The organism is Shinella sumterensis, from assembly GCF_004514425.2.
Classification (GTDB): Bacteria; Pseudomonadota; Alphaproteobacteria; order Rhizobiales; family Rhizobiaceae; genus Shinella; species Shinella sumterensis.
Genome location: NZ_MYFN02000004.1, coordinates 55,379 through 446,370 on the forward strand (window position 1 = coordinate 55,379; position 390,992 = coordinate 446,370).

The following is a 390,992-nucleotide window of genomic DNA, read 5'->3' on the forward strand; positions in this document are numbered from 1 at the left end:
GAGCCCGCCGGCCGGCGCATCGTATTGCGGCGTCTGGCGCCAGTTGGCGGTGCGCACCGTGCCGAAGGTGCCGGCGCGGGCGGCATCGCGCGGCTTGAACTGCGCGATGAACTGCCCGTCGCCGCCCAGCCGCCAGTCGCGCAGGTTGAGCACGATCTCGGCGTCGAAGACGGGATCGGCGGGGTCCTCCACCACGATCACGCCGGCAAGGCCGCGGCCCATCTGCTCCAGCGTGTTGCAATGGGGATGATACCAGAAGGTGCCGGCATCGGGCGGCGTGAAGGCATAGTCGAAACCGTCGCCGCCATAGACATAGGGCTGCGTGAGGAAGGGCACGCCGTCCATCCTGTTGTCGATGCGCAGCCCGTGCCAGTGCACGGTCGTCGGCTCGTCCAGCCCGTTTTCGAGGCGCAGCGCGAAGGGTACGCCCCGGCGCATGCGCAGCACCGGCGGCACCTCGGCGCCGCCATAGGTCATGGCCGCCCTGGTCGGCCCCTTGTCCGTGATCAGCGCATCGGTGCGGCGGGTCAGAAGCGTGGTTGCCGCCTTGGCGCTCGCCGGCTTGCCGAGCTGGCCGGCAAGGCCCATGCCGCCCGCATAGGCGCCGGCGACGAGTGCGCCCTTCATCAGCGTGCGGCGTGTCAGCATGGCGGTTCCCTCGGTAACGTTCAGCGCAACCCCTCATCCGCCTGCCGGCACCTTCTCCCCGAGGGGAGAAGCGATGTGCCGCAGCGTTTCCGTTTCCCTCTCCCCTCGGGGAGAGGTCCGCCGAGCGAAGCGGAGGCGGGGTGAGGGGGCGACGCGAAATGCCTTATCCTTCTAAACCTGAGCGCATATCTCAGCAATAACCTGCGCGCGATCAGATTGCCGCAGGCTCAGGGCTTGGTGTCGCGCTCCTTTTCCGGGGCGGCCAGCTTGTTGAAGAAGAAGGAGGTGCGCAGCAGGTTGCGGAAGCGGCTGCGGCGCGCGCCCGTCGGCACGCCCGGCCGCGCGCTGATGCGCAGCGCCGTATAGCCCATGAAGGCAAAGAGGATGATGGCGGTGTAGAGGAACAGCGCCTGCGGCCCGAAGAACTGCAGCAGCACGGACGCAAAGAGCGGCCCGATGATCGCGCCGCAGGACCAGAAGAACAGCATGCCGGCCGAAACCAGCGCATGCTCGCCTTCGCCGGCATGATCGTTGGCGTGGGCCGAGCAGAGCGAATAGAGCGGCATGGCGAAGGCGCCGAAGACGAAGATGCCGACGAGGTTCTTCCATTCGTTGCCGCCGGCGAAGAAGGCGAGATAGAGCGCGGCAAGCGTCGAGCCCAGCGTGGCGACGAGGATGATCAGGCGCCGGTCGAGCCGGTCGGAATAGATGCCGAGCGGATATTGCAGCACCACGCCGCCGACGATGCCCGCGCTCATGAAGCTCGCGATGGCCGTCACCGAAAGCCCGATGTCGTGGGCATAGATCGGCCCGAGATTGCGGAAGGCCGCATTGGTCAGGCCCACGACGATGCAGCCGACGGTGGCGAGCGGCGAGATGTTCCACAGCTTCTTCACGTCGAAGCGGATCGCCTCCGGCACGGTGGGGCTGGAGCGGTCGGCAAGCGAGATCGGCACGAGCGACAGCGACAGCGCCATGGCGATGAAGGCGAAGATCTCGAACCCGCCGATGCCGAAGCCGGGGATGACATATTGCGCTGCCGTCACCGAGCCGAGGTCGACCAGGCGGTAGACGGAGAGCGTGCGCGCCCGGTTGGAATTGGTGACGGCGGCGTTCAGCCAGCTTTCGACGGTGGCGAAGAGGCTGGCAAAGCAGATGCCGGCGACGAGCCGCATGGCGAACCAGAAGACGGGATCGATGACCAGCACCATGGCGATGGCCGAGGCGGACGCGATGGCCGCCATGGCGGAGAAGGTGCGGATATGGCCGATGGCCCGCAGCACGCGCGTCACGTAGATGCAGCCGATGGCAAAGCCGATGCTGTAGCCCGCGCCGACGATGCCGATCACCGAGGTCGAGAAGCCTTCATTGGCCGCGCGCAACGCGATGAACGTGCCCTGCAACCCATTGCCGCCGATCAGGATGCCGGCGGTGATAAGAAGCGGAATCAGGGGGCGAATCGTGGACATGCGCCCACTATGGCGAAGCTTTCACGGAAAGGCAGGCGGGAAAGCGAAACGGGGTGCAAATCGTTTGGGTTGTGGGTGGTGGCCACAACCGAGAACGCCCCGAACCGCCTCAGCCCAGCAGTTCGTCCATCATGCGCAAGTGGTCGGGCACCAGCGGCTTTTCGAAATAGCTCTTGACGAAATCGTACTGCATGGCCCGCTCGCGGTCCTTGCCGAGACGCGAACTGGTCAACATGGCGACGATGGGGGCATGGACCTCGAATTCCTCCGCGTAACGGTCCAGGAACTCGAAGCCGTTCATCACGGGCATGTTGATGTCGAGGATGATGGCATCGGGCGTGTCGCCGCGCAGCACGTCGAGCGCTTCCGCGCCGTCGAAGGCCTTCAGCACATGGATGGCCGGGTCGTATTTGCGGATCGTGTACTCGCAGATGAACTGATCGTTCTCGTCGTCATCGACGACCAGGATCGACTGGATTTTCATGTTTTTCCTCGACGGGAAGCTCGATGATGAACCGGCTGCCCTTGTCCCTTGCCTCGTAAAGCGCGCTGCCGCCGAGCGATTCCGCGCTTTTCCTCAATATATAAAGGCCAAGCCCGCTGCCGAAGGACCGGTTGGGGTGCAGCCGTTTGAACATCCTGAACAATAAATGGCGGCTGGCGGGCGGAACGCCCAGACCGTTGTCCTCCACCGACAGTCGTATCCCGCCGGCGGAGCGGAGGACGCGGATATCGATCCTCGGCTGCGCCTCCTGCGGATCGTGATACTTGATCGCGTTGGAGAGCATGTTGCCGACGATGACGTCGAATTTCGATGGATTGCTAATAATTGTCAATTCTGCGGGGATGTGATTTTCGATGTGGATGCGCCTGAATTCCTCCAGGTGAGAGAGCGAATCCACGGCATCGGAGACGGCGGCACGCAGCGCGATCGGGCGTTTTTCCTCCTCCATCAGGCGGTTGCGCGTGATGGTGATGATGTTCTGGATGAGGTGGTCGAGCCGGCCGAAATTCTTCTCCATGCGCTGGAGCGTCTGGCCGAGCCCCTTGAGGTCGCCGTCGGCCAGCATCATGCGCGAAATGTTGAGCAGGCCCATCGACGAGGCGATCGGCGAGCGCAGGTCGTGCGAGGTGCGATAGGCGAATTCCTCGAGCTCGGCATTGGCTTCGATCAGCGCGTGCTCGCTCTCCTTCCGGTCCGAAATGTCGCGCACGATGCCGCTATAGACCGTCGAGCCGTGGCGATCGATGCGGGCGACCGCCAGGTCGAGCGGGAAGACCTCGCCGTTCTTGCGCCGGCCCTCCGCCTCGCGGCCGATGCCGATGACCTTGGCCTCGCCGCTGCGCTGGTAGTTGGCGATATAGCGGTCGTGCTCGCGGTGGTAGGGATCGGGCATCAGCATCTTGACGTTCTGGCCGATCATCTCGTCGGGATCGTAGCCGAAGATGCGCGTGCAGGCCGCGTTGACCTTGAGGATGGTGCCGCGGTCGTCGATCAGGATGATGCCGTCCACGGCATTGTCGATGATGGCGGCAAGCTGAGCGCGGCTTTCGGCGAGGTCGTCCGCCATGCCGCGTGCCCGGCTCGACGAAAAATAGAGATGCGCGACCAGCCCGCCATAGAGGAGGCCGGAGATCACGATGAGCGAGGTGAGCGTGGAGCGCGCATTGCCGGTATCCGCCGTAAACGTGATGCCGAAGGCGACCTCGTAGCGGGCCAGCTCGTAATAGGCCATCGCCAGCAGCACGAGATAGGTGGAAAGGCCCAGGATGCTGGCGAGGGTGGAGCGATGGAAGCCGGTCTCCTCGGTCTCGACGAAAACGATGGAAATGCCGAGCGCGATGAAGCAGCTGGCGCTCGGGATGGACATGCGCGTGAAGCGGATCCAGTCATGCGCGATATCGAGCGCGATCGCATAGCCGATGAGGGCCGCGGCGGCGATGATGATGGCCGAGAGCCCGAGCACGACCTGCACGGCGTCGGTCTTGCGCCTGATGACGCGCAGCAGCAGCGCCAGGCTGACGAGAATGAAGCAGAGGGCGGTGTTCGGCGCGATGCGGCCCGGCCGGCTGGTGCCGATGTCTACGAAGGGCGTGTTCAGGAGCGTGTCGATGCCGATATCGATCGCAAGGACGTGCTGCGACAGGGCCAGCACGCCATAGGTCAGGACCACCGCCAACATCAGCGCGGGCAGCGTCCGCAAACCGCGCGAGGTGAAGAGGACGGCGGCACCGGTCATGGCGGCCGCGAGAGCCGCATTGAACTTCATGCCGAGAAGGGCGGGCAGGCGGGCGGCAAGAGCGGCCGGCTCCGCGAGCCAGAACGTCATCATGCCCATGCCGACGACGAGGCACCAGGTGCCCGCCGCAATGTTTGCCCGTTGCCAGGACCACTGCCAGTTCAATCGTTCCCCCAGACGCGGTTCTGATCCGCCGCGTGGCGCACTCTAGCGGGAAGGGCCGGCCGGCTAAAGGTCTGCGGATGAAGGAACTGGGGAAAGGCCGGTCAGGCGGCCGTATCGTGTCGCGCGGCGGCTTCCAGCCGTGCGGTGAGCTGTTGCAGCTCCCCCGTCAGCGACCGCACGCTCTCCACGGTGCAGCCCGTCGCCTGGCGGATCGCCTTGAGGATGCCGATGGCCGAACCCTGCATCGCCTTGCCCTTGTCCGTGAGGGTGATCAGCACCTGCCGCTCGTCGGCCTTGTCGCGGGCGCGGCGGATATGGCCCGCCGCCTCCAGCCGCTTGAGGAGCGGCGAGAGCGTGCCGGAATCGAGCCCGAGCGTCTCGCCCAGCGCCTTGACCGTGCGGCCGTCCTCCTCCCACAGCGCCATAAGCACGATATATTGCGGATAGGTGAGGCCGTAGGGATCGAGCAGCGGCTTGTAGGTGCGGTTCATGGCATGCGCCGCGGAATAGACGGCAAAGCAGAGCTGCTGGTCGAGGGCCAGCGCGCCCGGCGGAATGTCGTTGGTCTCGGCTTCGTCACGTTTGTCTGTCATGGTGCCATTGTCGCATGGAACGACCGAAATTGCAATTTTGCAAAATCATATTGCGCACAATCTAATTTTGCGCTATCAACAATCATCAACACAGGAAAGGAGACACCCATGCCCATTCTCTACAGGACCAAGGCTTCTGCAACCGGCGGCCGCGCCGGCCATGGCGCAACCGAAGACGGCACCGTCGATGTCACGCTGACCGTTCCCAAGGAACTCGGCGGCGATGGCGCCACCGGCGCAAACCCCGAAAAGCTTTTCGCTGTCGGCTATTCCGCCTGCTTCCTCGGCGCGCTCAAGTTCGTCGCCGGCAAGGAGAAGGTGAAGATCCCGGATGATGCCAAGGTCACCGCGACCGTGGGCATCGGCCCGCGCGAAGATGGCGGCGGCTTCGGCATCGAGGCATCGCTGGAAGTGTCCGCCCCCGGTGTCGACAAGGCCGTGCTGGAAGATCTCGTCAAGAAGGCGCATGTCGTCTGCCCTTACAGCCACGCCACCCGCGGCAACCTGGACGTCAAGACGACCGTCGTCTGATCGGGCGCCCGAATTCGAAAGGCCGTCCCTTGTCCGGGGCGGCCTTTTGCTTGTTCCCCCGGAAACAGCGCATGCGGCCGCGCCGTGAGACCTTCTGATCACCGGACGAGAACAGCTCGTCACCCCAGAGATCAGGAGAGACCCATGCGCACGTTCATCGTTTCCGCCACCATCGCCCTCGTCGCCGCCGTTTCCTTCGCCGCACCCTCGCAGGCCGGAAACTACAGCTACGGCTACAAGCCCCAGTGCTTCATCAAGAAGGTGAAGTCCTACGATTACTACGGCAATGTCGTGATCAAGAAGATCAAGGTCTGCAAGTAACCCTTGTCGTTCATGGCCTCCCCGAAGGCCCGGATGTCCCCTGCATCCGGGCTCTTTGCCGTCGATACGGTCCTGAGCCGATTGGGTCCGCGCAATCCACCTCTCCCTTGTCATTGGAAAAATATAGGCTATATTCTTTCTCATGAAAGGAGATCGCATCATGCAGCGCAAACCCGTTCTTCAGGCCAATGCCGAAGGCGTCGTGCTCACCAAGGCGGCGGTCAATGCGGCCGAGCGGCTCGGGCTGACGGCGCGCATCCTCTCGGCGGTCATCGGCGTTTCCGAGGCGACGGTCTCGCGACTCAAGCGGCAGGATGTGCTTCTCGAACGCGGCACCAAGCCCTTCGAACTCGCCGTGCTGCTCGTGCGCCTGTTCCGCTCGCTCGATGCCATCACCGGCGGCGACGAGGGGGTGGCCCGCGCCTGGATGAGCGCGGAGAACACGGCTCTCCAGGCCCGTCCCGTCGATCGTATCGTTTCCATTTCCGGCCTTGTCGATGTCCTTGCCTATCTGGACGCCCGTCGCGCTCTCGTCTGAGGCGCGGCCCTTCGCAGGCGAGGTCTGGCGGCTCATCGAGGCGCAGCACCGCGTCTCCACGCTGAAGCTCGTCGATACCCTGGACGAGCAGGCGCTGCTGGAGGACCTGCTCGAAGACAGCAAGCCCGTGCTGCCGCCCGAATGCGCCGGCCTCGATTACCTGCTTGCCACACCCTTCCGCTATGGCGCGGCCTATCCGCACGGCTCGCGGTTCCGCCGCGCCGGCCGCACGCTCGGCGTCTACTATGCCGGGCTGACGGTGGAGACGGCATTGGCCGAAATGGCCTTCTACCGGCTGCTGTTCTTTTCCGAATCCCCCGCGACGCCGCTGCCGGCCAATGCCGCCGACTACACCGCCTTTTCCGCCGCCATCGCCACCGGACAGGCGATCGATCTCACCCGCCCGCCGCTCGACCGCGATGCGGCCTCATGGACGCACCCGACCGATTACGCCGCCTGTCAGGCGCTGGCCGATGCCGCGCGGCAAGCCGGCATCGACGCCATTCTCTATCGCTCGGTGCGCGATCCCGGCGCCGGCGGCAACATGGCGTTGCTTACGGCAAAAGGCTTTGCCGCGCCGAAGCCGGTGGAGCGCCAGACCTGGCGCATCCGGCTTTCGCCGCTTGGCGTGCAGGCGCTCTGCGACCACCCGCCAAGACGCATCGGCTTTTCCCGCGAGGATTTTGCCGGCGATCCGCGCATTGCCTTACGCAAATAGCGCGGCTTCCTCGAAGAAGTCTTCCGGACCGTCCACCTCGACCAGCCGCCGCTTCTCGATGAGCCAGAAGCGGTTCGCCACCGTCCGCACGAAGGCGCGGTCGTGCGATACGAAGAGGCAGCTCGCCTGTTGGGCGGTCAGCTCCCGTTCCAGCGCTTCCTGTCCCTCGATATCGAGGTGGTTGGTCGGCTCGTCGAGCACATAGAAGTTCGGGTTGGTGAGGCGCAGCACCAGCATGCCGAGCCGGGCCTTCTGCCCGCCCGACAGCAACCCCACCGGCCGGCCCTGCATCTCCATGGAAAAGCCCGCGCCGGCCAGCAGGCTGCGCGCCCGCTGGTCGCCCACATCGAAGCGATGGATGATCGTGCCATGCGGCGTCTCGTCGTCCGACAGGTCCGAAAGCGCCTGGTCGCCATAGCCGAGCACCAGCGAGGGCGTCGGCTTGATGCCCTCCTGCGCCTCACCCTCGATGGCCGCCTTCAGCCGCCGCACCAGCCGTGTCTTGCCGGTGCCGTTGAGGCCCAGCAGCACGATCCTGTCGCCCTGGCAGATGAATTTCTTGCCGGTGCGGAAGAGAAGCGTGCCGTCGGGTGTTTCGACCGGAAAGTCCTCCAGCGTTACCAGCACCTTGGCATGGGTGCCGCGATTGGCGAGCCGGATGGCGCCGGCGGCGTTCTCCTGATGGGCGGGACGCGCCGCATCCTCGATCCGCTCCGCACGGGCCTTGAGCTGCTTGGTCTTCACCACCAGCAGGTCGCTGCCGGAGTTGACGCCGATATTGTGCAGCTTCGCCGCCTGCTGGCGCAGCTGCGCCGCCGTCTTCATGTCCTTCTCGAAGCGTCGCTCCTCGGCGGCATCCGCCTCGTCCAGCGCGGCGCGGGCGCGGGAATAGGGCAGGGCGAAGAGCTGCGAGCGCTCGGGCCTGAGGAACAGCGTGCGGTTCGTCACCGCATCGAGAAAGGCGCGGTCGTGGCTCGAAAGGATGACCGGCATGTCGCGCGGCAGGGTGGCGAGCCAGCTTTCCAGCCGGGCGATCTTTTCCAGGTCGAGATGGTTGGTGGGCTCGTCGAGCAGAAGCACGTCCGGCTCGCTCACGCGCACGCGGGCGATCAGCGCGATGCGCTGCCAGCCGCCGCTCAGCGCCGCAAGCGGACGCTCGCGCAGCTCCTGCGGCACCTCCAGTTCCTCCAGCGTGACATCCGCCCGCCAGCTTTCGCTGTCCCGCTGCTCGGCCGGCAGCGCATCGAGCACCGCCTCACGGAAGGTCAGGGCCTCAAGCCCGGGCGCGATATGCTGCTCCATATGGCCGACGGTCAGGCCACGGGCGCGGGTGATCTCGCCCGTCGTCGGCTCGAAGGCGCCGGTGATGCATTTCAGCAGCGTGGATTTGCCGCGCCCGTTTGCGGCGATGAGCCCGATGCGGTCGCCGCTGGCGACGGCAAGGTTGAGATTCGAAAAAAGCGGGACGGAAAACGTGACGCCGAGCGCACGGATATTGATGAGCGACATGAAAGTTCTCTGGTCTTCAAGGCCCCGCGGCGCGGCATCGGCCGTCGGTCACGCGGAGGCGCAAGGACATTCGATGCGGTGGACCGCATCGCCGGAAGGGCAGACCAGAAAAGAAAGTGTGTTCGTTCCGATCAGCCCTGCAAACGCATTTGCAGGGCAAAACCAGGGCCATGTGTGCGATGTGGCAGGAAGCCGACCTTCACGGCACAGCCCTCTCTTACGTGTTGCGAACGGCAGATGGGTAACATCGGCGGGACCGATTGGCAACGGGGCGGGTGGGCTCCCCCCTCTGCCCTGCCGGACATCTCCCCCACAAGGGGGGAGATTGGCTGGAAGGGCAAGGGGGGTGAGCGCCGGGCTCCGATGCAGCCCTACCGCCGCAAGCTCCCCAGGATGCCGCGCACCAGCGCGCGGCCGAGGGAGGACGCCACGGTGCGTGCCACGGATTTCATCGCCGCTTCCGCTACCGTCTCGCGCTGATAACCCGCACGGGGCTTGGCCTGCTTGGGGGCGGACGTGGCAGCGGGCTCCTCGTCGCCGAAGCCGGGCAGGGTCCAGCGGCTGCCGCCGGAGGACTGCTGGCTCGTCTGGTCGGCGTCGGCCTGCTGCTGCGCGGCGGCGGCATCGACCGCCTTCTTGGCGCGCGCCGTCAGGATTTCATAGGCCGACTCGCGGTCGAAATCCTCGTCATAGAGGCCGGCGACGGGGCTCACCTTCATGATCGCCTGGCGCTCCGCCTCCGTGACGGGGCCAAGCCGCGAGGCCGGCGGGCGGATCAAAGTGCGTTCCACCATCGAGGGCGCGCCCTTGCCCTCCAGCGTCGAGACCAGCGCCTCGCCGGTGCCGAGATTGGTGATGACCTCGGCGCAGTTGAAGTCCGGGTTGGGGCGGAATGTGTCGGCGGCGGTCTTCACCGCCTTCTGCTCGCGCGGCGTATAGGCGCGCAGCGCATGCTGCACGCGGTTGCCGAGCTGGGCGAGCACCGTCTCGGGCACGTCGAGCGGGTTCTGCGTGACGAAATAGACGCCCACGCCCTTGGAGCGGATGAGGCGCACGACCTGCTCCACCCGCTCGATCAGCACCTTCGGCGCATCGTTGAACAGGAGATGGGCCTCGTCGAAGAAGAACACCAGCTTCGGCTTGTCGGGATCGCCCACTTCCGGCAGCACCTCGAAGAGCTCGGAGAGCATCCACAAGAGGAAGGTGCCGTAGAGGCGCGGGTTCATCATCAGCTTGTCGGCGGCCAGCACCGAGATCGCGCCGCGCCCGTCATTGGTGGTGCGCATGATGTCGGAAATCTTCAGTGCCGGCTCGCCGAAGAACTGCACGGCGCCCTGCTGTTCGAGGATCAGCAGTTCGCGCTGGATCGAGCCGACCGAGGCCTTGGAGATGAAGCCGAACTGGTTGGAAAGCGTCGAGGCGTTCTCGCCCATATAGTTGAGCAGCGCCTGGAAATCCTTGAGGTCGAGCAGCGGCAGGCCGCCCTGGTCGGCGATCTTGAAGGCGATGTTGATCACGCCTTCCTGCGCATCCGTCGCGTTCATCAGGCGCGAGAGCAAAAGCGGGCCCATTTCGGAGATGGTGGTGCGGACGCGGTGGCCCTTCTCGCCGTAGAGATCCCAGAAGATCACGGGGAATTCCTGGAACTCGTAGGGCGTGAGCCCGATCTGGTCGGCGCGCTTCTGGAGAAAATCCTTCGGCTCGCCCATGGCGCCGATGCCCGAGAGGTCGCCCTTCACGTCGGCGCAGAACACCGGCACGCCGGCATTGGAAAACCCTTCCGCGAGGATCTGCAGCGTCACCGTCTTGCCCGTGCCGGTCGCGCCCGTCACGAGGCCGTGGCGGTTGCCGAACTTCAGGTCGAGATATTCGGGCTTGTTGTTGGTGTCGTCGGGCTTGCGGCTGGTGCCGATATAGAGTTTTCCGTCCTGAAGAATGGAATCCGTCACGTTGAAACTCCCTGACTGCCGGTTCCTGCCACGATTCCCGTGACGGGGCGGATCGCCGCGCCGAACGGTTTTCATTGAATCGTCTCAAGGAGGTTATAAGGATAGTCAGGCACGGGAACAACACGCTTTCACGGCCGCCGCCCGGCGGTCGAATCCGCGGCCCACCGGCTTGAGTTTGCCGGAGAACTCATTTACCTTGACGTTAACGTCAATTCCTTTGGAGGATCGTCCATGAATGAACTCGTCACTCGCGTCGCCAATGCCGTCGGCATCGAGCCCGCCCTTGCCGAAAAGGCCATCGGCATGATGCTGGGTTTCCTTCAGCGCGAGGCGGCCGATGGCCCCGTTGCGCGCATGATCGAAGCCATTCCCGGCGCCTCCGACCTCGTCGCCCAGTATAACGGCGAAGGCGAGGGCAAGGGCCTGCTCGGCGGCCTGATGAGCGCCCTCGGCGGCGGTGGCGTCATGGGTCTCGGCCAGCAGCTGATGAGCCAGGGCCTCGGCATGGGCGAAATCACCGGCCTCGCCAAGGAAACGCTCGCCGTCGCCCGCGAACACGCCGGCGCCGAGACGGTCGACGAAGTCGTCGATTCGGTCCCGGGCCTCAGCCAGTTCGTCTGATTTTTTCGATCGCCATCCCGCTTCACGGCGGGATGGCATCCTCACGCCGCAGCCTGCGCCTTCAGCCATGTGCGCAGCGGGCCGCGGGCATTGGCCTAGCAGCTACCGCTTCCGCGCCTTCATCATGAAAGCCGTGAAGATCACCAGCCCGATGCCCACCGAGAGCGGCCCGGCCTTGGGGCCGCCGGCTTCCATGATGGCGCCCGTCAGGCCCGATCCCGCCCCGCTGCCGGCCGCATAGGCGAGCGCGAAGGCAGCACTTCCGGCGACCAGCATGGCGCCGCTGTGGCGTTCGCCGAGCATGGTGAGTGCGCAGGTATAGAGCGAGAAGGTGGCCGTGCCCATCAGCGCGAAAACGGAGAGGATGGCGATCTCCGAGGTCATGGAAGGCAGGAGCAGGTAGCTCGCGGCCGCCACGGTGACGGCGGTGAGCGCGACGCGTTCGCGCGGGAAGCGGTCGAGCAGCACGCCGATGAAGGGCTGGGCGATGGCCGTGGGCAGGGCGAGCACGGTGACGCTGACGGCCGCGAAGGCCTCGCTATAGCCCATCTTCACGAAATAGACCGGCATGGCGGAGATCGCCGCGATATCGGCAAAGCCAAAGACGAAGACCATGCCGGCCAGGAGCGGCGCGGCACGGAAGAAGCGGAAGACATCGCCGGTGGAGGACGGTTCCGGCACCGTCTTCGTCGAGAACATCAGCATGGCCGTCGCGAAGGCGACGATGGCGAGATAGATCGCCGTCATGGCGAAGCCTATGCCGCTTGCGCTGCCCAGAAGCGGAATGGCGAGCGGCCCGGCGGCAAAGCCCGCGCACATGCCGGCACCATAGATGCCGGAGACGCGGCCGCGCAGGCGGTCCGGGCAGGCGGCGTTCAGCCACGCCTCGCCCAGCATGAAGATGAGGCTGGCGAAGAAACCCAGCAGGAAACGCGCGAGAAGCCAGACGGCGAAGGAGCCGGAGGCCGCGAAGGTGGCCAGGCACAGCGAGCAGCCGATGAGGCTTGCGATGATCAGCCGGTCGGCGCGCCAGCGGGCCGTCAGCGTGCCGAGCATCAGGGTGGAGGCGGCAAGGCCGCCGGCGAAGGCCAGCGCATTGACGCCGATCAGCCCCGGCGAAAAGCCGCGCGCCTCCAGCGTCAGCGAGATCAGCGGATAGGTCAGCCCCTGCGCGACGGAAAACGCGGTGACGCCGAGCACGACGGCGACGATGGCCGGCCAGTCCGGCGAAAAGACGGTTGACGACGAGGATTGCATGAGGGGCTCCCAACCGCACGCGCGGCGGCGGCTCCATCCATATCCGGCCGCCGCGCCTTTGGGAAGCCGGGGCTATTTTTCGCGGTGGAGGCTGGGATTGCCGGGTCTGAGGCAAGGCGGTTCAGCTTCCCTTCTCCCCTTGGGGGAGAAGGTGGCCCGAAGGGTCGGATGAGGGGGAGAGTGAAAGCTGAGCGGCTCCTTGCCTGCGGCATCCCCCTCATCCGCCTGCCGGCACCTTCTCCCCGCGGGGGAGAAGGGGAAACTGAACTGCCTTGCTCCTTATTCGGCGCTTGGCAGAAGCGTATCAGGCAGCCACATCCCACGCCGGGGCGAGGCCGTCCGGGCTGACGATGCGGCCGTTGGCGCGGGCGAGAGCGTGGATGCGCATCATCTCGTCCGCCGTCAGCGAAAAGTCGAAGATCCCCAGGTTTTCGGCAAGCCGCGCCTCGGTCACCGTCTTGGTGAGGGCCACCACGTCCGGCTGCTGGATCAGCCAGCGCAGCGCGACCTGTGCGGCGGACTTGCCATGGGCCGCGCCGATCTCCTTCAGCACAGGCTCGGCCGGCACCTTGCCATCAGCCATGGCGAAGTAGGCCGTGAGCGCCATGCCGTAGGTCTCTGCGGCTTCGCGCACCTTCGTCTGGTCGAGGAACGGGTGGTATTCGACCTGGTTGGTGGCGAGCGGCGCGGGGCTCAGGCGCACGGCCTCGGCCATCAGGGCGGTGTTGAAGTTGCTGATGCCGATATGCCGGGTCAGGCCGCGTTCGCGCACGGCATTGAGTTCGGCGATCTGCACGTCGAGCGGCACGGCATTGTTCGGCCAGTGCAGCAGGAGAAGATCGACATGGTCGGTCCTCAGCTTGCGCAGGCTTTCCTCCACGGAGGCGGCAAACGCCGCCTTGGCGTAGTTCGCGACCCAGACCTTGGTGGTGAGGAAGATGTTTTCGCGGGCCATGCCCGAGCGCTGGATGGCCTCGCCGACCGCCGCCTCGTTCTCGTAGATCTGGGCGGTGTCGACATGGGTGAAGCCGGCCTGCAGCGCCTTCGGCAGGATCGAGAGGACGTCGTTTTCCGGCATGCGGAAGGTGCCGAAGCCGAGCTGGGGAATGTGGGCGCCATTGGCGTTGACGGTTTTCATAAGGTCTCCTTTTTGAGGTTGGTGGACCGCCGGACCGAGAAGGATCGTCCGGCAGAGGAAGGGTTTCAGGCAAGCTCGGGGGCGGCGCCCAGCTGGCTGCGTTCGCGGCGATCGAGCGCGCCGCTCAGGACCGTCAGGCCGAGCGCGCCGGCCACGAGGATCGCGCCGACCCAGGGCGTTGCGCCAAGCCCGAGCGGCGAGGCGACGACGAGCCCGCCGATCCAGGCGCCGGCCGCGATGCCGAGATTGAAGGCGGCGATGTTGAGCGCGGAGGCGACATCGACGGCGGCGGGGCGGTGACGCCGGGCCATGTCGACCACGTAAAGCTGGAGGCCGGGCACGGTGGCGAAGGACAGGAAGCCGATGGCGGCGAGCGTGACCAGCGCCAGGACCGGGGAGGGTGCGGTCAGGGTCAGCACGGCGAGCGCCGCCGCCTGGAGCGCGAACATCACGGCAAGCGCCTTCACCGGATCGCGGTCCGCGATCTTGCCACCGACGAGATTGCCGATGGCGATGGCGACGCCGTAGAGCACCAGCACGAGGCTGACCATGTTGGCGGAAAAGCCGGTGATGTCCTGCAGCAGCGGCGACAGGAAGGTGAAGGTGACGAAGGTGCCGCCATAGCCGAGCGCCGTCATGGCGAAGACGACGAGAAGGCGACCCGAGCCGAGCACGCGCACCTGCTGCATGAGGCCGGCCGGCGTCTCGCGCTTGAGATCGGAGGGCAGCAGCAGCGCGATGGCGGCGAGCGCGACGACGCCAAGGCCGGCCACGGCCCAGAAGGTGGCGCGCCAGCCGAAGGTCTGGCCGATGAAGGTGCCGAGCGGCACGCCGGTGACGATGGCGACGGTCAGCCCCATGAACATCATGGCGATGGCCGAAGCGCGGCGGTCCGGCGCGACGAGATCGGCGGCAATGGTGGCGCCGACGGAGAAGAACACGCCGTGCGCGAAGGCCGAGAGCACGCGGCCGACAAGCAGCATCTCGTAGGTCGGCGACAGCGCGGCGAGCGCATTGCCGGCGATGAACAGCGCCATGAGGCCGACCAGCAGCGGCTTGCGGCCGAGCCTGCCGGTGAGCGCGGTCAGAACCGGCGCGCCGAAGGTGACGCCGAGCGCATAGACGGAGACGATGAGGCCGGCGAGCGGCAGGGTGATGTCGAGGTCGGAGGCGACGGTCGGCAACAGGCCGACGATCACGAACTCCGTGGTGCCGATCGCGTAGGCCGCGACGGTCAGGGCAAAGAGGGCAAGGGGCATGGAACACCTTCACGGGGTTACGGGCGCGCAGGGCTTGAGAATGGCCCCGGTCGCCGCGCGGAACGGATGGTGCGAATATGCGGCCTCGCCACTTGAATGATAATCGGCAGCAATGGATAAATAGCTGTGAAACAAATTCACAGGATGGGACCCATGGATAATCGCACCGGCGAAATGGAGGTCTTCGTCTCGGCGGCCGAGACGGGCAGCTTCTCGGCGACGGCGCGGCGCCTGAAGCTCACGCCCTCAGCGGTCAGCAAGCTGGTGACGCGCATCGAGGACCGGCTCGGCACGCGCCTTCTCGTGCGCACCACGCGCTCGCTGCTGCTGACGCCGGAAGGCGAGACCTATCTGGCGCGCGCCCGGCGCGTGCTGGCGGAAATCGACGAGATGGAGCGGCTGGTCGCGCAGGGCGCGCAGGCCAAGCCGCGCGGCCTGCTGCGCGTCAATGCGACGATCGGGTTCGGCGAGTGCTACATCATCCCGCTCGTCGGCGAATTCCTCTCGCTCTATCCGGATGTGCGGCTGGAACTGTCGCTCAGCGACGGGCTGATCGATCTCGTGGAGGAGCGCACGGATATCGCGTTCCGCACCGCACCCATGGCCGATTCATCGCTCAAGGCGCGCAAGCTCCTGGTCAGCCATCGCATCACGGTCGCCACGCCGGGTTATCTCGCCGTGCACGGCACACCGCAGGTGCCGGCCGATCTCGCGAACCACAACTGCATCACCTTCACCTTCGGGCGTGCGCCGGGCGAATGGCCGTTCCGCGATCCCGGCACGAGCGCCGTCTATCCCGTGCCGGCGCCGGGCAATGTCATGGCGGCAAGCGGCTCCGTCGCGCGGCTGCTCTGCCTGGAGGGCGTGGGCATTGCCCGCATCGGCAAGTTCCATGTCGACGGCGACATCGCCGCCGGCCGCCTTGTCGAAGTGCTGGCCGACTACAATCCCGTGCAGGAGGAGCAGGTGCACGCTGTCTATGTCGGCCACGAGCACCTCGCCGCCCGCATCCGCGCCTTCATCGATTTCCTGGCCGAGAAGATCTGAAGCCGCTTACGCCTTGACCGCGATGACGAACAGCCGCGGAAAGCGTAGCAGACGCCGTCCGTCCGCAAGCGGCGGATAGGCGGCGGCGATACGCCCTTCGTAATCGGCAAGGAAGGCTTCGTGGTGTTCGGCGGGGATATGCTCGAGATAGCGCCTGAGGCCGGTGCCCTTGACCCATTCCACGATGGCGCCGGCATCGGCCATCGGGTGATTGTAGGCGGTATGCCACACATCGACGCGCGTGGCCTTGGGCGCAAGCGCATCGAAATAAGCGGCGGGCGGGGGAAGGCGCTTGCGACGCGGCGCGCCGTCGGCAAATACGCTCTGCCAGGGACCGGCCAGCGCGCTTTCCTCCATCAGCCTGTGCGAGGGCTCGTCGAAATTGTCCGGCATCTGCACGGCAAGCACGCCGCCGGGGCGCAATCCGTCCATCAGCGTTGCCATGAGCGCCAGATGATCCGGCAGCCACTGGAACACGGCATTGGCATAGAGCAGGGCGGCGGGTGCCGGCGGACGCCATGTCGCAAGGTCGCATTCGACGAAATCCACGCCCGGCAGGCGCGCCCGGGCCGCCTTCAGCATGTCGGCCGCATTATCGACGCCCTTCACGCCCCGCCCGGGGAAGCGCTGCACCAGAAGTTCGGTGGAATTGCCCGGGCCGCAGCCGAGATCGTAGACCGTACCCGCCGGCAGATCGACCGGCACCTGGGCCAGAAGGTCGCGCGCGGGCCGCGTGCGTTCGTCTTCGAATTTCAGGTACTGTGCGGCGGACCAGGCCATGTCAGAGGCTTTCGAGCGAGGGAAGGATGAGCGCGGGGCCGAGGTCGAAATATTCGTCCGGCATGTCGGCGCGGTTGATCCAGACGGTGCGGAAGCCGAATTTCGTCGCACCCGCAATGTCCCAGCGGTTGGAGGACTGGAAGGACACGGCATCGGGGTAGAGCCGGTAACTGGTCGTGACGAGATCGTAGACCGCGGGCGCGGTCTTGTAGGTCTTCAGCGCATCGACGGAAAAGATGTCGTCGATGACGGTGTCGAGCGCGGCGTTCTTCACCGCGGACGCGAGCATGGCGGGCGAACCGTTGGAGAGAATGGCGATGTGCGCGCCCCGGCTCTTCAGCGCCTTCAGCACCGCCGGCACTTCCGGATAGCAGTCGAGCGTCCAGTAGGCATCGAGCAGCTTCGACCGCAGCGCCGGATCGACGCCGCTGACGCGCTGGAACGTGTAGTCCAGCGCCTGCTCCGTCAGCTGCCAGAAATCGGCGTAAGCGCCCATCAGCGCGCGCGTCCAGGAATATTCCAGCTGCTTGGCGCGCCACATCTCGGAAAACAGCCGGTAGTCCGGCCCCACGTCTCCCGCATGCCGCCGCACCGCCGCATGCACGTCGAACAGCGTGCCATAGGCATCGAACACATAGGCGGCATGGGACATGGCAGGCGATTCCCCCGGTTTTCCTCGCTCGCGATTGGCGGTGATTGGCGAGGGAATGTCAATTGCACCGCGGGAGACGCGCTTCCTTGCATTCAGGGGGAGGCGGAAGCGATCGTCTTCAGCACGTCGATGAAGGCGCTGGTGCGCACACCCGACGGGTTCTGCTTGAGATCGATGGTCTGCGCCACGACGAGCCGCTTCGACGGCACGACGGCGATGATCTGCCCGCCGTAACCGGACGCGTAGAAGGCATGCGGTCCCCAGGTATCCCCGGGGAGCGTCCACCACATATAGCCATAGCCCTGCCGCATCCGTTTCGCCTGCGAATAGGCCGTCGTCGATTCCCGGACCCATGCCCGCGGAACGATCTGCTTGCCGCCCCACATGCCGTCGTCAAGGAAAAGCTGGCCGAAACGCGCGGCGTCCCGCGCGCTGAGCCGAAACGGATAGGCCGGGTGCTCGGACACTTTCTCCAGCACATAACGGCCGTCCCGAAGCGAGAAATCCTCCATGCCGATCGGTCGGGCAATCCGGTTCTGGAAGCTCGCGAAGATGTCTTCCCCGGTTCGCTGCCGGTAGATCGTGCCAAGCGTGTTGAAATCCCAGTTGTTGTAGAACCAGAAAGACCCCGGCGGATGGCTGCCGCGCTCCGGCCGCCGGCGCTTGATCGCCGCCGTCTCATGGGCGGCTTTATGATAGATGCCCGATCGCGCCATCAGCAGATCGCGCACCGTCGCCGTTTTCTCCTCTTCTGTGAGGCGGGGCGCGGTGTCGTCGATGCCGAGTTCGGCAAGCGTGCTCGACAGGTCGATGCGGCCATCGGCGACGGCAATGCCATAGAGCGCGCTGAGCAGGCTTTTGCGCACGGACGCCATGTTGACCTTGCGCGACGTGTCGCCCCACCGGGCAACGACCCGTCCGTCGTGAACGATCATCAACGCGGTGGGCTTCAGTTTCTCCGCCTGCAGGCGCGCGGCCGCAAGCCGTTCCACGGACCAGCCGGCAGCGGCCGGATCGACGTCCTCCCACGCCTGGGCGCGGGCTTGCCCCGAGATGAGAACGCTCACGAAAAGCAGGCATGCGACATAGCGAGCGAACATGGCCCCTCCCGTTTTCAACAGGCTGACCATCCAATCATGGCGGCTTTCCGGCTACTGACGCGACTGCCGGCACGCGCGGGATTTTTTCCGTGAGCAGGCGGTTCTTCAGGCCCGCCGCAGGGCGGCCATGTCGCCGCTGCTCAGTGCCGGCAGGTTGGCTTCGATCCTGTCGAGCGGCCAGTCCCACCAGGCGAGGCCAAGCAGCTCGTCGATGACGTCGTTCGAATAGCGCATCCGGATGACGGATGCCGGATTTCCGCCGACAACGGCGTAAGGCGGAACATCCCGGGTAACGACCGAGGCGGCAGCGACGATCGCGCCCGAACCGATATGGACGCCGGGCATGATGGCCGCATTCTGGCCGATCCAGACATCGTGGTCCACGATCGTATCTTTGACAGGCAGGTCCTTGTAGCCGAAGGTCTCCGGCTTGAAGATGCGAAACGGATAGGTGGTGAAGCCGGCCATCGGATGGTTGGCGGAACTCGTGATGAAATAGCTTCCGCGCGCGATCTGAACGAACTTGCCGATCACCAGCCTCTCGCGACATGCGTGCCCGAGATAGGGCGCCAGGATCAAGGCCGTGTCTTCGCGCCTGCCGGAATGCGTGTAATAGCTGAAGTCGCCGATCTCCATGCGCGGATGATCGATGACGTTCTTCAGGTAAACCGTGTCCCGATAGACGGTCCCGTCGGGCAGGGTGATGGGATGGATTGCGTCCGCATTAAGGAGCAACATCAAGGCCCTTTTCGAGGGGATCGACAATATTCCTGCTATACCGCCAAATCCAGGCTGCCGCCCTGAGGATTTCCATAAGAGGTTTGGAGCAAGTCCAAAAATTCCGAATTGGCTCAATCCAGCCGCAGCAGCGTTCGGCCTAAAGACGACGCTAGCCTTATTGCTCGCCTTGAAAGGCTACTTCCAAAACCGGTCGAGAAGGAAAATCAGAGCAAATGCGGAATATGAGAGGCCGATACTGCAAAAAAGCGCTATCCGCAGCCGCTTGAAGCGACTTTCAACAAGGAAGGCGTTGAAGCGAGAGAATTGCAAAGCGTTGCGCTCCCCCCGGGACAGACTCTTTTCTTTCGAGCCTGTTAAAAGCGAACTGGTGCGGGAGAGGAGGAGCATGATGACGATAATCATGCTCACGACGCCAAGAAAAAAGAGTGGCATCAAAAGGTATAATATAATTTGCGAAGCGACCGTTTGCTCTTCCAAATGCATGTGAATGCCACCTGAATGGGTAAATATCTTATCTCTACCGCTTCTGGATTAATATGAAATGAGCGAGCGCTTGTCTCCTGTCGGCGCACGTTGCCCGCCCCGACCGCGTTCAACAGCATCCGTCATCGTACAGCCGTGAGGCTTGGCCCTTCGCCGGGTCTCCTCTCGAAGTAGCCCCTCCGGGCACGCGATGGCGGGTGCGGCAGGCAAATATTATTCCCTCAGAACCGCGTGATCACGCTGATGCCGAGATCGGTGGCCTTGTCCATGGCCATCAGCGCCGGCACGGCCTCGTCGAGGCTGATATGGCGGCCGATCAGGTTTTGCGGGGCAAGCTTGCCGCTTTCGATCATGGCGAGCATGGCGTCGTAGCGCCAGGCCTGCATGCCGTGGCTGCCGTAGATTTCCAGCTCGTGGCCGATGACCTGCGCCATCGGGATCTGCGGCGCGGCATGGTCTGCCAGCATCAGCCCGACCTGCACATGGCGGCCGCGCCGGCGCAGGTTCTTGATGGAGTTGAAGCAGGTGACGGGCGAGCCGAGCGCATCGACGGAGGCATGTGCGCCGCCCCCCGTGATATCGCGCACGGCCTCCGCGACATCGACCACCTCCCTGGCGTTGATGGTGGCGACGGCACCCATCTTGCGGGCGAATTCGAGCTTCTCGTCGGAAATGTCGATGGCGACGGGGTTTGCGCCGAGGGCCGCCGCGATCATGATCGCCGACAGGCCGACGCCGCCGCAGCCATGCACCGCCACCCATTCGCCGCCCTTCACCCGTGCCTGGTCCACCACGGCGCGGAAGGAGGTGGCGAAGCGGCAGCCGAGGCTGGCGGCCGTCGCATAGTCGATCGCCTCGGGCAGGTGCACGAGGTTCTGGTCGGCGTAGTCGATCGCAACATATTCGGCAAACGAGCCCCAATGGGTGAAGCCCGGCTGGAACTGCTCCTCGCAGACCTGCTGGTTGCCCGAGCGGCATTCGCCGCAATGGCCGCAGCCGGAGACGAACGGCACCGTCACGCGCTGGCCTTCGCGGAAGCGGCGCACACCCTTGCCGACCGCCACGACCTTTCCGGCAAGTTCATGGCCCGGCACATGCGGCAGCCTGATATCAGGGTCGTGGCCCATCCAGCCATGCCAGTCGCTGCGGCACAGGCCCGTCGCCTCCACCTTGATCACCACGCCGCCCTCCGTTGGCGTCGGGTCCGGCAGGGTGCGGACGTCGGGCGTGGCTTCGAAGGCTTCGAAATACATGGCGCGCATGGCTGTCTCCTTTTGCCCTCTATCGCATGCGCTCCGCGGCCTCTCAATCGCGCCACCCATGATAAGACCTGATGCACCTATTCAACATCTTGAATGGACAAGCGGCCTGCACTGTCAGAAGTCAGTCGGGCTTGACCGGCCCGGCCGGTCCGGCCTTGATGGGCGAAAAGGAGTTTTCAAAATGCCAGTCGATACCTCACCGCGCTCGACGACCTGGACCTTCGTGGACGGCGAATGGATTTCGGGCAACCCGCCGCTCATCGGCCCCACCTCGCATGCCATGTGGCTCGGCTCGACCGTGTTCGACGGCGCACGCTGGTTCGACGGCATCGCGCCGGATCTCGACCTGCATTGCCAGCGCGTCAACCGCTCGGCGCAGGCGCTGGGCCTCAAGGCGACCGTGTCGGCCGAGGAGATCGAGGCGCTGTCGTGGGAAGGCGTGAAGCGGTTCGACGGCAGGACGGCCATCTACATCAAGCCGATGTACTGGGCCGAGCACGGTTCGTTCAGCGTCGTGGCGCCCGACGCGGAATCGACCCGCTTCGCGCTCTGCCTGTTCGAGGCGCCGATGGGCGATCCGAAGGCGGCCTCGTCGCTCACGGTCTCGCCCTTCCGCCGCCCGACGCTGGAATGCATGCCGACGGATGCCAAGGCCGGCTGCCTTTACCCGAACAATGCCCGCATGCTGGTGGAGGCCCGCAAGCGCGGCTTCGACAATGCGCTGGTGCGCGACATGCTGGGCAATGTCGCCGAGACCGCATCGTCCAACATCTTCATGGTGCGCGACGGCGTCGTCTTCACGCCGGCCTCCAACCGCACCTTCCTCGCCGGCATCACGCGCTCGCGCGTCATCGGCCTGCTGCGGGAAGCGGGTTTCGACGTGATCGAGAGCGCGCTGACGCTCGCCGATTTCCAGGCCGCCGACGAGATCTTCACCTCCGGCAACTATTCCAAGGTCGTGCCCGTCACGCGCCTCGATGACCGCGACCTCCAGCCCGGCTCCATCACCGCCAAGGCCCGCGACCTCTATTTCGACTGGGCGCATTCCAACGGCGATGCCTGAACGACGAGAGCCGGTCGAAAGACCGGCTCTGCTGCATGCGGATGTCTGTCGGGCGTCACTCCTGCCCGGCCGGGTCCTGCGTGGTGTTGTCGCCGGTTTCGGCCTTCTTCTCGGCCGCTGCGGCGCGCTCGCTTTCGCGCACCACATGCAGGAAGTCCGCGGTGATCGGCGGCGACATCTCGACCGTCTTCTTCTGCTTGTCGTAGATGCAGACATAGGTGATCTGGCTCTTGGCCTCCGGCGACAGGCCCTCGATTGCCGCGATGCCGTAGGATTCCGTGCCGGTCGGCTCCACGAAGACCGTCGGCGTTCCGAGCGCTTCCGGCAGGCTCGCCAGGCAGCTTTTCTCCACATCCGCGCGGAATTCCTCCCAGGCCTCGGGCGAGGAGGCGTGCGCCAGCGGGGCGGTGAGGGAAAGGGCGATCAGGGCAAGGGGAAGGGCGCGCATGGCAGGCTCCGTGTTGCGGTGAGGGGCGAAATGTCCCGAATCGGAATTCGTTCCGCTTCATCATTGATCTGACAGGCAAAAACGAAAGGATTTTGTCGAAGGTCGGGAAAATTTGGGAACCGGGCGGGTTGCCTCTTCCGGTTGCCGCTCCTATGTTCCGCTCACGGATTTCCTTGAAAAATTCCGTCGCCAAGAGGAGACATCACCATGGCTTTCGAACTTCCGCCGCTTCCCTACGATTACGATGCGCTTGCGCCCTTCATGTCGCGCGAAACGCTCGAATATCACCACGACAAGCACCACAAGGCCTATGTCGACAACGGCAACAAGCTGGCGGAAGAAGCCGGCCTCGCCGACCTCTCGCTGGAAGAGATCGTCAAGAAGTCCTACGGCACCAACCAGGGCCTCTTCAACAATGCCGGCCAGCACTACAACCACGTCCATTTCTGGAAGTGGCTGAAGAAGGACGGCGGCGGCAAGAGCCTGCCGGGCGCCCTGCAGAAGGCCATCGACAGCGATCTCGGCGGCTATGACAAGTTCAAGGCCGACTTCATCGCCGCCGGCACCACGCAGTTCGGCTCGGGCTGGGCCTGGCTCTCCGTCAAGGACGGCAAGCTCGCCATCTCCAAGACCCCGAACGGCGAAAACCCGCTGGTCCACGGCGCAGAGCCGATCCTCGGCGTCGACGTATGGGAACACTCCTACTACATCGACTACCGCAACGCCCGCCCGAAGTACCTCGAAGCCTTCGTCGACAGCCTGATCAACTGGGACTACGTCCTGGAGCGCTACGAAGCCGCCACGAAGTAATTTTCGCGCACAGTGGAATTTCGGAAACCCCGGTCGGAAACGACCGGGGTTTTTGTTGTCCTGTGTTCGTCCTGCGCGTCATTCATACGGCGCGGGACTGGCCGTCCGGCGAATGGCCGGACTAAGTGGACGTCTTCTGGCCCTCCGCCCACCCGGCGATCCACAATTGCCTGAGCCCATCCCCTTCGCTGCGGAAATACGCCCCGGTCCTCTCGCAGGCCTCCACCCGGTCGGCGCGGAAGTTGCGGATGGCCTGGCGCAGTTCGCACCAGGCGACAATGTTGGCCGTCTCCGAATAGTAGATGAGGGCGATGGGGCGGATGGTGCGCTCTGTGGCGCGGGCATATTCATCGCGGTAATCGATCAGCAATTTCTCTTCGTCACGGATGGCCCGGCGCACGGTGGCGAGGTCGATGCCCTCGGGCTGGCGCGGCACGCTGCCCCAGGCATGCAGCGCGCGGGCCGAGAGCGTGTGGCGCAGCGGCGGTGGCACGGCGCCGGCAATCTTGTCGGCGACGCGGCCGGCGGCGACTTTCAGCTCCGTGTCGCCGGTGCGCTCCAGCAGCGCCAGCGCCAGCACGATCGCCTCCGTCTCCTCGATGGAAAACATCAGCGGCGGCAGGTCGAAGCCGGGGCGCAGGATGTAGCCGATGCCGCGCTCGCCCTCGACGGGCACGCGCATCGCCTGAAGGGCTGCGATGTCGCGATAGATCGAGCGCACCGTCACCTCCAGCCGGGCGGCGATCTCGGCGGCGGTAACGGGCAAGCGGGCGAGCCGCAATATCTGGATGATCTCGAACAGCCGCGAGGCCTTGCGCATCGGTTTCTCCATCACAACTGACACATCCCTGTCAGTTGGCTTCCGTTATAGCACGGACCAAGCGCTTGAAACAAAAGGCAGCATAGGGCCGCCGCGCGGAAAACGGCAACGGACAACTGACATGACCTACAGCGAAAACCTCTGGCTCTTCTTCCTGCTCGTGTCGGGCATCATCATCGTGCCGGGCACGGACATGGTCTTCGTCATGGCGAGCTCCCTCTCAGGCGGGCGCAAGGCCGGGCTGTCGGCCACCTTCGGCATCATGGCGGGCGGGCTGGTGCACACGCTCTATGCCGCACTCGGCGTCGGCGTGCTGCTGCATTTCGCGCCGCAGCTCTTCAATATCCTGCTGGTCGCCGGCGCGCTCTATGTCGCCTGGATCGGCTGGCAGCTGTTTCGAAGCGCCATCGTCATCGATTCCGTCGATGGCATCGACCGGCGCGGTCTCGTCACCCGCTTCCGCCAGGGCGCGCTGACGAGCCTGATGAACCCGAAAGCCTATCTCTTCATGCTCGCCGTCTTCCCGCAGTTCCTGCGCCCGGAATTCGGCCCCGTCTGGCGGCAGGCGACCGTCATGCTGCTGGTCATCTGGGTAACGCAGCTTGCGGTCTATGGCGGGCTGGCGCTGGCGGCGGCCCGCAGCCGCGATGCGCTGACCGGCAACCCGGCGGTCACGCGCTTCATCGGCCGGGCGGCGGGCGTGCTCCTGGTCGTCATTGCCGTCGTTACCCTGTGGCGGGGATGGGGCAGCGTCTGATCCAAAAGGATTTCGGCCGTCAAAAAGATTTTACTTTCATGCGGTTCGCAAAATGCCATCATGCCGGCGCTAGCGTAAACCGGCGGCGTGGAATCAACCCGCCGCCAAGGATCGGGAGAACGCGATGAAGTTGAGGATTTTGGCGACAGCGGCCGCGCTCGCAATCATCGGCGCGAGCGCCGTGGTGGCGGCGGACGAGCCGCAGGTCGTGCGCGCGCAGATGATGAAGAAGGTCGGCGGCGCCATGGGCGCGCTGTCGGGCATCGCCAAGGGCGAGAAGCCCTATGACGCCGATGTCGTGAAGACATCGCTCACCACGATGAGCGAAGTCGCCAAGGCGTTCCCGGAGCAGTTCCCGGCGGGCTCCGAAACGGGCCACGACACGGAAGCGAGCCCGAAGATCTGGGAGCAGACGGACGACTTCAAGGCGAAGGCCGCCAAGTTCGGATCGGATGTCGATGCGGTGCTGGCGAACCTGCCCGCGGACCAGGCGGGCGTCGGTGCGGCGCTGGGCACGATCGGCCCCAATTGCGGTGGCTGTCATGAGGTCTACCGCGTCAAGAAGTAGGCGGTAGACCCGACAATCCCCTGGAAGACACGACACTGTCCCGGCGCCGGCCGCCGGGGCGGTGTGTCATGGTGTGGGGTCGCGGGGCGACATGTCCGCAACCGGCGAGAGGAAACGGCGCATGGGTTTCAAGAAAATCATCGGCGGCATCGTCGTGCTGGGCGCGATCGGCGCGGGCGCTTTCCTGTTCATCACCGCCCCGCAGCGCCTGCCGGCCGAAACCTGGGCCGCTGCCGGCGCGCCGGACCTTGCCAATGGCGAGCGCATCTTCCATGCCGGCGGCTGCGTGAGCTGTCATGCGGCGCCGGGCGCGGCCGACGACCAGAAGCTGGTTCTCGCCGGCGGCATGGCGCTGAAGAGCCCCTTCGGCACCTTCCACGCCCCCAATATCTCGCCCGACGAGACGGCCGGCATCGGCGCCTGGACGCTCGCCGAATTCGGCGACGCCATGAAGCGCGGCACGGGTCGCAACGGCGAGCATCTCTACCCGTCCTTTCCCTATGCCTCCTATTCGCGCATGACCGTGAAGGACATCAACGATCTCTATGGATACCTGAAGACGCTGCCCAAGAGCGGCAATGTCGCTCCCGGCCATGAGCTGCCGTTCCCGTTCAATATCCGGCTCGCGCTCGGCGGCTGGAAGTTCCTCTATCTCAACGAGGCGCCGCGCGTGGACCTCGCCAATGCCGACGAAACGGTGAAACACGGGCAATATCTCGTGGAAGGCCCCGGTCATTGCGGCGAATGCCACACGCCGCGCGATGTGCTGGGCGGCCTGAAGACCGACCAGTGGCTCGCCGGCGGACCGAATCCGGAAGGCGAGGGGCGCATCCCCGACATCACCCCGGCCGAGGGCGGCTTCGGCAGCTGGAGCGCCGGCGATATCGCCAACTACCTCGAAACCGGCTTCACGCCCGATTTCGACAGCGTCGGCGGCTCGATGGTCTCGGTGCAGAAGAACATGGCGCAGCTGCCCAAGGAAGACCGCGACGCCATCGCGGCCTATCTCAAGGCGATCCCGGCGCGATAGGGGATGTCGTCGAACCGGGCCGCCGCCGGCAAAAGCGGCGGCCGGCCGGCACCTAATACATGCTCTGCCGGTAGTCCTCCTCCAGGCCCTCATCCATCTTCCGCATCTCGTCCTTGTCGTCGGGCGCGCCTGTCGTGTCGTCCAGGATCATCTTGATGAGCGAGGGCATCGCGGCGCGGTCCTGGAAATGCTCCGCGCTCCACAAGCGGGAACGGCGGAAAGCCTTGGCGCAGTGCAGGAAGACCTCGCTGACGCTGACGACGATGGCAAGCTTCGGCGCCCGGCCCGCCACGGCCATGCTTTCAAGGAGGGCGGGATCGCGCGTGAGGGTCGCCTGTCCGTTGACGCGCAATGTGTCCTCGAAACCGGGAATGATGAACAGCAATCCGACGGTCGGATTGGCGATTATGTTGCTCAGCGTATCCAGCCGGTTGTTGCCGGGCCGATCCGGGATCGCCAGGGTGCGCTCATCCAGGATTGTCACGAAGCCCGGCGGGTCGCCGCGCGGGCTGACATCGGCTTTCCCATCCGCGCCTTGCGAGCCGATGCACAGGAACGGCGAGCGCCGGATGAAGTCCTGTGCATGTTTCCCCAATGAATTCCGGCACTTCTGCATGGCAAGACCGTGCGTCGGCGCAAACAGGCTCCGCAATGAGTGTTCGTCCGCGATGATGAAATCCGGATTGAGCTGCACCTCCGTCATGATCTGCCTCCCAGGCTGTTTTCGGTATGATTTTCCCTCAGAACACACACCGCATAGTCAACGCCCGTCTCCTCGGCGTTAAAATGATGTACGTACATCAAAACGATTACATCAATATCCTGAAGAGATCAATGCGGTTTGTCTTATCTGGAAGGCCGGGTTGAGGCAGGATGGTTGCCGGTATGATCGTCGAGCAGACCGACACGGCGGAGCGCGAGCGTCGCGTCGCAGATGTCGGCCACCGGCTTGCCGGCCGCTACGACGCGCCCGGCCGGAGCCGACAGGTCGGGTGCGTCGTTGTTCTCCGGATCGTGCCGCCGGACAGGACCAGCATGCCGAGGCGGGCGGGGCCGGCATCCTCCGCCTTGCCCGACAAGTGGACGGAAACGCCGCCAGGCGAGGTGACGTCGCGGCCGCCGGGCGTCAGCACGGTGGCCCGTCGTCTGGTCATCCTCGGCTCGGGCCGGACATCAGCCGAGCGCCTGCACATAGCGCATGCCGGTGACCGGGCCGGCGCGGAAGTTCATCTGCTCGTAGAAGCGGTGGGCGCCGAAATTGCCAGTCGCTGCGCTGACGGAGAGGTAGCCGCAGCCGGCGACGCGGGCATGGTCGCGGGCGCGTGACACGAGGTGGCGGCCGATGCCCTGTCCGCGGTGGTCCCGGCGCACGAAGATCTGGTGCAGTTCCATGCCGCGCATGCCGTCGCCGGCGCGGTACATCGGCACGAGCAGGGCGTAGCCGATCAGGCGTCCGCCGGCTTCGGCGACAAGCGCGGTGATCCAGGGGTGCACGCCGAAGAGGTCGCGGTCGAGATCGGCGGCGGAAATCTTCGCGGTGTCGCCATGGCATTCGGCATGCAGCGCGATCATGTCGAGGATCTGCTGCAGATCGCCCTGCCGGGCGGCGCGGATGTTCAGCATCGCCGGGCGTTCGGCGGCATGCGGTTCGAGCTTGATGACGGTGTTTTGCATTTCGGGCTCCTCGGGTTTCGTGCCATCAGGAGCGTTAAAACAACAAAGCCGCCTGATGGCGGCTTGTTGACATGATCAGACAGCCGCTCCTTATCGGAACAGCCAAAAATACGTCGCGGCGATGTGCGTGCTCTTGATCATGGACGCGATATTCTCGAATTCGCGCCGTTTGTCAATTGCCTTTCTCACCGCGACGTAGGATCGAAGCGGAGGCTGGTCAGGCCTCCGCTTCCTGCGGGCCGGCGGCGGCTTGCCCTTCCGTTTCGCCGGCCTGTGCCGTTTCGTCGACGCCGAGGCGTTCCTTGATGGCCTGGCGGATCTGCTCGTTGATTGCCGATCGCTCTTCCGGCGGCAGCTGGGCGAGGCTGTCCTCGGTGAGGCCCATCTCCTCGAGCAGTTCCTTGCGCAGGCGCTCGATCGCCGTCATCTTCGAAAGATCGAGGAATTCCGCCAGCACTTTCTGGCTTTCCTCGTGCATCTTGTCCAGCTTGGACGCGTTCAGCCAAAGGGCGTTGGCAAGGCCGGATGGCATGGAGGAGGCGGACGTTTCGACGGTCGGGATGTTGCGTGCGCCATTGCCGTCGCCGCCGCTGAGGCCGGCCGGAATGCCGGCGTCGCCGGAGGGCGCGCGCTGCTGGCGGGCGAGTGCATAGGCGGAAAGCGAATTGCCGTCGATCTTCATGAAAAGGGCTCCCTGAAAAATGTTCCGGGAGCATGGTTAGGCGGCGCAGCTTTTGCGAGGCTTTCGGTCAGGCGCTCGCGTCGCGATGGCCGCCGGTCAAGTGGACGACATGGTCGTCGGGCGCGATGACGCTCTTGCGATGGGTGACGGCGAGGATCGTCACCTCGCCGGCGAGGCTGCGCACATGGCGCATGATTTCCGCCTCCGTCGTCTCGTCCAGCGCCGAGCTCGCCTCGTCGAGGAAGAGGAACTGCGGATCGGCATAGAGCGCGCGGGCAATCGCGATGCGCTGGCGCTCCCCGCCCGAAAGCTTCATGCCGCGCTCGCCCACCACCGTCTCGAAGCCGTCGGGCAGGCCTTCGACGAAGGGCAGGATCGCCGCCTTCTCCACCGCGCGCCGCAGCTTCGCCTGGTCCAGCGGCCGCCCGAGCACGATGTTGGTGGCAAGCGTGTCGTTGAGCAGCGTCGGCTCCTGCGGCACGATGCCGATCGCTGCATACCAGTCGCGCTGCGACACGCTGGCGAGATCGCGCCCGTCGACGCTGATCCGTCCCGATGTCGGGGAGAGCGACTTCAGCGCCAGCCGCAGCAGCGTCGATTTGCCGGAGCCGGTCTCCCCGACGAGATAGGTGATCCGGCCGCGTTCGGCCGCAAAGCTCACGTCCGCCACGCCGCGGCCGTTGTCATGGGAAAACGAGACGGCTTCGAAGGCGAGGCGGCCATCCCCGGCGAAAAATCCGCCCGGCGTTGCGACATCCGTCTCTTCCGGTGCTGCCCAGATGCGGGCGAGCGGCAGGAGGGAGGCGCGCGCCCGCACGAGATCGTCGATCGCGTGGCCGATCATCTCGAAGGGCTGGTTGAGCTGGAGCAGCAGCGTGTTGAACAGCACGAGATCGCCGACCGTGAGCTCCCCCGCCTGGTAGCGCGGCAGAAGCAGCACGAAGGTGATGAGGAACTGCGCGGCAAGCCCCGCGCCCATCAGCGAGGAATAGCCGATGCGCCGGCGGCAGAAGGTCGCCCAGTTGTCGCGCTCCTCGCGCGCCTTGCCGGAAAAGCGCGCCTGCATCCAGTCCTGGCTGCCGAAATGGCGCAGCGTCTCCATCGCCGTCATGGCGTTGCCGATGAACTTGGCATTCTCCTGGCCGGCTGCGATGGCCGCGTCGAGATAGCTGCGCGTGCGGTGGTTGGCGATGGCGGTCAGGGTGATGAACACGACGCCATAGGCGATGACGACGAGCACGACCTCCATGTTGATCGCCGCGCCGAGCATGGCGAGCGAAAGCACGATCTGGGTCGTGCCGGGAACGAAGACGATGAGGGCGAGCTGCACCAGCGTCATCATCGCGCTTTCGCCACGCCGGCCTGCACTTTCGATCTCGGCCGGATTGTGCTCGGCGAAGAAGAGCGCGCGTTTGCGAAGCAGCCGTTCGAACAGGCTGGTGCTGGCGATGAAGCTCAGGTTCTGCGCGCTCATGAAGGAGAGGTACTGCACCATGTTCTGGAGTGCGGCGCTCGCACCGATGAGCAGCGCGTAGAGGGCGAAGCCGACGGCCAGCATGGCGGCCATGCGGTCGGCCGTCATGGTGTCGATGAGGCGTGAGAACAAATAGGGCGCGGCGACGGCGGATACCGCCGACAGGAAGACGATGACGCAGACGAGCGCGAGAAGCCCGCGCGAGGCGCGCCAGTAGTTCGCAAGGATGATCCTCACCGGCGCGGCGATCAGCCGCCAGTCGTCGTTCATGGCGAATCTCCCGAGGATTGGGGCCGCATAATGAAAAGGCCGGCGCGGGGAAGCAACCCTGCGCCGGCCTTCCATGGATTGCGGCGGGCGGTTGCGGAGGCCGCCCCGTCGTCCCGCCTTACGGCAGCGTATAGGCGATGACGTAGTCGCCCGGCTTGGTGCCGACGGAGCCGTGGCCACCCGCGACGATCAGCACATATTGCTTCTCGCCGACCGTGTAGGTCATCGGCGTCGCCTGCCCGCCGGCGGGAAGGCGGCCTTCCCACAGCTGGCGGCCCGTCGTCACGTCATAGGCGCGGATATAGTCGTCCACCGCCGCGCCCAGGAAGGCGACGCCGCCCTTGGTGATGATCGGCCCGCCGATGCCGGGCACGCCGACCTTGAAGGGCAGCGGCAGCGGCGTCATGTCGTAGACCGTGCCGTTCTTGTGCTTGTAGGCGATCTTGCCGGTGGCAAGGTCCGCACCCGCGACATAGCCCCATGGCGGCGCCTGGCAGGGAATGCCGAGCGGGCCGAGGAAGGGGCCCATGAACACGCCGTAGGGCGCGCCCTCGTTACGGTTGAGGCCCTGTTCGGAACCCTTTTCGTCCTGCCCCTTCGGCGGGATCTGGTCACGCGGCACGAGGCGCGAGGTGAAGGCGAGGTAGGTCGGCATGCCGAACATCACCTGCCGTTCCGGGTCCACCGCGACCGAACCCCAGTTGAACGTGCCGAAATTGCCGGGATAGACGAGCGTGCCCTGCAGGGACGGCGGCGTGTAGCGGCCTTCATATTTGAGCGACAGGAAGTCGATGCGGCACTTCAGCTGGTCGAACATGCTGATGCCCCACATGTTCTTCTCCGTCAGCGGCGGCGGTGAGAAGGTGAGGTCGGAGATCGGCTGCGTCGGGGCGGTGAAGTCCTCCGGGATCGCGCCGGTTGGCGCCGGAATTTCCTTGATGCCGATGATCGGGTCGCCGTTGCGGCGGTCCAGCACGTAGATGTCGCCCTGCTTGGTGGGGCCGACAAGCGCCGGAATGGTCGCGCCGTCCTTGGTGATGTCGATCAGCGCGGGCTGTGCCGGCACGTCCATGTCCCAGAGGTCGTGATGCACGGTCTGGCGCACCCAGCGCACGGCACCCGTCTTGATGTCGAGTGCGACGATGGAGGACGAGTATTTCTCGACATGCTCGCTGCGGCCCATGCCGAGCTGGTCGGGCACGCGGTTGCCGAGCGGGATATAGACGAGGCCGAGCGCATCGTCATAGCTGAAGACGGACCAGGAGTTCGGCGAGTTGACCGTATAGACCTGACCCTCCGGCAGCGGCGTGGTGACATCCGGATTGCCCGAATCCCAGTTCCAGATCAGCGCGCCGGTCTTCACGTCGAAGGCGCGGATGACGCCCGATTGCGAATGGATGGAGTAGTTGTCGTTGACCGCACCGCCGATGATGATCTTCTCGTCGGTGATGACGGGCGGCGATGTGGAGTAGTAGTAGCCGGCCGGATTGTACGGCATGCCCTGTTCCAGGCGCAGCACGCCGTTGTCGGCAAAGCTGGTGCAGACGTCACCGGTCTCAGCGTCGAGCGCGATCAGCCGGGCGTCCGAGGTCGGCAGGTAGACGCGCGTGGCGCAGGTCGTGCCCGCCGTCGCGGCCGGATCGGCATAATAGGTCACGCCGCGGCAGGTCTGGTGCTGGCGGTCCGGGTTCATGCCGGAGTTGGAATCGTATTTCCACTTTTCCTTGCCGGTCGCCGCGTCGACCGCGATGGCCCAGTTGTGCGGCGTGCACATGTAGAGCGTGTCGCCGATCTTGAGCGGCGTCACCTGGTAGGTCGTCTCGCCGACATCGTCGGGCAGCTTCACGTCGCCCGTCTGGTACTGCCAGGCCACCTTCAGCGTGTTGACGTTTTCCGTGTTGATCTGGTCGAGCGGCGAGTAGCGCTGGCCGAACGGCGTGCGCCCATATTGATGCCATTCGCCGGCCGGCACGTTGCCGCCGAGCGCCGGCGTGGCGTTGACCACGTTCGTCGGCAGTTCGCCCGCAAGATCGTGCGGGTCCTGCGTCATGGAGTAGCCGGCCACCGCGATGGCCACGATGGACGCCACGGCCAGCGGCAGGGCGGATGCCGGGTAGCGAATGCCGGTTGGGCTTGCGATGCCGAGCGGCCGGCGGATGGCCGGCAGCATCAGCCACAGGCCGAGAAGCACGATGATGCCGCCACGCGGACCGAGCTGCCACCAGTCGAAGCCGACCTCCCACACCGCCCAGCCGAGCGAGCCGAGAATGACGAGGGCATAGAGCCACAGCGCAGCGCTCGAACGGCGCAGGAGGAGATAGGCGGTGACGAGGAAGGCGAGGCCGGTGATGAGGTAATAGGGGCTGCCGCCAAGCGACAGCAGCCACCCGCCTCCGCCCGTCAGCACCACTCCGATGATGGCAAAGAGGACGGCAGTCAACGTGAGCAACATGGGAAACTCCATTTGTGATGGCGGCCGGAAGAGGGCCGACATGACGTCCGGCTCCGCAGAGCGGACGCTTCAGGAATTAGGGCGAAAAGGTGGCTCTTCAATGCCCCGGGTCATACGTTATTGCACGGCTGGGCTACCATGACTGCATGTCGGCTGCGGCGCAAGGGCGTCTTAGGTGCCGCAGAACGTCGCCGCGATCTCCTCGCCCGGTTCGGGCGGCAGGGCATAGGCGGCAAAGCGCGGCTGGTCCTCGTAGGGCCGGGCGAGCACGTCGTTCAGCGCCGCAAAGAGTGAGAAATCGCCGTCGTCTATGGCCGCGTTGAGTGCTTCCTCGACCTTGTGGTTGCGCGGGATGAAGGCCGGGTTGACGCGCCGCATCGCCCCGGCGCGCGCCGCAGGCGCGGTCGCCTCCTGCGAAAGCCGCGCCCGCCAGGCGGAAAGCCATGGGGTAAGCGCCGCCGGGTCCTCCAGAAGCGCGCCGAGGGCGGGATCGGCGGCATCGTCCTGTGCGCAGTCGACAAGCCGGCGAAACGCCAGCGTATAGTCCGCCTTCTGCTCGTAGAGCGTGACGAGAAGCTCGCGGATCAGCTCCTGGTCCTCTTCGCGCGCGTCGTCGCCAAGGCCGATCTTGGCGCGGATGGTGCGCGTCCAGTGCGCCTGGAACCGTTCCATGAACCGGCTGACGGCCGCGTTGGCGGCTTCCACGGCCTTGTCCTGGTCGTCATCCAGGATCGCCAGCATGGCCTCGGCGAGCCGCGCGATGTTCCACTGGCCGATGCCGGGCTGGTTGCCGAAGGCATAGCGGCCGTTGCGGTCGATGGAGGAATAGACGGTGCGCGGGTCGTAACGGTCCATGAAGGCGCAGGGCCCGAAGTCGATCGTCTCGCCCGAGATCGTCATGTTGTCGGTGTTCATCACGCCGTGGATGAAGCCGACGCCAAGCCATTTCGCAATCAGCGACGCCTGCCGGTCGGCGACCGCGTCGAGCAGCGCGAGATAGGGCTTTTCCGCGCCCTTGAGCTCGGGATAGTGCCTGTCGATGACATGGTCGGCGAGCACGCCCACATTCTCCGTGTCGCCGCGCGCGGCGAAGAACTGGAAGGTGCCGACGCGGATATGGCTGCCGGCCACGCGCGTGAAGACGGCGCCGGGCAGGGCGCGGTCGCGATAGACCGGCTGGCCGGTCGCGACGGCGGCGAGCGCCCGCGTCGTCGGGACGCCGAGCGCGTGCATGGCCTCGCTGATGATGTATTCGCGCAGCACCGGGCCGAGCGCCGCCCGCCCGTCGCCGCGCCGCGAATAGGGCGTGGGCCCGGCACCCTTCAGCTGGATGTCGCGCCGCTTGCCGTTGCGGTCGATCACCTCGCCGAGCAGGATGGCGCGCCCGTCGCCGAGCTGCGGCACGAACTGGCCGAACTGGTGCCCGGCATAGGCCATGGCAAGCGGCAGCGAGCCGGGCAGGGCAACGTTGCCGGAGAAGTATCCCGCGCCATGCCGCTCCAGCCTGTCGGCATCGAGCCCGAGTTCCTCGGCGAGCTGCCGGTTGAAGGCAATCAGCATCGGCGCTTCCACCGGCGTGGGGTCGACCGGCGTGAAGAACGCATCCGGCAGGCGCGCATAGCTGTTGTCGAAGGGGATGGCGCCGGTCGCGCCCGCCTGTGCCGTCGTTGCCGTGCTCATGATCCATCCATCCTTTGCCGCTTTCCTTTCAGATAGGGCGTCCGGGCGGCAAACGAAAGGCTTGGGGGCCATATGCCTGACGCGCGGCGGCCCCGGATGGCCTCGGGCCGCCTTTCCTTTCCCGGCCCACGCCCTATCCTCGTCGGAAAGGAGTGTTGCATGAAGAACCTGACCTGCCTGTTGCCCGGCCTGCCGGCCCTTTTCCTGCTGGCCGCCTGTAGCGCGCCATCGGCGCAGACGCCGGCCGGCGAGCGGCCCATGGACGAGGTGCCGCGTCAGACGCGGCTTGCAAACGGCGACCGGCAATATGCGTTCCGCAACGGCTGCGTGATCGTTCTGGAGGCGCGCCGGGCGGTGGTGAAGAGCGAGGGCGATGTCTGCGCGCTCCATCATCGCGACATCGCGCTGCTCTACGCCTCCGGCGACTGATCGCGTCCGGCCTCTTCCGCCAGCCGGCGGTCGATGAAGTCATACATCAGCGTCAGCGCTTCCGTGCGCGGCACGCCGCCGGATTGCAGGCCGTGCCGCAGCCACAGGCCGTCGATCAGGCCGCTGATGAGGAGTGCGGTCCGGCGCGCCGCCTCGGCCGGCATGAGCAGCCGGAGCGCCGACATCAGGTTCGAATGCATGCGGGCATGGATGACCGCCTGGATGCGGGCGAGCTGCGGCTCGCGCGGCACCTCCGCGCAGAGCGCAAGCCAGGCATGGGCGATCTCGGGCTGGTAGAAACGCGGGTCGAAATTGCCGTCCACCACGGCCGCGATGCGCTCGCGCGGCGTCTTTGCCCGGCGCAGCCGCTCGGCCACGGCATCGCGCAGATTGGCATTCGCCTCGCGCATCGCCTGCTCGAAGAGCTCCTGCTTGTTGCGGAAATAGTGCAGCACGATGCCCTTGGAGGCGCCGGCATGGGCGGCGACCTTTTCCAGCGTCGCGCCGGCCATGCCCTCGCGCTGCAGCACCTCGAACGCGGCCTGCCGCAGTTCCCTGCGCCTGATGTCGACCAGTTTCGTGAGCTTTCCCGCCATGTGATTCCCGCTTTTCGTGCGGGAAGATTGACATTTTTTCCGCGAAGTTCAAGAATTGTCCCATTGGTCAATCTTTGATCCAATCGGACAAAGTTCAAAAAAGGGGAACGCCGATGAAACGCGCCATTGCCTGCGCCGCCGCATGCCTCATGACGATCGGGGCCGCCCGGGCGGCCGAACAGGAGAGCTGCCGCAAGGTGCGCCTCGCCGAACCCGGCTGGAACGACCTCGCCTTCACGACCGGTGTCGCGCAGTCCTTGCTGCATGCGCTGGGCTACGAGACGCAGAGCGACCTGCTCGGCATCGACGTCATCTACCTGAGCCTCAAGAACAAGGATCTCGACGTCTTCCTCGGCTACTGGGACCCCGCGATGCGGACCTATTTCGCGCCTTACGAGAAGGACGGCTCCGTCGAGACCGTCACGCAGAACCTGACGGGCGCGAAATACACCTTCGCCGTGCCCGCCTATGTCTGGGATGCCGGCGTGAAGGATTTCGCAGACCTCAAGACCCATGCCGACAAGTTCGAGAAGAAGATGTACGGCATCGAACCGGGCTCCAACCAGCTGATGCTGGACGCCATCGCCGATCCGTCGCTGGGCATCGAAGACTGGGAAGTCGTGGAATCGAGCGAGCAGGGCATGCTGGCCGAGCTTGCCCGCCACATCGACATGAAGGCCTTCTTCGTTTTCCAGGGGTGGGCGCCGCATCCGATGAACACCGCCTACGACATCCGCTACCTCACCGGCGGCGACACGTTCTACGGCCCGGATTTCGGAGCGGCGACCGTCTCCACGCAGGTCCGCAAGGGCTATCTCGCGGAATGCCCCAATGTCGCGCAGCTTCTGAAGAACCTCACCTTCGACATCGACTTCGAAAACCGCGGCATGGGCTACCTGATGAACGACGGCATGGCGCCCGAGGATGCCGGCCGCAAGGCGATCGGCGAGGAGCCGAAACGGCTCGACGCCTGGCTTGCCGGCGTGACGACCGTCGACGGCGAGCCCGGTCTTGCCGCCGTCCGCAAGGCGCTCGGCCTGTGACGAAAGTGGTCGATCAAGCCGGCTGGAACGACCGCAAGCGCGTCACGACGACTGATGGCCGGCGCCTCGCCTATATCGACAGCGGCGAGGGGGAAATGCCCCTGTTCCTGCTGCACGGTTACACCGACAGCAGCCGCAGCTGGTCGCTGATCGAGCCGTATCTCGCCGGGCACCGGCTGGTGATGCCGGACCTGCCGGGGCATGGCCTTTCGACGGCCATGCCGCTGCCGACGCTCGAAGCGTTCGCCGATGATATCGTCCGGCTGGCGGATGTGCTGGGCATCGAGCGCTTCGCGGTCATCGGCCATTCGATGGGGGCCATGACGGCCCTTGTGCTGGCAGCCCGGCACGCCGCACGCGTCACCGCGCTCGCCAGTCTTTGCGGCAGCCTTCAACCGGGTCTGCTCGCGGAAACCACGCTCGGTGCGGAAATCCGTGCGCTTGTCGATCCCATCGATTCGCAAAGCCCGTTCCTGCGCGAGTGGCACCGATGCGCGCAGCCGGTCGATGCGGATTTCATGGCATGGATCGCACGGGAGGCGGCGACCATGCCTGCCGCCGTCTGGCAGGCGCTCTACGCGATGATCGAAGCCACCGATTTGCGGCAAGCGGCAGAGCGGATCGATGCGCCGGTCCTGCTTCTGGCGGGGGATGAGGACGCACTGTTCGACGAACCACACCGGGCCGCGTTGCGGACGGCTTTTCCGCAGGCCGCGACGGAAATCCTCGCCGGCCACAGCCACAATCCCCATTGGGAATCGCCCGCCCTTGTGGCGGCCGCGCTTGCCGGTTTCCTGGCCGCGCAGCCGCTCTGAGGCCTACATCTTACCCGCCACCTTGATGGCGAAGGCATATTCGAAGGCGATCTCCTCCAGCCGCTGGAAGCGGCCCGACGCGCCGCCATGGCCCGCACCCATATTGGTCTTGAGCAGGATCGGTTCCTTGCCGGTCGTCTTCTCGCGCAGCTTCGCCACCCACTTGGTCGGTTCCCAATAGGTGACGCGCGGGTCGGTCAGGCCGGACAGTGCGAGGATCGCGGGATAGGCCTTGGCCTCGACATTGTCATAGGGCGAATAGCTCGCCATCAGCTGGTAGAAATCCTTGCTCTCGATCGGATTGCCCCATTCGGGCCATTCCGGCGGGGTGAGCGGCAGCGTGTCGTCCAGCATGGTGTTGAGCACGTCGACGAAGGGCACGGCGGCGATGATGCCGCCGAACTTCTCCGGTGCCATGTTGGCGATCGCACCCATCAGCATGCCGCCGGCCGATCCGCCCTCGGCGATGATATTCGCGTAGGACGTGAACTTCTCCTGATTCAGATAGTCCGCCGCCGCGATGAAGTCCTTGAAGGTGTTGGTCTTCTTGTCCATCTTGCCGTCTTCGTACCAGGCAAAGCCCTTGTCCTTGCCGCCGCGGATATGGGCGATGGCATAGACGAAGCCGCGATCGACCAGCGACAGGCAATTGGTGTTGAAGGACGCCGGGATGGTGATGCCGTAGGCGCCGTAGCCGTATAGCAGGCAGGGCGCGGAGCCGTCCAGGGCCACATCCTTGCGGTAAAGCAGGGTGACGGGCACGCTCTCGCCGTCCCAGGCGGGCGCGAAGACGCGGCGGGTGACGTAATCGTCCGGGTTATGGCCGGACGGCACTTCCTGCGTCTTGAGCAGCGTGCGCTCGCGCGTCGCCATGTCGTAGTCGAAGAGCTGCGAAGGCGTCGTCATCGAGGAATAGGAGAAACGGATGACGTCGGTATCGTATTCCGCCGCCCCCGACAGGCCGAGCGAATAGGCTTCCTCGGCGAAGGCGATGGCGTGTTCCTCGCCGCTCGCGCGGTCGCGCACCACGATGCGCGGCAGGCCCTCGTGACGCTCCAGCCACACGAGATGACGGGCGAACGCCATGTGGCTGAGGATCAGCGTGCCGGGCCGGTGCGGCACGACCTCGGTCCAGTTCTCGCGGCCCGGCGCCGTCACCGGCGTCTGCATGATCTTGAAGTCCTTGGCGCCGTCGGCATTGGTCAGGATGTAGAAGACGTCGCCGCCCTCGGTCATCGAATATTCCAGCCCCGTCTGGCGCGGGGCGACGACAACGGGCGTCGCCGTGAGGTCCTTGGTGGAGAGCAGGCGGTATTCGCTCGTCTCGTGGTCGTGGATATCGATGTAGATGAAGTCGTCGATCAGCGAGCCGCCGACCGACATGAAGAAGCCCGCATCCTTCTCCTCATAGACCAGCCGGTCGTTCTCCTGCCGTTCGCCGAGGATGTGGTGAAAAATCTTCGACGGGCGGTGGTTCTCGTCGAGCGCGGTATAGAAGAAGCTCCGCGCATCCGGCGCCCAGACACCGCCGCCGCCGGTGTTGGAAAGCGTGTCGGCACGGTCCTCGCCGGTCGCGAGGTCGCGCACCTTCAGCGTGAAATATTCCGATCCCTTGTCGTCGTAGCCCCAGATGCCGATGGAATGGTCGGTGGAATGATCGATGCCGGCGAGGCGGAAATAGTCCTTGCCTTCGGCTTGCCTGTCGCCGTCGAGCAGGATGACGCGTTCGCCGCCGTCGCGCGGCTCGCGGAAGTAGCGCGGCTGCTCGCCGCCGGTGATATAGGCCGTGCCATAGGCATAGGGACCGTCCTTCACGGGCACGGAGCTGTCGTCCTCCTTGATGCGGCCGCGCATCTCGGCAAACAGCGTCTTCTGCAAGGCCTCCGTATCGGCCATCGCCGCCGTCATATAGGCGTTCTCGGCCTCCAGATGCGCGCGGATTTCCGGTTGGAGGATCGAGGGATCCTTGAACATCGCCTGCCAGTTGTCGTCGCGGAACCAGGCATAGTCGTCGGTGCGGGTGATGCCGTGGCGCGTATCCTCCTGCGGCTTCTTGGCAGCGATCGGGGCGGCGGGCAGGTTCTTGAAGACGGACACGATTTCACTCCGGTGGATCGACAGGCGGGACCAGAGAGATAGAGAGCCGCGCCCCCGGCATCAAGCAAGCTTTTGACGCCGGGGTGTTTTTGCGTCACCCCGGCAGGATGCGCTTGGCGGCCTTGCGTTTGGCGGGGCGCAGTTCGTCGGCGATGGTCTTGGCGATGATGGAGAGCGGCAGGGCGAGCATGGCGCCGGCGGCGCCCCACATCCATGTCCAGAAGATGATCGCGGTGAAGACGATGAAGGCGTTGACCTCCAGCCGCTTGCCCATCACCGCCGGCATGACGAGGTTTTCGATGGCAAGGTGCACGAGGAAGAACAGGAAGGCCGGCATCAGCCCCATGACGATCGTGTCGTGGGTCAGAAGGCCCGCCGAGGCGAGCGCGATCGTCATCAGCGTCACGCCGAGGAAGGGCACGAAGCTGGAGATGAACGCAAACAGGCCCCACAGCACCGGCATGCCGAGCCCGCCGAACCAGGCGATCAGGCCGGTGATCACACCGAGCGAGCCGTAGACCAGCGCCGCCGTCGCGAAATAGTAGCCGAGCGCGGAATCGATGGCGTTCATGATGCGGATCGTCGTCAGCCGCTGGCTGCGGCGCGGAAACGTCATGATGAGCATCTGGCGCAGCTTGAGCCGTGCGGAGAGAAACAGCACGAGCGCGGCAAAGAAGATCATGCCCTGCAACAGGGCGGGGGTGAGGCTGGACGACAGGATGCTCAGCACGCTGCCGGTGTTTTCCAGCACCTTCTCCATCGACATCTGCCCGGTCTCGAAGGCGGCCGGATTGACGTTGAGCCAGCCGAAACGGGAAAAGAGCGGCGTGATGCGGTCATAGGCATCGCGCACCAGATCCGGGGCATTGGCCGCAAGCTGTGTGATCGGCTCGGCCAGCGCGCCGGCGATGAGGAAGAGGCCGACACCGAAGGCGCTCGCCAGGAGAAGGGCGGCGGGCAGCGGGGGAATGCCCATCTTGTTCAGCTTCTCGGCGGCGACGCCGAAGATCAGCCCGATGACGACGGCCAGCGACAGCGGGATGAGGATGGGCGCCATCAGATAGACGATGCCCATGGCCATGATGGCAAAGATGCCGATGATCGCCCAGGACGAGGCGGTCAGCAGCCCGTCGCGTCTTATCGAGACGTCCTCGACGTCGTCTTCGTTTTCGAGGCTGCTCGCCAGCAGGCGGCGTTCGGCTGGCTTTGCGGACATGTCGTGCATGGAAGGTTCCCCCTGTCTGCGCCACAAACGCCGCCGGTCGGTGGAAGTTCCATAAGCAAATGCCGTTGTAACCTCTGGTGGGTTGCCGGCCGTCGTCAAATCGACATATTGCCGCGCAAACCCCAACGAGCCGTCGAAAACGACGAGGCGAAGAGGAGTGAGAATGGTAAACCGGCAGACCCGCGGCCTTCGACTTGCCCTGTGCGTGCTTGCGCTGCTGCCCGTCGGCCTGTCGCCCGCCATGGCGATGGACGCCCGGGTGCGCGGAGAGTTGCAGAAGCTCGACCCGGAAGAACGGCTCGAGCAGCGGTGCGACATGGAAGCGATGGACAAGATCAGCGGCGCCAGGGAAGGCTACCGTCCTGACAAGGTCATCGCCTACGCGTTCGGCGATCCCAAGGTCGACGGCACGACGCTGAAGACGAAGGGCGCGGTGTTCCGCAGCAAGGGCGAATGGTACCGCCTGTCCTACAAGTGCGAGACGAGCGCCGACCGCCTGGAGATCAACGCCTTCAAATACACGATCGGCGAGCCCGTGCCGCACGATCAGTGGGCCGCGCATTACCTTTACGACTGATCGGACCTTTACGACGGAAGGGATGGGCGCGAGAAGCGGCGCTCAACGCCTGCCTCTCGCGCCTGTGGCCTAAGCCGAAAGCTTCAGTCCGATGCCCCAGGGATCGACGAGCGAGACGGTATCGCCGGAGCGGGTGGTCGGGATGGCCAGTTCGTCCAGCTTCGCCACGGCCGCGTCGAGCTTGACCTTGTCGTTGAAGCGCAGCGTATAGTCCGAAAGACCGGTCATGCCGTCCTGCCGCTTCGGCCGGCCGCGCGAGTTCCACACATTGGCCGCCACATGGTGGTGGTACTTGCCCGTCGAAAAGAAGCTCGCACCCGGATAGGTCGCCATGATGTCGAGGCCGAGCACATCGCGGAAGAACGCGTCGGCTTCCGGGATATCCGAGACCTGCAGGTGGATATGGCCGATGACCGTGCCGTTTTCCTGGCCCGTCCAGCCGTCCTTCGGGGCCTCGTCGTAGAGCGCCTGGAGGTCGAGCCGGTTCGTCGCCATCTTCACGCCGCCGTCGGGAACATAGGTCCATTCCGAGCGGTCACGGTCGCGATAGATTTCGATGCCGTTGCCCTCGGGGTCGTCGAGATAGATCGCCTCGCTGACGAGATGGTCGGATGCGCCGGTCAGCGGCACGTTGTTGTGGGCCGCATGCGCCAGCCACCGGCCGAGCTCCTTGCGGTTCGGCACGAGGAAGGCGGTGTGGAACAGGCCGGGTGCCGTGCGCGGCGCGCGGGCGGCGTTGCTGCCGGTGGTCAGCGTCAGCAGCGGGCGCCCGCCCACGCCGAGCGTTTCGCCCGAGGCGGACGTGTCCAGCACCGAAAGACCCATGGCCTTCTGGTAGAAGGAAGAGACCATCGGCAGGTCGATGACGTTGAGATGCGAATGGTCGACGAAGGCCGGCATATCGACGGCATGGTCGGTCGTGGCTGTCATGGATGCGGTCTCCGCGTGAAGGGGCAGGGCGGCTGCGCCAGCGATGCCTGCGGCGGCTGCGCCGAGGAAGGTTCGTCTGTCGAGAGCCGTCATGATGATGTCCCTGTTTCGGTTTCCCTCGGAAACCGTTCTGTCGGGAGGAATATGGCTGGCCGGCATCGTTCACGAAAGATGGTGTTTCGGCGATTTACTGTCAATGCAGCGTTGACGGTCTGATTCCGATCAATGCCGGAAGTAGCCCGGCCTCTACTGACGGAACCGGCCAGCGTTTCAGCCGGCAATGATTGTTGATCCGGCCTCGGCGCTCTCTCCCTTGCCTCCGCGCTGCAAAGATACCACCATAGGAAGGAGTATCATTGCAGGCAGGGCATCGTGGAAATAAAAGGCGTCAAGTGGAACTATGACCGGTACGAGGTGATCGCCGACGGTGTCGTGCACGGCATCGGCGTCGTCTTCGCGCTGATCGGGGTGACGGCGCTGATCTTCTATGCGACCGTCTGGGCCAGCAGCGGCCAGCTTGCCGCCGCCTGGGTCTATGGCGTGGGGCTGGTGCTCTCGCTCGGTATTTCCTTCGCCTACAATATCTGGCCGGTCTCGACGGTGAAGTGGCATCTGCGCCGCTTCGACCATTCCGCGATCTTCATCCTCATCGCCGCGACCTACACGCCGTTCCTGCAACGCGGCATCGACGATCCGTTCCTGGCGGCCATGCTCGTCGGCATCTGGGTGATGGCGGCGGCGGGCGTGGCGCTGAAGTTCCTCTTCCCCGGCCGCTACGACAAGCTGGCGATCCTCATCTACCTCGCCATGGGCTGGAGCGGTGTCTTCGCGGCCGGGCCACTGACCACGCACCTTTCCGCCGCCACGCTGGCGCTGATCGTCGTCGGCGGTGTGCTCTATTCGGTCGGCGTCATCTTCCATGTCTGGGAAAAGCTGCGCTTCCAGAATGCCATCTGGCACGGCTTCGTCGTGGCCGCCGCCGCCGTGCATTATTCGGCCGTCCTGACGAGCGTCGTCGCCGGCGTCTGACGCCGCCGCCTATTGCGCGGCGGGTGCCGCGCCCTGCGCGTTCGTGCAGCCCTGCGCCGGCCGCAGCGACTTCACCAGCCGGCCGACCAGCGGGGAAATCTCCGCCTTCATCGTATCAGGATATTCCAGCACGAAGGAGGCGGCGGCACCCTCGCACAGCGCGATCGCCCGGTGATAGAGGATCGACGTGCCGCGCGTGCCCGAAAGGCTGGCCCAGCCGGCCGTCTGCCGGTCGTAACTCAGATCCCAGCCCTCCCGCGCATAGGTCGCGCGCCGTTCCGCAACGTCCTCCTTGAAATCGCCCTCGGCCAGCGTGTGGCCCCAGACGGCAAGCCTCGCCTCGCCATTGGCATAGCTCTGCCCGTCGCCGTTGTCGGCCTCGCGCACCAGCGCGAAGCCCGGCGGTATCTCCACCGCAAAGCCGAAACGGGCATTGGCATAGGGCGTCCACTCCGCGGCAATCGCGGCGAGAGGCAGGCAAAAAACACCGATCAGGACGAGAAGAAGGCGCACGTTTTGAGGTCTCCGGTCATCAACAGGGAGGGAACGGACAGGCTAGGCCATTTCTTCGTGGATCAAAACACGCACTGGACAGCTTTCCCGCCCTTCCTGTAATTCATTCATAGAAGCCGGGGGAACCATGGACATCACGATACGCGACGCCACGGAAGGCGATCTTCCGGGCATCATGGACATTTACAACGATGCGGTTGTCAACACGACGGCGATCTGGAACGAGGCCGTCGTCGATCTCGACAACCGCAAGGCCTGGTTTGCCGCCCGCCGGGAACGGGGTTTCCCGGTCCTGGTGGCGCTGCGCGGAAAACAGGTGATCGGCTACGCCTCCTACGGCGACTGGCGCGCCTTCGACGGCTACCGCCACACGGTCGAGCACTCCGTCTATGTGCGCAGCGACACGCGCGGCGCGGGAACCGGCGGCAAGCTGATGAAGGCGCTGATCGACCGCGCGAGCTTCAACGGCGTCCACGTGATGATCGCCGGCATCGAGGCGGAAAACACCGCCTCGATCAAGCTGCATGAAAAGTTCGGCTTCCGCACCGTCGGCCGCTTCAGCGAGGTGGGCATCAAGTTCGGCCGCTGGCTGGACCTGACCTGCATGGAGCTGAAGGTGCCGAAGCGGTAAGCCCTCAGTCCGGATCGAAGCTGAGCGCCACGCCGTTCATGCAGTAGCGCAGGCCCGTCGGGGGAGGGCCATCCGGGAACACATGGCCGAGATGGGCGTCGCAATCCGAACAGCGGATTTCCGTGCGCGTCATGCCATAGGAGTAATCGGCGTGATCGGTGACGGCGCCGGGCTCGATCGGCTGGTAGAAGCTCGGCCAGCCCGTGCCGGAATTGTATTTCGCCTCCGACCGGTAAAGCGGCCTGTTGCAGCAGATGCAGCGGTAGGTCCCCTTCTTCGACAGGTCGAAATCGGGGCTAGAGAAGGCGCGTTCCGTGCCGTGCTCGCGGGTGATGCGGAACTGCTCGGGCGTCAGGATCTGCCGCCATTCGTCCTTGGTCTTGTTGACCTTCAATGTCGTCGTCTCGCTCATGGGAACCTCCAGTTGCTCCATAGATAGGACGCCAATTGTGGCAAGACAATCAGCCCCCCGGAACAAGCCCGACGTTCCGCCGCCTGTGCCGCCCGTTGTCATATTCTCGTGAGCAAACGCCGGGTCGTGCCGATCGAGGGTGGTCATTTCCGCACAGGCATCCTAGAAACGGCACCGGAATGATCGAACGAAGACGGTCGAAGCCGCACGTGAGGGAGATTGAATGACAGGCACCATGGGCTTCACCTTGCTGGCCTTTTGCCTGCCGTTTATCGGCGCGTTCGTTGCACCCTTCCTGACGCGCCTGCTCGGGCACAATGCCGCCTGGCCGTTGGCGCTCATTCCCTTCGCCGTCTTCCTGCATTTCCTGGGCTTCAACGCCGATATCGCGGACGGCCGCATCGTCACGGGCGGCTATATGTGGGTGCCGTCCTACAATGTCAGCTTCTCCTGGCTGATCGACGGCCTGTCGCTGACCTTCCTGCTGCTGATTTCCGGCATCGGCACGCTGATCATGCTTTACGCCGGCGGTTACCTGAAGGGGCACCCGCAGCAGGGGCGGTTCTTCTCCTTCATCCTGATGTTCATGGGCGCGATGCTCGGCCTTGTCGCCTCCGACAGTTTCCTGATGCTGTTCGTCTTCTGGGAGCTGACGTCGATCACCTCCTTCCTGCTGATCGGTTTCGACCATGCGCGCGAAGCCTCGCGCCGTGCGGCGCTGCAGGCGCTGATCGTGACGGGCGGGGGCGGCCTGTTCCTGCTGGCGGGCCTCTTGCTTCTGTGGGACGTGACCGATGTCACGCAGTTCTCGCTGCTCATGTCCTTCGGCCCGGAGCTGCGGGCAAGCCCGTTCTATCTGGCGATCCTGTTTCTCATGCTGGGTGGCGCCTTCACCAAGTCGGCGCAGTTTCCGTTCCATTTCTGGCTGCCCAACGCCATGGAGGCGCCCACGCCCGTCTCGGCCTACCTGCATTCGGCGACCATGGTGAAGGCCGGCGTCTACCTCCTGATGCGGCTCAATCCGGTGATGGGCGGAACGCCCGCCTGGGAGACCATCCTGCCGGCCATCGGCGGCCTCACGCTGCTGGTGGGAGCCGTGCTCGCCATCCGCCAGACGGACCTGAAGCTGATGCTCGCCTATACGACGGTGGCCTCGCTCGGCCTGCTGGTGATGCTGACCGGCTTCGGATCGGAACATGCGATTGCGGCGGCGGCGCTCTATCTCGTCGCCCATTCGCTGTTCAAGGGCGCGCTCTTCATGGTGGCCGGCCTTATCGATCACGAGACCGGTACGCGCGACGTCACGAAGCTCGGCGGCCTGCGCCGGGCCATGCCCATAACCTTCCTCGCCGCCCTGCTCGCCGCGCTCTCCATGGGCGGGTTGCCGCCCTTCTTCGGCTTCCTCGCCAAGGAGGAGATCTACGCTGCACTCGCCGGCGGCAATGCGCGCGCCATCGCCTTCACGACAACCGCCGTCCTCGGCAATGCGCTGATGTTTGCCGTCGCCTTCGCGGTTGCGCTGAAACCGTTCCTCGGCACTGCCGTCGCAACGCCGAAACGGGCGCATGAAGGCCCGGCGCTGCTCTGGATCGGACCGCTGCTGCTGGCGGTAAAGGGGCTCGCCATCGGCGTCTTCTCGGGCCTCGCCCATGTGCTGCTGACCGCGCCGCTCGCCTCGGCGATAGCGGGCACGCCGCAGACCATCACGATTTCGGCCGTACCGCATATGGGCATCGCGCTCTATCTCTCGCTGCTGACCGTCGCCATCGGCGTCTTCGTCTTCCTGAAGCTGGATGCGGCCCGCGCGGCGGCCGACCGGCTGATCGAGGACATCGGCTGGGGCCCGGACAGGGGCTTCGACCAGGCGATGCGCGGCCTCGTGCGCATGGCGACACGGGTCACGCGCCTGACGCAGCCCGGCCTCATGGAAATCTACGTGACGGCAACCTTCGTCGTGGTCGCGCTGGCGCTCCTGGTGCCGCCGGCGGTGTACGGCGAATGGCCGCGTGCGCCGGTCTGGCCCGCCGACATGCCGTTCCACGAACTGGCGGTCATGGCGCTGGCCGCGCTCGGCATCGTCGCCGTGCTGATGGCCAGCAATCGCCTGACGGCCATCGTGGCGCTCGGCATCCAGGGCTTCTGCGTCGCGATGCTCTTCCTGCTGTTCGGCGCCCCGGACCTCGCCTTCACGCAGTTCATGATCGAGACGCTCTCCGTCGTCATCCTGGCGCTCGCCATGACACGGCTGAAGCTGACGCCGCGCGACCATCGCCCGCTGCGCGAAAAGATCCCCGACGCCGTGATCGCCACCGCCTGCGGTGTCGGCTTCGCGCTCTATCTGCTGCGGGTCACGCAGGGGCGCTTCGACAGCGCACTCACCGATTTCTTCAACCTCTATTCCAAGACGATCGCTCACGGCGCCAATGTGGTGAACGTCATCATCGTCGATTTCCGTGGCACGGATACGCTCGGCGAAATCGCCGTCGTCATGGTCACGGGGCTGGCGATCCTCTCGCTGATCCGCATCCGCAAGGGGAGACGGGCATGAACACCCTGATCTTCCGCACCGTCGCGCCCTTCCTCACCGCCCTCATGGTGTTGTTTTCGCTGTTCGTGCTCTTGCGCGGCCATAACGAGCCGGGTGGCGGCTTCATCGGGGGGCTGATCGCCGTTTCGGCGCTCGCCATCTTCGGCATCGCCAACGGCATTGCGGCCGTGCGCCGGGCGCTCTGGTTCCATCCAATGGCGATATCGGCCTTCGGGCTGTTCATCGCCTGCCTTGCCGGGCTGATGTCGATCTTTTTCGCCGTGCCCTTCATGACCGGGCTGTGGATCACGCCTGTCATCCTCGGCGTGGAAATACCGCTGTCGTCGGTGATGCTGTTCGATACCGGCGTCTATCTCGTCGTGGTGGGATCGATCACTTCCATCGCGCTGGCGCTCGAGGCGGGGGACGACGCATGATGGAGTTTCCCTTCGCGCTGCTCGTCGGCCTGTTCTTCGCCGCCGCCGTCTATCTCATGCTGTCGAAGTTCCTTGTGCGCGTGCTGCTCGGCGTCGTGCTGCTCGGCAACGGCGTCAATCTGCTGATCTTCACCAACGGACGCATCCTGCGCGAGGTGCCGCCGATCATCCCCCACGGCCACGACGTGCCGGTGGCGCTGACGGCCAATCCGCTGCCGCAGGCGCTGATCCTGACGGCGATCGTCATTTCCTTCTCCTTCTTCGCCTTCCTCCTCGTGCTCGTCTACCGCGCCTATCAGGATCTCGGCACCGATAACGGCAACGAGATGCGTGCCTCCGAGCCGGAGAACGATCCCCTTCCGCCCACCGGCTACTGACAGGAACCGACCCGCCAATGGCCGAAAGCCCCGCCGATCTCTCCGCAGCCCTCCTGATGACGCCGGTCCCGACCGCCGACTGGCTGGTCGTGCTGCCGCCCGCCTGGTGCATCCTTGCCGGCGCGGTTCTCCTGATGCTGCGCAAGTCGCTGCACCTGCAGGCCTGGCTCGCGGTGCCGGCGCTTGCCATCCTCGTCGTGCTCGACGGGTTGCTGCTGCGCCATGTCCTCGCCAACGGCCCGGTGACCATGGTGATGGGCCGCTGGCTGCCGCCGTTCGGCATCGCCTTCACCGCCGACCTGGCGGGCGTGCTCTTCGCGCTTGCCGGCGCTGTGGTGGCGCTGGCGGGCGCGGTCTATGCGCTTGCCGATATCGATGGCAGCGCGCGACGCTACGGCTTCTACCCGTTCCTGCTGCTGCTGATGGCCGGCGTCTCCGGCGCCTTCCTGACCGGCGACGTCTTCAACCTCTATGTCTGGTTCGAGGTGCTGCTGATCGCGTCCTTCGGCCTGATCACGCTGGGCTCCGAGCCGCGCCAGATCGACGGCGCGATCAAATACGCCTTCCTCAACCTGATCGCCACGACGCTGTTCCTCGTCACGACCGGCTATCTCTACGGCATCTTCGGCACGCTCAACATGGCCGACATCGCGGTGAAGGCGGCGGCCGGGCGCGACAGCCTGCCGCTGATGACGCTCGCCACGCTCTATCTGCTGGCCTTCGGCATGAAGGCCGCTGCCTTCCCGGTGAACTTCTGGCTGCCGGCCTCCTACCATACGCCGCGCATCGTCGTGGCCGCGCTCTTTGCCGGCCTGCTCACCAAGGTCGGCATCTATGCGCTGCTGCGCACGCTCATCATGCTGTTTCCCGTCGAGCGCGAGGAACTGAGCTTCGTCATCGCGCTTGCCGGCACCGCCACGATGATCGTCGGCGCGCTCGGTGCGCTGGGCAACAGCGATATCCGCCGGGTGCTCGGCTATGTCGTCATATCCGGCATCGGCGTCATGCTCGCCGGCCTCTCGCTCGGCAGCCCGGGCGGCGTGGGCGGCGCGATCTTCTATGCGCTGCATTCCATGGTGGTGATGACGGCGCTCTACATGGCCGCGGGACTGGTGGGCCGGCTGGCCGGCAGCTTCGACCTCAACCGCCTCGGCGGGCTCTACGGCCGCTCGGCGCTGTTTTCCGCGCTGTCGCTCGTGCTGTTCTTCGCCGCATCGGGCCTGCCGCCCTTTTCCGGCTTCTGGCCCAAGGTCATGGTCGCCAAGGCGGCGCTGGATATCGGCGCCTGGTGGCTGGTGGCGGCCGTTTTCCTCACCGGCTTCCTCGTCACCATCGCGCTTGGCCGCGTCTTCGCGCTCGCCTATTGGCGGCCCGCGCCGGAACCGCTGCCGGCCACGGCCATCCCCGCAAGCCTGCTGCTGCCGCTGGCCGTCCTGATGGCGCTGACGGTGGCCTTCGGCCTGTTTCCCGAGGCCCTGCTGTCGACCATCCAGGCAGCCGCGCAGGGGTTGTCCGATCCGAGCGCCTATATCGGCTCGGTCTTTCCGGGAGGGACCTGACATGCGGCCTGCCGTCACCGTCGCGCTCTTCGCGCTTGTCTGGCTTGCCGTCTCCGGCAGCTTCACCATCCCCAATCTGCTGCTGGGGCTCGCCGCCGGGGCGCTGTCGCTCTGGCTCATCCGGGGCCATATCCGGCCCGACGGCCGGCGCTTCCGGCCGCTGAAGGTGCTGTCGCTCGCCGTGCTGTTCATCAAGGAGCTGGCGCTGTCGGCCTGGAAGGTCGCGGTGCTGGTGGCGAGCCCGAAAATGGCGCTGAAGCCGGGCATCTTCGCCTTCCCGCTGACGGTCGACCGGGATTTCGAGATCACGCTGCTCGCCAACCTCATTACGCTGACGCCGGGCACGCTCTCCGTCGATGTCTCCGAGGACCGCAAGGTGCTCTATGTGCACGCGCTCGACTGCTCCGACCCGGCCGGCGCGCGGCGCGATATCGCCAACGGCTTCGAGAGGAAGATCATGGAGGCCTTCCGCTGATGGGCGCTGCAACGATCCTTTCCGCCGCCTCGACGCTCGCGCTCGCGCTGATGTGCGTGGCCTTCTTCCTGACCGCATGGCGCGTCATCCGCGGCCCGACCCTGCCGGACCGCATCGTCGCGCTCGACATGCTGGTGGCCATCGCCATCGGCTTCATCGCCGTCATCGCCATCCGCACGGGCTTCAACCTCTATATCGACATCGCCATCGCGCTCGGGCTGGTCGGCTTTCTCGCCACCGTCGCCTTCGCACGCTTCGTGCTGAGCCATGGCATGGCGGACGAAGGGGAAGAGCCGGCAGCCTCGCCGGCAAGGCCGGCGCGCGGCAAGGGCCGGCGCAAGGGGAGGGTGCGCTGATGCTCGATATCGTGCTTGCGCTCATTGTCGCCGTCATGCTCGTTTCCGGCGGCATCTTCGTCTTCCTGGCGGCGCTCGGCATCGTGCGCCTGCCCGATGTCTATACCCGCATGCACGCGGCCTCGAAGGCCGGCACGGTTGGCTCCGGCCTCATGCTGTTTGCGGCGGGCATCCACGCGCTCGATATCGCGATCTTCATGCGGGCCTTCGCCGGCTTCGTGTTCTTCGTGCTGACGGCGCCGGTGGCGGCCCATCTGCTCGCCCGGGCCGCGCACAAGGCCGGATATCGCCTCGCCAGGGTATCGGCGGTGGACGAGATGCGCGACGCGGAACGGCGGGACGCCAAGAAACGCTGACATTGCTTCCAATAGTATATTCTAAAACTTGGAATAGTTCTCACATTCTTGTGCACGCGGAGACTTGCGAAAATCTATCGCTTTGCGATTGCAAGATAATGCTGGACATTGAATTGTGGAATGATATTTCAGATGAAGTAAAGCTGATGCGCTGATTTAATTCATGCCCATTTTTCCTGCTTAGGTTGTGCGTCTTCGTAATCTAGCTCGCCCGCTATAGGTTTCGTCGAGATCGCCGTGCAGAAGCGGATTGTGCGCTGGAGGGAATTATATTGGCGTAAAATTTCGGTGTTTTGGCTGACGCGCCCGCAAATCGGCGTCGTTTCGCGGCCCACTCACCGGGAACAAGGCTTTGTTCACAAATTGAAGTGTAGGCGGATGGAAAGAGACTATCGGCTTGCGCGCGTGCGACAGGAGAAAGACATGACTGATAATACCCTTGCTTCCGGCTCCACTCTGCTCGTTGAACTGACCGCCGACATCGTGGCCGCCTATGTCGGCAACCACGTCGTGCCGGTTTCCGAACTGTCGGGCCTCATCGCCGATGTGCATTCCGCGCTGAACAACACGACGCAGCCTGCCGCTGCCGTCGAGGCACCGGTTGTCGCCGAAAAGCCGAAGCCGCCGGTCCCGGTGAAGAAGTCCGTGCAGAACGACTACATCATCTGCCTGGAAGACGGCCAGAAGTTCAAGTCGCTCAAGCGCCACCTGATGACCCACCACGGCATGACGCCGGAGGAATACCGCGAGAAGTGGGACCTGCCGGCCGATTATCCGATGGTCGCACCCGCCTATGCGGAAGCCCGTTCGCGCCTCGCCAAGGAAATGGGCCTTGGCCAGCGCCGCAAGGGCAAGTAAGCGCCGCATCGTCGTCGCAGGGATCGAAAGGCCGGCGTCTTAGGGGACGCCGGCCTTTTTCATGCCGCAAAGGGAAGGGTTAATAAGGAATAAAAGCCTATATATGGGGATGAATTTCAAAAAAATGTTAAGGTTTTCAAGGAAAGGTTGCGTTAAAGCGCTTCATTCATCCCCGTTTGCGCTCTAGGGTGTATGAATAAATTCCTATCAACGGAGTGGCTCTTCATGCATCAGTTTCTTGTCCAGCACGCCCGCCCGCCCTGCCGGCCCGTTTGCGCCGAGGCCGCGCCGGAAACCAAGAGCGCCGGACGGCTGGGCCGCCCGGCGCCGGGCCGCGCCATGGATGGTCCGGACGGGCCCATCGTGCCGCCCGACATCGCCTGCCGAATCGTCCGCCACCTCGTGCTGGAAATGACGGCGCTGGCGAGTGACCGCCCGCTGTGGCGCCGCGACGGGCGCCGTTCCACCAGCCATGTGCGCCAGGTCGCCATGTATATATGCCATGTCGTGCTGAGCCTGCCGCTTGCGGAGATCGGCGCGGCCTTCGGGCGCGACCGCACCACGGTCGGCCACGCCTGCCACAGGGTGGAGGATCGCCGCGACGACGCCTCCTTCGACGCTTTCGTCGCGTCGATCGAACGCGCCGTGCTGGCCGTCTTCGGTCCGTCGGGGATCGGCAGCCATGCGTGAGGCGGCAATCGGGAAGGACGATGCGGCGCTCGCAAGGCTCCTGCGGTTCGTGCTCGCCGCAAGGGTGGCGATGCTCGGCGATGACGGCAGCCTGACGGACAGGGACGGGCGTACGATGCCCGCGACACCTGCGGTTCTCGCCCGGGCGCTGCGCGACGGCCTGCTCCGGCAGGAGGCGAGCCGGCTTGAGGCGACGCCCGAGGCGCGGGCCTATCTGAAGCGGCGGCTCGCCACCGCCGAAACGCCTTTCGCAGGCCAGCACCGCGACCTCGCGGGCGTCACGGTGGTGCAGGACGGTGCGCGCGCGATGGCGGTGATGAACCGGCTGGAATCGCCGTTGTCAGGTATTGCACGGCTGAAGGAGAAATCCGGCGAGGCCTATCTGCCGGAAAGCGCGATTGCCGCTGGCGAGCGCCTGCATGCGGATTTCACCCGCGGCGGCCTGCAGCCGCGCATGACCATGTCCTGGGAGCCGCGCATCGCCAGCCGCCAGAAGGGCGGGGCGGGTGCGGCCCGTGAGATCAGCGACACGGCGCTGGCGGCACGCCTGCGCGTCGCCCGTGCCGTGGAGGCCATCGGCCCGGAACTGTCGGGCGTGGCGCTGGATGTCTGCTGCTTCATGAAGGGACTGGAAACGGTGGAGCGCGAACGGCAATGGCCGGCCCGCTCCGCCAAGCTGATGCTGCGCGCCGCCCTCATGGCGCTCGCCCGCCACTACGCCCCGCCGCCGCCCGCCGGAGGGCCGCGTGCGCATCGATGGGGAGCGGAGGGCTATCGGCCGGAGCTGGGGCGGTGAGTGCGGGATGAGGGGGCTTGCGGCGGCGAGCGCTTACGCCGCGGCCTTCATCGCCGCTTCCTCGCGGATGCGCTTGACCATGGAGCGCAGGCCGTTGGCGCGCTGGGAGGAGAGGTGTTCGACGAGGCCGATCTCGTTGAAGGTGTCGATGGCGTCGAGTGCGGCGATCTCGGAGGCCCGCTTGCCGGAATAGATGGCGAGCACGATGGCGACGAGGCCGCGCACGATATGCGCATCCGAATCGCCCTCAAAGGTCATGACCGGGTCGGCGCCGCCGGCGCTGTGGCTGACGAGCCAGACCTGGCTGGCGCAGCCCTGCACCTTGTTGGCCGCCGTGCGCTTGTCCTCCGCCAGATCCGGCAGCGCCTTGCCGAGCTCGATGACATAGCGGTAGCGGTCCTCCCACTCGTCGAGAAAGGCGAAGTCGTCGATGATCTGCGTAAGCTCTGCCATGGTCCGTCCATTCCGCTGTTCGCCTTCATATAGGCGAGGGCACGGGCGATTTGAACCGAAAACCGCCTGCTCGCGACGCATGAAAAAAGAAACGCCGCAGGGAACGGGTCCGTGCGGCGGTTGCAATGCAACGAGTCAGGCAGGCAGTAAAAGGTGAAAGAGGCTCAGCTCTTGCGATCGGGACGACGGGTCGGGATGGCGACGGTGCCGGTGATGACCTCGTCCTCGGCATTGATGGTGGCGACGGCCGGAAGCGGCTGGTTCAGCGCTTCCTTCTTCGAATGGGCGGTCTGGCTGGCCTCGTCTTCGGCGAACTGGGTGTCGAGGAACTGGTAGGCGATGCGCGCACCCTCGCGGGCCCGGTGGCCGAGTGCGACGAAGGTTTCGCTGCCCTTCTCGCAGACATCGGGTTTTTCCAGGCACAGCGCCGTCAGGTAGTGAACGGCTTCCGTGGCGGCGGTGAAGGTATCGCCGATCTGCACGGTCGGGCCGTTTTCCAGCTTCGACGCCGATTCAGGGCTCAGGAACGGGAGCAGGACCAGAACCAGTGAGAACCAGAACGTTCCCTTGATCAGAAACCACATCGCTTGCCATCCTCGTTAGGGCCTGGGCTCTTTGCGGCCTTCGGCTTGATTGGTCCTTGGCGAACCGTTGATGCGAGAATAGGGCCCGGAAGGAAATTCCCCTTTGCAAGAATCATTCGGGTTTTGCCCAGTTTTGATTAAAATTCGAACGAATCCGACCTTCCCGGGCATTTGAGGCAGATTTTAGCATTCCCCGTTAAGGATGATGGCGTCGTCCACAGCCGCGAGCCCCCGGAACGCCCGAGAACGCCATGGGGCCGCTTTGCCCCAGAAGTTAATATGAACAGAAAAATGCCGCAAAATGAGGCGCTTACGCCCCGTTAACCACGCCGGACGAATGGCCGTTGGATTGCCCCGAAATGGGATTTTTCGGCCTTTTTCGCCCCCTTCCGGGCCCCTGCGTTTATTGTTTCCTTAAGTCGCCGGTGCGATTTTGGGCTCACATAAAAAGTACATGAACGGCAGGGTTTTGCGTTGCGCCACATGAACAACATCGCTGACAGAATGGCCGCCCGTCTGGGCGCCGTTGCCGGCGTTGCTGGTGCCGATACTGCTGATACGCGCCCCTCTGCCGCGTTGCGCGCGACCACGCTTGCCCTTCTGGCCGCCGTGCCCGGCCTGCCGCTGGTGCTGTCCGCCGTCATGCCCGCCTCCGCGGCGCTCCCGGCCGGCGTGGCGCTCGCCGGCGCCGGCGCGCTTTTGGCGACGGCTGCAAACGCCGTGCGCAAGCCCGCGCCCGCACCCGTGCGCAGCTTCTCCGAAGAACTGGCCGTCACGGCGCCGGAAGCCGTCTCGCCCTACGATCTCTTCGCCGGCCTGGTGACTTTGCACGATGCGCGCGGTTTCGTGACCGCCGTGCACGGCCGCGACAAGGCCGATGTGCTTTCCTGGATGCGCGACCCGATCGGCCGCGGCTACCTCGACCAGATCCATGTGTCCGACCGGATCGGCTTCCTCGCCGCGATCGACCGCCTGCGCCAGGGCGCCACGCGCGAGACCGTCGATATCCGCATCGACCGGCCGAGCCTCGGCGCCGATGCCGAGCAGTTCATGCATATGCGCGTGGAAATGACGGCGCTTGCCGGCCCTGACGGCGCGCTGATGGCCGTCGTCGCCCAGTCGCACGACATTTCCGCCGAAGCCCGGCTGAAGGGCGAGAACGTGCGCCGCGCCGCCGACGCCGAATCGGCCAACGACGCCAAGACCCGCTTCCTTGCGGCCGTCAGCCATGAGCTGCGCACGCCGCTCAACGCCATTCTCGGCTTCTCCGACGTGCTGTCGGGCGAGTATTTCGGCAAGCTGGAAAACGATCGCCAGCGGGAATATGTCGCGCTCATCCACCAGTCGGGTTCGCACCTGCTGTCGGTGGTCAACACCATGCTGGATGTCTCCAAGATCGAGGCGGGCCGCTACGAGCTTCTGACGGAGCCGTTCGTCGTCGCCGACAGCGTGAAGGCCTGCGAGCAGATGCTCGGCCTCCAGGCGCGCGACAAGGGGATCCAGCTGACGAGCCGCGTGCCGCGCGCCGTCGGCGAGGCCGTGGCCGACCAGCGGGCGATCCAGCAGATCCTGATCAATCTCGTCGGCAACGCCATCAAGTTCACCGACCGCGGCGGCATCGTCACCATCGATGCGGCGCGCGAGGGCAAGGACCTGCTGCTCATCGTCAGCGACACCGGCATCGGCATTCCCGCCGACAAGCTGGCGCTGATCGGCCAGCCCTTCATGCAGGTCCAGAACGAATATACGCGCAAATACGAAGGCACCGGGCTCGGCCTGTCGCTGGTCAAGGGGCTCGTCGCCCTGCATGGCGGCAGCCTGACGATCCAGAGCCAGCCGGGCGAGGGCACCGTCATCACCGTCCGCATCGCGGCGGACGGTTCGGGCGTCGTGAACGACGCGAGCGGCCGGGCGGCATCGTCCACCGTCGATTTCCCGCCCCGCCTTGCGAGCGACAAAGAGACCGTTTACGAGCCGTCGAACGATGGCAAGGACACGCAAGATGAACGCGCACGTCAGAAGACAGCCTGAGCGGGGGCCGAAGGGCCAGGCCCGCAAGGGCCGGTCCGGCGGACGCAACCAGCCGCAACGCCGGCCGAATGTCGCGATCACCGCGCTTTCGGCGCTGGGCGGCCTCGTCGCGCGCTATCCCGGCACCGTGGGCGGCACCGCCGCCTTCGTCGTCGTCTTCTCCTTCGTGGCGGCCAATGCGCTGTGGTATCAGCCGGGCGGCCATCCGTCGCCGTTCCTGAAAACCCGGTCCGCCGACAATTCGCTGGGCTTCACCGCCACGCAGCCGGAGCCGAAGGACGTCACGACCTTCGTCATCGAGCGCGAGGGGGAGGAAGGCGACCAGCCCGAAGTGACCGACGTCACACCCGCCGAGCGCCCCTTCGACGAGGTCGCGGCACTGGTGGAGAAGAGCGCCGCCGAGGTGCCTGTCGCCAAGGAAGAAGCCGATCCGGTCGCCGCCGCCATCCTGCGCGCCGAGGCCGATCCGGGCGTGACTTCGGCGGTGGCCAAGCCCGTTCCGAGCGAGCTCGTGATGCAGATCCAGAAGGGCCTGAGCAACATCGCCTATGCCGACATCGCCGTGGACGGGCTGATCGGCGAGAAGACGCGCACCGCCATCCGCCATTTCGAGAAGCATTACCGGCTGCCGGTCACGGGCGAGCCCAACGAGCAGGTTCTTGCCAAGCTCAAGGATATCGGCGCGCTGTAAGGACGGCTTAGACGAAAGTCTTAAGCCTACAACGTGCCGCTACGTCAGGTTGTCTTAAAGGAAGCGTTAACCCTGTCCCCGGATGATTGCGCGATCATCGGGAGGATCGACGAGCCATGTCCAACGCCGCCTTGCGCGAGGAGACGCAGGTCTTCGAAGAGGAAACGCCGGCAGACGCCGCCGCGCTGCGCCGGGTCATCGGCTCGCTGGCGGGGGAGGCGTCGGACCTCGGCATGCATCTCGTCGATATCGCGGGCTCCATTCAGGACACCGCCGCGCAAACGCGCGAGCATGCCGTCCTCTTCACCCGCCTCAACCAGTCGGCGACCGCGATTGCCGGCACCAACGGCGATATCGCCCGCGCGCTCGGCGAGACGGACGCGCTCGCCGGCAGCGCGCGCAAGGTGCTGGGCGAGCAGGCGGTGCAGCTCGACGGCTCGATTGCCGCCATCGACCACATGGTCACCGCCTCCCACGAGATCGGCACGGAAATCTCGGCCTTCGCCGGTGCGCTGGCCGATGTCGGCCGGCTGGCGGACGCCATCGGCACCATCGCGCGCCAGACGAACCTGCTCGCGCTCAACGCCGCGATCGAGGCGGCGCGCGCCGGCGATGCCGGCAAGGGTTTCGCCGTGGTGGCGGCCGAGGTGCGCACGCTTTCGCTCCAGACGTCCGAGACCACCGCATCGATCCAGAAGACCTTGCAGGCCTTGCGTGCGCGCATCGACAAGCTGGAGGCGGCGGGCGAGGAGGCGCGTATTTCCGCCGAAGATGTGAAGACCACGGCCGCCGAGGTGCAGGGATCGTTCTCGGATGTCGAGCAGGTCATGTCGAAGATCCTCGACAGCGCCTCCTCGCTGGCCGCGACCGCCGGCGCAGTGGACCGGGAATGCAGCGAGTTCGCGCGCGCCATCGGCGCGGCCTCCACGGATATCATCCGCACCAACGAGGTCCTGCAGGGCGCGTCCGACAAGGTGGGCGAGGTGGTGACGATTTCCGAACGCATCATCCAGGCGACGGCGCGGGCGGGCATCGATACGCCCGACAGCCCCTATATCCGCCTCGTGCAGCAGCTGGCCGAAGACGTATCCGGCCGCTTCACCGCGGCGGTGCGGCAGGGCGAGATCGGCCTTGCGGCGCTGTTCGACCGCCACTACCGGCCGATCCCCGGCACCGACCCGGTGCAGATGATGACCGCCTTCACGGATTTCACCGACCGGGTGCTGCCGGCGATCCAGGAGCCGGTGGTGGCCGGTGACGCGCGCGTCGCCTTCTGCGCGGCGGTGGACGAGAACGGCTACCTGCCGACCCACAACCGCGCCTTCTCCGCGCCGCAGCGGCCGGACGATCCGGCCTGGAACACCGCCAACTGTCGCAACCGGCGCATCTTCAACGACCGCGTCGGCCTGTCCGCCGGCCGCAACACCGAGCCCTTCCTGGTTCAGACCTATCGCCGCGACATGGGCGGCGGGCAATATGTGCTGATGAAGGATATCTCCGCCCCCATCACCGTCGACGGCCGCCACTGGGGCGGCCTGCGGCTGGCGATCCGGGTGTAGGAGGGGGGCGGCTAAGGGCGGTGAAGGTTGTGCCGGGGCGGCTTGCTCCGATACACCACGCCGTGTATGCCGCCGTGATGCGCGTTCGTACCGACATCTTCGTTTCCGCCCTGATGCGCCGGGTCTTCGCGCGCGGCGATTTCGCGGCCGTGGAGGTGAAGGGCGCGGAGGCGGCGGGCGCGGTCTTCGTGCGGCAGATGTTCCGCGACGGCACCGAGAGCCTGCATGCCCCGGCCCCGCAAAGCGTCTTCGACAGCGAGGAAAGCAACACGCGCCTGTTCGAGACGCGGCTGGAGCGTGTACCGGCTGAAACGGTTGCCGAGGCGATCGGCCGGGAGCGGCGCTTCGACAGCGATCTGTGGGTCGTGTCCGTCGAGACCGACGATCTCGCGGGCCTGATCGATGTCGCGGAAGACAAGCCGAAGGACGACGGCTTTTTCCGGCGCTAGGCTGGACCTGTTCCAAAGGAAACAGCGGCGAACCGGCCGCCATGGGAAAACGGGGTCACGCCGGCAGGGGCCGGCGCTTCACCCTGGAGGTCCCCATGTTCATCGTGCTGCCCGCGCTTGCGCTGCTGATTTCGGGAATGTTCGTCGTGACGATGGTTGCCGCGCTGTCGGCGGGGCGGGATGACGCAGCGGCAATTCACGCACCGGCAAAGCGCCGGTTCTTCTGAGAAGCTGTCAAACGGCGGCGCGTTGCCGTCTCGTCTGAGAGGATTTGCCGTGGTTATCCAGCCCCTTCGCCTGCATGTCATCGGCCATGCTACCGGCCCTGTCATCGGCATTGGCCGCCGCCGGAAGGCTGTCGCCATTCGTGTAGCTGTCCGCCCGCTGCCAGCTTTCGATGCGTCGCACCGCCTCGGCGGCATCTAGCGCGGCAAGCAGGGTTTCGGCCCCGCCGTCGGCCAGGTGCGGGTAGATCGTCGACAGGACGTACAGGCTGTCGGCCTCCGGCACGCGAAGCGCCAGCAACGTTTCGGCAAGCTGCCGGCCCGAAACGTCGAGCAGGATGCGCTCGGACAGCCACTGGCTGGACGACAGCGCGTCGGCGAGCGTCACGGCGATCATGCCGATATCGCCGGTGCGGGCGAAGCGCACGAACAGCGACTGGTGCATCTCGGTTGCGGGAAACAGGCGGATCGGCGTTTCGACGGCGGGTGTCGCGGCGCGCACGAGGGCGCGCAGCTCGTCGCGCATCTTCTCTTCGCGGTCGAGCCGTGCGGCTTCGCGCAATGCGGCGTCGCGGTCCTCGCCCGTGCGGCGGCTGGCATGGTCCTGGTGGGTGCCGACCAGCGCCTCGATGATGGCCGGCGAAAGATCATCGCGCCGCCCGACGGCGCGCGCATGTTCGGGGCCGGCAATGCGCAGGATCTGCTTGAGCGTCGCATCGGTGAGCGTCTTTGCGCCCATGAGGAAGATCGCGGCGATGGCGATCGGCTGGCGGGCGATGAAGAGGGCGGTTTCCTCGGGGATCTGCGGGCAGCGCGACAACGCCGCGACCGCCTGTCGCCGGGCTTCCTCGGACGAGGCCATGTAAAGCGGCTCGAAAAGCTCACCGAACTGGCGCAGGTCCGACTTGGAGGGAAAGCGCAGGCTCTCGAAGCTGGAGACCGTGGCCATCAGCACGATGTCCTTCGGCCGCCCCGCCTGCGGTCTCTCCAGTTCGCGAAACCTGTCCGCCACGAAACACCTGTCATCCCCGGACCGGCCGCCCCTGGCCGGTCATCCGTCATTCCGAAAACCGAAGGAAAGGCGTCTGTCTGTTGCCGCGATGTGCATTTGGCGCAATCGTTTGAAAAACAATAGACTTTCCGAAAATCACTTTCCTGCGAACGACATACGCCGCTCCCGCCTACTGTAGGTCCTTCATGATTAACGGACGGTAAAGGCACCGCCCTTGCCTGTGCACAATCGGGGCGGAAGGCATCGCAACCGCGCCTGGCGCAGACAGCCGGAGCGCGTCTTGAAAACACAATTGCAATCGTCCGCAATAAGCGGAAAATGCCATCACACCGGCTGGAGGGCTCCATCGTGTTTCGCGCTATACTGGTCAGCATTTTCTTGCTCGTGGCAGGAACCGCCACCGCGCAAACCAAGGTGGCGTTGCTGATTGCCAATGCGAACTACACCGCCGTCACCGCCCTGAAGAATCCGCCCAACGACATCGCCATTCTGCGCGGGACGCTGGAAGCGGCGGGCTTCGACGTCAGCCTTCTGGAAAACGCCACACGTGCGGAGATGTCGGCAGCGCTCGGGGCCTTCGAGGAAAAGGTGGAGAACGCCGATATCGGCATGGTCTACTATTCCGGCCATGGCATCGAGGTGAACGGCGAGAACTTCCTCATCCCCGTCGATGCCGCGTTGCGGTCGGACCGGGACATCAAATACGAGGCGATCGTCTTGAGCGACGTCATCGCAACGCTCTCGAAAGCGCGCGCCTTCAAGCTGGTTCTTCTCGATGCGTGCCGGGACAATCCCTTTCTGCGCACCATGAAACACGGCTTGACCAAGGGCGTCCCGACACGCGGCCTGGCGCGCGTGGATTCATCCGAAAGCAATCTGCTCATCGGTTATGCCACGGCGCCCGGCGATGTCGCGACGGACGGCGACGGCGCCACCAGTCCCTACGCACAGGCCCTTGCGCGCCATATCGCCACGCCCGGACTGGAAATCGAGGCGGCGCTGCGCGCGGTCGCCAAGGAGGTTTTCGAGGCAACCGGCGGCAAGCAGCGGCCCTTCAAGACGGGTTCGCTGTTCGACACGGTCATGCTCGGGCCAGACGGCACGGCCCCTGTCGTGCCGCAGACTGAGGACGCGTGCCGGGACGCGGCCACCCACTGGGCGGGCATCAGCGCGACGACGGACCGCGCCCTGTTCGAAGAGCATCTCCGGAATTTTCCCAACTGTGCCTTCGCTTCGCTCGCCCGCATGCGGCTGGCTTCGTTGAGCGTCGATCAGGGCGCGGGGCAGGCGACCATCGCCATCCCCGCCGCGCCGGTCCATGAGAGCGAGGATAATGTCCCGCAAACGGAATGCGATCTCCTCGCATCCGCGCCCGACGACAAGATGAAGATCGCCGCCCTGGCGGGCGTGGCCTTCACGGCGATCCCGACGGACCGGGCGGTGGAGGCGTGCCGCGTCGCCGTGGATCAGTATCCGCGAACGGCGAGGCTCTGGTATCAGCTCGGCAGAAGCCTGCACAAAGCGGGCGACTACGCCAAGGCGTCGGAAGCCTACATCGTTGCCGGCAACTATGGCAGCGCCGCCGCGATGAACGGCCTCGGGCGGCTTCTGTCGCTTCTGGCGCGCGAGGGCAGGACGGACGAGTTCGCGCCGGTTCTCGCCTGGTATCAGGACCATGTCGCGAAGGATCAGGCGGCGACGGCGGTGGAACTGGCAGGCGCTTTCGAGGAAAAGGCGCAGCTGAGGCGGGCCTTCGATATGTATACCGTTGCCGCCAGGTTCGATGAGCCGAACGCGCTGTACAAGTTGAGCTGGCTTGCCGACCGCGGTGCGCTCGGGCCGCGTGATCCGACCCTGGCTGCCACCTACATGGTGCGGGCCTTGAAGAGCGGATTGCTGACCTCTTTCCAGTCCGATGTCTGGTATGGATCGCCCCGCATTGCCGAGGAAAGCGCGTGGTCCTACGAGTTTCGCGTCGCCTTGCAGAAGGAAATGACGTCTGCCGGTGTGTACAGCGGCAAGATCGACGGCCGGCTTGGCCCGTCCACGGTCAAGGCCGTGGAGCGGCTGCGCAAGAAGCTGTGACGGCGTCGCCGTCGCGGAAACGCTAAAATTTACAAGGCCCTGCAGAGCGCCTATAAGGGGCCCGGCCTATTCGACAGCCCTTGCCCAAGGCAGGAACCCATGCGCAAGCCGCTCTCCGATGCGTTCATCATACTTCTGCGTCTCGAGGGGCTGGCGGTCGCGGCGGTCATGATCGCCGCCTATTTCAAGCTTCATGACGGGTGGGGACTGCTGGCACTTCTCATTCTGGCGCCGGACCTTTCCATGGCGGGCTATGCCTTCGGTCCCAAGGTGGGGGCCGTGAGCTACAATATCGTGCACAGCTACATCTTCGCCGCAGGCATCGCGGCGCTCGGCTTCATCTGGCCGGTTCTGTTTCCCGTCGCCTGCATATGGAGCGCTCATATCGGGCTGGACCGCGCGCTCGGCTATGGCTTGAAGTCTGTCACGGCTTTCAACGAAACCCATCTCGGCCCCATTGGCCGCCGCCGCTGATGCGCCTGTCACCGCGGTAACAGCGGTCACGCTGAGATCACGCGAGTATTAATAGCCTGTTAACCAGACTGTCGTTAGTTTTGAGAACGTGGTTCGGCTCGTCTCCCGCACGGGGTGTGGTAGGCTCCGGCCATGGTGGTGGTCCCCGTACCGCCGTCAATGGGAAAGGTGCGATGTTCCGGTTTCCGGTCGGTCGCCAGACACATTCCCGTGATGGGAAAACTTCTGGTCCCGTATCGCCGTTTTCTACCCGTATGCGACAGGCTCGACAGCAGGCTCACGTCGCATCCGGAGGACGGACCGGATGCACCGGCTCGCAAAAACGGGCAGGGTGAGATTTGTAGAGTACTTCATCCGTCTCGATTCTTCTTTTGGAGGCGAGAATGGCAGACGTGGTACGATTGACGGATTGGATGGGACGCACGCCGAGGCGCGATGACGTCCGTCCGGCGGAACCGGCACAGGTTCTTCTCTTCACGGGTGTGCGCTACGAGCGCCTTGCCCCCGTTTTGCCCGCACCGCGCGGCAAGACGGCAAAACACGGCGGCCCCGACACGGCCCGCCGCACCTAGAGCGCGTCACGCGCCCCGGGCGGATACGTGCGCCAGGCGCGCGCGTTCCTAGCGGTCGGCCGTGAACGGCTCGCAGCTTGCGCCCGCCAGAAAGGCGGCGGCCTCTTCCTGACGGCTGCGGCTCGGCACGAATGTCCGCAGCACCGCATAGCCTTCCTCTCCCCGCATTTCGACAAGGATCGACTGTTCCAGCTCTTGCGGCACCGCCTTGCGGATCGCGATCAGCTGGACGGGTGTCGCGACCAGCGTATCGAGCGCGCCGCCGACGGACGTGCGGTCGTTCATGCTGAACACCTCGTTGGAGGCGCTGTCATAGACGGCGAGCGACCAGAACGGCACGTCGCCTTCCGCGAAGAGACGGACGGGACCGTTCTCCACCGAAAAGGCGCAGACGGCCGTCAGCATCGCCGGGTCGTCGTTGATCGGCAGCAGCGTCTGTCCGCTGCTGGCCAACGGGAAGAAGCGGTTGGGTTCGTCGAAGGCCTGGACGCGCGTATAGGCGTCGCGTCCGGTGAAGTTCGGCAGCGACAGGATGATGACGATATGCAGCAGGGCGGCGCCGACCAGCCCGACCACGATGGCGTAGAAAAAGCTACGCATCCGCGCAGTCCAGCCGGTTGATGGCGGGCATGGAAAGGTCGATCACCCCGGAACTGCCGGCGGTGGGCGTGTCGAGCAGCGTCATGACGAGAAGGAAGGGCGCGCGCCCTTCCGGAATGGCCAGCCAGTTGCCCGCAGACGCCGAGGACGAGATGCGGATGGAAAAGGCGCTGTCGGCACCGCGCAGTACCGACCAGGCGTTGACGCCGGTCGGCAGGCCATTGCCGGTGCCTTCGAGCGGGTTGCCCGCGCTGTCGGCGGCATGCAGCGTCCACAGCCGCGCCGGCGGCGTCAGGCCCGCGATCTCGTAGCGGCAGTTTTCCACCAGCGTGCGTTTTTCGCTGTCGCGGGCGGCGGTGAAGGTCAGGCCCTCGGCGCTGCCCAGCAGGAGCTTGCCGTCACGCGCGCGGTGCGCCTTGGCGTAGGGATCGGCGTCGATCGTCTGGGCATTGGGAAAGGCCGTCCACGGTCCGAGCGCGATGGCGCCGAAGCCGACCGTCGCGCGCAGCGCGTAGATCGAGCTCAGGATGCCGAACCCGAAGGCGACGGCGAGCGCTGTGGCGATGACGAGGGGTGTGCGGAACAAGACGATCGACCGTTGGAATCAGCTGCGGGTTACTCTGTCCGGTTCGCTCTAGGCAGGTCAAGCGCATCGTCCAGCGCGGCCACGCGGCCATCCGGCTTCAGGGGCTTGGCCTCGTCGAACTGGCGGGCGACGTCTTTCAGGAGTTTCGTGACATCCGTGGACAGCGAGCGCGGGCGCACGAGGGCGGGCAGGGCACTCTCATCGGGATTGGTCTGCGCGACCTCCGTGGCCTTCTTGCCATCCGGCAGCGGGTTTTCGATGCCGGGGATGGGACGAAGCTCGATACCCTGGTGGGCGTAATCCATCAGCCGCTTGAAGGTCATGGCGGGCAGGGAGCCGCCGGTCATGTTGTTGGTCGACGTATAGTCGTCGTTTCCGAACCACACCGCGGTCGTGTAGTTGCCGGTGAAGCCGACATACCAGGCATCGCGATAGGCCTGCGTCGTGCCCGTCTTGCCGCCCGACACGATGCCGCGGTCGAGCGCGCCGCGCCGCGCCGTGCCGCTGACGGGAATGGTAACGAAGATGCGGTTCATCGAGGACGTCGCCTGGTCGGAGAGGATCTGCCGGGCGGGCGGCTCGTCACGGGCGAAGTCGTAGAGGATGTCGCCGTCGTAATTGATGATCTGACTGATGCCGTGGCGGCGCGCCAGCTTGCCGCCGGCCGGGAAGACGGCATAGGCCGTCGCCTGGTCGAGCACGGTAACCTCTGTCGTGCCGAGCGGCATGGTCTTGTCGGTGCGCAGCGGCGTTTCCACGCCCATTTCCTTGGCAAGCTCGGCGATGCGCTTGGTGCCGAGCTTGTCCTTGGCAAGGCGGACGGGCACGGTGTTGATCGATTTCGCCATCGCCGTCATCAGCGTGACGCGGCCGGCATAGCTGCGGCCGTAATTCTGCGGCGACCAGCCACCCCAGCTGATCGGCCCGTCGACGATGGTCGTCTCGGGCGTCATGCCGGCTTCCATGGCGGCTGCATAGGTATAGGCCTTGAAGGACGAACCCGGCTGGCGCAGCGCGCGTGTCGCGCGGTTGAACTGGCTTTCGCCGTAATCGCGCCCGCCGACCATGGCGCGCACGGCCCCGCCGTTCTCCACCATGACCAGCGCGCCCTGCTTGACGCGGTAGCTGTCGCCATACTGGCGAAGGCCGCTTTCCACCGCCTCTTCGGCGGCGGCCTGCAGGCCCATGTCGATGGTGGTGCGCACGACCAGCGAATGCTGGGCGAAGGGCTTTGCGATGCGCTGCACTTCGTCGAAGGCCCAGTCGAGGAAGAAGTCGGGAGCGGTCTTGTCCTTGCGGTCGATGACGCTGGCGGGGTTGCGCCGTGCGGCGATCACCTGTCCCTCGGTCATCATGCCGCTCTGGACGAGATTGGTCAGAACCTCGTTGGCGCGGCCGCGTGCGGCCGGCAGGTTGACGTGCGGGGCATAGCGGGCGGGCGCCTTGAACAGGCCGGCGAGCATGGCGGATTCGGCAAGGTTCACATCCGTGATGTTCTTGCCGAAATAGAACTGCGCCGCCGCCGCCGCGCCGAACGTGCCGCCGCCCATATAGGCGCGGTCGAGATAAAGCCGCAGGATCTCCTTCTTGGAGAGGTTGGCCTCCAGCCACAGCGACAGGAAGGCTTCCTTGATCTTGCGCTCCAGCGTGCGCTCGTTGGTGAGGAAGAGGTTCTTGGCCAGCTGCTGGGTGAGGGTGGAGCCGCCCTGCACGACGCCGCCGGCGCGGGCGTTCTCGTTCATGGCGCGGGCGAGGCCGAGGAAATCGATGCCATAATGGCTGAAGAAGCGCCGGTCTTCCGTCGCCAGGACCGCCTTGATGAGGTGGTCGGGCAGCTCGTCGATCGGCACCGAATCCTCGTGGATGATGCCGCGATGGCCGATTTCGTTGCCGTAGCGATCAAGGAAGGTGACGGCGAAATCGCTCTGGGCGCGCCAGTTGCCCTTGGTCTCCTCGAAAGCGGGAAGGGCGAGCGCGAGCAGCAGCACGAAGCCCGCCGTGCCGAGGTTCATACCTTCGCCGGCCAGCTCGAACACCGCCTTCTTCCAGCCGCGCACGTGAAAGCGGCGGGAGAAGATCGTGATCTCCTCCCAGATTTCGCCCAGGCGGAACCCGGCGTTCCAGACCGTGGAATCGATCCACGAATCCAGCCGCAGCAGGAAATGCCGCTTGCGGCGGCGGGGGCGTTCTGGGGTCGGGCTGTCGTCTTCCACGTCTCTTCCCTGGTCGGAGGCGGCCGCAGCCTGCCCGCATCCGGTTAACGTCCTGTGACCACCGGCTTATTCTCGCACGATACCAGTCTTTTCCAAGGCAAAGAACGGATTTTCCGCAGGAAGGTTAGCGTGCACGCCTCTTGACCTTTGCGGCCGACGGGTTCAGGGGTCGCGCATGACCAAGCCGATGACCGAAACCCCGCAGGATCTGCCGTTCTGGAAGACCAAGACGCTCGCCGAGATGAACGACGCGGAATGGGAAAGCCTGTGCGACGGCTGCGGGCTCTGTTGCCTCAACAAGCTGGAGGACTGGGAGACCGGCGAGATCGTCTGGACCTCGATCCGCTGCACGCTGCTCGACGGCGAGAGCTGTCGCTGCTCGGACTACGAGAACCGGCAGGCGACCGTGCCGGACTGTATCCGCCTGACGGTGGAAAGCGTATCGGAAATCTCCTGGCTGCCGCCGACCTGCGGCTATCGCCTCGTGCGAGATGGCCTCGACCTCTACTGGTGGCATCCGCTGGTCTCCGGCGACCCCGACACCGTGCACCAGGCCGGCATTTCGGCACGCGGCCGCACGATCAGCGAGGACGGCATCGATATCGATGACTACGAGGATTACCTCGTGACCTGGCCGCTGGAAGTGGGCGAGAAGACGTAGCGCTGCCAGGCGCTTACGCGAAAAATCGAAATAATAGGAAAATAGTCCTTGACGGCGTGACGGTCGTTTGATAGGGTTATGGCATGGTCGGAAAGGTGCGGGCGGATGGATCGCCGGGCTTTCCGGAGGCTTGATGGCTTCGGCGGCATCCGCCCGCGGCCGGCTTGAGAGAATTTTGTTAGGCGCTCGTTCCTATGGACCGGGCGCCTTTTCGTTTTCGGGTGTGCGATGGACCAGTTTTCGACGATCGATCTCGACCTGTTCGGCATTTCGCCTGACATGGCGGTCTATGACGGGCTCGGCGCGCGCCGGGCCGTTCTCGGCGGTGGAGCGGCGCCGCTGCTCGACACCAAGGCCGCCGCGCCGGGCGACCCCTTTCTCGACATGCAGGCGATGCTTCTCGAAATGACGAAGGAGCTGCGCGAGCGCTTCCAGCGGTTCCAGAGCCAGAAGGTTCTGGCCGAAGAGGATGCGGCCGCGGCCGTGGACGACGCGGCGCGCAAGGTCGCCCAGACCGACGCCAAGGCGGCCATCGAGGCCGTGTCGCTCATCGTGCGCACGCTGGAGAAGATCGACAGCCTGCAACGCACGCTGATCAACGAGCGGGCCGAGGCGGACGCGGCCGGCGGTGACGACGAGAACGAGGCGGCGCTGATCGAGGAGTTCGAGCGGCTTGTCAACGTGCGCGTGAAGGAGCGGATGAATGCCGCCAAAAGCGAATGGATGCGCGAAATCCGGGCTGGCGGCGATGCTGCCGCGGGAATGGAAGGCGGGCCGTAAGGAACGGCGGGCCTGCCGTGCGATCGGAAAGAAGTCGGATGGGACGGTGAGGGCGGCGGCCGCGGGCTTGAGCATGATCGAGGAACATCGTGGGCTGGCGGCCTTGCGGAATGCGGCCGATACGCTCGAAGGGGGGCTGGCGCGACGCGGCGCGGACGGAGAGGATGGCCCCTCATCCCCCTGCCGGAACCTTCCTCGCGCAGGCGGGGAGAAGGCGCGTGAGGGTCGAACGACGGGCGCGTCACAAGCGCTTTCGGATGCCACGAAGCGGATCGTTCTCGACAATCGACGGCGGCTCGGTGGCTGGCATTTGACCGCGCGGCTGGCGCAGACGCCGCCTGAGGGCGACTGGCGGGTGTGGCTGCTGATGGGCGGCCGCGGCTCCGGCAAGACGCGGGCCGGGGCGGAGTGGGTGCAGGATATCGCGCTCAAGCAGCCCGGCATCCGTATCGCGCTGGTGGCGGAAACGCTGGGCGATGCGCGCGAAGTGATGATCGACGGCGTCTCCGGCATCTGCCGGATCGCCGGGCGCGGCAGGCCGGAATTCGAGGCCTCGCGCCGGCGGCTCGTCTGGCCGAACGGCTCGATCGGGCAGATCTTCTCGTCCGAAGACCCGGAAAGCCTTCGCGGGCCGCAGTTTCATTTCGCCTGGTGCGACGAGCTCGGCAAGTGGAAACACGCGCAGGAGACCTGGGACATGCTGCAATTCGGCCTGCGCCTCGGCGCGGATCCGCGCGCGCTGGTGACGACGACGCCGCGGCCGGTGCCGCTGTTGCGGGCGCTTGCGGCCGATCGGGCGACGGCCGTGCAGCGCATCCGCACCGACGACAATATCGACAACCTGTCTCCCGGCTTCCTGCGCGCCATGGCCGACCGTTACGGCGGCACGCGGCTCGGCCGGCAGGAGCTGGACGGCGAGCTGATCGCCGACCGCGAGGACGCGCTGTGGAGCCGCGCGCGGCTGGAGGCGATCCGCCTTCGCAACCCCGGGCCGCTGTCGCGCATCGTCGTGGCTGTCGATCCGCCGGCGACGGCGTCTACGGCCTCGGTCTGCGGCATCGTCGCGGCGGGGCTCGACCAGACCGGGCGCGCCGTCGTGCTGGCCGACTGCTCGGTGACGGGCGCAAGCCCGGCGGGCTGGGCCGGTGCCGTGGTGCGCGCCTTCCGGCGCTTCGACGCCGACCGCGTCGTGGCGGAGGTGAACCAGGGCGGCGACATGGTGACGGCGATGCTGCGCAGTGTCGACGCCGACCTGCCGGTTTCGACGGTCCGGGCGACGCGCGGCAAATTCCTGCGCGCCGAGCCGGTGGCCGCCCTCTACGAACAGGGCCGTGTGGCCCATGCGACGGCCTTTGCCGAGCTGGAGGACCAGATGTGCGATTTCGGCCCGGACGGGCTGTCTTCCGGCCGCTCGCCGGACCGGCTCGATGCGCTCGTCTGGGCGCTGACGGCGCTGGTACTCGACCGGCAGGGCGAACCGCGCGTGCGGGGGATATGACGATGGTAATCGATCGCAAGGGCTTTTTCGACGGCGTGCGCGGGCCGCTCTATGGCGGGCGGCTGGCGCGCGCGCAGGTGGCCGGCATGACGGCGCTCATCGACCGTTTCGAAGCGGGCGGCGAGACGTACGGCGAAACGGGCGACCGGCGTTTCCTCGCCTATATGCTGGCGACGGCGCATCACGAGACGGGCGGGCGCATGCAGCCGGTGCGCGAGACCTTCGCGGCGAGCGACGACACCGCGATCGCCCGTCTCGACCGGGCCTTTGCCGAGGGCCACCTGCCGCAGGTCTCCGCGCCCTACTGGCGGCGCGACGCCGACGGGAGGACCTGGCTCGGGCGCGGGCTGGTCCAGATCACGCACCGGCGCAACTACGAGCGGCTGTCATCGCTGATCGGCGTCGATCTCGTGCAGCGCCCCGAGCGGGCGATGGAGATGGCGGTGTCGGTGGAAATCCTCGTCGTCGGCATGCTGCGCGGAGCCTTCACCGGCCGGCGGCTGGCCGACTGTTTTTCACCCGGCCGCGCCGACTGGATCGGCGCGCGGCGCATCATCAACGGACTGGACCGCGCCGAGCGCGTGGCGGGGTACGGGCGGGCGTTTTTCGCCGCGCTGGGCGGGTAGGCGGCGGCGGTACTGCCCCCCTCATCCGGCTGCCGCCACCTTCTCCCCGACGGGGAGAAGGGGATTGGGGGACCGTTTCCCGGAGAAACCGCCTTCAATGGCGAGGAAACCGTCTCAACCTGCTCCTTCGCCCCGCTTGCGGGGGGAAGGTCCCGGCAGGGGATGAGGGGCGCTTCCCTGCACGAACCGCATCTTGCAACGAACCGAGGGCATCATGAAACTGCCATCCATTTTCTCCCGACGGCGCGCGGCGCCGGCGGAAACCAAGGCGTCGGGCTTCTTCACGCTGACGGCCGAGGGGCGGGCGCACTGGTCGAGCCGGTCCTATGCCTCGCTGTCGCGCGAGGGCTTCATGAAGAACCCGATCGCGCATCGGGCGGTGCGGATGATCGCGGAGGCCGCCGCCTCGGTGCCCTGGCTTGCCTATGAGGGCGAGAGCGAGCGGCCGGGCGACGGGCGTCTTGCGCTGCTGTCCCGGCCGAACGGGCGCATGGCGGGCACGGATTTTTTCGAGACGCTCTACGGGCATCTGCTGCTTGCCGGCAATGCCTTCGTCGAGGGCGTGCGGGTGGGCGACGAGTTGCGCGAACTGCACCTCCTGCGGCCCGACCGGGTGCGCATCGTCGAGGGGCGCGACGGCTGGCCGGAAGCCTATGAATACCGCACCGGCAACCATGTGCGCCGGCACCGCGCGGGCGACGGGGCGGCGGGCGAGGGGCAGGCGATCCTGCATCTGCGGCTGTTTCACCCGCTCGACGACCAGCTCGGCTTCGCACCGCTCGAGGCCGCCTCCATGGCGCTCGATCTCTCCAATGCCGCGGCGATCTGGAACAAGGCGCTGCTCGACAATTCGGCGCGTCCCTCCGGTGCGCTCGTCTACCAGCCCAAGGAGGGCGGCAATCTTTCGCCCGACCAGTATGCGCGGCTGAAGAGCGAACTGGAGGACGGCTATTCGGGCGCGGCGCGTGCCGGGCGGCCGATGCTGCTGGAAGGCGGGCTCGACTGGAAGGCGATGGGGCTTTCGCCGCGCGAGATGGATTTCGTGGAGGCCAAGAACGGTGCGGCGCGCGACATCGCGCTCGCCTTCGGCGTGCCGCCCATGCTGATCGGCGTGCCCGGCGATGCGACCTACGCCAACTACCAGGAGGCCAACCGCGCCTTCTGGCGGCTGACGGTGCTGCCGCTGGTGAGCCGCACCGCCGCCGCCTTCGCCAACTGGTTCTCCGAGGAAGGCGAGGCCGCGCTACGGCTGGTGCCGGACCTCGATCAGGTGAGCGGCCTGGCGGCCGAACGCTCCGAACTGTGGGCGCGCGTGGGAGCGGCCGGTTTCCTGACGGACGAGGAGAAACGGCGGGCGGTGGGGTATTGAGGGGCGATGGGGCTGCCCTGTGATCGCTTGCGAGAGAGGTGCGGACGCGAAGAAGCGGTGGGCGGTGAGGTTTGAGGGTGCGGTGCACCCCCCTCTGCCCGGCAGGGCAGAGGGGGTGATCCTCCGAAAGCGCTCTAAAAATCAGTACGTTGCCCGCGGGACCTGAATCGTTTTGCCGCCATCCGGATTCAACATCTGAACGCGTTGAATCGGATTTCGAGGAAAGCGCACCAAGGGATTCAAAAGACTCAGCGTTCGCCGCGCCCGCTGCAGAGAAGCCGGCGTGTTCTCGGCCATTTGGCCGATGCTTCTGGATTTCAGAATAATCTGAAAGGCTTAACAATGGCTGACTTCGGAAACGACGGCGGGCTGTGGACGGCCCGCCTGGTCGGGGCGTCGGCGGGTGCCGCCGTCTCGTTGATCTACCTGCTGCCCAAAAGCCGTCGCGAGGCGGCGTGCCGGTTCTTCACCGGCCTTGCCTGCGGGCTCGTCTTCGGCGGTCCGGCCGGGCTGTGGATTGCCGTCCGCCTCGGCATCGCGAGCTATCTCGGGCCGGTGGAGGTGCTGTTGACCGGATCGGCTGCGGCAAGCCTCTCGGCCTGGTGGGGCCTCGGCGTCCTGGCGCGGGCGGCGGAGCGGATGAGGCAGTGAGGGAGCGAATAGCGAATGGCGAATAGCGAATAGGGGCCGGCAGGCGATGACCGGTCCGCCCCCCAATTCGCTACTCCCAATTCGCTATTCGCCCTTTCCCAATCCAAACATCGGAGCAACCCATGACAACCGACGACCTGCCGGTCTGGCGGACGAAGAAGTATGCCGATCTGACACTGGCCGGGGTTTCCGGCGACGGGGCGTTTTCGGGCTATGCGAGCCTGTTCGGCGAGGTGGACCTGGGCAAGGACGCGATTGCGCCCGGCGCCTTCGTGCAATCGCTCGCCAAGCGCGGCGCTTCGGGCGTGCGCATGCTCTTCCAGCACGATCCGGCCGAGCCCATCGGGCGCTGGCGCACCATCCGCGAGGACGAGCGCGGGCTTTACGTCGAGGGCGTGCTGTCGCCCGGCGTGGCGCGGGCCCGCGAGGTGCTGAACCTCATGAAGTCGGGCGCGCTCGACGGCCTTTCCATCGGTTTCCAGACGGTGCGCTCCCGGACCGACCGCTCGAGCGGCGTGCGGCGCATCCTGGAGGCCGATCTCTGGGAAATCTCGATCGTCACCTTTCCCATGCTGCCTTCGGCGCGGGTGTCGAACGTGAAGAATGCGCGGTGGTTCCGCGACAAGGAAACGGAGCTCGTGCGCACCATGCGCCGGGCGGCCCGGATGATGCAACGCTAACAGGAGCACAGCACGACATGACGCAGACACCGAAGACCGCGCCGGAAATCAAGGCCGTGCCGGAAACCATGACCGCCGCCTTCGACGACTTCATGGAGGCCTTCGAATCCTTCAAGGAGACCAACGACCGAAGGCTCGGCGAGATCGAGCAGAAACTGACCGCCGACGTGGTGACCCGCGAGAAGGTAGACCGCATCAACCGCGCCATGGACGACCACAAGCGCGTGCTCGACCAGCTGGCGCTGAAGAAGGCGCGGCCGGCGCTTGGCGGCATCGGCGCCGTCAGCCTGGAAGCGGCCGAGCACAAGGCGGCGTTCTCCGCCTATATGCGCCGCGGTGACGAAAGCGCCCTGCGCGCGCTGGACGAAAAGGCCATGTCGGTCGGCTCGGCGGCGGACGGTGGCTATCTCGTGCCGCCGGAAACCGACACCGAAATCGGCCGCCGGCTTTCCGCGGCATCGCCGATCCGGGCGCTCGCCACGGTGCGCCAGGTTTCGGGCGCGGTGCTGAAGAAGCCGTTTGCCACATCGGGCATGGCCTCCGGCTGGGTGTCCGAAACGGCCTCGCGGCCGCAGACCGGCACGGCGCAGCTTGCCGAACTCTCCTTCCCGACCATGGAACTCTACGCCATGCCGGCGGCGACGGCGGCCCTGCTCGACGATGCGGCGGTGGACGTGGAAAGCTGGATCGCGTCGGAGGTGGACATCGTCTTCGGCGAGCAGGAGGGCACCGCCTTCGTTTCCGGCGACGGCACCAACAAGCCGAAGGGTTTCCTCAGCTACACCAATGTGGCGGATGCCGCCTGGAGCTGGGGCAATATCGGCTATATCGCCACGGGGGCGGCCGGCGCCTTCAAGGCGAGCGGCCCGTCCGACACGCTGATCGACACGATCTATGCGCTGAAGGCGGGGCACCGGCAGAATGCCAGCTTCGTGATGAACCGCAAGACGCAAGCGGCGATCCGCAAGTTCAAGGATGCCGACGGCAACTATCTGTGGCGCCCGCCGGCAACGCCGGGCCAGGCCGCCTCGCTGATGGGCTTCGCCATCGCCGAGGCCGAGGACATGCCCGACGTGGCGGCCGACAGCTTCGCCATCGCCTTCGGCGATTTCCGTGCCGGCTATCTCGTCGTCGACCGCACGGGCGTGCGCGTGCTGCGCGATCCCTATTCGGCCAAGCCCTATGTGCTGTTCTACACGACCAAGCGCGTGGGCGGCGGCGTGCAGAACTTCGAGGCGATCAAGCTGGTGAAGTTCGCGGCGAGCTGAGGCTGCGGCCGCCAGCTTTTCCGCTCCCTCTCCCCGCTTGCGGGGAGAGGGTTGGGTGAGGGGCGATCCGGCTTGGGACCTGCCGTGGATTGCCCCTCATCCGGCTGCCGCCACCTTCTCCTCGCAAGCGGGGCGAAGGGGTTATGGGGCGCCGCTTTCCTTCCTGCAATTTCCCTCGCACCGGCGGTCGTCCCCTGCCGCCGGCGCCGGCGGGCGCGGTTCTTCCTCCCGGCCGCGCCCGCATCCCTTTCATCGCAAGAGGACGACCATGACCATAACCGAACTTCTGCCGCCTGCTGTCGAGCCGATCACGCTCGCCGAGGCGAAGGCGCATCTGCGCCTGGAGACCGGCGACGAGGATGCGCTGCTTGCAGCACTCATCCGCACCGCCCGCGACCATCTGGAAAGCGAGACGGGGCTCTGCCTCATCACGCGGACGCTGAGGCTTTATCTTGACGACTGGCCGGACGGACAGGTGATTCAGATTGCCAGAGGGCCGGTGCAAACCGTTGAAACCGTGACGGTTTACGATGAGCTGGGCGACCCGGTGGAGGTGGCGCTTGCAGGCGCCGTGCTCGACGGCACCGCCCGGCCGGCGCGGCTCCTCCTGCCGGACCGTCCGGAAACCAGGCGCGCGCTGAACGGCATCGAGATCGATTTCACCGCCGGCTTCGGTGAGAGCGGCGCTGATGTGCCCGATACGCTGAAGCGGGCGCTGCTGCTGCATGTGGCCACGATGTTCGAGCTGCGCGGCGTCGTCTCGCTGGACGACCAGCCGGGCGCGGTGCCGCAGGGCTACGACCGGCTCGTCGCACCCCATCGCCTGCGGAGGCTGTGATGACGAAACCCATCGACCCCGGCGCGCTGAGCGTGCGGCTGGTGCTGGAGCACCCGGTCGAGACGCCGGACGGGCAGGGCGGCGTGGAAACCGGGTTCGCGGCGCTCGCGACGCTCTGGGCGCGCATCGAGCCGGTATCGGCCGGCGCCGGCGAGGCGGCCGGCGCGCTGCAACGGCGGGTGACGCACCGGATCTGGCTGCGCGCGCGCGGCGATCTCGACGGCGGCATGCGGCTGCGCAAGGGCGCGCGCATCTTCGCGCTCGTCGCCTTCCGCGACCCGGACGAAACGGCGCGCTACACGCTCTGCGACTGCGAGGAGATGAGCCCATGAGCGCGGCATCGGCCCTGCAGAAGGCGATCTTCGGACGGCTTTCCGCCGATGCGGCGCTGACGGCGCTCGTCGGCCCCGGCGGCATTACAGATCGCCGGCTTTCGCAGCCGGCGGCGCCGCTTCTGGTGATCGCCGGCATCGACAGCGTCGATCATTCGACGGCGAGCGAGCCGGGCGAGCAGCACACGGTGCTGCTGGAGGCCTGGAGCGAGGCGGCGGGCCACAAGACGGTGCAGGCCATCGCGGCGGCGGTTCGCGCGGCCCTGCACGATGCGGCGCTCACACTGGACGGCCATCACCTCGTCTTCCTGCTGCACCTCGACACGCAGCTGCGGCGGGACGGCAAGTCGCGCTTCCACCGTGCCGAAATGCGCTTTCGGGCCGTGACGGAGCCCGTTCTCTAACAACGTTTCACGGAAAGGATCGGGCCATGGTGGCACAGAAGGGGCGGGATCTGCTGCTCAAAGTCGATAACGGGACGGGCTTTGCGACGGTTGCCGGGCTGCGCTCCAAGCGGCTGTCGTTCAACACGCAGCTCGTCGATGTGACGGACGCCGAATCGGCGGGACGCTGGCGGGAACTGCTGGGCGGGGCGGGTGTGCAGCGCGCGGCCATCTCCGGCAGCGGCATCTTCAAGGACCAGGCATCGGACGCGCTGGTGCGCTCGCTGTTCTTTGCCGGCACGATCATGCCGTGGCAGGTGGTGATCCCGGATTTCGGCAAGGTCTCCGGCGCCTTCCAGATCGCGGCGCTGGAATATTCCGGCGCGCATGACGGTGAGGTGGTCTTCGAGATCGCGCTGGAATCCGCGGGACAACTGACCTTCGAGGCGGTGTGATGGGCGCGCGGGCGAACCGCCATCGCGGCGAGATCGAAGCCGATCTCGACGGCGAGCGGCGGGTGCTGTGCCTGACGCTCGGCGCGCTGGCCGAACTGGAAACCGCCTTTGCCGTCGACAGCCTGACGGGGCTTGCCGAGCGCTTTTCATCGGGCCGGCTGAAGGCGGACGATCTGATCCGCATCATCGGCGCGGGGCTGCGCGGCGGCGGCAACCTGTTCAGCGACGAGGAGGTGGCGGCCATGGCGGTGGCGGAGGGGCTTGCGGGCTTCGCGCGCATTGCTGCCGAACTGCTGCAGGCGACCTTCGGCGGGGCGGCGCAAAACGAAAACCCTTGAGGGCCGCATCCGGCGCGTCCGGCGCAGCACCTGCCTTCCCCTGGGAGGCGGTGCTGCATGCCGGGCTGTGCCGCATGCGGCTTTCCGCACGCGACTTCTGGGCGATGACGCCGCGCGAGCTTGGCTTCGCGCTCGGCCTGCTGCGGCCCTCGGCGGTGGTGCCGGGGCGCGGGGCCTTGACCGCCCTCATGCAGGCCTTTCCCGACGAGATGGAGTGAGACATGGCGACTTCGGACGACAATGGACGATCCGCCTCGCTTGCCGACATGCGGCAGCAGGCCGAGGCGCTGACCGACGTCTTCGACGACCTGGAGGCGCGCTCGCGCTCCTTCGGCTTCGCGCTGACCTCGGCGCTGAAGGGCGCGGTGGTGGACGGACGCGGGCTGGACAGCGTGCTGCGCGGGCTGGCGCTGCGCATGAGCGACATCGCGCTTTCGGTGGGCCTGAAGCCGCTGGAAGGGTTGTTGTCGTCGGGCATTTCCAACCTGCTCGGCGGCGCGACGCCCTTTGCCAAGGGCGGCGTCGTGGCGGCGCCGACCTATTTCGGCAGCGGCGGCGGGCTTGGGCTGATGGGCGAGGCGGGGGCGGAAGCGATCCTGCCGCTGAAGCGCGGCCCGGACGGTTCGCTCGGCGTTGCCGCCGGCGGGGGCGGGGCGTCGCAGATCGTCTTCAACGTGACGACGCAGGATGCGGCAAGCTTCCGCAAATCCGAGGGACAGATCGCCGCCATGCTGACGCGTGCGGTGGGACGCGGGCAACGGAGTTTGTGAGCGTTCGGGAGCGGGAACCCTTCTTCCCGCAGGCTGGGAGAAGGGGCTGGGGGCGCGGGTTTGCCAGATCGCCGACGCGCATCGTTGGGGATGGCGTTGCTGTAACCGCCTCCCCTTTTGGGACAAGGCGGCAGTGCAGCCATATTCTTTGGAGATATCCGGATGGCAGGATTTCATGATGTGCGGTTTCCGTTGCGCGTCGCGCTCGGCACGAGCGGCGGGCCGGTGCGGCGCACGGATATCGTCAGCCTTTCCAACGGGCGCGAGAACCGCAACCGCCGCTGGCAGGATGCACGCCGGCGCTACGACGCCGGCTCGGGCGTGCGCTCCGTGGACGATCTCTACGCGGTGCTGAACTTCTTCGAGGCGCGGGCCGGGCAGTTCAACGGGTTCCGCTTCCGCGATCCCGTCGACCACAAGTCCTGCGCGCCCGGCGCGACCGTGAGCGCGAGCGACCAGTTGCTCGGCACCGCCGACGGGACGACCGCGATGTTCCGGCTGGTGAAGCGCTATGCGGATGCGGGCGGCGAGACGGTACGGCCGATCGAAAAACCCGTGGCGGGCACGGTGGTGGTCTCGGTGGCGGGTGCCGTGGTGCCGGCGGGCGACTATGTCGTCAACCACGCGGCCGGTCTCGTGACCTTCAAGCCGGACAGGATTCCGGCTGCGGGCGCGGTGCGGGCGGGCTTCGAATTCGACGTGCCGGTGCGCTTCGATACCGACCGGATCGACATCGACCTCGCGCAGTTCGATGCGGGTCGCATCCCGTCCATCCCGCTGGTGGAGATCAGGCCATGAGGACGGTCCCGGCAGGGCTGCAGGCCCATCTCGACGGCGAGGCGACGACACTGTGCAACGCCTGGCGCGTCGTGCGCCGCGACGGCGTCGTTCTCGGCTTTACGGATCATGACCGCGACCTTGACTTCGACGGCCTCACCTATCTCGCGGCAAGCGGCTTCGAGGCGAGCGAGACGGAGGACGGCAACGGCCTTTCCGCCGAGGGCGGCGATGTCTCCGGCGGCTTTTCGGCGGATGCGATCACGGCGGAGGACCTGTCGGCCGGGCGCTATGACGGCGCGAAGGTCGAGGTCTTCCTGGTCAACTGGCAGGCGACCGGGCAGCGGCTCCTTCTGCGCACCGCCGAGCTTGGCGAAGTGCGCCGCGAGGGCGGGCTTTTCCGCGCCGAGCTTCGGCGCCTGACCCACACGCTCGATCAGGTGAAGGGCCGCATCTATGGCCGCCAGTGCGACGCCGTGCTGGGCGATGCGCGCTGCGGCGTCAATCTCGCCGCCTATCGCGCGACCGCGACGGTCAGCGCGGTCACGGATGACATGCACATCGAGGTGACCGGCCTTTCGGGTTTCGCGGAGCGTTTCTTCCGCTACGGCGTGCTTTCCTTCACCGGCGGGGCCGCGGCCGGGCTTTCGGCCGATATCGAGGATCACCGCAAGGCGGCCGGTGCCGATTCTCTCACGCTCTGGCTGCCCATGGCGGCGGGTGTGGCCGCCGGCGATACGCTGCAGGTGACGGCTGGCTGCGACAAGCGCTTTTCCACCTGCAAGGCGAAATTCAACAACCGGCTGAACTTCCAGGGTTTTCCCCATATGCCGGGCAGCGATTTCAGCTACGGCTATGCCGACGGCCAGACGGTGCATGACGGGAGGCCGCTCTATGGCTGACGATTTCGGCGACCGGGTCGTGGCCGTGGCGCGCGGTTTCATCGGCACGCCCTACCGGCATCAGGGATCGCGGAAGGGCGTCGGCTGCGATTGCCTCGGGCTGGTGCGCGGCGTCTGGCGCGAACTCTACGGCGCCGAGCCGGAGGTGCCGGCGCCCTATGCGCCCGACTGGGCGGAGCGGGCCGGCGAGGAGCGGTTGCTGCTCGCCGCCGCGCGGCACTGCGGGCCGGCGCTGCCGGCCTCGACGCTCAGGCCGGGCGATCTCCTTATCTTCCGCTGGCAGGAGGGAGTGGCGGCCAAGCATGCCGGCATCGCCGCGCCGGATGCGCGCTTCATTCATGCCTATGAGCAGGCGGCGGTGATCGAATCGCCGCTCATTCCCTCCTGGCGCCGGCGCATCGCCGGCGTCTTCCGTTTCCCGGAGCTTTCCTGATCCATGGCGACCATTCTCTTTCAGGCTGCGGGTGCGGCCCTCGGCGGCGTGTTCGGTCCCGTCGGCGCCATCGTCGGCCGTGCCGTCGGTGCGCTCGCGGGCTCCATCGTGGACCGCTCCCTCATCAACGGTTCGAAGACGATCACCGGCCCGCGGCTGGGCGATGCGCGCCTGCCGGGCGCCGACGAGGGCACGGCGATCGGCCGCGTCTACGGCACGATGCGGGTGGGCGGCACGCTGATCTGGGCGACGCGCTTCGAGGAGGAGGTGTCGGTCGAGCGGCAGGGCGGCAAGGGCCGCGGACCGCGCGTCGAGACCTATCGCTACTATGCGAACCTCGCGGTCGGCATCTGTGAAGGGCCGATCGCGGCGGTGCGCCGCGTGTGGGCCGACGGCCGCGAACTCGACCTGCGCTCCGTCGAGATGCGCATCCACAAGGGCACCCGCACGCAGCAGCCCGATCCTCTGATCGAGGCCAAGCAGGGCGCCGGCAACACGCCGGCCTATCGCGGGCTCGCCTATGCGGTGTTCGAACGGCTGCCGCTCGACAGCTACGGCAACCGCCTGCCGGTGCTGCAATTCGAGGTGCTGCGGCCGGTCGGCGCGCTGGAAACCGATATTCGCGCGGTCACGATCATTCCCGGCTCGAGCGAACACGGCTACGATCCCGGCCTGGTGACGGAGAACTTCGGCAACGGCTCGGCGCGCCATGTCAACCGCAACACGCTGACCGCTTCCACCGACTGGCAGGCCTCCATCGACGAACTCCAGGCGCTGTGTCCCAACCTCAAGCGCGTCGGGCTGGTGGTGGGGTGGTTCGGCACGGACCTGCGGGCAGGCCAGTGCCGGATCGTGCCGGGCGTCGAGGTTTCCACGCGCGGGCAGGAAACGCGGCCCTGGCGTGTTTCGGGCATTTTGCGCGGCAACGCCCATGTGGTGAGCCGCAACGGCGGCTCGCCTGCCTATGGCGGCACACCGTCCGATGCCGGCGTGATCGCGGCGATCCGCAATCTGAAGGCGCGCGGGCTGGAGGTCTATCTCTACCCCTTCCTTCTGATGGATGTTCCCACCGACAATACCTTGCCGGATCCCTATGGCGCGGCCCGGCAGGCGCCCTATCCCTGGCGCGGCCGCATCACCTGTTATCCACCGGGCGCCGACAAGACGAACGCCGCGCGCAGCCAGGTGCAGGCGTTCCTCGGCAACGCGCAGGCCGGTCACTTCTCGGTCTCAGGCGAGACGGTCACGGGACCGGCCGGCGACAGCGGTTTTCGCCGGCTGATCCTGCATTACGCGCATCTGGCCGAAGTGGCGGGCGGCGTGCACGGCTTCCTCATCGGGTCGGAGATGCGCGGCCTCACCTGGCTGCGCGACGCGGCCGGGCGCTTTCCCTTCGTCGACGGCCTCTGCGACCTGGCGGCCGACGTGCGCGCGGTGCTGCGCGCCGGCACGAAGATCACCTATGCGGCCGACTGGAGCGAGTATTTCGGTTTCCAGCCGGGCGATGGCAGCGGCGAGGTGCGCTATCACCTCGATCCGCTCTGGGCCTCGCCTGCCATCGACGCCGTCGGCATCGACAACTATATGCCGCTTTCCGACTGGCAGGACAGCGACACCGTCGCCGGCAATCCGGACGGCTTCCGCCATGCGGAGGATGCGGCAGCCATGCGCGCCCATATCACGAGCGGCGAGGGTTTCGACTGGTACTATGCCAGCGCCGCCGACCGCCGCACTCGCAACCGCACACCGATCACCGACGGCATGGCAGGCAAACCCTGGGTGTACCGCTACAAGGACATCGAAAGCTGGTGGGCGAACCGCCATTACGAGCGCGGCCCCGGCGGCACCGAGCTTGCCAGTCCGACGGCGTGGCTGCCGCGCTCCAAGCCCATCTGGTTCACGGAGCTCGGCTGCCCGGCCGTGGACAAGGGCGCGAACCAGCCCAATGTCTTCGTCGATCCGAAAAGCGCGGAAAACGCGCTGCCCTATCATTCGGGCGGTGCGCGCGCCGATTCGATCCAGCGCCGCTTCCTCGATGCGCATCACGGCTGGTGGCAGGGGCCCGGCCCGGAACCCGGCATGGTCGATCCCGGGCGCATCTTCCTGTGGACCTGGGATGCGCGGCCCTATCCGGCCTTCCCGCAAAAAACCGGGCTCTGGTCCGACGGCAGCAACTGGCAGCGCGGCCACTGGCTGAGCGGGCGGCTCGGCGCCGGCACCGTCGCCGACGTCATCGCCGCCATCCTGCGCGACCACGGCTTCGAGGATTTCGACGTGTCGGGCGTTTCCGGCGACCTGCCGGGCTTCGTGCAGGGCGAGCAGGCTTCGGCGCGGTCGATGATCGAGCCGATCATGGCGGCGTTCCAGATCGACGCGCTGGAGGCGAACGGGCGGCTGACCTTCCGCTCGCGGCTGAAATCCGCGCTGCCGGCCGATGACCTCGACGTGCTGGCCGAGCGGCCGGACGAGGCGCTGTTCGAGGAAAGCCGCGCGCATATCAGCGAATTTGCCGGCGAAGCGATCCTCGATCACTTCGACGATGCCGGCGCCTATGCGCATGCCACGACGCGCTCGCGCCGCATGGCGGGCGGCACGGACCGGGTGTTGCGGCTCGGCCTGCCGGCCGTGCTGCATGCGGGAGCGGCCGCCTCGGCGGTGGAAACGGCCTTGCGCGACCACCGGGCGGCGCAACGGCGGGTGACATTCCGTCTGCCGCCGACGGCGCTCGACATCACGCCCGGCGATGTCGTGCGGCTGGCGGACGGACCGGCAGGCCGTTTCCTGATCACCGACATCACCGACGGGTTGGTGCGTGAGGTGGAGGCGCGGGCGATCGCCGCCGGCGACGCCGGCGCACCGACGCTGGGCGAGGGCGGCGCGGACCCGGTGAACGGTCCGGGCCCGTCGGATGCCTTCGCGCCCGAGATCGTCCTGCTCGACCTGCCGGTTCTCGGCTCCGGCGGCGCGCAGGATTTCGCGCGTGTCGCGGCCTATGCCAAGCCGTGGCGCGCCATGGTCGTCTCCAGTTCCGAGGGGCTGGAAGGGTTCAGGCCGCGGGTGCGGCTGGACAGGCCCGCACGAATCGGCCGGCTCGTCGAGCCGCTCGCGCCAGGGCCGGTGGGACTGTTCGACCTCGCCAATGTCATCGTCCTCGATCTGCCGGGCGGCGAGCTTGCCTCGGCCGATACCGTCAGCGTGCTCAACGGCGCGAATCGCATCGCCGTGCGGGGTGAAAACGGGGCATGGGAGGTGATCGGCTTCCAGGAGGCGAGCGAAATCGCCGCCGCCCGCTGGCGGCTCTCGGGCCTTTTGCGCGCCCTGCACGGCACGGAGGACGTTATGCTCTCGGGCCACGCCATGGACACGCAGGCGGTGGTGCTGGACGAGACGGTGCGGCCGCTCGGGCTCGATGTCGAGGAGGTAGGACGGCTCTCCAACTGGATCGTCGATGCCGTGGGCAGCCCGGAAGGCCAGGCCGGCCCCTATGCCTTTGCCGGCGGCGAACGCGCGCTGACGCCGCTCGCTCCGGTGCATCTGCGCGGCGAACGTGGGCCGGACGGCGCGGCGCGCTTTTCCTGGACACGGCGCGGGCGGATCGATTCGGACACCTGGCTTGCGACGGACATCCCGCTCGACGAGCCGAACGAGGCCTATCGCCTCGATATCCTCTCCGGTTCCACGGTGGTGCGGCGCTTCGAGGTGACGGCGCCGGCCTGCCTTTATCCATCTGCCAGCGAACTTGCCGATTTCGGCGCCGCGCAGGCGTCGATCACCATTCGTGTGCACCAGCTTGGCCGGGCAATCCCGCTCGGCCTTGCCGCGCAGGCAACCCTGAACCTCTAGGAGAAGACCATGAACGATGTGAAAGCCTGGTATCAGTCCCGCACCGTCTGGGGCGCGCTGATCGCGATCCTCGCCTCCTTCGCCCACGCGCTGGGGATCGAGGTGACGGCGGGCGACGAGGGCGAACTCGCCGACCTGATCGTCGCGGCCGTCGGCGTCGTGGGTGGGCTCGTGGCGCTGATCGGCCGTCTTTCGGCACGCCGGCGCGTCGGCTGACGCTTTGCGGAAAGTCTGCCCGGCATTCATTTGCCATTCAGCGAGGATCGTTTATTGCTTGCGTCACACTGATGAGCACCTGAAAGTATGTCGATGGCCTCGCCAATTCTCATAACCGCACTTGCGGCCAGCCTGATGCACCCGGTCCCGTTCGATGCGGGCATCCAGCGGGATGTCGTCTCGGTTTCGGGCGACTGCAGCAATGCGGCTGCGCAGGTGGTGGCCCAGACGGGCGGCGAACTGCTCTCGGCGGAGCCGAGCGGCGACAGCTGCGTGGTGACCGTGCTGGTGCCGGGCAAGGACAATGCCCGGCCGCGCAAGGTGACGGTACGCGTACCGATGTAAGACCGTCGGGCCAGCCGGCCCGGCGAGGGGATTGCTGATAGAAAGAGGGCGCATGCGAATCCTGGTGGTCGAGGACGACGTCAACCTGAGCCGACAGCTCAGCGAGGCCTTGAAGGAGGCCGGCTACGTGGTGGACCAGGCTTTCGATGGCGAGGAAGGGCATTATCTCGGCGACACCGAGCCCTATGATGCGATCATTCTCGATATCGGCCTGCCGGAAATGGACGGCATCACCGTATTGGAAAAATGGCGCGCCGACGGCAAGGGCATGCCCGTGCTGCTTTTGACGGCCCGCGACCGCTGGAGCGACAAGGTGGCCGGCATCGATGCCGGCGCCGACGACTATGTCGCCAAGCCTTTCCATGTCGAGGAGGTTCTGGCCCGCATCCGCGCCCTGATCCGCCGTGCGGCGGGCCATGCCAGCCCCGATATCGTCTGCGGCCCGGTGCGTCTCGATACCAAGGGTTCGAAGGCGACGGTCAACGGCGAGACGCTCAAGCTGACCTCGCACGAATACCGGCTTCTCTCCTACCTCATGCATCACATGGGCGAGGTCGTCTCGCGCACCGAACTGGTCGAGCATATGTACGACCAGGATTTCGACCGTGATTCCAACACGATCGAGGTCTTTGTCGGCCGGCTGCGCAAGAAGATCGGCGTCGACCTGATCGAGACCGTGCGCGGCCTCGGTTACCGGATGCAAGCCCCCGCCAATGGCAAATAACGCCAGACGCTCCCGCTCGCTCACCTTTCGCGTCCTTTTTCTCGCCTCCCTCTGGGCCGCGGTGGCGCTCGTCGTCATTGCCGTCGTCATCTCGACACTCTACCGGCAGAGCGCGGAGAAGAGTTTCCGCGACCTTCTGCGCGCGCAGCTCTACAACGTCATCAACTCGATCTCGACCAGCGAGAACACGCGTCTGGCCGGCACGCCGCAGCTCGGCGACCTGCGGTTCTTCCAGCCGCAATCCGGCTGGTACTGGATCGTCGAGCCGATCGGCGGCGCGCTGGAGGGCGAGGCGCTGACCTCCTCCTCGCTCGGCACGGGCAGCATTCCCATCCCCGACACCGACAGCATTCCCTTCGACACCCGCTACGAGCGCTTCTACACGACCATCGATTCCTTCGGGAACGAGGTCGAGGTGGGCGAGACGGAAGTGGTGCTCGACGACGAGGGCCGTACGGCGCGTTTTCGCGTGGTCGGCAACCGCGACGTGCTGGAAAGCGATATCAGCGATTTCTCGGGCAGCCTTTATCTGGCGCTGGCGGGTTTCGGCGTCGGCAGCCTGCTGCTCAACGCGGCGGCGATCCTGATCGGTCTTCGGCCGCTCGACCGCGCCCGAAAGGCCCTGGAAAAGATCCGTGCCGGGGAGAGCGAGCAGCTCGACGGCGATTTCCCGCGCGAGATCCTTCCGCTCGCCAGTGAGGTGAACGCGCTGATCGACAGCAACCATCGCATCGTGGAGCGGGCGCGCATGCAGGTGGGCAATCTCGCCCACTCGCTGAAGACGCCGATTGCCGTTCTTCTCAACGAATCGCGGCTGATCGCCGCGCCGCAGGGCGAACTGGTCAAGACGCAGGCCGAGGCGATGCAGGGCCAGGTGCAATCCTATCTCAACCGCGCCCGCATCGCCGCCCAGCGCGAATCGGTGCTGGCCCGGACGGAAGCGCTGCCGGTGCTGGAGCGTCTGGTGCGCGTGATGCGACGGCTGAATGCCGACAAGCAGTTTCCCCTTCATGTCGATCCGCCCGGCATCATGCTGGCGATGGAGCAGCAGGACATCGAGGAAACCGTCGGCAACCTCCTCGAAAACGCCGCGCGCTATGCCAGAACCACCGTCAGCCTGCGCGTCGTCATGGCGCCGGCCGATCTGCGCGGGAGCGACGATGCGCGCAAGAGCTGGGTCATCGTCGAAGTCGAGGATGACGGGCCGGGCCTGGAGCCCGACGAGATCCGCGAGGCGATGAAGCGCGGTAAACGGCTGGACGAAAGCAAGCCGGGCACCGGCCTCGGCCTTTCCATCGTCAGCGAGATCGCGTCGGAATACCAGGGTGTTTTCGGACTGTCCCGCGGCGAGGGCGGCGGGCTTCTCGCGCGTCTCGTTCTGCCTGCCGTTACAAAGGATGTTGCCTGACACGGCGGACAATGCAACAAGGGATGGTCCGCGATATGAGGATCGCGGAATTGAAGAATGACGGCGGCGTGCCGCCCTTGTGTGAGAGACGGTTCCAGCGGATGAAGACGGGTTTGCGCGGCGCCTTTTTCCCCCTCCTTCTGGCGACAGTGACGGTTTCGGGATGTACGACCACATCGGGTGGAAAGACTGCCCTCGGCGGCTCGTCATCCGGCGGCCTTTCCGGTCCTGGCACCTATATCACGGCCCTTCAGGGCGGCCTTGTCAGCCGCAACACGGCGACACAGCTGTCGAAAGCCGATATGCAGCGTGCGCTCGAGGCCGAATATCGTGCGCTTGAAGCCGCCCCCGGCGGCCAGCCCGTCGTCTGGCAGGGCAAGGGCGTCAGCGGTTCGGTGGTCGCGGCCGCGCCTTACCAGGTCGGCTCGCAGAACTGCCGGCAGTACAGCCACACGCTGACGGTCGAGGGCCGCGAAACCGCCACGCGCGGTGCGGCCTGCCGCAATCCCGAGGGTGCCTGGACGCCCTTGTCCTGAGCCTGACGGCCCGTTGCGGCGAAACGCCTCAAATTCGCGTCATTGTTCCCTGGGGAATTGGAAACGCCTGCATGTTCCAGTAATGGAACGGGCATGCTTTTCTGGATTCTCGTCGCCATCCTGACGGCAGCGGTCGCCGCCGTCCTTCTCCTGCCCCTGCTGCGCCGGCCTGCGGCCGCCGCGGGCGACGCCAGCCATGATGTCGAGGTCTACCGCGACCAGCTCGAGGAGCTGAAGCGCGACGAGGCCACCGGGCTGATCGCGGTGAACGAGGCGGAACTCGCCCGCGCCGAAGTCGCGCGCCGGCTGATTGCGGCGAGCAAGGCCGAGGCGAAGGAACAGGCAGCCCCCGCGACGCGCCGCAACCGGCTGGCGCAGGCCTTCGTCATCGTGATCCTGCCCCTCACCGGTCTCTGTCTTTACATCGCCAACGGCCGGCCGGACCTGCCGGCGCAGCCGCTGGCGGAGCGTCTCGCCAATCCCGGAAACGACGTCAATATCCTGATCGCGCGGGCGGAAAGCCATCTGGCGCGCAATCCCGACGACGGCGCGGGCTGGGATCTGCTGGCGCCGATCTATTACCGCAACGGACGCATGGAAGACGCGGCCAACGCCTTCTCGCAGGCGATCCGGCTGCTCGGCCCCAACCAGGAGCGGCTCGACGGCTATGCGGAAACGCTGATCGCCCAGGCGAACGGCATCGTGACGGCGGATGCCCGCGCGCGGCTCGAACAGTCGCTGGCGCTGCAGGCCGACAATCCGCGTGCGAAATATTACCTGGCGCTGGCGCTGGAGCAGGACGGCCGCCGCGCCGAGGCCCGCGCCGCCTTCGAGGCCATGGCGAAGGACGCCCCGGCGGACGCGCCCTGGCTGCCGCTGGTCAACCGGCATATCGCGGCGCTCGCCGGGGGCACGGAAACCGCGCCGGGCGGCGCGCTCGGCAATCCCACGGCGGGCGACGTGGCGGCGGCGGAGGAAATGTCGGCCGGCGACCGCCAGCAGATGATCGCGGGCATGGTCGACAGCCTTGCCGCCAAGCTTGCCGACGACCCTGACAATCTCGAAGGATGGATGCGCATCATCCGTTCCTATGTTGTGCTGGATCAAAGGCCGAAGGCGGAGGCCGCGCTACAGACGGCGCTCAAGACGTTCCCGGCGGACAGCGAAAACGGCAGGCAGCTCGTGGCGCTCGCCCGGGACCTGTCGATCTCGACCGGGGGAGGCGGACAATGACACGCAAGCAAAAGCGTCTGGCGGTTATCGGCGGTGGCGTCGCCTTTCTCGTGGCGGCCGTGCTGCTCGTGATGTTCGCCTTCAGCCAGTCCATCGCCTATTTCTATGTGCCCGGCGATCTGGCCAAGGCGAGCGTCCCGCCCGGCACGCGCATTCGCCTCGGCGGCCTCGTCGAAGACGGCACGGTCAAGCGGGGCGAAGGATCGACCGTTACCTTCACGGTGACGGATACGCTGGCGACGGTGCCGGTGACCTATACCGGTATCCTGCCCGACCTGTTTCGCGAAGGGCAGGGCGTGGTGGCCGAAGGCGCCTTCGGCACCGATGGGCTGTTCGTCGCCGATACGGTGCTTGCCAAGCATGACGAGACCTATATGCCGAAGGACGTGGCCGACAGGCTCAAGGCGCAGGGCGTGGAACTCTCCGGCAAGGAAACGATCAAATGATCATCGAGCTCGGCCATTATGCTCTCATCCTGGCGCTGGCGACCGTCATCATCCAGGCGGTGCTGCCGCTCATCGGGACGATCCGCAACGACCGTGCGCTGATGGCCGTGGCGCCGGCCGCGGCCTTTGCCGGTTTCCTGCTCGTGCTGTTTTCCTTTTCGGTGCTGACCTTCGCCTATGTCGTTTCGGATTTCTCCGTCGCGAATGTCTGGGAGAACTCGCATTCGCTGAAGCCGATGATCTACAAGATCTCCGGCGTGTGGGGAAACCATGAGGGCTCGATGCTGCTCTGGCTCCTCATCCTGGTCTTTTTCAGCGCGCTGGTCGCAAGCTTCGGCGCCAACCTGCCCGAGCGGCTGCGGGCCAATGTGCTGGCCGTGCAGGGCCTGATCTCGACGGCCTTTGCGCTCTTCATCCTCCTGACGTCGAACCCCTTCATCCGCCTGTCGCCGGCGCCCGCCGAGGGGCAGGACCTAAACCCGGTCCTGCAGGATATCGGCCTCGCCATCCACCCGCCGCTGCTCTATCTCGGCTATGTCGGCTTTTCCGTCTGTTTTTCGTTTGCCATCGCCGCGCTGATCGATGGCCGCATCGATGCGGCCTGGGCGCGCTGGGTGCGGCCCTGGGCACTCACCGCCTGGTCGTTCCTGACCGCCGGCATCGCCATGGGTTCCTACTGGGCCTATTACGAATTGGGTTGGGGCGGCTGGTGGTTCTGGGATCCGGTGGAGAATGCCTCGTTCATCCCCTGGCTCGCCGGCACCGCGTTGCTGCATTCGGCGCTCGTCATGGAAAAGCGCGAGGCGTTGAAGATCTGGACCGTGCTGCTCGCCATCCTCACCTTCTCCATGTCGCTGCTCGGCACCTTCCTGGTGCGCTCGGGCGTGCTGACCTCGGTGCACGCTTTCGCGACAGACCCGACGCGCGGCGTCTTCATCCTGGCGATCCTCGTCTTCTTCATCGGCGGCGCACTGTCGCTCTTTGCCTTCCGCGCGGCGACCCTGAAGGCCGGCGGCCTGTTCGCGCCGATCTCGCGCGAGGGCTCGCTCGTCCTCAACAACCTGATCCTCACCACGGCCGCCGCGACGGTGCTGACGGGCACGCTCTATCCCCTCGTGCTGGAGGCGCTGACGGGCGAGAAGATTTCCGTCGGACCGCCGTTCTTCAACCTGACCTTCGGCCTGCTGATGCTGCCGCTCCTGCTGGCGGTGCCGTTCGGTCCGCTGCTGGCCTGGAAGCGTGGCGATATGCTTGCGGCAGGGCAGCGGCTGTTTGCGGCTGCCGCGATCGGCCTCGTGGTGGCCGCGGCGGTGATGTACGCCCATAGCGGCGGGCCGGTGCTGGCCTATTTCGGCGTCGCCATCGGCTTTTACATGATCGCCGGCGCGGTGACGGACCTGTGGCTGCGCGCCGGTATCGGCAAGGTGGCCGGCAATGTCGCGTTCCGGCGCTTCGTCGGCCTGCCGGGCTCGGCGTTCGGCACGGCGCTCGCGCATATCGGCGTCGGTGTCACGGTCATCGGCATCGTCGCCGTCACCGCCTTCGAGACCGAGCATGTCGTGGAAATGAAGCCGGGCATGCAGGTCGAGGCCGGCGGCTTCACGCTGACCTTCGACGGCATGCGCCGCGGGCAGGGGCCGAACTATTCCGAGGAATCCGGGCACTTCACCGTGGCCCGCGGCGGCACGGTCGTCACCGACATCTGGTCGTCGAAGCGGTTCTACACGGCGCGGCGCATGCCGACGACGGAGGCGGGCATCCGTACGTTCTGGTTCAGCCAGCTCTATGTTTCGCTCGGCGATGCCATGGCGGACGGCGGCATCGTCGTGCGGGTGTGGTGGAAGCCGATGATCCTGTGCATCTGGATCGGCACGCTCATCATGATGGCGGGCGGCGCGGTCTCGCTGTTCGACCGGCGCCTGCGCGTCGGCGCGCCGCAAAAGGCGCGCAAGGTAAAGCCGGCCCTGGAGGCGGCCGAATGATGCGCCGCCTGCTCGTCGCCGCCGCGTTCCTGCTTGCCGCGTTTCCGGCCTTTGCGGTCAATCCCGACGAGGTGCTTTCCGATCCGGCGCTGGAAGCGCGCGCCCGGGCGCTGTCCGCCCAGCTTCGCTGCATGGTCTGCCAGAACCAGTCGATCGATGATTCGAATGCCGAACTCGCCCGCGACCTGCGCCTTCTGGTGCGCGAGCGGCTGACGAATGGCGACAGCGACGAGGCCGTCATTAATTATGTCGTCTCGCGCTACGGCGAATTCGTGCTGCTCAATCCGCGCCTGCGTGGCGAGACGCTCCTCCTATGGGGCGCGCCGATCGTGCTGTTTCTCGCGGGTGCGGCGGCCATGGTCCTCTTCGTGCGCAAACGCGGCGGCAAGCCCACGGGAACGCCGCTATCCGATGCCGAAAAGGCCGAACTGGATCGCGCCTTGCGCCGCGACTGAGCGGATTTCCCAACATTACGAAAAATTCATGCGGCGGATAGTGTGCCGTAATGTGCGACCGCCTATCTCTTCTTCATCGGCTGCCTGGCGCAGCCCCTGAAAGAAGAGAGAAGGTGCACAGAATGGCCAAGATTTCCGCGTTCCGTCCGAGCCTCAAGGCCGCGTTGCAGACGACCACCGTCGCAGGGCTTGCAGCCGTCATGCTCGCGACCGGCATCCCCGCGCGCGTTACCGAAAGCTATGCAGAAGCCGTTTCCGTCCAGGCGCCGCAGGTTGCGAGCTTCGCCGACGTCGTTCAGGCCGTTTCCCCGGCCGTGGTTTCCGTCCGTGTCGAATCTGATGCCAAGCCGTCCAATGACGAGAGCAATTTCTCGTTCAACTTCGGCGGTCGCGGCTTCGACGAACTTCCCGACGACCACCCGCTGAAGCGCTTCTTCCGTGAGTTCGGCGGCCAGGATCAGTTCCGCGGCGACCGTGGACCCGACCGTCGCTTCGGTGACCGCCGTGGCCCGGGCCGCAAGCCGCATCTTCGCCCGACCGCACAGGGCTCCGGTTTCTTCATCTCCGAAGACGGCTATATCGTCACCAACAACCACGTCGTCAGCGATGGCTCGGCCTTCACGGTCGTGATGAACGACGGCACCGAGCTGAAGGCCACGCTCGTCGGCAAGGACAGCCGCACCGACCTCGCCGTGCTGAAGGTCGATGAGAAGGACAAGCGCAAGTTCACCTATGTCAGCTTCGCCGACGACAGCCAGATCCGCGTCGGCGACTGGGTGGTGGCGGTCGGCAACCCGTTCGGCCTCGGCGGCACCGTGACGGCGGGCATCATCTCCGCCCGCGGCCGTGACATCGGCTCCGGCCCCTATGACGACTACCTCCAGGTGGACGCCGCCGTGAACCGGGGCAATTCGGGTGGCCCGACCTTCAACCTCAACGGCCAGGTCGTCGGCATCAACACCGCCATCTTCTCGCCGTCGGGCGGCAATGTCGGCATCGCGTTTGCGATTCCCGCGTCGGTCGCCAAGGGCGTCGTCGCCAACCTAATGAAGGACGGCAAGGTCGACCGTGGCTGGCTCGGCGTGCAGATCCAGCCGGTTAGCCGCGACATCGCCGATTCGCTCGGCCTGGCGGATGCCGCCGGTGCCCTCGTGGTCGAGCCGCAGGCCGACTCGCCCGGTGCCAAGGCCGGAATCAAGAAGGGTGACGTGATCACCGCGCTCGAAGGCGAACCGGTCAAGGATCCGCGTGACCTCGCCCGCCGCGTCGCCGATATCGCACCCGGCAAGACGGTCGATGTCGCCGTCTGGCGCGATGGCAAGTCGCAGACCATCAAGGTCGAGATCGGTACGCTCGCCGGCGAAGCCATCGCGGCGGCCACGACCACGGATGACGCTGCTCCCGCAGAGGAATCCAGTGAACAGGCGCTCGCCGATCTCGGCATCTCCGTCACGCCCGGCAATGACGGCCTGACCGTCTCCTCGGTCGATCCGGACTCCGACGCCAGCGATCGCGGCTTGAAGGAAGGCGACCGCATCACCTCCGTCAACAACCAGACGGTCAAGTCCGCGGACGAGGTGATGAAGGTGATCGAGGCCGCCCGCAAGGATGGCCGCTCCAAGGCGCTGTTCCAGGTCGAGACCAAGGACGGCAGCCGCTTCCTGGCGCTCCCCATCGACCAGGGCTGACCGGCTCCGTAAATCATCGCATTGACGGCGCCGCGGGATCGCACGATTTCGCGGCGCTGCCGTATCCGGCGCGTGCTGCTGGTAAAGCCCGCCGAACATGCTGTAAGGTTCCGCCATGAAGTTATTGATTGTGGAAGACGATCTGGAAGCAGCCGCCTATCTCGCGAAGGCCTTTCGCGAGGCCGGCATCGTTCTCGATCATGCCAGCGATGGCGAGAGCGGCCTCTTCCTGGCCACGGAAAACAGCTACGACGTGCTGGTCATCGACCGCATGCTGCCGCGGCGTGACGGCCTTTCGCTGATCTCCGAGCTGCGCCAGCGCAACATCCACACGCCCGTGCTCATCCTGTCCGCGCTCGGGCAGGTCGATGACCGCGTGACCGGCCTGCGCGCCGGCGGCGACGACTACCTGCCGAAGCCCTATGCCTTCAGCGAGCTTCTCGCCCGCGTGGAGGTCCTCGGCCGCCGCAAGGGCACGCCGGAACAGGATATGGTCTACCGGGTGGGCGATCTCGAACTCGACCGTCTGTCCCACACCGTCAAGCGCGCCGGCAAGGAAATCCTGCTCCAGCCGCGCGAGTTCCGTCTGCTCGAATATCTCATGAAGAATGCCGGGCAGGTGGTCACGCGCACCATGCTGCTCGAGAACGTCTGGGATTATCATTTCGATCCGCAGACCAACGTTATCGATGTGCATGTCTCGCGGCTGCGTTCGAAGATCGAGAAGGATTTCGACCAGCCGCTGCTGCGCACCGTGCGCGGCGCGGGCTATATGATGAAGGAAGAGGCGGCGGTCTGATCCCATGCAACGACTGCTTGGCCGGCTGACTGCCCTCTACCGCACGACCGCCGTGCGCCTTTCGGCGGTTTATCTCCTGCTGTTTGCCGCCTGCGCGGCCGTTCTTGTCTTCTACGTTTCCTCCATGTCCGAAGGCCTGCTGCAACAGCAGATGCGCGAGGCCGTGGGGCAGGAGGCCGAGCAGATCGAGCGCATCTTCGACAACAACGGCATGAACGGCCTCCTGCGCACGCTCGAGCGGCGCGCACGCCAGCCGGGCGCCAATCTCTACATCATCGCAAGCCCCACCGGCGAGGTGCTGGCCGGCAACGTCGCCTCCATCCAGCCGGGCGTGCTGGACACGGAAGGCTGGACGGAAACGCCCTTCCGCTACCAGCGCTATCAGGAGGAGACGCGCGGCACCAACCGTCCCATGGCCTATGCGCAGGTCAACGTTCTGTCGAACGGGCTTCGCATCCTTGTCGGCCGCGACCTCGGCGAGCCCGAGAACTTTCGCAAGCTGGTGCGGCAGGCGCTGATGGTGGCGCTGGGCGTGATGGGCGTCGGCGCGCTCGCCATCTGGTACCTCATCGGGCGCAACGCGCTGAAGCGCATGGACCGCATGTCGGATGCCAGCCAGCGCATCATGGCCGGCGATCTGTCCCAACGCCTCCCCACCAGCGGATCCGGCGACGAATTCGACCGTCTTTCCGAATCGCTCAACACCATGCTCGGCCGCATCGAGAAACTCGGCGAGGGGCTGAAGCAGGTTTCCGACAACATCGCCCACGACCTCAAGACGCCGCTGACGCGGCTGCGCAACAAGGCGGAAGCGGCGCTTGCCGGTGGGGACCGGGCTGATCACCGCGCGGCACTGGAGGAGATGATCGGCGAATCCGACCAGCTCATCCGCACCTTCAACGCTCTCCTGATGATCTCCCGCGTCGAGGCCGGTCAAGCGCCGGCGGAAATGAGCGCGGTGGATATCAGCGGCATCGCACATGACAGCGCCGAACTCTATGAGCCCGTCGCCGAGGATTGCGGCCTGAAATTCACGACAGACATCGCAGACGGTATCGAGGTCAAGGGCAATCGCGAGCTTGTCGGTCAGGCGCTCGGCAATCTCATCGACAACGCGATCAAATATGCCGAGGGCAGCGGCGGGGAGCCGGATATCCGAATCTCGCTGGCAAGGCGGGACAACGAGGTCGTGCTTGCCGTGGCAGACAGCGGCCCGGGCGTACCGGAAGACAAGTATGGCGACGTCGTCGAACGCTTCGTGCGCCTCGATGCCAGCCGCTCGAAGCCCGGAACGGGGCTCGGCCTGTCGCTCGTCGGGGCGGTCATGGAAATGCACCACGGCCGCCTGGAGCTGGACGCCACCCATCCCGAACGGGAAAACAACCGTGGCCTGACGGTCAGAATGGTTTTCCCCGTCCTGCCGGACTGATACATCTCCTCCTCAAAAGGCGAGGAGACATCATGACTGTAACGACGGCAACGCGGCTATCCGATCTTGCGGCCTCTCCCATCCGGCCCCTGAGCCAGACGGATGCCAAGTCGGTCCTGTCCGATCTCAAGGACTGGGGCCGCGATCACCCGACGATTGCCGGCCTTGCCGCCACCGAAGGTCCCCTCAAGGACTTCATCGTCGCGGCATTCTCCCTCTCCCCCTATCTGCGTGACACCGCCCGCATCGATCCCGCCCTCTTGGCACGCGCGCTGGAGGAGCCGGTTCTGCCCGCCATCGAGGCGGCCATTGCCCGCGCCCGTAAAGCCTGGCAGCCGGGCGAGGGGGAGATGACGGAGGCGGTGCTGATGACGCGGCTTCGCGTCGCCAAGCGCGAGGTCGCCTTCCTCACCGCGCTTGCCGATCTCGCCCGCATCTTCGATGCCCGCCGGACGACGGCGCTTCTGACGGAGCTCGCCGAAGCCACCACGTCGGCGGCGATCGATCATCTGCTGCTGTCGGCCCATGAAAGCGGCAAGGTGAAGCTGCCGGACCCCGCCCATCCCGGCGAGAAATCCGGCCTCATCGTGCTCGGCATGGGCAAGCTCGGTGCGGCGGAACTCAACTACTCCTCCGATATCGACCTCGTCGTCTTCTTCGATCCGATGGCCGACATCGCGACGGATCCGACGGAGGCGGTGGAGACGTTTTCCCGCCTCGTGCGCCGCCTCATCCGCATCATGCAGGAGCGCACGGCCGACGGTTACGTTTTCCGCACCGACCTGCGCCTGCGGCCCGATCCCGGCGCCACGCCGCTTGCGATCTCCTTCGATTCCGCCATGCTCTACTACGAGAGCCGCGGCCAGAACTGGGAGCGCGCCGCCTTCATCAAGGCCAAGCCCGTCGCCGGGGACATCGAGACCGGCCGCAACTTCCTCAAGGGGCTCGTTCCCTTCGTTTTCCGCAAGTATCTGGACTATGCGGCGATTGCCGACATCCACTCGATCAAGCGGCAGATCCATGTCCACAAGGGGCATGGCGAGATCGCCGTGAAGGGGCACAACGTCAAGCTCGGCCGCGGCGGCATCCGCGAGATCGAGTTCTTCGTGCAGACCCAGCAGCTGATCGCCGGCGGCCGCGTGCCCGCGTTGCGCCTGCGCGCGACCGAACCGATGCTCGCCGAACTCGCCAAGGCCAACTGGATCGACGAGGCAACCGCCGACGAGCTGACGGAGGCCTACTGGTTCCTGCGCGACGTCGAGCACCGCCTGCAGATGGTGCGCGACGAGCAGACCCACACCCTGCCCGAGACCGAAGCCGAGCTGAAACGCATCGCCTTCATGCTCGGCTTCGAGGACACGGCGCACTTCTCCGACAAGCTGGTGTCCGTGCTGAAGACCGTCGAGCGCCGCTATGCCGCCCTGTTCGAGCAGGAGGCGAAGCTGTCGTCGGAGGCTGGCAATCTCGTCTTCACCGGCCAGAAGGACGATCCCGATACGCTGGAGACGCTGAAGAAGCTCGGTTTCGAGCGCCCCGCCGACATTTCCCGCACCATCCGGACCTGGCATTACGGCCGCTATCGCGCCACGCAGTCCGTCGAGGCGCGCGAGCGGCTGACGGAACTGACACCGGAACTGCTGCGCGTCTTCGGCCAGAGCAAGCGGGCCGACGAAGCGCTGCTGCGCTTCGACAGCTTCATTTCCGGCCTGCCGGCCGGCATCCAGCTGTTCTCGTTGCTCGGCAACAATCCCGCGCTGCTCTCCCTCATCGTCAATATCATGTCGTCCGCGCCGCGCCTTGCCGAAGTGATCGCGGCAAAGCCGCATGTCTTCGACGGCATGCTGGATCCCGGCCTTCTGGCGGAATTGCCGACGCGCGCCTATCTCGCCGATCGCATCGAGGGCTTCGTCTCGGGTGCGCGCCACTATGAGGAAACTCTCGACCGCCTGCGCATCATCGCCGCTGAGCAGCGCTTTCTGATCGGCATCCGCCTGCTGACGGGCGCGATTACCGGGAAACAGGCGGCGCGCGCCTTCACCCATGTCGCAGACCTTATCGTCGCGGCGGCGCTGAAAGCGGTGCTCGACGAGGTCGAGGCGGCGCACGGCAAGTTCCCGGGCGGGCGCGTGGCGCTCGTCGGCATGGGCAAGCTCGGCAGCTTCGAGCTGACGGCCGGCTCCGACATCGACCTCATCCTTCTCTATGATCACGACAGCGACGCCTTCGAGTCGGATGGCGTAAAGCCGCTCGACAACATCAAGTACTTCACCCGCATCACCCAGCGCCTGATCGCGGCCCTTTCCGCGCCCACGGCGGAGGGCGTGCTCTACGAGGTGGACATGCGCCTGCGGCCCTCCGGCAACAAGGGCCCGGTCGCCACCCGCATCACATCCTTCGCAAAGTACCAGGCCGAGGAGGCTTGGACCTGGGAGCACATGGCGTTGACCCGCGCGCGCCTCCTCTGCGGCGATGACAGTCTGGTGGCCGAGGCGGGAGAAATCTTCCGTGGCGTGCTGGGCCGCAAGCGCGATGTCGCCAAGACGGCGAAGGACGTGGCGGAGATGCGCACGCTCATCGATCAGGAAAAGCCGCCGAAGGACATCTGGGACCTCAAGCTCATCCCCGGTGGCCTGATCGATATCGAGTTCATCGCCCAGTTCCTCGCGCTGGTCGCCCCGGCGCGTGGCGCCGCCCAACCGGATAAGGCGCTTCCGACCTGGGAGGCGCTTGCCGAACTCGGCCACGCCATGATGGATCCGAACGACCTGGAGACCGTGCAGGGCGCGCTGTCGCTCTATACGGAAATCTCGCAGATCGTGCGCTTGTGCGTGGATGGCGGCTTCGATCCGAAGGAGGCGCCTGCCGGGCTCATCGATCTCGTCTGCCGGGCGGGCGAGTGCCCGGACCTGCGCACGCTGGAGGCGGAAATCCGCCGTGTCTCCAAGGCGGTGCGCAAGATCTTCCAGGCGACGGTCAAGGGCTGACCGTCGCGCCCGTCAGGCCGCCGCCAGATGCAGCGCGGCGAGCCGTTCGCGGTCGGGAATGCGCACGGAGATGATCGTGCCCTTGCCCTCGTCGGAGCGGATGCGCATGGCGCCGCCGTGCAGGCGGGCGAGCGAGCGCGAGATGGCGAGGCCGAGCCCCGAACCGCCCTTGCTCTTGGCGTACTGGCTCTGCACCTGTTCGAAGGGCTGGCCGATCTTCTGGAGGGCGGATTTCGGAATGCCGATGCCCGTGTCGGCGATGGTCAGCGTGACGGCGCCGTTCACCCGCCGCGCCCGCACTTCCACCTTGCCGCCCTCGTTGGTGAACTTCATGGCGTTCGACAGGAGGTTCAGCAGGATCTGCTTCATCGCGCGGCGGTCGGCCACCGTGACGAGGTTGCCGGGGCAGGCCTGCTCGACCGTGATGTTCTTCTTCTCCGCTTGCAGCATGGTGAGACGCAGCGTCTCCTCGATCAGCGGCGCCAGGTCCACCGCCTCGCAGCTGATGCGCATGTGCCCCGCCTCGATCTTCGACATGTCGAGAATGTCGCTGATGACGTTGAGCAGGTGCTTGCCGCTTTCGTGGATGTCGCGGGAATACTCGCGGTACTTGTCCGAGCCGATCGGGCCGAACATCTGGTTCTGCAGGATTTCCGAGAAGCCGAGGATGGCGTTGAGCGGCGTGCGCAGCTCATGCGACATGTTGGCAAGGAATTCCGACTTGGCGCGGTTCGCCGCCTCGGCGCGTTCCTTCTCGGCCTGATAGTTGGCGTTGGCGAGCGAAAGCTCGGTCTTCTGCCGCTCCAGCTTGGCGCGCGAGGCCGAGAGGTCGCCGATGGTCGCCATCAGGCGGCGCTCGGATTCGCGCAGGCGCACCTGGTGGCGCTTCATCATGGTGATGTCGGTGCCGACGGAGACGCGTCCGCCGTCGCGCGTGCGGCGCTCGTTGATCTGCAGCCAGCGTTCGTCCGCCAGCTGCACTTCGGTGGTCTGCGAGACGCCGGTGCCATCGGAATCGGCGATACGCCGCTCGATGACGGGGCGGGCGGCCGCGGCATTCACCACGGCGCGCTCCGTGCCGGGCACCAGCACCTCGTCCGGAAGGCCATAGGCCTGCTGGTAATGCGCATTGCACATGACGAGCCGGTCGTTCTTGTCCCACAAAACGAAGGCTTCCGACGTGCATTCGATGGCGTCGGCAAGCCGCTCGTCGGCCTCCTGGTAGCGCTGGGCGAGGCGGTGCTGTTCCGTCACGTCCATGGCGATGCCGATCATGTGCATGCGGCCGGAGGACATGCGGATGAGCTGGGCGCGCGCCCGCATCCAGACATAGTGTCCGTCGGCATGGCGCATGCGGAAGACCTGGTCCACCTGCTTGGCCTCGCCGCAGGCAACCGCGCGCGCCACCTGGTAGATGCCGTCGTCGTCGGGATGCATCAGCCGCGCGGCGTCCCCGAAGGACAGCACGCTGTCGCGGGCGGGCATGCCCAGCATCTCGTACATCGAGCTCGACCAGAACAGCCGGCGATTCTCCAGGTCGAAGTCCCACAGGCCGCAGCGGCCGCGTGCCAGCGCCGTTTCCACCCGCAGGTTGGATTCCGCGAAGATGGCATCGGCGTCGCGCGCGCGCTTCGCCTGGATGTAATAGGCGTAGAGAATGACGAGCAGGATCGCCGAAATCCCGGTGAAGAGCGTCACGTTCAGGGCAATCTCGTCGCGCCAGAAGAGCGCGGTCTGGCCCAGCGGATTGGCCACCACGATGAAGCCGCCCTTGCGCGGCATTTCCACGAGCGAAGCGTAATAGTCTTCGCCGGCGATACGCGTGCGGAAGACGGTGGCGGGATCGCCGAAATACTGGATGGCGGCAAGCTCGGGCGAGAAGCGCGCGAGCGACTGGCCGACATAGCGCGAGGCCGCCAGCGAGCTGCCGAAGACGCGGCCATTTTCCGCAACGAACAGCACGATGCCGCCCGGCTGCATGCGATCCTGCGGCAGGTTGACGGACAGCGTCGCCTCCACCGCCATGCGGTCGGCCTCGGCAAGGCTTTGCGCCATCTTGCCGGAGAAGGCGGCGCCGACGGCCAGCGCCGTCAGCGAGGTCGTGTCGCGCACGCTCGTTTCCATCCGGTCATGTTCGACCAGAATGCCGACGACCCGCGATATCGCCACGACAAGCAGGAATGCAATGATCAGGATCGGTATCGACCGCTTCAGCACGGGCTCCGCCCGTGACAGACGCCGTGCGGTCGGCCCCGCGAAAATCTTCGCTGGCCCCGTCGCCTCGCATTTCCAGGCCGCCATTCCCGGAAATTTGAGACGAGTCCACCCGCCGGCTGCGCGTCCTCGTTGCGCGTCCGCCATAGTCTTCAAACCTTTGTAACCCTCTCGTGATTCGGCGCGCCGCTCGCCCGAATCTGCCCTAATGAATCAATTGTGATTCGGCTTGTCCATAGAAAAGGTAAAACTTTTTTAACCATTTTTGACGGGTGCGATTTCGCAGTCCGGACCGGCACTTAAGCGCCGCTTTGGCCGCTGTCGGGCCGCCATCGCATGCTGTCCTGCGTGCGCCATTCCTGCAAGAGCTGGGCGCGCCGGCGGGGATGGCGGCTCTCCAGAAGCGTGATCTCGCGCATGCGGTCGGTGCGGAAATGCCGGAAGTCGTTGCGCGCCTCGCACCAGGCGACCAGCATGCGCGTCTCCTCGAAATAGCCGAGCGCGACCGGCCAGACGACCCTGTCCGTGAAGGTGGCGGCGGCGTCCGCATAGGCGAGCCGCAGCTTGCGCTCGCGACGGATGGCGCTGCGCAGCAGCACGAGATCAACCACTTCCGCATCCACCACCCGTCGCGGCCCCACCAAAAGCGCCGTGTTTTCCAGCTCGTCGCGCAGCTCCGCCGGCAGCACGGCGGAAATCTTGGCAAGCGCGTCCGATGCCGCCTTGGTCATCGGCATGTCGGCGAACTTCTGCACCCAGCGGAAGCCGAGCATCAGCGCCTCCAGCTCGCTTTGCGAGAACATCAGCGGCGGCAGCATGAAGCCGGGGCGCAGCACATAGCCGACGCCCGGCTCGCCCTCGATGTCGGCGCCCTGTGCCTGCAGCGTGGCGATGTCGCGATAGAGCGTGCGAATGCTGACGCCAAGCTCGTCCGCGAGCGTCGCGCCGCTCACCGGATGCCGGTGGCGCCTGAGAAGCTGGAGAAGGGCAAGCAGTCTTTCGGAACGGGCCATGGCACGATACTGCCATTTTCTGGCAGCGGTGTCGCCTAGTATCCTTTCGTCAACACAGCGAAAGGACGCGTTCCATGACCTCTCCCAACCTCCTGATCCTCTATGTCGAGAATGCCCTTGAAAGCGCTCGGTTCTACAAGATGATCTTCGGCACGGCGCCGCTCATCCAGTCGCCGGGCTTCGTATCGTTCCGGTTCGATAACGGTCTCGGTCTCGGGCTGTGGGCGACCAGCTCGTCTGAATTCGTTTCGGGCGGCACGGGTCACCGCGGCGAGATCGCCATCGTCGTCGATGAGGATGCGCAGATCGACAGGCTGCATGAGGAATGGAGCGCTGCGGGCGTTGCCATCGAGCAGCCGCCGTTCACGGCCGCCTTCGGCCGCACCTTCGTCGCGCTCGACCCTGATGGCCACCGCATCCGCGTTTGCCCGCCGGACAAGTAAGCGAAGAGGGCTCAGCCCTTCAGCATGCGCTCCACGATGTCGGAGACGTCGGAGGAGAGCTTCTCGCCCGCAGCGATGGTGCGCAACGCGTTGCGGGCGTGATCGGACCGGACCGCCTCCAGCGCGCGCCAGGAGCGCATGGAGGTCAGGATGCGTGCGGCGAGCTGCGGGTTCTTCGGGTCGATCTCCAGGATCTGCTCGGCCAGGAAACGGTAGCCCGCGCCATCCGCCCGGTTGAAGCCGGTCGGGTTGGAGAAGGCGAAGGTGCCGACGAGCGCGCGAACGCGGTTCGGGTTCGACTTGGTGAAATGCGGGCTCGTCATCAGCGCCTGGACGCGGGCAAGCGCCCCGTCGCCCGGAATGGTCGACTGGATGGCGAACCACTTGTCGATGACGAGCGCATTGTCCGCAAAGCGGGCGCGGAAGGATTCAAGCGCCTCCGCCGTTTCCGTCGCAGCCGGGAAGCGATGCGCCAGCACCGTCAGCGCGGCGCTGAGGTCCGTCATGTTGTCGGCGCTCGCGAAGGCCTCGGCCGCACGCGCCGGCGTGCCGTCGCTGACGGCGAGATAGGAGAGGGCGGCATTGCGCAGCGCACGCTGCCCCGCATTTGCGGCATCCGGCGTGAATGCGCCTTTCGTGCGGTGACGTTCGAACAGCGTCGCGAAGACCTCGGCGCCGCGATTGGCGATGAAGGCCAGCACGGCTTCGCGGCCGGTGCGGATGGCATCGGGATCGTTGTTGCTGCCCAGTTCCCGGGCGATATCGGATTCCGACGGCAGCGCCAGCGCCTGCGCACGGAAGGCGGGCTCCAGGCTTTCGTCGCCGGCTATGGCGATCAGCGTATCGGCAAGCATTGCGCTCGTCTCGACCGTCTCGCCGGCGCGCGCCTTGCTCGCCGCCTCGACGAGGCTCGGCAGGGCTAGATCATTCAGCGCCTGCCAGCGCGAGAAGAGATCGCTGTCATGGCGCGCGATATGGGCGAGATCGGCCGGCGCCTGCTCGAAATGCAGGTTGACGGGCGCAGAGAAACTGCGGTTCAGCACCAGGACCGGACGCGACGGAATGCCGGAGAAGGTCACCGTCTGGCGACGCTCCTTCAGGTGCAGCACATCGCCGGTGATATCGGCCCCGCTGACGGCGGCGACCTTCGCCTCCGAACCATCCTCCAGCAGCAGGCCGAAGCGCAGCGGGATATGCATCGGTTCCTTGATGCTCTGGCCGGGCGTCGGCGGGATCATCTGCTCCAGCGACAGCGTGAATTCGCCCTTCGCCTGGTCGTAGGCGCAGGAAACGCTGACGAGCGGCGTGCCGGCCTGATGATACCAGAGCGAGAACTGCGCGAGGTCGACGCCGTTGGCGTCCTCGAAGCACTTCACGAAGTCTTCGATCGTCGCGGCATCGCCGTCGTGGCGCTCGAAGTACAGGTCCATGCCCTTCTTGAACCCGTCCTTGCCGACGATGGTCGCGATCATGCGCGTCACCTCGGAGCCCTTCTCATAGACGGTCGTCGTGTAGAAGTTGTTGATTTCGCGATACTTCGTTGGCCGCACCGGATGGGCGAGGGGGCCGGCATCCTCCGGGAACTGCTCCGATTTCAGGTGGCGCACCTCCGCGATGCGCTTGACCGGGCGCGAGCGCTGGTCGGCGGAGAATTCGTGGTCGCGATAGACCGTCAGGCCTTCCTTCAGGCACAGCTGGAACCAGTCGCGGCAGGTGACGCGGTTGCCGGTCCAGTTGTGGAAATATTCGTGGGCGATGATCGCCTCGATATTCGCATAGTCCTGGTCCGTCGCCGTTTCCGGATCGGCCAGCACGTATTTGTCGTTGAAGACGTTGAGCCCCTTGTTCTCCATGGCGCCCATGTTGAAGTCGGAGACGGCGACGATCATGAAGATGTCGAGGTCGTATTCGCGGCCGAACACCTCTTCGTCCCACTTCATGGAGCGTTTCAGCGCGTCCATCGCATAGGCCGCACGCGCTTCCTTGCCGTGTTCGACATAGATCTTCAGCGTCACCTCGCGGCCGGACATCGTCGTGAACGCGTCCTCCACGACGCCGAGGTCACCGGCGACGAGCGCGAAGAGATAGGACGGCTTGGGGTGCGGATCGAACCAGGCCGCGAAGTGCTTGCCTTCGCCATAGCCGGCGCCACCGAGGAAGTTGCCGTTGGAAAGCAGCAGCGGGCAGCTCGCCTTGTCGGCGATGATGTTGACCGTATAGACCGCCAGGACATCCGGCCGGTCCGGGAAGTAGGTAATGCGGCGAAAACCCTCGGCCTCGCACTGCGTGCAATAGACGCCATTCGAGCGATAGAGGCCCATCAACTGGGTGTTGGCCTCCGGGTTGATCATCGTGGTGATGGTGATTTCGAAGGGCTCGCTTGCCGGCAGGTCGCGGATGGTCAGGCTATCAGGCGTGGCGTCATAGCGCGCCGCGTCCATCTCCATCTGGTCGAAGAGCAGGCCGGTCATGACGAGCTCGTCGCCGTCGAGAACCAACGGGGCGGCCGTATCGGCGCCTTCGCGGCGGTGGAAAATCAGGCGCGCCTCGACCTTGGTTTCCGTGGGGTCCAGTTCGAAAGTCAGGTCGACGCGCTCGAGAACGAAGTCAGTCTGGCGATAATCCGCCAGATGGATGATCTGGCCGTTCTCAGTCCGCATGGATATGTCCTGTTCCTATCGCTCCGGCCTGTCCCGCTCGTGCATGACGCGACATCCCGCCGGGCGCATTGCCCCCAAATTCCTCCGATTGATATGCTTATCCGCTTAACATCTCATTTCCACGGAACCGCCGTTCACAACTTTGTGCTAACGTGAGACAGTTTCCAGGCGTCCGCCGGATGGGAAGGCCCTTGGCTGCGCGCAAGCCTTGAGCATTTTTCCGCGACATATCATGAGATTTGATGCCACCGGCCGGCGTGTCCGGCTAGAGTGGCCGCGTCCGGATCGATTCCCGATGCGCCAACCGTCTGACGCCGCGACCTGCCGGTCGCGCAGAGCTTTTCATGGATATGCCGCACCACGACCCCATGCGGGGTATTTTCCTCAAGATCGCCTCGGTGGTGATCTTTCTGTGCATGTCCACGCTGATCAAGGCGGCGGGCAAGGATATGGCGGCCGGGCAGATCACCTTCCTGCGCTCGGCCTTCGCCATGGTGCCGATCATCGTTTTCCTGGCGTTCAAGGGACAACTCGTCGATGCCTTCCGCACCCGCGATGTCATGGGCCACCTGAAGCGCGGTTTCGTCGGCATCCTTGCCATGGGCTTCGGCTTCTACGGCCTCGTGCACCTGCCGCTGCCGGAGGCCATCGCCATCGGCTATGCCATGCCACTCATCGCCGTCGTCATCGCGGCGGTTTTCCTCAAGGAAAAGGTCGGCATCTATCGCTGGTCGGCGGTGCTCGTCGGACTGACCGGCGTCTTCATCATCACGTGGCCGCGGCTGACCCTGTTCCGCGAGGGCGGCGTCGGCTCGGCGGAGGCGATGGGCGCGCTCGCGGTGCTGCTGTCCGCGACACTGGGTGCTGTTGCGATGGTGCTGGTCCGCAAGCTCGTGAAGACGGAGCGCACGCATACGATCGTGCTCTATTTCTCGCTTTCGGCCTCCGTCTTTTCGCTCGCCACGCTTCCTTTCGGCTGGAATGCACTCGGCTGGGAGGCGCTCGGCCTTCTGGCCATGGCGGGCTTCTGCGGCGGGGTCGCGCAGCTCCTGCTGACGGCAAGCTACCGCTATGCCGACGTCTCCACCATCGCGCCCTTCGAATACACGTCGATCGTTCTCGGGCTGGCGGTCGGTTACTTCCTGTTTGGTGATATCCCGACGTCGGCGATGCTGATCGGCACGGCCATCGTGGTGAGTGCCGGCATCTTCATCATCCTGCGCGAACACCGGCTCGGTCTGCAGCGCCGCGCGGCGCGCAAGCACGTCACCCCTCAGGGCTGACGCCACTCCGGCGTCGTCGTGTCTTCCATCGGCTCCTCCGTCGGCGCGTCGGGCTGCAAGGCGGCCGCGGCCGCATCGGCGCCGAGCGGCTGCACCGCCATCGCCTGGAAATCCGTCTTGGCGACGAGGCCGTCGTTTTCCTCGCGGCGGCTGATGCGCCAGGCGGCGTAGGCGCCGTAAAGGGTGAAGTAGAAGGCCAGCACGATAAAGAGCGAGCCGGGGCCGAAACGGTCCATGATCGGCCCCACCATCAGCGGACCGGAAATCGTCCCGAAACCGTAGACGATCATCATGCCCGATGAGACCTCGACATATTCGTCCGGCTGGGCGAGGTCATTGGCATGCGCGACGTTCAGCGCATAGATCGGGAAGATGACCGCACCCACGCAGGCCGCAACCAGATAGAGCACGACCGTCGGTCCGCCGGAAACCGCGGCCATGACGAGGCACGAAAGCGCGCCGAACGCCCCGCAGGCGACCATGACGCGCCGCCGGTCCATGCGGTCGGACGCACGCCCGATGGGAATCTGCGACAGGGCGCTGCCGATCAGCACGGAGGCGAGCAGCGTCGCACCTTCGGCCGTCGTCAGTCCGGTGCGCTGGGTGAACACGCCGCCGAGATTGAGCCATGCCCCGGATAGCGCGCCGGCGAGGAAGGCGCCGATGACGGCGACGGGCGAGCGCCGATAGAGCGTCGGAACGTTGAAGCGCGCCTGCGTCGGCGGGGCCGGCAACGGGGAGGAGGTCAGCGCCGTCGGCAGCAAGGCGACGGAGAAGATGATGCCGCAGAGAATGAACAGCGATGTGTTGGTGGGGTCGCCAAGCGGCACGAGATATTGCCCGCCGATCGTGCCGACCATCGTGGTGATGAGGTAGACGGAGAAGATCGAGCCGCGGTTGTCGTTCGTCACGCGCTCGTTGAGCCAGCTTTCGATGATGAGATAGCTGCCCGCGATGGCAAAGCCCGATACGGCGCGAAACAGCATCCACGCCCGCCAGTCCACCACCAGCGCGCAGAGTAGGATGCCGATGGCGAGAAGCGTGATGAGCGCCACGAACACGCGGACATGGCCGACCAGCAGCACGAATTTCGGCGTGACGATGCAGGAAAGCGTGAAACCGACCGTATAGCCCGTGGCAATCATCGCGATGGTCTGCGTCGACCAGCCCTCGGCGACCGCGCGCACCGGCACGACATAGCTTTGCAGGCCGAAGGCCACCATCATCAGGAGGGTGGACAGCATCAGGCTCAGGATGGAGACAAGGCTTGCCAGCATGGGGGCTCCGCAGAAGGGCATCCGGTTTCAGAATGTCGCTCTATTGCGCCGGCCATGCTCTGTCCATGGCGACAATCGCTGGCGTAACCAGGAAGATTTTCCGAAGCGTGGAAATTTCGCGGAAGAGTTGTGTTATGAAGAAGATGCCGGGTGCATGCCCGGCATACCGAAAGGAGGTGAGACGTTTGAAAATCCGGGTTTCGGTTATTGTCAGACTGTTCGGTTGGCGCCTGACTCTGACAGTAAGCCGATAACAGAACGGAGATCGGGCTTCGGCCCGGTCTCCACCGGAGGAAAGGCGTCTCACCTCCTCACGGCGAAGATCATACCACGGCTTTGGCCATGGACAAAGCCGGTCAGTTCGGCAGGAAGGCCTTCAGCGGATCATGCCGCTGGGCGGCGTCGCGCGGCAGCGATGCCAGCACGGAATATTCGCGCGCGGCATTCACGGCCGCGCGGATATCGGCGATGTCGGAAACCAGTCGGCGGAATTTCAGCATGGCTTGCTCCTGTGTGCATCTGCCGGGCGCGCGGTTGCGCACCCGATCCGCATCAGCGCGTGACGAACTCGGCGAAGAGCTGGGCAGGACGGTTGATGCGGGAAAAGCCGATGGCCGTAAGCTGCTCGTTGGCCGGCGCGCAGATGCCGCCGAAACCACGGCCGGCACGAAGACCGGAATGGCGGAGCGTCTCAAAGCTCGAATGGATGGGCCGAAAACGGGCGGTCATGGGTTCAGTTCCTTAAATCCTGTCCCTCCCATGTCCACATATTGCGCCGCAACATGGATTTTGCAATGCGACATTCTGCCCGGCAGATATGTGTAATTCGCATGGCTGATGAAACATTCTGTTCATGCTTGAGGCAGAATTGCGGCTGCGCGAGTGGCTGCCATCTAGTGGCGTTCGCCAAGTTGTTGAAAATAAAGAGCGCGGGTGAAATGCCTAGGCTTTCAGCCCTGCACGAAAAGCGAGCAAATCCTGCCAGGCGAGCCGCTTGCTGATCGGTGCCGTGACCAGATCCTGTGGATGCAGCGTCGCAAAAGCCGGAATCGTGCGGCCGGAAACGTCGATTTCGCGCCATTCGCCGCGCAACTGATGGATCGTATCATTCGACCGGAACAGGAAACGGGCGGCGAAATTGCCGAGAACCAGCAGGTGATTCGGCTCGGCAAGCGCAATCTGCCGCTCGATGAAGGGCCGGCAGATATCGGCCTCGCGCTGCGAGGGCGGGCGGTTGCCCGGCGGCCGCCACGGCACGACATTGGTCAACAGGATATCGGCACGCGCGAGCCCAATGCCGGCGAGCATGCGGTCCAGCATCGCGCCCTGCCGGCCGGAAAAGGGTTGGCCGTCGCGGTCGTCGTCGGCATTCGGCATGGCGCCGATCACCATGACGGCGGGCTTGGCATTGCCCTCGGCGAAGACGAGGCAGCGCGCGCTGGTCTTCAGGTTGCAGCCGTTGAAGGCTTCCATCGCCGTGCGCAGTTCCTCCAGCGAACGGGCGCTGCTGGCGACAAACTCCGCCTCGGCGACCGCCTGGCTGTCCGGGATGGCGACGTTCGGCAGGGGGGCGGGTGCGGCGGCGCGGGGCTGTTCCTGCCGTTGCGGCGCCTGACGGGCGGGGCGCTGCGGTTCCGGTGCTGCCTCTTGCCGGGCCGGCATGCCGCGCGCCGCGCGCATCGCCTCGAATTCGGCGATGCGGTCGACAGCCTCCTCCTCCAGCAACCAGTCGACGCCCGCATCCGCATAGAAATGCAGAAGCGCGCGAAGCTGCTCGGGATGGAGGTCGCTGGCGGTGGTCATGGCCGCACCTTAGCGAAGCGGCGGCGCGGAGGAAAGCGCCGCCCTCATGCAACCCACGTCGCGATGTCGTCGCTTTCGCCGATCAGCGCGAGACCGTGGGCGATCGACAGAAGCTCGCCGCCGCTTTCGATCTTGTCGCCATCGAATCGACGCGTGAATATCCCCCGCACCGCGGGCACGAACGATGTGCCGCCGGTGAGAAACACCTTGTCGACAGCCGAAGCCGGCGTCCCGGTCTTCTCCAGCACCTCGTCGAGCGCGCCCTCGATACGGGCAAGGTCGGGCGCGATCCATTGTTCGAAATCGGAACGCTTCACCGTTTTGCGGCCGGCGGCCCCGAGCGGCGGGAAGTGGAAGGCCGCTTCCTCCTCGACCGACAGCGCCATCTTGGTCGCCGAGATAGCCTGATAGAGCGGGTAGCCCTCGTCGTGGTCCACGAGGTCGATGAAGAGTTCCAGCTTTTCCGGCTCCAGCGCGGAGCGCACCAGCGACTTCAGGTCCGCGAATTCGCGCGTCGTCTTGAAGATCGACAGCTGGTTCCAGCGCGAGAAGTTGGCATAGTAGCCGGAGGGCACTTCCAGCACCTTGTCGAAGCTCTTGAAGTGCGAACCCTTGCCGATTTCCGGCGCCACGAGATGCTCGATCATGCGGGAATCGAAATGGTCGCCCGCGACACCGACGCCGGAATGGCCGATCGGCGTTGCCGTCAGCCGCCCCGCCTGCCGCTCGAAGCGGATGAGCGAATAGTCCGTGGTGCCGCCGCCGAAATCCGCGACGAGCACGGTGGCGTCGCTTTTCAGCGTCTGCGCGAAGTAATAGGCGGCCGCGACCGGCTCGTAGACATATTGGATTTCCGGAAAACCGAGCTTCGTCAGCGCGGCATTGTAGCGCTCGATTGCGAGATCCGGATTGGGGCTCGCGCCGGCGAACTGCACCGGCCGGCCGGCGATCACGCGCGATACGTCTGCCGGCCATCCGTCGCCGGCATAGGTTTTCAGGCGGCGCAGGAAGATTTCCATCAGGTCGTCGAAGCTGTGGCGGCGCGCGTGGACCAGCGTCCCCTGGAAGAGCGCGCTCGCCGCAAAGGTCTTGATCGACTGGAGGAAGCGACAGTCTCCGGGATTGTCGATGAACTGGCGGATCGCCGCCTGGCCGGCCTCCACCTTCAGCGCCTGCGCGCCAACGACCGGATCCTTCATGAAGGACAGCGCCGTGCGCATCGTGTCGGTGACGCCGGCGCTGCTTTCGAAGCGCATGGATTGCGTGTCGCTGCCGCCGGTGGCCAGCGCCATGACGGTGTTGGTCGTGCCGAAATCGAGGCCGAGTGCCCGTGCCATTGCCGTGCCCCTGTCATTGCAAAAAAATGGATTGAACCAGGGCAGTTGGCCCCGTGCGAAGAGGCGCGTCGGGCGCGCCCTGATTTTGGAGAGCGCGCCAGATGGCACAGCCGGCGCGCGATGGCAAGGGGAGGCGGCGGCTCAGAGCGAGCTTGCGGCCCCGCCGTCGCAGCGAACGAGGCTTCCGGTGACATAACTCGCCGGCGCGCTGCACAGGAAGGCGGCGGTGGCGGCGAATTCCGCCACGGTGCCGTAGCGCCGGGCGGGGATGGCCGCCTCCGAGGCGGCGCGCACCTCTTCCACGCTCTTGCCGCTGCGCTCGGCGGCGGCGGCATCCAGGCTGGTCAGGCGGTCGGTCATGATGGAGCCGGGCAGCAGCAGGTTGCTGGTGATGCCGTATTGCGCGACCTCGCCCGAAAGCGTCTTTGACCAGCCGGCCAGCGCCGCCCGCAGCGTGTTGGAGAGCGCAAGCCCCGGGATCGGCTCGATCACGCCGGAGGAGGCGACGGTCAGGATACGGCCCCAGCGCTGCGCCTTCATGCCGGGCAGGAGCCGGTTCGTCAGCGTGATGATGCCCAGGACCATGGACTGGAAATAGGTCGTGAGCTTTTCGACGCTCATGTCTTCCGTCGAACCCGGCGTCGGGCCGCCCGAATTGTTGACGAGGATATCGACCCCGCCAAGCTTTTCGGCAACGGCACTCGCCACCGTATCGACGAAGCCGTCGTCCGAAAGATCGGCCTGCACCCAGTCCGCGCGGCCCGGGCCCTCGGCGTTGATGGCCTCGCAGTTCGCCTTCAGGGTTTCCGCGCTGCGGCCGCAGAGCAGAACATGGGCACCCTCGCGGGCGAGCGCGACGGCGATGCCCTTGCCGAGGCCGCGGGAGGAGGCGAGAACGAGGGCGCGTTTGCCGGCGATGCCGAGATCCATGATGTCAGTCCTTGCGTTGGGCGCCCCGTTGGCGCGATGGCGTTGTGCCGCGATGCATTTCGACCGGGAGGCAGGCGTGAACGGCGCTGACGCACGACAGGTCCACAGCCGGGCCATCGCCTCCGATATGGTAAAGCATGCCGCCGAAATCGTTGAAGTCCAGTGCGGGCATTCGGGTAGTCTCGCAGATGGCACGGTTTGTGTGGACGGCTTTGCCGCGCATGCCTAGCCCTGCCATGGAGCGGAATCAAGTACGGGGCGGCGCAGCACCTGTCAGAGCAGTTGACGTTTACGTTAAAGTCAATAAAAATTCGTCCCGTGTCATCATCTCATGCGCAAATGCGCGGACGCTCTGTCGCAGAACGGCTCGACAAGATTTCTGGTATTTGTCATGAGAGGGTTCACCAGAGGGTATTTCCGCGGCTTTCGAGGGTTGCGGCGAGGAGAGAAAATTGAGCGAAGAAATGGAACTCCCCGAACGCGAAAGCATGGAATTCGACGTCGTGATCGTCGGTGCGGGGCCTGCCGGCCTTTCGGCGGCGATCCGGTTGAAGCAGGTCAATCCTGATCTCACCGTCGTCGTGCTCGAAAAGGGCTCGGAGGTCGGCGCGCACATCCTGTCGGGCGCCGTTGTCGATCCCATCGGCATCGACCGCCTGCTGCCGGACTGGCGCGAGGATGCCGACCATCCCTTCAAGACCGAAGTCAAGGACGACCATTTCCTGTTCCTCGGCCCGGCCGGTTCGGTGCGCCTGCCGAACGCGTTCATGCCGCCCTTGATGAACAACCACGGCAACTACATCGTCTCGCTCGGCAATGTCTGTCGCTGGCTGGCGACGAAGGCGGAAGAGCTCGGCGTCGAGATCTATCCGGGCTTTGCCGCCACCGAAGTCCTCTACAACGACGAGGGCGCGGTCATCGGTGTGGCCACCGGCGACATGGGCATCGAGCGCAACGGCGAGCCCGGCCCGAACTATACCCGCGGCATGGCGCTGCTCGGCAAGTACACGCTGATCTCCGAGGGCGTGCGCGGGTCGCTCGCCAAGCAGCTGATCGCGAAGTTCGACCTCCAGAAGGATCGTGAGCCCCAGAAGTTCGGCATCGGCCTCAAGGAGCTCTGGCAGGTCAAGCCGGAGAACCACAGGCCCGGCCTCGTGCAGCACTCCTTCGGCTGGCCGCTCGGCATGAAGACCGGCGGTGGTTCGTTCCTCTACCACCTCGAAGACAACATGGTCGCCGTCGGCTTCGTGGTGCACCTCAACTACAAGAACCCCTATCTCTATCCCTTCGAGGAGTTCCAGCGCTTCAAGACGCATCCGGCGATCCGCGGCACCTTCGAGGGCGGCAAGCGGCTGTCCTACGGCGCGCGCGCCATCACCGAGGGCGGCTACCAGTCGGTGCCGAAACTGTCCTTCCCGGGCGGTGCGCTGATCGGCTGCTCGGCCGGCTTCGTCAATGTTCCCCGCATCAAGGGCAGCCACAATGCGGTGCTCTCGGGCATGCTGGCCGCCGAAAAGCTGGCGGATGCGATTGCCGCCGGCCGGGCCAATGACGAGCCGATCGAGATCGAGCAGGGCTGGCGCGACAGCGCCATCGGCTCGGACCTCAGGAAGGTGCGCAACGTCAAGCCGCTGTGGTCGAAGTTCGGCACGGCCATCGGCGTGGCGCTCGGTGGTCTCGACATGTGGACGAATACGCTCCTCGGCTTCTCCTTCTTCGGTACGCTGAAGCACGGCAAGACCGACGCGCAGTCGCTGGAGCCGGCCGCCAAGCACCAGCGGATCGATTATCCGAAGCCGGACGGCGTGCTGACCTTCGACCGCCTCTCCTCGGTGTTCCTGTCGAACACCAACCACGAGGAAGACCAGCCGGTCCACCTGCAGGTCAAGAACCTGGAGCTGCAGAAGACATCCGAACTCGACGTCTATGCCGGCCCCTCGACGCGCTACTGTCCGGCCGGTGTCTACGAATGGGTGGAGAAGGACGGCAAGGACGTGTTCGTGATCAACGCGCAGAACTGCGTGCACTGCAAGACCTGCGACATCAAGGACCCGAACCAGAACATCAACTGGGTCCCGCCGCAAGGCGGCGAAGGACCGGTCTATCCCAATATGTAATGCGAAATACGCAGCGTATCGAAAAGGCCGCCCTTCGAGGCGGCCTTTTTGTTGCCGTGGATCTTAATCGTTCCTGCAACCGCAGCGCGCCGATTAACCCTCGATTAACCATAACTGCATAGTTTTCGCCCCGACGGATCATATATTCAGGGGGCTTTAACCATGTCGATTTCCCGCCGCGGATTCCTGCTCGGTGCATCCGCGCTGCTCGCAGGCTGCGCCACCAACGGCACCAGCGACCGCGCCAATTACGGCGATCGTCTGGATGAACGCCATCCGTTGAAGGCGATGCCGCTCGACAAGATCAAGCCGGAGCTGCGGCGCCAGGAAGTCGCCTATGCCTCGACGCACGCCCCCGGCACCGTCGTCGTGGATACGCCGGCGCGCCGGCTCTACTACGTGCTCGGCGACGGCAGGGCGATACGCTACGGCATCGGCGTCGGCCGCCAGGGTTATTCGCTGGCCGGCAGCGCCTATATCGGCCGCAAGGCGGAGTGGCCGAGCTGGACGCCGACGCCGAACATGATCCGCCGTGATCCCCAGAAGAACCTGAAATATGCCGGCGGCGTTCCCGGCGGCCTGAACAATCCGCTCGGTGCCCGCGCCATCTATCTTTACCAGAACGGCAACGACACGATGTTCCGAATCCACGGCACCAACCAGCCGTGGTCGATCGGCCAGGCCATGTCGAGCGGTTGCGTGCGCATGCTCAACCACGATGTGATCGACCTCTACGAGCGCGTGAAAACGGGTGGGCGCGTGCACGTTATCCAGGGTCGCCGCGAGGCCTGAGTTTCCGGCGCACACAGCATCGTCGCAAAAGGTCAAAAGGCCGGCGAAAGCCGGCCTTTTCCTTTTTAAGGTTGAAAAAGCTGTTCGTTATCATAGGATTGCGGGCATCCCCGCGGGGCTGGGTGCACTTCCGGTGGTATTAATAAATTGATACCACATGACGCATCGGGTTTAGTGGCAGACGCATTCATACCGGCATTCGACGCAGTAGCTGCAAAAGTCGAGGGTGCGGTAATCGCGGATTTGGCGCTGCATCAACGGCCTGTCCGCACACGATCCGCGGAGGATAACGGGCTCGGCGGCGGTGCAGCGGGTCCGATGGGGCACAACGACACCGCCATAAAAAGGGAACCATCATGAAACATCTTCTCGCTTCCACCTGCCTCGTCGTCGGTCTCATGGCCATGACGGGTGCGGCGCGCGCCGAATGCGGCAACGTGACCATTGCCAGCATGAACTGGCAGAGCGCCGAGGTTCTCGCCGCGCTCGACAAATTCATCCTGAGCGAAGGCTATGGCTGCAACGCCGAGGTCATCGTCGGCGACACGGTCCCGACCATCACCTCCATGACCGAGAAGGGCGATCCCGACCTCGCGCCGGAAGGCTGGGTCGACCTGCTGCCCGACGTCGTCAACCGCGGCATCGAGGAAGGCAAGCTGGTCGGTGCGGCCGTCGCGCTTTCCGACGGTGCCGTTCAGGGCTGGTGGATCCCGAAATACATCGCCGACGCGCATCCCGACATCAAGACCATCGACGACGTGTTCAAGCACCCGGAACTGTTCCCGGATCCGGAAGACAAGAGCAAGGGCGCCGTACACAACGGCCCGCAGGGCTGGGGCGGCACGGTCGTGACCAGCCAGCTCTACAAGGCCTATGGTGGCGAGGCGGCGAACTTCACATTGGTCGACACCGGCTCGGCAGCCGGCCTGGACGGCTCCATTGCCAAGGCCTACGAGCGCAAGGAAGGCTGGGTCGGTTACTACTGGGCGCCCACCGCGCTGCTCGGCAAATACGAAATGGTGAAGCTCGAGCACGGCGTCCCCTATGACGAAGCCGAGTGGAAGCGTTGCAACACGGTTGCCGATTGCCCGGATCCGAAGAAGAACGACTGGCCGAAGGACAAGGTGCAGACGCTCGTCACCAAGAAGTTCTCCGAACGCGCCGGCGAGGACGTCATGGGCTACCTCAACAAGCGTGCCTGGACCAACGACACGGTCAACAAGCTGATGGCCTGGATGACCGATAACCAGGCGAGCGGCGACGACGGCGCCAAGCATTTCCTCGAGGAAAACGAGGCGATGTGGAAGGAATGGGTCTCGCCGGAAGCCGCCGAGAAGATCAAGGCAGCACTCTGATCGCCTGACACGATGCGGCGGCGCGCAGTGCGTGCCGCCGCTCCACGTTTCGTTTCGGTGCATGCCCATGGCGCAAATCGATGCGCACTTTCCTTCGGCATGCATCAGGGTTGGGCTCGCAAACCGGCGCAAGACCGGTAGAGCGGAAGGGGACTGACATGGAATGGTTGACAAAATTTCCGACGATGGACGCAGGATCGCTCCGTGACCTGAAAAAGGCCATCGACGAGGGCTTCCGCGGTTTCACGCGCGCCTATGGTGACAGCATCGAATCCCTTTTCGAGCCGTTGCAGCATTTTCTGATCTGGTCGGAGCGCTTCATGACGCGCACGCCCTGGCCGATCATCCTCATTCTCATCGCCCTCATCGCATGGTTCGCCAGCCGCAACTGGAAGATCGTCGTCGGCGCCGTCGCCACGCTTCTCGTGATCGGCTATCTCGACATGTGGGACGATACGATGAAGACGGTCTCGATGATCTTCGTCTGTACGGTGCTCTCCATCGTCATCGGCATTCCGATCGGCATTCTGATGTCGCGCTCGGACCGGGTGCAGAACGTCATCAATCCGATCCTCGACGTGATGCAGACGATGCCGAGTTTCGTCTACCTCATTCCCGTCGTCATGCTGCTCGGCATCGGCAAGGTGCCCGGCCTGATCGCCGTGGTGATCTATGCCATCCCGCCGATGATCCGCCTCACCAATCTCGGCATCCGCCTGGTGGACAAGGACGTGCTGGAAGCAGCCGATGCGTTCGGGTCGTCCGGCTGGCAGAAGCTGAAGAACGTGCAGATGCCGCTGGCGCTGCCCACCATCATGGCCGGCATCAACCAGACGATCATGATGGCGCTCGCCATGGTGGTCATCGCCTCGATGATCGGCGTGCAGGGCCTCGGCCAGCCGGTGCTGAAGGCCATCTCCAACCAGTACTTCACGCTCGGCATCTTCAACGGGCTGGCCATCGTCGGCATCGCGATCATCTTCGACCGCGTCAGCCAGGCCTTCGGCAAGCGCCTGCAGAAGCATCGCGAGATCGTGCACGGCTGATCGGCGATCGGTTCGCAAGACGAGGGCGCCCCGGCGAAGGCCGCGGGCGCCCTTTTTCGTTCAGCGGGCCGTCTTCCAGGCGACGACCATCAGGGCGCCGATGACGGTGATGTGTTCCATCACGACATAAAACTCGACGGTGCGCATCGGCTCTTCCATGGTCCAGAAGTTGTGGGCGATCGGAATGGTCAGCGCGGTGAAGACGGCGAGCATGCCGGCCCCCAGCCAGGTCCAGCGGTTGGCGATGATCAGGGCCGAACCGACGAGCTGCACTAGGGCGGTGGCGATGTTGAAGAGGGCGGGCGGCTCGAGGCCGAAATGCGCCATTTCCGCCACGCCGCCACTGAAGTCGGCCAGCTTGGCGATGCCGGACAACCAGAACATGGATGTAAGGACGAGGCGGGCAAGCAAGCCGAAGGCCCGGCTGCCGGTAATGCTTTCGACGAGGGCAGTCATTCATGTCTCTCCCATGACATGGCCGCGACGGGCCGGTTCGCCCGCTCCGCGCGCCTTTCGGCAACCGGAGCGGCACGATCCTGTCTAGCAGAGATTCGACGCGGGTTGTGCTGCGGGCAAGACAACCCTCATAAATTTCAGAGGGAGGTCAGAAGCCCTCCAGCACCAGCTTGCCGCGGGTCCGGCCGCTTTCGATCAGGGCATGCGCCTTGCGCAGGTTCTCCGCGTTGATCGTGCCGAGCGTCTCGGCGAGCGTCGTGCGGATCGTGCCCTCATCGACCAGCTGCGACACCGCGTTCAGCAGATTGTGCTGCTCGATCATGTCGGGTGTGTGGAAAAGCGGACGGGTGAACATCAGCTCCCAGTGGGTCGACACCGCCTTGCGCTTGAAGGGCATGACATCGAGCGTGGCCGGGTCGTCGATCAGTCCGAAGCGGCCTTGCGGCGCGATGGCTTCGACGATGGCGGGCAGGTGCTCCGTGGTGTTGGTGGTGGAGAACACGAAGGCCGGGGCGCCGATGCCGAGCGCGGCCACCTCCGCCGCCAGCGGCTTGCTGTGATCGACGACGTGGTGGGCGCCGAGCTCCTTTACCCATGCCGCCGTCTCGGGCCGCGATGCCGTGGCGATGACAGTGAGATCCGTGAGGCTGCGGGCGAGCTGTACGGCAATGGAGCCGACGCCGCCGGCCCCGCCGACGATGAGGATGGCATTCGCGGCACCCGGCACGCCGTCGCGCACCTTCAGCCGGTCGAACAGCATTTCCCAGGCCGTGATGGCGGTCAGCGGCAATGCGGCGGCGGCGGCGAAGTCGAGCGAAGCGGGCTTGCGGCCGACGATGCGCTCATCGACGAGGTGGAATTCGGCATTCGTGCCGGGCCGGTCGATGGAGCCCGCATAGAAGACGGCGTCGCCGGGCTTGAACAGCGTCACGTCAGGCCCGACGGCCTTGACGATGCCGGCGGCGTCGAAGCCCAGCACGCGCCATTCGCCCTCCGGCGGCGGCGCCTTGCCGCGAAGCTTTGTATCGACAGGGTTCACCGAAACGGCCTTGATCTCGACCAGCAGGTCGCGGCCCAGCGGCGCGGGTGTCGGCAGCTCGATATCGACAAGAGCGGTTTTGACGGTGATGGGCTGTGGGGTCTGGTAGGCGATCGCGCGCATCGTGGGTTCCTTTCGCGTTGAATGGAACCTAGATGAAGGGTAACGTCGCTTCACGCAAGAATGCACAAATAGTGTCCATAGTATCGAAAAGGATACCGTCGATGTCGCGTCCACGCGCCAAGCTCACCAGCAGCTTCCCCGGTTGCCCGGTCGAATCGACCCTGTCCTTCCTGGATGGAAAATGGAAAGGCGTGATCCTTTTTCACCTGTTGGACGGCAAGCTGCGCTTCAACGAACTGCGCCGCAAGCTTCCGAGCGTCACGCAGCGCATGCTGACCAAGCAGCTGCGCGAGCTGGAGGAGGCGGGCATCGTGTCGCGCACCGTTTTCCCCGTCGTGCCGCCGCGGGTCGATTACGCGCTGACGACCGTCGGCTGCAGCCTCAAGCCGGTCATCATGGCGCTTGCGGCATGGGGCGCGCGCAATGTCGTCTGCCACAACGGCCGCAACGTCATCCGCCTTGCCGATGAAACGGAAACGGCGTCCCCCGGAAGGGGCGCCGCCTGAAGGTTTGGCGATCGACCGGAGGCTTTCACTCTGCCGGGTAGGCCGGGGATGCGGTCCGCTCCGCCTTTTCAAGCGCAAGCGAGACGAGGAAGACGCCGAAGCCGACCACCGCCGTCGCAGCCCCCACGAAGCCCATCGATTCATAGCCGTAGCCGGCGTTGATCGCCATGCCGCCGAACAGGGCGCCCAGCGCATTGGCGATGTTGAAGGCGGAGTGATTGAGGGCGGCGGCCAGCGTCTGCGCGTCGCCGGCCACGTCCATCAGGCGCGTCTGCAAGGCGGGGCCGACCACGAAGCTGCACCCGATGAGGAAGCAGCACAGCCCGAGCAGCACGGGATTGTGTGCCGTCAGCGACAGGGCGACGAGAACGCCGAAATACAGGACCAGCGACCAGCCGATCGTGCGCATCAGCGAGAGATCGGCAAGCTTGGCGCCGAAGAGGTTGCCGACGATCATGCCCGCGCCGAAGATCGCCATATAGACCGGCACCATGCCGACATTGAGCCGGGCCACGTCCGTCACGATCGGCGAGATGTAGGTGAAGACCGCAAACATGCCGCAGAAGCCGGTCGCTGCGATACCGAGCGTCAGCCAGACCTGCTTGCGCTGCAGCGCGCCGAGTTCCGTCAGCGCATTGACGCCTTTCGGAGCCTTGTCGCGCGGCAGGAAGGCGGCGATCAGGCCCACCGTCAGAAGCCCGGTCACGCCGACGGCGACGAACATGAACTGCCAGTTGAGGATCTGCCCGAAGAAGGCGGCAAGCGGCGTGCCGATCAGGGTGGAGACGGTCAGGCCCAGCATGACCTTGCCGACAGCCTGCGTGCGCTTGTTGACCGGCACCATGGAGGCCGCGACCAGCGCGGCCACGCCGAAATAGGCGCCGTGCGGCAGGCCGGAGAGAAACCGGAACAGCATGAAGCTGTGAAAGCTCGGCGCGGCCGCGCTTGCGAGATTGCCGGCGGCGAAGACGCCCATCAGCACCAGCAGCAGGTCGCGGCGGCGAAAGCGCGCGCCGATGACGGCGATGACGGGCGCGCCGACCACGACGCCGAAGGCATAGGCGCTGATGACATGACCCGCCGTCGCGTTGCTGACGCCGAACGTACCCGCGACATCCGGCAGGAGGCCCATGATGGCGAACTCGCCCGTGCCGATGCCGAAGCTGCCGACGGCCAGCGCCAGGATGATGAGGGTGACGGTCAAGGCCGGAAGCGGCGGCTGCCCGGAGGAGAGGGCGGCATTGGGCAATTTATGTTCGGACACGGTGGCTCCGCAGGATGTGGCCATGCGGCACACCCGGCCATGAACCCTCACAAGGGCGGCCACTCCTCCTGGCTGCTTTGCGGTGCGGTTCGGCCGGACTGGCCGCAATGGGAATAGATATCGGCCGGCAGCGTCTTCACGACGCAGGCGGCTGCTTGAGATATAGCAAAACGGGTGCGGATGCCTACTGTGATTTTTGGCCCGCGCCGGTCAAGCGGCTCGCGACGACTTCACGATTTATTGCATTCCCGTGTCCGCCCGCCTGTGAATCGCCGCTTTCTCTCCTATCTAATGCAGCCAAAGAGGGCCTTCAGGCGTTCTCGGCCAGGATGCGGAGTAGACGAATGAGAGTTCAGGCGATTTTCAATCGGGATGGCGGAACGTTTCGGACCACCGACATGGAGGCCTATGCCCGCCATGCGGAAGAAGTTTTCGCCGCGGCGGGGCACCATCTCGACTGTGACATCGTCGAAAGCTCCGATATCGAGATGGTGCTGCGCCGCTGTGCGGAGCGTACCGATCTGGACGCGATGCTGGCCGGTGGCGGCGACGGCACCATTTCGGCGGCGGCCGGGCTTGCCTGGCAGAGCGGCATGCCGCTCGGCATCATCCCGGCCGGCACGATGAACCTCTTTGCCCGCTCTCTGAAGATTCCCCTCGATATCTGGCAGGCGATCGATGCGCTGGCGGACGGCGATATCTCCGCCGCCGACATCGGCACGGCGGACGACCGGCCCTTCGTGCACCAGTTTTCCGCAGGCCTCCACGCCCGCATGGTGCGCCTGCGCAATGCCATGACCTACCGGTCGCGCATGGGAAAGATCGTCGCCAACACGCGCGCCGCCCTGGGCGTGATTCTCGATCCGCCGGAATTCGAGGTGGAATTCGAGGTCGATGGCGTTGCGGAAAGCCGCAAGGTCTCGGCCATCAACGTCTCCAACAACCGGTTCGGCGACAACGGCCTGCTGTATGCGGATGACCTGTCGGGCGGTCATCTCGGCTTCTACACCACCAGCCCGTTGAAGCCCGCCGGCGTGGCGCGGCTCGCCTTCGATATCCTGCGCGGCAAGCTGCGCGAGAATGCCGATGTGCGCGAGATGACCGGCCGCGAAGTCGAGTTGCATTTCCCGCGGGTCGATCGGTCGATCAACTGCGTCATCGACGGTGAGCTGTTGCCGATGGACCGCGACGTCTCGATCCGCCTGCATCCCGGCGAACTCAAGGTCATCGTGCCGAAGGTTCAGGTGGGCAACATGCCCACGACAGCGACGGCGGCGGCCTGAAAACAGGCTCGCACCCTTCGCCCCGCATATGGGGCGAAGGTGGTCGCGGGCGAAGCCGAACTGCTCAGATTCGCGGCAGATAGGTCTGGTAGTCGAAATCCGAGACCGTGCGCAGATAGGTGATGGCCTCCTTGCGCTTCGTATCGCCGTAAAGCTTCTGGTAGGCTTCGCCGAACGCGTCCTTGATGAAGGGTGAGGCCGAGAACTCTTCCACCGCGGTCAGGAAATCGTGCGTCAGGCGCGTGGCGGGCGGCGCGTCCTTGCCGGGCTCCGTCACCGGCCCCGGATCGAGTTCGTTGTCGAGCCCGAGCAGGATGCCGCCCAGGATCGCCGTCAGCAGCAGGTAGGGGTTCACGTCGGCGCCCGCTACGCGGTGTTCGACACGCGCCGCCGGGCCGTCCTTGTCGGGAATGCGGATCGCGGTGCCGCGATGGCCGAAGCCCCAGGTCAGGTCGACAGGCGCAAACGAGCCCGGCTGGAACCGGCGATAGGAGTTTGCGAACGGGGCGAAGACGAGCTGCGCGTCGCGCATCGTCTGCAGCATGCCCGCGCAGATCGACTTCAGCTTCGCCGGATCGCCGCCCTTGGCGTCGAGAATGTTCTTGCCGTCCTTGTCGATGACGCTGCAATGCACATGCAGGCCGGAGCCTGCATGCTCGGCATAGGGCTTCGCCATGCAGGTCGATTTCAGCCCGAATCGGCGTGCGGCCTGTTCGGCGATGCGCTTGAGGTAGATGCAGTCGTCGGCGGCGGCAAGCGCGTCCGGCCGGTGCAGCAGGTTGATCTCGAACTGGCCGGGGCCGAACTCCGCCGTGGTCGCGTCCGCCGGCAGGTCCATCTCCTTCGCCCAGGCGCGTACCGTCTGGATATAGCCGTCCAGCGCATCGGTGGCGCGCATGTCGTAGAGCTGGAAGCCGTTCGGCTCGTCGCGATACATCAGGGCGGCCGGCGGGCGCGGCTTGCCGGTCTCACGCCAGTCGTCCTCGACGACGTAGAACTCGAGCTCGGTCGCAACGACCGGTGTGAGGCCGCGGTCCTCGAAGCGCTTCACCATGCGTGCAAGAATGGCGCGCGGGTCCATGAAGGAGGCCGTGCCGTCGAATTCGTGCATGGTGGCCAGCACCTGGCGCGAGCCCTCGGGCGCCCAGGGCATCGCCGTCAGCGAGCGACGGTCGGGAATGCACACGCCATCGGGGTCGCCGACCGACAGCGACAGGCCGGTGATGTCGTCGTTGTCATCGCCCCAGATGTCGAGCGACTGGGTGGAGGAGGGCAGGCGAACCGAACCATCCCAGATCTTCTTCTCGGCTTCGGGCGGAATCTGCTTGCCGCGCAGGTCGCCGTTCATGCCGACGAGAAGGATTTCGATACGGGCCTGGGAATTGGTGGGCGCGTTGGCCGGCGGCGAACCGGCAGCCTTCTTGTCGTTTGTCATGGTGCCTGCTTTTGGTTGGGCGGGAAGCACCGGCCGGAAATTTTGCTTGCGCAGCATCTCTTGCCAAATGCCTGTTACATGGGCATTTTCGTAACCCATTCTGTCCCGTCGTTCAATAAGGCGGGTTCCACCTGCAAGGATGTATTCAATGTCGCAGACCAGTGCAGCAGCCGTTTCGAACCTCGGTGCCCTCGATGCCGCCCACCATCTTCATCCGTTCTCGGACATGAAGAAACTGAACGCGGCCGGCACCCGCATCATCGAACGCGGCGAGGGCTGCTACATCTTCGACAACCACGGCAAGCGCTATCTCGACGGCTTCGCGGGCCTGTGGTGCGTGAACATCGGTTACGGCCGCAGGGAAATCGCCGATGCCGTCGTGCGGCAGATGAACGAGCTGCCCTATTACAACACCTTCTTCGGCACCACGACGCCGCCGGCCGTTCTGCTTGCGCAGAAGATCGCCTCGCATGCCGGCCCCAACATCAATCGCGTCTTCTTCACCGGCTCGGGTTCGGAGGCCAACGACACCTGGTTCCGCATGGCCCGCGTCTACTGGGGCGCGATGGGCAAGCCGACCAAGAAGGCCATCATCGCCCGCAAGAACGGCTATCACGGCTCCACCGTCGCCGGCGCCTCGCTCGGCGGCATGAAGTGGATGCACGAGCAGGGCGACCTGCCGATCGCCGGCGTGCACCATATCGACCAGCCGTTCTGGTACGGTGAGGGCGGCGATCTCACCTCCGACGAATTCGGCCTGAAGATGGCCCGCCAGCTGGAAGAAAAGATCGACGAGCTCGGCGAGGACAATGTTGCCGCCTTCGTCGCCGAACCGATCCAGGGCGCGGGCGGCGTCATCGTGCCGCCGGCCACCTACTGGCCGGAAATCGCCCGCATCTGCAAGGCGCGCAACATCCTGCTCGTCACGGACGAAGTCATCTGTGGTTTCGGCCGCACCGGCCACTGGTTCGGCCACCAGCATTTCGGCGTCGAGCCGGATCTGGCGCCCATCGCCAAGGGCCTGTCCTCCGGCTACCTGCCGATCGGCGGCGTCATGGTCTCCGACCGCGTCGGCAATGTGCTGGTCGAGGAGGTCGGCGACTTCAACCACGGCTTCACCTATTCCGGCCACCCGGTCTGCGCCGCCGCGGCACTGGAAAACTTGCGCATCATCGAGGATGAGAAGCTGGTCGAGCGCGTGCACGACGATATCGGCCCCTACCTCGCCGCCGGCCTGAAGTCGCTGGAAGACCTGCCGATCGTCGGCGAAGTCCAGCAGGTCGGCCTGATGGCCGCCGTCCAGCTCGCCGAGGACAAGACGACGCGCAAGCGCTTCGAGGACAAGGAAAAGGCCGGGGTCACCGTGCGCAACCATTGCCTGGAAAACGGCCTGGTGCTGCGCGCCACCGGCGACCGCATGCTCTTCTCCCCGCCGCTCGTCATCACCCATGCGGAAGTCGACCAGATGATCGACATCACCCGCAAGGGCCTGGAGCACGCCTGGACGGTGATGAAGGGCTGAGGTCAGGCCTGAAGCGAAAGGATTTCCGCTTCCACGACACGGCTTTGCGGCGCATGGCCGGGGCATTGGCTCCGGTCATCGGCGCTTCCCGGATGCACCATCATCAATGTGTCGGCGGCGCGTGCGCTCAGGAGCCTGGGCAACCATCGCGCGACGGCGTCCGGCCTGTCGAGCGGCAGGAAGCCGGAAAAATCGCTGTTCGTCTCCCAGCCCGCCCTGCGGAACGTCCTTGCCGCGAGATGTGCGAGGATCATGACCAGGACGGTCTTTGGCCCGCCTGCGCGCATGTTGAGCATGCGGCCGGCCCACGTCCGGGGCAGCGGCACACGCATCCACACGCGATCTTCCCGGGGCAGCGTTGCCGCAATCCGGTCGAGACCGGGAAAACAATGGCAGTGCTGATGGCCGTCATAATAGTCAGGCAGAAAGCCGAAGGTGGCGTGGAACGTCTCCGCTTGTCTGTGAAAGGCGCCTTGCGCCTGTTGCGGCAACCGGCCGGTGAGGCAGAGCCGCAGCAGATCGCCGACTGGCCGGTGAAAATGACGGCCTGAAAAGTCGTGCGTGAGGTTGAGATGCAGCCCGATGGCCGCGCCGCGCTCCCGCAGCTGGCGCAGCCGCTCGATATCCAGCGGATCGATGTCGCCGTCGACCATCACGGATGTGCCGTCGATCTTTCCTCGTTCGAGAAGGTCGAGGATCACTCTGTCATGGTCCCGGCCGAGGCCGAAGTCGTCTGCAATCAGCATGCGCACCTGCCCTGGCCGTCATCTCGGCCAGACATACACCACCGGCATCTGAAATGGCAGCTTGCGGGGAAAGCGAATGCCCGAGCGTGCGATCGTGAACGTGACCTCTTCCGATTGCAGTCCGTGAAGCGACGCCCAGGCCTTGGCTTCCCGTATGCAGTCCGACGCGTCGGAGCCCTCCACCTCACCGGGGCAGGCGATGATGCCGGCCTCGTTCCTCCAGTTCGCGCGCTCCGGATAGTAGGATGGCAGCGCATCGGGCGGCGTCGGCAGTGCTTCTATCGGCGTCGGCGAGAAGAATGCGATCATCGCAGCGAGATTGCCGCTTGAGACCCAGGAAAGCGGCATGTCGTGGCGCGTGTTCCAATGGTCGACGGCCGCCACCGCCTGTTCCTGTTCCGGCCGGTAGTAGTTCACGTTGTCGCTGTAGGCGTCCATCGTTGCCGCGATGACGCTGCCAACGAGCATGATCGGCCAGATGAAGCGAAAGGCTGCGATGACCTTCGGCCCGTTTTTCTGCAGAAGCTGCGGGTCGGCATTGGCGATGCCATAGAGCATGAAGGCGAAACCGATCGGGATCGCCCAGGGCGTCGACAGTTCGACAAGGCCGACGACCGCGAAGAAAAGCGTCAGCAGCCATGGCCCGAGCGCCAGCACACCGAGAAGGGCATTATCCCGCGGCAATCGCGCCAGCTGCGCGCAACGGCTGAGGAAAGAGCCCTTGACGAGGAAAAGCCCGGCCAGAATGAACGGAATGGGCCAGTAGAAGAGAGGGGCCGTGATGAATTTCGCGATGTAGTAGAGATGCTTGCCGACCGGGTCGTCTCCCGCCTGTTCGCGGGCATAGGTGATGGCATCCTGATGGGCCATCAGCCAGAGAATGTGCGGCGTGGTCACGGCAAGATAGACGGCAATAGCCACCCACGGGGTCGCTGTACGCCAGATCCGGCGCTGGTTCGAAAGGAACGTAAAGGCAAAAAGCGGCAGGATGAGAACGATGGAATAGTACTTGCTGAGCATGGAAAGCCCGGCCAGCAGGCCAAACAGCGCCGCATGAAGCATGCGCCTTTCGCTTCGTTCCGATGTCGCCTTCACGAACGCCCAGGCCGTCCAGGGCCAGATCGAAAGGCATATCGCGTTCATGTTGAGCTTGTCGGCGAGCGTCAGGTACGGGAACGCCAGCGCTCCCAGAGCCAGCGCGACAAGCACCTGGAGGTCTCCCAGACGCAGCGCACGGCCGAGCGCGAGGATACCCAGCATGGCCACGGCGAGATTGACGGCCGACAGCAGATAGATCGAGGCCACGGTCTTGGGCGCCACCAGAAACCAGATCTTGGCCATCCACGGCAGGAATTGCGGATGCTTGCTCGATCCCGCCAGCCAGTGCTGCGACCAGGCATAGACTTCGGCCATGTCGCCATAGCGATCGAGATTGGGCTTGGCGACGAGGATCATGATCCACCAGACGAAGCAGTGAATCACGACGAAGAGGGCCGGCCTGGAGGAGAAGGTCTTGAACATTCAGGATGAGATTTCTGTCTGTGCGGACGCCGCCGCGTCCGTGGCCGGCGGTGATATCACGCGCTTCTCGGCCAGGATGTAGGGGGGCCGCCGCTTCGCTTCGAGGACGGTCTTGCCGATATATTCGCCGAGCAGCCCGAGGAAGATCATCTGCATGCCGCCGAAGAAGGCCATCAGCGCCAGAACGGAGGCGATGCCGATGCTGTTGGCGGTGAAGAACAGCCGCTCCACGACGATATAGACGCCATAGACCGCGCTGACGCAGGCAATGACGAGCCCGGCCAGCGCCATCAGGCGCAGGGGTGCTGTGGTAAAGCTCGTCATGGCGTCGAACGACATCGCCATGAGCCGCGCACCATTGAAGCTCGTGGTGCCGCGCTCGCGCGGCGGTGGCGTGAGCGGCAGGCCGCGCTGGGCAAAGCCGACCCATCCGTAAAGCCCCTTCATGAAGCGCTGGCTTTCCGGCAGCAGGCGCAGCGCGTTGGCATAGCGCCGGCTGATGAGCCGGAAGTCGCCGGCGTTCTCGGTGATCGAGAAGCGCGCGCCCCGGTTCATGACCCAATAGAAGATGTGCGAGAGCGTGGCCTTGAGGACGCCTTCCGAAGCCCGGCGATGCTCCTTGTAGGTGAAGACGCTATCGACGCCCTCGGTTTTCCAGACGCGCACGAGATCGACGAGAAGTTCGGGCGGATGCTGAAGATCGGCATCCATCATGATGATCGCGTCCGCATCGGTCGCTGAATCGATGCCGGCGGAGAGGGCGGCTTCCTTGCCGAAATTGCGTGAGAATTGCAGGAGCGTTACGCCTTGCCCGGCATAATCGAGCGCACCGAGCGCATCGAAGCTCCCATCGGAACTGCCGTCATCGATGAAGACATAGTGGATCGTGTCGATCCCGAACTCATGGCGAATGCGTTCGCAAACCATGTTCAGGCGGCTGACGAGATAGGAGAGGTTCTCCGCCTCGTTGAAAACAGGAACGACGATGGACAGGCTTTGGCCGGAGGTCATTGGCGTCCTTTCATGAAGACCAGCATCGACGAGGCTGCGAAGTTGGCGACGGAAACGACCACGATGGCCACTGCCACGGCGATGAAGACGGGAAGCGCCGCGGCGATGAGCAGTTCAAGGATCACGACACGTAGCGCCAGGACGATCGCCGCGAGCATCATGAACTTGACGTAGCGCTTCAGCCAGCCCGCCCCGGATGTGCGGAAGGTGATCCTGTCGTGATAGAGGAAGACGACGGAGGCGCTGATCACCATGGAGAGGCTGAGCGCAAGGGAGGGCGGCATGTCCAGAAGACCATGCGCGCCGAGCGTCACCACATAGTCGATAATTGCGCCGACGACCGAGCCGCCACTGAAAACCAGAAAATTCCTGACGGTGGAGAAGGTTTTGTGAAAGTCGGGCATGGGCGGTAAATCGGCTGTGCGAGAGCCCGCCGAAAGGCGTTTGGCGCGCGCTGCGGATGGCAAAGCGCGCCGGGACGAGAATATCCCGACGCACTCAAGTTACCGGCTCAGTAGACCTTAAGGATCGGTCTGTCCACTGTCGTTTTTTACTGAAACGCCGTCTCGAAAAAGCTTCTCAGTTTGCGGGAATGCAGCTTTTCCGTCGGCATGCCGGCGAGTTTTTCCAGCGCGCGGATACCGATGCGCAGATGCTGGTTGACCTGGGTGCGATAGAAGGCCGTGGCCATGCCTGGCAGTTTCAGCTCTCCGTGCAGCGGTTTGTCGGAGACGCACAGAAGCGTGCCGTAAGGCACGCGGAAACGGAAGCCGTTGGCGGCGATGGTCGCCGATTCCATGTCGAGCGCGATGGCGCGGGACTGGGAGAGGCGTTTGACCGGCCCGCGCTGATCGCGCAGTTCCCAGTTCCGGTTGTCGATCGTCGCCACGGTGCCGGTGCGCATGATGCGCTTGAGGTCGTAGCCCTCGAGGCCCGTGACCTCCTCCACGGCGCCTTCCAGCGCGACCTGGATTTCCGCCAGCGCCGGGATCGGCACCCAGACGGGCAGATCGTCGTCCAGCACGTGGTCCTCGCGCACATAGGCATGCGCCAGCACATAGTCGCCCAGCGTCTGGCTGTTGCGCAGGCCCGCGCAATGGCCGAGCATCAGCCAGGCATGCGGGCGCAGCACCGCGATATGGTCGGTGATCGTCTTGGCATTGGAGGGGCCGACGCCGATATTGACCATGGTGATGCCGCCATGGCCCTTCTTCTTGATATGATAGGCCGGCATCTGCGGCAGGCGGCCGGGCGTGATGTCCGGGTCCGGCCTGTCGGAGCCCGCGTAGGTGATAATGTTGCCGGGCTCGACGAAGGCCGTATAGCCGTTGCCGCCTTCGGCCATCTGCTGGCGCGCCCATTCGCAGAATTCGTCGATATAGAACTGGTAGTTCGTGAACAGCACGAAGTTCTGGAAATGCGTGGCGCTGGTCGCCGTGTAATGGCTGAGGCGCGCAAGCGAATAGTCGATGCGCTGCGCGGTGAAGGGCGCGAGCGGCGAGGGCTCGCCGGGGCCGGGCTCATAGGCGCCGTTGGCGATCTCGTCGTCGGTGTTGGAAAGGTCGGGCGCGTCGAAGAGATCGCGCAGCGGCAGCTCGATGCCCTCGGCCACGTTCGCCTCCACATGCGCGCCTTCTCCGAACGCGAAATGCAGCGGGATCGGCGTCGTCGATTCCGAGACGATGACCCGCACGCCGTGATTGCGCATCAGAAGCCCGAGCTGTTCGATCAGATAGTGACGGAAGAGCTTCGGGCGGGTGATGGTGGTCGTGTAGACGCCGGGCGAGGCGACGTAGCCATAGGAGAGGCGCGAATCCACATGGCCGAAGCTGGTGGTCTCGATGCTGACCTGCGGATAGCAGGCGCGAAAGCGCGTCTGCGGCGTGCCGATGTTGGCCAGCGAGGCAAAGGCGTCTGTCAGGAAGCTCGTATTGCGGTCGTAGAGCGCTTCGAGTGCATCCACGGCAGCCACCGGATCGTCGAAGGACTTGGCCTCATAGGGCGCGGGTGTGGCGTAGGAAAGCGGCTTGGGCGAGAAGATTCGTTTGCTCATGAATCACTATAGGTGTTGTCTTTTGACAAGCAAACGACAACTTCGGCGCGCCCGCAAGCCTTATCGCAAGCCCTATCGCGGGGCCGCGAGAATGACGCCGGCGCCCACGAGCGCCAGTGTCGCGCCGGCAAGGTCGAAGCGATCCGGCCGCATGCCTTCGGCAAGCCACAGCCAGAGCAGCGAGGCCGCTATATAGACGCCGCCATAGGCCGCATAGGCCCGGCCCGCAAACGCGCTGTCGACCTGCGTCAGCAGCCAGCCGAACAGGGCGAGGGAAATCATGCCGGGAACGAGCCAGAGAATGGACTTGTCCAGCCGCCACCAGGCCCAGAAGGCAAAGCAGCCGGCGATTTCGGCAAGTGCGGCGGCGGAAAACAGAAGAAGGGATTTCATCCGGGCTCCGGTGAGACTTGGCAGTCTCCCCGTTTACCACGGATCAGCCGGCTGGAAAGCCGCCTGGAAAGAATGGCGTCAGCTCATCGACTGGCGCTGGAGCGTGACGAAGAGAACGAGGCCGGCGCCCTGCTTCTCGATCCCGAGCCCGCCGGCATTGCTCCAGGCGAGACCGCCGACCGGCGCGATCATCATCGCCGAGAGGGCGAAGATGCGCAGAAGCGTCGCGGCGGTGTGGGTGAGGGCGGTCATCGGGTTCGTCTTTCGGTTTGCTATCAGATAGAGGCGCGGCACATCTGCGGTGCGGAGCACGCGACGAGCTTGCCGTTGGAATTGTGGGCGTTGCGGCGGTAGTCCGTCTCGACGGCGGCAGCGAGCATGATCGCGAAAATCGCCATCAGAAGCGTGATGATCGTGAGGCGGCGAGCGAGAATGTCCATTGTCTTGTCCCTGAAGCAGAATGTTGCTGTGGTGCCTTTGTCGCATTCCGGGACTGAACGCTCCCTGAGAGGCCGGTTCATCTCCCGTTCAGAAAAGGTGTGAATGCGCCTTGAAGGAGCCCCGGGCACCCTCTACGTCTGGCCCTCTACGTCCGGAACGACACCAAGGAGAGACCGAAATGACCGCGCCGATCGAAGTCTATTACTGGCCCACGCCGAATGGCTACAAAGTCACGATCATGCTGGAGGAGCTGGGTGTTCCCTATGACGTCAGCTATATCAATATCGGCAAGGGCGAGCAGTTCGCGCCTGATTTCCTGAAGATCGCGCCCAACAACCGCATGCCGGCGATCATCGATCCGGACGGACCCGGCGGCGCGCCGATTTCGATCTTCGAGTCCGGCGCGATCCTGCAATATCTCGGCCGCAAATACGGGCAGTTCTATCCGGCGGACGAGCGCAAACGCGTCGACGTCGACCAGTGGCTGTTCTGGCAGATGGGCGGGCTTGGACCGATGGCGGGACAGGCGCATCATTTCCGCGATTACGCACCTGAGAAGATCGCCTACGGCATCGACCGCTATACCAACGAGGTGAACCGTCTCTACGGCGTGATGAACCGGCGGCTTGCCGATCGCGACTATCTGGCCGGCGATTATTCCATCGCCGATATGGCATGCGTCGGCTGGGTGCGCTCCTACGAAAAGCAGGGGCAGGATCTGAACGACTTTCCGCATCTCAAGCGGTGGTTCGAGACGGTGATGGCGCGGCCGGCCGTCGAGCGCGGCATCGCGGTCGGTCAGGAAGAGCGGGCCCGCCAGGCCAACCTTGCCGAGGACAAGGAAGCCCAGAAGATCCTGTTCGGCCAGCGCGCGCGATAATCGAGACGGCAAAGCCGGCGCTTGGCGCCGGCTTTTCGATTTTTTAGAGCCGTGTCCAGGTCTGTGACTTGCACAGAACCGCCAGCACGCAGCCCTTCATGCGCAGCGAGCTGCCACTGACCGTGCCGGAGCCGCTATAGGTCTTGTCCGTTTCCGGGTCGGTGATCGAGCCGCTGTAGTCGGTGCCGGCGCCCTTCATCTGGCCGATGCGCTTGCCGGCATGTTTTCCCGTCTTCAAGGTAATGCAGAAGCCGCCGCCGCATTTGGCGATCGCCGCGGTCGCGCCGCTTGCCGTCTTCCAGTTGCCTTCGATCGGCTCGGCGGCATTGGCGACGACGGGCATGGCGACAAGGGCTGCAATGAGCAAGGTCCTCAGTTTCATTCTCTTCCTCCTCCAGAATGAGCGCGCAGAATATCTTACGCAAACGTAAAGGTAAATATGCGTGAAACGCGAATCCCGCGCGGTGGAAAAGGGGCGGAGCGACCGTAAAATCGTGGTCCGGAAATTTGCCGCCGTTCGCTGTGGTTAGCGAAGCGTTGAAATCGTCGTTTGAACAATCGGTAAATTTTGAAGCAAATCCGCCGGATTTCAGAGGGTCCGATGTTTAACGAAAATCCAATTTTACCAAGCGTTTGGATTTTGTTCGTCTCAAATTAAGCATGCCTTTTAAGCGCATTTTGAAGGCCCCGCGGCATAGTGGAGCCATAAGACGAGCACGGGATAACCGGCCGGCAAAACTCTCGGGGAAGACCAAGGCCGCGCAGACGGCAGGCGCCACGAGAGGCCCGAAAGGGCAGGTAAAACAGGACAAAAGAACAGAAAACCAGTCAGACAGGGACTATCGAAATGGCACGCTTTGATTTTCAGAACACCGAAACGGCCGCCATGACTGGCGGTGACAACCGCGCCGAAACCTTCTGCGACATGGGCCTGATGTATGCGACGGGTCGCGGTTGCGATATCGATGTCGTCCAGGCGCACAAATGGCTCAACATCGCCGCGATCAAGGGCTGCGACCGCGCCGCCGAACTGCGTGCCGATCTTGCCGCGACAATGACGAAGACCGACCTCGCGCTCGCGCTGCGCGCCGCCCGCGAGTGGATGACGCTGCATTGAGTGAAGGCATTAGGTCTTAGGCAGTAGGCATTAGGCGATTGCGGCGAAGAAGAAACTTGAAAACCAAGCCGCCGTCGTAAAATCCTACTGCCTACTGCCTACTGCCTACTGCCTACTGCCTACTGCCTTCAGAACCAGCGGCAGGGCTTCCTCCAGCAGGGCCATGTCGCTATCCGGTCCCGTGCTGATGCGGATGCATCGGTTGAGGGGCGCGATACCGGGCATGCGGATGAACACGCCATGCTCCATCAGGCCGTCGACGATGGCCTTGGCATGCACGCCGTCGCGACCGCAGTCGATGGTGACGAAATTCGTCGCCGACGGCAGCGGCGCAAGACCGTTCTCCTCTGCAATGGCGGTGATGCGTGCGCGCGACGCCGCGATGCGGCCGATCACATCCTTCAGATACGTCTGGTCCTCGAGGGCGGCGAGCGCTGCCGCGATCGACACCCGTGCCATGCCGAAATGGTGGCGGATCTTGTCGAAGGCCTGCGCATTGCCGAGCGTGCCGATGGCATAGCCGACGCGCGCGCCCGCCAGTCCGTAGGCTTTCGAGAAGGTGCGCATGCGCAGAATGTTCGGCTGGCCGATCAGCGCGGCAATGGACGGAATGGTTCCGGCCGGCGCCGTCTCGCCATAGGCCTCGTCCAGCACAAGCAGCGTCGTTTCCGGCAAAGCCTGCGCGAAGGCGACGACGCTGTCGGCATCCCACCAGCTGCCCATCGGGTTGTCGGGATTGGCGAGGTAGACGAGCGGGGCGTTTTCCCGCCGCACCGCGTCCAGCAGGCCGTCGAGGTGCTCCCGGTCGCCCGCATAGGGCACCGTGACGAGCCGGCCGCCGTAGCCGTTTACATGATAGTTGAACGTTGGATAGCCCCCGAGCGAGGTCACGACCGGCGTGCCCGGCTCCACGATCAGCCGTGCGATGTCGCCGAGCAGGCCGTCGATGCCACTGCCGATGGCGATGTTGTCGCGCGATATGCCGTGATGAAGGGCAAGCGCCTCGCGCAGCTCGAAATTCTCCGGATCGCTGTACATCCACGTCGTCGCCGCCGCCGCGCGCATCGCCTCGATGACGGAGGGGGCCGGGCCGAAGCCGCTTTCATTGGCGCCGATGCGGGCGCGCACCGCAAGGCCGCGGGTGCGTTCTATGGTTTCGGGGCCGACGAAGGGAACGGTGGAGGGCAGTGTCTGGGCAATGGCAGTGAAGCGGGAGAATGCGGACATGAAAACGCCTGGATCGGGAAGGGACATAGTGCCGGAATCGGTTTTGCAGGCACCCTAGCCAATAATCCCCGGTCGCGAAACGGTCAGGTGATGCGCGATCCCACGCCGGCTTTTTCGACGCCCACCATGTAGCGCCGCTCCGGCACTTTCGGCTTTGCCGCGCCGCCACCGGTGAAGTAGTCGGCGCGCACGATGGTGTGCAGCAGTTCCTCGTCGATTTCCTTGATGAACTGCACGCCGATGCGCTTGTCGGTGCGATAGACCTCCGCGCAGCCGATACGCGAAGCGACACCCACGACGGAGAGATAATAGTGCAGCGGCAGGCCGATCGTCGTGGTGACGCTGAAGCTCGCGCCGCCCTGCGAGATGTCGATCAACTGGCAGCTGCGCATTTTCGGCGCGCCCAGATCGAAGCCCACGGTCATCAGCATGCCCTGCCGGTTGACGGAGTAACGCTCCCACTTGCGTTCATAAAGGCCCGCGGCGGAACGCGGATCGGCGCCAATGCTCATTGCGATACTCCCGAGGAGGACGATCATGTCCGACACAGATGGGCAGTGTCGCAGCGGAGTATTTTGTTTCGCTGAAGCAAATTTTTAAAAGTTTAATCGACGCATTTTTCCGTGCGGCCGATCAGGCGTCCTGGAGGTCGGCCGGTCGCCCCAGCACCACCTTGAGGAAATCCGCATCGAGGAACATGTTGAAGCGCACCACCATCTCGTCGCCGCCGCGCTTGAACTCGGTGCAGGGAATGCCGTCACGGATGCCCTGGATTTCCAGATAGAAGTTTTCAGGCAGCGTCAGCGTCCGGTTGATGGAGAGCACCGCACCCGCGCTGGAAATGCTGCGGATCAGGCAGGTATAGCGCAGCGCCGTGCTGAGGTGGTGGCCGATCGGTGTGATGAAGCCGGGCCTGTCCAGCCTGTACTGGACGAAACTGCGCTTGGGCTGCCGTGGATGGGCCTGTTCGTGGAGATGTTCGAGAGGCATGAAGCCCTCCCGCTTCTGTTGCCGGACTGGGATTGTACCGAAACGGGATGGAGAAAGCGTAAAAGCGGCCGCCCGTATTCTAACGAGCGGCCGCAGAATTTGCGAAATGCCAGTTTGCGAAATGTCAGGTCGGCTTACTGGAAGGCCTGGAGGCCGGTCTGCGCGCGGCCGAGGATCAGCGCGTGAATGTCGTGCGTGCCCTCATAGGTGTTGACGGCTTCCAGGTTCATCACGTGGCGGATGACGCCATACTCGTCCGAAACGCCGTTGCCGCCGTGCATGTCGCGGGAAACGCGCGCGATATCGAGCGCCTTGCCGCAATTGTTGCGCTTCATCAGCGAGATGAGCTCGGCAGGCGCGCGGTGTTCGTCGAACAGGCGGCCAAGCCGCAGCGCGCCCTGCAGGCCGAGCGCGATTTCGGTTTCCATGTCGGCGAGCTTCTTCTGGATGAGCTGCGTGGCGGCGAGCGGCTTGCCGAACTGCTTGCGGTCGAGCGTGTACTGGCGCGCGGCGTGCCAGCAGAATTCGGCAGCTCCCATCGCGCCCCAGGCGATGCCGTAGCGGGCGCGGTTGAGGCAGCCGAAGGGACCGGCGAGGCCCGCCACTTCCGGCAGCAGGTTTTCATCGGGAACGAAGACGTCCTGCATCATGATCATGCCGGTGACGGAGGCGCGCAGCGAGAACTTGCCCTCGATCTTCGGCGTCTCGAAGCCCTTCATGCCGCGTTCCAGCACGAAGCCCTTGATCTTGTTGTCATGCGCGTCGGACTTGGCCCAGACGACGGCGACATCGGCGATCGGCGAATTGGTGATCCAGTTCTTCGCGCCCGAGATCAGGTAGCCGCCGTCGACCTTCTTCGCGCGGGTGATCATGGAGGAGGGGTCCGAACCGTGGTCCGGCTCCGTCAGGCCGAAACAGCCGACCCATTCGCCGGAAGCAAGCTTCGGCAGGTACTTCTTGCGGGTCTCTTCGGTGCCGTAGGCGAAGATCGGGTGCATGACGAGAGAGGACTGCACCGACATGGCCGAGCGGTAGCCGGAATCGACGCGTTCCACCTCGCGGGCGACGAGGCCGTAGGACACGTAGTTGGCGCCGACGCCGCCATATTCTTCCGGAATGGTCGGGCCGAGGAGGCCGAGTTCGCCCATCTCGCTCATGATCTCGCGATGGAAGATTTCGTGGCGGTTGGCTTCGGTCACGCGGCTGGCGAGCTTGTCCTGGCAGTAGGCGCGCGCGGTGTCGCGGATCATGCGCTCCTCGTCCGTCAGCTGGTCCTCGAGCAGGAAGGGATCGGCCCAGTCGAAGGGCGCCATCTTGGCGCGCGCCTGCTCGGGGGTGGCGCTGTGGTGCTCGCTCATGGGGTTCCTCCTGTCGCGGATCTGTCGTGGCAGAAGTGCTACATCAGCTTGGCCGGGTTCGAAAGGCCGGGAACGAAATGCGGGGCTTTGCACTTTGGCTATTTATGAATGCCCTCATGAATCCGCAGAATGAGCCTTCCCCGCTATTTCGCTGCCTGCGCCTTGATCCTGCCGCGCGCGCTGCGCACATTATCTGACGATGAGCAATTCCATGAAAGAGAGGCCGAGCATGCGGGACCGCTTCAAGCGATCGGTCGAGCGACTGTTACCGGCCCAAACGCGGCTGAGCGACCTGTTCTGGCCGTTCCAGCCGACCACGGAGCGCAAGACGCCGGCCGTACGCCGCCGCGCCGGCACGGCCTCGCCGCTTGTCGAGACGAGCGATTTCGGCAGCAATCCCGGTGGCCTGCGCATGTTCATGCATGTTCCCGCGGGGCTGCCGGCCGGGCGTGCGCTCGTGCTGGTGCTGCATGGCTGCCGGCAGGATGCCGAAAGCTACGATCGCGCCGCCGGCTGGGCATCGCTGGCCGACGAGCGTGGATTTGCCGTCGTCTATGCCCAGCAGCGCGAGGCGAACAATCCTCGTCTGTGTTTCACCTGGTTCCGCCCGAGCGAGGTGACGCGCGACCGCGGCGAACTCATGTCGATCCGCCAGATCGTGAGCCATGCGGCCGGCCTTGCGGCAAGTGACCCGCAGCGCGTCTTCATAACGGGCCTTTCGGCCGGCGGCGCCATGACGGCGGCGATGCTGGCGAACTATCCGGACGTCTTTGCCGGCGGTGCGATCATCGCCGGCCTGCCGTTCGGCGCTGCCCGCGACGCCACGCGCGCCTTCGATGCGATGGCGCAGGCCCCGGATCACACGCCCCGCGCCTGGGCCGATCTGGTACGCCTCGTTTCACCCCGAATGCCGCACAAGCCGGCAATCTCCGTCTGGCATGGCACCGCCGACGAGACCGTCGCGCTCTCCAACGGCCGCGCGCTGGTCGACCAATGGCGCGACCTCTACCGCCTGCCCAAGGATGCCTTCGTGGAAAAGCGCCTGAAAGGCCGCCGCACCCGCATCTGGCCGGACAAGGACGGCAAGCCGCTCGTCACCTTCCACGAAATCGACGGCATGGGCCACGGCACGCCGGTCACGGCAGGCGAGGGCGGCGGCCACGCCGTCTCCAGGGAGCCGTTCATGCTGGAAGCAGGGTTCTCCTCGACGCTGGAGATCGCGAAGGAATGGGGCCTGACGCGGAAGTGGAAGCGGTAGAGCTAGAGCTAGAGCTAGAGCTAGAGCTAGAGGCCAGCCTGTTCATGCGCCAATCACGCCCACCACTGCCGCGACGCGCACCAACCCGGATATCGCCCGCAAACCTCTCCGTCGTCATCCTCGGGCTTGACCCGAGGATCCACACATCCGCACCGTCTCGCTTGTGGAATGGATCCTCGGGTCAAGCCCGAGGATGACGACGGAGAGGACGGGGTTTACCGTGAGCCTACGAGCAAGCCGGTCGCTTGCCGAATGATATGCATGCCTACTTCAGCAGCCACTCATGCTCCCTCGCGTTGTGGAACTTCCACACGCGCTTCGGCCCGGCCATCACATTCAGGTAATAGAGGTCGTAGCCGTGGATGGTCGCGCAGGGGTGGTAGCCCCTGGGCACCAGCGTCACGTCGCCATCCTCCACCGCCATGGCCTCGTCCAGCGAGCGGTCGTCGGTATACACGCGCTGGAAGGCGAAGCCCTGGGGCGGGTTGAGGCGGTGGTAGTAGGTCTCTTCCAGCAGGCTTTCGTTAGGCAGGTCGTCCCGGTCGTGCTTGTGCGAGGGGTAGGACGAGGTGTTGCCATTCGGCGTGATGACCTCCACGACGAGCAGAGAATGAGCCGAATTGTCGTCTTCCGGCATGATGTTGTGCACATGCCTGATGTTCGAGCCCTTGCCGCGGTGCAGCTGCGGATGCGTGCCGGGCGGAATGGCTTTCGCCTTGTAATCGCCGCCGCCCGGGGCCGAGCAGACGGCAAGTTCCATATCCGTCTCCGCCGTTACCGACCAGTTGGAGTTGGCGGGGATATAGAGCGCGTGCGGCGCGCCCTCGAAGGGGCTCATGCGCTCGCCGAGCACACCGAAATCCGCACCGCCCGCCGTCGCCTTGCCCTTGCCGGAAACCCACACGAGGCAGACCTCGCGGCTTCCCGTTTCCGCCGCGACGATCTCGCCGGGCTTCATCCGGTGCAGGTCGAAGCCGACATAGGTCCAGCCGGCGCTTTCGGGCGTGACATGGCTGACACGGCCGTGGGCGCCCTGGGGTTTGACGAGCAGGTTCGGCATGGGCTTGGTCCTTTCCTTCAGGCGGGCGGGTGAGGCTTATCCCTTGGGAAAGCCTTCCGTCTCGACAGTATAACCGGCGGCGGTCATGACGCGCATCAGTTCGGCATGGCCGACTTCGGCCATCTTCGCCGGCGGCGCCTTGCGCGGATCCTGTTCGGCTTCCACGACGAACCAGCCTTCATAGCCGTAATCCGCGAAACGCTGCACGATGGCGCCGAAATCGAGCGAGCCGTCGCCGGGAACGGTGAAGGCGCCGAGCGCCACCGCGTCGAGGAACGACTGCTTCGTGCGGTCCAGGCCGTCAACCACCGGGCGGCGGATGTCCTTCACATGCACATGGTTGATGCGGGCATGATGGTTGTCGATGGCGCGCAGCACGTCGCCGCCGGCAAAGGCGAGGTGCCCGGCATCGAGCAGCAGCGGAATGCCTTCGCCCGAGTTTTTCATGAAGGCATCGAGTTCCGGCTCGGTCTCGACGACGGCAGCCATGTGGTGATGGTAGGAGAGCGGCATGCCCTGGTCGGCGCACCATTCGCCGAAGGCGGTGAGGCGGCGAGCGTAGGTCTTCATCTCGTCGTCGGAGAGGCGCGGCTTGGTGGCAAGCGGCCTGGAGCGGTCGCCCTGGATGGAGCGCCCGACTTCGCCATAGACGATGCAGGGCGCGTTGACGGCCTTGAACAGCGCGATCATCGGGGCGATGCGGTCCTTGTTGGCCGCAAGCTCCTCATCGACGAGCGTGCCGGAGAACCAGCCGCCGCACAGCGTCACGTCTGCGGCGCGCAGGATCGGCAGCATCTCCTCCGGGCTGCCCGGAAAGCGGCGGCCCTGTTCCATGCCCGTGAAGCCGGCCGTGCGCGACTGGCGCAGGCACTCTTCGAGGGACACGTCGTCGCTCAGTTCCGGAAGGTCGTCGTTCCACCAGGCGATGGGCGACATGCCGAGTTTGGCTTTCATCATGGTCTCCTTGGCGGGAAGCGAGGCTTCCCATGTCATTGTTTGTCTCTCTCCCTCCCTCTCTACCGTCATCCTCGGGCTTGACCCGAGGATCCACGCATCCGCACCGTCCTGCCTGTGGCATGGATCCTCGGGTCAAGCCCGAGGATGACGAAGGGGAGGGAGGGTGACGATGGAGAGGTAGGATGGCGTATTGGTCCTAACCGATCGTCTGGGCCGCGCGCGCCTTCACATAGGCCTCGCGCGCCTTGTTGACCTCGCTGCGCGGGCTGACCTCCGGCACCGCAACATCCCACCAGTGGCCACCCTCCTCGGTGGTGATCAGCGGGTCGGTATCGATGACGATGACCGACGTGCGGTCGTTGCCCTTGCTCTGCTCGATGGCCGTTTCGAGATCGGCGATGGAGGATACCTTGACCGCGACCGCCCCCATGCTCTCGGCATGCGCGCGGAAGTCGATATCCGGCATGACCTCGATCATCGCGTCTTTCAGGAGGTTGTTGAAGTTCGCGCCGCCGGTCGCCATCTGCAACCGATTGATGCAGCCGTAGCCGCGATTGTCGAGCACGATGATGGTGAGCTTCTGGCCGAGCATGATCGAGGTGGAAAGCTCGGAATTCATCATCATGTAGGAGCCGTCGCCGACCATGACGACGACATCCGCCTCCGGCCGCGCCAGCTTCACGCCGAGCGCGCCGGCAATCTCGTAGCCCATGCAGGAAAAGCCGTATTCCATGTGGTAGCCGCCGGGCTTCTTCGCCTGCCACAGCTTGTGCAACTCGCCCGGCAGGCCGCCGGCCGCGCAGACGAGAACCGAATTTTCGCCGCCGATCGCGCGCTGCACCGCGCCGATGACCTGCGCGTCCGAGGGCAGGTCGGCGTTGGTCGGTGCCGTCGCGCGGTCCGCCGCCGCCATCCATTCGTCCTTGCGGGCCTTGGCCGTCTGCCTGACGGCAGCAGGGGCCGACCAGCCGTCAAGCGCTTGCGACAGCAGCTTCAGCCCTTCGCGCGCATCCGCGACGAGCGGCTGGCTGTCATGCTTGGCCGCATCGAAGGGCGCCGTGTTGAGGCCGATCATCGTCACGCCGCCGTTCTTGAACAGCGCCCACGAACCCGTCGTGAAGTCCTGCAGGCGCGTTCCGACGGCGAGGATGACGTCGGCCTCCTCGGCAAAGGCGTTGGCGGCGGATGTGCCGGTCACGCCGACCGAGCCCATGCACAGCGGATGATCATCCGCAATGGCCGACTTGCCGGCCTGCGTGACCGCCACCGGAACGCCATGCGTTTCCGCGAACGCCTGGAGCTCGGCGGTCGCCTGCGAATAGAGCACGCCGCCGCCGGCGATGATCAGCGGCTTTTGCGCCTTGCGCAGCGTTTCGATGGCCGCTGCCAGTTCGTCCGTGTCGGGGCGGGGGCGGCGGGTCGTCCAGACCTTCTCCTCGAACAGGCTGGCAGGATAGTCGTAGGCCTCGGCCTGCACGTCCTGGCAGAGCGACAGCGTCACCGGGCCGCAATCGACCGGATCGGTCAGCACCTGCATGGCGCGCTTGAGCGCGGAGATGATCTGCTCGGGCCGCGTGATCCGGTCGAAGTAACGCGAGACGCAGCGGAACGCGTCATTCACCGAGACGGTGCCGTCGCCGAAATTCTCGATCTGCTGGAGAACAGGGTCGGGAATGCGGTTGGCGAAGACGTCGCCGGGCAGGAACAGCACGGGCAGGCGGTTGACATGCGCGACGCCTGCGGCGGTGATCATGTTCAGCGCGCCGGGGCCGATGGAGGTGGTGCAGGCCATGAAGCGCTGACGGAAGCTCGCCTTGGCGAAGGCGACGGCGGCATGCGCCATGCCCTGTTCGTTATGGGCGCGCAGCGTCGGCAGTTCGTTTCGCACCTGGTAGAGCGCTTCGCCCATGCCCGCGACGTTGCCGTGGCCGAAAATGCCCCACACGCCCGCGAAGATCGGCACCTTCCTGCCGTCCACGACGGTCATCTGCGCCTTCAGGAAATGCGTGACGGCCTGCGCCATCGTCAGCCGGATCGTCTTTGCCATGGTCTTCCTCCCGTATGCTCTATTGCAGGCCGCGCGTGCGCAGCCAGGCGTCGGTCAGTTCGCGGAAGCGGCTGGCCATGTCCGTGATCGCCGCCTCGTCGTCGATCTTGCCGGCCATCCAGGCGCGGGCGGCGTCGACGAAGATCGTGCGGCCCACGGCAAAACCCTTGACCGAAGGCGCCACCGTCGTCGCCTCGAAGGCCTTCACCAGATCTTCCGTCGGCGCTTCCAGGCCGAGCAGCACGATGCCGCGGCAATACGCGTCGTTGCGCGCGATGACGGCTTCGATGTTCTGCCACGCCGCGCTGGAGGCCTGCGGCTCCAGCTTCCACCAGTCGGGCTTGATGCCGAGATCGTAGAGTTCCTGAAGGGCCGTCGAGACCGTATCATCCTTCAGCGGGCCGTTCTTGCCGGCGATGATCTCGATCAAAAGCTCGCGACCGACGCGGCGGGCCGCTTCGAAGAGCGTGCGCAGTTTCTCCTGCTGCTCCTTCTTGAGGGTATCAGGGTCGTCGGGATGATAGAAGCACAGGCATTTGATGCAATGGTCGAGCGGCCATTCCACCAGCTGGGAGCCGATATCCTGGCTGAATTCGAAGCGCAGCGGCTTTGAACCCGGAAGCTCGACCGGGCGGCCGATCCACGAAAAACCCTTGGTCGCGGCGTCGAAAAAGGCGTCACGGCCGAAACGTTCGTCGATCAGCATGCCGTAGCCGGGACGGCCCTGCGAGACGCGGGCGGCAGCCTCGACGGTCAACCGCTTGAACGCGGAAATCCTGTCATGCGGCACCTTCAACGCGTCGGCCACGTCGACGAGCTGCATGCGGTGGTCGCAGGCGAGCGCCATCAGAAGCGGAATGTCCGCCTGCTTGCGGTTCGTCGCCCAGTGGATGTGGTTGATCGCCTCGTCCTTGCGCAGGGCGCGATGCCTGCTGCCGTTCCTAAGAAAGAAGGTCAGCTCCTCCCAGCTCGGATATTCCGGCGAACACAGAAGGCGCGACACGGCGAAGGCGCCGCAGGCATTGGCCCAGGTGGCGCAGGTCTTGTGATCCTCGCCCGTCAGCCAGCCGCGCAGGAAGCCGGATAGGAAGGCATCGCCCGCGCCCAGCACATTATAGACCTCGATCGGGAAACCGTCGCCGACCACGCCGTCTTCCAGGTCGTCGGAGATCGGGCCGTCATAGACGATGCAGCCCATGGCGCCGCGTTTCAAGACGATGGTCGCCGGCGAAACGGCGCGGATCGCCTTGAGCGACGAGAGCACGTCGTCGGCGCCTGAGGCGATCATGATTTCCTCTTCCGTGCCGACGATCAGGTCGCAGTCCGGCAGGACGGATTTCAGGATCGCCGAGACGCGGTCGGACTTCACATAGCGCTCGAAACCCTCGGCATGGCCGGCAAGCCCCCAGAGATTCGGGCGGTAATCGATGTCGAAGATGACCTTGCCGCCGCTTTCCTTGGCGATGCGGATCGCCTTGCGCTGCGCGGCTTCCGTATTGGGGCGCGAAAAGTGCGTGCCGGAGACCAGCACGGCGCGCGAGGAGCGCACGAAGGCCTCGTCCACGTCGCCTTCGTCGAGCGCCATGTCGGCGCAATCGGTGCGCACGAAGATCATCGGCGAGACGCCCTCGGCTTCGATGGCGAGCAGCACGAGCGCGGTCAGCCGGTCCTTGTCCGTCCTGATGCCTTCGACATTCACGCCCTCGCGCGCGGATTGCTCACGGATGAAGCGGCCCATCTGCTCGTCGCCGACGCGGGTGATCAGCGCCGATTTGAGGCCGAGGCGGGCGGTGCCGATCGCGATATTGGCCGGGCAGCCGCCAACGGACTTGGCGAAGGAGGCGGTGTCCTCCAGCCGCGTGCCGAGTTGCTGGCCGTAGAGATCGACCGACGAACGGCCGATCGTGATCACGTCGAGCGACTTCGCCGGGCTTTCGCGGCGATCAGTGTTGGGCATGTCTTCCTCCCGGTCTCGCGGCGCCTTCGGGAAGGCGATGCGGCATTCTCGGAAAATGAAACATGAATTCTATTATTATGTCAATTCGGAATATTCATTCCATTTTCATTCCGAAGGCATTCCGCTTCGATTTCCGCTTGAGGCTGCGCCGGCGTTCGGCGATTGCCACAGGCAGCGCCATCGCAAGCGCCATGGAGGCGGAAAGCGAGCGAAAGCCGGCATAATCGGCCTCGGAGACTTCGAACCAGTGGGTGGCTGCGGCGGCAAGCGGGGAGAACACCGAGTCGGTGATCGCGATGATCGGCACGCCGCGGCCTGCCAGTTCCTGCGCCTGCGCCAGGCTTTCGGCGGCGTAGGGGGAAAAGCTCGCCGCGATGACGGCGTCCCTGCCGGTGGCGAACAGCGCCATCTCCGCATCGATGCCGTTGGGCGAGGCGATGATCTGGTGGCGGATGCCGAGCTTGCCGAAGGCATAGGCGATATGCGCCGTCAGCGGATAGGACCGGCGCTTGGCGACGAGGTAGATCGTTTCCGCCCGCGCCAACACATCCACCGATTTCGTGAACGTCTCGCCGTCGACCGTGCTGGCAAGCCGCGCCACCGACTGGCTTGCCGCGTTCAGGAAGCCGGAAAGCAGTTCGGCATCGCTGCCGGCCGTCGCACCGGCCTCCAGCGACAGCAGCCGCTCCTCATAGGAGAGCGTGCGGTCGCGCAGCCGGGCGCGGAAGACGTTCTGGAGGTCGGAAAAGCCCTCGTAGCCGAGATGGTGGGCGAGGCGCACCAGCGTCGAGGGCTGCACGTCCGCTGCCGTCGCGATGCTCGCTGCGGTGCCGAAGGCCATGTCGTCGGGGTTGGACAGCGCATAGGCGGCCACCTGCGCCAGCCGCTTGGGCATGGTCTCCTTGCGCTCGATGATGACGCTGCGCAGGCTTTCGAAATCGCGGGGTACGCGCGTCTGGGCCGCTTCGCTGCTGTTCATGCATTCATTCTCCTCAAGTGGCGCTTCGCGTCGAATGGAATGAATATTCCATTATCAAAGAAAAGTAAGTTTTCATTCCAAATCTTTCCGTCTATGAATGACGCGAGCGCGCCCGTCCTGCGAAATATAGCAATTCCGGCGCGCGAGCGTAGCGGAATTCAGCGGACGGAGGAGACGTCATGAAGGCTCTTGGCATTGGATTGATCGGCACGGGTTATATGGGCAAGTGCCACGCACTCGCCTGGAACAATGTCAGCACGGTCTTCGGCGACGTCGAGCGCCCGCGCCTCGTGCATCTCGCCGAAGCCAACGGCGAACTGGCCGTCGCGCGTGCGAAGGAGTTCGGCTTTGCGAAAGCCACCGCGAACTGGCGCGATCTGCTGGCCGATCCGGAGGTCGATGTGATTTCCGTCACCACGCCCAACCAGTTCCATGCCGAAATGGCGATCGCCGCACTCGAAGCGGGAAAACACGTCTGGTGCGAAAAGCCGATGGCGACGGACCTCGGCGATGCCGAGCGCATGCTTGCCGCCCAGCGCGCGTCCGGCAAGGTCGCCGTGATGGGCTACAACTACATCCAGAACCCGGTCATGCGCCACATCCGCTCGCTGATCGACGAGGGCGCGATCGGCACCGTCAATCACGTCCGCATCGAGATGGATGAGGATTTCATGGCCGATCCCCAGGCGCTGTTCTACTGGAAGAGCGAGGCATCCTCGGGCTACGGCGCGCTCGATGATTTTGCCGTGCATCCGCTGTCGCTGCTGTGGAGCCTGTTCGGCCATGTCGAGGCGGTCATCGCCGCGCTTGCAAAACCCTATGCCGACCGCCCCACGAAGGAGGGCGGCCGCCGCGCCGTCGAAAACCACGATATCGCCAGCGTTCTGATGCGCCTTCCCGGCGGCATTTCCGGCGTGCTGATGGCGAACCGCTCCGCCTGGGGCCGCAAGGGCCGCATCGCCCTGCAGATCTACGGTTCGACAGGTTCGATCCTCTACGATCAGGAGCGCATGAACGAGTTCCAGCTCTACAAGACCGACGGTCGCGCCACCGAGCAGGGCTTTTCCACAATCCTGACGGCGCCCCATCACAAGCCCTATGACCGGTTCGTTCCCGCACCCGGCCACGGCCTCGGCTTCAATGATCTCAAGGTCATCGAATGCCGCGAACTGATGACCGCCATTGCCGGAAAGCCCTCCCGCGCCATCGATTTCGTCGATGGCCTGCGCATCGAGAAGACCGTGCACGCCATGGCCCGCTCCCATCGGGAGCAGCGTTGGGTGGAGGTCGATGCCGGGTGATTCCGCCGGCCGGGATAAAATTTCCGGATGCCCGCACATTGAAACAGGCATGCCCATACGTAATAGTGGCGGCAATAATGCCGGAGGTAAGGGCATGTTAAGACGCGTACAAAAACACTGGGCGCCGGTATTCCTCGTGTCCGTCGCCGTCGTGGTGTTCAATGCGGGCGCCGCGGAGGCGAAACGCGTTGCGCTGTTGATCGGCAATCAGAAATACGAAGAGACCGCCCAGCTCAACAATCCTGCGAACGATGTGGAGCTGATGCGCGCCTCGTTCCAGAATGCCGGCTTCGATTCCGTCAAGACGGTGTTCGATCTCGACCGCTCCGCCATGGTCAAGGCGCTGCGTGAGTTCGAGGACGAATCGGCCGATGCGGAAATGGCGGTGGTCTATTATTCCGGCCACGCCATGGAAATGAACGGGGTCAATTACCTGATTCCCGTCGATGCGGCGTTGAAGAGCGACCGGGACGTCGAGGACGAAAGCGTGGCCATCGATCGCGTGCAGCGGTCTTTGGAAGGCGCCAAGAAGCTGAAGCTCTTCATTCTCGATGCCTGCCGCAACAATCCGTTCTCCGCGCAGATGACGCGCTCGATCGGCACGCGTGCCGTATCCCGCGGCCTTGCCCGCGTCGAGCCCGAATCGGCCGATACGCTGATCGCCTTCGCCTCGAAGGCCGGTACGGTGGCGCTGGACGGGGAGGGCAAGAACAGCCCGTTCGCCACGGCCCTTGCCAAATATCTGACGGAGCCGGGCCTGGATGTGCGCATCGCGCTCGGCAAGGTGCGCGACGAGGTGGTGCAGGCCACCAACCGCGAGCAGGAGCCCTTCGTCTACGGTTCGCTCGGCGGCGCGCAGATCTTCCTGAACATCAAGGAAGTGAACATCAACATCACCAACAGCGGCAACACGCAGGAGGTCTCGCCGAACGGCCAGTCCGAGGCGGCGGCCGACTGGCAGAACATCCGCGACCTCGCCGACGAGGACCTGATCAACGCCTTCATCGCCAAGCATGGCAAGGACCCGGTCTACAAGATGCTGGCGGAAAAGAAGCTCGCCAGCCTCAAGGAAGCGACCGAGACGGAAGGGCAGGATGCGGCCGGCATTGCCTGGGAAGCGCTCAAGGGCTCGACCGATGCGGCCGCCCTCCAGCGCTTCATCGAGCGTTATCCCGACAGCCAGCACCGCAGCGACGCCGAACAGCTGATCGCCGCGCTGGAACCGAAAAAGGGGCTGAGCGTCAATGTCGCCGGCAAGGAAACGCCGGCCTCGCGCGATTGCTTCCTGCTGGCCGGCGAGCCGCAGTCGCTGCCCGGCTTCATGGGCGTCAACTTCCTGAAGATCGATGCCAAGCGGGCGCTCACCGCCTGCGCCCAGGCCGTCAACGAGAACCCGTCCGACGGCATGCTCGTGAACCTGCTCGGCCGCGCGCATGACGCCGATCGCAACTATATCGAGGCGCGCCGCAACTACGAGAAGGCGATCGAACTCGGCAACATGTATGGCCTCACCAACCTGGCCTGGTTCTCGATCTACGGGACGGATGGCCCCGTCGACGTGCCGAAGGGCCTGTCGATGTTCGAGAAGGCCGCGATTGCCGGAAATTCCTATGCGCAGGCCTCGCTCGGCTGGCTTTACCGCGAAGGCTACGGCGGCACGCGTCAGGACTATAACGAAGCGGTGAAGTGGTATCAGCAGTCGGCCAACCAGGGTTACGCCAATGCCATGGCGACGATGGGCTGGTTCTACCGTGAGGGCCTCGGCGTCTCGCAGGACTACGTCCAGTCGCTTTCCTGGTATCGCAGGGCCGCCGATGCGGGTGACGCCAATGCCATGTCGTCGCTCGGCTGGGCCTATCAGAACGGCCTCGGCACCGCGCAGAACTATGCCGAAGCCAAGGTCTGGTACGAGAAGGCCGCCAATATGGGCGATGCCTACTCCATGGCGTCGCTTGCCTGGCTCTACGATGTCGGCAACGGTGTGAAGCAGGACTATGTGGAAGCCCGCTACTGGTATGAGAAGGCCGCCAATGCCGGCAGCGCCTATGCCATGGGCAACCTGTCGCGCCTTTACGATCAGGGCCTCGGCACGCCGGCCGATGCGAAGGAGGCCGTTCGCTGGGCGGCGGCTGCCGTCGAAAGCGGCGATGCCAACAAGCTGAAGGAACTGAAGGAAACCCCCGGCAACTTCACCGTCGCCTTCCGCACGGAGCTGCAGAACCTGCTGCGCGAACGCGGCTACTACAGCGGTTCGGCCGATGGCGAATTCGGCCCGGCGACGATCGCTGCCATCGACGGGCTTGCGACCGGCCGCACGAGCAGCGCGTCGGCCTCCACAAGCGGCACGTCGACGATCACCGCCGGCCAGTCCACGACGGTGCTCTCCGGCTCGGATGCGGACCAGTGTTACGAACTGGCCGGCGAGCCGAACCTGCGTCCCGGCTTCCTGGGCAAGCTCTTCACGCAGATCGATTACGGTCGTGCGATCCCGGTCTGCGAGGCGGCGCTCAACGCCAATCCGTCCGACAACGGCATTCGCAACATGCTGGGCCGTGCGCACGATGCGGCGCGCAACTACAGCCAGGCCCGCGAATATTACCAGAAGGCGGCGGACGAGGGGAACCTCTACGCCCTGACCAACCTGGCCTGGTATTCGATCTACGGCACGGATGGCCAGGTCGACATGGCCAAGGGCATCCGCATGTTCGAGCAGGGTGCCAATGCCGGCAATCCCTATGCGCAGGCCTCGCTCGGCTGGCTCTACCGCGAGGGCTACAACGGCACGCGCAAGGACTATGACGAGGCCATCAAGTGGTATCGCAAGTCCGCCGAACAGGGCTACGCCAACGGCCAGGCCACTATGGGCTGGTTCTACCGCGAAGGTCTCGGCACGGCGCGTGACCTGACCCTTTCGCTCGAATGGTACAAGAAGGGCGCGGAAGGCGGCGATATCAACGCCATGTCCTCCGTCGGCTATGCCTATCAGTCCGGCCTCGGCGTGCCCGTCGATTATGCCGAAGCCCGCAAGTGGTATGAGAAGGCGGCAGCGCTCAACGACTACTATTCCATGGCCTCGCTCGGCTGGCTTTACGACGCCGGCAACGGCGTGAAGCAGGATTATGCCCAGGCCATCAGCTGGTATGAAAAGGCGGCCAACGGCGGCAATACCTATGCGATGGGCAACCTGTCGCGCCTCTACGACTACGGTCTCGGCACCCGGGCCGATGCCAAGGAGGCGGCCCGCTGGGCGGCTGCCAGCATCGAGGGCGGCGATCAGGGCAAGCTTTCGGAACTCAAGGGCTCGCCATCCAACTTCACGCCGCAGTTCCGCAAGGCGTTCCAGCAGATCCTGAAGGACCGCGGCTATTACAACGGCCCGATCGACGGCGATTTCGGCGCGTCGACCCAGAACGCCATCGACCGCCTCGCGGCCCGCGCCTGACATAAGGCCGTTCGAAGAAACAGAGCCGCCGGAGACGATCGTTTCCGGCGGTTTTGTTTGCGCAGGCCGCACGGCACTGCCCGGACACGGAATGCCGCTGCGTCAGATCCAGATATCGTTTTCGGCCGTTCGCTCACCGCCGGCGTGGCCCGTGTTCAGCACGCCCCGCGGCTCGATCAGCAGGAGATGGACTTCTTTCTCCGCGAAGGGTTTGTGTTCCACGCCCTTCGGCACGACGAACATCTTGCCCGGCCGGATCGTCACGGCGCCATCGCGAAAATCGATCCGCAATTCGCCGCGGAGGACGATGAAGGTTTCATCCGTCTCCGGATGGTCGTGCCAGATGAAATCGCCCTCGATGCGCGCGAGCTTGAACTGGTCGTCGTTCATCTCCGCGACGACGCGCGGCTGCCACAAATCGTTGATCCGGACAGCTTTTCCGAAAATCGGATGGGTTGGTACGTGCTGGCCATTCTGCCGCTCTCCTTTGTTGAGCGCGAAGAAATAGGCCTGTGCAATCGCCCGTTCTTGAACGTTCGTGCAGGCGCAGGGCCGGGCGGACGGCGTTACGGGAGGAGCGGGTTGGAGTGCCTGGTAGGGCAGGGCCGGCGACGCCTCGGCGGGATGCCCGACCGTTCGGCTTTGAGAATGAGTATGTGGGGAAACTGGCGGAGAAGAAGGGATTCGAACCCTCGATACCGTTTCCGGTATACTCCCTTAGCAGGGGAGCGCCTTCGACCACTCGGCCACCTCTCCGCTCCGGGCCGAAATAACTAAAAAGCCCTTGTCTAGCAAGGGCTTTTTTCATTTTTACTGATTTTGTTGCCGGAATTTCTCAATACGGGAAAATACGGGATAAACCGCGAACAAACGGCGAAAGACTAGAAAAAACTGCACACATACTACCCATGGCCGTTTTCTCTATGTTCATTTTGCGTTCTTATGGGCCTAATTCAACCATTGCGCAAGTCCTCGCTCATCCCCGCTCCTTATCCAGTGCGTTGCGGCCGGCTGGTGTCCAGCGGAAGCCGCGATCATGGCCGTCGCCGCGGTACTCCAGCCATCCATTGCGGACAAAGCGGTCGTAGGCCTTGCGGACGAAAGGTGGGTCAAAGTGCGCCCACTCATTGTCGGAACCGGGTTCTGCGGCCATTTCGGCGATGAATTCCTCTTCGAGGCTATTCAGCTTCATTCGCTCTCTCCTCTCTGGAGGATAGGGGAGGTTCCAGATTCTACAGGGGCGGCGCGAGCCATGAAGCTGCCGAGCTGCTCCATCGTGATCAACGCATGGTCGGGATATTCTTCTGGCGACGTGATATCCGGCGTCTCACAGAGGATCGTCCACGCTTCTTCGATCGTGAGCTTTTCCTCGCTTTCCCAGCCGGTCAGGCGGTCGGCATCCAGCTGACCGCGCACGATCGCATTATGCGCGTCAGCGAAGGCCTGCCGGTCTTCCTTGGTGACCGGACGGCTAAAATGTATTTCAAGCGTCCTGCCATCTGTCCCGGTGGACATGGACAGCATGTCGTCGAGGAACGGTTTCAGATCCTTCATGCCTTCCTCCATTTCAGGTGGTTGCGCCCGTAGACGATCCAGAGCGCCGCGTTCATGGGCAGGAGGCCCCACGCGGCGGTCGTGATGATCCAGACGAGCCAGAGAAGCTGGTTGCCAAGGCCGATCAGCCAGGCGGAGCGGTGCTTGTTGCCGGCGAGAAGCGTCATCCAGATCGTGACGGCCGACATGAACCACGGCAGGTAAAGGCGGATGGCCTCACTCATCGGCGCACCCCTTCGCACTTGTGGCGGAAGCGCTGCGCGTGGCGGCGAGGGCAGATCGCGCCATCCACACGTCGTAGGCGAGGCGCGTCACATGATCGATGTAGTTGTTTCCGTCTTCGAAAAAGCGCTCATCCAAGAAGAGGCCATTTCCGATCGCCCAGCCTTCGAAGGCTAGACGTTCGTCCTCCACCTCCGCGCTGTCCTCTCCTTCTCTATGGGGAGCCGGCTCATCGGGAACGAAGCCCACGTAAGCGTCGTAACACTGCACCGAGCATGTCCACTTTCCGGGCTCGGTCTCGTCGCCGAAATCATCACCACCTTCCGATTTCTCGCGGGTGTCGATGATCCGTCTGCAAACGCAACAGTTTGCGGTCGGTATGCCCGGCTCTACCGGCACATCGACAAGGGCGGAGCGGATGCGCTGCTCGTAGTCCGCTTGGGCGGCGGTCTTGGCGGCTTCTATAGTACCGAACGGGGGAAGCGACATGTCCCAATTCGACCAGAATTTCCCCTCTTCGAAGACGATGGAATAGGATTGATGAGTAACATCGGCGAATGCATAACAATCGCCGTCGCCGCCCCACTCCAGCGGCTTGACCTTCACCTCTACCGCCCGCTCTTGATCGGATAAGGCGGCGGTGAGGGCGGAGCGAATGTTCTGCCGGGTGAGTGGATTTCCATTGCAGCCGTACAACGACGCACGAGCACGCTCGACCATCTCGTCGGTGATACTCATGGCGTTTTTCCTTGGGTGAGAGCGCTAGCGCGGCGGAGGTCGGCCAGCAGATGGCGCGGGATCGTGTTCTCGGCCGATTTGCATGGCTCAAGGTTTTCGACGCTAGCGCCGCATAGCGGGCACGGGTTCGGCTGGTCGTTATGGCAGGGGCAGCGCTGTTCGGCCCAAGTCAGAACGGCATTGACGATCTTTTGCAGCTCGTCCTTCTCCGCATTCTCCCGCTGCAACGCCTCTGCCTGGCGGGCGGCCAAAACGCAGGTGAGCTTGGCTTCGTGATGGCGCTCTCGCATCTCCACAATGCGCTTGCAGACAAAGTCGACATCAAGCCGGAAGCCATCGCCGTGCCGCACGAAAAGCTCAGAGCCGCCGCCAATAGCGTTGGAGATTTTCGCAGTGCATTCTTTGATCCAGTCCGCCTCCGACCGTTGCCAGGCAACAGTGCGGCGTTCGCCTAGCACGCGATCCGCCATCACGCCGCCCTCCGCACGCGCCCATAGCCAAGCAGTTCCAGACGGTCAGCGACGCGGCGCAGGTTCTCCGCCTGAAGGCGGCGTCGTTCACCCTTGCGATCGTTGCTATCCGCAACCATACGCAAGCTTGTCGGGTCGAGGTTGTCGGCGATGGCTCTTTCGACGTCGAGCAGCGGCGTGTTGTTATTGTCGTTCATGGTGGTCTCCTCTGAATGGTGGCGCTACAGCTGGTAGGCTGCGGCGAAGCCGATGACGGCGAAAATCATGGTGCAGACCGCGAGTTCGACGCGAGCGGAGCGCATGTGCGCTGCCATAAGACGGCGCGTGCGTTCGCGAGCAGCGTCGGCGAGCGGCGTGGGGTAGCGCGGTGTGCTCGATGGCGCCAGAACGGGGAGGGTGCTATGCATCGGTGCGGCCCTCCGCACCGCCGACGCGAGAGAAAACCTCGAACTTGCCGCCGACCTCGATCGACAGTCGCGCGGCTTCCTGGATGGCCGCATCATAGGTGTCGTGCTCGAATGGAATCATGCCGGTCTTGATGCGTCCGGTGCGGCGACCGCGCTTGAACACGAAATGCCCTCCGCCGATCTCCTCGTTATCGCGAGGGCCGGGGAAGGATGGCCATTTCTTACCGTGATAGGGGCGGCCGTGCTTCTTGGCCTTGTGGTCCGGCTTGCGCATCGGCTCGTCGGACTGTGCAGTCGCGCCAGTTGCCGGGGCGCCATAGGGAATCAGGTCGTCTTCGCTGGGTCTGTACATCGGTCTCTCCTCAATAGTGGTGGCTGAGCGCTTGGTGGACACTCAGTAGTTTTCAGCCTCTTCGCGCGTGATGAAGAAGTGGATGCCGGCGGCGCACTCCTCCTGCCAGTTCTCGTCGAAGCTGTCGGGAGTTACGCGCTCGCCTACGCGATAGATTGTTTCGCCGTCATGACTGCTGGTTCCAGTCTCGTCGCCGATGACCTCCAGAACGTCGGCAAACTCCGCGCGGCACTTGCGGCCGAATGCGTGACTGCGGCGGGCGTCTTCTGGAATTCGCAACTTGACGATCACGCCGCCCTGGCATTTCTTCCAACCGATAATCGAGCCTTCAGGTAGAATGCGCGTCTGCGCGATCACAAGCGACGCGTATTTTGCATCCTTGAGGTTGGCGCCGCAGAGGTTGGCGCCGCAGAGGTTGGCGCCGCAGAGGTTGGCGCCGCAGAGGTTGGCGCCGCAGAGGTTGGCGCCGCAGAGGTCGGCGCTGCGGAGGTCGGCGCTGCGGAGGTCGGCGCCGTAGAGGTTGGCGCTGCGGAGGTCGGCGCTGCGGAGGTCGGCGCCGTAGAGGTTGGCGCCGTAGAGGTTGGCCTTTTCCTTAACGGCGGCCTTAACCGCCAGTCCGAGCTTCACCGAAGGAAACTCATCTGGCTTGCATTCAATTTCGGCCGTGAACTGCACGGCGCCAGTGAACCTGTTCAGGATATCGAATCTCATATCTATCTCCTCTTGCCGTTAACGGCTGGTATCCGCGCCTGGTGCAGCGCGTGAGGAAAGATATAGACGCTATTTACAAACTGGTCAACAAAAACTTTGTTTGTTATTTGTTATCTGCCGCCGGCTAGTATGCTCCGGCCTGCACTATAAGGTGCACGCTGACGACGTCATCGCGGTCGAAGTCCAGCTTTCCAGGTGGATTGTATTGCTCCAGCGTCAGGCGCGAGCCTTTCCAGCCGTCGAACTTCTTCACAAAGCCGCGCGGCGGGTCGTCTTCATTGCGGGCTCGGACCTGAACGACGACGTGGTCGCCATGCCGCACCGGCTTGGTCGGGTGGACGTAGGCGATCTCGCGCGGATAGTACCGCGGCACCATCGACTCTCCGTCCAGGAAGACGGCATAAGCTCCCGGCACGTTCATAAGAGAGGGGATGCATGGCACCCAGTCGAGAACTTGCCCGTTAAAGATGTATTCGCCGTCGGCTCCGCCGACCGCCTCACCTAAAACTGGCATCATCTTGTGCAGTGCGTTGCCCGAGCCTTGCTGCAGCGGGACGATCGTCGCGTTGGGGCGAGGCTCAGTACCGACGCGCTTGCCCAGGCGCTCCTCGACGAGGGCCTTCATCTCGGCTTCCGGAATGCCCAGCGCCTCGCCGATCTCGCGCCAAAGGTGGGAGCGCTTCACCCTGCCTGATATGAAATTGTTGATGTTTTGCTGGTCGGTGCCTACGGCTCGCGCGAGTTCGGTCTCGTTGCCTGCAAAAACAACGTTAAGCCGCTCGCGCAGGCGATCTTCCAGATTAGCCACCGAATTATCTCCGAATTTTTTCAAGGCAATAGCACCGGGCATAACAAAAAACAAACAAAGAGTTTGACAAAGAATTTGTGAATCGGTATGGTGCTTTCATAAGAAGAACAGAAAGGGCCTCGCGCAGATTGGCAAAGGAGAACCTAATGTCAAATGCACGAGATTATCAAAGAAGACCAGCCCACCAAGAGGCAACTGCCCACCAAGAGGCAAAGATAGGAGACTGACAATGCGACAAAACTCCCAGGACGAACGCAGAAGAAGACATACCGAGAAACAGGGTGGAAGAAGAAGAGATACGGGGCGGGCGCGGGGCCCGCCGTCAGGTCCGCCATGAGGGCGGGCCGTTTCTTGAGCGCCTCGTGGGGCGTTGAGGAAACGGAGATAGGGAAGGGTGGCGCCATAGGGAAGGTGAACACCATTGGCCGCTTGCGCTGCCCTTCCCGAACCAATTGCAGGTGTGTGGCCGAGGCAATCGCGAAAACCAACTGACGGTCGCCATGCACCTGCAACCAAATGCCCGAAAGGGCGCTGACCGGCCAATACTCTGCCGCAACCCGAGGCGACCGCGCCGGTCAGCAGAAATAGTGAACGGGTGGCCATGACCGAAACGAAAACCAATCGTCGATCGCCACCCGTTCACTGACCAGATTGCAGGGTGATGGCCATTGGTGTCGCGAAACCCAGAGATAGGTCGCCACTGCCCTGCAAGACCCACGCCGTTGCTACCCGCAACAGCCTACCGCCAGAGGAGACTACGATGACAGCAGCAAACGCAACAGCAGCCAGACAGCCGAAAGTCGGAAAGAACGAAGACATCTATGGCATGGCCCGCCGCGTCTATGACGAAAGAGGCCGACAGGCTGGCGCAGCTGTAGAAGCCGCCATCGCCCAGCTTCGCCGCCGGCCGGCTCTCCATGAGGCAGCATACAAGATCGCGGCAGAAACCCTCATAGGTTCCGTAGTCCGCTCTGACCGTGCCGCCGTGTATCGCGGCGCAGATATCGGTAGCGTTGCCGTCGCCGAACCCGCCACGAATGTGACAGACCTGCCGAGCGCACGTAGCGCCGCAGCCACCGAAGCCAGCGCTGCGCGTTTGCGCCGGGTCGCTGTGCGCCTGACCGGCCTGTACCTGGCCAAGTACCGCCTCAATGGCGAAGAATTCTTCCTCGGAAATGCCACGCCCGACCAGCTGCGGCAGGTCGCCGAACAACGGCGCACGCAAGGCGCGACGATGGTCCGCGAGGCTCGCTGGCTCGACAAGATCGTTGCCTGCGCCAAGGAAGGCCAGCCGATCCACAAGAGCCTGACGCTGAAGCAACTGGAGCGGATGCAGCGTGAGGCTTTGGCTTCGCCGGTCTGACCGGCGCGGGGCGGCCATTGAGGACTCGAAACCCATTTCCGCCACGCCGCCCCGAACTTTTTGCCTGCTGCCAATGAAGCATCGCTGCCCAAATTACCAGCGCGGCGGGCAATCCCAATAGCAAGTGCGGCCATTGAAATCGCGAAGCCCACCGTTTGCTCGCCGCGCTTGCTTACCATATCCGCCGAGAGGCGGGCTGACCGGCCAGTTGAAGGACGAAACCCAGGCCCGCCTCGCCGCCCAGCCCTCGCAACACCAACACTGTCGCGGCCATACCGCCATCGCAACCCATCGCAAGGATGCCCGACAGTCTACCAACCCAGAGGAGACGAACATGAACGCTCTAGCAAGAATTGACGCCGAAGCGGCGACACCCAGTGAAATTTGCGCAGTTGTGGAAACCACAACACGCAAGAGGAAGGCCAAAGCAGATGCGAAACCCATCTTTCTGTCGCCTTCCTCATCCCATACCGACGACGGCCACCCTTCAGGCGTTACCCATCAAACCCCCGCCGTCGTCGGCTCCCCCTATCCAGGCACCAACCCGGCTCACCACGAGACCATCGACGCCATCGTCGAGGTATATCGCCTGCGGCAAGACATGATCCGTGCGCGCACCAAGCTCATCCTGCAAGCGCAGGCCAGCCTCCGGCGCGTATTCGCTGGCGACAAGGACATGGCCGCCAAGACGTACGCCGAAGCCAGCAAGGACCCCGGCCACGAGTATCGCGGCCAGATCCAGCCGTACCTTGCCTCACTCGACATTCTCGACGACCAGCAGTCCGCCTATGAAAAGGAGCTGGTGCGCGACGTAAAGCGCCTTCCGATCTATGCGTGGGCCAAGGCAATCAAGGGCTTCGGCGATCTGTCTCTAGCCTGCATCATCGGCGAGGCTAGCGGCTACCGCAACGACACTGGCGAATTCTACTCTGTCGGCGACTTCAAGTCTGTGTCCGCACTGTGGAAGCGGATGGGCCTGGCGGTGCTCAACGGCCACCGGCAAGGCAATCCCGGCAAGGGCGCGTCTGCCGACGACTGGATCGCCGAGGGCTACAGCAAGACGAAGCGTTCCGTCATGTGGAACATCGGCAACTCGCTCATTCTGAGCATGGGCAAGTTCCGCCCCGTCTTCGGAGAGGACGTAGACGCCAATGCGGACTACACCGAACTGCAGCGTGTGTTCGCGAACCGCGCGCGGTACGAGGCCGAGCGCCTGCCGCACAAGTGCGGTTCAGCAGTCAAGCAGTCCGCGACCGGCAAGGACAGCTACACGCTCCACGCCGCCAACCGCGCAAAACGATACACCGAAAAGCGGCTGCTGCGCATGCTCTACGCCGAATGGCGGCGGGTGATGGCATAGCTGCTAGGCGGGGCGGCCCAAAGAGGTTCGAAACCCAACGGCCGCGCGCCGCCTCGCTTATTCCTCAATCAGTCCCTTCCTGCGGAGGTCATCAGCAATGAGTTTTTCGATGTATGACGCCACCGACCGCCTGTCCAACTTGGCGGCTTTCTCAAGCGCCTCCTTGAACTCAGGCTCTATACGAATCCCCACACTTGCCGTCTTTGCCATGCCGCATTCTCCACTGGTGCGACATGGAATACGACGCAATGCTAACAAATGCAAACTGGTGATGGCATGACCCAGCCCCCCGGCATCAGAACCATTCTTGCCGCCAAGCAGGGCGGCAGGTGCTGCTACTGCGGCGATCGACTGCTGTCCACGACGGCACGATGGAAGAAGGCCATTCACCCGAAGGCCCAGACTATAGAGCACCTGCAGCGCAAGGCGGACGGCGGCAGCGGCCACCCGGACAATAAGGCCTTGGCCTGCCATGAATGCAACAACGGTCGAGGCTCTATCGACTGGCTAACCTACAAGTCGATCAAGATGGGGGAGTTGGCGGCTTAGCCACCCAAAACAAAAAAACCAGCGCGGCTACCAACCGAACTGGCTTTTGGTGCAGCAACCCCAAACAGCGAGCACCTTTCGGCCGGCACCACCCGTAAGCTCGCAGTTTGGGTTCCTACTTGCCGCGCGGAGGAGACCTTGAGAGCCTTAACGCGCGACGTTCGATACCCCCTACCACAGAGGCAGTTTGTGCATACAGAGTGTTTACAAATTTGTCAAGCGACAAAATCACGTAGCGTCAGTTCAGCCGGCGGCCACCACCCGCTCAGCAAGGACAATGACGTGAATCGCCTCGTGGCCGTCGACGACAACGTCTGGCCGATCGTAACGCGACAGCCGCACCGACTGCCCTTCCACCGATTCAAGGCAGCCTATCCACGCGATGCCTTTCGGGGAGTGTACGATAACGTCACTGCCCGGCTTCGGCCACGCAGCCGGGTCGACCCAGGCGCGCGTGCCGTAAAGCAGCGCCGGCTCCATGACGTTTGTCTCGATGCGAACGAAGTAGCGACCGCGCGGGATGTACGACACCCCGTAGCCGTGCTGGATCGGCTCGAACTTGAACTTGCCTTCCTTGCGGTCGGACACTTTGCCGTGCTGCTGCGCCGTGTCGAACACACCGATTCCCGGTGCGGCTCGCTCCTGCGCTTCCTCGCACAGTTTGTCGATGTTCTCGCGCGCCATGTCCATAAAGTCGGCAAGCGCGTCTCGAACATCGGGGCGTGGCAGCGTGCCACGCTTCCAGGAGCTATAGGTCTGCTGAACCCAGCCGTACTTCTCGGCGACGGCACGTTCCGTCATGCCGAGCGCGCGCTGGCGTTCGGACAGGAGTGAGGCAAATCGGCTTTTTTTAGGAGGCATGCGGCACCAACATCAGCGTGAAATCTTGACAAATTTGTAAATATGTACTACAAGGAAAGACCACCGGCAAGCCTGACCAACCGAAACCTGCAGCAACCACCAGGCTCGCCATACTGCCACGAAGAGGAGTAGCCATGACCACAATCACCAGCTCGATGCTGGCGGATATGCATGCTCGCCGTCAAGACGGGGAGAGCGTCGCAGAGATCGCCGCCAGATACAACGTCAAACCCATGACAGCCTACCAGCGCCTGCGCCGAGCCTTTGGTTCAGTGAAGCCGCGCGAGATCGTTGCAGCGAACGACAACCGACCCGATGTCGTCACCCGCATGACAGCCCACAACGGAGGCTGCTCCACGCTGAGCGGCAAGGTTCCGGTTTCGGTCGTCAGGATTCCGACGCTCGATGGTCACGCACCGAAGGTGGCGGCATGAGCGACGACAGCACGATGCGCAGCGACTGCGAATGCGAATTCTTCAACTTCGGCGACATGGTTCGATCCCGCCAGAACCCGAACCTGACGGGGCAGGTCATCGGCGATCGCAACTGGGGCTCAGAGTATCAGGTGCGGCTGGCCGACGGCGCGACCACAATCTGGTGGCACGGCGTCGAGATGGAGCACGATCCGGAGGCGGAAGTTCCGCCGGCCAAGGAAGACGACACCACGAACGTGGTTCGTGTCGATTTCACCAAATCGCGGGGTCTGCGCCCCGAAACAATTACAGGAGGGGCTGCGTGATGGGTGAGTTCAAGATTGGCGACCGGGTGCGGGCTCTGTACAGCTACTATGGGCAGTTTACGACCGGCAAAGAATACGTCGTCAGCGGCATCAACGATTATAGCATCAGTATTGCTGAGGATGATGCCGGCTCCACGGAAAATGGCTGGAGTCCTTCGAACTTCGAACTCGTCACCCCCGCCTTCACCATCGAAGCCGGCAACCACTACCGCACCCGTTCCGGCAAGCCGACTGGCCGCGTGACCAAGGGCGACACCGGTTTTGAGGCTGTCGTCGACGGGCGCGTTCGCATCTTCGACGAGGCCGGCGGTGCGGTTCACGGCGACGATGACATCGTCGAGGCCTGGGTGCCGAAGGTCGGGGAGCGGGTGGTTGTTGTCGAGACCGAAAACTTTCATCCTGCGGTGTCCTCCGAGACGCAGTGTGTGGTGGATAGCGTGAACGCGGATTACCTCTGGCTTAACGCCTCGACGGACAGTCACGGCGTGCTGCACCAATTTGCCTACCTTTCCGACCTCGAACCGCTGCTCGTTGCCGCTCCGCAACCGGCAGCCCTAAAGATTGAGGCCAGCAAGTTCTACCAGACGCGCGATGGGCGGAAGGTTGCCAATATTCACAAGGATTTCGGCTATTGGTTTGGCCTGATCGAAGGAGAGATCGGCCATAGGGCGTTCGAGCCGAACGGCCGTCACGGAAATGAATATATCCAGAACAATCCCGACTTGGACCTCATCGCCGAATGGGTCGACGAGCCCGTCACGCAGCCCGCCGTCGCCAATGACAACGGGCCGAAGTTCAAGGTGGGTGATCGCATTACCGGGAAAGCCGCGGGCTTTGGCATCGTCAGCGGCGAGATAATCCTTGTCGACGAAGGTGCATACCGCGATCCGTACAAGATCCATGATGACGCAACCGGCCTAGATATCTGGGTCGAGCGCGACGCCGTGGCTTTCGGTGAGCCGTACCATGACGCCGACAACGATAACCTGCCGGTTGCCCAGCAACATGCAGGTCTGATCAAGACCCGAAACGGCTACGGCTTCGAAATCGCGCGCTTCGGCGATTATGTCTGGGTCGATACCGGCAAGAAGGCCCCAGAGACATTCCGGGCCGCTTCCGTCTCTGCAGCCTAACCACCAATCCCTACCACCAACCAACCCGCTGCTTGGCGACAGGCAGCGGGAGCGAGGAGACTTGTTATGCCGAAATACAAGGCCGACCTGCCGGCAGGCTGCGCGATACCGTTCGCGCTGCTTGCCCTGTCCACCATCCCGGCGTGGCTGACACACCTGTACGTCTGCTTCACCGACGAGCGCTGGGGCTTCCTCATCGCCGGAGCGCTGGCCGCACCCATCGCCGTCATTCACGGCTGGGGCATCTGGCTGGGGATCTGGTGATGGCCAAACACCACCGCGACCCGCAGCCCACCGAGACCCCGAAAGACTTCGACGTCTACGGCCTCGTGCCGCCGCAGGATCAGCCCACCGGACGCACCTGGAAACGCGCCATGACGGCTGCAGCATGCGCCGCTGTCTTCGGCCTGACCTACGCGCTCATCCCGATCGCCTTCGCCGTTGGTGGCGCGGCAATCGGTGTGTGGTTCGTCGGAGCCGAATTCTACGACTGGCTGGACCGGCACACCAACCAGGACCGGCAGTAACCGAAGAGGAGACGAAATGGCAATTTCCCTATCATCCCTGAGATCCACCAAGCGCAACGATCCACCCATTATGCTGCTTTATGGCGTCGACGGCATCGGCAAGACCAGCCTAGCAGCTGAATTCCCGTCGCCGCTCTTCCTCGGTACGGAGGGCGAGCGACCGCCGTCTGACGTAGATCTGCCGACCCCCGGCGTCATCACGTCCCTGAATGATGTGTTCGACGTGTTTGGCGAACTGCTCGACAGCGAGCACGACTTCGGCACTGTCATCATCGACAGCCTCGACGGACTCGAGCCGTTGATCTGGCGGGCGACGTGTGCACGCCTTGGTCTTAACTCGATCGAAGATGCAGGATTCGGAAAAGGTTACGTCGAGGCAGACACGGAATGGAACGAATACCTTTCCGCCGTCGCGGCTCTGGCGCAGGCCGGAATTTATGTCGTGCAGCTGGCTCACCCGGAGATCGTGCGGTTCGACAGCCCGACCAGCGATCCGTACAGCCGGTATCAGCCGAAACTCCACAAGCGAGCCAACGCCCTCGTTCGCGAGAAGGCTGATGTCGTGGCCTTCATGAACTACCGCATCTCCATCAAGGAGAAAGAGGTGGCGCGCCAGACGAAGGTTGCGCACGCCGAGGGCGGCAAGGAGCGCCAGATCCACCTCAACGAAGGCGCCGGATTCAACGCGAAGAACCGCTTCTCCATGCCGGATTCCATCTCCTACAAGAAGGGAGACGGCTTCGCAGCGTTGGCAAAATACTGGCCTTCGAACGACAACGCGGCACGGCAGGAGGCGGCGTGATGGGTAGCTTCTATCTGGGTGTCGCCATTCTTCTTGCCGTGGCAGCCGCCATCGTCGGGGCGGTGATCTACAGCGTCGGCGTATGGCCGGCACTAGCGGTATTCGGCCTCACCGGACTGATGACCGGGGCAATCTACCTCGGCATCAACCTCATCTATGGCTACTAACCCATGTTCCACCGCGAAAACTGGTTCGCATGGTTCCCCGTGACGGCACGCACCGCCGCCGGCAAACGCATCGCATGGCTGGAGACGGTCATGCGGGAGCGGTTCGAGACAGCAAATAGCGCCAGTGCTTGGCGCTATTACACCACCTAACCACTACCACAGAAGGAGACGGCCAGCATGGCTAAGCTGAACACCAGATTCAATGCACAGGACCACGATACCGAACAGCGCGACTATGAGGACCTGCCTGCGGGGATCATGCAGTTCGAGATCGAAGCGAGCGAAATCAAGGAGACCGGCCCGGAACACGCGCGCACCGGCAACGGCATGAAGTACACGGTAAATGTCCTGGCTCCAGAAGAGGTGTCCGGTCGAAAGTTCTTCGGCTTCATCAACCTCGAAAACACCAATGCGCAGGCGCAGGAGATCGGACAACGGGAATTTGCGTCCCTCTGCCGCGCGATGGGCGTTGAGGGCGTGGAAGACACGGAGGAGCTGCACTATCGCACCTACACGGTGAAGCTTGGCCTCGGCAAGCCGAGCAAGAAGCTCAAGGCAGACGGCTCCCCTGAATTCCCGGCGCGCATGGAGGTCAAGCGGTACTTCTTCCCGGATCAGGGCAACATTCCCGAGCCTGCGCTCGATGCGGTTCAAACCAAACCAGCAGCAGCCAACGACAATCGCGCACCTGCGGCGAATGACAACCGCCAGCAACAGCAGGCCAGCCGACCGGCTGCTGCGGCTACGGGCAGCCGGCCCTGGGGGAAGAAGTGATGGGCTGGCCTGACGCGGTGGCGATTGCTGCAGTTGCATTCAGCTTCGCCTACGTGCTCGCCGTGCTCTTCACCCGCGCCTAACCACCACCAGCGGCCGGTTGCTACCTGCAACTGGCCGCGCACTACCACCAAGAGGAGACCACAATGCACCTGACAATCAGTCGGGCGGAGCTTTCCCGCGTTATCTCGGCGGTAAGCCGCGTCGTTGAAAGCAGAAACATCATCGAAATCCTGTCCAACCTGCGCCTTGTCGCGACGGACGACACACTGACCGTGACGGCTACAGACCTCGCCATCGTTGCGGAAGCCAAGGCGCCCGCAACCGTCGCGGCCGCTGGGTCTGTGTGCGTAGACGCCAAGTTGTTCGGTGACATTGCCAAGAAGGCCGGCGCTTCCGAAATCATCCTCCTGCTGGATGATGACAAACTTGTCGTGAAGTCCGGACGTAGTCGCTTCTCGCTTCGCACGCTGCCTGCTGCGGACTTCCCGTCCATGGGCGCGGATAGCTTTAACGCCGAGTTCGAGACGGACATTGCTGATCTGCTGTCCTCGGTGGCGTTTGCTGCCGGCACGAACGACATCCGCGAAATGCTCAATGGCGTGCTTTTGCGCTCCAAAGCCGGAAAGCTTGTTGCCGTGGCGACAGACGGGCACCGTCTCGCTCGCTCACAGGGCGATGAAGCGCCTTCCTTCGATGACATCATCATCCCGAACAAAGCGGTCAGCGTCATGCCGAAGGGCACGACGATCGTCAGCGTCAGCCCTGAAAAGATGCGCGTCATTGGCGAGGACATCACGATCACGACCAAACTGATCGGCATGGAGTATCCCGATTACGAGCGGGTCATCCCACAACACAACGATAAAGTCGTGGCCGTGAACCGCGACGAGATGATGCGGGCGGCCGATCGCGTCGTGACGGTGAGCAGCGAGAAGAGCAAGGGTGTTCGTCTGTCTATCGCGTCCGGCGCAATCCAGTTCTCGGCCCGATCTGATGCCGGCGAAGCAGCTGATGAAGTGGCTGCCGATTACAGCGGAGAGCCGATCGATTACGGCCTTAATAGCCTCTACCTGCGCGACATGCTGGCGGCCCTGCCTCCGGGCAAGGTCAAGCTGGCGTTGTCTGAGAGCAACTCACCGGCAGTGGTGACCGGCGAGAACGACAACTGGGACGGAGTTCTCATGCCTCTGAGGGTGAACTGATGGAGCGAGAGATCAAGAACCTTATCCGAGAGGCAATTTCAGCCATCCGGCGCGGTGACATTGATGACGGCGTGCTGATCCTGGAGCGCACTGTCGACCCGAAGTATCGGTCTGTGGAGCATGCTCACGGGGCGTACCTTATGCGCGACGGCGGAGGGGTTGGCTCTGTGGGCGGGTACTTCGCGGAGGCTCTAGGGCATAAGGTGGCGGCATGACCCTCACCGGACGAAAGCGCTACCGCACCAACTGGCGCGGCAAGCTCATCCTGCAGGTCGAATACACGCTGTTCCACATGAAAGACCTCAACGGGTCCGGATACTACGACGAGTGGACAACGACGCATTGGCGGGATGCCAAGGTCGATGACGGCGCGCATGAGGCGTCCGCCTAATGGCCCCTATCCCCCGCCCAACGCCCTCAACCCTGCGCGCCATCCAGCACGCCCTCGAATCCGATGAAGACCAGTGGGAGTCCGTCGGCGTGTCGGCTGGCGATATCGGTATGGAGTGTGACCGAGCTCTTTGGCTCACATTCCGCCGGGCGTCCGTTCCGGAAGCGATCGACTGGCGCAAGCGACGGATCTTCGAACGTGGCGAGATAGAGGAGGAGCGCCTTCTCGATCTGCTGCGGCTCGTCGGAATTGAGGTTTGGGGTCAGCAGGACCGCGTTCGCGCGGCCGGCGGGCATCTGCGCGGCAAGATCGACGGTCGCGCTCTCGGCCTGCCGGAGGCCGCCAAGACCGAACACATCGTCGAATGCAAATCGGCCAAGCAGGAGGTGTTCGCCAAGGTCAAGAAGTTAGGGGTGAAGGAAGGCAAGCCGGAGCACTACGCCACGTTTCAGTTCTACATGTACGGGCTCGGCATCGACCGCGTCCTCTACATGATGTCCAACAAAAACGACGAGGATCTGCATCTCGAGCGGGTAAACTTCGACCACGACTTCGCCATCCACCAGGTGGCGAGGGTGGAGCGCATCATAAACATGCCCGAACCGCCCGGCAGGCTGTGCACGAAGCGCGACGACTTCCGCGGCATGTTCTGCCGTCAGGCGGAGGTTTGCTGGGGCGAGATCAAGCCGCGTGCGCATTGCAGGTCCTGCATCCATGCCACGCCGCTGCTTGACGGCAACGCCGGGTGGGACTGCAGCCGCTGGCAGAAACCTTTGTCGCTCGATGAGCAGGCGGAAGGCTGCGCCGCTCACCTTTTCATCCCGTCCATGCTTGCCGCCTACGAGCAGGTCGATGCGGACGAGGAGGCCGAGACCATAACCTACGTCCACCGGACCACAGGTGAGCGGTGGGTGGACGGCGCGGCTGCGGAGCCAACAACATGAGCCGCAAGCCGCGCCCGATCTGCCCGGTATGCGGCGCGCGAGCCGCGCGCAGCGAAACCCGCTTTGGTCGCCGCCACGACTGCTGCGGCCTGTGGTCTTGGGGCAACAAGCCGCTTGCCGACGCTGAGACACACAAGGCACGCAGCGATGCGCACCGCGTCTTTGACGTACTGTGGAAATCCGGACACCTGTCGCGCGGCGAGGCCTACCAAGCCCTGTCGTGGGCTACCGGCTGGCCGGAAGCGGACTGCCACATGATGCACATGCCGAAAGAACGAGCCGCCCTCGTTCCTGCCGCCGTGCGCAGGATCTGGGCGGTTATCAACGAAGACAGCCCCACCAAGGCTGCCTAACCACAAGAGGAGACCACCATGGCTACCCACGCCAACGACAACCGCCCCGCCGAGTTTGACGCTGCCCTTGAGCGCTATATGCCTATGGTTCGGGCGCTCGCGGTGCGCTACCTGCCGACCGGGCAGCGCGAAGACGTTATCCAGGACGTCATGTTGCGGGCGCTCAGCTGCTGGCGCAATTTCCACGGCGAATACACGCCAAACGGCGGCTTTCCCAGCTGGCTGCGGTGGCAGCTGCGCGCGGTAATCTCGGCGCACAAGACCAAGAAGCGCGTCACGATCGTCTACGGCGACAAGGCCGACAGGGCATTCCGTACCGCATCGCTTGCCGAAACGCAGGAGCGCTCGATTGCCGCTCTGGACGTGCTCAACCGGATGACCGGCCGTGATGGAGCCGTCCTCCTGCGCAGAGGCATGGGGTTCAAGTTGTCCGACATTGGTGCGGAAATCGGCGTGTCCCGTGAGCGCGTGCGGCAGATCGAGGAGGCGGGCATTGCCAAGCTCCGCGCCGAGCTGAGGGCAGCAGCATGATCCATCCGCGCGATATCATAGGTCCCGAGCAGCTGGCGGCGTTGCGAAACGCCGGCTGGATCGTCGTGCGCGAAGACGCCATCCGGCTGGCGCAGGCGTTTGCGCGGGAGGAGGGGCGTGGGAAAGGCAAGACGGCTGAGGTGGCGTGATGGCGTTCAATCCGCGCTACTATCAGATCGAGGCCGTCGATGCGGTCTTCGACTACTGGGCCGAAGAACCCGGACACCCGCTCGTTGATATGGCCACGGGCACCGGGAAGAGCGGCACTATGGCCATGCTAGATAAGCGTCTCGTTGAGGGGTGGCCAGACATCCGCATTCTCAACGCCACGCACGTCGAAGAGCTCGTCGAGGGAAACTTCATGGAGTTTGTGGGCATGTGCCCATTTGCTCCAGCCGGGATAGCTGCCGCCAGCCTTAACCGGCGGGACTATCGGGCACAGGTTGTCTTCGGTCAGCTGCAAACCATATGGGACAAGGCCGACCTGATCGGCCATGTCGACGTGCTGAAGATCGACGAGGTGCATCTCGTGCCGAACGACGGCAACACGATGTACCGAAAGCTTATCGCGGCGCTGTTCGAAATCAATCCGGACATGAAGATTGTTGGCTTTACGGCAACGCCGTACCGCCTTGATTCTGGCCGCCTCGATGAGGGCGAAGACCGACTGTTCGACAAGGTCGTCTACACCTACAGCATCGCGCAGGCGATCGACGATGGCTACCTGACGCGCCTGACCAGCAAGCCGACTGAGCTCCAGTACGATATGACGGGTGTCCATCGGCTGGGGGGAGACTTCAAGAAGTCAGACCTCGCCAAGGCTACGGACAAGGAGGAACTAACCCGCGCCGCCGTCGCGGAAATCATGGCCTATGCCAATGCAGAAAACAGAAAGACGGCCATCATCTTCTGTAACGGCATCGATCACGCTACCCACGTTCGTGACGAGATCCGCAAATACGGCAAAACTTGCGAGGTGCTAAGCGGAAAGACACCGAAAGGTGAGCGGCGCAAGATCATCGCCGACCTGAAGGCCGGCCGTTTGTGGGGGTGCACCAACGACAACGTCCTCAGCACAGGTACGAACATTCCGGGCGTTGACCTGATTCCAGACCTGGCTCCTACGGAAAGCGCCAACCGCTATGTTCAACGCGCCGGACGTGGAACGCGGGTCGTCTGGCCTGCGGGGTTCGACCCCGAAACGTCTGACGCCGAAGGGCGAAAGGCTGCCATAGCGATGGGTCCGAAGCCAAACTGCCGGTATATGAACTTTGCCGGCAATATCGAACGACACGGGCCCGTGGACTGCGTTACGCCGAAAAAGCCAGGCAAGGGGACGGGAGAGGCACCAATCAAGGTTTGTATGCAGTGTGAGGAGATCGTCGCCGCTGGTGCGCGGGTCTGTCCGAACTGTGGCTATCAATTCGAGTTCGAGGAAAAGCCTAAGTTCACCGCCAAGCCGACCGATGTCGCGATCCTGGCCACTGTTGCAGAGCCCGAATCCCGGAAGGTACGTTCGCGCAAGTTCTGGTTCCATGAGAAGGGCGAGACGCCTTCGGTGAAGGTGTCGTACCAGGTCGGAATGAACCACGTGAACGAATGGTTATGCCCCCAGCATAACGGGTTCCCCAAGAGCAGAGCCGATCGTTTCTGGCTCGCCCATGGTGGCTCAAGGCCGTTCCCAAAGACGGTGATGGAGTGGCTGGAGCGACAGGGAGAGCTTCGTGATACCGCCGAGATCCTCGTCAAACCACGCGGGAAGTGGTGGGACGTTGTCGGGCACACCGTTGCTGCTGTTGCGAATGACAACGTACCCGCCCCGAGCAACAACAATGTGCCTACGCGCCGGCTGGCGGTGGCGATGGCAGATGACATTCCGTTTTAGAGGAGAGCGGATTACCAGTCTTGACAAATTTGTAAATTGCGGTTAAGTTCACGATACCAAGAATGCACCACATAGAGGAGACTGAGGATGGGATGTGATATCCACAGCTTTGCCGAGCGCAGAGTAGACGGCGAGTGGGAATTGGTCACTGAAGCCGAACCATTCGGTTGGCGGTCATACGGCGTTTTTGGCTTCCTCGCCAACGTTCGAAACTATTCTGATGTCACGCCAATCTCAGAACGTCGCGGCTGGCCAAAGGACGCGAGCGTCGCTGCAGCAGAAGGGTATGCAAACTGGGCTGGTGATGCCCACTCGCCGTCATGGCTGACGGTCGAGGAGTTGCGGTCATTTGACTACGATCAGACGATGGAGGACCGGCGTGTCGCTCGTCAACTTTCTGAGAACCTGTGGAGCGGCGCATGGCCATCTCGGCGGCGGCACGATGATGACATATCGTGAATTTCTCGGCGATGCGTTCTTCCGCGACCTCGAAATCCTGAACGAGGTTGGTGCAGAGAGGATTTTGTTTTTCTTCGACAACTAACCACACCGCGCCCACCAAGCGCGGCTACCACACATAGAGGAGACTGAGATGACGAGAAGACCGGAAGACGCGCGCCCTATTGCCGATGCGGCAGGCGAAGATGACTGGATCGAGCACGATGGCGCTGGGTGCCCCGTCGACGTCGATAGCTACGTCGACGTCCGACATGCCGACGGCACAGTTTCTCGCATGTCGCCCGCAGGATTCTGGTGCGCCGGCCTTGAGCCGTGGGTCCACTCGATGTGCGAGTGTGAGGAGATAAAGATCATCGCCTACCGCGTTGTAGGTGCCGCATGACCCGCCTCGCCACCGACGACTTCAACCCGCTCGCCGTCGCAGGCCCAGGCCACAACAACCCGCCCGAAGAACTCTCGCCGTTCGAACTCCTCAAGCAGGAAATCGAAGACCTGTTCGAGGAAGCCAAGAATTTTTGCGACGGCGAGCCGATCGATTCTGAGGCCATGGCCGACGTCATCACCGAACTGCACGACCGCATCCACGAATGCGGCAAGCGGGCCGAGACTCTGCGCGTCGACGAAAAGAAGCCGCTCGACGACAAGATTGCGGAAATCCAGACCAAGTTCCACCCGCTGATCGGCAACACCAAGGCGGGCAAGGGCAAGGTCATCCTGGCCAAGGAAGCCTGCCAGACGCTTCTGACGCCGTGGCGCAAGAAGGTGGCCGACGAAAAGGCCGCGAAAGCCGCGCGCGTGGCCAAGGAAGCCGAGGCCGCCAGAGCCGCCGCGCAGGCTGCAATGCAAGCCTCATCGGGCAACCTCGCCGAGCGGGAGGCCGCCGAGGAGTTGCTGGCCGACGCGAAGGCACTGGAGAAGACGGCGCGCCGCAGCGAGAAGGCCGCGACGACAGGGCTGGGGCTGCGCACCGTGTGGACGGCTGTGCTTGAAGACCCCGAGAAGGCGCTCGACTGGGCCTATGGACGGGCCGCTGATGAGTTCATAGCCGTGGCGCAACGGAATGCGGATGAGGCGGTGCGTGCTGGATTGCGGCAGGTGCCGGGGTTTGTTGTCAAAGAGACTAAGGTGGCGGCGTGATGGCAAAAGCAGCACGACGCCACTTCGCGCCTTGTCGCGTCTGCGGGGCGTCACACAATAACCCCATGTCATCGAGCATCTGCGCCCCGTGCGGTACGGCAGAGTCTCAAGCTCGCATCGCGGCGGAGGCTGAGGCGCGATACGACTACGAATCGAGCCCCTTCGGCCAGTTCATGGGCATGAGCGAGGAAGATCGCTGGCGGCTCGTTTTCGATCGCCTCGAATCTTTGGAGGCCGCACAATGACCAGAAACCTGATGATCAACAACGGACGCCCCGGCATGCAGCTTGCCCGTCTCGCCGCCACCAGAAGACCACCATCCCGCGCCGAGACGCCAGCCGCACAGCTGGAAATCGCCGCGCAGTGGCTGCATGAGGCGGCCATGCGGCTGACGGAACTCAAGCACATGGACCTGTCGATGCAGTTGACGCGCGTCGGCCATGATTGCGAGCGGATGGCGGGGAGGGTGTGATGCATCATTACTGCAATGCTGAGAGCGCATGGGACGAAGCGGACGAGCGAGCCGCAGCAGCCCGCCCGATTGTTGCCGAGCAACAAGGGGGCGACTTCTGGCGAGTTGCCGTGCCGGTCTACCACATGGCTATGCCGCTCACCGCAGACGGCAATGGTCCGGCTTCTCCAGAAGAGACCGTCGGATATGACCACGAGGTGTGGGATCAGCTTTGCCGGACGCTGTGCCGATGTTCCTGTGCAGAAGATGCGGTGTTAATCGCAAAGGCTGTCAATCGTCATTCTGGCATAACATGACTGACCTCGCCACCGCCTACAACCTCGCCGCCGCATGGCATGACAAGCAGGCTGCGGCGTGTCTGGCGATCTCCAAGGACGAGCCACGCATAGACGCCGAAGTCCGAGCCAAGGCCGCACAAGCAGCGATCCACCACGGCGCGAGTGCCGCTGGCCTGCGTCTAGCAGCCAGCAACATACGTCGGGCCAACTAGCATTATCAGTCATATCGCACTGCCCGACAGGCCGTGCACTTTTCTGTCAATACAGCCACCTAAACCGCACGCTACCAACGGGCGGGCATACCACATAAGAGGAGATACCATGCAGCCGCTACCAGAAGGGCGCTACGGCGCAATTTTGGCCGACCCGCCGTGGTCGTTCAGAAGTTACTCCAATCAGCAACTAGCCCCCGCTCGAGGTGAGCAGCCCTATGCCGTGATGTCGCTCGCCGATATCGCGGCGCTTCCCGTCGCGGAAGTCGCAGCCAAGGATTGCCTGCTGTTCATGTGGACGGTCAGCCACCTGCAGCGTGAAGCCTTCGACGTGGCGGCTGCCTGGGGGTTCAAGCCCGTCTCCGTAGCCTTCATATGGGACAAGGGCCGTATGGGAATGGGTTACTGGACCCGTCAGGAAGTCGAGATCTGCCACCTGTTCAAGCGCGGAAAGCCCCGCCGCCTTTCGCGTGGTGTCCGCTCCGTCATCCGCGCACCGCGGCGTGAACACAGCCGGAAGCCGGACGAAGTCTATGGCCGCGTCGAGCAGTTGGTCGCCGGGCCTTACCTCGAGCTGTTTGCTCGGCAGGCGTGGGCCGGGTGGTCAGCGTGGGGGAATGAGGTTGGGAGGTTTTCGCCGCTGGTTGCTGCGAATGATAACATCCCCTCCCTGCAGGAGGCAGCATAATGGCCAAACTCACCAAGGCGCAAGCCAAGGCGCATGCGCAGGCGTGCGACCTCTTAACAAAGCCCGTACTCACCGAAGACGAAAAAGAGTTTGTTCTTCGGAACTGGAACGAGGGCGCCAACCACGTCAACGGTGCGGCAGGAGCGTTCTTCACGCCTTACGACATGGCCTTCGACTTCACAATCGACGCCATAGGACAAGGCGGTTACAGCGGCCGCATCATCGACCTGTGCGCTGGCATAGGCATGCTGTCTTATGCATGCTGGCACAGAAGCCACCAGAAGGCGCGCATCACCTGCGTGGAGCGCAATCCTGACTATCTTGCAGTCGGGCAGAAAATCCTGCCCGAGGCGGAGTGGGTTCTGGCCGACGTACTGGACGTGCTCGACATGGAGCTTGGCCGGTTCGACGTGGCGATCAGCAATCCACCGTTCGGTGCCATCAAGCGCGAGCGCAATAGTCCGCGTTATAGCGGAAAGGACTTCGAGTTCCACGTTATCGATATCGCGGCCCACCTTGCTGGCAGCGGGGCGTTCATCGTCCCTCAGATGTCGGCCGGTTTTAACTACAGTGGACGCCCGTGCTACGAGCGACAGAAGGACGGCAAGGCGGTCAAGTTCCAGGAATTTACCGGCATTCACTTTGACGCTGGTTGCGGCATCGATACGGCTTTCTACATCAACGATTGGAAGGGAGTCTCGCCGATGTGCGAGATCGTCTGCGTCGACTTCGCGCAAGAGGGTGACGTGGCAATGCCGGCGCCAGAAGTTATTGCGCCAGCAATAACCGTTGCGCCAGCGAACGACAATCGGGCACGGCAAGCCGACCTCTTCTCCGCGGTGGCAGCATGACCCGGCTCCCAGGCAAAGACATCCTGCCCATAACGCCCACGGCCGACGAGCATGGCAACCCGACCGTCTGCCGAGTCTGCAGCATGCGGTCGTTCGGCGTCGGTGTTGGCTTCACGTCCCGAACCGACAAGGACCCCGGTTATCTCTGCCTTGAATGCAGCGCCCTGATCGAGACCGTCCGCGATATGCGGCGGTTTGACGTGTACGAACTCAAGGCCCTTGACGGCTGCCTGGAAGAGCTCGGGGCGATCATCGACGAGCGCGGGATTTCCGACCTGAACCACTTCGACGAGCTCGACGCCAAGATGCTGTGCAAGCGGATCGTCATGGCGTTCGGGGACACGTTGCGGCGTTTGCTGCGAGAAGAGGCGCCTTTTTGATGGACCTGAAAATAACCAACACCAAGCCGGAGAACTGGGGCGACGCACTGTCCGTCGCTTTGCAGTTTCAGGCTGACTACCCCGAGCGTAGAGGCTTCGCTGCCGGCGTAGCGTTCCTCGACCTGCGCGGCAAGAAGACGCCGTTCTACGCATATCGTACCAAGACATCGATCGTCGTGCGCGGCGATCTGAAAGGGGCGCAATGAAGCACGATAATGATAACGTTCGTCCCGTCGCCGCCCTCTATGTCGAAACCAATGGCGCCTACTACGGCTTGCCCGGCGTCGACCCATGGGACGAGGTTCGCGACGCGCGGCTCTATGACGGCCCGCACCCGGTCGTTGCCCATCCGCCGTGCCAGAGATGGGGCAAGCTGTGGGCTGGACAGCCGCTGTTCATCAAGCAGACTGGCATACGGAAAGTGAAAGGCGACGATGGTGGGTGCTTTGCAGCCGCTCTGGCCGCGGCGCGAAAATGGGGCGGCGTCATAGAGCATCCGTGGGGCAGTCATGCGTGGGCGCACTTCGGCTTGAACAAACCGCCACGAGAGGGCGGGTGGATTTCCGCAGACTTCCATGGTGGCTGGACGTGTTGCGTCGAGCAGGGGCGATATGGGCACTATGCCCGTAAGCCCACGCTGCTGGTCGCGTACAGGGTAGAGCTACCTGATCTCGACTGGGGCATCGGCGAACCACGTCTTGATCCGGAAGTGATCGCCAGAATGGGGCTGAAGCGCGCCAAGCGCCTCGGTGAGGTTGGGGCGAAAGGCGGGGGGCAGAACAGCACACCGCGAATCCATACGCCGGTTCCCTTCCGTGAGATGCTTATCTCGATAGCGAGGACGGCGAAGGTTCCAGAGGCGGCCAACGACAACTACCAATCCGCCCCCATCTCGCGCAAGGTCTCCCATGCGTGAAGCAACGCATTCACCCATGGCGGGATTTCACGGTCGCCAGCCTTCCAACGTCGAACGGTTCGCGCGTCCACACCACTGTGGCGCGCGAATGCCGTCTGCCAATTGGCGCCGAACAATGCTGCGCACCGGGATTCCAGTTCGGCGGAGGTCATTTCAGCAGAGCCAGATACTCGCGGTAGACGTCCTTGCCATCAGGCGTGATGTTCGGACGGCCCAGCGCGAGTTCCGCCAGACGCCTGCGGGCGTTCTTGTTGGGGTTCTGTGCTTCAAGCTGGTCAATGACCCAGCGCACTTCGGGTGCAGTCATGGGGATGCCGCGGCGGGCGTCATCGTTGCTGCGTTCTTTGCGGGGACCGGGGAGGTTGATCATCGGCGTCGTTCCTTAAAGCGCGGCCACGTAGACATCAACAACGCGAACCTCAGCATTGGTTTCGCGGTTCTTCAAGACCTTCCCGACTTTGCGCTTCTCGCCGATGGCGTAGTTGTCGGCCTGACCGCGGGTCTCGGTTTCAAAACGGCGCGAAGTGCCATCGGCGAAGAGCGTGACAACTTCGAACTGCTTCGGAGCGGCGAGGCGGCGGGCAAGAAGGGCGGCGATTTCGGGGCTCATGTTTGTCTCCTCTGCGGTGTTGGTATGAGCACATTAGGACCAATGGCCCTATCCATCAAGCGGTATTTTTCAGAATTCAAGGAAGCAGCATGACCGAAACCACACAACCCACGCCCCATCAACTTGCCAATGCCTACGTCTCCCAGGGATGGCCGGTATTCCCCTGCCGCTCAGAGGCAGAAGATGTTGTCGATCGACATACAGGCGAAGTAACGACCCTAGGCGAGAAAACACCTCTCACGATTCATGGCTTCAAGCAGGCGACGAAGTTCCAGCACATCATCGACAGGTGGTGGAGCGACTGGCCAGACGCGGCCATCGGCCTCCCTACGGGGTCGCCGACTGGTTTCTTCGCGCTAGACATCGACAACAAGCCAGGCGGAGCCAACGGTTTCGCCTGGCTTTCGGACATGGAGGCGGAGCACGGCCCCCTCCCTGTGACGGCGCGCGTCATTAGCCCGAATGGCGGCCTGCACATCTATTTCAAATACGTGGCCGGCACACGCAACCGCGGCGCACTCGGTGCTGGCGTGGATATCCGGTCGGAAGGCGGCTACGTCGTTGCGGCGGGCAGCGTCCTGTCCAATGGACGACACTACAAGTGGGCGGACGACACGCGCGAGATCGCCGACGCCCCGGCCTGGCTGCTCGACCTGCTATTGCCGAAATCCGCGCCGTCCCACACGCACTATGCCGCGAGTTCCACGAATGTTGTCTATGTCGACGCGGCGATCGAGAGAGAGCTATCTGACCTTGCATCAGAGCCGATGGGAAACCGGAACAACGCACTCAATGACGCGGCGTTCTCGCTCGGGCAGTGGGTTGGCGGTGGCCACCTGTCCGAATCGGAAGCGCGTGCTCAACTACAGGACGTAGCGCGTGGATGGGGCAGGGATTGGTCTCGCTGCTGCAAAACCATCGAAAATGGCCTGAAGGCCGGCGCGCTCCAGCCGCGTCATCCGCCGGAGCAGGATTTTCACCAGGACAACACGCGCCTTGTCGACGTGCAGCGCATGGTCGCCAACGGGCTACGCAAGGCACGTGTAAAGACGGGGCTTCCCGAGCGGTACGATGTCGCCGTTGAAGGTGAGAATGATCCCGAACGGGATGAAAGCGCCAAGCCAGACGCCCCGGAGACTGAAGATATCCCGACCGGGATCACCGATACGGCGCACGAGGAGCCGGCGAACGACAATAGTCCGCTGACTGCTACCGCATTCAAGTGGATCGACCCGAAGTCCATTGCCCGTCGAGAGTTCGCCTATGGAAATCACCTGATCCGTAAATACGTGTCCGTAACAGTCAGCCCCGGCGGCTTGGGGAAGACCAGCCTTAGCCTTGCGGAAGCTCTTGCGATGACGTCGGGCAAGACTTTGCTCGGCACCAAGCCTGCGGAGCGCCTGCGTGTGTGGGTGTTTAATGCGGAAGATCCTCGCGACGAGATGGAGCGGCGCATCATGGCTGCCGCCATCCACTACAAGCTAAAGCCGGAAGACATCGAGGGGCACCTGTTTCTCGATAGCGGGCGCGAGCAGGAGCTGGTCGTCGCTGTTGACGACAAGAAGGCAGGCGTGCGCATCCAGCAACCTATCGTGGAGGCTGTGGTCGAACAGATAGAGCGGAACAAGATAGACGTGATGATCGTGGACCCGTTCGTGTCGACGCACAGCGTCAATGAGAACGACAACGGGGCAATCGATAAGGTGGCCAAGCTGTGGGCGCAAATCGCTGACTACACGAACTGCGCGATCGACATCGTCCACCATCTGCGCAAGGTCGCCGACCGGGAGGCTACCGTCGAAGACGCTCGAGGTGCGGTTTCCCTCATCGGCGCGGCTCGATCGGTTCGCGTCCTGAACCGCATGTCACCGGAGCAAGCAAACGAGGCCGGCGTCGACGGCGCTGACAGGTTCGGGTACTTCTCCGTGACCTATGGCAAGTCGAACCTAACCCCACTAAGCAGTAAGCTGGATTGGCGTCACCTCGTAGGCGTTCCACTGGGCAATGGTCGAGGTCTCACGAAGCCTCAGGACTTCGCCCCTGTGGTGACTGAGTGGAAATGGCCGTCCAAGGAGGAGATCGCCGAGGCCGTCCCTCCGGACGTGCGCAAGGAAGTCCTGGTGCGATTCGCCAACCAGAATTACCGCGAGTCGTCTCAGTCTGAAGACTGGGCCGGGTACGTCCTCGCGTCAGCGTTGGGCATGCATGTGGAAACAGCAAAGGCCATGACCGCGGACAAGCGCAAGGTCAAGGCCATTCTCGACGCATGGATATCGAGTGGCATACTTGCCGTCGTTGACGAGCCGGACCCGAAGCATTTTGACCGTAAGATAAAGTTCGTCCGGCCGGCTGAGGCCGCCTGAACAAAAAAGAGGGGCTTCGGCCCCTTTTTCTTTGGTAGGCTTATTGACTTACTAGGATATTTGGCATATATAAATAATCACCAACGCCGCTACCACCACCGAGGAGATTGAGATGACCAAGATTGAAGCGCTCGCCAAGTACGCAGAAGCCTACAAGGCCTACCAGATTTTCCAGAACCGCACTTTCAACATCGACGTGGCAACACAGTTTGCCGTTGAAGGCCTAATCGCTCAGGCTCGCCATGATGAAGATTATCTCATCTTCCTCGCTAACGACGAAGCTAACTACATCCTCGAAGCAATGGCGAAGGAGGCGGCGTAATGGCGGCGCCAGCCGGCGTTATGGCGAGCGAAACATGGGTTGGAAACATGCTTCGCGACCAAGGCCTAGAGCGCATTGAGGACCTAAAAAAGTCGGGGGTGACAAGCGCTCGGCTAGGCGATGTGGCTCTCGACATCGACGGCAAGCAATTGCCTCGCAGCTATGCGCCCTTGATCATCAGCAGGGCTCAAGAACTGATCTACGACGACTACATGATGCGCAAGACTTTCGGCCCGCATTGGCGACGAGGATAGCATGACCAACACTCAGTTCCGCACGATCCGTCAATGGCTGGGCCTCACGCAGGCCCAGCTTGCGCGCGTTCTGCGCTACGAAGCGCCATTGACGATCAGCACCTATGAGCGCGCCAAGAACCCGCGCCCAGTCCCCACGCACGTCGCCCTACTCATGACCGCTTATGACGAGGGCTACCGCCCCGCCGATTGGCCACACAGCAAGGAGAGCAGGTGATGCACCACGCCATCAAATCAATCATCGAGAAGTATTCGCCGTTGCCCGGATATGCCGTTGTCGAGGTGAGAGGAAGGCCGCACCTCGATCGTCGCCACGAGGGACCGCTAACATCAGATCGGCTTAGGTCCCTTCTGTTCTACGATCCGAATAGCGGGATTTTCACATGGCGCGTCGACCGTCTGCGAGTTCGAGCTGGAGACCGCGCAGGCAAGTTAACAAGGGATGGATACATCCACATCGGAGTGGACGGGGGAAGGTATGCAGCCCACCGCCTAGCCTTCCTATATATGACCGGCACCATTCCCGAAGTTTTCATAGATCATAAGAACCGAAACAGGTCCGACAACAGGTGGGACAATCTGCGCGTAGCGACGAACAGCCAGAACCAAATGAACACGGATATGAAATCGAATAACACGTCTGGCTTCAAGGGCGTCAGCTGGCACAAGGCAGAGGGAAAGTGGCGGGCCGACATCAGGATTGGTGGCGCAAAGGTTTGCCTAGGATACTTCGATAAGTCAGAGGAAGCCCATGAAGCATACCTGAAAGCCGTCGAAGAGCACCACGGAGAATTCGCAAGAGCAGCCTGAACCACCACCCACCACCTTGCTTTTGAGGTGGTGTGAAAGAGGCCAAAACTAGCCACCTCAACCACCTCTAACCACCTCGTTTTTGAGGTGGTGTGAAAGTCACACCACGACGCATTGAATCCACCTCCCACCACCACCTCCTACACTTTAGTGTGGAGGGTGGTGTGGTGGAGTGGAGGAGGGTAGCGGATAGCCACCTCAAAACACCACCACCTATAACCACCCCTACCACCACCGAGGAGATCCCCATGGCAGCCAGCAGCACAAGCGCCAGCAACCGCACCCGGCAGACGCAGACGACCCGCGTCAACGGCAAGCGGGTCAAGATCACCACCGCCAACGGTAAGGTGACCATCACCGACGCCCCGCCGAAGGAGTGGGAAGGCCAGGCGGCGCAGATCCGCGCCCTGCGCGCTATGCCGGAGTACGGAAAGCAGTTCCTGCTGGCTGGCGACCAGAACAGCGCCAAGCGCGGCCCCAGGGCGCAGCAGGAAGCGATTGCCGCCGGCATGACGCCCGGTGAGGCCGACGTGCGCGTTTACCTCTCTGGTGGCCGTCTGCGCATGTTTGAGAACAAGGTCGGTAAAGGCAGGCTGTCTCCAGCGCAGGTCGATCGGCATGCGGCGCTGGCCCGGCTTGGGCACCACGTCGAGGTCGTGCGGTTCGCAAGTGTCGGTGAGGCAGCCGACAAGGCTGTCGCGCTGGTGCGCGGTTGGCTTGCCGCTAACTCGCCTTGACAAATTTGTAAATTTGGACTATATTTTTGTTACCACCACACCCTGCCGGCATCGAGGAGACAGCATGAGAAGAGGTTCATTGGCCGAGCAGCTACACGCTGCCATCAACGCCCCGCCGAAGCCGCTCAAAGCCGCGAACGACAACAAGCCACAGAACCCGAGATACCGCGGGACGCTGCCCGCTCTTCGCTGGCTGTACGACAACCACCCTGAACTCGCTCCGGCGCTCGCCGCCGCCCTTCCTCGACCTGCAGCGAACTGGTTCGTCGATGTCGAGCCGACGAGGCAGGAAATCCGCCCGACCATCGGCGAGATCATGGCAGCGTCGCATGACAAGGAAGGCAACGTGCTTCCTGTGGCCCACACGAGCAAGGGCCGCACCGAGATCGGCAGCCTGAAGTTCCTGCACGGCAGGCTTACAGAGTGGGGTGTCACGAAGAAGGGCAAGAAGCTCAAACCGACGGATAGGGCGCGCAGCACCGAGAAGAAGACCAGCAAGGAACGCACGCCTTGGCTCTACCTTGCGACGAAGGCCACAACGCCATCGCCGATGCACGCAGCGCACTGCCATCGTGACTTCTCAGGCCTTCCGGCGCTCGCGCCGATGTATGACCCGCTGCCGGGTGTTGAGGCAGCCAGGAAGGAGCTGCAGGCCCACGGCGTGGATGGCGGCGTCCCGGCAGGGCAGCTGCCGCATGCGGCACGGCTCGGTCCTGATGCCGTAGCAGAGGGCGCGTCGTTCATGGGCGGCGTGTGCAGCCCGACAGGCAATTCGTCAAGCGGTGCTGTCATGTGGGAAGCGCCGGAAGAGCGCGGCAGTGATGCGGCCGGGATCATCGACGAAGTGGCGGCGCGCGGGAACTTGAAGTCGATCGGTTTGCGACTGGGCTTCAAGGAGTCGGAAGCACTTGAGGCGGGCAAGGCCGCACTGGTCGAGCTGGCTGAAATCCTCGTTTCGATCGACCAAGGAAGAAAATTGCGAGCGGCATAAATTTCGTGGCGCGTGGGTGCGTACTAATTGAAGGGATAGCATTGCTTCCCACATCCACGCGCCCGAGGGCGCCCCGTTGACATGCTGCACTTAGTTGCTGCCTCTGAGCGACGGGTAACTATTGGCAAGGCAGGAAATTGTAACTCCTGAGAAGGATGGGGAAGCCCGCCCGTTCCTTGCTATGCGAAGATGCTGCCGACCAGTGATGGTTGCGGCCATAGGCTATCAGCCGCAGTGCAAGCGCGGACGCCACTCGACCGATGCACGTTGACTTGCGCGTGTGTCCATCTTCGCATGACGAAGCGACCAACACGGCAGTCTCGCCCACGGGCGTAGCAACGGTGCGCTTCGTCGTTATCTGGCAGGTCCGGTCGCGGAAGCATAAGCCCGGATACCCAAAGGCCCACCGTATGGGAGCCGCCTGCTGATCAGTCGACACGCTATCCGGCACGGGATCGCAACCCGAGCGCAGTGCAGCCTGTGAGGTCTGCCGTGTCGTCTTCCTTTGCCCATCTACGGCTAGATGCCAGCGGCTTGGACGCGGCATTCCGTTGGGCATCTTATTGCTGTGGCGCGCCTCCTCTCGCGACATGGCGATCGTGCGGCTGGTTGAGCGGCGGATAGATAAACCGCGTCTTGCTCCCAGCCGCTTTTGGTTTCAGCGCTACATGCGCTCTCCCGGCACCGGGCGTTCGTGGTGCGCTTACTCTGCGGGCTAGAGAAACGGTATCTCGCGTGGCTCATAACCACGAGACACCCGGTTCGACTCCGGGGCTCCGCAACCAGCTGCAGGCACCACCATGCTAGTCGTATCGATCACAGGCGACGGCGTACGCCGCTTCACGCAGCTTGCTCGTGAACTCGGCGACAGCAAGGCTCGCACGATCTACAGCCGCGCAATCAACGATACGGGCGCCAAGGCTGCCACTGCCACGGGCAGGGCGCTGGCTGACCAGTCGGGCCTCGCCAAGCGAGTGGGCGCCAAGGCGGTCAAGAAGCGCATACGGTCCACGCCTGCGACGCTGGCCTACGAGATCCCCGTCAAGGGCGGTGAGATCAGGCTCAAGTATTTCAAGGCGCGCGAGACCCGGAAGGGTGTGAGCGCAGCGCCCCGTAATCAGCGTCAGGTCTTTGCCGGCACGTTCATGAAGGCCGGATGGTGGCCCAACCGCGTGGTCAAGGGCAACTGGAACGGTCAGGTGTTCCGGCGTGTTGGGAACAAGTTCCAGGTCGTCAAGTCCGACGTGGTCCTGCCGACCGAAGCGACCACGGGCAACACGGCTGCAACCTTCGATAGGGGCAAGGACGCGCTTGATGTGCGCGTCACGCACTACCTGCGCAGGTTGGCTGGTGGGGCGCTTTCCTAAGAAAAACTGAACACTTGCGATTCTCGACCTCTCGCAAGTCGTTGTGGTGGCGAGGGGCTTCATTGCTCCTCGCCATTTCCATGAGGTCGACATGGAGTCGAGACCATGGAGTACCGTAGGGTTTATCTAGATTTCCTTAAGGATCGTCGCGAGAACCCTCCCGACGACACAGATGTGACCGAGATGCATCACATCGTGCCTCGCTGGATGGGTGGCGGAGATAACCACCACAACCTCATTCGTTTGACGCCAGAGGATCACTACTTTGCGCATTTGCTGCTCGCCCATATTCACGGTGGGCGAGATGCATGGGCGGCGCTCATTATGATGAGTAAGTGCCCGCGATACGAATTGAACCGCGCACGGAAGAGTTACGGGCTGGCGCGCAGGAAGTGGGCTGCGTCCAATAAGGGGTGGGGCGCGACGAACGTCGACTTAACCATCTACGAGTTCCACCACATTGATGGCGACCTGTTCGCTGGCACTCGCTTTGAGTTCTCTGATTACTCCGGCATCAATCGTGATCGCGTTAACTACATCGTGCGGGATGCGTCCCGTGTGACTGGCGGCTGGTCGTTAACGAAGATGACCAGGCGGGAGTTTGAGGCGCGGCAGTCGGCCAAATGCTCGAGGAACGCTAACAGTAAAAAAGTTCCGGTTCGAGACTGGGTTGAGCGCGTCTATGAGAATGTGAATTCTGGCGAGAGGATAACTGCGCGCCAGAGTTACATGGTTAAATCCGGCAGACTGACCAGCGGAAACTCCAGCAACTTGGCCAAGCTTAGGATGGGCACAGTGCGTGGCGGATGGCGCGTGGTCGAAGTGATCGCTCCGCAGCCATCAAATGACAACGACCCATCCAAGTTCGTACGCGCAGGCTAGGCAGATGTTACATATTTGCAACGCACCCCCATCATAGGGACCGTGTGTTGCAAATATAGCACAGCGGGCGCGAACGCCTCGGCTTCGCCACATCGGGTAGTTTGAAAAGGTGTCCGCGGGCATGGCTCTTGGGATTTCAATTCGGGAGTTTGCCCGCCGCGCCGGCTGCGATGACAAGGTCGTCCGCAGGAAGGTGAAGTCCGAGCATATCAAGCTTTTGGCCGACGGCACAATCGATCCTCGGTATCTGGATCTGGATTGGCGGGGCGGGGAGCATCCTGTGTCCGCAACGGATCGGGGCGCGGACGTAGTCGCGGACACTACAAGCCTTGAAGCCGCCGCCGAAGAACTGGTGTCCGCACCGGGCGGCGCAAAGTGGTCGAAGGCTGAGGCCGAGCGCATTAAAGAAAACTACGCTGCCCTTCTTCGCCAGCTCGAATTCGAGCGCGAAAGCGGCGCAGTCGTGGAAATCGAGGACGTAATCGTGGCGGTGGCCAGCGAATACGCAGTTGTTAGGAACAGGCTTCTGGGTATCGGCTCTAAAGTGGCGCCTTCGGCTGCCGTTTTGAAGTCGGCCGAAGAGATTAAGGCCATCATCGACGAGGAAGTGATTGCCGCATTGAACGAGTTGGCGATTGATGATGGGCAAAGAGACTTCGGAGAACTCCGCAAGTCGCTACAGCACAGGTTCGGCCCGTCTGCTGACGAGGTTGCGCCGAGCCCGTAGCGAAGCGCTAAAGCCGCCACCCAAGCTCACGCTCAGCCAGTGGGCCAACACATACGCATTCCTGTCTCGCGAAACCAGCGCAGACACTGGCAAATTCAAGTCCTTCCGTTACCAGGACGGAATGCTCGACGCTGTGACCGATCCGACTGTTCGTCAGATCACGGTCATGAAGAGCGCGCGAGTGGGCTATACAAAGATGCTGGATCACATGGTCGGATATTACATCCACCAGGACCCAGCGCCTATCCTGATTGTGCAGCCTAAGGAAAGCGACGCTCGAGATTATAGCCAGACGGAAATTGCGCCGATGCTGCGCGATACGCCGGTCCTGGCTGAAATCGCAGGCGATCTGAACTCGAAGGCGGCGAACCAGAAGGTCGACAAGCGCATCTTTCGCAACGGCGCGTCGGTATCCTTCGTTGGGGCGAACAGCCCGGCCGGTTTTCGTCGTATTACGGTCCGCATCGTCGCGTTTGACGAGGTCGACGGCTATCCAGCCAACGGCGCGGGCGATGAGGGCGATCAGATTTCGCTCGGCACCAAGCGAACAGAAACGTTCTGGAATCGCAAGATTATCCTTGGCAGCACGCCAACGGTGCAGGGTATCAGCCGCATCGAGAAGTCGTTTGAGGAAAGCGACCAGCGCCATTACCACGTCCCATGCCCGCATTGCGGGACGAAGCAGCGCCTGAAGTGGGAAAACTTCAAGTGGGATAAGGATGAGGGCGGCAACCACCTGACGGAAACGGCACACTTCCGCTGCGAAGCGAACGGTTGCCGCATTGAGGAGCACGACAAACTCGCCATGATCAACGGCGGGGAGTGGATTGCTGACAAGCCGTCCGTCGGACATGCCGGCTTCCATATTTGGGCAGCCTACAGCCTGTTCCCAAATGCGTCATGGGCAGCGTTGGCCGTCGAGTGGTTGGCGGCTTACAAGGACCCTCTGAGGAAGAAGACGTTCGTCAACCTCGTGCTCGGCTTGCCGCACAAGGAAGTCGTGAATGTTGCCGATCCAGACGTCCTGAGAAGCCGATGCGAGCCGTACAACTGGGAGACGCTACCTGACGGGGCCATTATGGTTACGGTCGGGGCGGACACTCAGGATGATCGCATTGAGGCAACGTTTGTTGCCTGGGGCGCCAACGGAGAAAGCTGGGTCGCTCGCCACGAGGTGATCAACGGTGACACGTCGAAGCTGGCCATATGGGACGAGTTCGACAGACTGATCCGAGAGCCGTGCGAGACCGACGACGGGCGCAAACTCTTCGCGCAAGCCGCCTGCATCGATAGCGCGGGCCACCGATCGGAGATGGTCTACAAGTTCGCTCGAGACCGTAAGCGTCGCCGAATATATGCGTGCATCGGTCGCGGAAATCGCGATCCAAAGGCTCCGCGCATGATTTGGCCAAAGACGGCCAGCCGGACGAAGAATAGCGGCGACAAGCCGTACATCATCGGCGTCGATACGGCGAAAGACGATATCTCGTCTCGTCTTGCAATCGTTCCGAACGAGGACGATCCAACGCCCCGGGCTATTCACTTCCCGGCCGTGGGGCTGAGCTCCGATTACTTCACGCAGCTGACGTCAGAGCACGCGGTCACCAAGACGGTGGGCGGGAGAACGACGCGAAAATGGGAAACCAAGACGGCCGGCGCCCGAAATGAGGCGTGGGACTGCTTGGTACTGGCACTGGCGGCACGAATGTCTCTACCGAACAAACTTGATAAAACGCCGCGCAGACAATCCCGCAAGGCCGAAGAAAAGCCAGCGAACGACAATTCGCCAAGCCAGGAGAACGCGACGGAGGTGCCCGGAGACGGGAAGCCGAAGGAGCGGACACCTCGCCGTAAGCGGGAGCGATGGGGGGCCTATCGATGAGCGACAAGCCAAAGATCCGGGTGAAAGCCCCCGGCGTCAAGGTGGCCGCTCCCGCGGTTAAGCGCGTCCGAGCGCAGTACCTGCGCGACAATAGTTCCGGCATTCTGACAATGCGCCGCGCCGTCACTCGTGATGGCGCGGTTAGCGTTCGAGAGTCGGCCGAGCGTGCTTCAGCGCTAGCCTGGGATTTCATCCACAATAGCGGATGGATCGCTGGTGCGGTCGACCAGATCATCACCGACACGATTGGTGATGAACTTAAGCTGTCGGCAAGGCCGAAGTTGGCAAAACTTGGCTGGACGCCGGCTGAAATCACAGCGTGGTCGAGGCTGGTCGAGGATGAGTGGTATCTGCACGTCTGGCGACCGCAGGAATACAGCCTCAACGGCACGACGACGCTCGCCGAGCATCTTGATGGAGTTATCAGGTATTATCTCGCTAGCGGCGAGGCCATCGGTCTAATTGACTTCATGCCAAGAGCCATGCGCAGGCGGCATGGCATTAAAACGGGCACGAAAGTGTCGCTGGTGGCGCCTCATCGCCTGAAACGCGAGACAAATGAATTCATCGGTCTTGATCAGGGCATCTTTCTTGACCCAGAACGCGGGTCGCCAACCAAGTTCAGGTTGATCGGACGCGAGAACGGGCAGGATTTTGACTTCGACGTGCCCGCGTGGAACGGCCCGCTGCGGCGGGTGATCCACGTTATGGACCGCGGGGAGAATCCCGACAGCGTTCGCGGCATCTCTGTCCTTGCGCCGATCCTGAAAGTTGCTGCGCAGTACGACCAGTTGGCCGACGCGACCCTTACAACAGCCCTGCTGCAGACGGCGTTTGCCGCCACGATCAAGTCGCCGGAGCCTTCCGAGACCGCTTTCGAGGCGATCAGGACGCTTGAGGATGACGACCCGGATCTCGCTGCGGACCTTTTGGATGTCTGGGGCAACCGAATCGACGCGCTGAAGGAAAACGGCATCTCAATGTCGGACCACGGGCGGATCAACCACCTCGGTCCGGGCGAAGAATTCCACATGCATACGGCGGCAACGCCGGGCTCTCAATACATACCGTTCTCGCAGAACCTTCAGCGAGAGATGGCCCGTCGGCTTGGCATCACCTTTGAGGCTTTCGCGATGGATCATTCCAACGCGAACTACTCGTCGGTGCGCATGGCGATGTCGTCGGTATGGCCGATCGTGACGCGTCGTCGTGAGCGTGTGGCTGCTCCGTTCTGCCAGGCGATTTACGAGTCTTGGCTCGACGAGAAGATCGGCATGGATCAGATACCGTTCAAGGGTGGATACGCGGCATTCGCGGCCAACCGTGAGCTTGTCTGCAATGCCGAGTGGCCTGGCCCAGCCCAGCCCGTGGCGGATGACTACAAGGCGACCATGGCTTCGGCCAAGCGGATTGAGCTTGGCTTGTCATCGACGGAAGACGAAGCGGCACTTATGGGTCGCGACGCTGCCGTGACGCGAGAGAAAATAGCCGCAGAGATCACCGACATGAACGAAAAGGGGATTCCGATCCCCTATGGGCGGAGTGTTGGCGGTGGCGGCCCGTTGGGTGCGGCAATGCCGTCAACTGGGCGGATAGCGCAAGGTGCGGAGGACGTGAATGCCGATTGACCATTGCGCAGAGGCGGAGCGTCTCAGGGCGCTCTACACAGCTATCGTTTCCGGCGACGGAGTTCAGCAGGCTCGCTTCGGTGAGGACGAGATCCGCTACTTTCAAGCTGACAAGAACGAGTTGAAGCGCCTCATCGCCTACCATGAAGGGCTTTGCGCCGGGAAGCGCAAGCGTTTTGCGGTGCGCGGCGGGTTCCGACGCTATTAGCCGATAAGGAAAACAAGATGACTGTTCAAGTCAAAGGTCAGGAAGTCACGCTTTCTGGCACGGTCGGCGTCGATTGGTTTGACGACGGCTTCACCCATGCCGAGGTCGTGACCGCTCTGGCTGGACTGGATGGTGACATCACTGTTCGGCTTAATAGCGGTGGCGGCATCGCAGCTGACGGAGCGGCCATCCACGCCGCTTTGGCGACATATGACGGCAGCGTCCACATCATCGTGGAGGGTATCGCTGCCAGCGCGGCCAGCCTCATCGCGATGGCAGGAGACCGGATCACGGTAGCCGACGGCGCTGTGATGATGATCCATGACCCGCTCAACGTCACATACGGCAATTCGGCGGATCATGCGAAGACCATCGAGGAACTCGAGGCCTACGCTACCGCCTATGCCAAGCTTTACGCGCGCCGTAGCGGAAAGTCTGCCGCGGAATGTCGCGACATCATGAAGGCGGAGACCTGGTACGATGGCGACGAAGCTGTCGCTGCCGGCTTTGCTGACGACACAGGCGAGCAGAAAGCCAAGCCGGTTGCCGCCTATGACTACCGCGCCTACGCAAACGCTCCGAAGCGTTTCGCAGCCCAGGCTAAGGCTAAGGGCTGGTCGATGGCGAAGATTAACGACGCAGCGTCGTCCGCTGCTAACCACAAGGATTCTGACATGTCTGAGAAAGAACGTGCGGACGCGCTTGCTGCCGAACTTGCCACAACGAAGGCCGAGAAGGCCGCCGCTGAGGCCAAACTCGCAGAGCTCGACGCAGAAAAGGCCAAGGCTGTTGCCGACGCGCTGAAGGCAGACCGCGAACGCCGCGCCGCCATTATGTCGCTCGATGAGGCCAAGGGTCGTGAGGCGCTCGCTGAGGCACTGTTTGCTGATGGCGCCGACGCAGAGAAGGTAAAGGCACTCCTGGCTGTCGCGCCCGTGGCCACCGCAAGCGCTGATGACGCGGTCGCAGCCTACGAAGCCAATCGCCTCGCGGGCGCAACGCTCAACGGCGGCAAGCAGGGCGGTGACGCGCAGCCAGTGTGGGCCAAGGCCGTCGCACGCGCAAACAAGCTCTCCAAGAAGTAACCGGAAGGACGGTCTGATATGACTATTCTCACTGAAGGCCGCCACAACGGCGAATTCATTCTCTCTGAAGCTGAGGCCGGCCGAGCACGCGACAATGTCGTGATTGCATCCGGCGCAGGCATCCTCAAGCCTGGTACTGTGCTGGGAAAAATCACAGCAAGCGGCAAGTTCTGGCCGTCGACCAATGCATCCGTAACCGAGACGGCTGGCGCGCAGACGGCGATCGCCGTTCTCGTCAACGCCGTGGACGCTACGTCAGCTGACGTCAAGGCCGCAGTCGTCTCTCGCGCCGCACAGGTTAAGGGCGACGCTCTCTCCTACGACGCTTCGGTCAACGACGCCACGAAGATTGGCGCCAAGCATACCCAGCTTGCCGCAGTCGGCATCATCGTCCGCTAACGGACGCTTCTAGCCAAAATCAACAATAGGCCGCTTGGGAGCGGCCTTTTTCTTAGGAGCTTCCTATGACGATTCTCAACGTATTCAAGGATGACGCGTTCGGCGTCACCTCTCTCACCGACGCCATCAACGAAATCGAATACCGCCCCAGCCGAATTGAGGCTCTTGGCCTTTTCGAGGAGAAGTCGGTCTCGACCACCTCCGTGTCGATCGAGCGCATCGGTGACGCCCTTCAGCTCGTCCCCCCGACCCCCCGCGGCGGCAAGGGCGACGTGAAGGATAACCAGAAGCGCAGCATGAAGAACCTCACGGTTCCGCACTTCCTGCGCGAATGGTCGGTTATCGCCGATGAAATCCAGAACGTCCGCAAGTTCGGCTCCGAATCCGAACTCGAGACGGTCATGTCGGTCGTTCTCGACAAAGTCATGGACAACATGTCCGACCTCGAGGTCACCAACGAATACAGCCGCCTCGGCGCCGTTCAGGGCGTTGTCACTTACGCTGACGCGACGAGCCTGAACCTCTTCACTGAGTTCGGTGTGACGCAGGCTGCTGAGGTTGACTTCGACCTCGACAACGCGACGCCGGCATCTGGCGCGCTGCGCAAGGCCTGCGCAGGTATCGTTCGGGCAACTCGCACGGCAATGGGCGGTTCGCCGTTCAGCTACGTCCATGCGTTCGTCGGCGACACCTTCTTCGACCAGCTGATCTCGCACGCTGAAGTTCGCGAGACCTACAAGGGATGGTCTGAGGCCGCAATCCTGCGCGATAGCTACGTTGGCGGCAACCGCGCTGACAACCCGATCTTTACGTTCGGCGGCATTGTATTCGAAAACTACGGCGCAGTGGCTGCCACCGGCGATGGTGCGAGCGTAGGCGTTGAGGCGACCAAGGCGAAGTTCTTCCCGGTGGGCGCCCGCGGCATGTTCAAGTCGTACTTTGCCCCGGCTCCCTACATGGAGACGGTCAACACCCTCGGCAAGAAGTACTACGCCAAGCAGGAAATGCTGCCGATGGACAAGGGCGTCTACGGCGAGACCCAGACGAACGCGCTGCATATTTGCACGCGTCCGGCCGCCCTGCTGCGCGCCAAGAACACCTAACTAGAAGACGGGCAGGAGTTGATTATGCCAGTTTCTGCCCGTTTTCACGAACTGCGCGACAAAGTGCTGGCTGCCGTGGACGATAAGTTCGCGGAGCCGGTACGCTTGTCGTTCTTAAAGAGTGGCGTCGTCGATCCGACGCGGCCGGCGGTCGAGATTGAGGCGGTCCTGCGGGTCGGCGAGGGGAAGACGACCAGTGTAGCGGGCAGCCGGGATTCTGGTTGGCGCTCTCGGATCGTTGCCGATAAGGCGCAGTTGCATATCGATCGAACGACCTACACTGGGCCGCAACCTAAGCAGGGCGACAAGGTGAAGGCCCTGTCACGATGGGGCGAGCCCTGGTTTGAGGTGGCTGACGTCGACGACCGGAGCCATACAAGGCTGGTCCTGAATCTGAATGAGGCTTGACAAATTTGTAAATATTGACTACCTTTGGCACACCAAACCACTACCGCGCCAGAGGAGACACAATGACATTGAGAAAATATCAGGCGAAATCCGTCGAGAAAACGCTCGCTGCTCTTGAGCGGAGCGGCAGCGCGGTTCTGCAAATGCCGACTGGCGCCGGAAAGACGAAAACCGCCATGGAGATCGTCGCCGGACACGAGGGCGTCGTGTGGTTTCTGTGCCATCGCAAAGAAATTATCAGGCAGACCGCCAAGGCATTTCGTGAGGCTGGCATTGATTTCGGGGTTATTTCGCCAGCGAAAGATACAGAAACCGGCAAGAGGTACGAGTTTCAGCCTGAGAAGCGCGTGCAAATCGCGTCTGTCGGCTCAATTTGCCGGCGGATCGGAAAGTTGCCTGCTCCCTCGCTAGTCATCTGGGATGAATGCCATCACACTCCGGCCGCTTCATGGCGCGACATCCGCGACAAGACGCAGGCTGCGAAGCATGTTGGACTGACCGCTACACCGGAGCGGCAAGATGGGGCAGGGCTGAGGGAATTGTTCGACGAGATGATCGTCGGTCCCTCCATTAAAGAACTGGTCGACGAGGGGTGGCTTTCAGGGTTCCGCTATTTCGCGCCTTCCGAGCCGGACCTGTCTGCCGCACGCATGCAGGCGGGCGACTATCGCAAGGACGATATCGAGAAGGTCATGAACACGCCCGTTCTGATCGGTGACGCTGTGTCGGAATACAAGAAGAGCATTCCGGGCAAGCGGGCGCTGGTCTTTGCTGTATCTGTAGACGCGAGCAGGGCGCTGGTGGAGAAGTTTCGCGAGGAGGGCATTGCGGCGGCACATGTCGATGCGAACACGCCCGATGACGAGCGCGACGCCGCTGTGGCCGACTTGGCTTCTGGAGAGATCTGCGTGTTGAGCAACGTGGAGGTCTTTACGGAAGGCTTCGACATCCCGGCTATTGATGCCGTCATCTTGATGCGTCCGACGCGGTCTGTTCGGCTGCTGCTTCAGATGATTGGTCGCGTGCTGCGAATCGCCGAGGGCAAAGACTGTGCAATGATATTCGACCACGCGGGTCTCTACCACGAACACGGCTGGTTCGCTGACAATTGGGCATGGAGCCTAGACGGTGGCGCGGCTAAGGAGCGGCGTAAGGCGCTAGAGCGCGGTCCACGGAAGTGCCCAGAGTGCAAGGAGGTCCGCGCCGAGCGAGAGCCTGTCTGCGCTTGCGGGTTTGAGTTTCCCATGGGCAGGGAGATCGGCGAATTTGATGGCGCCTTACGGGAGATCCGGGGCGAGGTGCCGGAGGGGTGTGAGACACGGAAGGCATTTGCTAGGCGTTGGGGAGTGTCTCATCCGACCTTACAGAAGTGGGTGGGGATGGGGATGCCTTTGCGCGCTGCCGTGGTTCCCATCGACGATGCGAACACATGGGTAGAGGCCAACGTTGATCTTGGTCACCTCAAGGATCGACAGCGCAGAAATGATGCACGAAACAATTCGGTCATTCGATTGGACATTGCCGCAAAACGCCTAAACGTACCTCGGCGTAAAGTTTCGGCATGGATAGCCCGTGGCCTACCCACGGTCGGGGATCTGGTAAAGTGGCCGGACGCGATCAAGTGGGTAGAGGACAACGTAAGCGCCTATGAGAGACATGATACGTTGCCACTTAAGGACAACAACTCTGCCGTCACTATTGCCTCTTTTGCTCGCTTATTTGATGTCGCAGAGACAACAGCCTCGTCATGGGTAAAGCGCGGTCTGCCCCACGATGGATTGCTCGTTCCTGTTGCTGCCGGCAGAGAGTGGGTGTCTCGTAACGTCGATTTTGAGCAACTGATCTTATTCAATAGCGCGAAGCGCTGCACGCTGGGGGTGGACAACGCTAGCAGTTTTGCTCGGCGGATCGGTAGAAATATAAAAATCGTGAAGACGTTGCGTCGCCAGGGTGTCCCGACCCACGGAAAGCTTATCCCCATCCGCGAAGCCCTCGAATGGGTCCGAGACAACCGCCCCGACATCGTCATCCCGCCAGAGGCATGGCCCTCGGCCAACGACAACACGGCCAGCACCAAGGCGGCCTAACCCAAAATCACCGGCGCCAAGACAAGGCCCGCTAGTTCTTCTGGCGGGCTTTTTGTTGCCGCTAGATGAGGAGTTAACAATGAACCGACGCACATTTCTTGGTGCGGCAATGATCGCGACGGCTGTTATTGCGCTGCCTACGGTCGGCGTGGCTCAGACGGTGGCATTTTCGGATGATTGGACTGACCGCCAGTGGGCGGAGACCATCCTTGCCGAATACCTGGCAGAGCCTGAGCAACTTGTTATATGGATTAGCGCTCCGTGTGGGCATGGCAAGTCGACGCTTGCACTGCGGGTAGCCAACAGGCTGCACAACGATGGCCAGTCTGTGCGCCTGCATTATGCGGCAAATATGCAGGCGATTGATATGGAGCGTGATGTTTTCGGCGGAAGTTTGCCTTACATCTCCGCCGGCTTGACTGGTCTCCGCCATCACGCGGCCCGTTACTTCATCATGGATGAACCCGGTAAGGAAACACCAGAAGGATCTCCGATCGCCCTTGCCAAGAAGCGCACATCTGCTTGGGCGGACGGCAAGGTAGTGGTTTTCAGCGCTGACCTGCCGCCGCCGTGGGTAGATCGTCACATACGCCTTCCTAAATTCGATCCGCACGCTTAGCCAGCCACCAGCAAGGAGCCCCCATGTCCCTGACACGAATCGCAGCCCGCCTTGCTGCTGTCTATGCGCTCCGCGGCAAGACTCTGGTGGGCGACAACGTTCTGGACAGCCAGATCGGTGCGCTGGACGTCACGGCGGACGGCGAGTTGCGGACGGACGAAGAGAAGCCGTTCATTTCGGTCTATGCCGATGCGGCGAAGTCCGATGAGAACATGCTCCGCTCCTGGACAGATAACGGCGCGACGGATTTCCTGTTTGAGATGGGCGTGACGTCGGCCCACGTAGTGACCGACCCGGAGACCGGCGAGAGCGCTGTCTACCCCGGCATACCAGGCACAGACGCCGCATTTGAGTTTCTGTTGGACGTGGTTGCGCGCCAGATTGGCGACACGCTGTCCGACCCTGAAAATGAATGGGCGGAGATATTCCGCAAGTTCCACATGGGCAACGGCCTGATCGAGCGGGCCCGCACGAGCAGCGACGGCTCCGGCGTCCGGTTGGCTGCCCAGCAGATCAAGCTGACCGTCATGTTGATGCCCGACCCGGTTCGAGGCAGGGACCTGAAGCCCGAAAGCCCGATGGCGCTGTTCTTTGCCAAGGCCGCGACCGAGAGCGACCCCGTGCTGAATGCCCAGGTGGCGCTGATGCAGGCACAGATCGCGGGCTCGGCGACGGATTGGCAGACGGAACTCCGCCGATACGGAATCACGAAGACAGAGGGCGAAAACCTGCTGATCGTGCCGCCTGACGGCGTCGAGGGCGATATCGCCATTGTTGAGGTCGGCGCGGCTCCGGTTGTGCCAGTCTCGTAGGGGTAGCCGTACAGGAAGCGCACCATGATTCCGGACAACCTTCCCGATCAGATCGCGGATATCTATGGCCGCCTCGCTGATGCCGAGCGCCGTGGACGAAACCGCAAGAGAACCGGCAGGGTTGCTGAGGTCGGGACTGGCGAGAACGCGGGAAAGTATCGCGTAAAGCTAGGCGAGCAGGGCGGAAAGCCGTACCTGACGCCCTGGATACGGCCCAGAACGCTCGGGGCTGGAGGCGTCAAAATCGACGTTATCCTGTCGGTAGACGAGCAGGTAGACGTTCACTCAGAAAGCGGCGACCTGGCGGACGCGACGATCGACCTTTCGACATACAGCGAAGAGAACGCTCGCGAGAACGCCGACGTGCCCTTCCATATCAAGATTGGCGACACGGTGATCGGGGCGAGCGGGGAGGCCGTTACAATCACCGCGGCCAAGATCGTCTTGGATGGAGAAGTTCACCTTGGCGGCGAGGGCGGTCAGCTGCTCCACCGCAAGGGCGACGTCGACAGCGACGGTGACGTTGCCGTGGGTTCGGCCAGCCGCGTCTACGCAGTCTAGGAGGCCACATGAAACTCTACACGACAAAGCGCGACTGTGAGGTCGCAGGTCGCTGGCGCACGGCCGGCGTGCCGTTCTCGCTTAGCGATGAGCAGGCTGCCGAACTGACCCCGCCGCGAGGCAGTGTTGTGGCGTCGTATGTTCCGGCCGATACCAAGGAAGAGCCACATGCGAGACTCGGCAGGAATAAGCGCCGTAACCGGAAGGCCGCTCACTGACTGGGAGCACACCGACCAGTCGATCGGCAAGATCATCCAGACGGCCATCGGTTCGCGCGTCATGCGCCGTACCTTCGGTTCGGATCTGCCTGACCTAGTCGACAGCAAGACTATCCGGAAGAACATCCTGGCCGTCTATTCGGCCGCAGCTGCGGCAATCGACGCATGGGAGCCTCGGTTCCGAATGCGGACGGGCGCCGTGCGGTCTGTGAGCGCTGACGGCAAGATCGGCCTTGTGATCTCCGGCACCTATTTCCCGCGCGGGCATTTGGGCGACTACAGCGTCGCTGAGGATAAGGTCGCGCGCGTCGCACTAACGATTTAGCACTATGGAGGGCGACATGGTCGACCTATCGACGTTGCCTACTCCGCAGGTCATCGAGGAACTGGATTACGAGGCGATTGTCGCCCGCCAGAAGCAGACGTTTCAGGATCTGTGGGAGGCGGTTCGCCTCGCCAATCCTGACGCGGGCCTTCCGGACTACGACGTCGAAATGCTCGAAACCGACCCGGCAATGATCATCATTCAGGAGAACGCCTACCGCGAGATGCTGGAGCGGGCGCGCGTCAACGATGCGTCCCGATCGAACTTGCTTGCGTACGCCACTGGCGCCGACCTGGACAACCTTGCAGCGGACCACGGCGTCACCCGGCTTCCGGGCGAATCCGATAAGGCGCTTCGCGAGCGCATCGTGCTTGCCGACCAAGGCAGGTCAACGGCCGGGCCGGAGGAGTGGTACAAGTTTCATGCGCGGTCGGTGGACGTTGATGTCCGAGACGTGGCGGTCTATCGGCCTGGCACGGGCCCTGAGATCGAAGTCGCCATCCTGACGACGAGCAATGGCGGAACGCCCGGCGCACCGTTGCTGGACTCTGTGTTGGCGGCCCTGAGTGCGCCAGCCGTGCGCTCCGTCAATGACGTGCTTTCCGTGGTGCCGGCGGTCAAGACCATCGTCAATGTGACGGCGAGCATCTGGCTTCTGCCGGAGGCACCCATGTCGGTCTTCGATGGCCTCGAGCAGACGCTCCGTGACGCACTCGACAGTGAGGGCGGTATCGGCTTCGACGTCAACACGTCGTGGATCATCTCGCGCCTCATGGCTGCGGGAGCGGCGAAGGTGACGCTGACTGCCCCGGTAGCGGACGTTGTCATGGACAAGTTCAGCGCGGCGGCGTTCGGGACGGTAAACCTGTCCTACATGGGGAGGCTTCGGTAATGGTTGTTTCTCTTCTGCCATCCAACAGCACCGCTTTTGAGTTGGCTCTGGAAGAGGCAACCGACATCGCGAGCGAGCTCGGTCCTTCGATCGACGCGATCCATGGCCTGAAATACGCCCGGCCGCTCAACATCACGGTCGCGCCGTGGCTGGTGAATGAATACGGCCTCGGCCCGATTTCTGACTTCTTCGACACGGTCGAGGACCTGATCGATGAGGGCAGGGTGTGGCAGCGTCTCCGCGGAACCCCGCAGGCGATCACGACGTCACTGTCATGGATCGACTATGACGGCATCGACATTCAGGATCAGGTTCGCGGCCGCAGGCGCTGGCATCTCTACCAGATCCAGATGGGCGAACTACCAGGCGTCGATGAAATCCAGCGGCTGACCAATGCCGAATACCTTGCCGGCTTGTCCGATCCGGCGCGCTCGTTCTTCTGGCGCGGCTACTTCGGATACGACGTGCGTGGCCATGTCTACGGGCGGTCACGCTGGGGGCGGTCCATATGGGGTGACAGCTCCGGAGTCCGCATTGCAGACGGCAAAGTAAAGTGGTCGCACGGGCGGACGCATGAACTTGATGCCACGGCCGAGGCCGGGGTGGCAGCCGAACTGGGCGTTGATTTCGCTGACGGCGACGATGTCACCTGGCTCGGATCACTTACGTGGGCAGCACCCGGACTGACATGGGGCGGCGTTTCTGACGCGCGCGTCCTGAAGTCTTGGCTGATGCTGCAGAAGAGCGCCCATATCGGGCTCTATGACGCCGACGGCGACCCTATCGGGTACGCCCGCGTCGTGCGCGCAGTTCAGGACATCACCGACTACGGCGACACCGAAGACACGGTCGTTCTCGCTTATGACGCGACGATCGCTTTCGGCGTGGCGTCCGGCGAGGTTGCCTTCGCAGCCGTCGTGTTCGGTGGCGTTGCCCAGGGCGTAGCGCCCTTCAAGACATGGCTCGATCCAGAGCAGATCGACTTTCCCGATGGCGAGGTTCGCGTGGGGGAGTCGCCGATTTCCTTCACGTTCTTGGAAACAGTGCGCGAGCGCATTGTCATCAATCTCACCATCTGAGGTCATTATGACAACTCTAGTATTTGATCCGGTCGAAAGGCCGGATCTTGCGAGGATTCGCGACCGAATTTCCGAACGTCCGAACAACGATCGCGTCTACCTGGGCGAGGGCGACCTGTCGCAGGGCGCGGATCTGAACGAAGCCTTCTCGATCGAGGAGCGGAAGCGCAAAGGCATCGGCGACCTGATCGCCCGAGACGGAGACCGCATCGACGGTGCTGACGTTCTCGTCAACGTCGAAGACGAAACAGTCACCATCACGGCCGGCGAACTCTACATCGACGGTTCACGCCGCAAGGTGCCGGAGGGCACGCTCGTCGACGTCCCGATGACTGGTGACGTGAAAATCGGCGTTCGCTCGACCACGACCATCGTGACGGCAGAGGACGACGATATCTATCTCGGTCTCGTGCCGGAAGCAGAGGAGAGTTACGGAGAGCCCGGCGCGGTGCGCACTGTCGTCAGTTTCGCCTGGGCCATTGAAGGCGACGGCGGAGCAGGGCAGTTCTATCCGTACCTTCTGCTTCGCGACGGCGTGATCGTTTCGCAGGACGCCCCGCCGACCCTGTCCGGGATTCAGCAGCAGATCGCGACATACGACTACGACGCCCATGAGAACTATGTGGTGCGCGGGTGCACGGTCTCGCCGCTTGGCCTGGAGGCCGGCAAGCAGATCTTCGCGATTTCCGAGGGCCGCGCCAACATCATGGGCTTCAAGCGCAACCGTCCGACGGCATCGCGCTTTGCCGAGACGGAAGAGCCCGATACCGGCACGATCGATGCCGAACCGCACAATTTCGATGACGGAGGCAGCGGCACGGCTGTAATCACCGTGCGCCGCCCTCCGGTGTCTTCGGTCACATCGGCCATCGTCACCAAGCAGCGCACTGTAACGCTCACCAAGGGCGTGACCGACGGCGCTGACCTACTGCCCGACGACGGCGTCACCTCGATCATCTCGGTCGTGCAGGGCGGAACGACGTACACGCAGGGCGTTGACTATCAGCGCAGTGGCGACTCCGTAGACTGGCTGGTCGGCGGCATTGAGCCGGCAACATCCTCCTCCTACAATGTGACCTACCGCTACCTCGATGCGGTCACGCCGACTGCAATCACGGCAACGACGATCTCGGTGGCCGGCGGTGTCACGGGTCAGCCGGTATTCCTTGGTTATACGAACAAGCTGCCGCGAACGGACAGGATTTGCCTGGATGCGGACGGCAATGTCGTCTACCTCAAGGGTCTATCGGCTCCGACACAGCCGCAGCCGCCGCAGGTGCCAAAGACCCTCCTGTCGCTGGCGACGATCTACAATGACTGGTTTGGCACTCCGGTGGTGGTCAATGACTCAATCCGGGCGTACCCGTTCTCAGCCATCGATCGCATGTATAACAACGTGTTGGACCTGTTTAATCAGGTATCGCTTCAAAAACAGCAGATCGACATCAATGCGCGCGCGCCGGCAGAGACTACAGGCATTTTCAGCGACCCGTTGCTGAACGATGATTTCCGTGACGCTGGCGTGACGCAGAACGGCGCTGTCTTTAACGGCTCGTTCCAGATACCGATCTCTGCGGCGTTTCAGGAAATCGACGCGGGATCATCATTGTTCCTGTCGTACAGCGAAGAAACGGTTGTCAGTCAGGAGCTCGTCTCCGGCTGCGTGAAGATCAACCCCTACCAGTCGTTTGCACCGCTGCCGGCAATCCTTCGGATTGTGCCGTCGGAAGACTTCTGGACGCAGCGGCAGACTGTTTGGCTTTCCGAGCAGACGCAGATCTTCGGCTCAGGCAACACGGAGCGAGTGACGCGGACGGAAGTCCTGCAGAACGTGCGAACGCAGCCTATCCGGTTTCTGCGCCAGATTGCGGTCAACTTCACGATCAGCCAATTCGGCCCTGGTGAAACGCTCGCCGAACTGACGTTCGACGGCGTGAACGTCAATCCGGGCGGACTCGTGGCCAATGGAAGCGGCGTCATTACGGGGTCGTTCACGATACCGGCCGGCGTGACTTCTGGCACGAAGCTGGTTCGCGCTGTCGGCGGCTCTGGAACGGTCTGCACGGCAAGCTTCACAGGTGAGGGGCGCCTTGAGACGATCGAGCTCCAGCGCAACACGACGGTGCTGCGGTTCCAGACCGGCGGCAACTCAGGTCGCGGCGTAAGCAGTAACAACACCAACAGCGCCTGGCGCGGGATTGACCCGCAGGCGCAGAGCTTCAGCTTCACGCAGGGCCGCCACGTCAGCAGCGTGGACATTAAGTTCTGCGCCATTGGCAACCGGGCCGAGCCTGTAATCCTGGAGTTCGTCACGGTCGACAATGGCTTTCCGACGACGGAGGTCATCGCCCAGACGGAAGTCGATATGCAGTCGGTGCTGACCGGAACGTGGACGAACTTCGCGTTTCCGGTTCCGTTCTACCTGCCCCCCGACCAGATGTTTGCGTTCGTCGTCAAGACCAACGACCCGGACCACAGCATCAGCATTGCCGATCGCGGCGCTTTCGATGCTGTTAACCAGCAGTGGATCGCGGCCCAGCCCTATACGGTTGGCACGCGTTTCAGTTCGAGCAACGCCGTCAGTTGGACGGTCCACCAGGATTCGGACATCACGTTCAAGATCAATTGCGCGAGGTTCAATCCGACGTCGCGCACTGTCGACCTTGGCACATATGCCGTGACGGACGTGTCGGATGTCATTATCCGCAGCAACGTCTTCCTGCCCACCGAAGCGACTTCTGTTGTCTTCGAGCTGGTCTTCGGATCGGAAACGCCTGTTAGGGTCCTGCCCGATCAGGTCTGGGAGCGAACTTCCTTCTTCACTGGCAATCTGACGATCCGGGCCATCTTGACGGGTGGGCCGCTGGTCACTCCGGTTGTTGGGCGAGACATCCTGGCTGTCCTCGGCACGATGCAGGCCAACGGTGTGTATGTCAGCCGGGCGTTCACGTTCGGTGCGGACATGCAGCTTGATGTTATCGCGTCAACGAAGCTGCCTGTTGGTTCGGCCCTGACGGTTGAGGTGGATGCGACTGACGACGACTGGTCGGCTGTTTCCCAGATATCCGCATCGCCGATCGATATGGGCTTCATTGAGCGCTCTTACCGCGAGGCAAGCGTTGCGGCTCCGACTGGCGGGCGACTGCGGCTGACCCTCACGGGTACGCCAGCGGCGCGGCCTTCGGTCGCTGACCTGCGGGCCTTCACTTCATAACGTTTGGGAATCCACAAGATGGTGACTGAGAACACGACCCCGAACCGCGGCTATCCAGAGCCCGCGGTCGGGAACACGCTTGAGGTCGACGTAGGGCGGTTGATTGCCGCCCTGCGGGCCATTGACGTGGACGTTGCGAATGCTCTGGCGGCTATTGTGTCGAAGGCTGGTCTGGCGTCTCCTGCCTTTACGGGAACGCCGACTGCCCCGACAGCAGCGCCTGGCACGGACAGCGGACAGCTTGCCACGACTGCCTTCGTGAAAGCGGCGTTCAACGCGCTGGTGGATAGCGCCCCCGGTGCGTTGGACACGCTCAACGAGCTCGCTGCGGCCATTGGTGACGATCCGAACTTCGCGGCCACCATGGCTGCGCTGATCGGGACGAAAGCCGACGCGGCCGCCACGACTGCCGCTTTGGCGCTGAAGGCAGATGCGAGTGCGCTTGCCGGAAAGCTGGATAAATCTGGCGGCGTGATGACCGGCTCGATCCAGGATGCCGTGCTGGCGCCGTCGGCCGCGCCGACAAAGCGGCTAGGTTTTAATCTGGCTGCAATCACGGCTGGACAGAAGCGCGACATCATCATGCCGGACAGGGATGTAGACCTTGCCGGTCTGGGGTTGCGGGAAATTGCGGCGGCGTCCTTATCCGGGACGGCGCAGGACCTATCATTTCCATCAACCACGAAGCTTATCGACATAAGTATCAGTGGTCTGCGGTCAAGCACAGGATCAAACCCGGTTTTTCAGCTTGTAGATTCAGGTGGTCCAGAAACCACGGGTGCCATTGGTGGTGTTTCTGATATGACTGCCACATCCGCGGCGACCGCATCCTTGACATCAAACATCAATATCACCGGCAGCAATACGTCTTCTTCAGTCTACACTGTTGGGGCAACCTTCCGAAAGCATGCCGGCAATAAGTGGGTCATCACTCTATGGGCTGGCCGCACAGACTCCGGCGCACAGAAGACGACTCTGACTGTCTCCGAGAAAGAATTATCCGACGTTCTCACCGGCGTGCGCCTAACCTTTGCAAACGGAACAGACACATTCCAGGCCGGCGGCACTATTTCTGCGAGGTATTGGACAGCATGATTATTGACCATGAAAAGGGCTATAACCGTCTGACAACGACGCCGATCATCGACAGAGGGGCATCCGGCGCTTGGGACGACTACTTCGTCTATGCAGCCGTGCCGTTTGAGTTTGGCGGCGAGCGCTACATTGCGCATGCCGGCTCTCGGAATGTGGGCGCCAACCCGCGCCTTCAGAACAGCATCGGTCTCGCGAAGCTCATCAACGGCTCATGGGTCAAGCAGGGCAAGGTGATCGACAAGTCTGTCGTTTCTCCTTATCAGGGTCTTGCGCCCTTTTCGGCTCGTATAGCAGACGGTATAGTCAGCCTGTATTGCAGCGTTTTCAGCGACAGGAACCCTCAATATCGTGCGGCAGTCATTCGTTCGACGGACCTCGTCAATTGGTATGGGCTGACGTACCTCTCGGGGATGCCTTCACCGGCTGCTCATGCTCCTTGCGTCATCGATGATCCTCACGACGAGGACAAGCTTCTGATCTTCGTCACACGCATGAACGGCAATGAGATGCGGATGTTCAAGGGCTGGGCGTACAAGTCCGATGACAGCGCATGGTTCGATCTCACAATGCTTGCGAACTGGCAGGCCATCTACCCATCTGTGCGGTGGAACGGCGAGGCCTTCGAAATCGCATACGCTCGACAGGTGCAGGTCGAGCCGCAGAAGTACAACACATTCCTTTCGATCACCGATGGAACGTACCTGACGCTTGGTGTTCCGATATTATCACATGGGGCTTCAGGCGCGTTCGACAGTAACTATGTAACCACTCCTTCGCTGTACGGAAATGAGTTCTTCTACTCCGGCCGAAACGCCGTCAACGACGGGTATAAAGGGATTGGTTGGGCTCAAGAGCAAGGCGCCGGCAGCCTTCTCGGCTGGGACGAGTATTCAGGGACGGTTGGGCGATCGACGGTTGCTAAGACCGGCAATTATGGCGCTCGTATCGTCGGATCCGGGATGCTGGAAAAGAAAGGCTTTCGCGATAAGGTCTATTCCGTCTGGATCTATGACGATCTCGACGCGACGGCGAGTTCGCAGAATACTTTCCGGCTCGTGCCGGATGCAGACGCTATAACGGTCGCGCAACTGACGGTCGGCTTTGTTCGAAGCATCTCTTCGTCAAAGTATGTTTACCGGCTGCGCAATGGGTCGTGGGTCACAACCGCGGTCAACAGAACTGCGGGCTGGCATCAATTGTCGTTCGAGGTTGGCGACAATGTTGTGATTAAGCTTGATGGGGCGACATTGGCGACGGATACGGCATATAACACCAGCGCCGCATTCATGGTTCAGTGCGTCGGCGGCGCTACGGGCACGGCCTATGTAGACGATCTGGAAATCATGGATATCTAACGCGATCTAGAGACGTTGCCACGTGGACAGGAACGCCGGAAATGGCGCTCTTCCGGGCAGTGAGTTGTAAGCAACCTCAGCCACGTTAAGCAACGAGGCAAGGGGCTTCTTCGCTGCCATAGGTATGCGCAGCACTAGGCTGTTCAGAATGGAAATGTAGCTGGGCCCACCAATGGGTCGAACATTCATAAGGTCCATCTTGCCGCTAAAACACGACTTCAATTCCTCGACAGAAAGTGCCCGTTCCGTTTCTTCCTCGAAGTACCGGTCCACCCTGTACCATGCCTTGCGAGCGACATTTAGGAAGAAGTCGGCGTTGGGCTCATAGGCGATCAAATAACCACCGGGCTTAATCATCCCCGCTATTGCTGCGGTGGATGTGGCCAGATCATTGACCATATGATGTAGGCCACCGATGACGATTGCAGCGTCGAAAAGCTCTCCTTCGTGGGAGTAGGCGGAGAGGTCGCATTCCGTGGCGGGAAAGCCCGTGTTTGTCTGATATGCTCGGCACGCTGGGCCTGAGATATCGAAGCCGTGGAATGTTGCGGTAGGCACGAACTCCTTCATCAGGACCGTGTTCCATCCACTTCCAGACGCGATATCGGCAATACGGGCACCGGAGAGATCAAGGCCTTTCAGCGCGGGCTTGAAGATAAATCGGCGCCGATAGTCGAGCGAGGTTGCATCGTAGTAATGGCGCTCATAGTCGTCGTGCATAGCCTCATAATGGGCCTTTTGAACGTTTTCAGCGGCCATCTTGATTCACTCCGACCCGAAGCCGACGGCGATGATGCCGGCGACGATAAATGATGTGCTTATTATGTGAGCCGTTGTCATCTTCTCACCGAAAAAGAGGAAAGCTGACAGCGGAACCAACACGAAAACCAAAGACAGGAATATGTACCCAGTTGATAGTGGTGTCGTCCTAAGAACGAAAAACCACAGAAGTTGCCCTGCAATCGCTATGCCGGTTGCGACTGCGAATAGGGTCAAAACTTTCGTAGAAAAGATCGATCCTGTTGCCGCCCACGCCTCTGCTGCAAACTTCATGGCAATTTGCGCAGCAGTCGCCACCAACGCAATGATCAGAAGCTGGGCAATCATTGAAAGGTATCCAGTTTTCATAGTTGAGGCCGACATTCTCTAATTATCTGCCTCTTAGCTCGAAATTTGTGTGACCGGAAGACGATCATTCGTTTTGAGTATGCCGAGAACGATCGCGGCCATCAATGGTAAGCTCGCGGCAAGCCAATAGCGGTCAACGAAACCTTGAGTGAATGCAGCGGCCATGACAGATCCGATATAGAACAATGCCGCTACTGCTATGACCCACGGCGCTTGGGCTGATTTGAGCGAGACTATCAATGCGACGGCGGTCAGAGCTGCGACTGCCCACGCTGGAATTGAAAAGGTTAGATAAGGGGTTTCGATTCCTTCGAGGACCGGCCGTGCGGACGTTCGATTGTCGACGATTGTCGCGGTGGGCCAGCTGAAGTCACCGAGGAAGCGCCACTTCGCTTGCTCAAGACGCTCGCCATCAATCTCGGCCAGTCTTTCACGTGTGTCGGCCATGGCGACATCGTCCTTATCGACCCTGTATGTTCCAGGCCGCGTGGCCAGATAGGCGAGAGCAGTCGAAGCCGTATCCGCGATTACCGCTCTAGGTGTGGCCGTAATGGTCTCAAGTCCGGCTCTCAAGTAAAGATCGGAAGCGTACTTCGGCCCTCTGGAATTGTAGGCTCCCGACAAGCCTAGACGGATCGGTTCTATGTCGATGCGGCGAGGGGCATGGGAAAGAAGCTCCGCTCCAAGCTTGGCAAGCTCGGCGGACGCTGGACCGAACGAAGCGTTGCCAAATGCTTCAACAGGATGGAAGAACACAAAGTATCCGGTAAGTTGCTGTGGCATTGGCTGACCGGACAGCGCACGAAAAGCCAGGCCCGGCACGTAAGAACCACCAATGAAGGAGAAGACCATAGCGGCCGACGCCAATATCGCGTTGACTTTGGTCTGCCTTGCTACGCCCGCCGCGACCCAGACCAATATGATGGATATGAGAAGGATCAGCGTCTCAGTCCTGAACCCGAGACCGATTCCGCACATGAGGGCAGCGAGGCAGAGCAAACTGCATTGACCGGATGGGTTCGGTGCTCGGAATGCTTTCTGGACTAGGACGAGGCCAAGCAGGACGAGAATAACGATGAACGGCTCGGTTTGCGGTCTTCTCCAGTCGATCCAGACGAAACCAATCGCGATGATTGTCAGGAAGGCGACGGCCCGCAATTTCTCTGATCTTAAACCGTCATAGCAGAGCCATGCCGCAGCACCGCAAAATGCGAGAAACAGAACGCCGAGCGCGATTGAGACGCTGTCGATCGAGGGGCCGAGAGCCCATTCAAAAAAGTAGTAATAGAGCACCGGGAAAATTCGCGTGCCAATATGGCTGCCGGCATAAGATACTTTCCCTTCAGCCCAAAGACTGCCGGACTGGAGGTAATATTGCGCGTCTTTCCCGATGATCGGGACCTCTCCCGCAATAACAACCGCCATCACGATAGACGGCAAAACGAGTGAAGCCTTCGCTAGCGTTCTGCTCAACCGTGCGTGTGACGTATGGATCTGCGCATTGTGTACGTAATCACCTTCCATGCGTGGTCCCTAACGTTTGCCATACCCAACAAGGTGGCGTCGAGTGATCATACAATCATATATCGTGATTGACTGCACCACACCCGCCAAGGTCGGGCTCTAAATTACTGATCGGCTTTTCTACTCTCCCACATTAAGCCGAACATCTCACCACCCGCGATTGAGAAGCGGGCCCCTAACCCCACCACCACAAACCACCCAACCACATCCTAAAGGAGGCCGCATTGGCTGACCTATCGTACTTCCATGGCGTGAACCTTGGGGAAAGCCCCGACACGCCATCGCTTCTGCGCGTCCAGAACTTCGGTGTGACGTTCGTCAACGGCACGGCTCCCGACGCGGATTCTGCGGCTTTCCCGGTCAATACCCCGACGCTCGTCACGTCCCAGGCTGCTGCCTCGCTGCTTGGCTCGGTCGGCACGCTGCTGGCTGACGTCCTGACGGTGATGGGTGAGGGTGGCTCGACTGTCATCGTGAACCGCGTCGAGGACGACGAAGACCCGGCAGTCGTGCAGGCCAACCTGATCGGCGACGCGGCCGCCCGCACCGGCCTCTATGCCGCTCTGCGCGCCAAGTCGCTCCTGGGTGTCCAGCCGCGCGTCATCGTGACGGCCGGCGACACGGGCGCCTACATCGAAGACGGCGTGCTGTCCGTCACCGTGACGAATGGTGGCGCGGACTACACCGCAGCGCCTTCCGTTTCGTTCTCGACTGGTGATGCCACCGCGACCGCGACCATCAACAAGCACAAGGTCAAGTCGCTCACCATCACGAACGCGGGTGCCGACTACGCGACGGCTCCGACGATCACGATCGCTCCGCCTCCGGCTGGCGGCGTGCAGGCGACGGCGACAGCGACGGTTTCCGGCGGTGCCATCACGGCCATCACCATGGGCAACAAGGGCTCCGGCTACGTCGACGCTCCTGCCGTTACCCTTTCCGGCGGTGGTGGTTCTGGCGCGATCCTGACGGCGGTACTCGGCGGCCCGGTGACTGGCGTTACCGTTTCGGAGCCTGGCGAAGGCTACATCTCTGCACCGACGGTCAGCTTCTCCGGTGGCGGCGGCTCGAGCGCGGCGGCTGTTGCCAACCTTGGCGACGTCACCAGCCCGTTCGTCTCGGCCCTCGCGACGATCTGCCCGCAGATCCGCGCGCGTGCCTACATCCACGGCCCGAACTCGACCAACGCAGAGGCCGTCCGCTTCCGCAACACGGTCAACAGCGACCGCGTCCTGATTATCGACCCCAAGGGCATCAAGAACGTCAACGGCACGCCTGTGACGGTTCCGATCGCGCCGGTCTTTGCAGGCGTTCGCGCTCGCGTCGTGGCCTCTCCGGAAGGCGTGTCCGGCTCGGTATCGAACAAGATCATCCGCACGCTCGATGGCGTTGCGCGCACGATCCAGTACCCGGTCGACAGCAACTACCTCAACGAGCGGCAGGTTTCGACCGTTATCAATGAGCGTGGCGGCCTGCGCACCTGGGGCTCGCGCCTCGCGACGGATACCGAAATCTGGCAGTTCGACAGCGTCCGCGCCACGGCCGACATGATCAACGAAGCGCTGGAAGACCTGTACTTCGTCTATGTCGACCGCAAGCTGACAAAGGCCAACCTCAAGATGATGATCGAGGACGGCAACGCCGCGCTTCGCGTCTTCCAGAAGAACGACGACATCCTCGGCGGCCGCGTCTGGCTGTCCGACCTGAACGAGCCGACGGTCAACGCCAACGGCAAGGTGTTCCTGAATGTCGAATTCGAGCCGGTCGGCATCATGGAACAGATCAACATCACGACCCACCGCAACATCCTCTACTACCAGCTGCTGCTGGATGAGGTGCGCGGCGCGATCGAGAACGGCCCCCTGACGCTCGCCGTCTAATCACAAGGAATACACGATGAGCAATCTTCCAAGTTACCTCCTGCGTAACTGCATGCTGTGGGCCGACCGCGTCTCCAAGCTGGGTCAGATCGGGGACATCACGCCCCCGGTCCCGCAGGCGAAGCTCGAGGAGCTTCGCAACGCCGGCATGATCAAGCCGCGTGAGGTCCATATGGGCTACGAGAAGCTGGAATTCAGCTTCAAGATGCCCGGCCTCGACCCGCAGATCCTCAAGCTGTTCGGCCTCAAGGCCGGGACGGAGAACCTGTTCCTCATCACTGGCGCGCTGGTGGATGAGGACGGCGTCGAGCATTCGGCGGTCATGACTATCCGCGGCTTTCTCAAGCAGGCCGATCCGGGCAACTGGAAGCCGGGCGACATGGCGGAGAACGATTATTCGGTCTCGGTCAACTACTACAAGCTGGAAGTCGACGGTGACGAGCTGATCGAAATGGATGACTTCGACGTGAAGATCGGGGGCATCAGCCAGCATAGCGGCATGCGGAACTCGCTGCTTCTCTAGCATTCCACGCCGCAAACTCAGCCCGCGCGAATGCGGGCTTTTTCTTTCCTGATGAGGAGACCAGCATGACGACTGTCAAGCTTTCCAAGCCCGTTGAGCACAACGGCAAGATTTATGACGAGTTCACCTTCCGCGAAGCCGAAGTCGGCGACCTGATGCTAGCCGACGCCGTGAAGGGCGAAATGTCCAAGATCGTCGCTGTTCTGGCATCCATGGCAGACGTGCCGCTTCCAGCGTTCCGCAAGGTCAAGTCTCGCGATCTGAACGCCATCATGGCCGCAACCAAAGACCTCCTGGGGGAGGAGCCGCCGGTCACGACTGGCGCCTGATTGTGAGCGTCATCGCTCGCGAGCTCAAGCAGGACGTAGACCGGCTCGAAAAGTGGCCGCCCAGTAAGGCCATGGCCTACTTCGAAAAAGCAATGGAAGTCCGTCGCCTGTTCGGCGGCGGCATGTAGCGCGAGGGCAGCATGGCCGTCTTGAAATCAAGCCTGATACTCTCGCTCATCGACAATGTGTCGGGCAGGGCGAAGGGCATCAACAGCGCGCTCGGTAGTCTACAGCGCGGGCACGCTTCCTTCCTTGGCATGGCTGGTCGGCTCGCCGCCTTCGGTGGCGCCTATGTGGGCGTCACGCAGGGTATTGGCGGAACCGTCGGTGCGGCGCTGGAATTTGAGTCTGCATTCGCCGACGTCCGCAAGGTGCTGGACGCGAACGACGAGCAGATGGCGAACGTTCGCCGCTCGATCATCGCCATGTCGAAGGAACTGCCGATAGCGGCCAGCGGAATCGCCCAGATTTACGCGGCGGCCGGCCAGTCGAACATCCCGCTGGCGGAGATCACCAAATTCAGCGAGATGGTCGCCAAGGTGTCGACGGCATGGGACGTTCCGGTCGCCGAGACAGGGCAGGCGCTCGCGGAGATCAAGAACCAGCTTAATCTCGGCGTGAACGAGGTCGGGCTGTTCGCCGACAGCCTCAATCACCTGTCGAACAATACGGCGGCCAATGCGCCGCGGCTGCTGGAATACACGAAGCGCGTCGCCGCAACCGGCGAGATGTTCGGCTTCTCGGCGCAGGAAACCCTGGCGTTCGGTGGCGCCATGATCTCGTCTGGTGGTGAGGCGGAAGTCGCAGCGACTTCGTTCCGGAACATGGGCCGCGCTCTCACGATCGGTACGCGCGCCACCAAGACGCACAACACAGCTTTCAAGCGTCTGGGGCTCGATGCGGTGAAGACCGCCAAGTCGATGCAGAAGAACGCGCTGAAGACGACGCTGGACGTCATCGACCGCATCCAGACGCTGCCGGAGTGGGAGCGGATATCGATCGCCTCGGCGCTGTTCGGCGACGAAGCGCGCGCCCTGATGCCCGTGATCAACAATGCCACGGAGTTGCGGCGCCAGCTTGGCCTCGTGGGCGATGAGGCGAACTACGCGGGCAGCGCCTTCAAGGAGTACACGATCCGCGCCAGCACGGTCGGAAACGTGCTGCAAATCCTTAAAAACAAGTTCGCCGACTTCTTCCGCAGCATGGGCGACGACATGCTGCCCGGCATCAAGGAAGCGGCGCTCGGCGTCGGTGACATCCTGGATACGATGGGCGAGCGCGCCACCATCTTCGACAAGATGGGCACGGCGATGCAGGCCTTCCTGCAGGGCTTCGGCGTCGACAGCGGCATTCGCGAAACAATTAACGACCTGGGTGACTTGCTGTTCGGCAAGGCGGATGGCTCTGCTTCGGCCGACCAGCTGGGCAGGATCTTCGCAAAGTTCAAGGAATACGGCGCATCCGTCCGCGAACTGTCTGACGCGATCCGCAACAATCCGATCGCGCAGTTCCTTGGAGAGCTGGGCGCGGACGGTTTCAAGCTCATGCTTGCCGCCGTGGGGATTGGCCTTGTCGCGAGCTCGATCATGAAGCTGGCGCGGGCGATCGCGTTCCTTACTGGCATCACGACGGCCGTCGGAATTCTGAAGACGCTAGGCAAGATTGGCGGCATCATTGGTGGTGGAGCAGCGGGCGCCGCTGGCGCCGGCAGTGCTGCGGCCGGTGGAGCCGCGGCAGGCGGCGGCATAGCGGCGACGCTGGGGTCTGCGTGGAAGTACCTGAAGGGGCTTGGTGCTGGAGCGGTCATCGGTTCGACGCCGCAGCTGCTTTCCGAGACGCCCGGCGACACTTTCGAAAAGCAGGTACAGAATCAGGCCAAGTTCAAGGATTTTCTTGAGCGCATGCTTGGCTTGAAGAAGGACGAGGCCGGGGTCTCAGGGCTGAGCAGGTTCATGTTCGGAGCCGCAGCAGACCCCGGCTTCGACTCTCGCCAGCACTTTGGTGTCGAAACGAAAGCCGCCAGCAACACGCCCGTCATCATCGACTCGAGCAGCATCGCGGCAATGAACCAGCCGTCAGGCGTTCAGCAGGTGGCGGTGACGAACCCGCAGCCGATTGAGATCACGGTAAACGCACCGATCACCATAAGTGGCGTGTCATCTCCGGAGGCAGCAGCTGACGCGGCCGCGTCCCGCCTTGGACAGGCCGTAAAGTCGACCGTAGGCGCAAGCTGGGGTGGGCCTAGGTAAGGGATCTCACGACACAAACCTAGCCATCTCGGTGGCTAGGTAAAACCATAGCCACAACGTGAACAAGAACAACGCTACTCGCACGTATCGCTTGTTTGTGTTTTCCATCTGGCAATCTTACCGCGTTACCAGCCGTCACGCAAGGAGCCCCCATGACCGTTTCAATGATGCTCGGAGGCTTCGCCTTCGAAGCGCGCGACAGGCTTGGCTATGAAGGCGTGCAGCGCAAGGTGCAGACGCCGTGGGCCGAGATCAAGGTCGCGCAGACCATGGATCAGCAGCAATGGACCGGCCCGACCTCTGAAGAGGTGACGATCCGCGGTGTGCTGTTCCCGCAAGAGTACGGCGGCCAGGCGTCGCTCGATGGTATCATTGCCTCAGCGCAGGCCGGAACGCCCATGATGCTTGTCTCCGGCGATGACTACGAAGGCGTGATCCATGGCATGTTCACGGTGCACGGCATCGACGAGGATCGCAGCTACCACAACGCTGCTGGCGCGGCGCGGAAGAACAGCTACTCGATCACACTGAGGCGCTACGGCCAGTCAGTTGCCGGTGGCGGCCTGTTTGCACCGATCCTCAATCTGTTCGGGTGATCCGATGCCATCCACATACATCACGAAAGCCGGACAGACCGTCGACCTCGTCTGCCGGGACTTCTACGGCCGCACGCGCTCGACCACTGAAATCGTCCTCGACGCCAATCCTGGCATAGGGGCGCTCGGGCCGGTTCTGCCGATCGGGACCGCGCTCGTCTTGCCCGACATCGACACGCGGCCGGCGGCGCGCGAACTGGTGAAGATCTGGGAGTAATCAATGAAGCCCAGAATTGAAATCACGATCGACGGCCAGCCTGTTGCCGGCGCGTTCTACGAGCGCCTGATATCCGTCACGGTGACGGACAAGGAGGAGGGTGGCGCAGACACGTTCGATATGGAGTTGAACGACGGACCGCCGCAATTCCTCGCCATCCCGCGCAAAGGGGCGGTCGTAGATATCAGAATGGGGTACGGCACGACCCGGTCTTTAGGGCGGTTCACTGCCGACAAAGTGACACCTAAGTTTCTACCGTATTCCATGTCGATCGGCGGCAAATCTGCTGACCTGCGAAGCGGCAAGTTGAAGGAAAAGCAGGAGCGGCACTGGGACAAGAAGAAGCTCAAGGACATCGTGTCCGAGGTGGCGACGGAGAGCGGTCTTTCCGCCTCTGTTGACTCGGATATTGGCGATTTCGAGTATGAGTGGTTCGGGCAGCAAGACGAATCCAATGTCCAGATGCTCCAGCGCCTTGCCGATCGTCACAATGCATTGTTCGCAGTGAAGGGGGGGAAGCTCGTTTTCTCCAAACGAGGCTCCGGCCTGTCCGCAAGCGGCACCTTTGCTGGTACGGTAATCGTCACGCCTGACATGGTGGTTCAGGGCTCCGGCTCTTTCGAATCGAACGACGAGACAAAGTACAGCAAGGTTGTCGCGTATTATCAGGACAAGGATAAAGCGGAGCGCGTCGAAGTCGCAGTGGACGCCGATGCTGACGGCGACAGCGTCTACCGGATAACCGAACCATTCTCCAGCCTGGCGGAGGCCGACAAGGCTGCGCAGGCAAAAGCCAACGACAGAAAGCGTTTTGAGGGCTCTGCCAGCGTCACCGTGATCGGCGACACGGCCATCACCGCGGGCTCGGCGTTGCTGTTCAGCGGAATCCGCCCCGGCCTAGACGGCGTGCCCTACGTCATCGATACCGCCACCCACAAGTACGACAAGTCTGGCGGCTACACGACCGCGATCAGCGCCAAGCTCTACGACGGCAAGTCCGGCAAGGGCGGCAAGGCTCCCGCAAAAGACGGCGCGACAAGCGGCGGCGGCAAGACCGTCGGCGAAACGGGCACCGTCGCGAAGGACTCCCCCGCCGGCACGCCTGCGACGCCAGACGGCTGGTCACAGTATCAGCGCAACGGGCTGACCGACGCCAACTAAGTCGGCACTATTCAAAGGAAATCGAAATGGTAACTGCAAACGACCTGCGAGCGATCGCGGGAACGACGAAGCGCGTGCAGATGCACGACGACCTTGCGGCGGCGTTCAACAAATATGCTGCTGCCTATGGCGTGAACAACCAGAAGCGCATTTCCGAGTTCCTGGCGAACGTTTGCCATGAGACGGGCGGCTTCACTCGCCTGTCGGAAAACCTGAACTATTCCGTCGAAGGGCTCATGAAGACCTTCGGTCGCCATCGAATCAGTGCGGCCGACGTGAACAGGCTCGGGCGATCCGGGAAGCGGGCGGCCGATCAAAAGGCAATCGCAAACAAGATCTATGGCGGCGAATGGGGCCGTACCAACCTTGGCAACACTCAGCCGAACGATGGCTGGGACTATCGCGGCTCCGGGCCGGGCCAGGTCACTGGCCGCGCCAACTTCGCCAAGGTCGAAAAGGAAAGCGGCATTCCCGTCGTGGCAAACCCTGACCTGCTTCGGCAGGCTGACGCAGGAATGAAGGCGGCGCTCATCCTCTGGCAGAAGTGGGGCCTGAACGAGATGGCCGACAATGGCCAGACGACGGCGATCCGCAAGCGGTGGAACGGCGGCAGCCTCGGTCTGACGGAAGTCAAGGACGCGCGCGGCAGGGCAATGAAGCTCAAGCTTTCCGTGCCGGCCTCCACTGCCACCACCACGCCCATCCCCGCGCCCAAGCCGGAAATGCCGCCCAGCGCCACGCCGACGAAGAAGGCTGGCTGGCTGGAGGTGCTTACGGCCTTCATCATCGCACTCTTTCCGGGACGCTCGAAATGACCGTATGGCTTCGCATTCTTCTCTATGTCATCGCCGGCTGGCTGTACGGTTCGGGCTACATCGGCGACGAGGTTAAGGAACTCCTCACCACCGACCCCGCCGTTGCCGCCTCCATTGAAGCCGGCATCAGCGCCGCGATCGCCTCCGTCCCGATTGCCTGGTGGCAGTGGGCCAAGCGCAAGGGCTGGGCAACGTGATCCAGCTTATCCTGAAATGGCTTGGTGGCGATCTCGCCACCGCCCTGACGCGCGCCTACGAGCTCAAGCTGAACGCCTCGAACGACTCCGAGCGCATCAAGGCTGACGTGTCCATCAAGGCGCTCGAGGCGCAGATGGCGGCACAGGCGAACAACGCGGCCGTCGTGCGCGAGGGCATGCAGCACAAGGCCTTCTGGATTCCTTGGCTCATTGCCGCCGTTCCGACTGCGGCGTGGTTCGGCTGGGGCATGACGGACTCGCTGTTCGACGGTACGCTTCCGGACGTTGCGGCGCTGCCGCCGCAGCTCAAGGAATATGCGGACATCGTGTTCGCGAACATCTTCTATGTGGGCGGTGGCGTTGCCGGTGCCCAGTTGATCGCAAAGGCGATTGGAGGCAAGAAATGACCGGCTCTGAAATCATGGCCGTCGTCGGCTTCTTCGTCATGCTCTCTGGCACGCTCTGGGGCATCTGGTGGCGGATCGAGGGGAAGGTGGAGAAGGCCAAGACAGAGGCGGCCGGTGTTGCAGCCTCAGCCAACGCGCTCGCCCTTCTTACGCGCCAGGAACTGGCCGACCACAAACTCCATACGGCCGAGACATACGTGACCAAGGCCGGCATGCAGGAGCAGACAGCGCAGATCATGCGCGCCATCGAGGGCGTCGGCAATCGGATTGATGGCCTTGGTGAGCGACTAGATCGCCTCTATGAAGCGAGGCCGGGGACAAGGCGGTCGTCCTAATCCCGTATGAAGACACCGGCCTCGTCGGCAGCCAGTAGGAACGCGTGACGCGACTCTTCCGGGTCGACCTTGCCCTCCAAGGCGGCCAGGCATATTTCCTGCGCCGCTTTGAAGGCCGGACCTTCGTCCGTCGGCCAGTGGTAAAGCAGGATGCCAGCCGCCTCGCTCGCGCTGCTGATGGTGCGATAGACACCGAGCGTCAGCGTCTCGAACGTGACGGGTTCTGCCCAGAGGCCGGCTCTCATGGGTCAGGCGCCGGGTCCGGGTCTTCGGCGTAGGCCAGTTCCCTGTTGTCGACGACGCTTTTTAGTGCGGCGAAGACAACGTGCGGTGGCCATCCTGCCGTTATCGCTTCGTCGATCAGGTCGCGAACGTGGTCGTCGAGCGCCTGTTCGCAGTCCATCTGCGCGTCGTCAGGGTCCACGCCCTGTCTGGGTCCTGTAATCGTAGCCATGCGCACCTCCACTTCGAAGGAGAATAGGGCTGGCGGCTATCTAGGCAAGGGTCGCGCGACCGGCACGGTCCTGTCCGCGCTGCGAGCACTGACGATGCTTCGCCCGCGCTCGCCACAAGTAGCGCACCGGAACGTTCGGTTAAGCGCAGGACCGTCGGGCGGAAGCTTCGTCATGTCCAGCTCGACGAACCTGTCGCATCGCTCGCAATGCACGTGATATCGCAGGTTCATTGCCACCATCCCGCCCCAGGTGCTGTTGTTCATCAGCGGGGAGCCTGGGCAACAATCCATGTGTTGCTGCCCTTGTTGCCGCACTTGCGACACCGCAGGGCGGGCCGCAGGTCTGCGATCCTGGAGGTTTCCCCGTGTTCACGCGCCAACTGCCAACGATCTACCCAGCCTTCGCGCTCGCACTGTGAGCAATGGCCACCAAGTTCGTACCATTGCGGCAGGCTCTCGAACGTCGGCTTTTGCGCATTGAACAGCGACTCAAAGTCGAGCGGGGCAAGCTTCCTGTTGGTCATACGGCTTTGTACTTATTTTGTTCTTATCGATCAAGCCCCCTCTGCCTCACGGTGGAGGGGGCTGTTTTTGTTTCTGGTCTTGACAAATTTGTAAAAAAGAACTAAGGTGAACAAATTGGCGCTACCAACGCCATGCGCCGCCAACCAAGCGGTTCCTACCACCAACAGAGGAGGCATACATGACCCTGCTTAGACGCATGGCGTTAATCGCCTTGGGGGCGTTCATAGTCGTTGCGGTCGTATTCGCACCGAGCGCCGCTGCCTACATCTTCCCGAAGATCCCGGCACCAACAACGGTCATGGTCGAGCGCGCCGCTCCCACGACGCCGGTTATGGCTGACGCATCGCTTCTCATCAAACGGCCGTCAGACCTCGGATCGGCCTTCCATATCGGCGGTGGTCGCATCGTTACCGCGGCACACGTCGTCGTCGGGGCGAAGGTCGTATCGATCAAGTCGTGGGACGGTCGAACATCGTCTGCCACCGTCGTGGCGGTCGACGAGAAGACCGACGTTGCTATCCTGCAGACCAACATGAAACTGCTCGCGGCCGACCTCAGCTGCAGCGTGGTGCCCGTAGGCACGCCGCTGACGGCGATCGGCAACCCGATGGGGCAGGAGTTCGTCACCGTATGGGGGAAGGTCGCTGGCGCACCGCGCGACGGCCTAGGACGCCTTCTCTATGTCACCGACATGACGACCGTCATGGGGCAGTCCGGCGGACCGGTCTTCGCTGACGGCCGTATTGTCGGGGTCACATCCGCCGTGATGCTTGCGCCGCTGCAAATCCCAGGCTCGTCCGGCGGCTACGTCCCGACGATCGTCGGTCTCGGCTACGTCGTGCCGTCGACGGTGGTGTGCGAGATGATCGCGAAACTTGATGCCGCTGGCGGGGAGGGCTCTGTATGACCGCCCGCCTCATCATCCTCAACACGTGCTGGCTGGCGCTCGTCGCGTGGGCGGCAATCATGGGCTACGTCACGTTCGTCTTCACCCATGACGTGTCCGGCATTTCGTATGTGATCGCCGTCCTGCTGGCGGTAACGACCGCAGCAGCGTTCTGGGGCAAGACCAGCCTCCTGCCGCACGCCAAGCTCTGGTTCGTCATGCTCGGGCTGATCGGGAATCTGATCGGGTTTATCCTTGCGATTCAAGGCATGGCCTCCGGCTCTCTGGACAGCGCCGACGGCCTCATGACACTGGCCAATGCGCTCCTTGAAGGCATGAGCGTTGCGTTCTGCTCGACGCTGGTGGGTGCGATCGCTGCGCTCTGGACGAGCACGAACGCATGGCTGCTCGGGCTGGCGGCAAGCGAATGAGCGCGTGGATATATGATATGTCGTCCGCGCCAAAGGATCGCCCAATCCTCGGCCTTTGCCGCCACGACGCCGACCCCTACCACGACGAAGTCACCGGCAGGCTGACCGATTACGGGTGCAGCGCGGAAGGCTTGGGCCGCGTTCAGGACGGACCGCACGTTCTCGTCTGGGGTGGTGGAGATAGCGACTACGACGAGTGGGCGCAGAAGACCATTTCTTGGCCAGACTGGTGGTTTCGCTTCGGGAGTGAGTTTGAGGAGGCCGCCAATCCGATCGCATGGATGGCGATTCCTGACGAGGGAGCGTTCCAATGATCCGCACCCTCATCCAAGACGTGCTCCTGGCAATGCTGCTGGGAGTGGTGGCGGTCGTCATGTTCATCCTGCCGTCGGTCAATCCGAAGGCAGAAACCGACCCCATCGACCCACCCGGAAACCTTGTAGCCTCCGCCGCATGGCCTGCTGGCGCCATCGACGTGGATCTCTGGGTGAAGTCGCCAGGCGACGAGGCGGTCGGCTACAGCCGCAAGTCCGGCAAGGTGTGGAGCCTGCTGCGTGATGACCTCGGCACATCCAACGATCTCTCGGGCCTTAATTTCGAGAGTGCTTTTACGCGCGGGCTCCCCGACGGCGAGTACGTCGTCAATGTGCGTTGCTACGGCTGCGCCGGCAAGGTGCCGGTGCCCGTGTCGGTCGAGGTGCGGCTCGCCTCGGGCGAACTTGTCTGGTCCGGCGTCGTGACGCTTGTTTCCGAAAAGCAGGAGAAGACAGCGCTGCGGTTCGTCATGCGAAGCGGCAAGGTCGTGCCGGGATCGGCGAGCCATGTTTTCAGAGAGATAAGAGGAGCGAAGTGATGGATATCTTCGGAATCTCGACAGCGGTAAAAGCCGTCGTGGAAGTATACTTCCGTGGCGCGCGACGAACAGGACGCACAAAAAATCTGTTGGACACGGTCAAAAAGGGCGACACCGTCGTATTCGTCAATAGGGAACAGGCTCGACTGTTCGAGTGTCTTTGTCGGGAGAATGAAATCACGGACGTTAAGACCGTGATCCTGCCTGTCGAGGACCCCGCTGCGATCTTTAACCTTCCAATGACTGAGGGCCGACTGATCTTTGACCATGTCTGGCTGGAAGAGCATTACCACCGCGAGGTCTCGTTGATCGGAAACCGTCTGGATCACATCGCTACGCAAGCGTCTGGCTGTGGTTCTGCTCATCGCGAGACGCGACGATTGGCGGTGCAAATGGCGAGGTGGAACCCATGACCCTCTCCCTCCTCCTATGGCTCGCCTTCGTGGTCGCCACCGCAACCGTGGTCGCCACCAACCCTAGGCTCCGGCAGGCAGTGGCCTTCGCCGTCATCGCGGCTGCCACCATCGCCATCCCGCTTGCGGCCCTCAGCTACCCTTCTCCCTGGCTACCGACGGGCCAACAGACCGTCCTCGGCGTTCGCGTCGACGTCGATAAGGCCATCTATGTGATGCTGGGCGACCCATCGTCTTCGGGCGGCGAGCCACGCCTGTTCGTCCTGCCGTACTCCGAGCAGACCGCGCAACAGTTACAGGCCGCCCAGGATGGAGCGGCCGACGGCGAGGGCGCGGTCGTCATGACGCAAGGCGAGGACGGCTCGCCCGGCTTTGCCGAAGAGGGCGGCGGCTCAAGCCCGCCCAAGAACGCGGAGGTGCCGCTGCTATGAGTTCGACGGTCATCTTCATCTGCCTTGCTGTCTTCATGGCCGCATTCATCTTCGCCGGCTGGTGGTTCTGGTATCCACCGCTGCCCGACGAACCGGAGGGCGAGTGATGCGATACGCGATTGCCATCGTTTTCTATCTGATCGGCGCGTTTCTGACTGGTGGCTACTACGCGAACCATCGGTGCAGTGCCTATCAGGAGTCATTCAATATATGCGGCTTTGACGCCACCCTGACAGGGATGTCTTGGCCCCTCTACTGGGCCGGTCGCGCCAGCCTTGAGGTGACGCGATGACCCTCACCAGCCTCTACCGCGAGATCGAGGCTCTAGGTGGCGCCACGATCATAGACGACTACGACGAGGGCTATACCGACGGCCTTGAGGACGCGCTGAAGGTGCTGCGCAAGCACGGCTTCGGACTGGATATGGCGCCGGGACCTTCATTGAAGTGGTCTCGATTTGAAAGATTTTTGACGGCAAGAACGCCGTTCGACACGGTCGTTTACGGCGTCGGCCCTTGGTACGAATTGTCGGGCGAATGGACCGTCCGCCTCAACGGCAAGGAGATCGGCCGCGCGCCGAACGAAGCTGGCGCGAAGTCACTAGCGCAGGAAGACTTCGTCCGCCGCATCCGTAGCAGTTTCATGGAGACAACATGCCCCAACCAATCCTAACTGACGAACAGATCGCCGAAGCCGTTGCCGCCATGCATGCGCACGGCAGCCAGTCTGCTGCGGCCGCCGCGCTCGGCCTTGCGCGCTCCAGCTTCCAGAACCGCCTCAGACGGGCGGCGGAGCGGGGGTTACTTGGCACCAAGCCGGTGTTGCCGGGATTCCGCATCGTGAAGGTGAGCAACGGCCCGCACGGCGACTATGTGCAGCAGAAGCCGGATGTCGGCCCGGAATTCGAGGTGCCAGCAGGACATACCGTCAAGGGCGTATCGGCGCTTGTTGATGCGGAAGGCCGGACGATTCAGCGGTGGGTGAAGACCCGCAACGAATATGCGCCGCAGGATATAGCCGAAATCCTGAAGGAGGCGTTCAAGGATGTTGAGCCTGCGCGCCCGACGATGGCGCCATCCATGGCGTGCCAGGATCTGCTCACGCTCACGCCGCTGGCTGACTGGCACATAGGCCTATTCGCGTGGCATCGCGAGGCCGACACGAACTGGGACCTCAAACTGGCCGAAGACACGATCGGTCGTGGCGTCGAAGACCTTATCAGCCGCACACCGCGGAGCGCTCATGCTATCGTGCTGGGTGGCGGGGACCTTTTGCATAGCGATACGAACGAGAACAAGACGGCGCGGTCGGGCAACGCCCTGCAGGTCGATGGGCGGTATCAGAAGGTGCTGATGACGGCCTGCCGACTGGTCGTTCGCACGATCGACGCCAATCTCCGCCGGCACGGCCACGTCACGGTGCGCATCCTGCCGGGCAACCACGACGAACACGCCTCGGTCGCGGTCGCCTATTTCCTACTGGCCTGGTATCGCAACGAGCCTCGCGTGACGGTCGACGTCGACCCGTCGCTGTTCTTCTGGTTTCGGTTCGGCAAGGTGCTGCTTGGCGCCACACACGGGCACACCGTCAAGCTGAAGGATATGGCCAGCATCATGGCGCACCGCCGGGCGGAGGACTGGGGCGCTACCCGTCACCGTTTCGTGCACGGATTCCATATCCACCACTCCAGCAAGTTCGCGACAGAAGGCAATGGCGTGATTTCTGAATCGCACCAGACGCCGACGCCCCAGGATGCGTGGCATTTCGGAGCGGGCTTCCTATCGGGGCGGTCGATGCAGTCGATCTCGTACCATCGCGAGTTCGGCGAGGTGTCGCGTGTCCGGGTGGCCATGATGGATGCGGCCAACGACAACGTGCCGGCAGAACAGAGGAGTGTGGCTTGAGCTCCTTGATCATATTGTTGGTGACGCCCTTCGCGGCCATAGGCGTTGGCGTAGTCACGCTTCTAACCTGCCTCATGTTCGGAGAGATAGTCAGGGCGATCCGTCAAGGTCATAGGGTGTCCACGGTAGCGGCGCGTGTGTTCGAGCGCCGCCGCAAACCAACGTGGCGCGAATGGTATTACGCCTTCCGGCGCGAGTTTTTTAACGGATACTCCACGTTGCGGATAGGCTGGATAGAAATCCCGCATGATCCTAACGAGCGGCTGCGATCAAGCCGACGCTAACCACCACCCTGCCGGCCACCAACCGGCAGGACTACCACAAGAGGAGACTTAGATGGATGGCTTTCAAGGCCAAGTAGACGAATGGATGGTCAAGTGCTTCAGCCGAGAAATTGCGGACGACGTTGCCGGTGGACCCGTGGGTACCATTGAGATCAAGGGTCCGCATATCGAAGACATCCGGAGGGCCGCGTGATGTACGCATTCAAGAACGAATCCCCTGTCCCCGTCGAACTCACCACCACCGCCTTCGGCTCGCTCGAGAAGTATCGGCCGGCGAATGATAATGTGCCAGCAACGCATGTGGCGGCTGGCATGAGCGTGGACTCGGCCGGCAACATGCGGCCGATGCTTCCACAGCCTGAATTCGACGGCGGCATCTACGTCGGGCTGCGGCGTCCGGCGTCCACGGACAGCAGACAGTTCTACGGCGACAATCCCCACATGGAGATGACGCCGGAGGAGCGCCTGCCGCAAGGCCTTGCTCTTCTCGCTGACCAGTCAGGCTACGTCTACCTCGGCTCGCCCTACAGTAAGTACGAGGCCGGCCACGATGCTGCGGCCCGCGTTGTCGCGGATGCTGCCGCGCGGCTCATGCGGTTCGGAATGGTCGTCTACAGTCCGATCGCGCACGGCCATGCCATTACGCTGGCGGGCGACCTGCCGCTGACGTGGGACTTCTGGAAGCGCCAGTGCCAGCCTTTGGTGGATGGCGCGGCCGGTATGATCGTTCTGACGATGGCTGGCTGGCAGGAGTCGGTTGGGCTGCAGTACGAGATCGAGGAGTTCGTGCGGGCTGGCAAGCCGATCCTTCATGTATCGCCGCGGTGGCTAGCTGAGAACAAGGTGGGGAGGGTGTGATGCGTTGGTTCAAGAGAAAGACCTATCCATATGAGGTGGTCGTGCATCTGGATGGACGCCATCCGTACCTCGACGGGCATGAGCTAGACACGGAGACGCGGGATGTAACGCTCACCGTTCCGGCTAAGGATTGGAACGACGCTGCGGAACGGGCGCTGGAGGCTAGCTTGCCTCTGCGTGCGTGGAGCTACTCAGTCACCTCTGTTCGGAGGACGCGAACATGACCTATCACCGCGAAACTCTCACCGGCCGTAGCCGTCATCGCGCCGACGAGGCGGGCCGGCTCATTCTTCAGGTTGAGGTCGATCGCCACAGCAATGCGCCAACGCTTCGGCATTGGCGGGACGCCAAGGCGGAAGACTTGACCGTCAAGAACAACATTTCGGAGGCCGCATGACCTTCCCCACCATTGAAGCTTCCGGCACCTTCACTCCAGCACCTGGGTTTTGGGATGTCGTGAAGGATATAGCTGACCGCCAGCAAAGAGCAGCAGACGAAGACGGCGGCATGCATACGGTCGGCGTCGAGATGCTGGTCGGTTATGAGGAAGGCCAGTTTACTGTCGATGATCTGATGATGGAGGTGCGAACATGACCGGACTCGGACTCGGCATTGCTGCCGCAGCAGCAATTTATGCGGCCTACAACACCAAGAGTAGCAATCGCGCTATCGCCTTTGTCGTTCTCGCCTTCTTTGCAATCGTGGGGGCTTCACAATGACCTACCAGTTCTACGTCGGCCAGCAGGTCGTTTGCGTGGATGACCAGGTGCCGCTGGAAGGCGGAGCTTCGGTCAAGGACGTTAATCTGACCGAAGGCGATATCTTCACCATCAGATGGGTCGGCATGGCCAGTCACTACGTCTTCGGCGATTATCTGGGCGTGAAGCTTGAAGGCATCGACAGCAAGTTCGGCGAGGCATGGGGCATTCTCGACGCACCGTATGCCGCTCGCCGGTTCCGGCCGCTCGTCAAGGACAGGCTTGGCGGTCTGCGGGCGCTACTTGTGCCCGGCCAACCGCTGGCGCCCAGCGTGGATGAGCCTAAGCGGCGCGAAAAGGTGAAGGAAGAGGAGACGGTTTGATGGACCTAAACCTGCACGCGGACCAGAGCACAAGAATCCGGCAGGCTGCTGATTACGCTTCGGGCCTCGCCGACAACCTGCGGAAGCTAAACAGCGGCCCGGTATTCGACCACGATCGTGAAAAGCTAGTTGAGGGCGTGAACATCTGGTTCGACCGGCTCGCCGAACTGCTTGGGAAAAAAGGAGAGGCAGCATGACCAAGGAACAGGAACAGGCCATTGCTGCGGCAGTGCGCGCAGCAATCGAGGAGATGGGCGTGGCGGTGTTCAAGAAGACGTCGTTCTTCATGTCGGCAAGGAGGGGCGCATGACTGTTCAACAAAAAGAAGAATCGTTGAGCATGATTGAGCGGGTGGCGAGGGCTATAGTCGAGACCCCGCCGGAGGAAAGGCAGGAATCTACTCCAGACGGCTGGCGCATCATCCGAAACTTTGAGCGCACCGCCCGCGCCGCCATTGAGGCGATGCGGGAGCCGACGGAGGGGATGCAGCACGTAGGGCTTGAGTTCGACTACCACAACGTCGAATCTCTCTGGCAAGCCATGATCAACGCCGCACTGGAGGAAAAACCATGACTCACGAACCGCAACTTGCCGCCCTCGGTGCGGCGATCGGGAAGTATGAGCGGTTAAGCCATGAACCAGTAGAGCGGCTGCGTGAGCCGTCAGCGGGCCGGTTTTCATACCTGAACAGCGCCGAGATGGTGGTTGCCAACGACAACCATCGCCCGCTACTTCTCGGCATTACTGGAAAGCGTAATGTCGGCAAGTCCACCGTCGCCACACTGCTTGAAGAGCGCTATGGGTTCGCCCGCGCGCATGCCTTCGACGGCGGCAAGGAGGCGGCCCTATATTACTTCGCACACGTCACTGGAGACATCATACTTGCCGAGCGCATGGTTTACGGCGAGTTGAAGGACGTGCCGTCTTCTCATCTGCCTGGCAACGTGGCCCCGCGATTCTTCTTAGAGAAGTTCGGTCACTTTATGGGTGTGACGATGGGAGTAGAATGGACACTCGCCATGGAGATTGCCCGCATTCGTCGGGAGTCGCCGCGAGCACCGATCGTCGTGGAGAGCCTTGTGTATGAAGCGCCGTGGTTTAAGGCGCAGGGCGGAGTTGTCTTGCGGCTGGAACGGCCTGACTTCGAAGGACCGGAAGGCATAGAGAGTGACAGCGTGCAGGCGCTTGTTGAGGCAGATCATACGATTATCGCGGCAACGGTGCAGGATCTGGAGCGCGAAACGGAATGGCTTCTGTACGGGCTAGAAGCCATCAGGAGGGCAGCGTGAGGCACTATCTAACCTGCCGGCCCGATGGGACAGTGCACACGGTATGGGGCTGGATGTCCGATGCTGTGTCGTCTTGCATCCGCAACGGCACGGGAGGATGGTTCGTTATGTGCAGGAAGTCTGGGCGCATCGTTTATAGGAGGGCGACGTGAGCAACATGCCGGAAGATGTCGTGACTGCCGCATGCGAGGTGCATGAGCAACTGCAGAAGATAGGCGATATTCCAATGGACACAACGGACGATGCGCCGGCCGTTCACCTCATCGCCGCCGCCATCCTCGCAGAGCGCCAGCGCTGCTCTGACGTGGCACGGCACCTAAACGGATGGGGGCCTGTCGGCGGGCATCGCGTGGCAGAGCACATCGCGCAAACTATCCTCAATCCATAACCACCCAACCCCGCCCGTCAAACGGCCGCAAAGAGGAGAGCAATGCACCACGATAACGACAATATACCGGCTATCGACCGGCTCCTGACGCCAGAGGCCATCGCTGAGAGGATCACCGCTGCGAGTGGTGTTAGTATGTCGGCGCGCACCGTCTGGGAGAAAGCCAGGCGGGTGGGCGTCTCAAGAAAGATAGGAAGAGCGATGCTCATCTCCATCGACGACATACCGGAACTGCTTAAAGAGGAAAAAGCCAAATGGCGAAGTTATTCAAACGAGGGAAGGTCTACTACTTCGGCGTCAGTCGCCCCGACGGATACCACCGAGAAAGCACTGGCCTTGCTTCGAAAAAGGAAGCTCAAGCGCTAGCAGAGGAGAGGGCGGCTCAAATCAGGCTGGCCGATCAGCGGGGCTTTGATGAAGAGAAGACGATAGCGGACGCTGCATACGCCTATCTCGCGGCTGGGAAAGATGGTCGGTTCATCGAGCCAATCATCAAGAAGTGGGGGAAGCGCAAGCTGCGCGGGCTGAAACCGGAGTGGGTTCGCCAACACGCGAAAGACCTATACCCAGCCGCATCGCCAGCGACATTGAACAGGCAAGTCCTGACCCCCGTGCAGGCAATAGTGAATTTCGCCTACCAGGATGAGGACGGCCGGCAAATCAAGATCAAGCGATTCGCCGTCGACCCGAAGAAGAAGGAGGCCGTTGACGCTGAGTGGCACGCCAAGTTCGCCGCGAAGTCAAAATCTCCAGGCATGACGGCCATGGCCCGGTTCATGTGGGAGACGGCCGCCCGCATCAGTGAGGCGTGCCGCGTCACGGCGAACGATGTTGACCTGGAGGCGCGGACGGTAATGCTCACCAAGACGAAGACCAAGCCTCGCCTGACGCGCATCTCTCCAGTCCTCGCAGAAATGCTTCGGCCGCTGATGGCCGTCGACCCCAAAAGGAACCGGCAGAACAAGAAGAAGGTCAACGGCCTATTCGGCTACGCAAGCCGGCACGCCGTGTACAATGGGTGGAAATCTGTGTGTGACGACGCTGGCATCGCGTATGCGCCGCCACACTCCGCTGGCCGCGTCACATTCGCCACGGAGCTTGTTGTCCGACGCGGTATAGACCCAGTTACCGCTGCACGCTTAGGTGGATGGGCCAGTCCAAAAGTGATGATGGATACGTACGCAAAGGCCGATCCGGCTCACGACGTCGTGGATGCTATCTTCGGCGAGAACGTCGAAAAAAGTGCACAAATCCTGCACACGGAAGCTACGGAAATTGAAGAGGCTGATTTTCTCAATGAAATCAGTGACTTGCAGGCAAAATCTGCAAGCAACCGCCCTTAGCAGGGGAGCGCCTTCGACCACTCGGCCACCTCTCCGCTCGCGATTTCACTATGCGGCATGGGTCGGGATTGCAAGGCATTTTTAGATTTTTGCGACAATATCCAGAATTTCTCGCGCCTTAGTCCGTGCGGCCGTCCTCTGCACGCGCAGCGGTCTTTTGCGCATCGTCTCCATGCGGGCCGTGTCGAGCACGGCCACGCTCTCAGGGCTTTTCAAGCCGATGATTCGGGAGGCACAGAATGCCTCCCGCCGTGCAAAGGCGGGCCTACCCCGCTTTGACGCGCGCGGCGTGTTCCAGAACGGGAACACAGACATCGAGATCGCCGGATGCCAGGTGCGCATAACGCATGGTCATCTGCAGCGTCTGGTGCCCGAGCCATGTCTGCACGCGCCGGATATCGATCCCGCCCTGCACGAGCCGTGACGCGCAGGTGTGCCGCAGGATATGCGGCACCACGTCCGGTTCCGCGCCGAGACCGACCTCCTGCTTGGCCTCGTTCCACGCCGCCCGGAACTTTGCCTGGACGATGTTCGTGAAAGGCCCGCGCCGCCTGCGCTCCGAAGCCTGAATGGCGGCCGCTGCCCGCTCGGTGAGGGGAACAGAGCGGCTTTTGCCGCTTTTCGTCAGCCAGAACGTCACGCGGTCCTGATTCATATCCTGCCATCGAAGGCCGATACCCTCGCCAAGCCGCGCGCCGGTGTCGATGAGGAAGATGCAGAAGCGACCATAGAGTTCCGATTTCTCGGATATGGCGGCGAACAGCCGGTTTTCCTCTTCCGGCTCGAGAAAGCGGATGCGTCCGGCCTTCTCCTTCAGGCGCTTGAACTCCGGCAGGCTTTGGATGTCGCCCATCTTCTGGGCCTTCTTCAGAAGCTTGCTGAGCGCCGCCATCTTGCGGTTGATCGTGGCATTGCTGTTGCCGCGCTTGCGAAGCGACGACGTCAGCGTATCCAGCATCTCGTCGGTGAAGTCCGAAAACTCGACGCCGAGCAGGATCTCGTCGAGCTCGCCGACGAAGGACGTGACATTGTATTTATGCGAGCCCGGTTCCCAGAGAACGTCGACATAGCGGTCGAGCAGGGCGCGAAGCGAAGCCTGATTGGAAGCGTTCTGAAACTGATAGCTCAAGCGGTAGGGGCCGCTCATCAAGGGGTGATTTAACATGCTGACCTGACTGCGCCCGATGTGACGCGCATTGGTTGCATTAAATTGCTTATAAATTTCCTGCTAATTAACCCCAAAAACTAGCCGGAACGCGAAAAACCCGACCTACAGCCGGGTTCTCCGTTTTTGGATGAGCTAAGCCAAATTGGCTTAGAAGTTACGCTGCAGACGCAGGAAGCCGGTGACGAAATCGTCCTCGTTGTCCGGATCCGTGTAGTTGACGGTTGCCTTGAGGGCGAGGTTGTCAACGATAGCGTAGTCAACCGTCAGGCCAACGCGCCATGCGTCGTTGCCGTCGATGAGACCGTAGTCACCGAAGTACTGAGCACCGGGGGTGATCGTCAGCTTTTCGGTTGCCTTGAACGAGTAGTCTGCTGCAACGCTCCACTCAGCAGCGTCATAGTAAGCGTTCGGGCCGCTGGCATAGAGACCCATCAGCTCGAACGTGCCCGGGCCAACTTCAGCCGACAGCCAAGCGCGGACTGCGCCTTCTTCGGTCGAGTCGTCGTATGCACCGAGCAGTTCGAAGTTCACGCCGCCGAGGGTGGCAGCAACCATACCGGAGACGCCGAAGCCGTTGTGGTACGTGGCATTCGTAAGAAGGTCGGTGTAATCCGGGATTTCATCGACGCTGAGGCCGGCGCGGAACGTGCCGCCGTCATAGACGTAACGAACCGAGGTGAAGCGGGTGATGTTCGACGCCGTTTCGGTTTCGCCGATCAGGTCGTTATCCCACCAGTTCAGGAAGGTACCGACGCGGAAGCCGCCGAGTTCGATGTAGGCTTCATCAATATAGAAGTCGCTCGAAGCACCGCTACCAAGACCGACAAGTTCTGCGTTCTCGATATCGAGGCCCAAACCGCCGTGACCAGACTCGCCGTGGATGGCGATGAAGCTGGTGAGCGTGCCGAGTTCCGTGTCAGACTTCGCGTCGAAAGCGACGCGAGCGCGCGTCCAGGAGCTCCAGTCGGAATTGCCGAATTCGTCACGACCGAAGTCGGTCTGGAAACGGACGTAACCGCTGATCTTGAGGCAGGTTTCGGTGCCCGGGATGTAGAAGAAGCCGGTGCCGAAGGCGTCGCAAACGCGAACGTATTCCAGGGGCTCGGGCTCAGCAGCGACGATAGCGTCGGCAGCCTGTGCGCCGGATACTGCCATGAGAGCGGCAGCGGAGCCGATGAGAAGGCTCTTGATGTTCATTTCTGACCTCCAGTCAAAAAGAGCCGTGCGTGTGGCTTTCGGACGGATGGTCAACCCCTGGCTTCCCATATGGCATATATAGGGTGTGCGGTTGCGCGCAGATGGACGTCGCCGGGATAGAAGAGCGCCCGCTTTTCCGAGAGCGCCGCCGCCCCGGGCCTTTTGACGAGCAGGGTACCGGAGCGAGCTGACGGCAGGCGGCTCGATGAGCGATCACGATTCGGCGACGAATCGCACGACTCAAACGCCGGGCCGATTCCCGATTTTCCGCGATGCGACGGCGACCTGGCCGGTGAAGTGCCCCATAAAAACCGCGCTCTTGTCATGCGAAGAGGCCCTGTGTGCCGGGTTTCTGCCCGGATTGTGACGGAGCCAACGGGAAGGCGTCATGGGCTAAGTGGCGGCCGCATAAGGTTTTTTGTTAAGGATCCATAAACTTTTAGCGATCTCGCCTGCCATTTTGTGTCCTTTGCGCAACAGGCCGGGGCGAAGGCTGACAGAAACCCCGCCTCGCTTCAGTTTGATGATTGCTTACCGAACCGCGTCTTGTATTTTCACCCTCGGAAGCAGGGGCGGTTGTTCGTCCGCTTCCTGAACTTGGGGATGGGGCAGGGAACGCTGTCCTTCAGCAAAAAACCCAGACCCGTTTGAAACTTTTTGACTGGAGGTCAGAAATGAACATCAAGAGCCTTCTCATCGGCTCCGCTGCCGCTCTCATGGCAGTATCCGGCGCACAGGCTGCCGACGCTATCGTCGCTGCTGAGCCCGAGCCCCTGGAATACGTTCGCGTTTGCGACGCCTTCGGCACCGGCTTCTTCTACATCCCGGGCACCGAAACCTGCCTCAAGATCGGTGGTTACCTCCGTTTCCAGACCGACTTCGGTCGTGATCAGTTCGGCGCTTCGGACTGGCAGTCCTGGACCCGTGCTCGCATCACCTTCGATGCCAAGTCTGACACGGAACTCGGCACGCTCACCAGCTTCATCGCCGTTCATGGCGAAGCTGGCCGCGGTGGCCTCGGCTTCGATATCGATCCCGACACCGGCACCGGCACGCCGTTTGGCGTTGGTAGCGGTACGACGAACGACGTTTACCTCGATGAAGCTTACATCGAACTCGGCGGCTTCCGCGTCGGTACCTTCCTGAACTGGTGGGATAACGACCTGATCGGCGAAACCGAAATCGCGTCGAACGTCACCCGCTTCACCTCGGTTCGTTACGTCTATGACGGTGGCACGTTCCGCGCCGGCCTCAGCGTCGACGAAATCCCGGATTACTACGACTACCTTGCTGGCGTTGGTAACGTCCACAACGGCTTCGGCGTTTCCGGTATGGTTGCTGCCACCCTCGGCGGCGTGAACTTCGAACTGCTCGGCGCATACGACGACACGACCGAAGAAGGCGCAGTCCGCGCTTGGCTGTCGGCTGAAGTCGGCCCGGGCACGCTCGAAATCATGGGTCTGTATGCCAGCGGCTACAACGCCTACTACGCTGCTGCTGAGTGGAGCGTCGCTGCTGACTACTCCTTCAAGGCAACTGAAAAGCTGACGATCACCCCCGGTGCCCAGTACTTCGGTGACTACCTGCTCGTTGACGGCAACGACGCATGGCGCGTTGGCCTGACGGTCGACTACGCTATCGTTGACAACCTCGCCCTCAAGGCGACCGTCAACTACACGGATCCGGACAACACCGACGACTTCGTCTCGGGCTTCCTCCGTCTGCAGCGCAACTTCTAATCTGAAGTTGAGCTAGGAATAGACCCGCAGCCTCTCTGAGGCTGCGGGTTTTCGTTTTTGCGGCCTTAAGCCGTATAGCGTTTCATGATCGCGGCACGTTAGCGCCCGTCGAGAAATCCCTTTACCCGTTCGAACAAATCCGGATGGTGCAAAAGCGGCGCGTGGCCCTGGCCTTTCGCAATCGTGGTTTCGACATTCGGCCCCTGCGCCTTCATCCGCGCCAACGTCTTCTCTGAAAACAGTCTGGAATACTCGCCGCGCACAACGAGCAGAGGCTTTTGGGCGAGCAGGGCATATTGCGGCCAGAGCGTCGGCAGGGGCTGGGTGAAATCCATTGTGAGCAAGGGGGCTACCAGGGCCGGGTCGTGGTCTGAGACCAGCCTGCCATTCTCCTCGACATAGATGGCGTCTGCCATATCCAGCCAGTCCTGCCGGGTGAGGGCCGGGAAGGACGGGCCGTGAACGGCTTCAAGATGGTCGGCCGCCGCTTCGGTATCGTCAAACACGGCCCGGCGTGCGAGGTAATCACGGATATCCCGAAGACCCTCCGCCTCGATCTCCGGGCCGATGTCGTTGAGAACGGCCCCTGCGATCCGATCGGGCTGCAATGCCGCCATGACATGGAGGATCAACCCGCCCCGCGAGGTCCCGACGAAGATGGCCCGGGCGATGCCGAGCGCGTCGCAGACGGCCAGCACATCGGCGCATTCCACGCCGACATTATAATGTGCGGGGTCCGGGTCGCGGCTCGAGCGGCCCCGGCCGCGATAATCGATGGAGATCACGCGTCTTGGAGAGGCCGCATCCTCGCAAAGGCGGAAGGCGAACGGATGAAAGTCACGGCTGTTGCGGCTGAGCCCCGGCAGGCAGACGACGGGAAGCCGGGCGGCAGCGTCTGACACCGGCGCATAATCCCGCACATGGAGTTGCAATCCGTCCGTCGCGGTGATGAAGCGGCTGATAAAGTTTGCCATGCTGCGCCCTCGTGTCCGATGGCGAGAGCTTAGGGCAAAAGAGCGGCTGTTGCGTAGCGCTTTCGCATGGGAATTATGAGCCGCACCACGTCGTTAACGCCCCGCGACGAGGTCGTGTTCGATATCGGCCTTCTGGCCAAGCCGCGTCTTGTAGACCTGGTAGTTCTCCATCACGCGCTGCACATAGCCACGCGTTTCCGAGAAGGGAATGCGCTCGATCCAGTCCACCACCTCGTCGATCGGCTTGCCGCGCGGGTCGCCATAGCGGGCGATCCACTGCGGTACGCGGCGCGGACCGGCATTGTAGGCGATGAAGGTCAGCACGTAGGAGCCGCCGAAATCATTGATCTGTTCGCCGAGATAATGCGCGCCGAGCGTGGCATTGTAGGCGGCGTCCGTCGTCAATCGCTCCTTGGAATAGGCGAGGCCGTAGCGTTTCGCGACGCCCTGGGCGGTCGCCGGCATCAATTGCAGCAGGCCTTGCGCATTGGCGGGCGAGACGGCCGCCGGGTTGAAGGCGCTTTCCTGGCGCGCGATGGCATAGGCCAGCGCCTTGCCCGAGCCGGAAATGTTGGCGCCGTCGGGAATGACGCCCACCGGGAAGGCCAGTGCCGCCACATCGATGCCGCGGCCGAAGGCGATCTTGCCGATCTGGAGCGAAAGCTGGTGGTTGCCGCCTTTTTCCGCCTGCGCGGCCAGCAGCGCCAGTTCGCCGGGGCTCATCAGTTCGGCGGCGAGCGCGCGGTAGAGGCTGTCGCCGCGCCAGCCATGGCCGGCGGCCTGGAGCCGTGCAATGGCCTGAACCGCCTCACGCCCGTGGAAACGGGCGCGCTCCTCCGCCGTCGGCTTCGGATAGGCGACATTCAGGGCCTTTCGGCCGAGCCGTGCCGCGGCAAGCTGGCCGTAGAATGTGCCGGGAAAGGCCGCGGCCTTCGTGAAATAATCCTTGGCGTCGCCCGTGCCGCCCTTTTCCGCCGCACGGCCGAGCCAATACCAGGCGCGGGAAACGGACAGCGGACGATCGGAGGCTTGCAGGATGCGCTGGAAATGCTTGTGCGCGGTCTTCGCATCGCCGAGATCGCGCAGCGCATACCAGCCGGCATGGAACTCCGCCTCGACGATATCGGTCGGGTCATCCGCGCCATGATGGGCGGCAACCCGGTAGGCATCGCGATAATCGCCGAGATCGGCGAGGCCGCGGCTGACGATGCGCTGCTCGTTCCACCACGCGCCCGGATTGACGAGCCGCGCGGGGTCTTCCGGCATGGCGGAGAACAGCTTGCCGGCGGCGCGGTATTCCTCGTTGTTGCGCAGGTTGCGGATGCGCAGGTAGGTATAGGCGGGATTGTTCTGCCAGCGGGCATCCACGGCCTTGATCAGGGCGGCCGTATTCTTGCTCTTGCGGATGACGGCGGCCCAGGCGCGGTAAAGCGACTGCGCCTGGCCGAGATCGCCGAAACGCTGCGCCTGGTCGGCGCGATCCCGGTAGAGCAGCATTTCCATGCGCGCACGGTGGTCCGCGATGGTGAGAAGCGAGCCGAATTCGCCGAGAATCTGCGTTTCGAGATCCTTGTTCATCGCCTCCTTGTGCCAGAAGGTGCGCAGCACGTCCGTCGCACGGGCCGTATCGCCCGTCGCGATAAGGGCGCGTGCAAGCACCATGGCGCCTTCCGCCGTTTCGGGGCGGGTCGTGCCGAAGGCGGCGAGCACATCTGATGTCGGCGGGTTTTCCCGGGCGAGCGCGCGTTCGGAATGGCCACGCAGCGCCTTCAGCCCGGGCCAGCCCTTCAGCTCGCGCTGCGCCTCGGCGATCTCCCAGGATGGCACGCCGCGCTGGCCGGAGACGGCGATGGCCCATGTCAGGATATGGCGGTCGAGGCTGTCTTTCGGAAGGCGATCGCGCGCGACCATCGCGGCCGCCGCATCCCGGTTGGAGAGCGCGTCCAGCCCGGCCTTGAGCGCGGGGTTCACCTGCGGCAGGGCATCGCCGCGCGGAATGGCGTTGGTGATGATGTCCTTCGAGGGCATCTCGGCCGCGAAACCGAGCGGTTTGATCGTGGGCGTCGCGACACTTTCCGCTTCCACAGGGGAGGGGCGAAGGGAAAGACCGGCCACGCCGGCCAGCAGCAGCGCGCAAAGGGCAAGATTGCGTTTTGAGATCATCTCACGTCCCGGATGCCTGGCAGGCGACGATGCTCATATTGCGCCTGATCCTCGACAATCATTAACCCTTTGTTGTCTTAACGAATGCTTAACCGCCCCGGTCACCAAGCCGTGAAGGCCCATGCTTCACACGACGGGCCGAACGACGCGGATATTCGCGTCGTTGCGGCACTTTCGCCTTGATCGCGCACGAAAAACGCCTCTCACGCCGCTTGCCGCATGACTGTCACATGACTATTGTGCGTTCGTTTTTAACCACGGAATACGGCCAAAGCATGTAAGCCCTCGGGCGGCTCTGGTCCTAGGAGTTCTCGATGTTCAAGGGATCCATTCCCGCTCTCGTCACCCCCTTCACCGATGCCGGTGCCGTCGATGAGGCCGCATTCGCCGCCCATGTCGAATGGCAGATCGGTGAGGGCAGCCACGGCCTCGTCCCCGTCGGCACCACGGGCGAATCGCCGACGCTGTCGCATGACGAGCACAAACGGGTGGTTGAACTCTGCATCGAGGTTGCCAAGGGCCGCGTTCCCGTCATCGCCGGCGCCGGCTCCAACAATACCAAGGAAGCGATCGATCTGGCCCGCCATGCCGAGAAGGCAGGCGCGGATGCGATCCTCGTCGTCACGCCTTATTATAACAGGCCGACGCAGAAGGGCCTGTTCGCGCATTTTTCCGCCATTGCGGAAAGCGTGGCGCTGCCGATCGTGATCTACAACATTCCCGGCCGTTCGGTCGTGGACATGACGCCGGATACGATGGGCGCGCTGCACAAGGCGCATCCCTCGATCATCGGCGTCAAGGATGCCACCGGCAAGATCGAGCGTGTCTCCGAGCAGCGCATCGCCTGCGGCAAGGATTTCGTCCAGCTCTCGGGCGAGGACGCAAGCGCGCTCGGCTTCAACGCGCATGGCGGCGTCGGCTGCATCTCGGTCACCGCCAATGTGGCGCCGCGCCTGTGTGCGGAGTTCCAGGAAGCGACGCTTTCGGGCGATTACGCCAAGGCGCTCGGCTATCAGGACAAGCTGATGCCGCTGCACAAGGCGATCTTCATGGAGCCGGGCGTCTGTGGCGCAAAATACGGCCTGCATCGCATCCGCGGCGGCAACCGCGCCGTCCGCTCGCCCCTTCTTCCCAGCCTGGAGCCGGCAACGGAGGCCGCCATCGATGCGGCCCTTCGCCATGCCGGTCTGTTGAACTGACATGGCAACCAAGGCACGTCCGACAACGATCAAGAAGATTGTCGCGGAGAACCGCAAGGCCCGCTACAACTACGAGATCGTGGATACCTACGAGGCCGGCCTCGTGCTGACCGGCACGGAGGTCAAATCCCTGCGCGAGGGCAAGGCGAATATCGCCGAGTCCTACGCGTCGGACGAGGGTGGCGAGATCTGGCTGATCAATTCCTACCTGCCGGAATACCTGCAGGCGAACCGCTTCAACCACGAGACCCGCCGTCGCCGCAAGCTCCTGCTTTCGAAGCGGGAAATCCATCGCCTGCGCTCCGCGATCAACCGCGAGGGCATGACGCTTGTGCCGCTGAAGGTCTATTTCAACGACAGCGGCCGCGCGAAGCTCGAGCTGGCGCTTGCCAAGGGCAAGAAGCTGCACGACAAGCGCGAGAGCGAGAAGGAACGCGACTGGAACCGCCAGAAGGGCCGCCTGCTGCGCGATCGCGGCTGACGACCTTTAGCTTCCCGCGTCAGAACTGGCTGTAGAGCCGCGCGATCATCGACTGGTTGACGGTACGCGGCGACGTCTCGCCATCGTCGGCGGTGCGCGCCGTAAGGAAAGACGACATCAAGGCGTTGAGGTCTGCGCTCTGGATGGCAAGCGGGGCGGGCGTGTGACGCGCGGTGTCGGCGCTCGCACTGCGCTCGACCGTATCGGCCGATGCCGCCGAAACGCCCGGAAGGCCGTTCGCCGCGTAGAGAAAGCCGGTGTCATCCACGGTCTCGGACGGCTGTGCGACGGCGGGTGCCGGAGCGATGGGACGGGTCTCGCCGGCCGGTGCGGCCGGACGCAGCGCCAGCGCCTGGGTTGCCGCCCGGTAGCTGTTGCCAGAAAGCGATACTGCGTCGACCATGACGGGATATTCCAATGCGGGACGTGTTGACCGCATTTTGATAGCAGCAGAACGTTGCGGAATGCTAATGGAGTTCCGCGCTATTCTCCTCGATGTTTAACGAACCGTTGAAAGGCCCGCTTGCAGCATCGGCACGCGTCGCAAACCGGTCACTTTCAGTCTATTTGCATGAACGAGCGATCAGTCGGCGGCCGTGTCGGTCACTTCCGCCGGGCGGGCGGGACGTTCGGAGGGATCGCGGCCGATTTCGGCCTTCAGCGTGCCCAGATCGATGAAGTAATCCGCCTGCCGGCGCAGGTCGTCGGCGATCATCGGCGGCTGGGTCTGCATGGTGGAGACGACGGAGACCTTGCGGCCGCGGCGCTGGAGCGCTTCGACCAGCGTCGTGAAATCGCCATCGCCGGAGAAGATGACGAGGTGGTCGACCGTTTCGGACTGCTCCATCGCGTCGATGGCCAGTTCGATGTCCATGTTGCCCTTGATCTTGCGGCGGCCGAGCGAGTCGGTGAATTCCTTGGCCGGCTTGGTAACGACCTTGTAGCCGTTGTAGTCGAGCCAGTCTATCAGCGGGCGGATGGAGGAATATTCCTGGTCCTCGATCAGTGCCGTGTAGTAATAGGCGCGCAGGAGATAGCCGCGTTTCTGGAATGCTTTCAGTAGTTTCCGATAATCGATGTCGAACCCGAGTGTTCTGGAAGCGGCATAGAGATTGGCGCCGTCGATGAAGAGTGCGATTTTCTCGCGCGGGTCGAACATTTCAAAAATTCCCTTAAATAGAGCCCGGAAGATGCGTAAGCCACGCCGGCCCGGCGTGCATGGCTGCGTTTTCCGGTGGCATTATGCATATTTCATGTATTTGTCATTTAGGGCAGCTTGGTGACATTTCCAACCAAACACGGGTTGCGGGGCATTTTTTCGAGAAGCACGGAGCCCGTGCATTTCACAATAGGCAAATTGGGAAGTATTTACCGGCCGTTATCCTGGCCGTTCATTGTGCCGTGCCCCAATTTTTCCGAGGTCTGGAACCTCAACCGGGAATTACAAGCGGCGGTCAAGGGGGCCGCGAAAGGGGATGCCGGCAAGGAAAAACTTGAATTTGCCGTCCTTTGCCTGTATCGGGCATGCAAACTCCTGAAATTCTCGATCACAAAGGACAGGCAATGGCCCGTGTCACCGTTGAAGATTGCATTGACAAGGTAGACAACCGCTTCGAGCTGGTTCTCCTGGCAAGCCATCGCGCCCGCCTCATCTCGCAGGGTGCGGCCATCACCATCGATCGCGACAACGACAAGAACCCCGTCGTGGCGCTGCGCGAGATCGCCGACGAGACCCTGTCGCCCGACGATCTCAAGGAAGACCTGATCCACTCGCTGCAGAAGCATGTGGAAGTCGACGAGCCCGAGCCCGATCCGGCAAGCCTGCTGGCCGACGATGCCACGACGGCGACCGCCGACGAGGACGACGACCAGCCCGAGACGATCGCCTTCGACCGCATGTCGGAAGAAGAGCTGCTCGCCGGCATCGAAGGCCTGGTTCCGCCGGAAAAAAGCGACGATTACTGATTTCGGTAGCCATTCCGAAACCTTTATTATTGTGAATACCGGTGCGCCCCTTCTAAGCTTGGGGCGCACTTTTTGTTTGCCCCGCCTGAACGAGCCGGGGAGGGAGCCCACCGAGAATGATGCGTCAATATGAACTCGTGGAGCGGGTTCAGAAATACAAGCCCGATGCCAACGAGGCGCTGCTCAACAAGGCCTATGTCTACGCCATGCAGAAGCACGGCCAGCAGAAGCGTGCGAGCGGCGATCCCTACATCTCGCATCCTCTCGAAGTCGCCGCCATCCTCACGGATATGCGGCTCGACGAATCGACCATCGCCGTCGCCCTCCTGCACGATACGATCGAGGACACCAGCGCGACGCGCGCGGAAATCGACGAACTGTTCGGCGAGGATATCGGCGCCCTCGTCGAGGGCCTGACCAAGATCAAGAAGCTCGACCTCGTTTCCAAGAAGGCCAAGCAGGCGGAAAACCTGCGCAAGCTCCTGCTCGCCATCTCAGACGATGTGCGCGTGCTGCTCGTCAAGCTCGCCGACCGCCTGCACAACATGCGCACGCTCGAGCACATGTCGCCGGAAAAGCGCGCCCGCATTTCCGAGGAGACGATGGACATCTATGCGCCGCTCGCCGGTCGCATGGGTATGCAGGATATGCGCGAGGAACTGGAAGACCTGTCCTTCCGGCATATCAATCCGGAAGCCTACGAGACCGTCTCGCGCAAGCTGGAGGAGCTGTCGCAGCGCAACGAGGGGCTGATCCGCAAGATCGAGGAGGAACTGCGCGAACTGCTCGTCGTCAACGGCCTGCCGGATGCCCTCGTCAAGGGCCGCCAGAAGAAGCCCTATTCGGTCTTCCGCAAGATGCAGTCGAAGTCGCTCTCCTTCGAGCAACTGTCCGACGTCTATGCCTTCCGCATCCTCGTCGGTGACATTCCCGCCTGCTACGCGGCGCTCGGCATCGTGCACACGCGCTGGCGCGTCGTGCCGGGCCGCTTCAAGGACTATATCTCGACGCCCAAGCAGAACGACTACCAGTCGATTCACACCACGATCGTCGGGCCGTCGCGCCAGCGCATCGAGCTGCAGATCCGCACCAAGCGCATGCACGAGATCGCCGAATACGGTATCGCGGCGCACTCGCTCTACAAGGACAAGGAGCCGGTCAACGAGGAGGCCGCGCGCTCGCCGCGCTCCAATGCCTATGCCCTGCTGCGCCGGACCATCGAGGCGCTTGCCGAAGGCGACAACCCGGAGGAGTTCCTTGAGCACACCAAGCTGGAACTGTTCCAGGACCAGGTGTTCACGTTCACGCCGAAGGGCCAGCTGATCACGCTGCCGCGCGGCGCGACACCCATCGATTTCGCCTATGCGGTGCACACCAATATCGGCGATACCTGCGTCGGCGCCAAGATCAACGGCCGCATCATGCCGCTCGTCACCCGCCTCAATAACGGCGACGAGGTGGAGATCATCCGCTCCGGCATCCAGGTCCCGCCGCCCGCCTGGGAGGAGATCGTCGTGACCGGTAAGGCGCGCGCGGCCATCCGCCGCGCCACGCGCGCCGCCATTCGCAAGCAATATTCCGGCCTTGGCTACCGCATCCTGGAGCGCACCTTCGATCGCGCCGGCAAGACCTTTTCACGCGACGGCCTGAAGCCCGTGCTGCACCGGCTCGGCCAGAAGGACGTGGAAGACGCCATCGCCTCGGTGGGTCGCGGCGAACTCTCCTCGCTCGACGTGCTGCGCGCCGTCTTCCCGGATTATCAGGACGAGCGCGTCACCGTGAAGCCCAGCACGGACGAGGGCTGGTTCAACATGCGCAGCGCCGCGGGCATGGTCTTCAAGCTGCCCGGCAAGACGAAGGCGGCGCTGGAAGACGGCGAAGGCGAAACGGGCCCCGAGGCCCTGCCGATCCGCGGTCTGTCGGGCAATGCCGAGGTGCATTTCTCCGCCGGCGGCGCCGTTCCCGGCGACCGCATCGTCGGCATCATGGAGAAGGACAAGGGCATCACCATCTATCCGATCCAGTCGCCGGCCCTGCAGAAGTTCGACGACGAGCCGGAGCGCTGGATCGACGTGCGCTGGGATCTCGACGAGGCCAACAACACCCGCTTCATGGCGCGCATCATGATCAACGCGCTGAACGAGCCGGGCACGCTGGCCGAGGTCACGCAGGTCATCGCCACCAGCGACATCAATATCCGTTCGATGTCGATGGCACGCGTGGCGGCCGATTTCACCGAGGTGCATATCGACCTCGAGGTCTGGGACCTGCGGCAGCTCAACCAGCTGATGGGTCAGCTGAAGGAGTTGCAGTGCGTTTCGACCATCAGCCGTGTGTTTGAGTAGGGGCTATAACGCAATTTTCAGCATTTTGCCTTGAATAAGGCATGATTGCCCAAGTTTTGACCAGTCGATATGCGCCGTTCGCATGGCTGCGTTGGTATAGTCGCGCTGGTGCCGAAGGGGTGTTCGCCTTATCTTCTGTCTCGGGAGGTCAACCGAAAGAGGTTTACCATGCTGAAGCAGTTCAGAAACATCGCCCGCGCCCTGCGCGTTCCGTCGACCGAAGAGCGCGAAAGTGCTTATCTCAACGGCGCCATCGACCGGATCGACCTGGAATACCGCCAGCGTCAGATCGACCGCGGCCTTTTCCGCAAGTCCTACTAAGGTCTGCAGCCATGCGGCGCACCCCGTGCGCCGCGGCGGCCCATGCCGTGGCGCCATGAGGGCGCCATTGAAATGCCACCAACGGATCGGCTATGTCTGAGCAATGTTGTTCAGACGCCGAAAAAAGGCCTCGCGGGCCGAACGCTTGCGCGAATTTCTCTGGCCGCGCAAGGGCCTGACGCGGCCGGCGCGCTATCTCGCGAAGCGCATCATCCGCCTGTCGGCGTCCCCGCACGCGGTCGCCGCAGGTGTCGCGGCCGGTGTCTTCTCCGCCTTCACGCCGCTGCTCGGGTTTCACGTCATCCTGGCGCTGGTTCTGTCCTATCTCATGGCCGGCAATCTGCTTGCGGCTGCCCTTGCCACCACCGTCGCCAATCCCCTGACCATTCCGCTGATCGCGCTTGCCACCTTCCGGGCCGGCGAAACGCTGCTCGGCATCCAGGCTGCGGAGGCCATCACCACGCATGACCTGCTGCACAGGCTGGAGCATCTTCAGTTTTCCGAGCTTTGGCAGCCGGTGCTGAAACCCATGCTGGCCGGCGCCGGTGTTCTCGGGCTGCTCGCGGCCGTCATCGCCTATGGCGTGACGCGCCTTGCCGTCCAGTCCTTCAAGGCCCGCCGCCGCGCGCGACTGGCGCTGCGCGCAGGGCTTGCGCCCACAGCCCTCTCATCCGGAGACCTGTCCCCATGATCATCGGCATCGGCAGCGACCTCATCGACATCCGTCGGGTGGAGAAGTCGCTGGAGCGTTTTGGCGCACGCTTCACCGAGCGCTGCTTTACGCAGATCGAGCAGGCCAAGTCCGACGGGCGCAAGAACCGCGCGGCCTCCTATGCCAAGCGCTTCGCCGCCAAGGAGGCCTGTTCCAAGGCGCTCGGCACGGGTCTGGCGCAGGGTGTCTTCTGGAAGGACATGGGCGTCATAAATCTGCCCGGAGGCAAGCCGACCATGCATCTCACCGGCGGCGCGCTCGAAAGGTTGAAGCGGATGCTGCCGGCCGGTCACGAGGCGCGGATCCACCTCACCATCACCGACGACTTTCCGCTGGCGCAGGCTTTCGTGATCATCGAGGCGCTGCCCGCCGGGACGCCGGCCTTGTGAGGTTCCGCGTCTTTTTGACCGATGTGATTTCCAACGGGCAACCTTTCCTCTATAGAGGGCCTCATGTTAGCAAATAAGGACAAGTCGGGCGTGGCAGAGAAGACTGAGAAGGCCGAAGGCGGCCTGTGGGAAAACGTCAAGGTCATCATCCAGGCGCTGCTGCTCGCCGTCGTGATCCGCACCGTGCTTTTCCAGCCCTTCACCATTCCGTCCGGCTCGATGATGCCGACGCTGCTGGTCGGCGACTACCTGTTCGTCAACAAGTTCTCCTACGGCTATTCGAAATATTCGCTGCCCTTCTCGCCGAACCTGTTCTCGGGCCGCATCTTCGCGAGCGAGCCCAAGCGCGGCGACATCGTCGTGTTCCGCTTCCCGCCGAACCCCGACATCGACTATATCAAGCGTCTCGTCGGCCTGCCGGGCGACCGCGTGCAGGTGCGCGACAGCATTCTCTACATCAACGACAAGCCCGTCGAGCGCCAGCAGGACGGCTTCTTCCGCGCCGATGACCAGTACGATACCGGCGAGAACATCCCGATGTTCCGCGAGACGCTCGACACGGGCGTCTCCTACGACACGCTGGACACCCGTCCGGGCACCGTCGGCGACAACACGCGCGAGTTCATCGTGCCCGAAGGCCATTATTTCATGATGGGCGACAACCGCGACAACTCCGCCGACAGCCGTTTCGACGTCGGTTTCGTGCCCGCCGAGAACCTCATCGGCCGCGCCAGCCTGATCTTCTTCTCGCTGGGCCACGACACGTCCTTCAGCGAAATCTGGAAATGGCCGGCGAACCTGCGTTGGGACCGCCTCTTCAAGGTCGTTGAATGAAGGGCGCCATTCCGTTGAACGACGTCAACCGCAAGGCCCTCGAGGAGCTGATCGGCTACGTCTTCACCGACAAGGATCGCCTCGACCGGGCGATCACCCATGCAAGTGCGCGGCCCGGCAAGGGCAGCAACTACGAGCGGCTGGAGTTTCTCGGCGACCGCGTTCTCGGCCTGTGCGTGGCCGAGATGCTGTTTCGCACCTTCCGCGATGCCAAGGAGGGGGAGCTCTCCGTTCGCCTCAACCAGCTCGTCAGCGCGGAAAGCTGTGCGGCTGTTTCGGATGATCTCGGTCTCCACCGCTTCATCCGCACCGGCGCCGACGTCAAGAAGCTCACCGGCAAGGCCATGCTGAACGTCAGGGCCGATGTGGTGGAATCGCTGATCGCAGCCATCTATCTCGATGGCGGGCTGGAGGCCGCGCGCGGCTTCATCCTCGCCAACTGGGAGGGCAGGGCGGCGCGGGCCGAGGGCGCGCGGCGCGACGCCAAGACGGAATTGCAGGAATGGGCGCACGCGCGGTTCGGCCTCACACCGAATTACCGGGTGGACGAGCGCTCCGGACCGGATCATGATCCCCGCTTCACCGTGACGGTCGAGGTCAAGGGCGTGGCGCCGGAAACCGGCATCGATCGCTCGAAACGGGCCGCCGAGCAGGCGGCCGCGACGAAGATACTGGAACGCGAAGGCGTCTGGCCCAAGGCCGGCGCCTGACCGCATTTCCACCTTTTGAAATTGCATGGAAACAGGAACGTGGGGCCTTCCGCCGGAAGGACCCGGATTGACGGATATCATGACGGAAGAAACCAACACCCCCGCCGAGACCGGCGCCGCAGCCGAGGGCGCGACCCGTTCGGGCTTCGTCGCCCTGATCGGCGCCACCAATGCCGGCAAGTCGACGCTGGTGAACCGGCTCGTCGGCGCCAAGGTGTCGATCGTCAGCCACAAGGTGCAGACGACGCGCGCCATCGTGCGCGGCATCGCGATCCACAACAACGCGCAGATCGTCTTCATGGACACGCCCGGCATCTTCAAGCCGCGCCGCCGGCTCGACCGCGCCATGGTGACGACCGCCTGGGGCGGCGCCAAGGATGCCGACTTCATCATGTTCCTGATCGACAGCGAGCGCGGCCTGAAGGGCGACGCCGAGACGATCCTGGAAGGCCTGAAGGAAGTCCACCAGCCGAAGATCCTCGTGCTGAACAAGGTCGATCGCGTCAAGCCGGAAGACCTGCTGAAGCTGACGGCCGCGGTGAACGAGGTCGTGAAGTTCGAGCGCACCTTTATGATCTCCGCGCTCAACGGCTCGGGCTGCGAGGATGTGATGGACTATCTTGCGGCCGCGCTGCCGGAGGGGCCGTGGTACTATCCGGAAGACCAGATTTCCGATCTGCCCATGCGCCAGCTCGCCGCAGAGATCACGCGCGAGAAGCTGTTCCTGCGTCTCCACCAGGAGCTTCCCTATTCCTCCCATGTCGAGACGGAAAAGTGGGAAGAGCGCAAGGACGGCTCGGTGCGTATCGAGCAGGTCATCTATGTCGAGCGCGACAGCCAGAAGAAGATCGCGCTCGGCAAGAACGGCGATGCCATCAAGGCCATCTCCACGGCGTCCCGCAAGGAGCTCTCGGAAATCCTGGAGCAGCCCGTGCACCTCTTCCTCTTCGTGAAGGTGCGCGAGAACTGGGGTGACGATCCGGCCCGCTTTCGCGAAATGGGCCTCGACTTCCCGACATCCTGATCCGTCGGCTCGTCCGTCTCAGCCCTGGGCGCGGCGTTCCGCCGACCGCATCGTCTCGCGCGCGGTGTCCAGGAGGCGCTGCATGGCCCACACACCGAGGTCGTCGAGCGGCAGCGGACGGCTGATGAGGTAGCCCTGGTAGAGGTCGCAGCCCGCCGCGGCGAGCAGCGACATCTTCTCCGGCGTATCGACCCCTTCGGCAATGACCGACATGTCCTGCGCGTGGCAGAGTGCGATCAGAGCGCGCAAGGTGGGGAGCGCTGCCGACCGGGTCAGGCTCTCCACCAGCTCCCGGTCGAGCTTGATGGTCTCGGCCGGATATTCGATGATCTGCTGGACGGACGTATAGCCCGCGCCGAAATCGTCGATCGAGATGCGGAAGCCCTTGGCGCGCAGGATCTCGATGTTGCGGCGCGACTGCTCGCCCAGCTTGACCGCGAAGGTCTCCGTCAGTTCGATCTCGATCAGCCGCGCATCGACACCATGCCTGTCGGCGCAATCGCAGAAATGATCGCTGATCGACTTGGTGTAGAGTTCGGCGGACGAGATGTTGATGCACAGGATCGTCTCCGCGCCGAAGAGCTTCCTGACATGGCCGTAATCGGCCATCGCGCGGTTGATCACCCACCAGTCGATCTTGCTGAAAAGGCCTGTCGTTTCCGCGATGGGAATGAACTCGTCCGGCGTGACGTTGCCAAGCACCGGCGAGGTCCAGCGCAGCAGCGCCTCGCAGCCCGTGACCTTGCCCTGGCCATTGACGATGGGCATGTAGACGAGATGGAACTGCTCGTCGGCATTGAGGATGCGCAGCTCCTCCTCGATGCGGCGGCGGCGGTTGCGCTTTTCGTGCAGGGAGCGGGAATAGCGTGCCGAGCCGTTCTTGCCCTGCGACTTGGCCTGGTACATGGCCGCGTCCGCATTGGCGATGAGTTCGGGCAGCGTGCGCGCGTCCTCGGGATAGACGGCGATGCCGATGCTGGCGGTGACCGGATAGGCCTTGTCCAGCACTTCGAAACCTTCGGCGAACAGTGCCAGGATATCGCCGGACAATTCGGTGATCGTGCCGGCGCCGGGCTGGCAACGCAGCATGATGGCGAATTCGTCGCCCGAGAGGCGGGCGAACAGCCCCGCCGGCAGCTGCCGCTCGTCGACGATGCGCGCGACGATGTCCGAGATGCGGTCGGCGAGCGTCTTGAGCAGCTCGTCGCCGATCTTGTGGCCATGCTTGTCGTTGACGAATTTGAAGTTGTCGACGTCGATGAACAAAAGCGTGCAGCCGATGCCGGCTTCCGCCGCCTCTTCGAGCAATTGCGTCGAGCGGATGTTGAAATATTCGCGGTTGGAGATGCCGGTCAGCGTATCCGTCCAGGAGGCGTTCTGCACGAGGTCGAAGGAGTGCATGGACTGGTCGTGCAGGCGCTTGACGTTGACGGAGAGGCGGCCGATTTCGCCGATCTCGTCCATGTCGGGCAGGGCGCTGCGGTTGCCGGTCATGACTTCGGTCAGCTGGCGGTCGAGGCGGGCGATCGGGTTGGTGATGTAGCGGCGCACGAGCACCAGCACGAGAACGATGGTGCACAGGCTGAGCGCGATGGCGCCGAGCGCCAGCAGCGTCCTGAGCGTCGAAAGCCGCTCTTCGAGGAAGCCCGGCTCCGGCGTCAGGCGTGCGAAGAGCGACGGGCCGAGCGTGGCGGTCGCCGAAAGCCCGCCCTGCGCAAGGAACTGATGCCGGGCGATCTCGACCGTCGCGCCATATTCCTTCTCGAGCGCCCGCTTCAATTCGAGAAACGCCTTCGGCCGCACCGCCGTCTGCACCAGGATCGATTCGGCCTTGGCGCTGGCGACCGGGCGATTGAAGGTCACGGGGTCGATGAATTCGGAATGCACGATGAGCGGTTCGATGCCCGGCGTGTCGAGATAGGTCCACGAGGAGAGCCGCGGGCTGTCGATGGTCCGGCGGATATGCTCGAGCTGCTGCGGCGTGATCTCGGCGAAGGGATCGTCGCTGTCCTCGAAATAGTAGTCCACCGTCAGCGGCGGGCGGATGATGGCGGCCGAAATGAAGCGCTTGCGATCCTCGGAGAGCGAGGTGATGCTCTGCTGCAGCCGCACACCGAGCGCCATGCGGCGGTAATCGGCATTCGGCTCGTTGACGAACAGGCGCACCGCACCGCCTTCGACGAGCGAGTAGATGAAGCTGCGGTTCTGCATCACGTCGTTCTGGAAGACGGCGGTCAGCATGCCGATCTGCTGCCACAGCCGCGCACGCTCCAGCCCGGCGATGGACGAGCTCTGCACATAGTAGATGAGGGAGGCCGCAAGCACATAGCCGGCGAGAACGACGGGAAAGATGAGGGCGAGGGCGCGTTTACCGAGCGTCACTGAATTGAGCCAGACTGCTGAGGATGCGACGGCGGGCCTGTACCGATTGAACGGTCAGTTCCTCCTGAAGCTGGCTCTTAGCCAGGATTTCCGGGGCCGCATAGATTTCGGGATTGGATTGCATGTCTTCCGGCAGCAGCGCCATCGCCGCCTTGTTTGCCGTGGGCATGTTGAGCTTTATGGCATTGCGCGCACTGTTTTGCGCGTTGCCGATGTAATCGACCAGTTTCAGCGCCAGCGCCTTTTCCTTCGAACGCTCGCTGACCGAGATGCAGTCGAGCCAGGACAGCGTGCCTTCCTCCGGCACGGCATAGCGCCACAGATGCGGTTTGCCCACCTTGCCGTTGAGGGTGAACTGGTCGCCGCTATAGCCGAGCGCCATCCAGATGTTCGGGCCCTTGTCCGGGCTCTGCACCGAGGTGATGGCGTAGTCGTAGGTCAGCACATAGGGGGCCTGCTCCTTCATCATGTCGTAGGCGGCCTTGAGCGTCTCGTTGTCGTTGGCGTTCACCGATTTCCCGAGCAGCACGAGCGGCGCGACGAAGGCTTCGGCATGATCGTCGTACATCGCGATATGGCCGCGCAGGCTTTCCGCGGGCTTCATGATGTCGGCCCAGGAGGTCGGCGGCGTCGTGATCTTGTCGGATCGGTAGAGGATGCCCATCGTCCCCCACAGATAGGGAACGCCGTAGCCGCCGCAGCGCTTGGTCCAGCTCTCCTCGTAGTCCTTCAGCGCCGGCACGTTGCCGGTGTCGAGTGCCGTCAGGATGCCGCGCTTGCCGTAGAGCTTCGCGCCGTTCTCGTTGGTCACCACCACGTCGATATTGCTGTTGGGGTCGGCAAGGATCTCGTCGCGCACGTCGCCGCTGTCATACAGCGTCTGGCGAACCTCGGCGCCGGTTTCGGCGGTGAAGTCGGCGAGTATCTGTTCGTCGATATAGGCTTCCCAGATCAGCAGGCTGAGCGTCGTCGCATGTGCAGGCCCTGCAACGGCGAGGGCCGCTATTGAGACTGTTGCGAAAAATGCGCTGCGCATGACGATGGCCCTGTTGCCGTTCCACAGCGCACGATACCGGCGGAAGGCTTTATGAAGCGTTACAACCCCAAGGTCGGAAAGCGTGGTCGCCTCACTTTTCCGTGCTTGCCGAAGCGTCGCGATATATTGTGGACGGCCCGCCCGCCGGCCCCCTTGCGGTTGGCCTTGCGCCCTCGGCAAACTATGGTCGCCGCCCGCCGTCATCCCACAGGAGTTCGTCATGGCCCCGACCCCGCTCAAGATCGCGAACCTGATCGCCACGGAGATCAAGGCGACGGCCGCGCAGGTGACCGCGGCCGTCGAACTGATCGACGAGGGCGCGACGGTTCCCTTCATTGCCCGTTACCGCAAGGAAGTAACCGGCGGGCTCGATGATACCCAGCTGCGCACGCTCGCCGAACGGCTCGCCTACCTGCGCGAACTGGAAGCCCGCCGCGCCTCCATCCTCGATTCCATCGCAGGGCAGGGCAAGCTGACAGACGAGCTGTCCGCCCGCATCGCCGCCGTCACCACCAAGGCCGAGCTTGAGGATATCTATCTTCCCTACAAGCCGAAGCGCCGCACCAAGGCGGAAATCGCCCGCGAACGCGGCCTTGGCCCGCTCGCCGAGCAGATCCTCGCCGACCGCGCGCTGATACCGGCGGAGCTCGCGGCAAAATTCGTCTCCGCCGACGTGCCCGATGTGAAGACGGCGCTGGAAGGCGCGCGCGACATCGTCGCCGAGCAGCTCACGGAAAATGCCGACCTTCTCAAGCGCCTGCGCAACTATATGAAGGACAACGCCTTCCTGCGCTCCCGCGTGGTCGAGGGCAAGCAGGAGGCCGGCGCGAAATTCTCCGACTATTTCGACCACACCGAACGCTGGGCGACCGTGCCCGGCCATCGCGCGCTCGCCATGCTGCGCGGCTGGAACGAGGAGTTCCTGTCGGTCGATATCGTCGTGGACCAGGACAGCACCGAGCCGGTCAAGCCGGTCGAGCGCATCATCGCCTCCTTCTATGCCGTCGGCTCCAGGCCCGGCGACAAGTGGCTGGCCGACGTCATCGGCTGGACGTGGCGCGTCAAGCTGTCCATGTCGCTGTCGCTCGACCTGATGCGCGAGATGCGCGAGCGTTCGGAGGAAGAAGCGATCCGCGTCTTCGCCCGCAATCTCAGGGATCTGCTGCTTGCGGCGCCCGCCGGCACGCGCGCCACGATGGGCCTCGATCCGGGCATCCGCACCGGCGTCAAGGTCGCCGTGGTCGACAACACCGGCAAGGTGGTCGAGACGACGACGGTCTATCCCTTTCCGCCGAAAAACGATGTGCGCGGTACACAGGCCGAACTGGCCGCGCTCATCCGAAAGCACAAGGTGGAGCTGATCTCGATCGGCAACGGCACGGGCAGCCGCGAGACGGAAAAGCTCGTCGCCGACCTGCTCGCCCAGCTTCCGGCGCCCAAGCCCACCAAGGTCATCGTCTCGGAGGCCGGTGCCTCGGTCTATTCCGCGTCGGAAACGGCCGCCGCGGAGTTCCCGAACCTCGACGTGTCGCTGCGCGGCGCCGTCTCCATCGCGCGCCGCCTGCAGGACCCGCTCGCCGAACTCGTCAAGATCGAGCCGAAGTCGATCGGCGTCGGCCAGTACCAGCACGATGTCGACCAGGGCAAGCTGTCCCGCTCGCTCGATGCCGTGGTCGAGGATGCCGTGAACGCCGTCGGTGTCGACCTCAACACGGCGTCTGCGCCGCTTCTCGCGCGTGTTTCGGGCCTCGGCAAGTCTTCCGCCGAAGCCATCGTGGCGCATCGCGATGCCAACGGCCCCTTCGAAAGCCGCAAGGAGCTGATGAAGGTCGCGCGTCTTGGTGCCCGCACCTTCGAGCAGTGCGCCGGCTTCCTGCGCATCCCGAACGGCAAGGAGCCGCTCGATGCCTCGTCGGTCCATCCCGAAGCCTATGGCGTGGCCAAGAAGATCGTCGCCGCCTGCGGCCGCGACCTGCGGGCGCTGATGGGCGACAGCGCGGCTTTGAAGCAGCTCGATCCGAAGCTGTTCGTCGATGAGCGCTTCGGCCTGCCCACCGTCAAGGACATCCTCGCCGAGCTGGAAAAGCCCGGCCGCGATCCGCGTCCGGAATTCAAGACCGCGACCTTCGCCGACGGCATCGACGACATCAAGGACCTCAAGCCCGGCATGCTGCTGGAGGGCACCGTGACGAACGTCGCCGCCTTCGGCGCCTTTGTCGATATCGGCGTGCACCAGGACGGCCTCGTGCACGTCTCCCAACTCGCCGACCGCTTCGTCAAGGATCCGCACGAGGTGGTGAAGGCCGGCGACGTCGTGAAGGTGCGGGTGACGGAAGTGGACGTGCCGCGCAAGCGCATCGGCCTCACCATGCGCAAGGACGGGGCGGCCGCTGCGCCGCGCGACAACGCCCCGCGCAACGACCGCAACACCCAGATGAAGCCGAAGTTCAGCCAGGCCGCGCCCAAGCAGCAGGCCCCGGCGCAGGGGGCCTTCGGCGCCGCACTCGCCGAGGCGATGAAGAAGAAATAAGCCCTAGCTTTCCTAATGGCTGCCGGCAGAAATCGTCATTTGTTTTGGCCTCGCCCCTTGCGCATAGTCGCGGCATGGGCGGGCTCAAACGGGCCGGGCGCGCAGCGTTCGGTGCCCGGCAGACAGGACAAATGGACGATGACGATGACGATTTCACGCCGGCAGGCGATGGCCGGCGCTCTCCTTGCGATTCCCGCTGTTGCGGCAATGACGCGCTCCGCCGAGGCCGCCGGCGACGGCGCGCTCGGCAAGCGGCTCGCCGAACTGGAGGCCCGCCACAAGGGCCGCATCGGCGTTGCCATACATAATCTCGCAACGGGCGCCCGGCTCGGCCATCGCGCCGACGAGCGGTTCCTGATGTGCAGCACCTTCAAGGCGCTGCTGGCGGGGCATATCCTCGCGCGCGTCGACCGCGGGGAGGAAACGCTCGACCGGCGCATCGTCGTCAAGACGTCGGACCTCGTCGACTGGTCGCCGGTGGTGGAAAAGCATGTCGGCGACGCGGGCATCTCGGTTGCCGCGCTGTGCGAGGCGACGATCACGCTCAGCGACAACGCCGCCGCGAACCTGCTGCTTGCCGTGTCGGGCGGCCCGGAAGCCGTCACAGCCTTCCTGCGCGGGTTCGGCGACACGGTGACGCGCCTCGACCGCACGGAGCCGACGTTGAACTATCACGACAGCCCGGCCGACGAGCGCGACACCACGACGCCGGCGGCCATGACAGACACCCTGCACAGGCTCGTTCTCGGCGACGTGCTTTCGCCGCAGGCCAAGGCACAGCTTGCCGCCTGGCTGGTGATGAACAAGACGGGCGATACGCGGCTGCGCGCCGGCTTCCCGGCGAACTGGATGACCGGCGACAAGACCGGAACGAACGGCGACAAGGCCGGCAACGCCAACGATGTCGCCATCGCCTGGTCGCCGGATCGCGGCGCGATCGTGGTGACCGCCTTCGTGGAGATGCCCGGCATCTCCGGCGACGACCGCAACGCCATCATCGCCGAGATCGGCCGCGTCGCGGTCGGGGTCTGATTTTGCGAGGCGCCGTCGAAAGGCGGCGCCTCAGCCCTTCAGTTCGTCTTTCAGCGCCGACAGCACGTTCATGGCATGGCCGGCATACCGGCTGATCCAGCGGTCATGGATGGCCTGGATCGGCAGGGCGTTGAGGTGGTTCCAGCGCTCGCGGCCCTCTCTGCGCGGAATGACCAGGTCCGCCTCTTCCAGCACCTTCAGGTGCTGCATCACCGTGCAGCGGTCCATGTCCGGAAATTTCTCGCACAGCGCGCGCGTCGTCAGCGGTGCGGCCTTGATCGCGTCCAGCATCTGCCGCCGCTTGCCGTTGGCAAGCGCCTTGAAAACGGCGTCCTCTATCGATTCGGTTGACATGTTATATTTTTATAACCTATTTTGACCGGGTACAAGACAGGGAGGGCGGGTACGCCCCAAGGAGGACGGCATGACGCTGGAATTTCGCGTGAACGGGCGGATCGGCAAGCCGGTTGCCGAGGTTTTCGACGCGGTGGTCAATCCGAAAAAGCTGAGCGGCTACTTCACGACGGTCGGCGGCGCGAGCGCGCCGCTGGTCGAGGGTACGACCGTCACCTGGTGGGGCATGGCGCCCGTCATCGTCGACAAGGTGGAGGAAAACGCCCTCATCGTCTTTCGCTGGGATGCGATGGTCGATGAGGGGGAGGCGCCCTACAAGACTCGCGTCGAGATGCGCTTCAAGCCGCTCGACGACGGCGGCACCATGGTGACCATCGCCGAGACCGGCTGGCGCGAGAACGAGCGCGGCCAGAAGTCGTCCTACATGAATTGCGAAGGCTGGTCGCAGATGCTCGCCTGCATGAAGGCCTATGTCGAGTACGGCATCAATCTGCGCGAAGGCTACTATCCCAGCGAAATGAAGGGGGTGGTCACCGCAGAGCAGCAGGATTTCACGTAAGGGGCCATAATGCGCGCTGGATCATGAACCCCGCCAGCATCGTGCATATGGTGCGCGAGCCCGAGCCTGGTGAGGCTCAGATCGCGGCCGGCGGCACCAGGCCGTCGGAGGCGGCCATCGGGCCGGGCTCTTCGACCGGCGTATGGTGTTGCAGCACCACGACGCGGCTGCCCGTGGGAACACGGCCATAGAGGTCGATGATGTCCTGGTTGAACAGCCGGATGCAGCCGCTGGAGACCGCCTTGCCGATCGACCACGGCTCGGATGTGCCGTGGATGCGGAAGAGCGTGTCCTTGCCGTCCTTGTAGAGATAGAGCGCGCGGGGCCCGAGCGGATTGGTGAGGCCCGGCTCCATGCCGCCCGCCCATTTCAGGTTGCGCTCGGGTTCGCGCGCGATCATGTTCTGGGTGGGTGTCCAGCGCGGCCATTCCGCCTTGCGGCCGATGCGCGCCGCGCCCTCGAATTCCAGCCCCGCCTTGCCGACGCCGATGCCGTAGCGCATCGCCATGCCGTCGCCCTGCACGAGATAGAGGAAGCGCTCCTGCGTATCGACCACGATTGTGCCGGGCGGCTCCATCGTCTGGTAGGCCACCTGCTGGCGGAAGTATTTCGGGTTGACCTTGCTGATGTCCATCGCCGGCAGCGGGAAGCGCTCGTCGGGATGCGGCCCGTACATCGCCACATGCATCGGATCCGGCCCCTTCTGCTTAACCTCCATGACCGTCGTGGCGCAGCCGGCGAGCGTCGAGGCGAGAACGAAGAGGGCGATGGAGCGAAGCAAACGCATGAAAACGGCACCTGTCATGTCAGTGAAATCAGGCTTTGCAGCCTTCGGGCGGTCTTTCGGGGGCAAAGCGGGCGAGGGCAGGGCGAGAAGAAAGCGAAACTGTGGCAAGGGCTTGGGTGTGGCCCCAGCGCCACGCGGCGTTCCGCCGCACGCGGACCACCCGCCCGCCTTGCAGGCGCGGGGCCGAAGGCGTAAGGCTTGGCCATGCAGTGGAGTGATGAGGCCATCGTTCTGGGCGTTCGGCGCCATGGCGAAACGTCCGTTATCGTCGAGGTCATGACGCGTGGCCGCGGCCGGCATCTCGGCATGGTGCGCGGCGGCCGCTCGCGGACCATGCAGCCGGTGCTCCAGCCGGGAAATTCCGTCGATGTCACCTGGCGCGCGCGGCTCGATGAGCATCTCGGCGAATTCCGCATCGAGCCGGTGGAACTGCGCGCGGCCCGGCTGATGGAAACGGCGACCGCCGTCTACGGCGTGCAGGCCATGGCCGCACTCCTGCGCTTCCTGCCGGAGCGCGATCCGCATCCCCATCTCTACGAGGCGCTGACCGTCATCCTCGATCACCTGCACGAGCCCTCTGCCGCGGGCGAGCTTCTTATCCGCTTCGAGCTCGCCGTCCTCAACGATCTCGGCTTCGGCCTCGATCTCCTGGAATGCGCCGCCACCGGCTCGCGCGAGGACCTCTGCTACGTCTCGCCGAAATCGGGCCGCGCGGTATCGCGTGCCGCCGGCGGGCCCTGGGCGGACAGGATGCTGGCGCTGCCGGCGTTCCTGGGTGATGAAAGCCGCCACGCCGCCGATGCCGCGGCCCTTTCCGATGGCTTCCGGCTCACGGCCTTTTTCCTCAACCGCTACGTCTGCGAGCCCCGCGGCCTGACCCTCGCCAACGCCCGCGACGGCTTCGTGCAGGCTGCGCTGAAGGCGCTGGGGACGGCGGAAGAGATGCGTGCCGGGGAAGCCGGCGCGTGACCGTTGTGCGTGGCGCTGGTCGCCCCTGCCGAAATCTCGATCCCAATCCTGTGAAGAGATCGCGCGCCTGAAACGTAACCCTGTTTGGCGTTTGAAGAAAAACGGGTAGTCTGCCGCCCGAACCTGGCCGTCCTGGAGTTGTAATGCTGGAAATCCTTACCCTCGTCGCGTTCGGTCTGGCGCTCTATACCCTCAACGCATCCCGCACCAGCGCGCAGAAGATCAGCGAAGAGGTGCTGCGTCTCCGGCGCGAGGTGGAGGCACTGAAGGCGGCAGGTCCCGTGGCGGCGGTCGAGGGGCAGGCCGACGATGTCGCCGCACCTGCGGATGCCGCGGACGAGCCCGACCAGGAAACGTTCGAAGGCCCATGGGCAGGAACGACCGACGAGCTTGAAAAGGGCCGCGCCATCTTCGGCGGCGCGCCGGCCGAAGAAACGCCGGAAACCGTCGCGGCAAGCGAGACGGCGCAGGATGTGGCCACGGCTCCGGCCACCACGCCTGTCGCCACCCCGGCCAAGCCGCGCGAAAGCTTCGAAAGCCGCATCGGCGCGCGCTGGGCCGTCTGGGTCGGCGGCGTCGCGCTGGCGCTCGGCGGCATCTTCATGGTGAAATACTCCATCGAGGCCGGGCTGCTCAGCCCCGCGGTGCGCCTGTCGCTCGCCGCCGTCTTCGGTTTGCTGCTGATTGGCGTCGGCGAATTCGTGCGCCGCCGCACCCAGCCGCTCATCGCCAACGCCTTCCAGAACGCCATGATCCCCGGCGTGCTGACGGCCGCCGGTGCGCTGACGCTCTTTGCCGTCACCTATGTCTCCTACGCGGTCTACGGCTATTTCGGACCGCTGACGGCCTTCGTGCTGCTGGCGATCGTTTCCTTCGGCACGATCGGCCTGTCGCTGCTGCACGGGCAGGCGCTCGCGGGCCTCGGCCTGCTCGCCTCCATGCTGACACCGGCTCTCGTCTCCACGGAAAATCCGAGCGCCTGGGGCCTGTTCGGCTTTCTCGGCATCGCGTGGCTCGCCACCTTCGCCGCCGCGCGCATCCGCCGCTGGCAGGCGGTGCCGGCGCTCGCCAATGCCGGCATGCTGATGTGGACGCTGCTCTATCTGACGCAGGCGAGCTATGTCGATGTCATTCCCGTGCTGCTCACGATGCTGCTGCTGGCGCTCGGACACGGCCTGCTCTGGCCGGGCAGCGTAACGGCGGAAGACGTTCCGCGTCCTGCCGCGACACCGGCGGCGCCGTCGACCGCGCTCGACCGCCTGTTCGCTCCGCCGCTGCTTGCCGTTTCCCTGACCGGCGCGCTCGCCATGGTGTTCCCGGCGCTCGTGCTGGCCAGCAAGGTGCCGACGATTGCGTATGGCGAATACGCCTTCGCAGCCATCGTGCTGGCGCTGGCCGTTCTCGGCACGCTGCGCGGCTGGGCGATCTATCCGGCGCTCCTGTCGGCCATCGCTGCCGTCGGCGGCGTCATGAAGATGACCGCGCTGCCGGGCGGCCTCATCGATCCGTTCACGCTGATCGAACCGCCGACGCTGGATGGCGCGCAGCCTGTTTCCGTTCTCGGTCTGGTGCCGGTCAATCTGCTGCTCGTCCTGGCGGTCGCCTATGCCGCGATCGGCCTTGTCGCGGTGCGCCTGCAGGGCAGGGGCGAGCGCGCCTTCGCCGCGATCTGGAGCATACTGGCGCCGGCCGTGCCCTTTGCGATCCTTGCCGTCAGCTTCCTGACGCTCGGCAATCTCTCCTTCGATCCCAGACACGGTCTTCTCGCCATCGTTCTCGGCCTCGTCTTCTTCGCAGCCGCGGAGATGTTCTCCCGCGAAAGCGAGGCGCAGGACGGCGCCGACGTCACGCAATGGGCCTTCGCCGCCGGCGGCTTCGCCTTCCTCGTCCTTGCGCTGCACGCCCTGACCGATGGCCTGGCGACCACGCTCGGCATCGCCGTCCTCGGCACCATCGCGGTCTTTGCCACGCGCCTGCGCCGCTGGCCGGTCCTGCCCTGGCTGATGGCGGCCGCGGCAATGCTCGTCGCGGGCCGCATCGCCTGGGAGCCGACCATCGTCGGCGCGGCCAATCTGTCGAAGACGCCGGTGTTCAACCAGCTTCTCGCCGGTTACGGCATTCCCGCCGCACTGCTCGCGCTCTCCACCTTCGAACTGCGCCGCTGGCCGGGCGAACGCATCCGCAATCTCCTGCAGGCGCTCGCCAGCCTCTTCGTCCTGCTGACGGCGGCGATCCTGGTGCGCCACGGCATGAACGGCGGCGTGCTCGACAGCGCCGTGCCGACGCTCGGCGAGCAGGCGACCTATACGCTGCTGATCATCGGCGCCTCGGCGGTCATGATGTCGCTCGACCTCAAATCGCCGAGCCCGGTCTTCCGCTATGGCTCGATGGTGGTCGGAGTGCTTTCGGTCCTGTCGGTGCTGAGCGCGCATTTCATCGGCCTCAACCCCTATTTCACCGGGGAACTGCTCGGCAAATGGCCGGTGCTCGACCTGCTGCTGGTCGGCTACCTGCTGCCCGGCCTCGCCTATGGCGGGCTTGCCTTTTATGCGCGCCACCGCCGGCCGCTGCCCTATGTCATCATGCTGGCGCTCACGGCCGTGGCGCTCGCCTTTGCCTGGGTGACGCTCTCGGTTCGCCGCTACTGGCACGGCGAGGGCATCGCCGACTGGAAGGGTTTCCTCCAGCCGGAGACCTATACCTATTCCGTCGTCTGGCTGCTGCTCGGCGTCATGCTTCTGGCGATCGGCTCGAAATTCGATTCCCGCAGCATCCGCCTTGCCTCCGCCGGCCTCGTGCTGATTTCCGTGGTGAAGGTCTTCCTCGTCGACATGTCGAACCTCGAAGGCATCCTGCGGGCGCTCTCCTTCATCGGGCTCGGCGCGGTGCTGATCGGCATCGGCCTGTTCTACCAGAAGATCCTGTCGCGAAAGTCAGGGACGGAGGACGCGGCGGAATTGAACGCCGAAGCGTGACGGGCTAGGGAAGGGGCACCATTCCGGGATCGCTCCATGTCCTTCGCTTGCCTCGCCGCTGCATTCTCGCCGCTCGGAGACCTTGCCGAACGCCTGCTGCCGCAGGCCTTCGCCGCCGATGACGGCTCGCACGACGCCGCCCATCTCATCCGTGTGTGGAAGAACGCCCGCCGCATCCAGGCCGAGGAGGGCGGCGACCTGCGGCTGCTTGCCGCCGCCGTTCTGCTGCACGATTGCGTGGCCGTGGAGAAGAATTCGCCGCTGCGGGCGCAGGCCTCGCGCCTTGCCGCGGAAAAGGCTTCGAGCCTGCTTTCCGACGAAGGCTGGCAGGAGGCGGACATCGCCGCCGTCGCGCATGCCATTCTCACGCACAGCTTCTCCGCCAATATTGCGCCGGAGACGCTGGAGGCGAAGATCGTTCAGGATGCCGACCGGCTCGACGCGATCGGCATGGTGGGCGCGGCGCGCTGCTTCTACATTGCCGGGCGCATGGGCAGCGGCCTTTACGATCCCATGGATCCGCTGGCCGAAAATCGCCCACTCGACGACAAGGCCTTCGCCATCGATCATTTCGAGGTGAAGCTCTTCAGGCTCGCCGATGGTTTTTGCACGCCGACCGGCAGCCGCATGGCGGCGGAAAGGACGCAGCGCCTGCGCGTCATCCGCGACATGATGCTGGATGAAATCTGAGGAAAAACATGCTTTTGTGATGCCGGATTGAATCGATCCGGCAAGGATTTGAATCGATATGTCAGGAAAGATCGCCGTCATGCAGGTCGAGGGCCTCAACATCCATCCGCTGAAGAGCGGCCGCGCCATTCCGCTGGAAACGGCGACCGTCCGCATCGACGGCCTGGCCGGCGACCGGCGCTACATGATCGTCGAGCCGGACGGCCGTTTCATCACCCAGCGCGAATTGCAGGCGCTGGCCCGGGTCGAAGCCACGGCAGTCGGTGAAAGCCTGCATCTCGAAATGGACGGCCGCCAGCTCTTCGCGAGCTTCGAGCCGGAGGATCGCCTCGATGTCGTGATCTGGGATACGCCCGTCAACGCGGCGGTTGCCGATCCCGCGGTCAACGAGGCGCTTTCGGAATGGTTCGCCCGCCCCGTCAAGCTCGTGCACATGGATGCGCTGGCCCGTCGCGCGGAAGGCGAGGCATGGGCGGGTACTGCGGCGCCGGTCGGCTTTGCCGACGGGTTTCCGGTTCTCGTCACGACGACCGCATCGCTCGCCGACCTCAATGCGACGCTGACGGACAAAGGGCAGGAGCCGGTCGGCATGGATCGCTTCCGCACCAATATCCTCGTGTCGAGCGACGAGCCCTGGGCCGAGGACCTCTGGGAAACGATCGAGGTGGGCGGTGTCGTCTTCGACCTCGTCAAGCCTTGTGCCCGCTGCATCATGACGACACAGGACCAGACGACGGGCGAACGCATCGGCGGAAATCCGATCCAGGGGCTCGCCGAAAAGCGCATGTCCGCCGACCGGCGTGTCCCCGGCGTCCTGTTCGGCTGGAACGCCGTCCCGCGCAACGATGGCAACATTCGGCTGGGCGATCCGGTGCGCGTGACGAAGACGCGCACCGAGCGCTGGCCGATGAAGGTGCGCGGTTAGACCCAGCCGCGCCGCTTGAAGTAGAGGTAGGGCATCAGCGCCGAGATGATCATCAGGCCGACGGCATAGGGATAGCCGAAGTGCCATTGCAGTTCCGGCATCAGTTCGAAGTTCATGCCATAGGCCGACGCGACCAGCGTCGGCGGAAGGAAGACCACCGAGGCGACGGTGAAGATCTTGATGATCTGGTTCTGCTCGAGATTGATCAGGCCGAGCGTCGCGTCGAGCAGGAAGTTGATCTTGCCGGACAGGAAGGCCGCATGGTCGCCCAGCGAGGTGGCGTCGCGCTGCACGAGCTTCACCAGCTGGCGAACCTCCTTCGAGGGCCGGCGTGAGGGGCTTTCCAGCGCCGCGTGATAGGCGACGAGCCGCGAGATGCTGACGAGGCTTTCGCGCACGCCGCTCAGGAAATCGCCCTTGCGTCCGAGTTGCTCGATCAGCGCCTCCAGGTCACGCGTCTTCTTGCGCGAGGAGGCCTTCGTGCTGCGGAACACGCCGCGCGAAATGCCGTCGATCTCGTTGCCGAGCCGTTCCAGCACATCCGCCATCCGGTCGATCACCGCTTCGATCACGCCGAGCATGACATCCTCGCCCGTCTCGTAGCTGTGGCCGTTGCCGCGCAGTGCCCGCGTGCAGAAGGTGGAGAAGGGCTTGGCGTCGGCATGGCGCACCGTGATCAGCGTCGGTCCCCTCAGGATGAAGGTGATCGGCGTCTTGGCCGGTTCGTCGCTGTCGAGGTTTGTCAGCGCCGTCATGGTCATGAAGGACGCACCGTCCTCCTGATAGAGCCGGGCCGACAGCTCGATGTCCTCCATTTCCTCCCGCGTCGGGATGGAAACGTGAAGGGCCTCCTGGACGTCCTTGATTTCCGCGGGCGTCGGGCTGAGCAGGTCATACCAGAGGGCGGGCGAGATCGCCTGCTCGATGGCCGGGTTGGAAATTTCGCGCAGGCAAAAGCGGTCGGCCCTGCGGGCGTAAATCTGCAGCATGCTTCACTCCTTTGAGGGCAGGCGAACCGCCCGGAGCGAAGCGTGAAGCCGCTACCGGACAGGTCGTTCGACTGCTCTCGATCGTCTACTGTCGGGGTCCATTGTCTTATCCGGTTTGGTTTGGCGTCCTGTGACGCCTGCGGTGGAGATGCGCCTAAAATCGCCCCGCGTCAAGTCGATCTGGCAGGGCGGGAAAGCCGGCCGGATTCCATCAGCGCCGCTGATCTTCCGGTCAATTAAATTCGCTTTTGTTCATCGATGGCGAAGCCTAGGTTCGGCAACCCGATCTGGAGACCGCCATGTCCGCCCCAACCACCCTTGCGACACCCTCCGCCAGCCGCCCGATGCCCTGGGGCATCGTCGTCGCCGGCTCGCTGATCGCCGTGCTCACCTTCGGCCCGCGTTCGGCCATGGGCTTCTTCCAGCTGCCGATGCTGCAGGATACCGGCTGGGATCGCACGACCTTCGGCCTCGCCATGGCCTTGCAGAACCTCGCCTGGGGCCTCAGCCAGCCGTTCTTCGGCGCCATCGCCGACAAGTTCGGCACTTGGCGGGTGTTGCTGGTCTCCGGCCTCGTCTATGCGCTCGGCCTGTTCCTCATGTCGCTCGGCACCTCGCCGCTCTGGCTGCATATCGGCGGCGGCGTGCTGGTCGGGCTCGGCGTCGGGTCCGGTTCGTTCGGCATCCTGCTGTCGGCCTTCGCGCGCAATGTCACGCCCGAGCAGCGCTCCATGGCCTTCGGCATCTGTACGGCGGCGGGCTCCGCGGGCATGTTTCTCTTCGCGCCCCTGTCGCAGCGTCTCATCAGCGCCTATGGCTGGTCGGACAGTCTCGTCTATCTCGGCATGCTGATGCTGCTCGTGCCGCTGATCGCCATTCCGCTGCGCGGCAACGCCTCGTCCGGCATCACCGCGGCGAGCGAATACAAGCAGACGATCGGCGAGGCCCTGCGCGAGGCCCTCGGCCACCGTTCCTACCTGTTGCTCGTCTCCGGCTTCTTCGTCTGCGGCTACCAGGTCGCCTTCATCACCGCGCATTTCCCGGCCTATCTCGGGGATATCGGCATCGATGCGCGCTATGCGGTGATCGGCCTGGCGCTGATCGGCTTCTTCAACATCATCGGTTCGCTGGCCGCCGGCGTCATCGGCCAGCGCTACTCCAAGCCCTATTTCCTCGCCTATATCTACATCGCCCGCTCGGTCGCCGTTTCGGCCTTCATCCTGCTGCCCAAGTCGCCGGCCTCGGTCATCATCTTCGCCATCGTGATGGGCCTGCTGTGGCTTTCCACGGTGCCGCCGACCAACGGCCTCGTCGCCATCATGTTCGGCACCAAGCATCTCGGCCTGCTGGGCGGCATCGTCTTCCTGTCGCACCAGGTCGGCTCGTTCCTCGGCGTGTGGATGGGCGGCTATCTCTACGACCATTTCGGAACCTACGATCCGGTCTGGTGGCTCGGCGTGGTGCTCGGCATCTTCGCCGCCATCGTGCACTGGCCCATCGAGGAAAAGGCCGTGGCGCGCCCGGCCGCCGCCTGAACGAAACGGGCGCGGCGCCACGAGGATTTCGGGCGCCGCTCCTTGCAAACCGTCACAAAAGTTTTTAAATCAGAACCACCGGCCATGCCGGTTTTGTTTTAGGGCCATTATGCTCATTTTGAGCAAAATGGCGACGCCGCCGGAGGGCGGTGGAAGAGGAGGGTTCCATGACCGTTCTGGCCCAGCATGCGCCGGCAGCAGATGCACCGCGTCCGCTCACCGCAGCGGAGCGCTTCGGCGTCCTTGAAAAACCGGACCTCACCTTCACGCCCGAAATCGCCCGCGAGACCGAGCATCTCTACGAGAAGGTCAAGCAGTTCATCCCGGCCTTCGAATGGCCGGTCTATGCGCCCTATGTCGCCGCCATCAACCGGCTGAAGCGCGAGCGCGGCGCGGTCATCCTGGCGCACAACTACCAGACGCCGGAGATCTTCCACTGCGTCGCCGATATCGTCGGCGATTCGCTGCAGCTCGCCCGCGATGCCACCAAGGTCGATGCCGAGATCATCATCCAGTGCGGCGTGCATTTCATGGCGGAGACCTCCAAGCTCCTGAACCCGGAAAAGACCGTTCTCATCCCCGATTCCAAAGCCGGCTGCTCGCTGTCGGATTCGATCACCGGCGCGGATGTGCGGCTCCTGAAGGAGCGCTATCCGGGCGTGCCCGTCGTCACCTATGTGAACACGTCTGCGGATGTGAAGGCGGAGACGGATATCTGCTGCACCTCGTCCAACGTGCTGGCCGTCATCGAAAGCCTGGAGAGCGACACCGTCCTCTGCATTCCCGACGAATATCTGGCGATGAACGTCGCCAAGCAGACGAACAAGAAGATCCTGACCTGGAAGGGCCATTGCGAGGTGCACGAGCGCTTCACCCCGCAGGAGCTCTTGTCCTACAAGGAAGCCCATCCCGGCATCGAGATCATCGGGCATCCGGAATGCCACCCTGATGTCATCGCCGTCTGCGATTTCGCGGGCTCCACGGCGGGCATGATCAACTATGTCAAGGACAACCGTCCCTCGCGCGTCCTGCTCGTCACCGAATGCTCCATGGCCTCCAATATCCAGGCCGAACTGCCCGGCGTCGATTTCGTCAAGCCGTGCAATCTCTGTCCGCACATGAAGCGCATCACGCTGCCGAAGATCCTCGACAGCCTGGTGACCATGACGGAGGAGGTCGTGGTGGACCCGGCGATCGCCGACCGCGCCCGCCTCGCCGTCGAGCGGATGGTGAATTTGAAGCAGTAGGAAGCGCGACCGGAAGGACGCGAAGGGACAGGACGCGAGCGTTGCGGCTTTCGATCTCCCCCCTTGTGGGGGAGATGCCCGGCAGGGCAGAGGGGGGTGAACCTCCTCCGGTGTCGTCGCCACCCCCTCTGTCACTTCGTGACATCTCCCCCACAAGGGGGGAGATCAGTTCGGTGCTCGCAGGAGGAAACAGGCATGCCCATCGAAAGTTTTCGCCCGCAATCCTGGAACGGTATCGACGATATCGTCATCGTCGGTGGCGGTCTGGCCGGTCTGTTCTGCGCGCTGAAGCTCGCGCCGCGGCCCGTCACGATCCTCGCGGCCGCGCCGATCGGGCAGGGCGCCTCCTCAGCCTGGGCGCAGGGCGGCATCGCTGCGGCCATGAGCCCCGGCGATACCTTCGACAAGCACGTGGCCGACACATTGGAAGCCGGCGCCGGCATCGTCGACGAGAAGATGGCGCGCTTCATGGTCTCCGAAGGCCCCGCCCGCATCCACGATCTGCTCGAATACGGCGTGCCCTTCGATCGCGACCTGGAAGGCAAGCTCCTGCTGTCGCGCGAAGCGGCCCATTCCGAGCGCCGCATCGTGCGCGTCAAGGGCGACATGGCCGGCAAGGCCATCATGGAGGCGCTGATCGCGGCCGTGCGCAACACCCCGTCGATCCGCGTGCTGGAAGGTTACGTGGTCGAGGAACTGGTGCGCGAGGGCCGTTTCATTTCCGGCGTCGTCGCACGGCCGGATGCGGGCCAGTCGAAGCGGCGCGTGCATTTCCCCGCCCGCGCCGTGGTGCTGTGCTCGGGCGGTGTGGGCCATCTCTTCGCCGTCACCACCAATCCGTGGGAGGCCTGTGGGCAGGGTGTGGGCATGGCCGCGCGCGCCGGCGCCATTATCGCGGATCCGGAATTCGTGCAGTTCCACCCGACCGCCATCAATATCGGCCGGGATCCGGCGCCGCTCGCCACCGAGGCCCTGCGTGGCGATGGCGCCCATCTCGTCAATTCCGCCGGCCACCGCTTCATGCTCGATATCCACGAGGATGGCGAGCTCGCCCCGCGCGACATCGTCTCGCGCGGCGTCTTCGCGGAGGTCCAGGCCGGCCGAGGCGCCTTCCTCGATTGCACCAGCGCGGTCGGCGCGCATTTCCCGGACATGTTCCCGACGGTCTACGCATCTTGCATCGCCGCTGGCATCGATCCCGTCACCCGGCCCATTCCCGTCGTGCCGGCCGTGCACTACCATATGGGCGGCGTGCTGACGGATGCCGAGGGCCGCACCTCCATCGACGGCCTCTGGGCAGCCGGTGAGGTCACCTCGACGGGCGTGCACGGCGCCAACCGCCTCGCCTCCAATTCGCTGCTCGAAGCCGTCGTCTTCGCCGCACGCATCGCCGAGAACATCAAGGGCATGTTGCCCGAGCCCAAGCTCAACGACTGGGGCGAGAATGCCGGCGAGAGCGACGACCTCGTCACCATCGAGGACAGCGCCGCGCTCAAGCGACTGCGCCGCCTCATGAGCGACCATGTCGGCGTGATCCGCAGCCGCGAGGGCCTGATGACCGCGATCCGCGAGATCGCCACGCTGGAACGCGAGAACACCCGCATGCGCTTCCACAATATCGTCACGACGGCGAAGCTGATCGCGGCCGGCGCCTATCTGCGCGAGGAAAGCCGCGGCGGCCACTTCCGCTCCGATTTCCCCGAGCAGAAGGCAAGCTGGAAGCACCGCACCTTCCTCACCCTCGCCGAAGCCGACCGCGTCGTCGCCGAACTCTCCGAAACGAAGGCGGCGTGAACGACCACGCATCCACGATCTGAACAGGACAAGCCCATGACCACGCCCCATCTTCCCGTTCTCTCTCCCCTGATGGTCGAGGAGCAGGTGCGCGCGGCGCTTGTCGAGGATCTCGGCCGGGCGGGCGATATCACCAGCCAGGCGACGATCGCGTCCGACATGACGGCGACGGCGGAGATCAATGCGCGGGAGGAGGGCATCGTCGCGGGGCTCGACCTGGCGCGCGCGGCATTCCGGCTGATGGACCCCGACATCCGCTTCGAGGCCTTCGTGAAGGATGGCGACCGGCTGGCACCCGGCACGGTCATCGCGAAAGTATCGGGCCCGGCGCGCGCCGTGCTCTCGGCCGAGCGTGTCGCGCTCAATTTCCTCATGCATCTGTGCGGGGTCGCCACCCACACCGGCCATTTCGCGCAGGAGATCGCGCACACGCCGGCAAAGGTCTGCTGCACGCGCAAGACCATTCCGGGCCTGCGGGCGCTGGAGAAATATGCGGTCCGCATGGGCGGCGGGTCCTCGCATCGCTACGGCCTGGACGATGCCATCCTCATCAAGGACAACCACATCGCCGTCGCCGGCGGTGTCGCGCCCGCCATCCGCGCCGCCCGCGCCTTTGCCGGCCATCTGGTCAAGGTGGAGGTCGAGGTGACGACGCTGGAGGAGCTGGAGGAAGCGCTGGAGGCCCAGCCCGACGTCGTACTGCTCGACAATATGGGGCCGGAACTGCTCTACCGCGCCGTCGAGATCAACCGCGATTGCGCGGGCCTGACGGACGCCACCTACGCCGCCGATCCGCGCCGCGTGAAGCTGGAGGCCTCCGGCAACGTCAACCTCAAGACGATCCGCGCCATCGCCGAGACCGGCGTCGACTATATCTCGACGTCCAAGATCACCATGGCGGCGCCGACGCTCGATATCGGCCTCGACGTCGTCGTCGGCTGAGCACGGCGGAACACCCTCACGCACGATGCGTTCCGGTTTCAGGACCAACCAACCGGAAGGACGTATCATGTTGAAAATTTTCGCACTCGCCACTGCGGCGAGCACCGTGGCGCTCGCTTCGCCCGCGCTTGCCCAGCAGGCCGGCAACACCGCCCAGGCGGATTTCGTCGACAAGTCCGGCAAGGAGACCGGCCGCGCCCATCTCACGGCGGCAAGCGGCGGCGTGCTGTTCGAAGTCGAAGTTTCCGGCCTGGAGCCGCGCAAATGGGTGGCGCTGCACGTTCACGAAACGGGCAACTGCGATGACCATGCCGAAGGCCACAAGGCATCCGGCGGCCACTTCAATCCGGATGAAAAGGAACATGGGTTCCTGTCCGCCAATGGCCCGCACGCCGGCGACCTGCCGAACCAGTATGTCGCGGAAGACGGCGTCATGCGCGCCCAGATCTATTCCACGCTGGTTCGTCTCGACGACAAGGAGCGCGGCATTCGCGGCCGGGCGCTGATCGTCCATGCCGGCTCGGATGACAACCGCACCGATCCCGCTGGCGGCGCCGGCGACCGGCTGGCCTGCGCGGTGATCCGCTAGCGTTCGAGCCGAAGCGGGATCGTTTCGGCATCGACGATATCAAAACACGAAGAGACCATTTCCGGCGAACCGATATTCGCCGGAAATGCTTTGATGTCAGCCGGCTGGTGCCGCATCCGGCTCCGGCCCGGCCACCTTCTGGCCGAAGGCGATCCGCACGCGGCGGTTCATGTCCCGGGTGATCTTGAACCATTGCGGCGTGGACACCCAGTAACGCAGCTTCAGCGTCGCGGCACTGTCGCTCAGGCTGTCGACGAAGACCTGCGGCGCAGGCACGCTCTCGATCATCGGGTCTTCCTGCGCAATCGCCAACAGGCGCGCCATCTCGTCATCGATGTCACGGTCGCCGGGCACGGTCACCTCCAGGTCATGCTTGCGGATGCGCTCGCGGCTGAAATTGGTGACGGGGGTGTTCCAGAGCGTGGAGTTCGGTGCCAGCAGGTAGAGCCCGTCGCTGGTCTTCATTTCGGTGGCGAACAGGCCGACTTCGGTGATCGTGCCGGAAACATCCTTGGTCTGGATGTACTCGCCGACCCGGAACGGCCGCAGCACCAGAAGCATGATGCCGGCCGCGATGTTCTGCAACGTGCCCTGCAGGGCCAGGCCGATGGCCAGGCCGGCGGCGCCGAGGGCCGCGATGATCGAGGCGGTCTGCACGCCGAACTGGCCGAGCACCGTCACGAAAACGAGAATGAGGATGGCGTAGCGCAGCGCGTTGGCGAAGAAATGCGCCAGCGTGGTGTCGATGCCACGCACATGCTTGAGCCCGTTCAGCGCCCAGCCGTGGAGAATGCGCGACAGGAACCAGCCGAGCAGGAGCAGCACGACCGCGCCGAGGATGGAAAAGGAATATTGCACGGCCATGGCACTCGCCTGGGTGAGTGCGGCACGCGTTGCGACGACGGCTTCGTTGACCTGTTGTTCCATGAGCCCTTCCACTTTTGATGTCGAAGGCCAAATGTCAGGGAAAGCAATAGGTTCCCCGGTTCGCTCGCCTAGCGCATACCGACCTTGAGGCCCGGTGCGGGGCGTTCTTCCAGAATGCGGCGGCGGAAGCGGAAGAGGGCGGCCGGCCGGCCGCCCGTTGCCGATGTGGAGCCGCCGGTGGGCTCGACGAGTTCGGCGCCTTCCACGAGCCGGCGGAAATTCTGCTTGTGCAGGTGCCGCCCGGAAATCGCCTCGACGCTCGCCTGGAGTTCGGTGAGGGTGAATTCCGGCGCCATCAGCTCGAAGATGACAGGGCGGTATTTGATCTTGCCGCGCAGGCGCGCCATGGCGGTGGCGAGGATGCGGCGATGGTCGTGGCGCATGGCCACGCCCGGGGCGCTGAGACAGGATGTGCCGCGCCCGTCGGTCACGGCCTCCTCGGCCAGACCCGCCTCGTAGAGCAGTTCGTAACGCTCCAGCACGCGTTCCTCGTCCCAGGGAAAGTCGTCGAGGCCGAAGGCGAGGCGCATGCGGGTGCGCGGCGAGGGCGCGGCGCCGGCGCGCTCCTCCGGCGGCGGCTCGGCCGCCCAGTTTTGCAACGCGGGCAGGATGATCTGGTCGATGACGGCGGGGCGGCCCTGCCGCCAGTCCTCCCAGGGAAGATATCTGTACCAGTCGCGCCAGGCAGCACCCGCTTCAGCCAGCTGCTCCGTCGCCTCCGCATCCGTGCGGGTCAGCGCGAGATAACCGACGGACACCATATGCGTGCCGGCCTCGTCGGGCAGCTTCTGCCGCCCCCGGTCGCCGAAGGTGTAGAGCTGCTCGATGTAACCGAGCTTTAGCGCGGTCTGCGCCTCCACGCTCGCCCTCAGGCTGGTTTCGAAGGTGCGGTGCTGGCGCGGGTCGAAAGGGCCGAAGGGCAGCGCGTCGCGGCCGTCGGGCCCGTCGCCGCTGATGGCAAGAATTGAGGGCCGGCCGCCCGAGATCGCGACCACCGCCGCATTGAGGCCGATCTCGACCGGCGGTCGGGCGCGGGCCTCGCTCATGGCGCGACAGGCTCCGGCAGGGCGGAGAAGGAGAAGGGGCTGTCGCCGACATAGTCCGCACCGCGGCCGATCGCCTTGACGGCGGCGACCAGCCGTCCGCCACGGCCCAGCATCCGGTCGCCGATCTCGATCAGCCGCGCATTGGGCGTGGCCTGAACGGAGGCGCGGCGCAGGCGCTGCGCAAGGTCGTGATCGTCCTGGTCCGGCGCCACCGCCAGCGCGGCGATCAGGGCGGCGGCGGGAGAGCGGGATACGCCCATCTGGCAGTGCACGAGAAGCGGCGCCTGGCGGTCCCATGCGCGCGCGAAGCCGATGATGGCGTCGACATGCTCTTCACCGGGCGCCACGAGCCTGCCTGTGCCGGCAAAGGCGATATCGTTGACGCCGAGGATCATGTGGCGGTCCCCGGCGATGACGGCGGGCCGATGGAAGTTCTGCTGCGGCGCGATCAGGCTCAGCATCTCGCGGCAGCGGTGGCGCACGGCGAGTTCCGCGATCTTGCCGAGCGGTGCAACGATGATCGTGCCCATCGTCACACCGCCGCGGCGGTGAGGCCGCGTTCCCGTTCCAGCGCCTCGAACCGCGCGCTAAACAGCCGCTGCGCTTCCAGCGCGGGAACGGGGGTGATGTCGATCATGTCGAGCGTGATGCCGCGCGGCGCGCCGAAGAACTTCACGGCCTCGGCATGGGAGAAGCCGGCAAGTTCGGTGGCCTCGAAGAAGGCGGCGACCTGGTCGGCCTTCTTGATCTTCGTCTTCAAGGCCGCAGGCGTGACGGGCGGCAGGCCGAAACGCAGGTGCACGGCCGCCTCCAGCCGCTTCTCCACCGTCTTGTAGCCGCCGCCGACCACCGCCTTGAACGGCGAGATCATGTCGCCGATCACATATTCGGGCGCATCGTGCAGCAGCGCCATCAGGCATTCGTCCACGCCGCAGCGGTTCTGGTGACGGAAGATCGTCTCCACGATCAGCGAGTGCTGCGCGACGGAAAAGGCATGGTCGCCGTTGGTCTGGCCGTTCCAGCGCGCGACGCGGGCAAGCCCGTGGGCGATATCGGACAGCTCGACATCGAGCGGCGAGGGGTTGAGCAGGTCGAGGCGCCGGCCCGACAGCATGCGCTGCCAGGCGCGCGGCTCGGTCCTGGAACGCACCGTTCCGCTCATGGTGCGGGAGCCTCCGCGGCATCCTGCGGAAAGGCGAGCCCGGTCCAGTGCGGTAGTTCCACCGTCACGGGCGCGCCGTCGAGCGTGATGGGCGTGCCGGACTGGATGGCCTCGCCCGCGCGGTCGATGCGCACGATGGCGAGCCCGAGCGTGCCGGCGACGCTGCCGAGCGTGCCGATCGGCTTGCCGCCGGCCATAAGCTCGGCGCCGCTGTCGGGCAGCGCCACTTCGCCCTTGACGATGACCGGCCGGCGGCGCGCCGTGCCGCGATGATGCATGCGCGAGACGACCTCCTGGCCGACATAACAACCCTGCCGGAAGGAGACCCCGTCGGTGAGATCGAGCAGCACGTCATGCGGAAAGGCGTCCGACAGCACATAGTCGCGACCGGCTTCCGGAAGGCCCGCCTCGATGCGCAGGAGATCGTAGAGGGCCGGGTCTTCGCTGCCGGCCGCACCGGGCACGCGCGACAGGGTGATGCCCGCCTTGGCGAAACGGCCGTCATGCGGCGCCCCGGCTTGCGCCTCGTCCCAGGCGACGGTCACGCTGTCGCCGTTCACGGCCGAAAGGTCGACGGCGGCGCGCAGCCGGTACATGGTCAGCCGTTTCAGGAGCGCATCGCGCTGGTCTGCGCCCGTCTCGATCAGAAAGGCGCCCTCGCCATCGCGGCGGATGAGGAAATCGAACAGGATCTTGCCCTGCGGCGTCAGCAGCGCGCCGGGACGTATCTCTCCCTCGGCCAGCTCCGGCAGGTTGGTGGTGATCAGCGATTGCAGGAAGGTCTCGGCGTCCTTGCCGGAAATGTGGAGAAAGGCGCGGCCGGAAAGCGTGACGGAAGGCATGGCAGGATCCAGATATCTCGCGCGCCGGTAAATACCCGGCGCAGGCGGTGCGTCGATGCACCCATCGAAACAGAGGTAGAACGGCCGAACGCCTTTCGCAAGGTCGGGCCTCTTGCCGCAGCGCGCAAAGCCGCTATGACAGCCTTCCGGATCGAAGGCGAGCCCATGAGCGAAGCATCCCCAATCCCGCACGATGCTTGGTGCGCCTGGCACCCGCAGGAACTGGCGCGCAGGGTTTCCGGCGTCGGGCGACCGTGGTGCGTCGTCGGCGGATGGGCGCTCGACCTGTGGCACGGCGCTGAGACGCGGCCGCACGAAGACATCGAGTTTACCGTGCTGCGCGAAGATCTTGCCCTGTTCCGGCAGGTGTTGGCGGATTTTCGCTTTCACGCCGTGGGAGATGGTCAGGTGCGGCCTTTGCGGGCAGACGAAGCGCCGCCTTCCGATATCGCGCAGGTCTGGTGCGAGGACGTCGCGGCAGGCTGCTGGCGGGCGGACATGATGCTGGAAGATGGCACGCCGGAGACCTGGATATACAAGCGCGACCCGTCGATCCGGCGCTTGCGCACAGAGATGGTGCAGGTCACCAACGACGGGATTTTCTATCTCGCGCCTGAGGCCGTGCTGCTCTTCAAGGCGAAATACCGGCGGGAGAAGGACGAGGCCGATTTTGCCCGCGCCGTTCCCATGCTTGGCAAGGACCGCCGCCGCTGGCTGAAAGCCTGCATCGCGAGGGCCCACCCCGATCACGGCTGGCTGGCGGCTTTATAGGTGAGGCCGTCCGCCCCTCAGTCGCCGGTCACGAAGAACTTCCACTGGCCGTCCGGCGCGATGCCGACGCGGTAGAAGTTGTAGCTGCCGAATTCCTGCATGTCGGCGAAGTCCCCGGCGGTGACGATGCGCAGCAGCTCCACCTTTTCCGGCGGCGTGAGGCCGGCCAGCGGCTTGGCGGTGAAATAGGGCCAGACATACATCTCGTCCGGCGTGCCCTGGCCGACATGGACATAGCCCGCCGCCAGCACGTCGAGCAGGATGGCGAGGACCTCGATGCCGTCGGAATCGCCGGACTGGCCCTTGAGGGTCTCGACCGGCCCTTCCTGGCTCTCGACCATGGAGACCTGGGTTTCGGTCACGCCCTTGCCGAGCAGGGGGCGCAGGCGCTCGATATCGCCGGAGGCCGCGGCCTCGACGATCAGCTGGCGCATGCGGCGCACCGGTTCGGGCGCCTTCTCGATGTCGTAGAGGACTTCGACGGGTGCCTGCGGTTCCTCTTCGGCGGGCTTGTCGTCGGTGACGGCAGGCTCGTCCGCGGGCTCCGTCACCGAATCGCGCTTTCGGATCAGCGGGTCGGGCTGCGGCAGTTCGACGGGAGCGGCGTTCTCCTGCTCCTCCTCGACCGGCGCCGCCTTTTCGCCCTCGGCGGGCTTCTGCGGCACCTCGACCTCTTCCTTCTTCAACTCGCTGAGCGCGAAGGCGGGGCGTGCGGGCAGGGTGAGCGCCGTTGTCGCAAACAGCGCCGACAATACGATGAGGCTGCCGCGAAGCAGCGTTTTACCGTCCGTCGGTATGCGCATGATCAAGATTCCAGCCTATTGCAGGATACGCTCGGGGGAAAATTCGCCGGCAAGCATGCGCTCGCGCAGGGCCTCGAGCATTGCTTCCGCGCCGCGTTCGCCCTGGGTACGGATCGTCTCGCGAAGCGCAAGAGCGATCGCCGCATCGGCGATGATTTCGGGCTCGATGCCGTCAGCCATTCCGTCGGCCCAGGCCTCGTTCTGGTATTCCAGAGCGGCCTGCATCTTCTCGTGCACGATCATCTCGTCGATATCGTTGAGAGTAGGTTCCATCAATCGGTCCATGCGCGGCATTCAGTTCTTACTGCTCTGTTAACGACCTTAGCAGCCTTTTCCCAAAACGGCACTGGGTCAGGTAAAAAGGGGTTAATTAATCCCTAATTTCCGAAGCGTGCGGTTATTTCTGTGGCAAGTGTTGCACCTTCGTTACGGTATCTCTGTTCTGCGACAACTGCCGAGTCGGTGCAAGCGGTATAGATGGCGGCGAAGGACCGGTATCCACGGTTGAATGCCGCCGTCAGCTTTTCCTGCCGCTTCGGCTCGCCCGCCGCCTCCATGTCGATGAGGCGCTGCATGTCGGCGCGCCAGTTGTCCTCCGCCTGACCGAGGCACAGATTGCGCAGGTAATGCACCGCGCCCAGGATTTCAGACAGGCGCTCCAGCCGCTCGTCATAGGGGGCAGGCTTTTCCTCCACGGTGGGGGTCGCAGGCGTTGCGGCCGATGCATCGCCCTTCGCCTTCTGGGCGAGCGCCGGCGTGGCCAGCGCAAGGCTGAACAGGAGAAGAAGGCGAATCATGCGCTGATCCCCAGCCGTTCGGCCTCGAGCCGGGCGATACAGTCGCGCACGCTGTCGGGTGCCGGCATGGTGGCGATCTCGGCGGCCGTGTACCAGCCGACGCTCGCCGCGTCGTCGGAGGCGACGGCAACGGCCTGCGGATCGGCCTTCACCTTGAACACCGAAAGAAAGAAGGCGAGGCTGCCGGGCGCACCCTCGGGGCCTGACAGATCGTAGGTGGCGAAGAGTTCGGGGTTTTCGCCCCGGATGCCGGTTTCCTCGGCCAGTTCGCGCAGCGCCGTTTCGGCAGCCGTCTCGCCCGGTTCGCCGCGCCCGCCGGGAAAGGCATACATGGCCTTCGACGGCGGCTTGCTGCGCAGCACGAGCAGATAGCGGCCGTCGCGCTCGAGAATGGCGGAGGAGGCGGGCTTGGATATCCTGGGCGTCGTCATCATGATCCGGTTCGCTGGCGCTTCATTGACCCCTTATAGGCAAAGTGCGATGACGACGCCATGTGTGGACGATTTGCATTGCTGGCCAAGACCGATCTCGCGCGCGAATTCTTCAGCCTTGCCGAGATCGACGACCTGACGGAGCGCTACAATATCGCGCCGACCCAGCCGATCGTCATCGTGGTGGCGAGCGAGCGGCAGGAGAAGGGCAGCAACCTGCCGGAGCGCAAGGCCATGCTGGTGCGCTGGGGCTTCATGCCCGGCTGGGTGAAGGACCCGCGCGAGTTTCCGCTGCTCATCAATGCCCGCGCCGAGACGGCCATCGGCAAGGCCTCCTTCAAGGCCGCCATGCGCCACCGCCGCATCCTCGTGCCGGCGACGGGCTTTTTCGAATGGCGCCGGCCGCCGGAGAAGGGCGCCAAGTCGCAGGCCTATTTCATCCGCCCGAAAAAGGGCGAGATCGTCGCCTTTGCCGGGCTGATGGAGACGTGGTCCTCGGCCGACGGGTCCGAGGTCGATACCGGTGCCATCCTGACCACGGCGGCCAACAACGACATCGCCCGCATTCATGATCGCATGCCCGTTGTCATCCGCCCGGAGGATTTTTCCCGCTGGCTCGACTGCAAGACGCAGGAGCCGCGCGACGTGCTCGATCTGATGAAGCCGATCGAGGACGGTTTCTTCGAGGCTATCCCGGTCTCCGACAGGGTCAACAAGGTCGCCAATATGGGCCCCGAGATCCTCGAACCGGTCGAGGAGGTCATCGCCGCGCCGGCGCCCAAAAACGACAAGGGCGCTGACGCGCCCCCTTCATCCGGTCAGCTGTCGCTGTTCTGAGCGGCGTCCGCTCAGTCGTGCAGCGCCTGAAGCACGGCGGGGATATCGCGCTTGCTGTTGGCGTCCGGGCTCTTGATCTCCGGCTTGCACTGCGTGGCCGCAACGACGGCGCGCAGGCCGAGCGGCTTGTAGCGCGTCTGCAGGCTTTCCTTCGTGGCGCCCTGCGGAGCAGGCTGGGTTTTGGCGGTCGACATTTCATTCTCCTCAGATCTGTTGGCGAGGCAGCCCCGTGTGTTCCCTCCGGTCGCCGCTCTCGATGAGCTATGAATTTAACGCAGCCTTCCGGCCGAATTCTGCCCGAATTTTGATCGCTCTGCGGCAAACCGCTGAAAGCACGGGGTTTTTGATCAACAATTGTGACCGGCGCACACAATCAGCGGGTAGGCCGCGGGCGTGGCCGGGCCAGCATGGCGGCAGCCAGGACGGCGCGAATGGCGAGCGGGTTATGGCGTGCGGTAAGGTCGATCTGCATCCTGTCGGTCTTCATCCGGTGGATCCTTTTCATGCGGTGAAGGCCTCCTCTTGCATGTCCCGGCCCGACGGCCAGTCACCCGGGGAACAGGAGTGGAGGATTTTCGCGTCGTCGCCCTCCCACCCGCTTGACCGGACGCCTGCGGGGCGCAATAAAGCACACCATGAAAACGGTACTCTGCCTTCGCCGGAGCATTATTCGCTAGCGCACGCGCTGGCTCGGCCGTTTTCGTCCCCCGAAATCCCTGGATGACAACGACCCGGCCAGCCGGGTTTCTGCATTTTGGGAGATTCTAATGGCCGAAAAGCCGGTCCTGACGCTGTACAACACGCTCACGCGCACCAAGGCGCCGCTTGCGCCCATCGATCCGCAAAACGTGCGCATGTATGTCTGCGGCCCGACGGTCTATGACTTCGCCCATATCGGCAATGCGCGTCCGGTCATCGTCTTCGACGTGCTGTTCCGCCTGCTTCGCCACATCTACGGCGAAAGCCACGTTACCTATGCCAGAAACATCACGGACCTCGACGACAAGATCAACGCCCGGGCGCTACGCGATTTCGGTAATGAGATCGCCGACGGCTCCCTGTCGCTGAACGAGGCGATCCGCCGGGTGACGGAGAAGACGGCAAACCAGTTCCATTCCGACGTCAAGATACTCGGTTGCCTCGAGCCGACCCACGAGCCGCGCGCCACCGATTTCGTGCAGCCGCGCGACGATGGCAAATCGGACATGATCACCTTGATTCTGCGTCTGATCGAACGCGGCCATGCCTATGAAGCCAATGGGGAAGTTCTGTTCGATACCCATTCGACGGCGCACTATGGCGAGCTCTCCAAGCGCAATCTCGACGAGCAGCAGGCCGGCGCCCGCGTCGCTGTCGATGCACACAAGAAGAACCCCGGCGACTTCGTGCTCTGGAAGCTTTCCTCGCCCGAAGAGCCAGGCTGGGATTCGCCCTGGGGCCGCGGCCGTCCGGGCTGGCACATCGAATGCTCCGCCATGTCGGCCGCCTATCTCGGCGAGGTCTTCGACATCCATGGCGGCGGGCTCGACCTGATCTTCCCCCACCACGAGAACGAGATCGCCCAGTCGCGTTGCGCCCACGGCACGACGGTCATGGCCAATGTCTGGATGCACAACGGCTTCGTGCAGGTCGAAGGCCGCAAGATGTCGAAGTCGGAAGGCAACTTCGTCACCATCTATGAACTGCTGCACGAGGAAAAATTCGGCGGCCGCAAATGGCCCGGCGAGGTGCTGCGGCTCGCCATGCTGATGACCCATTACCGCGAGCCGATCGACTTTTCCGTCAAGCGGCTGGAGGAGGCCGAACGTCTGCTCGCCAAATGGCCGGCCGGCGGCAACCCGGCGGAAGGCCGCGTGGACGAGACCGTGCTCGCACCCCTTCTCGACGACCTCAACACGGTCGGCGCGGTGCAGGCGCTGCACGCCCTTGCCCAATGCGCCAACAGCGACCCGCTGATGCTCCCGGTCTTCGCCGCGAGCGCCGCGCTTCTCGGGGTCCTGCCGAAGAAGGCCGAGGTCTCCCAGGCGCTGGAAGACAGCATCGAAAGCCTCATCCAGCTGCGCCTGGAAATGCTGAAGGCCAAGAACTTTGCCGAGGCCGACAAACTCCGCGATGACCTCGCCGCCAAGGGTATCCAGCTCAAGGACAGCAAGGACCCCCAAACCGGCGAACGCGTGACGACCTGGGAGGTGAAGCGGTGACCGCATCCGCTCAAACCGGCGGCTGCCAGTGTGGGGCGGTGCGCTTTCGTGTCGAGGGGGCGCTGGGCGATGCGTCGGTCTGTCATTGCCGCATGTGCCAGAAGGCGAGCGGCAATTTCTACCTGCCGCTGGTCTCCGTGCGCGATGCGGTGCTCACCTGGACGCGGGGCGCGCCGAAACGCTTCCGCTCGTCCAACCACGGCTATCGCGGCTTCTGCGCCGATTGCGGCACGCCGCTGACCTACGAGGCGCCGGATGGCGTGGCGCTGACGATCGCCGCCTTCGATGATCCCGCCGCGATCGCCCCTCGCATCCAGTGGGGCATCGAGGCGAAGCTGCCCTATGTCGACACGATCCCCGAGCTGCCCGGCGAGGACACGATGGCCGATCAGGACGCCGCGTCCTTCCTCGCCGACCTCGTCTCCTACCAGCATCCCGACCACGATACCGATGAATGGCCGCCGGAGGATCGTCGATGACCGACGTGACGACGAGCCTCGGTTTTCAGCGCAAGGGAGTTGACCTCATCGCCGCGAAGCTGGCGCCGATCACCGCCGTCGTCATCCATTCCTCAAACCGTTGAAGGATATCGTCATGAGCAAGGAAGAGCAGGAAGTGAGAACCGGCGGTTGCCAGTGCGGTGCGGTGCGCTTCCGCATCAAGGGCAAGCTGGGCCGTCCGTCGATCTGCCATTGCCGCATGTGCCAGAAGCAGTTCGGCGGCTTCTTCGGTCCGCTGGTGACGGCTGAGGGCGAGGTGGAATGGCCGCGCAACGAGCCGGCCTATTTCCAGTCCTCCATCAACATCGCCCGCGGCTTCTGCCCGCAATGCGGCACGCCGCTGACCTACAAGCATCCCGGCGGCCTGGAGATCGCCATCGGCGCCTTTGACGACCGCAGCGATCTCGCCCCGCAGATCCAGGTCAACTACGGGTCGCGGCTGCCCTGGGTGGAGCAGATCTTTGCCGCCCCGGTTCACGACGACCCGGACTATTACAGCCAGCAGGAGGGCATCATCTCCTTCCAGCACCCCGACCACGACACCGAAAACTGGCCAGAACACGGACTGAAATTATGAGCGATACCCTGCGCGGCCTCTATCCCGAGATCGAACCCTACGCATCCGGCCATCTCGATGTCGGCGATGGCCATGTCATCTATTGGGAGCGTGCGGGAACGCCGGGCGCCAAGCCGGCCGTATTCCTGCACGGCGGCCCCGGTGGCGGGTTTTCCCCGAGCCATCGCCGGCTGTTCGATCCCGCCCTCTACGACGTGACGCTGTTCGACCAGCGCGGCTGCGGCCGGTCCACGCCGCATGCGGAGCTGAACGCCAACACGACCTGGCACCTTGTCGAGGATATCGAGCGGCTGCGCGAAATGGCCGGCGCGGAGAAGTGGCAGGTCTTCGGCGGCTCCTGGGGCTCGACGCTGGCGCTCGCCTATGCGCAAAAGCATCCCGAGCGCGTGTCCGAACTCGTCCTGCGCGGCATCTACATGCTCACCAAGGGGGAGCTCGACTGGTACTACCAGTTCGGCGTCTCGGAGATGTTCCCCGACAAGTGGGAGCGTTTCATCGCGCCCATCCCGCCGGAAGAACGCCATGAGATGATGCACGCCTACCATCGCCGCCTGACCAGCGACGACAAGGCGACGCGTTTTGCCGCCGCCAGGGCCTGGAGCCTGTGGGAAGGCGAGACGATCACCCTGTTGCCCGAGCCGTCGACGAGCGACAAGTTCGGCGAGGACGAATTCGCCCACGCCTTCGCCCGCATCGAGAACCATTTCTTCGTCAATGCCGGCTGGATGGAGGAGGGGCAACTCCTGCGCGACGCCGGTCGTCTTACCGGCATTCCCGGTGTCATCGTGCATGGCCGCTACGACATGCCGTGCCCGGCCAGATATGCCTGGGCGCTGCACAAGGCCTGGCCGGAAGCGGAATTCTACCTGATCGAGGGCGCCGGCCACGCCTATTCCGAGCCCGGCATCCTCGATCGCCTGATCTACGCGACGGACAAGTTCGCGGGCAAACAGTAAGACAGACCGTTCCCAGGGAGGGAACAGATGAAAAAAGACCGTATCTATCTTTTCGACACCACGCTGCGCGATGGCCAGCAGACGCCCGGCATCGATTTTTCCGTCGAGGACAAGATCGCGATTGCCGGCATGCTGGATGCGTTCGGCCTGGATTATGTCGAGGGCGGCTATCCCGGGGCCAACCCGACGGATACGGCTTTCTTCGCAAGGAAACGCACCACGCGCGCAAAATTCGTCGCCTTCGGCATGACCAAGCGCGCCGGCATTTCCGCCTCGAACGATCCCGGCCTCGCCGCCCTTCTCGATTCGCAAAGCGACGCGATCTGTCTCGTCGCCAAGAGCTGGGATTACCATGTGCGCGTGGCGCTCGGCTGCACCAACGAGGAGAACCTCGAAAGCATCGCCGAATCGGTGAAGGCGGTCGTCGCCTCCGGCCGCGAGGCGATGATCGACTGCGAGCATTTCTTCGATGGCTACAAGGCTAATCCCGGCTATGCGCTGGCCTGCGCCACCACGGCCTTTGCGTCCGGCGCGCGCTGGGTCGTGCTGTGCGACACCAATGGCGGCACGCAGCCGGCCGAGGTGCGCGCCATCGTCGAGGCCGTCATCGCCGCCGGCGTGCCGGGCGCAAACCTCGGCATCCATGCCCATAACGACACCGGACAGGCGGTCGCCAACACGCTCGCCGCCGTCGAAGCGGGCGTGCGCCAGGTTCAGGGCACGCTGAACGGCATCGGCGAACGCTGCGGCAACGCCAATCTCGTGACGCTCGTCCCGACGCTCGCGCTGAAGGAAACCTATGCCGAACGCTTCGACATCGGCATCGACGCCGACATGCTGACGGGCCTCACCAAGCTGTCGCACACGTTCGACGAACTGCTGAACCGCTCGCCCGACCATCAGGCGCCCTATGTCGGCGCCTCCGCCTTCGCCACCAAGGCCGGCATCCACGCCTCCGCGCTGCTGAAGGACCCGCGCACCTATGAGCATGTCACGCCGGAGAGCGTCGGCAACCTGCGCAAGGTCATGGTGTCGGACCAGGGCGGCAAGGCGAACTTCATCAATGCGCTGAAGCTGCGCGGCATCACCGTCGCCAAGGACGATCCGAAGCTCGATCGCCTCATCCAGATCGTCAAGGAACGCGAAGCCACCGGCTATGCCTATGAGGGTGCGGATGCGAGCTTCGCGCTCCTGGCCTACCGCACGCTCGGTTCGGTGCCGGATTTCTTCCATGTCGAGAGCTTTCGCGTGATGGTCGAGCGCCGCTACGACGCCAACGGCCAGCTCAAGACCGTCTCGGAGGCCGTGGTGCGCGTCGTCGTCGATGGCGAGACCATGATGTCCGTCGCCGAGGGCCATGGCCCGGTTAACGCGCTCGACCTCGCGCTGCGCAAGGACCTCGGCAAGTACCAGTCGGAGATCGCCGATCTGGAGCTTGCGGACTACAAGGTGCGCATCCTCAACGGCGGCACCGAGGCCATCACCCGCGTCCTGATCGAATCCACCGATGCCTCCGGCGCGCGCTGGTGGACGGTGGGCGTCTCCGACAACATCATCGACGCCTCCTTCCAGGCGCTGATGGACAGTATCGTCTACAAGCTCCTGAAGAACCGGGGCGAGGCGGGCAAGGTCGCGGCGGAGTAACGCGGGCGGCAGGTTCAATGCCGCTCATGCATCCCTTCACCGGAATGAATTGGTACATTCATCGCGGTTGGAGTATTCCCGTCGAAAAATCCATAAATCGACGGGAAGTGACACCCATGGCCGACGCCAATTCCTCCAGCGGCCCGCAGACCGGCGATTCGCCGCGCGGTTTCGCCTTTGCCCTGACAGCCTATGTCTTGTGGGGCTTCCTGCCGTTCTTCATGAAGGCGGTGGCGCATATCCCGGCGGCCGAGGTGGTCGCGCACCGCATCATCTGGTCTGTGCCGCTCGCCGGCCTCGTCCTCGTCTGGCTGGGCCGCACCGCCGATATCAAGGCGGCTTTGCGCTCGCCGCGCATGCTCGGCATGGCGACGCTGACGGCGGTGCTCATCACCATCAACTGGGGCATCTATGTCTGGGCCATCGGCGCGGGTCGCGCCATCGAGACGGCGCTCGGCTATTACGTCAATCCGCTGTTTTCGATCTTTCTCGGCGCCGTTCTCCTGAAGGAGAAGCTGGACCGGGCGCAGATCGTGGCGATCGCGCTTGCCGCCGTCGCCGTCGCCATTCTCGCCTTCGACGCGGGCGGTCTGCCCTGGGTGTCGCTGAGCCTGTGCGTTTCCTGGGCCTTCTACGCTTTCTGCCGCAAGGCGCTGCCGATCGGGCCGAACCAGGGCTTCTTCCTCGAAGTGCTGATCCTCAGCGTGCCGGCCATCGGCTATGTCATCTGGCTGGAATCCACGGGGCAGGGCCATTTCGGCGACACCGGCATGGCGGATGTGCTGTGGCTCCTGTCCTGCGGCATCGTCACCGCGGTCCCGTTGATGGTCTATGCCAACGGCGCGAAGCTTCTGCGCCTCTCCACCATCGGCATCATGCAGTATATCGCGCCGACCATGATCTTCATCATCGCCGTCTTCGCCTTCGGAGAGCCCTTCGGCACGGTGAAGCTCATCGCCTTCGTCTTCATATGGGCGGCGCTTTTCATCTATTCGGGCTCCATGCTGCGCAGCGCGCGCAACCGCCGCCTGGCCGCCGCCGAAGTGAAGCCGGCCGAATAGCGGCCTCTGTCGCGAACGACAATGGCCGGGACGTGCCCGGCCATGATGCGATTTTCTGCTGGATGACGACGCGTCAGAGCCGCGCGATGATCTCGGCCTCGCCCTCGCGGTCCACCTGGCTCGCCCAATGGTCGAGCAGGGTCGAGACGATCTCTTCGGGATCGTCGATGACGAGCGGCTGCACGAGATGGGCGGTGTGGATGAAGCCTTCGTCCGCCATGTGGCGGATGAGCTTGAGCATCGGATCCCAGAAGCCGCCGATATTGGCGAAGACCATCGGCTTGCGGTGGCGGCCGAGCTGCCCCCAGGTCATGATCTCCACGATTTCCTCCAGCGTGCCGATGCCGCCCGGCAGGGCGACGAAGGCATCGGAGCGCTCGAACATCTTGTGCTTGCGCTCGTGCATGTCGGGCGTGACGATCAGTTCGCTGAGCTGGCCGAGCGAATGGCGCGTGGCCTCCATATCGATGAGGAATTGCGGTATGATACCGGTGACGCGGCCGCCATGGGCGAGCACGCCGCTGGCGACGGCGCCCATGATACCCTTGGTGCCACCGCCATAGACGAGGCGCAGATGGTTTTCCGCCATCGCCTTGCCCAGGCTGCGCCCGGCATTGACATAGGCTGCATCGCGTCCCGGCTGGGAACCACAGTAAACACAGACGGATCGAATCGGCATTGAATGTTCGCTCATGGGTCGGATTCAGCCACCCGCCCGCGGGCCCGTCAAGGATAATGACGGAAAATGCGCGCGTGGGAGGCTCCTGAAGGCTGCAAACCTTGTGCGAGCCATCGGGAATCGATAGCAATTCGGGCAGGGAACTCCCCGGGAAACCGGGACAGAGAGAGATTTGATGATGAAGAACAAGACCGGCCTGGTGGCCCTGATCGTGCTGGCGGCGGCAACGCTGCTCATGGTTTTCTTCGTGCTGCCCAACATGAGCACGGACAAGCCGGCCGAAACCACCGTCTCGACGGCCAGCGAGACGCCGGCCACGGGCGGCGGCGATACCACCACGGCAGCCGGCAAGCAGGCGCGCGGCACGACCGAAGCCGCCGGCGAGACCGCCGCGACCGACGGTACCGCGGGTGCTGAAGCCACCCCGGCACAGGACGCGACCGCAACGCAGGAAACGGCCACGCAGGAAACCGCCAAGACGGATGCGACGCCGGCCACGCCGGGCGAGAGCTTGGTCACGCCGTCCTTCGACGTGCTGCGCGTCGAGCCCGATGGCTCCACGGTCATTGCCGGCCACGGCCAGCCGAACAGCAAGCTGGAGATCAAGAACGGCGATACGGTCGTCGCCACGGCCGATATCGGCCCGTCGGGCGATTTCGCCGCCGTCTTCGACCAGCCGCTCGCTGCCGGCGACTATCAGCTCACCCTCAACACGAAGGACGACAAGGGCACGTCGAAGACCTCCGAGGAGGTCGCGACCGTTTCCGTGCCCAAGGACGGCGCGGGCGATCTGCTTGCCATGGTCTCCCGTCCCGGCGAGGCAAGCCGCCTGATCACAGTTCCCACGACCGAGACCGCCGGCACCGCCGCCGAGGGCGCGACCGCGACGCCGGCCGGCGAAACGGCCGACAAGCCGGCAACCGAGCCGGCAACCGAGACCGCGTCTGCGGATGCCGGTACGGCCGCAGGCGAACAGCCTGCCGCGGGCGAAACCGCCAGCGCGGCCGAGGACGCGGCAACGACATCAGGCGATGCCGCGACGGCGTCTGCTCCCGAGGCCGTCGCCAAGGAAGCGCAGGCCCGCGTTTCGGCCGTCGAGCTGGAAGGCCGGCGCATGTTCATCGCCGGCACCGCCAAGCCCGGCGCGCTGGTCCGCCTCTATGCCGATGACACGCTCGTCGGCGAAACGAAGGCGGACGAGCAGGGCCGTTTCGTGGCCGACGGCACGATCGATCTCTCGGTCGGCCGCCACACGATCCGCGCCGACGTCATGAGCGCCGATGGCGACAAGGTCGAGTTCCGCGCCTCCGTGCCGTTCGATCGGCCGGAAGGCGAGCAGGTCGCTGCCGTCGTGGCGCAGGATAATGCGACGGGCGCCTCCGATGCCGCGCTCGGCCTGATCGGCTGCAGCACCTTCGACAAGCTGCGCGGCGATGCCGACAAGGCGCTCGCGTTGCTCAAGGGCCTCTTCGCCAACGGTGCGGTTCCCTCCGCCGAACAGCTGGCCGCAGCCCGCTCGGCGACGGAAATCGCCTTGAAGTCGCTCGCCGAATTCAAGCCGGGCGAAGAAGAGGGCGACGCCGCCTGCACGATGGCCGCCAAGGCTTCGGCCGCTGCCGCAGATGCGCTTGCCCGCCTGCGTGCGCTGCCGAAGGACACTGCTGCCGTCGGGGCCGCGCTCGGTTCCATCGAGACGGCGGTGGCGGATGCGGTCACACCGGCCATCGAGAAGGCGCAGACCATGGCCGAGAATGTCGCGGCCGCGGCTGACGGCTCCGTCGAGGCACTGGTCGAACAGACCGCGGCGATCCACCAGAAGTTCGTCGCACTCTTCGCCGATGGCCGCAACGCCACGGCGGCCGAAATCCAGACCGGCCGCTCGGCGCTGGAAGCTGCCCTGCAGAAGATCGTCGGCTTCACCGTCCCGGCCGATACGACCGGCGACGTGGCGACGGCCATCGAGAAGCTGAAGGGCTGGGCCTCCACCGCGCTCGACCGCCTGGCCGCCGTTCCGGCCGGCGCGGGCGCGGACGCCTATCGCCAGGCGCTCGTGGCGCTGGAAGGCATGCCCTCGCTCAGCGCCGCCGCCGGCGCCGTGGAAACGACGACCGAAGGCGCAGCACCGGCGACGGCCGGCTCTTCCACCGCGGAAACCGCCGGCAGCGGCACGGCGGCGACCCCGGCAGGCGGCGAGGCCGCGGCCGAGGAGCCGGAAACGGTCGAGCAGGCGCCGCTTCAGGCCAGCAAGACCTCCGTCATCATCCGCCGCGGGGATACGCTGTGGCAGATCTCGCGCCGCATCTACGGCAAGGGCGTGCGCTACACGACGATCTATCTCGCCAACGAGGACCAGATCACCGATCCGGACCGCATTCTCCCCGGACAGGTCTTCGGCGTCCCGGACAAGACGGTGGAGACCGACGCGGCCGCCGAGGAGATGCACCGCAAGCACGTGCGCGGCAATTGATGCCCGACAATTTGCCGCCGGCGGTTGCGAAGCAGCCGGCGAGGACCTATCTCACACGGACGGCGCCCGAAAGGGCGCCGTCTTTTCATTACGGAAATTCCAGCATGTAAGATCGAGCCGCCGACCGCGGTTCGGTGGAGGCCAGCGTGGCGACGACGACGAAAAAGACGGTTTCGGCCGACAGCAGCAATCCGCTCCGGACGCTGGTCAATCTCTGGCCCTATATGTGGCCCTCCGACAGGCCGGACCTGAAGATGCGGGTGGTCTGGGCCTCGGTCTTCCTGCTCGCCTCCAAGGTCGTGCTGCTGCTCGTGCCCTATTTCTTCAAATGGGCGACGGATGCGCTGAACGGCAAGCCGGACGCCGTGGGCCTGCTGCCGGTCTTCATGCTCGGCGCCGTCATGCTGGTGCTCGCCTATAACGGCGCGCGCATCCTGCAGGCCGGCCTCAACCAGCTGCGCGATGCGCTGTTTGCCAGCGTCGGGCAATATGCGGTCCGCCAGCTGGCCTACCGCACCTTCGTTCACCTGCACCGCCTCTCGCTGCGCTTCCATCTGGAGCGGCGCACCGGCGGCCTGTCGCGCGTCATCGAGCGCGGCACCAAGGGCATCGAGACGATCGTGCGCTTCACGATCCTCAACAGCGTGCCGACCTTCATCGAATTCCTCATGACGGCCGCCATCTTCTGGTGGGGCTACGGGCTGCAATATCTGCTCGTCACCGCCGTCACGGTCTGGCTCTACATCTGGTTCACGGTGCGCGCCTCCGACTGGCGCATCTCCATCCGCCGCTCGATGAACGACAGCGACACCGAGGCCAACACCAAGGCCATCGATTCGCTCCTGAACTTCGAGACGGTGAAGTATTTCGGCAACGAGGAGATGGAGGCCCGCCGCTTCGACCAGTCCATGGAACGCTACGAGAAGGCGGCGACCCAGGTCTGGACCTCGCTCGGCTGGCTGAACTTCGGCCAGGCGCTGATCTTCGGCGTCGGCATGGCGGCCATGATGGCGATGTCGGCCATGGCCGTGCAGCGCGGCGAGCAGACCGTGGGCGACTTCGTCTTCATCAACGCCATGCTCATCCAGCTGGCCATTCCGCTCAACTTCATCGGTTTCGTCTACCGCGAAATCCGCCAGGGCCTGACCGATATCGAGCAGATGTTCGATCTCCTGGAGGTGGAGGAAGAGGTGCAGGACAAGCCTGGCGCCGTCGATCTGGTCGTCTCCTCCGGCGCCATCTCCTTCCGCGACGTGCATTTCGCCTACGATCCCGCGCGGCCGATCCTCAAGGGCGTTTCCTTCGACGTGCCCGCCGGCAAGACCGTCGCGGTCGTCGGCCCGTCGGGTGCGGGCAAGTCCACGCTGTCGCGGCTGCTCTACCGCTTCTACGATGTGCAGGAGGGCGCCATCACCATCGACGGGCAGGATGTGCGCGACGTCACGCAGAAGAGCCTGCGCCATGTCATCGGCATGGTGCCGCAGGATACCGTGCTGTTCAACGACACGATCGCCTACAACATCCGCTATGGCCGGCCGGATGCGACCCAGGAAGAGGTGGTCGCTGCCGCCGAGGCCGCGCAGATCGGCCCCTTCATCCATCAGCTGCCCGAGGGCTTCAAGGCGATGGTGGGCGAGCGCGGGCTGAAGCTTTCCGGCGGCGAGAAGCAGCGTGTCGCCATCGCGCGCACCATCCTGAAGAGCCCGCCCATCCTCATCCTCGACGAGGCAACCTCCGCGCTCGACACGCGTACGGAGCAGGAAATCCAGGCGGCGCTCGATGTCGTCTCGCAGAACCGCACGACGCTTGTCATCGCGCACCGCCTGTCCACCGTCATCTCCGCCGACGAGATCATCGTGCTGAAGGACGGCGCGATCGCCGAGCGCGGCACCCATGGCGAACTCATGCAGCGCGACGACGGCCTCTACGCCTCCATGTGGAACCGCCAGCGCGAGGCCGTCCAGGCCGAGGAACGCCTCAAGCAGGTGCGCGAAAGCGACGATCTCGGGATTGTCGTGCGCGGTGCGCCGGCGGCGGAGTGAGAATGCGCGAATAGGAAGTTGCGAATAGCGAATAGGGAAAGAACCTTTCTCGCTATTCGCTATTCGCTATTCGCTATTCGCTATTCGCGACTGCCTGCCGCTTAATCCCACGTCCTAAAACATTGCCCCCATCGCCATTTCACGCTAGGTCGATGGCGTGAAATTGTCAGGAGATGTCGAAGATGAGTTTGGTCGATACAGTCCGCAGCACCCTGGTGCCGATCCATCGGGAGGGCTGGAAGTTCGTGGCCGGCTTCTTCGTCGTCTCGCTTCTCCTGGGGCTGCTCTGGACGCCGCTGATGTGGATCGGCTTCGTGCTGACCGCCTGGTGCGCCTACTTCTTCCGTGATCCCGAGCGCCTGACCCCGCAGGACGACGACCTCGTCATCAGTCCGGCCGACGGCCGCGTCTCTGCCATCGCCCTGATGACGCCGCCGGTGGAGCTCGAGCTGGGCGACCAGCCGATGCTGCGCATCTCGGTGTTCATGAATGTCTTCAACTGCCATGTGAACCGCGCGCCCATGCGCGGCCGCATCACGCGCGTCGCCTATCGCGCCGGGAAATTCCTCAACGCCGATCTCGACAAGGCGAGCCAGGAGAACGAGCGCAACGGCCTCGTCATCGAAAGCGCGCATGGTCAAATCGGCGTGGTGCAGATCGCCGGCCTCGTCGCGCGCCGCATCCTGTGCTGGAGCACGATGAACGATCATCTCGACGCAGGCGAGCGCTTCGGCCTCATTCGCTTCGGCTCGCGCCTCGACGTGTTCCTGCCGGCCGGCGCGCAGCCGCGCGTCAGCGTCGGGCAGACGGCCATTGCCGGTGAAACCGTGCTGGCGGAATTCGGCTCTGCCAAGGGGCCGGTGGTGAGCCGCAGGGGATAGGAGTTTGGAGGCGAATAGCGAATAGCGAATAGGGATCGCATCATTTGTCTTCCTCTATTCGCTACTCCCTATTCGCTATTCGCCGCTGATTATTCACTGTATCGAACGAGCGAAACCGATGGAAACGCCATTTCCGCCCTATGAGCCCAACGGCCCGAACGACGAGGCCCGCGGACCGCGCCTGCGCGAAATCCCGCTGCGCATCGTCATTCCCAATGTCATCACCGTGCTCGCGATCTGCGCGGGCCTCACCGGCATCCGGCTGGCCTTCGAAAACCGCTACGAACTCGCCGTGGGCATGGTGCTGCTCGCCGCCTTCCTCGATGGCATCGATGGGCGCGTGGCGCGGCTGCTGAAGGCCACCTCGAAATTCGGCGGCCAGATGGATTCGCTGGCCGATATCGTCAATTTCGGCGTGGCGCCCGCGCTGGTGCTCTATGTCTTCATCCTCGATCAGGCGCGCTCCTTCGGCTGGATCGCGGCGCTGATCTACGCCATCGCGGCAGGCCTGCGCCTTGCGCGCTTCAACGTCATGGCCGAGCGCGAGACCAAGGCGCAATGGCAGAGCGAATATTTCGTCGGCGTGCCAGCCCCGGCCGGCGCCATGCTCGTGCTCCTGCCTGTTTATATCGGCTTCCTCGGCGTTCCCCCGAGCCCGCTCTTCGCGTTCCTCGCCTCCGGCTACACCGTGGTGATCGGCTTCCTTCTGGTGAGCCGCCTGCCGGTCTGGTCGGGCAAGTCCGAGGGCAGCCGCATCCGCCGCGATCTGGTGCTGCCCGGCATCCTGCTCGTCGTGCTCTACGTCGCGACGCTGATGAGCTTCACCTGGGAAACCATGGTGGTGACCGTCCTTGCCTATCTCGTGACGCTGCCTTTCGGCGCCCGGTCCTGGAAGCGCAAGTATGGCGGCTGGTCGGCGCCCGTCACCCCGGCCGCCAGCGAGTTCCCCGAAACCGACGGCCACTGACGCCCGCAATCATTTTTACGTGAGCTTGCCGCAAGCCCCGTCCAGTCCTCTGGGCGGGGCTTGATTTTTGTCATGTCTTGGATTAACTAGCAAGCAAATAGATAGTAAGCTAATAATATTTAGGCTAGCAAGATGACGACGACCGATCCGCGTGAACGCCTCCTCGACGACCTCTCCCGTGTCCAGCGCAAGATGCGCGCCTTGTTCGATGCGCGGGTGAAGGAGAGGGGCCTGACCCTGCCGCGCGCCCGCGCCCTGATGATCCTCGGGCGTGGCTCCCAGCTCAACCAGCGCGAACTGGCAGACGAACTCGATATCGAGACGCCGACGCTGGTGCGCCTGCTCGACGGGATGGAAAAGCAGGGCTTCATCGAGCGCCAGTCGGTGGAAGGCGACCGCCGTGCCAAGCAGATCGTCATGACGCCGCATGGCGCGCGCATGGCCGGCGAGGTGCTCGATCTCGCCCGCTCGCTGCGGGCGGACGTGCTTGCCGACATTTCCACCGCGGACATGACGGCCACCGTGAAAGTCTTCGCGACCATGTCGGACAACATCGCCAGGAGCTGCCGGGACAGCGTCGAGGCATGAGCACGGTTTCCCCAAGCGATGAGCTGGACGAGCCGGCCGAGCCGGCAACGCCGGCGGCCGCACCGCCGGCGCCGCCACCCATGCCGCCCGGCCGGGCCGCCCTGTACATGGTGGCATCTACGCTGCTGGCCATGACGCAGGGCTTCGGCATGAACTTCGTCGCCGCCAATCTGCCGCAGCTGCAAGGCCCGCTCGGTGCCACGAGCACCGAGGCGGTCTGGCTGGTCGCGGCCTATATGGCGCCGAACGCCTCGCTGTCGATCGCCCTCGTCAAGATCCGCAACCAGTACGGCCTGCGCAACTTCGCCGAACTCGGCATTGCCGTCTTCCTCGTCGTGTCGGTGATGCACATCTTCATCACCGACCTGCATTCGGCCATCGTGCTGCGCTTCTTCGCCGGCATGGCGGCCGCGCCGCTGTCCACCCTTGGCTTCCTCTACATGCTGGAGGCCTTCTCCCCGGCGCGCAAGCTGACCATCGGCATCTCGCTGGCGCTCACCAATATCGCGCTCGCCGCGCCCCTGACCCGCATCGTCTCGCCGTTTCTGATCGACATCGGCGGGGTAAGGGCGCTGCTCTATCTCGAACTCTCGCTCGCCATGCTGGCCTTCGCGGCCATCTATCTCCTGCCGCTGACGCCTTTGCCGCGCGCCAAGGTCATCGAGAAGCTCGATATCGTCAGCTACCTTTTCATCGCCGTCGGTTTCGGCTCGGCGGCCGTCATCTTCGCCGTCGGCCGCACCTATTGGTGGCTGGAGGCGGAGTGGATCGGCGTGCTGGCCGTCGTGATGATCGCGGCGCTGACCATCGCGGCCGTCCTGGAACTCAACCGTGCGACGCCGCTCATCGACCTGCGCTGGCTTTTCAGCCGGGAGGTGATGCATTTCGCCGCCGTGCTCATTCTCTTCCGGCTCATGCTGGCCGAGCAGACGGCGGTGGCCAGCAACTTCTTCCAGATCATGGGCCTGCAGAACGACCAGCTGACCGGCCTCTATTCCTGTGTCGCGCTGGCGACGCTGGCGAGCGGTCTCGTCTGCGCGGCGATCCTCAAGCCCAGCCGCGAGCCCGCCATCCACATGGTGGCGCTCATGCTGATCGGCGTCGGCGCCTGGCTCGACAGCCACGCCACCAACCTGACGCGCCCGCACGACATGTATCTCAGCCAGGCGATGATCGCCGCCGGCGGCGGCCTCTTCCTGCCGCCAGCCATCGCCGCGGGTTTCACCATGGCGCTGCGCAAGGGACCGCAATACATCCTGAGCTTCATCGTGGTCTTCCTCGCCACGCAGAGCCTGGGCGGTCTTGCCGGCTCCGCGATCTTCGGCTCCTTCATCACGCTACGCGAGAAGTTCCATTCCAACATTCTCGCCCAGGCGATGACCCTGACCGATCCGCTGGTCGCCGCGCGCATCGCCCAGCTTTCCGCCGCCTATGGCCGCACGATCACCGATCAGGCCATGCTGAAGGCCGAGGGGGTGGCGCTGCTCAGCCAGCAGGTGACCCGCGAGGCGAACGTGCTTGCGCACAACGATGCCTTCTTCGTCATCGCGCTTCTGGCCGTCGCCGCCGCCATCGCGCTTGCCATTCACCGAATCTATGTCCGTATTAAAGAGGCGGGCGCCGTTTCGGGCGCAGCCGCCGCAAAGGCCTGATCCTATGAAACAGTATATTCGCAACACCGCGACGGCGCTGGCCGTCGTCCTTGGCATCGTCGGCATCGTCGTCGTCGCCTATGCCTGGCGCCTGCCGCCCTTTGCCAGCGAAGTCCAGACGACGGACAATGCCTATGTGCGCGGCTATGTCACCCTGATCAGCCCGCAGCTTCCCGGCTACGTCACTGATGTCGCGGTCAAGGATTATGAGAGCGTCAAGCAGGGGCAGGTGCTTGTCCGCCTGGACGACCGCATCTACCACCAGAAGCTCGCCCAGGCCGAGGCGACGCTTGCCAGCCAGAAGGCGGCGCTCGCCAATTCGCAGCAGCAGGAAAATGCCGCCAAGGCCCGCATCGGCGCGAGCGAAGCCGCGCTCGGCGGCGCCACCTCGGCCAAGCGCCGGGCGGAGGAAAACTGGAACCGCGTGGAGGAGCTGTCCGCCAAGGGCATCTCGACCCAGAGCGATCTGGAGCAGAGCCGCACGACGCTCGACCAGGCCGAGGCCGCCGTCTCGCAGGCGCAGGCCAATCTCGAAGTGTCGAAGCAGGATCTGCAGACCATCATCGTCGGCCGCGATTCGCTGGGTGCGGCCGTCGCCGGCGCCGAGGCCGCGGTGGAGCTCGCGCGCATCGACCTTTCGAACACCGTGATCACGGCCCCGCGTGACGGCGCGGTCGGCGAGGTCGGCGTCAAGCTCGGCCAGTATGTCGCCGCCGGCACGCAGCTCATGGCCGTCGTGCCGCGCGATACCTGGGTCATCGCCAATTTCAAGGAAACCCAGCTCGCCTATATCAAGCCGGGGCAGGCGGTCGAGGTGACGGTCGATGCCTTCCGCCATGCCACGCTGAAGGGCCATGTCGAACGCTTCTCGCCGGCCGCCGGTTCGGAATTCAGCGTCATCAAGCCCGACAACGCCACCGGCAACTTCACCAAGGTCGCCCAGCGCATCCCCGTCCGCATCGCCATCGACGACGGGCAGGACCTGTCGCAATACCTGGCGCCGGGCCTTTCGGTGGAGGTGAGGACGGTGGTGGAGTAGGGCGCGGTGACACCCCTCTGCCCTGCAGGGCAGAGGGGGTCTCCAGGCGATAACGCTGAAGATCACTCCGGCAGGCGGTAATCCACAAGACGCCCCTGGCGCATGTCGAACAGCTTGCCGGTCTCGGCGTAGTCGCGCGAGACGAGCGGCAGGATGGCCTTGGCCACTTCGGAGGGGTGCTGCACCGTCGAGGGGTCTTCGCCGGGAATGGCCTGGGCGCGCATGGCCGTGCGGGTGCCGCCGGGATCGAACGAGGTGATGCGCAGCGCCGTGCGCTGCGTCTCGCCGGCCCAGGTGCGGGCCAGCGCCTCGACGGCGGCCTTGGAGGCGGAGTAGGGCCCCCAGAAGGGCTTGCACTTGTGCGCGGCGCTCGAGGAGAGCAGCACGGCGCGGCCGGCATCGGACTTCAGGAGCAGCGGCGCGACCGAGCGGATCAGCCGCCACGTCGCCGTGACGTTGATGGTCATCACCTTCTCGAACACCTTCGCCTCGACATGGTCGATCGGCGAGATGGTGCCGAGCACGCCGGCATTGGCGATCAGGATGTCGAGCCTGCCCCAGCGCTCGAAGATCGAGCCGCCGAGCTTGTCGATGGCCGCCATGTCGGCGAGGTCGAAGGGCACCAGCGTGGCCGAGCCGCCCGCGGCCTGGATGGCATCGTCCAGCTCCTCCAGTCCCCCGACGGTGCGGGCGCAGGCGATCACATGGGCGCCGGCCTTGGCCAGTTCGAGGGCGGTGAAATAGCCGATCCCGCGCGACGCGCCGGTGACCAGCGCGATGCGGTCTTTCAGGTCGATGCTCATGCTGTCTTCAATTATCCGTTGCTTGCCAGAACCGAGACCTTCCGTCCCATCGTCTCGCCTTCCTTGTCAAGGAGGCGTGTCGGATAGTCGCCGGTGAAGTAGTGATCGGTGAACTGCGGACGGGCCGGGTTGCGGTCCTCGCCGCCGACGGCCCGGTAGAGACCGTTGATGGAGATGAATTCCAGCGAATCCGCACCGATATACTTCGCCATGGCGTCGACGTCGGCATACTGGTTGGCCAGCAGCTTGTCCCGGTCCGGCGTGTCGATGCCGTAGAAATCGGGATAGAAGATCATCGGGCTTGCGACGCGCACATGCACTTCCTTGGCGCCGGCGTCGCGGATCATCTGCACGATCTTGAGCGAGGTGGTGCCGCGCACGATCGAATCGTCCACGAGGATGACGCGCTTGCCTTCGATCATCGCGCGGTTGGCCGAGTGCTTCAGCTTCACGCCGAAGGCGCGGATCTGCTGCGTCGGCTCGATGAAGGTGCGCCCGACATAATGGTTGCGGATGATGCCGTATTCGAACGGGATGCCGCTCTCCTGGGCGTAACCCAGGGCCGCGGGCGTGCCGCCGTCAGGCACGGGCACGACGACGTCGCCCTCGACCGGGTGTTCCTTGGCGAGGTTGATGCCCATGTTCTTGCGCGCCACATAGACGCTGCGGCCGCCGACGACGGAATCGGGGCGGGCGAAATAGACATATTCGAACAGGCAGAGCCGTTCCGGCTGCGCGTTGCCGGACTTCCGCGCCTCGATGGTGATGGAGCCGTCGGGCTGGATTTCGCAGATGACGATCTCGCCGTTCTCGACGTCACGGATGAACTTGGCGCCGATGATGTCGAGCGCGCAGGTTTCCGAGGCGAAGATCGGCTTGCCGTCGAGTTCGCCCATGACCAGCGGGCGGATGCCCGTGGGGTCGCGTGCGGCGATCAGCTTCGTGCGGGTGATGCCGAGCATCGAATAGCCGCCTTCCATCTGGCGGATCGCGTCGATGAAGCGGTCGGTCGTGTTGGTGTAGCGCGAGCGGGCGATGAGGTGGAGAACGACTTCGGTATCCGAGGTCGACTGACAGATGGCGCCACCGGCGATGAGCTGGCGACGTAGCGTCAGGCCGTTGGTGAAGTTGCCGTTATGGGCGACGGCGATGCCGCCGACTTCCAGTTCCGCGAACAGCGGCTGCACGTTGCGCAGGGCCACTTCTCCCGTCGTGGAGTAGCGCGTGTGGCCGATCGCCATGTTGCCGGGCAGCTTCGCCAGCGTCACCGGATTGGTGTAATGGTCGCCGACGAGGCCCATATGCTTTTCGGTGTGGAACTGCGTGCCGTCGAAGGAGACGATACCCGCCGCCTCCTGGCCGCGATGCTGGAGCGCATGCAGGCCGAGCGCGGTCAGCGTCGCGGCATCGGGATGGCCCAGAATGCCGAACACGCCGCACTCCTCGTGAAGCGTATCGCCGTCGAGATCGTCGTCGTGGCGGCCGGGGAAGAGGAAATCGCTCATTGCTGCAAGCCTTTGCTCGGAACCTGGGAGGTTGCACGGGGGTCTTCACCACTCCGGCCATGCCCCATATGGGTATGGCCTAAAGCATTTGCCACCGAGGCCCGGGAGCATCAGTGGCGGTTCTTCATCCTAACAAAAAAACGGGGAGCCTGCCTTCGTCAATTTTCGCGAGTGGCGGCTCCCCTGATTGTCTTATCCGTTCGTCGCGGGCGTCTCTTCGGCAGGCGCCTGGTTGGTCCCGCCGGCCGCGCCGTCCGGCTCCTCCGTGGCGCCGTCGGTCTGCTTGCCGCGCAGGCGGTCGATGATCGTCGCGTCGGCATCTTCCGGCAGCAGCGCGATGAGGCGCGAACCGAGATTGTCGAGCAGCGGCTTGGATTTGGCGGTGGTGACCCAGGACGGCTGCTGCTGCGGCGCCACCAGCCAGTTGAAGAACAGCATGGCGACGACGACGAGCAGGATGCCGCGTGCTGCGCCGAACAGGAAGCCGAGGGTGCGGTCGAGCGCGCCGATGCGGCTGTCGATGATGAAGTCGGCGATGCGCATGGTGATGAAGGAGATCACGATGAGCGCGACGAGGAAGACGGCGGCGGCGGAGCCGACCATGGCGACCGTGTCGCTCGTCGTATAGTCCTTCGCATAGGGCAGAAGGACGGGATAGAGGAAATAGGCGGCAGCCGCGGCACCGACCCAGCTTGCGACGGAGAGAACCTCGCGCGAGAAGCCGCGCACCATCGCCAGCACGGCGGAGAACAGCGCAACGCCGATGACGATACCGTCGAGAATTGTGATGGGCATGTTCGTCCTACTCCAAACCCGAAATGTCGCCAGGCCCGCCCCGTGCGAAGCGCACATTAGCGGAAGGCGTCTTCGCCGTCCCGGTTCGGCACGCTTCAAACCCGTGTTTCCCACAGGGCATTGACCCGCTGCCGAAGGCCGTCAGACGTCCTCGTCTTCCCGCTTGAGGGCACTCTTCGATCCGGCGATGCGCGCCACCAGGTCCGGCAGGCCTTCGATCTCGCTCCAGCGGCTGCCGGTGCCCTTGGGCAGTTCGGCTGAACCCGCGGGCAGCAGGGCCTGCGAAAACCCCAGTTTTTCCGCCTCCTTGAGGCGCTGGGCGGTGTGCGCAACCGGACGAATGGCGCCCGACAGGCTGACTTCGCCGAAATAGACGCAATCGGCGGGAAGGGCAAGACCGGCAAGCGAGGAAACCAGCGCCGAGGCCACCGCAAGGTCCGCCGCCGGCTCGGAGATGCGGTAGCCGCCCGCCACATTGAGGTAAACGTCGTGTTGACCGAGCCGCACGCCGCAATGAGCCTCCAGCACCGCGAGGATCATCGAAAGGCGCGCCGAATCCCAGCCGACGACGGCGCGACGCGGTGTGCCGAGCGATGTGGGCGCCACGAGCGCCTGCACCTCCACCAGCACGGGCCGCGTGCCCTCCATGCCCGCGAAGACCACCGCACCCGGCGCCTTCTCGTTGCGCTCGCCCAGGAAGAGTTCGGACGGGTTGGAAACCTCGCGCAGACCCTTGTCGGACATTTCGAACACGCCGATCTCGTCCGTCGGGCCGAAGCGGTTCTTCACGGTGCGCAGGATGCGGTAATGGTGCCCGCGGTCGCCTTCGAAATAGAGCACCGCGTCGACCATGTGTTCCACGACGCGCGGTCCCGCGATCTGGCCTTCCTTGGTGACATGGCCGACCAGCACCATGGCCGCGCCCGTCTGCTTGGCGAAGCGGATCATGGCCTGCACGCCGGTGCGCACCTGCGTTACCGTGCCGGGCGCGGCCTCCGCCGTATCGCTCCACAGGGTCTGGATCGAATCGATGATGACGAGGTCGGGGCGCTTGCCTTCGCCGATGGTGGCGAGGATGTCCTCGACATTGGTCTCGGCGGCGAGCAGCACGTCGGTCTGGTGTGCCTGGAGGCGCTGCGCACGCAGCCTGACCTGCGCCACGGCCTCTTCGCCCGAGACATAGATGATGCGGTGGCCATGGCGGGAGAGGGCGGCGGCGGCCTGCATCAGCAGCGTCGACTTGCCGATGCCGGGATCGCCGCCGATCAGCACGGCCGAGCCGCGCACGAAGCCGCCGCCCGTGGCACGGTCGAGTTCGGCGATGCCGGTATGGATGCGCGGCGCTTCCTCGATCTCGCCGGAGAGCGCCGTCAGCGCGACGGGCCGGCCCTTCTTCGGAACCTTGCCGGGCCCCGAGCCGATGCCGCCCATCGGGTCTTCCTCGACCACGGTGTTCCACTCGCCGCAGCCCTCGCATTTTCCCACCCAGCGGGAATGCGCGGTGCCGCAGTTCTGGCAGACGAATTGAGTGCGGCCTTTCGCCATCAGGACTTCTTCTCCGGTATCAGTTGCCCATGGCAATAGCACAAAACGGGAACAAGTCCAGTTCGCGGGTGAGCACGGAGTGCGCCGTCGTGGGAGGGCGACCTACTTCTTCACGGCCTCGTAGCGCCGTTCGTAGCGGTTGCCCAGGCTGGTGAGAAGTTCGTAGTCGACGGTGCCGGCGGCGCGCGCCACATCCTCGATCGGCATGGTCCTGCCGAAGAGTTCGATGAAGTCGCCCGGCCGCACGCTGCCGGCGGGCATGTCCGTCACGTCGAAATGCGTGAGGTCCATGGTCACGCGGCCGATGACCGGCACGGGGCGGCCATGCAGCATGCCGCTCGGGCCGGCAAGGCCGGTCCGGCGCAGCGGTATGCCGGCGCTGGAAAGGCTGCGCATATAGCCGTCCGCATAGCCGATGGCGGCGATGGCGACGCGCGTATCGCGGGCGCAGACCACGGCGGCGCCGTAGCCGACGCTTTCGCCGGCCTTCACGTCGCGCACCTGGAGAATGCGCGCCTCGGCCGTGACGACCGGTTTCATCGGGTTCGGCACGCCATTGACCGCGGCCCCGCCATAAAGCGCGATGCCGGGGCGGGTGAGGGTGAAGTGATAGTCCTCGCCGAGAAAGATGCCGGCGGAATTGGCAAGCGTCGCGTCGATATCGCCGAAGGCGGAAACGACGCTGCGGAAGCGCTGGAGCTGCTGTCGGTTGAGCGCGTGGGACGGCTCGTCGGCGCAGGCGAGGTGGCTCAGAAGCATGATCGGCGAGAAGCTCGCGGGACGCGCGATGTCGTCGGCCAGCGCCAGCGCATCCTCCACCCTCAGCCCCAGACGGCTCATGCCGGTATCGACATGCAGCACGCAGGGAATGTCCCCGCCGTCGGCGATCGCCGACATGAACACCACCAGCTGCTCCTCGGACACGATGACGGGCACGAGGTCGAATTCGAAGAACAGCCGCTCGGCGCCCGCCCACATGCCCGAAAGCACATAGATGCGCGCATCGGGCAGGGCAGTGCGGACCGCAGCCCCTTCGGCCGGTGTGGCGACGAAGAAATCGCGCGCGCCGGCCTGGTGGAAGGTTTTGGCGGCCGGCTCCAGCCCGATGCCATAGGCGTCGGCCTTCAGCACGGCGGCGGTGCGTGCCGCGCCCGAGCGGCGGGCCATCGCGCGCCAGTTGTCGGCAAGCGCGGAAAGGTCGATCGTCAGGCGGGCATGATCCTCGCCTGCGACGGGAAGCGTGGGGCGGCCGGAAGCTGGATGTTTGCTCATCGTGTGGAAATACAGCCTGTGGACTGTGGCGGCAATACGGTCGCAGCCCGCATTGCGGCGGTCCGGTGCCGGCCCTATGGTGCGGCGCGAACAGGAGCGACCATGGCGCGCATAAAACCATCGATCCTTGCCGCTGCGACGGTGCTCCTGGCGCTGCCGGCCGTTGCGCAAGACGCCCCGACGGAAGCGGATATCCGCGACGCTCACGCGACGCTGCTCGGCCTTGCCCGAGACGATGGCAAGCCGCAGGAGGACGACAGCGCCGCGCTCTATTACTCCATCGTCGAAAACCCCGACGCGCCGCGCCTTGTCACCCGGCTGCAGGTGGGCGGCGTCCCGTGCCGCGCCCGCTTCATGTCCGCGCTGCAGTTTCCCGGCCAGTGGGCGACCGTGACATTCGGCATGGTGGACCTGCGCCGCGTCACCTCCGTCCTCGCCTATGCCTCGGCCGACGACATGATCGCCGGCGTCAAGCCCGTGCCGGTCGATTCGGACAAGGCGGTGCAGATCGTTCTCACCGGCAAGGACCTGCACTGCGCCACGCGCGTATCGCTTTCGGGTGAAGCCGCTTCTGACATGGTCTGCGCCGACCGGCTGGACCTGACCTTGACGGACGCACGGGAAAAGGAACGCGCCCGCAAGGCACTCGCCATCGTCGCCGGCATCTGCAAGGCGCCGGCTTTCGTGAAGAAATAGCATCGAAGGGCACCGCCACCCCCTCATCCGCCTGCCGGCACCTTCTCCCCGAGGGGAGAAGGAAGGGGAATGCGACGTCCCGATCTTCCCCTTCTCCCCCGCGGGGAGAAGGTGGCCGAAGGCCGGATGAGGGAGGGCTCCGCCTCGTCGGACGCCTCAGTGCTCGTACTGGGTGAAGGACGGGTCGGCGAGGTCGGTGAAGCGGGTGTATTCCGACTGGAAGGCGAGCTTCACGGTGCCGGTCGGTCCGTGACGCTGCTTGGCGATGATGACGTCTGCCGTGCCCTTCACAGCCTCGAACTTCATCTTCCATTCCTCGTATTTCGGATCGAACTCGTCGCGCGGCTCGAGGTTCTTCACGTAGTATTCCTCACGGAACACGAAGAGCACCACGTCGGCGTCCTGCTCGATGGAGCCCGATTCGCGAAGGTCCGAAAGCTGCGGACGCTTGTCCTCGCGGCTTTCCACCTGACGGGAAAGCTGGGAAAGCGCGATGATCGGCACGTTCAGTTCCTTGCCCAGCGCCTTGAGGCCCGTGGTGATCTGGGTGATTTCCTGCACGCGGTTGTCGCTCGACTTGCCCGAGCCGGTCATGAGCTGGATATAGTCCACCACGAGGCAGTCGAGGCCGCGCTGGCGCTTCAGGCGCCGGGCGCGGGCGGAAAGCTGCGCGATGGAAATGCCACCGGTCTGGTCGATATAGAGCGGCACCTTCTGCATCATCTGGCTGCAGGCGACGAGCTTTTCGAAATCGGCCTCGGAAATGTCGCCGCGGCGGATCTTCGAGGAGGACACTTCCGTCTGCTCGGAAATGATACGGGTCGCCAGCTGCTCGGACGACATTTCGAGCGAGTAGAAGCCGACGACGCCGCCGTTACGCGCCTTGAACGAGCCGTCCGCCTGCACTTCGGGCTCGTAGGATGCCGCGATATTGTAGGCGATGTTGGTGGCAAGCGAGGTCTTGCCCATGCCGGGGCGTCCCGCAAGCACGATAAGGTCCGAACGCTGCAGGCCGCCCATGCGGGCATCGAGCGAATGAATGCCGGTCGAGATGCCCGACAGCGACCCGTCGCGTTCGAACGCCTGGCCGGCCATGTCGATGGCCTGCGCGACGGCATCGTTGAACGACTGGAAGCCGCCATCATAGCGGCCGGTCTCGGCCAGTTCGAACAGGCGGCGCTCGGCGTCCTCGATCTGCGTCTGCGGCGGCATGTCGAGCGGCGCGTCATAGGCGATGTTGACCATGTCCTCGCCGATATTGATCAGCGAGCGGCGCAGCGCGAGGTCGTAGATCGCCCGGCCATAGTCCTCCGCATTGATGATCGTCACGGCCTCGGCCGCCAGGCGGGCGAGATATTGCGGGATCGTCAGGTCGCCGACCCGCCCATCCGTCGGCAGGTGCGTCTTGAGCGTGATCGTCGTGGCGATCTTGCCCATGCGGATCGTATCGCCGGCAAGCTCGTAGATCTTGCGGTGCAGCGGCTCGTGGAAATGGATCGGCTTCAGGAAGTCCGAGACGCGGTAATAGGCGTCGTTGTTGACGAGAATGGCGCCCAGCAGCGCCTGTTCGGCCTCGACGTTGTTCGGCGCCTCGCGATGGTGAAGCTCCGCATTGTCGTGACCGGCCTGGCTGAGCTTGCGCACGGCATCATTCATCGTCCCGAATCTCCCCGTCCTCTTTTGCGAAGGTCGATGGTTTGGGTCATGTACCGGCGGGGGTCAAGCGCATCCGACTCACACCGGTGGTTAAGCCCGGTCTTAGACTTTTCCACAGGCAGGCCCGCCACAGCAAGCCCGGATTCCTGCGGGGGCCCTGGCTTTCGGTTGACTCGCGATGCGAATCCCCGCGCGCGTGCCACCGAAGCGGGGCGGCTTCGGCGGCGGACAACGCGCAAAAACGGAGCATGGAGCGTCCCCGGTGAACGCGTGTCCACCGGAGATTTTTTAAAGGGCGGCTTCCTGGGGGAATTGCCGCGGGCCGCGCCGCTCGCCCTTGGGATTGCCCTCATGCGCCTTCAGGCAATCCTCGCCGCGGCCGATATAGTCGCGGGTCAGCGGGATCGCCTCCTGGTCATGCGCGAGCTGGAGCTGGAAGACGACGAGGTTCTGCCAGCGGAAGGCGCTCTCGGACGCTGCGAGATAGAATTCCCAGATCCGGCAGAACTTCTCGTCGTAAAGCGCCTTGGCCTCGTCGCGCCGGGCCATGAAGCGTTCGCGCCAGTGGCGCAGCGTCTCGGCATAATGCAGCCGCAGGATTTCCACGTCCGTCACCGCAAGCCCGCTTTTTTCCACGGCCTGCATCACTTCCGACAGGGCGGGGATATAGCCGCCGGGGAAGATGTATTTCTCGATGAAGGGATTGTTGGCCGTCGGCCGGTCGGTGCGGCCGATCGTGTGCAGGAGCATCACGCCGTCGCGCTTCAGAAGGGAGGCACTCTTCTTGAAGAAGGTCAGGTAGTTCGGCCGTCCGACATGCTCGAACATGCCGACCGAGACGATGCGGTCGAACGGGCCATCCGTATTGCGGTAGTCCTGCAGCAGGAATTTCACCTCGTCGCCCAGCCCCGCCTCGCTCGCCCGCTTCACCGAAAGCGCATGCTGCTCGTCGGAGAGGGTGACGCCGGTGACCTTCGCGCCGAGCTGGCGGGCAAGGTAGAGCGCCATGCCGCCCCAGCCGCTGCCGATGTCGAGCACGCTCTGGCCGGGCCGGTTGATGTTGAGCTTGGCGGCGATGTGCCGTTTCTTGGCAAGCTGCGCCTCGTCCAGCGACTGGTCCGGCCGTTCGAAATAGGCGCAGGAATATTGCCGGTCCTGGTCGAGGAAGAGATCGTAGAGCGCGCCGGTCAGGTCGTAGTGATGCTGGACGTTGCGGCGCGACCGCACGACGCTGTTCTTCTCGCGCGCCCAGCGCAGCAGGTAGCGCAGCCGCTCCAGCGCCCGGTTCCAGCGCGTGTCGTAATACTGGAAGTCGGGATTGCCGGTGAAGACGATCTTGAGCAGGCCGTACATGTCGCCCTCGACGATATCGATATCGCCGGTGCCGTAGTGGTGGCCGAGATAGTAGGCGGGGTCGACCGCAAGGCCCCAGAGCGCCTTGCGGCTGTTGATGCGCATGTGCACCGGATTGCCCGTTCCATCCCCGAAGGTCTGGCGGGATCCGTCCGGGTAGGTGACCGTCAGATTTCCAGTCTCGACGAGGCGGGAAACGAGAGCCTGTACTATGAATTTCATCAGCAAACTCCGTCGCGCTTGAAAACATGGCGGAACGGGTCTGGTCGGAAACCGGCCTGAAGAGCGGCCCAACCGCCAATCCAGTCTAACGGCTATAAGATATTGCTGGGAAAGCGGGGATTTCAACCCGTGTTTTTTGACCTGCCGAAACGAAGACGGGCCGGCAATGCCGACCCGTCCCGTAACCGTCCGTAAGGACTGGATATTATGCTTCGTCTTCGTCGACGCCGTCGGCTTCCGGGTCGAAGAAGTCGGCTGCCGTCAGCGCGTCTTCGTCGACGCCGTAGATGGCGTCGGCCGAGGTCAGGCTTTCGCCCTTGGCCTGGCGCTCGGCTTCATCGGCCGAACGGGCAACGTTGAGCTCGATGGAGATGGCGACTTCGGCATGCAGGTGCAGCACGACCTTGTGCAGGCCGATGGCCTTGATCGGCGTGTTGAGCTCGACCTGGTTGCGGCCGACGTTGAAGCCTTCGGCTTCCAGCACTTCGATGATGTCGCGGGCAGCGACCGAACCGTAGAGCTGGCCGGTTTCGCCGGCGGAGCGGACGATGACGAAGGACTTGCCGTCGAGCTTTTCGGCAACGGCCTGGGCTTCGGACTTGCGCTCCAGGTTACGGGCTTCGAGCGTCGCACGCTCGGCTTCGAAGCGCTTCTTGTTGGCTTCGTTGGCGCGCAGCGCCTTGCCCTGCGGCAGCAGGAAGTTGCGGGCGAAGCCGTCGCGAACCTTTACGGTTTCGCCCATCTGGCCGAGCTTGGCGATGCGTTCGAGGAGAATGACGTCCATTTTAGAGTTCCTTTCTTGAGTTCAGGTATCGGGGTTTTTCTGTTCAGCCGGGCCGGTGGGCGTCAGCGCGATGGTGCGCCTCGTGTCCATCAGCCCGAGAATGAGGATGAAGAAGACCGGTATCGTGAAGAGCAGTACCGAGATGTAGGTGAACCACAGCGCAAGCAGCCGCCACGGCTTGCCGCGCGTGCGGAAATGCAGGCTCGCGAAACCGGCGAGCACGAAGCCGGCGCCGAACGTGCCGCAGATCAGGGCGCCGATGATCGCCGGGACGCCGCCCGCGAAGGTGAGCACGAGGCCGCCGAGGAAGGCGAAGATCGCGTTGCGGTGCATGCGCAGCGTCGCGGGCATGTCCTCGCGCGGGCGCAGCCCCTTGCCGGAGGCGCGCACGATGAAGGACGCGATGTAATAGGCCGCAAACAGCAGGAACACCCAAAGCGCGCCCTGCACGAGCGGCAGCGCGATCGCAAAGACCGACTTCAGCTGCGCGACGGCCGCGGCATCCGGGTTGTAGAGCGGCTCCTGCGCCTTCAGCGCCTCGATGACCATGTCGACGAGCTTGCTCGCCATCTCGCTGTCATAGCCGACGATGGCGCCGACCGCGATCATGCCGAGCGTCACCATCACGGCGAGGTGGGCGAGGATGTTGGACAGCGGATACCAGGCGAGCGCGTTGTCGGGGCCGCCGAGCTCGGAAGCCGGGCGCGCGAGGTTCGCGAGGTTGGAAAGCCAGCCGGCCGGGATCAGCGTGATCAGCACGATCAGCGCGGCGAAATGCGACGAGACGAGCGCGGACGCCGTGACGCCGCCGGCAACGACGGCGATGAAGGCGCTGGCATTGCCCCAGCCCAGCCCGGCGATCAGGATGGGAAGCGCGGACGCTGCGTAAAGCACGATGGCCAGCGACGACTGCGCATTCGCGCTCAGCGAAAGCAGAGCGGCGGTCACACCGGCAACGAGGCCGATCGCAATCGAGGTTGGCGTCAAGGTCTTCACGTTCGCTGTCCTGTCTCATCAGACAGTTAGAGGAGGTTCCTGACCGATGGTTTCAGGACGGTCTCCCCAACATGGGATTGGTGGTCTCAAAAGACCGGCGGCTCCGATCCGCGCCCGACGCGGAAGGGAGATGGGGAAGGCGGCAGACCGTCTTCCCCTTGAGTCATGTGCCTCGGCCCGACGTCGAGTCAGGCCGCAGCGTCAGCGTGCTTACGCTACGACGTAGGGCAGCAGGCCGAGGAAGCGGGCGCGCTTGATCGCCTTGGCGAGTTCGCGCTGCTTCTTCTGGGAAACGGCCGTGATGCGGGACGGAACGATCTTGCCGCGCTCGGAAATGTAGCGCGACAGGAGACGGACGTCCTTGTAGTCGATCTTCGGAGCGTTTGCGCCCGAGAAGGGGCAGGTCTTGCGGCGGCGGTGGAACGGACGGCGTGCCGGAGCGGAAGAAACATCAGCCATATCTATAATCTCCTTCTGCTTCGATTACGCGCGGTCTTCGCGGGCCGGACGGTCGCCACGCGGCGGGCGGTCGCCGAAATCGCGGCGCGGACGGTCGCCGAAGTCGCGGCGCGGGCCGCGGTCGTCGCCTTCGCGGCGCGGACGGTCGTCGCGGTCACGCTTCTGCATCATGGCCGACGGGCCTTCTTCGTGGGCTTCGACGGCGATGGTCATGTAACGAAGGATGTCTTCGTTGATGCGCATCTGGCGCTCGACTTCGTGGATCGCAGCGGCCGGGGCGTCGATGTCCATCAGCGCGTAATGCGCCTTGCGGTTCTTCTTGATGCGGTAGGTCAGGGACTTGAGGCCCCAGTTTTCGACCCGGCCGACCTTGCCGCCGAACGATTCGATAACGCCCTTGTACTGTTCGACGAGAGCGTCGACCTGCTGGGCGGACACATCCTGGCGGGCCAGGAAGACGTGTTCGTAAAGAGCCATGTGGCTTTGCCTTTCTTGCGTTTGCATATCACCCGAAACCGGCGCCAAGCCTCAACGACAGTTCTCAAAGGCCGAGGCCCGAAGCAAGAAAAGCGTTAATCCAGACGGTCGAGAGCGGAGACACGGGAGGCTGGAGCCCTTGGCTCCAAACGGCATGTCGCAAGGATATGCCGGCCCTCCGTTCAGCCACCAGCCGATTGACCGGGTGTTTTGAACAGCGCGCTTATACGGATTTTTCAGCCAAACGCAAGGCCTGCCGGCAAAAGCCTCTGTTTCGTTCTGCAACGCATCGCGGAACCATCCCCGGCCCGGGGCGTTATTCCGGCGATCTAACAACATGGAGTGAACGACATGCAAGACCCGAACCTTGTCAATCGTCCCCTGGAACACAGCTCCCCGGACGGCCGCGTCGAGCGCCCGGTACAGGATCGCGATCCCGTCGTCGTGAACAACGCGCGGGGTGGTGGCTCGGGCGGCTGGGCCGTCGCGGTCATCCTCGCCGTGCTGGTCGCGGTTGGCGCCTTCTACTTCGTCGGTAGCGGCACGCCCGATAATGTCGACCCGAACGCCAACACCTCGTCCATCACGACGCCGGAAACCGCACCGGCCGGTGGCACGGCCACCGACGGCCAGACCGGCGGCGCAACGACGGGCGGCACCCAGCAGCCGCTGAACAGCCAGCCCGCAGAAGGCGGCGGCGCCACGACGACCACGCCGTAATCTTTCCGAAGCCCGGACAAGGACAAACCCCAAGTCCGCGCCCGGGCCGAGGAAGCGAGAAACCCGCCGGAAACGGCGGGTTTCTTATTATATTGATATGATCGGAATGCCGATATCAGATCGGTGCGGGATGCAGCCGGTGGATGCGGGCGATGCCGTCGAGGACGTCCTGGGACAAGGTGACGTCCTTGGCCGCGATATCATTCTTCAGCTGCTCCATGGACGTCGCGCCGATGATGACCGATGCCATGAAGGGGCGTGTCAGGCAGAAGGCGAGCGCCATCTGGGCCGGGTCGAGCCCGTGCTGGCGGGCAAGCTCCACATAGGCGCGCACCGCCGGCTCCTGCAGCGGCTGGTAGCGCCCGCCGAGATCGCCGTTCTTCGTCAGGCGCGAGCCCTCGGGCTTGACGCCGTCGAGATACTTGCCGGTGAGAAGGCCGGCGGCGAGCGGCGAATAGGCGAGCAGACCGATGTCCTCGTGATGCGACAGCTCCGCGAGATCGAGATCATAGGCCCGGTACAGCAGGTTATATTCGTTCTGGATCGAGGCGACGCGCGGCAGGTCCTTTTGCTCGGCAAGCGCCAGCATGCGCATCGTGCCCCAGGCCGTATCGTTGGAAAGTCCGAGCGCGCGGACCTTGCCGTCCTTGACGAGCTCGCCCACGGTTTCGAGGATTTCCGAAAGTTCCTCGGCAACCTGGTTGCGGTCCTGCTTCGAGGGATCGTAGCCCCAGGAATTGCGGAAGTGATAATGCCCGCGGTTGGGCCAGTGCAGCTGGTAGAGATCGACATAGTCGGTCTGGAGGCGTGACAGGCTGGCGTCGATGGCCGCCCGGATGCCGGCGCGATCCATCGGCGCGCCGTCGCGAATATGCGGGCGGCCGGGACCGGCGACCTTGGAGGCGAGCACCACCTTGTCGCGGTTGCCGCGCGCCTTCAGCCAGCTGCCGATGAAGCGCTCGGTGTCGCCATAGGTTTCTGCCGAGAGCGGCGTGGTCGGATAGAGTTCGGCGGTATCGATAAAGTTCACGCCCTGGGAGAGAGCGTAGTCGAGCTGGTCATGGGCTTCCTGCTCGCTGTTCTGGGAGCCCCAGGTCATGGTGCCGAGGCAGATTTCCGACACGTCGATGCCGGTCCTGCCGAGCGGATTGTATTTCATGGGAGGGAAAATCCTTTTGTGGGAACCGCGCGAATGTAGGCGGGCGCCGGCGAAGTGCAAGATATAAGCCGCAATTCCCTGTGCAAGGCGCGCCGAACGGCGCTCCGGGCAGGGGGCCGGGGCGCGCCACGCCTTGACTTGGCGGGCCGGAATGTGAATGGAAAGACAAACAGAAGACGGGAGACCCCCAAATGAGCGTAGCATTCACTTTCCCCGGCCAGGGCAGCCAGGCCGTCGGCATGGGCAAGGAACTCGCAGACACCTTCCCGGAAGCGCGCGCCGTTTTCCAGGAAGTCGATGACGCCCTGGATCAGAAGCTGTCCGCCATCATGTTCGAGGGCCCCGAGGAGACGCTGACGCTGACGGCGAACGCCCAGCCGGCGCTGATGGCCGTCTCGATCGCCGTCATGCGCGTTCTGGAAGCGCGCGGCCTGTCGTTGAAGGACAAGGTCTCCTATGTCGCCGGCCATTCGCTCGGCGAATATTCCGCGCTCTGCGCCGCCGGCACCTTCTCGCTGGCCGATACCGCGCGGCTCCTGCGCATCCGCGGCAATGCCATGCAGTCGGCCGTCCCCGTCGGCGAGGGCGCCATGGCCGCGATCATCGGCCTGGAGCAGGCGGATGTCGAAGCCATCTGCCAGGAAGCGTCGAAGGGCGGTTCGTGCCAGATCGCCAATGACAATGGCGGCGGCCAGCTCGTCATCTCCGGTTCCAGGCCGGCGGTCGAGGTGGCGGCCCGGCTCGCGACGGACAAGGGCGCCAAGCGCGCGCTGATGCTGTCGGTCTCCGCACCGTTCCATTCCGCCCTGATGGCGCCCGCCGCCGATGCCATGCGCGAGGCGCTTGCCGCCGTCGCGGCGAAGGCCCCGGTCGTGCCGCTCATCGCAAACGTACGCGCTGCCCCCGTCAGCGATCCGCAGGAGATCGTCCGCCTTCTGGTGGAGCAGGTCACCGGCCAGGTCCGCTGGCGCGAGACGGTCGAGTGGTTCGGCGCCAACGGCGTCACGACGCTGTACGAGGTGGGGTCCGGCAAGGTGCTGACCGGTCTCGCCCGCCGCATCGACAAATCCGTCACCGGCATCGCGATCAACACGCCCGCCGACATCGACAATGCGCTCGCGGAACTCGTCTGAAGGGCGAATTGGGAATAGCGGATAGCGAATAGAAGCTGCGCTACCGCTTTTCCCCCTATTCGCCATTCCCTATTCGCTATTCGCTCTAGCAAGAGGAACCCAACCCATGTTCGACCTTTCCGGCCGCAAGGCTCTCGTTACCGGCGCGTCCGGCGGCATCGGCGAAGAAATCGCCCGCATCCTGCATGCCCAGGGCGCGATCGTCGGCCTGCACGGCACCCGCGTCGAGAAGCTGGAAGCGCTTGCCAACGATCTCGGCGAGCGCGTCCACATCTTCCCGGCCAATCTGTCCGACCGCGCCGAGGTCAAGGCGCTCGGCGAGAAGGCGGAAGCCGATCTCGGCGGCGTCGACATCCTCGTCAACAATGCCGGCATCACCCGCGACGGCCTTTTCGTGCGCATGAGCGACGAGGACTGGGATGCGGTTCTGGAAGTGAACCTCACCTCCGTTTTCCGCCTGACGCGCGAGCTGACCCATCCCATGATGCGCCGCCGCTATGGCCGCATCATCAACATCACGTCGGTCGTCGGCGTCACCGGCAATCCGGGCCAGGCCAACTATTGCGCCTCCAAGGCCGGCATGATCGGTTTCACCAAGTCGCTGGCGCAGGAGATCGCCACCCGCAACGTCACCGTCAACTGCGTGGCGCCGGGCTTCATCGAAAGCGCCATGACCGACAAGCTGAACGACAAGCAGAAGGACGCCATCATGGGCGCCATTCCCATGAAGCGCATGGGCACTGGCGTGGAAGTTGCGTCGGCCGTGGCCTATCTCGCGTCGTCGGAAGCCGCCTATATGACGGGGCAGACGCTGCATGTGAACGGCGGCATGGCCATGATCTGATTGGGCTGCGGGCACCCGGTCAACCGGCTGAAATTGCATGTTGACCGCTGGAGCACCGGCCATTTTCGGACTTTGCGACAGACTTAAACCGTGTTAATCGGGCCATGACTGTCAGCAGTCGACCGGCAAAAGCCTGAGCGATCAGGCGGTGCGAACGAGTATCGCCGATGCCGTTTGCCGGTTGCAGGGATTGCCGGATGTGTTCTTGAGGCACATCGGGCGTGTTGAGTGTCCGGTGCCGTAAGGCGCCGATCAAAAACAAAGGTCGAGGAATCCGACATGAGCGATATCGCAGAACGCGTAAAGAAAATTGTCATTGATCATCTGGGCGTTGACGCCGAAAAGGTCAGCGAAGGCGCAAGCTTCATCGATGACCTTGGCGCGGACTCCCTCGACACCGTTGAGCTGGTCATGGCGTTCGAAGAAGAATTCGGCGTCGAGATCCCGGACGATGCCGCGGACTCGATCCTGACGGTCGGCGACGCTGTCAAGTTCATCGAGAAGGCCCAGGCCTGATCGAAGCGATTTCCGGCGGGCCGCCTTCGGGTGGCCCGTCCCGGTCTCCGTCCGGGAGGCCGCTCCCCCCTCGTAGCGAGGCAACAGAAATAACATTCTATAGGGTGGATCACGGACGATGAGGCGTGTCGTTATCACGGGTACCGGCATGGTATCTCCGCTTGGATGTGGTACCGAAGTAACCTGGAACCGGCTTCTCGAAGGCCGCAGCGGTGCCGCAAGGGTCACTGCTTTCGAGGTGGAAGACCTTCCCGCAAAAATCGCCTGTTCCATCCCGCGCGGAGACGGCTCCGACGGCACCTATAATGCCGACCAGTGGATGGAGCCCAAGGAGCAGCGCAAGGTCGATCCCTTCATCGTCTATGCGGTGGCTGCCGCCGACATGGCGCTTGCCGATGCCGGCTGGCATCCGCAGAGCGACGACGACCAGATCGCGACCGGCGTACTCATCGGTTCGGGCATCGGCGGCCTGGAAGGCATTGTCGAAGGCGGCTACACGCTGCGCGACAAGGGCCCCCGCCGCATATCGCCCTTCTTCATTCCCGGCCGGCTGATCAACCTGGCCTCCGGCCATGTCTCGATCAAGCACAAGCTGCGCGGCCCCAATCATTCCGTCGTCACGGCCTGCTCGACGGGCGCGCACGCCATCGGCGATGCCAGCCGTCTGATCGCGCTGGGTGATGCCGACGTCATGGTCGCCGGCGGCGCCGAATCGCCGATCTGCCGCATTGCGCTCGCGGGCTTCGCCGCCTGCAAGGCGCTGTCGACCGAGCGCAACGACGATCCCACGGCCGCATCGCGGCCTTATGACCGCGACCGCGACGGCTTCGTCATGGGCGAGGGCGCCGGCATCGTCGTGCTGGAAGAGCTGGAGCACGCCAAGGCGCGCGGCGCCAAGATCTATGCCGAAGTCGTCGGCTACGGCCTGTCCGGCGATGCCTACCACATCACGGCGCCGTCGGAAGACGGCGAGGGCGCCTACCGCTGCATGCAGATGGCGCTGAAGCGCGCCGGCATCCCGGCGAGCGAAATCGACTACATCAACTCGCACGGCACCTCGACCATGGCCGACACGATCGAGCTCGGCGCGGTCGAGCGCCTGGTGGGCGATGCCGCGTCGCGCATCTCGATGTCGTCGACCAAATCCGCCATCGGCCACCTGCTGGGTGCCGCCGGTGCGGTCGAGGCCATCTTCTCGGCACTGGCGATCCGTGACAACATCGCGCCGCCGACGCTCAACCTCGACAATCCCGCCGTCGAGACGGCGATCGACCTGGTGCCGCACAAAGCCCGCAAGCGCGAGATCAACGTGGCAGTCTCCAACTCGTTCGGCTTCGGCGGAACGAATGCCTCGCTGGTCCTGAAGCGTTACGCCTGACCCTTTACCGCCGGCAAGGCATCCTCATCCGCCTGCCGGCAGTCTCTCCCCGCCGGGGAGAGGCAGAGAACCGAGACATCGCATTCTCATGACCTCCGCGCACAAGGCGGGGAGGTGGCCCGCGGGCCGGATGAGGGGAGAACTCGGCTGATCGATAGAGACGCGGGGGATCATCCCTGCTTTTGCCGCATTGCTCTGCTGGAAGACGTCGAGCAATGCCCGAACATGAGGACAGTCCGTGAGCGACACGAACGAACCTGGTGAAACGCCCTTTGGCCGTACGGAAACATCCGGCCAGCCGCGCATCATCCCCAAGTCCGCCAATGAGGCTCTCCGGCCTGAACAGGTGCCGCAACCGCCGAGCCGCCGCCGTTCGCGCAAGGCCCGCAGCCAGGTCGTCATCTTCCTGAATTTCGTCATGACCCTTGTCGTCTTCGCGACGGTCATCGGCGTCGGCGTGTTCTATTATGGCGTCCGCAGCTATGACGAGCCCGGCCCGCTGGTCACCAACACCAATTTCATCGTGCGCAACGGTGCCGGCACCAATGAAATCGCCGCCAATCTGGAGCGCAACAACATCATCACCGATGGCCGCGTGTTCCGCGTGCTTTCGCGCGTCTATCTCGACGGCGAGACGCTGAAGGCCGGCGAATACGAGATCAAGGCCGGCTCCTCGATGCGTGACATCATGGAGCTGCTGAAGTCCGGCAAGTCGATCCTCTACAGCGTCTCCGTGCCCGAGGGGCTGACCGTCAAGCAGGTGTTCCAGCGCCTCGCCGACGATCCGGTGCTGGAGGGCGATCTGCCGCAGGACCTGCCGGTGGAAGGCACGCTGATGCCCGATACCTACAAGTTCTCGCGCGGCACCAAGCGCGCCGATATTCTCCAGCAGATGCTGACGGCCCAGAAGAACCTGGTGGACCAGATCTGGGCGCGCCGCGACGAGGGCCTGCCGGTCACGACCCGCGAGGATTTCGTGACGCTCGCCTCCATCGTCGAGAAGGAGACCGGCCGGGCCGACGAACGCCCGCGCGTCGCCTCCGTCTTCATCAACCGCCTCGAGAAGGGCATGCGCCTCCAGTCCGACCCGACGATCATCTACGGCATCTTCGGCGGCGACGGTAAGCCTTCGGACCGGCCGATCTATCAGTCGGACCTCGAAAAGCAGACGCCCTACAACACCTACATCATCCGCGGCCTGCCGCCGACGCCGATTGCCAATCCCGGCCGTGCGGCGCTGGAGGCGGTGGCAAACCCGTCGCGCACGCCCGACCTCTACTTCGTCGCCGACGGCACGGGCGGCCACGTCTTTGCCGAAACGCTCGACGAGCACAATCAGAACGTCCGCCGCTGGCGCAAGCTGGAAGCCGAAAAGGCGGCGGCCGCCGCGAAGGAAGCCGAAGGCGCGACCGCGCAGTAATTGAGGGGCGCGGGGGCGGTCACCCCCTCTGCCCTGCCGGGCATCTCCCCCACACGGGGGGAGATCGGCAAGATGCAAAGACGTCGGCCAAATTGGGAACGTTGGAGATGGGGCGAGGCGGTCCCCCATCCAATCTCCCCCTTGTGGGCGAGATGGTCGGCAGGCCAGAGGGGGTATTCCCCTCGCATCCTGCGACACATCCCACCTTTGATGTGGATCGCTGCACCTTCCGCACGTCGGCCCGTTTCCAAGCCCTTAAAACTGCTTCACTTTGGCAAATGGTTCCGCCGTGCCGGCGCGTGCCGGGCGGCCCGTTCCGGCGGGCACCATTGGAGGATGACATGACATTGCAGTCGATGACCGGTTTTGCGCGCGTCGAAGGCACCAGCGGACGCACGCGCTGGGCCTGGGAGCTGCGCTCGGTCAACGGCAAGGGGCTGGACCTGCGCCTACGCCTGCCGCCCGGCCTGGAGGCGCTGGAGGCGGATATCCGTCGTCTGGCGGGCGAAACCTTTTCGCGCGGCAACCTGCAGATCGGGCTGACGACGAGTGTCAGCGAGGCGCAGGTCGAGGCTGTCGTGAACGAGGGCGCGCTTGCCGCCGTGCTCGCCCTGCGCGACCGGCTTGCCGGCACCATCGATCCCGCGCCGCTGAAACTCGACACGCTTCTGTCGGTGCGCGGCATCGTGGATTTCCGCGAAGCCGAGGAAAGCGAAGCCGAAACGCAGGCGCGCGATCGCGATATCCGCGCGGGCCTGGCGGAGGCGATCCGCCGCCTCGCCGACATGCGGCGCAAGGAGGGGACGGCGCTTGCCGACGTGCTGCTCGGCCAGGTCGCGCGCATCGAGGCCCTGACGGCGGCTGTCGAGGCCGATCCGTCGCGCAGCGTCGCGGCCATCGCCGAGCGGCTCGCCACCCAGGTCGCGACGCTCATGCAGGGTGCGACCGCGCTCGATCGCGACCGGCTGCATCAGGAGGTGGCGCTGCTGGCCACCAAGGCGGACCTGCGCGAGGAGATCGACCGGCTGAAGTCCCATGCGCGCGCCGCGCGCGAGCTGATTGCCGAAGGCGGACCGATCGGCCGCAAGCTCGATTTTCTCGCACAGGAATTTAACAGGGAATCGAATACCATCTGTTCCAAGTCGAACGCGGCTGCTGTAACGGCTGCGGGTATAGAATTGAAGGTCGTCATCGACCAGTTCAGGGAACAGGTCCAGAATCTGGAGTAGGCCATGGCCGAGCAGACCAAGCAGATCCACATCGAGCGCCGCGGGCTCATGCTCGTCATCTCCTCGCCGTCGGGCGCGGGCAAGTCGACCATCGCCCGCAATCTCCTCGAAGCCGATTCCGGCCTCAGCCTCTCGGTCAGCGTGACGACGCGCCAGCGCCGGGCAAGCGAGATCGCCGGCCGCCACTACCACTTCATCAACCACAAGGAATTCGAGCGCCTGCGCGACAGCGATGCCCTGCTGGAATGGGCGGAGGTGCACGGCAATTTCTACGGCACGCCGCGCGAGCCGGTCGAGGAGGCCATGTCCGCCGGCCGGGACATGCTGTTCGACATCGACTGGCAGGGCGCCCAGCAGCTTCAGGAGAAGATGCCGGCCGACGTCGTCTCGATCTTCATCCTGCCGCCGTCCATGACCGAGCTGCAATCGCGCCTGCACCGCCGCGCGGAGGATACCGAGGAGGTCATCCAGACCCGCCTCGCCAACTCCCGCGCGGAGATCGAGCACTGGCGCGAATATGACTATGTCATCCTGAACGACGACCTCTCCGTCGCCTTCGATGCCGTCCAGAGCATCGTCAAGGCCGAACGCCTCCGCCGCGACCGCCGCCACGGCCTGTTCGAATTCGTGACGGGACTGGTGACGGAAAAGCCGGTTCTGTAGGGCAGCGGTCTGCAACACCCCCTTCTGCCCTGCCGGGCATCTCCCCCACGAGGGGGGAGATCGGATGGGGCGGCGTTTCGCTCCAAACGCGGGCTTTGCTGATGAGGTGGTGTCCGCGCTTCTTGCCAATCTCCCCCCTTGTGGGGGAGATGCCCGGCAGGCCAGAGGGGGGTATCCGAGGCCGCGCCCCCTAATTCCTCACAGCGCGTTCGCCAGCCGCACGAATTCTTCCACGCTCAACGTCTCCGCGCGCCGCTGCGGATCGATCTCGGCCCGCGCCAGCAAGGCCTCCCCACCGAGCGACTTCACGCTCTGGCGCAGCATCTTGCGGCGCTGGCCGAAGGCGGCCTGGGTGACGCGTTCGAGGGAGGCGACGTCACAGGGCAGGGGATCGGCGATCGGCTCCAGGTGGACCACTGATGATGTCACCTTCGGCGGTGGCGTGAAGGCCTGCGGCGGCACGTCGAAGGCCATATGCGCCCGTGTGCGCCAGCCGCAGAGCACGCCGAGACGCCCATAGTGGTCGTCGTTCTCCTCGGCCACGATGCGCAGCCCCACCTCGCGCTGGAACATCAGCGTCAGGGATTCCCAGAAGGGCGGCCAGGTCTTCGGCAGCAGCCAGTTGACGAGCAGCTGCGTGCCGACATTGTAGGGCAGGTTGGCGATGATGCGGACGGGCTCGCCGGGCGCCAGCGCCTCGAAATCCGTCTTCAGCGCGTCGCCCTCGATGACGGTCAGGCGCCCCGGATAGTGCGCCGATACCTCCGCCAGCGCCGGAAGGCAGCGCGCGTCGCGTTCGATGGCGATCACGCGCTTGGCGCCGAGCGCCAGAATGGCGCGCGTCAGGCCGCCCGGTCCCGGGCCGACCTCGATCACCGTGTGGTTCTCGATGGGCCCGGCCGTGCGGGCGATCTTCTGCGTCAGGTTGAGGTCGAGGAGAAAATTCTGGCCGAGCGCCTTCTTGGCATCCAGGCCGTGCCGCTGGATGACGTCACGCAGCGGCGGCAATCCGTCGAGGGCGGCCATCAGAGCGTTTCCTTCGATGCGCGCTCGTGCGCGGCGAGCGTGTGGGCGAGGCGCAGCGCCGCCAGCAGGCTATCGGGCTTTGCGACACCCTTTCCGGCGAGCGCGAAGGCCGTGCCGTGGTCCGGCGAGGTGCGGATGAAGGGCAGGCCGAGCGTGGCATTGACGGAATCGTCGAAGCCCAGCGCCTTCGCCGGGATGAGCGCCTGATCGTGATACATGCACAATGCCACGTCATAGGTGGAACGTGCCGCGTCATGGAACATCGTATCGGCCGGGAGCGGCCCGACGGCATCGATGCCCGCCGCCTGGAGGCGCTCGACAGCCGGCCGCACCACGGCGTCGTCTTCCAGCCCGAGCGCACCGCCTTCGCCGGCATGCGGGTTCAGCCCGGCAATCGCAAGCCGCGGCCGCGCGATGCCGAAACGCTGTCGCAGGTCCCGCTCGGTGATGACGGCGGTTTCCACGATCAACGCCTCGGTGAGCGCCCCCGGCACATCCTTCAGCGGAATGTGGATCGTCACGGGCACGCTGCGCAGCTTCGGGCCGGCCAGAAGCATCACGGGAAGCAGGCTGTCGACGCCTGTCGCCCTGGCGGCCAGATCGGCAAGGAACTCCGTATGGCCGGGAAAGCCGAAGCCGGCTTCGTAGAGCACGGCCTTGGCGATCGGGTTGGTCACGACGGCCGACGTCCTGCCGGCCATCGTCAGCGCGACGGCCGTCTCGATCGCCCCGGTCACGGCGGCGGCATTGCGGGAATCGGGCGTGCCGGGCACCGCCGCCACGGCGCATTCGACCGACAGGACCGGTAGCGCCGTGTCGAACAGCGCGTTCGCCGTCTCGGGTGTCGCGTTGGAAACGGCGATGTCGAGGCCGAGCGCGGCCGCGCGTGCGGCCAACACCTGTGCATCGCCGATGAAAAGGAAGGGTGGCAGCGAAAGCGATCTACGGTCGGACCAGAGCGCAAGCGCGATATCCGGTCCAATCCCCGCGGGGTCGCCCATGGAGAGCGCCAGCGGCGGAACAGTCGTCGGTGTCATGATACCCCGCAGCGGGTTGGGAACGCGAATGCCCCGCCGGGGCGGGGCATCGTAGATCCGGCGCTTTGCTCAGCGATCGGTGATCGTGGCCTTCTTGCGAAGCTCGGCGAGGAGCTTCTTGCTGTTTTCGTCGTTTTCGTTGCCCTTGGCTTTCGCGAGGTCTTCCGCACGGAAGACCATTTCTGCGGCGACGTCGTCATTGACCTCGCGCTTCATGCAGATCGCGAGATATTCGACGCCGCGTTCGGTCACGCGCGTGCCGGTGGTCTGGCCGGTCGCCTTTTCGATCAGCGGCTTCCAGTCCTCGGGCATCTGCGGCGCAAGCACCCGGCCAAGGTCGCGGATCGACACGTCATGCATCGTGGCGGCAAAGGCCTTGGCCTGGTCGCAGCCCGGGAATTTCGAGCGCGAGGCTTCCGCCTCCGACTTGCGCTTGCCGAGGATGGCGTTGCGGCGCTTTTCCGGAACGACGAAGATCACCTGCTTGAGGAAATATTCCGTCGTGACGGGCTTCTTGCCGCCATTCTCCTGCATGCGCTGGACGAGCGATTTGCCCGTACCGGAGCCGGCGAAACGCGCGTTCACCACGCGCGGCCAGCTCATCTGCAGCGCGATGAACTGCTTGAAATGCTCGGAGCCGACGCCGGCCTGGCTCAGGACCTTGCCGAGCTGCTCCGTCGTCATCTTGTTGGAGGAGGCGAAGCGTGCATAGGCGGCATCGACTTCCGACTGGCTGACGGACGCGCGCACGCGCAGGATCTCGTCGCGCTTGAGCGTATCCTCGATCAGCTGTTCGCGCGCCATGCTGCGAAGGTTGCCCTTGGCGCGTTGCAGCTTGAGGAAGTTCACCCGCTTTTCGACGTCACCGGTGGTGATCGCCGTGTTGTTGACGACTGCGACAACGGAGCTTGCCGCCTGCACCGTGCCGGCCGGCACGACGATTGCAACCGCCGCGGCCAGCGCCGCTCCCATCATCACGGAGCGTACCAGAGAGTGTCTCATCCCGTTCCCTTTCCCGTAGCCGTTCCGCATGGTTTGAGCGCACAATGCCCCTTAGGCGTGCTGCCATCCGGAAGTTCTTTTCCCGGATGTGCATAGTACATGCGGCTAAACAATGACAAGTGCAGCCTTAATCGCTGTCGGTGCCGATCTGGATGTCGCCGATCGTGCGGAACATCAGGCGGGCCATGACCGACCAGTCGTTCGCGGCGGTATTGCTCTTGTCGCGCGTCTGTTCATAGGCGATCGAGAAGAGCGTATCGCGGTCATCATAGGCGAAGCCGACGCCGTTGCGCGCGACGACCTTGTTGCTGATGTCATAGGTGACAGAGCCGAAGACAGACCAGTAGTCGCGGAACTTGAACGACGAGGTATTCTGGATTTCGCTTGCCGTTTCGTCGGCGCCGTAGAGCGGCTGAGCGGCGATGCGCGTATAGGTCGTCGTCGTGCTGAAGCGGTCGTTCGTGTAGCCGAGCGACACGTCGGAGCGGCGCAGCGACAGGTCGTCCTTGTCGAGGCGCGCACCCGTGGTGAAGGTGATGCCGATCGGCAGATCGACCCCCGCCATGCTGACATAGTCGGAGCTGTCCGTTTCCAGGCCGGAATTCGCACCCGCATTGACCAGATCAGGTGTCGCGAAGGAGTTCACGCCGCCGAGATGATAGGACTGGCCGACAATGCTGCGCAGCCGCATGCCGTTGTCGAACGTCCCGGTATAGCGCAGGCCGACATTGGCGCGACTGCCGCCTTCGATCCGGTCGAAGCCCGAGAACTTGTCGCGCTCGAACAGGTTGGAGGCGTCGAAGACGAAGCTTTGCGCATCTTCGTTCGGCAGGCGGCCGGCAAGATCCTCGTCCGGACGCAGATAGATCTGCGCGATCGGCTCGAAAATGTGGCTCGACGAGTCGGTCGTGACGAGAATCGGGTAACGGGCTTCCAGTCCCGCCGTCAGCATCGAGCGGGTCGCGCTGCCGGCCGTCTCGAAATCGCCGCCGTATCCGACCGGCGAACGGACGTCGAGGCGATGGACATCGCCGCGTGCCGCGAGCAGGGGCGTCAGCACCAGCCCGCCGGGCGCGATGAACTGGCGCTTCCATTCCACTTCGCTGGTGAACCGCGTCGAACCGCCTTCCAGACCCCCGAATCGTATACCACCGGGAACAAGCCTGCTGTCGGTCAGGTCGCGATCGATATTGGTGAAGTTGGTCGTGACGGAAAGCTCGCCGCCGAGAACCGGCTCCGGGACGATATACTGGTGATCGAGAACCTGGGCGATAGCCTGCTTGCGCTCGGCTGTATTGTTGATATCGGCGTCCTGGACGTCGAAGTAGAACGCACGCAAGTCGAAGCTGTTGCGGCGGCTCAGGCCCGTCAGATAGGCCTGGTTCACATAGGTGCTGCTCCTGAAACGCTGGATGCTGTATGTGCGCGAGAAATTGTTGTCGCTCTGCAGCATTGCGTTCCAGCCGAACGCCCAGCGCGGATTGATCTGGAATCTGCCCGTCGTGCCGACCATGCCACGCGTCGTCTCGAGCTGGTCGCTCGTCCCGGCGGTGAAGCGGTCCGGATCCGACTGGTTGATGCCGGCGGCATGCAGCGTCACCATGCCGTTGTGGAAGCGCTTGCGGAACTCCGCTTCCATCAGGAAGCCCTGACTGGTCAGGCCCGTCGGTGAGAGCGTCGCATCCATGTCGGGGGCGATCGCGATATAATAAGGCGTCGTGACGCCGAAACCGAGCTTCTGGTCGAAACGGAACTGCGGGAAAAGGAAGCCGGTTTTCCGCTTTACGGTATGATCGGGCACTTCCAGCACGGGAATATAAGCGACCGGCCTGCCGAACATCTCAAAGCGCGCACGCTCGAGACGAATCGTCTTGGTGCGGCCGTTCTGCACGACACGCTCGGCCTTGACCTCCCAAACGCCGCGATAGGTCGGATTGGTCGCGCAGGGCGTACAGGCGGTATAGACGGCGTGGTTGAGGATCATCTCCTCGTCATTGACGCGCTCGCCGCTCGTTGCGGCAAGCTTCGTCAGATCGGTCGTCTCGACGCGCACGGCGTTGACGAAGCCGTTCGCGAAATCGTCCGACAGGTCCATTTCATCGCCATAGAGGCGGTTGCCCGTCGGTTCGATCAGCTCGATATTGCCATAGGCCTTCACCCGGCCGGTCTTCTGGTCATAGACCACCTGGCGGGCGACCAGCTTGTAGCCGGCATAATTGATCTGCACCGCGCCGCGTGCGGTGACGGTCTCGTTGTCCTTGTTGTAGACAACCTCGTTTGCCGCCAGAAGCAGCTTGCTGCCCTCAGGGACATTCGGCGCCATCGCATCGACGCGCGCGTTCTGGGAATATGCGGGGACTGCGGATGCGGACATGAGGGCGCACGCGGCCGCACCTGCAAGCAGGGCGGCTTTCGACCACCGATTCGTTTTGCGGGCGCCTGCCGCCACTAGCCGTCCTCCTGATGCAGAAGAATCGTCGCTCCCAAGGACATCGCGACGACCACTGGGAGCCAAGCCGCAACGAACGGAGGAACAACACCGCTGCTTCCGAATGCCTTCACAAGCACGGTGACGACATAAAGCATGAAGCCCGAAAGGATTCCACCCAGAATCACCGCACGCGATTGATTAAACCGGCTAAATTTCAATGATACACAGGCGGCGATCAGCGTCATCGCAACCAGGAGAAGAGGCAGCGCCAGCATCGTGTGAAGCTGCGTTTCCATCGCATGCGTCGGAAAGCCGAAGGATTTGGCCGCCTCGATTTTCCGTCCCAGATTGAAAAAGGCAATGGTTTCAGGCTTTTCAAGGCTTTCCTGAACGAATTCCTGTTTCAGGTTGGTACGAAGCTGTACCTCGTTGAGACGCACGGGTAATTCGCCGGCGCGCGTTTCGCGCACATTCTTAAGAAGCCAGTAACCATCTTCCAAAGTCGCCTGGTCTGCGTCCTGGCGAAGCGTGATGCGATTGTCGGTATCGAAGTGGATGACGGACACGTTCATCAGGCGCATTCCGCCGTCGAGAACGGCCTTTGCGCCGATGATGGCCTGGTCATTGCCGTAGATCTGGCGCAGCCACGGCACGGCGGTCTCGGAGCGGGCCGCGTTGGTCGCGCCCCACGATGCCTCGAACTCTTGCGCCTTCTTGCTGCCCCAGGCGGCGAGCGGGTTGATCGTCAGGATCGCGGCCACGCCGAACAGGAAGGCGCCGAGCAGGAAGGGGCGGAGAAACTGCCATGCGGAAATGCCCGCGGCGCGGGTCACCACCAGCTCATAGCGCCGGTTGAGCGAGATCAGCGCGGCCATGCCGGCGAAGAGCGCGACGAAAGGCACCGTCTGCATCAGGATCATCGGAATGCGCAGCGCGGTGACCACGAGGCCCATCCCCAGCGTATAGCCGGGCAGGCCGCCGACGCGATTGGACATCTCGCTGAAGTCGATGATGAAGACGAGCGCGAAGATGCCCAGCAGGAACCAGAGGGTGGTGACGATGTACCGGCGGAAGAAATAGAGATCGAGCGTGCGGATCATGGCTGCTTGCCTCCGCCGGGCAGGGCGCGGCTCTTCACGAAGCGCGACCGGAACTTATCCACGACCTCCGTCAGCCGCTCGCCTGCCGAACTGGGAAGATCGAGGCTCTTGTTGCGTGCAAGATACCGGATGGCGATCGCTGCCGTCAGGAGCGGGATGATATACATGACGGGAATGAAATAGGCGGATTTTTCGGCGCTGTTGGAGGCGTAGAAACTCGCCCAGCGCACGAAGAGCGCCGTCAGGAGCGCCGTCACCATCGGATGCAGCCGTGCTTCGCGGTGCGAACGGGCGTCGCCGCTCACCACCAGCGCGATCAGGCCGAAGACCGCCGGAAACAGCCATTCGGTGAAGCGGCGGTGCAGCTCGGCGCTGAAGGCCAGCGGGTTGTTCTTGTAATGCGTATCCGCGGGATCGGGATTGAGCAGGTAGGCGAGGTCGCGATCCTTCGGGCGGATGTTCGCCGTGCCCGCGTTCTGCGTCAGGTCGGCGAGGTCGAAGGCGTAGGAATCGAACTTGATGATCGAGACGCTTCCATCGGGAAGCTTGCGGTGCACTTCACCGTCCTTCATCACCAGCGCCGCGCTGTTCTCGTCCACCGCGCCTTCGCGGGCATAATAGATCATCTCGAAGCGCGGATCGCGCGTGTCGGCAACGAAGAGACCGTGCAGCACGCCGCCGTTGCGGCGCTCCGCCACCTGCACATAGAGACCGTCGGTCACCTTGCGGAACGTGTTTTCCTGCACGACCGAGGAGAGCATGTCCGCATTGGCGGTGGCGATCATCTGGCGCACGGCCATGCGCGAATAGGGCTCGACGAAATTGTCCACGGCGAAGGAGGCGACGCTCGTGGCCATGGCGAGGATCATGACCGGCTTGATGATGGTCATGCGCGAACTGCCGGCGGCGTTCAGCACGGTCAGTTCCGAATCGCTGTTCATCACCGTCAGCGTCTGCGCCACGCCGATGACCAGCGCGAAGGGCAGGATGATCGGGATGACAGAGGGAAGGATGAGCGTCGCGAGCCGCAGGAAGGCGAAGATCGACTGACCGCTGTCGGTGACGAGATTGACGCTGGTCAGCGCCTGCGTGACCCAGACGATGCCGATCAGCGGCAGAAGCGTTGCCGCGAACATGAGCGACGCCCGCCGCAGGATATAGCGCTCGATCAGTTTCATCGTTCAGTCCGCGTGGTCCAAAGGCGGCTCCGGTCAGCGCCCCCTGGCGCCCCTCTGCGGAACTGCAATGGGCATATAAGCTTTCTTGAGGCTGACGCCATACCCAGGAGTCTCCACCCGGATGGAAAATTTATGGCGAACAAGCATGGTTAACGTTCTCTAAACAACCGAACGCATCTTGCCAAGCGCTGCAAAAGCGACAAGGAGTCGATGTGATCGCGGGCCTTGCCCGCCCCGCCGGCGGGTTCCGGCGTCACATGCGGAGTAAGTCATGGCATCCAGGTTCGACATCGGTTTCGCAAAGACGGCACGCGCTTCGGGCGGCGTCGCAATCCTCCTGCAGGCCGCCGGCCAGCCGGCCGCAGGGCTGGCGGATGTCGACCCGGGCAATGTCGTGGCGCGCGCGGCCGACGTGGCGAAATTCACCGGCAAGGCGCTGAAGAGCCTGGACGTTCTCGCCCCCCACGGCGCCCCGGTCGATCGCATCCGCGTGCTCGGCCTCGGCGAGGCGGACCGGCTCGTTGCGCATGACTGGTTGAAGGCCGGCGGCGCCGCGGCCGCCAAGATCGGCCGGGCCGACAAGGTGACCGTCTATCTCGATGCGCCCGGCGTCACGGTCAGCGCGCGCAACGCCGCCGATTTCGCGCTCGGCATGCAGCTCGGCGCCTACAGCTTCGATACCTACAAGACCAAGAAGGGCGACGAAGACGAGGCGAAGCCCGGCAAGCCGGTGAAGGTGACGCTCGTCACCGCCGCCGCCAGCGCCGCAAAGAAGGCCAGCGAGGTCTCCGACGCCGTCGCCGAGGGCGTCATCCTCGCCCGTGACCTCGTCAACGAGCCGGCCAACGTGCTCGGCCCCGTCGAGTTCGCCGCCCGCGCCAAGGCGCTGGAGAAGCTCGGCGTCGCGGTGGATATCCTCACCGAGCGCGAGATGAAGAAACTCGGCATGGCAGCACTTCTCGGTGTCGCGCAGGGCTCCGTGCGTCCGCCGCGCCTTGCGGTCATGCACTGGAAGGGCGGCAAGGAGAAGGACCGTCCGATCGCCTTCATCGGCAAGGGCGTGGTGTTCGATACCGGCGGCATCTCCATCAAGCCGGCTGCCGGCATGGAGGACATGAAGGGCGACATGGGCGGCGCGGCCGCCGTCATCGGCCTCATGCACACGCTTGCCGCGCGCAAGGCGAAGGCCAATGTCATCGGCATCATCGGCCTTGTGGAAAACATGCCCGACGGCAATGCGCAGCGCCCCGGCGATATCGTGACATCCATGTCGGGCCAGACCATCGAGGTCATCAACACGGATGCCGAGGGCCGGCTCGTGCTGTGCGATGCGCTCTGGTACTGCAACGAGACCTTCAAGCCGCAGTTCATGGTGAACCTCGCCACGCTGACCGGCGCCATCATGGTCGCGCTCGGCAGCCACCACGCGGGCCTGTTCTCGAACGACGATACGCTCGCCACGCGCCTCACCGCGGCGGGTCTCGCCACCAACGAACGCCTGTGGCGCATGCCGCTCGGACGCGAATACGACAAGATGATCGACAGCAAGTTCGCCGACATGAAGAACACCGGCGGCCGTTACGCGGGATCGATCACCGCCGCCCAGTTCCTCCAGCGCTTTGTCAAGGACACGCCCTGGGCACATCTCGACATTGCCGGTACGGCGATGGGCTCTCCGACGGACGAGATCAACCAGTCCTGGGCCTCGGGCTTCGGCGTGCGGCTGCTCGATGAGCTCGTGCGCGCGAATTACGAGGGATGAGGTGAGCGAGGTCCTCTTCTATCACCTGACCGAATCGAAGCTCGAGGATGCGCTGCCGCCGCTCCTCGACAAGAGCCTCGAGCGCGGCTGGCGCGTCGTCGTGCAGACCGGCGATGCCGAACGGCGCGACGCCATCGACACCCATCTGTGGACGTTCCGCGAGGACAGTTTCCTGCCGCACGGCACCGACGAGCAGGCTTTCGCCGCCGACCAGCCGGTGCTGGTGACGGCAACGCCCGACAATGCGAACGCCGCGAATGTGCGCTTCATCGTCGCCGGTGCGGTCCCGCCGCCGCTCGATGCCTATGAGCGCGTGATCTTCATGTTCGACGGCTACGACCAGGCGGAGGTCGAGACCGCGCGCGAGCACTGGAAGCGCCTGAAAGGCGAGGGCCACCAGCTCACCTACTGGCAGCAGGACACCGACGGGCGCTGGATGAAGAAGGCCTGATAGGGCGATCGTCTGCGCTCTCGTCTTGCAAGTTCGGAATCATGGGTATATACCCGCGAAATGAGCAAGGATCTCTGCCACTGCATTTTGCTGCGCAAGGCGTCGCGCAGGGTCTCGTCCTACTATGACGAGGCGCTGGCCCCGCTTGGCGTGAACATCGCCCAGTTCAGCCTTCTCCGGAACATCAACCGCATGGCGCCGGTATCGCTGACGGATCTGGCCGCCCGGGTCGAACTCGACCGCTCGACCGTCGGCCGCAATGCCAAGGTGCTGGAGCGCATGGGGCTGGTGGAAATCCGACCCGGCAAGGATCAGCGCGAGGCGACGCTTCTGGTCAGCGCGCCGGGCAAGGCGATCCTGCTTGAAGGGGCGCCGCTCTGGGATCGCGCGCAGGCCGATATCGAAACCCGCCTGGGCGCGGATGGCGCCGGCCGGCTGCGGGATCTCCTCGCGGCGCTCTGACTTTTTTGCTTTTAAAAGGGTATATACCCGCAATTCCACCGCGACGCCGGTGCTGACGAAAGGGACGTGACGATGGTTTCGGCAAATGTCGCCAGATGGATGGCGGCCAGGAATGTGCACTATGGCTGGGTGGTGGCCGCGACCACCTTCCTCACCATGCTGGCGACGGCCGGCGCCATGGGCTCGGCGGGCGTGATGATCCAGCCGCTGCACCAGGAATTCGGCTGGGACATCGCCGACATCTCCTCGGCCATGGCCGTTCGGCTCGTGCTCTTCGGTCTGCTCGGCCCCTTCGCAGCCGCCTTCATGAACCATTTCGGCATCCGTCAGGTGGTGGCGGCGGCCCTGTCGCTCATCATGGGCGGCATCGTCCTGTCCTTCTTCATGACCGCGGTCTGGCAATTGCTGCTGCTGTGGGGCGTCGTCATCGGCGTCGGCACGGGCATGACGGCGCTGGTGCTCGGCGCGACCGTCGCCACCCGCTGGTTCTCCAAGCGCCGCGGCCTCGTCGTCGGCCTGATGACGGCGAGCAACGCGACGGGCCAGCTCGTCTTCCTGCCACTGCTCGCCGCCCTCACGGAAGCCTATGGCTGGCGCACGGCGCTCACGCTCTCCGTCGCCGTCATCGCCACCGCGATGGTGCTCGTCCTTCTCATGATGCGCGATCACCCGGCCGATGTCGGTCTTCCTGCCTATGGCGAAACGGCGGTCGTCGCGCCGCCGAGGCAGGATCACAAGCTTGGCGCCACGCTGCTCGCACCGCTCGTCACGTTGAAGAGCGTCTCCGGCAATCCGGTGTTCTGGGTGCTGTTCGGCACGTTCTTCGTCTGCGGCCTCTCGACCAACGGCCTGATCCAGACGCACTGGATCTCGATCTGCGGCGATTTCGGCATGGCGGCCGTCACGGCGGCAAGCACGCTCGCCGTCATCGGCGTGTTCGATTTCTTCGGCACCGTCTTCGCCGGCTGGCTGTCGGATCGCTACGACAACCGCGTCCTGCTGTTCTGGTTCTACGGCCTGCGCGGCCTGTCGCTGCTTTATCTGTCCATCTCGGGCTTCAGCTTCGTGGAACTGTCGGTCTTCGCCGTGTTCTACGGCCTCGACTGGGTCGCCACGGTGCCGCCGACGGTCAAGCTGGCGGCCGAGAATTTCGGCCGCGAGAAGGCCGGCCTGGTGTTCGGCTGGGTCTTCGCCGGCCACCAGCTCGGCGCGGCCACTGCCGCCTTCGGCGCCGGCTACCTCAAGAGCGACTTTAACACCTACATGCCGGCGCTGCAGATCGCGGGGCTGATGTGCATCCTCGCCGCGCTGTCGGTCATGCTGCTCAAGCGCCCCCAGCCGCGCCCGCTCGCCGCACAGGCCTGAACGACAAAAGGCCCGCCGAAGCGGGCCTTTTCTCAATCGTGAAAAGCGTCGACGAACTTGCGCCGCCCCAGCATGAAGGCGTCCGCCACGTGGCGCAGCGGCGCCAGGTCGACATCCGACCGTCCCGCCTTGATGATTTCCGCAAACCGCTTGTAGAGCATCGGATATTCCTGCTCCGGCTCGTCATGCGTGAGCGTGCCGTCGATGGAAAGCTTTGCGCCGCCTTCCGACAGCACCATCTCGCCGGCCTCGGTCTGGGCCACGATGTCCCAGCTCTGCTTGCCGGTCTGGCGCCAGTCGAACGCGGCCTTGAGGTCGAGGCCCTTCGCGTCGGTGAAGGTGATGGCGGCGGCGATCGGCGCGTCGCGGTTCTCAGGGAATTCCAGCGTGGCCTCGGTGATGAAGACCGGCCGCGGCAGGATGTGGGTGACGATCGATAGCGCGTTGATGCCGGGATCGAACACGCCCAGGCCGCCCGCCTGCCAGATCCAGTCCTGGTTCGGGTGCCAGTGGCGCACGTCTTCCTTCCAGATCACCTGCATGGAGCGGATCGTCGTGGCGGACAGGAAGCGCTTTGCGGCCTCCACGGCCGGCGCATAGCGCGAATGCCAGCTGGCGAAGAGGGAAAGCCCCTTGGAGGCTGCCAGCGCCTCCAGATCGGCCACTTCCGAAAGCGTCGCGCCCGGCGGCTTTTCCAGGAAGACGTGCTTGCCGGCCGAAAGCGCCTTTTCGGCAGCCTCGTAGCGGTATTGCGGCGGCATGCAGAGCGACACGGCGTCGATAGCGGGCACGGCCGCAAGCATCTCGTCGATCGATTTGAAATTGTCGATGCCGTCGACCACGCCATGCCGGCTTGCGGCGGCGATCAGCGTGTAATCGCCATTCTTGGCGACGGCCGGAAGATGCTGGTCGCGCACGATCTTGCCGACGCCGACGATTGCGAGATTGATCGGTGCCATGTCTCCACCCTCATTTGTATGATGATTGCGCCGCTGTTTTAGCAGAACCCTTTGCCGCGGCAAGGCATCATCGTGGCGATAACTGCCTATTCCTTATGCACCACGTCTGCGGCCCGCCGCGCGGCATTCGTCTTTTGTCTAATAAGGGTGGTGCCGGTCCGGTTTCTGACTTGCAAGCGTCGATGAAATTGGCACTCTGGCCAGGCTGGGCACCATAGAAAAAGAACGCCACGCGGGGAGGAATATTCATGAAGACACTGCTGGTTTTCAGCCGGCTGATCGATGCTGTCACGGAAAGTGTCGGCAAGGCGGTCGGCTGGCTCATCCTGGTTGCCGTACTCGTCAGCGCCGGCAATGCCGTCGTCCGCAAGGCATTCAACATATCGTCGAACGCCTGGCTCGAGGCGCAGTGGTATCTGTTCGGTGGCGCCTTCATGCTGGCCGCCGCCTATACGCTGGCGCAGAACGAGCACATCCGCATCGACGTGGTCTACGGCAAGTTCTCCCGCCGGGTGCAGCACTGGATCGACCTGCTCGGCCATTGCCTGTTCCTGATGCCCTTCGTGCTTTTGATGATCTACTACCTCGTGCCCTACGTGCTGATGTCCTATCGCTCGGGCGAGGGCTCCTCCAGCGCCGGCGGCCTCATCGTCTGGCCCGCCAAGGCCATCCTGCTTGCCGGCTTCCTGCTTCTGGCCGCCCAGGGCGTTTCGGAGATCATCAAGAAGATCGCGATCATGCGCGGTGACATGGACGATCCCACCCCCTACGTGCCGACGCACGCGCCGCTCGATACGGCCGTGGCTGGGGAGAAGGGCGCATGATCGAGTTCATCGCTGACAACCTCGCACCGATCATGTTCGTGTCGCTGATCGTGTTCCTCCTGCTCGGCTATCCCGTGGCCTTCTCGCTGGCGGCAAACGGTCTGCTCTTCTTCGTCATCGGCGTGGAACTCGCGCCGCTCTCCGATTCGATCAACCTCTCCTGGCCGCTGCTGAACGCGATGCCGGAACGGCTATGGGGGGTGATGTCGAACGACACATTGCTCGCCATCCCCTTCTTTACCTTCATGGGCATCGTGCTCGAACGGTCCGGCATGGCCGAGGACCTGCTCGACACGATCGGCCAGCTCTTCGGGCCGATTCGCGGCGGCCTGGCCTATGCGGTCATCTTCGTCGGCGCGCTGCTGGCGGCCACCACCGGCGTCGTCGCCGCCTCGGTCATCGCCATGGGCCTCATCTCGCTGCCCATCATGCTGCGCTACGGCTATGACCGGTCGATCGCCTCGGGCGTCATTGCCGCCTCGGGCACGCTCGCCCAGATCATCCCGCCGTCGCTCGTGCTGATCGTTCTGGCCGACCAGCTCGGCCGCTCCGTCGGCGACATGTATGCAGGCGCGCTGATTCCCGGCCTGGTCCTGACCGGGCTCTACATGCTCTACATCCTGATCATGACGTTCCTGAAGCGGGACTCCATGCCGGCGCTCCCGCTGGAGGCGCGGTCGCTCGGGTCGGGCGTCACCTCGCTGATCGTCGCGCTCGCCGTGGCGGCCGGCATCGCCTATGCCGCACATGTCTATCTCTACCCGACGCATGGCGAGAATGCCGATATCCTCGGCGGCACGGTCGGCGTCATCTTCATCTATATCGTGGCGCTGGCCGACAAGGGCCTGAACATCAACATGATGTCGCGGCTCGCCCAGCAGGTTATCATCGTGCTGATCCCGCCGCTGGCGCTGATCTTCCTGGTGCTCGGCACCATCTTCCTCGGCATCGCCACGCCCACGGAAGGCGGCGCCATGGGTGCGGTCGGCGCGCTCGTCATGGCGGCGGCGAAAGGCCGGCTCAACCTGGACGTCATGCGCTCGGCGCTTGCCGCCACCACGCGCCTCTCGTCCTTCGTGCTGTTCATCCTCATCGGCGCGCGCGTCTTCTCGCTCACCTTCTACGGCGTGAACGGGCACCTGTGGGTCGAGCACCTGCTGGTCTCGATGCCGGGCGGCGAGACGGGCTTCCTGATCGCGGTGAACGTTCTGGTCTTCTTCCTGGCGTTCTTCCTCGATTTCTTCGAGCTCGCCTTCATCATCGTGCCGCTGCTCGCACCCGCCGCCGACAGGCTCGGCATCGACCTCATCTGGTTCGGCGTGCTGCTCGGCATCAACATGCAGACGAGCTTCATGCATCCGCCCTTCGGCTTCGCGCTCTTCTACCTCCGCTCGGTCGCCGCCAAGATTCCCTATCTCGACAAGGTCACCGGCAAGCGCATGGAGCCGGTCACCACGGGCCAGATCTACTGGGGCGCGGTCCCCTTCGTCGGCATCCAGATCCTGATGGTGGCGCTGACCATCATGTTCCCCGGCATGGTCATGCACTACAAGGGTGATGGCAGCGGCGTCGATCCCGCCACGATCAAGATCGAGGTCCCCGGCTTCGGCGGCAGCGGCGGCGGTCTCGGCCTGCCGGACAATGGCGGCGGCCTCGGCTTGCCCGGCGGCCTGCAACTGCCCGCCGGAAACCCGCTGGACGGCGGCGGTGCGCAGCAGCCGGCCGAAGGCGGCCAGCAAGGCACCGGACAGAAACCCGCCACCGATCTCTCCAGCCCGCCGTCGTTCAATTGACGGGGGGCGGCAGCCGGATGGGCACCGCAAAGCGCTGCCCATCCGGCGACACTCAAACAAAAAACGAAAACCCCGGAGCGTCGCCGCTCCGGGGTTTTCCATGTTTCGTTCCGACGTGCTGATTAAAGCTTGTTCGCGCGCTGCTGGAGCATCATGAAGGTGTCGTAGTTGTATTCGGCGATCTGCAGGTTGAGGTAATACTCGCCGCGGAAGGCCTTGATGGAATCCCATATTTTCTTGAACATCGGGTTTGCCGCTTCCATCTCCGCATAGACCTCGTTGGCGGCGTCGAAGCAGGCCGACAGGATCTCCTGGCTGAACGGGCTGAGCTTGGCGCCGGCCGCGACGAGGCGCTTGATCGCCGGCGGGTTCAGCCAGTCGTATTTCTGCAGCATGTCGGCGTCGGTCGCCTGGCAGGCGGTGCGCAGCAGCGATTGGTAGTTCTTCGGAAGACCTTCGTAAGCCGTCTTGTTGAACAGCGCATGCACCGTCGGGCCGCCTTCCCAGAAGCCGGGATAGTAGTAGTAGGGCGCGACCTTCACGAAGCCGAGCTTCTCGTCGTCATAGGGCGTGGTCCATTCGGCCGCGTCGATCGTGCCCTTTTCCAGAGCAGGATAGATGTCGCCGCCGGCGATCTGCTGCGGCACGACGCCGAGCTTCTCGACGACCTTGCCCGCGAACCCGCCGATGCGCATCTTCAGGCCCTGGAGGTCGGCGACGGTCTTGATCTCCTTGCGGAACCAGCCGCCCATCTGCACGCCGGTATTGCCGCCCGGAAAGCCGATCAGGCCCTGGGTCGCCAGGAACTCGTTGAACAGGTCGATGCCGCCGCCGTGGTACTGCCAGGCATTCATGCCGCGCGCATTGAGCGCGAAGGGCACGGCCGCACCCAGCGCCCAGACCGGGTCCTTGCCCCAGTAGTAGTAGGACACGGTGTGGGCGGCTTCCACGGTGCCGGCGGATGCGGCGTCGGCGGCCTGGAGGCCCGGCACGATTTCGCCGGCCGCGAAGACCTGGATCTGGAAATTGCCGTCGGTGGCTTCGGAAAGGTATTTCGACAACACCTCCGCGCCGCCATAGATCGTATCGAGCGATTTCGGGAACGACGAGGCGAGCCGCCAGTTGATCTTCGGGTTGCTTTGCGCGAGGGCCGGCGCAGCGAGCACGGCGGAGGCTGCGCCGCCCACACCTGCGACACCGGCTTTCTTGATGAACGAACGGCGATCCATGGTTTCCTCCCAGTGGCGGGCAGGGCTCCTCAACCCCACCCTGTGTGACCGGGGAAAGCTAATCATGCCGGGATGCGGGTTTCAAGCGAAGATAGGGCAGGATAAATCCCCCTCGCTACGACTTTCGTCTTAGAGGATGGCGCGCGCGACACGCTGGTTTTGCGGGCGTTGTGCCGGGCCGGCCGGGCTGGTCAGCCGGCCATCGCCTCTTCGTATTCCGCCGACAGCTCCAGCCATTGCTCCTCGGCCTCGTTGAGCTTGTCGGCGGCCATGGCGCGCAGCTTGGCCTTCTCGGCGGCCTTGGCCGGGCTCTTCTCGTAGAGCGCGGGGTCCGCAAGCTCCGCATCAAGCAGTTGAATCTGCTTGTTCAGTTTCGCCGTCAGGGATTCGATTTCATTGATCTTTTTCTTGAGCGGCGCAAATTGCGCGCGCCGGTCGGCATTGGCCTTGCGCTGGTCGGCCTTGTTGGCGGTATCGCCGCTCGCCGCCGGCTTGTCCTTGTCGTCCCGCTTGCCGGATTGCACGATGAGGCCGCGATAATCCTCCATGTCGCCTTCGAAGGCCTTCACGGTGCCGTTGTTGACCAGCCACAGCCGGTCGACGGTCGCCTCGATCAGGTGCCGGTCGTGCGAGATGAGGATGACGGCGCCCTCGTAATCGTTCAGCGCCTCGATCAGCGCGCGGCGGCTGTCGATGTCGAGGTGGTTGGTCGGCTCGTCGAGAATGAGCAGGTTCGGCGCGTCGAAGGCGGCAAGGCCCATGAGGAGGCGTGCCTTTTCACCACCAGACAGGTCCTTGGCGGGCGTGGACATCTTTTCCGTCGCAAGCCCCATCTGGGCCACGCGGGCGCGCACCTTGGCTTCCGGCGCCTCCGGCATCAGCCGGCGCACATGCTCGACGGGCGACTGGTCGGGAATGAGGTCGTCCAGCTGGTGCTGCGCGAAGAAGCCGATCTTCAGCCCCGGCGCCCGCTTGACCACGCCCGATTCCGCCTCCAGCCGGCCCGAGATGAACTTGGCGAAGGTCGACTTGCCGTTGCCGTTCGAGCCGAGCAGCGCGATGCGGTCGTCATTGTCGATGCGCAGGTTGATCTGCCTGAGGATCGGCTTGCCCGGCGCATAGCCCACCGCGCCGCCCTCGATGGCGATGATCGGCGAGGCCGGCTGCTTTTCCGGCTCGGGAAAGGTGATCGGCTGCACATGGGTCTCGATGACGGCGGCCACCGTGCCCATGCGCTCCAGCGCCTTGATGCGGCTTTGCGCCTGCCGCGCCTTCGTCGCCTTCGCGCGGAAGCGATCGATGAAGCTTTGCAGATGCTTGCGCGCGGCGTCGTTCTTGGCCTTCGCCTTCATCTGCAATTCGTCGTTCTCGGCCTTCTGGCGCTCGAACTGGTCGTAGGAGCCGCGGTAGAAGGTCAGCTTCTGCTGGTCGAGATGCACGATGGCGTTGACGGCCGTGTTGAGCAGGTCGCGGTCGTGGCTGATGATGATCACGCTGTGCGGATAGCGCCGCACATAGTCTTCCAGCCACAGCGTGCCTTCGAGGTCGAGATAGTTCGTCGGCTCGTCGAGCAAAAGCAGGTCCGGCTCGGAAAACAGCACGGCCGCCAGCGCCACGCGCATGCGCCAGCCGCCGGAGAAGCTTTTCGCCGGCCGCTGCTGCGCCTCGTGGTCGAAGCCCAGGCCGGCAAGAATGCTTGCCGCGCGCGCCTCGGCCGAATGCGCGCCGATATCGGTGAGCCGCGTCTGGATTTCGGCGATGCGGTGCGGGTCGCTGGCCGTCTCCGCCTCCTTGAGAAGCGCGGCGCGTTCCTTGTCGGCGGCCAGCACGATCTCGATCAGCGCGTCGTCCGTGCCGGGGGCTTCCTGCGCCACCTGGCCGATGCGTGCATTCTTCGGCAGCGTGATCGTCCCGGCCTCCGGCGAGAGCGCGCCGGTGATGATGCGAAACAGCGTGGACTTGCCGGTGCCGTTGCGCCCGACGAGACCCGCCTTCGTGCCGGAAGGCAGCGAAAGCGACGCGTTGTCGATGAGGAGACGCCCGGCGATGCGGGCGGTGAGGCCGGAAATCGTGATCATGGCGGGTCTATAACCAAATCCCGCGAAAGTGCGAAGCGCTTTTGCGCGCTTTGCGCCGTCTCAGGCGGCCGCGCCGCCGCGATAGGTGCGGCCGGCCCGCTCGGCCACCTCCGCGGAGTAGATGCGCAGCGCCATCCCCGTCTCCGACGCATAGGCCAGCGCCTGGTCGGCCTGTTCGCAGAGCATTACGGGCGTCTTTGCCGAATCGGTCATCGAGAGACCGGCCGTCAGCGTCAGGAAGCCCGCCGGCAGTTCGCGGTCGAGGAAGGGAAACGGCATGTCCGCCACCTTGTCGGCCATCCGCCGCGCGATGCCGGTGGCGATCTCGCGTGTCACGTCGCTGAGCAGCAGGCAGAAGAGGTCCGGCCCGGTGCGCGCGACGAGGTCGTTCTTCTTCACCGACTGGCGGAAGAGGGTGGCCAGCCGCTTCACCGTCTTCTCGTCCGCCCCGGCGGCGTGGCTTTCGGCGAATTCCCGCAGTTGCTCGACGCGGAACACCAGCAATGCGCATGTGCCCGCCGCAGCCTTGTCCTCGAAGATGCCCTTGAGATGGCCGAGAAGCGCGGCCTGGTTGGCGAGCCCCGTCACCGGGTCGTGGGTCAGCGCCTCGCGGCTTGTGACGAGGCCTGAGCGCAGGCTGTCGAGATGGGATTGCAGGTCGCCGATGCGGGCGGACGCCATCCGGTCGGTGCCGAGAATATCCTGCGTGAGGGAAAGAAGCCGCGTCGCATCGCTGGCGAAGTCGGAAATGCCGAGCACCGGGTCACGCTTCATGCGGGCGGCGATTTCCTCCAGTTCCTGCACGGCGACGGCGCGCTGGCGCTGGCTCTCCTCGGCGGTTTTGGCGATTTCGCAGAGCACGCGCACGGCGTCGTCGGCCGCCTTGCCGGCCGCCAGCGCATTGTGGCTGGGCAGGGCATGCCGTAGCGCGATGGCATCGAGCGAAAGCTGGTCGGGCGTCTTGCCCAGCGCCGCGATCTCCCGCGCCACGCCGGCATTGCCGTTCAGTGCTTCGAACAGCAGCTCGTAGTTGCGCGGAAGCGCTGCGATGCCGAGGTTCGCCATCAGCTGCGCGATGCGCGCCGCGATCGGCGGAACGGCCTGTTGTGTGTCCTTTGAAGCGGTGGACGCCTTGCTGTTCATGAAACGCCGTCGGGTTCGGCGCGGGCAGGTTTGCCCACGCGCAGGAATTGTCGGCGTAACTATCGGATTGCGCGGTTAATTTTACGTTCGCTCACGAACGATGGGCCGTCTCCTGACGATTGCCGGGTCCATCGGGTGTATCGCTGTGCGACACCCGCTATGGACGCCGGCCGTTCCGTCAGGCGGTGCGCCGCGCAAGGGGCAGGGCGCGCATCACCTGGCCGATCACCGTCAGGCGCTGCTTCTTTGCGGCCCGCGCGATGCGGTTCTGCTGCAGGTCGCGCAACGCGGCGGCATAGCCCTCCGCCCGCGCATCCTTCAGCGCTACCTCGAAGGTCTTCTCAATGACCGGGTAGCACTCCTCCGGCAGGTAGGCGTTCGGGGCATCGGTGCCATACACACGCGCCATCTTGCAAAGCGTACTGCCGAGCAGGGCTGCCCACTCTTCGTTCGTTCTTGCCATAAGCTTTCCTCTCATCGGGCGAGGCACGCGCCATGAGCGTGGCCCCAACGGAAGCGACTATGCTGCCACCGATCGCCGCATGGCTGTCACCTGGGTGACACGCATGCCGCAGCCCCCGAAATCGGTGTCGAGCGCTTCCATATTCCTCGACTGTATCACTACTATTGCAGGAGTCGACCCGTCTCCGCACCTCAGATGTGCAGAAAAACCTTTCCCTCGCTGCGGACGAAATAGGTGAGGTCGAGCGGCACGCTCGGTCCGCCCAGCGCCGTCAGCATGGCATGGCACTGTCCGCGATGGTGGGTCTGGTGGTTGAAGACATGGGTAAGCGCAAGGCCGAGCGGGTGGGTTATCTCGCCCGGATTGCTGAGCGGACTGTAGGTCACATCGGCGGCGATCTGCGCTTCGCTGAGCGAATCGATGAAGGCGCCAAGCCGCTCGTCCTCCCTCTGCCGTGCCGCATGAAGCCCTTCGAAGTCCTCGTACAGGATGGCGGCGAGGCTGGTCGGCGCGTCGCCTTCGCCCGTGAAGCGTTTCAGCCAGATGCGGTCGGCGGCGAGCAGATGGTTGAGCGTGCCGTGCAGCGAGCGGAAGAACGCGCCGAGGTCGCGGCGGAAATCGGCGTCGTCGAGCTTGGCGACCGCGTCATAGAGCCTGGCATTCGCCCAGCCGTTATAGGCGCAAAACATCCGGTAGTGATCGTGCATCTGGTTCTCCTTGGATCGGCCAGTATAAGGCGCCGTGCATTTCGCGGATGAATGCGACGCATGAAATTATCTGATTTGAAGCCGCGCCCGCCGTGCGTTTCAATGCGCTGAACGGAGGCTTCCCATGACCCGATTGCTCTATGCGCTTGCCGGTACCGACAAGACCCGCCAGTTTTCGCCCCATGTGTGGAAAACGGTGATGTCGCTTGCCCACAAGGGGCTGGATTACCGGACGGTCCCCGTCGGCTTCACAGAGATACCCGCAATCGAGGACGGCGCGACCGCGACGGTGCCGCTGCTGCGCGATGGCGACAGGCTGGTGCGTGACAGTTTCGATATCGCCCTTTATCTCGACGAGGCCTACCCGGATCGCCCCACGCTGTTCGGCGGCGAGGGCGGCAAGGCCATGGCGCGCTTCATCGAGGCATGGTCGCAGTCGACCCTGCACATGGCCGTCACCCGCATCGCCATTCTGGATATTCACGACCTGCTCGGCCCCGTCGACCGCGATTATTTCCGCCGCAGCCGCGAAGGGCGCCTCGGCGCGTCGCTGGAGGATATCGCCGCGGCCGGAAAACAGGAGATCGAGGGCTTCGCGAAGAAGCTCCAGCCGTTGCGCAACATGCTGAACGTGCAGCCGTTCATCGGCGGCGATGGCCCGCTTTTCGCCGATTACATCGTCTTCGGCGCGCTGCAATGGCTGCGCACCACGGCGGGAACGAAGGTGCTGGAGGGGGACGATCCGGTTGCCCTGTGGTTCGAGCGCTGCCTTGATCTGCACGGCGGCGCGGGGCGGCGCGTGACGGCGGCATGAAACTTTCATCCTGAAGGCGCCAAACATCGCCACCCCCTTGTTTTGCCGGGCATTGGCAGCTATTGAACCGCCACTTTCACCGGAAAACCAAGGGAAACCTAAAAATGGCGATTGAACGCACCTTTTCGATGATCAAGCCGGACGCGACGAAGCGCAACCTCACCGGCGCCATCACCAAGATGCTCGAAGACGCAGGCCTGCGCGTCGTGGCGTCCAAGCGCGTCTGGATGAGCAAGCGCGAAGCCGAAGGCTTTTACGCCGTGCACAAGGAGCGTCCCTTCTTCGGCGAGCTCGTCGAAGGCATGACCTCGGGCCCGACGGTCGTCCAGGTCCTGGAAGGCGAGAACGCCATCCTGAAGAACCGCGAAATCATGGGCGCCACCAACCCGGCCAACGCCGACGAAGGCACCATCCGCAAGACCCACGCTCTCTCCATCGGCGAGAACTCGGTCCACGGCTCCGACGCCCCGGAAACCGCCGCCCAGGAAATCAAGTACTGGTTCTCCGACACCGAAATCGTCGGCTGAATCACTTCCTCCGGCCCCGGCCGGAAGATATTGAAATAATTATGAAACCGGGACCAAAAGGTCCCGGTTTTCGTTTGTGGTGGGGATGTCTGGGCTGGCCTTATCTGCCGCGCGCATCATCAACGAAAATGCGCGCGAACCCTGCCAGTCTTCGACAGCGTCGTCAGCAGCGTGGAATAGTGGCCGGCAAAGCTCGCCATATTATCGGTAAGAGACGAGGCCTTGCAGAACGGCGCCCAAGCGGTGCCTTCGAGCGCCTGGCGGTAGAACGCCTTCATCCTGCGGTGCGCCCATGGCATCACGGCCTGCCACGGCTTCTTGCGTCCTGTGAAATGCACGATGGCCGGCTGTTTGATGAAGGGCAGGATACCGGTCTGCGCGTTGTAGCGCGCGTCGAGCCGATGCCAGTTCCCATCATAGGCGATGTTCAGCACATCCTGATCGTGCGACGGAAACCGCTCCGGTTCCCGTTCGAACGTCTCGCGCGCCTTTCGGATCAGGCCGTCCTCGAGGCTTCTTTTCCAGTCGAACAGCAAAACCCCTGCATTGAAATATCGCCCGCCGCTCTTCAGTCCGATCCTTTGCTGCCGGCGCTCGATCTTCTCCGGAAAAGCCATGACGTAGTCGTCGACCGCACCGAGCGCCTTGACGCCGAGGTCCGCCTGGAAAAGCTCATCCAGTGATGCCACGGCGACCGCATCCGCGTCGATGTAGAGAAGTCGGTCGATAGTGTCGGGGACGATGAGATCCATGTAAAGCCGCGCCAGCGTTGCGCGCGACCACCGCCCGAAGGCGGGTCCATCCACCCTCGGCGTCGGGTCGGGCAGCACGTCGATGGTGATCGAATGCCGTTCTGCGAAGGCGGCGATCTCTTTGAGCTGTTTTTCCTCCGCGCCGAGCGCCAGCAGCAGAAGTTTTGCGTTGATGGCCTTCAGGTTGGTGTGGATCGACAGCAAAGCGCAGCAGGCGGCCGGCAGCATATTGGCGTCGGCGCAGGCAATCGCACCATAGTTCAGAGCGGGGGTTGGTGACATGAAGACGGCACTCCGACCGGTAAGGGCATGAAACTTTTGGCCGGCCGCGCGGGCACGCCGCCGGGAGCGTCAATATACGATGCCGCCCCTGTTCGGAAGGGACCGCGTCGGAAACCCGCCGATTGATGTGCGCATTGCGTTGTTCTTGTCGGGATTGCGGCATGACCGCATCCGCATTCTCTTTCGCCTATCCCGCGCACGTTGCCGTCTCGAAATGCGCGGGCGCCTTGCCGTCCTTGAAGACCGCGGGGTTCTTCTCGTAGGCGGGGCCGATGACGAGGGGTTTGGCGGGCAGGATGTCCTGGTCGAGGCTGGAGGTCACCTCGGTTTCCAGCGATTGCAGTTGCTCTCCGCCCGGCCCCAGCACGCGGATCGACACCTTGTAGGGGTGGTTCTTCTTCACGCAGGTCACGTCGGGACTTTCCAGCACCACGCGCGGCAGGCTGGCGAAAAGTTTGCGCTCCAGCGTGAGCGGCGTGCCGCCGGCCGGGTTCTCGAACGACGCCCGCACGACCGATCCTTCGGGCAGGGGCTGCGTCTTTTCCAGCGTCACAAGATAGGTCGCATAGGCCAGCCGGTAGTTGAAGACGAACATCTTGCCCGTCAGCTTCAGCGGGTCGGGGCCGGTCTCGCGCTGGCAGGCGGAGAGAAGCAGGGCGAGGGGCAGCAGCACAAGCACAAGCAGAGGGCGTTTCATGGTCCGGGGTCTCCGCGCCGGCGGCGATAGTGGCGGTTCGCCTTCACCCGGTTGCCGCACACCGCCATGTCGCACCAGGCGCGCGAGCGGTTGCGGCTGCGGTCGATGAACAGCCAGCGGCAGTTGGGGCAGATCTTCAGCCTGTCCGGTTGCGGCTGCGCCAGCAGCATCAGCGCCGAGCGCGCCGTGGCGGTATCCAGCGCCTGCGCGCGCGTGCCGGACCGGCGCAGCGTCGCGGCGATCGCCTCCAGCAGGTCGGCGAGCAGGTCCGGCCTTGCCGTGCCCTCGATTTCGGCGCGGAAATGCGCGTCGATCGCCTCGCGCAGCGCGACAAGCCCGCCGCGTGCGTCGTCGTGCACCGGCGCGAGCGCGCCGAACCGGTCGCGCTCCGCCCCGTAGGTGCTCGCCCCCGCACAGAAGGCGTCCATAGCGGCGGGATCGGCGAACCGGTCGATCCGCCGCGCCGGGTCGTCGCGCAGCACCACGGAATTGGCGACATCGAGCGCCAGCGCGCCACCGGAAAAACGATGCGGGGTCCAGGAGAAGGTCATGCGATATTCTAACTGGTAAAAGCAATTTTGCCAGTTATAATTTTGGCGGATCGGGAAAGCGCCATGGCCTATTTTCTTCAGCAGATCGCCAATGCCGTGCCTGTGGCCGCGCTCTATGCGGTGCTCGCCTTCGGCTATTCCATCGCCTTCGCCGTGACCCGGCGCGCCGACATCGCCTATGGCGCGCTCTTCGCCTTCGCCGCCCAGCTTTTCGTGCTGTTTTCCGGCTACGGCTGGAGCCAGCTCTGGCTCGTCCTGCCGGCCGCGCTCGGCTTCGGCGCGCTCGGCGCGTTGGTCTACAGCCTGGGCGCCGCCGTTCTGGTGGGGCGCCATGTGATGCGCCCGCTCGCCTTTTCCTCCGACAATACGGTCGTGGTCGCCGCGCTCGGCGTGGTGCTTGTCCTCATGGAAACGGCGCGGCTGGCGTCGGATGCGCGCAGCCTGTGGCTGCCGCCGCTCCTCGCCACGCCCGTCGTCTTCTGGAACGATGCGGCATTCCCGGTGGCGCTCACCGTGCTGCAACTGGCCAACACGCTCGCCATGCTGGCCATGATCGCGCTCGGCGCGGTCTTCCTTGCCCGCTCCCGCTGGGGCCGCCGCTGGCGCGCGGTCTCGCAGGACAGGCGGGCGGCGGAACTCTGCGGCATCGATTCGGCGAGCGTCTACCTGTCGGCCTATGCGCTGGCCGCGCTGTTCGCCAGCCTCACGGGCATGCTGGCCGTCTCCTATTACGGCAACATGGATTTCGGCGCGGGGCTGGTCTTCGGCGTGAAGGTGCTGTTCATCGCCGCGCTCGGCGGGGCGGGAAACCCCTTGCGGTCGGCCCTGGGCGGCGCCGCGATCGGCCTTACGGAAACCCTGTGGAGCGCCTACGGCCCCTTCCTCTGGCGCGACGTGGTCGTCATCGCCGCGCTGGTGCTGCTCCTGGTCATCTTCCGGCGCGAGCGGCCCGTTATATAGATGCGGGCCGCACGGCCGCCGTTACGACCACTTCTCCAGCGCCGTGTCGTCGCTGTCCTTCGCCGCCACCCAGCCGCCTTCGGACCCGTCGGCGAAGTGCTCCTTCTTCCAGAAGGGCGCGGCGGTCTTGAGATAGTCCATCACGAAGGATGCGCCGTCGAAGGCGGCGTGGCGGTGCGGTGCGGCGGCAATCACCAGCACGATGTTTTCCCCCGGCGCGATCCGCTCGACCCGGTGGATGGCGGCGATGCCCAAAAGCGAGAAGCGCGTGACGGCCGTGCGGCAGATGCGCTCGATCTGCGCCTCCGCCATGCCGGGATAGTGTTCCAGTTCGAGCGCCGAGAGACGGCCGCCTTCGTCGCGGCAAAGCCCGGTGAAGCTCACGATGGCGCCGGCCGCGGCGCGCCCGGCCACGAGCCGCGCCGTTTCGGCCGCCGCATCGAAGTCGTCGCGCTGCACGCGAACGATGACAGGGGCAGGGGCCGCGTCGGCCACTGGTCAGCCCCCCGTCATCGGCGGAAACAGCGCGATCTCGCGCGCGCCGGCGATCGGCTCGTCGTGCTCGACATGCTCCTGGTTGATGGCGATGCGGATGACGCTTTCATGCTCCAGCGCATGGGCATAGCCGTCGCCGAGCGTCTTCAGATAGCCGAGGAGCGCTGCCCCCGTCGTCACGTCGGCGGGCAGGTCGATGTCTTCCTCGCCCTTGCCGATCCGCTCGCGCACCCAGGCGAAATAGACGAGCCGCGTCATCTCACTCGTCCACGATGTGCTTCAGGCCGACGCGGAAATAGTCGTAGCCCGTATACATGGTGATCGCTGCGGCGATCCACAGCAGCGTGATGCCGATCTCGGTGGTGAAGGGCAGCACCTGCTCGCCGGCGGGGCCGGCCAGGAGGAAGGCGATGGCGAACATCTGGATGGCGGTCTTCCACTTGGCGATGCGCGTCACCGGCACGCTGACCTTGAGGTCGGCGAGATATTCGCGCAGGCCCGAAACGAGGATCTCGCGGCACAGGATGATGATCGCCGCCCAGATCGTCCAGCCGGCAATGGTGCCGTCGGCCGCCATCAGCAGCAGCACCGAGGCGACCAGCAGCTTGTCGGCGATCGGGTCGAGCATGCGGCCGATATTGGAGGTCTGGTTCCAGATGCGCGCGAGATAGCCGTCCAGATAGTCCGTGATCGACGCCACGGCGAAGAGGACGAGCGCCGTCCACCGCGCGAAATCCGACGATTCGAGCCGCCCTTCGATGAAGAAGCACAGAACGATCAGCGGCACCGCGACGATGCGGGCGTAGGTGAGCAGGTTGGGTATGCTGTATGCGCGGGAAGCCATGGATTCTCAGTCTCTCGATTTCTGCTAGATGAGGTCTTTGTGAGAGTGCCGTCAACCTTTGTTTCCGGCAATTCTTGGCGAATTTACGGAGCAGGGCACAATGACGCGGCGAGAAAGCCCTGCCGGCGCGCAAAACCATGTCATGTCGGCGGCGAACCGTCGGTGGTGAACGACGCCGAGAAGGTGCCGCCTTCCGTGAAGGTGCCCTCGCAGGCGATGGTCATCGGCCCCTTCATTGTATTGCCGAAGCGGCACGTGCCGCTCGCCGGAAAGGCATCCGGTGCGTCGAGCGTGTCCAGACGCGTCGTGAACACCTTGTCGAGATGCATTACGTCGGTATCGGGCGCCGCGTCCTTGTCGTCCATGCCGGAGAAGCTGACGGCCCGACTGTCCGCCAGCAGGAAATAGACGCTGATGCGCCCGTTCGGATTGATGATTTTCACCAGCTTGGCCGAGCAGGTGGCGGTCAGGTCCCGTTCGCCCAGACGCAGCCGGTCGCAATGGCCCGTCATGCTCAGCATCTGGGCCATGCCCGTCGTCGTCTGCGCGCCGGCGGCGGTGGCCAGCAGGGTCGTGCCGGCGGCCAGGAGCGCTCTTGCGGGAAAGACGGTCATTGGATCTCGCTGTCGGTTGGAAGCATCGATGTCGAGTGGCCGGCCGGGGGGCCAGCCGCCTATCCCGCCGAATCGTCGTGGAAATGGTTGTAGACGATGCGCGCCACGCTTTCCGAAATGCCGGCGACGGCCATCAGGTCGGACATGGCGGCGCGGGAAACGGCTTTCGCCGTGCCGAAATGCTGCAAGAGCGCGCGCTTGCGCGTCGGGCCGATGCCGCCGATCTCGTCGAGCGGGTTCTTGACCATCTCCTTCTTGCGGCGCGCCCGGTGCGAGCCGATGGCGAAGCGGTGCGCCTCGTCGCGCATGCGCTGCACGAAGTAGAGCACCGGGTCGCGCGGCGGCAGGGAGAAATCCGGAACACCGCGCATGAAGAAGCGTTCGCGCCCGGCTTCGCGGTCCGCGCCCTTGGCGACGCCGATGGCGATCACCTGGTCGGTGATGCCGAGTTCCTCCAGGATCGCCCGCACCGCCGTCATCTGGCCCTGGCCGCCGTCGATGAGAATGACGTCGGGCCAGGCGGGAAAGGGCAGGTCGGCGGCCTCCGCGCCCGCGTCGGCGGCGGTGCGGTCCGGCAGGCCCTCTTCCTTGATCAGGCGCGAGAAGCGGCGGGTCATCACTTCCTTCATCATGCCGAAGTCGTCGCCCGGCGTGATCTCCGTCGATTTGATGTTGAACTTGCGGTACTGCCCCTTCACGAAGCCTTCCGGCCCGGCCACCACCATGCCGCCCACGGCATTGGTGCCCATGATGTGCGAGTTGTCGTAGATCTCGATGCGGCGCGGCACGTAAGGCAGCTTGAAGGTCGCGGCAAAGCCTTCGAGCAGCCGGCTCTGCGAGGCGGTCTCCGCCAGCTTGCGGCCATGCGCCTCGCGGGCATTGGCCATCACATGGTCCACGAGGTCCTTCTTCTCGCCGCGCTGCGGCACCGAGATCGTCACCTTGTAGCTCGATCGCTCGGAAAGCGCCTGCGACAGGAGCTCCATTTCCTCCACCGGCTCTGACAGCAGGATCTGCCGCGGACAGGGCTTGTCGTCGTAGAACTGCGCAAGGAAGGCGTTGAGCACTTCCGCGCCCGAAAGCTGCGGGTCGGCCTTGGGGAAATAGGCGCGGTTGCCCCAGTTCTGTCCCGTGCGGAAGAAGAACACCTGGATGCAGGAAATCCCGCCCTCGTGATGGATGGCGAAGATATCGGCTTCCTCCACCCCGGCCGGGTTGATGCCCTGGTGGCTCTGGACGTGGGAAAGTGCCGCCAGCCGGTCGCGGAACACGGCGGCGCGCTCGAAATCGAGATCTTCGGCGGCCGCGTTCATGGCGTCCGCCATATGCGCCTTCACCTTCTGGCTCTTGCCCGAAAGGAAGTCCTTCGCCTCCTGCACCAGTTCGGCATAGTCGGCGTCACGGATTTCGTGCGTGCAGGGGCCCGAACAGCGCTTGATTTGATAAAGCAGGCAGGGCCGCGTGCGGGTTTCGAAGACGCTGTCGGTGCAGGTGCGCAGCAGGAAGGCGCGTTGCAGAGAATTGATCGTGCGGCCCACCGCACCCGCCGAGGCGAAGGGGCCGAAATAGTCGCCCTTGCGCGAGCGCGCGCCGCGATGCTTGAAGATCGCCGGCGCCCGGCTGTCGCCGGTCAGGAGGATATAGGGAAACGACTTGTCGTCGCGCAAAAGCACGTTGAAGCGGGGGCGAAGGCGCTTGATGAGGTTGGCCTCGAGCAGCAGCGCCTCGGTCTCCGTGCGCGTCGTCACGAATTCCATGTTGGCCGTCTGGCGCACCATCTGCGCGAGACGATTCGAATGCACGCGGCCCTGCGCATAGTTGCTCACGCGCTTCTTCAGGCTGCGCGCCTTGCCGACATAGAGCACGTCGCCTGCCGCGTTGAACATGCGGTAGACGCCGGGGCTGTTGGGCAGGCGCCTGACGAAATGCTGGATCAGGTCGGCGCCGGTCAGGCCTTCCGGCACGTCGCCGCCTTCGTTCCAGTCCATGCCGCCGGTCGCGACGGCAGGGGCGTCCGCGGCCGGTGCGGCGCCTTCCAGCAGCTCGTCGTCCTCGTCCGTCTCGTTTTCGTCATAGAGGATGCCGCCATCCTCCACCTTCCGGCCGTTCATTCCGCATTCTCCGCGACGTCGGGGGTTTCCCAGGCGAGATGCTGCCCGCCGTCGAGCGCTATCATTTGCCCGGTAATGGACGGCGTGTCGAACAAAAAGCGAACTGTGCGGCCGAATTCCGTGAGATCGGGCCCGCGGCGCAGGATCAGGCCGTCGATCTGGGCCCGGAACGCCGCGTCGTCCTGGCGCTCGTTGGGCAGGGAAGGGCCGGGGCCGATGGCGTTGACCCGCACACCGGGCGCAAAGCTCTGCGCCATGGTGCGCGTCGCCATCCACAGCGCCGATTTGGAGAGCGTGTAGGAATAGTAGCGCGGCGTCGGGTTCCAGACGCGCTGGTCGATGATGTTGACGATGGAGCCGGCCACGCCCTCCGGCAATTGCCGCACGAAATCGCGCGCCAGGATGGAGGGCGCCTTCACATGCACGGCGAAATGCCGGTCCCACAGGGCGTCGTCGAAATCCGCCACCGTGTCGGGCTTGAAGAGGGAGGCATTGTTGACGAGGAGGTCGAGCGGGCCGACGGCCGCGCGGGCCGCTGCGATCAGGCCGGCCGTCGCCGCACCGTCCGCAAGGTCGCACTGCACCGCGTACGCGGTCTGGCCCCGTGCCCTGATTGTGGCCGCGAGCGCCTCGGCGTCATCGAGCGATGTGTTGGCGTGAATGGCGACCGCGAAGCCGTTGGCGGCGAGATCGTCGACGATGGCTTTGCCGATGCGCTTGGCCCCGCCCGTCACCAGGGCCGTCTTCAGGGGTTTTTTCAAGAAATGTCCGTCCTGCCGATTCATTTGATTAACCGGCCAAAGATATAGACATCCGGGCGCAGGCTTAAACTCCCCCGGACAATTGGTTGCGGAAAAATTAACCGCAAAAGAGACTTCGAAGTAATTTGAAGTATATTTTCATCGTTTTCTTCACAACTGAAATTATGGTTAATGAATTACCTGGTGCGGAAAAGTCACATCCAGATTTCGCCCTGCGTCTGCCACAATGATTTCACATTTTGGCTCTTTCATTTCCTCAATCTTTATTCAATTTCACCTCAACCGGGCGGGACTGAATTGGATGACGGCGCCCGACAGCCTCCCCAAGAGGGCGTCGTTTAGTAAAAGGAGAATAACATGCGTACACTTATCGCCACCCTCGTCGCTTCGACCGTTTCCATGGTCGCCTTCCAGGCCGCTCACGCTGCGGATGCCATCGATGACATCCCGCAGGCTCCGGCTGCTGAATATTCCGAGCCGGTCGTGAAGAACTGGTCCGGCGCCTATGTCGGTGGTAACGCCACCTGGCAGAAGGGCAAGTTCAACAACCAGGGCAGCGAGCGCGGCCACGCTCTCGGCGGCGGCGTCTACGGCGGCTACAACATGCAGAATGGCCAGCTGGTCTACGGTCCGGAAGCCGACCTGAACTACTCGGGCGTCGACCACACCGCCAACGGCTTCACCGCCAAGCAGGGCGTCAACGGCTCGATCCGCGGCCGCGTCGGCGTCGACCTGAACCCGGTTCTCGTCTACGGTACGGCCGGTGTCGCCGCTTCGGGCGTCAAGGTGACCAACAACGCCACCGGCGCCAAGGATGATGCGACCCTGCTCGGCTGGACGGCCGGCGCCGGTGTCGAAACCATGGTGACGGACAACATCACCGCACGCGTCGAATACCGCTACAGCGACTACGGCAAGAAGACCTTCAACGGTGCCGGCCAGCGCAGCGGCTTCGAAGACCACAGCGTTCGCGTCGGTATGGGCGTGAAGTTCTAAGCCTCAGGGCTCTGGAATGAAAAAAGGCCGCGGAGCGATCCGCGGCCTTTTTGTGTTTGGGGCTCCGCGCTCAATCCTTGAACGCGGCGTAATCGGGAAACACCGCCTCGAAGCGGGTGAGGTAGCGCTTCAGCTTCGGCCGGCCGCGCTGCCATTGTCCGGCAAAGCGCAGCTCGATGTAGCGCAGCATGGCGGCGAGCGCGAAATGGCCGGCATTCGGCTTCTTGCCGAGCCGCGGCATGTTGGCCTCGAGATGGTCGAGCGCGCGTTCCACCTTCTGCCACTGCCGGTCGATCCAGGGCTGATACACCTTGTCCTCCGGGCGGGAGCGGCGCTCGTAGACGATGGCAAGCAGGCAGTCGCAGATCCCGTCGGCCGTCGCCTCCAGCACATCGACCTCCGTGCGCTTGACCGCATTGCGCGGATAGAGCGCGCCGCGCGACTGGCGGTCGATGTAGTTCATGATCGCCCGGCTGTCGAAGACGGCAAGGCCGTCGTCCGTCACGAGCGCCGGGATCTTTCCGAGCGGGTTGGCCGCAAGCAGCTCGGCCGGTTCCTTGGCGGTATCGGCGACGACCGCTTCGGCGGCAAGCCCGGCATATTGCGCGGCCATGCGCACCTTGGTCGAATAGGGGGAGGTGGAGGAATAGAAGATCTTCATGGCGGGTCCTGTGTCGTTGAAGAAAGAAAGGTCAGCGAACCGGCGGCTGTTCGATGCTCTTGGCGCGGCACGCGGCGCGGTCGACCTCAGGGCAGGTGCGAAACGCGAGGTCCGCCGTCATGCAGATGCGCACCTCCTCCAGCCGCCCGGCCTCGCAGGTCACCGCGATGCCCTGGGCGGACAGCCCCGGATTGTCGGCGATGAAGGCCGCCTCCACCCCGTCGGGCGAAAGCCGCTGTCCCTTGCCGGCGTCGAGGCTTGCGGGAATGCGCACCCGCTCGAACGCCGCGCGCGTCACCGCGAAATAGTCCTTCTGCGAAAGACCCGAACAGCTGCCGTGCTTGCGCCAGTGATGGCCGATCAGGCCCATGGAGGGAATGATGTCGAGCACGGTGCGGCCGAGGTTTTCGGGCACGCGATCCGATTCGCGCGTCGCGCAGTATTCCGGATAGCCGCGATCGTTCTGCGGCCAGAGCCCGTGCACGATGAAGCCGTTGTTTTCGCCACGCCGGCATTGCTGCGTGCGGCCGCCCTCGTCATTGTCGGCGCACCAGGTCGGCGACCACGACAGCGAAAGCACATAGAAGTCGAAACCCTTGCCGAGCGGCACGCGCGCCGGGGACACAGTTTCGTGGCGGCTTTCCTCGGCCTTCGGCTTTTCGGCAGGCTTGTCCTCGCCGCAACCGGCAAGCAGCGCCAAGCCTGACAGCAGCAACGCCACGGTGCGCAGCGGTATGGAGGAGGGCAGCCGGACCGTCATGCGGCGGCGGCAGGCAAAGAGGGCATGGCGGTCTCCCGGTTCGGCGCGCGATTGTTGTCGCCGCGTGCCAAAGGTCAAGAGGCCTTGTTCTCGCCGGCGAGCCAGAACGACCGCGCCGAGGCGAAGCGGTCCTGCGCCAGCCGCGCCTTGAGGAAGGGGAGCAGCACGTCGAGTTCCGCCTTCAGCGTGAAGGGCGGGTTGACGACGACGAGGCCGGAGCCGGTCAGGCCCGTCGTTTCGCGGTCGCTCTTCACCGAAAGCTCCGCGCACAGCATCTTGGCAATGCCCGTCGCCTTCAGCGCGGCATGGAATTGCGCGATGGGCGCACCCTTCTTCAGCGGATACCACAGGCAGTAGACGCCGCCCGGAAACCGCCGCACGGCCTTTTCCAGCCCGTCCACCAGCCGCTCGTATTCGCCCTCGATCTCGAAGGGCGGATCGACCAGCACGATGCCGCGCTTTTCCTTGGGCGGCAGATGCGCGCCGAGCGAAAGCCAGCCGTCGAGATGGGTGATGCGGCTCTGGAAGTCGCCGTCGAACAGCCGGTGCAGCGTCTCGTAATCGTCGGGATGCAGCTCCATGGCCGAGAGCCGGTCCTGCGGGCGAAACAGCATGCGGGCCAGTTTTGGCGAGCCGGGATAATAGGTTAGCCCGCCTTGCGGATTCAGTTCCTGAACGGCCTTGAGATAGGGCGCCAGGATATCGGCCACATCCGCCGGCAGGTCGCCGGCAAGCAGCCGGCCGATGCCGTCGCGCCATTCGCCCGTCTTCTGCGCCTCGATGCCCGAGAGGTCGTAGAGCCCGATGCCGGCATGGGTGTCGAGCACGCGGAACGCCTTGTCCTTGCCCTGCATGTAGGTGACGAGGCGCGCGAGCACGGCATGCTTGAGCACATCCGCGAAATTGCCGGCATGGTAGACGTGGCGATAGTTCATGGCGTTCCCGCGCGATCACGCGCTCTGATGCGACGATGAATTGTTGCGATGGTAGAATGATTTGCCTTTTGGCCGTTCGCGCCCTGCAATATACAAAAGCCATGAACGTTGCGACACCAAATCTCGGAAAACCGCGGACCGTCCATTCGGCCTGCCCGCACGACTGTCCCTCCACCTGCGCGCTCGATGTCGAGATCGGCGCGGATGGACGCATGGGCCGCATCAAGGGCAGCGCCGACAACAGCTACACGGCCGGCGTCATCTGCGCCAAGGTCGCCCGCTATGCCGAGCGCCTCTATCATCCCGACAGGCTGATGAAGCCGCTCGTCCGCAAGGGCGGGAAGGGCAGCGGCGAATGGGGCGACATCTCCTGGGACGCCGCACTCGACGCGATCGCCGAGAATTTCGTCAAGGCCGAGCAGGCCCATGGCGCGGAGGCCGTCTGGCCCTATTATTACGCCGGCACGATGGGCCTCGTGCAGCGCGATTCCATCGAGCGCCTGCGCCACGCCAAGCGCTATTCCGGCTTCTTCGATTCGATCTGCACCAACACCGCCTGGACCGGCTTCGTGATGGGCGCCGGCGCGCTGCGCGGCCCCGATCCGCGCGAGATGGCCGCGTCCGATTGCGTGGTGATCTGGGGCACGAACGCGGTGGCCACGCAGGTCAACGTGATGACCCACGCGGTCAGGGCCCGCAAGGAGCGCGGCGCGAAGATCGTCGTCATCGATATCTACGACAATCCCACGATGAAGCAGGCCGATCTGGCGCTCAAGCTGCGGCCCGGCACGGATGCGGCGCTCGCCTGCGCCGTCATGCACGTCGCCTTCCGCGATGGTTATGCCGACCGCGCCTATATGGCCAAGTATGCCGATGATCCGGCCGGGCTGGAGGCGCATCTCGCCACCCGCACGCCGCATTGGGCCGCCGCCATCACCGGCCTCGGTGTCGCCGAGATCGAGGCCTTCGCCGCGCTGGTCGGGCAGACGAAGAAGAGCTTCTTCCGTCTCGGCTACGGCTTCACCCGCAGCCGCAACGGCGCGGTCGCCATGCATGCGGCGCTCTCCATCGCCACCGTGCTGGGCTCATGGCAATATGAGGGCGGCGGGGCCTTCCACAGCAATTCCGGCATCTTCCGCCTGCGCAAGTCGGACCTGATGGGCCTGTCCTATGCCGATCCCGATATCCGCGCGCTCGATCAGTCGCAGATCGGCCGCATCCTGACGGGCGACGCCGTTGCCCTGCGCCATGGCGGCCCCGTCACGGCCATGCTGATCCAGAACACCAATCCCGTGAATGTCGCGCCCGAACAGCGCCTCGTGAAGCAGGGTTTCCTGCGCGACGATCTCTTCGTCGCCGTGCACGAGCAGTTCATGACGGATACGGCGAAGCTGGCCGATATCGTACTGCCCGCCACCATGTTCGTCGAGCATGACGATATCTATCGCGGCGGCGGCCAGCAGCACATCCTGCTCGGCCCCAAGCTGGTGGAGCCGCCGGCCACGGTGCGCACCAATCTCTTCGTCATCGAGGAACTGGCCAGGCGCCTGGGCGTCGCGGACAAGCCGGGCTTCGGCCTCACCGAGCAGGAGCACATCACCCGCATGCTGCCCGCCTACGACATGGATTTCGACGGGCTGAAGGAAGAGAAGTGGATCGATTGCCAGCCGGATTTCGAGACGGCGCATTTCGTGAAAGGCTTCGGCTTCCCGGACGGCAAGTTCCGTTTCAGGCCGGACTGGACCGGAACGCCCGCCCCGAACCGGCCGCCCAGGGCGCTGGGCGCCTTCGGGCCGCATGAGGCGCTGCCGAAGTTTCCTGATCATGTCGAGATCATCGAGACGCCGGATGCCGAACATCCGTTCCGCCTCGCCACGTCGCCGGCCCGCACCTTCCTCAATTCCTCCTTCACGGAGATGAAGAGCTCGCGCGAGCGCGAAGGCCGCCCGGAGGTGATGATCCACCCGGAGGATGCGCGCGCCAACGCCATCGCGGAAGGCGATGTCGTGCAGCTCGGCAACGCGCGCGGCGATATCCGCCTGCATGCGAAGGTCACGGATGCCGTCAAGCCCGGCGTGTTGATCGCCGAGGGAATCTGGCCGAATTCCGCCCACCTGGACGGCGAGGGCATCAATGTGCTGACCGGCGCCGATCCCGTCGCGCCCTATGGCGGTGCCGCCTTCCACGACAACCGTGTCTGGCTGCGCAGGACATGACCGCCCACACATCGCAAGGACTTTCCATGACGGCCCCCGCTTCGTCCGCCATCCGCATCGTCGACCAGCAGACGGTGTGGAAGCGCTTCATCCGGCTCAGCACCATCGTCGTCGAGCAGACCCGCGCCGATGGCCGCGTCGAGCGGCTCGACCGCGAGGTGCACGATCACGGTGCAGCTGCCGCCATCCTGCTGGTCGATCCCGACCGCCGCTCGGTCGTGCTGGTGCGTCAGTTCCGCCCCGGCGCCTTCTTCGGCGGCCATCCGGACGGCTTCCTGCTGGAAGTCCCCGCCGGCCTCCTGGATGATGACAGCCCGCAAGACGCCATCGCCCGCGAGGCGATGGAGGAGACCGGCTATGCCATCAGCGGCCTGCGCCACGTCTTCGACATGTATTCCAGCCCCGGCACGCTCACCGAGCGCGTCTCCTGCTTTGCCGCCCGCATCGATGCCAGCAGGCGCGACGGCAAGGGCGGCGGCGTCGATCACGAGGGCGAGGATATCGAGGTCGTCGAAATGCCCGTCGAGGAGGCTGTCGGCCTCATCGCGACCGGCGGAATCGTGGATGCAAAGACCATCATGATGTTGCAGTGGCTCATGCTGAACCGCAGCGATTTCAACATCTAAGCCCTTTTGCGACGAAAAATGTTGCCGCGAAACGTCCCCGCTCTTCGCAGCCGGCCGATAATGCGCGTGTCCCGCCGCGGATACACCGGAGTGCGTTGCCGGCGAGGCGGGACCGGTGCCCTTGTCTGTCGATACCGACGCATGTCGCAGGCAAGGGGCCCGGCAGAAAATGGTTTCCCTCCCGGCTCCTGGCAGCAGGGGCGTGCCTGTGTGGCACACAAGGGAACCGGCGACTGGTCGCAATGGCGTAGCCTTGCCGGCCTTTCGCACCGCCCCGGCGCCTGCCGGTGAGCGGTCGCCCTGGAGAAGGCGCCGGTTCTTGCAGAGAAACCGCAGTTGCCGGGCAAAAGACACCGAACGGGGTGCCGGAAGGTGCCATTAAATACACTTACAGATGAGGCAGCTCCGGCGCCCCGTCCGATCCCGGCTGGCCCGGGCCATTGAGAAGAGAGCCAAACCACGGACGCGACGCGTCGCGTGGGCACTGTCGCAGGAGCCGTCTCCATGACCGCATCGCAAACCGAAAGCCTTCCGGACTCCGAAAGTCATACGCTCGAACACGAAACGCTCTGCCGGCTGGCAGCGCTTGCGGCGTCCTGCCCGCGCCACTGGTGCGGGCTGCGCCGCTGCCGCCGCGCCGGCATCTGCCTCGGGCCCCTTCGGCCGGTCGCGGGCAAGCCGGCGCTTCTCCTGCCGCTCTGCGTGACCGATCTCGACGCGCCGCCGGCCGCCGCCTTCCGCGCCGCCGTGCGGTGCTGGGGAGACAGGGTGGCGCGGCTGGGCATGGCGGCTTTCGATTCGCCGCCGCGTGACCGGTGAGCGGGAAGGGCGGCGCGCCACGTTGTCGGCCGATGTCCGGTACCGCGGCATGGCAGGCCCTCCAGCCCCTGCCGGGCCGTCGCAAGGCCCGCCAAGCCTTGACAAACGGGCCGGGTCATGCGCTTGTCCGCCCGATTTTTCTTGGGTGGCCGCGCCGGGATGTTCCCGCGTGGCCCGTCAGCATTTCAGGATACCACGATGCACCGTTACCGCAGCCACACCTGCGCCGCCCTCCGCAAGTCCGACGTCGGCCAGACTGTCCGTCTCTCCGGCTGGGTCCACCGCGTGCGAGATCATGGCGGCGTGCTCTTCATCGACCTGCGCGACCATTACGGCATCACCCAGGTCGTCGCCGACCCTGATAGCCCGGCCTTCAAGACGGCCGAGACGGTCCGCGGCGAGTGGGTCATCCGCATCGACGGCCTCGTCAAGGCGCGCACGGAAGACACCGTCAACAAGGGCATGCCCACGGGCGAGATCGAGCTCTACGCGCAGGATATCGAGGTTCTCTCGGCCGCCAGGGAGCTGCCGCTGCCGGTCTTCGGCGAGCCGGAATACCCGGAAGACGTCCGCCTGAAGTACCGTTTCATCGACCTGCGCCGCGAGACGCTGCACAGGAACATCGTTCGCCGCACGCAGATCATCTCGGCCATGCGCAAGGGCATGGGCGAGGCGGGCTTTGCCGAATACACCACGCCGATCCTGACGGCCTCCTCGCCGGAGGGCGCGCGCGACTTCCTCGTGCCGTCGCGCATCCATGAGGGCAAGTTCTTCGCCCTGCCGCAGGCCCCGCAGCAGTACAAGCAGCTCCTGATGGTCGCCGGCTTCGACCGCTATTTCCAGATCGCGCCGTGCTTCCGCGACGAAGACCCGCGCGCCGACCGCCTGCCGGGCGAGTTCTACCAGCTCGACGTCGAAATGAGCTTCGTCACCCAGGAAGACGTCTGGGAAACGATGGAGCCGATGATGACGGCCGTCTTCGAGGAGTTCGCCGAAGGCAAGCCCGTCACGAAGCAGTGGCCGCGCATCCCCTATGACGAAGCGATCCGCAAATACGGCTCCGACAAGCCCGACCTGCGCAACCCGATCGTCATGGAAGCCGTCACCGATCACTTCGCCGGTTCGGGCTTCAAGGTCTTCGCCAACATGATCGCGTCCAACCCGAAGGTTCAGGTCTGGGCGATCCCGGCGAAGACCGGCGGCAGCCGCGCCTTCTGCGACCGCATGAACGCCTGGGCGCAGTCGACCGGCCAGCCCGGCCTCGGCTACATCTTCTGGCGCAAGGAAGGCGAGAAGCTGGAAGGTGCGGGCCCGCTTGCCAAGAACATCGGCGAGGAGCGCACGGAAGCCATCCGCACGCAGCTCGGCCTCGATGACGGCGATGCCTGCTTCTTCGTTGCCGGCGATCCGGCCAAGTTCTACAAGTTCGCCGGCGAAGCCCGCACCCGCGCCGGCGAGGAGCTGAACCTCGTCGATCGCGACCGCTTCGAAATGTGCTGGATCGTCGACTTCCCGTTCTACGAATACAACGAGGACGAAAAGAAGATCGACTTCGCCCACAACCCCTTCTCCATGCCGCAGGGTGGCCTGGAAGCCTTCGACAGCAAGGACCCGCTGGAACTGAAGGCCTACCAGTACGACGCCGTCTGCAACGGCTTCGAGATCGCCTCGGGCTCGATCCGTAACCAGTCGCCGGAACTGATGGTCAAGGCCTTCGAGAAGGTCGGCCTCAGCCAGCACGACGTGGAAGAGCGCTTCGGCGGCCTCTACCGCGCGTTCCAGTACGGTGCGCCCCCGCACGGCGGCTGCGCCTTCGGTATCGACCGCGTCGTCATGCTGCTCGTCGGCGCGAAGAACCTGCGCGAAATCTCGCTGTTCCCGATGAACCAGCAGGCGCAGGACCTCCTGATGAACGCCCCGTCGCCGGCCACGCCGACGCAGCTTCGCGAACTGGCATTGCGCGTCGTGCCGTCGCAGAAGAAGGACTGATTTTCCAAGGGCGGGACGCATCGCCGTCCCGCCCGAGGGAACCCTTCGGCCTCATGACCGTTCTTCTGCCATCGACAAAGGAGAACGAACATGACCAGCAAGCTCATTCTCGCCGGCGCGGCCGCCTTTCTCTCGCTGTCCGCAACGGCCTACGCCCAGGATACGGTCATCATCCAGCAGACCGATCCGGTCATGACCGAATCGACGGTCGTGGTCCCCGGCGGCGTGCGCACCTACGTTCTGGAACAGCAGGTGCCGTCCGTGACCTATGAGGGCGATGTCCTCGAAGGCCGCGTCATTCCCGAGACCGTCGAAATCTACCCGGTCGAGGGCTACACCGATTACGGCTACACCGTGGTCAACGAGCGCCGCGTGATCGTCGATCCGCAGACCCGCACCGTGGTCCAGGTCCTCGAATAAGCCTGCACCCATTGGAAACCCGGCCCCTGCGCCGGGTTTCCGCTGTCCGTGACGCAGCGCGACAATGCCGCGAATTCGCCGTCACTCGATCCCAATTCCGCGAACAATCGGTCGAAATGCACCCCTAGCGTGAGCGCGCCTATAATGGCGAACAACGACTGGAGGGACTTCCATGACCGAACCGCATTCCGACGATCCTGCTTCCACACCACCCCGGCCGCTGCCTTATGCGGAGCCGCGCGGCAATCTCGGCGCCTTGCTGCGCTCGCCCGGCGTCAAGTTCATCATGATCGGCGTCATTTCGGTGGCGCTTCTCGTGCCGCTGCTCCTCGTCTGGGGCCTCACCGAAGAACGCGCCGACCGGGCGAGGGAGGTCTCCAACCGCATTTCCCACGGCTGGGGCGGGGATCAGGCGGTCAACGGCCCCTATATCGCCGTGCCGTTCGAAGTCATGCGCAGCCGGCAGGTGGACGGGCGCACCCTGGTCGAAAGGGTCACGGAATGGGCGCTCGTCATGCCCGAGACGCTGGACGTGACGGCCGACCTCAAGGCGGAGGAACGCCGCCTGTCGATCTACACGCTGCCGGTCTATAACGGCGCCCTCACGCTCAAGGGCCGCTTCGGCGCCGGCATCCTGCAGGATCTCGCCCGGTTCGACGGCACGCCGGATTTCAGCCGCGCCATCCTCGTGCTCAACATCAACGACATCACCGGCATCCGCTCGGATGCGGGCGTGAAGATCGACGATGGCCCGGTCCTTCCGTTCGATCCCGGCATGCGGCAGATTTCCGCAATGGGCGTGGCCGGCACGATGGATTACGGCCGGTCGCAGTCGAATGCCGGCGTCCACCGCCCGATCGACCGGGCGCTGATCGAAAAGGGATTTGCCTTCGACATCGCCTTGTCGCTGAACGGCTCGCGCAGCTTCGCCGTGGCGCCCGCCGGGCAGACGACGAGCTTCCAGGCGAAGGCGAACTGGCCGCATCCGGGCTTCGAAGGCCTGTTCCTGCCGGAGAAGAAAACCATCACCGACAAGGACTTCACCGCGACGTGGACGATCCCCTATCTCGCGCGCGGCATCGACAAGGCCGTGTCGGGATCCATGCTGCCCTTGTCGGAGAGCCTGATGAGCATCAACCTCGTGGAGCCCGTGCAGTTCTACCAGGTCGTGTCGCGCACGCTGAAATACTCCATCGGCTTCATCTCGCTCGTCTTCCTCGCCGTCTTCGTCGTGGAGCTGAAAGGCGGGCGCATGGTGCACTGGATCCAGTATGTGCTGACGGGCCTCGCGCTCATCGTGTTCTACGTGCTCTTGCTGGCGCTGGCCGAGCATGCGGGCTTCACGCTCGCCTACGCCATCGCCGCCATCGCCACGACGCTCCTCATCTCCGCCTATCTCGGCAGCGCGACGGCAAGCCGCAGGAACGGCGTGGCCCTCGGCACGGTACTGCTGGCGGCCTACGGCATCATGTATCTGGTGCTGCGCGAGGATGAATATGCCCTGCTGGCCGGGGCGATCATCTCCTTCACCGCCATTGCCGCAACCATGTATGCGACGCGCCGGGTGGACTGGTCGGGACGCGACGTCCCGGCGCAGCCCTGATGCGAAGCCTGGAACGCAAAAGGCCCGGAGCGATGCTCCGGGCCTTCAATGTCAGGCGAAACGCCGAAGGGCGGGCCTTATTCGTTGGCCGTGACGGTGACGCCGAGGACCTGCGGAATGGTCTGCGGTGCACCCATGGCGGCACCCATGATCATCGGGAACGGCACCGGCTCCTTCGGCTCGGCGCTGATCTTGATGCTCTTCGGGTCGTCCAGGTAGGTGTTGACGGCAGCCGAGATCTGGTTCTGCAGGTCGGGCATGTTGAGCTGCGCGATCATGATCGGAACCAGGCCCTTCAGCGACTGTGCCATCTGGTCGCCCGTGACACCCTGTTCGCTGCCGGCGTAGTCGAGCAGCTTCTTGGTGATCGAGGCGTCCTCAAACGAGATGGTGGCGTTGTTGAAGGTCAGTTGCTGGACGAGGCCCATCATGGCCATGCCCATGGCTGCGTTGGCCTCTTCCTTGTTCGGATTGGCCTCTGCGGTCTTGAGCGCTTCCTGCATGTTCTTGATGAAGTCGAGCGTGTAGCCCGAGAAGGCGAGCTGCAGGTTCAGGCGGCCGATATCCTTGAAGTCGAAGGCATATTCGTCCACGGCGAGCTTGCCGCTGGCCAGTTCCCAGTTGCCGGCCATCGAAACTTCGCCTTCGAGCGACTGGATGCCGAGCTTGTTGAGCGTGTCCTTGGCCTTGGGGTCTTCGACACTCGTCAGGTCAGCCTTGAGGTCGGAGAACTTGGCGTCGAACTCCAGGCCTGCATCGTTGTCCATGCGGGTGATGTTTGTCTCCATGCCGGACATGGAGAAGACTTCCTTGCCCTTGGAGGTGACGCTGATCGGGCCGGCGCTGGCGGATTCGTACATCAGCAGCGATTCCAGCGTGCCGGGAACGATCTTGCCGGGCACGACGACGCCGTTGAGGGCGAGGTCCTTCGCCGAGACGGTGGATTCTGCTTCGGTGACGTTGACGTCTTCGAAGCCGATGGTTTCGATCGTGTAGCCGCCGTCGCCGTCTTCTTCGACGCCTTCCATGGTGACGGTGCCGAGCTTGATCGGGGTGTCGGTGCCGGTTGCCTTCAGTTCGGTGCCTTCCAGCGTCACGGTGGAGCCGTCGACGGCAACATTCGAGTAACCGACAGAAACGCCGCTCGTGGCATAGGTGGCGTTCAGCTTGGTCATCAGGTCCGCACCGTCAAGCGCGAAAGCGGGGCTTGCCAGGGTGGCGAGCGCGGCGCCTGCGAGAAGGCTGCGGAAGTGGGAGGTGCGCATCATTGATTGGCTCTCTTTCTGGTTTTCTGAACGGCTGCCTTGCCGTACCGCCTCTAGACGAGCGGCGGGGCGACTATATTCGGCTGTTTGCAACTTTCCATGTATTTCTTGTGTCCCGCGGCGATTTCACCAACAGCCTTTACAAGCGCTATCCACAGGCGGATCGCCCGGATTCCTTGCCGCGAATCGGTATGAAGGTTAGTCAAGACCCATGGGACAAAACGCTTTGCCGCCTGATGGCGGAGACGACCACATCCAGCCTATTGACCTCAAGGCGGCGCTTGAAGAGCGCTACCTGGCCTATGCGCTGTCGACCATCACGCAGCGCGCGCTGCCGGATGTGCGCGACGGCCTGAAGCCGGTTCACCGCCGTATCATCCATGCCATGAGCGAGATGGGCCTCAGGTCCAATTCCTCCTTCAAGAAATGCGCGCGTATCGTCGGCGACGTCATCGGTAAATTCCACCCGCACGGCGACCAGTCGGTCTACGACGCCCTCGTGCGTCTCGCGCAGGACTTCTCGCAGCGCTATCCGATCGTCGACGGGCAGGGCAACTTCGGCAATATCGATGGCGACAATGCGGCCGCCTATCGATACACCGAAGCGCGCATGACCGAGGTCGCGATGCTGCTCCTCGAGGGCATCGATCAGGATGCGGTCGACTTCCGCAAGACCTACAACGAGGAAGACGACGAGCCGGTCGTGCTGCCGGGCGCCTTCCCGAACCTCCTGGCCAACGGTTCGTCCGGCATCGCGGTCGGCATGGCGACGTCCATTCCCTCGCACAACGTGCACGAACTGTGCGACGCAGCACTTCACCTGATCCGCAACCGCGATGCCGATGTCGAGAAGCTGGTCGAATTCGTGCAGGGCCCGGACCTGCCGACGGGCGGCGTCATCATCGACAGCCGTGAAAGCATCATCGAGGCCTACAGGACGGGCCGCGGCGGTTTCCGCGTGCGCTCCAAGTGGGAGACTGAGGATCTGGGCCGTGGCGGCTACCAGATCGTCATCACCGAAATTCCCTATCAGGTGCAGAAGTCGCGCCTGATCGAGAAGATCGCCGAACTGCTGATCGCCCGCAAGCTGCCGCTTCTGGAGGATATCCGCGACGAATCGGCGGAAGACGTGCGCATCGTGCTGGTGCCCAAGAGCCGCACCGTCGATCCGACGATCCTGATGGAATCGCTTTTCAAGCTCTCCGAGCTGGAAAGCCGCATTCCGCTCAACATGAACGTTCTGTCGATGGGGCGCGTGCCGAAGGTCATGGGCCTGAAGGACGTTCTCGTCGAGTGGCTCGATCATCGCCGCGACGTGCTCCAGCGCCGTTCGCGCTTCCGCCTGGCCGCCATCGACCGCCGGCTGGAAATCCTCGGCGGTTACCTGATCGCCTATCTCAACCTCGACGAGGTGATCCGCATCATCCGCGAGGAGGACGAGCCGAAGACGTCTCTCATGGAGACGTTCTCGCTGACGGACGTCCAGGCCGAAGCGATCCTCAACATGCGCCTGCGTTCGCTGCGCAAGCTCGAGGAATTCGAGATCCGCACCGAGTTCGACACGCTGTCGAAGGAGAAGGCGGAGATCGAGGCGCTGCTCGCCTCCGACGAGAAGCAGTGGCAGACCGTCGCCTGGGAGATCGGCGAGGTCCGCAAGAAATTCGCCAAAGCGACCGAACTCGGCCGCCGCCGCACGCAGTTCGCAAGCGCCCCGGACGCCGATATCGAGGCCATCCAGCAGGCGATGATCGAGAAGGAGCCGGTAACGGTCGTCATCTCCGAAAAGGGATGGGTGCGCGCGCTGAAGGGGCACATCGCCGATACGTCCGGCCTCCAGTTCAAGGAAGGCGATGCGCTGAAGGTGGCCTTCCCCGCACAGACCACGGACAAGGTTCTGATCATGACGACGGGCGGCAAGGTCTTCACGCTCGGCGCCGACAAGCTGCCGGGCGGGCGTGGCCACGGCGAGCCGTTGCGCATCATGGTCGACATGGAGAACGATCAGGACGTGCTGACGGCCTTCGTGCACGATCCCGCGCGCAAGGTCATCGTCGCCTCGCAGGCCGGCAACGGCTTCATCGTCTCGGAAACCGAAATGGTCGCCAACACCCGCAAGGGCAAGCAGGTGATGAATGTCGGCATGCCGGATGAGGCCAAGCTCGTCGTGCCGGTGCGCGGCGATCATGTGGCCGTCGTCGGCGAAAACCGCAAGATGCTGGTCTTCCCGCTGTCGCAGCTGCCCGAGATGTCGCGCGGCAAGGGCGTGCGCCTGCAGCGCTACAAGGACGGCGGCGTCTCCGATATCCGTTGCTTTGCGATGGAGGATGGCCTGTCCTGGGACGACAGCGCCGGCCGCAACTTCGTGCGCAACAGGGACGAGCTGGCCGAATGGCTGGGCGACCGCGCCACTGCCGGCCGAACCGTGCCGAAGGGTTTTCCCCGCAGCGGCAGGTTCAGCGGCTGATCATCCGGGATAGGGGACGCTGACGTCGCGCAAAAACCGCGTCGCGCCCTCTTCATCGATCTCGCCCGCCGCGACGGCGAGGACGAACGTGTAGAGGGTCGCGTCGTCGGTCGCGATCTCGTAGCCGTTCTCCATCAGGAAAACGGCAGCGGTGACGATGGCGATGCGCTTGTTGCCGTCGACGAAGGCGTGATTTCTCGCCAGGCCGAAAAGGTAGGCCGCCGCGAGTTCGAAAATGTCATTGCATCCGTAGACTGCCTTGTTGACAGGCCTTGATAACGCCGACTCGAAAGCGTTTTCGTCGCGCAGGCCGCTGGCACCGCCAAATCGCTGGATTTGCACGGCCTGCAAGCGCTCCACAAGCGCCCGCTCCAAAAAGACGACGCTCATTCGGCAAGCTTCTTCAGGGCGACCTTGTAGCGATCCATGAATTTTTCGGCGTGTCCGAGCTGCCGGTCGAAATCGCCATCGGCGGCGGCGAGGATAATCTTGTCCCCATCGCTGGTCATGGTGATCTCGTCCCCCGCCTTGACGCCCATGCGGTCGAGGACGTCCTTGGGGATGATGATGCCTTCCGAATTGCCGATCTTGCGGATGGTGATGTTCATGGTTTTAGCTCCGTTATAACCAAGTTATAACATGCGCCCCGGCCAGTCTCAAGGATCAGTGCGTGAGGGGGAGCTCCACTGCCACGCCGTTTGCCTGTGCGGCGCGGGATTTGGAACGCATCTGCCACAGCGAGTGGCCGAGCAGGGCGAGGGTGAGAATGGCCCCGCCGATCAGCGTCTGCGTCGTGGGGGTTTCGGAGAAGGCGATCCACACCCAGACGGGCGCCAGCACCGTCTCCACGAGATAGAACATGCCGACTTCCGGTGCCGAGAGGTAGCGCGGGCCGGTGGCGAGGCACCAGAAGGCGAGGGGCAGCAGCACGAGGCCGTTGAGCAGGATATAGAACGGTTCGGCGACGATAAGGCCGCCGGGCGGCAGGAAGAACACCGCGAGAACGCCCGGCAGCAGGGTGGCGACCAAAGGAACGAAGCCCATTTCCGCGCCGCTTTTGCGGCTGAGCGTCAAGGATGCCGCAAGCAGGAAGGCGGAACAGGCCGCCATCGCGTCGCCGAAGACGTTTCCGCTGGAAAGCCCGTCATGGACGATCAGCAGAACCCCACCGCCCATGGCGGCCATGGTGAGGAGCGTCGCATTGGACGGACGCTCGCCGAGGAAAATCCAGGAAAGGATCGCCGCGAACATCGAGGTGAAGGCGAGGATGAAAACCACATTGGCGGTGGTGGTGTTGAACACCGCCAACATGAAGGTGAGGCCGTTGATGCCGTAGAACAGCGCGATCAGAAGGCCGACGCGGCCGGGCACCAGAACGGTCCTGCGGCGCAGCACGAAATTCAGCCCGGCCCACAGGACGAGCGCCATCCCGAAAACGGCTACGTTCCGGACGACGACCATCGACCAGAACTCGCCATGGGCGGAACGGATCAGCGGGATATCGAAGGAGAGGGCGAGACCGCCGATGGCGGTTATCAGAAGACCCTTGCGGTGAAGGGCGGGATCGTTCGTATGGGGCAAGGCGGGACCGGGAATCGACTACGAGGCTGCACTATCCCCATCATAGCGCTCCCATCCGCGCGGCATCAGGTGCTCTTGCGGCAAAAACTTTGTCTTATAGTCCATTTTGCGCGATCCCTTGACCCAATAGCCGAGATAGACATGCGGCAGGCCGAGCGCCCTGGCGCGCCTGATGTGGTCGAGGATCATGAAGGTGCCGAGCGAACGATCGGCCCGCTCGGTGTCATAGAAGGAATAGACCATGGAAAGGCCGTCTCCCATGCGGTCGGTGAGCGCGACCGCCAGCAATTCGCCTTGCGGACGCTCCTTGAGGCCCGCACCTTCCTCGCGCAGACGATATTCGATGATGCGCGTGTTGACGTGGGTGTCCTCCACCATCATCGCATAGTCGAGAACCGACATGTCGGACATGCCGCCCTTCTGGTGGCGGGCATCGAGGTAACCGCGGAACAGCGAATACTGCTCGCTGGAGGGTTCGGCGGGGTAATCGCGCGAGACGAGATCGGCATTGGCGGCCAGCACACGCCGCATGGTGCGGCGCGGCTCGAACTCGTTGACGAGGATGCGCACCGAGATGCAGGCCCGGCAGCTTTCGCAGGCCGGGCGGTAGGCGATGTTCTGCGAGCGGCGGAAGCCGCCCTGGGTGAGGAGATCGTTCAGTTCCGGCGCGCGCTCACCCACCAGATGGGTAAACACCTTCCGCTCCATCTCCTGCGGCAGATAGGGGCAAGCCGCCGGCGCGGTGAGATAGAATTGCGGGGAGGATGTTGCGTGCGTGTTCATCGGCCGTAAGGCGTACCCGTCGCTCTGTGACACTTCTATGCCAATACCATGGCCTAGTTCGGGAAAAGGTCAACTGGCGGATTTCGTCCGTGTGTTCTCGTCCCCTCAATAACGATCGCGGCGAACCACCACCGTGCCGAGAAGAAGATCGTGCAGCAGGCGGCCGCGATCGGTGAAGAGGCCGACAAGCACGATGAAGGGCGTCAGCACCACATTGCCGATCCAGAACAGGACGAGATGCACGACGGCCGTCAGGAAGTCGATCGGACGACCATCCGTCCGGGCCAGCATGAGGCCCATGGCGTTCATGCCCGCACTGGCCTGGCTCGGCCCGCCCATCGTGAAGCCGAAATAGAACAGCGCGACGATGGTGAACAGCGCCGGATAGAGGAAGAAGCCGAGGCCGAGCGTCAGGATGCCGAGGAAGAAGACCACCACGGCAGCAGGCACCCAGAGCAGCGCGATGATCGCGTAGTCGATCAGGAAAGCGAAGACGCGCCGCGACAGCACGCCACGATAGGCCTGCCAGTCCGTCGTCGGAACCCGCGTTTCGTTGAAATCAGCGCTCATCTGCCTGTCTCCGTCGTGGATCATGATCCAGATATGGGAATTTTTGCGCGGAAAACAACGGATGGAGTTCCTTATCTCCGTTTTAAGGCTGCGGCCCGAAAATCAAAATGCAAGGAGATACTGATGAAGGAAAACAATCAAGGACCATGGATGCACGCCGGTGAGGATCTGCGCAAGGACGCCCCTTTCTTTGCGTCTGTCGGGTTGTCTTTCGGTTTGCTGCAATATGTCGGCTACAACTACTTCGCCAAGGCGAACTGGGGCGGCGACCTGCTGTTCGAACATATTCCCTTCTATTCGCTCTTCCTCGCGACCATCTTCCTTTGGTTCGCCAAGGGCCTGTGGGAATGGCAGCGCAGCAAGCGCGAGATGAAGCGCGTACAGGCGCTAATCGCGCATGTGGCCGCGAGGACAGTCGGTTTCGCCTCTGCGAGCGCATCCGTGGTATTCGGATTCGCAATGGCGCCCCTATTGTGGGGCGCCTATTGGCATGCCTGCATGCTTCTCTTTTGCGCCGTCTATCTTATGTCGATCGCGGAGATTGCGGCTAATCCTTTGTTCGGGAAAGGATGCTCCCGGACCTATTTTACCGCCATGATCGTCATAATCACGATCCCGCTTATCTTTTGATCTGAATTCACCTTACGCCCGAAAGGCGAGTTCGGCCCGACGCGAAGGATTATCCCCGCTTCGCGAGATGCCGCGCGACATCCATGGCGAAATAGCTGAGGATGCCGTCGCAGCCGGCGCGCTTGAAGGCGAGCAGGGTTTCGAGCATCACGCGCTCGCCGTCGATCCAGCCGTTCAGCGCGGCGGCCTTGATCTGGCTGTATTCGCCCGAGACCTGATAGGCGAAGACGGGAAGCCCGAAGGCTTCCTTCATGCGCCAACAGATGTCGAGATAGGGCAGGCCGGGCTTGACCATGAGCGTGTCGGCGCCTTCCTCGACATCGAGCGCGGCATCGCGGATCGCCTCGGTGCCGTTGGCCGGATCGATGTAATAGGTCTTCTTGTCGCCCTTCAGCAGGCCGCCGGTGCCGATGGCGTCGCGGTACGGGCCGTAGAAGGCGGAGGCGAACTTGGTGGCATAGGCCATGATGCCGACATTCTGGTGCCCGGCCTCGTCCAGCGCGCGGCGGATCACGCCGATGCGGCCGTCCATCATTTCCGACGGCGCGATGATGTCGGAACCGGCATCGGCCTGGATGACCGCCGCCCTGGCGACAAGCTCGACCGTCTCGTCGTTGACGATGACATCGCCGCGCAGCACGCCGTCATGGCCGTGGCTGGTGAAGGGATCGAGCGCGACATCGGTAATGACGCCGATATTGGGCACGGCCTGCTTGATGGCACGGGTCGCCTCGTTGATGAGGTTGTTTGCGGCAAGACAGTGGGAACCGGTTTCGTCGCGCAGCGCCATGTCGATATTGGGGAAGGTGGCGATGGCCGGAATGCCGAGATCGGCCGCTTCCTTCGCCGCCTCGACCAGCTTGTCGATGCTCATCCGGTTGACGCCCGGCATGGCGGCGACGGGGTCGACGACATTGGTGCCGGGCACGACGAAGGCGGGCCAGATGAGATCGTCGACCGTCAGGCGGTTTTCCTGCACCAGCCGTCTCGTCCAGTCGGCCTTCCGGTTGCGCCGCATGCGGCGGTGCCCGGTGATCTCGTCGACGATGTTTCTGCTGCCGGTCATGATGCCGCTTCCTTGCTGGATGTGTTTTCCGCTCCTTACCACGCCGGCCCCGTCAATCAAATCGCGAGCGATCGGGAGGGCTGCGGCATATGGCCGTGCGCGGCGCAAAATGCCGGGGCGCTCTTTATGCGGACAAACCTTGCCCTTACTGTCGGCCGCATGCTCGCTGATTCTGCCAAGGGCCTGAGGCCAAGCCTGACCGAAACGCTGTTCGTGCTGTTCCTGCGGCTCGTGGCGGTGACGTCGCTTTGGTTCGCGCTTCAATATTGGGCCATGCTGACCGGTCTCTCGCTGGGCGGGGCAGGGCGCTTCGACCTGCTGCCGCCGGCATGGAAGGCCGCCGCGACCGCGCTTGCGGTTCTATTTCCCGTCGCCGCCGTCGGCCTGTGGCTTCTCGTGTCCTGGGGGCCGGTGATCTGGCTGATCGCGGCGGCCACCGAGATCGCCATGCACGAGGTCTTTCCGTCCGTCTTCGGCATCAACCGGCTGCTGGTCTTCGCGCATGTCGCGGTGGCCGCAACCTTCCTGATTTTCCACGCCGCGCTCTTCCTCCAGCGCCGCCGCCAGGCCCGCACGGTAAGAACTGATTCACCGTGAGACAGCATCGGCCTCTGGTAAGGCGCTGTTAAGGCTGCGGTTTAAGTAGAATTTTAGATGCATTCGTTAGGTTCTCACTCAAGGCGGGAAAACAAACCACACCGCCAAACAAAACAGTGAGGCAGTAACAATGAACACCAAGATGAAGCCCCAGCAGGCCCCGGTCGTCGATCAGCAGGAAGATGCGATCCGCAACCTCTATCTGGAATCCCTCCACCTCGTCGAGCGTCTGCACCGCCGTCTGCTCGATGTGATCAAGGACGAGTTCGACCGTGCCGGTCGCTCCGATGTCAACGCCGTCCAGGCGCTGCTCCTCTTCAACATCGGCAACTCGGAACTGACCGCCGGCGAGCTGCGCTCGCGCGGTTACTATCTCGGCTCGAACGTTTCCTACAACGTCAAGAAGCTGGTCGATCTCGGCTTCATCAACCACCAGCGCTCGCGCATCGACCGTCGCTCGGTCCGCATCAGCCTGACGGAAAGCGGCCAGGAAATCGCCGAGACCGTCGCAAGGCTCTACGAGCGCCATATCGGCTCGATCCAGAAGGTCGGCGGCATCGGCGAAGGCGAGTTCAACCAGATGAACAAGCTGCTCCAGCGTCTCGACCGCTTCTGGAACGACTCGATCCTGTACCGCCTGTAAGCGCGACAGTCGTCTCGACCTCCTCCTCAAAAGCCGGCCGCGTTCCCTGCGCGTCCGGCTTTTCACGTTTTCGTGCAAGGCCCTACGCCGCCCGCCGAGACACGAATTGGCCATATTGCTATGACACCCGGACGCTGGGCTTAAGGTATGCGCGGGCGGCACGGCCGGTTTGCGTTTGTTAACCCTGTTCGTGATAGCTGCATCGGGTATGAACCGCGGTTCACGTGCCCGCGCGCCCGCCGCTTTGAACGGCGTCTCAGGAGATGGTAGGATAGATGTCTCGCAAAACCGAAACTGATGTGTTCTCGCGCCGCGCATTTCTGCGCTCCGCCGCAACCTTCGGCGCCGCCGCCGTTGCCGGCCCGGCTCTGGCCCAGACGGCGCTTGACGATGTCCTGAATGCACCGCGCCGCGGCAACTGGGACGACCAGTTCGATGCACAGGCCTCGCGTGCATCCGCAGCCGTCCAGTCCAACAATCCGATCCTGGGCTCGGGTTCGGTCCCCAACATCCAGCAGGCGATTTCCGACTACCAGCAGATCGTGTCGAACGGCGGCTGGCCGCAGGTCAATTCGTCCCAGAAGCTGCAGATCGGCGTCGTCGATTCCGGCGTGCAGGCGCTTCGCCAGCGCCTGATCATCTCGGGCGACCTGCCGCGCGCCGCCGGCATCTCCGACTCCTTCGATTCCTACGTCGATGGCGCGGTCAAGCGTTTCCAGGCCCGCCACGGCCTGCCGCAGGACGGCGTTCTCGGCGAATACACGCTGAAGGCCATGAACGTGCCCGCCACGACCCGCCTCAGCCAGCTGAACACCAACCTCGTTCGCCTGCAGACCATGTCGGGCGACCTCGGCCAGCGCTATGTGATGGTGAACATCCCGGCCGCCTATATCGAGGCGGTGGAAGGTGGTCGCGTGGCCTCGCGCCACGTCGCCGTGGTCGGCCGCATGAGCCGTCCGACGCACATCATCAATTCCAAGATCTATGAGGTCATCCTCAACCCCTACTGGACGGCGCCCCGCTCGATCATCGAGAAGGACATCGTGCCGCTGATGCGTCAGGACCCGACCTATCTGGCGCGCAACAACATCCGCCTCATCGACGGCAAGGGCCAGGAAGTGGCGCCGGAAACCGTGGACTGGAATGCCGAGAAGGCGCCGAACCTGATGTTCCGCCAGGACCCGGGCAAGATCAACGCCATGTCCTCGACGAAGATCAACTTCCACAATCCGAACAACGAATACATGCACGACACGCCCCAGCAGGGCCTGTTCAACAAGCTGATGCGCTTCGAATCCTCCGGCTGCGTGCGCGTGCAGAACGTGCGCGACCTGACGACCTGGCTGCTGCGCGACACGCCCGGCTGGTCGCGCGAGAAGATCGAGCAGGTCATCAACTCCCGCGTCAGCTCGCCGATCCGGCTGGCGACCGAGGTGCCGGTCTACTTCGTCTACATCTCGGCATGGTCGGCCCGCGACCGCGTCGTCCAGTTCCGCGACGACATCTACCAGATGGACGGCGCCACGGAACTGGCGCTCCAGACCGGCTACAACCAGGAAGGCGGCCAGTCCGTCGAGAGCAATCTGCTGCCGCAATAAGGCAATCGGCTCAAAACCGTCGAAAGCCCCGCATCCCAAGGGATCGCGGGGCTTTTGCTTTTCAGGTCTTCGCGCTCTGTCGTTTTTGTTGCAGAAGATGCGTTGAAATGGCGCAAACCGTGGAGCGGATATTGCCCTTGCCATGCGAGGACGATAAACACCGTGCCACCACCCTTAAGGAGCCTCGAGGATGAGCCAGACTTCTGCCACCGACGTTTTCTTCACGCGTAACCTTGCCGATACGGATCCGGATATTTTCGGCGCGATCCAGAAGGAACTCGGTCGCCAGCGTCATGAAATCGAGCTGATCGCCTCCGAAAACATCGTGTCGCGCGCCGTGCTCGAAGCCCAGGGCTCGATCATGACGAACAAGTATGCCGAGGGCTACCCGGGCAAGCGCTACTACGGCGGCTGCCAGTTCGTCGACATCGCCGAGGAACTCGCCATCGAGCGCGCCAAGAAGCTGTTCGGCGTCAACTTCGCCAACGTGCAGCCGAATTCCGGCTCGCAGATGAACCAGGCCGTCTTCCTCGCGCTGCTCCAGCCGGGCGACACCTTCATGGGCCTCGACCTGAACTCGGGGGGACACCTGACGCACGGTTCGCCGGTCAACATGTCCGGCAAGTGGTTCAACGTCGTGTCCTACGGCGTTCGCGAAGGCGACAACCTGCTCGACATGGACGATGTCGCCGAGAAGGCCCGCAAGAACAAGCCGAAGCTCATCATCGCCGGCGGCACCGCCTATTCCCGCATCTGGGACTGGAAGCGCTTCCGCGAGATCGCCGATGAAGTCGGCGCCTATCTCATGGTCGACATGGCCCATATCGCCGGCCTCGTCGCCGGTGGCCAGCATCCGTCGCCGTTCCCGCATTGCCATGTCGCCACGACGACCACGCACAAGTCGCTGCGCGGCCCGCGCGGCGGCGTCGTGCTGACGAACGACGAGGACATCGCCAAGAAGATCAACTCGGCCGTCTTCCCGGGTCTCCAGGGCGGCCCGCTGATGCACATCATCGCGGCCAAGGCCGTGGCCTTCGGCGAGGCGCTGCAGCCGGAGTTCAAGGAATACGCCGCACAGATCGTCAAGAACGCCAAGGCGCTTTCCGAGACGCTGAAGGCCGGCGGCCTCGACATCGTCTCCGGCGGCACCGACAACCACCTGATGCTCGTCGACCTGCGCAAGAAGAACGCCACCGGCAAGCGCGCAGAAGCCGCCCTCGGCCGCGCTTACGTCACCTGCAACAAGAACGGCATTCCGTTCGACCCCGAAAAGCCCTTCGTCACCTCGGGCGTGCGTCTCGGCACGCCGGCCGGCACGACCCGCGGCTTCAAGGAAGCCGAGTTCAAGGAAATCGGCAACCTGATCGTCGAGGTTCTCGACGGCCTGAAGGTCGCCAATTCGGACGAAGGCAATGCGAGTGTCGAAGCCGGCGTGCGCGACAAGGTCCTCAAGCTGACCGAACGCTTCCCCATGTATTCCTACATGTAAGCCGGTCGTTCCAGGATACGGTGTTGCGCGGTTTCCGCCGGGAACCGCGCAGAGCAAGGAGAATTCATGCGCTGCCCCTATTGCGGTTCGGAAGATACGCAGGTGAAGGATTCCCGTCCCGCAGAGGACGGGGCCGCCATTCGCCGCCGGCGCATCTGCCCGGATTGCGGCGGTCGGTTCACCACCTTCGAGCGGGTGCAGCTGCGTGATCTCATGGTGGTCAAGAAGACGGGCCGCAAGGCCCCCTTCGACCGCGACAAGCTTTTGAAATCCTTCGAGATCGCGCTTCGCAAGCGGCCCGTCGACCGCGACCGTATCGAGCGCGCGGTTTCAGGGATCGTGCGCCGGCTGGAAAGCTCCGGCGAGACGGAAATCGCCTCGGAGGAAATCGGCCTCCAGGTGCTGGAGGCGCTGAAGGCGCTCGATGACGTGGGCTTCGTGCGTTACGCCTCCGTCTACCGCGACTTCTCCCATGTCGACGACTTCGAGAAGATCCTCGCCGAGGTCGCCGCCAAGATCGCCCGTGATCCGGGCGTCGATGGCTAGATGTCCGGCGGCGCGCGCGACGACATCAGGTTCATGGCGGCAGCACTTCGCCTCAGCCGCCGCAATCTCGGCCTGACGGCCACCAATCCTTCCGTCGCCTGCCTGATCGTCAAGGATGGCGTGGTTCTCGGCTCCGCCGTGACCGCGCCCGGCGGACGGCCGCATGCCGAAACGCAGGCGCTCGCCGAAGCCGGCGCGGCGGCACGCGGCGCAACGGCCTATGTCACGCTCGAACCCTGCTCCCATCACGGCAAGACGCCGCCCTGTGCCGATGCGCTCATCGCCGCCGGCGTCGCCCGCGTCGTCGTATCCGTCACCGATCCCGACATCCGCGTGGCGGGAAGGGGACTTTCCATGCTGCAAGCGGCCGGCATTGCCGTGGAGACGGGCGTGCTGGAGGCTGAAGGCCGCGCCGCGCTCGCCGCTTATCTCACGCGGCAGACGAAGAAGCGGCCCTATATGACTCTGAAACTTGCGGTTTCGAGCGACGGCATGCTCGGCCGGCTCGGGGCGGGGCAGGTGGCGATCACGGGGCCGGTATCGCGCGGGCAGGTGCATGTGCTGCGCGCCGAGACGGACGCGATCCTTGTCGGCATCGGCACCGCCCTTGCCGACGATCCCGAACTGACCTGCCGCTTGCCGGGACTGGAAGCCCGCTCGCCGGTCCGCATCGTGCTCGATCCGCGGCTGGAACTGCCGGTGACGTCGAAGCTGGCGCGCACGGCGCGCGACGTGCCGGTGCTGCTTGTCGCCGAAAACGACGGCGAGGCCGATCCGGCCTTCATCGCCCGACGCGACGCGCTGGAGAGCCTTGGCGTCGAGGTGGTGGAATGCGACCCGCGCAAGCTCGACATGCTGCTTGTGGCGCTGGCCACGCGCGGGATATCCTCGCTGCTCGTGGAGGGCGGTGCGCGCACGGCGCGTTCCTTCCTCGATGCCGGCCTTGTCGATCGCATCCTGTTGTTTGGCGGCGCAGCCCCCCTTGGCAGCGACGGGGTGCCATCCCCATCTGTGCCGGGGCGGGCGCCGGAGGGCTTTTCGCTTCGCCATACGGCCCGCTACGGCGCCGATAGTCTGGAAGAATACGAAAGAGACGATTGATGTTTACCGGCATTGTCACGGATATTGGAACGGTGGAAAAGGTCGAGCCGATGAACGAGGGGGTTCGCCTGCGCGTGCGCACCGCCTACGACCCGGCGACCATCGACATGGGCGCATCCATCGCCCATTCCGGCACCTGCCTCACCGTCACCGCTTTGCCGGAAGAGGGGTCGAATGCCCGCTGGTTCGAGGTGGAGGCCTGGGAAGAGGCCCTGCGCCTCACCACCATCGGCAGTTGGACCACCGGCACCCGCATCAATCTCGAGCGTTCGCTGAAGATCGGCGACGAACTGGGCGGCCACATCGTTTCCGGCCATGTCGATGGCAAGGCCGAAATCCTGTCCGTCGAGGCCGAGGGCGATGCCACCCGTTTCCGCATCCGCGCGCCCGAGGGACTGGAGCGCTTCGTCGCGCCGAAGGGATCGGTCGCGCTCGACGGCACGTCGCTGACCGTCAACGCGGTGGACGGTGCGGTTTTCGACGTGCTGCTCATCCGCCACACGCTGGAGGTCACGACCTGGGGCGAACGCAAGGCGGGGGACTTCGTCAATTTCGAGGTCGATACCATGGCCCGCTATGCCGCGCGCCTCGCGGAGTTTCCGGCCAAGCCGTGACTCGCGCGTGACGCCGGGCGACGCCGGTGTGGACTGATACGGGACACCGGCAAAATTTAACAAGGGGCGTAAGACTCTGGATACTTCTGCGTCTTTAGGGTGGCGCATTGGACCGCTGGAGACCGCCCCTGCATGACGCCAGACTACAACACCCTGCTCCTTGCGATCGGGCTGTCCGGCTTTTGCCTTTCCGCCACCTTGTTTGCGTCCTGGTTGTCGGCCCGCGTGGAGCGTTTCCTGTTGTCCTGGGCGATCGGCATCGGCATCATCGTGGCGGCGGTCGGCGTCTATAGCCTCTATGTCGAGAATGCCGGCATCGGCATCACCTGCCTTGCCTTCGTGCTCCAGTTCGGCGGTTTCGCCTTCATCTACGGCGCGGCCTACCGCTTCCGCACCGGCCGGCGCGGACGCTGGCGCATTGCCGCCGTGTTCCTCGCATCGTCGGCTGTCAGCATTCCATGGATCCCGTTCGGCCTCGACGGTGTAGCGCTCATCGCGCTGAACCTCGTGATCGCGGCAACGCTTGTCGCGACGGCATGGGAGTACTGGCTCGGCCGCGCGGAAGCGCCGCTGCCGCTGACCGGTATTGTCACGCTCTACGTTCTGGTGGCGACCTCCTTCGTGCTTTGCGCCGGCGTGCTTCTGGAGCAGCGCCAGTGGTCGATCGGCCATGCGCCGGACAACTGGGCGGAAAATCTCAATCTGATCGCGGCGATCCTCGGCATAACCGGCATCGGCGCCATGTCGCTGGCGCTGAACCAGTGGCGCATCGCCGGCGCACACCAGCGCACGGCGATGACCGATGCCCTCACCGGCCTTCTCAACCGCCGCGCGCTTTTCGACCGCTACGGCGAGGAGACCGTCTTCGCCCATCGTGCGGCCATCGCCTTCGACCTCGACAACTTCAAGGCCGTGAACGATCAGTACGGCCATGCCGCCGGCGATGCGGTGCTGAAGTGCTTTGCCGAAGTCCTCGTGGAGGCCTGCGGAACCGGCGTCTGCATCGCCCGCCTTGGCGGCGAGGAATTCGTGGTGGTCATGGACCGCGCCGTGCTGGACCGCGTGGCGCGCGTCGCGGAACGCATCCGGGCGGATTTCGCCGCGCGGCTCATCCCCACCGGCAAGGGATCGATCAACTGCACCGTCAGCGCCGGCATCGCCTTCGGCAGCGACACCGGTCTGAGCTTCGACGCGCTGCTGAGCAATGCGGACAAGGCGCTCTACACGTCCAAGCACAACGGCCGCAATCGCGTATCGCTTGCCGCCTGACGACCGGCCTGAACGGGGCTGCGGCGGGCCCGCAAGCCCGTCTGCGGGGCCGAAAACGCCGCAGGCGGCGGAAATTGCTTGCCAAGCCTCGTTCGGCATGGTTTGACCGCCGCCTCTGCCCGCCATGCCGGGCCTGCTCCATTTTCAGGTGATTCATGGCCAACACCGATAATCCTCATCTTCTGATCGTCGAAGCGCGCTTCTATGACGACATGGCCGATGCGATGCTCGACGGCGCGAAACACGCGCTGGAAGCCGCCGGCGCCACCTTCGATGTCGTGACCGTCATGGGCGCGCTGGAAATTCCCGCCGCCGTCGCCATGGCGCTCGACGGCATGGACAATGGCGGCACCTGGTATGACGGTTTCGTCGCGCTCGGCATGGTCATCCGTGGCGAGACCTATCATTTCGATATCGTCGCCAACGAATCCTGCCGCGCGCTGATGGACATCGCCGTCAGCGAGAGCCTGCCGATCGGCAACGGCATCCTGACCGTCGAGAACGACGAGCAGGCCTGGGCGCGCGCCCGTCGTTCGGAAGGCGACAAGGGCGGCTTTGCCGCCCGTGCGGCCCTCACCATGATCGAGCTGAAGAAGAAACTGGGCGGCGAACAGTGACCAGCGAAAACAATTCCCACCCCGTCAAGCCGGCCAACCAGCGCGGTGCCGCGCGTCTTGCCGCCGTGCAGGCGCTCTACCAGATGGATGTCGGCGGCACCGGCGTTCTCGAGATCGTCGCCGAGTACGAGACGCACAGGCTCGGACAGGAAATCGACGGCGACACCTACCTCAAGGCCGATGCGGGCTGGTTCCGCTCCATCGTATCGGGCGTCGTGCGCGACCAGCGCCAGCTCGATCCGATGATCGGCGCGGCCCTGCAGGATGACTGGGCGCTGTCGCGTCTCGATTCCACCGTGCGCGCCATCCTGCGTGCCGGCACGTTCGAGCTCAAGGAGCGCAAGGATGTGCCGGTGGCGGTCATCGTCACCGAATATGTCGAGATCGCCAAGGCGTTCTTCGAGGAAGACGAACCCAAGCTGGTGAATGCCGTCCTCGACCGCATCGCCAAGCAGGTCCGGGTCGAACAACGCAAGTAAAGCGGTAGACAGGCATGAGCGCGAATACGGTCGAAGGTCTTGAACGGGAGCTTTCGGCCGCGCGCCGCAACGTGTTCCTGCTGACGCTGGCGCAGGCGCTTCTCGCGTCCGCCGGACCGATCGTCTTCTCGGTCGGCGGCCTTGCCGGCTACAATCTGCTGGGACAGGACAAGTCGCTCGCGACCGCGCCGCTTACCGGCTTCAACATCGGCGTGGCGCTCGGCGCCGTGTTTGTCGCCATCGCCGCGCGCCTGCTCGGCCGTGCGCATGGCTTCATGGTCGGTTCGCTGGTGGGCGCCGGCGGCGGGCTGGTCGCGGCCATCGCGCTGTTCCGAAGCGATTTCTGGCTGTTCGCCCTGGGCTTCCTGCTGGTGGGCATTTCCAGCGGCTTCGCGCAGAAGATCCGTTTCGCCGCCGCCGATGCCTCGCCGTCCTTCTACAAGCCGCGCGCGATCTCCTGGATCCTGGCGGGCGGCGTGCTCTCGGCGATGCTCGGCCCCCAGGTGGTGATCTTCACCAGGGACCTGTTCGAGCCGGTGATGTTCGCCGGCGCCTTCGTGGCGCTCGTGCCGCTGTGCGGTGCTGCCATCCTGCTGTTCTTTTTCCTGCGCCTGCCCGACCACAAGGCGGCGGGTGCTGCGAGCGGCGAGCCGGCCCGGCCGCTCGGCGAGATCGTGCTCACGCAGCGCTTCCTGACGGGCATGATCTGCGGCATTTCCACCTACGCGCTGATGACCTTCATGATGACCGGCGCACCGCTCGCCATGGTCATCGGCTGCGGCTTCTCGCCGGATCTCGCCACGCTCGGCATCCAGTGGCATGTGCTGGCCATGTTCGCGCCGAGCTTCGTCACCGGCATGCTGATCCAGCGCTTCGGCAGCGAGGCGGTCGTGGCTGCCGGCCTCGTCATCCTGATGGCCTGCGCGGGCATCGCGCATATGGGCATCGAGCTGTGGAACTTCTGGGGGGCGCTCATCCTGCTCGGCGTCGGCTGGAACTTCGGCTTCATCGGCTCGACCGCCATCGTCGCCTCCAGCTACCGGCCCCACGAGGCCGACAAGGTGCAGGGCTTCCACGACATCATCCTGTTCGGCACGGTGGCGCTCGCCTCCTTCTCCTCCGGCAAGGTGTTCACCGCCTATGGCTGGCAGGCCATCAACATGATGTTCTGGCCCGTCACCGGCGTCAGCCTCTTCCTCGTCCTGATCCTCCTCTTGCGCAACCGCCGCAAGGCGGCCTGACGGCCCGCATCGGCCGCGGCGGCAAAATCCGCTCCCTCGACGCGTGTGGCGAGATGCGGCGGCTTGACGCGGCCGATTCGCAAACGCACTCTGGCCTCGCGCCGGCACCCGGCTTGTGAGGAGGCAAACCGGGCGCGGACGCATAGCGCTGCGGGAGAGGACCCGCGGCATCCAAGGAGGAAAGAGCGAAATGACCATATTGCTTGGCGTTATCGCATGCGGGTTGCTCTCGGTGGTCTATGCCATCTGGGCGACACGGTCGGTGCTTGCCGCCGACCAGGGGAATGCCCGCATGCAGGAAATTGCAGGTTATATCCGGGAAGGGGCACAGGCCTATCTCACCCGGCAGTACAAGACCATTGCCCTGGTCGGTGTTGTCGTCTTCGTCGGCACCTGGCTGCTTCTTTCCGCAACGGCTGCCATCGGGTTCCTGATCGGCGCCGTGCTGTCGGGCGTTGCCGGCTTCATCGGCATGCATGTGTCCGTCCGCGCCAATGTGCGCACGGCGCAGGCCGCGTCCGTCAGCCTGTCCTCCGGCCTCGACATCGCCTTCAAGTCGGGTGCGATCACCGGCATGCTGGTGGCCGGCCTCGCCCTTCTCGGCGTGTCGATCTACTACTGGGTCCTCACCGGCGTCCTCGGGCAGGAGCCCGCCTCGCGCGAGGTCATCGATTCGCTCGTCGCGCTCGGCTTCGGCGCCTCGCTGATCTCCATCTTCGCCCGTCTCGGCGGCGGTATCTTCACGAAGGGCGCCGACGTGGGCGGCGACCTCGTCGGCAAGGTGGAAGCCGGCATTCCCGAAGACGACCCGCGCAACCCCGCCACCATCGCCGACAATGTGGGCGACAATGTCGGCGACTGCGCCGGCATGGCGGCCGACCTCTTCGAGACCTATGCGGTGACGGTCGTCGCCACCATGGTTCTTGCGGCGATCTTCTTTGCCGGGACGCCCGTTCTGGCGTCGGCGATGATCTATCCGCTCGCCATTTGCGGCGCGTGCATCATCACCTCGATCGTCGGTTCGTTCTTCGTCAAGCTCGGCACGAACGGCTCGATCATGGGCGCCCTCTACAAGGGCCTGATCGTGACCGGCCTGCTGTCGATCCTCGGCCTTGCCGCCGCGACCACGCTGACCGTCGGCTGGGGCGTGATCGGCACGGTGGCCGGCAAGGAGATCACCGGCACGAACCTGTTCATCTGCGGCCTTCTCGGCCTCATCGTGACGGCGCTGATCGTCGTCATCACCGAATACTATACCGGCACCAACAAGCGCCCGGTCAACTCGATTGCCCAGGCATCGGTGACCGGCCACGGCACGAACGTCATCCAGGGCCTCGCGGTGTCGCTGGAATCGACGGCGCTGCCGGCGATCGTCATCGTCGGCGGCATCATCGCCACCTACCAGCTGGGCGGCCTCTTCGGCACCGGCATCGCCGTCACCGGCATGCTGGGCATTGCCGGCATGATCGTGGCGCTCGACGCCTTCGGCCCGGTCACCGACAATGCCGGCGGCATTGCCGAAATGTCCGGCCTCGACCCGGAGGTGCGCAAGTCGACCGACGCGCTCGACGCCGTCGGCAACACGACGAAGGCCGTGACCAAGGGTTACGCGATCGGTTCGGCCGGCCTCGGCGCGCTGGTGCTGTTTGCGGCCTATTCGAACGACCTTGCCTACTTCGCCGCCAATGGCGACAAGTATCCGTATTTCGCGGATATCGGCACGATCTCCTTCGACCTCTCCAACCCCTATGTGGTCGCAGGCCTGATCTTCGGCGGTCTCATCCCCTATCTCTTCGGCGGCATCGCGATGACGGCGGTGGGGCGTGCGGCGGGCTCGATCGTCGAGGAAGTGCGCCGGCAGTTCCGCGAAAAACCGGGCATCATGGCGGGAACGGAACGGCCCGACTACGGCCGCGCCGTCGACATGCTGACCAAGGCGGCCATCCGCGAGATGATCGTGCCGTCGCTCCTGCCGGTGCTGGCGCCGCTCGTCGTCTATTTCGGCGTGCTGCTGATCTCAGGCTCCAAGGCATCCGCCTTCGCCGCGCTCGGCGCCTCGCTGCTCGGCGTGATCGTCAACGGCCTGTTCGTCGCCATTTCGATGACATCCGGCGGCGGCGCCTGGGACAATGCGAAGAAGAGCTTCGAGGACGGTTTCGTCGACAAGGACGGCAACCGGCACGTGAAGGGTTCGGAAGCGCACAAGGCCTCCGTGACCGGTGATACCGTCGGCGATCCCTACAAGGACACGGCGGGCCCTGCGGTCAACCCGGCGATCAAGATCACCAATATCGTGGCGCTGCTGCTGCTGGCCGTCCTGGCCTGACCCTGAAAACCGCGCAAACAAAAACCGCGGGGAGCGATCCCCGCGGTTTCCTTTTGTCCTTGCGGTGCGCGCTTAGTTGTTGCCGCCCAGCATGCTTCTCATCATTGCACCGGGGTTTGCACCGCCGCGCAGCAGCTGGCCGAGGAAGGTCGTCTCGGCGCCGCCCGTCGGCGTGACGCGCTTGATCATGTCGAAGACCTTGCCGTCCTGCAGCGTGTAGTGGGCGAGGCGCTCGACATTGCCGTCCTTGTCGAAATAGACGGCCAGAACGCTCTGCTCCACGACTTTGGGCTTCATGAAAGCCATCGGGCGCGTGCGCTTCTGGGATATGTAGTAGAAGACCTCGTTGTCGAACGTCGCCGTCGAGGAGGGCGAGCCGAGCGAGAGCAGGACCTGTTCGCGCGACGAGCCGACGGGGGCAAGTGCAAGCGTTTCCTGGTCGATGACGTAGCCCTGGTGCATTACCTCGCCCATGCCCATGCCCTGGCAGCCTGCCAGAACGGATGCGGAGAGGGTGGCGGCAACGGCGGCACTACGCAACAGCTTCATATTCACAGCATCTCTCTTAACACTATCCCCGGGACGATGATGGCCGCGCAGCCATTGCAATTCATGCATGCTTCGGTAAACCAGCTTCGACCGTCATGCAACATGACTTGCGACGGCACCATGGTTTGAATCAGGCAAAACTAGGCTTTATGATGATTTTTGGCCTGTTCGGCAAAAAAAACGGCAACCGGCGCATTGTCGAAAAACAATATGCGACGCTTACAACGGCTGCGCGCCATCCCTATCTCTATGAAGCGCTTGATGTTCCCGACACGGTGATGGGCCGCTTCGAGATGCTCTCGGCGATATTGATCCTGTACTTCCGCCGCACCCGCGCCAGCGCGACATCGGGTCAGGAAATCGCCCAGGAGATCGTCGATGCCTTCTTCGAGGACGTCGATCATTCGATTCGCGAACTCGGCGTCGGCGATGCGGGCGTGCCCAAGCGCATGAAGAAATTCGCCGGCATGTTCTACGGCCGGCTGGAGTCCTACGCGGCGGCGTTCGATGCCGCCGACCGTGATGCGCTGGCAGCTGCGCTGCGGCGCAACATCTACCCGGAAGGCGGCGAGGGCGCCCCTTCCATGGACGGCCTGGCCGCTTATCTCTTCGACGCAGAAACGGCCATGGCCGGCGTTGGCGAGGATGCGATTGCGGTCGGCGCGCTCACGGTCCTGGAACCGCGCGCGCCCGCACAGGCCGTGTGAGGCGAAAGGCAAGACGATGAAGCAAAACGACGAGACGCCGTTCTCCTACCCGGTCAAGGTGGGGCATATCTCCGCCAACCCGGTGGAGGTGAAGATCGCTGCGAATGCCGAGGAACTGGCGGGGCTCGCCAGGCTCTGGTCCGTGCTGGAGGTGAAGGCGCTGACGGCGGCCTTCGAGGTGAAGCGCTGGAAGCGCGACGGCATCCGCCTGAAGGGCCGCGTGACCGCCGACATCGTGCAGGCCTGCGTGGTGACGCTCGATCCGGTGGAAGCGCATATCGACGAGCCTGTCGAGGTCGTGTTCGTGCCGGAGGGCTCCAAGCTCGCGCGCATGCCGGTCGCGGCCGAGGGCGGGGAAATGCTGCTCGATCCGGAAGGCCCGGACGCGCCGGAAATCTTCACCGGCGACACGATCGATGCCGGCGTGGTGGCCGCGGAGCACGTCGCGCTCGCCATCGATCCCTATCCGCGCAAGGCCGATATCGCCTTTGCGGGCCATATCGAGAGCACCGACAAGGACGACCGAAAACCGTCGCCTTTTGCTGTTCTCAAGGACTGGAAAAAAGACTGAACGCCTCAAGGGCGTCCGATAATTCAGTTGTGCCCCCGGCGAAAAGCGGTATTTTGGCCGAATTCCGCTGGGGCGGCTCTTCTGCCGTTGGAAACAAAACTAAGGCAATACACGCGTGGTCAGAATTTCCGTCGATGTCATGGGTGGCGATTTCGGCCCGTCCGTGGCCATCCCTGGTGCAGCCAAGGCTCTCGAGCGCCATCCCGAAATCCGCTTCGTGCTCTTTGGCAACGCCGCCGAATGCGAGCCTCTTCTGGCGCAACACCCGAAACTGAAGGCCGCCAGCACGTTTCATCACTGCGACATCGCGGTGGCCATGGATGAGAAGCCGAGCCAGGCGCTGCGCCGCGGCCGTGGCAAGGCCTCCATGTGGCAGGCCATCGATGCGGTGGCCAAGGGCGATGCGGATGTCGCCGTTTCCGCCGGCAATACCGGCGCGCTGATGGCGATGTCGAAATTCTGCCTGCGCATGATGGCCAATATCGAACGGCCCGCCATCGCCGGCATCTGGCCGACGCTGAAGGGCGAGAGCATCGTGCTCGACATCGGCGCGACGATCGGCGCGGACGCCAACCAGCTCTTCGACTTCGCGCTGATGGGCGGCGCCATGGCGCGCGCGCTCTTCGAGATCGACAAGCCGACGCTCGGCCTGCTCAATGTCGGCGTCGAGGAGATCAAGGGCCAGGAAGAGGTGAAGGCCGCCGGCCAGCTCATCCGCGAGGCCAATTTCGACACGATCGACTACTATGGCTTCGTGGAAGGCGACGATATCGGTCGCGGCACGGTGGATGTGGTGGTGACGGAAGGTTTTGCCGGCAATATCGCGCTGAAGGCGGCGGAAGGCACCGCGCGCCAGATCGCGGAATATCTGCGCGCGGCCATGTCGCGCACCTGGCTCGCCAAGCTCGGCTACATCCTCGCCAAGAGCGCGTTCGACAGCGTGCGGGAGAAGATGGACCCGCGCAAGGTCAATGGCGGCGTGTTCCTCGGCCTGAACGGCATCGTCATCAAGAGCCATGGCGGCACGGATGCCGAGGGTTTCGCGGCCGCGGTGGATGTCGGCTACGACATGGTCCGCAACGGCCTGAAAGACAAGATCGAAAGAGATTTGCAGAAATATCATGCCGGCCGCCCCGTCGAGGGCGCCCAGAGCGTGAGCGATGAGGTATCGAAATGATCCGTTCAGTTGTCCGTGGTTTCGGAACGGCGCTTCCCAAACGGGTGGTCACCAATGCCGAGCTGGAAAAGACGGTCGACACGTCCGACGAGTGGATCGTGCAGCGCACCGGCATCCGCCAGCGCTACATTGCCGGTGAGGGCGAGACGACCGCCTCGCTCGGCGAAGCGGCCGGGCGCGCGGCCCTCGGCAAGGCCGGCCTCACCGCCGCCGATATCGACGTGATCATCGTGGCGACCTCCACGCCCGACAACACCTTCCCGGCGACCGCCGTCAACATCCAGAACCGGCTGGGCATGCACCATGGCTTCGCCTTCGACGTGCAGGCCGTCTGTTCGGGCTTCGTCTATGCCGTAACGACGGCCGACGCCTATATTCGCGGCGGCCTGGCCCGGCGCGTCCTCGTCATCGGCGCGGAAACCTTCTCGCGCATCCTCGACTGGACCGACCGCACGACCTGCGTGCTGTTCGGCGACGGCGCGGGCGCCATCGTGCTCGAGGCGCAGGAAGGGGCGGGCACCACCGCCGACCGCGGCGTGCTGACGGCGCAGCTGCGCTCCGACGGCGCGCACCGCGACAAGCTCTATGTCGACGGCGGCCCCTCGACCACGGGCACGGTCGGCCACCTGCGCATGGAGGGCCGCGAGGTCTTCAAGCACGCCGTCGGCATGATCACCGACGTGATCGTCTCGGCCTTCGACGCGACCGGCTTCACGGCCGACGACGTCGACTGGCTGGTGCCGCACCAGGCCAACAAGCGCATCATCGACGGTTCCGCCAAGAAACTCGGCATTCCCGAGGAAAAGGTCGTGATCACCGTCGACCTGCACGGCAACACGTCGGCGGCCTCCATCCCGCTCGCGCTGGCTGCGGCCGCGCAGGACGGACGCATCAAGCAGGGAGACCTGGTTCTGCTGGAAGCCATGGGCGGCGGTTTCACCTGGGGCGCGGTGCTGCTACGTTGGTAGGATGGCGCCCACCGCAGGTGCGGCTTGACCCGGGCTTGCAAGGACAATAGTCTTCCGCGACTAACCATACGCTTTCAATAGGAAATCGGTGAGGAACGATGAGCGGCAAGACGGTGACACGCGCAGATTTGGCCGAATCGGTTTTCCGGAAAGTCGGCCTTTCGAGGACTGAATCCGCAGAGCTCGTCGAAACCGTGATCGATGAGATCTGCAACGCCATCGTGCGGGGCGAAAGCGTCAAGCTCTCCTCCTTCGCCACCTTCCAGGTGCGCGACAAGAACGAACGCATCGGCCGCAACCCCAAGACCGGCGAGGAAGTGCCGATCTCGCCGCGCCGCGTCATGACCTTCAAGGCCTCGAACGTGCTCAAGCAGCGTGTCCTGAAAGCCCATCTCGCGCGCAAGGCGAAACAGAAGCCGGCTTCGCCCGCCTCCTGAGCGCTTTTCGGGGTAATCGCCCCGCCGCCGGCAATTTGAAACTTGAATATCGCCCGGCAACTCGCTGAAATGAATACGATTCGGCTGCATATCGTGTATGCTGCCGCCGTAACCTTTCATCGAGGCCAGTATGGACAAGAGTCCGGACGCTTTCCGCACCATCAGCGAGGTCGCCGACGATCTCGATCTGCCGCAGCATGTCCTGCGCTTCTGGGAGACGCGGTTCACGCAGATCAAGCCGATGAAGCGCGGCGGCGGACGGCGCTACTACCGCCCCGAGGATGTCGACCTGCTCAAGGGCATCCGCCACCTGCTCTACGATCACGGCTATACGATCAAGGGCGTGCAGAAGCTCCTGAAGCTCAACGGCAACAAGTTCGTCGCGGCCATTGCCAGCGGCGACTTGGCTACGGTCGAGGCGCTGGCCGCGGCCAGCCACGAGGAGCCGTCGCCGCCGAAGGCCGGCAGCGACGAGGACCAGATCGTCGGCCGCGCCAAGGCGCCGTCCAGCCGCCGGTTCTTCTCCTTTGTCGGAGGCGGAGACGAAACGCCGGAAATCTCGCTCGGCAAGACCAGCGTCGGCAAGGAAGACCGCGCCCTGTTGCAGGAGGCGCTCTACGACCTCCTGGAGTGCAAGCGCCTGCTGGACCAGGTACGTTAAGGCACCCGTATGCGCCTGCTGAGCGGTCGTCGCCGTGCGCGACCGCATGGCTCATCGGCCACGCTCGCTAATCCCGTCGCACGGAAGGCTCCCAGCCTCGCGTGAAGCCACGCCCCATCGCAGCACGCATCATGTCGAGCTGGCGTTGCAGATGCGCGCAGTCGGCAAGCAGGGTCTCGATGGTCGCCCGCGCATCGCCGCCGTGCCAGGCGAGGGCGGCATCCACGGGGTCGCCTGCCGCATCAAGAGTCGCCGCGTCGGTTACAGGCTCGCAAAGCGGCTGCATGTGATTCTCCCGGGAATGGATCAGAGCGTCCAAGGGCCTGAAAGCAGACGCCTCGACCATGAATGTTCTTATTATGTTCCGGTTGCTCCGCGAGTCAAGGGCCGGTTGGCGGACGAAGGCAACTTTGGAAAAAGCCCCGCCGAAGGCGGGGCAAGCAGGCGTCACGCTTGGCTCGCGGTGACGCGGGGAGTGCCCGCAAAAATCAAGGCGGGCAGAATGCTTCTACGACTTTCGTCTTATGTCCGGAAAGGTCGAAAGCGCCGAATCCGGTACGGTTGGGGAAAGAAAAGCCGATACTGTGATCGATGAAGCCTGTGCGGCACCCACATATCGCGCGGCATGGAGCCGACGGCGGGCCTTTCACCATGGGGCCGCAAGCGGAGTGTCCCTCTGCGACGTCCGGCGACGGGACATTTATCCACATTTGTTCCGGACGCCGATTTTTGGGCTTGCATCCAAAACATCCAGACTATAGGGGTTTGCTCGGTCCGGAATGTAGCGCAGCCCGGTAGCGCACTTGACTGGGGGAACGAACCCCTTAGCGCTTTTCTCCCTTGTTATTCATATGCTTGGATTCTTCGGAACCTTCGTTGGTGGGGGTCGTGGTGGGGCGAGATGCAGCGTCAAGAGCTGCCCTGATATCGTCGTTCAAGGCGTGAGCGTACTTCGTCGTCGTCTTCACGTCAGAGTGCCCAAGCAGCAATTGCGCGACCCTCAGGTTCGACTTCCGAAGCACGCGTGTCGCCGCCGTGTGGCGGGTGTCGTGGAATCGGAAGTTCTCCACGCCGGCCTTCGGCACGGCTCGGCGCATCGCGCTCTTGAGCCCGGATTCCGTCAAGGGGTAGCGTTTCCCTCGCTCCAGCTTTTCCTTTTTTCGCGTCCTGCGCGCCTCGAAAGTGAAGACCTTGATGGTGTGATGGTCCTTCTCCTCCCATAACAGGCGGAATATCTCCTCCGACATAGGAATGACGCGTTCCTTGCCGCCTTTGCCCATGACCTTGAAGTTTCGGGAGAAGAAATCCACCATGGACCATTCGAGCCCGAGGATTTCCATTCGCCGGCACCCGGTCAGGAAGGCAAAACGCACGGCCTTGTCATAGCCGCGCGAAAGCTCCCCGAGGATAGCGTCCTCTTCGTCCGGTGTTGCCTCGCGAACTCGCTCCTGTCGCTCGTCCAGCATGTGGCGGCCGAAGTCGATATCAGCCACCTTGATCTTCCACACGTCACGCGCGCGCAAATAGATTTCCCGAAGAGGCTGGGTACAGGTGCGATTTACCGTGGCCGGCTCGATAAGCTTGCCAAGGTGAAGCTTCCCGTTCTTTCCATGTCGGCGCACCCGTTCGCCGCGGCGCTTGGCAACCAGGCTCGCCACGATGGAATCCGTCAGCGATTCCATCTCCGTGTTCCGGCCTATGGCGTTGCGCAGCCACTCGAGGTTTGCGATGGTGGTATCGGCATTCTTGTGATGCTGCCCGACTTCCAGCCAATATCGGGACGAAGCGATTTCGAAAGTCATCGTCGGCGCGAAGAATTTCGCCTCTTCCGCCAGCTTCGCCCGCTCTATTTCCTTCTGGGCGTCCTCGAAGCGCTTTGCTTCTCGCTTCGACGTTGCTCCCGTATTGCCTGAAAATCTACGACCCCGTATCTCGAAGTCGTAGGAATAGGTGTCTCTTCCGTTCTTCTTGTAGACCGACATTTTTCCGCCCGCTCCTCAATGAAGGCCTCCAGGTCAGCCGGCGTGTAGCGCCGTGTCGGACGTTTCTTGCCAAGGCCGATGTTAATCCATCGCAACTGACCGTGGTCGGTCAAGTCCCGAAGTTGCCGCGTCGATATCCCGAGACGGGATGCGGCCGATTCCGGAGTGAGCAGGATTGGTTCGTGCGCCGTCATCCCCGCTCCTTATCCAGTGCGTTGCGGACGACAGAATCGTTGACGGACCATGAAATTTCCGCCCGATCTAATGTGTCTCCATAGTCGGTGATGACAAACTCCACCCACGCGTCATCAGGAGCGAGGTAGTGAGTTCTCAGGATGCGGGAAATTTCGCTTGCCTCGATGGCAATCGTGGTTTTGCGAGTAACGGTGACGTCAGCCATCGCTCTCTCCTCTCTGGCGGATAGGGGAGGTTCCAGATAATACGTTGGTGTAAAAATCTGGCGTTTTCTGCTCTACTGGCTTCATGAGCTACGACCTCGAAAAGATGATCGATAATGCGATTGATGAAGGCATTGCCATTGCCTGCCGTGTTGCGGCGCAGATGGCTGCGTCCGTCGAGATTCAAAGCGTCTCTGGCCCCGCCGCGCTTCTGATGTTTGTCGAAGCTGTGCGGATAGAGCATCGGGCGCGCATGGGTGACGAAAACGAAAGGCCGAACTAAGCATCCGCCGCGTCTCTCGATACGTTGGGGGGCGCCTTAGGGCTTTCGGCAACGATCGCTCGCTTGCCGGCATCCGTGACGGTGAAAATGTCGTCGCCGCCATAAAGCTGGACTTTGGCGCGGCGCGTCATGAAGCCTTTCGCAACTAGCGCCATGCAGGCCGGATGATCGGTGCTGCCAGCTCCGGTGACGAAGCTGTTGTGGTACATGGTGCCTCGGCCGTAACGGTCGAGGCCGAGCGAATGCTGGAGAACGTGGAGCTGTTCAGCGTTCATCCGAGCCTCCGTTCGAAGCGTTTGGGGATATCTTGAAGGCCGCAAGCCTCGGGGCTATTCTGCGCTCCGGGTGAGTTTGCGGAGGGCTTGTATGATGTATCCCACTCCTAAAGGTGCTTTCGAACCGGACGAGCTTGGCGCTCTGAAGGAGATCTTCGATGAGATCACATCCCAACCGTGGTTCGCTGCCTCCGAAGACAATAAAGAAAGCTTTGCGAGGTACCTCTTGGAGACTTTCCCCGCCGCGCAGTTTGATCCGCGAAAACATCGATCCGTAATCGAAGCGTCTGCGCGCATGTTCTATTCCACAGACGGCTAAATTGACGGCTTGATCGTAGAGGCTTTGCCCGCGATCTTGAGAGAGGCCCGGTGAGTGTACGAGGCGCTCCTGGGCCTCGATCTTATTCAACATGGTCACCTCCGGTCGCTGCGCTACGGTCAGGCTAACCATTCTGAGGCCCTCCGTTCGCATCTGTGGTGGCGATCGGCAGAAGGGTGGCACGGTCGATCCGCATCCATCGGCCATCTTCGAAAGAGACATCACCGCCGATCAGGTTTTCGAAGGTGTGCGACCAACCATGCGCCCAACGTGAAAGCACAAGGGTGGCTGGAGCGTCGTCGAACATGACGACGTCCGCGACAATCCTATTCTTGCCCTTGAATGCCGCGTTGATCAGGGTGAAGGAGAGCGGTGTGCCTGCCGGAAGGCAGGCGTGCATCGTCTCCATGACGATATCATTAGCCCTCATTGGCGTTGCCTTTCGCTGTACTGGCGGAAGCGCTGCGCGTGGCGGCGAGGGCTGCCGAGCGCATGGCATGCCAGACATTGATTGCGGCGGCGCGTTCGTCTCCGTCGCACTCCCAATCCACCGCCAAGGCGGCATCGATCATGTCCTCTGTCGGATCGGCGGGGAGCACCTCCGCGCTGTCCTCTCCTTCTCTATGGGGAGGTGGGGAACGTAGAGCGCCCCATGCTGCCGCTGCCCCGCGATCCGCAAACGTCTTCGCAAGCTGGAACTGTTCGTATGTGTCCTTGGTCTCGGTCACGTTCGGGACGCAGGAAATCCGGTCAAGTTCTTGTGCTGCTTCCGTGAGAGCTTTCCGAAACGTCGCCACCGGCTCTACCGGCACATCGACAAGGGCGGAAGCGATGTCACGAACGGTCCCGGCGCGCTCGGCGGTGAACTCGTTGATCCGCTCGTAGTCGTCGCAGAATTCGTAGTTGAAGCCCGAGGACGACGCTTCGAAGCCGGCGTTGTAGGCTTTCTCCAGCGCCTCCACCTCTACCGCCCGCTCTTGATCGGATAGGGCGGCGGTGAGGGCGGCGCGCATGTTTTCACGGCGAATAGCCAAGACTTGCTCAGATCGATCGCCGGGCCACGGACCCGGCCAATGATAGGCGCAAGCGACCTCAATCATCTCGTCAGTTACCTGCATGTTCAGATCCTCCGAGGAGTGCGCGGGCGCGGCGGGCAGTGGTGGCATCGTTGATGGCCTTGATCACAGCTTCGCGGCAATCTGAGCATAGGGAGCGCTTGATCGTGCCATCCGCTACAGCAACCCCGCTGTAGTCGTAGGCGTCCTGTGCAACGGTAAGATCGCACCAGTACGCCGGCCGGCTCTTGGAAGTCTTCGTTTCCTTTGCCCCACAACCGTCGCAGGTGAATTCGTAGGCGACAGGGATTTCACGCATCGACATCGGCGCGCTCCAGCTTCTTGATGAGTGGGTTGATGCCGTCGTTGTCCACGGCGCCGATGACACGGGACAGGAATTCTTTTGCGCTGATCCCGTCAGGTGGCAGGTAGTCGCGGACCGCGTTCAAGACATCCAGAACTGACTTGGCGAACTCCGCATTCTCCCGCTGCAACGCCTCTGCCTGGCGGGCTAGGGAGAGGACTTCACGCATGCGGTCTGGGGAGCAGGCGGCGAGATATTGAGCATTGGCCTTGGCATCCGTATGGGGCTTCGCGAAAGCAGCGACGAGACGGCCCGCGCTCACGAATCCACGTCCAATAGATTGAGCGAATACACCAAAATAGGATTTCCGCTCGTGCGCCACCCATGGCCCCGGCGTCACGCCTTCCATTGCCTTCTCTATTGCCTCTATGGCTGATACGGGGGAGGTCATGGGCGCGCCTCCGCTTTGGTTATGCTTCACGTTCTCACCCATTGGAGGGGCCTTTCTGATCAAGAGCGCGGGGAGGAAATCGCGGATCGAGCGGGTGCGGCATGAACTCGACGGGATCGACCGGGCTTTCGCCCTCGATGTCCCACCAGTAGGCGCGTTTGCCGTCGTCGGACCAAAGGGCCTCGTAGACCCGACCGTCTTCGTCGCGAACCCAGATCGGATGAGACCCGCCGATGCGGAGACCGGCCATATCGTGGATATAGGCTATATCCTTGTCGGCCTCAGAAATGGGGCGCCACTGGCCTGCGATGAGTGAGGACAGGTCGCTCATGCTTCACCTGCCGGCGTCTCGTCATAAACGACGGTGACCATCTGCGCCGGGACGCGGGCCTTGATGTTTCCCGCCAGATCATAGACGGCGTAGAAGGGGACCGCAGCGCACTGCCCATTCTCGCCGTAAGCGACGATCTTGGAGGTGCTGCCGTCGAAACGTGCGTCGGTGGAATACCCACCAGCGTCCTCGCCGTCGTACCAGATCGACTTGATGGGACGCGGGTCCATGTGGATCAAGGGAATGTCGCTCATGCGGAATCCTCGCGGTAAAAGGTGCAGGGCCGGTAGACGACCGGCTTCTTCGGCTTGTCGGATTTTGGAAAAGGGGAGGACTTGAGCTTGCCGGCCGGCCGCGCGCTGCCGTTGTGGCGCATGCGAATCTTCGCGACCTTCGCCTTTTCCGCTACGTCCCGCGCCGTCTTTTCCTTGTGGCACTTGATGTGTGCCGGCCGGAGATTGCTTTCCCGGTTCTCGCCACCGTTGATCAGCGCTTGAACGTGGTCGAGGTCCCAGCGCTGGCCGACCTGGATTGGCTGGCTGCAAAGGTGGCAGCGGTTGTCGCGCTCAATGATCCGGTCGCGTACCTTCTTCGGGGCGCGGTGGTCGTCGGTCTTGCCAATCCATTCGTCTACGGTGCGGGCCATCAGATCAGCCCTTCCGTGATGCCGTCGAGCATCGCCTTCTGCGCAGCTGTGCGCTCTGGCCGATAGCCCATCTCGTTTCGCAGCTGGTTGACCTTGATCTGAGCCTCGATCTTCTTCATGAGCGAGGACACCCGCATGTTGGGGTGCTTCTCGACCAGGGCGGCGAGCATGCGGCGCTGTTCGGGGTTCATGCTGCGCTCCTATCGTTCGCAGCCTCGTGGAAGCCGCCGCGGATGGTCTCGGTCAGGTGGACGCCGTTCGTGTCGCAGAAGGCGAGGGCGTAGGTGATGAGGCTGGCGGCGCGCTTCACCGACATGCGGGCCGTAGATTCGCGGATGTTCACAAACTCACCCTCGAGGCCCGGAACGAACTCGACTTCACCTTCCGTCGCCTTGGTGTGGCCGGAAACGAGCAGAACCTTCCACTCCTCTGCCGACCGGCGCTTGCCGGCCCAAGTCATCGGGGAATTGGCGATATCGGTGCAGATCGCGTGAAACTTCGCGTTCTGATCCAGGCTGCGCGTTGCCGCGCCGACCGTCACGGCGCTGCCGGCGGCGGCTCGAATGACAGCGTCAACCGCATTCCGGCGAACCCTGTCGTTGATGAGGATGAAGCGCTGCTTTTCCATGTCAGCCCGCCATGCGGAGTTTGACGTCGTCGTCGGCCGGCTGCGGGTCATAGACGCGCTGGAGCTGAGCTACCGTGCCGCGAACCTCATTGAGGAAGGCGACGACCTCGCGCTCCAGTTCGGCGATCAGGCCATCGTCGCGCATAACGCGCTTGCAGAAGAACCGCATGGGCTCGGGCAGGCGAGGGTCGTAGGAGACGAAATCACACCATGCCCGGCCGGTGCATGCCATCTGCCACTGCATCTGCGTGACATACTTGGCCGGAACGGCCTGACCGAGGAGCGTTTCGATATGGGTGTGGGTCTCCGGGCACTTGATTTCGACAAGGCCGTCGACGTCGACGAGGCCGTCGGGGGACGCGCCGCTGTCGCCGATTGTCGGATGCAGGACGAATGCGACCTGCTCAACGTCGGTATCGCGGTAGAACTCGTAGGTTTTGCGCGCGGCCGGCTCCTGCTCTGTTCCCCATGCCATGGCAGCATTGGTGAACCTATCGGCCGTCGTGCCGGTCAGACGCTCGGCGATCAGTTCGCCGGCATACTTGGCGCGTGAAGCTGACGGGCCGGTCTTTGTTTTGGCAATAACGTCGGCCACGCGGGACGCGGTGACCTTGCCGAGGCGTAGTGCGTGCCATTCCGGCGTGCCCTGAACAATCTCTTCCATGATCAAGCTCCCTGCTTCTGCTGCTGGCCGAAGCGGTCCAGCGAAACCATGACGTCGCGAAATTTGCTGGCTGGCAGATCGGGCAGCGCCTGGATTTCCCAGCGATTGCAGAAGCGCTGGATATCGGCACCCACCTCATCGATCTTCTCGCGGAGCTGGGTGGCCTGCTCGGGCGATATGGCGCTGTCGTCTTCCGACGGTGCGTTGCCGTCGCGGTCGTCGCCGGTCGAGATATTGAAGAGCATGCAGAGGAGGTAGCGTCGGCCGTAGGTCGCGGTGCTGCCGAAAGCCTGGGTGCCCGTCTTGTTCACGCCGCCTTTGGCGCCGGCGCCGTCAACCGGGATTGCGCCGATGCCGTTGCGGACGTAACCGTCTGCGTGGGAGACCTCCCACCGGATCAGAAGTTCGCCGATGTCATTGTAGCCGTCGGGCTGGAACGAGACGCCAAATCCATGGGCATGGATGATCGGCATGGCCTGCTCTTCGATGGCGGCCAGATCGGCATAGTTCGACTTGGTGTGGGTGTTCCGCCGGTTCTTGACGACGACCGGCAAAGCCTTCTGGCAGGCCGACATGGCAGTGAAGTAGGCCGTCTTGGCTGCATACTCGCGATCTTCGCGCGCCTGCTGCCGCTGGCGGTCCTCGTCGTGATATTTCATCTCCAGCAGCTTTTCGAGCCGGTCTATTGGAACGTTCGGGTCCAGAAGGACGCGTTCGAACATCGCGACCATCGGCGCTTCCTGGGCCGGGGCGAGGTGGTGTGTGTCCTGCTTTGCGAGGGCATTCATGTGACAAACTCCCTAGATTGCGACCGGCCCGACCGTGAGGCCGGCTCCGTAGACGATTGCGAAAACAATGAATGCGAGGAGGATCAGGCAGGCGTTGCCGTGCTTTGCAGCGCCGGTGTTTGCTTCCTCAAGGATGAGGTAGACCGGCGTCATCACTCGGCCGCCTGGAGCTTGTCGGTCTTGATCGGCTCCAGCCGGTAGCCGAATGCCTCGGCCATGCGTTTGAAGCGGTCGAGAGCGCGGAACTCATGGCGAGCCGCTTCGCGCGGGTCCGAAACGTAATAGGAGGCCGTCATCGCCTCGATGACGTCGTGGCCGGCGGTCGTGACGGCTGCGAATTTCACTGCATCTGCCATGGGGGATCACTCCGCAGCTTCGAGGAAGGGGAAAGGTTCGACGGCGGCGCGGGCCGGCATGTCGTCGAAAACGCCCTTCCAGCGGAGCTTTTGCATCTGCCCGGCGGTGAAGCCGACCAACTGACCGCAGAAGGGAATGGGCTGGTGCTTGTTGTCGAATAGCGGGCCCTTGCCGCCGACCGATACAGCGCGCTCGCTCATCTCGTGGATGTTGCGGACGTATTCGAGGTAGCGGGCCGACGCCTTCGGGGCTTCCTTGCCGATCCGGTGGAGGTGGCGGACCTTTTCGATGACTGCGTTCAGGTCGCTCAGGTTCTGGCGGATCGCGTCTGCGGTGCGGTCGGCTTCGTGTGCCATGTGGGTCGCTCCTCATGTTCCCGGTGTGTCGGGGTGATGAGGGGAATATGTCACCGAATTGGTGACGCGTCAATCAGAAAGTCACCGAAATGGTGACAAAAGATTGCCCCCGTCACCAAACCTGCTAGAATCACCACACGAAAAACCCGGCAGGATGGACCGGCCGGGCGTTAAGCGTATTGAGACGAAATGAAGGACGCGACTCCACAACAGGTTGAGAACCTGCTTCTATGCCAACAGGGCGTAGGGGAGAGGGTTGATGGAGTTAGCGTTCCCACACCGGGTCGAATACCGGGATGGCACCGCGTCGATAGACGAGATTATCGAAAATCTAAAAGCGCAGAAGCGGCTTCTTGAGGAGGGGGTTCGCCTTCTTGAGCATGCAATTCCGAATATGGATGTTGACGCCGTTCAAATTCGTGTAGTGCAGGTCGCAGCTGGAAGCCTTATCACAGATTTTCTGGTGCTCGTGTACGGGGCGTATCAGAAGGAAATTGAAGCGGCAGTAATAGGCGGGATCGAAGAAATGTTCGGCACTGACATTCCACCGCAATACGAAGCGCTTGTCACGCTCGCCACCTTGGCCGTTACTTATTTCGTTGCCCGGTACGCTTATGATGCCGTTCGGAGACGAAAGCCGGATCGGCCGGCATCAACGCATATCCAGGGCGACTACAACACTGTCATCAACATCATCGCCGACAAAACGAACATTCCTGCGAGCGCCGTCGAGGGCGCACTTCATGACTCGATACCCGCGGCGCGGCGGCGGTCGTTGATCAAGTCCGTTACGAATTTTCTTCGCCCTCGTGAGGATGGTCGCATTTCTCCAGTGGATGTAAAGGGGGTGGGGTTCATCAACCCGGAAACTATCGCCGAATACCCAACTGACGCTGAGCTGGCTGACATCGATGATAGCAAGAACATCGATATACCCGGCGCAACGCTAGATATCCGCGCTGTCGATCGTGACAAAAACAATACGGGTTGGGCCGCCGTACTGGTGGGCGACAAGCGTTTCAAAAGACGTTTGCCGATGGATTTGTATCCGACGATCAATGCCGAAGATTTGGCGAAGAGAGAGCGTGTTACTGGTGACGTGATTATTGAAGGCGAGCGAAAATCTGACGGTTCCTTCAAAGCGAAACGTATTCACCTGATAGCCGTGAAGGAGCTCGGAGACAATTAGTCCGGTCGCTCAATGCGTCGTTCCCTTACGTCTGGGGGTTTTCGTTATCGTTGTCGCCCTCGATCATCTCCAGCATCCCGGTTCCGATCAGGAATTCCCGCAGGCCGACCCGTGCGGCATAGTCCAGGTCCTCGCCGGTCTCATTCGCGAAGCGGCGTAGAGCGACGGATTCGTCGGCAGTAAGCTCGATCGTGATCTTCATGGCCCTTCCGCCTTCATCCTCTCCCACTCCTCTGGAGACAATGCGGCCTGTAGCGCTGCATCCGCCATGTCGAGGTATTGCGTCCACATAGGTTTCTTGTCGCGCACGATGTTCTCCGGCACGCCGAAGTGGCTGCAAAGGGCGCGGGCGGCGCGTTCGCGGGGAGGTTTGGGTTTCTTCGCCATGAGCGGCCTCAGATACAGTCAGAGAGGACGACAGAGAAGCTGGCACTCCGGGCGCCAAGCGCATAATTGTACTCAGCGGCATCGGTTTCCCCACTGAGTAGTTTCGGTTTCCAATAGTCGCACATTTGAGAAATACTCGCCTTCTTGAGTTCCTCTTCGTTGACGTCCTCCAAGCCCGTCGTTGATGTGATTGTGTAAAAATACCGGAAGGTCTTACCCTGGTACTCAATTCGGTCCATGCGGGTGATATCATCTATCATCTTCGGCAGCCCGGCATTGAGCTTATCGTTCACGATAATTGGTGCCATAACCTGCTCAACAACCGGCTTAGTGAGGACTATCCCCACGATAGCCGCGTAACGCGTCCATTTAAGCCCCGTGGCCTTCCCGATCAGGTGTCCAGCCGCACCGAAGGTTGCACCCAGAACACCGCCGACAAGGGCGTAAGTCACCCACGACGGCAAGTCTGCAAGAAATCCCAGCATTTTGTTCCCCCAAAACGACTGACTGTACGATATCTTGATTCCACCGGCGCACAAGGGAACGCGACTCTCATTGCGTGTAATCGCTGCATCTGGTAGCCGTTAACGAGTATGACTATTTTCCTAATTTTGTTCTTGTTCCGTTCCCTTTTTCGAGTCATGCTAAGGGCATCCCAAAATCCCAAGGAGCATGAACATGGCAGAGTTTTTCGTGGTTCAATCCTTCTCCCCGGCCAAGCGTGGCGCGATGAAGCCGGATATCCCGGTGCAGGCCACAAGCGTCATGCATGCGCGTCGGATGGCCGAGCGCCTGGCGCTTCAAAAGCCCATGGTCTTTGCGACCGTGATGGAAGGAGACCCCGAGAGTGGCGACTTCGGCGAGCCGAAGTTGATCTATTTCCACGGCGACGAGAAGCCTGAGGAAGTCAGCAACATGCAGCCGATCTAGGAGGGTAACGCGTCATGGCGATTATCCACCAGATCAGGCGGAAGTATCGGACGAAGCAGGAGGAGACCGTCGGCGAGATCATGGAAGCCGCCGGGGCGCTATCCTCTATTGACCCCGAGGTTGTTATCAAGCGAAAGGCGGCGGAAGTCTCCTACCTCATGGCGCTTCTTCACGGCGGCGACTGGCGGGTTGAGATTGATCACGAGAATCTGTTTGTTCTGGTGACCCCGGCCTAGCTTTCTTCAATTGGGCGTCGATAAGCGCCAACAAAGACTTGAGCTGCCTCGCTTGTGCCCCATAGGCTATAAGTGCGGATCTAAGGTTCTGAGCAGCGGCTTCTTTCATAATAGCGTCTTTGTCAGGTTGGCGCTGCGACGGTGTCGCGGTCCCTTCTTCGCTCGGCAAAAGCAACAGCTGAGCAGCCGTCGCATCAACGAACGGAGCAATCTTGGCCGCCATCTCCGGCTTTAATGCGCGCTCGCCGTTCGCCCATCGCTCGATGTTCTGCTTGGACGTCCCAACGGACTTAGCCAAATCCGTAAGGCCAAGCTTCTTCGCGTCCATGGCCTTGCGAAGGCCGTTTGGAAATTTCCCTTTTGTCATGCCGGATTCATGTCACCAGACTGGATGCGATGCGAGTATCCAAAACGGTGACAATTTTGCTTGCATCGTCACCAAAATGGTGACATGCTCGTTTTATGACCCTGACATCCTGGCTCACAAAGACAAACACCTCGGACGCTGACTTCGCTGAACGCATTGGCGTCACTCGGCAAGCGCTCTGGCGATACAAGGTCGCCGGGCGCGTTCCCAAGCCCGAAATCATTGCCCGGATATCGAGGGCAACCAACGGGAAAGTCACGGCAAACGACTTCATGAGCGCCCGGCAGCCGGAGACTGCAGCATGAGCGCTTCCATCGAAGAAAGACGACGCCACGCGCTATCCCTCCTGAACAGTCGGGCGACCGCCGAGGATCTGCGAAACCATGCGGAGAAGATCAGAAAGATGGGGGGCGACCGAGGCTTCAGCGAGGTCGTCAACGCGTTCCGCCATGTCCGAAAGTGCGCTCGCTTCGCTGCCTGGAAGCGCAAGTACATCGACAAGCTCGATGATAACCAGTCCGAGCAAACGCGCCAAATCGTCTCCATTGATCGTGACATTTCTCAAATCCAAGGCCCGGCCCTCCTTTTTCTATCGCCTGACGGGAAGTTGTACCGGCTAGCCTCGGGAGTCGAGTCATGAACCGAGGATGGCATGAAGGTGAGTGGGCGGGGCCTGTGTGGGAATCGTCCACCGAAGCCCATAGCATCGCTGGCGATCAGGTCCGCTCCGCTTTCCAGCGCTGGAAGAACCTCGAAGAGGAAAAGGCTCGCATCGGCGACGACCTCAAGGAGTTGTTCGCCGAGCAGAAGGCTTTCGGCCACGACACGAAGGCGATGCGCGCCGCGTTCCGCCTCAAGGTGAAGATGGACGAGGCTCGCCCGGAAGACGCCGAGCATGAGGCTCTGGTCGATACCTATCTCGCAGCGCTGGAAGCCCCGCGCGCGTCCCGCGCATACACACGAGAAAACATTGAGGAAAATCGCCGCTCCGACGGTGGCCTTTCCATCCTCACCAAGCACGAAGACATCAGAACAGCGCCGGTAACGGCGGAAGAAGCTTCGGACGGCACCCCCGCCGATAGGCCCTCGCTGACGACGCGCGAGGCCGAAGAAAGCGTCGTGTCCAATTCTGCCGGGTCGTCTAGCGGTAAGGCCTCGGACTTTGGCTCCGAAGACGCCGGTTCGATCCCGGCCCCGGCATCCAGTTCCGATCAACGAGCAGAAGGAGATGAACGACACGGGATATCCAGAGGCGACTTGGTCGCGGGTGATGAAACCCAAACCTCGAACACAGGGGAGGGCGCCGCCAATACCGCTCTCCCCGCCAAGCCGAAGGTTTCCTTCCGTCCGAACTGCCAACACCCGGAGAACTGCGCCAGCGGCACGCGTGATCATTGCTGGTCCTGCCGTCGGGCGATGCAGAAGAGCGAGTAGATGGCATGAACATCGTCTCTCGCATTGAAGACCACCACGACACTCTCGAAAGCCGAGCCGAGGTAGCGCTGACAGACATGCGCTTGGGCCTCGATGTTCGCCCGCGCGAGATCGACAGGGCCGTGATGCTCGAAGTCGAGCGCTCCAGTTTCCGTTCCCATCAATCCCGTCCGAGGAGGAAGGCAGCATGACGTGCAATTTCCGTGTTGGTCAGAAGGTGGTTTGCATTTCGGCCGCTCACAATGCCGAAGCACATGAGGCATGGAGCCGTTCCAGAGGGTTCGATGTCCGATACCCGGTGGTGGGGGCGACCTACACAATCCGAGAAGTGTTTCTCCACGAAAGCGGCGTGGCAGCGCTCCGCTTCCGTGAGTTGGTTAATCCGGCTCTTCCATACGCCAATAAGGTCAGTGAGTTGGCAATGGATGCCCGACACTTCCGCCCCGTCGTCGAACGCGGCACTGACGCCGGCATGTCGATCCTCCGCAACCTCCTGAACAAGACCGGGAAGCCCGTCGAGGTGGACGCATGAGCTGGCTCATCTACGGCATCATCGGCTTCACGATCCTCTGCGGCGTGACAGCCCTGGCATACGCCTTGGCCGACCGCGACGACGGACTCGGCGAGTTCTCCGGCGCCACCGAAGGCGACCAGATCCATTTCAATCAGCGCGGCTCGTCCCCCTCCGGCGGCTGATTGACAGGCCGGCGCGCTTGCTCCTCCTCCCAGGGCGCGCCGGCCATCACCCTTATCCTCGGGAAATCGCCTTTAAGCCGCAGAACGACCGCGTGCACGGCGCTTCCCAAGGAAACGAACGAGGACGCCGAAGCCGGGGAAACCCCGGCGCCCTCTCTGGCCCCAGCTGATTTTGCGGCGGGGCTGGGGAACTGAACAACGGTCTCGCCAGCGGCGGACCTGAGAGACGAAGCGGGTAACTCACCCGCCGCATGCGGGAAGCGGCTCGCTTCGTCTCCACCGGAATTTGAAGGTCGTTTCACTGTGTCTCCCTTCGCTCTGTAGCAAGACGAAATTGACACAGGAGAAATCGCGAAATGCCGAAAATCGATAGGATTAGTCCGAAAATGTCGACAGTTGAATTCTGCCAGAAGGCCTTGAGGCATCGGATCGCGCCTCCCTCGCACGGGAGCGTGAAGGCGCGGATTACCGCAGCCGCCCGCAAACTCGGCTGGTCGGTCTCCCGAACGAAAGACGTTTGGTACGCGGATCCTCGCGTCTCCATCAGCGCCGACGAACTTCACGCAATCGAGACGAAGACGGGAGTCCACTATGGACGGGAAGAAGCACGCGAACTCGAACGCGAAATCGAAAACGCCACTGCGCTCCTGGTGGCAATGCAAGCGGGTAGCCCTCGCACGCTCGCTCATGCGCTCATCCAAGCAGCTCGCATTCTGGCTGGCGCCGGAGCTTAAGGACGAGATCGAGGAGGGCGAGTGATGCAGCCACACCAGATCGAAGTGCTCGACTTGTTCAGCGCCGCCGCTGGCGGTTGGTCGCTCGGGATGCATCGCGCTGGCTTCAAGACCATGGCCGCCTGTGAGTTCGTCGAATGGCGCCGGGAGATCTACTCGCAGAACAACCCAGGCGTCAGGATCTATGACGATGTTTGCACCCTCACGGCAGATCGAATTCTCCGAGATTTCGGACGACTTCCGTCAGTCGTCGTCGGAAGCCCCCCATGCCAAGACATCAGTTCAGCCAACACCAAAGGAAAAGGGGTCGAAGGCGCGCGCAGCGGCCTCTATTTCGAAGCCATCCGCATCATCGGAGAGTGCCGTCCTCGTTGGTTCGCTCTTGAGAACAGCTCTAATCTCCGAACTCGGGGCGCTGACGCCGTCCTCGCTGCGCTGGAGGAACTCGGCTACACCTGCTGGACGTTCGTG

Annotated in this window: 438 protein-coding genes, 4 tRNA genes and 5 pseudogenes (1 of these 447 cut by a window edge); 265 read left to right on the top strand and 182 right to left on the bottom strand. The window is 64.0% G+C overall.

Annotation, left to right across the window (positions count from 1 at the left end; genetic code table 11):
* From B5M41_RS09195 to B5M41_RS09215, 5 genes and pseudogenes are all read right to left on the bottom strand, one after another.
* Positions 1 to 648: pseudogene (locus tag B5M41_RS09195) on the bottom strand (multicopper oxidase family protein) (it extends 706 nt beyond the left edge of the window).
* Between the two features lie 227 nt (positions 649 to 875).
* Complete coding sequence (locus B5M41_RS09200; protein WP_134647706.1) at positions 876 to 2,117, bottom strand: MFS transporter; 1,242 nt, start codon at positions 2,115 to 2,117, stop codon at positions 876 to 878.
* 109 nt (positions 2,118 to 2,226) lie between these two features.
* Positions 2,227 to 2,601 carry a response regulator gene (locus B5M41_RS09205; protein ID WP_134647704.1) on the bottom strand — a complete coding sequence of 125 codons (375 nt, stop codon included), beginning with the start codon at positions 2,599 to 2,601 and terminating at the stop codon, positions 2,227 to 2,229.
* Positions 2,570 to 4,522, bottom strand: coding sequence for a sensor histidine kinase (locus B5M41_RS09210; RefSeq protein ID WP_134647702.1), 1,953 nt, complete (start codon positions 4,520 to 4,522; stop codon positions 2,570 to 2,572). Before B5M41_RS09210 ends, B5M41_RS09205 begins: the two co-directional genes overlap by 32 nt.
* Before the next feature lie 101 nt (positions 4,523 to 4,623).
* A complete protein-coding gene (locus B5M41_RS09215; RefSeq protein WP_134647700.1) occupies positions 4,624 to 5,115 on the bottom strand; it encodes a MarR family winged helix-turn-helix transcriptional regulator in 492 nt (163 codons plus the stop codon).
* A gap of 108 nt (positions 5,116 to 5,223) precedes the next feature.
* Between B5M41_RS09215 and B5M41_RS09220 the strand changes: the two genes are divergently transcribed.
* The 4 genes from B5M41_RS09220 to B5M41_RS09235 all read left to right on the top strand — a co-directional run bounded on the left by B5M41_RS09220 (position 5,224) and on the right by B5M41_RS09235 (position 7,223).
* Positions 5,224 to 5,646 (top strand): organic hydroperoxide resistance protein, encoded by a 423-nt coding sequence (locus tag B5M41_RS09220; protein WP_134647698.1) that lies wholly within the window; start codon positions 5,224 to 5,226, stop codon positions 5,644 to 5,646.
* A gap of 144 nt (positions 5,647 to 5,790) precedes the next feature.
* Complete coding sequence (locus B5M41_RS09225) at positions 5,791 to 5,967, top strand: hypothetical protein (RefSeq protein WP_160870848.1); 177 nt, start codon at positions 5,791 to 5,793, stop codon at positions 5,965 to 5,967.
* A gap of 160 nt (positions 5,968 to 6,127) precedes the next feature.
* Positions 6,128 to 6,505 carry an MbcA/ParS/Xre antitoxin family protein gene (locus B5M41_RS09230; RefSeq protein ID WP_134647696.1) on the top strand — a complete coding sequence of 126 codons (378 nt, stop codon included), beginning with the start codon at positions 6,128 to 6,130 and terminating at the stop codon, positions 6,503 to 6,505.
* Positions 6,465 to 7,223: an RES family NAD+ phosphorylase gene (locus B5M41_RS09235; RefSeq protein WP_134647694.1), complete on the top strand. Its 759-nt coding sequence runs from the start codon at positions 6,465 to 6,467 to the stop codon at positions 7,221 to 7,223. The genes B5M41_RS09230 and B5M41_RS09235 overlap by 41 nt, the downstream gene beginning before the upstream one ends.
* Here B5M41_RS09235 and B5M41_RS09240 read toward each other — a convergent pair.
* Positions 7,212 to 8,732: an ABC-F family ATP-binding cassette domain-containing protein gene (locus B5M41_RS09240; protein WP_134647692.1), complete on the bottom strand. Its 1,521-nt coding sequence runs from the start codon at positions 8,730 to 8,732 to the stop codon at positions 7,212 to 7,214. The genes B5M41_RS09235 and B5M41_RS09240 overlap by 12 nt on opposite strands.
* A gap of 371 nt (positions 8,733 to 9,103) precedes the next feature.
* Positions 9,104 to 10,669 (bottom strand): helicase HerA-like C-terminal domain-containing protein, encoded by a 1,566-nt coding sequence (locus tag B5M41_RS09245; protein WP_134647778.1) that lies wholly within the window; start codon positions 10,667 to 10,669, stop codon positions 9,104 to 9,106.
* A 243-nt stretch (positions 10,670 to 10,912) separates the two neighbouring features.
* Here B5M41_RS09245 and B5M41_RS09250 point away from each other — a divergent pair, with 243 nt between their 5' ends.
* Positions 10,913 to 11,302 (top strand): hypothetical protein, encoded by a 390-nt coding sequence (locus tag B5M41_RS09250; protein ID WP_134647690.1) that lies wholly within the window; start codon positions 10,913 to 10,915, stop codon positions 11,300 to 11,302.
* A 102-nt stretch (positions 11,303 to 11,404) separates the two neighbouring features.
* Here the strand turns inward: B5M41_RS09250 and B5M41_RS09255 are convergent, their stop codons facing one another.
* From B5M41_RS09255 to B5M41_RS09265, 3 genes are all read right to left on the bottom strand, one after another.
* Positions 11,405 to 12,559 carry an MFS transporter gene (locus tag B5M41_RS09255; protein WP_134647688.1) on the bottom strand — a complete coding sequence of 385 codons (1,155 nt, stop codon included), beginning with the start codon at positions 12,557 to 12,559 and terminating at the stop codon, positions 11,405 to 11,407.
* A gap of 304 nt (positions 12,560 to 12,863) precedes the next feature.
* A complete protein-coding gene (locus B5M41_RS09260) occupies positions 12,864 to 13,697 on the bottom strand; it encodes an aldo/keto reductase (protein WP_134647686.1) in 834 nt (277 codons plus the stop codon).
* A gap of 65 nt (positions 13,698 to 13,762) precedes the next feature.
* Positions 13,763 to 14,956, bottom strand: a complete 1,194-nt coding sequence (locus tag B5M41_RS09265) for an MFS transporter (RefSeq protein WP_134647684.1) — start codon at positions 14,954 to 14,956, stop codon at positions 13,763 to 13,765.
* Between the two features lie 153 nt (positions 14,957 to 15,109).
* On the opposite strand from B5M41_RS09265, the gene B5M41_RS09270 reads away from it, so the two are divergent.
* Positions 15,110 to 16,003 carry a LysR family transcriptional regulator gene (locus B5M41_RS09270; protein WP_134647682.1) on the top strand — a complete coding sequence of 298 codons (894 nt, stop codon included), beginning with the start codon at positions 15,110 to 15,112 and terminating at the stop codon, positions 16,001 to 16,003.
* 6 nt (positions 16,004 to 16,009) lie between these two features.
* On the opposite strand, the gene tam is transcribed toward B5M41_RS09270, so the two are convergent.
* The 6 genes from tam to B5M41_RS09300 form a co-directional block, all read right to left on the bottom strand.
* On the bottom strand, positions 16,010 to 16,783 hold the full coding sequence (gene tam, locus B5M41_RS09275) for a trans-aconitate 2-methyltransferase (protein WP_134647680.1): 774 nt from the start codon (positions 16,781 to 16,783) through the stop codon (positions 16,010 to 16,012).
* A gap of 1 nt (position 16,784) precedes the next feature.
* Entirely contained in the window at positions 16,785 to 17,435 is a 651-nt protein-coding gene (locus B5M41_RS09280) for a haloacid dehalogenase type II (RefSeq protein WP_134647678.1), read from the bottom strand.
* Positions 17,436 to 17,527: 92 nt separating this feature from the next.
* On the bottom strand, positions 17,528 to 18,535 hold the full coding sequence (locus tag B5M41_RS09285) for a serine hydrolase domain-containing protein (protein ID WP_134647676.1): 1,008 nt from the start codon (positions 18,533 to 18,535) through the stop codon (positions 17,528 to 17,530).
* Positions 18,536 to 18,640: 105 nt separating this feature from the next.
* Positions 18,641 to 19,273: a CatB-related O-acetyltransferase gene (locus B5M41_RS09290; RefSeq protein ID WP_134647674.1), complete on the bottom strand. Its 633-nt coding sequence runs from the start codon at positions 19,271 to 19,273 to the stop codon at positions 18,641 to 18,643.
* A 177-nt stretch (positions 19,274 to 19,450) separates the two neighbouring features.
* Positions 19,451 to 19,759, bottom strand: a complete 309-nt coding sequence (locus B5M41_RS09295) for a hypothetical protein (RefSeq protein ID WP_134647672.1) — start codon at positions 19,757 to 19,759, stop codon at positions 19,451 to 19,453.
* Between the two features lie 221 nt (positions 19,760 to 19,980).
* Positions 19,981 to 21,021, bottom strand: a complete 1,041-nt coding sequence (locus B5M41_RS09300; protein WP_134647670.1) for a zinc-dependent alcohol dehydrogenase family protein — start codon at positions 21,019 to 21,021, stop codon at positions 19,981 to 19,983.
* A gap of 181 nt (positions 21,022 to 21,202) precedes the next feature.
* On the opposite strand from B5M41_RS09300, the gene B5M41_RS09305 reads away from it, so the two are divergent.
* Positions 21,203 to 22,084 carry a branched-chain amino acid aminotransferase gene (locus B5M41_RS09305; RefSeq protein ID WP_134647668.1) on the top strand — a complete coding sequence of 294 codons (882 nt, stop codon included), beginning with the start codon at positions 21,203 to 21,205 and terminating at the stop codon, positions 22,082 to 22,084.
* A gap of 55 nt (positions 22,085 to 22,139) precedes the next feature.
* Here the strand turns inward: B5M41_RS09305 and B5M41_RS09310 are convergent, their stop codons facing one another.
* Complete coding sequence (locus tag B5M41_RS09310) at positions 22,140 to 22,532, bottom strand: hypothetical protein (RefSeq protein ID WP_209020858.1); 393 nt, start codon at positions 22,530 to 22,532, stop codon at positions 22,140 to 22,142.
* A 207-nt stretch (positions 22,533 to 22,739) separates the two neighbouring features.
* Between B5M41_RS09310 and B5M41_RS09315 the strand changes: the two genes are divergently transcribed.
* A complete protein-coding gene (locus B5M41_RS09315; protein WP_134647666.1) occupies positions 22,740 to 23,342 on the top strand; it encodes a superoxide dismutase in 603 nt (200 codons plus the stop codon).
* 121 nt (positions 23,343 to 23,463) lie between these two features.
* On the opposite strand, the gene B5M41_RS09320 is transcribed toward B5M41_RS09315, so the two are convergent.
* Positions 23,464 to 24,162 (bottom strand): helix-turn-helix transcriptional regulator, encoded by a 699-nt coding sequence (locus B5M41_RS09320; RefSeq protein ID WP_134647664.1) that lies wholly within the window; start codon positions 24,160 to 24,162, stop codon positions 23,464 to 23,466.
* A 121-nt stretch (positions 24,163 to 24,283) separates the two neighbouring features.
* Between B5M41_RS09320 and B5M41_RS09325 the strand changes: the two genes are divergently transcribed.
* From B5M41_RS09325 to B5M41_RS09335, 3 genes are all read left to right on the top strand, one after another.
* Positions 24,284 to 24,919 (top strand): LysE family translocator, encoded by a 636-nt coding sequence (locus tag B5M41_RS09325; protein ID WP_134647662.1) that lies wholly within the window; start codon positions 24,284 to 24,286, stop codon positions 24,917 to 24,919.
* 124 nt (positions 24,920 to 25,043) lie between these two features.
* On the top strand, positions 25,044 to 25,487 hold the full coding sequence (locus tag B5M41_RS09330; RefSeq protein ID WP_134647660.1) for a c-type cytochrome: 444 nt from the start codon (positions 25,044 to 25,046) through the stop codon (positions 25,485 to 25,487).
* Between the two features lie 121 nt (positions 25,488 to 25,608).
* Positions 25,609 to 26,517 carry a cytochrome c gene (locus tag B5M41_RS09335; RefSeq protein WP_134647658.1) on the top strand — a complete coding sequence of 303 codons (909 nt, stop codon included), beginning with the start codon at positions 25,609 to 25,611 and terminating at the stop codon, positions 26,515 to 26,517.
* A 52-nt stretch (positions 26,518 to 26,569) separates the two neighbouring features.
* Here the strand turns inward: B5M41_RS09335 and B5M41_RS09340 are convergent, their stop codons facing one another.
* The 7 genes from B5M41_RS09340 to B5M41_RS09370 form a co-directional block, all read right to left on the bottom strand.
* Complete coding sequence (locus tag B5M41_RS09340; RefSeq protein ID WP_134647656.1) at positions 26,570 to 27,220, bottom strand: pyridoxamine 5'-phosphate oxidase family protein; 651 nt, start codon at positions 27,218 to 27,220, stop codon at positions 26,570 to 26,572.
* A gap of 256 nt (positions 27,221 to 27,476) precedes the next feature.
* Positions 27,477 to 27,671, bottom strand: coding sequence for a hypothetical protein (locus tag B5M41_RS09345; protein ID WP_134647655.1), 195 nt, complete (start codon positions 27,669 to 27,671; stop codon positions 27,477 to 27,479).
* Positions 27,672 to 27,690: 19 nt separating this feature from the next.
* The gene (locus tag B5M41_RS09350) at positions 27,691 to 28,191 is read right to left on the bottom strand and encodes a GNAT family N-acetyltransferase (RefSeq protein WP_134647654.1); all 501 of its coding nucleotides are present in this window, start codon (positions 28,189 to 28,191) and stop codon (positions 27,691 to 27,693) included.
* 217 nt (positions 28,192 to 28,408) lie between these two features.
* The gene (locus tag B5M41_RS09355; RefSeq protein WP_134647653.1) at positions 28,409 to 28,873 is read right to left on the bottom strand and encodes a hypothetical protein; all 465 of its coding nucleotides are present in this window, start codon (positions 28,871 to 28,873) and stop codon (positions 28,409 to 28,411) included.
* A gap of 67 nt (positions 28,874 to 28,940) precedes the next feature.
* A complete protein-coding gene (locus tag B5M41_RS09360) occupies positions 28,941 to 30,617 on the bottom strand; it encodes an ABC transporter ATP-binding protein (RefSeq protein ID WP_134647652.1) in 1,677 nt (558 codons plus the stop codon).
* 118 nt (positions 30,618 to 30,735) lie between these two features.
* Positions 30,736 to 33,069 carry a glucose/quinate/shikimate family membrane-bound PQQ-dependent dehydrogenase gene (locus B5M41_RS09365; protein ID WP_134647651.1) on the bottom strand — a complete coding sequence of 778 codons (2,334 nt, stop codon included), beginning with the start codon at positions 33,067 to 33,069 and terminating at the stop codon, positions 30,736 to 30,738.
* A 171-nt stretch (positions 33,070 to 33,240) separates the two neighbouring features.
* Positions 33,241 to 34,749 carry a protein adenylyltransferase SelO gene (locus B5M41_RS09370; RefSeq protein WP_134647649.1) on the bottom strand — a complete coding sequence of 503 codons (1,509 nt, stop codon included), beginning with the start codon at positions 34,747 to 34,749 and terminating at the stop codon, positions 33,241 to 33,243.
* A 159-nt stretch (positions 34,750 to 34,908) separates the two neighbouring features.
* Here B5M41_RS09370 and B5M41_RS09375 point away from each other — a divergent pair, with 159 nt between their 5' ends.
* Entirely contained in the window at positions 34,909 to 35,178 is a 270-nt protein-coding gene (locus tag B5M41_RS09375) for a hypothetical protein (RefSeq protein ID WP_134647647.1), read from the top strand.
* Here the strand turns inward: B5M41_RS09375 and betI are convergent.
* Positions 35,160 to 35,774, bottom strand: a complete 615-nt coding sequence (gene betI, locus B5M41_RS09380) for a choline-binding transcriptional repressor BetI (RefSeq protein WP_134647645.1) — start codon at positions 35,772 to 35,774, stop codon at positions 35,160 to 35,162. The genes B5M41_RS09375 and betI overlap by 19 nt on opposite strands.
* Before the next feature lie 113 nt (positions 35,775 to 35,887).
* On the opposite strand from betI, the gene choX reads away from it, so the two are divergent.
* On the top strand, positions 35,888 to 36,817 hold the full coding sequence (gene choX / locus B5M41_RS09385; RefSeq protein ID WP_134647643.1) for a choline ABC transporter substrate-binding protein: 930 nt from the start codon (positions 35,888 to 35,890) through the stop codon (positions 36,815 to 36,817).
* Complete coding sequence (locus tag B5M41_RS09390; RefSeq protein WP_134647641.1) at positions 36,814 to 37,632, top strand: alpha/beta fold hydrolase; 819 nt, start codon at positions 36,814 to 36,816, stop codon at positions 37,630 to 37,632. Before choX ends, B5M41_RS09390 begins: the two co-directional genes overlap by 4 nt.
* Positions 37,633 to 37,635: 3 nt before the next feature.
* Here the strand turns inward: B5M41_RS09390 and B5M41_RS09395 are convergent, their stop codons facing one another.
* Positions 37,636 to 39,729, bottom strand: coding sequence for a S9 family peptidase (locus B5M41_RS09395; RefSeq protein ID WP_134647639.1), 2,094 nt, complete (start codon positions 39,727 to 39,729; stop codon positions 37,636 to 37,638).
* A gap of 94 nt (positions 39,730 to 39,823) precedes the next feature.
* Positions 39,824 to 40,954, bottom strand: a complete 1,131-nt coding sequence (locus B5M41_RS09400) for an AI-2E family transporter (protein WP_134647637.1) — start codon at positions 40,952 to 40,954, stop codon at positions 39,824 to 39,826.
* Between the two features lie 163 nt (positions 40,955 to 41,117).
* Here B5M41_RS09400 and B5M41_RS09405 point away from each other — a divergent pair, with 163 nt between their 5' ends.
* Positions 41,118 to 41,531, top strand: a complete 414-nt coding sequence (locus B5M41_RS09405; RefSeq protein ID WP_134647635.1) for a DUF930 domain-containing protein — start codon at positions 41,118 to 41,120, stop codon at positions 41,529 to 41,531.
* Positions 41,532 to 41,600: 69 nt separating this feature from the next.
* Here the strand turns inward: B5M41_RS09405 and B5M41_RS09410 are convergent, their stop codons facing one another.
* A complete protein-coding gene (locus tag B5M41_RS09410) occupies positions 41,601 to 42,461 on the bottom strand; it encodes a VOC family protein (RefSeq protein WP_167718900.1) in 861 nt (286 codons plus the stop codon).
* 369 nt (positions 42,462 to 42,830) lie between these two features.
* Here B5M41_RS09410 and trhA point away from each other — a divergent pair, with 369 nt between their 5' ends.
* Positions 42,831 to 43,490, top strand: a complete 660-nt coding sequence (gene trhA, locus B5M41_RS09415) for a PAQR family membrane homeostasis protein TrhA (protein WP_134647631.1) — start codon at positions 42,831 to 42,833, stop codon at positions 43,488 to 43,490.
* 9 nt (positions 43,491 to 43,499) lie between these two features.
* Here trhA and B5M41_RS09420 read toward each other — a convergent pair whose 3' ends face one another.
* Complete coding sequence (locus B5M41_RS09420) at positions 43,500 to 44,003, bottom strand: hypothetical protein (protein ID WP_134647629.1); 504 nt, start codon at positions 44,001 to 44,003, stop codon at positions 43,500 to 43,502.
* A gap of 127 nt (positions 44,004 to 44,130) precedes the next feature.
* Here B5M41_RS09420 and B5M41_RS09425 point away from each other — a divergent pair, with 127 nt between their 5' ends.
* On the top strand, positions 44,131 to 44,634 hold the full coding sequence (locus B5M41_RS09425) for a GNAT family N-acetyltransferase (RefSeq protein ID WP_134647627.1): 504 nt from the start codon (positions 44,131 to 44,133) through the stop codon (positions 44,632 to 44,634).
* A gap of 4 nt (positions 44,635 to 44,638) precedes the next feature.
* Here B5M41_RS09425 and msrB read toward each other — a convergent pair whose 3' ends face one another.
* Entirely contained in the window at positions 44,639 to 45,046 is a 408-nt protein-coding gene (msrB, locus tag B5M41_RS09430) for a peptide-methionine (R)-S-oxide reductase MsrB (protein ID WP_134647625.1), read from the bottom strand.
* A gap of 223 nt (positions 45,047 to 45,269) precedes the next feature.
* On the opposite strand from msrB, the gene B5M41_RS09435 reads away from it, so the two are divergent.
* The 10 genes from B5M41_RS09435 to B5M41_RS09480 all read left to right on the top strand — a co-directional run bounded on the left by B5M41_RS09435 (position 45,270) and on the right by B5M41_RS09480 (position 53,477).
* Positions 45,270 to 47,594, top strand: a complete 2,325-nt coding sequence (locus tag B5M41_RS09435) for a putative monovalent cation/H+ antiporter subunit A (RefSeq protein WP_167718888.1) — start codon at positions 45,270 to 45,272, stop codon at positions 47,592 to 47,594.
* A complete protein-coding gene (locus tag B5M41_RS09440; RefSeq protein ID WP_134647624.1) occupies positions 47,591 to 48,010 on the top strand; it encodes a Na(+)/H(+) antiporter subunit B in 420 nt (139 codons plus the stop codon). Before B5M41_RS09435 ends, B5M41_RS09440 begins: the two co-directional genes overlap by 4 nt.
* The gene (locus tag B5M41_RS09445) at positions 48,007 to 48,387 is read left to right on the top strand and encodes a Na+/H+ antiporter subunit C (RefSeq protein WP_202402218.1); all 381 of its coding nucleotides are present in this window, start codon (positions 48,007 to 48,009) and stop codon (positions 48,385 to 48,387) included. The genes B5M41_RS09440 and B5M41_RS09445 overlap by 4 nt, the downstream gene beginning before the upstream one ends.
* Positions 48,388 to 48,404: 17 nt before the next feature.
* Entirely contained in the window at positions 48,405 to 49,946 is a 1,542-nt protein-coding gene (locus tag B5M41_RS09450) for a Na+/H+ antiporter subunit D (protein WP_134647622.1), read from the top strand.
* A gap of 1 nt (position 49,947) precedes the next feature.
* Positions 49,948 to 50,421, top strand: coding sequence for a Na+/H+ antiporter subunit E (locus B5M41_RS09455; protein ID WP_134647620.1), 474 nt, complete (start codon positions 49,948 to 49,950; stop codon positions 50,419 to 50,421).
* Positions 50,421 to 50,777, top strand: coding sequence for a cation:proton antiporter (locus B5M41_RS09460; RefSeq protein WP_134647618.1), 357 nt, complete (start codon positions 50,421 to 50,423; stop codon positions 50,775 to 50,777). The genes B5M41_RS09455 and B5M41_RS09460 overlap by 1 nt, the downstream gene beginning before the upstream one ends.
* Positions 50,777 to 51,133, top strand: a complete 357-nt coding sequence (mnhG, locus tag B5M41_RS09465) for a monovalent cation/H(+) antiporter subunit G (protein WP_134647616.1) — start codon at positions 50,777 to 50,779, stop codon at positions 51,131 to 51,133. The genes B5M41_RS09460 and mnhG overlap by 1 nt, the downstream gene beginning before the upstream one ends.
* Before the next feature lie 423 nt (positions 51,134 to 51,556).
* The gene (locus B5M41_RS09470; RefSeq protein WP_134647614.1) at positions 51,557 to 51,991 is read left to right on the top strand and encodes a Ros/MucR family transcriptional regulator; all 435 of its coding nucleotides are present in this window, start codon (positions 51,557 to 51,559) and stop codon (positions 51,989 to 51,991) included.
* Between the two features lie 225 nt (positions 51,992 to 52,216).
* Positions 52,217 to 52,681 (top strand): helix-turn-helix domain-containing protein, encoded by a 465-nt coding sequence (locus B5M41_RS09475; RefSeq protein ID WP_230640034.1) that lies wholly within the window; start codon positions 52,217 to 52,219, stop codon positions 52,679 to 52,681.
* Positions 52,674 to 53,477: a DUF6456 domain-containing protein gene (locus B5M41_RS09480; protein ID WP_134647612.1), complete on the top strand. Its 804-nt coding sequence runs from the start codon at positions 52,674 to 52,676 to the stop codon at positions 53,475 to 53,477. The genes B5M41_RS09475 and B5M41_RS09480 overlap by 8 nt, the downstream gene beginning before the upstream one ends.
* Positions 53,478 to 53,510: 33 nt before the next feature.
* On the opposite strand, the gene B5M41_RS09485 is transcribed toward B5M41_RS09480, so the two are convergent.
* Positions 53,511 to 53,930, bottom strand: coding sequence for a SufE family protein (locus B5M41_RS09485; RefSeq protein WP_134647610.1), 420 nt, complete (start codon positions 53,928 to 53,930; stop codon positions 53,511 to 53,513).
* A gap of 164 nt (positions 53,931 to 54,094) precedes the next feature.
* Positions 54,095 to 54,514: a DUF5330 domain-containing protein gene (locus B5M41_RS09490; protein ID WP_134647608.1), complete on the bottom strand. Its 420-nt coding sequence runs from the start codon at positions 54,512 to 54,514 to the stop codon at positions 54,095 to 54,097.
* Positions 54,515 to 54,997: 483 nt separating this feature from the next.
* Here B5M41_RS09490 and B5M41_RS09495 point away from each other — a divergent pair, with 483 nt between their 5' ends.
* The 5 genes from B5M41_RS09495 to B5M41_RS26865 all read left to right on the top strand — a co-directional run bounded on the left by B5M41_RS09495 (position 54,998) and on the right by B5M41_RS26865 (position 59,471).
* On the top strand, positions 54,998 to 56,545 hold the full coding sequence (locus tag B5M41_RS09495) for a sensor histidine kinase (protein WP_134647606.1): 1,548 nt from the start codon (positions 54,998 to 55,000) through the stop codon (positions 56,543 to 56,545).
* Positions 56,517 to 57,236, top strand: a complete 720-nt coding sequence (locus B5M41_RS09500; RefSeq protein ID WP_134647605.1) for a peptidoglycan-binding domain-containing protein — start codon at positions 56,517 to 56,519, stop codon at positions 57,234 to 57,236. The genes B5M41_RS09495 and B5M41_RS09500 overlap by 29 nt, the downstream gene beginning before the upstream one ends.
* 116 nt (positions 57,237 to 57,352) lie before the next feature.
* On the top strand, positions 57,353 to 58,795 hold the full coding sequence (locus B5M41_RS09505; RefSeq protein WP_134647603.1) for a methyl-accepting chemotaxis protein: 1,443 nt from the start codon (positions 57,353 to 57,355) through the stop codon (positions 58,793 to 58,795).
* 77 nt (positions 58,796 to 58,872) lie between these two features.
* A complete protein-coding gene (locus tag B5M41_RS09510) occupies positions 58,873 to 59,244 on the top strand; it encodes a DUF1491 family protein (protein WP_134647601.1) in 372 nt (123 codons plus the stop codon).
* Positions 59,245 to 59,339: 95 nt separating this feature from the next.
* Entirely contained in the window at positions 59,340 to 59,471 is a 132-nt protein-coding gene (locus B5M41_RS26865) for a hypothetical protein (RefSeq protein ID WP_268998309.1), read from the top strand.
* Between the two features lie 7 nt (positions 59,472 to 59,478).
* On the opposite strand, the gene B5M41_RS09515 is transcribed toward B5M41_RS26865, so the two are convergent.
* Complete coding sequence (locus tag B5M41_RS09515) at positions 59,479 to 60,480, bottom strand: hypothetical protein (RefSeq protein ID WP_209020857.1); 1,002 nt, start codon at positions 60,478 to 60,480, stop codon at positions 59,479 to 59,481.
* A 384-nt stretch (positions 60,481 to 60,864) separates the two neighbouring features.
* On the opposite strand from B5M41_RS09515, the gene B5M41_RS09520 reads away from it, so the two are divergent.
* From B5M41_RS09520 to B5M41_RS09530, 3 genes are all read left to right on the top strand, one after another.
* Positions 60,865 to 62,565 (top strand): caspase family protein, encoded by a 1,701-nt coding sequence (locus B5M41_RS09520; protein ID WP_167718885.1) that lies wholly within the window; start codon positions 60,865 to 60,867, stop codon positions 62,563 to 62,565.
* A 99-nt stretch (positions 62,566 to 62,664) separates the two neighbouring features.
* Positions 62,665 to 63,039 (top strand): DUF4260 domain-containing protein, encoded by a 375-nt coding sequence (locus tag B5M41_RS09525; RefSeq protein WP_134647597.1) that lies wholly within the window; start codon positions 62,665 to 62,667, stop codon positions 63,037 to 63,039.
* A 383-nt stretch (positions 63,040 to 63,422) separates the two neighbouring features.
* Complete coding sequence (locus B5M41_RS09530; protein ID WP_134647594.1) at positions 63,423 to 63,611, top strand: hypothetical protein; 189 nt, start codon at positions 63,423 to 63,425, stop codon at positions 63,609 to 63,611.
* A 48-nt stretch (positions 63,612 to 63,659) separates the two neighbouring features.
* Here the strand turns inward: B5M41_RS09530 and B5M41_RS09535 are convergent, their stop codons facing one another.
* Genes B5M41_RS09535 through B5M41_RS09545 form a run of 3 tightly spaced genes read right to left on the bottom strand, consistent with a single transcriptional unit; the run spans position 63,660 to position 67,010 of the window.
* The gene (locus B5M41_RS09535; protein ID WP_134647592.1) at positions 63,660 to 64,211 is read right to left on the bottom strand and encodes a DUF1254 domain-containing protein; all 552 of its coding nucleotides are present in this window, start codon (positions 64,209 to 64,211) and stop codon (positions 63,660 to 63,662) included.
* Positions 64,204 to 64,797 (bottom strand): DUF1214 domain-containing protein, encoded by a 594-nt coding sequence (locus B5M41_RS09540; RefSeq protein ID WP_134647591.1) that lies wholly within the window; start codon positions 64,795 to 64,797, stop codon positions 64,204 to 64,206. The genes B5M41_RS09535 and B5M41_RS09540 overlap by 8 nt, the downstream gene beginning before the upstream one ends.
* Positions 64,798 to 64,826: 29 nt before the next feature.
* On the bottom strand, positions 64,827 to 67,010 hold the full coding sequence (locus B5M41_RS09545; RefSeq protein WP_134647589.1) for a transglycosylase domain-containing protein: 2,184 nt from the start codon (positions 67,008 to 67,010) through the stop codon (positions 64,827 to 64,829).
* 175 nt (positions 67,011 to 67,185) lie between these two features.
* Between B5M41_RS09545 and B5M41_RS09550 the strand changes: the two genes are divergently transcribed.
* The 32 genes from B5M41_RS09550 (at position 67,186) to B5M41_RS09705 (ending at position 97,859) form a co-directional block, all read left to right on the top strand.
* Complete coding sequence (locus B5M41_RS09550) at positions 67,186 to 67,671, top strand: YcgN family cysteine cluster protein (protein WP_230640035.1); 486 nt, start codon at positions 67,186 to 67,188, stop codon at positions 67,669 to 67,671.
* A gap of 228 nt (positions 67,672 to 67,899) precedes the next feature.
* A complete protein-coding gene (locus tag B5M41_RS09555; RefSeq protein WP_134647587.1) occupies positions 67,900 to 68,451 on the top strand; it encodes a hypothetical protein in 552 nt (183 codons plus the stop codon).
* Between the two features lie 73 nt (positions 68,452 to 68,524).
* Entirely contained in the window at positions 68,525 to 69,949 is a 1,425-nt protein-coding gene (locus B5M41_RS09560) for a DNA-packaging protein (protein WP_230640036.1), read from the top strand.
* Positions 69,950 to 69,951: 2 nt separating this feature from the next.
* Entirely contained in the window at positions 69,952 to 70,575 is a 624-nt protein-coding gene (locus B5M41_RS09565; protein WP_134647585.1) for a glycoside hydrolase family 19 protein, read from the top strand.
* 214 nt (positions 70,576 to 70,789) lie between these two features.
* The gene (locus tag B5M41_RS09570; RefSeq protein ID WP_134647582.1) at positions 70,790 to 71,944 is read left to right on the top strand and encodes a phage portal protein; all 1,155 of its coding nucleotides are present in this window, start codon (positions 70,790 to 70,792) and stop codon (positions 71,942 to 71,944) included.
* 342 nt (positions 71,945 to 72,286) lie between these two features.
* Complete coding sequence (locus B5M41_RS09575; RefSeq protein WP_134647580.1) at positions 72,287 to 72,595, top strand: DUF6107 family protein; 309 nt, start codon at positions 72,287 to 72,289, stop codon at positions 72,593 to 72,595.
* A gap of 122 nt (positions 72,596 to 72,717) precedes the next feature.
* Positions 72,718 to 73,275, top strand: a complete 558-nt coding sequence (locus B5M41_RS09580) for an HK97 family phage prohead protease (protein WP_134647578.1) — start codon at positions 72,718 to 72,720, stop codon at positions 73,273 to 73,275.
* A gap of 17 nt (positions 73,276 to 73,292) precedes the next feature.
* Positions 73,293 to 74,543: a phage major capsid protein gene (locus tag B5M41_RS09585; protein WP_134647576.1), complete on the top strand. Its 1,251-nt coding sequence runs from the start codon at positions 73,293 to 73,295 to the stop codon at positions 74,541 to 74,543.
* A gap of 268 nt (positions 74,544 to 74,811) precedes the next feature.
* Positions 74,812 to 75,381: a head-tail connector protein gene (locus B5M41_RS09590; protein WP_134647573.1), complete on the top strand. Its 570-nt coding sequence runs from the start codon at positions 74,812 to 74,814 to the stop codon at positions 75,379 to 75,381.
* On the top strand, positions 75,381 to 75,713 hold the full coding sequence (locus B5M41_RS09595; RefSeq protein ID WP_134647571.1) for a phage head closure protein: 333 nt from the start codon (positions 75,381 to 75,383) through the stop codon (positions 75,711 to 75,713). The genes B5M41_RS09590 and B5M41_RS09595 overlap by 1 nt, the downstream gene beginning before the upstream one ends.
* Positions 75,710 to 76,117 (top strand): DUF3168 domain-containing protein, encoded by a 408-nt coding sequence (locus tag B5M41_RS09600; protein WP_134647569.1) that lies wholly within the window; start codon positions 75,710 to 75,712, stop codon positions 76,115 to 76,117. The genes B5M41_RS09595 and B5M41_RS09600 overlap by 4 nt, the downstream gene beginning before the upstream one ends.
* 26 nt (positions 76,118 to 76,143) lie before the next feature.
* Positions 76,144 to 76,551: a phage major tail protein, TP901-1 family gene (locus tag B5M41_RS09605; protein WP_134647567.1), complete on the top strand. Its 408-nt coding sequence runs from the start codon at positions 76,144 to 76,146 to the stop codon at positions 76,549 to 76,551.
* Positions 76,551 to 76,889, top strand: a complete 339-nt coding sequence (locus tag B5M41_RS09610; RefSeq protein WP_134647565.1) for a gene transfer agent family protein — start codon at positions 76,551 to 76,553, stop codon at positions 76,887 to 76,889. The genes B5M41_RS09605 and B5M41_RS09610 overlap by 1 nt, the downstream gene beginning before the upstream one ends.
* Positions 76,886 to 77,107, top strand: coding sequence for a rcc01693 family protein (locus tag B5M41_RS09615; protein ID WP_134647563.1), 222 nt, complete (start codon positions 76,886 to 76,888; stop codon positions 77,105 to 77,107). Before B5M41_RS09610 ends, B5M41_RS09615 begins: the two co-directional genes overlap by 4 nt.
* A gap of 48 nt (positions 77,108 to 77,155) precedes the next feature.
* Positions 77,156 to 77,659: a phage tail tape measure protein gene (locus B5M41_RS09620; RefSeq protein ID WP_230640056.1), complete on the top strand. Its 504-nt coding sequence runs from the start codon at positions 77,156 to 77,158 to the stop codon at positions 77,657 to 77,659.
* 162 nt (positions 77,660 to 77,821) lie between these two features.
* Complete coding sequence (locus B5M41_RS09625; RefSeq protein ID WP_134647559.1) at positions 77,822 to 78,457, top strand: DUF2460 domain-containing protein; 636 nt, start codon at positions 77,822 to 77,824, stop codon at positions 78,455 to 78,457.
* The gene (locus B5M41_RS09630) at positions 78,454 to 79,338 is read left to right on the top strand and encodes a DUF2163 domain-containing protein (RefSeq protein ID WP_134647557.1); all 885 of its coding nucleotides are present in this window, start codon (positions 78,454 to 78,456) and stop codon (positions 79,336 to 79,338) included. Before B5M41_RS09625 ends, B5M41_RS09630 begins: the two co-directional genes overlap by 4 nt.
* Positions 79,331 to 79,771, top strand: a complete 441-nt coding sequence (locus tag B5M41_RS09635; RefSeq protein ID WP_134647555.1) for an NlpC/P60 family protein — start codon at positions 79,331 to 79,333, stop codon at positions 79,769 to 79,771. The genes B5M41_RS09630 and B5M41_RS09635 overlap by 8 nt, the downstream gene beginning before the upstream one ends.
* Positions 79,772 to 79,774: 3 nt before the next feature.
* A complete protein-coding gene (locus tag B5M41_RS09640) occupies positions 79,775 to 83,614 on the top strand; it encodes a baseplate multidomain protein megatron (protein WP_134647553.1) in 3,840 nt (1,279 codons plus the stop codon).
* Between the two features lie 9 nt (positions 83,615 to 83,623).
* Positions 83,624 to 83,830: a hypothetical protein gene (locus B5M41_RS09645; protein WP_134647551.1), complete on the top strand. Its 207-nt coding sequence runs from the start codon at positions 83,624 to 83,626 to the stop codon at positions 83,828 to 83,830.
* 93 nt (positions 83,831 to 83,923) lie between these two features.
* Positions 83,924 to 84,175, top strand: coding sequence for a hypothetical protein (locus B5M41_RS09650; protein WP_134647549.1), 252 nt, complete (start codon positions 83,924 to 83,926; stop codon positions 84,173 to 84,175).
* Between the two features lie 52 nt (positions 84,176 to 84,227).
* Positions 84,228 to 84,899 carry a response regulator transcription factor gene (locus B5M41_RS09655; RefSeq protein ID WP_134647547.1) on the top strand — a complete coding sequence of 224 codons (672 nt, stop codon included), beginning with the start codon at positions 84,228 to 84,230 and terminating at the stop codon, positions 84,897 to 84,899.
* Positions 84,889 to 86,307, top strand: a complete 1,419-nt coding sequence (locus B5M41_RS09660) for an ATP-binding protein (RefSeq protein ID WP_134647544.1) — start codon at positions 84,889 to 84,891, stop codon at positions 86,305 to 86,307. Before B5M41_RS09655 ends, B5M41_RS09660 begins: the two co-directional genes overlap by 11 nt.
* Positions 86,308 to 86,408: 101 nt before the next feature.
* A complete protein-coding gene (locus tag B5M41_RS09665) occupies positions 86,409 to 86,843 on the top strand; it encodes a hypothetical protein (protein ID WP_134647542.1) in 435 nt (144 codons plus the stop codon).
* A 93-nt stretch (positions 86,844 to 86,936) separates the two neighbouring features.
* Positions 86,937 to 88,076, top strand: a complete 1,140-nt coding sequence (gene ccmI, locus B5M41_RS09670) for a c-type cytochrome biogenesis protein CcmI (protein WP_134647540.1) — start codon at positions 86,937 to 86,939, stop codon at positions 88,074 to 88,076.
* A complete protein-coding gene (ccmE, locus tag B5M41_RS09675) occupies positions 88,073 to 88,522 on the top strand; it encodes a cytochrome c maturation protein CcmE (RefSeq protein ID WP_134647538.1) in 450 nt (149 codons plus the stop codon). The genes ccmI and ccmE overlap by 4 nt, the downstream gene beginning before the upstream one ends.
* Positions 88,519 to 90,504 carry a heme lyase CcmF/NrfE family subunit gene (locus B5M41_RS09680; RefSeq protein ID WP_134647536.1) on the top strand — a complete coding sequence of 662 codons (1,986 nt, stop codon included), beginning with the start codon at positions 88,519 to 88,521 and terminating at the stop codon, positions 90,502 to 90,504. The genes ccmE and B5M41_RS09680 overlap by 4 nt, the downstream gene beginning before the upstream one ends.
* Positions 90,501 to 90,959 (top strand): cytochrome c-type biogenesis protein, encoded by a 459-nt coding sequence (locus tag B5M41_RS09685; protein WP_134647534.1) that lies wholly within the window; start codon positions 90,501 to 90,503, stop codon positions 90,957 to 90,959. The genes B5M41_RS09680 and B5M41_RS09685 overlap by 4 nt, the downstream gene beginning before the upstream one ends.
* Before the next feature lie 122 nt (positions 90,960 to 91,081).
* Positions 91,082 to 92,647, top strand: coding sequence for a Do family serine endopeptidase (locus B5M41_RS09690; RefSeq protein WP_134647532.1), 1,566 nt, complete (start codon positions 91,082 to 91,084; stop codon positions 92,645 to 92,647).
* 115 nt (positions 92,648 to 92,762) lie between these two features.
* Positions 92,763 to 93,446 (top strand): response regulator transcription factor, encoded by a 684-nt coding sequence (locus B5M41_RS09695; protein WP_134647530.1) that lies wholly within the window; start codon positions 92,763 to 92,765, stop codon positions 93,444 to 93,446.
* Between the two features lie 4 nt (positions 93,447 to 93,450).
* The gene (locus tag B5M41_RS09700) at positions 93,451 to 94,875 is read left to right on the top strand and encodes a sensor histidine kinase (RefSeq protein WP_134647528.1); all 1,425 of its coding nucleotides are present in this window, start codon (positions 93,451 to 93,453) and stop codon (positions 94,873 to 94,875) included.
* A 32-nt stretch (positions 94,876 to 94,907) separates the two neighbouring features.
* Entirely contained in the window at positions 94,908 to 97,859 is a 2,952-nt protein-coding gene (locus tag B5M41_RS09705) for a bifunctional [glutamine synthetase] adenylyltransferase/[glutamine synthetase]-adenylyl-L-tyrosine phosphorylase (protein WP_134647526.1), read from the top strand.
* Between the two features lie 12 nt (positions 97,860 to 97,871).
* Here the strand turns inward: B5M41_RS09705 and B5M41_RS09710 are convergent, their stop codons facing one another.
* A complete protein-coding gene (locus B5M41_RS09710; RefSeq protein ID WP_167718882.1) occupies positions 97,872 to 100,229 on the bottom strand; it encodes a PAS domain-containing sensor histidine kinase in 2,358 nt (785 codons plus the stop codon).
* A 143-nt stretch (positions 100,230 to 100,372) separates the two neighbouring features.
* Positions 100,373 to 101,086 carry a helix-turn-helix transcriptional regulator gene (locus B5M41_RS09715; protein ID WP_134647523.1) on the bottom strand — a complete coding sequence of 238 codons (714 nt, stop codon included), beginning with the start codon at positions 101,084 to 101,086 and terminating at the stop codon, positions 100,373 to 100,375.
* 74 nt (positions 101,087 to 101,160) lie between these two features.
* Between B5M41_RS09715 and B5M41_RS09720 the strand changes: the two genes are divergently transcribed.
* Entirely contained in the window at positions 101,161 to 101,529 is a 369-nt protein-coding gene (locus B5M41_RS09720; RefSeq protein WP_134647522.1) for a VOC family protein, read from the top strand.
* Positions 101,530 to 101,540: 11 nt separating this feature from the next.
* Here B5M41_RS09720 and pepN read toward each other — a convergent pair whose 3' ends face one another.
* Positions 101,541 to 104,189 (bottom strand): aminopeptidase N, encoded by a 2,649-nt coding sequence (gene pepN, locus B5M41_RS09725; protein ID WP_134647521.1) that lies wholly within the window; start codon positions 104,187 to 104,189, stop codon positions 101,541 to 101,543.
* Between the two features lie 344 nt (positions 104,190 to 104,533).
* Between pepN and B5M41_RS09730 the strand changes: the two genes are divergently transcribed.
* Complete coding sequence (locus B5M41_RS09730) at positions 104,534 to 105,472, top strand: DMT family transporter (RefSeq protein ID WP_134647520.1); 939 nt, start codon at positions 104,534 to 104,536, stop codon at positions 105,470 to 105,472.
* On the opposite strand, the gene B5M41_RS09735 is transcribed toward B5M41_RS09730, so the two are convergent.
* The 6 genes from B5M41_RS09735 to B5M41_RS09760 all read right to left on the bottom strand — a co-directional run bounded on the left by B5M41_RS09735 (position 105,463) and on the right by B5M41_RS09760 (position 110,819).
* Positions 105,463 to 106,749: an MFS transporter gene (locus tag B5M41_RS09735; RefSeq protein WP_134647519.1), complete on the bottom strand. Its 1,287-nt coding sequence runs from the start codon at positions 106,747 to 106,749 to the stop codon at positions 105,463 to 105,465. The genes B5M41_RS09730 and B5M41_RS09735 overlap by 10 nt on opposite strands.
* Before the next feature lie 356 nt (positions 106,750 to 107,105).
* Entirely contained in the window at positions 107,106 to 107,249 is a 144-nt protein-coding gene (locus B5M41_RS09740) for a hypothetical protein (RefSeq protein ID WP_160870912.1), read from the bottom strand.
* Positions 107,250 to 107,301: 52 nt separating this feature from the next.
* The gene (locus B5M41_RS09745) at positions 107,302 to 107,478 is read right to left on the bottom strand and encodes a hypothetical protein (protein WP_167718880.1); all 177 of its coding nucleotides are present in this window, start codon (positions 107,476 to 107,478) and stop codon (positions 107,302 to 107,304) included.
* 213 nt (positions 107,479 to 107,691) lie between these two features.
* Positions 107,692 to 108,552: a uracil-DNA glycosylase gene (locus B5M41_RS09750; RefSeq protein ID WP_134647518.1), complete on the bottom strand. Its 861-nt coding sequence runs from the start codon at positions 108,550 to 108,552 to the stop codon at positions 107,692 to 107,694.
* Positions 108,553 to 108,596: 44 nt separating this feature from the next.
* Complete coding sequence (locus tag B5M41_RS09755) at positions 108,597 to 109,889, bottom strand: Hsp70 family protein (protein WP_134647517.1); 1,293 nt, start codon at positions 109,887 to 109,889, stop codon at positions 108,597 to 108,599.
* Positions 109,890 to 110,030: 141 nt separating this feature from the next.
* A complete protein-coding gene (locus B5M41_RS09760) occupies positions 110,031 to 110,819 on the bottom strand; it encodes an SDR family oxidoreductase (RefSeq protein ID WP_134647516.1) in 789 nt (262 codons plus the stop codon).
* 452 nt (positions 110,820 to 111,271) lie between these two features.
* On the opposite strand from B5M41_RS09760, the gene B5M41_RS09765 reads away from it, so the two are divergent.
* The 4 genes from B5M41_RS09765 to B5M41_RS09780 all read left to right on the top strand — a co-directional run bounded on the left by B5M41_RS09765 (position 111,272) and on the right by B5M41_RS09780 (position 116,129).
* Positions 111,272 to 112,936, top strand: a complete 1,665-nt coding sequence (locus B5M41_RS09765; protein ID WP_134647514.1) for an electron transfer flavoprotein-ubiquinone oxidoreductase — start codon at positions 111,272 to 111,274, stop codon at positions 112,934 to 112,936.
* A gap of 162 nt (positions 112,937 to 113,098) precedes the next feature.
* Positions 113,099 to 113,728 (top strand): L,D-transpeptidase, encoded by a 630-nt coding sequence (locus tag B5M41_RS09770; RefSeq protein ID WP_134647512.1) that lies wholly within the window; start codon positions 113,099 to 113,101, stop codon positions 113,726 to 113,728.
* A gap of 356 nt (positions 113,729 to 114,084) precedes the next feature.
* The gene (locus B5M41_RS09775) at positions 114,085 to 115,083 is read left to right on the top strand and encodes an ABC transporter substrate-binding protein (RefSeq protein ID WP_134647510.1); all 999 of its coding nucleotides are present in this window, start codon (positions 114,085 to 114,087) and stop codon (positions 115,081 to 115,083) included.
* 158 nt (positions 115,084 to 115,241) lie between these two features.
* Entirely contained in the window at positions 115,242 to 116,129 is an 888-nt protein-coding gene (locus B5M41_RS09780; RefSeq protein ID WP_134647508.1) for an ABC transporter permease, read from the top strand.
* Between the two features lie 60 nt (positions 116,130 to 116,189).
* On the opposite strand, the gene B5M41_RS09785 is transcribed toward B5M41_RS09780, so the two are convergent.
* Together B5M41_RS09785 and B5M41_RS09790 are read right to left on the bottom strand one after the other, a co-directional pair.
* Positions 116,190 to 116,585 (bottom strand): DoxX family protein, encoded by a 396-nt coding sequence (locus tag B5M41_RS09785; protein WP_134647506.1) that lies wholly within the window; start codon positions 116,583 to 116,585, stop codon positions 116,190 to 116,192.
* 148 nt (positions 116,586 to 116,733) lie between these two features.
* A complete protein-coding gene (locus B5M41_RS09790) occupies positions 116,734 to 117,747 on the bottom strand; it encodes a zinc-binding alcohol dehydrogenase family protein (RefSeq protein ID WP_134647503.1) in 1,014 nt (337 codons plus the stop codon).
* A gap of 101 nt (positions 117,748 to 117,848) precedes the next feature.
* Here B5M41_RS09790 and B5M41_RS09795 point away from each other — a divergent pair, with 101 nt between their 5' ends.
* Positions 117,849 to 118,253 carry a winged helix-turn-helix transcriptional regulator gene (locus B5M41_RS09795; RefSeq protein WP_134647501.1) on the top strand — a complete coding sequence of 135 codons (405 nt, stop codon included), beginning with the start codon at positions 117,849 to 117,851 and terminating at the stop codon, positions 118,251 to 118,253.
* Between the two features lie 25 nt (positions 118,254 to 118,278).
* Here B5M41_RS09795 and B5M41_RS09800 read toward each other — a convergent pair whose 3' ends face one another.
* Positions 118,279 to 119,541: an MFS transporter gene (locus tag B5M41_RS09800; protein ID WP_134647500.1), complete on the bottom strand. Its 1,263-nt coding sequence runs from the start codon at positions 119,539 to 119,541 to the stop codon at positions 118,279 to 118,281.
* Positions 119,542 to 119,861: 320 nt separating this feature from the next.
* Between B5M41_RS09800 and B5M41_RS09805 the strand changes: the two genes are divergently transcribed.
* A complete protein-coding gene (locus B5M41_RS09805; RefSeq protein ID WP_134647498.1) occupies positions 119,862 to 120,800 on the top strand; it encodes a diacylglycerol/lipid kinase family protein in 939 nt (312 codons plus the stop codon).
* Between the two features lie 64 nt (positions 120,801 to 120,864).
* Here the strand turns inward: B5M41_RS09805 and B5M41_RS09810 are convergent, their stop codons facing one another.
* On the bottom strand, positions 120,865 to 122,235 hold the full coding sequence (locus tag B5M41_RS09810) for a glutamine synthetase family protein (RefSeq protein WP_134647496.1): 1,371 nt from the start codon (positions 122,233 to 122,235) through the stop codon (positions 120,865 to 120,867).
* A gap of 148 nt (positions 122,236 to 122,383) precedes the next feature.
* Between B5M41_RS09810 and B5M41_RS09815 the strand changes: the two genes are divergently transcribed.
* Positions 122,384 to 123,757, top strand: a complete 1,374-nt coding sequence (locus tag B5M41_RS09815) for an aspartate aminotransferase family protein (protein WP_134647494.1) — start codon at positions 122,384 to 122,386, stop codon at positions 123,755 to 123,757.
* A gap of 2 nt (positions 123,758 to 123,759) precedes the next feature.
* Here B5M41_RS09815 and B5M41_RS09820 read toward each other — a convergent pair whose 3' ends face one another.
* The 8 genes from B5M41_RS09820 to B5M41_RS09855 form a co-directional block, all read right to left on the bottom strand.
* Positions 123,760 to 124,503, bottom strand: coding sequence for a ChbG/HpnK family deacetylase (locus B5M41_RS09820; protein WP_134647492.1), 744 nt, complete (start codon positions 124,501 to 124,503; stop codon positions 123,760 to 123,762).
* Positions 124,504 to 124,521: 18 nt separating this feature from the next.
* Positions 124,522 to 126,024 (bottom strand): glycosyltransferase family 39 protein, encoded by a 1,503-nt coding sequence (locus B5M41_RS09825; protein ID WP_134647490.1) that lies wholly within the window; start codon positions 126,022 to 126,024, stop codon positions 124,522 to 124,524.
* On the bottom strand, positions 126,025 to 127,035 hold the full coding sequence (locus B5M41_RS09830) for a glycosyltransferase family 2 protein (RefSeq protein WP_134647488.1): 1,011 nt from the start codon (positions 127,033 to 127,035) through the stop codon (positions 126,025 to 126,027).
* Positions 127,032 to 127,439, bottom strand: a complete 408-nt coding sequence (locus B5M41_RS09835; RefSeq protein ID WP_134647486.1) for a GtrA family protein — start codon at positions 127,437 to 127,439, stop codon at positions 127,032 to 127,034. The genes B5M41_RS09830 and B5M41_RS09835 overlap by 4 nt, the downstream gene beginning before the upstream one ends.
* A 146-nt stretch (positions 127,440 to 127,585) precedes the next feature.
* On the bottom strand, positions 127,586 to 129,088 hold the full coding sequence (locus tag B5M41_RS09840; protein ID WP_134647484.1) for an AMP nucleosidase: 1,503 nt from the start codon (positions 129,086 to 129,088) through the stop codon (positions 127,586 to 127,588).
* 72 nt (positions 129,089 to 129,160) lie between these two features.
* Positions 129,161 to 129,481, bottom strand: coding sequence for a YnfA family protein (locus B5M41_RS09845; RefSeq protein ID WP_134647482.1), 321 nt, complete (start codon positions 129,479 to 129,481; stop codon positions 129,161 to 129,163).
* 78 nt (positions 129,482 to 129,559) lie between these two features.
* A complete protein-coding gene (locus tag B5M41_RS09850) occupies positions 129,560 to 129,733 on the bottom strand; it encodes a hypothetical protein (protein ID WP_167718877.1) in 174 nt (57 codons plus the stop codon).
* 23 nt (positions 129,734 to 129,756) lie between these two features.
* On the bottom strand, positions 129,757 to 129,921 hold the full coding sequence (locus B5M41_RS09855; RefSeq protein WP_167718835.1) for a hypothetical protein: 165 nt from the start codon (positions 129,919 to 129,921) through the stop codon (positions 129,757 to 129,759).
* A gap of 179 nt (positions 129,922 to 130,100) precedes the next feature.
* On the opposite strand from B5M41_RS09855, the gene B5M41_RS09860 reads away from it, so the two are divergent.
* Positions 130,101 to 130,802, top strand: a complete 702-nt coding sequence (locus B5M41_RS09860) for a glutathione binding-like protein (RefSeq protein WP_134647480.1) — start codon at positions 130,101 to 130,103, stop codon at positions 130,800 to 130,802.
* A gap of 43 nt (positions 130,803 to 130,845) precedes the next feature.
* Here the strand turns inward: B5M41_RS09860 and B5M41_RS09865 are convergent, their stop codons facing one another.
* The gene (locus B5M41_RS09865) at positions 130,846 to 131,184 is read right to left on the bottom strand and encodes a DUF2147 domain-containing protein (RefSeq protein ID WP_134647478.1); all 339 of its coding nucleotides are present in this window, start codon (positions 131,182 to 131,184) and stop codon (positions 130,846 to 130,848) included.
* 465 nt (positions 131,185 to 131,649) lie between these two features.
* Between B5M41_RS09865 and B5M41_RS09870 the strand changes: the two genes are divergently transcribed.
* Positions 131,650 to 131,919, top strand: coding sequence for an SEL1-like repeat protein (locus B5M41_RS09870; RefSeq protein ID WP_134647476.1), 270 nt, complete (start codon positions 131,650 to 131,652; stop codon positions 131,917 to 131,919).
* A gap of 105 nt (positions 131,920 to 132,024) precedes the next feature.
* Here the strand turns inward: B5M41_RS09870 and B5M41_RS09875 are convergent, their stop codons facing one another.
* The 4 genes from B5M41_RS09875 to B5M41_RS09890 all read right to left on the bottom strand — a co-directional run bounded on the left by B5M41_RS09875 (position 132,025) and on the right by B5M41_RS09890 (position 135,494).
* Complete coding sequence (locus B5M41_RS09875) at positions 132,025 to 133,146, bottom strand: pyridoxal phosphate-dependent aminotransferase (protein WP_134647474.1); 1,122 nt, start codon at positions 133,144 to 133,146, stop codon at positions 132,025 to 132,027.
* A gap of 83 nt (positions 133,147 to 133,229) precedes the next feature.
* The gene (locus B5M41_RS09880; protein WP_230640038.1) at positions 133,230 to 133,658 is read right to left on the bottom strand and encodes a PilZ domain-containing protein; all 429 of its coding nucleotides are present in this window, start codon (positions 133,656 to 133,658) and stop codon (positions 133,230 to 133,232) included.
* A 121-nt stretch (positions 133,659 to 133,779) separates the two neighbouring features.
* Positions 133,780 to 134,136, bottom strand: a complete 357-nt coding sequence (locus B5M41_RS09885) for a hypothetical protein (RefSeq protein ID WP_134647472.1) — start codon at positions 134,134 to 134,136, stop codon at positions 133,780 to 133,782.
* Between the two features lie 134 nt (positions 134,137 to 134,270).
* Positions 134,271 to 135,494 (bottom strand): acyl-CoA dehydrogenase, encoded by a 1,224-nt coding sequence (locus tag B5M41_RS09890; protein ID WP_134647469.1) that lies wholly within the window; start codon positions 135,492 to 135,494, stop codon positions 134,271 to 134,273.
* 211 nt (positions 135,495 to 135,705) lie between these two features.
* On the opposite strand from B5M41_RS09890, the gene B5M41_RS09895 reads away from it, so the two are divergent.
* Complete coding sequence (locus B5M41_RS09895; RefSeq protein WP_230640039.1) at positions 135,706 to 136,752, top strand: extracellular catalytic domain type 1 short-chain-length polyhydroxyalkanoate depolymerase; 1,047 nt, start codon at positions 135,706 to 135,708, stop codon at positions 136,750 to 136,752.
* 265 nt (positions 136,753 to 137,017) lie between these two features.
* Here B5M41_RS09895 and iolB read toward each other — a convergent pair whose 3' ends face one another.
* The 5 genes from iolB to B5M41_RS09920 form a co-directional block, all read right to left on the bottom strand.
* Entirely contained in the window at positions 137,018 to 137,812 is a 795-nt protein-coding gene (iolB, locus tag B5M41_RS09900; protein ID WP_134647467.1) for a 5-deoxy-glucuronate isomerase, read from the bottom strand.
* A 36-nt stretch (positions 137,813 to 137,848) separates the two neighbouring features.
* Positions 137,849 to 138,766 carry a myo-inosose-2 dehydratase gene (gene iolE, locus B5M41_RS09905; RefSeq protein WP_134647465.1) on the bottom strand — a complete coding sequence of 306 codons (918 nt, stop codon included), beginning with the start codon at positions 138,764 to 138,766 and terminating at the stop codon, positions 137,849 to 137,851.
* Between the two features lie 199 nt (positions 138,767 to 138,965).
* Positions 138,966 to 140,816 (bottom strand): 3D-(3,5/4)-trihydroxycyclohexane-1,2-dione acylhydrolase (decyclizing), encoded by a 1,851-nt coding sequence (iolD, locus tag B5M41_RS09910; RefSeq protein ID WP_134647463.1) that lies wholly within the window; start codon positions 140,814 to 140,816, stop codon positions 138,966 to 138,968.
* 19 nt (positions 140,817 to 140,835) lie between these two features.
* Positions 140,836 to 142,773 (bottom strand): bifunctional 5-dehydro-2-deoxygluconokinase/5-dehydro-2-deoxyphosphogluconate aldolase, encoded by a 1,938-nt coding sequence (locus tag B5M41_RS09915; RefSeq protein WP_134647461.1) that lies wholly within the window; start codon positions 142,771 to 142,773, stop codon positions 140,836 to 140,838.
* Positions 142,774 to 142,867: 94 nt separating this feature from the next.
* Positions 142,868 to 143,752, bottom strand: coding sequence for a MurR/RpiR family transcriptional regulator (locus B5M41_RS09920; RefSeq protein WP_134647459.1), 885 nt, complete (start codon positions 143,750 to 143,752; stop codon positions 142,868 to 142,870).
* 179 nt (positions 143,753 to 143,931) lie between these two features.
* On the opposite strand from B5M41_RS09920, the gene B5M41_RS09925 reads away from it, so the two are divergent.
* Both B5M41_RS09925 and B5M41_RS09930 read left to right on the top strand, forming a co-directional pair.
* Positions 143,932 to 145,053: a Gfo/Idh/MocA family protein gene (locus B5M41_RS09925; protein ID WP_134647457.1), complete on the top strand. Its 1,122-nt coding sequence runs from the start codon at positions 143,932 to 143,934 to the stop codon at positions 145,051 to 145,053.
* 94 nt (positions 145,054 to 145,147) lie between these two features.
* Positions 145,148 to 148,495, top strand: coding sequence for a caspase family protein (locus B5M41_RS09930; RefSeq protein ID WP_167718874.1), 3,348 nt, complete (start codon positions 145,148 to 145,150; stop codon positions 148,493 to 148,495).
* Positions 148,496 to 148,597: 102 nt separating this feature from the next.
* On the opposite strand, the pseudogene B5M41_RS09935 reads toward B5M41_RS09930, so the two are convergent.
* The 12 genes and pseudogenes from B5M41_RS09935 to B5M41_RS09990 all read right to left on the bottom strand — a co-directional run bounded on the left by B5M41_RS09935 (position 148,598) and on the right by B5M41_RS09990 (position 153,757).
* Positions 148,598 to 148,968 (bottom strand): annotated as a pseudogene (locus B5M41_RS09935) (cupin domain-containing protein).
* Positions 148,969 to 149,161: 193 nt separating this feature from the next.
* Positions 149,162 to 149,251: transfer RNA gene (locus B5M41_RS09940), tRNA-Ser, on the bottom strand.
* A gap of 220 nt (positions 149,252 to 149,471) precedes the next feature.
* On the bottom strand, positions 149,472 to 149,687 hold the full coding sequence (locus B5M41_RS09945; RefSeq protein WP_134647453.1) for a hypothetical protein: 216 nt from the start codon (positions 149,685 to 149,687) through the stop codon (positions 149,472 to 149,474).
* On the bottom strand, positions 149,684 to 150,049 hold the full coding sequence (locus tag B5M41_RS09950) for a hypothetical protein (protein ID WP_134647451.1): 366 nt from the start codon (positions 150,047 to 150,049) through the stop codon (positions 149,684 to 149,686). The genes B5M41_RS09945 and B5M41_RS09950 overlap by 4 nt, the downstream gene beginning before the upstream one ends.
* Entirely contained in the window at positions 150,046 to 150,273 is a 228-nt protein-coding gene (locus B5M41_RS09955) for a hypothetical protein (RefSeq protein WP_134647449.1), read from the bottom strand. The genes B5M41_RS09950 and B5M41_RS09955 overlap by 4 nt, the downstream gene beginning before the upstream one ends.
* Positions 150,266 to 151,009: a hypothetical protein gene (locus tag B5M41_RS09960; protein WP_209020860.1), complete on the bottom strand. Its 744-nt coding sequence runs from the start codon at positions 151,007 to 151,009 to the stop codon at positions 150,266 to 150,268. Before B5M41_RS09960 ends, B5M41_RS09955 begins: the two co-directional genes overlap by 8 nt.
* Positions 151,006 to 151,479, bottom strand: a complete 474-nt coding sequence (locus tag B5M41_RS09965) for a hypothetical protein (protein WP_134647447.1) — start codon at positions 151,477 to 151,479, stop codon at positions 151,006 to 151,008. Before B5M41_RS09965 ends, B5M41_RS09960 begins: the two co-directional genes overlap by 4 nt.
* Complete coding sequence (locus B5M41_RS09970; RefSeq protein WP_134647445.1) at positions 151,479 to 151,676, bottom strand: hypothetical protein; 198 nt, start codon at positions 151,674 to 151,676, stop codon at positions 151,479 to 151,481. The genes B5M41_RS09965 and B5M41_RS09970 overlap by 1 nt, the downstream gene beginning before the upstream one ends.
* Before the next feature lie 24 nt (positions 151,677 to 151,700).
* On the bottom strand, positions 151,701 to 151,886 hold the full coding sequence (locus B5M41_RS09975; protein WP_134647443.1) for a hypothetical protein: 186 nt from the start codon (positions 151,884 to 151,886) through the stop codon (positions 151,701 to 151,703).
* A complete protein-coding gene (locus tag B5M41_RS09980) occupies positions 151,879 to 152,238 on the bottom strand; it encodes a hypothetical protein (protein WP_209020856.1) in 360 nt (119 codons plus the stop codon). The genes B5M41_RS09975 and B5M41_RS09980 overlap by 8 nt, the downstream gene beginning before the upstream one ends.
* 42 nt (positions 152,239 to 152,280) lie before the next feature.
* Positions 152,281 to 152,949 (bottom strand): pentapeptide repeat-containing protein, encoded by a 669-nt coding sequence (locus B5M41_RS09985; protein WP_209020855.1) that lies wholly within the window; start codon positions 152,947 to 152,949, stop codon positions 152,281 to 152,283.
* A 124-nt stretch (positions 152,950 to 153,073) separates the two neighbouring features.
* Positions 153,074 to 153,757 carry a S24 family peptidase gene (locus B5M41_RS09990; RefSeq protein ID WP_230640040.1) on the bottom strand — a complete coding sequence of 228 codons (684 nt, stop codon included), beginning with the start codon at positions 153,755 to 153,757 and terminating at the stop codon, positions 153,074 to 153,076.
* Positions 153,758 to 154,517: 760 nt separating this feature from the next.
* Between B5M41_RS09990 and B5M41_RS09995 the strand changes: the two genes are divergently transcribed.
* Positions 154,518 to 155,120, top strand: coding sequence for a hypothetical protein (locus tag B5M41_RS09995; protein WP_134647437.1), 603 nt, complete (start codon positions 154,518 to 154,520; stop codon positions 155,118 to 155,120).
* 334 nt (positions 155,121 to 155,454) lie between these two features.
* Positions 155,455 to 156,480, top strand: coding sequence for a hypothetical protein (locus tag B5M41_RS10000; protein WP_134647435.1), 1,026 nt, complete (start codon positions 155,455 to 155,457; stop codon positions 156,478 to 156,480).
* 57 nt (positions 156,481 to 156,537) lie between these two features.
* Here the strand turns inward: B5M41_RS10000 and B5M41_RS10005 are convergent, their stop codons facing one another.
* Positions 156,538 to 156,690 (bottom strand): hypothetical protein, encoded by a 153-nt coding sequence (locus tag B5M41_RS10005; RefSeq protein ID WP_167718871.1) that lies wholly within the window; start codon positions 156,688 to 156,690, stop codon positions 156,538 to 156,540.
* Between the two features lie 66 nt (positions 156,691 to 156,756).
* Between B5M41_RS10005 and B5M41_RS10010 the strand changes: the two genes are divergently transcribed.
* Positions 156,757 to 157,029, top strand: coding sequence for an HNH endonuclease (locus tag B5M41_RS10010; RefSeq protein WP_134647433.1), 273 nt, complete (start codon positions 156,757 to 156,759; stop codon positions 157,027 to 157,029).
* 243 nt (positions 157,030 to 157,272) lie between these two features.
* On the opposite strand, the gene B5M41_RS10015 is transcribed toward B5M41_RS10010, so the two are convergent.
* Entirely contained in the window at positions 157,273 to 157,830 is a 558-nt protein-coding gene (locus B5M41_RS10015; RefSeq protein WP_209020854.1) for a S24/S26 family peptidase, read from the bottom strand.
* Between the two features lie 194 nt (positions 157,831 to 158,024).
* Between B5M41_RS10015 and B5M41_RS10020 the strand changes: the two genes are divergently transcribed.
* From B5M41_RS10020 to B5M41_RS10155, 28 genes are all read left to right on the top strand, one after another.
* Positions 158,025 to 158,324 (top strand): sigma-70 family RNA polymerase sigma factor, encoded by a 300-nt coding sequence (locus tag B5M41_RS10020; RefSeq protein ID WP_134647429.1) that lies wholly within the window; start codon positions 158,025 to 158,027, stop codon positions 158,322 to 158,324.
* Positions 158,321 to 158,629 carry a hypothetical protein gene (locus B5M41_RS10025; RefSeq protein ID WP_230640041.1) on the top strand — a complete coding sequence of 103 codons (309 nt, stop codon included), beginning with the start codon at positions 158,321 to 158,323 and terminating at the stop codon, positions 158,627 to 158,629. The genes B5M41_RS10020 and B5M41_RS10025 overlap by 4 nt, the downstream gene beginning before the upstream one ends.
* Complete coding sequence (locus tag B5M41_RS10030) at positions 158,629 to 159,762, top strand: hypothetical protein (RefSeq protein ID WP_134647427.1); 1,134 nt, start codon at positions 158,629 to 158,631, stop codon at positions 159,760 to 159,762. The genes B5M41_RS10025 and B5M41_RS10030 overlap by 1 nt, the downstream gene beginning before the upstream one ends.
* A 66-nt stretch (positions 159,763 to 159,828) precedes the next feature.
* Positions 159,829 to 160,026, top strand: coding sequence for a hypothetical protein (locus tag B5M41_RS10035; protein WP_134647425.1), 198 nt, complete (start codon positions 159,829 to 159,831; stop codon positions 160,024 to 160,026).
* Positions 160,026 to 160,289, top strand: coding sequence for a hypothetical protein (locus tag B5M41_RS10040; RefSeq protein WP_134647423.1), 264 nt, complete (start codon positions 160,026 to 160,028; stop codon positions 160,287 to 160,289). Before B5M41_RS10035 ends, B5M41_RS10040 begins: the two co-directional genes overlap by 1 nt.
* 16 nt (positions 160,290 to 160,305) lie before the next feature.
* A complete protein-coding gene (locus tag B5M41_RS10045) occupies positions 160,306 to 161,091 on the top strand; it encodes an ATP-binding protein (protein WP_134647421.1) in 786 nt (261 codons plus the stop codon).
* Positions 161,091 to 161,258 carry a hypothetical protein gene (locus B5M41_RS10050; RefSeq protein WP_167718868.1) on the top strand — a complete coding sequence of 56 codons (168 nt, stop codon included), beginning with the start codon at positions 161,091 to 161,093 and terminating at the stop codon, positions 161,256 to 161,258. The genes B5M41_RS10045 and B5M41_RS10050 overlap by 1 nt, the downstream gene beginning before the upstream one ends.
* A 3-nt stretch (positions 161,259 to 161,261) precedes the next feature.
* Positions 161,262 to 161,408 carry a hypothetical protein gene (locus tag B5M41_RS10055; protein WP_167718866.1) on the top strand — a complete coding sequence of 49 codons (147 nt, stop codon included), beginning with the start codon at positions 161,262 to 161,264 and terminating at the stop codon, positions 161,406 to 161,408.
* A 27-nt stretch (positions 161,409 to 161,435) separates the two neighbouring features.
* Complete coding sequence (locus B5M41_RS10060; RefSeq protein ID WP_134647419.1) at positions 161,436 to 162,032, top strand: hypothetical protein; 597 nt, start codon at positions 161,436 to 161,438, stop codon at positions 162,030 to 162,032.
* A 146-nt stretch (positions 162,033 to 162,178) separates the two neighbouring features.
* A complete protein-coding gene (gene dnaN / locus B5M41_RS10065; protein WP_134647417.1) occupies positions 162,179 to 163,237 on the top strand; it encodes a DNA polymerase III subunit beta in 1,059 nt (352 codons plus the stop codon).
* Positions 163,238 to 163,448: 211 nt separating this feature from the next.
* Entirely contained in the window at positions 163,449 to 163,628 is a 180-nt protein-coding gene (locus tag B5M41_RS10070) for a hypothetical protein (protein ID WP_134647415.1), read from the top strand.
* Positions 163,628 to 164,572, top strand: coding sequence for an oxidoreductase (locus B5M41_RS10075; protein WP_134647413.1), 945 nt, complete (start codon positions 163,628 to 163,630; stop codon positions 164,570 to 164,572). The genes B5M41_RS10070 and B5M41_RS10075 overlap by 1 nt, the downstream gene beginning before the upstream one ends.
* On the top strand, positions 164,569 to 164,925 hold the full coding sequence (locus B5M41_RS10080; protein WP_134647411.1) for a zinc-finger-containing protein: 357 nt from the start codon (positions 164,569 to 164,571) through the stop codon (positions 164,923 to 164,925). Before B5M41_RS10075 ends, B5M41_RS10080 begins: the two co-directional genes overlap by 4 nt.
* 18 nt (positions 164,926 to 164,943) lie before the next feature.
* Complete coding sequence (locus B5M41_RS10085; protein ID WP_134647409.1) at positions 164,944 to 165,456, top strand: sigma-70 family RNA polymerase sigma factor; 513 nt, start codon at positions 164,944 to 164,946, stop codon at positions 165,454 to 165,456.
* A complete protein-coding gene (locus B5M41_RS10090) occupies positions 165,453 to 165,605 on the top strand; it encodes a hypothetical protein (RefSeq protein WP_167718863.1) in 153 nt (50 codons plus the stop codon). Before B5M41_RS10085 ends, B5M41_RS10090 begins: the two co-directional genes overlap by 4 nt.
* On the top strand, positions 165,605 to 167,341 hold the full coding sequence (locus B5M41_RS10095; protein WP_134647407.1) for a DEAD/DEAH box helicase: 1,737 nt from the start codon (positions 165,605 to 165,607) through the stop codon (positions 167,339 to 167,341). The genes B5M41_RS10090 and B5M41_RS10095 overlap by 1 nt, the downstream gene beginning before the upstream one ends.
* A gap of 379 nt (positions 167,342 to 167,720) precedes the next feature.
* Entirely contained in the window at positions 167,721 to 167,885 is a 165-nt protein-coding gene (locus B5M41_RS10100; RefSeq protein ID WP_167718861.1) for a hypothetical protein, read from the top strand.
* A gap of 48 nt (positions 167,886 to 167,933) precedes the next feature.
* The gene (locus B5M41_RS10105) at positions 167,934 to 168,182 is read left to right on the top strand and encodes a hypothetical protein (RefSeq protein WP_134647406.1); all 249 of its coding nucleotides are present in this window, start codon (positions 167,934 to 167,936) and stop codon (positions 168,180 to 168,182) included.
* Positions 168,179 to 168,937 carry a hypothetical protein gene (locus B5M41_RS10110; RefSeq protein ID WP_134647404.1) on the top strand — a complete coding sequence of 253 codons (759 nt, stop codon included), beginning with the start codon at positions 168,179 to 168,181 and terminating at the stop codon, positions 168,935 to 168,937. Before B5M41_RS10105 ends, B5M41_RS10110 begins: the two co-directional genes overlap by 4 nt.
* A gap of 65 nt (positions 168,938 to 169,002) precedes the next feature.
* Complete coding sequence (locus B5M41_RS10115; protein WP_134647402.1) at positions 169,003 to 169,182, top strand: hypothetical protein; 180 nt, start codon at positions 169,003 to 169,005, stop codon at positions 169,180 to 169,182.
* Positions 169,179 to 169,409: a hypothetical protein gene (locus tag B5M41_RS10120; RefSeq protein ID WP_134647400.1), complete on the top strand. Its 231-nt coding sequence runs from the start codon at positions 169,179 to 169,181 to the stop codon at positions 169,407 to 169,409. Before B5M41_RS10115 ends, B5M41_RS10120 begins: the two co-directional genes overlap by 4 nt.
* Positions 169,409 to 169,705 carry a hypothetical protein gene (locus tag B5M41_RS10125; protein ID WP_134647398.1) on the top strand — a complete coding sequence of 99 codons (297 nt, stop codon included), beginning with the start codon at positions 169,409 to 169,411 and terminating at the stop codon, positions 169,703 to 169,705. Before B5M41_RS10120 ends, B5M41_RS10125 begins: the two co-directional genes overlap by 1 nt.
* Positions 169,702 to 169,899: a hypothetical protein gene (locus tag B5M41_RS10130; protein ID WP_134647396.1), complete on the top strand. Its 198-nt coding sequence runs from the start codon at positions 169,702 to 169,704 to the stop codon at positions 169,897 to 169,899. Before B5M41_RS10125 ends, B5M41_RS10130 begins: the two co-directional genes overlap by 4 nt.
* A 109-nt stretch (positions 169,900 to 170,008) precedes the next feature.
* Positions 170,009 to 170,587, top strand: a complete 579-nt coding sequence (locus tag B5M41_RS10135) for an MT-A70 family methyltransferase (protein WP_134647393.1) — start codon at positions 170,009 to 170,011, stop codon at positions 170,585 to 170,587.
* Entirely contained in the window at positions 170,587 to 171,438 is an 852-nt protein-coding gene (locus B5M41_RS10140) for a methyltransferase (protein WP_134647391.1), read from the top strand. The genes B5M41_RS10135 and B5M41_RS10140 overlap by 1 nt, the downstream gene beginning before the upstream one ends.
* Complete coding sequence (locus B5M41_RS10145; RefSeq protein WP_134647389.1) at positions 171,435 to 171,818, top strand: DUF6511 domain-containing protein; 384 nt, start codon at positions 171,435 to 171,437, stop codon at positions 171,816 to 171,818. The genes B5M41_RS10140 and B5M41_RS10145 overlap by 4 nt, the downstream gene beginning before the upstream one ends.
* On the top strand, positions 171,818 to 172,024 hold the full coding sequence (locus tag B5M41_RS10150) for a hypothetical protein (protein ID WP_134647387.1): 207 nt from the start codon (positions 171,818 to 171,820) through the stop codon (positions 172,022 to 172,024). The genes B5M41_RS10145 and B5M41_RS10150 overlap by 1 nt, the downstream gene beginning before the upstream one ends.
* Entirely contained in the window at positions 172,021 to 172,734 is a 714-nt protein-coding gene (locus tag B5M41_RS10155) for a hypothetical protein (RefSeq protein WP_134647385.1), read from the top strand. Before B5M41_RS10150 ends, B5M41_RS10155 begins: the two co-directional genes overlap by 4 nt.
* Before the next feature lie 148 nt (positions 172,735 to 172,882).
* On the opposite strand, the gene B5M41_RS10160 is transcribed toward B5M41_RS10155, so the two are convergent.
* Both B5M41_RS10160 and B5M41_RS10165 read right to left on the bottom strand, forming a co-directional pair.
* Positions 172,883 to 173,104, bottom strand: coding sequence for a hypothetical protein (locus B5M41_RS10160; RefSeq protein WP_134647383.1), 222 nt, complete (start codon positions 173,102 to 173,104; stop codon positions 172,883 to 172,885).
* Between the two features lie 12 nt (positions 173,105 to 173,116).
* Positions 173,117 to 173,344, bottom strand: a complete 228-nt coding sequence (locus B5M41_RS10165) for a hypothetical protein (protein ID WP_134647381.1) — start codon at positions 173,342 to 173,344, stop codon at positions 173,117 to 173,119.
* A gap of 89 nt (positions 173,345 to 173,433) precedes the next feature.
* Here B5M41_RS10165 and B5M41_RS10170 point away from each other — a divergent pair, with 89 nt between their 5' ends.
* The 29 genes from B5M41_RS10170 to B5M41_RS10310 all read left to right on the top strand — a co-directional run bounded on the left by B5M41_RS10170 (position 173,434) and on the right by B5M41_RS10310 (position 200,767).
* The gene (locus B5M41_RS10170) at positions 173,434 to 175,707 is read left to right on the top strand and encodes a bifunctional DNA primase/polymerase (RefSeq protein ID WP_134647379.1); all 2,274 of its coding nucleotides are present in this window, start codon (positions 173,434 to 173,436) and stop codon (positions 175,705 to 175,707) included.
* A gap of 112 nt (positions 175,708 to 175,819) precedes the next feature.
* Complete coding sequence (locus B5M41_RS10175; protein ID WP_134647377.1) at positions 175,820 to 176,029, top strand: hypothetical protein; 210 nt, start codon at positions 175,820 to 175,822, stop codon at positions 176,027 to 176,029.
* Entirely contained in the window at positions 176,029 to 176,283 is a 255-nt protein-coding gene (locus B5M41_RS10180) for a hypothetical protein (RefSeq protein ID WP_134647375.1), read from the top strand. Before B5M41_RS10175 ends, B5M41_RS10180 begins: the two co-directional genes overlap by 1 nt.
* Before the next feature lies 1 nt (position 176,284).
* Entirely contained in the window at positions 176,285 to 176,500 is a 216-nt protein-coding gene (locus tag B5M41_RS10185; protein ID WP_134647373.1) for a helix-turn-helix domain-containing protein, read from the top strand.
* Positions 176,500 to 177,093 (top strand): HNH endonuclease, encoded by a 594-nt coding sequence (locus tag B5M41_RS10190; protein WP_134647371.1) that lies wholly within the window; start codon positions 176,500 to 176,502, stop codon positions 177,091 to 177,093. Before B5M41_RS10185 ends, B5M41_RS10190 begins: the two co-directional genes overlap by 1 nt.
* Before the next feature lie 248 nt (positions 177,094 to 177,341).
* The gene (locus B5M41_RS10195; protein WP_134647369.1) at positions 177,342 to 177,830 is read left to right on the top strand and encodes a VRR-NUC domain-containing protein; all 489 of its coding nucleotides are present in this window, start codon (positions 177,342 to 177,344) and stop codon (positions 177,828 to 177,830) included.
* A gap of 64 nt (positions 177,831 to 177,894) precedes the next feature.
* Complete coding sequence (locus B5M41_RS10200) at positions 177,895 to 178,821, top strand: hypothetical protein (RefSeq protein ID WP_134647367.1); 927 nt, start codon at positions 177,895 to 177,897, stop codon at positions 178,819 to 178,821.
* Between the two features lie 709 nt (positions 178,822 to 179,530).
* A tRNA-Met gene (locus B5M41_RS10205) sits at positions 179,531 to 179,606 on the top strand.
* 15 nt (positions 179,607 to 179,621) lie between these two features.
* On the top strand, positions 179,622 to 180,188 hold the full coding sequence (locus B5M41_RS10210; protein ID WP_134647365.1) for a hypothetical protein: 567 nt from the start codon (positions 179,622 to 179,624) through the stop codon (positions 180,186 to 180,188).
* 105 nt (positions 180,189 to 180,293) lie between these two features.
* Entirely contained in the window at positions 180,294 to 181,070 is a 777-nt protein-coding gene (locus B5M41_RS10215; RefSeq protein WP_134647363.1) for an HNH endonuclease signature motif containing protein, read from the top strand.
* Between the two features lie 121 nt (positions 181,071 to 181,191).
* The gene (locus B5M41_RS10220) at positions 181,192 to 181,797 is read left to right on the top strand and encodes a hypothetical protein (protein WP_134647361.1); all 606 of its coding nucleotides are present in this window, start codon (positions 181,192 to 181,194) and stop codon (positions 181,795 to 181,797) included.
* Positions 181,712 to 183,679 (top strand): phage terminase large subunit family protein, encoded by a 1,968-nt coding sequence (locus tag B5M41_RS10225; RefSeq protein ID WP_134647359.1) that lies wholly within the window; start codon positions 181,712 to 181,714, stop codon positions 183,677 to 183,679. The genes B5M41_RS10220 and B5M41_RS10225 overlap by 86 nt, the downstream gene beginning before the upstream one ends.
* Positions 183,676 to 185,307, top strand: a complete 1,632-nt coding sequence (locus tag B5M41_RS10230) for a phage portal protein (protein WP_134647357.1) — start codon at positions 183,676 to 183,678, stop codon at positions 185,305 to 185,307. The genes B5M41_RS10225 and B5M41_RS10230 overlap by 4 nt, the downstream gene beginning before the upstream one ends.
* Positions 185,297 to 185,515 (top strand): hypothetical protein, encoded by a 219-nt coding sequence (locus tag B5M41_RS10235; protein WP_134647355.1) that lies wholly within the window; start codon positions 185,297 to 185,299, stop codon positions 185,513 to 185,515. The genes B5M41_RS10230 and B5M41_RS10235 overlap by 11 nt, the downstream gene beginning before the upstream one ends.
* Positions 185,516 to 185,532: 17 nt before the next feature.
* The gene (locus tag B5M41_RS10240) at positions 185,533 to 186,600 is read left to right on the top strand and encodes a head maturation protease, ClpP-related (RefSeq protein ID WP_134647353.1); all 1,068 of its coding nucleotides are present in this window, start codon (positions 185,533 to 185,535) and stop codon (positions 186,598 to 186,600) included.
* 18 nt (positions 186,601 to 186,618) lie between these two features.
* Positions 186,619 to 186,999 (top strand): head decoration protein, encoded by a 381-nt coding sequence (locus B5M41_RS10245; RefSeq protein ID WP_134647351.1) that lies wholly within the window; start codon positions 186,619 to 186,621, stop codon positions 186,997 to 186,999.
* A gap of 65 nt (positions 187,000 to 187,064) precedes the next feature.
* Positions 187,065 to 188,102, top strand: coding sequence for a major capsid protein (locus B5M41_RS10250; protein ID WP_230640043.1), 1,038 nt, complete (start codon positions 187,065 to 187,067; stop codon positions 188,100 to 188,102).
* Between the two features lie 24 nt (positions 188,103 to 188,126).
* On the top strand, positions 188,127 to 188,510 hold the full coding sequence (locus B5M41_RS10255) for a hypothetical protein (protein WP_134647349.1): 384 nt from the start codon (positions 188,127 to 188,129) through the stop codon (positions 188,508 to 188,510).
* A 62-nt stretch (positions 188,511 to 188,572) separates the two neighbouring features.
* Entirely contained in the window at positions 188,573 to 190,597 is a 2,025-nt protein-coding gene (locus B5M41_RS10260; RefSeq protein ID WP_134647347.1) for a DEAD/DEAH box helicase, read from the top strand.
* 79 nt (positions 190,598 to 190,676) lie between these two features.
* Positions 190,677 to 191,216: a hypothetical protein gene (locus tag B5M41_RS10265; RefSeq protein WP_134647345.1), complete on the top strand. Its 540-nt coding sequence runs from the start codon at positions 190,677 to 190,679 to the stop codon at positions 191,214 to 191,216.
* 86 nt (positions 191,217 to 191,302) lie between these two features.
* Complete coding sequence (locus B5M41_RS10270; protein ID WP_230640044.1) at positions 191,303 to 192,028, top strand: hypothetical protein; 726 nt, start codon at positions 191,303 to 191,305, stop codon at positions 192,026 to 192,028.
* A gap of 24 nt (positions 192,029 to 192,052) precedes the next feature.
* Positions 192,053 to 192,589, top strand: a complete 537-nt coding sequence (locus B5M41_RS10275) for a phage baseplate assembly protein V (protein WP_134647341.1) — start codon at positions 192,053 to 192,055, stop codon at positions 192,587 to 192,589.
* Positions 192,590 to 192,597: 8 nt separating this feature from the next.
* Complete coding sequence (locus B5M41_RS10280) at positions 192,598 to 192,807, top strand: hypothetical protein (protein ID WP_134647339.1); 210 nt, start codon at positions 192,598 to 192,600, stop codon at positions 192,805 to 192,807.
* Positions 192,758 to 193,132, top strand: coding sequence for a GPW/gp25 family protein (locus B5M41_RS10285; RefSeq protein ID WP_134647337.1), 375 nt, complete (start codon positions 192,758 to 192,760; stop codon positions 193,130 to 193,132). The genes B5M41_RS10280 and B5M41_RS10285 overlap by 50 nt, the downstream gene beginning before the upstream one ends.
* Before the next feature lie 16 nt (positions 193,133 to 193,148).
* A complete protein-coding gene (locus tag B5M41_RS10290) occupies positions 193,149 to 194,024 on the top strand; it encodes a baseplate assembly protein (protein ID WP_167718853.1) in 876 nt (291 codons plus the stop codon).
* A complete protein-coding gene (locus B5M41_RS10295; RefSeq protein WP_134647333.1) occupies positions 194,024 to 195,103 on the top strand; it encodes a phage tail protein in 1,080 nt (359 codons plus the stop codon). Before B5M41_RS10290 ends, B5M41_RS10295 begins: the two co-directional genes overlap by 1 nt.
* 7 nt (positions 195,104 to 195,110) lie before the next feature.
* Entirely contained in the window at positions 195,111 to 198,317 is a 3,207-nt protein-coding gene (locus B5M41_RS10300; protein ID WP_167718850.1) for a DUF4815 domain-containing protein, read from the top strand.
* Between the two features lie 18 nt (positions 198,318 to 198,335).
* The gene (locus B5M41_RS10305; RefSeq protein WP_209020853.1) at positions 198,336 to 199,412 is read left to right on the top strand and encodes a hypothetical protein; all 1,077 of its coding nucleotides are present in this window, start codon (positions 198,336 to 198,338) and stop codon (positions 199,410 to 199,412) included.
* Positions 199,409 to 200,767: a hypothetical protein gene (locus B5M41_RS10310; protein ID WP_134647329.1), complete on the top strand. Its 1,359-nt coding sequence runs from the start codon at positions 199,409 to 199,411 to the stop codon at positions 200,765 to 200,767. Before B5M41_RS10305 ends, B5M41_RS10310 begins: the two co-directional genes overlap by 4 nt.
* Positions 200,768 to 200,773: 6 nt before the next feature.
* Here the strand turns inward: B5M41_RS10310 and B5M41_RS10315 are convergent, their stop codons facing one another.
* Genes B5M41_RS10315 through B5M41_RS10325 form a run of 3 tightly spaced genes read right to left on the bottom strand, consistent with a single transcriptional unit; the run spans position 200,774 to position 203,419 of the window.
* Positions 200,774 to 201,526 (bottom strand): class I SAM-dependent methyltransferase, encoded by a 753-nt coding sequence (locus B5M41_RS10315; protein ID WP_134647327.1) that lies wholly within the window; start codon positions 201,524 to 201,526, stop codon positions 200,774 to 200,776.
* A gap of 6 nt (positions 201,527 to 201,532) precedes the next feature.
* Entirely contained in the window at positions 201,533 to 201,874 is a 342-nt protein-coding gene (locus tag B5M41_RS10320) for a DMT family transporter (protein ID WP_134647325.1), read from the bottom strand.
* Positions 201,875 to 201,928: 54 nt separating this feature from the next.
* Positions 201,929 to 203,419 carry a hypothetical protein gene (locus tag B5M41_RS10325; RefSeq protein ID WP_134647323.1) on the bottom strand — a complete coding sequence of 497 codons (1,491 nt, stop codon included), beginning with the start codon at positions 203,417 to 203,419 and terminating at the stop codon, positions 201,929 to 201,931.
* A 224-nt stretch (positions 203,420 to 203,643) separates the two neighbouring features.
* Here B5M41_RS10325 and B5M41_RS10330 point away from each other — a divergent pair, with 224 nt between their 5' ends.
* The 11 genes from B5M41_RS10330 to B5M41_RS10380 all read left to right on the top strand — a co-directional run bounded on the left by B5M41_RS10330 (position 203,644) and on the right by B5M41_RS10380 (position 212,128).
* Positions 203,644 to 205,299, top strand: coding sequence for a phage tail sheath protein (locus tag B5M41_RS10330; protein WP_209020852.1), 1,656 nt, complete (start codon positions 203,644 to 203,646; stop codon positions 205,297 to 205,299).
* A gap of 16 nt (positions 205,300 to 205,315) precedes the next feature.
* Positions 205,316 to 205,822 carry a phage major tail tube protein gene (locus B5M41_RS10335; protein WP_167718847.1) on the top strand — a complete coding sequence of 169 codons (507 nt, stop codon included), beginning with the start codon at positions 205,316 to 205,318 and terminating at the stop codon, positions 205,820 to 205,822.
* Positions 205,823 to 205,887: 65 nt separating this feature from the next.
* Complete coding sequence (locus B5M41_RS10340; RefSeq protein ID WP_134647321.1) at positions 205,888 to 206,151, top strand: phage tail assembly protein; 264 nt, start codon at positions 205,888 to 205,890, stop codon at positions 206,149 to 206,151.
* Between the two features lie 293 nt (positions 206,152 to 206,444).
* Entirely contained in the window at positions 206,445 to 208,400 is a 1,956-nt protein-coding gene (locus B5M41_RS10345) for a phage tail tape measure protein (protein WP_167718844.1), read from the top strand.
* 152 nt (positions 208,401 to 208,552) lie between these two features.
* A complete protein-coding gene (locus tag B5M41_RS10350; RefSeq protein ID WP_134647317.1) occupies positions 208,553 to 208,996 on the top strand; it encodes a phage tail protein in 444 nt (147 codons plus the stop codon).
* 4 nt (positions 208,997 to 209,000) lie between these two features.
* Complete coding sequence (locus B5M41_RS10355) at positions 209,001 to 209,213, top strand: tail protein X (protein WP_134647315.1); 213 nt, start codon at positions 209,001 to 209,003, stop codon at positions 209,211 to 209,213.
* A gap of 3 nt (positions 209,214 to 209,216) precedes the next feature.
* Entirely contained in the window at positions 209,217 to 210,374 is a 1,158-nt protein-coding gene (locus B5M41_RS10360; RefSeq protein WP_134647313.1) for a phage late control D family protein, read from the top strand.
* 26 nt (positions 210,375 to 210,400) lie between these two features.
* The gene (locus B5M41_RS10365) at positions 210,401 to 211,189 is read left to right on the top strand and encodes a glycoside hydrolase family 19 protein (protein ID WP_134647311.1); all 789 of its coding nucleotides are present in this window, start codon (positions 210,401 to 210,403) and stop codon (positions 211,187 to 211,189) included.
* Positions 211,186 to 211,386 carry a Pam3-gp28 family putative phage holin gene (locus tag B5M41_RS10370; protein ID WP_134647309.1) on the top strand — a complete coding sequence of 67 codons (201 nt, stop codon included), beginning with the start codon at positions 211,186 to 211,188 and terminating at the stop codon, positions 211,384 to 211,386. The genes B5M41_RS10365 and B5M41_RS10370 overlap by 4 nt, the downstream gene beginning before the upstream one ends.
* Positions 211,383 to 211,793, top strand: coding sequence for a hypothetical protein (locus B5M41_RS10375; protein ID WP_209020851.1), 411 nt, complete (start codon positions 211,383 to 211,385; stop codon positions 211,791 to 211,793). Before B5M41_RS10370 ends, B5M41_RS10375 begins: the two co-directional genes overlap by 4 nt.
* Complete coding sequence (locus tag B5M41_RS10380) at positions 211,790 to 212,128, top strand: hypothetical protein (protein ID WP_134647307.1); 339 nt, start codon at positions 211,790 to 211,792, stop codon at positions 212,126 to 212,128. Before B5M41_RS10375 ends, B5M41_RS10380 begins: the two co-directional genes overlap by 4 nt.
* On the opposite strand, the gene B5M41_RS10385 is transcribed toward B5M41_RS10380, so the two are convergent.
* The 3 genes from B5M41_RS10385 to B5M41_RS10395 form a co-directional block, all read right to left on the bottom strand.
* Positions 212,125 to 212,373, bottom strand: coding sequence for a DUF982 domain-containing protein (locus B5M41_RS10385; RefSeq protein ID WP_134647305.1), 249 nt, complete (start codon positions 212,371 to 212,373; stop codon positions 212,125 to 212,127). The two genes, B5M41_RS10380 and B5M41_RS10385, sit on opposite strands and share 4 nt — an antisense overlap.
* Positions 212,370 to 212,582, bottom strand: coding sequence for a hypothetical protein (locus tag B5M41_RS10390; protein WP_134647303.1), 213 nt, complete (start codon positions 212,580 to 212,582; stop codon positions 212,370 to 212,372). The genes B5M41_RS10385 and B5M41_RS10390 overlap by 4 nt, the downstream gene beginning before the upstream one ends.
* Positions 212,583 to 212,845: 263 nt before the next feature.
* Positions 212,846 to 213,106 carry a hypothetical protein gene (locus B5M41_RS10395; RefSeq protein WP_134647301.1) on the bottom strand — a complete coding sequence of 87 codons (261 nt, stop codon included), beginning with the start codon at positions 213,104 to 213,106 and terminating at the stop codon, positions 212,846 to 212,848.
* 179 nt (positions 213,107 to 213,285) lie between these two features.
* On the opposite strand from B5M41_RS10395, the gene B5M41_RS10400 reads away from it, so the two are divergent.
* From B5M41_RS10400 to B5M41_RS27145, 19 genes and pseudogenes are all read left to right on the top strand, one after another.
* Complete coding sequence (locus tag B5M41_RS10400) at positions 213,286 to 214,014, top strand: trypsin-like peptidase domain-containing protein (protein WP_209020850.1); 729 nt, start codon at positions 213,286 to 213,288, stop codon at positions 214,012 to 214,014.
* The gene (locus B5M41_RS10405) at positions 214,011 to 214,424 is read left to right on the top strand and encodes a hypothetical protein (RefSeq protein WP_134647299.1); all 414 of its coding nucleotides are present in this window, start codon (positions 214,011 to 214,013) and stop codon (positions 214,422 to 214,424) included. The genes B5M41_RS10400 and B5M41_RS10405 overlap by 4 nt, the downstream gene beginning before the upstream one ends.
* A 17-nt stretch (positions 214,425 to 214,441) precedes the next feature.
* Positions 214,442 to 214,738, top strand: coding sequence for a hypothetical protein (locus B5M41_RS10410; protein ID WP_134647297.1), 297 nt, complete (start codon positions 214,442 to 214,444; stop codon positions 214,736 to 214,738).
* On the top strand, positions 214,735 to 215,277 hold the full coding sequence (locus B5M41_RS10415; protein ID WP_209020849.1) for a hypothetical protein: 543 nt from the start codon (positions 214,735 to 214,737) through the stop codon (positions 215,275 to 215,277). The genes B5M41_RS10410 and B5M41_RS10415 overlap by 4 nt, the downstream gene beginning before the upstream one ends.
* Positions 215,277 to 215,690, top strand: a complete 414-nt coding sequence (locus B5M41_RS10420; RefSeq protein ID WP_134647295.1) for a hypothetical protein — start codon at positions 215,277 to 215,279, stop codon at positions 215,688 to 215,690. Before B5M41_RS10415 ends, B5M41_RS10420 begins: the two co-directional genes overlap by 1 nt.
* Positions 215,687 to 216,121 carry a hypothetical protein gene (locus tag B5M41_RS10425; RefSeq protein ID WP_134647293.1) on the top strand — a complete coding sequence of 145 codons (435 nt, stop codon included), beginning with the start codon at positions 215,687 to 215,689 and terminating at the stop codon, positions 216,119 to 216,121. Before B5M41_RS10420 ends, B5M41_RS10425 begins: the two co-directional genes overlap by 4 nt.
* Positions 216,122 to 216,409: 288 nt before the next feature.
* Positions 216,410 to 216,793 (top strand): hypothetical protein, encoded by a 384-nt coding sequence (locus tag B5M41_RS10430; protein ID WP_134647291.1) that lies wholly within the window; start codon positions 216,410 to 216,412, stop codon positions 216,791 to 216,793.
* Positions 216,775 to 218,025, top strand: a complete 1,251-nt coding sequence (locus B5M41_RS10435; RefSeq protein ID WP_134647289.1) for a hypothetical protein — start codon at positions 216,775 to 216,777, stop codon at positions 218,023 to 218,025. The genes B5M41_RS10430 and B5M41_RS10435 overlap by 19 nt, the downstream gene beginning before the upstream one ends.
* Positions 218,026 to 218,501: 476 nt before the next feature.
* Entirely contained in the window at positions 218,502 to 219,167 is a 666-nt protein-coding gene (locus tag B5M41_RS10440) for a DUF1937 family protein (protein WP_134647287.1), read from the top strand.
* Positions 219,168 to 219,387: 220 nt separating this feature from the next.
* A complete protein-coding gene (locus B5M41_RS10445; protein WP_167718841.1) occupies positions 219,388 to 219,564 on the top strand; it encodes a hypothetical protein in 177 nt (58 codons plus the stop codon).
* Complete coding sequence (locus tag B5M41_RS10450; RefSeq protein ID WP_134647285.1) at positions 219,561 to 219,761, top strand: hypothetical protein; 201 nt, start codon at positions 219,561 to 219,563, stop codon at positions 219,759 to 219,761. The genes B5M41_RS10445 and B5M41_RS10450 overlap by 4 nt, the downstream gene beginning before the upstream one ends.
* A complete protein-coding gene (locus B5M41_RS26870) occupies positions 219,758 to 219,886 on the top strand; it encodes a hypothetical protein (protein ID WP_268998310.1) in 129 nt (42 codons plus the stop codon). The genes B5M41_RS10450 and B5M41_RS26870 overlap by 4 nt, the downstream gene beginning before the upstream one ends.
* Positions 219,883 to 220,248 (top strand): hypothetical protein, encoded by a 366-nt coding sequence (locus B5M41_RS10455; RefSeq protein WP_134647283.1) that lies wholly within the window; start codon positions 219,883 to 219,885, stop codon positions 220,246 to 220,248. Before B5M41_RS26870 ends, B5M41_RS10455 begins: the two co-directional genes overlap by 4 nt.
* Positions 220,248 to 220,445, top strand: coding sequence for a hypothetical protein (locus B5M41_RS10460; protein ID WP_134647281.1), 198 nt, complete (start codon positions 220,248 to 220,250; stop codon positions 220,443 to 220,445). The genes B5M41_RS10455 and B5M41_RS10460 overlap by 1 nt, the downstream gene beginning before the upstream one ends.
* 109 nt (positions 220,446 to 220,554) lie before the next feature.
* The gene (locus tag B5M41_RS10465; protein ID WP_134647279.1) at positions 220,555 to 220,821 is read left to right on the top strand and encodes a hypothetical protein; all 267 of its coding nucleotides are present in this window, start codon (positions 220,555 to 220,557) and stop codon (positions 220,819 to 220,821) included.
* Positions 220,818 to 221,537, top strand: a complete 720-nt coding sequence (locus B5M41_RS10470) for a hypothetical protein (RefSeq protein WP_209020848.1) — start codon at positions 220,818 to 220,820, stop codon at positions 221,535 to 221,537. Before B5M41_RS10465 ends, B5M41_RS10470 begins: the two co-directional genes overlap by 4 nt.
* A 148-nt stretch (positions 221,538 to 221,685) precedes the next feature.
* Positions 221,686 to 221,925, top strand: coding sequence for a hypothetical protein (locus tag B5M41_RS10475; RefSeq protein WP_134647277.1), 240 nt, complete (start codon positions 221,686 to 221,688; stop codon positions 221,923 to 221,925).
* Between the two features lie 42 nt (positions 221,926 to 221,967).
* Positions 221,968 to 222,291, top strand: coding sequence for a hypothetical protein (locus tag B5M41_RS10480; protein ID WP_167718838.1), 324 nt, complete (start codon positions 221,968 to 221,970; stop codon positions 222,289 to 222,291).
* A gap of 398 nt (positions 222,292 to 222,689) precedes the next feature.
* Positions 222,690 to 223,109 (top strand): annotated as a pseudogene (locus tag B5M41_RS27145) (tyrosine-type recombinase/integrase); the annotation flags it as partial.
* A 92-nt stretch (positions 223,110 to 223,201) separates the two neighbouring features.
* Here the strand turns inward: B5M41_RS27145 and B5M41_RS10485 are convergent.
* The 3 genes from B5M41_RS10485 to B5M41_RS10495 form a co-directional block, all read right to left on the bottom strand.
* Positions 223,202 to 223,303, bottom strand: a tRNA-Ser gene (locus B5M41_RS10485).
* 230 nt (positions 223,304 to 223,533) lie between these two features.
* Positions 223,534 to 224,433 carry a tyrosine-type recombinase/integrase gene (locus B5M41_RS10490; protein ID WP_134647273.1) on the bottom strand — a complete coding sequence of 300 codons (900 nt, stop codon included), beginning with the start codon at positions 224,431 to 224,433 and terminating at the stop codon, positions 223,534 to 223,536.
* 150 nt (positions 224,434 to 224,583) lie between these two features.
* Positions 224,584 to 225,633 (bottom strand): porin, encoded by a 1,050-nt coding sequence (locus B5M41_RS10495; protein WP_230640046.1) that lies wholly within the window; start codon positions 225,631 to 225,633, stop codon positions 224,584 to 224,586.
* A 674-nt stretch (positions 225,634 to 226,307) separates the two neighbouring features.
* Here B5M41_RS10495 and B5M41_RS10500 point away from each other — a divergent pair.
* Entirely contained in the window at positions 226,308 to 227,372 is a 1,065-nt protein-coding gene (locus tag B5M41_RS10500; RefSeq protein ID WP_134710998.1) for a porin, read from the top strand.
* Between the two features lie 98 nt (positions 227,373 to 227,470).
* Here the strand turns inward: B5M41_RS10500 and B5M41_RS10505 are convergent, their stop codons facing one another.
* Both B5M41_RS10505 and B5M41_RS10510 read right to left on the bottom strand, forming a co-directional pair.
* On the bottom strand, positions 227,471 to 228,346 hold the full coding sequence (locus B5M41_RS10505) for an alpha/beta fold hydrolase (RefSeq protein WP_134649767.1): 876 nt from the start codon (positions 228,344 to 228,346) through the stop codon (positions 227,471 to 227,473).
* Between the two features lie 93 nt (positions 228,347 to 228,439).
* Entirely contained in the window at positions 228,440 to 230,509 is a 2,070-nt protein-coding gene (locus B5M41_RS10510) for a lytic transglycosylase domain-containing protein (protein ID WP_134649768.1), read from the bottom strand.
* A 314-nt stretch (positions 230,510 to 230,823) separates the two neighbouring features.
* Between B5M41_RS10510 and dapA the strand changes: the two genes are divergently transcribed.
* A complete protein-coding gene (gene dapA / locus B5M41_RS10515; protein ID WP_134649769.1) occupies positions 230,824 to 231,708 on the top strand; it encodes a 4-hydroxy-tetrahydrodipicolinate synthase in 885 nt (294 codons plus the stop codon).
* Position 231,709: 1 nt separating this feature from the next.
* Complete coding sequence (gene smpB / locus B5M41_RS10520) at positions 231,710 to 232,189, top strand: SsrA-binding protein SmpB (protein ID WP_134649770.1); 480 nt, start codon at positions 231,710 to 231,712, stop codon at positions 232,187 to 232,189.
* Between the two features lie 19 nt (positions 232,190 to 232,208).
* On the opposite strand, the gene B5M41_RS10525 is transcribed toward smpB, so the two are convergent.
* Both B5M41_RS10525 and B5M41_RS10530 read right to left on the bottom strand, forming a co-directional pair.
* Positions 232,209 to 232,592: a hypothetical protein gene (locus tag B5M41_RS10525; RefSeq protein WP_134649771.1), complete on the bottom strand. Its 384-nt coding sequence runs from the start codon at positions 232,590 to 232,592 to the stop codon at positions 232,209 to 232,211.
* A 180-nt stretch (positions 232,593 to 232,772) separates the two neighbouring features.
* Positions 232,773 to 233,348: a LabA-like NYN domain-containing protein gene (locus B5M41_RS10530; protein WP_134649772.1), complete on the bottom strand. Its 576-nt coding sequence runs from the start codon at positions 233,346 to 233,348 to the stop codon at positions 232,773 to 232,775.
* Positions 233,349 to 233,752: 404 nt separating this feature from the next.
* Here B5M41_RS10530 and rpoZ point away from each other — a divergent pair, with 404 nt between their 5' ends.
* From rpoZ to era, 8 genes are all read left to right on the top strand, one after another.
* Positions 233,753 to 234,154 (top strand): DNA-directed RNA polymerase subunit omega, encoded by a 402-nt coding sequence (rpoZ, locus tag B5M41_RS10535; RefSeq protein WP_134649773.1) that lies wholly within the window; start codon positions 233,753 to 233,755, stop codon positions 234,152 to 234,154.
* Between the two features lie 116 nt (positions 234,155 to 234,270).
* Positions 234,271 to 236,499: a RelA/SpoT family protein gene (locus B5M41_RS10540; protein ID WP_134649774.1), complete on the top strand. Its 2,229-nt coding sequence runs from the start codon at positions 234,271 to 234,273 to the stop codon at positions 236,497 to 236,499.
* Between the two features lie 168 nt (positions 236,500 to 236,667).
* On the top strand, positions 236,668 to 236,820 hold the full coding sequence (locus B5M41_RS10545; protein WP_134649775.1) for a DUF3563 family protein: 153 nt from the start codon (positions 236,668 to 236,670) through the stop codon (positions 236,818 to 236,820).
* Between the two features lie 103 nt (positions 236,821 to 236,923).
* Positions 236,924 to 237,511 carry a DUF2062 domain-containing protein gene (locus B5M41_RS10550; protein ID WP_134649776.1) on the top strand — a complete coding sequence of 196 codons (588 nt, stop codon included), beginning with the start codon at positions 236,924 to 236,926 and terminating at the stop codon, positions 237,509 to 237,511.
* Complete coding sequence (gene acpS / locus B5M41_RS10555) at positions 237,508 to 237,921, top strand: holo-ACP synthase (protein WP_134649777.1); 414 nt, start codon at positions 237,508 to 237,510, stop codon at positions 237,919 to 237,921. The genes B5M41_RS10550 and acpS overlap by 4 nt, the downstream gene beginning before the upstream one ends.
* Positions 237,922 to 237,984: 63 nt before the next feature.
* Positions 237,985 to 238,755 carry a signal peptidase I gene (lepB, locus tag B5M41_RS10560; protein ID WP_160872679.1) on the top strand — a complete coding sequence of 257 codons (771 nt, stop codon included), beginning with the start codon at positions 237,985 to 237,987 and terminating at the stop codon, positions 238,753 to 238,755.
* Positions 238,752 to 239,465: a ribonuclease III gene (rnc, locus tag B5M41_RS10565; RefSeq protein ID WP_134649778.1), complete on the top strand. Its 714-nt coding sequence runs from the start codon at positions 238,752 to 238,754 to the stop codon at positions 239,463 to 239,465. Before lepB ends, rnc begins: the two co-directional genes overlap by 4 nt.
* A gap of 79 nt (positions 239,466 to 239,544) precedes the next feature.
* The gene (gene era / locus B5M41_RS10570) at positions 239,545 to 240,489 is read left to right on the top strand and encodes a GTPase Era (RefSeq protein WP_134649779.1); all 945 of its coding nucleotides are present in this window, start codon (positions 239,545 to 239,547) and stop codon (positions 240,487 to 240,489) included.
* A gap of 18 nt (positions 240,490 to 240,507) precedes the next feature.
* Here the strand turns inward: era and B5M41_RS27025 are convergent, their stop codons facing one another.
* Together B5M41_RS27025 and B5M41_RS10580 are read right to left on the bottom strand one after the other, a co-directional pair.
* Positions 240,508 to 242,871 carry a putative bifunctional diguanylate cyclase/phosphodiesterase gene (locus B5M41_RS27025; RefSeq protein WP_134649780.1) on the bottom strand — a complete coding sequence of 788 codons (2,364 nt, stop codon included), beginning with the start codon at positions 242,869 to 242,871 and terminating at the stop codon, positions 240,508 to 240,510.
* Positions 242,858 to 243,907 carry a polyamine ABC transporter substrate-binding protein gene (locus tag B5M41_RS10580; RefSeq protein WP_134649781.1) on the bottom strand — a complete coding sequence of 350 codons (1,050 nt, stop codon included), beginning with the start codon at positions 243,905 to 243,907 and terminating at the stop codon, positions 242,858 to 242,860. Before B5M41_RS10580 ends, B5M41_RS27025 begins: the two co-directional genes overlap by 14 nt.
* 220 nt (positions 243,908 to 244,127) lie before the next feature.
* On the opposite strand from B5M41_RS10580, the gene B5M41_RS10585 reads away from it, so the two are divergent.
* Together B5M41_RS10585 and bla are read left to right on the top strand one after the other, a co-directional pair.
* Entirely contained in the window at positions 244,128 to 246,437 is a 2,310-nt protein-coding gene (locus B5M41_RS10585) for a Tex family protein (protein WP_134649782.1), read from the top strand.
* Positions 246,438 to 246,575: 138 nt separating this feature from the next.
* Complete coding sequence (gene bla / locus B5M41_RS10590; RefSeq protein ID WP_134649783.1) at positions 246,576 to 247,469, top strand: BKC/GPC family carbapenem-hydrolyzing class A beta-lactamase; 894 nt, start codon at positions 246,576 to 246,578, stop codon at positions 247,467 to 247,469.
* Between the two features lie 30 nt (positions 247,470 to 247,499).
* On the opposite strand, the gene B5M41_RS10595 is transcribed toward bla, so the two are convergent.
* Positions 247,500 to 247,823, bottom strand: coding sequence for an ArsR/SmtB family transcription factor (locus tag B5M41_RS10595; protein ID WP_134649784.1), 324 nt, complete (start codon positions 247,821 to 247,823; stop codon positions 247,500 to 247,502).
* A gap of 70 nt (positions 247,824 to 247,893) precedes the next feature.
* On the opposite strand from B5M41_RS10595, the gene B5M41_RS10600 reads away from it, so the two are divergent.
* Positions 247,894 to 248,382 carry an SRPBCC domain-containing protein gene (locus B5M41_RS10600; RefSeq protein ID WP_134649785.1) on the top strand — a complete coding sequence of 163 codons (489 nt, stop codon included), beginning with the start codon at positions 247,894 to 247,896 and terminating at the stop codon, positions 248,380 to 248,382.
* Positions 248,383 to 248,458: 76 nt separating this feature from the next.
* On the opposite strand, the gene B5M41_RS10605 is transcribed toward B5M41_RS10600, so the two are convergent.
* Entirely contained in the window at positions 248,459 to 249,169 is a 711-nt protein-coding gene (locus B5M41_RS10605) for a L,D-transpeptidase (RefSeq protein ID WP_134649786.1), read from the bottom strand.
* A gap of 204 nt (positions 249,170 to 249,373) precedes the next feature.
* On the opposite strand from B5M41_RS10605, the gene recO reads away from it, so the two are divergent.
* From recO to B5M41_RS10625, 4 genes are all read left to right on the top strand, one after another.
* A complete protein-coding gene (gene recO / locus B5M41_RS10610; RefSeq protein WP_134649787.1) occupies positions 249,374 to 250,138 on the top strand; it encodes a DNA repair protein RecO in 765 nt (254 codons plus the stop codon).
* Positions 250,139 to 250,281: 143 nt separating this feature from the next.
* The gene (locus B5M41_RS10615) at positions 250,282 to 253,113 is read left to right on the top strand and encodes a DUF2339 domain-containing protein (RefSeq protein ID WP_134649788.1); all 2,832 of its coding nucleotides are present in this window, start codon (positions 250,282 to 250,284) and stop codon (positions 253,111 to 253,113) included.
* Positions 253,114 to 253,149: 36 nt separating this feature from the next.
* Positions 253,150 to 253,803 carry an HD domain-containing protein gene (locus B5M41_RS10620; RefSeq protein WP_134649789.1) on the top strand — a complete coding sequence of 218 codons (654 nt, stop codon included), beginning with the start codon at positions 253,150 to 253,152 and terminating at the stop codon, positions 253,801 to 253,803.
* A gap of 79 nt (positions 253,804 to 253,882) precedes the next feature.
* Positions 253,883 to 254,728: an MOSC domain-containing protein gene (locus B5M41_RS10625; RefSeq protein WP_134649929.1), complete on the top strand. Its 846-nt coding sequence runs from the start codon at positions 253,883 to 253,885 to the stop codon at positions 254,726 to 254,728.
* Here B5M41_RS10625 and B5M41_RS10630 read toward each other — a convergent pair.
* Entirely contained in the window at positions 254,725 to 255,717 is a 993-nt protein-coding gene (locus B5M41_RS10630) for a magnesium transporter CorA family protein (protein ID WP_134649790.1), read from the bottom strand. The genes B5M41_RS10625 and B5M41_RS10630 overlap by 4 nt on opposite strands.
* A 299-nt stretch (positions 255,718 to 256,016) precedes the next feature.
* Here B5M41_RS10630 and B5M41_RS10635 point away from each other — a divergent pair, with 299 nt between their 5' ends.
* From B5M41_RS10635 to B5M41_RS10655, 5 genes are all read left to right on the top strand, one after another.
* A complete protein-coding gene (locus tag B5M41_RS10635) occupies positions 256,017 to 257,252 on the top strand; it encodes an MFS transporter (protein WP_134649791.1) in 1,236 nt (411 codons plus the stop codon).
* 167 nt (positions 257,253 to 257,419) lie between these two features.
* On the top strand, positions 257,420 to 258,499 hold the full coding sequence (gene nadA / locus B5M41_RS10640; RefSeq protein ID WP_134649792.1) for a quinolinate synthase NadA: 1,080 nt from the start codon (positions 257,420 to 257,422) through the stop codon (positions 258,497 to 258,499).
* Positions 258,500 to 258,694: 195 nt separating this feature from the next.
* Complete coding sequence (locus B5M41_RS10645; RefSeq protein ID WP_134649793.1) at positions 258,695 to 260,293, top strand: L-aspartate oxidase; 1,599 nt, start codon at positions 258,695 to 258,697, stop codon at positions 260,291 to 260,293.
* A gap of 36 nt (positions 260,294 to 260,329) precedes the next feature.
* Positions 260,330 to 261,235 (top strand): carboxylating nicotinate-nucleotide diphosphorylase, encoded by a 906-nt coding sequence (gene nadC, locus B5M41_RS10650; protein WP_134649794.1) that lies wholly within the window; start codon positions 260,330 to 260,332, stop codon positions 261,233 to 261,235.
* Between the two features lie 67 nt (positions 261,236 to 261,302).
* Positions 261,303 to 261,824 (top strand): superoxide dismutase family protein, encoded by a 522-nt coding sequence (locus B5M41_RS10655; RefSeq protein ID WP_134649795.1) that lies wholly within the window; start codon positions 261,303 to 261,305, stop codon positions 261,822 to 261,824.
* A 96-nt stretch (positions 261,825 to 261,920) separates the two neighbouring features.
* On the opposite strand, the gene B5M41_RS10660 is transcribed toward B5M41_RS10655, so the two are convergent.
* From B5M41_RS10660 to ygfZ, 5 genes are all read right to left on the bottom strand, one after another.
* Entirely contained in the window at positions 261,921 to 262,751 is an 831-nt protein-coding gene (locus B5M41_RS10660; protein ID WP_134649796.1) for a mechanosensitive ion channel family protein, read from the bottom strand.
* 68 nt (positions 262,752 to 262,819) lie between these two features.
* A complete protein-coding gene (locus B5M41_RS10665) occupies positions 262,820 to 263,797 on the bottom strand; it encodes an NUDIX hydrolase (RefSeq protein ID WP_134649797.1) in 978 nt (325 codons plus the stop codon).
* Complete coding sequence (locus tag B5M41_RS10670) at positions 263,794 to 264,327, bottom strand: tyrosine phosphatase family protein (RefSeq protein ID WP_134649798.1); 534 nt, start codon at positions 264,325 to 264,327, stop codon at positions 263,794 to 263,796. The genes B5M41_RS10665 and B5M41_RS10670 overlap by 4 nt, the downstream gene beginning before the upstream one ends.
* 2 nt (positions 264,328 to 264,329) lie before the next feature.
* Complete coding sequence (locus B5M41_RS10675; RefSeq protein ID WP_134649799.1) at positions 264,330 to 264,959, bottom strand: YfbR-like 5'-deoxynucleotidase; 630 nt, start codon at positions 264,957 to 264,959, stop codon at positions 264,330 to 264,332.
* A complete protein-coding gene (gene ygfZ / locus B5M41_RS10680; RefSeq protein WP_134649800.1) occupies positions 264,956 to 265,801 on the bottom strand; it encodes a CAF17-like 4Fe-4S cluster assembly/insertion protein YgfZ in 846 nt (281 codons plus the stop codon). Before ygfZ ends, B5M41_RS10675 begins: the two co-directional genes overlap by 4 nt.
* A gap of 165 nt (positions 265,802 to 265,966) precedes the next feature.
* Between ygfZ and B5M41_RS10685 the strand changes: the two genes are divergently transcribed.
* A complete protein-coding gene (locus tag B5M41_RS10685) occupies positions 265,967 to 266,572 on the top strand; it encodes a nucleotidyltransferase domain-containing protein (protein ID WP_134649930.1) in 606 nt (201 codons plus the stop codon).
* Between the two features lie 17 nt (positions 266,573 to 266,589).
* On the opposite strand, the gene B5M41_RS10690 is transcribed toward B5M41_RS10685, so the two are convergent.
* From B5M41_RS10690 to B5M41_RS10705, 4 genes are all read right to left on the bottom strand, one after another.
* Positions 266,590 to 267,375 carry a hypothetical protein gene (locus tag B5M41_RS10690; RefSeq protein ID WP_134649801.1) on the bottom strand — a complete coding sequence of 262 codons (786 nt, stop codon included), beginning with the start codon at positions 267,373 to 267,375 and terminating at the stop codon, positions 266,590 to 266,592.
* Positions 267,376 to 267,390: 15 nt separating this feature from the next.
* Entirely contained in the window at positions 267,391 to 267,660 is a 270-nt protein-coding gene (locus tag B5M41_RS10695) for a hypothetical protein (protein ID WP_134649802.1), read from the bottom strand.
* A gap of 92 nt (positions 267,661 to 267,752) precedes the next feature.
* Complete coding sequence (locus B5M41_RS10700; RefSeq protein WP_134649803.1) at positions 267,753 to 268,172, bottom strand: TIGR02301 family protein; 420 nt, start codon at positions 268,170 to 268,172, stop codon at positions 267,753 to 267,755.
* Positions 268,169 to 268,606 (bottom strand): NUDIX domain-containing protein, encoded by a 438-nt coding sequence (locus B5M41_RS10705; protein WP_209020873.1) that lies wholly within the window; start codon positions 268,604 to 268,606, stop codon positions 268,169 to 268,171. Before B5M41_RS10705 ends, B5M41_RS10700 begins: the two co-directional genes overlap by 4 nt.
* 57 nt (positions 268,607 to 268,663) lie before the next feature.
* Between B5M41_RS10705 and B5M41_RS10710 the strand changes: the two genes are divergently transcribed.
* Positions 268,664 to 269,440 carry an SOS response-associated peptidase gene (locus B5M41_RS10710; protein ID WP_134649804.1) on the top strand — a complete coding sequence of 259 codons (777 nt, stop codon included), beginning with the start codon at positions 268,664 to 268,666 and terminating at the stop codon, positions 269,438 to 269,440.
* 11 nt (positions 269,441 to 269,451) lie between these two features.
* Here B5M41_RS10710 and B5M41_RS10715 read toward each other — a convergent pair whose 3' ends face one another.
* A complete protein-coding gene (locus tag B5M41_RS10715; protein WP_134649805.1) occupies positions 269,452 to 269,634 on the bottom strand; it encodes a hypothetical protein in 183 nt (60 codons plus the stop codon).
* Positions 269,635 to 269,813: 179 nt separating this feature from the next.
* Positions 269,814 to 269,945: a hypothetical protein gene (locus B5M41_RS26880; protein ID WP_268998311.1), complete on the bottom strand. Its 132-nt coding sequence runs from the start codon at positions 269,943 to 269,945 to the stop codon at positions 269,814 to 269,816.
* A gap of 262 nt (positions 269,946 to 270,207) precedes the next feature.
* Between B5M41_RS26880 and cysS the strand changes: the two genes are divergently transcribed.
* The 6 genes from cysS to rarD all read left to right on the top strand — a co-directional run bounded on the left by cysS (position 270,208) and on the right by rarD (position 276,379).
* Entirely contained in the window at positions 270,208 to 271,641 is a 1,434-nt protein-coding gene (gene cysS / locus B5M41_RS10720) for a cysteine--tRNA ligase (protein ID WP_134649806.1), read from the top strand.
* Positions 271,638 to 272,120 (top strand): GFA family protein, encoded by a 483-nt coding sequence (locus B5M41_RS10725; protein ID WP_134649807.1) that lies wholly within the window; start codon positions 271,638 to 271,640, stop codon positions 272,118 to 272,120. The genes cysS and B5M41_RS10725 overlap by 4 nt, the downstream gene beginning before the upstream one ends.
* Positions 272,121 to 272,235: 115 nt before the next feature.
* Complete coding sequence (locus B5M41_RS10730) at positions 272,236 to 272,718, top strand: GFA family protein (RefSeq protein ID WP_134649808.1); 483 nt, start codon at positions 272,236 to 272,238, stop codon at positions 272,716 to 272,718.
* Positions 272,715 to 273,674, top strand: coding sequence for a prolyl aminopeptidase (gene pip, locus B5M41_RS10735; RefSeq protein ID WP_134649809.1), 960 nt, complete (start codon positions 272,715 to 272,717; stop codon positions 273,672 to 273,674). The genes B5M41_RS10730 and pip overlap by 4 nt, the downstream gene beginning before the upstream one ends.
* Before the next feature lie 27 nt (positions 273,675 to 273,701).
* A complete protein-coding gene (cimA, locus tag B5M41_RS10740) occupies positions 273,702 to 275,318 on the top strand; it encodes a citramalate synthase (RefSeq protein ID WP_134649810.1) in 1,617 nt (538 codons plus the stop codon).
* 116 nt (positions 275,319 to 275,434) lie between these two features.
* Positions 275,435 to 276,379, top strand: a complete 945-nt coding sequence (gene rarD, locus B5M41_RS10745; RefSeq protein ID WP_134649811.1) for an EamA family transporter RarD — start codon at positions 275,435 to 275,437, stop codon at positions 276,377 to 276,379.
* Positions 276,380 to 276,452: 73 nt separating this feature from the next.
* Here the strand turns inward: rarD and B5M41_RS10750 are convergent, their stop codons facing one another.
* Complete coding sequence (locus B5M41_RS10750; RefSeq protein WP_134649812.1) at positions 276,453 to 277,073, bottom strand: LOG family protein; 621 nt, start codon at positions 277,071 to 277,073, stop codon at positions 276,453 to 276,455.
* Between the two features lie 160 nt (positions 277,074 to 277,233).
* On the opposite strand from B5M41_RS10750, the gene B5M41_RS10755 reads away from it, so the two are divergent.
* The 7 genes from B5M41_RS10755 to B5M41_RS10785 all read left to right on the top strand — a co-directional run bounded on the left by B5M41_RS10755 (position 277,234) and on the right by B5M41_RS10785 (position 286,694).
* Positions 277,234 to 279,525: a LysM peptidoglycan-binding domain-containing protein gene (locus B5M41_RS10755; protein ID WP_230640047.1), complete on the top strand. Its 2,292-nt coding sequence runs from the start codon at positions 277,234 to 277,236 to the stop codon at positions 279,523 to 279,525.
* A gap of 146 nt (positions 279,526 to 279,671) precedes the next feature.
* On the top strand, positions 279,672 to 281,567 hold the full coding sequence (locus B5M41_RS10760; RefSeq protein WP_134649813.1) for an ABCB family ABC transporter ATP-binding protein/permease: 1,896 nt from the start codon (positions 279,672 to 279,674) through the stop codon (positions 281,565 to 281,567).
* Positions 281,568 to 281,749: 182 nt separating this feature from the next.
* Positions 281,750 to 282,448, top strand: a complete 699-nt coding sequence (locus B5M41_RS10765; protein ID WP_134649814.1) for a phosphatidylserine decarboxylase — start codon at positions 281,750 to 281,752, stop codon at positions 282,446 to 282,448.
* 118 nt (positions 282,449 to 282,566) lie between these two features.
* Positions 282,567 to 283,415 carry a CDP-diacylglycerol--serine O-phosphatidyltransferase gene (gene pssA / locus B5M41_RS10770; RefSeq protein ID WP_134649815.1) on the top strand — a complete coding sequence of 283 codons (849 nt, stop codon included), beginning with the start codon at positions 282,567 to 282,569 and terminating at the stop codon, positions 283,413 to 283,415.
* Between the two features lie 132 nt (positions 283,416 to 283,547).
* Positions 283,548 to 284,003, top strand: coding sequence for a MarR family winged helix-turn-helix transcriptional regulator (locus tag B5M41_RS10775; RefSeq protein ID WP_134649816.1), 456 nt, complete (start codon positions 283,548 to 283,550; stop codon positions 284,001 to 284,003).
* Positions 284,004 to 284,083: 80 nt separating this feature from the next.
* Positions 284,084 to 285,655, top strand: coding sequence for an MFS transporter (locus tag B5M41_RS10780; protein WP_230640057.1), 1,572 nt, complete (start codon positions 284,084 to 284,086; stop codon positions 285,653 to 285,655).
* 4 nt (positions 285,656 to 285,659) lie between these two features.
* The gene (locus B5M41_RS10785) at positions 285,660 to 286,694 is read left to right on the top strand and encodes an HlyD family secretion protein (protein WP_134649818.1); all 1,035 of its coding nucleotides are present in this window, start codon (positions 285,660 to 285,662) and stop codon (positions 286,692 to 286,694) included.
* A 62-nt stretch (positions 286,695 to 286,756) separates the two neighbouring features.
* On the opposite strand, the gene B5M41_RS10790 is transcribed toward B5M41_RS10785, so the two are convergent.
* The 5 genes from B5M41_RS10790 to alr form a co-directional block, all read right to left on the bottom strand.
* Entirely contained in the window at positions 286,757 to 287,497 is a 741-nt protein-coding gene (locus B5M41_RS10790) for an SDR family NAD(P)-dependent oxidoreductase (RefSeq protein ID WP_134649819.1), read from the bottom strand.
* 11 nt (positions 287,498 to 287,508) lie between these two features.
* Positions 287,509 to 289,002 (bottom strand): amidophosphoribosyltransferase, encoded by a 1,494-nt coding sequence (purF, locus tag B5M41_RS10795; protein WP_134649820.1) that lies wholly within the window; start codon positions 289,000 to 289,002, stop codon positions 287,509 to 287,511.
* 192 nt (positions 289,003 to 289,194) lie between these two features.
* Positions 289,195 to 289,797, bottom strand: a complete 603-nt coding sequence (locus B5M41_RS10800) for a CvpA family protein (protein WP_134649821.1) — start codon at positions 289,795 to 289,797, stop codon at positions 289,195 to 289,197.
* Positions 289,798 to 289,938: 141 nt separating this feature from the next.
* Positions 289,939 to 291,342, bottom strand: coding sequence for a DNA repair protein RadA (gene radA / locus B5M41_RS10805; RefSeq protein WP_134649822.1), 1,404 nt, complete (start codon positions 291,340 to 291,342; stop codon positions 289,939 to 289,941).
* A gap of 102 nt (positions 291,343 to 291,444) precedes the next feature.
* Positions 291,445 to 292,614 carry an alanine racemase gene (gene alr / locus B5M41_RS10810; RefSeq protein ID WP_134649823.1) on the bottom strand — a complete coding sequence of 390 codons (1,170 nt, stop codon included), beginning with the start codon at positions 292,612 to 292,614 and terminating at the stop codon, positions 291,445 to 291,447.
* A gap of 102 nt (positions 292,615 to 292,716) precedes the next feature.
* Between alr and B5M41_RS10815 the strand changes: the two genes are divergently transcribed.
* Positions 292,717 to 293,310, top strand: coding sequence for a hypothetical protein (locus B5M41_RS10815; protein ID WP_134649824.1), 594 nt, complete (start codon positions 292,717 to 292,719; stop codon positions 293,308 to 293,310).
* Positions 293,311 to 293,466: 156 nt separating this feature from the next.
* Here the strand turns inward: B5M41_RS10815 and B5M41_RS10820 are convergent, their stop codons facing one another.
* The 6 genes from B5M41_RS10820 to rpsF all read right to left on the bottom strand — a co-directional run bounded on the left by B5M41_RS10820 (position 293,467) and on the right by rpsF (position 299,257).
* Entirely contained in the window at positions 293,467 to 294,966 is a 1,500-nt protein-coding gene (locus B5M41_RS10820; protein WP_134649825.1) for a replicative DNA helicase, read from the bottom strand.
* 288 nt (positions 294,967 to 295,254) lie between these two features.
* The gene (locus B5M41_RS10825; RefSeq protein ID WP_134649826.1) at positions 295,255 to 296,541 is read right to left on the bottom strand and encodes an SAM-dependent methyltransferase; all 1,287 of its coding nucleotides are present in this window, start codon (positions 296,539 to 296,541) and stop codon (positions 295,255 to 295,257) included.
* 205 nt (positions 296,542 to 296,746) lie between these two features.
* Positions 296,747 to 297,325: a 50S ribosomal protein L9 gene (gene rplI, locus B5M41_RS10830; RefSeq protein ID WP_134649827.1), complete on the bottom strand. Its 579-nt coding sequence runs from the start codon at positions 297,323 to 297,325 to the stop codon at positions 296,747 to 296,749.
* Positions 297,326 to 297,346: 21 nt separating this feature from the next.
* Positions 297,347 to 298,321: a YybS family protein gene (locus B5M41_RS10835; protein ID WP_134649828.1), complete on the bottom strand. Its 975-nt coding sequence runs from the start codon at positions 298,319 to 298,321 to the stop codon at positions 297,347 to 297,349.
* Between the two features lie 210 nt (positions 298,322 to 298,531).
* Positions 298,532 to 298,780 (bottom strand): 30S ribosomal protein S18, encoded by a 249-nt coding sequence (rpsR, locus tag B5M41_RS10840; RefSeq protein ID WP_023515801.1) that lies wholly within the window; start codon positions 298,778 to 298,780, stop codon positions 298,532 to 298,534.
* 24 nt (positions 298,781 to 298,804) lie between these two features.
* Complete coding sequence (gene rpsF / locus B5M41_RS10845) at positions 298,805 to 299,257, bottom strand: 30S ribosomal protein S6 (RefSeq protein ID WP_117369405.1); 453 nt, start codon at positions 299,255 to 299,257, stop codon at positions 298,805 to 298,807.
* A gap of 351 nt (positions 299,258 to 299,608) precedes the next feature.
* Between rpsF and B5M41_RS10850 the strand changes: the two genes are divergently transcribed.
* Positions 299,609 to 299,977 carry a hypothetical protein gene (locus B5M41_RS10850; protein ID WP_134649829.1) on the top strand — a complete coding sequence of 123 codons (369 nt, stop codon included), beginning with the start codon at positions 299,609 to 299,611 and terminating at the stop codon, positions 299,975 to 299,977.
* Between the two features lie 115 nt (positions 299,978 to 300,092).
* On the opposite strand, the gene B5M41_RS10855 is transcribed toward B5M41_RS10850, so the two are convergent.
* Positions 300,093 to 301,136, bottom strand: coding sequence for an aldo/keto reductase (locus B5M41_RS10855; RefSeq protein WP_134649830.1), 1,044 nt, complete (start codon positions 301,134 to 301,136; stop codon positions 300,093 to 300,095).
* Between the two features lie 191 nt (positions 301,137 to 301,327).
* On the opposite strand from B5M41_RS10855, the gene fabD reads away from it, so the two are divergent.
* From fabD to gmk, 7 genes are all read left to right on the top strand, one after another.
* Positions 301,328 to 302,269, top strand: a complete 942-nt coding sequence (fabD, locus tag B5M41_RS10860) for an ACP S-malonyltransferase (RefSeq protein ID WP_134649831.1) — start codon at positions 301,328 to 301,330, stop codon at positions 302,267 to 302,269.
* Positions 302,270 to 302,375: 106 nt separating this feature from the next.
* The gene (fabG, locus tag B5M41_RS10865; RefSeq protein ID WP_134649832.1) at positions 302,376 to 303,113 is read left to right on the top strand and encodes a 3-oxoacyl-[acyl-carrier-protein] reductase; all 738 of its coding nucleotides are present in this window, start codon (positions 302,376 to 302,378) and stop codon (positions 303,111 to 303,113) included.
* 279 nt (positions 303,114 to 303,392) lie between these two features.
* The gene (locus B5M41_RS10870) at positions 303,393 to 303,629 is read left to right on the top strand and encodes an acyl carrier protein (protein WP_003531676.1); all 237 of its coding nucleotides are present in this window, start codon (positions 303,393 to 303,395) and stop codon (positions 303,627 to 303,629) included.
* Between the two features lie 118 nt (positions 303,630 to 303,747).
* The gene (gene fabF / locus B5M41_RS10875) at positions 303,748 to 305,007 is read left to right on the top strand and encodes a beta-ketoacyl-ACP synthase II (protein WP_134649833.1); all 1,260 of its coding nucleotides are present in this window, start codon (positions 303,748 to 303,750) and stop codon (positions 305,005 to 305,007) included.
* A gap of 238 nt (positions 305,008 to 305,245) precedes the next feature.
* On the top strand, positions 305,246 to 306,427 hold the full coding sequence (gene mltG / locus B5M41_RS10880; RefSeq protein WP_134649834.1) for an endolytic transglycosylase MltG: 1,182 nt from the start codon (positions 305,246 to 305,248) through the stop codon (positions 306,425 to 306,427).
* A 341-nt stretch (positions 306,428 to 306,768) separates the two neighbouring features.
* Positions 306,769 to 307,656 (top strand): YicC/YloC family endoribonuclease, encoded by an 888-nt coding sequence (locus B5M41_RS10885; protein WP_134649836.1) that lies wholly within the window; start codon positions 306,769 to 306,771, stop codon positions 307,654 to 307,656.
* Positions 307,657 to 307,659: 3 nt separating this feature from the next.
* Positions 307,660 to 308,319 (top strand): guanylate kinase, encoded by a 660-nt coding sequence (gmk, locus tag B5M41_RS10890; protein ID WP_134649837.1) that lies wholly within the window; start codon positions 307,660 to 307,662, stop codon positions 308,317 to 308,319.
* 198 nt (positions 308,320 to 308,517) lie between these two features.
* Here the strand turns inward: gmk and rsmA are convergent, their stop codons facing one another.
* The 6 genes from rsmA to lptF all read right to left on the bottom strand — a co-directional run bounded on the left by rsmA (position 308,518) and on the right by lptF (position 316,093).
* On the bottom strand, positions 308,518 to 309,345 hold the full coding sequence (gene rsmA / locus B5M41_RS10895; protein WP_134649838.1) for a 16S rRNA (adenine(1518)-N(6)/adenine(1519)-N(6))-dimethyltransferase RsmA: 828 nt from the start codon (positions 309,343 to 309,345) through the stop codon (positions 308,518 to 308,520).
* Positions 309,345 to 310,382 (bottom strand): 4-hydroxythreonine-4-phosphate dehydrogenase PdxA, encoded by a 1,038-nt coding sequence (gene pdxA / locus B5M41_RS10900; protein ID WP_134649839.1) that lies wholly within the window; start codon positions 310,380 to 310,382, stop codon positions 309,345 to 309,347. Before pdxA ends, rsmA begins: the two co-directional genes overlap by 1 nt.
* 69 nt (positions 310,383 to 310,451) lie before the next feature.
* Complete coding sequence (locus tag B5M41_RS10905; protein ID WP_413713167.1) at positions 310,452 to 311,384, bottom strand: SurA N-terminal domain-containing protein; 933 nt, start codon at positions 311,382 to 311,384, stop codon at positions 310,452 to 310,454.
* A gap of 127 nt (positions 311,385 to 311,511) precedes the next feature.
* The gene (locus B5M41_RS10910; protein ID WP_134649841.1) at positions 311,512 to 313,833 is read right to left on the bottom strand and encodes an LPS-assembly protein LptD; all 2,322 of its coding nucleotides are present in this window, start codon (positions 313,831 to 313,833) and stop codon (positions 311,512 to 311,514) included.
* Complete coding sequence (gene lptG, locus B5M41_RS10915) at positions 313,833 to 314,915, bottom strand: LPS export ABC transporter permease LptG (protein ID WP_134649842.1); 1,083 nt, start codon at positions 314,913 to 314,915, stop codon at positions 313,833 to 313,835. The genes B5M41_RS10910 and lptG overlap by 1 nt, the downstream gene beginning before the upstream one ends.
* On the bottom strand, positions 314,912 to 316,093 hold the full coding sequence (lptF, locus tag B5M41_RS10920) for an LPS export ABC transporter permease LptF (RefSeq protein WP_134649843.1): 1,182 nt from the start codon (positions 316,091 to 316,093) through the stop codon (positions 314,912 to 314,914). Before lptF ends, lptG begins: the two co-directional genes overlap by 4 nt.
* A gap of 271 nt (positions 316,094 to 316,364) precedes the next feature.
* Here lptF and B5M41_RS10925 point away from each other — a divergent pair, with 271 nt between their 5' ends.
* From B5M41_RS10925 to B5M41_RS10940, 4 genes are all read left to right on the top strand, one after another.
* Positions 316,365 to 317,855: a leucyl aminopeptidase gene (locus tag B5M41_RS10925; RefSeq protein ID WP_134649844.1), complete on the top strand. Its 1,491-nt coding sequence runs from the start codon at positions 316,365 to 316,367 to the stop codon at positions 317,853 to 317,855.
* A gap of 1 nt (position 317,856) precedes the next feature.
* Complete coding sequence (locus B5M41_RS10930; protein ID WP_134649845.1) at positions 317,857 to 318,306, top strand: DNA polymerase III subunit chi; 450 nt, start codon at positions 317,857 to 317,859, stop codon at positions 318,304 to 318,306.
* Positions 318,307 to 318,366: 60 nt separating this feature from the next.
* A complete protein-coding gene (locus B5M41_RS10935) occupies positions 318,367 to 318,768 on the top strand; it encodes a MarR family winged helix-turn-helix transcriptional regulator (protein ID WP_134649846.1) in 402 nt (133 codons plus the stop codon).
* A 72-nt stretch (positions 318,769 to 318,840) separates the two neighbouring features.
* Positions 318,841 to 320,133 (top strand): MFS transporter, encoded by a 1,293-nt coding sequence (locus B5M41_RS10940; protein WP_134649933.1) that lies wholly within the window; start codon positions 318,841 to 318,843, stop codon positions 320,131 to 320,133.
* A gap of 32 nt (positions 320,134 to 320,165) precedes the next feature.
* Here B5M41_RS10940 and B5M41_RS10945 read toward each other — a convergent pair whose 3' ends face one another.
* Entirely contained in the window at positions 320,166 to 321,092 is a 927-nt protein-coding gene (locus B5M41_RS10945; protein ID WP_134649847.1) for a Gfo/Idh/MocA family protein, read from the bottom strand.
* 248 nt (positions 321,093 to 321,340) lie between these two features.
* Between B5M41_RS10945 and B5M41_RS10950 the strand changes: the two genes are divergently transcribed.
* Together B5M41_RS10950 and B5M41_RS10955 are read left to right on the top strand one after the other, a co-directional pair.
* Positions 321,341 to 321,916 (top strand): TRAP transporter small permease subunit, encoded by a 576-nt coding sequence (locus B5M41_RS10950; protein WP_134649848.1) that lies wholly within the window; start codon positions 321,341 to 321,343, stop codon positions 321,914 to 321,916.
* Positions 321,913 to 323,709 carry a TRAP transporter large permease gene (locus B5M41_RS10955; RefSeq protein WP_134649849.1) on the top strand — a complete coding sequence of 599 codons (1,797 nt, stop codon included), beginning with the start codon at positions 321,913 to 321,915 and terminating at the stop codon, positions 323,707 to 323,709. The genes B5M41_RS10950 and B5M41_RS10955 overlap by 4 nt, the downstream gene beginning before the upstream one ends.
* 122 nt (positions 323,710 to 323,831) lie before the next feature.
* On the opposite strand, the gene B5M41_RS10960 is transcribed toward B5M41_RS10955, so the two are convergent.
* From B5M41_RS10960 to B5M41_RS10980, 5 genes are all read right to left on the bottom strand, one after another.
* Positions 323,832 to 324,938, bottom strand: coding sequence for a TRAP transporter substrate-binding protein (locus B5M41_RS10960; RefSeq protein WP_134649850.1), 1,107 nt, complete (start codon positions 324,936 to 324,938; stop codon positions 323,832 to 323,834).
* A 191-nt stretch (positions 324,939 to 325,129) separates the two neighbouring features.
* Positions 325,130 to 327,016 (bottom strand): ABC-F family ATP-binding cassette domain-containing protein, encoded by a 1,887-nt coding sequence (locus tag B5M41_RS10965; protein ID WP_134649851.1) that lies wholly within the window; start codon positions 327,014 to 327,016, stop codon positions 325,130 to 325,132.
* A gap of 60 nt (positions 327,017 to 327,076) precedes the next feature.
* A complete protein-coding gene (locus tag B5M41_RS10970) occupies positions 327,077 to 328,159 on the bottom strand; it encodes a GGDEF domain-containing protein (RefSeq protein WP_134649852.1) in 1,083 nt (360 codons plus the stop codon).
* 178 nt (positions 328,160 to 328,337) lie between these two features.
* A complete protein-coding gene (locus B5M41_RS10975; RefSeq protein WP_134649853.1) occupies positions 328,338 to 328,622 on the bottom strand; it encodes a hypothetical protein in 285 nt (94 codons plus the stop codon).
* Positions 328,623 to 328,813: 191 nt separating this feature from the next.
* The gene (locus B5M41_RS10980; RefSeq protein WP_134649854.1) at positions 328,814 to 329,329 is read right to left on the bottom strand and encodes a DinB family protein; all 516 of its coding nucleotides are present in this window, start codon (positions 329,327 to 329,329) and stop codon (positions 328,814 to 328,816) included.
* Positions 329,330 to 329,453: 124 nt separating this feature from the next.
* Between B5M41_RS10980 and B5M41_RS10985 the strand changes: the two genes are divergently transcribed.
* A complete protein-coding gene (locus tag B5M41_RS10985; RefSeq protein ID WP_134649855.1) occupies positions 329,454 to 330,143 on the top strand; it encodes a glutathione S-transferase family protein in 690 nt (229 codons plus the stop codon).
* 104 nt (positions 330,144 to 330,247) lie between these two features.
* Positions 330,248 to 330,670: a nucleoside-diphosphate kinase gene (gene ndk / locus B5M41_RS10990; RefSeq protein ID WP_062274915.1), complete on the top strand. Its 423-nt coding sequence runs from the start codon at positions 330,248 to 330,250 to the stop codon at positions 330,668 to 330,670.
* 119 nt (positions 330,671 to 330,789) lie between these two features.
* Here ndk and B5M41_RS10995 read toward each other — a convergent pair whose 3' ends face one another.
* The 3 genes from B5M41_RS10995 to B5M41_RS11005 form a co-directional block, all read right to left on the bottom strand.
* Positions 330,790 to 331,704, bottom strand: coding sequence for a glycosyltransferase family 8 protein (locus B5M41_RS10995; RefSeq protein ID WP_230640049.1), 915 nt, complete (start codon positions 331,702 to 331,704; stop codon positions 330,790 to 330,792).
* Between the two features lie 187 nt (positions 331,705 to 331,891).
* A complete protein-coding gene (locus tag B5M41_RS11000; protein ID WP_134649856.1) occupies positions 331,892 to 332,401 on the bottom strand; it encodes a hypothetical protein in 510 nt (169 codons plus the stop codon).
* Positions 332,398 to 332,952, bottom strand: a complete 555-nt coding sequence (locus B5M41_RS11005) for a CGNR zinc finger domain-containing protein (RefSeq protein WP_134649857.1) — start codon at positions 332,950 to 332,952, stop codon at positions 332,398 to 332,400. Before B5M41_RS11005 ends, B5M41_RS11000 begins: the two co-directional genes overlap by 4 nt.
* Positions 332,953 to 333,015: 63 nt before the next feature.
* On the opposite strand from B5M41_RS11005, the gene B5M41_RS11010 reads away from it, so the two are divergent.
* On the top strand, positions 333,016 to 333,912 hold the full coding sequence (locus B5M41_RS11010) for a branched-chain amino acid ABC transporter permease (protein ID WP_134649858.1): 897 nt from the start codon (positions 333,016 to 333,018) through the stop codon (positions 333,910 to 333,912).
* A gap of 21 nt (positions 333,913 to 333,933) precedes the next feature.
* Here the strand turns inward: B5M41_RS11010 and B5M41_RS11015 are convergent, their stop codons facing one another.
* The 6 genes from B5M41_RS11015 to B5M41_RS11040 form a co-directional block, all read right to left on the bottom strand.
* A complete protein-coding gene (locus B5M41_RS11015) occupies positions 333,934 to 334,407 on the bottom strand; it encodes a molybdenum cofactor biosynthesis protein MoaE (RefSeq protein WP_134649859.1) in 474 nt (157 codons plus the stop codon).
* Positions 334,408 to 334,410: 3 nt separating this feature from the next.
* Positions 334,411 to 334,665, bottom strand: a complete 255-nt coding sequence (gene moaD, locus B5M41_RS11020) for a molybdopterin converting factor subunit 1 (protein ID WP_134649860.1) — start codon at positions 334,663 to 334,665, stop codon at positions 334,411 to 334,413.
* A gap of 1 nt (position 334,666) precedes the next feature.
* Positions 334,667 to 335,251: a CDP-diacylglycerol--glycerol-3-phosphate 3-phosphatidyltransferase gene (pgsA, locus tag B5M41_RS11025; RefSeq protein WP_134649861.1), complete on the bottom strand. Its 585-nt coding sequence runs from the start codon at positions 335,249 to 335,251 to the stop codon at positions 334,667 to 334,669.
* Between the two features lie 140 nt (positions 335,252 to 335,391).
* On the bottom strand, positions 335,392 to 335,865 hold the full coding sequence (locus tag B5M41_RS11030; RefSeq protein ID WP_134649862.1) for a hypothetical protein: 474 nt from the start codon (positions 335,863 to 335,865) through the stop codon (positions 335,392 to 335,394).
* A gap of 59 nt (positions 335,866 to 335,924) precedes the next feature.
* Positions 335,925 to 337,976, bottom strand: coding sequence for an excinuclease ABC subunit UvrC (uvrC, locus tag B5M41_RS11035; RefSeq protein ID WP_134649863.1), 2,052 nt, complete (start codon positions 337,974 to 337,976; stop codon positions 335,925 to 335,927).
* Positions 337,973 to 338,737, bottom strand: a complete 765-nt coding sequence (locus tag B5M41_RS11040) for an SDR family oxidoreductase (protein ID WP_134649864.1) — start codon at positions 338,735 to 338,737, stop codon at positions 337,973 to 337,975. Before B5M41_RS11040 ends, uvrC begins: the two co-directional genes overlap by 4 nt.
* Positions 338,738 to 339,094: 357 nt before the next feature.
* Here B5M41_RS11040 and B5M41_RS11045 point away from each other — a divergent pair, with 357 nt between their 5' ends.
* Entirely contained in the window at positions 339,095 to 339,733 is a 639-nt protein-coding gene (locus B5M41_RS11045) for an outer membrane protein (protein WP_134649865.1), read from the top strand.
* A 70-nt stretch (positions 339,734 to 339,803) separates the two neighbouring features.
* Here B5M41_RS11045 and B5M41_RS11050 read toward each other — a convergent pair whose 3' ends face one another.
* Genes B5M41_RS11050 through B5M41_RS11060 form a run of 3 tightly spaced genes read right to left on the bottom strand, consistent with a single transcriptional unit; the run spans position 339,804 to position 342,089 of the window.
* Positions 339,804 to 340,394 carry a glutathione S-transferase family protein gene (locus B5M41_RS11050; protein ID WP_134649866.1) on the bottom strand — a complete coding sequence of 197 codons (591 nt, stop codon included), beginning with the start codon at positions 340,392 to 340,394 and terminating at the stop codon, positions 339,804 to 339,806.
* A 31-nt stretch (positions 340,395 to 340,425) separates the two neighbouring features.
* A complete protein-coding gene (locus B5M41_RS11055) occupies positions 340,426 to 341,232 on the bottom strand; it encodes a ribonuclease T2 family protein (RefSeq protein WP_230640050.1) in 807 nt (268 codons plus the stop codon).
* The gene (locus B5M41_RS11060) at positions 341,229 to 342,089 is read right to left on the bottom strand and encodes a 23S rRNA (adenine(2030)-N(6))-methyltransferase RlmJ (protein ID WP_134649867.1); all 861 of its coding nucleotides are present in this window, start codon (positions 342,087 to 342,089) and stop codon (positions 341,229 to 341,231) included. The genes B5M41_RS11055 and B5M41_RS11060 overlap by 4 nt, the downstream gene beginning before the upstream one ends.
* Before the next feature lie 35 nt (positions 342,090 to 342,124).
* Here B5M41_RS11060 and B5M41_RS11065 point away from each other — a divergent pair, with 35 nt between their 5' ends.
* From B5M41_RS11065 to creD, 6 genes are all read left to right on the top strand, one after another.
* On the top strand, positions 342,125 to 344,305 hold the full coding sequence (locus tag B5M41_RS11065) for a molybdopterin-containing oxidoreductase family protein (RefSeq protein WP_167719147.1): 2,181 nt from the start codon (positions 342,125 to 342,127) through the stop codon (positions 344,303 to 344,305).
* A 26-nt stretch (positions 344,306 to 344,331) separates the two neighbouring features.
* Positions 344,332 to 344,931, top strand: coding sequence for an NUDIX domain-containing protein (locus B5M41_RS11070; RefSeq protein WP_134649868.1), 600 nt, complete (start codon positions 344,332 to 344,334; stop codon positions 344,929 to 344,931).
* Positions 344,932 to 345,435: 504 nt separating this feature from the next.
* Positions 345,436 to 345,750 (top strand): hypothetical protein, encoded by a 315-nt coding sequence (locus B5M41_RS11075; RefSeq protein ID WP_134649869.1) that lies wholly within the window; start codon positions 345,436 to 345,438, stop codon positions 345,748 to 345,750.
* 198 nt (positions 345,751 to 345,948) lie between these two features.
* Entirely contained in the window at positions 345,949 to 347,739 is a 1,791-nt protein-coding gene (gene aspS, locus B5M41_RS11080) for an aspartate--tRNA ligase (RefSeq protein WP_134649870.1), read from the top strand.
* A 90-nt stretch (positions 347,740 to 347,829) separates the two neighbouring features.
* On the top strand, positions 347,830 to 348,159 hold the full coding sequence (locus tag B5M41_RS11085) for a DUF1236 domain-containing protein (protein WP_134649871.1): 330 nt from the start codon (positions 347,830 to 347,832) through the stop codon (positions 348,157 to 348,159).
* 172 nt (positions 348,160 to 348,331) lie between these two features.
* Positions 348,332 to 349,762 (top strand): cell envelope integrity protein CreD, encoded by a 1,431-nt coding sequence (gene creD, locus B5M41_RS11090; protein WP_134649872.1) that lies wholly within the window; start codon positions 348,332 to 348,334, stop codon positions 349,760 to 349,762.
* Positions 349,763 to 349,839: 77 nt separating this feature from the next.
* Here the strand turns inward: creD and B5M41_RS11095 are convergent, their stop codons facing one another.
* The gene (locus tag B5M41_RS11095) at positions 349,840 to 351,030 is read right to left on the bottom strand and encodes a hypothetical protein (protein ID WP_134649873.1); all 1,191 of its coding nucleotides are present in this window, start codon (positions 351,028 to 351,030) and stop codon (positions 349,840 to 349,842) included.
* 208 nt (positions 351,031 to 351,238) lie between these two features.
* Here B5M41_RS11095 and parC point away from each other — a divergent pair, with 208 nt between their 5' ends.
* Complete coding sequence (parC, locus tag B5M41_RS11100) at positions 351,239 to 353,491, top strand: DNA topoisomerase IV subunit A (protein ID WP_134649874.1); 2,253 nt, start codon at positions 351,239 to 351,241, stop codon at positions 353,489 to 353,491.
* On the opposite strand, the gene B5M41_RS11105 is transcribed toward parC, so the two are convergent.
* From B5M41_RS11105 to B5M41_RS11125, 5 genes are all read right to left on the bottom strand, one after another.
* Positions 353,492 to 353,881 carry a type II toxin-antitoxin system death-on-curing family toxin gene (locus tag B5M41_RS11105; RefSeq protein WP_134649875.1) on the bottom strand — a complete coding sequence of 130 codons (390 nt, stop codon included), beginning with the start codon at positions 353,879 to 353,881 and terminating at the stop codon, positions 353,492 to 353,494.
* Positions 353,878 to 354,099 carry an AbrB/MazE/SpoVT family DNA-binding domain-containing protein gene (locus tag B5M41_RS11110; RefSeq protein WP_134649876.1) on the bottom strand — a complete coding sequence of 74 codons (222 nt, stop codon included), beginning with the start codon at positions 354,097 to 354,099 and terminating at the stop codon, positions 353,878 to 353,880. The genes B5M41_RS11105 and B5M41_RS11110 overlap by 4 nt, the downstream gene beginning before the upstream one ends.
* A 55-nt stretch (positions 354,100 to 354,154) precedes the next feature.
* On the bottom strand, positions 354,155 to 355,072 hold the full coding sequence (locus tag B5M41_RS11115; protein WP_134649877.1) for a DMT family transporter: 918 nt from the start codon (positions 355,070 to 355,072) through the stop codon (positions 354,155 to 354,157).
* Between the two features lie 18 nt (positions 355,073 to 355,090).
* Entirely contained in the window at positions 355,091 to 355,855 is a 765-nt protein-coding gene (locus tag B5M41_RS11120) for an arginyltransferase (protein WP_134649878.1), read from the bottom strand.
* A gap of 105 nt (positions 355,856 to 355,960) precedes the next feature.
* On the bottom strand, positions 355,961 to 356,425 hold the full coding sequence (locus tag B5M41_RS11125; RefSeq protein WP_134649879.1) for an RDD family protein: 465 nt from the start codon (positions 356,423 to 356,425) through the stop codon (positions 355,961 to 355,963).
* A 123-nt stretch (positions 356,426 to 356,548) separates the two neighbouring features.
* Here B5M41_RS11125 and B5M41_RS11130 point away from each other — a divergent pair, with 123 nt between their 5' ends.
* The gene (locus B5M41_RS11130) at positions 356,549 to 357,055 is read left to right on the top strand and encodes a hypothetical protein (RefSeq protein ID WP_134649880.1); all 507 of its coding nucleotides are present in this window, start codon (positions 356,549 to 356,551) and stop codon (positions 357,053 to 357,055) included.
* 49 nt (positions 357,056 to 357,104) lie between these two features.
* Here the strand turns inward: B5M41_RS11130 and hemB are convergent, their stop codons facing one another.
* Positions 357,105 to 358,121 (bottom strand): porphobilinogen synthase, encoded by a 1,017-nt coding sequence (gene hemB / locus B5M41_RS11135; protein WP_134649881.1) that lies wholly within the window; start codon positions 358,119 to 358,121, stop codon positions 357,105 to 357,107.
* A gap of 126 nt (positions 358,122 to 358,247) precedes the next feature.
* On the opposite strand from hemB, the gene B5M41_RS11140 reads away from it, so the two are divergent.
* The 12 genes from B5M41_RS11140 (at position 358,248) to B5M41_RS11195 (ending at position 370,641) form a co-directional block, all read left to right on the top strand.
* Complete coding sequence (locus tag B5M41_RS11140; RefSeq protein ID WP_329959091.1) at positions 358,248 to 358,718, top strand: DUF6163 family protein; 471 nt, start codon at positions 358,248 to 358,250, stop codon at positions 358,716 to 358,718.
* Positions 358,719 to 358,848: 130 nt separating this feature from the next.
* A complete protein-coding gene (ldtR, locus tag B5M41_RS11145) occupies positions 358,849 to 359,361 on the top strand; it encodes a transcriptional regulator LdtR (RefSeq protein ID WP_134649883.1) in 513 nt (170 codons plus the stop codon).
* Positions 359,362 to 359,636: 275 nt separating this feature from the next.
* Positions 359,637 to 360,959 carry a L,D-transpeptidase family protein gene (locus B5M41_RS11150; protein WP_134649884.1) on the top strand — a complete coding sequence of 441 codons (1,323 nt, stop codon included), beginning with the start codon at positions 359,637 to 359,639 and terminating at the stop codon, positions 360,957 to 360,959.
* Positions 360,960 to 361,149: 190 nt separating this feature from the next.
* Positions 361,150 to 362,448, top strand: a complete 1,299-nt coding sequence (gene glyA / locus B5M41_RS11155; protein ID WP_134649885.1) for a serine hydroxymethyltransferase — start codon at positions 361,150 to 361,152, stop codon at positions 362,446 to 362,448.
* A gap of 66 nt (positions 362,449 to 362,514) precedes the next feature.
* Complete coding sequence (gene nrdR, locus B5M41_RS11160; protein ID WP_134649886.1) at positions 362,515 to 362,994, top strand: transcriptional regulator NrdR; 480 nt, start codon at positions 362,515 to 362,517, stop codon at positions 362,992 to 362,994.
* The gene (gene ribD, locus B5M41_RS11165; protein ID WP_134649887.1) at positions 362,995 to 364,095 is read left to right on the top strand and encodes a bifunctional diaminohydroxyphosphoribosylaminopyrimidine deaminase/5-amino-6-(5-phosphoribosylamino)uracil reductase RibD; all 1,101 of its coding nucleotides are present in this window, start codon (positions 362,995 to 362,997) and stop codon (positions 364,093 to 364,095) included.
* The gene (locus B5M41_RS11170; RefSeq protein ID WP_134649888.1) at positions 364,095 to 364,709 is read left to right on the top strand and encodes a riboflavin synthase; all 615 of its coding nucleotides are present in this window, start codon (positions 364,095 to 364,097) and stop codon (positions 364,707 to 364,709) included. The genes ribD and B5M41_RS11170 overlap by 1 nt, the downstream gene beginning before the upstream one ends.
* Before the next feature lie 132 nt (positions 364,710 to 364,841).
* Complete coding sequence (locus B5M41_RS11175) at positions 364,842 to 365,978, top strand: GGDEF domain-containing protein (RefSeq protein ID WP_134649889.1); 1,137 nt, start codon at positions 364,842 to 364,844, stop codon at positions 365,976 to 365,978.
* A 155-nt stretch (positions 365,979 to 366,133) separates the two neighbouring features.
* Positions 366,134 to 366,595, top strand: a complete 462-nt coding sequence (ribH, locus tag B5M41_RS11180) for a 6,7-dimethyl-8-ribityllumazine synthase (protein WP_134649890.1) — start codon at positions 366,134 to 366,136, stop codon at positions 366,593 to 366,595.
* Positions 366,592 to 367,074 (top strand): transcription antitermination factor NusB, encoded by a 483-nt coding sequence (nusB, locus tag B5M41_RS11185; protein ID WP_134649891.1) that lies wholly within the window; start codon positions 366,592 to 366,594, stop codon positions 367,072 to 367,074. Before ribH ends, nusB begins: the two co-directional genes overlap by 4 nt.
* A 14-nt stretch (positions 367,075 to 367,088) precedes the next feature.
* Entirely contained in the window at positions 367,089 to 368,315 is a 1,227-nt protein-coding gene (locus B5M41_RS11190) for an MFS transporter (protein WP_134649892.1), read from the top strand.
* A gap of 190 nt (positions 368,316 to 368,505) precedes the next feature.
* On the top strand, positions 368,506 to 370,641 hold the full coding sequence (locus B5M41_RS11195) for a sodium-translocating pyrophosphatase (protein ID WP_134649893.1): 2,136 nt from the start codon (positions 368,506 to 368,508) through the stop codon (positions 370,639 to 370,641).
* A gap of 72 nt (positions 370,642 to 370,713) precedes the next feature.
* Here the strand turns inward: B5M41_RS11195 and B5M41_RS11200 are convergent, their stop codons facing one another.
* Complete coding sequence (locus B5M41_RS11200) at positions 370,714 to 371,190, bottom strand: outer membrane protein assembly factor BamE (RefSeq protein WP_167719150.1); 477 nt, start codon at positions 371,188 to 371,190, stop codon at positions 370,714 to 370,716.
* 152 nt (positions 371,191 to 371,342) lie between these two features.
* Between B5M41_RS11200 and B5M41_RS11205 the strand changes: the two genes are divergently transcribed.
* The 6 genes from B5M41_RS11205 (at position 371,343) to B5M41_RS11230 (ending at position 375,711) form a co-directional block, all read left to right on the top strand.
* Positions 371,343 to 371,897, top strand: coding sequence for a ubiquinol-cytochrome C chaperone family protein (locus tag B5M41_RS11205; protein ID WP_134649937.1), 555 nt, complete (start codon positions 371,343 to 371,345; stop codon positions 371,895 to 371,897).
* A 16-nt stretch (positions 371,898 to 371,913) separates the two neighbouring features.
* Positions 371,914 to 372,468 carry a YceD family protein gene (locus B5M41_RS11210; RefSeq protein WP_134649895.1) on the top strand — a complete coding sequence of 185 codons (555 nt, stop codon included), beginning with the start codon at positions 371,914 to 371,916 and terminating at the stop codon, positions 372,466 to 372,468.
* Positions 372,469 to 372,583: 115 nt separating this feature from the next.
* Positions 372,584 to 373,645 carry a phosphate acyltransferase PlsX gene (plsX, locus tag B5M41_RS11215; RefSeq protein ID WP_134649896.1) on the top strand — a complete coding sequence of 354 codons (1,062 nt, stop codon included), beginning with the start codon at positions 372,584 to 372,586 and terminating at the stop codon, positions 373,643 to 373,645.
* Positions 373,642 to 374,613 carry a beta-ketoacyl-ACP synthase III gene (locus tag B5M41_RS11220; protein ID WP_134649897.1) on the top strand — a complete coding sequence of 324 codons (972 nt, stop codon included), beginning with the start codon at positions 373,642 to 373,644 and terminating at the stop codon, positions 374,611 to 374,613. Before plsX ends, B5M41_RS11220 begins: the two co-directional genes overlap by 4 nt.
* A 98-nt stretch (positions 374,614 to 374,711) precedes the next feature.
* Positions 374,712 to 375,050 carry an integration host factor subunit alpha gene (locus B5M41_RS11225; protein ID WP_064329714.1) on the top strand — a complete coding sequence of 113 codons (339 nt, stop codon included), beginning with the start codon at positions 374,712 to 374,714 and terminating at the stop codon, positions 375,048 to 375,050.
* 130 nt (positions 375,051 to 375,180) lie between these two features.
* Positions 375,181 to 375,711 (top strand): MerR family transcriptional regulator, encoded by a 531-nt coding sequence (locus B5M41_RS11230; RefSeq protein ID WP_134649898.1) that lies wholly within the window; start codon positions 375,181 to 375,183, stop codon positions 375,709 to 375,711.
* A 67-nt stretch (positions 375,712 to 375,778) separates the two neighbouring features.
* Here the strand turns inward: B5M41_RS11230 and B5M41_RS11235 are convergent, their stop codons facing one another.
* The 4 genes and pseudogenes from B5M41_RS11235 to B5M41_RS11250 all read right to left on the bottom strand — a co-directional run bounded on the left by B5M41_RS11235 (position 375,779) and on the right by B5M41_RS11250 (position 378,093).
* Positions 375,779 to 375,997, bottom strand: coding sequence for a dehydrogenase (locus B5M41_RS11235; RefSeq protein WP_134649899.1), 219 nt, complete (start codon positions 375,995 to 375,997; stop codon positions 375,779 to 375,781).
* 538 nt (positions 375,998 to 376,535) lie between these two features.
* Complete coding sequence (locus tag B5M41_RS11240; RefSeq protein WP_134649900.1) at positions 376,536 to 377,693, bottom strand: site-specific integrase; 1,158 nt, start codon at positions 377,691 to 377,693, stop codon at positions 376,536 to 376,538.
* Positions 377,694 to 377,713: 20 nt separating this feature from the next.
* Positions 377,714 to 377,887 (bottom strand): annotated as a pseudogene (locus B5M41_RS11245) (helix-turn-helix domain-containing protein); the annotation flags it as partial.
* Positions 377,884 to 378,093, bottom strand: coding sequence for a hypothetical protein (locus B5M41_RS11250; protein WP_134649902.1), 210 nt, complete (start codon positions 378,091 to 378,093; stop codon positions 377,884 to 377,886). The pseudogene B5M41_RS11245 and the gene B5M41_RS11250, both read right to left, overlap by 4 nt.
* Positions 378,094 to 378,176: 83 nt before the next feature.
* Here B5M41_RS11250 and B5M41_RS11255 point away from each other — a divergent pair, with 83 nt between their 5' ends.
* The gene (locus B5M41_RS11255; protein WP_134649903.1) at positions 378,177 to 378,374 is read left to right on the top strand and encodes a hypothetical protein; all 198 of its coding nucleotides are present in this window, start codon (positions 378,177 to 378,179) and stop codon (positions 378,372 to 378,374) included.
* Here B5M41_RS11255 and B5M41_RS11260 read toward each other — a convergent pair.
* The 15 genes from B5M41_RS11260 to B5M41_RS11330 all read right to left on the bottom strand — a co-directional run bounded on the left by B5M41_RS11260 (position 378,371) and on the right by B5M41_RS11330 (position 384,548).
* Positions 378,371 to 378,649, bottom strand: coding sequence for a hypothetical protein (locus tag B5M41_RS11260; protein ID WP_134649904.1), 279 nt, complete (start codon positions 378,647 to 378,649; stop codon positions 378,371 to 378,373). The two genes, B5M41_RS11255 and B5M41_RS11260, sit on opposite strands and share 4 nt — an antisense overlap.
* A gap of 443 nt (positions 378,650 to 379,092) precedes the next feature.
* On the bottom strand, positions 379,093 to 379,377 hold the full coding sequence (locus tag B5M41_RS11265; protein WP_134649905.1) for a hypothetical protein: 285 nt from the start codon (positions 379,375 to 379,377) through the stop codon (positions 379,093 to 379,095).
* Between the two features lie 10 nt (positions 379,378 to 379,387).
* Complete coding sequence (locus B5M41_RS11270) at positions 379,388 to 380,086, bottom strand: hypothetical protein (RefSeq protein ID WP_134649906.1); 699 nt, start codon at positions 380,084 to 380,086, stop codon at positions 379,388 to 379,390.
* Complete coding sequence (locus tag B5M41_RS11275; protein ID WP_134649907.1) at positions 380,073 to 380,348, bottom strand: hypothetical protein; 276 nt, start codon at positions 380,346 to 380,348, stop codon at positions 380,073 to 380,075. Before B5M41_RS11275 ends, B5M41_RS11270 begins: the two co-directional genes overlap by 14 nt.
* Positions 380,335 to 380,778, bottom strand: coding sequence for a hypothetical protein (locus B5M41_RS11280; protein ID WP_134649908.1), 444 nt, complete (start codon positions 380,776 to 380,778; stop codon positions 380,335 to 380,337). The genes B5M41_RS11275 and B5M41_RS11280 overlap by 14 nt, the downstream gene beginning before the upstream one ends.
* 34 nt (positions 380,779 to 380,812) lie before the next feature.
* Positions 380,813 to 381,109: a hypothetical protein gene (locus B5M41_RS11285; protein ID WP_134649909.1), complete on the bottom strand. Its 297-nt coding sequence runs from the start codon at positions 381,107 to 381,109 to the stop codon at positions 380,813 to 380,815.
* On the bottom strand, positions 381,106 to 381,363 hold the full coding sequence (locus tag B5M41_RS11290; RefSeq protein WP_134649910.1) for a hypothetical protein: 258 nt from the start codon (positions 381,361 to 381,363) through the stop codon (positions 381,106 to 381,108). Before B5M41_RS11290 ends, B5M41_RS11285 begins: the two co-directional genes overlap by 4 nt.
* A complete protein-coding gene (locus tag B5M41_RS11295; protein WP_134649911.1) occupies positions 381,360 to 381,755 on the bottom strand; it encodes an HNH endonuclease in 396 nt (131 codons plus the stop codon). Before B5M41_RS11295 ends, B5M41_RS11290 begins: the two co-directional genes overlap by 4 nt.
* On the bottom strand, positions 381,755 to 381,946 hold the full coding sequence (locus B5M41_RS11300; RefSeq protein WP_134649912.1) for a hypothetical protein: 192 nt from the start codon (positions 381,944 to 381,946) through the stop codon (positions 381,755 to 381,757). The genes B5M41_RS11295 and B5M41_RS11300 overlap by 1 nt, the downstream gene beginning before the upstream one ends.
* On the bottom strand, positions 381,943 to 382,383 hold the full coding sequence (locus B5M41_RS11305) for a recombination protein NinB (protein WP_134649913.1): 441 nt from the start codon (positions 382,381 to 382,383) through the stop codon (positions 381,943 to 381,945). Before B5M41_RS11305 ends, B5M41_RS11300 begins: the two co-directional genes overlap by 4 nt.
* A 1-nt stretch (position 382,384) precedes the next feature.
* Entirely contained in the window at positions 382,385 to 383,047 is a 663-nt protein-coding gene (locus B5M41_RS11310) for a lambda exonuclease family protein (protein ID WP_134649914.1), read from the bottom strand.
* A gap of 2 nt (positions 383,048 to 383,049) precedes the next feature.
* Positions 383,050 to 383,835, bottom strand: coding sequence for an ERF family protein (locus B5M41_RS11315; RefSeq protein WP_134649915.1), 786 nt, complete (start codon positions 383,833 to 383,835; stop codon positions 383,050 to 383,052).
* 12 nt (positions 383,836 to 383,847) lie between these two features.
* Complete coding sequence (locus tag B5M41_RS11320; protein ID WP_167719153.1) at positions 383,848 to 383,988, bottom strand: hypothetical protein; 141 nt, start codon at positions 383,986 to 383,988, stop codon at positions 383,848 to 383,850.
* Positions 383,988 to 384,191, bottom strand: coding sequence for a hypothetical protein (locus B5M41_RS11325; RefSeq protein WP_134649916.1), 204 nt, complete (start codon positions 384,189 to 384,191; stop codon positions 383,988 to 383,990). Before B5M41_RS11325 ends, B5M41_RS11320 begins: the two co-directional genes overlap by 1 nt.
* A 6-nt stretch (positions 384,192 to 384,197) precedes the next feature.
* On the bottom strand, positions 384,198 to 384,548 hold the full coding sequence (locus B5M41_RS11330) for a hypothetical protein (RefSeq protein WP_134649917.1): 351 nt from the start codon (positions 384,546 to 384,548) through the stop codon (positions 384,198 to 384,200).
* Positions 384,549 to 384,807: 259 nt separating this feature from the next.
* Here B5M41_RS11330 and B5M41_RS11335 point away from each other — a divergent pair, with 259 nt between their 5' ends.
* The gene (locus B5M41_RS11335; RefSeq protein ID WP_134649918.1) at positions 384,808 to 385,737 is read left to right on the top strand and encodes a hypothetical protein; all 930 of its coding nucleotides are present in this window, start codon (positions 384,808 to 384,810) and stop codon (positions 385,735 to 385,737) included.
* A 25-nt stretch (positions 385,738 to 385,762) separates the two neighbouring features.
* Here B5M41_RS11335 and B5M41_RS11340 read toward each other — a convergent pair whose 3' ends face one another.
* From B5M41_RS11340 to B5M41_RS11350, 3 genes are read right to left on the bottom strand one after another with little or no spacing between them, the layout of a single operon-like run.
* Complete coding sequence (locus B5M41_RS11340) at positions 385,763 to 385,939, bottom strand: hypothetical protein (RefSeq protein ID WP_167719156.1); 177 nt, start codon at positions 385,937 to 385,939, stop codon at positions 385,763 to 385,765.
* The gene (locus B5M41_RS11345; RefSeq protein ID WP_134649919.1) at positions 385,936 to 386,124 is read right to left on the bottom strand and encodes a hypothetical protein; all 189 of its coding nucleotides are present in this window, start codon (positions 386,122 to 386,124) and stop codon (positions 385,936 to 385,938) included. The genes B5M41_RS11340 and B5M41_RS11345 overlap by 4 nt, the downstream gene beginning before the upstream one ends.
* 8 nt (positions 386,125 to 386,132) lie before the next feature.
* Positions 386,133 to 386,609: a hypothetical protein gene (locus tag B5M41_RS11350; RefSeq protein ID WP_134649920.1), complete on the bottom strand. Its 477-nt coding sequence runs from the start codon at positions 386,607 to 386,609 to the stop codon at positions 386,133 to 386,135.
* Positions 386,610 to 386,802: 193 nt separating this feature from the next.
* Between B5M41_RS11350 and B5M41_RS11355 the strand changes: the two genes are divergently transcribed.
* Positions 386,803 to 387,054 carry a hypothetical protein gene (locus B5M41_RS11355; protein WP_230640051.1) on the top strand — a complete coding sequence of 84 codons (252 nt, stop codon included), beginning with the start codon at positions 386,803 to 386,805 and terminating at the stop codon, positions 387,052 to 387,054.
* A 156-nt stretch (positions 387,055 to 387,210) separates the two neighbouring features.
* Here the strand turns inward: B5M41_RS11355 and B5M41_RS11360 are convergent, their stop codons facing one another.
* A complete protein-coding gene (locus B5M41_RS11360; protein WP_134649922.1) occupies positions 387,211 to 387,657 on the bottom strand; it encodes a helix-turn-helix domain-containing protein in 447 nt (148 codons plus the stop codon).
* A 95-nt stretch (positions 387,658 to 387,752) separates the two neighbouring features.
* Between B5M41_RS11360 and B5M41_RS11365 the strand changes: the two genes are divergently transcribed.
* From B5M41_RS11365 to B5M41_RS11380, 4 genes and pseudogenes are all read left to right on the top strand, one after another.
* Positions 387,753 to 387,962 (top strand): YdaS family helix-turn-helix protein, encoded by a 210-nt coding sequence (locus tag B5M41_RS11365; protein ID WP_134649923.1) that lies wholly within the window; start codon positions 387,753 to 387,755, stop codon positions 387,960 to 387,962.
* The gene (locus B5M41_RS11370; protein WP_134649924.1) at positions 387,959 to 388,297 is read left to right on the top strand and encodes a hypothetical protein; all 339 of its coding nucleotides are present in this window, start codon (positions 387,959 to 387,961) and stop codon (positions 388,295 to 388,297) included. The genes B5M41_RS11365 and B5M41_RS11370 overlap by 4 nt, the downstream gene beginning before the upstream one ends.
* Positions 388,294 to 388,578: pseudogene (locus B5M41_RS11375) on the top strand (DUF2312 domain-containing protein); the annotation flags it as partial. The gene B5M41_RS11370 and the pseudogene B5M41_RS11375, both read left to right, overlap by 4 nt.
* Before the next feature lie 209 nt (positions 388,579 to 388,787).
* Positions 388,788 to 388,861, top strand: a tRNA-Gln gene (locus B5M41_RS11380).
* A 187-nt stretch (positions 388,862 to 389,048) separates the two neighbouring features.
* On the opposite strand, the gene B5M41_RS11385 is transcribed toward B5M41_RS11380, so the two are convergent.
* Positions 389,049 to 389,252, bottom strand: a complete 204-nt coding sequence (locus B5M41_RS11385; RefSeq protein WP_134649925.1) for a hypothetical protein — start codon at positions 389,250 to 389,252, stop codon at positions 389,049 to 389,051.
* Positions 389,253 to 389,278: 26 nt separating this feature from the next.
* Here B5M41_RS11385 and B5M41_RS11390 point away from each other — a divergent pair, with 26 nt between their 5' ends.
* From B5M41_RS11390 to B5M41_RS11405, 4 genes are all read left to right on the top strand, one after another.
* A complete protein-coding gene (locus B5M41_RS11390; RefSeq protein ID WP_134649926.1) occupies positions 389,279 to 389,623 on the top strand; it encodes a hypothetical protein in 345 nt (114 codons plus the stop codon).
* The gene (locus B5M41_RS11395) at positions 389,620 to 389,787 is read left to right on the top strand and encodes a hypothetical protein (protein WP_167719159.1); all 168 of its coding nucleotides are present in this window, start codon (positions 389,620 to 389,622) and stop codon (positions 389,785 to 389,787) included. The genes B5M41_RS11390 and B5M41_RS11395 overlap by 4 nt, the downstream gene beginning before the upstream one ends.
* Positions 389,788 to 390,378: 591 nt before the next feature.
* Complete coding sequence (locus B5M41_RS11400) at positions 390,379 to 390,546, top strand: hypothetical protein (RefSeq protein WP_160871290.1); 168 nt, start codon at positions 390,379 to 390,381, stop codon at positions 390,544 to 390,546.
* Positions 390,546 to 390,992, top strand: a 447-nt coding sequence (locus B5M41_RS11405; RefSeq protein WP_230640052.1) for a DNA cytosine methyltransferase, incomplete at its 3' end; no start/stop codon positions are given. The genes B5M41_RS11400 and B5M41_RS11405, both read left to right, overlap by 1 nt.

Bases quoted from the DNA above. Each gene is read 5' to 3' on its own strand.
- B5M41_RS10415 (WP_209020849.1), top strand. From the start codon at position 214,735: ATGATCCGCACCCTCATCCAAGACGTGCTCCTGGCAATGCTGCTGGGA.
- B5M41_RS09570 (WP_134647582.1), top strand. From the start codon at position 70,790: ATGAAACTGCCATCCATTTTCTCCCGACGGCGCGCGGCGCCGGCGGAA.
- B5M41_RS10030 (WP_134647427.1), top strand. From the start codon at position 158,629: ATGGGTGAGTTCAAGATTGGCGACCGGGTGCGGGCTCTGTACAGCTAC.
- rplI (WP_134649827.1), bottom strand. From the start codon at position 297,325: ATGGACGTCATTCTCCTCGAACGCATCGCCAAGCTCGGCCAGATGGGC.
- ccmI (WP_134647540.1), top strand. From the start codon at position 86,937: ATGCTTTTCTGGATTCTCGTCGCCATCCTGACGGCAGCGGTCGCCGCC.
- B5M41_RS09650 (WP_134647549.1), top strand. From the start codon at position 83,924: ATGGCCTCGCCAATTCTCATAACCGCACTTGCGGCCAGCCTGATGCAC.
- B5M41_RS11340 (WP_167719156.1), bottom strand. From the start codon at position 385,939: ATGAAGATCACGATCGAGCTTACTGCCGACGAATCCGTCGCTCTACGC.
- B5M41_RS09625 (WP_134647559.1), top strand. From the start codon at position 77,822: ATGGCAGGATTTCATGATGTGCGGTTTCCGTTGCGCGTCGCGCTCGGC.
- B5M41_RS10110 (WP_134647404.1), top strand. From the start codon at position 168,179: ATGACCCGCCTCGCCACCGACGACTTCAACCCGCTCGCCGTCGCAGGC.
- B5M41_RS10290 (WP_167718853.1), top strand. From the start codon at position 193,149: ATGGTCGACCTATCGACGTTGCCTACTCCGCAGGTCATCGAGGAACTG.
- B5M41_RS10265 (WP_134647345.1), top strand. From the start codon at position 190,677: ATGAACCGACGCACATTTCTTGGTGCGGCAATGATCGCGACGGCTGTT.
- B5M41_RS09580 (WP_134647578.1), top strand. From the start codon at position 72,718: ATGACAACCGACGACCTGCCGGTCTGGCGGACGAAGAAGTATGCCGAT.
- B5M41_RS11335 (WP_134649918.1), top strand. From the start codon at position 384,808: ATGGAGTTAGCGTTCCCACACCGGGTCGAATACCGGGATGGCACCGCG.
- B5M41_RS10305 (WP_209020853.1), top strand. From the start codon at position 198,336: ATGGTGACTGAGAACACGACCCCGAACCGCGGCTATCCAGAGCCCGCG.
- B5M41_RS10480 (WP_167718838.1), top strand. From the start codon at position 221,968: ATGCACCACGATAACGACAATATACCGGCTATCGACCGGCTCCTGACG.
- pepN (WP_134647521.1), bottom strand. From the start codon at position 104,189: ATGCGGACTGAGAACGGCCAGATCATCCATCTGGCGGATTATCGCCAG.
- lptF (WP_134649843.1), bottom strand. From the start codon at position 316,093: ATGAAACTGATCGAGCGCTATATCCTGCGGCGGGCGTCGCTCATGTTC.
- pgsA (WP_134649861.1), bottom strand. From the start codon at position 335,251: ATGGCTTCCCGCGCATACAGCATACCCAACCTGCTCACCTACGCCCGC.
- B5M41_RS09620 (WP_230640056.1), top strand. From the start codon at position 77,156: ATGCGGCAGCAGGCCGAGGCGCTGACCGACGTCTTCGACGACCTGGAG.
- mnhG (WP_134647616.1), top strand. From the start codon at position 50,777: ATGCTCGATATCGTGCTTGCGCTCATTGTCGCCGTCATGCTCGTTTCC.
- B5M41_RS09920 (WP_134647459.1), bottom strand. From the start codon at position 143,752: ATGAACAGCAGCGAAGCGGCCCAGACGCGCGTACCCCGCGATTTCGAA.
- B5M41_RS11065 (WP_167719147.1), top strand. From the start codon at position 342,125: ATGAATTGTTGCGATGGTAGAATGATTTGCCTTTTGGCCGTTCGCGCC.
- B5M41_RS09755 (WP_134647517.1), bottom strand. From the start codon at position 109,889: ATGGCACGGGCACTCGGCCTCGATTTCGGCACGACCAACACCGTCATG.
- B5M41_RS09860 (WP_134647480.1), top strand. From the start codon at position 130,101: ATGACCGCGCCGATCGAAGTCTATTACTGGCCCACGCCGAATGGCTAC.
- B5M41_RS11325 (WP_134649916.1), bottom strand. From the start codon at position 384,191: ATGGCAGATGCAGTGAAATTCGCAGCCGTCACGACCGCCGGCCACGAC.
- B5M41_RS09640 (WP_134647553.1), top strand. From the start codon at position 79,775: ATGGCGACCATTCTCTTTCAGGCTGCGGGTGCGGCCCTCGGCGGCGTG.
- B5M41_RS11400 (WP_160871290.1), top strand. From the start codon at position 390,379: ATGGACGGGAAGAAGCACGCGAACTCGAACGCGAAATCGAAAACGCCA.
- B5M41_RS11250 (WP_134649902.1), bottom strand. From the start codon at position 378,093: ATGGCTGACGTCACCGTTACTCGCAAAACCACGATTGCCATCGAGGCA.
- B5M41_RS09865 (WP_134647478.1), bottom strand. From the start codon at position 131,184: ATGAAACTGAGGACCTTGCTCATTGCAGCCCTTGTCGCCATGCCCGTC.
- B5M41_RS10075 (WP_134647413.1), top strand. From the start codon at position 163,628: ATGGCCCCTATCCCCCGCCCAACGCCCTCAACCCTGCGCGCCATCCAG.
- B5M41_RS10495 (WP_230640046.1), bottom strand. From the start codon at position 225,633: ATGAACATCAAGAGCCTTCTCATCGGCTCCGCTGCCGCTCTCATGGCA.
- B5M41_RS10940 (WP_134649933.1), top strand. From the start codon at position 318,841: ATGGTTTCGGCAAATGTCGCCAGATGGATGGCGGCCAGGAATGTGCAC.
- B5M41_RS09665 (WP_134647542.1), top strand. From the start codon at position 86,409: ATGAAGACGGGTTTGCGCGGCGCCTTTTTCCCCCTCCTTCTGGCGACA.
- B5M41_RS10020 (WP_134647429.1), top strand. From the start codon at position 158,025: ATGACCACAATCACCAGCTCGATGCTGGCGGATATGCATGCTCGCCGT.
- B5M41_RS10105 (WP_134647406.1), top strand. From the start codon at position 167,934: ATGACGAGAAGACCGGAAGACGCGCGCCCTATTGCCGATGCGGCAGGC.
- B5M41_RS10505 (WP_134649767.1), bottom strand. From the start codon at position 228,346: ATGGCAAACTTTATCAGCCGCTTCATCACCGCGACGGACGGATTGCAA.
- B5M41_RS10965 (WP_134649851.1), bottom strand. From the start codon at position 327,016: ATGATCACGATTTCCGGCCTCACCGCCCGCATCGCCGGGCGTCTCCTC.
- B5M41_RS11295 (WP_134649911.1), bottom strand. From the start codon at position 381,755: ATGGCCCGCACCGTAGACGAATGGATTGGCAAGACCGACGACCACCGC.
- B5M41_RS09840 (WP_134647484.1), bottom strand. From the start codon at position 129,088: ATGAGCAAACGAATCTTCTCGCCCAAGCCGCTTTCCTACGCCACACCC.
- B5M41_RS11085 (WP_134649871.1), top strand. From the start codon at position 347,830: ATGACCAGCAAGCTCATTCTCGCCGGCGCGGCCGCCTTTCTCTCGCTG.
- B5M41_RS10850 (WP_134649829.1), top strand. From the start codon at position 299,609: ATGCAAGACCCGAACCTTGTCAATCGTCCCCTGGAACACAGCTCCCCG.
- era (WP_134649779.1), top strand. From the start codon at position 239,545: ATGACGGAAGAAACCAACACCCCCGCCGAGACCGGCGCCGCAGCCGAG.
- moaD (WP_134649860.1), bottom strand. From the start codon at position 334,665: ATGACGCGGCTCGTCTATTTCGCCTGGGTGCGCGAGCGGATCGGCAAG.
- B5M41_RS11045 (WP_134649865.1), top strand. From the start codon at position 339,095: ATGCGTACACTTATCGCCACCCTCGTCGCTTCGACCGTTTCCATGGTC.
- B5M41_RS11395 (WP_167719159.1), top strand. From the start codon at position 389,620: ATGAGCTGGCTCATCTACGGCATCATCGGCTTCACGATCCTCTGCGGC.
- B5M41_RS09500 (WP_134647605.1), top strand. From the start codon at position 56,517: ATGAACGCGCACGTCAGAAGACAGCCTGAGCGGGGGCCGAAGGGCCAG.
- B5M41_RS10250 (WP_230640043.1), top strand. From the start codon at position 187,065: ATGACGATTCTCAACGTATTCAAGGATGACGCGTTCGGCGTCACCTCT.
- B5M41_RS10730 (WP_134649808.1), top strand. From the start codon at position 272,236: ATGAGCAAGGAAGAGCAGGAAGTGAGAACCGGCGGTTGCCAGTGCGGT.
- B5M41_RS10355 (WP_134647315.1), top strand. From the start codon at position 209,001: ATGCCATCCACATACATCACGAAAGCCGGACAGACCGTCGACCTCGTC.
- B5M41_RS09355 (WP_134647653.1), bottom strand. From the start codon at position 28,873: ATGAAGATCGACGGCAATTCGCTTTCCGCCTATGCACTCGCCCGCCAG.
- B5M41_RS10040 (WP_134647423.1), top strand. From the start codon at position 160,026: ATGGCCAAACACCACCGCGACCCGCAGCCCACCGAGACCCCGAAAGAC.
- B5M41_RS09400 (WP_134647637.1), bottom strand. From the start codon at position 40,954: ATGCACGACATGTCCGCAAAGCCAGCCGAACGCCGCCTGCTGGCGAGC.
- B5M41_RS09365 (WP_134647651.1), bottom strand. From the start codon at position 33,069: ATGTTGCTCACGTTGACTGCCGTCCTCTTTGCCATCATCGGAGTGGTG.
- B5M41_RS09410 (WP_167718900.1), bottom strand. From the start codon at position 42,461: ATGACAGCCACGACCGACCATGCCGTCGATATGCCGGCCTTCGTCGAC.
- iolD (WP_134647463.1), bottom strand. From the start codon at position 140,816: ATGGCAAAGACGATCCGGCTGACGATGGCGCAGGCCGTCACGCATTTC.
- B5M41_RS10300 (WP_167718850.1), top strand. From the start codon at position 195,111: ATGACAACTCTAGTATTTGATCCGGTCGAAAGGCCGGATCTTGCGAGG.
- B5M41_RS10095 (WP_134647407.1), top strand. From the start codon at position 165,605: ATGGCGTTCAATCCGCGCTACTATCAGATCGAGGCCGTCGATGCGGTC.
- gmk (WP_134649837.1), top strand. From the start codon at position 307,660: ATGGCCGAGCAGACCAAGCAGATCCACATCGAGCGCCGCGGGCTCATG.
- B5M41_RS09780 (WP_134647508.1), top strand. From the start codon at position 115,242: ATGGAATGGTTGACAAAATTTCCGACGATGGACGCAGGATCGCTCCGT.
- B5M41_RS09760 (WP_134647516.1), bottom strand. From the start codon at position 110,819: ATGGATCTCGGCATCGCCGGCAAACGCGCCCTCGTTCTCGCCTCCTCC.
- B5M41_RS11150 (WP_134649884.1), top strand. From the start codon at position 359,637: ATGTCTCGCAAAACCGAAACTGATGTGTTCTCGCGCCGCGCATTTCTG.
- choX (WP_134647643.1), top strand. From the start codon at position 35,888: ATGAAACGCGCCATTGCCTGCGCCGCCGCATGCCTCATGACGATCGGG.
- B5M41_RS10695 (WP_134649802.1), bottom strand. From the start codon at position 267,660: ATGGACCGATTGATGGAACCTACTCTCAACGATATCGACGAGATGATC.
- B5M41_RS09320 (WP_134647664.1), bottom strand. From the start codon at position 24,162: ATGCGCAAGGCCTCGCGGCTGTTCGAGATCATCCAGATATTGCGGCTC.
- B5M41_RS26865 (WP_268998309.1), top strand. From the start codon at position 59,340: ATGTTCATCGTGCTGCCCGCGCTTGCGCTGCTGATTTCGGGAATGTTC.
- B5M41_RS10825 (WP_134649826.1), bottom strand. From the start codon at position 296,541: ATGAAATTCATAGTACAGGCTCTCGTTTCCCGCCTCGTCGAGACTGGA.
- B5M41_RS09200 (WP_134647706.1), bottom strand. From the start codon at position 2,117: ATGTCCACGATTCGCCCCCTGATTCCGCTTCTTATCACCGCCGGCATC.
- B5M41_RS10685 (WP_134649930.1), top strand. From the start codon at position 265,967: ATGAGCGAAGCATCCCCAATCCCGCACGATGCTTGGTGCGCCTGGCAC.
- B5M41_RS10070 (WP_134647415.1), top strand. From the start codon at position 163,449: ATGACCCTCACCGGACGAAAGCGCTACCGCACCAACTGGCGCGGCAAG.
- B5M41_RS11120 (WP_134649878.1), bottom strand. From the start codon at position 355,855: ATGAACACGCACGCAACATCCTCCCCGCAATTCTATCTCACCGCGCCG.
- B5M41_RS11310 (WP_134649914.1), bottom strand. From the start codon at position 383,047: ATGGAAGAGATTGTTCAGGGCACGCCGGAATGGCACGCACTACGCCTC.
- B5M41_RS10000 (WP_134647435.1), top strand. From the start codon at position 155,455: ATGAACGCTCTAGCAAGAATTGACGCCGAAGCGGCGACACCCAGTGAA.
- B5M41_RS10035 (WP_134647425.1), top strand. From the start codon at position 159,829: ATGCCGAAATACAAGGCCGACCTGCCGGCAGGCTGCGCGATACCGTTC.
- B5M41_RS09585 (WP_134647576.1), top strand. From the start codon at position 73,293: ATGACGCAGACACCGAAGACCGCGCCGGAAATCAAGGCCGTGCCGGAA.
- B5M41_RS10765 (WP_134649814.1), top strand. From the start codon at position 281,750: ATGAGTTTGGTCGATACAGTCCGCAGCACCCTGGTGCCGATCCATCGG.
- B5M41_RS11350 (WP_134649920.1), bottom strand. From the start codon at position 386,609: ATGCTGGGATTTCTTGCAGACTTGCCGTCGTGGGTGACTTACGCCCTT.
- B5M41_RS09685 (WP_134647534.1), top strand. From the start codon at position 90,501: ATGATGCGCCGCCTGCTCGTCGCCGCCGCGTTCCTGCTTGCCGCGTTT.
- B5M41_RS10755 (WP_230640047.1), top strand. From the start codon at position 277,234: ATGATGAAGAACAAGACCGGCCTGGTGGCCCTGATCGTGCTGGCGGCG.
- B5M41_RS10420 (WP_134647295.1), top strand. From the start codon at position 215,277: ATGGATATCTTCGGAATCTCGACAGCGGTAAAAGCCGTCGTGGAAGTA.
- B5M41_RS09930 (WP_167718874.1), top strand. From the start codon at position 145,148: ATGTTAAGACGCGTACAAAAACACTGGGCGCCGGTATTCCTCGTGTCC.
- B5M41_RS09660 (WP_134647544.1), top strand. From the start codon at position 84,889: ATGGCAAATAACGCCAGACGCTCCCGCTCGCTCACCTTTCGCGTCCTT.
- B5M41_RS09235 (WP_134647694.1), top strand. From the start codon at position 6,465: ATGTCCTTGCCTATCTGGACGCCCGTCGCGCTCTCGTCTGAGGCGCGG.
- B5M41_RS10225 (WP_134647359.1), top strand. From the start codon at position 181,712: ATGGGCAAAGAGACTTCGGAGAACTCCGCAAGTCGCTACAGCACAGGT.
- B5M41_RS09345 (WP_134647655.1), bottom strand. From the start codon at position 27,671: ATGACCAGACGACGGGCCACCGTGCTGACGCCCGGCGGCCGCGACGTC.
- B5M41_RS10150 (WP_134647387.1), top strand. From the start codon at position 171,818: ATGGACCTGAAAATAACCAACACCAAGCCGGAGAACTGGGGCGACGCA.
- fabG (WP_134649832.1), top strand. From the start codon at position 302,376: ATGTTCGACCTTTCCGGCCGCAAGGCTCTCGTTACCGGCGCGTCCGGC.
- B5M41_RS10405 (WP_134647299.1), top strand. From the start codon at position 214,011: ATGACCGCCCGCCTCATCATCCTCAACACGTGCTGGCTGGCGCTCGTC.
- B5M41_RS10705 (WP_209020873.1), bottom strand. From the start codon at position 268,606: ATGATGACGACGCCCAGGATATCCAAGCCCGCCTCCTCCGCCATTCTC.
- B5M41_RS09850 (WP_167718877.1), bottom strand. From the start codon at position 129,733: ATGACCGCCCTCACCCACACCGCCGCGACGCTTCTGCGCATCTTCGCC.
- B5M41_RS11130 (WP_134649880.1), top strand. From the start codon at position 356,549: ATGAAGGAAAACAATCAAGGACCATGGATGCACGCCGGTGAGGATCTG.
- B5M41_RS10870 (WP_003531676.1), top strand. From the start codon at position 303,393: ATGAGCGATATCGCAGAACGCGTAAAGAAAATTGTCATTGATCATCTG.
- B5M41_RS10925 (WP_134649844.1), top strand. From the start codon at position 316,365: ATGGCATCCAGGTTCGACATCGGTTTCGCAAAGACGGCACGCGCTTCG.
- B5M41_RS09280 (WP_134647678.1), bottom strand. From the start codon at position 17,435: ATGTCCCATGCCGCCTATGTGTTCGATGCCTATGGCACGCTGTTCGAC.
- B5M41_RS10970 (WP_134649852.1), bottom strand. From the start codon at position 328,159: ATGAACAGCAAGGCGTCCACCGCTTCAAAGGACACACAACAGGCCGTT.
- B5M41_RS09835 (WP_134647486.1), bottom strand. From the start codon at position 127,439: ATGCCCGACTTTCACAAAACCTTCTCCACCGTCAGGAATTTTCTGGTT.
- B5M41_RS11270 (WP_134649906.1), bottom strand. From the start codon at position 380,086: ATGCAGGTAACTGACGAGATGATTGAGGTCGCTTGCGCCTATCATTGG.
- B5M41_RS11300 (WP_134649912.1), bottom strand. From the start codon at position 381,946: ATGAACCCCGAACAGCGCCGCATGCTCGCCGCCCTGGTCGAGAAGCAC.
- B5M41_RS09340 (WP_134647656.1), bottom strand. From the start codon at position 27,220: ATGACGGAGGTGCAGCTCAATCCGGATTTCATCATCGCGGACGAACAC.
- B5M41_RS09295 (WP_134647672.1), bottom strand. From the start codon at position 19,759: ATGCATTTGGAAGAGCAAACGGTCGCTTCGCAAATTATATTATACCTT.
- B5M41_RS11230 (WP_134649898.1), top strand. From the start codon at position 375,181: ATGGACAAGAGTCCGGACGCTTTCCGCACCATCAGCGAGGTCGCCGAC.
- B5M41_RS10400 (WP_209020850.1), top strand. From the start codon at position 213,286: ATGACCCTGCTTAGACGCATGGCGTTAATCGCCTTGGGGGCGTTCATA.
- B5M41_RS10550 (WP_134649776.1), top strand. From the start codon at position 236,924: ATGTTGTTCAGACGCCGAAAAAAGGCCTCGCGGGCCGAACGCTTGCGC.
- B5M41_RS11360 (WP_134649922.1), bottom strand. From the start codon at position 387,657: ATGACAAAAGGGAAATTTCCAAACGGCCTTCGCAAGGCCATGGACGCG.
- B5M41_RS11140 (WP_329959091.1), top strand. From the start codon at position 358,248: ATGCGGACAAACCTTGCCCTTACTGTCGGCCGCATGCTCGCTGATTCT.
- msrB (WP_134647625.1), bottom strand. From the start codon at position 45,046: ATGAGCGAGACGACGACATTGAAGGTCAACAAGACCAAGGACGAATGG.
- B5M41_RS09435 (WP_167718888.1), top strand. From the start codon at position 45,270: ATGACAGGCACCATGGGCTTCACCTTGCTGGCCTTTTGCCTGCCGTTT.
- B5M41_RS09495 (WP_134647606.1), top strand. From the start codon at position 54,998: ATGAACAACATCGCTGACAGAATGGCCGCCCGTCTGGGCGCCGTTGCC.
- B5M41_RS09215 (WP_134647700.1), bottom strand. From the start codon at position 5,115: ATGACAGACAAACGTGACGAAGCCGAGACCAACGACATTCCGCCGGGC.
- B5M41_RS11050 (WP_134649866.1), bottom strand. From the start codon at position 340,394: ATGAAGATCTTCTATTCCTCCACCTCCCCCTATTCGACCAAGGTGCGC.
- B5M41_RS10210 (WP_134647365.1), top strand. From the start codon at position 179,622: ATGCTAGTCGTATCGATCACAGGCGACGGCGTACGCCGCTTCACGCAG.
- cimA (WP_134649810.1), top strand. From the start codon at position 273,702: ATGAAAAAAGACCGTATCTATCTTTTCGACACCACGCTGCGCGATGGC.
- B5M41_RS09795 (WP_134647501.1), top strand. From the start codon at position 117,849: ATGTCGCGTCCACGCGCCAAGCTCACCAGCAGCTTCCCCGGTTGCCCG.
- ygfZ (WP_134649800.1), bottom strand. From the start codon at position 265,801: ATGCCTTCCGTCACGCTTTCCGGCCGCGCCTTTCTCCACATTTCCGGC.
- B5M41_RS10365 (WP_134647311.1), top strand. From the start codon at position 210,401: ATGGTAACTGCAAACGACCTGCGAGCGATCGCGGGAACGACGAAGCGC.
- B5M41_RS10700 (WP_134649803.1), bottom strand. From the start codon at position 268,172: ATGATTCGCCTTCTTCTCCTGTTCAGCCTTGCGCTGGCCACGCCGGCG.
- B5M41_RS10200 (WP_134647367.1), top strand. From the start codon at position 177,895: ATGAGAAGAGGTTCATTGGCCGAGCAGCTACACGCTGCCATCAACGCC.
- B5M41_RS09705 (WP_134647526.1), top strand. From the start codon at position 94,908: ATGACTGTAACGACGGCAACGCGGCTATCCGATCTTGCGGCCTCTCCC.
- B5M41_RS10215 (WP_134647363.1), top strand. From the start codon at position 180,294: ATGGAGTACCGTAGGGTTTATCTAGATTTCCTTAAGGATCGTCGCGAG.
- B5M41_RS09370 (WP_134647649.1), bottom strand. From the start codon at position 34,749: ATGAGCACGGCAACGACGGCACAGGCGGGCGCGACCGGCGCCATCCCC.
- B5M41_RS09490 (WP_134647608.1), bottom strand. From the start codon at position 54,514: ATGTGGTTTCTGATCAAGGGAACGTTCTGGTTCTCACTGGTTCTGGTC.
- B5M41_RS09310 (WP_209020858.1), bottom strand. From the start codon at position 22,532: ATGCGCGCCCTTCCCCTTGCCCTGATCGCCCTTTCCCTCACCGCCCCG.
- rpoZ (WP_134649773.1), top strand. From the start codon at position 233,753: ATGGCCCGTGTCACCGTTGAAGATTGCATTGACAAGGTAGACAACCGC.
- radA (WP_134649822.1), bottom strand. From the start codon at position 291,342: ATGGCGAAAGGCCGCACTCAATTCGTCTGCCAGAACTGCGGCACCGCG.
- B5M41_RS10790 (WP_134649819.1), bottom strand. From the start codon at position 287,497: ATGAGCATCGACCTGAAAGACCGCATCGCGCTGGTCACCGGCGCGTCG.
- B5M41_RS10510 (WP_134649768.1), bottom strand. From the start codon at position 230,509: ATGATCTCAAAACGCAATCTTGCCCTTTGCGCGCTGCTGCTGGCCGGC.
- B5M41_RS09405 (WP_134647635.1), top strand. From the start codon at position 41,118: ATGGTAAACCGGCAGACCCGCGGCCTTCGACTTGCCCTGTGCGTGCTT.
- B5M41_RS09535 (WP_134647592.1), bottom strand. From the start codon at position 64,211: ATGCGTAGCTTTTTCTACGCCATCGTGGTCGGGCTGGTCGGCGCCGCC.
- B5M41_RS09225 (WP_160870848.1), top strand. From the start codon at position 5,791: ATGCGCACGTTCATCGTTTCCGCCACCATCGCCCTCGTCGCCGCCGTT.
- B5M41_RS09505 (WP_134647603.1), top strand. From the start codon at position 57,353: ATGTCCAACGCCGCCTTGCGCGAGGAGACGCAGGTCTTCGAAGAGGAA.
- B5M41_RS10800 (WP_134649821.1), bottom strand. From the start codon at position 289,797: ATGCCCATCACAATTCTCGACGGTATCGTCATCGGCGTTGCGCTGTTC.
- B5M41_RS10885 (WP_134649836.1), top strand. From the start codon at position 306,769: ATGACATTGCAGTCGATGACCGGTTTTGCGCGCGTCGAAGGCACCAGC.
- B5M41_RS11030 (WP_134649862.1), bottom strand. From the start codon at position 335,865: ATGACCGTCTTTCCCGCAAGAGCGCTCCTGGCCGCCGGCACGACCCTG.
- B5M41_RS09480 (WP_134647612.1), top strand. From the start codon at position 52,674: ATGCGTGAGGCGGCAATCGGGAAGGACGATGCGGCGCTCGCAAGGCTC.
- B5M41_RS11235 (WP_134649899.1), bottom strand. From the start codon at position 375,997: ATGCAGCCGCTTTGCGAGCCTGTAACCGACGCGGCGACTCTTGATGCG.
- B5M41_RS09805 (WP_134647498.1), top strand. From the start codon at position 119,862: ATGAGAGTTCAGGCGATTTTCAATCGGGATGGCGGAACGTTTCGGACC.
- B5M41_RS10620 (WP_134649789.1), top strand. From the start codon at position 253,150: ATGTCCTTCGCTTGCCTCGCCGCTGCATTCTCGCCGCTCGGAGACCTT.
- B5M41_RS11110 (WP_134649876.1), bottom strand. From the start codon at position 354,099: ATGAACATCACCATCCGCAAGATCGGCAATTCGGAAGGCATCATCATC.
- B5M41_RS10135 (WP_134647393.1), top strand. From the start codon at position 170,009: ATGCAGCCGCTACCAGAAGGGCGCTACGGCGCAATTTTGGCCGACCCG.
- B5M41_RS10045 (WP_134647421.1), top strand. From the start codon at position 160,306: ATGGCAATTTCCCTATCATCCCTGAGATCCACCAAGCGCAACGATCCA.
- B5M41_RS10285 (WP_134647337.1), top strand. From the start codon at position 192,758: ATGCGAGACTCGGCAGGAATAAGCGCCGTAACCGGAAGGCCGCTCACT.
- rpsF (WP_117369405.1), bottom strand. From the start codon at position 299,257: ATGGCTCTTTACGAACACGTCTTCCTGGCCCGCCAGGATGTGTCCGCC.
- B5M41_RS10955 (WP_134649849.1), top strand. From the start codon at position 321,913: ATGATCGAGTTCATCGCTGACAACCTCGCACCGATCATGTTCGTGTCG.
- B5M41_RS09955 (WP_134647449.1), bottom strand. From the start codon at position 150,273: ATGAGTGAGGCCATCCGCCTTTACCTGCCGTGGTTCATGTCGGCCGTC.
- B5M41_RS09655 (WP_134647547.1), top strand. From the start codon at position 84,228: ATGCGAATCCTGGTGGTCGAGGACGACGTCAACCTGAGCCGACAGCTC.
- B5M41_RS09550 (WP_230640035.1), top strand. From the start codon at position 67,186: ATGACCAAGCCGATGACCGAAACCCCGCAGGATCTGCCGTTCTGGAAG.
- B5M41_RS09785 (WP_134647506.1), bottom strand. From the start codon at position 116,585: ATGACTGCCCTCGTCGAAAGCATTACCGGCAGCCGGGCCTTCGGCTTG.
- B5M41_RS10975 (WP_134649853.1), bottom strand. From the start codon at position 328,622: ATGGCAAGAACGAACGAAGAGTGGGCAGCCCTGCTCGGCAGTACGCTT.
- B5M41_RS11205 (WP_134649937.1), top strand. From the start codon at position 371,343: ATGATTTTTGGCCTGTTCGGCAAAAAAAACGGCAACCGGCGCATTGTC.
- B5M41_RS09220 (WP_134647698.1), top strand. From the start codon at position 5,224: ATGCCCATTCTCTACAGGACCAAGGCTTCTGCAACCGGCGGCCGCGCC.
- B5M41_RS10090 (WP_167718863.1), top strand. From the start codon at position 165,453: ATGATCCATCCGCGCGATATCATAGGTCCCGAGCAGCTGGCGGCGTTG.
- B5M41_RS11000 (WP_134649856.1), bottom strand. From the start codon at position 332,401: ATGAAACGCCCTCTGCTTGTGCTTGTGCTGCTGCCCCTCGCCCTGCTT.
- B5M41_RS10780 (WP_230640057.1), top strand. From the start codon at position 284,084: ATGCCGCCCGGCCGGGCCGCCCTGTACATGGTGGCATCTACGCTGCTG.
- B5M41_RS10190 (WP_134647371.1), top strand. From the start codon at position 176,500: ATGCACCACGCCATCAAATCAATCATCGAGAAGTATTCGCCGTTGCCC.
- B5M41_RS09810 (WP_134647496.1), bottom strand. From the start codon at position 122,235: ATGACAAACGACAAGAAGGCTGCCGGTTCGCCGCCGGCCAACGCGCCC.
- B5M41_RS10440 (WP_134647287.1), top strand. From the start codon at position 218,502: ATGTACGCATTCAAGAACGAATCCCCTGTCCCCGTCGAACTCACCACC.
- B5M41_RS10525 (WP_134649771.1), bottom strand. From the start codon at position 232,592: ATGGTCGACGCAGTATCGCTTTCTGGCAACAGCTACCGGGCGGCAACC.
- B5M41_RS10260 (WP_134647347.1), top strand. From the start codon at position 188,573: ATGACATTGAGAAAATATCAGGCGAAATCCGTCGAGAAAACGCTCGCT.
- B5M41_RS10195 (WP_134647369.1), top strand. From the start codon at position 177,342: ATGGCAGCCAGCAGCACAAGCGCCAGCAACCGCACCCGGCAGACGCAG.
- B5M41_RS11125 (WP_134649879.1), bottom strand. From the start codon at position 356,425: ATGAGCGCTGATTTCAACGAAACGCGGGTTCCGACGACGGACTGGCAG.
- B5M41_RS09330 (WP_134647660.1), top strand. From the start codon at position 25,044: ATGAAGTTGAGGATTTTGGCGACAGCGGCCGCGCTCGCAATCATCGGC.
- B5M41_RS10750 (WP_134649812.1), bottom strand. From the start codon at position 277,073: ATGAGCGAACATTCAATGCCGATTCGATCCGTCTGTGTTTACTGTGGT.
- B5M41_RS11255 (WP_134649903.1), top strand. From the start codon at position 378,177: ATGAGCTACGACCTCGAAAAGATGATCGATAATGCGATTGATGAAGGC.
- B5M41_RS09770 (WP_134647512.1), top strand. From the start codon at position 113,099: ATGTCGATTTCCCGCCGCGGATTCCTGCTCGGTGCATCCGCGCTGCTC.
- B5M41_RS10945 (WP_134649847.1), bottom strand. From the start codon at position 321,092: ATGGCACCGATCAATCTCGCAATCGTCGGCGTCGGCAAGATCGTGCGC.
- B5M41_RS11315 (WP_134649915.1), bottom strand. From the start codon at position 383,835: ATGAATGCCCTCGCAAAGCAGGACACACACCACCTCGCCCCGGCCCAG.
- B5M41_RS11385 (WP_134649925.1), bottom strand. From the start codon at position 389,252: ATGGGAACGGAAACTGGAGCGCTCGACTTCGAGCATCACGGCCCTGTC.
- B5M41_RS10010 (WP_134647433.1), top strand. From the start codon at position 156,757: ATGACCCAGCCCCCCGGCATCAGAACCATTCTTGCCGCCAAGCAGGGC.
- B5M41_RS10585 (WP_134649782.1), top strand. From the start codon at position 244,128: ATGGCCCCGACCCCGCTCAAGATCGCGAACCTGATCGCCACGGAGATC.
- smpB (WP_134649770.1), top strand. From the start codon at position 231,710: ATGGCAACCAAGGCACGTCCGACAACGATCAAGAAGATTGTCGCGGAG.
- B5M41_RS10540 (WP_134649774.1), top strand. From the start codon at position 234,271: ATGATGCGTCAATATGAACTCGTGGAGCGGGTTCAGAAATACAAGCCC.
- B5M41_RS09855 (WP_167718835.1), bottom strand. From the start codon at position 129,921: ATGGACATTCTCGCTCGCCGCCTCACGATCATCACGCTTCTGATGGCG.
- B5M41_RS10220 (WP_134647361.1), top strand. From the start codon at position 181,192: ATGGCTCTTGGGATTTCAATTCGGGAGTTTGCCCGCCGCGCCGGCTGC.
- B5M41_RS10425 (WP_134647293.1), top strand. From the start codon at position 215,687: ATGACCCTCTCCCTCCTCCTATGGCTCGCCTTCGTGGTCGCCACCGCA.
- B5M41_RS11330 (WP_134649917.1), bottom strand. From the start codon at position 384,548: ATGGCACACGAAGCCGACCGCACCGCAGACGCGATCCGCCAGAACCTG.
- B5M41_RS10350 (WP_134647317.1), top strand. From the start codon at position 208,553: ATGACCGTTTCAATGATGCTCGGAGGCTTCGCCTTCGAAGCGCGCGAC.
- B5M41_RS09265 (WP_134647684.1), bottom strand. From the start codon at position 14,956: ATGCCCCTTGCCCTCTTTGCCCTGACCGTCGCGGCCTACGCGATCGGC.
- B5M41_RS10055 (WP_167718866.1), top strand. From the start codon at position 161,262: ATGTTCCACCGCGAAAACTGGTTCGCATGGTTCCCCGTGACGGCACGC.
- B5M41_RS10855 (WP_134649830.1), bottom strand. From the start codon at position 301,136: ATGAAATACAATCCGCTCGGCAGGACCGGCATCGACGTGTCGGAAATC.
- tam (WP_134647680.1), bottom strand. From the start codon at position 16,783: ATGGCCTGGTCCGCCGCACAGTACCTGAAATTCGAAGACGAACGCACG.
- B5M41_RS11265 (WP_134649905.1), bottom strand. From the start codon at position 379,377: ATGGAGACGATGCACGCCTGCCTTCCGGCAGGCACACCGCTCTCCTTC.
- betI (WP_134647645.1), bottom strand. From the start codon at position 35,774: ATGGCGGGAAAGCTCACGAAACTGGTCGACATCAGGCGCAGGGAACTG.
- B5M41_RS09525 (WP_134647597.1), top strand. From the start codon at position 62,665: ATGCGCAAGCCGCTCTCCGATGCGTTCATCATACTTCTGCGTCTCGAG.
- B5M41_RS09950 (WP_134647451.1), bottom strand. From the start codon at position 150,049: ATGAAGGATCTGAAACCGTTCCTCGACGACATGCTGTCCATGTCCACC.
- B5M41_RS09735 (WP_134647519.1), bottom strand. From the start codon at position 106,749: ATGCTGGCAAGCCTTGTCTCCATCCTGAGCCTGATGCTGTCCACCCTC.
- B5M41_RS10085 (WP_134647409.1), top strand. From the start codon at position 164,944: ATGGCTACCCACGCCAACGACAACCGCCCCGCCGAGTTTGACGCTGCC.
- parC (WP_134649874.1), top strand. From the start codon at position 351,239: ATGGGACAAAACGCTTTGCCGCCTGATGGCGGAGACGACCACATCCAG.
- fabD (WP_134649831.1), top strand. From the start codon at position 301,328: ATGAGCGTAGCATTCACTTTCCCCGGCCAGGGCAGCCAGGCCGTCGGC.
- B5M41_RS11195 (WP_134649893.1), top strand. From the start codon at position 368,506: ATGACCATATTGCTTGGCGTTATCGCATGCGGGTTGCTCTCGGTGGTC.
- B5M41_RS09285 (WP_134647676.1), bottom strand. From the start codon at position 18,535: ATGTTCGCTCGCTATGTCGCATGCCTGCTTTTCGTGAGCGTTCTCATC.
- dapA (WP_134649769.1), top strand. From the start codon at position 230,824: ATGTTCAAGGGATCCATTCCCGCTCTCGTCACCCCCTTCACCGATGCC.
- B5M41_RS09530 (WP_134647594.1), top strand. From the start codon at position 63,423: ATGGCAGACGTGGTACGATTGACGGATTGGATGGGACGCACGCCGAGG.
- B5M41_RS10230 (WP_134647357.1), top strand. From the start codon at position 183,676: ATGAGCGACAAGCCAAAGATCCGGGTGAAAGCCCCCGGCGTCAAGGTG.
- ndk (WP_062274915.1), top strand. From the start codon at position 330,248: ATGGCGATTGAACGCACCTTTTCGATGATCAAGCCGGACGCGACGAAG.
- B5M41_RS10690 (WP_134649801.1), bottom strand. From the start codon at position 267,375: ATGCGCATACCGACGGACGGTAAAACGCTGCTTCGCGGCAGCCTCATC.
- B5M41_RS10820 (WP_134649825.1), bottom strand. From the start codon at position 294,966: ATGAATGATGCCGTGCGCAAGCTCAGCCAGGCCGGTCACGACAATGCG.
- B5M41_RS26880 (WP_268998311.1), bottom strand. From the start codon at position 269,945: ATGAAAAGGATCCACCGGATGAAGACCGACAGGATGCAGATCGACCTT.
- B5M41_RS09560 (WP_230640036.1), top strand. From the start codon at position 68,525: ATGATCGAGGAACATCGTGGGCTGGCGGCCTTGCGGAATGCGGCCGAT.
- B5M41_RS10080 (WP_134647411.1), top strand. From the start codon at position 164,569: ATGAGCCGCAAGCCGCGCCCGATCTGCCCGGTATGCGGCGCGCGAGCC.
- B5M41_RS10120 (WP_134647400.1), top strand. From the start codon at position 169,179: ATGACCAGAAACCTGATGATCAACAACGGACGCCCCGGCATGCAGCTT.
- lepB (WP_160872679.1), top strand. From the start codon at position 237,985: ATGTTAGCAAATAAGGACAAGTCGGGCGTGGCAGAGAAGACTGAGAAG.
- B5M41_RS10905 (WP_413713167.1), bottom strand. From the start codon at position 311,384: ATGAGACACTCTCTGGTACGCTCCGTGATGATGGGAGCGGCGCTGGCC.
- B5M41_RS10545 (WP_134649775.1), top strand. From the start codon at position 236,668: ATGCTGAAGCAGTTCAGAAACATCGCCCGCGCCCTGCGCGTTCCGTCG.
- B5M41_RS10145 (WP_134647389.1), top strand. From the start codon at position 171,435: ATGACCCGGCTCCCAGGCAAAGACATCCTGCCCATAACGCCCACGGCC.
- B5M41_RS09270 (WP_134647682.1), top strand. From the start codon at position 15,110: ATGGATAATCGCACCGGCGAAATGGAGGTCTTCGTCTCGGCGGCCGAG.
- B5M41_RS10050 (WP_167718868.1), top strand. From the start codon at position 161,091: ATGGGTAGCTTCTATCTGGGTGTCGCCATTCTTCTTGCCGTGGCAGCC.
- B5M41_RS09800 (WP_134647500.1), bottom strand. From the start codon at position 119,541: ATGGCCACATCCTGCGGAGCCACCGTGTCCGAACATAAATTGCCCAAT.
- B5M41_RS09870 (WP_134647476.1), top strand. From the start codon at position 131,650: ATGGCACGCTTTGATTTTCAGAACACCGAAACGGCCGCCATGACTGGC.
- B5M41_RS10335 (WP_167718847.1), top strand. From the start codon at position 205,316: ATGAGCAATCTTCCAAGTTACCTCCTGCGTAACTGCATGCTGTGGGCC.
- acpS (WP_134649777.1), top strand. From the start codon at position 237,508: ATGATCATCGGCATCGGCAGCGACCTCATCGACATCCGTCGGGTGGAG.
- B5M41_RS10645 (WP_134649793.1), top strand. From the start codon at position 258,695: ATGCCCATCGAAAGTTTTCGCCCGCAATCCTGGAACGGTATCGACGAT.
- B5M41_RS09555 (WP_134647587.1), top strand. From the start codon at position 67,900: ATGGACCAGTTTTCGACGATCGATCTCGACCTGTTCGGCATTTCGCCT.
- B5M41_RS10450 (WP_134647285.1), top strand. From the start codon at position 219,561: ATGACCTTCCCCACCATTGAAGCTTCCGGCACCTTCACTCCAGCACCT.
- B5M41_RS09630 (WP_134647557.1), top strand. From the start codon at position 78,454: ATGAGGACGGTCCCGGCAGGGCTGCAGGCCCATCTCGACGGCGAGGCG.
- aspS (WP_134649870.1), top strand. From the start codon at position 345,949: ATGCACCGTTACCGCAGCCACACCTGCGCCGCCCTCCGCAAGTCCGAC.
- B5M41_RS10935 (WP_134649846.1), top strand. From the start codon at position 318,367: ATGAGCAAGGATCTCTGCCACTGCATTTTGCTGCGCAAGGCGTCGCGC.
- B5M41_RS10385 (WP_134647305.1), bottom strand. From the start codon at position 212,373: ATGAGAGCCGGCCTCTGGGCAGAACCCGTCACGTTCGAGACGCTGACG.
- B5M41_RS10625 (WP_134649929.1), top strand. From the start codon at position 253,883: ATGCAGGTCGAGGGCCTCAACATCCATCCGCTGAAGAGCGGCCGCGCC.
- B5M41_RS10815 (WP_134649824.1), top strand. From the start codon at position 292,717: ATGGCGCGCATAAAACCATCGATCCTTGCCGCTGCGACGGTGCTCCTG.
- B5M41_RS09315 (WP_134647666.1), top strand. From the start codon at position 22,740: ATGGCTTTCGAACTTCCGCCGCTTCCCTACGATTACGATGCGCTTGCG.
- B5M41_RS10180 (WP_134647375.1), top strand. From the start codon at position 176,029: ATGGCGGCGCCAGCCGGCGTTATGGCGAGCGAAACATGGGTTGGAAAC.
- B5M41_RS10320 (WP_134647325.1), bottom strand. From the start codon at position 201,874: ATGATTGCCCAGCTTCTGATCATTGCGTTGGTGGCGACTGCTGCGCAA.
- B5M41_RS10125 (WP_134647398.1), top strand. From the start codon at position 169,409: ATGCATCATTACTGCAATGCTGAGAGCGCATGGGACGAAGCGGACGAG.
- uvrC (WP_134649863.1), bottom strand. From the start codon at position 337,976: ATGAACGGCCGGAAGGTGGAGGATGGCGGCATCCTCTATGACGAAAAC.
- nadA (WP_134649792.1), top strand. From the start codon at position 257,420: ATGACCGTTCTGGCCCAGCATGCGCCGGCAGCAGATGCACCGCGTCCG.
- B5M41_RS10235 (WP_134647355.1), top strand. From the start codon at position 185,297: ATGCCGATTGACCATTGCGCAGAGGCGGAGCGTCTCAGGGCGCTCTAC.
- B5M41_RS09750 (WP_134647518.1), bottom strand. From the start codon at position 108,552: ATGACCACCGCCAGCGACCTCCATCCCGAGCAGCTTCGCGCGCTTCTG.
- creD (WP_134649872.1), top strand. From the start codon at position 348,332: ATGACCGAACCGCATTCCGACGATCCTGCTTCCACACCACCCCGGCCG.
- B5M41_RS10615 (WP_134649788.1), top strand. From the start codon at position 250,282: ATGCTGGAAATCCTTACCCTCGTCGCGTTCGGTCTGGCGCTCTATACC.
- B5M41_RS09715 (WP_134647523.1), bottom strand. From the start codon at position 101,086: ATGGCCCGTTCCGAAAGACTGCTTGCCCTTCTCCAGCTTCTCAGGCGC.
- recO (WP_134649787.1), top strand. From the start codon at position 249,374: ATGCAGTGGAGTGATGAGGCCATCGTTCTGGGCGTTCGGCGCCATGGC.
- B5M41_RS10465 (WP_134647279.1), top strand. From the start codon at position 220,555: ATGACTGTTCAACAAAAAGAAGAATCGTTGAGCATGATTGAGCGGGTG.
- B5M41_RS11370 (WP_134649924.1), top strand. From the start codon at position 387,959: ATGAGCGCTTCCATCGAAGAAAGACGACGCCACGCGCTATCCCTCCTG.
- hemB (WP_134649881.1), bottom strand. From the start codon at position 358,121: ATGACCGGCAGCAGAAACATCGTCGACGAGATCACCGGGCACCGCCGC.
- B5M41_RS10595 (WP_134649784.1), bottom strand. From the start codon at position 247,823: ATGTCAACCGAATCGATAGAGGACGCCGTTTTCAAGGCGCTTGCCAAC.
- B5M41_RS09305 (WP_134647668.1), top strand. From the start codon at position 21,203: ATGCCAGTCGATACCTCACCGCGCTCGACGACCTGGACCTTCGTGGAC.
- B5M41_RS09970 (WP_134647445.1), bottom strand. From the start codon at position 151,676: ATGAACGACAATAACAACACGCCGCTGCTCGACGTCGAAAGAGCCATC.
- B5M41_RS10115 (WP_134647402.1), top strand. From the start codon at position 169,003: ATGTCATCGAGCATCTGCGCCCCGTGCGGTACGGCAGAGTCTCAAGCT.
- B5M41_RS09745 (WP_167718880.1), bottom strand. From the start codon at position 107,478: ATGACCGCCCGTTTTCGGCCCATCCATTCGAGCTTTGAGACGCTCCGC.
- B5M41_RS10960 (WP_134649850.1), bottom strand. From the start codon at position 324,938: ATGGATCGCCGTTCGTTCATCAAGAAAGCCGGTGTCGCAGGTGTGGGC.
- B5M41_RS11095 (WP_134649873.1), bottom strand. From the start codon at position 351,030: ATGATGCGCACCTCCCACTTCCGCAGCCTTCTCGCAGGCGCCGCGCTC.
- B5M41_RS10315 (WP_134647327.1), bottom strand. From the start codon at position 201,526: ATGGCCGCTGAAAACGTTCAAAAGGCCCATTATGAGGCTATGCACGAC.
- B5M41_RS09485 (WP_134647610.1), bottom strand. From the start codon at position 53,930: ATGGCAGAGCTTACGCAGATCATCGACGACTTCGCCTTTCTCGACGAG.
- B5M41_RS09230 (WP_134647696.1), top strand. From the start codon at position 6,128: ATGCAGCGCAAACCCGTTCTTCAGGCCAATGCCGAAGGCGTCGTGCTC.
- B5M41_RS10410 (WP_134647297.1), top strand. From the start codon at position 214,442: ATGTCGTCCGCGCCAAAGGATCGCCCAATCCTCGGCCTTTGCCGCCAC.
- B5M41_RS10155 (WP_134647385.1), top strand. From the start codon at position 172,021: ATGAAGCACGATAATGATAACGTTCGTCCCGTCGCCGCCCTCTATGTC.
- B5M41_RS09325 (WP_134647662.1), top strand. From the start codon at position 24,284: ATGACCTACAGCGAAAACCTCTGGCTCTTCTTCCTGCTCGTGTCGGGC.
- iolB (WP_134647467.1), bottom strand. From the start codon at position 137,812: ATGCCGAACCTGCTCGTCAAACCCCAGGGCGCCCACGGCCGTGTCAGC.
- B5M41_RS09880 (WP_230640038.1), bottom strand. From the start codon at position 133,658: ATGAGCATTGGCGCCGATCCGCGTTCCGCCGCGGGCCTTTATGAACGC.
- B5M41_RS11105 (WP_134649875.1), bottom strand. From the start codon at position 353,881: ATGAGCGTCGTCTTTTTGGAGCGGGCGCTTGTGGAGCGCTTGCAGGCC.
- B5M41_RS09510 (WP_134647601.1), top strand. From the start codon at position 58,873: ATGCGCGTTCGTACCGACATCTTCGTTTCCGCCCTGATGCGCCGGGTC.
- B5M41_RS09895 (WP_230640039.1), top strand. From the start codon at position 135,706: ATGAAAGAGAGGCCGAGCATGCGGGACCGCTTCAAGCGATCGGTCGAG.
- B5M41_RS09820 (WP_134647492.1), bottom strand. From the start codon at position 124,503: ATGCTGATTGCAGACGACTTCGGCCTCGGCCGGGACCATGACAGAGTG.
- B5M41_RS10280 (WP_134647339.1), top strand. From the start codon at position 192,598: ATGAAACTCTACACGACAAAGCGCGACTGTGAGGTCGCAGGTCGCTGG.
- nadC (WP_134649794.1), top strand. From the start codon at position 260,330: ATGACCACGCCCCATCTTCCCGTTCTCTCTCCCCTGATGGTCGAGGAG.
- B5M41_RS10240 (WP_134647353.1), top strand. From the start codon at position 185,533: ATGACTGTTCAAGTCAAAGGTCAGGAAGTCACGCTTTCTGGCACGGTC.
- B5M41_RS10435 (WP_134647289.1), top strand. From the start codon at position 216,775: ATGCCCCAACCAATCCTAACTGACGAACAGATCGCCGAAGCCGTTGCC.
- B5M41_RS09475 (WP_230640034.1), top strand. From the start codon at position 52,217: ATGCATCAGTTTCTTGTCCAGCACGCCCGCCCGCCCTGCCGGCCCGTT.
- B5M41_RS11190 (WP_134649892.1), top strand. From the start codon at position 367,089: ATGAGCGCGAATACGGTCGAAGGTCTTGAACGGGAGCTTTCGGCCGCG.
- B5M41_RS09830 (WP_134647488.1), bottom strand. From the start codon at position 127,035: ATGACCTCCGGCCAAAGCCTGTCCATCGTCGTTCCTGTTTTCAACGAG.
- B5M41_RS09690 (WP_134647532.1), top strand. From the start codon at position 91,082: ATGGCCAAGATTTCCGCGTTCCGTCCGAGCCTCAAGGCCGCGTTGCAG.
- B5M41_RS10060 (WP_134647419.1), top strand. From the start codon at position 161,436: ATGGCTAAGCTGAACACCAGATTCAATGCACAGGACCACGATACCGAA.
- B5M41_RS10140 (WP_134647391.1), top strand. From the start codon at position 170,587: ATGGCCAAACTCACCAAGGCGCAAGCCAAGGCGCATGCGCAGGCGTGC.
- B5M41_RS09885 (WP_134647472.1), bottom strand. From the start codon at position 134,136: ATGCCTCTCGAACATCTCCACGAACAGGCCCATCCACGGCAGCCCAAG.
- B5M41_RS09205 (WP_134647704.1), bottom strand. From the start codon at position 2,601: ATGAAAATCCAGTCGATCCTGGTCGTCGATGACGACGAGAACGATCAG.
- B5M41_RS11220 (WP_134649897.1), top strand. From the start codon at position 373,642: ATGATCCGTTCAGTTGTCCGTGGTTTCGGAACGGCGCTTCCCAAACGG.
- glyA (WP_134649885.1), top strand. From the start codon at position 361,150: ATGAGCCAGACTTCTGCCACCGACGTTTTCTTCACGCGTAACCTTGCC.
- B5M41_RS10985 (WP_134649855.1), top strand. From the start codon at position 329,454: ATGACCCGATTGCTCTATGCGCTTGCCGGTACCGACAAGACCCGCCAG.
- cysS (WP_134649806.1), top strand. From the start codon at position 270,208: ATGGCCGAAAAGCCGGTCCTGACGCTGTACAACACGCTCACGCGCACC.
- B5M41_RS09240 (WP_134647692.1), bottom strand. From the start codon at position 8,732: ATGTCGCTCATCAATATCCGTGCGCTCGGCGTCACGTTTTCCGTCCCG.
- B5M41_RS10370 (WP_134647309.1), top strand. From the start codon at position 211,186: ATGACCGTATGGCTTCGCATTCTTCTCTATGTCATCGCCGGCTGGCTG.
- rarD (WP_134649811.1), top strand. From the start codon at position 275,435: ATGGCCGACGCCAATTCCTCCAGCGGCCCGCAGACCGGCGATTCGCCG.
- B5M41_RS09680 (WP_134647536.1), top strand. From the start codon at position 88,519: ATGATCATCGAGCTCGGCCATTATGCTCTCATCCTGGCGCTGGCGACC.
- B5M41_RS09460 (WP_134647618.1), top strand. From the start codon at position 50,421: ATGGGCGCTGCAACGATCCTTTCCGCCGCCTCGACGCTCGCGCTCGCG.
- B5M41_RS11005 (WP_134649857.1), bottom strand. From the start codon at position 332,952: ATGACCTTCTCCTGGACCCCGCATCGTTTTTCCGGTGGCGCGCTGGCG.
- B5M41_RS11210 (WP_134649895.1), top strand. From the start codon at position 371,914: ATGAAGCAAAACGACGAGACGCCGTTCTCCTACCCGGTCAAGGTGGGG.
- B5M41_RS09700 (WP_134647528.1), top strand. From the start codon at position 93,451: ATGCAACGACTGCTTGGCCGGCTGACTGCCCTCTACCGCACGACCGCC.
- B5M41_RS10390 (WP_134647303.1), bottom strand. From the start codon at position 212,582: ATGGCTACGATTACAGGACCCAGACAGGGCGTGGACCCTGACGACGCG.
- B5M41_RS09945 (WP_134647453.1), bottom strand. From the start codon at position 149,687: ATGAAGCTGAATAGCCTCGAAGAGGAATTCATCGCCGAAATGGCCGCA.
- B5M41_RS11200 (WP_167719150.1), bottom strand. From the start codon at position 371,190: ATGAAGCTGTTGCGTAGTGCCGCCGTTGCCGCCACCCTCTCCGCATCC.
- B5M41_RS10655 (WP_134649795.1), top strand. From the start codon at position 261,303: ATGTTGAAAATTTTCGCACTCGCCACTGCGGCGAGCACCGTGGCGCTC.
- B5M41_RS09375 (WP_134647647.1), top strand. From the start codon at position 34,909: ATGAAGAACCTGACCTGCCTGTTGCCCGGCCTGCCGGCCCTTTTCCTG.
- B5M41_RS10455 (WP_134647283.1), top strand. From the start codon at position 219,883: ATGACCTACCAGTTCTACGTCGGCCAGCAGGTCGTTTGCGTGGATGAC.
- B5M41_RS10710 (WP_134649804.1), top strand. From the start codon at position 268,664: ATGTGTGGACGATTTGCATTGCTGGCCAAGACCGATCTCGCGCGCGAA.
- B5M41_RS10785 (WP_134649818.1), top strand. From the start codon at position 285,660: ATGAAACAGTATATTCGCAACACCGCGACGGCGCTGGCCGTCGTCCTT.
- B5M41_RS11175 (WP_134649889.1), top strand. From the start codon at position 364,842: ATGACGCCAGACTACAACACCCTGCTCCTTGCGATCGGGCTGTCCGGC.
- B5M41_RS11070 (WP_134649868.1), top strand. From the start codon at position 344,332: ATGACGGCCCCCGCTTCGTCCGCCATCCGCATCGTCGACCAGCAGACG.
- fabF (WP_134649833.1), top strand. From the start codon at position 303,748: ATGAGGCGTGTCGTTATCACGGGTACCGGCATGGTATCTCCGCTTGGA.
- B5M41_RS11075 (WP_134649869.1), top strand. From the start codon at position 345,436: ATGACCGCATCGCAAACCGAAAGCCTTCCGGACTCCGAAAGTCATACG.
- B5M41_RS10660 (WP_134649796.1), bottom strand. From the start codon at position 262,751: ATGGAACAACAGGTCAACGAAGCCGTCGTCGCAACGCGTGCCGCACTC.
- B5M41_RS09815 (WP_134647494.1), top strand. From the start codon at position 122,384: ATGTCGCAGACCAGTGCAGCAGCCGTTTCGAACCTCGGTGCCCTCGAT.
- B5M41_RS09445 (WP_202402218.1), top strand. From the start codon at position 48,007: ATGATGGAGTTTCCCTTCGCGCTGCTCGTCGGCCTGTTCTTCGCCGCC.
- B5M41_RS10460 (WP_134647281.1), top strand. From the start codon at position 220,248: ATGGACCTAAACCTGCACGCGGACCAGAGCACAAGAATCCGGCAGGCT.
- B5M41_RS10160 (WP_134647383.1), bottom strand. From the start codon at position 173,104: ATGATCAACCTCCCCGGTCCCCGCAAAGAACGCAGCAACGATGACGCC.
- B5M41_RS11345 (WP_134649919.1), bottom strand. From the start codon at position 386,124: ATGGCGAAGAAACCCAAACCTCCCCGCGAACGCGCCGCCCGCGCCCTT.
- ribH (WP_134649890.1), top strand. From the start codon at position 366,134: ATGGCCAACACCGATAATCCTCATCTTCTGATCGTCGAAGCGCGCTTC.
- B5M41_RS09470 (WP_134647614.1), top strand. From the start codon at position 51,557: ATGACTGATAATACCCTTGCTTCCGGCTCCACTCTGCTCGTTGAACTG.
- B5M41_RS10775 (WP_134649816.1), top strand. From the start codon at position 283,548: ATGACGACGACCGATCCGCGTGAACGCCTCCTCGACGACCTCTCCCGT.
- B5M41_RS11285 (WP_134649909.1), bottom strand. From the start codon at position 381,109: ATGAGCGACCTGTCCTCACTCATCGCAGGCCAGTGGCGCCCCATTTCT.
- B5M41_RS10605 (WP_134649786.1), bottom strand. From the start codon at position 249,169: ATGCGTTTGCTTCGCTCCATCGCCCTCTTCGTTCTCGCCTCGACGCTC.
- B5M41_RS09825 (WP_134647490.1), bottom strand. From the start codon at position 126,024: ATGTTCAAGACCTTCTCCTCCAGGCCGGCCCTCTTCGTCGTGATTCAC.
- B5M41_RS11390 (WP_134649926.1), top strand. From the start codon at position 389,279: ATGACGTGCAATTTCCGTGTTGGTCAGAAGGTGGTTTGCATTTCGGCC.
- B5M41_RS09635 (WP_134647555.1), top strand. From the start codon at position 79,331: ATGGCTGACGATTTCGGCGACCGGGTCGTGGCCGTGGCGCGCGGTTTC.
- B5M41_RS09915 (WP_134647461.1), bottom strand. From the start codon at position 142,773: ATGCCCAACACTGATCGCCGCGAAAGCCCGGCGAAGTCGCTCGACGTG.
- B5M41_RS09250 (WP_134647690.1), top strand. From the start codon at position 10,913: ATGAATGAACTCGTCACTCGCGTCGCCAATGCCGTCGGCATCGAGCCC.
- B5M41_RS09590 (WP_134647573.1), top strand. From the start codon at position 74,812: ATGACCATAACCGAACTTCTGCCGCCTGCTGTCGAGCCGATCACGCTC.
- pssA (WP_134649815.1), top strand. From the start codon at position 282,567: ATGGAAACGCCATTTCCGCCCTATGAGCCCAACGGCCCGAACGACGAG.
- B5M41_RS10325 (WP_134647323.1), bottom strand. From the start codon at position 203,419: ATGGAAGGTGATTACGTACACAATGCGCAGATCCATACGTCACACGCA.
- B5M41_RS11320 (WP_167719153.1), bottom strand. From the start codon at position 383,988: ATGACGCCGGTCTACCTCATCCTTGAGGAAGCAAACACCGGCGCTGCA.
- ribD (WP_134649887.1), top strand. From the start codon at position 362,995: ATGTCCGGCGGCGCGCGCGACGACATCAGGTTCATGGCGGCAGCACTT.
- pip (WP_134649809.1), top strand. From the start codon at position 272,715: ATGAGCGATACCCTGCGCGGCCTCTATCCCGAGATCGAACCCTACGCA.
- B5M41_RS09975 (WP_134647443.1), bottom strand. From the start codon at position 151,886: ATGCATAGCACCCTCCCCGTTCTGGCGCCATCGAGCACACCGCGCTAC.
- B5M41_RS09980 (WP_209020856.1), bottom strand. From the start codon at position 152,238: ATGTACAGACCCAGCGAAGACGACCTGATTCCCTATGGCGCCCCGGCA.
- B5M41_RS10500 (WP_134710998.1), top strand. From the start codon at position 226,308: ATGAACATCAAGAGCCTTCTCATCGGCTCCGCTGCCGCTCTCATGGCA.
- B5M41_RS09610 (WP_134647565.1), top strand. From the start codon at position 76,551: ATGGGCGCGCGGGCGAACCGCCATCGCGGCGAGATCGAAGCCGATCTC.
- B5M41_RS09290 (WP_134647674.1), bottom strand. From the start codon at position 19,273: ATGTTGCTCCTTAATGCGGACGCAATCCATCCCATCACCCTGCCCGAC.
- B5M41_RS09775 (WP_134647510.1), top strand. From the start codon at position 114,085: ATGAAACATCTTCTCGCTTCCACCTGCCTCGTCGTCGGTCTCATGGCC.
- B5M41_RS10670 (WP_134649798.1), bottom strand. From the start codon at position 264,327: ATGGGCACGATCATCGTTGCACCGCTCGGCAAGATCGCGGAACTCGCC.
- B5M41_RS09425 (WP_134647627.1), top strand. From the start codon at position 44,131: ATGGACATCACGATACGCGACGCCACGGAAGGCGATCTTCCGGGCATC.
- B5M41_RS10165 (WP_134647381.1), bottom strand. From the start codon at position 173,344: ATGAGCCCCGAAATCGCCGCCCTTCTTGCCCGCCGCCTCGCCGCTCCG.
- B5M41_RS09985 (WP_209020855.1), bottom strand. From the start codon at position 152,949: ATGAGATTCGATATCCTGAACAGGTTCACTGGCGCCGTGCAGTTCACG.
- rnc (WP_134649778.1), top strand. From the start codon at position 238,752: ATGAAGGGCGCCATTCCGTTGAACGACGTCAACCGCAAGGCCCTCGAG.
- B5M41_RS26870 (WP_268998310.1), top strand. From the start codon at position 219,758: ATGACCGGACTCGGACTCGGCATTGCTGCCGCAGCAGCAATTTATGCG.
- rpsR (WP_023515801.1), bottom strand. From the start codon at position 298,780: ATGGCTGATGTTTCTTCCGCTCCGGCACGCCGTCCGTTCCACCGCCGC.
- B5M41_RS10170 (WP_134647379.1), top strand. From the start codon at position 173,434: ATGACCGAAACCACACAACCCACGCCCCATCAACTTGCCAATGCCTAC.
- B5M41_RS09450 (WP_134647622.1), top strand. From the start codon at position 48,405: ATGGCCGAAAGCCCCGCCGATCTCTCCGCAGCCCTCCTGATGACGCCG.
- B5M41_RS10310 (WP_134647329.1), top strand. From the start codon at position 199,409: ATGATTATTGACCATGAAAAGGGCTATAACCGTCTGACAACGACGCCG.
- B5M41_RS11225 (WP_064329714.1), top strand. From the start codon at position 374,712: ATGAGCGGCAAGACGGTGACACGCGCAGATTTGGCCGAATCGGTTTTC.
- B5M41_RS09455 (WP_134647620.1), top strand. From the start codon at position 49,948: ATGCGGCCTGCCGTCACCGTCGCGCTCTTCGCGCTTGTCTGGCTTGCC.
- B5M41_RS09595 (WP_134647571.1), top strand. From the start codon at position 75,381: ATGACGAAACCCATCGACCCCGGCGCGCTGAGCGTGCGGCTGGTGCTG.
- B5M41_RS11260 (WP_134649904.1), bottom strand. From the start codon at position 378,649: ATGAACGCTGAACAGCTCCACGTTCTCCAGCATTCGCTCGGCCTCGAC.
- B5M41_RS10665 (WP_134649797.1), bottom strand. From the start codon at position 263,797: ATGAGCGAGGCCCGCGCCCGACCGCCGGTCGAGATCGGCCTCAATGCG.
- B5M41_RS10245 (WP_134647351.1), top strand. From the start codon at position 186,619: ATGACTATTCTCACTGAAGGCCGCCACAACGGCGAATTCATTCTCTCT.
- B5M41_RS10470 (WP_209020848.1), top strand. From the start codon at position 220,818: ATGACTCACGAACCGCAACTTGCCGCCCTCGGTGCGGCGATCGGGAAG.
- B5M41_RS11060 (WP_134649867.1), bottom strand. From the start codon at position 342,089: ATGAACTATCGCCACGTCTACCATGCCGGCAATTTCGCGGATGTGCTC.
- B5M41_RS11305 (WP_134649913.1), bottom strand. From the start codon at position 382,383: ATGGAAAAGCAGCGCTTCATCCTCATCAACGACAGGGTTCGCCGGAAT.
- B5M41_RS10255 (WP_134647349.1), top strand. From the start codon at position 188,127: ATGCCAGTTTCTGCCCGTTTTCACGAACTGCGCGACAAAGTGCTGGCT.
- B5M41_RS10185 (WP_134647373.1), top strand. From the start codon at position 176,285: ATGACCAACACTCAGTTCCGCACGATCCGTCAATGGCTGGGCCTCACG.
- B5M41_RS11290 (WP_134649910.1), bottom strand. From the start codon at position 381,363: ATGAGCGACATTCCCTTGATCCACATGGACCCGCGTCCCATCAAGTCG.
- B5M41_RS10950 (WP_134649848.1), top strand. From the start codon at position 321,341: ATGAAGACACTGCTGGTTTTCAGCCGGCTGATCGATGCTGTCACGGAA.
- B5M41_RS09440 (WP_134647624.1), top strand. From the start codon at position 47,591: ATGAACACCCTGATCTTCCGCACCGTCGCGCCCTTCCTCACCGCCCTC.
- B5M41_RS10635 (WP_134649791.1), top strand. From the start codon at position 256,017: ATGTCCGCCCCAACCACCCTTGCGACACCCTCCGCCAGCCGCCCGATG.
- B5M41_RS10295 (WP_134647333.1), top strand. From the start codon at position 194,024: ATGGTTGTTTCTCTTCTGCCATCCAACAGCACCGCTTTTGAGTTGGCT.
- B5M41_RS11365 (WP_134649923.1), top strand. From the start codon at position 387,753: ATGACCCTGACATCCTGGCTCACAAAGACAAACACCTCGGACGCTGAC.
- B5M41_RS10015 (WP_209020854.1), bottom strand. From the start codon at position 157,830: ATGACGGAACGTGCCGTCGCCGAGAAGTACGGCTGGGTTCAGCAGACC.
- B5M41_RS10130 (WP_134647396.1), top strand. From the start codon at position 169,702: ATGACTGACCTCGCCACCGCCTACAACCTCGCCGCCGCATGGCATGAC.
- ccmE (WP_134647538.1), top strand. From the start codon at position 88,073: ATGACACGCAAGCAAAAGCGTCTGGCGGTTATCGGCGGTGGCGTCGCC.
- B5M41_RS10675 (WP_134649799.1), bottom strand. From the start codon at position 264,959: ATGAGCGGAACGGTGCGTTCCAGGACCGAGCCGCGCGCCTGGCAGCGC.
- B5M41_RS10175 (WP_134647377.1), top strand. From the start codon at position 175,820: ATGACCAAGATTGAAGCGCTCGCCAAGTACGCAGAAGCCTACAAGGCC.
- B5M41_RS09255 (WP_134647688.1), bottom strand. From the start codon at position 12,559: ATGCAATCCTCGTCGTCAACCGTCTTTTCGCCGGACTGGCCGGCCATC.
- B5M41_RS09790 (WP_134647503.1), bottom strand. From the start codon at position 117,747: ATGCGCGCGATCGCCTACCAGACCCCACAGCCCATCACCGTCAAAACC.
- B5M41_RS09695 (WP_134647530.1), top strand. From the start codon at position 92,763: ATGAAGTTATTGATTGTGGAAGACGATCTGGAAGCAGCCGCCTATCTC.
- B5M41_RS10715 (WP_134649805.1), bottom strand. From the start codon at position 269,634: ATGTCGACCGCCAAAACCCAGCCTGCTCCGCAGGGCGCCACGAAGGAA.
- B5M41_RS09260 (WP_134647686.1), bottom strand. From the start codon at position 13,697: ATGAAAACCGTCAACGCCAATGGCGCCCACATTCCCCAGCTCGGCTTC.
- B5M41_RS11010 (WP_134649858.1), top strand. From the start codon at position 333,016: ATGGCCTATTTTCTTCAGCAGATCGCCAATGCCGTGCCTGTGGCCGCG.
- alr (WP_134649823.1), bottom strand. From the start codon at position 292,614: ATGAGCAAACATCCAGCTTCCGGCCGCCCCACGCTTCCCGTCGCAGGC.
- B5M41_RS10445 (WP_167718841.1), top strand. From the start codon at position 219,388: ATGACCTATCACCGCGAAACTCTCACCGGCCGTAGCCGTCATCGCGCC.
- B5M41_RS11275 (WP_134649907.1), bottom strand. From the start codon at position 380,348: ATGTCGATGCGTGAAATCCCTGTCGCCTACGAATTCACCTGCGACGGT.
- B5M41_RS09300 (WP_134647670.1), bottom strand. From the start codon at position 21,021: ATGCGCGCCATGTATTTCGAAGCCTTCGAAGCCACGCCCGACGTCCGC.
- B5M41_RS09890 (WP_134647469.1), bottom strand. From the start codon at position 135,494: ATGAGCGAGCACCACAGCGCCACCCCCGAGCAGGCGCGCGCCAAGATG.
- bla (WP_134649783.1), top strand. From the start codon at position 246,576: ATGACGATGACGATTTCACGCCGGCAGGCGATGGCCGGCGCTCTCCTT.
- B5M41_RS10580 (WP_134649781.1), bottom strand. From the start codon at position 243,907: ATGCGCAGCGCATTTTTCGCAACAGTCTCAATAGCGGCCCTCGCCGTT.
- B5M41_RS09575 (WP_134647580.1), top strand. From the start codon at position 72,287: ATGGCTGACTTCGGAAACGACGGCGGGCTGTGGACGGCCCGCCTGGTC.
- B5M41_RS10340 (WP_134647321.1), top strand. From the start codon at position 205,888: ATGACGACTGTCAAGCTTTCCAAGCCCGTTGAGCACAACGGCAAGATT.
- B5M41_RS09565 (WP_134647585.1), top strand. From the start codon at position 69,952: ATGGTAATCGATCGCAAGGGCTTTTTCGACGGCGTGCGCGGGCCGCTC.
- B5M41_RS09335 (WP_134647658.1), top strand. From the start codon at position 25,609: ATGGGTTTCAAGAAAATCATCGGCGGCATCGTCGTGCTGGGCGCGATC.
- B5M41_RS09995 (WP_134647437.1), top strand. From the start codon at position 154,518: ATGACAGCAGCAAACGCAACAGCAGCCAGACAGCCGAAAGTCGGAAAG.
- B5M41_RS10275 (WP_134647341.1), top strand. From the start codon at position 192,053: ATGATTCCGGACAACCTTCCCGATCAGATCGCGGATATCTATGGCCGC.
- purF (WP_134649820.1), bottom strand. From the start codon at position 289,002: ATGAGCGATTTCCTCTTCCCCGGCCGCCACGACGACGATCTCGACGGC.
- ldtR (WP_134649883.1), top strand. From the start codon at position 358,849: ATGAACACCAAGATGAAGCCCCAGCAGGCCCCGGTCGTCGATCAGCAG.
- B5M41_RS10025 (WP_230640041.1), top strand. From the start codon at position 158,321: ATGAGCGACGACAGCACGATGCGCAGCGACTGCGAATGCGAATTCTTC.
- B5M41_RS10360 (WP_134647313.1), top strand. From the start codon at position 209,217: ATGAAGCCCAGAATTGAAATCACGATCGACGGCCAGCCTGTTGCCGGC.
- B5M41_RS11170 (WP_134649888.1), top strand. From the start codon at position 364,095: ATGTTTACCGGCATTGTCACGGATATTGGAACGGTGGAAAAGGTCGAG.
- B5M41_RS11355 (WP_230640051.1), top strand. From the start codon at position 386,803: ATGGCAGAGTTTTTCGTGGTTCAATCCTTCTCCCCGGCCAAGCGTGGC.
- dnaN (WP_134647417.1), top strand. From the start codon at position 162,179: ATGCACCTGACAATCAGTCGGGCGGAGCTTTCCCGCGTTATCTCGGCG.
- B5M41_RS10005 (WP_167718871.1), bottom strand. From the start codon at position 156,690: ATGGCAAAGACGGCAAGTGTGGGGATTCGTATAGAGCCTGAGTTCAAG.
- B5M41_RS10980 (WP_134649854.1), bottom strand. From the start codon at position 329,329: ATGCACGATCACTACCGGATGTTTTGCGCCTATAACGGCTGGGCGAAT.
- B5M41_RS10380 (WP_134647307.1), top strand. From the start codon at position 211,790: ATGACCGGCTCTGAAATCATGGCCGTCGTCGGCTTCTTCGTCATGCTC.
- B5M41_RS09925 (WP_134647457.1), top strand. From the start codon at position 143,932: ATGAAGGCTCTTGGCATTGGATTGATCGGCACGGGTTATATGGGCAAG.
- B5M41_RS09350 (WP_134647654.1), bottom strand. From the start codon at position 28,191: ATGCAAAACACCGTCATCAAGCTCGAACCGCATGCCGCCGAACGCCCG.
- B5M41_RS09360 (WP_134647652.1), bottom strand. From the start codon at position 30,617: ATGAACGACGACTGGCGGCTGATCGCCGCGCCGGTGAGGATCATCCTT.
- B5M41_RS10430 (WP_134647291.1), top strand. From the start codon at position 216,410: ATGACCCTCACCAGCCTCTACCGCGAGATCGAGGCTCTAGGTGGCGCC.
- iolE (WP_134647465.1), bottom strand. From the start codon at position 138,766: ATGAAAGCCAAACTCGGCATGTCGCCCATCGCCTGGTGGAACGACGAC.
- B5M41_RS09965 (WP_134647447.1), bottom strand. From the start codon at position 151,479: ATGGCGGATCGCGTGCTAGGCGAACGCCGCACTGTTGCCTGGCAACGG.
- B5M41_RS09740 (WP_160870912.1), bottom strand. From the start codon at position 107,249: ATGCTGAAATTCCGCCGACTGGTTTCCGACATCGCCGATATCCGCGCG.
- B5M41_RS10995 (WP_230640049.1), bottom strand. From the start codon at position 331,704: ATGTCACCAACCCCCGCTCTGAACTATGGTGCGATTGCCTGCGCCGAC.
- B5M41_RS10490 (WP_134647273.1), bottom strand. From the start codon at position 224,433: ATGTTAAATCACCCCTTGATGAGCGGCCCCTACCGCTTGAGCTATCAG.
- B5M41_RS10600 (WP_134649785.1), top strand. From the start codon at position 247,894: ATGACGCTGGAATTTCGCGTGAACGGGCGGATCGGCAAGCCGGTTGCC.
- B5M41_RS09600 (WP_134647569.1), top strand. From the start codon at position 75,710: ATGAGCGCGGCATCGGCCCTGCAGAAGGCGATCTTCGGACGGCTTTCC.
- B5M41_RS11280 (WP_134649908.1), bottom strand. From the start codon at position 380,778: ATGACCTCCCCCGTATCAGCCATAGAGGCAATAGAGAAGGCAATGGAA.
- rsmA (WP_134649838.1), bottom strand. From the start codon at position 309,345: ATGGCCGCCCTCGACGGATTGCCGCCGCTGCGTGACGTCATCCAGCGG.
- B5M41_RS09645 (WP_134647551.1), top strand. From the start codon at position 83,624: ATGAACGATGTGAAAGCCTGGTATCAGTCCCGCACCGTCTGGGGCGCG.
- B5M41_RS09720 (WP_134647522.1), top strand. From the start codon at position 101,161: ATGACCTCTCCCAACCTCCTGATCCTCTATGTCGAGAATGCCCTTGAA.
- lptG (WP_134649842.1), bottom strand. From the start codon at position 314,915: ATGATCCGCACGCTCGATCTCTATTTCTTCCGCCGGTACATCGTCACC.
- B5M41_RS10630 (WP_134649790.1), bottom strand. From the start codon at position 255,717: ATGCTGCAGATTTACGCCCGCAGGGCCGACCGCTTTTGCCTGCGCGAA.
- B5M41_RS09845 (WP_134647482.1), bottom strand. From the start codon at position 129,481: ATGAAATCCCTTCTTCTGTTTTCCGCCGCCGCACTTGCCGAAATCGCC.
- B5M41_RS10395 (WP_134647301.1), bottom strand. From the start codon at position 213,106: ATGACCAACAGGAAGCTTGCCCCGCTCGACTTTGAGTCGCTGTTCAAT.
- B5M41_RS09730 (WP_134647520.1), top strand. From the start codon at position 104,534: ATGGATATGCCGCACCACGACCCCATGCGGGGTATTTTCCTCAAGATC.
- pdxA (WP_134649839.1), bottom strand. From the start codon at position 310,382: ATGACACCGACGACTGTTCCGCCGCTGGCGCTCTCCATGGGCGACCCC.
- nrdR (WP_134649886.1), top strand. From the start codon at position 362,515: ATGCGCTGCCCCTATTGCGGTTCGGAAGATACGCAGGTGAAGGATTCC.
- B5M41_RS09875 (WP_134647474.1), bottom strand. From the start codon at position 133,146: ATGTCCGCATTCTCCCGCTTCACTGCCATTGCCCAGACACTGCCCTCC.
- B5M41_RS10530 (WP_134649772.1), bottom strand. From the start codon at position 233,348: ATGTTCGACCCGCGCGAGAAAATCGCACTCTTCATCGACGGCGCCAAT.
- B5M41_RS09960 (WP_209020860.1), bottom strand. From the start codon at position 151,009: ATGAGTATCACCGACGAGATGGTCGAGCGTGCTCGTGCGTCGTTGTAC.
- B5M41_RS11240 (WP_134649900.1), bottom strand. From the start codon at position 377,693: ATGTCGGTCTACAAGAAGAACGGAAGAGACACCTATTCCTACGACTTC.
- B5M41_RS09605 (WP_134647567.1), top strand. From the start codon at position 76,144: ATGGTGGCACAGAAGGGGCGGGATCTGCTGCTCAAAGTCGATAACGGG.